Below are 444,459 nucleotides of genomic sequence, written 5' to 3'. Positions count from 1 at the left end.
TGGATCGCGGCGGATGCTGCTGTCCCTGGCTCAGGCGTGGGTGCTGGGCGCGCCGGTGGCCTGGCCGCTGGTGCTGGGTGATGGACCGGCCCCGAGTGGGCAGCCTCCCACCTACGCCTTCCAGCGCAACCGCTACTGGATCGGCGACGGGCCGGCGAGCCGCCGTCCGACCGGGGCGGGCATCGACGGATCGCGGCACCCGCTGCTCAGCGCGGTCGTGTCCGTGGCCGACGACAGCTTCGTGTTCACCGGCCGGCTCTCGCGCGGGATCGCGCCCTGGCTGGCCGACCACGCGGTGGAGGGCGGCGTCCTGCTGCCCGGGGCCGCCTTCGCCGACCTCGCCCTGGAGGCCGCCGCCCACGCGGACTGCGAACTCCTCGACGAGCTGATCATCGAGGCCCCCCTGTTCCTGCCCGACACGGGCACGGTCACCGTGCAGGTCACCCTCGACCCGCCCGACGCCGGAGGGCACCGCCCCATCGCCGTGTTCTCCCGCGTCGCGGACACTGACGGCTGGCAGCGGCACGCCTCGGGCACCGTCGCCGAGGCCGGAGACGACGCCCCCCGGTACGGCTGGGCCACCACCTGGCCGCCCCCCGCCACCGCCGTGGACCTCGCCGGTGGGTACGAGCGCCTGGCCGAGCAGGGCTACGAGTACGGCCCCGCGTTCCAAGGGCTGCGCGCCCTGTGGCGGGCCGGCGAGGACCTGTACGCCGAGGTCGTCGTGCCCGACGGCGTGGACGTGACCGGCTACGGCATCCACCCCGCCCTCCTCGACGCCGCGTTCCACCCCCTGGTGCTGTCCGGCGACAACGAGGAGCTGCGCCTGCCGTTCGCCTTCCGCGGGGTCCGGCTGCACGCCACGCAGGCCCAGGCCCTCCGCGTACGGGTGACCGTCACGGGAGAGGACGCCGTCGTGGAGGCGGCCGACGCGACCGGCTCCCCGGTGCTGTCGATCGACGCCCTGCGCACCAGGGCCGCCGCCCCCCGCGCCGCCACCACCCGGACCCCCGTGACCCCGTACGGCGTGGACTGGGTGGACGCCGGCACCGTGGCGGCCGGGGCTCCCATGCCCGTCGTCATCCCCTGCGTGAGCGAACGGCCGGACGTGCCCGCCGCCACCAGAGAGCTGACCGCCCGCGTCCTGGACGCCATCGCCGCGCAGCCGGACGACGTCCCCCTCCTGTTCGTCACCCGGCCGGGTGACCTGGCCGGTGCGGCGGTGCAGGGGTTGGTGCGGTCGGCGCAGTCGGAGCAGCCGGGCCGGTTCGTGCTGGCCGAGGCGGAGGACGGGTACGCCGACTGGGCCAGGATCGCGGCTGTCGGGGAGCCGCAGGTCCGCGTACGCGAGGGCAAGCTCCTCGTGCCCCGCCTGACCCGCCGCAAGGCCGCCACCGAGCCCCAGCCGGACGTGCCGGGGACCGTGCTGGTCACGGGCGGCACCGGTGGCCTGGGTGCCCTGGTCGCCAGGCACCTGGTGGAGCGGCACGGGGTGCGTGACCTGCTGCTGGTGTCGCGGCGCGGCCCGCTAGCCCCTGGAGCGGGGGCGCTGGTGGCCGAGCTGGAGGGCCTGGGAGCGCGGGTCGCGGTGGCGGCCTGCGACGTGTCCGACCGTCACGCGCTGGCGGCGGTGCTCGCCCCGGTGTCCCTGGCAGGTGTGGTGCACGCGGCCGGGGTGCTGGACGACGCGCTGGTGGAGGACCTGACGCCGGACCGGATGGAGTCGGTGCTGGCGCCGAAGGCCGACGCGGCCTGGCACCTGCACGAGCTCACCCGCGACCGGTCGTTGTCGATGTTCGTGTTGTTCTCCTCGCTGGCCGGCGTGCTGGGCAACGCGGGGCAGGGCAACTACGCCGCCGCCAACGCCTTCCTGGACGCGCTCGCGACACACCGCCACGACCAGGGACTGCCGGCGGTCTCGGTGGCCTGGGGCTTATGGGACGCCGCCTCCGACATGACCGGCGGGCTCAGCCAGACCGACCTCGCCCGGCTGGCCCGGGCCGGCATCGCCCCGCTGACCGCCGAACAGGGCCTCGGGTTGTTCGACGCGGCACTCGCGAGCGCCGAGCCCACCATGGTGGCCGCCCGGTGGGACAGCGCGGGGCTGCGTACCAGGGCCGAGAACGGCGACCTGCCCCCGGTGCTGCGCGGCCTGGTCCGCGGACCCCGTCAGGCGGCGGCGTACCAGGCCCGGCCGGCCTCCGCCACCCTGGCCGAGCGCATGTCCTCCCTGCCCAGACCCGACGCGTTGCGCCTGCTCACCGACACCGTGCAGGCCCACATGGCCGCGGTGCTGGCCTACGGCAGCGCCGACAGCGTCGAGATCGACCGTCCCTTCAAGGAGCTCGGCTTCGACTCCCTGACCGCCGTCGAGCTGCGCAACCGGCTCAACACCGATACCGGCCTGCGGCTCCCCGCCACGCTCGTCTTCGACCACCCCACCGTCGCCTCGCTCTCCGAGTACCTGTACAGCGCCCTGGCCCCGCCGGAGGTCGCGCCCGAGGACACGCTCCGCTCCGCCCTCAGGCGGATCGACCAGGTGCTCGAGCACGCCAACGGAGACGCGGCGGCCATCCGGGACCGTCTCGTACCGATCCTGGAGGGCGCGCTCAGCAGGCTCGGCAAGGCACCGGCCACCCCGGATGGCGTGCAGGGCCAGATCGACTCGGCTTCCGACGAGGAGATCTTCGCCCTCATCGACAACGAACTGTGACCACGACCGTGACCGGAAAGGCACTCCCGATGGGGACCGAGGAAAAGCTGCGTTCCTACCTCAAGCGCGTGACCGTCGAACTGGCCCAGACCCGCCAGCGCCTCACCGAGCTGGAGGAGCGCCGCCGCGAGCCCATCGCCGTCGTCGGCATGGCCTGCCGCTACCCCGGCGGTGACACGGTGGAGGACTTCTGGGACCTGCTGCGGCGGGGCGGCCACGCGGTGCGCGAGGTGCCGCCCTCCCGCTGGGACATCGACGCCTACTACAACCCCGAACCGGGCGTCCCCGGCGGCATGTACACCAGGTACGGCGCCTTCCTCGACGACGTCTCCGGCTGGGACGCCGAGTTCTTCGGCCTCTCGCCCCGCGAGGCGCTGCGCATGGACCCGCACCAGCGGCTCCTGCTGGAGCTGGCCTGGGAGGGCCTGGAGAACGCCGGCATGTCGCCCTCCCGCCTGGCCGGAAGCCGTACGGGCGTGATGGTCGGCTACATGGACACCCTCCAGTACGGCAGGCTGCAGATCGAGCGGCAGGGCGACACCGCCGTCTCCGACCCCTACCTGGGGCAGGGCGCGGTGGCCAGCGTCGCGGCCGGGCGCATCGCGTACCAGCTGGACCTGATCGGCCCCACCATCACCGTGGACACCGCCTGCTCCTCGTCGCTGATCGCGATCCACCTGGCCGCCGAGAGCCTGCGCAGGGGCGAGTGCGACCTCGCCCTCGCCGGCGGCGCGTCCCTGGTCCTGCACCCCACCACCTACCTCCAGGCGTGCGCCGGTCTGATGATGTGCCCCGACGGCCTGTGCAAGACCTTCGACGAGCGGGCCGACGGCTACATCATGGGCGAGGGCGGCGGCATGCTCGTGCTGGAGCCGCTGTCCAGGGCGCTGGCCAACGGCCGGCGCATCCGGGCCGTGCTGCGCGGCTCCGCCGTCAACCAGGACGGCCGCAGCAACGGGCTCACCGCCCCCAGCCGCCGCGCCCAGACCGACGTCATCACCCGCGCCCTGGCGGCGGCGCGCGTGGACCCCGACGAGATCGAGTACGTCGAGGCGCACGGCTCCGGCACCCACCTGGGCGACGCCATCGAGCTGTCGGCGCTGCACGACGTCTTCGGCCGTCGCGCGCCGCACCATCCCCTCCGGGTGGGCGCGGTCAAGACCAACATCGGCCACACCCAGGCCGCCGCCGGGGTGGCCGGGGTCATCAAGACGATCCTGATCCTCGAGAACGGCCTGATCCCGCCCAGCCTCAACCTGGACACCCCCGCCGTGGCCATCCCGGAGGACGGCAGCGTCCAGCCGGTCACCGCCGCCCTCCCCCTGCCGGACCGGGACACCCCGAGACTGGCGGGCGTCAGCTCCTTCGGCCTGTCAGGCACCAACGCCCACGTCATCCTCCAATCGGCCCCCACCCACCTGTCCGGGACGTCGCCGCTCGCCCCCCGGGAACCCGATGCCCCGGCCGAGGACGCCACCGTCGCGCGTGGGCAGGTGCTGACCGTGTCGGCGGCCAGTGCCGCCGCGTTGCGGGAGCAGGCGGCGCGGCTGGCCGACTGGCTGGCCGAGCGGCCCGGCACGGCGCTGGAAGACCTCGCCCACACCCTCCAGACCGGCCGCGCCGAGCTCGACCACCGCCGCGCCCTGGTCTGCGCCGACCTCGACGAGGCGGTACGGCGGCTGCGCGCCACCGCCGAGAGCGCCGGCGGCCGCCGGACCGGGACCCGGCAGCGCCTGGCCTTCCTGCTCCCCGGAGTCGGTGACCAGTACGCCGGTCTCGGCCGCGAGCTGTACGCCCGGGAGCCCGTCTACGCCGAGGCCGTCGACCAGTGCGCCGACCTGGTCCACCAGCGCTCCGGCCTGGACCTGCGCCCGTTCTTCCGCGCCCCCGCCGCCGAGCGCCCCGCCGACCTGGCGACCCTCCTGGGCCGGGGCGGCGACGCGGCCCCGGCCGACGACCCGCTCGCCCACGCCACGGTCGCGCACCCCTTCCTCTTCACGGTCGAGTACGCCCTGGCCCGCCTGCTCAGCCACTGGGGCATCACCCCGCACCTGCTCATCGGGTACAGCCTGGGCGAGTACGTCGCCGCCTGCCTGGCCGGGGTGTTCTCGCTGGAGGACGCCCTGCACGTGGTCATCGAGCGGGCCCACCTGATCAGCGCGGTGCCCGCCGGCCGCATGGTCGCGGTCGCCGCCCCCGAGCAGCCCATCCGGGCCGCCCTCGCCACGGCCGGGGTCGAGGTGGACGTCGCCGCGCTCAACGGCCCGGCCATGACCGTGCTCAGCGGCCTGCCCGCCGAGATCGAGACGGCGACCGCCGTACTGACCGGGGAGGGCCTGGCCTGCCGGCCGCTGCGCTCCACCCACGCCTTCCACTCGGTGCTGCTGCAGCCCGCGCGGGAGAAGCTGGTCGCGGTGCTGGAGACGGTCCGGCGGAACGAGCCCGCCATCACCATCGTGTCCAACCTCACCGGCCGGCCGCTCACCGCCGAGCAGGCCACCGGCACCTCCTACTGGGCGGACCAGCTCGTCAGCACGGTCCGCTTCGCCGACGGGGTACGCCACTGCCTGGACCAGGACGTCACCGCGTTCGTCGAGCTCGGACCGGGCCAGACCCTCGGCGGGCTGGTCCGGCAGAGCCTGACCGGCGGGTCCGACACCGCCGTGCTCGGGACGCTGCCGCCGTACTGGACGGCTGGGCAGCCCAGGGACGCCCACGACGAGGTGCTCAACGCGTGCGCCGCGCTCTGGGAGCTGGGAGCCCGGGTCAGCTGGGAACGCACCCGCCCCGCCGGGGGCCGCGTGCTGAGCCTGCCGACCTACCCGTTCCAGCGCACCCGGTTCTGGCCCGAGCACGATGAGCACGCCCAGCGGACCGGACCGGCGCCTGCCGGGACGGCGGTCGTCACCGAGCCCGCCGACTTCACCTTCGTCCCCACGTGGCAGCGGGACCCGGCCGCCGGCGCCCTCCCGGCCGGCCTGAGCCTGCCCGGCCCGCTCGTCGTCTTCGCCGACCCCGAGGGCGTCGGCTCGGCCCTCGCCGACCTGGCCGCCGCGTCCGGCACCCCCGTGGTCGAGGTGGTGGCCGGGGACGGGCCGCGCCGCGAGGGCCGCCGCCTGACGATCGACCCGGCCGTGCCCGAGCAGTACGCCGAGGTGTTCGCCGGGCTCCCGGCCGGCCCGGTGCACGTGGCTCACCTGTGGAGCCTGGCCGCCGCCTCCGGCCTGCCCGACGACGACGAGCTGCGGGAGGCGGTCGGGCACGGCTTCGACAGCCTCATGCTGGCCCTGCAGGCGCTGGACGACCGGCCCGCACGGCTGCTGACCGTGAGCCGGGGAGCGACCGAGATCCTCGGCGGCGACGTCCCCGCTCCCCACCAGTCGCTGGCGCACGGCCTCGGGCGTGCGGTCCGGCACGAGTACGCCGGGCTGACCTGGAGCGGCGTGGACCTCGACGCCGAGGCGGGCTCCTCCGCCACCGTCACGGCCGCGCAGCTCGCCCACGAGCTCCTGACCCCGCCGGTGGAGGACGCCGGCTCCGAGGTTTCGGACCCGCTGACCGGATGGCGGCGCGGCCGCCGCTGGGTACGCGGCTGGACGGAGGTCCCCGACCAGGCGCCACCGCCCCGGATCTGGCGACCGGACGGCGCCTACCTGATCACCGGCGGCACCCGCGGCCTCGGCATGGCCCTGGCCAAACACCTGGCCCGAGCGGGCGTCCGCCGCCTGGCCCTCCTCAGCCGCACCCCGATCCCCCGCGACGAGGCGAAGGCGGGGGCGGACCCGATCGCGCCGGCCGCCGGCGATGAGTCGGGGGCGGACCGGGTCGGGCGGACGTTGCGGGACGTGGCCGAGCTGGAGGCGGCGGGGGTCGAGGTGCTGCTGCTCAGCGCCGACACCGGCGTGCCAGGGCAGCTGCGCGCGGCCCTGCGCCGGGCCCGCGAGCACTTCGGCGGCCTGCACGGCGTGATCCACGCCGCCGGGCTCCCCGCCGGAGGCATGCTGCGCCGCCGTACCGTCGCCGAGGCCGGGCGGGTGCTCGCGCCCAAGGTGCTCGCCATGGGCCCGCTCGCCGAGCTGGTCAGCGCCCGCACCCCCGCCGAGGAACGGCCGGAGCTGCTGGTGCTCTACTCCTCCGCCGTCACGGCGTACGGCGGCGTCGGCGAGGCCGACTACTGCGCCGCCAACACCCTGCTCGACGCGTACGGCCAGGCGCTGGCCGCCACCGCCCCCTCCACCCGGGTCGTCTCGGTCGCCTGGGGCCCGTGGCAGCACGACGTCTGGCAGGCCGAAGGGCTCAGGACGACCGGCGGCCTGGCCGACCGGGTGGCGGACTACCGCGCCCGCTACGGCTTCGCCGACGACGCCGGATGCGCGCTGCTCGGCCGGATCGCGACCGGGGGCCACGGCAGCGTCATGGCCGTCAGGCAGCCGCTGGACGAGGTCCTGCGCGCCTGGTCCGCCATGCTCGACCTGGACGACCTCGTCGGGGCGGCCGCCGTGCCCCGGGGGGAACGCTTCCCGCGCCCGATGCTGCGTACCGACTACGCGCCGCCGCGTACGGAGCCCGAGGCCAGGATCGCCGACCTGTGGGGCGCCTACCTCGGCATCGACCAGGTCGGCGTGCACGACCCGTTCTTCGAGCTCGGTGGCAACTCCCTGCTCGGCATGGCCATGGTGCTGGCCCTGGAGAAGGAGCTCGGCCGCCCGGTCGCGCCGGCGGTGCTGTTCGAGCACCCGACCGTCGCGGAGTTCGCGGCGGCGCTCGACGGAGACGGCGCGGCCGCACAGGAGGCGCTCACCACCAGTTCGGCGCGGGGGCAGCGGCGACGCCGGGCCCGTTCCAGCAACCGGAAATGAGGACGGTAGACGTGAACGACGACATCGAAAGCCCGGGCACCGACATCGCGATCGTCGGGATGTCCGGCCGCTTCCCCGGGGCGTCCGACGTCGCCGAGCTCTGGTCGGTCATCCGGGCCGGGGCATCCGGGATCACCCGTTTCACCGACGACGAGCTCCGCGCCGCGGGGGTGCCGGACGAGCTGCTGGCCGACCCCTCGTACGTGAAGGCCGGCCCGGTCATCGACGGGGTGGAGCTGTTCGACGCGGCCTTCTTCGGGTTCAGCCCCAAGGAGGCCCAGATCCTCGACCCGCAGCACCGGCTCTTCCTGGAGCACAGCTGGGCCGCGCTGGAGGACGCGGGCTGCGACCCCAAGCGGTTCGACGGCTCGATCGGCGTGTTCGGCGGCTGCGCGCACAGCTCCTACCTGCAGAACAACCTCGTGCCCAGCGGCATCGGGGCCGTCATGGGCGAGCTGGCGCTCGGGCTCGCCAACGACAAGGACTCCCTGACCACCCGCGTCGCGCACGCCCTGGGCCTGTCGGGCCCCAGCTACGGCGTGCAGAGCTACTGCTCGACCTCGCTCGTCGCGGTGTGCGCGGCGGCCTCCAGCCTGGCCGGCTTCGAATGCGACCTGGCGCTGGCCGGGGGCGTCGCGGTCAACGTGCCCCACCGCGTGGGCTACGTCTACCAGCCCGGTGGCATCGCGCCGCCCGACGGCGAGTGCCGCGCCTTCGACGCCGGAGGGCTCGGCAGCCCCCTCGGCAGCGGCGTCGGCGTGGTCGCGCTGCGGCGGCTGGAGGACGCGCTCGCCGACGGCGACCAGATCTACGCGGTCATCCGCGGCTGGGCGGTCAACAACGACGGCGGGCGCAAGGTCGGCTTCACCGCCCCCGGCGTGCAGGGCCAGGCCGCCGTCATGGCCGAGGCGCTGGCCAGCGCCGACCTGACGGCCGCCGACATCGACTACGTGGAGGCGCACGGCACCGGCACCTCGCTCGGCGACGCCGCCGAGCTGGCCGCGCTGCAGCAGGTGTTCCGCGGCCAGTCGCTGCTGATCGGGTCGGTCAAGACCAACCTGGGCCACCTGGACCGGGCGGCGGGCGTGACCAACCTCATCAAGGCCGCGCTCTCCCTGTGCCACGACGAGATCCCGCCCACGCTCAACCTGGCCGAGCCCAACCCGCAGCTCGCCGGGGGCGAGGCCGACCTCAGCGTGGTCACCGCCCTGCGGAGCTGGCCGCGCGAGGCCGGGCGCACGCGCCGGGCCGGGGTGAGCGCGTTCGGCATCGGCGGCACCAACGCCCACGTGGTGCTGGAAGAGGCGCCACTGGTGCCCAGGACGCAGGAGCCGGCCCGGCCCGAGCCGCTGGTGTGGTCCGCCCGGACGGCCGCGGCCGCCGACGCGATGACCGACCGGCTCGCCGCCCACCTGGCCGGCGACGGCAGCGGGCACCCGCTGGCCGACGTGGCCCACACCCTGCAGGCCGGCCGTCAGGTGTTCGGCCACCGCAGGATGCTGGTCGCCGCCACCCCCGCCGAGGCGGCCGAGGGCATGCGGAACGCCGCCGTACTGGGCCGCGCCGAGAGCCGCGCCGACCGGCCCGTCGCCTTCCTCATCGCCGGGACCGGCGAGCAGTACCCGGGCATGGCCGCGGAGCTGCACCGGTCGGAGCCGGTCTTCCGCGCCGTGCTCGACGACTGCCGGGCCGAGCTGCGCCGCCTGACGGGCGGCACCGACCCGCTCACGGAGCTGCTGGGCCCGCGCCAGGCGGGCTCCGGCCGGCTCGACCGGCTGCTCGGCCGCGCCGCCGCCCCCGACGCGGCGACGCCGACCGCCGTGCTGCAGCCCGCGCTGTTCGCGGTGGAGTACGCGCTGGCCAGGCTGGTGCTGTCGTGGGGGATCGAGCCCGCCGCGCTGGCCGGGTACAGCCTCGGCGAGTACGTCGCCGCCACCCTGGCGGGCGTGCTGTCCCTCAAGGACGCGCTCGCCCTGGTCACCTACCGTGCCCGCCTGATCGGCGAGCTGCCCGAGGGCCGGATGAGCGCGGTGCCGCTGGCCGCCCCCGACATCCAGGACCGGCTGCGCCGGGCCGGGATCACCGGGGTGGACGTGGGCGCCGTCAGCGGGCCCGAGCTGACCGTGCTGTCCGGCGAGCCGGAGGGCATGCTGGCGGCCGAGGAGCTGCTGGCGGCCGAGTCGGTGCCCTGCCGCCCGCTGGCCACCACGCACGCCTTCCACTCCCGGATGATGGAGCCGCTCCGCGACCGGCTCACCGCGTGGATCGCGGAGAACGTCACGCTCCAGGCGCCCCGCATCCCGTACGTCTCCAACGTCACCGGCGAGCCGGCCACCGCCGAGCAGGTGACCGACCCGGCCTACTGGGCCGAGCACATGTGCGCGGCCGTCCAGTTCGACGGCGTCCTGCGTACCCTGCTGGGCCACGACGGCGACGCGGCGCTGCTGGAGATCGGGCCGGGGCAGTCGCTGGGCGCGATGGCCCGCGGCCACCGCGACTGCCCGCCCGAGCGCTGGCCGCTGATCGTGGCCACGCTGCCCGGCGCCGACGACCCCCGCCCGGCCCCGGCCGTGCTCGCGGAGGCGGCGGGGCGGTTGTGGCTGGCGGGCGTGCCGATCGACTGGTCCGGCTACCGGCAGGACCGGCCGGTGGCCAAGGTGGGCCTGCCGACCTACCCGTTCCAGCGCGAGCGCTACTGGGTGGACGGCCCGGCCACCGCGCCGCTCCCGGCGGTCGCCGAGTCCCGGCCCTCGCACGTACGGCTCATGACTCCCCGCTGGACGCCCGCCCCGACGTCGGGCGACGCCGCCGAGCCGGAGGGGCGCTGCGTGCTGCTGGCCGGCCGCGCCGAGACCGCCGAGGCGCTGGCCCGCGCCCTGCGCGCCACCGGCACCGAGGTCGTGACCGTGCTGCCGGGCGACTCCTTCACGGAGACGCCGGCGGGCCTCACCATCGACCCGGAGTCGGCGGCCGACCACGACGCCCTGGCCCGCCGCCTGACCGACGCCGCCGTCGTCGTAGACCTCCGCCTCCTCGACCGGCCGGCCGACGGCAGCCCCGACGACAGCCCCGACGACAGCCCCGACGACAGGCTTGACGACGGGTCCGACAGCGGACCCGCCGACGGGCGCTCGGACGGGCGCTCGACGGGATCGGCGGACGGGCGTGACACCCTGCTCCCGGTGGCCCGGCTGCTGCACGCCTGGGGCGAGGAGGGCGGCGACAGCACCCGCGTCCTGCTCGCCACCCGGGGCGGCCAGGCCGTTTCCGGCGGCGAGGTCCCCGCTCCGGGGCAGGCCGCCGTCGCCACCCTCCCCATGGTCGCCAACCAGGAGTACCTCACCCTCGACTGCACCACCGTCGACCTCGCCCCCGACTCCACCCCGGAGGCCGCGGCCGAGGCCCTGGTCACCGAGATCCGCCACCGCGGCGACGACGCGTTCGTCGCCTACCGCGCCGGCACCCGCCTCGTCCGCACCTACACCGAGGCCGAGCCGGCCGACCGCCCGGACCACGCCACCGGCGACGGGGCCGAGACCGGGCATCTCGCCGGAGCCGGGCATCTCGCCGAGGCCGGGCATCTCGCCGGGGACGGGCCGGAGGGCGGGGCCGCGGTCGCCGTGCGGCCGGGGCGCACCTACCTGGTCACCGGAGGGCTCGGGGACGTCGGGCTGCTCGTGGCCGAGCACCTGATCAGGGCCGGGGCCGACCGGCTCGTGCTGACCAGCCGGGGCGGCGTGCCCGACGACGAGGGCGACCCCCGGCACCAGGCCGTGCGCCGGTTGCGCGAGCTGGGTGCCGAGGTGCTGACCCCGCGGGTGGACGTCACCGACGCCGCCGCCATGCGTACGGTGCTGGCCGGAGCGCTCGCCGGTCACCCGCTCGGCGGCGTGGTCCATGCGGCCGCCGAGACCTCCCCCGGCACCTTCCTCCCGCTGCGCGACCTCGACGAGGCCGCCGTCGCCAGGCACTTCGCCGCCAAGGTGACCGGCGCCCTGGTGCTGGAGCAGGTGCTCGCCGACCTCGAGGCCGTGCCGGACTTCTGCGTCCTGTTCTCCTCCACCTCGGCCCTCCTCGGCGGCATCACGTTCGCCTCCTACGCCGCGGCCAACGCCGCGCTCACCGCGCTCGCCCACCGCCACCCGGGCTGGGTGGCCGCGAACTGGGACACCTGGTCGGTCACCCTCGACCGGATCGAGGGCGGCCTGGGCGCCGCGATGGCCGCGCACGCCATGTCGGCCGACGAGGCGCTGGCGGCCTTCGACCGGCTGCTGGCCGACCCCCGTCCCTCCCTGGTGGTGGCGGCGGGCGGCCTGGACGACCGGCTGCCCAGGAAGGTGCCCGTCACGGCGCCCGCGTCCGGCGACCGGTTTCCGCGTCCCGAGCTTCCCCAGCCCTACACCCCGCCGCTCAACCAGGCCGAGCGCGACCTGGCCGCGCTGTGGTCGGAGGTGCTCGGCGTGGAGCCGGTCGGCACTCGCGACAACTTCTTCGATCTCGGCGGCAACTCGCTGGTGGCGCTCCAGATGCTGGCGCTGGTGAAGCAGCGGTTCGGCGTCGCGGTTCCGACCGTGGTGCTGTTCGAGGCGCCGACCGTGCACACGCTGGCCGCCGTCCTCGACGAACGCTCCACGCCCCGGCCCGCACCCGCCCGCGCCGCCGAGCGGTCCGCACCCGCCCGCGTCACCGGGCGGTCCGCGCCACCGGACCCCGTCACGGGTCAGCCGGCCTCCGGCCTCGCGGAAGTGCGCGAGGACGACCGGCGCATCGCGATCGTCGGCATGGCGGGGCGCTTCCCCGGCGCCCCCGACGTGGAGACGTTCTGGCGGAACCTGCGCGACGGCGTCGAGTCCATCAGCTTCTTCTCCGAGGAGGAGCTGATCGCCGCCGGCGTGGACCCCGAGCAGGTCAAGGACCCGGCGTACGTGCCCGCCCGCCCGGTGCTGGACGACATCGGCGGCTTCGACGCGGCCTTCTTCGGCATGAGCCCGCGCATGGCCGCGATCACCGACCCGCAGCAGCGGGCCTTCCTCGAGGTCTGCTGGGAGGCGCTGGAGCAGGCCGGGTACGCCGCTCCGGAGCACCGCGGCCGGGTCGGCGTGTTCGGCGGCGCCAACATCAGCACCTACCTGCTCCGGCTGACCGGTGAGCTGCTCGGCGGCGGGCAGCAGGAGTTCAGCGACTTCGAGGTCATCATGGGCAACGACAAGGACGCCCTGACCACGACCGTCTCCTACCTCTTCGACCTGTACGGCCCCAGCGTCGCCGTCCAGACGTTCTGCTCCACTTCCCTGGTCGCCGCCCACCTGGCGGTGCAGAGCCTGCGCGCCGGTGAGTGCGAGCTGGCCCTGGCGGGCGGCGTCTCCATCCGCGTGCCCGACCGGGTGGGCCACCTGTTCGGCCCCGGCGGCCAGGAGTCGCCCGACGGGCACGTACGCACCTTCGACGCCCAGGCCAGGGGCAGCATGTTCGGCGACGGCGCGGCCGTCGTCCTGCTCAAGCGGCTGTCCGACGCGGTCCGCGACGGCGACCACATCTGGTCCGTGATCCGCGGCTCGGCCATGAACAACGACGGCGCGCTCAAGGTCGGCTACACCGCCCCCAGCATCGTCGGGCAGGCCAGGGTGATCGCCGACGCGATGTCCGACGCCGGCGTCACCGGCGACGACATCAGCTACATCGAGGCGCACGGCACCGCCACCGAGCTGGGCGACCCCATCGAGGTGGCCGCCCTGACCCGCGCCTTCGGCCCCACCGACGACACGGGGTACTGCCCCATCGGCTCGGTCAAGACCAACGTCGGGCACCTGGACCGGGCGGCGGGGGCCAGCGGGCTGATCAAGACCTCGATCGCGCTGCGCGAGGCCGTGATCCCGCCCAGCCTCCACTACACCAGCCCCAACCCGGAGATCGACTTCGAGAACGGCCCGTTCTACGTGAACACCGAGCTGTCACCCTGGCGCACCCGGGACGACCGTCCCCGCATCGCGGGGATCAACTCCCTCGGCATGGGCGGCACCAACGTCCACATGGTGGTCGAGCAGCCGCCCGCCAAGCAGCCGGCCGAGCCTGCCGCGCACCGCCACCACGTCCTGCCCGTCTCCGCCCGCAACTCCGCCGCCGCCGACGAGGCGTGCGACCGGCTCGGCCGGCACCTGGCCGCCGAGCCGGGCACCCGGCTGGCCGACGTGGCGTACACGCTGCAGGTCGGGCGCAAGACGTTCGAGCACCGGCGGGCCCTGGTCGCCGCCGAGCACGGGGCCGCCGCGCGGGCGCTGAGCGGCGGCGGGGGGCTGCTGGGACGGGTCGACACCGTCCAGGGCCGCCAGGTCGCCTTCCTCTTCCACGGCGTCGGCGAGCAGTACCCCGGCCTGGCCGGCGAGCTGCACCGGCACGAACCGGCCTTCCGCGCCGCGCTGGACGAATGCCTGACCCTGCTCGCGGATCTCGGCGTGGACGGCGCCGGCGGCGTGGACCTGGGCGACCTGCTCACCGGCGAGCGCGGCGGCGGCGCGGACCTGGCCGCCCTGCTCGGCCGCGCCCGCACCGGCAACGGCACCGGCAACGGAAACGGCAACGGCGACGCCGGTAACGGAAACGGCGACGCCGGTAACGGTGACGGGCGGGCCGCCGCGCTCGAACGCACCGAAGTGGTGCAGCCCGCGCTGTTCGCCGTGGAGTACGCCCTCGCCCGCACCCTGATCTCCTGGGGCATCCAGCCGCGGATCATGCTCGGCTACAGCCTCGGCGAGTACGTCGCCGCCACCCTGGCGGGCGTGCTGTCCCTCAAGGACGCCCTCGCCCTGGTCACCCACCGGGCCAGGCTCATCGCCGGGCTGCCCGCCGGGTCGATGCTCGCGGTGTCGCTGCCCGCCGACCGGCTGCGCCGCCGCTTCCGCCTGGACGAGCGCGGCCTCGACCTCGCCGCCGTCAACGGCCCGCAGGTCACCGTGGTCGCCGGGCCGAGCGAGGCCGTCACGCGGCTGGCCGGCGAGCTGCGGGCGGCCGAGATCCCGTGCCGCCCGCTGGAGACCACCCACGCCTTCCACTCCCGGATGCTGGAGCCGCTGAGCGACGAGCTGACCCGGTGGGTCGAGGCCAACGTGGAGCTGAAGCCGCCCGCCCTGCCGTACATCTCGAACCTGACCGGCGAGATCGCCGGCGCGGAGCTGGTGTGCGACCCCGGCTACTGGGCCAGGCACATGTGCGGGACCGTCCGATTCGCGGACGGGATCGACACGCTGCTGGCCGACCCCCAGCTGGCCGTGGCGGAGATCGGGCCGGGACAGTCGCTCGGCGCCCTGGTACGCGGCGCGGGCTGCCCGCCCGAGCGCTGGCCGCTGATCACCCACACGCTGCCCGCCGCGAGCGACCCCAGGCCCGGCGACCTGACGCTCGCCGACTGCGTGGCCCGGCTCTGGCTGTGCGGCGTCACCCTCGACTGGGACGCCTACCACGGCAAGCCCCACCACGACGAGCCGCGCGACGGCGGGGTGTGGCGGGCCGATCCCGCCGCGTTCCCCGGCCGGATCCCGCTGCCCACCTATCCCTTCCAGCGGCAGCACCACTGGATCGACCCCCCGGCCCGCCGCCCCGGCGAGCTCCTGGCGGCCGAGCCGGACAACCTCTTCGACGCCATCACGAGCCTGCCCAAACTCCCCGAGGACCGCTGGCTCCACCTGCCCGTGTGGCGGCAGAGCGCGCCCCCCGCGCCCGCCGACCCGCAGCCGGGCTCGTGGCTGGTCTTCACCCGGGACGGCCTCGCCGACGCCGCCGCGGACCTGCTGCGCGCCACCGGCGCCCCCGTCACCCTGGTACGCCCCGGCGACGCCTACACCGCCACCCCCGACGGCCACACGGTCAGACCCGGCAACCCGGCCGACCTGCGAGCCCTGCTCCGCGACCTGCGCACCGCCGGCCGCCCCCTGGACCGCGTCGTCCACCTGTGGACCCTGGAGCCGGGGACCGACACCACTGCCCACGGCCTGCACACCCTCGTCGCACTCGCCAGGGCGGCGGGCGAGTCGGGGATCGGCGAGTGGTCCCTCGACGTGGCCGTCTCCGGCACCCAGGAGGTCATCGGGGCCGAGGTCACCCACCCCGAGGGCGCCACCCTGACCGGCCCCTGCCTGGTGATCCCGCTGGAGTACCCCGGCGTGACCACCCGCCTGGTCGACCTGCCGGGCGACCCGTCCACGTCCGACCTGGCCGCGCTCGTCGCCGAGCTGGCCCGGCCGCAGACCGACCGCACGGTGGCCCTGCGCCGTGGCCGCCGCTGGCTGCCCGGCTACGAGCAGATGCCGGCCGGCCCGCAGGCCGCGCCCCTCCGCGACGGCGGCGTCTACCTGATCACCGGCGGCCTCGGCGGCATCGCCCTCGGCCTGGCCGAGCACCTGGCCCGCGATTTCCGCGCCAGGCTGGTGCTGCTCGCCAGGAACGGCCTGCCGCCCCGGGAACGCTGGGCGGGCATCCTGGCGGGGGACGCGGCCGACGAGACCACCAGGAGGCGCGTCGCCCAGGTCTCGGGCCTGATCGACCTCGGCGCCGAGGTCGAGATCGTCACCGGTGACGTGGCGCGCGCCGAGGACGTCCGCCGCGCCGTGGACGTCGCCCTGACCCGCTTCGGCGCGCTGCACGGCGTGCTGCACGCGGCGGGCGTGCCCGGCATGGGCCTGATGCAGTTCAAGCGGCCCGAGGAGCTGGACGAGGTGCTGGCCCCCAAGGTCGCCGGCACGCTGGCGATCGCCGAGGCGCTCGGGATCGGCGGTCCCGGCGAGATCGAGCTGGACTTCCTCGTCCTGTTCTCCTCCATCACCTCGGCCACCGGCGGCGGCCCCGGCCAGGTGGACTACTGCGCCGCCAACGCCTTCCTGGACGGCTACGCCTGCAAGCTGGCCGCCACCGGCCGCCGCGTGCTGGCCGTCGACTGGGGCGAGTGGACCTGGAACGCCTGGGAGGCCGGGCTGGCCGGGTACGAGGAGGCGCTGCGCGACTTCTTCAAGCAGAACCGGGCCCGGGTCGGCATCGACTTCGCCGGCGGCTGGCGCTCGCTGCTGCGGGCCCTGGCCACCGGCGAGCCGCGCGTCGTGATCTCCACCCAGGACTACCCCACGCTGGTACGCGGCAGCGCCCGGTTCACCCTGGAGGCCGTCACCTCCCCGGCCGTGGGCGGCGCGGCCACCGAGCTGCACCCCAGGCCGGAGCTGGTCACCTCCTACCAGGAGCCCACCGGCCCCACCGAGGAGGCCATCGCCGCGATCTGGCGCGAGTCGCTGCGGCTCGACCGGATCGGCGCCCTGGACAACTTCTTCGAGCTGGGCGGGAACTCGCTGCTCGGCGTGGCCATCGTCGCCTCGGTGCGCCGCGCCTTCGACCTCGACGAGCTGCCGCCGCACATCCTCTACGAGGCGCCCACCGTGGCCGCGCTCAGCCAGACCGTCGAAGCCCTCACCTCGGGGACGGCGCCGGTCACGGAGCCCGACGGCGGCAGCCAGGTACGCGCCCAGCTGCGCCGTTCGGGCCTGGAGGCCTCGGCCTCCCGCAGGCGCGCGGCGGCCGCAGCAACCGCACCAACGAGAAACCGATGAAGGAGAACCACCATGAGCGGAACGGAGCGGACATGACCGTGATCGGAGTGATCGGCGCCGGTGTCATGGGCGTCGGCGTCGCGCAGAACCTCGCCCAGACCGGGCACGACGTGGTGCTGATCGACAAGGACGAGAAGATCCTGGGCGAGGCGCTGGGGATCATCGCCCGCAACACCAGGATGAGCCGCCTCATGGGCGGCCCCGCCCTGGACCCGGACGAGGTGCTGGCCAGGATCACCACCGCGGTGGGCGCGGCGGGCGCGGCCAAGTGCGACGTCGTCATCGAGAACGTGACCGAGGACTGGGGCGTCAAGCGGGAGGTGTACGAGACGCTCGACCTCTCGTGCGGCCCCGACACCGTGTTCGTGGTCAACACCTCCGCCATCCCCATCACCAAGGTCGCGGCCGTCACCGGGCGGCCCGACAAGGTGATCGGCGTGCACTTCATGAACCCGGTGCCCGCCAAGCCGGCCGTGGAGCTGATCCCCGGCTTCCACACCTCGGCCGAGACGGTCCAGCGCACCAAGGACCTGCTGACCGCCATGGGGAAGAAGGCCATCGACGTCAAGGACTCCTGCGGGTTCGTCTCCAACCGGGTCCTGATGCTCACCGTCAACGAGGCCGCGTACCTCGTCCACGAGGGCGTGGCCGACGCCGAGTCGGTCGACGAGGTCTTCAGGAGCTGCTTCGGCCACCCGATGGGGCCGCTGGAGACCGCCGACCTGATCGGCGTGGACACGATCCTCTACAGCGTGGAGGTGCTCTACGAGCACTACGCCGACAGCAAGTACCGCCCGTGCCCGCTGCTGAAGCAGATGACCGACGCCGGGCTGCACGGCCGCAAGTCCGGCCGTGGCTTCTACACCTACGCAACGAACTGAATGGAGTCATAGAACATGTCGCACACCACCACTGAGCAGATCCTCGACTTCGTCCGCGGCAGGTACCCCCAGGCGGAGATCGACGAGACGCAGGACATCTTCGCGCTGGGCTTCGTCAACTCGCTGTTCGCCATGGAGCTGGTGATGTTCGTGGAGAAGACGTTCGGCGTCACCATCCCGAACGAGGAGCTGCGCATCGACAACTTCCGCACCGCCAGTTCCATGGCCGAGCTCGTGGTCCGGCTCTCGCCGACCCTGGCCGTCGCGTGACGCTCACCGCACCGGCTCCGGCCCAGGTCGTCGACAGGCGCTCGGCGCGGGCGTTCGTCGACACCCACGTGGTGCCGTACGCGGACGACTACGACAGGAGCGGCCGCGTCCCCGAGGACCTGCTGCGGCAGGTGGCCGCGGCGGGTCTGTGGGCGCCGTTCCTGCCCCCGGAGTCGGGCGGGGCCGGGATGGACCTGGTCACGCTCGGCGAGGTGCACGAGGAGGTGGGCCGCGGCTGCTCCTCGCTGCGCAGCCTGCTCACCGTGCACACCATGGTCTCCTGGACGCTGCAGCGGTGGGGCACCCCCGAGCAGCGTGCGAGGTGGGCCCCAGGGCTGGCCGCCGGGGACGTGCTCGGCGCGTTCTGCCTGTCCGAGCCGGGCGCCGGCAGCGACACCTCGGGGATCACCACGGCCGCCGTCGAGGTCGGCGACGGCTGGATGCTCAACGGGGTCAAGAAGTGGACCACGGGCGGTCAGCGGGCGGACCTGTTCCTGGTGTTCGCCCGTACCGGCGGCAGCATCGGCGCGTTCCTCGTGCCGAGGGACGCGCCCGGCGTGCACGTCACGCCGATCGACGACATGCTGGGCACCCGCGCCTCCATGCTGGCCGAGATCACCTTCAGCGACGTCGAGCTCGGCCCGGACGCGCTGCTCGGGCCGAGCGGCTTCACGGCGGGCATGGTGCTGACCGGCACCCTGGACCTCGGCCGGTACAGCGTGGCCGCCGGCTCGATCGGCATCCTCCAGGCGTGCCTGGAGGCGTCGGTCTCCTACGCCGCCCAGCGGCGGGTCGGCGGCCGGCCGCTTTCGGAGCTGCCGCTGATCCAGGCCAAGCTCTCCGACATGGTCACCGACACCCGGGCGGCCCGGCTGCTGCTGGCCGAGGCCGGACGGCTGAAGGACGCGGGGGAGTCGGGCACGATCATGGCGACCTGGATCGCGAAGTACTTCGCCTCCACCGCCGCGGTCCGGCACGCCGCCGAGGCCGTGCAGATCCACGGCGCCAACGGGTGCAGCCCCGACTACCCCGTGGGGCGGTTCTACCGGGACGCCAAGGTCATGGAGATCATCGAGGGCAGCAACGAGATCCAGCGCATCACCATCGCAGGCCAGGCAGAGCGGGAGATGACGAGATGAGCGTGACCACCGAGCGCCAGGACTCCGGCCTCGCCCCGGCGCCGGAGAAACCGCGGCGGGGCCGCGTCAAGTGCATCGTGTGGGACCTGGACAACACCCTGTGGAACGGGGTGCTGCTGGAGGACGGCGAGGTCACCGTACGGCCGGCCGTCGTCGAGAGCATCCGCGACCTCGACCGCAAGGGCGTCCTGCACTCGATCGCGAGCAAGAACGACCACGAGACGGCGATGGCCAAGCTGACCGAGCTCGGGCTCGCGGACCTGTTCCTGTATCCGCAGATCAACTGGAACGCCAAGTCCGACTCCATCAAGAACATCGCCAAGGCGCTCAACCTCGGCATGGACGCCTTCGCGTTCGTCGACGACCAGGAGTTCGAGCGCGCCGAGGTGACGCACGAGCTGCCCGAGGTGATCTGCGTCGACGTCCTGGAGCTGGACGAGGCGCTGGCCAGGCCCGAGTTCCGGCCCCGGTTCGTCACCGACGAGTCGGCGCGGCGGCGCGAGATGTACCAGGGCCAGCTCGCCAGGGACGAGCTGGAGGGCACCTTCGTCGGCACCAACGAGGAGTTCCTCGCCGGCCTGGAGATGGCCTTCACCATCGCCCCGGCCCGCCGCGAGGACCTGCAGCGGGCCGAGGAGCTGACCGTCCGCACCAACCAGCTCAACTCCACCGGGCGCACCTACTCCTACGAGGAGCTGGACGCCCTGCGCGAGTCCCCCGACCACCTGCTGCTGGTCGCCTCGCTCACCGACAGGTTCGGCAGCTACGGCAAGATCGGGCTGGCCCTGGTCGAGAAGCGGCAGGACGTCTGGTGGCTGCGCATGATGCTCATGTCGTGCCGGGTGATGTCGCGCGGCGTCGGCATGGTGATGCTCAACCACATCCTGCGCGAGGCCGCGCAGGCCGGTGCGGCGGTACGGGCCGACTTCGTGGAGACCGGCCGCAACCGGATGATGCAGGTGACCTACGCCTTCGCCGGTTTCCGCGAGGTGAGCAGGGAGGGTGCCCAGGTGGTGCTGGAGGCCGACCTGAGCCAGGTGCAGCCGCCGCCCCCGTACGTCCGGTTGGAGATCGAGCGATGACCGTCGCCGTCAGTGATGACGTGCTGTCGCGGTGGCTGCCGTTCCGCGCCCTCACCGGCGCGGAGCCCGGCGCGCTGCCGCTGTACTGCCTGCCGCACGCGGGCGGCGCCGCCTCGGCGTTCCGCATGTGGCAGGGCAAGCTGCCCGGCGTGGCCGTGCAGCCGGTGCAGCCGCCGGGCCGGGAGTCCAGGCACCGGGAGCCGCCGTACGAACGCATGCCGCGGCTGGCCTCCGACCTGGCCGACGCCGTGCTCGCGGACGTGGAGACGTCCGCGGCCGGCCGCAGGTACGCCATGTACGGCCACAGCCTCGGCGCGCTCGTCGCGTTCGAGGTGGTCCGCGAGGTCAGGCGGCGCGGCGGCCCCCAGCCCGTGCACCTGTTCGTCTCCGGCTCCGACGCCCCGCACGTCACCTACGAGGACGGGCCCATGGTCCGGAAGATGAACCGGGACGAGGTGGTGGAGCTGCTGCGCAGGCTGGGCGGCACGCCCGAGTGGCTGCTGGCCGACCCGGAGGCGCTGGAGATGATCCTGCCCGCCGTACGGGCCGACTTCACCGTCAAGGAAACCTACCTCTACCAGGACGAGCCCCCGCTCGACCTGCCGATCTCGGCGCTGCCCAGCAGGTCCGACCCGCGCGTCACGCTCGCGAAGGCGGACGGGTGGCGGGAGCAGACCAGCGGGAACTTCGCGCGGCACCTGTTCGACGGGGGCCACTTCGCCGTCTTCGAGCAGGCGCCGCGCACCCACCGGATCGTGGCGGAGGCGCTGCGGCCGTGGGTGTGAAGCCGCCCGGGACCGTGCGGGTCTGGCGGGTGCACCTGGACCGGCCCGAGCGGCCGGGCTGGTGGAGCTGCCTGTCCGACGCCGAGCGGGAGCGGGCGCGGGCCCTGGCAGGCCCGCTCGACCGGAGCCGTTACGTGGTGGCGCACGCCGCCCTGCGCTCCGTGCTCGGGCGGGCCTGCGGCATGCCCGCCGGGCAGCTCCGCCTCACCACCGACCCGTCGGGCCGCCCCTGCCTGGACCTGGGCGAGGGGCGGCCCGCGCCCGACTTCAACCTGTCGCACTCCGACGCCTGGGCCCTGGTCGCGGTCGCTCCCGAGGGGACGCGGGTGGGCGTGGACGTCGAGCGCGTCCGCGCCGACCTCGACCACCTGGCGCTGGCCCGGCACCTGTACCAGCCGGAGGAGGTGGCCCGGCTGCTCGCCGCCGGCCCCGGCGCGGACCTGGCGGAGTACTTCCGCCTGTGGACCGCCAAGGAGGCGTTCGTGAAGGCCACCGGCGCGGGCCTGGGCGGCCTCCGCGACGTCCTGGTCCGCGTACGCGAAGACGCCGGCGTACGCGAAGACGCCGGCGCACGCGAAGACGCCGACGCACGGGAAGGCGTCCGCGCAGGCGAAGAGGTCCGCGCACGCGGAGGGAGCGCGACCTCCGTCCGGTCGCGCTCCCTCCGTGGTCCCGTCCGCTGGCTCGACGTCGCCCCCGGCTACGCCGCCGCGGTGGTCACGATCGCTTCGACACCGGCACCACGTACCGGCTGAACACCAGGTCCCGCAGGACGTCGTCGCCGCCCTCCACGATCGACACGTACCGCATGTCGCGCAGCAGCTTGCCGATGACCATCTCGTGCGTGTAGCCGATCCCGCCGAACATCTCCGACGCCGTCGAGGCGATCTGCCAGCCCGTCTGCCCGCAGAACATCTTCGTGGTCAGCGCCTGCTTCAGCGTGCCCACGCGCAGGAACTCCTCGCCGGCGTCCGGCCGCGCCGCGATCTCGTCGTACGCCCGCGCCGCCGCCAGGCACTGGTTGGCCATCACCTCGATCTGCATCTCGAACTGGCCCAGCCGGCCGGCGAAGACCGAGTTGGCCGTCAGCGGCGCCCCCTTGACCGACTTGGACTTGGCGTACTCCATGCACACGTCACGCACGCGCCGGGCGATGCCCAGCGCGGTCGTGGCGATGAGGACGCGGCTGGCGTTCAGCCCCACCTCCAGCAGGCGCAGGCCGTTGCCGCGCAGCACGTTCCCGGCCGGGACGCGCACGCCGGACAGGGAGACCTGGTAGGTCGCCGACGAGCGCAGCCCGATGACGTCCCACCGCTTCTCCACCGTGACGCCCGGCGTGTCGCGCGGCACCAGGACGGCCAGGTACCCCGACGAGTCCTCCTGGGCGCGCGCGATCACGACGATGAAGCGGGCGAAGCCGGTGTTGGTGGAGAACGCCTTCTGACCGTCGAGCACCACCGTGTCGCCCTCGCGCCGCGCCGTGGTGGTGATCCTGGCCAGCTCGCTGCCGGCCGCGTGCTCGCTGCCCAGCGTGGAGCAGAAGGCGTTCTCGGCCACGAGCGGGCCGAGGTGGCGCTCCTTCAGCTCCTCGCTCCCGTACCAGGAGACCATGCTCGTCGCCAGCACGGGGATGAACAGCGTGAACGCCGCGCCGGCGTCGGCGTAGGCCAGCTCGGCCGTGATGCGCACGCTCTCCTCCAGCCCCATGCCGAGGCCGCCGAACTCCTTGGGCATCCACCAGTTCGCCAGGCCGGTGTCGGCGAAGCGCCGGTAGAGCGGGAGCGGCGCCTCGGCCAGCGAGTCCAGGTACGGCTCCTTGCCCAGCAGCTCGCGCCGGGCGAAGCCCTGCACGGTCCGCAGGTACTCGGGCTGCTTCATGTGCGGTTACTCCTCCTCGTCGCGGGCGTCGAGCAACTCGGCGAGCTGGCGGACCGTGGGGCACTCCAGCAGGCCGGTCACCGGCACCGACGCGGCCAGCGTCTTGCGGATCCTGGTGGTGAGCTCGATCGCCAGCAGCGAGTGGCCGCCGAGCTCGAAGAAGTTGTCCAGCGCCCCGATGGGGTCGATGCCGAGCACCCTGGACCAGATCTCGGCGAGCGTGGCCTCGGTGCCCTCGCCCGGCTCCACGTACGGGTTGTTCAGCTCCGGCCGCGGATGGCGCTCGCGGTCGTCGTAGTCGTCGTCGCTCTCGTGGATGTCGCCGGTGACCCACTGCGCGATCCGGGAGTCCAGCGAGCCGGTCGAGATCACCAGGTGCCCGACGCGGTCGGCCGCCGACAGCGCCCGCTCGAAGACGTCCACGCCCTCGGCCGGGGCCATCGCGAAGTCCACCACCGCGCCGCTGTGCCCGGCCACCCGGTCGGGGTCGATGTTCCAGGTGTCCCAGTCCACGGTGACCCAGCGGCCGGCGCCCGCCGTGCGGGCCACGCGGATGTAGGCGTCCAGGGCGGCGTTGGCCGCCGCGTACGGCCCCAGCGTCATGCCGCCGAGCACCGCGGCGATCGACGACAGCGTGACCCGCCGGTCCGGGCACCACTCGCCGAGCACCTTCTGCAGCACGTGGAAGCCGGTCACCTTGGCCGCGAAGTGCGCCTCGCACTGGGGGCGGTCCGTCAGGTGCGCGAAGTTGAAGTACGCGCCGTCCTGCACGCCCGCGCCGTGCACCACCACGTCGATGCTGCCGAAGCGGTCGACCGCGGCGGTCACCACGGCCCGCATCTGCTCCTCGTCGGCCACGTCCGCCGACAGGGCCAGCACCGTGGCGCCCCGGTTCTCCAGGTCCCTGATGTTGGCGATGTGCCGGGCCGTGCGCTCGCCGCCGGCCGGCGGGGCGGCGAGGTAGGCGTCCCACTCCTCCCGGGGCGGCAGCGGGGAACGCGCGGTGAGGACCAGGCGGCAGCCGTAGGCGTCGGCCAGGTGCCGGGACAGGACGAGGCCGACGTCGCCGAGGCCGCCGGTGATGAGCACCGTGTCGCCGTCGCGGATCGGCCGCTGCTCCGGCTCCAGCTCCGCCACCGGGTACGGCTCGTACCGGCGCAGCCAGGTCTCGCCCGCGCGGATCGCCATCGGGCCCTCGTGCTTGCAGACCGACGCCGCCAGCACCTGCTCGGCCAGGGCGGCCGCCTCTCCGGTGGTGTCCACGTCGATGGTGCGGCAGCGCAGCCGCGGGTTCTCCTGCTGGAGGGAGGGCGCCAGGGCCGCCAGCGTGGCGTGCTCGGGATGACGCAGGTCGGCCCCCGCCACGCTCACCGCCTGCGACGTGAGCAGGACCAGCTCGGCCCTGGGCGCCGAGCCGGTGTTGTCCACCAGCTCCCTGGACAGCGCCAGCGCGGAGTAGAAGCCGCGGGACTGCTCGGCGGTGAAGTGCGCCACGGGGTCGGCGCCGGGGCCGGGCTCGGGCGAGGCCAGGCTGAGCCCGTGCACGATCGAGCGCGGCATGGTCACCAGCGAGAACATCAGCTCGGCGATGTCGTCGGGCTTGTGCGCCCGGATCACGAAGTCGCCGGTGTCCTCCTCGGCGTACTCGTCGCCGCAGCGCACGGCGGTCACCTCGGCGCCGGCCCGGGTGAGCCGGTCCACCAGCGCCTCGCCGCGCTCGTCGGCGGCGAACACCAGCCACGGGCCGGCCTCGCGCAGCCGCTCGTCCAGGCCGGCGACGGGCAGCGGGTGCTGCCGCCAGGCCGGCAGGTGGGTCCACCGCGAGCGGTCGAAGGTCTTGCCCTCGCTCACCTGCCCCTGCGCCTGCGGCGGGGCGGCCTTGACCCAGAACCTGCGCCGCTGGAACGGGTAGGTGGGCAGCTCGACCCGGCGTCCCCGGCCGCCGTGCAGCGCCGCCCAGTCGGGCGCGCTGCCGGCCAGCCACAGCCGGGCCAGCGTCGCCAGCAGCCATTCGGCCGCCGTGGCGTCCTCCTCCGGCGCGACCACGACCTCCTCGGCCGGGTCCGTGGTCTCCTCGCGCAGCACGCGCACGCCGATCTCGCCCAGGCCGTCGGCCAGCGCCGCCAGCGCCGCCGCACGGGACGATCCCGACGCGGGCGCGGTGCCGTGGCCCAGGACGCCCGCGACCGCCGCGTGCAGCTCCGCCCACCAGGTCGCGGGCGGTTCGGCGTCCGGTACGGCCAGCCGTACCTTGGGGTTGCGCCGCTGGGTCTTGCCGTCGATCCAGCGGGACGGGTCGCCCAGGGCCGCCACGGCGTCGTCGCGGTCGCGGCAGACCACGGCCCGGCGCAGGGCGAAGCCGCCACGCGAGATCTGGAGGGTGTAGGCCACGTCGGCGAGGTCGTCGTCCCGCCCCTCGGACAGGTGATCGCGCAGCCGCTCGGTCACCTCGCTCAGCGCCTGGTCGTCCCCGGCGGAGAGGACCAGCAGGTGCGGGCCGGGCCGCCCGGACCGCTGCGGCCGCGGCGGCGCCTGTTCCAGCACCACGTGCGCGTTCGTGCCGCCGAGCCCGAAGGAGCTGACGCCGGCCCGCCGCGGGTTCGGGCCCGCCGCCCAGGGCTGGTGCTCGGCCAGGACCGTGAACCGGTCGTGCGCGGTGGCCAGCGCGGGGTTGGGCGTCTCGTAGTCGGGCGTGCCGGGCAGCAGCTCGTGCTTGAGCACCATCGCGGCCCGCATCAGCCCGGTGACGCCGGAGGCGCGGTCGAGGTGGCCCAGGCTCGGCTTCAGCGAGCCCAGCACGCACGGCGTCTCCCGGGGCTGGGCGAACACCCGGTTCATGGCCGCCAGCTCGATCGAGTCGCCCAGCATGGTGCCGGTCGCGTGGCACTCGACGTAGCCGACGGTGTCGGGCTTGACCCCGGCCACCCCCAGCGCCGACTCGATCACGTCGGCCTGGCCGTCCACCCCCGGCGCGGTGTACCCGGCGCGCAGGCGGCCGTCGTTGTTGGCCGCCGAGCCCAGGATGACCGCGTGGATGATGTCGCCGTCCTCGATCGCGTCCGACATGCGCTTGAGGGCCACGACGCCGGCCCCGCTGCCCATCACCGTGCCGCCGGCCTCGGCGTCGAAGCTGCGCACCCGGCCGTCGGGCGACATGATGCCGCCCTGCTCGTACAGGTAGCCGGAGGGCTGGGGAAGCGGGGTGAACGCGCCGCCGGCCAGCGCGATGTCGCACTCGTACGTCAGCAGGCTCTGGCAGGCCAGGTGCACGGAGACCAGCGAGGTCGAGCAGAACGTCTGCACCGACACCGCGGGCCCGCGCAGCCCCAGCTTGTACGACACCAGCGAGGCCAGCGAGTCGCGCTCGTTGCCCACGGCCATCAGCAGCGCGCCGCCCGGCTGGTTGCCGAGGTGCTGCAGGTTCTGCACGATGTAGTCCGGGAACCCGCAGCCGCCGAAGACCGCCACCTGGCCGGGCACGTCGGTCGGGCAGTATCCGGCGCCCTCCAGCGCCTCCCACGAGCACTCCAGGAACAGCCGGTGCTGCGGGTCCATCGTCTCGGCCTCGCGCGGGTTGATCCCGAACACGGTCGCGTCGAAACGGTCGAGCCCGTCGAGCGGGCCGCCGACGCGCACGTAGCGCGGGTCGGCCAGCGTGCCGGGGTCGACCCCGGACTCCCGCAGTTCCTCGTCGGTGATGGTCCGCAGGCCCTTGATCCCGGCCAGCAGGTTGCTCCACAGCTCGGCGGGGCTCCCCGCGCCGGGGAAGCGCCCGGACATGCCGATCAGCGCGACCGCGGAGTCGTAGTCGGTTCCGGTCATGACGTCCTTCCGCTCCTGAGCATGTTGCGTCGCTGGGCGATGCGGGACCGCTGTTGCTCCCGGGCCTCGCTCGACGGCTCGCCCGCGTCCTGGTCGGCCTTGGCCGCCTCGGCGAGCGAGGCGATCGTGGGAGCCTGGTAGAGGATGTGCGGTGGCAGGTAGGACAGCTCCAGCGCCCTCCTGACCTCTGCGATGATCTCCATGCCGAGCAGCGAGTTGCCGCCCAGCTCGAAGAAGTTGTCGTGCACGCCGACCTGTTCCAGGCCCAGCGCCTCGGCCCACACCCCGGCGATGGTCTCCTCCGCCGGCGACTGCGGCTCGACGTAGGCGGTGGACAGGTCCGGCCGGGGGTGCCGCCCGAACGCGTCGCGGATCTTCTTCACCGTGGCCTGGTGGCTCTCGATCGACGACTTGCGGCTCATCGCCACCAGCGGCGCGAAGTCCTGCGTGGAGGCCACGACGTGCCGCTCGCCGCTGGCCAGCGCCCGCAGCAGCGTCTGCCAGCCCTGGTCGAAGGTGAGCCCGAAGTTCTCCCGGTACCAGGCGAAGTACTGCTTGGAGCCCTCGTCGTAGTTCTCCAGGCCCTCCGTCCAGCCGTTCCAGGTCCACTCGCACCAGTCGACCGAGGTGACCGTGACGCCGGGCAGCTCGTCGGCCAGCGCGAAGGAGTCCAGGAAGGCGTTGGCCGCGCAGTAGTCGACCTGGCCGGCGCCGCCGCCGGTCGCGGAGGTGGTGGAGGAGTACAGCGCCAGGAAGTCCACCGGCGTCTCGCGCAGCGCCTCGGCCAGGGCGAGCGTGCCCCGCACCTTCGGCGCCAGCACCCGGTCCATGTCGGCGATGGTCTTGAACTGCATGAGCCCGACCGCGGGCACGCCGGCGCAGTGCAGCACGCCGTTCAGCTCGCCGAAGCGCTCGATCGCGGCGGCCACGGCACGGCGGGTGTCCTCGGGCTTGGAGACGTCCCCGGCCACGGTGACGACCTCGATGCCCGCGGCCTCCAGGCGGCGCAGCCCTTCCAGCCGCCGGCGCACCTCGGGGGCCGCGGTCTCGGAGGCCAGGATCGAGGCCCACTGCTCGCGCGGCGGCACGGGCGTGCGGCCGAGCAGCACCAGCCGGGCCCGGTAGTGCTCGGCCAGCCGCTCGGCCATGGCCAGCCCGATGCCGCCCAGCCCGCCGGTCACCAGGTAGACGCCGCCCTTGCGCACCTCGGCGGCGGGCGTGCGGGCCTCGATGACGGAGGCGTCGAGCACCTCGTAGTCGGGGATCCAGCGCTGCCCGCCGCGCAGGCCGACCACCTGGTCGGCCGGTTCGGCGCGCAGCTCGGCCAGCAGGGCCTGCGCCGAGCCCACCCCGTCCACGTCGATCAGCCGGGTCTTGACCCTCGGGTACTCCACGGGGATCAGCCGGGTCGGGCCGAGCAGGGTGCCGAGCGCGGCCTGGACGCGGTCGCCCGGGTGCACCCGGTGGCCGCCCGAGGTGACGATGTCCAGTGCCCAGCTCGGCAGCCCCAGGTCACCGGCGGCGCGGGCGAGGCCGACCAGCGTGTGCAGGCCGCGCTGCAGGCTCTCCTCGATGGGGCCGCCCTCGGCCGACCACAGGTGCACGACCCGGTCGGGCTCCCAGCGGCGCTGGTTCAGCTCCCGCATGGCCGCGAGGGAGTCCTCGGGCGAGCCGGGCCGCACGCGCAGGATGTCGGGGCCGGCGGAGAACCGGTCGCCCGGCCGGACCACGACCACGTCCTTGCCCGTGGCCGCCAGGTGCGCCAGCAGGGGCGCGGCCAGCTCGTCGGCGAGCCCCGCGTCGGTGTAGACCAGCCAGCGCTCGCCCTCCTCCGCGCGGGCCGGCCTGATCGTGGTCTGGCGCCAGACCTGCGTGTGGATCCAGCGGGTGTCGGGCAGCCGCGGGTAGGCCTTGGCGATGCTCGTCGGGTCGCTCTCGTCGTACGCGGCCGCGCCGCCGCCGCTGCCGAACGCGCTCTCGTCGATCTCCAGCCAGTACTCCTGGCGCTCGAACGGATACGTCGGCAGCGGCACGCGCCCCGGCCGCCAGCCGGCGTCCTCGTGCAGCGCGTCCCAGTCCACCGGCACCCCGGTCAGCCACAGCTTCCCGACGGCGGTCGCCAGGGTCGCCCCCGCGTCCTGCGTGTCGTTCGCGGCGGGCAGCGTGGTCACGATGAGCGGCCACTGGGCGCGGTCGCAGGCCGGGTGCCCGCGGGTCAGCGCGCCCAGCGACTGTCCGGGCCCGATCTCGGCCAGCGCCAGGTCGGCCTGCCCGAGCAGGTGCCCGAGCCCCGCGCCGAACTCGACCGTCTCGCACATGTGGCGGGCCCAGTAGCCCGGGTCGGTCACCTCCTCGGCGGTGGCGGGCCGGCCGGTAACGTTGCTCAGGTACGGCAGCCGCGGCGGGTTCAGCGTGATGTTGTCGGCGATCCAGGAGGTCAGCTCCCCGGCCACCGGCGCCAGCATCCGGGAGTGGAAGGCGTGCGTGGTCTCCAGCCGCCGGTGCCCGATCCTGGACTCCAGCAGCAGCGCGGAGGCCCGCTCGACCGCGTCCGCCGGCCCGGCCAGCACCACCTGGGAGCCGGTGCGGACGGCCACGTCCAGGTCGCGGGTGAACACCTCGCCCAGCACCGCGCGCAGCCGCTTCTCGTCGGAGGAGACCGCCAGCATCGCGCCCTCGGGCTGGGAGGTGATGAGCTTGGCCCGGTAGGCCACCAGGCGCAGCGCGTCGGGCAGTGACAGCACGCCCGACAGGCAGGCGGCGACGTACTCGCCGAGGCTGTAGCCGATCATGATCTCGGGCTTCAGGCCCCACCGGATGAGCTGGCGCGCCAGCGCGTACTCGGCCACGAAGACGGCCGGCTGCACCAGGTGCGCGTCGGTCGTGGACCGCGGCGCGCCGGCCCCGGCCCGGCCCAGCAGCCTGGCCAGGTCGCCGCCGGCGTCCTCGTCCCGCTCGGCGGGCACGAAGACGTCGGAGAGCTGCCCCGGCTCGGTCAGCCCCAGCACGGCCAGGCACTCGTCCACGTCCGCGCGGAACCCCGGCTCGTCGGCGTAGAGGGCGGCCACCATCCCCGGGTACTGCTCGCCGACCCCCGCGATGAGGAAGCCGACCTTCCTGCCCACGGTCGCGTCCGCGCGTCCGAGCGATCCGGCGGGGTCGGCCAGCTTGGCCGCGGCGCCCTCCACCGAGTCGGCGACCACGATCTTGCGATGCCCGAACACCTTGCGCCCGGCCTGCAGCGTGTAGGCGACGTCGCCCAGGTCGTCGGACGAGTCCGCCAGGTGCCCGGCCAGCCGGGCGCACGCCTGCTCGGCCGCCTGCTGGGAGCGGGCCGAGACCGGCAGGATCTGCCAGCGGCGCGACCGGGTCGCGCGCGGCGCGGGCGCCGGCGCCTCGGTGACGATGACGTGCGCGTTGGTGCCGCCCATGCCCAGCGAGCTGATCCCCGCGATGCGCGGCCGGTCCAACGCGCGCGGCCACGGGACGGGCTCGGCGCTGACGCGGAAGGGGCTGTTGTCGAAGTCGATCTCCGGGTTGGGGGAGCGGTAGTGCAGCGTGCCCGGGATCAGGTCGTGGCGCAGCGACTGGATGACCTTGATCAGGCCGGTGACGCCGGAGGCGCGGTCGAGATGGCCCACGTTGGGCTTGATCGAGCCGAGCACGCAGTACTGCTTGCGCTCGGTCGCCCCGAAGGCGCGGGTCAGCGCGGCCACCTCCATCGGGTCGCCGACCTCGGTGGCGGTGCCGTGCGCCTCGACGTACGAGATGTCGGCCGGGTCCACGCCCGCGCGGGCGAGGGCCGAGGAGACGCAGCGGCGCTGGCCGTCGATGCTGGGCGCCAGGTAGCTGAACTTCATCGCGCCGTCGTTGTTGATGGCCGAGGCCCGGATGACGGCCAGCACGGTGTCCCGGTCCGCCACCGCGTCCTTCAGCCGCTTCAGCGCGACCACCGCCGCGCCGTCGCCGAACATGCTGCCCCGGCCCTCGGCGTCGAAGGTCCGCACGTGCCCGTCGGGCGACTCCTGGCCGCCCTCCTCCCACAGGTAGCCCACGCGGTCGGGGATGCGTACCGACACGCCGCCGGCCAGCGCCATGTCGCACTCGCCGCGCCGCAGGCTCTCGCTGGCCAGGTGGACCGCGACCAGCGAGGTCGAGCAGAAGGTCTGCACCGACACGCTGGGGCCGTTCAGGTCGAAGCGGAAGGAGACGTTCGTGGCCAGCGCGTCCTTGTCGTTGCCGATCATCAAGGCGGAGGTGTCGATGCCCATCTGGAACGCCATGAGCCGGGTCAGCAGGTAACCGCTGATGTTCATCCCGGCGAACACGCCGACGCTGCCCCGGCCCTCCGGCGCCGCGTACCCGGCGGACTCCAGGACCTCCCACACGCACTCCAGGAAGATCCGCTGCTGCGGGTCGGCCAGGGTGGCCTCGCGCGGGTTGTAGCCGAAGAACCCGGCGTCGAAGCCGCGGATGTCGTCGAGGATCGGCCTCGAGCGCACGTAGTTGGGCTGCTGGAACGTCGCGGGGGAGACGCCCGCGGCGAGCAGCTCGTCGTCGGTGAACCGGGTGAAGGACTCCACCCCGTTGCTGATGTTGTGCCAGAACCTCTGGACGTCGGCCGCGCCCGGGAACCGACCGGCCATGCCGATGATCGCGACATCGGCGTCGCCCGGTGAATGGTGCTGATCCATCTCCATGCCCTTCTTCGCGGAAGTCGCTCTCACAGCAGTCCGTCCCGTCCCCAGCCGCGCGTCAGCCGGCGGGCCGCGAACAGGCCCGCCAGCAGGCCGATCGCCAGCAGGATGGCGGCGGGCAGCAGGATCGCCGCCGCGTCCCCGCGTACCGCGGCCTGCATCATGGTCAGCGCCCAGTAGCCGGGGGAGACGTGCGCGGCCGTCTGAGCCCAGTCGGGCATCAGGCTCAGCGGCACCAGCGCCCCGCCCAGGGAGCTGAGGGTGAGCGCGCCCACGTCGGAGATCACGCTGAGCTCGCCGTGGCTGCGGACCAGCGTGGCCAGCGCCGCGCCGATCGCCAGCAGGGCGAACGCCCAGATCGCGATGGACAGGAGGACCAGGCTCGGGGCGGGGGGCACGGGCAGCCCGATGGCCAGGCAGCCGTACACCACGAGGATCGCCTGCTGGGCGATCATCACCACGAACAGCGGCAGGGTCTTGCCGACCAGCAGCTCGAACGCCGGCGCCTTGCTCACCCGCAGCCGGTCCCAGGTGCGCCAGGTGCGCTCGGACAGGATCGAGTTGCCCGCCAGGGAGATCGCGAACACGGAGAACATGACCATCAGGCCGGTGGCGACCTGGGTGGCGCCTCCGTCCAGGGCCCTGACGTACAGGGGCTTCAGCACCAGCATGAGGACCATCGGCATGGCGACATAGCTGATCATCTGCCCCGGGTCGCGCAAGCGGATGATCAGGTTGTGCCTGGCCAGGGCGGAGATCCGGTAGACGGCGTCGAGCACGCCGAGCCCGCGTGGCGCGGAGTCAAGAAGCATCGGTGACCGCCAGGGATCGATAGAGGTCGTCCAGGGACGGGTTGCGCACGTCCACCGAGGTGACCGGACGGTTCACCCGGTGGAGCAGGTCGATCAGGGCCGCCGCCGGGTCGGAGGCGGAGACCGAGATCTGCTCCTCGTTGTCCAGCGTGACCCGCACCTCGCCCGGAAGGTCCCTCAGCAGTTCGTCGCTGGGCCCCCTGGCGATGATCCGGCCGTCGCGGGCGACCGCGATCGTGGCCTGGAGCTCGGTGAGCTCGGGCAGGTAGTGGGTGGTGTAGACGACGGCCGCGCCCTCTCCGGCGCGCTGCTTGACCACGTCCAGCATCGCCTGCCTGGTCTCCAGGTCGGCGCCCGCCGTGGGCTCGTCGAGCAGCAGGAGCGCGGGCCGGTGCACCAGCGCGCTGGCCGCCTGGGTACGGCGCTGCTGGCCGCCCGAGAGCTTGCCCGTCCTCCTGTCCATGATCTCGTTGAGCCGCAGCACGGCCGCCAGGTCCTCGATGGCCGCGCTGAGCGCGGTCCGTCTCAGCCCGGCCAGCTTGCCGTAGAGCACAAGGTGCTCGCGTACGGTGATGGAGGGGTACAGCGCGATGTGCTGGGGCGCGACGCCCACCTCACCGCGTGTGGCGGAAGGGGGTCTGCCGTCGATGCTCACCTTTCCGCTGTCCGGGCGGATCAGATGGGACACGATCTCCACGAAGGTCGTCTTCCCCGCGCCGTTGTGGCCTAGGAGCCCGACGATCTCACCGGACGCCACGCTCAGAGTGAATCCGTCGAGGGCCTGGACCGTGCCGTACCGCTTGACGAGATCGGTTGCCACCAGCAACGTGTCACCTCCCCATATTTAATGGAATTGTGGGTGAGTGCGGTTGTAGCCATATTGGCGGGATGAAGGCCGGAAATAACGGGGAAGCTGGTGGCAGGTAGTTGCCGGAAAAACCGGCCAGCGGCCTGATATATCCGTACACCGAGTTGACAACCTAGCCTGACCGATATGCAGGTTGGTTCGTTGATCGCAGCCGGTTGCGACTGCGAGATTCTCGAGGCCGGCGCCGGCCGGGTCGTCCGGCGCGCCCGCGACGGCCGCAGCCTCGAACGTGAGGCCGCCGTCATGCGCCACGCCCGGCGCCAGGGCTTCCCCGCCCCCAAGGTCTTCGACGCCGACGGCCCCGACATCCTCATGGAGCGCGTCGACGGCCCGAGCCTGATGGAGGAGATGGTCCGCGACCCCGGGCGGGCTCCGGAGCACGGCCGCCTCCTGGCCTCCCTCCTGAGCAGGCTCGGCGCCGTACGGGCCCCCGGCTGGCTGCAGGCCGCCGACGGCTGCCCCGGCAACCGCCTGCTGCACCTGGACCTCCACCCCGCCAACGTGCTCCTGACCGGGGACGGCCCCCGGGTGATCGACTGGGCGAACGCGGCGCGGGGCGCGGCGGGCGCGGACGTCGCCTGCACCTGGCTGGTCCTGGCCACCGTTCCCGTCGGCCCGGAGATCGAGGAGGGCCGGGCGGCGATGCTCGCGGCGTTCCTGGGCGACATCGACACCGGGGCGGCCCGGCCGTACCTTCCGGCCATTGCCGCGCGCCGCCGCGCGGACCGCAACATCACCGCCGAGGAAAAGGCGGAGATAACCCATTTCCTCGCCCGGGAAACCCCTCCTTCCTGACCCCTGATAAACCCCTGCACTTCCCCAACAAGTCGGGTGTTCTTCCACCCGGAGGTTGACATGGACGAGCACCGCGACGTACGGGCATCCGACAAGGATCGCGACGCGGCCGCCGAGCGGCTGCGCCTGGCCGTGGAGGAGGGCTGCCTCGACTTCAGGGAGTTCGACGACCGCGTGGGCAGGGCCTACGGGTCGGTGACCCGTGGCGAACTCGCCGACCTGGTCGCCGACCTCCCCGCGCGGCGCCGCCCGAGCCCGTCACCCGCGCCGTCCGGCACCCCCCGCTGGCTGAAGGCGGTGTGGGCCGGGTGGGCCGCGCTCCTCGCGGTCAACGTCGTGGTCTGGGCGGCGGTGAGCGTGGCCGAGGGCTGCCCGATGGACTTCTGGCCCAAGGGGCTGCTCCCACCGGGGCTCATCCTGGCTATCGTGACGGCGGGCACCGTTCGCAGAAGACGAGACGCGACAGCCGAAGGGTCGTGACCATGCCGTCAACCCCTGCCAGCACCTCCTCCAGCGCCTCCTCCAGCGCCTCCTCCAGCGATTCCGGGCGGCGGGCGGAGCTCGACGCCGTCCGGGTGCTGGTGGTGGTCGGGCTGGTGTTCTTCCACTCGGCGCTGGTGTTCGGCGCCCACGACGACTTCTACGTGAAGAACGCCGAGACCACCGACGTCACCCTGGTCGTCGCCGCCGTCGGCGTGCTGTGGGCGATGCCGCTGCTCTTCTTCCTGGCGGGCCTGGGCGCCTGGCACTCCCTGCGCCGCCGCAGCACCGGCGCGTTCGTCGTCGAACGCCTGCGCCGCCTCGGGGTGCCGCTGCTGTTCGGGACGCTCGTCCTCGTACCGGTTCCGCAGTGGTTACGCCTGCGCGCCGACCCCGCCCACCAGGAGTCGTACCTCGAGTTCCTGCCCCGCTTCTTCCGGATCGACCTGGAGCCGGGCAAGTTCCCCTTCGTCCTCCAGGGCGAGTTCTTCGAGACCGGCCACCTGTGGTTCCTGGTGCTGCTGCTCACCTTCTCCCTGCTGCTGGCCCCCGCCACGCACGGGTTCCGCTCGCCCGCGAACCGCGACCGGGTGGCGCGGCTGCGCGACCGCATGGCCGCGTTCGCGGAGCGGCGACGCGGCGCCACCCTCCTGCCCGCCGTGCCGCTGGCGGTGTGGTGCGCGCTGGCGGGGCTGGAGGAGGAGTACGGGGGCTGGCACCGCTGGGCGTACCTGCTCTTCTATCTCTTCGGTTTCGTCTTCGCCACCGACGACCGCTTCAGGGCCGCCGCCCGCCGCGACGCCCGCCTGATCGTGCTCGCCGGGCTGCTGTTCTGCCTGGTCGGCGTGCCCGCGATGCTCCTGGCCGGAGACGCCGCCTTCACCGGGCCGGCGCCTCTCGCGATGGCCGGCAGGTCGTTGTTCGGCGCGGCCGGATGGTGCTGGCTGATGGCGATCATCGGCCTCCTCGACCGGGTCCGCCCCGCCCGCCCCCGGACCGGCGGGCGCGAGCCGCGGCGCTGGTACGCCTACCTGTCCGAGGCCGTGCTGCCGCTCTACATCCTGCACCAGCCGATCGTGGTCGCGGTCGCCTACGGCGTCGTCCGGTGGGACGCCCCGATCGCCGTCAAGTTCACGGTCATCGTCATGGCGTCGTTCGCCCTGCTGGCCCTCGCCTACGACCTCCTGGTCCGGCGCACCGGCGTCACCCGCTTCCTGTTCGGCCTGCGCCCCGCCCCCCGGGCCGCGCGTGACCAGGTGGATCAGGGCTAGCCGGGGGCCGGCCGGGCGAGGTGGGCCCGGATGCTCTCGACGTCGACCCCCTTCTCCTCGGTCCGGTCGATGCCGAGGGCGGTCATGATGTTCAGGGCCTGGGTCCAGTGGTGCCGGGCCTGGGCGGGCCGGCCGAGCGCGGCATGGGCGTGGGCGAGGCCGTCGTGTGCGCGGGCCTGATCGCTCGACTGGCCCAGGGCCGAGGCCAGGTCGAGGGCCTGGTGATGGCTTTCGAGCGCCTCGGCGGCGTGCCCGCGGTCGTGCTGCAGCCGGCCGGAGCCGTGGAGGGCTTCGAACTGCCAGTTGTCGTTGCCGACCTCGCGCGCCAGGTCGAGCGCCTGCCGGTAGTGGTCGAGGGCCTGCTCGTGCCGCCCCTGCATCCGGTACAGCTGGCCGAGCCCGTTGAGGTTGATCAGCTCGCCCAGCATGTGCCCGATGCCGCGGGCCAGGCTCAGGGCCTGCGAGAAGCACTCTTCGGCCGGCCCGTACCGACCGCGCTTCAGGTGGATGTGGCCCAGGCCCATCAGCGCCCGCGACTCACAGGTGCGGTGACCGACCGTCCTGGCGAGTTCGAGGGCTCGCGTCAGGTGCTCGGTGGCGGGCTCGTACTGTTCCATCAGCCGGTGCACCTGGCCGGAATCGATCAAGGAGTCCAGCTCGCCGATGCGGTGACCGATCGCCTGGGCGATGCCGAGCGCCTCCGTGAACGCCTCGGCGGCCGGTGCGAACTGGCCCTGGTACGCCCGGATCGTGCCCAAGCAGTGCAGCGCTCCCAGCTCGCCGGCCCGGTGGCCGGTGGAGCGGGCGATGTCCAGGGCCCGCACGATGTTCTCCGTCGCCGTCTCGTACTGGTTCTGCGCGCAACGGATCTCGCCCAGCCCCAGGAGGGCCTCCATCTCGCCCGGACGATCCCCGGTGGCGCGGGCCGCGGACAGCGCCTGCGTCTGCAGGGCCGCGCCTTCGGCGTACCTGCCGCGGACGCGCAGGCAGCGGTGCAAGGTGGCCGACAGGTGGCGGATGTGCGCGGGGAAGCCGTTGGCCGCGGCATGCCGGGCGAGGGCGAGCAGGTTGGCCAGCTCCGCGTCCAGCCACGTCTCGGCGCTCGGCACGTCGGGCATGGACGCGGTGCCTGCCGGAGGGCGGGGCCGCATCTCCGCGTCGTAGGGGTAGAGGCGGTCCATCGCCGCCGAGGCGGCCCGGCTGCAGTGGTCCAGCAGCCGGGCCAGCGCGGCGCGCCGCTCGGTCTCGGGCTCCTCGTCGGCGGCCATCGCGGCGGCATGGGCGCGGATAAGGTCGTGCAGGCGGTAGCGGCCGATGACCGGCTCCTGCAGCAGATGAGCCTCGAGTAACCGATCCAGCAGCCGCACGGCCCGCCCCCTGCCGGTGTCCAGCAGCACGGCGACCGCCTCGGCCCCGATGTCCGGGCCGGCGTGCAGCCCCAGCAGCCGGTACGCGCGCCGCTCGTCGGCCGCCAGCTCCCGGTAGGACAGGTCGAGCGCGGCCGTGACGCTGCGCTGGCCCGCGTGCAGCTCGCTCAGCAGGCTCCGGTGCTGCTCCAGCCGCTCCAGCAGGTGGCTCACGCTCCAGGACGGATGGGCCTTCAACCGGGCCGCGGCCAGCCGGATCGCCAGCGGCAGCAGCCCGCACCGCCGTACCACCTCGGCCAGCGACTCCCGTGGCACGCCCGCCACCCGCTCCGGCCCGGCGGTGCCGGCGAACAGCGCGATCGCGTCCGTGACCGGCAGGACGTCCACCGACACCGTACGGACACCGTCCAGGCCGACCAGCCGGCGCCGGCTCGTGATGAGCACCAGGCAGCCTCCCGCGCCCGGCAGCAGCGGCTCCACCTGCGCCTCGTCGGCGGCGTTGTCCAGCACGATCAGCATCCGGCGGCCGGCCAGCAGCGTGCGGTACAGAGCCGCCCGGTCGTCCACGTGCTGCGGGATGGACTCCCCCGGGACGCCCAGCAGCCCCAGCACCCGGGCGAGCGTGTCGGCCGGGTCGGCCGGGGCCAGGCCCTGGGTGTAGCCGTGCAGGTCGACGAACAGGTCACCGTCGGGGAAGCGGGCGGCCAGCTGGTGCGCGGCGTGCACGGCCAGCGCGGTCTTGCCGACCCCCGCCATGCCGTCGATGGCGGTGATCACCACGGTGGTCGCGTCGCCGGCCGCGTCCAGCAGGGCCATCTCCCGGGCCCGGCCGACGAACGCCACATCGGCCGGCAACTGCCGCGGCGTCGTGCGCGCCGGGCTCGGTCCCGGGATCTGCGGGACGCCGGTCGTGGCCTCGCTCAAAAGTGACATCTCGGCGGCGTCCAGGGCCAGCGCCGTACCCAGCAGCCGCAACGAGGTGCTGCGCGGCCGCCGCAGCTCACCCGACTCCAACCGGCGGACGGTACGGGCGGTGAGCCCCGACCGCTCCGCGAGCTGCTCCTGGGTCAGCAGCGCCCGCTCCCGCCAGCCCCGTAACAGAGCACCCAACGTGGGTTGCTCCGCGGAAGGAACCCCATCGCCACCGTCGTGTGCGCCTGACGGCATGAACACAACCCCCGCGTCCGCAGTCCGGATGAGACAGGAGAATATGCCACACATCTTCGAGAGTCACTGTCATCGCCGACACTCCAGCCGCGGGACACCGGCACCCTCACGGAAGAGTCAGCACGGCGGGCGGGGCCGGGGCGCACCGGCCGGCGGCGGCCTCCGGCCCGCACGGCGCGCTCCGGGCCGCTTGCTAATAGGAAGATATCTTCCTATAGTTTTCGCCATGCCACGCCGCAAGCCCGGGACCCTGCTTCCGCTCGAGACCGAGATTCTCGACGCGGCGCTGTCGATGCTGAGCTCGGGGCAGGCCGCCTTCCACGGATTCGGTCTCGCCCAGACCATGCGCGAACAGAGCGGGTCACGTTCACTGACAGGACACGGAACCTTGTACAAAGCCCTGAGCCGGCTCGAGGAGTTCGGTCTGCTCATCTCCCGGTGGGAGGACACCGACGCGGTCGAAGGACGACCGCGCCGCCGACTTTACGAACTCACCGGGCAGGGGGCGCAGGTGGCCGAGCAGGCCCGGGCCGCCGCCCCCGGTCAGGCCCCCGGCCGCCTCCCGCGCATCGCCCCGGGGCCGGCATGACACCGGAGCGCATGGCCGGGCTGGTGGCCCGATGGGTGCGCCTCTACACGCGGGGCCTGCCCACCGCCATCGCCCAGCGCCGGATCGACGAGATCGACGCCGACCTGTACGACCACGTCGCCCATGAGCGGGCCCACGGGACCAGCGACTGGCGCATCGCCGCCGGCATCGGGTCCCGGATGCTCCGCGGACTGGCCGCCGACGCCTCGTGGCGCGGCCGGCAGGCCAGGGCGGCCACCGACCACCCCCTGCCACCGGAGAAGGCGATGAAGAACCACAAGACCGCGTACCGATCCGGCGTCGGCGTCGCGATCGCGACGGCCCTGTTCCTGCTCTGGCTGATGGGCGCCGTCGGCGTGATCGGAACCGAAGGCGACCGCGCCGACCTGATGTACTTCGGGGTGCTCGCCGTCGGGGTCGTCGGCGCCGTCATCGCCCGCTTCCGCCCGTCCGGGATGGCACGCGCGTTGCTCGCCACGGCGTCCGCCCAGGCGCTGGTCGCCGTGATCGCGCTCATCGCCGGAAAACACCAGGCCCCGAACGCCTCCGTCGCCGAGATCGTCGTGCTGAACGGGATCTTCGTCGCGCTCTTCGTCGGATCGGCCTGGCTCTTCCGGCGCGCCGCGCAGCCTCCCGCGAACGCGGGGCCGCGGGCCTAGCCGGCGACGCGCCGCCCGCCTGCCACGCCCACCCCGCCTTTCGCTCCGGTTCGCCGGGCGAGCGGTCATGGGCGAACCGGGGCCGGGGCGTCACCTCGCCCCGGCCTGTCGTTCACGGCGCGGGGGCGGGGGAGACGTCGGTGGTCGGCTTGGGGTCTACGGACCAGCTCCGGCGGGCGTTGAGCGTGGCGGGCTCGAAACCGGCCAGCTTCTTGTAGCGCAGGGCGATCTCCTCCCGCTCGGCCAGCGGCATGACGTGCTCGATGTCGGTGAAACCCTGCGGGGCGCGCTCGTGGGCCAGCCGCAGGATGATCTCGGGGCCGTCCTTGCGGTTGGCCAGCACGACGTTGTTCGTGACCGGCCGGCGCTGGTCCTCGTAGAACTCCAGCCCCAGGTCGTTGGCCAGCGCGTACGCCAGGACGCGGGCGTCGATGACGGCCTGGGTGCCGCCGTTGGAGCCGGTCGGGTACATCGGGTGCGCCGCGTCGCCCATCAGCGTCACCGTCTCCGTCGACCAGCGCGGCAGCGGGTCACGGTCGACGAGCGGGTACTCGAACACCTGCTCCGCGCCCGCGATGAGTGCGGAGATGTCCAGCTCGCCGCAACGCCAGTCCGCCACGTGGGGGAGGACCTTCTCCACGCCGATGGGCCGGTTCCAGTCGCCCCGCGGCACGCCCTCGACGTCCGCCGTGCGCTGGATGGCCCAGTTGATCAGCTGGGTGCCGTCCCCGGCGGGTGGGGCGATGGGGTAGATGACGAGCTTCTGCGTGCCGTCACCGACCATGATCATGGACCTGCCGGTCATGAACGGCCTGGCGTACGTGGTGCCGCGCCACAGCACGTCGCCGCCCGGCAGCGGCTCGCCCTCGCCGGGGAACAGGGCCCGCCTGACGCTGGAGCGGATGCCGTCGGCGCCGATGAGCAGGTCCGCGTCGTGGCGAAGGCCGGTGACGGGGGAGCCGAGCACCACCGCCTCGGGGCCGAGGCGCTCGCGTACCGCCTCCAGCAGCATCAGCTGCAACCGGCCCCGATGGATCGAGTACTGGGGCCACCGGTAGCCCGCGTCCAGCCCGCGCGGCTCGGACCAGATCCGCTGCCCGCGGGGGGTGAGGAAGGTCAGGTCGGCGGTCGCCACGCCGATCGAGGCCAGGCGGTCGCCGAGACCGAGCTCGATGAGCTCGCGGACGGCGTGCGGGAGGATGTTGATGCCGACGCCGAGCGGGTGGATCTCCTCCACCGCTTCGTGGACGGTCACCTCGGTGATCCCGGCGGCGTGCAGGCTCAGGGCCGCCGTCAGCCCCGCGATGCCGGCGCCGGCGATGACCACGCGGCGGGTCGTCATGAGAGGCCTCCCCGGGAAATCGGTGAGGAGGCATCCGGTAAGGACGGGAAATCGAGCGGGCTGAGCCTGAGTCCGGGCATGAACGCTCCAGATGTGGAAGACGTATTGCGGGACACGTTCGACTTTCAGGTGCTGGAAGTCTATGAGATGGCCGCCGCTTCCGCTCTTCCCTGCCGTCAGTGCGGCTGGCGGAGCCCGTCGATGAGGAGCCCGACCAGGCGGCGGGCGTCGTAGCGGGCGTCGCTGTCGGCGCCGATGCACAGGTTCCCGACGCCGCGCATGAGCTCGTAGGCCTCTATGTCGGGGCGGATCTCGCCGGCGGCGGCCGCGGCCTCGAGCAGCTGGGTGCACACGGGGAGGAGGCGGTCGATGAAATAGGCGTGCAGCGCGTCGAAGCCGGCGTTGTCGGACTGCAGGACGGTGGCCAGCCCGTGCTTGGTGACCAGGAAGTCGACGAAGAGGTCGATCCATTGCGCCAGCGCGGCGTGCGGGGTGGCGCTGGTGGCCAGCAGGACGGGACCGGCCTCGGCGCAGGCCTCGATCTGGTGCCGGAAGACGGCGATGATGAGATCCGCTCGCGTCGGGAAGTGGCGGTAGATCGTGGCCGTCCCGACGCCGGCCTTGGCGGCGATGTCGCGGACCGGGGCCTCCACGCCCGAGGTGACGAAGATCGCGGCGGCCGCGTCGAGCAGGGCCTTCTTGTTGCGCTGGGCGTCCGCCCGCTTGGGCCGGGCCGTGCGCGCCGCGCTCTGGTCGCTGTCGTTCATCGTTCCCTCCGGTAGCGGAATTGCTAAACGGGACAGTGTCCCGTATTGTCGAAACCGGGACGAGGTTCCGCTTGGCTCATGATGTCAGAGCAGCGTGCCGACGGCCAACCACCCACGCCTTCACTCCCCACGGAGGAGACACAGTCATGCAGTACCGCACCTTGGGCCGCACCGGTGTGCAGGTCAGCTCCCTCGCGCTCGGCGCGATGAACTTCGGCGCGATCGGCCGTACCACCCAGGACGAGGCCACCGCCATCGTCGACGCCGCCCTCGAGGCCGGGATCAACCTCATCGACACGGCCGACTGGTACAGCGCCGGCGAGTCGGAGGAGATGGTCGGCAAGGCCATCGCCGGCCGCCGCGACGACATCGTGCTGGCCACGAAGGCCTGCATGCCCATGGGCGACGAGCCCAACCACCGGGGCAGCTCGCGCCGCTGGCTGGTCACCGAGCTGGACAACAGCCTGCGCCGCCTCGGCGTCGACCACGTCGACCTCTACCAGATCCACCGGTGGGACCCGAGCACCAGCGACGAGGAGACGCTGTCGGCGCTGACCGACCTGCAGCGCGCGGGGAAGATCCGCTACTTCGGCTCCTCGACCTTCCCGGCCTACCGCATCGTGCAGGCGGAGTGGGCCGCGCGCCGGCATCACCTGAGCCGGTACGTCACCGAACAGCCCAGCTACTCGATCCTGCAGCGCGGGATCGAGGCCCACGTCCTGCCCGTGACCGAGGAGTACGGGCTCGGCGTGCTGGCCTGGAGCCCGCTCGCCTCCGGCTGGCTGTCGGGCGCGGTCCGCGAAGGGCGCGAGGTCGCCACCCACCGCTCGGCGATCCTGCCGGAGCGCTTCGACCTCTCCATCCCCGCCAACCGGGCCAGGCTGGACGCGGTCGAGCGGCTGGCCAAGGTCGCCGACCAGGCCGGTCTGACCCTGATCCAGCTGGCGCTCGGATTCGTCACCGCACACCCCGCCGTGACCAGCGCGATCATCGGCCCCCGTACGTTGGAGCACCTGCACGCGCAGCTGGCCGCCGCGGACACCGTGCTCTCCGCCGACGTGCTCGACGCCATCGACGCGATCGTCGCGCCCGGCACCGACCTCGCCGCCCACGAGAAGTTCGACACCCCGCCCGCCCTGCTCGACCCGTCGCTCCGGCGCCGCTGACCCGGCACCCCGAGCGCGGTGCGACCGCCGCCGCACCGCCGCTCCCGGCCCGGCCACCACCGACCCCCGGCTCCGGCCTCGGCGGTTGCTCCCGGCCTGCGCGTCCGCCTTCGCCGCCGCCTGGAGCGGGGCAGTGCCCTGGTCGGCCGGCTGGGGTACGGCGACCGGTACGCAGCGCCGCTCGGCGCGGAGTGCTGCGCGTGCGGTGGCGGCCGGGGTACCGTCAGCGCGTGGACACGCGCGCCGGCCGGTGCCGGAACGGACAAGACCGGCCCTGGAGCGGTTGATGGCCGAGGCCGCGGCTCGCTCTCACGGTCGCCGCCGACGGCCTGGCGGAGTCGTGGCGGTACGAGTCGCTGATCGCGCCGCCCCCGGGGATGGCCGTCACCTCCTACGACATGCGCCTGACGGGCATCACCGCGGCGATGCTGGCCACGGCCGCCCGGCCCGAGCGGGTCATGGGCGAGCTCGACCGCCGGTTGACGGCGCCGCCGTACCGGCTGGTCGCCCACCACGCGCCCACCGAGGCGGGAATCATCGCGCACCAGCGGCGGCACTGCCCCGAGCTGGCCGGGGTCCCGCTGCTGGACACCGTACGGCTGGCCCGGGCGCTGTATCCGGAGCTGTCGTCGCACCGGCTGGACGACCTGGTGAGGTATCTGCGCATCGAGCCGCCCGCGCGCCGCCACCGGGCGATGCCGGACGTGCTGGCCACGGCGTGCCTGTTTCAGCGCCTGGTGGCCGACGGCGGCCGGACGGGTCGCTGGCGGGCACTTGGCGATCTCGACCGCGTCGGGGGGCTGGCGCCCAGACGTCCGGCGTCACGTGTGGGAGTTCAGGCCGGGCTGTTCTGAGCCGAGCACGGCCTTGAGGGACGCCTCGAGGATGTCCATGCCCGCGTGCAGGTCGTCCTCGCCGATCGTGAGCGGCGGGGCGATGCGGAAGATGCCCCCCATCCCGGGCAGCTGGACGATGTTCATGTGCAGCCCCCGTTCGAGGCAGGCCGAGGTGACCGCGTGGCCCAGCGCGTCGGCGGGTGCCTTGGTGCGCTTGTCCCGTACGAGCTCGATGCCCTGGAGCAGGCCACGGCCGCGAACGTCACCGACGACCTCGTAGCCGTCGCGCAGCGCCAGCAGCCGCTCGGTGAGCTGGGTGCCCAGCCGGGCGGCGCGCTCGACGAGGTGCTCGCGCTCGATGACGTCCAGGACGGTCAGCGCGACGGCGGCCGCCAGCGGGTCGGAGACGTGCGTGGTGTAGAAGAGGAACCCGCGGTCGTGGCAGGTCTGCTCGATCTCGGCGGTCGTGACGACGGCCGCCACCGGCAGCCCGGCCCCGAGGGTCTTCGACAGCGTCAGGATGTCGGGGGTGACCCCGTCGCGGTCGAACGCGTACATCGTCCCGGTGCGGCCGAGACCCGTCTGCGCCTCGTCGAGGATGAGCAGCATCCCGCGCTCCTCGCACATCTCCTTGAGGCGGCGGAGATACCCCGGCGGCAGCTCGATGATCCCGCCCGAGGACAGGACGGGCTCGATGAGGCAGGCCGCGAGGCTCCCGGCGGACTGCTGGTCGACCAGGGCGAAGCCGTAGGCGAGCTCGGCCGCCCAGTCGTGTGACCCGTCGGAGGCCCGGAACGGCGACCGGTACGCGTTCGGCGCGGGCAGGGCGAGGTTCCCCGGCGTCGGCGGGCCGTAGCCGCGCCGCCCGGCCGAGAAGGTCGCGGAGGCCGCCCCCTGGGTCATTCCGTGCCACGAGCGGTCGAAGGAGACGATCTCGTAGCGGCCGGTGGAGAGCTTGGCCATCTTGATCGCGGCCTCGTTCGCCTCGGCCCCCGTGGTGAGCAGCATCATCCTGGCCAGCGCGGGCGGCAGGGTCGCGGTGAGCCGGTCGGCGAGCTCCAGCACCGGGGCGCTCAGCATGCCGCTGTAGAGGTGGTCCAGCGACGCGACCGCGGACGAGACCGTCGCCACGATGTCCGGGTGGGCGTGGCCGAGGATGGCGCTCATCTGCCCCGAGGTGAAGTCGAGGATCGCCGTGCCCTGGTGGTCGAAGACGTACGCGCCGGAGGCACGTTCGATGAGCCGCGGGGTGAAGCCGACTCCGTAGCGGATCAGGCGCCGGCCCGCCTCGTCCAAGAACGTCGTGTCCATGGCCAACCCTCTCCGACCGCGCGAATGCCGTGTCCGGTGCCATCTTCGATCGACGGTACGAGTCGTAACAAGCACACAAAACCGGCTGACCATTCGGCATTGCCTTACTGTTGGCGCATGCTCAACCCGCGACGTCTCGCGATCCTGCGCGCGGTCCTGGCGGCCGGGTCGATCAACCGGGCGGCACGAAACCTCAGCTACTCGCCCGCGACGATCAGCCAGCACATGACCGCCCTGGCGAAGGAGACCGGGCTGACCCTGTTCGAGAAGCAGGGGCGCGGCATCGTCCCCACCGAGGCCGCGCGGCAGCTGGCGGATCAGGCTCAGTCGCTCCTCGCCGACTTCGGCCGCCTCGATCGGGTCGTCGCGGACCTGCGCGGCGGTCAGGCCGAGCACCTGGCGATCGCCTGCTTCGCCTCCGCGGCCGAGCGGTGGATGCCGGAGGTCGTACGGACCGTTCACCGGCACCAGCCGAACCTGACCGTCGAGATCAGCCTCAACGAACCCGTCGACGGGCGCGGCCGCCGGCGACCGGACCTCGACATCCGGACCGAGCCCGCCGACGGGGCCGGGGTGCACCTCGACGGCTACCGGCGTCACGAGCTGACCGTCGAGGAGCTCGTCGCCGTGCTCCCCGCCGCGCACCCGCTCGCCGGCGCCCCCGGCCTCGCCCTCCGGGACCTCGAAGGCGAACCGTGGGTGGACCACGACATCTACGACAGCCCGATCGGGCAGATCATCCAGAGCGCGTGCGGGGCCGCCGGGTTCACGCCGCGCTACGCCGCCCGCCTGGACGACCATCGGGCGGCGCTGCGGCTGGTGGCGGCGGGCATCGGGGTCGCCGTCCTGCCGCGGCTGGCCGTCGCCGAGCTTCCCGGCGGGCTCGTCGCCAGGCCGCTGGTCCGTCCCACCGTGCTGCGGCGCATCGCCGTGCACGCCCGCCGGGATCGACGCCGCGCCGACCTCATCGCCCGCGCGGTGGCGCAGCTCCACGACAGCGCACGCCGGAGCGAGACCGCGTAGCGCGCCTACGAGGAGGTGGGGGACGGCCGGCGCTTTGTCGCTGAGCAGCGTATCCCCCTGGTCGCCGAACGCGACCCGCGCCCCTCGGCGGCTCCGGACGAGCGCTGTCACGAATCGCCTGGCCGCTCTGTCCAAGGGACGGAACTCATCCGATCCGTGATGTGAGAGGTAGATCATGAGAGCTTCTTGTCGCCGGAGAGCGGGACGCGTCCGTCCCGGCCGTGGCGTGGACCGGTCGAGCGGCCCCGTTCACGGCGCGCCCGCCGCGCTCGCCATGCGGAGTTCGTCGTGAGCCAGGACGTCGGAGCGCCGCGGCAGACGGCCGGCGGCGCCCCGGCTCCGGACACGACCCGTTCGGTCCCGGCCGGGCCCCCGGAAACCGGAACGGAGCCGGGCGGGCGCCGCTTCGGCCTGGGGACGGCGTCGGCGCTGGTGGTCGGCTCGGTCATCGGGACCGGGGTGTTCGCCCTGCCGTCCGCCTTGGCGGTGTTCGGTCCGATCTCGCTGGTGGCGTTCGTGCTCGTGACGATCGGCGCGATCGCGCTCGCGCTGACGTTCCGCGATCTCGCGGTACGCCTGCCGGGCGCGGGCGGCCCCTACGTCTACGCCCGCGACGCGTTCGGCGAGTTCGCCGGATTCCTCATCGCCTGGAGCTACTGGATCACGGCGTGGGCCGGCAACGCGGCGATCGTCGTGGCGTGGGTCGGCTACGTCGAGGTGTTCTGGAACACCGGGCACGACGTCGGGTGGTCGATCGCCATCGCGCTGACCGGGCTGTTCCTGCCGGCGCTGGTCAACCTGGTGGGGCTGCGCAGCTTCGCCGCGTTCCAGGTCGTCACGACCGTGCTGAAGTTCATCCCCCTGCTGTTCATGGCCACCGTCGGCCTGCTGTTCATCGACACGGCGAACTTCGGCGCGTTCAACGCCGGCGAGACCTCCTGGGTCGGCGCGATCGGCGCCGCGGGCGCCATCGCCCTGTTCAGCTACCTGGGCATCGAGACCGCGTCGGTCGCCGCGGCCCGGGTACGGGACCCGGAGCGGAACGTCGGCCGGGCCACCGTCCTGGGCACCCTGGCCTGCGCCGCCGTCTACCTCCTCGGCACCGTCGCCGTCTTCGGCACCGTGGCGCGCGACGACCTCGTCAGCTCCACCGCGCCCTTCACCGACGCGGCCAACGCCATCTTCGGCGGTGAGTGGGCGGGGGCCACGGTCGCCGCCGCGGCCGTCGTGTCCGGATTCGGGGCGCTGGTCGGCTGGACGCTGATCGTGGCCGAGATGCCGCGGGCGGCGGCGCGGGACGGGTTGTTCCCGGCCCCCTTCGCCCGGCAGAACCGGGCCGGGGTGCCCGCGTTCGGGATCGTCGTGTCCACCCTGCTGGCCGCGGGACTCACCGTGGTCAGCTACACCAGCTTCGAGCAGGTGTTCATCACCGTCGTGCTGCTGTCGGTGCTCACCTCGGTGGTGCCGTACCTGCTGTCCGCCGCGGCGCAGCTGTACTGGCTGGGCACCGACGGCAGGCGGCTGCGGGTGCGGCACCTGGCCCGGGACGTCGGGGTCTCGGCGCTCGCGCTGGTGTTCGGGTTCTGGGCGCTCGCCGGGAGCGGCTACGCGGCCGTCTACTACGGGACGTTCTGCCTGCTGCTCGGCGTGCCGGTGTACGTGTGGGTCAAGGCCCGCCGCGGCGTGTACGGCGAGACCCCGGCGGTGGCGCGATGACCACGAACCAGGACCTCGCGCTGCAGGTCGGCATCCATTCCGAGATCGGCCGGCTGCGCGAGGTCATCGTGCACCGGCCCGGGCTCGAACTGGACCGCCTCACCCCCGGCAACGCCACCGAGCTGCTGTTCGACGACGTGCTCTGGGCAGATCGCGCCCGCCGCGAGCACGACGCGTTCGTCGAGGTGCTGACCGGCCACGGCGTACGCGTGCACCTCTTCGCCGAGCTGCTGGCCCAGGCGCTCGCGACGGACGCCGGCCGCCGCTTCGCCGTGAATCGCGTGTGCACCGACCAGCGGTTCGGACGGACTCTGGCCCGGGAGCTGCGGGCGCGGTTCATGGACATCGACCCCGCCCTGCTGGCCGACCACCTGATCGGCGGGGTGCTGAAGTCGGACCTCGGCCCGCTCGGCGGGGGCAGCGTGGCGTGGCAGAGCCTCGAAGCCGACGACTTCGTGCTCACCCCGCTGCCCAACACGCTGTTCCAGCGCGACAACGCGGCGTGGATCGGCCGGGCCGTCGCGGTCAACCCGATGGCCAAGCCGGCCAGGAGCCGCGAGTCGATCAACACCCGCACCGTCTACCGGCACCATCCGCTGTTCGCCGGAGCCGACTTCGAGGCCGTCTACGGCGACGACGACCTCGACCACGCCCCGGCCACGCTGGAGGGCGGCGACATCCACGTCATCGCCGACGGCGTCGTCATGGTCGGGATGGGCGAGCGCACCACGCCGATGGGCATGGAGCTGCTGGCCCGGCGGCTCTTCGCGGGCGGCCACGCCCGCCGCGTCCTGGCCGTCGAGCTGCCCAAGGCCCGCTCGACGATGCACCTGGACACCGTGCTGACGATGGTCGACGTCGCCACCTTCGTCGCCTACCCCTACTTCGACCAGGCCGCGGCCAGGGTCTGGCTGCTCACCCCCGACGGGCGCGTACAGCACCGGACGGGGCTGACCGCCGGCCTGCGCGAGGCGATCGAGGACGACGGCGTACGCGTCCTCACCGCGGCGGGTGACCGGCGCGAGGCCGAGCGGGAGCAGTGGAACGACGCCGACAACTTCCTGGCGATCTCCCCCGGGGTGGTGCTCGGTTACGAGCGCAACACCGCGACCAACGCCATGCTGCGCGACCACGGTCTCGAGGTCATCCCGCTGGCCGGCAGCGAGCTCGGCCGCGGCCGCGGCGGCGCTCGGTGCATGACCTGCCCCGTCCTGCGTGACCCCGTGCCTCTCTCCCCGAAGGAGTCCTCATGACCCTCTCGACCGCGTCCCGCTCGCTGCTCACCGTGACCGACCTCGGCCGCGCGGGCTTCCTCGATCTGCTCGACCGCGCGGCGGCACTCAAGGAGGACAAGCGGGCCGGACGTGAACGACCCGCGCTGACCGGCCGCAACATCGCCCTGGTCTTCGAGAAGAACTCCACCCGCACCCGGTGCGCGTTCGAGGTGGCCGCCTACGACCAGGGTGCCCACGTCACCTACCTCGGACCGTCGGGGTCGCACCTGGGCCGGGAGGAGAGCGTCGCGGACACCGCGCGGGTGCTGGGCGCGATGTACGACGGGATCGAGTTCCGCGGGTTCGCCCAGGAGACCGTCGAGGAGCTGGCCCGGCACGCCGGTGTGCCGGTCTGGAACGGGCTCACCGACGAGTGGCACCCGACCCAGATGCTCGCCGACGTCCTGACCATGCGCGAGCACCAGCCCGGCGAGATCGAGGCGATCAGCTTCTGCTTCGCCGGCGACGGGCGCGGCAACATCGCCAGGTCGCTGCTCGTCACCGGGGCCATGCTCGGCATGGACGTGCGGATCGCGGCGCCCCGCGAGCTGAGCCCGCCGGACTCGCTGGTGAAGGAGGCCCGGCGCATGGCGCTGACCAGCGGCGCCCGGGTGACGGTCACCGACGACCTGCCGACGGCGCTGGCCGGCGCCGCCTTCGTCTACACCGACGTGTGGGTCAGCATGGGCGAGGCCGACGAGGAGTGGGACCGGCGTGTTCCGCTGCTCACCCCGTACCGCGTCACGGCGGAGGCGATGGCCGCCACGGGGCGTCCCGGCACGCGGTTCCTCCATTGCCTCCCGGCCGTGCACGACACCACCACCGAGCTCGGCCGGCGCATCCACCAGCGCTACGGGCTCGCCGGGGCCGAGGTCACCGACGAGGTGTTCACCTCCCCCGCCTCCGTGGTCTTCCAGCAGGCGGAGAACCGGCTGCACACCATCAAGGCCGTGCTCGTCGCGGCGCTGGGGGAGTGACATGCTGCTCGTCGTCGCACTGGGTGGGAACGCCCTGCTCGAACGCGGTGAACGCCCGGACGCGGGGGTCCAGCGGCAGCACGTGCGCTCCGCCGCGCGCGCGCTGGCCCCGCTCGCGGCGGAGCACACGCTGGTGCTCTGCCACGGCAACGGGCCGCAGATCGGGATGCTGGCCGTCGAGAGCGAGAACGACCCGGCCCTGGCCCACCCGTTCCCGCTCGACACGCTCGGCGCCCAGACCCAGGGCATGATCGGATACTGGCTCGCGCAGGAGATGGCCAACGCGGGCCTGGCCGGGCCGGTCGTCACGATCGTCACGCAGACCGAGGTCGACGCCGGCGACCCGGCGTTCGGCAGCCCGGCGAAGTTCGTCGGCCAGGGCTACCCGGAGCCCGAGGCCCGGAGGCTGGCGCGGGAGCACGGGTGGGCCGTCGCCCGCGACGGCCGGGCCTGGCGCCGGGTCGTCGCGTCCCCGGCACCCCTTCGGATCGTCGAGCTGCCCAGCATCCGGCAACTGGTGGCCGGCGGCACGACCGTGATCTGCGGGGGAGGGGGCGGGGTGCCGGTCCTCGCCCGGGACGGCGGGGGCTTCGAGGGCGCGCAGGCGGTCGTCGACAAGGACCTCACGGCGGCGCTGCTGGCGGTCGAGCTCGGAGCCGACCGTCTCGTGGTGCTCACCGACGTCGACGCCGTACGGCGGGACTTCGGCACCTCCCGGGAACGGCCGCTGGCCAGGGCGGGCGTGGAGGAGCTGCGTGCCATGCGGTTCCCGGCCGGGTCGATGGCGCCGAAGGTGGACGCCTGCATCCGGTTCGTCACCGCGACCGGGCGGCCGGCGGCGATCGGGGCGCTGCGGGACGCCTCCGCGGTGCTCGCCGGCACGGCCGGAACCACCGTCACGGCGTCGGCCGAGCTGATCAGAACGGGGTGACCAGGGGGACCCCCTGGGGTGCCCCGGGGTCCCCGACCGGCTCATCGGTGCTGTTCAGGGCGGTATGCCCCTGGGTGCCCGGGGTGACCGCGCCCGGGCACCAGGGTAGCGACCACGGGCTCCCAAGGGCGCGATGACGGGGTCGCAAGCGCGACTGTGATCTCAATGGCATCACCGGATGCTGTGTGCGAAGGGAGCCGAGATCGTGACCACGAACCTGCTGGAGTCGCGCAGAGACGACGCGGGGCAGACCGGCCCGGCAGTGCCCGCGGCCGACGACCGGTTGATGACCGACTTGGACGCGGCCGCCACGGCGTTCGTCACCGCACAGCCCCGGCTCTACGCGATCGCGCTCCGCGTCCTGGAGGACACGGGTGAGGCCGAGGACCTGGTGCAGGAGGCGTGGCTGCGGTGGGAGCGCGCCGACCGCTCGGACGTGATCAGCCCGTCCGCGTTCCTGGCGTTGACCACCACCCGGCTTGCCATCAATGTCGCCAGGTCCGCCCGGAAACGTCGTGAGATGTCCGTTGGCTCCTGGCTGCCCGAGACGGTGGACCCCGGTGTCGGCCCCGAGACGGCGGTCGAACGGCACGAGGCCGTCGACGGGGCGGTCCGGCTGATGCTGGAGCGGCTGACGCCCGCCGAACGGGCCGCGTACCTCCTCCGCAAGGCGTTCGACTACCCGTACCAGCGGATCTCCGAGATCCTGCACCTGGGCGCGGACCACGCGCGGCAACTCGTGCGGCGCGCCCACGAGCACATCGCCACCGAGCGGTGCCGGCCGGTGAACAGCGCCGCGCACCGGCGCCTCGTCCAGACGTTCCTGGCCGCGGCGCGGACCGGCGACCTCGCCGAGCTGGAGGAGCTGCTCGCCGCCGACGTCGCCCGCAGGTCCGACGACGCCGACCCGAGGGCGGGGGCCGCCGCCCCGAGCCGCCATCGCCGGCCCGCCGACCGGCCGCGGCACCGGCGGACCGCCATGCAGCCGGTGGGGGTCGAGCGAGCCGGCGCCCCGGCGCCGGCCGTCAGCGCCGGGCCTCGGCCCGCTCCCGGATCCCCCGCAGCATGCGCCGCATCATCGGGTAGTCGGCGAGCTCCATCAGCACAACCGTGAACGGCGTCAACGGCCGCCGCCACTCGTACCAGGTGTGCATCCGGGCGATCAACCGGGTCCGGTCGCCGCTCAGCGGGGTCAGGCGCCAGGCCCAGGTGCGGTTCGGCGAGCGCCACAGCAGCCACGACGGCTCGGTGAAGCCGTCCACGACGAAGGCCGTGCGCTCGGAGGGGTTGGGGACCATCGGCAGCCACTGGCCGGCCCGGAGGTCCTGCAGCTCCGGGACTATCTCCCGGGCGCTGGGACGGGCGAGGTTGTCCAGCAGGTCGTCGGCGTACCAGCCGGCGCGCCCGTACCCGACCTGGACCAGCCATGGCCACACCTGCTCCGGCGTCGCGTGGATGGTGATCGCGCGGGTGCAGCGGTATTGAGCCCGGGGCAGCAGGCCGTCGCCGGGCATCGACGCGGCCGCCTCCGCCGGGGTGGCTCCCCAGGTCAGGTGCCGGCGGCGCAGGAACGGGGCGATGAGGAAGCGGGGCAGGTCGTCGATGACGTCCCGGACCTGGCGGACCAGGCCGGCCGGGGTCGCGCGAGGGGGTGACCACCGGGCGCCGGACGGGGAGACGGGGGTCGTCGCGGAGGGGAGCTGGGTTTCGTCCATGAATCTAAGACCGGACGGCGGGCCGGTTCGTGACGGACCTTCCGCGGTGGGGCAGCCGCCTGGGGGGAACCACCCGGTGGGGTAGCCCGCCTGGTGGGAACCGCCGGCATGGTCGCGATCTCCGCGGGCCGGCGCCCTGCGGTCCGGGCGCCCGGGGTTCAGGTGGTGGCGGGGCCGAAGGCGCCGGCGGCGGCGTGCTCCTGGACCAGGCGTTCCTGTTCGGCGGTCCAGCCCGCCGTCCTCCGCAGGGCGGCGAACTCCCGCTCCAGCGAGGTCGCGGACGTGGTGCGCGCGTCCGTGCCGATGGTGACGGCGAGCCCGGCCGCCAGCAGCCGGTCGGCGGGGTGGGCCGCCAGGCCGGCCACCGCGCCCGTCTGCGCGTTGCTGATCGGGCACATCTCCAGCGTGATCCGGTCGCGGCGCAGGCGTTCGAGCAGCGCGTCGTCCTCGACGCACCGCACACCGTGCCCGATCCGGCGGGCGCCGAGCACCTCGATCGCCTCCCACACGCTGGCGGCTCCCGCGGCCTCGCCCGCGTGCACGGTGCACGGCAGCCCGGCCCGGTGCGCGAGCTCGAAGGCGGGCCGGTGCGGGGCGCCGGGGTACAGCCGCTCGTCGCCGGCCAGGTCGAGCCCGCTGACCACGTCGCGGTGGCGTACCGCGGTCTCGGCGACGGCGAGGCTCTCTTCCGGGGTCTGGTGGCGCAGGCAGCACAGCAGCAGCGCGGTACGCACGCCCGTCGCCGCCCGGCCCTCGGCCAGCCCCGCGGCGACCGCCGAGACCGCCTCGTCCGGCGTCATGCCGTACTGTCCGTGCAGTTGCGGCGCGAACCGGGCCTCGCCGTGGACGACGCCGTCGGCGCTCCAGTCCTCCACCAGCTCGCGCGCCGCGCGGCGCAGCGCGCCGGGGGTCTGCAGGACGCGCAGCGGCAGGTCGATGTAGGTGAGGTACCGGGTCAGGCTGCCGCAGTCGGGGGGCGCCGTGACCAGGTCCGCGACGGGGCGGTCCAGCTCGATGCCCTGCTCGCGGGCCAGCTCGGCGATCGTGGCCGGGCGGACGGAGCCGTCGAGGTGGCAGTGCAGGTCGTGGCGGCCGGAAGGGTCGGCGGTCATGAGAGTCCTTCGGTGATGGGGGACGGGGTGCGCGCGCAGGCGTCGAGGAGCAGCCGTTTGAAGCCCTGCTCGTCGACCCGGCGCACCAGGGTCACGTTGGGCGGGGGCGCGGCGCGCCGGCGGTCGATGATGAGCTGGCCGCGGGTCTCGTCGCCGAGGGCCACGTCCACGTGGGCGCGTTCGCGTTCGGTGACCAGGTCGGGGCGCAGGGCCACCGCCATGGCGACGGGGTCGGGGAGGTCGTAGCCGGCCAGGCCGGTGACGTCACGGGCCCAGTCGGCGACCGCCCGGTTGATCCGGTGGGCGAAGGCGGCCAGGGGCGTGCCGAGCTCCTCCAGCCGGCGCTGGTCGCCGGGGGTCATGACGGCGTCGCGGCGTGAGACGTCCCAGCCGATCCAGGTCACCCGGTCCGCGGTGGCCGCCCGCAGCACCACGCGGGCCGCCTCGGGGTCGGCCCACACGTTGAACTCCGCCGTGGGGGAGATGTTGCCGCACAGGTCGGCCGCGCCCGCCATGCAGTAGACGTGGCGGAATCGGGTCAGCAGCTCGCGGTCGCGGAGCAGCGCGGCGGCCACGTTGGTGAGCGGGCCCAGGGTGACGAGCGTCAGCTCGCCGGGGTGGCGGCGGGCCAGGGACAGCAGCACGTCCACCGCGTGGCCGTCCGCGGGGGCCCGCGCCGGGTCGGGCAGGCCCACGTCGCCCATCCCGTCGAGCCCGTGCACGTGCTGGGCGGTGGCCGGCGGGCGGGTCAGCGGCCGGTCGCACCCGGGGTGTACGGGGACGCCGGCGTGCCCGGCCAGCTGCAGCGTGATCAGCGCGTTGCGGGTGGCCGTGGACAGGGGCACGTTGCCCGCCACGGTGGTCACGGCACGTACGTCGCCCGCCACGGCGCGCACGTCACCCGTCACGGCGCGCACGTCGCCCGCCGCCGTGGCCAGGGCCCGGTCGCCTGCCGCGGTCGGGGCCCGGTCGCCGCTCGCGTCGGCGGCGACCGCCAGCAGCAGCGCCACCGCGTCGTCGGAGCCGGTGTCGGTATCGATGAGCAGGGGGAGTCCCGGCACGCGCACCTCGTCTAATCGATTAGATGGATGGATGTCTTATCTAATCGATTAGATGCGAGAATGTAAACCGTCATGAGCGATCCCGCAGGCAGGCCGATCACCCTGGCCGACGTCGCCCGCCGAGCCGGCACCTCGACGGCGGTGGTCAGCTACGTCATGAACGACGGCCCCCGCCCGGTGGCCGCCGCGACCCGCGAGCGCGTGCTGGCCGCGGCGGCCGAGCTCGGCTACCGCCCCAACCGCATCGCCCGCGCGCTGCGCTCACGCACCACCGGCGTGGTGGGGCTGGTGCTGGCGGACGCGCTCAACCCGTACTTCGGGGCGCTGGCCAGGCACGTCGAGCAGGCGCTCGCCGGACACGAGCGGCTCATGCTCATCGGGAACGCGGGCTACTCCGCCGAGCGCGAGCGGCAGCTCGTCGAGCGCTTCCTCGCCGCCCAGGTCGACGGGCTGGTGATCGCCTCCGCCGACGCGGGCGACGACGTGACCGTGCCCGCCCGGGCGGCCCGCGTGCCCGCCGTCTACCTGCACAACGGCTCCACCACCGGCGACACGCCCCTGGTCACCGCGGACAACGAGCAGGCGGTACGCGAAGCGCTCGCCCATTTGCGGGCCCACGGTCACCGCGACGTCGCCTTCCTGGCCGGCCCGCAGGACACCGGACCCGTGGGCCGGCGGCGGGAGGTCTGGCAGGCGGCCGCCGGGAGCTCGGCCGTCCTCCTGCGCTCCGACTACTCCCGCGCCGCGGCCGACGTGCTGATCCGCCGCCTGGCCGCCGCGGACGCCGTGCCGCGCGCGCTGATCGCGGCCACGGACGAGCAGGCCATCGGCGTCCTGTCCGGCGCCTACGCCGCCGGCCTGCCCGTCCCCGGCCGGCTCGCCGTCATCGCCCTGGACGGCACCCCCGACGGCGCCCACACCGCCCCTTCGCTGACCGTCACCGGGCAGCCTCTCCAGGCGATGGCACAGCAGGCCGTGGACCTGCTCTTCGACCCCGCGACCCCGTCTCTCCCCGCCCGCGCGGCGCTGGTCAGGCGGCGCAGCTGCGGCTGCGAGGAGGGCTGAGCCGCCGCGCCCGGCTCGCGTCCGGGCAGGTGTCACATGCCGTCACGGACAGCCCGCCGTGGTGGAGCGGCGCCGGCGAGGCCCCGGCGGCGCGTTGGCGCGGACGTCGCCCGGCCGGGCGGGGTGCTGGGCGACCCGCCCGGCCGGGCGGGGTGCTGGGTGACGGCAACGGACAAGGTCTCGGGGAAGAGGGCGGCGGCGTGCCGCTGGAAAGGGATCGTTCTACCGGTGGGCGCCGAGTTCGGCGGCATAGGCCGCGCGCAGGTCCTCCCAGCCGTAGTCGAGCGCGTCCGATCCCCGGATCGGGCCGATCGGATTCCCGTCGAGAAGGTGCTCGGCCACGTCGAGGCACAGGTGCCAGCCGGCCGCCACCTTCGCCGGCCAGTCGGGGTCGGTGACGGTGTGCCGCAGCACGAGCCGGGTGCCGGGTCCGGTGGCGGTCAGCTCCCAGCGCAGCAGGTCCGTGCCGAGGGTGTACTCCAGCAGGGCGGGCCGCTCGGCGCGCGTCACGGACGCGCCCAGTTCCTCGGTGACGTCACCGTCGATCATGGTCAGGGTCACGTCGCCGAGCTCGCCGAGATCGCGGGCGGCCAGGTAGGGTGCCCAGGCGCCGAGCTGGTCCGGGTCGGTCAGCGCCGACCACACCTTCTCCGGCGGGTGGCGCAGGTCGCGGACGAAGACCAGGGTCCAGCGGCCGTCGCCGGCCTGGCAATCCACTTCGGCGAGCGGCCCCGGCCGGAACGTGTTTCGGTTCATCGGTCCTCCTGGTTGTCCAGATGACGCTCGAGGGCGTCCAGATGCGTGTTCCACAGCAGCCGATACGGCGCCAGCCAGTCGTCCAGGGCCCGGAACTGCCGGGCCTCGATCCGGTAGATGCGCTGCTGGGCCACGATCCGGCTGGAGACGAACCCAGCCTCGCGCAGGACCCGCAGATGCTTGGACATCGTGGGCTGGCTGACGTCCAGAATCCTGGCCAGCTCGCCGACGCTGCTCTCCGACAGGCGCAGCCGGTCCAGGACGCGACGCCGGGTGGGCTCCGCGAGCACTCCGAACACGTCGACTGCCATACGCCCTAATATGCCCGATGGGGAATATTACCGTCAAGGCATATAACAAGGTCATCTGGGCAGCAGGCGGATCAGTCCCAGCCCGAGCAGCGCGGCGAGCACGTGATACCAGACGGCCACCTTCAGCGCGAGCGTGAACGCCTCCTCCCGCGCCACCGTGATCTCCCGGTCCAGGGTCTCCAGGACCCGGACGGCCGTGCCGGGCGGGATCGCCTCCGGCTTCCCCATGGCGGCGAAGCAGGCGGGCGGCGGCAGGAACGAGTTGCGGGTGTCCACCCGCTCGTCCACGCAGTCGCGCAGCAAGGTGACCGCCGCGGCCTGGGTACGGGCGGGCACGACCTCGGCGGCGGCGACCTCGGCGCGCAGCCGGGGGACGAGCGCGTCGGCGCGGCCGGCGGCCTGGGCGGACAGGACGGTGAAGAAGACCGCGCCCACGACGGCGATCCCGGCCGCCGCCCCCACCTGCATCATCGTGTTGATCACCCCGGAGGCGGCGCCCGCGTCGCGCGCGGGCACGCCGACGATGACGGTGTCGAGCAGCACGGGGGTGATGGCGCCCACGCCGAGCGCGGTCAGGATCATGGCGGGTCCGACCACCCAGGGATCGATCCCGGTCCCGGTGAGCTGCAGGGTGAGGCTCATCGCGGCCATGCCGAGCGCGACCAGCAGCGAGCCCGCCCCGATCAGCCGCCGCCCCAGCCGCGGCGCCAGCCGGACCGCGAGGCCCCCGGCCACGATCACCCCCGCCGACCACCACAGCAGCGTGACGCCCGTGCGCAGCGGCGAGAACCCCAGCCCCGTCTGCAGGTGGATGACGAAGACGAAGAAGAACGACGACACCTGCGAGAACAGCAGGAAGGCCAGCAGCAGCCCGCCGGTGAAGGCGGGACGCCGGAAGAGCGGCAGCGCCACCAGCGGCGAGCCGTCCCGGGCGGCCTTGAGCTGCTCGTAGCGGGCGAAGGCGGCGAACAGCGGCAGCGAGCACGCCATGGCCACGAACCCGGCGACCGGCCAGCCCGTCTCGTGCCCCTGCACCAGCGGGTACAGCAGCAGCATCAGCGCGGCGGCCAGCAGCCCCGCGCCGACCAGGTCGAGGCGCTGCGACTCCCGCTCCCGGGAGTCGCGCAGCAGCACGGCCGCGGCGGCGAAGGCGAGCAGGCCCGCCGGTACGTTGATCAGGAAGATCATCCGCCAGCCCAGGCCGAAGAGGTCGGCCTCGACCAGGAGGCCGCCGGTGATCGGTCCCAGGACCGTGGCCAGGCTGGTCACGATGCCGTACAGGGCGTAGGCGGGGCCGCGCTGGGACTCCGGCAGCTCCACCCTGATCACTGACAGCACCTGCGGGATCATGATCGCCGCCGAGGCGCCCTGGAGGATCCGGGCGCCGATGAGCATGGCCGGGGTGAACGCCAGGGCGCACGCGATCGAGGCCAGGGTGAACCCGGCCACGCCCGCGAGGAACATCTTCTTGCGGCCCAGGATGTCGCCGAGCCGGCCGCCGATGACCAGCAGGACGGCGAAGGCCAGCACGTACGCGGCCACCACCCACTGCATCGCGGAGTTGCCGGCGAACAGGTCGCGCTGCATCCGCGGGATGGCCACGCCGACGATGGTCGCGTCCAGCAGGTCCATGAACGTCGCCAGCAGGGTGACGCCCACGGCCAGCAGGGCGCGCCGCCCGGCCGCGGCCGGAGGGGACGTGCCGGAGTCGGGGGGATGGATCGTCGCTGTCACGGCATGGCTCCTAGAAGACTCCGGAATGGGTGGCGGCGAGGTAGGCGGCGAAGTCGGGCGCCGGCGGGGAGGCGACGTGCCGTACCCAGGCGTCCCGCTCGGCGGCGATGGCGGCCAGCTCCCAGACGCAGGCCGTGGCGTGCGCGGGGGCGGGCCGCCAGGCGGCCGGGTCGTCCCAGCCGGACAGCCAGGTCCTGGAGTGCAGGATCACCTTGTTGCGGCTCCACCAGGCGACGACGACGTAGCAGCCGTCGGCGTCCTCGTGCACCACGGTGAACGCGTGTGACGGCTCCCCGTCGTACGCCTGCGGGAGGGTGAGGTCGGCGGCAACGCGGGCGGCGTCGATGACCTCCGCGGGCGGGCGGTCCCGGGTGGCCGAGATGCCGTAACCCTTGACCGTCCAGCCGCGCAGCCGGTGACGGGGGAGCGCGACCGTGGTGCGCGGCGCGTAAACAAGGGGCCTTTCGCCTACTGTCATGGCCGGAGACTAACTAATGCGGCAACCACTGGAAAGGCCGCCTTTTGCCGGCCACAAGCGACTCTCTAGTGAGCGTCCAGAAGGCGTTGCGAGTATTGCCCTCATCGGTCCCCGGGCATCGCACATTGCCTCCGTGCGACAGTGTCCGGGGACCCGTCCTCGCAGGTACGGGAGATGATCGGCATGCAGAAGTTCAGCAGTTCCACGGCTGCCCTCACCGAGGAGTACGGAATTGAAATCGGCCGCTGGACGGAATACGGCGGCACTGACTTCATGCCTTTCGGCGCGATGTGGTGCGTTATTCCGCCCAATTCCTCCAGCCAGGCGGACCAGCACCCGGAAATCGAGCTGGCGGTCGTCGTGGAGGGTGATGCGGATTTTGACGTGGCCGGCGCGCGAGAACACGCGCCGGCCGGCTCCGCGATCCTGCTGGGCTCCCAGGAGCGCCACGTGATCCACAACCGCTCGGCCGAGGACCGCCTCGTCCTGCTCAGCATGTACTGGATGCCCGAGGCGGCCGGCCATGCGCGGTGACGTGCCGGGCGGGCTGACGGTGCTCGTGTCGCCGCCCCCCACCCCCAACGGCCCGCTGCACGTCGGCCACCTGTCCGGCCCGTACGTCGCCGCCGACGTCGCCGCCCGCGCGGCCAGGGCGCGCGGCGAGCGGGTGCTGACGATCTGCGGCACCGACGACCACCAGAACTACGTGCCGGCCAAGGCCAGGGCGCTCGGCCTCGACCCCGACAAGGTGATCACCGACTACGGCACGCGCATCGCCGAGGTGCTCAAGGCCATCCGCGTCGACCACCACGTGTTCACCTCGCCACGGCGCGACCACGACTACCGGCGGGCGGTGACCGGCCTGCTGGACGAGCTGGTCGAGGCGGGCGTCGTCGTGTCCCGCGAGCACACGCTGACGGTGTGCGGCGACTGCCGTACGACCCTGCACCACGCCTACGTCAGCGGCGCCTGCCCGGCCTGCGGTGCCGCGATGGGCGGTGGCACCTGCGAGGGCTGCGGCGGCTACGCGGCCGCGGCCGACCTGGTCGACCCCGTGTGCACGGTGTGCGGCGGCCCGCCGGTGGCCGTGACGGGACGGCGCCTGACCCTCCCGCTGGAGGACCACAGGGAGACGCTCACCGGCATCTGGTCGCGCGCGGTCATCCCCGCCCGCTGCCGGGCCCTGCTGGGCCGCCACCTGGACGAGGGCCTGCCGGACATCCCGGTGTGCTACCCCTCCGACTGGGGGATCGAGGTCCGCGGCGGGCAGCGGCTGGACGTGTGGTTCGAGATGGGCCTGGCCTACCTGTACGCCGTGGGCAGGGCCGTCGACCCCCGCGCCCGGACCATGGCGCAGTACGCCGCAGCCTGGCAGGACGTCTCCGGCCTGTGGGCCTTCCTCGGCCTGGACAACGCCTTCTACTACGCGGTGCTGTTCCCGGCGATCCTGTCGGCCGCCGGCGTGCCGCCCCGCGCGGCGCTCGGCGGCCTGGTGACCAACGAGTTCTACCGCCTCGACGGCCTGAAGTTCTCCACCAGCAGGAACCACGCCATCTGGGGGCACGAGCTCCTGGACGGCGCCGACCCCGGCCTGGTCAGGCTCTTCCTCAGCTGGGACCGTCCCGCCCCGCACTCCAGCAACTTCACCCTGGCCGCGTTCGAGGAGTTCGCCGCGCGCTGGCGGGCGGTCGCCGGGTCCCTGCCCGCGGATGCGGGTGCGCGTACCGGGTCCCTGCCCTCGGCCGAGGTCGTCAGGGCCGCGCAGGCGCTGCGCCCCGAGCACTTCGACCCCGCGCTGGCCGTGCGCTGCCTGCTCCCCGCCGCCGAGCGCGGCGACCGCGACGCCGGGCGGCTGCTCGGCCTGATCACCGGATAGCGGCCGGCATGCGCTGCTGCGTCATAGGAGCGGGGCTGGCGGGCACACTGCTCGCCTGGCGGCTCAAGACCGCCGCCCCGCGGGACGAGATCTGCCTCTTCACCGGCGACCCGGCCGCCGCCGACGCCACCGCGGCGTCGGGCGGCCTGGTCCGCGGCTACGAACCCGATCCCGCCGCCGCCCGGCTGGCCGCCGACAGCCTCGCCGAGCTGCGGGCGAGCGCCGTCCTGTGCGACTGGGCGGACTACCGCGAGACCGGCTCGGTCTACGTGCGCGCGGCCCCCGTCGAGAGCGCGCCGCCCCGGGCGGAGCTCCTCAGCGGGACAGCGCTGGCCGCCCTGGGCCTCCACGGGGTGCCGTACGAGGCGACCGCGGTCGTCGAGCGGTGGGCGGGCCACATCTCGCCGCACCGGCTGCGGCTCATGGCCCTCGGCGACTTCCGGCGCCGGGGCGGCGAGATCGTGGCGGGCGAGGTGGCGCGGGTCGGCGAGCGGGGTGACGCCGCCGAGATCGTCGCGGGCGGGCGGCACCGCCGCTTCGACGTCGCCGTGGTGGCCGCGGGACCGTGGACGCCCGGGCTGCTCGCCCGCAGCGGAGCGGCCGGCCCGGCCGTCCGCACCAAGCACATCCAGTACCAGGTCTACGACGTGTCCGGCCCCCGTCCGCCCGCCTTCGTGGACGAGACCACGGGGCTCTACGGCCGGCCGTACGGGCGGCACGGGCTGCTGCTCGGCGTGCCCAGCGAGGAGTGGGACGTCGGCCCCGGCCGGCCGCCCGCCTCCCCGGGCGCGTGCCGGGACACCGAGGCCGCCGCGCGGACCAGGCTGCCGGACCTCCGGCTGCTCAGGCGCGTACGGACCGTCATGGCCTGCGACGCCTACACCGACGGGCGCCTGCTGGCCCTGGCCCGCCTCGGCCGGCACCTGTACACCTTCACCGGCGGCAGCGGCGGCGCGGCCAAGCTCGCCCTCGCCGCCAGCGGGGAGGCCGCCGCCTGCCTGCGCGCCGACCGTCCCCCGCCCGCCGATCCCCCGCCCGCCGATCCCCCGCCCCTGCTGCTCGCCGCCACTCGCCGGACGGAGCCATGATGATCGAAAAGCTGCGCCGCACGCTCGACCCCGTCTGCCCCGAACGCCTGGTCGGGCCCGGGCACCCCCGCTACGACGAGATCAGGCAGCTGTTCAACGGCATGCACGACCGCCGCCCCGACCTCGTCGCCCTGCCGTACAACCGCACCGAGCTCGGCCTCGTGATCCGCGCGGCCGCCCAGGCCCAGGTGCCCATCGCGGTGCGCGGCAGCGGCCACAACATCGCGGGCTCCGCCTCCCTGGACGGCGGCCTGGTCATCGACCTGCGCTTCCTCGACGGGGTCAGCATCGACCACACCGCCCGCGTGGCCCGGGTCAAGGGCGGCGCGACCTGGGCGGCCTTCGACGCCGCCGCCTCCGGGCACGGCCTGGCCGTCACCGGCGGCACCTTCGACACCACCGGGGTCGGCGGGCTCACCCTGGGCGGCGGCATCGGGCACCTGATGGGCAAGTACGGGCTGTCGTGCGACAACGTGCTCTCGTACGCGCTGGTGACCGCCGACGGCGAGCACGTCGTCGTGGACCGCGAGCGCGACCCCGAGCTGGACTGGGCGCTGCGCGGCGCCGGCCACAACTTCGGCGTCGTGGAGGAGTTCACCTTCCGCCTGCACGAGGTCTCCCGCGTGTACGGCGGCGTCGTGGCCTACCCGGAGCACGAGATGGCCGCGGCCACCCGGCTGTTCCGGGACCTGGCCGAGGACGCCCCCGACGAGCTGGTCTGCATCCTGCTCCTGGAACGGTACGGCCCGGCACAGGAGCCGGCCGCCGTGATGAGCGTGTGCTACTGCGGCTCCGACGAGCGGTACGCGCGGACGCTGGAGCGGCGGCTGCGCGGCCCCGAGGTGCTGGACTGGCGCGTCGAGGAGCGCGACTACCTGAGCATGCAGCAGATCCTCGGCCGGCTGCCCTACGGCCTGCGGCACTACTGGAGCGCCCGGTGCACGACCGAGCTGCCCGACCAGCTGATCGACGAGCTGGTCGCCAGGTTCCGGGCCGGCCGCTGGCGAGGCACCTTCAACGACACCGTCTACCTGGAGGAGCTCCACGGCGCGGTGCGCAGGGGCCCGGCCGGCGGCTCCGCGGTGCCGTTCCGCGACGCCCGGTTCAACGTCACCGGCATGGCGATCTGGGAGTCGCCGGACGCGGACGCGGAGCAGACCGCCTGGGCGCGGTCGGTGTCCGCGGCGGCGGCGCCGTGGGGCGTGCACGGCGACGGCTACGTCAACTACGTCTCCGACGCCCACGCCGGCAACCGCGACCTGCGTGACAGGGCGCGGCGCACGTTCGGCGAGGAGGGGCTCGCCCGGCTGCTGAGCGTGAAGCGCCGGCTGGACCCGGGCAACCTCTTCAGGTCCAACTACAACCTCGACCCGGCCGCCTACGAATCGGTGACGTCATGAGCAGACGGCGATACGACCACGACACCGTCGCCATCGGCGCTGGCCCGTCGAACCTCAGCCTGGCCGCCCTGTACGAGGGCGCCTGCGGCCGGCCCCTGCCGGTCTTCGAGCGCAACCCCGGCCCCGCCTGGCACGAGGGGCTCATGCTGCCGGGAGCCCGGCTCCAGACCTCGTGGATCAAGGACCTGGTCTCCCTCGTGGACCCCAGGCACGAGCTGTCCTTCCTCAACTACATCGTCACCACCGGGCGGATCTACGGCTTCCTCAACGCCCAGTTCGACGCCATCCCGCGCCTGGAGTACGCCCGCTACCTCGCCTGGGCGGCCGAGCACCTCGACGTCACCTACGGCGCGGGCGTCGACCGGGTGGCCTACCGCGACGGCTTCGAGCTGTACGGCGGCGGCCGGCTGCTGGGCACGGCCCGCCACGTGGTGTTCGGCCTGGGCACCCGCCCGCACGTGCCCCCGTGCTTCGCGAGCCGGGCGCTGCCCGGCGTCATCCTGGCCGAGCACCTCATGGGCCGGCTGCCGGACCTGACCGGACACGACGCGCCCGCCGTGGTGGTCGGCGGCGGCCAGACGGGCGCCGAGTGCGTGCTCGCCCTGCTGCGGGCCGGCTTCCGCGACGTGCAGTGGATCGGCCGCCGCCACTGGTTCGCCCCGCTCGACGACTCGCCCCCGGCCAACGACCTCTACCGGCCCTCGTACCTGGGGTTCTTCACCGGGCTGCCCGAGGCCACCCGCCGGCGGCTGCTGCGCGAGCAGGTCACCACCAGCGACGGCGTCTCCATGTCGAGCCTGCAGGAGATCTACCAGGCCGAGTACGAGGAGCGCCTGCGTAACGGCGGCCGCCCGCTGACCCTGCTGCCGGGCCGGGACGTCGTCGCGGTGTCGGGCCGGGGCGGCGCCGTCACGATGCGGTGCCGGCTCACCACCGGAGGGCACGAGTTCCGGGAGGCCAGGCATGTCGTGCTGGCCACCGGCCGGGAGCCGGCCCCGCTGCCGCTGGATCCGGAGCTGGCCGAGATGGTGGAGCTGGACGAGGCCGGCGAGCCGGTCGTCGAGCAGCACTACTCGCTGCTGTGGAAGCACGCCGACCAGCACCGCATCTTCGTGCAGAACCGGGCCCGGCTCACCCACGGCATCAACGACCCCAACCTCAGCCTCCTGTCGGTGCGGGCGGCCTGCATCGTCAACGCCCTGTTCGAGCGGGAGGCGTACCGGATCCGCGACGAGCACACCTTCACGATCTGGCCCGATTCCCATCGACCACGGTGAGTGATCATGAATTACGACAACAAAGTGTTCATCTCGTCGGCGCAGGGTCACGACGTTCCCGTCGGCCACTACCACCAGCGCGACCACGTCGTCTGGGCGGAGTTCCGCGGGGGAGAGGTGACGGCCGGGCGGCTGATCGGCACCTGCGCCCCCGACGGCACCCTGACCTTCGGCTACACCCAGGTGCTCGCGGACGGCCGGGTCGTCACGGGGACCTGCACGAGCACCCCCGAGGTGCTGCCGGACGGCAGGCTGCGCCTGCGCGAGAGCTGGCGCCGCCTCGACGCGGCCGGTGACTCGGAGGGGGTCTCCTTCATCGAGGAGGTCCGCTACGAGCGCCGCGGGCTCACCAGCCCGCTCTCGTAGGCGAGCACCACGAGCTGCGTGCGGTCGCGGATGCCGAGCTTGGCGATGATGCGGCTGACGTGGGTCTTGGCGGTCAGCGGGCTCATGTGGAGCGCCGCGCCGATCTCGGTGTTGTTGCGGCCGGCGGCGACCATCGCCATCACCTCGCGCTCGCGGTCGGTGAGGGTGTCGAGGCTCTTGCCCACGCCGTCGAGCGCGCCGCCGTCGGGACGCTGGGAGAACTCCTCGATGACCCGCCGGGTGACGCTCGGGGTGAGCAGCGCCTGCCCGTCGGCGACCACGCGTACGGCCCGGCGCAGCTCGTCGGAGTCGACGGTCTTGGTGAGGAACCCGCTGGCGCCCGCCTTCAGCGCGTCGAAGATGTACTCGTTGACCTCGAACGTGGTCAGCACGATGACCTTGACCGCCTCCAGCGCCGGGTCGCTCATGATCTCGCGGGTGGCGGCCAGGCCGTCGAGCCGCGGCATGCGGATGTCGATCAGCACGATGTCGGGCCGCTCCCTGCGCGTCACCTCCACCGCCTCCACGCCGTTCTCGGCCTCGGCGACCACCTCGATGTCGGCGTCCATCTCGAGCAGGCTGCGGAAGCCCGCGCGGACGAGCTGCTGGTCGTCGGCGAGGACGACGCGGATCGTCATCGATCACTTCCTCTCTCAGGGGGCGGGGATCCAGCCGCTGACGGTGTAGCGGCCGTCGGTGTCGGGCCCCGCGGTCAGCCAGCCACCCAGGCTGGTGGCCCGCTCCTGCATGCCCGTCAGCCCGTGACCGCCCTTCGGTCTGGACGGCCCGCGGGCCGGCGGGGTCGCGCCGGTGCCATTGTTCCGTACCGTGACGGCGACGCCGTCACCCCGGTATTCCAGCTCCACCTCGACGAGGGTGGCGTTCGCGTGTTTCAGCACGTTCGTCAGCGATTCCTGGACGATGCGGTAGATGGCCAGCCCGGCCGCCGGGCGGACCTGGGCGGGGTCGCCCTCCTCGACGAGGTCGATCTTCAGCGGGGACACCCGGGCCCGGTCGACCAGCGTGCCGATGTCGGCCACGCCGGGCAGCGGCGTCAGCTCGGGGGACGGTTTGCCCTGGCCCTTGCTCTGCCCGTTGCGCAGCACGTGGACGGCCGCCTGCAGCTCGGCGATGGCCTCGTTGTTGATGTCGCGGGCGGTGCGGAGCGCGGCGCGGCCCGCCTCCAGATCGCGGGCCACCAGGTCGTGGGCCACGCCCATCTGGATGCCGACCACGGCCAGGGTGTGGGCGGTGACGTCGTGGAGCTCCTGGGCGATGCGCAGGCGCTCGTCGATCAGCTGCTGGTTGGCCTCGCCCTCCAGGCGCTGGCGTACCTCCTCGGACCAGCGGCTGCGGCTGTGCATGCTGTCGCCGAGGAACAGCGCGCCGATGACGAGGAGCAGCTCGCGGAAGATCCCGTCGATGAGGCTGAGGGTGAGGTCGACGTTCTGGTAGGCCAGCCACACGGAGGAGCTCGCGAACGCCAGCAGACCGACGACCGCGGCGAACATCAGCCGGCCGGCCGCCGCCATGGTGCACAACGGGATGATCAGCGGCCAGACCGGCGCGATGCTCGGGAAGTCCGTCAGGTTGTAGACCGTGACCGCGACGAGGCTTCCCACCAGCACCAGGCCCGGCCAGCGCCGGCGCACCAGCAGCAGCGCGCCCAGCGTCACGCCCAGGATGTAGGCGGCGATGCTGGACGTGGGCCGCTCCGACGGCTCGGCCGACACCGACACGCTGATCATCACGCTGCCGGACGAGATGCCGGCGAGGAGCACGTCGATCACCCAGCGCAGCCACGGGGCGTCGAGCTCCGGAGCGTAGACGACGTCGCCAGGGCGCAGCAGTCGCATGACTACCTCCGGGCGTCACTGGCGAGCGGACTCCGGCTTTCACCGTAGCCCGAGCGGCTCCGGCCTTCACCGTAGCCCAAGCGGCTCCGGCCTTCACCGTAGCGCGACAGACGATCTACGGCCAGCCGGGTCACCCGTGGTTGTGGGGGAGCGACTTGGGCACCCGCACCCGGTCGGCGGGGGACACGGTGAGGAACTGGCCCATCATCCCGGAATCCTCGTGGGCCAGGATGTGGCAGTGGAACATGTACGGCCTGATCGGGTCGGAATGCCGCAGATAGCTGACCCCGAGCCGGACCGTGCTGCCGGGCGGCACGATCACCGTGTCCTTGTTGCCGCGCATGTGCGGGGGCGGCGTCCGGCGGTCGAGGTCGAGCACCTGGAACGTCACGCCGTGGATGTGGAAGTTGTGTGGGATGTCCTGGTCGTTCTTGACTTCCCAGACGCCCACCGAGCTCGCCGTGGCGACGTGGTCGACCCGCTTCATGTCCATGGTCTTGTCGTTGAAGGTGAAGTCGCCCATCACCATCCGGGTCACCTGGGCGTTCGCCGCCGGGCGGATCGGCGGGACGGTGGCCAGCGCCGACGGCAGCGGAGGCGACGGCCGCAGCTGCGGCGCCGCCACGAACCGCAGCAGGTCCATCTCGTCGCCGCCGCCCGCGAGCTGCTCGAACAGGAAGTTCGACTGCAGGTCGGGGGCGAAGCTGCGGAGCACGACCTTCTCACCGGGCTTGAACGCGACCACGATCTCCGCCCGCTCGCCGGGTGAGAGCATCAGGCGCTTGAGCGCCAGCGGGGCCGGCAGCAGCCCGCCGTCGGTGCCGACGAGCTGGAAGGTCCTGCCGTCGGCGAACCCGATGTCGTAGACGCGGGCGTTGGAGCCGTTCAGCAGCCGGAAGCGGGCCAGCGTGGTCGTCACCCTGAAGAACGGGTCGTAGGTGCCGTTGATCAGTATCCGGTCGCCGAGCAGGCCCGTCACGTTGATCCCGCCGAACTTGATGCCCTCGGTGCTGAGCGTGCCGTCGTCGTTGAAGTTCTTGTCCTGGATGATCAGCGGGACGTCGTCGACGCCGTACGTGTGCGGCAGCCGGGTGTCACCGTCGTCGATGAGGAACAGGCCGGCGATGCCCCGGTACACGTGCTCCGCGGTGAGGGCGTGCAGGTGCGGGTGGTACCACAGCGTGGTCGCCGGCTGCTCGATGGTCCACTGCGGAGACCACGTGCGGCCGGGCGCGATGAGCTGGTGCGGCCCGCCGTCCATCTGGGCGGGCAGGTGCATGCCGTGCCAGTGGATGGTCGTCGTCTGCCGCAGCCGGTTGGTGACGTGCATGTGCACGCGGTCTCCCCGGTTGACCCGGATCGTGGGGCCGAGATAGCTGCCGTTGGCCCCCCACGTGGGGGTGCGCCGGCCCGGGATCAGCTCGGAGACGCCTTCCTGCAGGTTCAGCCTGAACTGCTTGGTCGTCCTGCTCGATCCCGGAGCCGGGGCGAGCAGGGGCGGGATGCGCAAGGGGGCCGAGAAGGACAGATGGCCCCCGTTGCCACGGGAGGCGTCCACCCACAACCAGCCGGCGAAGCCGCCGATGGGCGCTACCGTCACGACACCGATTCCGGTCATCCAGCGGAGTACCGTTCGGCGGGTCTCTCGTCTCATGATGTCGTCCTTGTCCCCCCGGTCCGTGCTGCTTCGGTACGTCGTGCGGGGGCGTCAGTAGCCGCGGCCACGGCGGGAGGGCCAGGGCAGCATGAGGGGGATGCCGACGATCATCAGCCACCACCCGATGAGGACCTCGGGCATCGGGACGAACTTGGGGTTCTTGATGATCTCGCTGATCGGGACGAAGAGAACGCCCAGATTGAACAGCAGGCCGGCCAGCGCGATGACGGCGCCGACCCAGAAACGCGGACGGCTGAGCAGCGAACGCCGCCGGGTGTTCGTGTCCATTGCTTCCTCCAGATTGTGCATTTGTCGCCCCCTTAACCGTAAGAATTCGCAGGTCGGGGGGCATCTGCCGGTCGGAGTTCGTTTCGTGCGCCATTGGTAGTAGCCCGGGGGGTCACATAGTCTTCCGGGAGTAGGAGAGGGCCCATGCGGTGACGCGCAGGAGCGCCTCGACGACGATGGCGCGGCTCATCTTGCTGGCGCCGCGGGTGCGCTCCACGAAGGTGATCGGCACCTCCGCCACGCGCAGGCCCGCGCGTACCGTCCTGAGGGTCAGGTCGACCTGGAAGCAGTAGCCCTGCGACTCCACGTCGTCGAGGCCGATCTCCTTCAGCGTCGTCGCGCGGTAGGCCCGGTACCCGCCGGTGGCGTCCCGCACGGGGAGGCGGAGCACGGCCCGCGTGTACGCGTTGCCGGCCCGCGACAGCAGCTCGCGGGACCTTGGCCAGTTGACCACCCGCCCGCCCGGCACCCAGCGCGAGCCGATGACGAGGTCGGCCGTCCGCAAGGCCGCCAGCAGGGCGGGCAGCTCCTCCGGGCGGTGCGAGCCGTCGGCGTCCATCTCCACCAGCACGTCGTAGGCCCGGTCGAGCCCCCATGTGAAGCCGTGGATGTAGGCCGCGCCCAGGCCCGCCTTCCCCGGGCGGTGCAGGACGTGCACCTGAGGGTCGCGGCGGGCGAGCGCGTCGGCGAGGTCGCCGGTGCCGTCGGGGCTGGCGTCGTCCGCCACGAGCACGTCCGCCTCGGGCACGGCGGCGCGTACCCGGCCGACGACGCTCTCCACGTTCTCCCGCTCGTTGTACGTCGGGACGACGACGAGGATCCGCCCGGGCTCGGGATAGGCGTCCACGGCCGGTCACCCGCCGATCGCGTGCAGGCCACCGTCGGCGTGCACGATCTCGCCCGTGGTGGACGGGAGCCAGCCGGACATCAGCGCCAGGCACGTCCGGGCCACGGGCTCGGGGTCCGAGCTGTCCCAGCCGAGCGGCGCCCTGGACTTCCACGTGCTCTCGAAGTCGCCGAAGCCGGGGATGCCCTTGGCGGCGATCGTGCGCAGCGGGCCGGCGCACACCAGGTTCACCCTGATGCCGCGCGGCCCGAGGTAGCCGGCCAGGTAGCGGGAGCACGACTCCAGCCCGGCCTTGGCCACGCCCATCCAGTCGTAGCCGGGCCAGGCCACGGAGGCGTCGAAGTCGAGGCCCACGATCGAGCCGCCGTCCTCCATCAGCGGGGCGGCGGCCATGGCCAGCGCCTTCAGCGAGTACGTGGAGACCTGGACGGCCGTGGCCACGTCCTCCCACGGGGTGGTCAGGAAGTCGCCGCCGAGCGCGGTCCGCGGCGCGAACCCGATCGAGTGCAGCACCCCGTCCAGCCGGTCGGCGTGCGGGCGGATCCGGTCCGCCAGGGAGTCGAGGTGCGCGCTGTCGGTGACGTCCAGCTCCAGCACCGGCGCGGGCCGCGGCAGGCGGGCCGCGATGCGCTCGACGAGGCCGAGCCTGCCGTAGCCGGTGACCACCACCGCGGCGCCTTCCCGCTGGGCCAGCCGCGCGACGTGGAACGCGATCGACGATTCGGTGAGAACTCCCGTGACCAGGATTTGTTTACCGCTGAGAAGTCCCATTGAATAACCTCGCTCATATCATTTTCCGGCCATCTTCCAGGTACGCCTTGGACGACCGCTAGAGACGCGCTCGTGGCCGCCAAGAAGGTCACTGGTGGGCCGTCTGCGTGCCCTGGACGCCGGGAAACACGCTAACTAGCCTGGCCAGCAGGGAATTCTTGTGATGGAGGCGAAATTGCTGGGATTGCGAAAAGAAAAAACCCCGGTCCTGGTCGTCGGCGGGGGTGTCGCGGGCATTTCCACGGCCGCTTTTCTGGCCGCGTACGGGCTGGCTTCGGTGCTGGTCGAGCGGCGGCCGGGCACCTCGACCCACCCGCGGGCGCGCGGCGTCAACGCGCGCACGATGGAGCTCCTGGCCGCGCTCGGCGTCGACGACCGGGTACGCGCCGCCGACTCCGCCCGGGCGCTGGCCGCCAACAGCGGCATCAGGGCGATGGAGACGCTGGCCGGCCAGGAGTACGGCGAGATGCACGCCCCCTACTTCGTCGACCCCCTTGTCAGCCTGGAGCACATCAGCCCGGCCGGCTGGTGCCTGTGCGACCAGGACGAGCTGGAGCCGATCCTGCTGGAGCGGGCCGTCGAGCTCGGCGCCGACGCCCGCTTCGGCACGACCCTCGAACATTGGACGCCGTCTCAGGACGACGACGACGGCGGCGGCGGCGGCGACGGCGTGCGCGCGGTCGTGCGCGAGGCGGCCACGGACGAGGTCTACGAGATCGAGGCCGATTACCTGGTGGCGGCCGACGGCGGCGGGAGCCGGGTGCGGCAGGCGCTCGGCATCGGCCGTGCCGGGGCGGGCACGCTCGCCCACTACCTCAACATCCACTTCCACGCCGACCTGCGCGAGGCGCTGGGGGAGCGCCGGTTCATCCTGTCCTACGTCGTCAACTCACACCTCATGGGCGCGCTCGTGCCGGTCGACAACGCGGTCAACTGGCTGCTGCACGTCATGTACGACCCGGAGAGCGGGCAGAGCCCCGACGACTTCCCCGAGGAGCGGTGCGCCGAGCTCGTACGGGCCGCCGCGGGGCTGCCCGACCTGGACGTGAAGATCAAGAGCGTGCTGCCGTGGGAGGCGGCCGGGCTGACCGCGGACTCCTACCGCCGGGACCGCGTCTTCCTCGTCGGCGACGCCGCGCACGTCATGCCCCCCTCTGGCGCCCTCGGCTCCAACACCGGCATCCAGGACGCCCAGAACCTGGCGTGGAAGCTCGCCATGGTGGCACGCGGCCAGGCCGGGCCCGGCCTGCTGGACAGTTACGAGGCCGAGCGGCGGCCGGTGGCGGTGGCGACGGTGGAGCAGGCGGTGCTCCGGTCGAAGGACCGGCCGGCGATGATGGGCGAGGAGTCGGAGGCCGCCGAAGGGATCGAGCCCGACCACACGGTCCACTTCCGCCAGCTCTACCGTTCCTCCGCCGTGGCGGACGCCACGGCCGTCACTCAACCCCACCAACCCGCCACCGCCGCCGATGCTGCGGTCGGCCGGGTGGGCGGGGCGGCTGTCGCGGGGGCCGAGGAGCACCGCTCGCCGTGGGCGGAGGACTGCGACGGGCGGCCCGGGACGCGGGCGCCGCACGCGCGGGTGTCGCTCGCGGGACGGCGGATCTCGACGATCGAGCTGTTCGGCCGGTCGTGGACCCTGGTCACCGGGTCGGCCGGGCCGTGGGCGCCCGCCATGGCGCCGGTCGCGGCCCGGCTCGGGCTGGAGGTGCCGGTGTACCGCCTGGGCGTCGAGCTGACCGACCCCGACGACCGGTGCGCCGCCGTGTACGGGGGCGCCGGCACCGCCACGCTCGTCCGCCCGGACGGTTTCGTCGCCTGGCGGAGCGACCGCCCTGCACCCGATCCCGAGGCGGCGCTGGAGACCGCCCTGCGCGCCCTGCTGGACCGGCCACGAGCCGCGGGGGAGCCACGATGACCGCGATGCGCCTGTACCTGCTGCGGCTCGGCACGATCCGCGGCATCGAGGCCCCCGTGCCGGGCTACCTGATCCGGCTCCACGACGGCACGAACGTCCTGGTCGACACCGGCTACCGGGCGGCCCCGGCGGGCGGCGACGCCCCGATCGAGGTGGGGCCGGAGGACGACGTCGCCGCCAGGCTCGCCGAGCTGGGCCTGACCCCGGCGGACATCCACGTGGTGATCTGCACGCACCTCGACCCCGACCACGCCGGCAACCATGACAAGTTCCCCGGCGCCGAGTTCGTCGTCCAGCGCGCGCACCTGGAGGCCGCCCGCTCCGGGCGGATCGAGCGGCTGGAGGAGGCGCGCAAGCACTGGGACCTGCCCGGGCTGCGGTACCGGCAGGTCGAGGGCGACGTCCGGCTGCTGCCGGGGATCGAGCTGATCGAGTCGGGCGGCCACGTGCCGGGCCACCAGTCGGTGCTCGTCCGCCTCCCGGAGACGGGTGCCGTGCTCCTGGCCGGCGACGCCATCCCCATGGGCATCGCCGCCGACCCCGACGAGCGCCCGATCCTCCCGTTCGATCTGGACGAGGCCGGGACCCGGGCGAGCACCCGCAAGCTGGCCGCGCTCGCGGCCCGCGAGGACGCCCTGGTGATCTACGGCCACGACCCGATGCAGTGGGCCGGCCTCACCGTCTCGCCGGCTTGCTATCCCTGACCCGGCCTGTCAGATATCGCGTCAAGAGAAATTCCCGGCCCCTTTCCAGGGGGGCCGGGAATTTGTCATGCTACTTGTCGCGGGTGCAGTCGGCGATGATGATCCGCTGCCATTTCCCGTCGAGCTTGAAAAGCATGTCGTCGGTGAATCTGTCGGGCCCGAGCCTGGTGAAGATCTCCCGGAACGGGATGGGCGGGCTGTTCTGGAGGAAGAGCTCGCCGTCGGTGAGGTCCAGCACGTTGCCCTTCCACCCGGCGCCGAACTGCAGCGCCCTGATGCCCGTGCTGTCGAAGTGATTGGTCACCACCCGCTTGTTGGTGGTGTCGTACCCCCAGACCCCCTTGAACGCGACCGGGTTCTCCACCTGCGGCCCGGGCTGCTCCTGGCTGTTCCACACGAACCACCGGCCGCTCAGCTCATAGGCGCCCGTGGCCTTCAGCGTGCTGGTGTACGGCTTGCCCATGGGCGGGGTGTTCTCGGACTTGCAGGTCCAGCTGCCCGCGAACCACTCGAACTGCTTGAGGTTCTTGTCGGTGGTGGTGTTCGCGGCACCGTTGCGCGGCGGCTCCTGCGCCGCGGTGGCCGGCGCCTGGGCGGGGGCCGCCTGGGCCGGGGCCGCCGCCTGGGCAGGAGGCTGCGCGGCGGTGGACGACTGCGCCGCGCCGGCGCAACCGGTCAGCGGAATCGCCACGATGAGGGCCGTGGACCTGACGACGGCCCGCTGGTTTTTCGTCAACATTTGACTCCTCTTCTCCGCCCGGCCATTTCACAGCCGACAGGAATGCGTAATGCGGTGGGCTTCTGACAAAGACGTTAACTTTCCGACATAGGCGGCCGGTCGTCGCCCGCTAGAGCGCAGATCCGGGACCGTCGGAATGATTCACGGCAATTCCACGACCTGGGCCGCGTACACCAGTCCCGAGCCGAATCCGATGAGCAGCGCCCGGTCGCCGCTGCGGACCGCGTTCGTGCTCAGCAGCGCGTCCATGGCCAGCGGGATGGAGGCGGCGGAGGTGTTGCCGCTCCGCTCGATGTCGTACGCGACCGTGATGTCCTCGCCGAGGCCGAGCCCCTCGGCGATGGCGTCGGTGATGAGCTTGTTCGCCTGGTGCGGGATGAACGCGTCCAGGTCGGCGGGCGTGAGGCCGGCCCGCTCGATCGCCCGCGCGGCGATCGGGATGAGCTCGGCGGTCGCCCAGCGATAGACGCGCCAGCCCGACATCGTCAGGACCGGCCACTTCAGGTCCGGCTGCCGCTGCAGCTCGGGCACCCAGAAGCCGCTCATGCCGACGGCGCCGGCGCGCGAGCCGTCCGAGCCCCACACCACGGGGCCGATGCCCGGCCGGTCCGATGGGCCCACCACGACCGCCCCGGCGCCGTCGGCGAACAGGAAGGCGGTGCTGGGGTCCTCGTGGTCGAGGATGTCGGACACCCGCTCGGCGCCGATCATCAGCACGTACTCGGCGCTGCCGGCCCGTACCATGTCGCTGGCGAGGGCCAGCGCGTACGAGAAGCCCGCGCAGGCGGCGGAGACGTCGAACGCGGCGGCCCGCCCGGCGCCGATCCGGTGGGCCACCTCCGAGGCCAGCGACGGCATCTGGGTGAGGTGCGTCGTGGTCGCGGTCAGCACGCAGCCGACCCGCGCCGGATCGACCCCGGCCGCGGCCAGCGCCTTCTCCGCGGCGGCGGCGGACATCATGGGCAGCGACTCGCCGGGACCGGCGAAGCGCCGCTCCCTGACACCGGAGCGGGACTCGATCCACTTCTCCGTACGGCCCACGCGCTCGGCGATCTCCGCGTTCGTGACGACGCTCGCGGGCCGGTAGACGCCCAGCCCGAGTATGCGGCTGCCGGTGACCCGCCCGGCGGCGGGGAGCTCGATGGTCATCGCTCGTCTCACTCCTCGGTTTCCCCGCGCCGCCAGGTCACCGGCATCGCGGACAGAGTTCGGATCATGGTGTTGGGGTTCCAGGTCAGCTCCTCCACGGGCACGGCGAGGCTCAGCCCGGGCAGGCGACGCACCAGCGAGCCGATGGCCAGGCGCATCTCCAGCCGGGCGAGGTTCGCGCCGAGACAGTGGTGGAAGCCGTGGCCGAAGGCGACGTGGGAGACGTCGCCGCGGCCGAAGGGCCGGTCGAGGACCAGGTTGTCGGGGTCGGCGAAGGCGCAGCCGTCCCGGTTGGCGGAGGTGGTCGAGGGGATGACGGCCTCACCCCGGCGGATCGTCACGCCTCCCAGCTCGACGTCCTCGGTGGCGACCCGGATCGTCCCGCCGCTGACGGCGCCCGGGGTGAAGCGCAGCAGCTCCTCGACCGCCGTCGTGATCAGCTGCGGGCGCGCACGCAGGCGGGCCAGCTCGTCCGGGCGGAGGAGCAGGACCAGCGTGCCGTTGATGAGGGCGGCGGCCACGGTGTGGTAGCCGGCCGTCAGCAGCGTCGCCCCGAAGGTGAGCAGCTCCTCGTACGTCAGGCGCTCGCCGTCGTGGTCGGAGGCGAGCACGCTCAGCACGTCCCCGCGGAACTCGTGCCGCTTGGCCGACACCAGCGAGGCCAGGTAGTCGTGCAGCGTGGCCCTGGCCGCGACGAGCCTGTCGGCGTCGGCCGGCACGAGGCTGAGCGCGATGTCGGCCGACTGCCTGAACCGCTCCCGGTCCTCCTCCGGCACGCCGAGGATCTCGCAGATCACCGCCATGGCGAGCGGCACCGCGAACCCCTGCGCCAGGTCGCCGGGGGCGCCCTTGGCCACCAGCTCGTCGAGCAGCGCGTCGGTCAGCTCCTGGATGCGCGGTCGCATGGCGGCGATCCGGCGCGCGGTGAACGCGTACGCGACGAGGGACCTGAGCCGGGTGTGCTCGGGCGGGTCGAGCGAGAGGATCGAGGTCGCGTCGGGCGGCACGGGCCGCAGCCGCGGCGCCCCGGGCCTGGCCGCCGCGGCCCTGCTGAAACGGTGGTCCGACAGCACCTGGCGGACCTCGTGGTAGCCGGTGACCAGCCACGCGTGGTCGCCGGTGGGCAGCTCCACCAGCGCCACGGGCTCCTCCTGGCGGAGCTGCGCGAACTCGGGTGGTGGATCGGTCAGCGCGGCTCCCCGGAACGGGAACTGGTATCTCGGTGTCGCCTTACTGGGCACGGGCGGCCTCCCATCGCCGGATCGCCGTACGGGCGGATCCATGGTCGCGAGGAGACGTCGAGCCCCGATCGAGAGCCGTTAGGACCCCACCGCCCGTCCGCGAGCACCGGGCTGGGGCGCGAACGAGACGGGCGGGCGGGCGCCGGAACCGGGTGGGAAAACAAGAGGCGCACCCGTTGTCACGGGTGCGCCTCGGTGGAAACGCCTCAGGGTCCTGCCGGTCATCACGTCCGCATGAGGACGTCTGCAGCAGACCCTTCGAGGATCACCTGCTGCGCATGACGCAGCTCGGCCGAGGGTTCAAGGCCGATCTCGGCGCGGATCACCTTCCGCAGGCGTTGGTAGACGTCGAGCGCGTCGGCCCGCCGGCCCGAGCGGTGGAGCGAGACCATCAGCTGCAGGTGGTACCACTCGTGCAGGGGATGAGCCGCGGCGAGTGCCCGCAGTTCGCCAACCAGCTGGCGATGTTTGCCCAGGCGCATATCGGCCTCGATACGCAACTCGAGCGCGGACAGGTGGCTCTCCTCCAGCCAGGCCAGATGTGCGGCGAGACGCGGCCCCGGCTCGACGTCGGCCAGTGCGCGCTCCCGCCACAGCGCGAGAGCCTGGTGCAGCAGCCGGCTGGCGGTCCGGGCGTCGTCGAGGGCGAGTGCCGCCTGTCCTTCCTCCACGAGCTTCTCGAACAGCGTCGCGTCGAGATGGTCCGGATCCAGCCGGATCATGTAACCCGGTGGCCGGGTCACCAGCAGTTCGCAGTCGTCCGCCGAGGGGCCGTAGCTCAGGATTTTCCTGAGCTGGTAGACGTATGTCTGCAGGGTGGCCACGGCGCTGCGGGGCAGTTTGCCCCGCCACAATTCCTCTAGCAAAATCTCGGTGGGGACGACCCGATTGGGCTGGACGAGCAGCAGCGAAAGGACTTCACGGAGCTTCGGTGCGGTCGGGGTGCAATCTCCTTCTCCATTGCTCACCTCTAGCGTGCCTAGGATGCCGAATCGCAGCATGGCTGCTCCCTAATCTGATGATGTTGCGTTGCTGCCTGACTTGCCAGCCCCTTATTGCCGCTGTGACCTCGCTCGGAGCCAGTATCGTCCAGCCGTGTTCGAGTGTCACTACTCGTTTGTCTATATCTCTGCACATGAATGGCTCGGGAAGCGCACGAGGCGTTCTCGAACGCATCTGGACCTTTCATGACCTGCGACTCTCACCCATTAGGCAAGGTCGCTGTTAACATTCTGATGTTGATCAACTGATTTGGTCAGGACGAAAGTCAGGACGTTTCGGTGGTCCGAATGGGGCGATCGCGGCCGTAACCGCAGCTCGCGACCCGTGGTCCGGGCCACCGTGTCGCCGCCGCTACTCTCCGTGCCGGAGTCGTCCAAAGGGAGTAGGCCGGCGCCGGGCTACTCCCCCGGTCGTACCCGGCGTCGCTGCACGCCGAGTATTCGACGGAATCGCAGAATGGGTAGGCTTAATTCAGGCTCTTCACCGAGCCGTCCGTCCTGTCGTCGAGTAAGGAGCCAGATAAATCCAGTCACGTATCCGGTGATGAACCGCGGCTCCGCTGATGAACGCCGGCGCTGCCCGTTCATCGTGATTTACGCTCGTGGAGATGAAGCTCACGTGGGTGACGAGGGTACTTCCGGCTTCCGCCGGGACTTTCAGCTCTATTGGTCTCAGGAGCCGCAGAGCCGCAGCGTCGAACTCGTCGGGGAGAAAGCGGCGTACCTGAGCCGGCTCGGCCATGCCTTCGGAGTCCCCCGGGGATTCAGCGTGACCGCGCTGTCGTACCTTGACCTGCCCGCGCCGGACCGTGACGCGGTGCTGAGCGCAGCCGCGGCGGCCTACTGGGAGCTGAGCCGGCCCGAGCAGGGTGACGGCCTCGCGGTCGCGGTACGGCCCTCTCCGCCCCCCGGCATGACGCGCATGCGGCCGCAGGCCTTCCTCAACATCCGCGGGCACGAGGCGCTGTCCTCCGCCGTGACGGAGCTGCTCGCGTGGCCGATGCCGTCCCGCGGCTGGGCGCCCGGCCTGCCCGTGCACGCCGTCGGCGGCCTCGGCAGGAGGGCCGTGCTGATCCAGGACCTGGTGGCCGCGGAGAGCTTCGCCCGGGTGTACCCCGCCGACACCGCCCGCGCCGACAGCGACATCATCGTGCGCGCGACGTGGGGGCTGGGGGAGAACCTGGCCAAGGAGTGCGAGCCGGCCGACGTCTTCGTCTTCGACACGGGCCTGCGGCTGCTCAGCCGTCAGGTGGCGGTCAAGGAGCGGATGGTCACCCTGGCCGCGGGCGGCGTGACCGAGGTCGCCGTGCTGAGCGGCATGCGGCTGCGGCCCTGCCTCACCAACGCGCTGTCACGCCGCCTGGCCAGGCGGCTCCAGGCGGCGCAGCGGCTGCTCGGCCAGTCCGTACGCCTGGGCATGGCCGTGGTCGGTGACGAGATCTCGACCGTGTCCTGCCGCCCCTCCTGAAGCCGGCGCACGCGAAAGCCGCGGGTCCCGGGACCTTGCGATCCGGGACCCGCGGGTGACGGGCTCAGCGCAGGCCGCGGTCGATCCTGCGGGCGCCCAGCGACACGGCCAGGCCGACGACCAGGACGAGACCGCCCAGGCCCGCGAAGTACACCGGCTGCGGGATGACCGTGCTGATCCGGGCGAGCTGCCCGCCGAGCCCGACCCCGAGCGCCGCGAACAACCACCAGACCCCCATCATCTGGCTGACGTACGCCCGCGGCGCGGCCTGGGACAGCGCGCTCATCCCCGGAGGGGCCAGCGCGAGCTCCCCGGCCACCTGCAGCAGGTAGACCACCACCAGGAACGTCATCGACACCTTCGCGCCGCCCGCCGCGCCGAGCGCCGCGAACGCCATGACGACGAAGCTCGCCCCCATCATGAGCAGGCCGACCGCGAACTTCGCCGAGGTGCCGATGTGCTGTCCCTTGCGCACCCAGAACCACGCGTACAGCGGCGCCAGCAGCAGGATGAAGCCCGGGTGCAGCGACTGGAACCAGCTCGCCGGCAACTCGAAGTCGAACAGCACCCGGTCGGTGCTGCGCTCGGCGAACAGGTTGAGCAGCGAGCCGCCCTGGTCGTACGGCATCCAGAACACGGCGGAGGCCAGCAGCAACCACAGGAACGCCTTCACCCGCCGCCGCTCCTCGGGGAGCAGCCCGCGATCGCGCAGGATCGAGCGGTAGTAGAGGATCGGGACGATCACGACGGTGATCCCGACGAGCGCCAGGAGGTGCTCGACGGTGAAGGTGCCCGCCAGCACGTCCACGCCGAACAGCACGACGGCCGCGCCGCCGATCACGCCCGTCCTGACCAGCACCGGCCGCAGCTCCGCCGCGCTCATCGGCCGCGGCGGCCGCGCGCCGAGGTCGGCGAAGTGCCGCAGGCCCAGGACGTACTGGACGACCCCGAACGTCATGCCGACGCCGGCCGCGGCGAAGCCGAGGTGCCAGTCGACCCGCTCGCCGAGGAACCCGGTGACGAGCGGCGCCAGCAGGGCGCTGACCTGGATGCTCATGTAGAAGACCGACCAGGCCGCGTCCCGCTTGCCGGTGTCGTGCGGATACAGGTGGCTGACCATGGCGCCCATGCTGGGCTTGAGCAGCCCGGTGCCGGCCGCGATGAGCGTCAGCCCCGCGTAGACGAACGGCACGGACGGCACCGCCATCGCGTAGTGACCGGCGGCGATCGTGACCGCCCCCACGAGCACGGTGCGGCGGGGACCGAGCAGCCGGTCGGAGATCCAGCCGCCGGGCAGCGCGGCCAGGAAGACCGTGGACATGTAGAGCCCGAACAGGGCGGCCGCGGTGCCGACGGGCACGCCCAGGCCGCCGCGCTCGGCCGGGGCCACCAGATAGAGGATGAGGATGGCGCGCATCCCGTAGAAGCTGAACCGCTCCCACATGTCCACCATGAACAGCGTGCCGAACCAGCGGGGCTGCCCGAACAGCCACCCGGGCTCCGCCGGCCGGCTCGCCTCCACCGACGTGGTCATGTGATCACCTGGGTGATCAACTGCGGATGCTCGACCAGGACGGCCGCGTCGGCCTCGCCGTCGCCCGCGCCGATCACCTGCTCGAACCGCTCGGCCGCCCGCCGGGTCACCGGCAGCGCCAGGCCGGCCCGCTCCGCCTCGTCGAGGGCGAAGCGCAGGTCCTTGGCCATCAGCCGGGTACGGAAGGCCGCGGGCACGTAGTCGCGCCGCTGCATGATGTCCGCGCGGAAGCCCATGACCAGGGAGCTGAAGCCGCTCTCCTTGATCGCGGTCAGCAGTTCCCCGCGGTCCAGCCCGGCGCCGACGCCCAGGGCCACGGCCTCGGCGAGGGAGGCCACCTGCGCGCCGATCAGCAGGTTGAACGCCAGCTTCATGACGGCGGCCGACCCCGTGTCGCCCACCCGGACGACCTGGTGGCCCAGCGACTCCAGCACGGGCTCCACGGCGTCGACGTCTGCCGCCGGGCCCGCGGCGAGCACGCGCAGCAGCCCCTCCCTGGCCTGGGCGGGATTGCCGAGCACGCACGCCTCCACCCGGCGCACGCCGGCCGCGGCGAGCCGCTCGGTCACGGTCCGGGAGAAGGCCGGCGACAGGGTGGAGGTGTCGATCACGTAGGCGCCCGGCCGCAGCGCCGCCAGCGCGTCGCCGAGGACCACCCGCTCCACGGCGGCCTGGTCGGCCAGGCTCACCACGACGGCGTCGGCGCCGGCCACCGCCCCGGCGGGACTGGCGGCGATCACGCCGCCCGCCGCGGCGACGGGCGCCGCCTTCTCCGGCGTCCGGTTGTGGACGACCAGGTCGTGGCCGCAGTCGAGCAGCCGCAGCGCCATGCCCGCCCCCATGCCGCCGAGCCCCAGGAAGGCCAGGCGCTTCACGGCTGCCTCCGCAGCAGGTGCTCGGGGATGTCCTTGAGCATCTCGGTGGGCACGCCGAGCTCCTGGATGCAGCGCATGGTGCTGTTGCCGAAGTACTTCATGAAGCCCTCGACGGTCTCGGTGTCGCGCGGCTCGGCCAGGTACGGCTGGAGCCTGCGCTCCGCCTCGCGCACGCCGTCCTGCACGGCCATGTGCCTGGCGACGTCGTCGAGCCGGCCCTCGTACTGGATGACCCGGAACATCCGGTCGCCCGAGATGAACAGGCCGGTGGCGAGGATCACGCCGGTCTCCTCGCCCTCCTCGTCGTGCAGGATGGGCGAGTCGGCCCGCTGGAACTCGGCGAAGATCTGCGCGATCTCGTCCTCGTGCCCGGGCTTGATCTTGTAGGTGATCGCGGCGAAAGTCATGGGTTACCTCACTCCAAGGGTTCAGATACCGCCGTCGACGGCGATGGTGACGCCGTTGACGAACCGCGACAGGTCCGCGGCGAGGAACAGCACGGCGCCCGCCACGTCGTCCGGCCGGGCCAGGCGGCCGAGCGGGGTCAGGCCGGTGAAGCGCTGGAACAGCTCCTCGGGCAGCCCCGCGCCGGGTTCGGTCTCGACGATGCCGGGCGCGACGACGTTCACCCTGATCCGGCGCTCGCCCAGCTCCTTCACCAGCGAGCGGGTGAACCCGGCGAGCCCGGCCTTGGCCGCGCCGTAGTGGGCGCGCATGGCCACCCCGCGCTCGGCGGCGGCGCTGCCGATCATGATGACCGACGCGCCCTCGCCGAGCAGCGGCAGCATGGTCTGGGTGACCAGGAAGGCGGAGGTCAGGTCGGTGTCGAGGACCCGCCGCCACTCCTCGCCCTCCAGCACGGCGAGCGGGGCCATCGAGTCCACGCCGGCGTTGTTGACGACGACGTCGAGCCCGCCGTACACGGTGCGTACGTGGTCGGCGAGCGCCGCCACGTCGGCGGGCACGGTGACGTCGGCGCGCACCACGTGGTGGTCGCCGCCGAGCTGCTTGAGCTGTCTGCCGAGCTCGGCGGCGGACTCCTCGTCGGTGCGGTGGCAGGCGACCACGTTCGCGCCGGCGCCCGCCAGGGCCAGGGAGATGGCGCGGCCGACGCCGCGGGTGCCGCCGGTCACCAGGACCCTGCGGTTGTTCAGGTCGAGATTCACGAGTGCCTCCGTCTCAGGGGATGACCGTCGAAGGGGTCCGGCACGTCACATGAGCACGACCGCGGTCGTGCCGCATGAGCGCGATCGTGGTCACACGAGCACGACGGCGGTCGCGTTGAGCGCGAAGGCCGCGCCCGCGAGCGCCGTCCGGACCAGGTGGTAACCGCGCCAGGTGGGCCGGGGATCGACCCATCCCGGCGGGATGGAGCTGCCCGGACCGAGCGCCTTGACGGCCCGGTTCAGGGGGACGTTCAGCAGGTGGGAGACCCCGGCGACGCCGAGCATCAGCACCGCGGCCGCCGCGTGCAGCACCGTGCGCGCCGGGTCGCCCGAGAGCGGCACCAGCGCCAGGCCGGCCAGCGTGGTCGTGATGACGATGATCGGCATGGTGGGGTCCCAGTTCCGGCCGAGGAGCTGGTGCGCCTCGACGTACCGGGGCACGGGCATCGCACCGAGGGCGGGGACCATGCTGATCGCCACGGCGAACATCACGCCCGCCGTCGTCCCGCTGCCCAGCAGGGCGAGCACGCTCAGGATCTCGTTCACGGGCGCACCGACCTTTCGCTCTCCGACGCGTACCGCGGGCCGCGCCGAAGACGCGCACCGCGGGCTGCTCGAAGGTGACACCGGCGGCTCGTGGGCGGCTCGGAGCTCGCTCGACGGAGTCGATCGGGTGGCGGCCGGGAGTCGAGCGGTTCTCGATGAGCCCCCGAGGGGCCCTTGTCAGCATCCGTGCATTGGTCGCAGCCGGTCCATGAGACCCAGCCGCAGTAGACCCAGCTCAGTAAACCCTTAGACGGGGAGTCGCACATGCACAGAACGCTCATCGTGGCGCGTATGGACCCGGCCGATTCCGACGCGGTGGCCGAGATCTTCCGCGATTCCGACACCACCGAACTCCCGGAGCTGATCGGCATCCGCGCCAGGTCGTTGTTCAGGTTCAACGGACTCTACTTCCACCTCACCGAGGCGGACGGCGATCCGACGGAGCGGCTCTACGCCCACCGGGAGCACCCGTTGTTCCAGGACGTCAACACCAGGCTCGCCAAGTACATGAGCCCGTACCTGCCGTCCTGGCGGGAGCCGAAGGACTCGATGGCCGAGCAGTTCTACCTGTGGGAAGGGAAGTGACCCGATGTCCACGTCGACGCCCAGGAAAGTGTCGTTGCGGGACGTACCGGTGGACCACCGGCGGGGCGGCCGGATCCAGCTGCTGCTCAGCCCGCGCTCGGCCGGCTCGACCTCCGGGTTCATGGGGGTGGGCGTGCTCCAGCCCGGCGAGTTCGTGATCGAGCACCACCACCCCTACTCGGAGGAGTTCATCTACGTCGTCAGCGGCACGCTGACCGCCCGGATCGACGGCGAGAGCCACGTCCAGCTGCGGGCCGACGACGGCCTGCTGATCCCCAAGGGGGTCAGGCACCGCTTCGAGAACAACGGCGAGGTGCCGGCGAAGGTGGTCTTCCACAACGGGCCCCTGGCGCCCCGCCCCGACCTCGGCCACGTCGACACCGAGCCGCTGCTGGAGGAGGGCCCGCCACCGAACGTCGGCGGGCCGGTGGCCGCGGGCGGGCCGTCATGAGACGTCGCCGGGCCGTCATCACCGGCATGTCGGTGATCGCCCCCGGCGGGGGCGACACCGCGGCCTTCTGGGACATGCTCTCCCACGGCCGCACGGCCACCAGGAGCATCTCCCTCTTCGACGCGACGGGGTTCAGGTGCCAGGTGGCCGCGGAGTGCGACTTCGACCCGGCCGCGCGGGGCCTGACCCCGCAGGAGGTCCGCCGCATGGACCGGGCCGCGCAGCTCGGCGTGGTCGCCGCGCGCGACGCCCTGGCCGACAGCGGGCTCGCCCTCGGCGAGCTGGACCCGGGCCGGGTGGCCGTCAGCATCGGCAACGCGGTCGGCAACACGACGATGATGGAGCAGGAGTACGTGGTCGTCAGCGACGGCGGCCGGCGCTGGCTGACCGACTGGTCGTACGCCGTCCCGCACAGCTACAACTTCATGGTCCCGAGCTCCATCGTCACCGAGATCGCCTGGGCGGCCGGCGCCGAGGGTCCGACGACCCTGATCTCGACCGGCTGCACGTCGGGCCTGGACGCGGTCGGGTACGCCCTGCAGCTCATCGAGGAGGGCACCGCGGACGTCGTCGTCACCGGCGCGGCCGAGGCCCCCGTCTCGCCGATCACCGTGGCCTGCTTCGACGCGCTGAAGGCCACCACGCCGCGCAACGACGACCCCGCCACCGCCTGCCGCCCCTTCGACAGGGAGCGCAACGGCATCGTTCTCGGCGAGGGCTCGGCCGTGTTCGTGCTGGAGGAGGCCGACCACGCCAGGCGCCGCGGCGCCAGGACGCGGGCCGCCATCGCCTCGTACGCCAGCCGGGCCAACGCCTTCCACATGACGGGCCTGAAGGAGGACGGCCGGGAGATGGCCGAGGCCATCCGGGTGGCGCTGCGCAACGCCGGCCTGACGCCCGGGGACGTGGACTACGTCAACGCCCACGGCTCGGGGACGAAGCAGAACGACCGGCACGAGACCGCCGCGGTGAAGGAGAGCCTGGGCGAGCGGGCGTACCAGGTGCCGATGAGCTCCATCAAGTCCATGATCGGCCACTCCCTGGGCGCGATCGGCGCCATCGAGATCGCCGCCAGCGTCCTGGCGATCGAGAACGACGTGGTCCCGCCCACGGCGAACCTGACGAACTTCGACGAGGAGTGCGACCTGGACTACGTGCCGGTCGAGGCGCGCGAGCACAGCACGGACGTGGTGCTCAGCATCGGCAGCGGCTTCGGCGGCTTCCAGACCGCGGTGACGATCACCGCTCCGCACAAGGTGGCGGCATGAGCGCGGCGGTGGTCACCGGCATCGGCGTGATGGCGCCCAACGGCCTCGGCACCGAGGACTACTGGGCGGCCACGCTGGCCGGCAAGAGCGGCATCGACGTGATCTCGGCCTACGACGTCTCCGGCTTCCCCGTGCGGCTGGCCGGCGAGGTCAAGGGCTTCGACCCGGTGGAGCGCGTGCCCAAGCGGCTGCGCGCGCAGACCGACCACATGACCCACCTGGCGCTCGCCGCCACCGACGAGGCGCTGGCCGACGCCGGCGCCGACCCCGCCGAGCTGCCCGAGTACGCGATGTCGGTGATCACCGCGAACTCCTCGGGCGGCACCGTGTTCGGCCAGCGGGAGCTGCAGAAGCTGTGGGCCAAGGGCCCGCTGTACGTCGGCGCGTACATGTCGGTGGCCTGGTTCTACGCGGCCACCACCGGACAGCTGTCCATCCGGCACGGCATGCGCGGACCCTGCGGCGTGATCGCGACCGAGCAGGCCGGCGGGCTCGACGCGGTCGGCCACGCCCGCAGGCAGGTGCGCCTCGGCACCCGGCTGGTCGTCACCGGCGGCACCGACGCCTCGCTGTCCCCGGCGGGGCTCACCGCGCAGATCGCCACCCGGCTGCTCAGCCGCCGCGACGACCCCACCACGGCGTACGTGCCGTTCTCGGCGGAGGCCTGCGGCTACGTGCCGGGGGAGGGCGGGGCGATCCTCATCGTCGAGGACGCCGCGACCGCGGCGCGCCGGCCGTACGGCCGGATCGCGGGCTACGCGGCCACGTTCGACCCGCCGCCGGGCTCGCCCAGGCCGCCCGCCCTGCGCAGGGCCATCGAGTCGGCGCTGGCCGACGCCATGGTGACGCCCGACGGCGTGGACGTGGTCCTCGCCGACGCCTACGGCGTGCCGGAGCTCGACGCGGCCGAGGCGGCCGCGCTGCGCGAGGTCTTCGGCCCGCGCCGGGTGCCGGTCACCGCCCCCAAGACCATGACGGGCCGCCTGTACGCGGGCGGCGCCGCACTGGACCTGGCCACGGCCCTGCTGGCGATCCGCGACCAGGTGATCCCCCCGACCGTCAACGTGGCGGAACCGCTGCCCGCCCACGACCTCGACCTCGTCTGCGGCGAGCCGCGGGAGGCCCGGCTGCGGACCGCCCTGGTGGTGGCCCGCGGCTACGGCGGGTTCAACGCCGCCGCGGTCGTCACCGCCGGCTGACCACGTAACGCACCGACACCATCTGGAGGAAAGAGATGAGCCTGCTCACCCTGGACCAGCTCAAGACGATCATGATCCAGGTCGACGCCGAGTCGGCGAAGGAGCTCGACGGCGAGATCCTCGACATCGGGCTCGACCACCTGGGCTTCGACTCGCTGGCCGTGCTGGAGATCGCCACCCGCATCCAGCAGGCGCACCAGCTGCCGATCCCGGACGAGGCGATCGAGGAGATGACGACGCCCCGGAACATCCTCGACTACGTCAACCAGCGGCTGGCGGCCTGACATGCCCGGCAGGACCGACAACGAGATCGTGATCGCCGCGCCGGTCGACGTGGTCTGGGAGATGACCAACGACCTGGAGTCGTGGCCCACGCTGTTCAGCGAGTACGAGCGCGTCGACATCCTGGAGCGCGACGGCGACCGCGTGCGCTTCCGGCTGACCATGCACCCCGAGCCCGACGGCACGGTGTGGAGCTGGGTCTCCGAGCGCAGGACCGACCCGGTCACCCGCACCGTGCACGCCAAGCGCATCGAGACCGGGCCGCTCCTGGAGTTCATGCACCTCTTCTGGGAGTACCACGAGGTCGACGGCGGCACCCGGCTGCGCTGGATCCAGCAGTTCGAGATGAAGCCGAGCGCCCCGGTCGACAACGAGGGCGCCGCCCGGCACCTCAACGAGCAGACCCGCAACGAGATGCGGCACATCAAAGAGGTCATCGAACGGCAGGTCGCCGGCGCCCACGACGCGGCCGGCACCGCCGCCTGAGCCCGCCACGAGAAGGGGAGTGAGCGCAGATGATCGACGCCCTGGTGCCGCTGGCCCTGCTGGGCAGCGGCCTCGCGGCCGGAATCCTGTTGTCCACCGCGCTCGGGATCATTCCCCTGATGGAGACGTTCCCCGCGGACAGGTACGTGTACTCCCACCGCTATCTGTGGGACCGCTACGACCCGTTCATGCCGATCTGCTTCGGCCTCACCGTCGTCGCCGACGTCGTGCTGGCGGCCACCGCGCCGGACCGGGTCGCGCAGGTCATGTTCGCTGTCACGGCCGTCACCCTCTGCTGCGTGATGGGCATCTCGATCGTCAAGCAGGTGCCCATCAACCGGTGGGTCAAGTCCATCGACCCCGAGTCGCTGCCCGAGGACTTCGAGCGCCTCGACCCGAGGTCGCGCTGGCGGAACTGGAACCTCCTGCGCACGGTCCTGTCGTGCGCGGGGTTCGCGCTCAACATCGCCGCCGCCTCCGTCCTGTGAAGGAGTCATCATGAGCCAGCAACTGTCAGGAAAGACGGTCCTCGTCACCGGGGGGAGCCGCGGGATCGGCCGCGAGATCACCCTCGGCGTGGCGCGGGCCGGAGCCAACGTCGTCTCCTGCTACCGGCAGGAGGGCGAGCACATCGAGCACCTCGCCGGCGAGCTCAAGAACATCCCCGGCGACCACCAGCTCGTCCGGGCCGACGTCACCGTCCCCGCCGAGGTCGAGCAGCTGGTGGCCGGGGTGCGCGACGGGTACGGCGCGCTGCACGGCATCGTGCACAACGCCGGCGTCATCAGCCACGTCCCCTTCGGCCAGCTGCCGCTCGACGAGTGGCACCGGGTGGTGGACACCTCGCTGACCGCCGCCTACCTCGTCATCAACCGGGCCCTGCCGCTGCTGTCCGAGGGCAGCTCCGTGGTGGCGATCGGCTCCCGCGTGGCCACGGTGGGCATCCCGCTGCGCTCCCACTACACCGCGGCGAAGTCGGCCCTCATCGGCCTCGTCCGCGGGCTCACCAAGGAGCTCGGCCCGTCCGGCATCCGCGTCAACCTCGTCTCCCCCGGCATGATCGAGACCCCGGAGGCGGCGGCCAAGCTCTCCCCCGAGCAGCGCCGCGCGTACGAGGAGCGGTACGCCGACATCATCGCCATGGGCCGCTTCGGCCGCCCGCAGGACATCGCCGAGGCCGTGCTCTTCCTGCTCAGCGACCGGTCCGCCTACATCACGGGCGAGAACATCAACGTCGACGGAGGGATCTGACCATGACCGCGAACCCGTTCCGCGTGATGCTGCGCGCGGAGATCAAGCAGGGCATGGAGAAGGAGTTCGAGCAGGCCTGGCTGGCCATCGGCACCGGCGTCACCGGGCACCCCGCCAACCTCGGGCAGTGGCTCTACCACAGCGAGTCGGAGGAGCGGGTCTACTACATCGTCAGCGACTGGGTCGACGAGCCGAGCTTCCGCGAGTTCGAGCGCAGCGACCAGCACGTGGAGCACCGGATGAAGCTGCACCCGTACCGGTCGGGCGGCTCGATGACCATCATGAGCACCGTGTACAGCCTGATGGGCGGCCAGGCGGTGGCCCGATGAAGGGACGCGCCAGGGTGATCGTCTACTTGGCCGTGCCCGAGGCGGGGCCCGGGGCGATCGAGGACGCCTACCACGAGATCAGCCGGCGGCTGGCCGACACGCCCGGCCTGCTGAAGAACGAGCTGTTGCGTTCGGCGCTGGACTCGACCGGCTTCGCGGTGCTGTCGGAGTGGGAGAGCATGGCCGACTTCAAGGCGTGGGAGGAAGGCGCGGCGCACCGCAACGCCACCTCCCCGCTGCGGCCCTTCCAGGACCGCAGCGGGGATCGGCACTACGGCATCTACGAGGTTGTGGCGGCGTACTGACCGGGTGGGGAGCGTGAGCACGATGAACGACCGGAATCAGGCCGGACGCCTGCTGCGGGCCGTGCTGCGCGGTCTCGGCCGGGCCCTGGTCGCCTGCGGCCGCTACCAGTGGGTGCTCCCGTTCCCCGTGACCCACCAGGACGAGCCGCACGAGGCCGGGACGCACCAGGACGGGGCCCCGCGTTCGGCGGGGCCCGATCGTGGGCCCGGCCGTGGGCCCGGCGATGGGTCCGACCGTGGGCCCGACCGGGCCCTGGACCGGGGCCCGGATCAGGGCCCGGACCAGGGCCCCGCCGGCCCGCCGGCGACGCCGCCCGGCCATCCGGAACGGCTCACTCCCCTCACCCCGCCGAAGGCCGCCGAGCGCGCCCTGCGGGCGGAGCTCGAGGAGATCTTCATGACACGAGGAGAGTCATGACCGACCTGTCCACCGAGGAGGCCGCGACCGGCTGGTCGACCTGCCCGGCCTGCCGCGGCCTGATCTACAACCGGCGCCTGGAGTCACGGCTCGGCGTGTGCCCGGACTGCGGGCACCACACGCGGCTGTCCGCGGACGAGCGGCTCCGGCAGCTCCTCGATCCCGGCTCGGCCGGGCCCATCCCCTGTGGCCCGGTGGCCGTGGATCCGCTGGAGTTCAGCGACGGCAAGCCGTACGCGTGGCGGCTGATGGACGGCCGGGCGCGGACCGGCATGGACGACGCCGTCGTGTGCGTGAGAGGGACGGTCGACGGCCGGCCCGTGGTCGTCGCCGCGATGGACTTCAGGTTCATGGGCGGCAGCCTCGGCGTCGCGGTGGGGGAGCGGATCGCGGGCGCGGCCGAGGTCGCGCTCCGCGAGCGCGTCCCGCTGCTCGTCGTGTCGTCCTCGGGCGGCGCCCGCATGCAGGAGGGGGCGCTGGCCCTCATGCAGATGGCCAAGACCAGCCAGGCGCTGGCCGCCCTCGACGAGGCGGGCGTGCTGACGCTGTCGCTGACCACCGACCCCACCTACGGGGGCGTCGCCGCCTCCTACGCCTCGCTCGGCGACGTGATCGTGGCCGAGCCGGGCGCGCGCATGGGCTTCGCGGGCCCCCGCGTCATCGAGCAGACCATCCGCCAGCGGCTGCCCGCGGGTTTCCAGACCGCGGAGTTCCTGCTGGAGCACGGGCTGATCGACGACGTCCAGCCGCGGGCCGCGCTGCGCGGGCTGCTGGCCAGGCTGCTGTCGGTCCAGGACCGCGGCGGCGCCGACCGGTTGCCGGCGTACGACGAGGACGGCGCCACCGAGCTGATCGAGGACTTCTCGCGGCTGCCGGAGGTGCCGGCCTGGGACTGCGTACGGCTGGCCAGGGACGTCGCACGCCCCACGACCCTGGAGTACCTCAGCCACCTCCTCGACTGGTTCGTCGAGCTGCACGGCGACCGGATGGCGGGCGACTGCCCGGCCCTCGTGGGCGGCATCGGCGTCTTCGCCGGGCAGCCGGTCGTGGTCCTGGGCCACCAGAAGGGGCACACCACGCACGAGCTGGTCGCGCGCAACTTCGGCATGCCGAGCCCCGAGGGCTACCGCAAGGCCGCCCGGCTGATGCGGCTGGCCGCCAAGCTGGGCCTGCCGATCATCACGCTCATCGACACGCCCGGCGCCTACCCCGGCATGGAGGCCGAGGAGCGCGGGCAGGCGGGCGCCATCGCGGAGAACCTGCGTCTCATGTCGGGCCTGCCGGTGCCGGTCGTGTCGGTCGTCATCGGCGAGGGCGGCAGCGGCGGCGCCCTCGCGCTCGGCGTCGCGAACCGGGTCCTGGCCTGCTCCAACGCCGTCTACTCGGTCATCAGCCCCGAAGGCTGCGCCTCGATCCTGTGGCACGACGCGGGGGCCGCCCCGGTCGCCGCGGAGGCGCTGCGGCTGCAGGCGCGGGAGCTGCTGCGCCTCGGGATCGTGGACGGGGTCGTCCCGGAGCCGGCGGGCGGCACGCAGGCCGGTCACGTCGAAGCGGCGGACTCCCTGCGTCACGCGCTGGCGGCGACGCTGAACGAGCTCATGCCCATGACGTCCCAGGAACTGATCCGGGACCGCCGGCGGCGCTTCCGGAATTTCGGGTCGAATCACTGAGTGAAGGTAGGAATACCGTGGCCAAGAGGGAGAGACGGCCGGACGACGGTTCCGAGCTGGACGTGGTCCGGGCGAGCGCCATCGAGCTCATGAAGAACGCCTCGCCCCGGCTCAGGCGGATCAAGGTCCACTCCGGGGACGCCGACGTCGAGCTGGAGTGGGTGACCGACGAGCCCCGCCCGGCCGGCCCGGTGGCCGGCCCGGTGGCCGGCCCGGTGGTCGGCCCGGTGGTCGGCCCTGTGGCCGGCACGTTCTCGGCCGGCCCCGTCACGGTCGCCGTCGAGGCGGCGGCCGTGGCGGCGCCGGTCGACGAGGACCTGCTCTTCATCCGCTCGCCGATCGTCGGCACCTTCTATCACGCGCCCGAGCCCGGCGCGAAGCCGTTCGTCGCGGCGGGCGGCCGGGTCGAGAAGGGCCAGCAGATAGGCATCGTCGAGGCGCTGAAGATGATGAACCCCATCGAGGCGGACTGCTCGGGAGAGGTCGTCGAGGTGCTGGTCGCCGACGCGACCCCGGTCGAGTTCGACGAGCGCCTCATCGCCGTCAGGCCGGTCGAGTCCACATGACGAACGTTCCGTGATAGGGAGCCCATGTTCAGCACCGTCCTCATAGCCAACCGAGGTGAGATCGCGCTGCGCGTCGCGCGGACGTGCCGGGAGCTCGGCATCCGCACCGTCGCGGTGCACTCCACCGCCGACCGCGACTCCGCGGTGACCCGGTTCGCCGACGAAGCCATCCAGATCGGCCCGCCCCAGCCCAAGGCGAGTTACCTGAACGTGCCCGCCATCCTGGAGGCCGCCCTGCGCACCGGGGCCGACGCCATCCACCCGGGGTACGGGTTCCTGTCGGAGGACCCCTACATCTCGGAGATCTGCGCCGGAAACGGCATCACGTTCATCGGGCCGCCGCCGGAGGTGATGGCCCGGCTGGCCGACAAGGCGGAGACCCGGGCCGTCATGGCGGCGGCCGGGCTGCCGGTCCTGCCGGGCAGCAACCAGACGATCGCCGACGGGATGGCCGCCGCCGAGCTCGCCGACGAGATCGGTTACCCGGTGATCATCAAGGCGGCGGCGGGCGGCGGGGGCAGGGGTATGCGGGTGATCCACGACCCGCGCGACTTCCGCTCCGCCTACCAGCGCACCCGGGCCGAGGCGCAGGCGGTCTTCGGCGACGGCCGGGTGTACGTCGAGAAATATCTGGAAAAAGCCCGGCACATCGAGGTGCAGGTGCTGTGCGACACGTACGGCAACGCCGTCCACCTCGGCGAGCGGGACTGCTCGGTGCAACGCCGGCACCAGAAGCTGGTCGAGGAGACCCCCGGCCCCGGGCTGCCGCCCGGACTGAGCGAGCGCATGGGGCAGATGGCCGTCCGCGGCTGCCAGGCCGTCGGCTACGCGGGCGCGGGCACGTTCGAGTTCCTGGTGGACACCGACGGGTCCTTCTACCTGATGGAGATCAACTGCCGGATCCAGGTCGAGCACCCGGTCACCGAGATGGTCACGGGCATCGACATCGTGGCCGAGCAGCTCAGGGTGGCGGCCGGCGAGCCGCTGTCGATCCGGCAGGAGGACGTCCAGCCGCGCGGGGTCTCGATCGAGTGCCGGGTCATCACCGAGGACGCCGACCGCGGCTTCATCCCGACGCCGGGGCTGCTGGAGGAGTTCCAGCCGCCCGCGGGGCCCTTCGTCAGGGTGGACACGCACGCGCGGCCCGGCTTCCGGGTGACGCCCGACTACGACTCGCTGCTGGCCAAGGTCGTCGTGTGGGGCTCGGACCGGGAGCAGGCGGTCGCCCGGATGGACCGGGCGCTGCAGGAGTTCACGGTGACCGGCAAGGGCGTGCGCACGACGATCGGGTTCCTGCGCCGCATCCTGGCCGACCCGCAGTTCAGGGCCGGCGAGCACACCACGTCGCTGGTCGACCGGATGCTGGCCGAGGCCGCCAGGAAGCGGGCCGAACCGGCTGCCTGAGCGGACGCGAAGAAGGCGCTCCCGGGGCTCCGGGAGCGCCTTCTTCGTGCGGGTTCTAGAGGGTGGTGAACCAGTCACGCCACTTCATGGCGAAGAAGGTGTTGCCCGACACCTTCAGCTTGCCGGTCATGAACGCCTGCGGCCCCGCCAGCTTCCCCGTGGTCATCTTGAGGAAGTCGCCCAGGTCCACGCCGATCGTGACCTTGGGGGAGTCCAGCTGCCCCTGCCCGACCGCGCACGTGCCGTGGTCCACCGACACGTGGTAGAACTTCGGGCCCTCGGGCGTGGTGATCTCGTACTGGAAGGTGCCCTCGCCCTTGCGTGCCTTCTCCGCCCTGAAGCTCTCGGGCGTCAACTCGAAGACCAGGCCGAGCACGCCGTCGATGCCGCCGGGCTGCGCGCCGATGTGGCTGAGCAGCTCGTCCTGGGGGCTGCCGTCGATGACGGGGCGCAGCTCCTCGAAACGGGTCCGTGCGTCGCTCATGAATCGCTCCTCCTTGGACGTGTCCTGCCCGCAGCGTCACAGCAGCGCCTAGGGGGGACCTAGAGGTCCGCTCGACGGGCCCGCGGGGGCCTCCAGGAGTTCTCGATCTGGCTCCTAATACCGGTTGCGACGATGCCTGCACCCCGGAGCCGACGGGGGCCCACCGGATCGAAGGACGCTCATGGAGATCGCACAGGCCCTGCTCACGGGGTTCGGCAGGACGGCGCCCACCCGGGCGTCCGTCGCCCGGCCGCGCTCGGTGCACGAGGTGGCCGAGCTGCTCGCCGCCCCCGGGGCGCGCGGCGTCATCGCCCGCGGCCTCGGCAGCTCGTACGGCGACGCCGCCCAGTGCGCCGGTGGCCTGGTGATCGACTGCACCGGCCTGCCCCCGTTCATGAACCTGGACCGGAAGACGGGCCTGTGCGCCGCCGGCGGCGGCGTCACCCTGGACGCGTTGATGCGCGCCCTGCTGCCGCACGGCTGGTTCGTGCCGGTGACGCCCGGGACCCGCCGGGTCACCGTGGGCGGCGCGGTCGCGGCCGACGTGCACGGCAAGAACCACCACGTGGACGGCTCGATGGGCCACCACGTCAGAAGCCTCACCCTGGTGCTGCCGGGCGGCGAGGTCAGGACGGTCACGCCGGACTCCGACCCCGCCCTGTTCTGGGCCACGGTCGGCGGGATGGGCCTGACCGGCGTGATCACGGAGGCGGTCGTCCAGTGCGTGCCGGTGGAGACCTCGTACGTGTGCGCCGACACCGAGCGGACCCGCGACCTCGACCACATGCTGGAGGTCATGGCGGTGACCGACGCCCACCACCGCTACTCGGTCGCCTGGATCGACCTCACCGCGCGGGGCCGCGCGACCGGCAGGGGCGTGCTCACCCGCGGCCGGCACGCGCGCCGCGACGAGCTGCCCCGGCGCGCGAGGAAGGACCCGCTGGCGTTCGCGCCGGGCCGTGGGCTGCGCGCCCCCGGCTGGGCGCCGCCCCGCCTGCTGAACCGGCTCACGGTCGGCGCCTTCAACGAGGCGTGGTACCGCAAGGCCCCCGGGCTGCGCCGGAACGAGATCCAGGGCATCGGCGCCTTCTTCCACCCGCTCGACGGCGTGCGCGGGTGGAACGCGCTGTACGGGCCGCGCGGCCTGGTGCAGTACCAGTTCGTCGTGCCGTTCGGCGCCGAGGAGGCGTTGCGCGAGGCCGTGGCCCGGCTGTCGGGCGCGGGGGTGGCGTCCTTCCTGGCCGTGCTGAAGCGGTTCGGCCCGGGGAACCCGGCGCCGATGTCGTTCCCGATGCCCGGCTGGACGCTCGCCCTGGACCTGCCGGCCGGCGACCCCCGGCTGGGCCGCCTGCTCGCCGGGCTCGACGAGCTGGTGGCGGGCGCGGGCGGGCGCGTCTATCTCGCCAAGGACTCGCGGCTGCCGGCGTCGGTCCTGGCCCGGATGTACCCGCGGCTGCCCGAGTGGAACGCCGCGCGGCGGGCCGCCGACCCGGACGGCCTGCTCGTCTCGGACCTGGCGCGCCGCCTGTCGCTCGCCGACCGAGGGACCGGACACGAAGGGGTGCTGCCATGAAGAACGCGCTCGGGACGGTCGCGACCGTGCTGCTGCTCGGCGGACGCAGCGAGATCGGGCTGGCCATCACCGCCCGCCTGGTCCGCGACGGCGCCCGCCGGGTCGTCCTGGCGCAGCGCGACACCGACACTGCGCAGGTCGGCACTGCGCAGGCCGGCACTGCGCAGGTCGGCACTGCGCAGGTCGACACGGCGCGGGCCGACGTGGCGCAGGCTGTCGCGGCGCTGAAGGAGGCGGGCGCCGACGAGGTGCACACGATCCCCTTCGACGCCGCGGACCCGGGCGGGCACGCGGCCGTCTTCCGCGCCGCCCGGGAGCGGCTGGGCGACGTGGACGTGGTGGTGGCCGCCTTCGGCGTGCTGGGCGACCAGGTGGCGATCGAGCGCGACCCCCGCGCCGCCGCCGGTGCCGCCGCCCGCGCCGCGACGGTGAACTTCGCCGGCCACGTCTCCACCGGCCTGCACGCCGCCGGCCTCCTGCGCGCCCAGGGCCACGGCACCCTGGTCGTCCTGTCCTCGGTGGCCGGCGTCCGGGTCCGCAGGTCCAACTTCGTGTACGGCGCCGCCAAGGCCGGGCTCGACGCGTTCGCCCACGGGCTGGCCGACGCGCTGGCCGGCAGCGGGGCCCGAGTCATGGTGGTCCGCCCCGGGTTCGTACGCACCCGCATGACCGAGGGCCAACCCCCCGCGCCGTTCGCCGCCACACCCGAGCAGGTCGCCGCCGCCGTGGCCGAGGGCCTGCGCCTGGACCGGCTCACGGTCTGGGTGCCGGCCCCGCTGAAAGTGCTCTTCGCAGGACTCCGCATGATCCCCCGGCCCCTCTGGCGGCGGCTCCCCCGGTAGGCGGGCCCACCCCCGAAATGAGGAGATGTCATGACCACAACCACCAAGACCACCCGACCTCCGGACACCCCGGCGGGGACGTGGGCCCGATGGATCCGTCCCGTCGCCTTCGCGCTGGGCGTGGCGATCACCCTGTCCATCCTGCTCTGGGCGGCACAGCGCACGGTCATCTGGTGGATGGCCGACTGGAACGTCTACTACATGTCGAGCGAGGTCGTCCTGCGCGGCGGCGGCGACCTGTACGACGTCGTGGCCCCGCCCCTGGGCCCGGACCTGCAGTTCAACGCCCCCTTCAACTACCCGCCCTTCGCCGCGCTGCTGCTGACCCCGTTCAGCTTCCTCGGCGTGGACATGCTGAGCGTGGTCTGGAGCACGCTGAAGATGCTCACGCTCGGCGGCGTGGTGTGGGTGTCGCTGAAGGCGGTCGGCGTGCCGTACGGGCGCCGGCGCCTGGTCCTCACCGCGGTCATCGTCACGGTGGTCCAGCTGCTCGACCCCGTGCTGCAGGACGTGCAGGTCGGCAACATCAACATCTTCATCCTGCTGGCGTTCCTCGACCTGATGCGCCCCGACGGGGCCCGGGGCAAGGGCATCCTGGTCGGCCTGGTCGCCGGCATCAAGATCACGCCCGGGATCTTCATCGTCTACCTGCTGGTCACCCGGCAGTTCAAGGCCGCCGTGACGGCGACCGTCACCTTCCTCGCCACGGTCGGCGTGGCCTTCCTGGTGCTGCCCGCCGACTCCCTGCGCTACTGGACCTCGGCCATGTGGGAGCCGGACCGGGTGTTCATCCCCGAGTTCACCTACAACCAGTCGCTGCGCGGGGTGGTCGTGCGGTTCCTCGGCAACGATGACAACAACCTGCTCTGGCTGGCGCTGGCCGCCCTCACCTTCGTGGCCGCCCTCGCGATCGGCGCGGGCCTGCACCGCAGGTCGATGAACTTCGAGGGCATCCTGGTCGTGTCGATCGCGATGCTGCTCATCTCGCCGTTCTCGTGGATCGCGCACTGGGTGTGGATCGTCCCCGTGCTGATCCTGCTGTGGACGATGTCGCGCCGGGTGCGGTCCAGGTGGCTGTACGCGCTGACGACGTTCGTGGTGCTGGTCTTCATGCTCAGGCCGTACATGTTCGCCTCGTTCAACCCGCTGGAGGGCTACGGGCTGAGCCCGGGGGCGCAGCTGCTGGCCGCCTCCTTCGTGATCGCCGGGGTGCTGCTGCTCGCGCTCGCCGAGGTGTACCGCAGGCGCGGGCCCCTTCCCGAGCTGAGCCCCGCTGTGGAGAGCGGCGAGGGACATGGCGCCCGTTGACACCGTCCGCCGCGCCGGGACGCCGGCCCGCCGCCACGCCGCCCTCCTGGGCGGCCTGGTGCGGGCCTGCCGGCCCCGGCAGTGGGTCAAGAACGTGCTGGTGGCGGCGGCGCCGGGGGCCGCGGGCGTGCTCTTCACGGTGCGCGGCGGAGGGCTGACGCTCGTCGCGTTCGCCGTCCTCTGCCTGGCCGCCGGCGGCACCTACCTCATCAACGACGCCGCCGACGCCAAGGCCGACCGGCTGCACCCGGTCAAGCGGTTCCGGCCGGTCGCCGCGGGGATCGTCCCCGTCGCGCTGGCCGCCGTGCTGGGTGCCGTGCTGATCCTCACGGCCGTGGGCGCCGCGCTGGTGGCGGGGCCGGGGCTGGCGGCGGCGGTCGGCGGCTACGTCGCCCTCACCACGGCGTACACGTTCTGGCTCAAGCACGTCCCGGTGCTCGACCTGATCGGGGTCGCCGGCGGGTTCGTCATCAGGGCGGTCGCGGGGGCGGTGGCCGTGGGCGTGCCCATCTCGGTCTGGTTCTACGCGGTCGTCTCCCTCGGGTCGCTGTTCATGGTCGCGGGCAAGCGCTCGGCCGAGCTGCGGCACGCCGGGTCGGGGCGGACCAGGGCGACGCTGACCGCGTACTCGGCCCGGTATCTCGCCCACGTCCAGGCGATGTCGTCCGGGGCCATGATCGTCACCTACAGCCTGTGGGTCTTCCAGCGGCACGACGGGATCGGGCTGGCGCTGCTGACGCTCAGCATCGTGCCGTTCGTCGCGATCGTCCTGCGCTACGCGCTGCTCGTCGACAGCGGTCAGGGCGAGGCGCCCGAAGAGCTGGTCTTCCGCGACCGGCAGCTGCTCGTCACCGGGGTCGTCCTGGTCGCGCTGCTGGTGGCCGGTACCTATCTGAACTGAAGGGATGTCCACGATGAGCGAGAGAGCCCATCGGCTGATGCGGGCCGGCCTGGTCGCCCTGACGGTGGGGGCCATCGTCGCGGTCCTGTGGATCCTGCTCGGCGGGGTGCCCTGGTGGCTGGGCGACCTGCGGGTCTACCACTTCGGCGGCGAGCTGGCCAGGTCCGGCCAGTCGTTGTACGGGACGCCGCTGGTGGCCGAGCAGGGCACGGCCGACCAGATGGAGATCGTGCTGTGGTTCACCTACCCGCCGTTCGCCGCCCTGTTGTTCACGCCGCTGTCGTTCTTGCCCGTCTCCGCGTTCGGGGCGGTCATGCACGTGCTCACCGTGGCCAGCCTGGTGGCGCTGGTGTGGCTGGTCCACCGGGCCGTCCGGCCCGAGCGGCGCCGCCTGCGCATGGTGCTCGCGGTGACCCCGCTGCTGCTCTTGCTCAGCCCGGTCGCCGAGACGATGATGCTCGGCCAGGTGAGCGTGCTGCTGGTGGTGCTGGTCCTGGCCGACCTGATCCGGCCCGAGGGGGCCGCGTGGCGCGGCGTCGGGGTCGGCCTGGCGGCGGGCATCAAGGTCGTGCCGGCCGTCTTCATCGTCCACCTGTTCCTGACCGGGCAGCGCAGGTCCGCCGTCACCGCGACGATCACGTTCGCCGGGACGGTGCTCGCGGGCGCGCTGCTGTTCCCCGCCGACACGTGGACGTACTGGACCGGGCTGCTGTGGGAGGTGGCGCGCGTCGGCGAGGTGCACGTGACGTTCAACCAGTCGCTGCACGGCGTCGTGGCCAGGCTGCTGCACGCGCCCGACGCGGGCACCCTCGGGCTGGTCCTGTCGGCGGTCGTCCTGGCCGCCGGGCTGTGGGTGGCGTTCCGGCTGCACCGCGGCGGCCACACCGTCGAGGGCCTGCTGGCCGTGGGGATCACCGCGCCGATGGTCACGCCCATCGGCTGGCATCACCACTGGTCGTGGATCGTGCCCGTGCTGGCGCTGCTCTACACGACGGCGCGGCGGGCCCGCTCGGCGCGGATGTGGGCCTTCACCGCCTTCATCACGCTGATGTACACCGGCGGCCTGTTCTACCTGGCCAGCCCCTATCCGGTGATCTATCCGGAGGGCGTGGCCGGGCACCTGCTCGGGAGCGTGTTCGTCATCGGCGGGCTCTCCCTGCTCCTCGCCGGGGCCGTCCGGTCCCGCCGCGTCCCGGAGACCGCTGAACCGTCGCGGGTGTCGCGCCGGGTCTCGCGGCTGGCGCACGAGGTGACCGCGTTCGGAGCGGTGGGGGCGGTCGCGTACGTGATCGACGTCGGCGGCACCAACCTGCTGTGGATGGTGCTGGGCGAGGACCAGGGGCACCTGACCGCCAAGGTGGTCGCGGTCGTCGCGGCGACCACGTTCGCCTACTTCGGCAACCGGCACTGGACGTTCCGCCACCGCGAGCGTGGCGGCCTGGCCCGCGAGTACGTGCGCTTCGCCGCGCTCAACGGCGTCGCGGCCGGCATCTCCCTGCTCTGCCTGGGTTTCACGGTGTACGTCCTGCAGCTCGACGGCCTGCTGGCCAAGAACATCGCCGCCAACGTGGTCGGCGTCGCCCTCGGCGCGGCCTTCCGGTTCTGGTCCTACAAGAAATGGGTGTTCCCGCCCCGCCTGGCCGAGGTCGAGCTCGCCCGGTGAACCCCGCGGGCGGCTTCCAGACGGCCTCGATGCCGCCCCTAGAGACGGTTGCGACGATGCGGAGGCCGCAGCTCAAGGAGGTTTCGATGGCAGCGAAGCGGGTCCGCCTGGCGATCGTCACGTCGGTCGCGGCCGCCGGGCTCATCGCCACCGCGGGGTTCGTCCTGGCGGAAGGCGGCCGGGCGGGGCAGGGGGTGACCGTCGGCCCGCCCCAGGCGGCCGCGCCGAAGGGGCCGGCGCCCGCGGAGGCGCTGAAGAGCATGGCCTTCTTCGCCGGCGCGTGGCGGTGCGCGGGGCGCAACTCCTCGCCCGAGGGCAAGTCCTTCCCGGTCGAGGCCACGGCGCGGGTCGAGGTCCGGCACGACGGCAGCTGGCTGATGTTCGACCTGCGGGAGATCCGGACGAAGGACAACCCGCGACCGGCCTCGGGCACCTGGATGTGGGGCTTCGAGAGCGCGCACAACCGCTACAGCGGGTTCTTCTTCGACAGCATCGGCAACCGCACCGAGCAGTACGCGCCCGGCTGGCGCGACGGCGGCCTGCTGTTCGAGGGCCGCATCCTCGGGCCGGGGTTCGAGGCGCCGTACAAGGACGTCATCAGGAAGACGGGTGACGCCTCCTTCAGCATCTCCGGCCAGGGCTACGTGGTCGGCAAGTGGATCGTCTTCCAGCACCTCGACTGTCACCGGTGAAGAGGAAGGAAAGCTCATATGTGTGGAATCGCCGGTTTGGTGAACTTTGATGGAGACCTTTCCCGCGAATCCGGTCTCGCGGAGGCCATGACCGACGCGATCGCCTGCCGGGGCCCCGACGGGAGGGGGATCTGGGTCGGCCGGCACGCCGTGCTCGGCCACACCCGCAACGCCGTCATCGACATCCCCGGCGGCGGCCAGCCCATGGTCGCCGAGGAGGACGGCCGGGCCATCGCGGTGATCACCTACAACGGGGAGATCTACAACTACCGCGAGCTGAAGGTCGAGCTGGAGTCGCACGGCCACCGGTTCCGCTCCAACTGCGACACCGAGGTGGCGCTGCGCGCCTACCTGCAGTGGGGCACCCGATGCGGCGAGCACCTGAACGGCATGTTCGCCTTCGGCGTCTGGGACCTGCGCAGCGAGCAGCTCGTCCTGGTCCGCGACCACCTCGGGATCAAGCCGCTGCACTACGCGCGCGTCCCCGGCGGCATCGTGTTCGGCTCCGAGCCCAAGGCGATCTTCGCCTCCGGCCGGCTGGCGCCCGAGGTGGACCTCGACGGCCTGCGCGAGCTGTTCGTCCAGGCCAAGACGCCCGGCGCGTCGGTCTACAAGGGCATGCGGGAGGTCGAGCCCGGCCACGTCATGGTGCTGCGCGAGAGCGGCGCGCACCACGAGTGCTACTGGCGCCTGGAGTCCCGGCCGCACACCGACGGCCAGGCCGCGACCGTGGACACCGTGCGCGGCCTGCTGGAGGAGTCGGTCCGCAGCCAGCTCGTCTCCGACGTGCCGCTCGGCGTGCTGCTGTCCGGCGGCCTCGACTCCAGCGTGATCGCCGCCATCGCCGCCCGCGAGCTGCGCCGCCAGGGCGTGGAGTCGATGCCCACGTACGCGCTCACCTTCCAGGGCTACACCGAGAACTTCGAGCCCGACGAGGTCCGCGACACCCCCGACGCGCCCTACGCCCGCGAGATGGCCCGGCACATCGGCGCCCGCCACCAGGAGATCCTGCTCACCCCCGAGCAGATGATGCACCCCGACACCCGGCGGGCCACCCTGCGCGCGCAGGACCTGCCCACCCCCATGGGCGACGGGGACGCCTCCATCTACCTGCTGGCCCGCCAGGTCCGCGACGAGACCGTGGTGGTGCTCTCCGGCGAGACGGCCGACGAGATCTTCGGCGGCTTCAACTGGGTGCACGCGCCCCAGCTCGTCTACGCGCCCACCTTCCCGTGGGTGGCCATCGGCCAGCTCGTCGACCCGACCTGGCCGGGCCTCGGCGCCGGCCTGCTCGAACCCGGCCTGCTGGAGAAGCTCGACATCCCCGGCGTCACCGCCCAGCGCTATCAGGAGGCGCTGGCCGACGTGCCGTACCTGCCCGGCGAGGAGGGCCACGAGCGGCGCATGCGCGAGCTGCTGCACCTGCACATCACCCGCTGGCTGCCGGTCCTGTTCGACCGCACCGACCGGCTGGCCATGGCGGGCGCGCTGGAGATCCGCGTGCCGTTCTGCGACCACCGCCTGGTGGAGTACGTCTTCAACACCCCGTGGGCGCTGAAGAGTTTCGACGGCAGGGAGAAGAGCCTGCTGCGGGCCGCCTCGGCCGACCTCCTGCCCGCCTCCATCCTGGAGCGGCGCAAGAGCCCGTACCCGGTGACGCAGGACCCGGCGTACGCGCGGGCGCTGTGCGCCGAGTTCGCCCGCTTCGAGGCCGACCCCGCAGCCCCCGCTGCCGGCTTCTACGACCCCCGGGCGGCGCGCGAGGTGCTGGCCGACCCCGACGAGCTGGCCACCGGCATGGGCGCCTGGGTGCAGCGCTCCAACCTGGAGATGGTCCTGCAGTTCAACGCCTGGCTGCGCGACTACGACGTCCGCCTGTCACTGTAGGGGAGCCCACGATGACCTATGCACCGCCCCGTGACGCGGAGGAGCTGGCCGCCGCGATCGCCCGCGACGGCGTCGAGTTCCTGCTCGTGATGTTCGTCAACCTGTACGGCAAGCCGTGCGCCAAGCTCGTCCCCGCCGGCACCGCCGGCCTGCTGATGCGCGAGGGCATCGGCTTCGCCGGCCACGCCGCCGACGGTCTGGGCCAGTCGCCCGCCGATCCCGACGTCGTGGCCATGCCCGACCCCGGCTCCTACATGCCGGCCCCCTGGCAGGACGGCCTGGCCGTGGTCCAGTGCGACCTGCGGGTCGAGGGGGAGCCCTGGCCGTACGCGCCGCGCGTCATCCTCAAGCGGCAGCTGGACCGGCTGGCCGCCAGGGGGATGGTGTTCAAGGCGGGGGCCGAGCCGGAATACTTCCTGCTGGAGCGGGACGAGGCGGGCCGGCTCAAGGTCGCCGACCCCCTCGACGACGCCGGTTCCCCGTGCTACGACGCGCGGGCCGCCTCGCGCAACTTCGCGCACCTGGCCGCCGTCAGCCGGGCCATGAACCGGCTGGGATGGGAGAACTACTCCAACGACCACGAGGACGCCAACGGGCAGTTCGAGCACAACTTCGGCTACGCCGACGCGCTCACCACCGCCGACCGGGTGATCTTCCTGCGGTACATGGTGCACATGCTGGCCCGGCGGGAGGGGAAGATCGCCACGTTCATGCCGAAGCCGTTCGGTCACCTGACGGGCAACGGCCTGCACCTCCACCTCAGCCTGTGGGGCGACGACGGGGCGGAGCTGTTCGCCGGGCAGGACGCCCACGGGCTCGGCCTGTCCGGCCTCGGCCGGTCGTTCGTGGCCGGCGTGCTGGAGCACGCGCCCGGCCTGATGGCGCTGACCTGCCCGACCGTCAACTCCTACAAGCGGCTGGGCGCGGGGGCCGCCACCGCGTCCGGGTCCAGCTGGGCCCCCGGGTACGCCACGTACGGCGGCAACAACCGCACGCAGATGCTGCGCGTGCCCGCCCCCGGCCGGGTCGAGGCCCGGTGCGTGGACGGGGCCGCCAACCCCTACCTGGCGCTGGCGGGACTGCTGGCCGCGGGGCTGGACGGGATCGACCGGCAGCTCGACCCCGGACCCCCGAACCCGCACAACCTGGAGCACGACGGGCAGGGCAGGGGCAAACCCCTTCCCCGGACGCTCGTGCACGCCGTGGCGGAGCTGGGCGAGGACGCCGTGCTGCGGGCCGCGCTGGGCAAGGTCCCCGGCGGCGAATACTGCGACTACTACGTGGCGGTCAAGCAGGAGGAGTTCGCCGCCTACCACTCCCAGATCACCGACTGGGAGCTCCACCGCTACCTGCTGGCCTGCTGACATGGACGTCCTGGTCGTCGGGGCCGGACCGGCGGGGCTGACCGCCGCGGTCGAGCTCGCCCGCCGGGGGGTGGCCTGCCGAATCGTGGACCGCGCGCGGGGTCCCGCGCGCGGCACCGGCTGCCCCAACGTCTGGCCGCGCACCCTGGAGGTGCTGGACGCCCTCGGCCTGCCGATGGCGCGTTACCTGTCCGCCGGCGTGGCGTTCACCACGAAGGTGTGGCAGCCGTTCGGCGCCGAGCCGATCGCCATCGACATCCGTGAGGAGCACGGCCCGTGGCCGACGCCGCTGCTGGTGCCGCAGGAGACCACGGTGACGCTGCTCCTGGAGCGGCTGAGCGCGCTCGGGGTCGAGGTCGAGTGGGGGACGGACCTGCTCAGCCTCGACCAGGACGACCGGGGGGTCACCGCGTGGCTGTCCTCGGGCGGCACCCGGGCCGGATGGGTGATCGCCGCGGACGGGGCGGGCAGCACCGCCCGGGCCTCGCTCGGCATCGGGTGCGAGGTCACCGCCTACCCGGACGTGACCTGGCTGCAGCTCGACGTCACCGTGGGCTCGCCGTACCCGCTGGACCCGCACACCGAGTACATCTTCCACGGCCCCCGCACCCACGCGGGCCTGGTGCCGCTGCCCGGCGGCCGGCACCGGCTGTTCATGAGCCGGCCGGGCGACCTGGGCGACGTCCGCGACGTCGAGGGCGTCCTGCGCGAGATCGCCGGGGCCGGACTGACGCTGTCCGAGCCCGGGCGGCCCTGGCGGGTGCGGCCCGCCGGCGTCCTGGCCGCGGCCTACCGCGCCGGGCGCTGCCTGCTGCTGGGCGAGGCGGCCAGGACGTTCCCGCTGCCCGTGCAGTCGATGAACACCGGCATCCAGGACGCCGCCAACCTGGCGTGGAAGCTGGCGTCGGTGATCGGCGGGACGGCCTCGCCGCGGCTGCTCGACACCTACGAGGCCGAGCGGCGGGCCGTGGCCCGGGAGCAGCTGGCCCGTACGGGATGGCTGCTGACGGGGAGCCTCGAACCCGACGCCGAGGCGATGTTCCGGGAGGGGCACCGGCGCAGGGGCGGCCGGCCGCTGGTCCGCACCGAGCCGCCCGTGGACTACGCCGAGGGGGCGCTGAGCGGCCCCTCCTGCCCGGGCGTGAGCCCGGCGGCCGGGCAGCGGGCGTTCGACGCGCCCGTCGCGACCCGCGACGGGGACGTCACGCGGCTGTTCAGGCTGCTGAGCGGGTCGGAGTGGACGCTCCTCGTCCTCGCGGGCAGGGGCCTCGATCCGGCCGCGGAGCGGCGGCTGAGCGGCTACGCCCGCGCCGGCCTCGCCGTCAAGGTCGTCACCACCCGCAACGCCGACGCCCTCCGCGACGTGCTGACGAGGGACGCCGCCGCCGTCCGCGACGCGACCACCGGGGGCGGCGGGATCCTCCGTGACGTGACCGGCCTGATCCACGAGGCCTACGGCGCGGCCGGCCGGCCGATCGCCTGCCTGGTGCGCCCCGACGGCTACCTCGCGGGCCACGCCCCGCTCGACGCCGCCGCCGCCCTCGACGCGCACCTCCGCACCGTTCTCAGCTGACCTACGGGGAGACGATCATGTACGACGAGCACGTTCCCGTCCTGATCTCGGGCGGCAGCCTGGTGGGCCTGTCGACGGCGGTGTTCCTCGCCTGGCACGGCGTCACCCCGCTGCTGGTGGAGCGGCACGAGGACACCTCCATCTACGCCCGGGCCTGGGGCGTCAACCCCCGCACCATGGAGCTCTACAGGTCGGTCGGCCTGGAGCCCGCGATCCGCGCGGCGCAGCGCCGGCTGGAGGGCAGGCAGCGCACCAGCGGGATCCTGCGCGCCGAGAGCCTGGCGGGGGAGGAGCACGAGTGGTTCGAGATGCCGTACCTGCACGGCGTCTTCGAGGACTCCAGCCCGGTGAGCCCCACCGGCTGGGCGCCGTGCCCCCAGGACAAGCTGGAGCCGCTGCTGCGCGCCCGCGCCGTCGAACTCGGCGCCGACGTGCGGTTCGGCGTCCGGCTGGTCTCCTTCGAGCAGGACGGCGACGGGGTCACGGCCGTGCTGGAGGAGCGCCGCACGGGCGCCCGGCGGACCGTGCGCGCCGGCTACCTCGTCGGCTGCGACGGCAACGCCAGCCAGGTACGCCAGGCGCTCGGCATCCCCACCGGAGGCATCGGGACGATGGTGCACAACATGGCCATCCTGTTCCGGGCCGACCTGACCGAGGCGCTGCGCGGCCGGGCGTTCATGCACTGCCAGGTGATGAACGAGGACGTCATGGGCGTGCTGGGCACCGACGGCGAGCGCTGGCAGCTCGACGCCATGTACTTCCCCGGCGGGGAGCAGGAGGAGTTCACCGAGGAGCGCTGCGTGGCCCTGGTACGGGCCGCGGTCGGCGTTCCCGACCTTGAGGTCGAGATTCTCGGCCGGCTGCCGTGGGAGCTCGCGGCCAGGGTCGCGGCGTCCCTCGGCTCCGGGCGCGTGTTCCTCGCCGGGGATTCGGCCCGCGTGCACCCGCCCACCGGCGGGTTCGGGGCCAACACCGGGGTGCAGGACGCCCACAACCTGGCCTGGAAGCTCGCGTACGTGCTGGCCGGCCGGGCGGGCCCGGGGCTGCTGCGCACGTACGAGGCCGAGCGGCTGCCGGTCGGCCGGTTCACCGTGGACCAGGCCGTCGCGCGGTCGCTCGACCGGTTCAAGAACCCGGCCGTCGGGGACGTGGCGGCGGTGCCGATCACCGACGACCTGACGGTGATGATGGGCTACCGCTACCGGTCCGCCGCGGTGCTGCCCGAGCCGGGCGAGCAGTGGCCCCGCGACGGTGACCAGGACGTCGGCGACTACGACATCGGCGACTACGATGACGTGAACGCCCCCTCCGGGCGGCCGGGCACGCGGGCGCCGCACGTCGTGCTCGACTCCGGCGTCTCCACGCTCGACCTGCTCGGCAAGGACCTCACCCTGCTCGCGGGCGGGGACGGCACCCCCTGGGCCGACGCCGCCGCCCGTGCCGCCGGCCGCCGCGGCCTGCCCCTCGACACCCACCTGATCACCGACGAACCCTGGGCCAAGGCGTACGGCGTGAGCAGCCGCGGCGCGGTGCTCGTCCGGCCCGACGGCTTCATCGCCTGGCGCGCCGAGCGGGACGCCCCGCCGGGGAGCGACCGCGAGGGCATCCTCGCCGACGTCCTCGACAGTGTCCTCGGGCGTGTCCTCGGGCGCGTCCTCGGGCGCGTCGCGACCGGCGCCACTTCCACGAGGAGATGAGCTGAGATGAGGATCCTGTTCACCATGTCACCCGGGCTCGGCCACTCGCTGAGCCTCGTCCCGCTGATCTGGGCGGCCCGCTCCGCCGGTCACGACGTCCTGGCCGGCACCAGCGGCCACTCGCTGCACGCCATGGGCAAGGCCGGGCTGCCCGCCGTGGACGGCTACCCCGACGGCGACATCATGGCCGTCTTCGGCGAGCACGAGCAGCGGGCCGCCGCGGCGGGCTTCGAGCTGACCGGCTTCCTCGGCGGCCTGTTCGGCGACTTCACCGACCGGGTGGTCGACCGCTTCGTGGCCCTGGCGGACGGCTGGGAGCCGGATCTCGTGGTGCACTCGTCGCTGGAGTACGCGGGCCCGATCGTGGCGGCGGCCCGCGGCGTGCCCGCCGTCTGCTACCACCTGGGCCTGCCCGTCCCGGTGGAGATCCGGGACGCGGTGCGCGCCGAGGTCCGGCCCGCCGCCGAACGCCACGGGGTCCGCTCCTGGCCGGTCGAGCCCGCCGTCGTGCTCGACCCCATGCCCGCCAGCCTGCTCGACCCCGGCGTCGAGCTCGACCGGCCGATCCGGTTCGTCCCGTACAGCGGGGGCGACGCCGCCCGCCCGCCGTGGATGTTCCACAAGCCGGAACGGCCGCGCGTGTGCGTGACCCTCGGCACGGAGGTGCCGCGGTGGGCCGGGATCGGCGTGCTGGAGGACTTCGTCGCCGCGGCACAGGACCTGGACATCGAGCTGGTCCTGGCCCTCGGCGGCGCGGACCCCGCCGACCTGCCCGAGCTGCCCGCCAACGTGCGCGCCGCCACCTGGCTGCCGATCGCCGACGTGATCGCGACCTGCTCCGGGATCGTCCACCACGGCGGCGCGGCCACCATGCTGACCTCGTGCGCGGCGGGCGTCCCGCAGCTCGTCCTGCCGCACGGGGGCGACCAGTACCTGCACGCGCCGCTGCTGGAACGGCGGGGCCTGGCCGCGGTGCTGGACCCGTCCGAGGTCTCGGTGGAGACGGCCCGCGACGCGCTGCGCCGGCTGACCGGCGACCGGCGGATGGGCCGGGCGGCGGAGGAGGTACGGGCCGAGATGGCCGCGCTGCCCTCGCCGGCGGACGTCGTACCGGTCCTGGAGAAGCTGGCCTGACGCCTGCCTGAGGAGCCTTGGTGCGCGGCGGGCGGGCGCCGGATCCGGCCCGCCGCGGCCCGGCCGTCAGTGGTGGTCGGCGTAGTGGCGCGCGAGCAGGTCCCCGCCCCAGTCGTGGCGCAGGTCGCGCCACACGGAGTGGATGTGGTTGGCGTCATCCTGGGTGTTGTCGTACTCCAGCAGGAACGTGGGGCCGACGACGCAGTAGTAGTGGCCCTGCCCCCGCTGGTCCGATCCCGCCCACGCGAACGTCACCTTGTCGAGACCGGCGTCCACCGCCTCGCGCCAGCACGTCTCGCCGTACCAGCCGGGGGCGCGGTCGAAGTAGCGGCGGACCAGCCGTTCGAGCAGGTCCCTCGACGGCGCCGACATGTCGGCGTAGGACAGCCCGCGGGGGATCCCGTCGAGCTCGGCCACGGGGTCGTTGCGGGTGAGCACGTCGTCAGGGGCCACCTCGCCGGTGATCGCGATCGAGCGCTGGTACGGCGAGAGCTCGGCGAGCAGGGCCCGGCCCATCTCCTCCTCCTCGGCGAGCAGCCGCAGACCCCGATGCGGTCCCGACAGGACCATGGCCGGCTCGGCGCCCAGGAAGCTCGGCGTGACCGTGATCGAGTCGCCCACGACCGTGATGTGCACCGCGAGGTGGTGGCCGTTGACCCGCCACGCCCACGGGGCCGCCCCTCCCGGCTCGCCGAACACCCGGAACCAGTAGCGGTCGCCGTCGATCTCGTCCACCCCGGTGACCAGGCGGCGGCGGACGCGCTCGAGCTCGATGACGCCTCTCGCCGTGCGCGCGCCGGCCACGCCGCAGCCGGCGTCGAGCAGGGCGAGCGCCAGGTCCTGCTGGGCGGAGGTCATCTCGACCAGCGGCAGCCCCGGACGGGGGCCGGGGAGGTAGGACCACTCGGTACGCTCCGGCGAGCCGAACGGCGCCGTCGCCGCGGCCCGCCGCTCGGTGTCGAGCGAGCCGAGGAACCTCAGCACCGCCTGCCGCATCACCTGGACGTCATGTGCACTCATGGAGGATTCCTCAAAAATGGGGGCAAATCGGATGACAACCTCCATGGTGCCCTTTGCCACCAACCGGTTCCACCACGATCCACCCGCCCAGCCCTCCACGACGCCCCCACCCCCGACCCGCCCGCGACCCCCCGCGGCCTGGCCCGCGCCGCCCCGCTGCCCCGCCCCGCTGCCCCGCCCCGCTGCACCCGCCGTGCCGTGCTGGCCGGTCCGACCAGGGGGTGGAGAGGTGGCCGGGGCCGGGCCGGGTGGCGGGGGAGGTCTCCGGTCAGGTCCTTCAGGGCCTCGTGAAACACCTCTCAGGAGGTGAAGATGATCGTGATCGGGATGCCCTGGCGGGTCATCTTGGTGTAGGGGCACAGCGTGGCCGCCTGGGTGAGGAGCGGGGCGGCCTTGTCGCGTTCGACTCCCGGCCAGTTCACCACCAGGTCGGCCCTGAGCTGGTAGCCGCCGTCGGGGTCGCGGCCGACGGCGACGGTCACCTCCACCGCGATCGTCGCGGGGTCGAGGAGGCTCCGGCGGGCCAGCAGGCTGAGCACGCCGTGGAAGCAGGCGGCGTGCGCGGCGGCGAAGAGCTGTTCGGGGTTCGGCCCCGGGGCGTCGCCGCCCAGCTCCGCGGGCATCCGCAAGTCCAGGTCGAGGGCGCCGTCGGCGGAGCGGGCCCGGCCGCTGACGCGGCCGTGGGCGGCGCTGCCGCCGGTCACGGCGACGCGCGTGGTGTAGAGCGGTTTGAACGCGGAGCCGCCGTGGTCGTGGTCCGTGGACAGGTTCAGGTCGATCACCGGTACGCCTTTCAGCGGCGAATGAGAGCTCTGTAACGGGGGCACGTCAGTCATGGGCGATGCCAGCGCTCCAACTTGTCGGGGTTCAGGACGATCCAGACAGCGGTGACCTCGGCCCCGGCGACGCTCACGCTGACCACCGCCACGGCCCGGCCCGCCCGGCGCAGCACCAGGCCCGCCCGGCCGTTCACGGATCCGACGGCCACCTCGGTGGCCGGCCGGCCGGTCAGCAGGGCGGTGACGAACCGGGCCACCGCGTCCGCGCCGTACGTCGGATGCACGGCGGCGCGCAGCTTGCCGCCACCGTCGCTCACGACGAGCACGTCCCTGGCCAGGACCGCCCGCAGCCCGGCCTGGTCACCCGCGTCGCAGGCCGCGGCGAACCGGCGTACGACACGGTCGTGCCCGGCCCGCATGGCCTGGCGGGACCTGGCCTGGAGCTGGGCCAGACCGGGGGCGGGCTCGAACCGGCGTACCGGGTCCCCGGCGGGGGACGCGGCAGGGGACGCGGCGGGGGGCGCGGCGGACGGGACGGGGTGCCACACGCCGCCGGGGGTGGCGAGCAACTCCAGGCAGATGCTGCCGGCGACCCGCGTCAGCCAGGCGCGCGGCACCGCGATGCCGGCGCGGTCCTCGTCGCCGAGGGCGTACCAGCGGCGATAGGTCTCCTGGACGATGCGGTCGGCCGTGACCTCCGAGCCGAACATCCACAGGGCGATCTCGAGCAGGTGCTGGCGTTCGTCGAGCATCTCCGCCAGCGACTCGGCGCCCGCCCCGGTCATGTCCCACCGTCCTGGCAGCCGGGAGGGTCCGCCTTCGCGCGGCGGGGCTTCTCCTGTTCGCAGGTCGTGGCAGGGCCGGCGCGGTGGCCGGCCAACGGGGTGGTCCGCACGATGTCCTCTGTTCTGTCGGGTGTGACAGTAAAGACCGGGCAGCCGGTCGGGTTGTGACATCCGGCTATGACCGGACAGCCCGGCTGGTTGTGACACCCCCGCTAGGACCGGGTGGCGCCCCCGGTCGTGACGCCTCCGCCCGACCGGGCGCGTGACTGCTCGAAGGCGTGCAGTTTGTCGGGACTGACGATCCACATGAGGTGGTGGATGCCCTGCGGCGAGGCCTCGATGGTGAGCAGCGCGACCCCGGTGCGGCCGCCGGGGACGAGCACGCCGGCGAGCCCGTTCACCTCGACCCACTCCATCTCGGCGCCCGGCCAGAACCTCGGCGCGAACGCGGCCACGAAGTGCGCCACCCGCTCGCCGCCCATCAGCGGGAACCGGGCGGCCCCCCTGAGACCGTTGCCGTCGGCGGAGCTGACGATGTCCGCGGCGAAGAGGTCTTCCAGGGCGCCGATGTTCCCCGTCCGGGCGGCGTCGACGAAGGCCTGGAGGAGGTGCCGGTGCTCGCCCTTGCCGATCGGCTCGCGCCGGACGGCGGCCAGCCGCTTGCGGGCGCGGCTGACGAGCTGGCGGGCGTTGGCCGGGGTGAGCCGGAGGACGTCCGCGATCTGGCGGTAGGGGTAGGCGAAGGCCTCACGCAGGACGTACGCGGCCCGCTCGGCGGGGCTGAGCCGCTCCATCAGCAGCAGGACGGCGAGTTGCAGCGCTGCGCCACGTTCGGCGCCGAGCGCGGGGTCGGCACTGGTGTCCACGGGTTCCGGCAGCCAGGAACCGATGTAGGTCTCGCGGCGCGCGCGGGCGGAGGTGGCGGCGTTGATGGACAGCCGGGTGGTGATCGCGGCCAGGAACGCCGAGGGGGTGTCGACGACCGCCCGGTCGGTGCCCTGCCAGCGTAACCAGACTTCCTGCAGGATGTCCTCGGCCTCGGACGCGCTGCCGAGTATCCGATAGGCGATGCCGAACAGGCGCTGACGCAGCTCGACGAAGGCGGTGGCCGCCTCGTCGAGCGCGCCCGCCTGTTCCGGTGATTCTGCCTGCATGTACGACCGCGCCTTCGACTCGAATGCGTGGCCGGCCGGCGACCCTGCCCGCCGGCCGGCGGGTGACTCCGCTCAGCCGTTCACATGGGCGACCGCGTCCAGGATGGCGGCGGTGACGGCGTCGGGCTGGGACGCGGCGAGCGCGTGGGAGGCGCCGGCGACCTCGCGGGTGCCGCGGGAGCCGGCGCGGTCGGCCATGAAGCGCAGGGCCTGGGCGGGGATGTTGAGGTCCTGCTCGCCGTGCACGAACCAGGACGGCGTGGTACGCCAGGCGGGTTCGCTCGCGGTCAGGCCGTCGGTGAGGGCCTTCTCGGTGACCGGTCGCTGGGTGGCGGCCATCAGGGCGGCCTCGCGCGGGTCGAGGTCGGCGCAGAACTGGTGGTGGAACTTGTCGCGGGCGATGCGGAACTCGTTGCCGCCGGTGCTGACCGGGTAGGCCTCCAGCGCGGCGCCCAGGGTGCTGCCGTCGAACTTGGCCGACAGCAGCAGTGCGCTCTCGCCGGAATCGGGGGCGAAGGCGGCGACGTAGACCAGTGCGTGCACGGCCGGGAGGCCGGCGGCGGCCTGGGTGATCACCATGCCGCCGTAGGAGTGGCCGGCCAGCACGACCGGCCGGTCGAGGCTGGTGATGACGTCGCGGACGTAGGCGGCGTCGCCGTCGAGGCCGCGCAGCTGGTTGGCCACGGCGACGGCGTCCAGGCCCCGCTCGTGCAGGCGTTGGAGGACGCGGTTCCAGCTGGCCGATTCGGCGAACGCGCCGTGGACCAGGACGACGACGGGCTGCTGGGCGGTGGTCATGAGCGGGCCTTTCCGGGGTGCAGGGCGTGGGTCAGGACGGTGATGGCCTGCGCGGTGGCGGCGCGGGCGGCGTGGGTCTCGCGGACCGGGTTGAGCATCATGAAGTCGTGCAGGGTGCCGTTGTAGCGGACGCTGGTGGTGGGCACGCCGGCCTGGGTGAGCTTGCGGGCGTAGGCCTCGCCCTCGTCGCGCAGCACGTCGTTCTCGTCGACGATGACGAACGCGGGCGGCAGGCCGGCCAGGTCCTCCAGGGTGGCGCGCAGCGGGGAGGCGGTGATCTCGGCGCGCTGGGCGGGGTCGGGGGTGTAGGCGTCCCAGAACCAGGCCATCGCCTGGGCGGTCAGGTGCGGGCCGTGGGCGAACTGGCGGTAGCTGGGGGTGTCCTGGGCGGCGTCGGTGACCGGGTAGTACAGCGACTGGTGGATGAAGTGCACGTCGCCGCGCTGCTTGGCCATGAGGGTGAGTGCGGCGGTCATGTTGCCGCCGACCGAGTCGCCGGCCACGGCCAGCCGGGTGGCGTCCAGCCCTTCCTCGGCGCCGTTCCGGGTGATCCACTGCGCGGTGGCGTAGGCCTGTTCGATGGCCACCGGGTAGCGGGCCTCGGGGGAGCGGTCGTACTCGACGAACACCAGCGCGGCGCCCGTGCCGACGGCCAGTTCGCGGACCAGCCGGTCGTGGGTGCTGGTGCCGCCGAGCACCCAGCCGCCGCCGTGCACGTACAGCACCACGGGAAGGGTGGCGGTCGTGCCGGCCGGCTTGACGATGCGCACCCGCACGCCACCGGCCTCGGCCGGCACGGTGATCCACTTCTCGTTCACCTCCGGCATGTCCACCGGTGCGGCCTGGACGTCGTCCAGCAGCTTGCGGGCGCCTTCGGTGCCCAGCTCGTACACGAACGGAGGCTTGGCGGTCGCGTCGGCGAACGCCTGCGCCGCCGGCTCAAGAACGGGACTGCTCATGGTCTCTCTCTTTCTCATGGTGAATCGGGCAGGCCAAGCTCTCGCCTGCCGCCGTACGGGCGGCGGGAGGCGATGGAGCCTTGGCGGCCGGGGCCTACTCGTGGAAGCCGATCTCGCGGTGGGTGCCGTCGCACAGCGGCTTGTTGCCGGAGTGGCCGCAGCGGCACAGCGTCACCCGGTTGCGGGTCTCCAGCGGCCGGCCGTCCGAGCGCACGACCGGGACGCCGCCGGTCACCCACAGCGCGCCGGCCAGCCCGTCCTCCTCCTCCAGGACCGAGACGGCCCGCGGGAGGTCGGCCTCGATCGTGTCGCCGCCGCGTTCGAGGGCGTAGCTGTAGGAGCCGGAGGGGCAGTGGTCGATGCGGCCCATGACCTCGGAGCGCACGTCGCTGTCGCCGGTGTCGGCGAGCATCGCCGCGATCGGCCGGGTGCGGCCGATGCAGAAGGCGGCGTGGACGCACAGCTCGCCCACCCGCTGGGCCGAGATGCCCACCCCGTCGTGCACGTGCTGCAGCTCCTTGTACGGCCGCATGACCTCGCTCTCCGTGCCGTCGAACCCGATCACGGCGTGGGTCCCGTCGCAGAACGGCTTGGCGCCCGAGTGGCCGCAGCGGCACAGCGCGTACGTGTCCTCGGTCTCCAGCGGCTCGCCGGTCTGCCAGGTCAGCGCGTTCTTCTCCGGCTCCGAGACGATCTTGCGCTTGCGCCGGAGCGGGACGCCGCCGTACACCACGTACGGGCCGTCGCGCAGGACGACGATCCGCTGCCCGTCGCCGACGCTCCACCGGCGCAGCTCGGGCTCGACGTAGTCGAAGGTGGGGCCGGCCGTCGTGCTCTCCCCGTCGGGCATCCGCATCAGGGCCTGCGCCTGGGCCTTGAGCGCGTACATGGTGCCGGTGGCGACCTTGAGCAGCCTCGGGCTGCCGTTGAACGCCCGCTCCAGCAGGTGCAGGACGGCGCAGTAGGTGTGGTTGAACTCCTCCTGGGCGGTGCGGATCGCGCTGCCCGGGGCGTGATCGGTCAGGCGCGGGTTGCGCCGCATCGGATGCACGCCGGCCGGGTCCACGGAGATCGCCTCGCCGGTGGGCCCGGTCTGCGGGGTGTCGCCGCGCCGGTAGCGCCGGCCGGCCTTGAGCTCCTGGAAGCGGTAGTAGTGGGCCACCTCGTCCCGTTCGGGGTGGAAGATGTCCTGGTCGCCGTCCCAGACCCCGCCCCGCGCGGTGCCCTCGCCCTGCTCGACGATCTCCTCCAGCGCGGCCAGAGCCGACTTGAGGTCGCCGACGGTGACCAGCCGCCCGGCGGTGTGCCGGAAGTGCGCCGCGCTGACCTGGCGGGCCGGATCGCCGGTGAAGACCGCCTGCTCGCCGAGCCGGTCGCACAGCAGGAGCAGTCCCTGCTCGATCGCGGCGTAGAACTGCCCGATCGTCTCGTACTCGTCGCCCTCCGCCGGGGCGCCGGGCGGTGCCGGCTGCTCGATCCGCAGGAACAGCTCCAGCGCCTCCGCGCCGAAGGGGACCAGCGACAGCTCCAGCGAGCGGTCACCGTGGGGCAGGGGGCGGGGATGGGGCGGGAGCATGCGCGGCGTGTCCAGCCGGGGGGTGCCGCCGACGGCGTTGAGCAGGTTCGCGGCCAGTGTGAGGTGCAGCATCTCCTCGGCGAAGACGCTGCCCACCACCTCGACGGCCGCCCGGTTCCGCTCCGGGTCCAGCGAGTACAGAGCGCACAGGTACGGCGGCAGGGTGGCGTGCTCCAGCTCGATCGCCCACTGCAGGTGCTCGCGCAGGCTGTCGAGCGTGTCGATGCGCGCTTCACGCACCCTGATCACCGGGCCGGGAATGCTCCTCCAGCTCCTCGACCGCGTCGAGCAGACCCCGCAGGCCGATCTCCTCGCGCTCGACGTCCGTCGGGTCGAACAGCCACTCGGTGACCGGCAGCTCCATCTCCTCCTCCGGACGGCTCGCCTCGGCGAGGGTCAGCTCGATCTCGACCTCGGCCTTGAGCTCGTACAGAACCTCGTCCTCGCCGTCAGGGATGCTCATCTTTCCTCCATGCGTGGCTTGAATGGGTGTCCGGCAGGCCGGCTGACCGCGTGGATCAGCCGCACGGCGATCTGGCCGGAGGCGAACAGGCGGGTGAAGCGCTCGCCCTGGTGAGCGGCCAGCGCGTAGGCGGGGTCGGCCCGATGGCGGGTCGCCACCACCGCGGCCACCTGCTCGGCACGTCGTGACCAGGACAGCGGCGCCCCGGTGGGCGGGTCGATCTGCTCGACGACCTCGAACCCGGCGCCGGCGAGCAGCGAGAGCAGCTCCCGCCGGGTGGGGAAGTGGTTGCCCTCCGGAACCGGAAGGAGCTGCGGCCCCCGTGCGACGACCACCAGGAGCCCCAGCGAGGCGCCGGGCCTGAGCACCCGGTGGATCTCGCCGAGTACGGCGGCCTTGTCCCGCACGGTGCACAGCACCCCCAGGCACCAGGCGGCGTCGACCGACCCCGTACGGAGCGGGATCCGCCGGCCGTCCGCCGCGAGGACCGGCAGCCCGAACAGCCGGGAGGCGGCCCGGCCCGCGGCCGGCATCGGCTCCACCAGGATCGGCTGGACCCCGAACCGCTCGGCGGCCCAGGCGGCCGGGCCGCCGGCGCCCGCGCCCACGTCCAGCAGCCGCATCCCCGGGGCCAGCTCGCACGCCTCGGCCAGCCAGGCCAGCGCGGCCGGGCTCGCGCTGCCGCGGCAGGTGGCCGGTATGGCGTGCCGCCGCCCGAGCTGCTCGACGGCGTCGGCGGTCCAGCCGGCGACATCGTCGAACTCGGCGACCATCGCCAGAGCGGTCACTGCACGACTCCTGTCTCGACGGAGGCGCATGTGCCGCCTGCCGGCCTGTGTCCTCATGGTGCGAATGTGCTCAGGACGGGCGCGGGGCGCGGCGGTCCTTGCGCTGGGCGAGCTCTTCCTCGTCCACCAGGGTGAGCATCGGCTTGTCGGGATCGCACAGCATGGTGACGGTGAACCGCAGCGGGACGTCGTCGCGGTGGTTGCCGTCCTGGTAGTGGATGACGTCGCCGCCGGGCTCCCAGAAGGCCTCCCCGGCGCGGACGACCCGCTCCGGCTCGCCCTCGATCTCCAGCAGCATCTCGCCTTCCAGCACGAAGCCGAACGCGGGCCCGGTGTGCCGGTGCGGCGGCGTGCCGGGGTCGCCGGGCGGGTACTCGATCACCACGGTCATGGCGTGCGCGCCCGCCGGGATGAACGGCGGCTCGGCCTCCTGCACCATGGTCAGCGCCGTCTGCCACGCGGTCGATCGCTGCTTCGGGGCGTCAGACATGGGAACTACCTCTCGTGAACTATGGGCATCAGGGCTACTTGCCGGTCGTGTTCCGGGCGGCCCAGTCGCGGTAGTGGATCGTGCCGAGGGTCGCGTCGTCACCCAGCGGCACCAGCGACCGCTCGGTGAGCTCGCTGCCGAAGTAGGTCGCGTGCGGATCGGTGACCACCTCGCGCTGGTCGCCCAGGTCGGCCAGCGCCTGGCGGAAGAACTCGTCCATCCGGAACTGGTCGGGCCCGGCGATCTCGATCCTGCCGTTCAGCGGCTCGCCCACCGCGGTCCGGCCGACCGCCTGCGCGACGTCGTCGCCCGCGATGGGCTGGAAGAGCACCGGCGCCATGTGCACCTTGCCGTCCTTCGTCCCCGAATCGGCGATGGCCCGGACGAACTCGTAGAACTGGGTGGCGTGCACCAGCGAGAACGGGATCGACGACTTCTCGATGAGCCCCTCCTGGGCGATCTTCGCCCTGAAGTAGCCGTTCTCGGGCATCCGCTCCGTGCCCACGATCGACAGCGCCACGTGGTGCCCGACACCGGCCGCCTTCTCCGCGGCGAGCAGGTTGCCCGTGGAGGTCTGGAAGAACTCCATCACCGCCGCGGGCTCGAACGACGGCGAGTTCGACACGTCGATCACCACTTGCGCGCCCTCCAGCACCTCGGCCAGCCCTTCACCGGTGAGGGTGTTCACACCGGTGTTCGGCGACGCGGCCACCGCTTCGTGACCGTGCTCGCCCAGCTTCGTCACCAGCTTCGACCCGATCAGGCCGGTGCCGCCGATAACCACGATCTTCATGGGACATCCTTTCTGTCCGCCGGGGACAGCTTTGCCCTCCGGTCGTCAGCTAAGACAGGGCAGCCGCCGGGCTTGTGACAGCTGCCGCGAAAATCTTTCTTGGTGCCTGATCAAGCCATCGACGATGCTCGGGCGCGGGCCTATCGATGGACCTGGACGATCGCGACCGGGCAGGTGGCGTGGTGCAGGACGGCCTGGCTGACCGAGCCGTGCACCAGCGCGCTGAGCTCGCGCCGGTGGTGCGAGCCGACCACGAGCAGGGACGCCGCCGACGCGGCGTGCATCAGCGCCTTGCCCGGGTGGCCGGTGAGGGACTTCTGGACGGTCGTGACCGAGGGGAAGAGCTCCTGCCACTTGGTCAGGGTCTCCTCGGGCAGGCCCGTGGGGCTCGGGTCGGCCGACCCGTCCGGGCCGACGTGCGCCAGCACCAGGTCGTTCCCCGTCCGGGCGGCGTGCGCGAACGCGAAGGGGAGCAGCGCCTCGCTCTCGCCGTGCCCGGCGATCCCGGCCACGACGGGGCCGCGGGGCGTGGCGGGCTCGCGTACGACGACGACGGGGCAGTGGGCCACGACGCCGAGCCGGGCGCCGACCGAGCTGAGCAGCAGCCCGCCGACCTCGCCGAGCCCGCGGCTGCCCACGACCAGGAGTCCCGCCTGGTGGGAACGACGCAGGAGCGCGTTGAGTGGATCGCCTTCCGGCATGTCCGTGGTCACCTCGATGCCGGGCGCGACCGCCCGCGCCCGGTCCAGCGCCGTGGCCACGACGCGTTCGGCGGCGTGCCGGAGGCCGCCCTCGGGCGGCGCGCCCGGCGCCGGGCCCAGGGGCGCCTTCAGGAGGGGCCAGATGAAGGCGTGCACGATCTCCAGCGGCCGCCCGCGGCGTTCCGCCTCGGCGGCGGCCCACTCCACGGCACGCAGGCTCGCCTCGGAGTCATCCACGCCCACGACAACAGAGCTCATCCTTGTGGTCCTTTCACGGGTTATGGGGGAGTTACTCGACGAGCTTTCCGGCGGATGAGACCTCGCGCATGAGCGCCGCGATCTCGGCCGGAATCGGCGGGATGCTCTCCTTCTCCACCGATCCGGGGCCGGACCACACGAAGTTGACCTGCAGCGCGGGGTCGAGCTCGGGGTGGTCGGAGCGGTTGTGGCAACCGCGGGTCTCGCGCCGCTCACGAGCGGTCTCGATCGTCGCGCGGGCGGCGAGCGCCGCGGACTTCAGGTCGAAGGCGTGCGCCAGGTCCTGGAAGCCGGCGATGTCCGGGTGCACGCCGACGTTCTCGATGCGCGCCTCCACCGCGGCGAGCTCGGCGAGGCCCTTCAGCAGGCCGCTCTCGTCGCGCACCACGCCGGCGTGCTCCGTCATGATGTCGCGCAGGGCCCGCTGCAGCGCCCGTACGTTCTCGGGGCCGTCGGCGGCGAGGAGCTCGTCCACCTCCGCCCGCGCCGCGTCGAGCGCCTCGGCCGAGCGGCGCTGGGCTTCCAGGCCCGCGGAGTGCTCGGCCGCCGCCTGGCCGACGATGCGGCCGAAGACGAGCAGCTCGATGAGCGAGTTGCCGCCGAGGCGGTTGGCGCCGTGCAGGCCGCTGGCCGCCTCGCCGATCGCGTACAGGCCGTCGACGCCCGTGCCGTGGTCCTCGGGCCGCACCCAGACGCCGCCCATCGAGTAGTGCGCGGTCGGCGCGATCTCGATCGGCTGCTTGGTGATGTCGAGCATCTGCAGCTCAAGGAGTGTCTGGTAGACGCGGGGCAGCCGTGTCATGATCGTCTGCCGCGGCAGGTGCGACACGTCCAGCCACACGCCGCCGTCCGGGGTCCCCCGGCCCTCCTTGATCTCGGTGTACGCGGCCAGCGCGACGCGGTCCCGCGTCGACAGCTCCATCCGCTCCGGGTCGTACCGGGACATGAACCGCTCGCCGAGCTGGTTGCGCAGGATCCCGCCCTCGCCGCGGGCCGCTTCGGAGACGAGGGTGCCGGCCGCGTTCTCGGGCGAGATGAGCCCGGAGGGATGGAACTGCACCAGCTCGGGGTCGCGGATGCGGCAGCCGGCGAGGACGGCGAGGCGGAAGGAGTCGCCGGTGTTCTCGTCCCTGCGGGAGGAGGTACGCCGCCAGATCCGGGTGTGCCCGCCGGCGGCCAGGATCACCGCGTCGGCATGGATGACGTAGCGGGTGCCGTCGGTCAGGTCGAATCCGTACGCGCCGAAGACCGCGTTGTCCCGGACGAGGAGGCGCGTGATGTACACGGTGTCGAGAATGGGGACGTCGAGCTGCGCCGCCCGGTTGATCAGCGTGCGCTGGATCTCCAGCCCCGTGTAGTCCCCGGCGTACGCGGTGCGCCGGTAGGTGTGGGCACCGAAGAACCGCTGCGAGATGCGCCCGTCCTCCTCCCGGGCGAACGGCATGCCCCAGCGCTCCAGATCCTCGATGCCCCGCGCCGCGCCCTCGGCGACGATGCGCACCGTCTCCGGGTTGGCGAGCAGATAGCTCTCCTTGAGGGTGTCGGCCGCGTGCTGCTGCCAGCTGTCCTCCGGGTCCATCGTGGCGAGCGCCGCGTTGATGCCGCCCGCCGCGAGCGAGGTGTGCGCGTCCGCCTTCGGCCGCTTGCCCACCGCGAGGACGCCGACCCCGCGCTCGGCGAGCTCGATGGCGGCCCGCAGCCCGGCCCCTCCCGTGCCGATGACCAGGACGGATGTGGCGACCTGTCTCTCGGGTCGCCGTCCTGGCCGGCCCTCTGGCCGTATTTCTCGCGACTGCATGGTGCCCCTCCGGTCTGTCACAAGAACGTGTCCCGGAAGGACGACAGGACAGAAGCCGGATTTGTGACAGGCCGGACCGGTGCGCGGGTAATTTTTCCGCTAGCGGCGCTGGTCCCCGATGACCGACAGCAGGCGCAGCTTGTCGTAGCTCTCGCTGCCCGACGGCGCGGTGTAGACGACGAGGCTCTGGGACTGATCGGGGTCGACCAGCGTCTGGCAGTGCAGTTCGAGCAGGCCGAGCTCCGGGTGCCGGATGCGCTTCTGCGGGCAGTAGAGGCGGCTGACCGGGTGCTCGCCCCACAGCTCGGCGAACTCGGCGCTCTCGGCCAGCAGCGCGTTCACGATCGCCGCCGTGCGCGGGTCCGTGCGGTCGCGGGTGTGGAGGTCGTGCAGGTTCGCCGCCATCAGCCTGCTGTGCGCCGGGTGGTCGTCCTCAGGATGCATCGCCCGCGCGCCGGGATCGGTGAACCACCGGTAGTGCGGGTTGCGGGCCATCCCGGTGCGTACGGTCTCGTCGCCGATCAGCGCCTTCGACAGCCGGGTCTGCTTCAGCGTCTCGCCGAGGTAGTTCACGACCTGGGCGGCGGCGTCCTCGAGGCCGTCGAAGATGCGCATCATGCCGGGGTTGATGTGGTCGGCCCGCAGGGTCCGCTGCGGGGTGGCGTATCCCGCCAGGCGGAACAGGTGATCGCGTTCCTCCAGCGACAGGCGCAGCCCACCGGCGATGGAGGCGAGCATCTGCTCCGACGGGTGCGGCCCGCGCCGCTGCTCCAGCCGGCTGTAGTAGTCGACCGACATGTCGGACAGCACGGCGACCTCCTCGCGCCGCAGCCCGCCCGTACGCCGCCGCCCGCCACGGGGCAGCCCCACGTCCTCCGGTTGCAACGCCTCCCGGCGGCTGCGCAGGAACTCGGCGAGTCGGGCCCGGTCCACGATGGTCGACCTCCTCTTGATACGTCCGCCTCCATGAACACTTCCCGGCCGGAAATGTTTCCTTGGCGTGCCGAGTATCGGGCCGCCGCCCTCCCGTATCCATGCTCTGCCGATCCCTGGACAGGCAGAACGGGGACCGCGCCCGGCCGGATCCCCGGATCGGCAGGACATTCCTCCGGCCCCGCCCCGCTGCCACGGTCGTCTCATGAGCACAACCACAGTCAAGACAGCTACCCACTGGATCGGCGGCCGGAGCGTCCCCGGATCCACCCATATGATCGACGTGGTGAACCCGGCGACCGGCGCCGTCGTCGCCCAGGTGCCGGAGGGCACCACCGCCGACGTGGACCGCGCCGTCGCCGCGGCGCGGGCGGCCTTCCCCGGCTGGGCCGCCACCGACCCGGCCGTACGCGCGCAGGTTGTCGGCCGCATCGCCGACGGGCTGCGCGGCCGGAACGAGGAGATCGCCACCACGATCACCGGCGAGATGGGCGCCCCCATCACGCTGTCCCGCGCCGCGCAGGCGGGCTTCCCGGTCGCGGTGGCGGCGTCCTTCGCCGCGCTCGCCCCCGATTTCGCCTGGTCCGAGCGCATCGGCAGCTCGCTGGTGGTGCGCGAGCCGATCGGGGTCGTCGGCGCCATCACGCCGTGGAACTTCCCGCTCCAGCAGATCGTCTCGAAGCTGGCACCCGCCCTGCTGGCGGGCAACACCATGGTGTTCAAGCCGTCGGAGATCGCGCCGCTCACGGCGGCGATCCTGGCCGAGGTCGCGGCCGAGGCGGGGCTGCCCGCCGGGGTGTTCAACGTCGTCCACGGCACCGGCCCGACCGTCGGCGCGGCCATCTCGGCACATCCGGGCATCGACATGGTGTCGTTCACCGGCTCCACCCGCGCGGGCCGGCTGATCGCCGCCGCGGCCGCCGAGACCGTCAAGCGGGTCACGCTGGAGCTCGGCGGCAAGTCGGCCAACGTCATCCTCGACGACGCGGACTTCCCCGAGGCGGTCACCCGCGGCGTGGCCATGACCTACACCAACGGCGGGCAGGTCTGCGGCGCGTGGCCGCGGATGCTGGTGCCCGCGTCGCGGCAGGAGGAGGCGATCGAGCTGGCCGTGGCCGCCGCGAAGGGCTACGTCGTCGGCGACCCGATGGACGAGGCCACCCTCATCGGGCCGATGGCCTCCGAGCAGCACCGGCGGCGGGTCGAGGGCTACATCGAGCGCGGCGTCGCCGACGGCGCCCGGCTGGTCCTCGGCGGCCCGGGCAGGCCCGCCGGGCTGGACGGGGGCGCGTACGTACGGCCGACGATCTTCGCCGACGTCGCCCCGGACGCGGTCATCGCCCAGGAGGAGATCTTCGGGCCCGTCCTGACGATCATCCCCTACCACGGCGACGACCAGGCCGTGGAGATCGCCAACAGCACGATGTACGGGCTCACCGGCGCCGTCTTCGGCAGCCCCGACCGCGCGATGGCGATCGCCCGCCGGCTCCGCACGGGTCAGGTGGACGTCAACGGCGGCGAATGGAACGTCCTGGCGCCGTTCGGCGGATACAAGCAGTCGGGCAACGGCCGCGAGTTCGGCCGGCAGGGCCTCGAAGAGTATCTTGAGACCAAGTCGATCCAGGGCTGAGCTCCTGACGGGGGAAACCTTCCCGGACTGTTACCCGCCGCTGGCCTGTCCCCGCTGCTCAAGGGGTAGGCGCAGGGCGGGGGCGATGAACTGTGACGGATACCGTACCGACCGGCGAGCCCGGCGGGCCTGAAGATCTCGAACAGGCCGCGGCGGTGTTCAACGGCGTGCGGCCGCGCCTGTTCGGCATCGCCTACCGGATGCTGGGCAGCGCGGCCGAGGCCGAGGACCTGGTGCAGGACGTCTGGCTGCGCTGGCAGTCGTACGACCGCTCCACGGTGGACAGCCCGGCCGGGTTCCTGGCGACGGTGACCACGCGGCTGGCCATCAACGCCGCCCAGTCCGCCCGCGTGCGCCGCGAGACCTACATCGGGCCCTGGCTGCCCGAGCCCGTCGACACGGGCGCGGACCCCTACCTCGGCGCCGAGCGCGGCGAGGCCCTGGAGGTCGCGGTGCTGATGCTCCTGGAGCGGCTCTCGCCCACCGAACGGGCGGCGTACGTGCTGCGGGAGGCGTTCGACTACCCCTACCAGCGGATCGCCGAGATCGTCCGGCTCAACGAGACGGCGGTCCGCCAGCTGGTCAGCAGGGCCCGCAAGCGGGTGCTCGCCGGGCGCCGCCGGCCCGTGACCACGGACGAGCAGCGCAGGCTGCTGGCGGCCTTCGTCGCCGCCGCCCGCTCCGGCGACCTGACCGCGCTGGAGGAGCTCTTCACCGCGGACGTGGTCAGCTACTCCGACGGCGGCGGCGCCGTACGCGGCGCGGCACGCTTCCCCGTGGTGGGGGCGACGCGGCTGGCGAAGGTCATCAAGGCGTTCTCCGGCCGGTTCTGGGACGGCGTCGACGTGGGCTGGGGGAGCACGAACGGCCGGCCCTCCGCGCTGCTGAGCCGGGACGGGCAGCTGTTCGCCGTCATCACGGTCAACGCCTCGGACCAGGGCATCGACCAGGTGTTGTGGATGCTGAACCCGGCCAAGCTCGCCGCGGTGTCCCTGCCGAATGGGCCGTTACCGCCGCAGTCGCGCTCGTGACGGCGACCAGCAGGACGCAGAAGGCTGTGCTCGCGGCGACCACGGCGGCCACGCCGATCCGGGGCGCCGCGAGCGGCAGCAGGCGGATGGCGATGACGCGGCCCGCGGCCGCCGCGGAACGGATGACGGGCTCCCTGACGAAGGCCGCGACGGCGCGAACCACGTGACGTTCTTCCACGCCGCCAGATCGCCAGACACCCGGCCGCGACCACGAAGGCGCGGCCGAACAGCAGCTCGCGAGGTTGGCTCGAACCGCGGGGCAGCCCATCGATGGCCCGCGCGACCATCCGGCCCCCGTGGTGGCAGGGTCTCGCTCCTGTCACTGCGCGTTGTCGTCGATCTGTGACACCGGCCACTGAATCCAGGAGCTGTCACAGACACCGAGAGTGACCTGTCTCAGCTGGTAGCCGAGACGACAACGGGATGCACCGACCGATGACCTGCGGCGATATCTCCGGTGCGAACGCGAGCGGAAGGAAGTCGTGTTGTGACGGCAAACGTCATGCCCCTGTACGACGGCGAGGCCCCACGCCCGACCGGTGACGGAGGGGCAGCGCCGGCGATCAGAGCGGCCTGCGACAAGGTGCGCGACCTGAAACGCGAGTTGCGCAAGAAACAGCGGTTCGCCTCCGACGCCGCGCACGAGCTGCGCACGGCGATCGCGGGGCTGCGCGCGGAGCTGGAGGAGGCGAGCCTGTATCCCGACGAGACCGACCTCGGCGACCTCCTCACCCGCGCGCTGCGAGACGTCGACCGGCTGAGCATGATCATCACCGATCTGCGGATCCTCGCCGAGATGGAGTCGGGCCCGCCCGTCCGGCCGCAGCACGTCGACCTGGCCGAGCTGGTGCGCGGCGAGATCGCCCGCAGATCCGACCGCATCGAGGTCCAGCTCCGGCTGGAGCCCGGCATGACCGTCCAGGTCGTCCCGATCCGGATCGGCCGGGTGCTCACCAACCTGCTGGACAACGCCCAGCGGCACTGCCGTCATCTGGTCGAGGTCCGGCTGTGCCGGGACGACGGCCACGCCGTGCTGACGGTGGCCGACGACGGGGAGGGCATCGCCGAATGCGAACGGGAGCGGATCTTTCATCGCTTCACCCGGCTGAAGGCCGCCCGCCACCTCGACGGGAACGGCACCGGCCTGGGACTGGCGATCGCCCGCGACATCGCCCGGGCGCACTTCGGCACCCTGCACGTCGGAGAGTCCGAGGCGGGTGGCGCGAGCTTCGTGCTGCGCCTGCCCCTCGCCCGTTCAGCCGCTCCGGCCGGCCCGCGTACGGACCGGCGCCTGCACGAGGCGATGGACCCGTGAGCGCGGGTGAGCGGGCGATGGAGCCGGAGCTCCACACGTGCGCCCAAGAGCTGAAAGCGGCGCGGACGTTCGCCGAGCAGCTGATGGATCGGCGGCGCCAGTTCACCGCCGACGCCTCGCACGAGCTGCGAACCCCGCTCGCCGCGCTACGCGTGCAGGTGGAGGAGGCGCGGCTGCACCCGGACGAGATCGATCTGCCCGTACTGCTGCACCACGTGGCCGACGACCTCGACCGCCTGGAGAACATCGTCAACGACCTGCACCTGCTGGTCACCCTGGAGGACGACCTCGGCAGAAGCCTGGCGGAGGTGAACCTGACCACGCTGGCCGAGACGGCGGCGGCCCGGTGGGCCGGGGCCCACGACGTACGGCTCGATCTCGAACCCGCGGTGATGGTGGAGGCCGCCTCCTGGCAGATCACCCGGCTGCTCGACAACCTGCTGGACAACGCCCGGCGCCACGCCACGCACAGGCTGGAGGTGAGCCTGCGCCGCGCGGGTGATCATGCCGAGCTGGCAGTGTCCGACGACGGGCAGGGGGTCCCGCAGGCCGACCGCGAACGTGTCTTCCAGTGCTTCGCCCGCCTGGACACCGCCCGCAGCCGCGACCGCGGCGGCACCGGCCTGGGCCTGTCCATCGCCCGCGGCATCGCCTCGGCCCACCGCGGCACCCTGCACGTCGAGGAGACGCCCGGTGGCGGCGCGCGCTTCGTGCTCCGCATCCCGCTCACCCGTTGATCGGGTGCTCCCGCCATCAGGCGGGCTGCGGGCCGTCCTTCAGGCTCACCTGGTGGCCGACGTCCTCGTCCTCGGCCGCGGCCAGCACCGCCTGCAGCAGCCCGGGGAAGCGGACCTGCAGATCCTGCGCGCGCAGGGTCACGAAGCAGCGGGTGCCCTCCTGGCGCGTACGGGTCAGCCCGGCATCGCGCAGGACCCGCAGGTGGTGGCTGAGCGTCGACTTGGCGACCGGCGCCCGCAGCTCGCCCCACCCGCGTTCGCGACCGTCGGCCAGCACCCGCACCAGGCCGACCCGGATCGGATCGCTGAGCGCGCCCATCACCTCGGTCAGCCCGATATCGCCAACTTCAGGGTGATGCGCCTGTCTCATCCCATCATGGTAGCTTGTTCGATGTTTCACGAATATCGAACAAGCGCCGCGAACAGAGGAGTGTGACGTGACCGTCCAGCCCAACGGCCATCTGAAAGGCCAGGTCGCGATCGTGACCGGAGCCGGCTCCGGCATCGGCCGGGCCACCGCCATCGCCCTCGCCCGCGCCGGAGCGCGCGTGCTCGGCGTGGGACGCCGGGCCGAAGCCCTGAACGAGACCGCCGCCCGGCAGCCCGGCATCGAGCCCATGCCCGCCGACATCACCGCCGGGGGCGTCCCGCAGGCCGTCGTCGAGGCGGCCACCGACCGCTGGGGCCGCCTGGACGTCCTGGTCAACAACGCCGGCGCCACCGCCGTCATGTCGCTGGCCGACACCGACGCCGACCGCATCGCCGGCCTGCTGGCGCTCAACGTCACCGCGCCCAGCCTGCTCGCGCACGCGGCGCTGCCGCACCTGCGGGCCGGCCGCGGCACCATCATCAACATCTCCAGCACCTACGGCCACCGCCCGCTGCCCGGCGCCGCCCACTACGCCGCCACTAAGGCCGCCGTGGAGCAGCTGACCCGCAGCTGGGCGCTGGAGCTGGCCGGCGACGGCATCCGGGTCAACGCCGTGGCGCCCGGCCCCACCGAGAGCGAGGCGCTCACCGCCGCCGGCCTGCCCGACACGGTCGTCGAGCAGATCAAGCAGGACGAGGCCGCCCGCATCCCGCTCGGCCGCCGGGGCACCCCCGAGGAGGTGGCCACCTGGATCGTGCACCTCGCCGACCCCGCCGCCACCTGGATCACCGGGCAGGTCCTCACCATCGACGGGGGCCTGGAACTCGCCCCGTGAGCGAGGTTTGAACGCCGGAGCGGGGCGCCGGAAGGGGTGCTGGGCCGTCACATAAGCTGACACGTGGGGATTCGGGGGGAGGGGTCGCATGCTGCCTGAAGTGCACGGATGGTTGCGACGCCGTACTTCGTCCGCAAGTGACTGGCCGCTCCGGGATCTGGTGGCCGCCAAGGGAGACACCACGGTCAGCGTGGTCCTCCCGGCCCGCGACGAGCGGGAGACCGTGGGGGAGATCGTCGGTATCATCCGGCGGGAGCTGGCCGGGCTCGTCGACGAGCTCGTGGTCATCGACTCGCGCTCCACCGACGACACCGCGCTGGTGGCCGCGCGTGCCGGGGCCAGGGTGCACGCGCAGGACGAGATCCTGCCGCAGCTCAAGCCGCTCGACGGGAAGGGCGAGGCGCTGTGGAAGTCGCTGGCCGTCACGTCGGGGGACGTGCTGGTGTTCGCCGACGCCGATATCCGGAATTTTCGTTCTTCTCTGATACTTGGGGTGCTTGGGCCGCTTTTGGCTGACCCAACCGTGGTGTACGCCAAAGGGTGCTATGACCGTCCGCTCCACGACACCCCCAACGGCGGGGGCCGCGTCACCGAGCTGGTCGCCCGCCCCCTGATCAACCTGCACTGGCCCGAGCTGGCCGGTTTCGTGCAGCCGCTGGCGGGGGAGTACGCCGGGCGCCGCTCCGCCCTCGAACGCGTACCGTTCCTGACCGGTTACGCCGTGGAGCTGGGCCTGCTGATCGACCTGCTGGAGCTGGCCGGGCTGGACGGGTTCGCGCAGGTGGACCTGGGTTCGCGCGAGCACGCGCCGCAGTCCGTCGAGGCGCTCGGGGCGATGGCCTCGCAGATCATGCTCGCCGCGTGGTCGCGGCTGGAACGCCAGGGCAAGATCGAGGCCCACCACACGCCGTCCGCGCGGCTGGCTCAGTTCCGGCGGGTGGAGGGCGGCCACGAGGCGCTGACGAGGGACGTCGGCATCGGCGAGCGCCCGCCGATGCTCACCGTCGACACCTGAGAGGCGCCATCCGAGAAGCGGCCTGGGGCGTTCCTAAGGAGCCACTGCGGGGGCGTTACCTGAGGGCGGCTGTCACGCAGGGGGTGTTATTTGAGGGCGGCCTCCCTCACGGGGGTGTTACTTGAGGGCGGCCGCCACGAAGGCGGCGATCTGGTCGCGCAGGCCCTCGTGGTCGTCGGCCGCCTCGCCCAGGATGATCCGCCCGAGCTGCGGCATCATCGACGGGAACAGCGCCAGCCCCGTCAGCGTGAACAACATGCGCGCCGTCGCGGCCGACGGCTCCTCCCCGCGCCCCGCCGCCAGCGAGGCCGTCTTCCGCCCGCAGCGCGCCACCCGGATCTCCTGGCCGGGCAGCAGATCCTGCCCACGGTAGTTGAGCGCCTCCCACATCAGCAGCCGCACCAGGTCGGGGTGCGAGCGGTAGTAGTCGGTCAGCTTGGCCACGTAGTCCACGGGGTCGGCCCCCGGCAGCGCGATCTGCCGGGTCACGTCGTCGAGCGCCTCCTCGATGACCGCGTCGAACAGCTTCTCCTTGCTGCCGAAGTGGCCGTAGATGCGCTCCTTGTTGACGCCGGCGCGCTCGGCGATGCGGTCCACGCGGGCGCCCGCCACTCCGTACGCGGCGAACTCGTCCCGCGCGGCTGCCAGCAGGGCGGCCCGGGTGGCGGCGGTCGAGACCTTGGGTGCCATACGGCCCATCCTAGCCACCAACCGGTTGGTTGCAAACCAACCATCCAGTTGACATCCAACTAGTTGGTTGGCTACCGTCCCCGCACATGGCACTAACCATTCCGCGCACCCCGCCCCTCCAGCCTCCGGCCCAGCCGGCCGCCCCTGTCGCACCGTTCGGGCGCACGCTGACCGCCTTCACCCTCACCGCCGTCCTGGTCAGCGGCCAGCTCTACGTGGTGATCCCGCTCCTGCACGACATGGCCGCCGCCTGGGGCACGCCGGCCGACAGCCTGACCTGGCTGGTGACCGCTTTCGGCATCGGGTACGGAGTCGGCTTCCTGGTGTTCGGCCCCCTTTCGGACCGCTACGGCCGCCGCAGACTGCTGATGATCGGATTGCCGCTGGCCGCACTCACGACGGCATCGGTCGCGTTGAGCCCCTCTCCTGATGTGGCGCTCATGTTGCGGGGCGTGCAGGGTGTGGCGGTGGCGATGTTCCCGCCCGCGGGCATGGCGTACCTGGGCGAGCGGCTGGAGCCGCGCCGCCGCGTGGTCGCGATCGCGGCGGTGACCGGCGCGTTCCTCGCCTCGGCCGTGCTGCTGCAGGTCGCCGCCCAGCTCCTGGTGGACGTGACCGGCTGGCGCGGGATGTTCGTGCTGTCGGCGGCCGGGTTCGTGGTGACGGGGCTGGGCGTGCGCGCCGTCATGCTGCCCGACCTGCCGCGCGAGGGCGCCGGATCCGCCCTGTCGGCCTACCGCCCGCTGCCCGGCCTCCTGCTCCACCGCGTCCTCGGCCTCCGCTACCTGGCCACGATCATGCTGATGACCGGCTTCGTGGCCGTGTACACCGGGCTGCAGATCTACGGCGTCAGCTCCCCCTCCGAGCTGCTCGCCCTGCGCGCGGCCGGGCTGCCGTCGATCGTGCTGGTGCCCCTCCTGATGCCCTGGCTGGCCCGGATCCCCACGACGACCAGGACGGTGGTGTTCCTGGCGGCCGGCGCCCTCGCGCTCGCGGCCGTCGGCGTCACCGGCACCACCGTGCTGGTGCTCCTGCTCGCCCTCTACGTCGCCGCCATCACCGGCGGGCTGCCCAGCATGAACGAGTCCATCTCCGCCGGCGCCGGCCGGGCGCGCGGGACGGCGCTGGCGCTGTTCTCCTTCGCGCTCGCCGTCGGCGGCAGCGTCGGCCCGCAGGTGGCCGCCGCGTTCGGGGGCTTCACCCCGCTCATGTACGGCCTGGCGATCGGCATGACCGCGGCCGCCCTGGCCGTCCTCGCCTCGGCCCGGCTGCACGCGAGGTCGGCCGCGGCGAACTAGGCCACCGACCGTGAAGACGGGGGCCGCCGCGCGCGGGCCACGGAGCAACGACAGATCCATTGCCCACAGGTCGACCGGCGATCGAGCTTCACCCGTACCCGATTGAGGGCTGCCGGGGCATTCCTGGCGACGCTACCGGCCGGTAGGGTGTTACCACCGGTAACGCATGGGACGGTTCGAGGAGTGCAGCACATGACGGGGTTCTGTCCGGAGCTCAGCGGCGACGTGGCCGAGGTACGCGACTGGGTGCGCGCGTTCGCCCGCGACGTGATCCGCCCGGCGGGCGCCGAATGGGACGAGCGCGAGGAGACCCCCTGGCCGGTCATCCAGGAGGCGGCCAAGATCGGGCTGTACTCGCTCGACTTCTTCGCCACCCAGTGGTTCGAGGAGAGCGGGCTGGCGCTGCCGGTGGCGTTCGAGGAGATCTTCTGGGGCGACGCGGGCATCGGCCTGTCCATCACCGGCACCGGCCTGGCCGCCGCCGCCCTGGCCGCGAACGGCACCCCCGAGCAGATGGGGGAGTGGCTGCCGCAGATGTTCGGCACGGAGAACGACGTCAAGCTGGGCGCGTTCTGCGCCTCCGAACCGGACGCCGGCTCCGACATCGGCGCCATCCGCACCCGGGCCGTCCAGGACGGGGACGACTGGGTGCTCAACGGCGTCAAGACGTGGGTGACGAACGGCGGCATCGCGAACGTGCACGTGGTCGTGGCCTCGGTCGACCCGTCGCTCGGCACCAGGGGCCAGGCGTCCTTCGTCATCCCGCCCGGCACGCCCGGGCTGTCGATGGGGCAGAAGTTCCGCAAGCACGGCATCCGCGCCTCCCACACGGCCGAGGTGATCCTGCAGGACGCCCGCGTACCGGGCTCGTGCCTGCTCGGGGGCAAGGAGAAGCTGGAGGCCCGGCTGGCGCGCGTACGCAAGGGGGAGCGGGCGGGGGAGCAGGCGGCGATGCGCACGTTCGAGACCACCCGCCCGTCGGTGGCCGCGATGGCGGTCGGCATCGCGCGGGCCGGCTTCGAGTACGCCAGGGACTACGCCCGCGAACGCGAGCAGTTCGGCCGCCGGATCGGCGAGAACCAGGCCATCGCCTTCCTGCTCGCCGAGATGGCCACCCGCGTGGACGTGGCCCGGCTGCTGACGTGGCGGGCTGCGTGGATGGCCCGCAACGGCAGGCAGTTCGAGCAGGCCGAGGGGTCGATGTCGAAGCTGGTGGCGGGGGAGACGGCGGTGTGGGTGACGGAGCAGGCGATCCAGATCCTGGGCGGCGCGGGATACACCAGGGAGCACCCGGTGGAGCGCTTCCACCGGGACAGCAAGATCTACACGATCTTCGAGGGCACGTCGGAGATCCAGCGCCTGATCATCGGCCGCGCGGTCACCGGCCTGCCGGTCCGCTGAACAACTTCGCACGTGGGTCGCCGGAACCGCCGATCGATGGCTTCGCGGACTCGGTCATGTGACGAGGGCAGCATGTGCGCATAGACACGGAGCGTAAGCGCCGGATCCGTGTGTCCCAGGTACTCGCACAAGTTCTTGATTGTCACGCCACCCGCCAGAGCGACGCCGGCGAAGTAGTGGCGAAGCTGGTGCGTGCCCTGCTGCCGGTTGTCGAGGTACTGACGCCGCCCTCGTGAGTCCCTGGTCGGCTCGGGTAGGACCCCGGCCGCGACGAGCGCGGGCTTCCAGACGGTCAAGTCGTAGTTCCGGTGCCGAATGTGCAAGTCGTCGGTGGCCCACCGGAACAGCAGGTTGTGAGTACGCGGCTTCCCCGTGGGTCTCTCCCGGGGCAGCGTGTACGGCGGCGGCTCGTGGGCCCGAGGGTGCCCACCACAACGTGCCGCTTCTGCCCGTTGAGCTTCTTGCCCGCGTCGTACCCGCAGGCCGTCGCGCCGACCATCTCGGCCGCCCGGACCGTCTGGGAGTCGACGCACCCCGGCCGTCGGCAGCTCGCGGCGCCCGGCCAGCAGGCGCAACCGACCGCGCAACCTCCCGGCCCGTTCGGGCACACCACGCCGCGACCGGCGCACGAAGAACGCATACACCGCCTCATGCGGCGGGCAGTCGACCGGCAGGGCCCGCCACTCGATCCCGTACCGGGACACGTAGCCGATCGCGTCCAGCACCGCGCGCAGGTCATGCACCATCGGCCGGCCCGCGACCGCGACCAGTTCGGCCATCACCGCCCGTGCCTCGCCCTCCAGCACCAACCACTCGGCATCGGCCAGATCGGAGGGATATGCCGGTTTCCGGCCGCGACATGCCCATCCCGGTGAGGCGCAACCGCTGGCGTTCACGGCCGCAGGCGTGGAGACAGACAACCACAGGCTCCTGGCCGGGACATGCCCGCCGAGTACGGGTCGTGGGGCCGGGCGTACGACCTGTTCCTCCGCCGGCAGCGCAACGGCACCTGGCAGCGCGTCTTCACCGAACTCCAGGCCCGGGCCGATGCCAAGGACCTGATCACCTGGGACCTCAACGTCGACTCCACCCTCTGCCGGGCCCACCAGCACGCCGCCGGAGCGAGGAATAGGGGGACCTGCAGAAAGAAGGAGCCGCCTGGCGGTGTCGCAGTCGAGCCCGACGACCACGGCCTCGGGCGCTCGCGCGGCGGCCTGACCACCAAGCCGCACCTCGCCGTCGAGCAGGGGCAAAAGCCCATGTCCATCGTGATCACCGCCGGGCAGCGCGGGGACTCCCCGCAGTTCGAGGTTGTCCTGGGCCGCATCAGGGTGCCCCGGCTGGGGTCCGGCAGACCGCGGCACCCGGCCGAGGCGGGTACGCGCTGATAAGGCGTACGCCTCCCGGAAGAACCGCGCCTACCTGCGCAGACGTGGCATTCGCTGCACCATCCCGGACAAGGCCGACCAGGCCCGCAACCGAAGGAAACGCGGCTCCCGCGGCGGCCGTCCGCCGAAGTTCGACCCGGACGACTACAAGGCTCGGTACGCGGGAGAGCGCGGCATCAATCGCCTCAAAAGGCACCGTTCCGTTGAACCGCTCGCCCAAGCTTGAGCGCTACGGCGTCTGACGGGGGATACCTGTCAACGCCGGTGATGTCAGGAAGACGTCAGGCAGAAGGGGTGGCCAGCCGGATCCAGGAGTACCCGCCAGCGTCCGTCGCCGGGCTGATGGTCCGGTTTGGCCGCGCCGAGTTCCAGGGCCAGCTCTTCCATCGCGTCGAGGTCGTCAGCGCGGAAATCCAGGTGGGACTGTTGTGGCACGTCCTGACCCGGCCACTGCGGAGCCCGGTATCCGTCAACCCTCTGGAACCCCAGATCGCAGCCGGAGTCGTCCGTCAGAGCGACGAACTCGTCCGTACTGAAGAGTTCGCGCATCCCGGTAAGTGCACCGTAGAAGCCCGCCAGCGTCCGCGGGTCGGCACAGTCCAGAGTCACCCCTCGCAGTACAGCGCCTGGCACCATTCGCTCCTTCGCGTCCGCGCGTCTGTCTCCGTGAGCCGCCGCTGCACGCGATCACCGGCCACAGCCACACCGTACTCGCCACATCCACCGCTGAAGTAGCGGTTTACCCCTGCCTCAGAGCGACGGGTGGCTGTGACCGGCGCTTTCGATACACGACCTAGTCCTCCGGCGCCTCAGTCCTCCGGCGCAGGTAATGGAGGTAGGCCAGTTCGTCTGTGAAACCCAGCTTGATGCGACTGCGGTCCAGGAGTCGGCTCACCTCACCCTTGGTCACATTCAACCGCTGTGCGATCGCATCACGGCTGAGCCCTTGAGTGCGCAAATCCAAGACCACACGTTCGTGTGCTGTCAGGTCGGCCTCCGACATCAGGCGCAGCCCGCCCAGACGCTCCGCTTCTCGTGCGAGACGCCGTACCAGCGCCTCCCGCCGCTCAGGCTCCAGATCCTCGGCGCTGGCCTCCTGGACGAGCGCTCCCACGTGGTGTTCCTGCTCGATGGCGATCTGACCAAGATCTACTTGGCCTCCGGGATAACTGATGCTCTGCACCCGATCAATCAGTCGCTCGAATGCGAGCCGGTGCCGCCTGATCACGATGCGCGTCGCAAGTACGATCGCCACCGGCCACGCCACCGCGCCCAGGAGACCGGCGATTGCCTCGATCAGCTTTGCCCAGTCGGCCACGACGGCAGGCTACGCGCATAATCGCTACCCGGCCAGGCGTGATCTCAGCCGACACGCCGAGCCACAGAGCGCGCGTCATCTCCGCGAACCTGCTCATCGGGCTCGGTGGACCCAAGGGTTCCCGACGACATTGCGTAGGGGGAACAGCCGATATGCCATGGCTTACGCGGTTTGCCAACATGGCTCGAAAAACGGGCTTCCCAGTGACGGAGGTGGGCGGGTGACGGTCTCGGGGCATGGGCCGCAGCCGTCCGTGGAAGGCGTGGTGTGCCACCACACCGCCGGATATCAACATGGCCGAGCCCGACCCCCACTCCGTCAACATGACCATGTTCCGGTCGCGCGTCGCCGCGCTGAAGGAAGACGTGCCCGAGGTGATCTCTCTGGGTGCCGGAGAGGATCAGGCGGTCCCAGTCGGCGGCGAGTTGGCGGTGCGCTGGCACACCGAGTACGCCGACGACCCGCCCGGCCACAACGTGGACGGAATCGCCGTCATGGCCAAGGCGAGCCGCTGGTGCCCCGTGGATGGCCTGGTCAAGATCCGTGGGACGAAGCCGGGCACGGAGATCGACGTGGCCCGGTCGCGGTACTCCCGCGACGGCAAGGAGTTCGAGGAGGACACCTGGCGGCTGTCCTTCGCGCCGACATCAACGGTCGTGTCGAGTCCAGTGTGGGCGGCCAGTTCGCGCTCAACACCAAGAACCAGCTCCGGCTCCGGACCATCAATCCGACCGACGCTGCGGCGGTCGTCGAGACGGTGTCGATGGCCAAGATCTCGATGTTCGACCGCTGATTGCGGTTCCGCTTTCGACGAAGGAGGTACTCCCGTCAACCTGGAGAGCATGCAGTCGTTCGGCGGCCAGGGTGTCGTCCGATCGCCCGCCAAGCTCGGCGACGTCCTCCCGGCGATCATCACGCGCACCTTCGAGGGTGCCGGGACCGCCGTGAACCTCCAGGTGTTCCCGGACGGCAACCACTCCTACTGGGCCACGTCGCGCTCGCAGGGCACCGATCACGGCCAGTGGTCGTGGCCGGCCCGCGCCTGATCTTCAACCTCTTCCCCTGAATACCCGCTGTGAGCGGGCTGTCCCGAAGGAGGGGCTATGCACGCAGATCCTCAGGTCACCTACTCCAAGCCGCCCGTCGAGACCAAGGTCAAGGCGATGGGTCTGGTGTCGTACCTCGCGGGCGTCGCGGCATGGCGGTGCTGCAGGCGGTCGCGGACGACCCGTCGGTGATCGCATTCCTGCCCGACTGGGTCGAGGCGATCACGCTGCCGCTGGTGCCGACCGTGCTGGCGGCCGTGGTGGGCTTCATAGCCAAGCACACCCCACGGCCGGACCTCCCGGACGGCCAGCGATAGGTCTACTGATATACGAGTGCGCCCCGCTACTCCCTGCTGGGAGGAGCGGGGCGCTTTTTCGTGTTTGCGCAGTTAGTCCTGAGGCTCACGGACCAAGGAAGCGAGAACCGCAGGAACGGTCAGACGGCTCTCCACGTCGTGCACTGGTTGTTCGTTCCTGAAGGACGCCAGCAGAATCTGATATCGGTGGGGTTGGACCGTAGGGGGTGGACCCAGCACAAGCCGCTGCGCGTCGGCGCGTCATACCGGATGAGAGTGCCGCCGCTGTACCTCACCGTGCCCCAGACGTCGGAATCGGGGTAGCTGCCGAGGATCCTGCAGACAGTCAGCTCCGTGTGACCGGAGTTGATCTCCGCGAAGCCCCAACTGTTTCCCACCCTGACTGTGTGGGCTTGTGCGGGTGCGGCCATGGCTAGAGTCGTCGCTGCCGTAGCGATGGCCACTTGCCCAATCCGCATGATCTTCGTACGCATGGTCGTCTCCTTCTTTCGATCTAACAGCGCAGACTCGTGTCCGCTTCTGCTGACCCGAAAGGCGGGCTGACCAAAGTCTCGTCTCCGGCAATGGGCCGGACGAGGCCAGCAGCCGGACATTGTCCGGACATGTCACGGCCCGTTGCGGTAGTTCGCCCACTCATGCGCGGCGTCGGCCATACGCCCAGTCCATCGGGTGGACACCCTCGGCCGGAGCCTCTCGCGAGGCGGGCAGCGCGGACACGACATTCTCGGCCTGGCGGAGCAAGGAGACTCGGCGCTGAAGAGAGCAATCGTTACTGCGAGTCCCGCTCTTGCTCCGAGATCGATGACTGCTCAATGGCGGGGTTGGTCAGCCATCTCGCTCTCAGCCGCGCCTCTTGGTTCACATGCCCACCTCCCACGATGAGGTGGGCGCGTCGGATGTTACGCAGATCTGCGCGATCTACGAGGGGACGTCGGAGATCCAACGGCTGATCATCGGCCGCGCCGTTACGGGGCTGCGGGTGCGCTGAGACTCCGCACGCCGGCGGCGGGTGGCGTGACCGCGGCACCAGCATCGCGGCCCGCCGCCCTGACCGGCCGCTCCCTAGCCGCTACTGGCGAGGTTGATGCCGGCGGTGACCTCGTCCAGTTCGGGGATGCTCATGGTGGTGCCGTAGAAGCCACTTCGCCACTGCACCGGGTTCGCGGGGCTCATGCCGAGTTCTCGGTTGGCCATGTCCCGGTCGACGCCGTAGGCGTAGCGGCTGTGAACGACCTTGCGGAGCCCGAGCTCACGGGTGACCAGCTCGAATTTCTGCAGTGCCAGATCGATCTCGGTGGCGATGCCGTCCTGCCAGCCCGCGTCGACTTGGACCGTGTCCCGCCCAGCGGACATGTGCAGCATGTGCCGGCTCCAGTCGATCTTGACGAAGAGTTCGACATGACAGGTGCCGTTCTGGTCCAGCCCGTAGATGGAGATCTCGCTGATCCAGCGTCGTTCCACCCCGCGCAGAAGATTGCGGATGTGAACCTGGTCATTAGAACAGCGGGCCAGAATGCGATGCACTTGGAGCTTGATGAGTTCGCCACGAGCGTAGGTCGCGGTGTATGTGGCGGTCCTGGCAATGGCCATACCTGTTCCCTGCGGTTTAGGACGAGAGGAAATCGTGTGCCGTGTCGGCGGAAACGAACTTGGCCACCGTGATGATGTCCTCGATCGGATGGGGATGGTCGTTGATCTGCACCCTGCTGCCCAGGACGAGCTGCTTGGCAAGCTCGCCGAGCCCGTACCTGTGCAGAGCGGTGGTGAGGGCGGTGTCGTCCATTCGGCGTCGCACCGCCGCCCAGAAGGAGATCGGCTGGTCGGGGAAGCTGCGAACGAGATCGCCGGCCTCCCGCTCCCTCAGCCAGGGGAACAGCGAGCGCACCGCCGAGGCCCGCTCCGCGGAATCCATGCGCCAGCTGAAAATGCGCATCCGCCCATTGCGGCGCAGGGGAGCGTACAGGCGGGTGAGGTCGTTTCCGGTGAGAATGATCGGGATTCGACGCACGTGCCTGCCCTCCACCCGGGTCGGATAGTCCGCCAGGTGCATCAGCTCAGAGATCAGGTTCTGCGTGTTCACGGTGTACTGGGTCAGGTCGCCCCAGCTGCCGATCGCAGCGTCGGCGTCATTGAGCAATATCGCCGCCGGAGTGCCCGTGTCGGCGTACGTTCCGGCCTCCAGGTAGGCGGTTCGTATTTTGGCCGCCGGAGCTCCGGCGTTCGGGCTCTCCATTTCCCCGCCGGACAGCAGGACAGAATGAATGCTCTCGTTCTCCAGGATCCGCTCGACCTGGTACGTCTTCCCCTCGCCCGGTGGGCCCTGGATGCCGAGAAACAGCGGGGTCCCCGGCTTCACGTCAGGCCGGAAATTGGCGATCAGATGAAGGCCGACAGCATCGGCGAAACGTTGCGCTATCGATTCAGTCACTCCCCGATTCCCTCCGGCGCCGCTCCTTCTCGCGGAGCACCTCGGTCGGCAGGTTCAGCACCTCGGCTCGAAGATCTGGCTTCGGAGTCGGCTTCGAAGTCGGCTTCGGGGCCTCCGGAGCGGGTGGCTCTGGCGGGACGAGCTCGCCCTCGGCGGGTCCGCCGTCGCGTTTGGCCATGGCCTCCTCGGCCGTCAGCGGAAGTCCCAGCTCGCGGCGGCGTGCGGTTATGTTGGCGACCAGCTCGTCCAGCGCCTGCTGCGGTGACGGCAGCGTTTTCCGGATCAGTCCGGATGGCCGAACGACCAAGCGGTCGTCCTGCCAGGAGAGGCCCTTATCCTGCCTGACGATCACGTCGAGTTCTCTGACCGCCAGGGCCGTGGCCTCGACCTTGCTGTCCAACGCCTGAGTCGCCTTGATCTGGCTTTCGATCTGCGTGACCAGTTCGGCTCGGTTCCGCTCGGTCTGCCTATTGGTCAGCAATCCGGTGATGTAATCGCCGAGTACGTTCGCGATCACACCGAGAACAATTTCGATCAACTCCCGACCTCGCATTCTGCGTGGGGGTGAATCACCAAGTGGACGTCAGCGAGCGCGGACGATGATCAATGGGGTGGCCGGCTCGATCGGCCGTTGCGACTGCGCGGGGCGCCAGATCGAGACGGACGGCCATCGCCACCGGGGTCGCTGCACGCACGCCCGGCATCTGGACTTCCCGCGCGATTGGGCACGCCCTCGTCGTCCCCCGCGCGCCGCGCGAGATGAGACGCTGTGGTCGATCTGGGCTGCCCAGGCGGGGCTACGCCAAGCCGCGTCCAGGGACTTGGTGCTGTCTGAGGAGAGCCTTGGGGTTCATGAACCTCCTTCCGCTCCGAGGCTGAGGGCCTCTTCAGGATGGGTGCCACGTCGTCGAACTGTCGTGAGTACCCCCTACTCAAATGGAGCCGGGCGAGGGGGCGAAGCCGGGTGCCGGTCGCGCCGTGTTCCAGCCGGCGTCCTCCAGGCGGTCGCTGGACGTCCAGGACGTCCAGCGCCCGGCTGGTGAGCGAGGGACCAACGGCCCCTGAGGCGCGGTCGCACGGCCCTACGCGAGGGGGGTCGGCCGGGGAGAGGCTGGGTGGGAAGGGGGTGCTGACATGGGTGGGATCGTGCTCGGATACGACGGCTCGGACTTCTCGGTGCAGGCCCTGGACTGGGCGCTCGACGAGGCCGAGCTCAGGAAGCTGCCCCTGACCGTCGTCCACGCCTGGCAGTGGCCCTACGGCGAGGCTGAGGAGGAGGCCAAGGCCCACCTGCGCCGGGCGGCCGAGCACGTGCTGTGGCACGGCGCCGAATGCGCCCGCGCGAGCAGCTCGGGGGTGAAGGTCGCGACCGACCTGTACGAGGGTTCCGCCGCCCGGCGGCTGGCCGAGCTGTCCGGTGAGGCCGACCTCGTCGTGGTGGGATCCCGCGGCCTGAGCGCGCTGCCCAGGGCGGTCGTCGGCTCGGTCGCCGGCTACGTCGCCGCCCACGCCGCCTGCCCCGTCGTCGTCGTCCGCGGTCCCGGCCCCCTGCCACCGCCGTCGCAGCCGGGGCCGGTCGTCGTGGCCGACAGGGCGCCGGACGCCTCCGTGCTCGAGTTCGCCTTCGCCGAGGCGTCGCTGCGCCGGGCGCCCCTGACCGCGCACGGGGACCTGGCCGAATGGGCGACACGGCACCCGCGGGTCCGGATCGCCCCGGCTGGGTACCGGCCGGGGCAGGGGCCCGAGCAGGCCACGCTCATGGTGGTCGGGCGCGGGCACGCCGCCCGTTTCGGCGCGGCCCGGTTCCTGCTCCAGAACGCGCCCTGCCCGGTCGCGGTGGTGGCCGAGGGCTGACCGGGCCGCCGTGGCCGGTCCCCGTACTTCCGGGTACGCGTCCGGCGGCTTCACCCGGGGAAGTGTCCGGTAGATGGGGTCTGAGCAGGACACTTTCCATTACATCGTAAGCAGAGCTAATATTTCGGGCATGAGTGCAGAGGATCTGCCGGATGCCTTCACCGGCGTCATGACCGGCATCCACCGGCTGGTCCGGCGCAGGCTGCGCCAGGAGATGGCGGGGCCGCGGCTGCGCGGCGCCCAGGTCGAGCTGCTGCGGCTGGTCGTCGCCAGCCCCGGCATCAGCGTCTCGGCCGCCGCCAAGGAGCTCTATCTGGCCGGCAACTCGGTGTCCACGCTGGTCAACCAGCTCACCGGGGCCGGGCTGCTGCGCCGTGAGACGAGCCGCGACGACCGCCGGTCCGTCCGGCTGCTGGCCACCCCCGACGCCGAGGCGCGGTTGCGGGCCTGGCAGGAGCGCCGCGTGGCGCTCGTACGCGAGCACGTGGAGCGGCTCGGTGAGGACGATCGCGCCGCGCTGGCCGCCGCGCTCCCGGCGCTGCGCAGGCTGGCCGACGGCCTGCAGGAGGAGGTGACAACGGCATGACGGACGGCGACGGCGGAGTGGCGGCCGATGGCGGCATGACGGGCGGTGATGGCATGGCGCGTGATGGTGGCCCACAGGGCGGCGAAGGCATCGCTGGTGAGGGCGGTCCGCCGGGTGGCGAGGGCATCGGGGGTGAGCTGCTTTCCAGAGGGGACGCGCTCACGTGTACCGGGCTGCGCTACTCCTTCGGGCGGTCCACGGCCGTCGACGGGCTCGACCTGGCGGTCGACTCCGGGGAGGTGTTCGGCCTGCTCGGCCCCAACGGTGCGGGCAAGACGACCGCGATCCGCTGCGTGACCACGCTGCTGCCGGTCCCGTCCGGCATGGTCCGGGTCTTCGGGCACGACGTGGCCACCGACCGGATGGCGGTGCGCCGCCTGCTCGGCTACGTGCCGCAGCAGCTGTCGGCGGACGCGAACCTGACCGGCCGCGAGAACGTCTCCCTCTTCGCGCGGGTCTTCGACGTGCCCCGGCGGGAGCGCGCCGCCCGGGTCGGCCAGGCGCTGGAGGCCGTCGGGCTGACCGAGGCCGCCGACCGGATGGCGGGCACCTTCTCCGGCGGCATGGTACGCCGGCTCGAACTGGCCCAGGCGCTGGTCAGCGCGCCACGCCTGCTGATACTCGACGAGCCGACGATCGGGCTCGACCCCATCGCCCGTACCGTCGTGTGGGAGCACATCATGGCGGTGCGCGCCGCCAGCGGGATGACCGTGCTGGTCACCACGCACTACATGGACGAGGCCGAGCAGTACTGCGACCGGGTCGCGCTCATGCACCAGGGGCAGGTGCGCGCGTTCGGCACGCCGCGCCGGCTCACCGACGACCTGCGCGCCCGCCGCGGCGACGGCTCGTCCCCGACCCTGGAGGACGTCTTCCGCGACGTCGCCGGCACGGGTTTCGATGACGGAGGGGAGTTCCGCGATGTCCGCCGCACCCGCAACACCGCCTCCCGCGTCGGCTGACGGCGCGCTGGGGCTGCTGCTCGTCCCGCCGCGGTCCAGGCCGGCGTGGCGGCTGGTCCCGGCCAGGGTCGTCGCGATGTGCGTGGTGGAGCTGCAGAAGCTGCGCCACGACCGCACCGAGCTGTACACCCGCGCGGTCCAGCCCGCCCTGTGGCTGCTGATCTTCGGGGAGACGTTCACCCGCATCAACGTGATCCCGACCGGCGGCATCCCCTACCGCGACTATCTGGCCCCCGGGATCATCGCCCAGTCCACCATGTTCATCGCCATCTTCTACGGCATCCACATCATCTGGGAACGCGACTCCGGCGTCCTGACCAAACTGCTGGTCACGCCGACGCCGCGGGCCGCGCTGGTCACCGGCAAGGCGTTCGCGGCCGGGGTGAAGGCGATCATCCAGGCGGTGGTCGTGGTGCTCATCGCCGCGCTGCTGGGCGTGAGCATGACCCTGGACCCGCTGCGGCTGGCCGGGGTGATCCTGGCGGTGCTGCTCGGGTCGGCGTTCTTCGCGTGCCTGTCGGTGACGATCGCCGGCATCGTACGGACCCGCGACCGGCTGCTGGGCATCGGCCAGGCCATCACCATGCCGCTGTTCTTCGCCTCCAACGCGCTCTACCCCACCACGGCCATGCCCGGCTGGCTGCAGGCCATCAGCGCGATCAACCCGCTCAGCTACGAGGTGGACGCGCTGCGCGGGCTGCTGCTCGGCATCCCCGCGCACCTGCCGCTGGACTTCGCGGTCCTGCTCGTGGCCGCCGCGCTCGGCATCACGGCGGCCTCGGCGCTGCTGGGTCGCCTGGCCCGCTGACGACCGAGCCGGTCAGGTGGAGGGGAGGCAGGCGGAGGAAAGTAGCCGTAGCGCGGGGTGCGCAGCCGGGACAGCGCGGCGCGGACGACGACGCCGCGCCGCAACTCCGGTTCGAGCTTGTCGTACGCGTCCTGGCGGTCATCTCGGCAGCGCGGCGGCCGCGGCCTCGGCGATGGCGTGGGCCGGGTTCAGCGCGGCGGCCTCGGTGAGCGGCCTGCCGCCGGACGTGCCGGCGTACGTCACCTCGACCAGGAGCCCGCCGCTCCGGAACGTGACCTTGCCCTCGCCGGCCGTCCCCTTCGCCCCGGGCATCTCGGCGTCGGCCCGGTACCCGGCCATGGCCCGCTCCCCAGGCCCCCGCAGGGCGTGGAAGACGCGCGCGGCCTTCCGCGTGTCGTGGTAGAGCCGGACGAACGCCCGGTCCGCCTCCGCCGCCCCGTTGCGATGCCTGGTCCCGGGGAACGACGTGACGCGCACCAGGAGGGAGCGCCCGCCCTCGGCGGACGACCAGGAACAGCCCCGCTCGCCGGCGCCGGCGCCCCGGCGCGGGGCGGGGTCGAGACCCGCCGCCCGCAGGGCCTCGTCGCCGGCCAGGCCGCACGGGTCCGGCGCCTGGCGGGCGGGCTCGCCCCGCCTGGCCGCCGCGGCCCGCGTCGGCCGGGTCACCTCGGCCCCGATGGCGGCCGCCGCCTTGGCGGAGATCCGGATGGCGCCGTTCACCGTGGGCCGCTCCGGCACCGACTGGACCTTCTGGCCCGTGTCGCGGGCGATCCGGTAAAGGACCTCCGCGGTCACCGTGCCCGCTCTGAAGTGCAGTTCGGCCTGGCCGGAGACGCCGATGTCGTCCCGGTAGCGGACCATGGCCTCGTCCCCGAGCCCGGTGACCCGCCGCCACGTGTCGCCGGCCAGGCCGGTGGTGCCCTGGCTGGTCGCGAGGTCGTACCTGCGCATGGCCTCGGGGAGGGTACCCGCCCGGAAGTTCACGCGCAGCACGCCCTGCAGGCCTGGTACGGCCGTGGGACGGATCAGGAAGGAGCAGCCCGTCTTCCGCTGGATCTCGGTGGCGCCCGGCGCGAGCGTCCTGAGGGTGGCGCGGTCCAGGCCGCAGTGCTTCGGCCTGGTGAACGGCCTGGTCCTGGCCGGGTAGAGGTCGGCCGTGGTGGGCAGGGCGAGCATCACGCCGCCGCCGTCGCTTCCGTCGTCCTTCCTGTCCGGGCCGGCCACGTACCGCTGGATGGACGTCACGAGACCGAGGACGAGGAGCAGCGCCAGCACGACGGCCGCCACCGCGCTGAGAAAACTCCCGCGCTCGTTCATGAGTCTCCACTAACGTCGATCATCCAGGTGAGTATCTTAGGTCTGACATTCCGGACAACAGGTCATCTCGATAGGAATGAGAGCATCAGGGGCGAGTTGAGGTGGACGTGCCGGAGGAACCGATCACCGCGGTGATCATCGATGATCACGCGGCCATCACCGCCGGCGTGGGCGCCTGGTGCGCCGAGGCGGTGCCGCCGATCGAGCTGATCGACGCCGGCGACCGGCTCGCCGACGTCTGGACCGGGCCCGGCGCCGCCGCCGACGTGGTGATCTTCGACCTGGAGCTGGTGCCACGCAGGCCCGACTTCGGCGAGCTGCGCAGGCTGGTCGACAACGGCCGGCGCGTGATCGTGTACTCCCAGCACACCGACGACGCGACCGCGATCAAATGCGTCGACCTCGGGGCGCTGGCCTACCTGACCAAGCGGGAGGGCCCCGAGCACCTGGTGCCCGCCATCCGGGCGGCCGCGCGCGGCGAGCCCTACACCGCGCCGTCGCTGTCGGGGGCGCTCGTCGCCGACGACGCGCCCGGCCGGCCGCGCCTGTCACAGCGCGAGACCGAGGTGCTGCGGGCGTGGTTCGTGTCCTCCTCCAAGGAACTGGTCGCCGCCAAGCTCAACATCACCGTCAAGACCGTGGACACCTACATCACGCGGGTCCGGGTGAAGTACGCCAACGTGGGCCGGGCCGCCCGGACCAAGAGCGAGCTCGTCGGCCGTGCCCTCGACGACGGCCTCATCACGCTGGCCGAGCTCAACCACCCGTTGTAGGGCGTTCACCGGACACCGGTGTCCGCGGCGCCTCCGTAGAGTGGCGATCAGTCGTGGCGCGGCCACGCCGATACCCACTGCTACGGGGGCAGCGGGTATCTCTTTTTTGGGGAGACGACGGCGAAGACGATGAAGACCATGAGATCGGCGGCGGCGCTGGCCGTGCTCGTCGTCGCCGGGCCGGCGGTGGTGGACTCCCCGGCGTACGCCGGAGCGGCGGCCGCCCTGCGATTCGGCTACGAGGACGGGTCGAAGTCGTCCGGAAACCCGGAGCTGGGATTCAACGAATGCTGCCGCACCTCGATCCAGGGGGACGACCTGCCGAGGACCGGGAAGTACGCCCTGCGCAGCCAGCTGAAGTACGGCGACCAGATGGTCGCCGGCGGCACCAGGGTGGAGAGCCACACGCTCAAGGTCGACGACAGCTACTACGGATCCGGCGACACCGTCTACTACGGGTTCATGTGAGTCCGACAAGCCGCCCAGCGCCTTCCTCAGCGTGCAGCCCTCGGGGAAGTGGCGGTTGCGGGTCAACTCCGACGGCAGGGCCTGCTCCACACCGAGCTCCATCAGCAAGACCAGCTTCGACCTCGCCGAGGTGAGACCGGGGCAGTGGCACGACTTCGTCTTCGAGTTCAACTGGAGCCACGGCACCGACGGGACGATCGACGGCTGGCACCAGACCCACAAGAGCCCCGGCTGGCGCAAGGTCGTGGGCGCCACCGGTGCCAACACCTTCAACGACGACGCGTCCACGCACGGCTATCTCAAATGGGGCATCTACAAGCCCGCGTGGAACAGCGGGCCCACCGCGGTCGCGAGCCGTACGCTCCTGCACGACAACATCGCCGTGGGCAGATCCTTCAGTGAGGTCGACCCCGCCGCCGGATAGACGACGGCGCGGCGGCGGCCGGATGCGGGCCGCTGTCAGGCGGCGAACACCGGGGGAGCGCGGTCCTTCCCCGGCATGGCCCGCTCCAGGCGGGCGGCGACCTGGAACAGCCGGACATCACCGGCCGTGCTGTCGGCGTCCGGCCCGCGGCATCCGTCCGATTTCCGCTACCGGGAGCGGGCGCGGGTCACCTCGGCGGGATGGTGGCCGTCCTCCGCCAGGGGCAGGCGCAGCACGAACCTCGCGCCCCGCGGCGAGTCCTCGACGGTCAGGCTGCCCTGGTGGGCCTGGGCGATCGCGCGCGAGATGGCCAGGCCCAGCCCGCTGCCCGCGGGGTCGCGCTGCCGCCCGTCGGCCAGCCGGACGAAGGGCTCGAAGACCCGCTCACGGTCCTCGGGCGCGATGCCGCCCCCGTCGTCGAACACGGCGATCATCGCGTGCCCGCCGGAGCGCTCCACGCTGACCTCGACGAACGTACGGGCGTGCCGCTCGGCGTTGACCAGCAGGTTCGTCACCACCTCCGCCAGCTGGACGCGGTTGCCGTAGACCTGCGGGTCGTCGTGGACGCGCACCCGCAGCAGCACGCCCGCCTTCCGGCTCGTCGCCTCCTCCCGGACCAGGGCGCCCAGGCCGAACCGCTCGCGGCGGTGCGGCGAGGTCGTGCGCACGCGGGCCAGCATGAGCATCTCGTCAATGATCATCTGGAACCGCTCCACGCTGGTCAGCGCGTCCCGGATCGCGGTGCGGGGATCCGTGTCGGGGTACATCAGCGCCTCCTCCAGCCGGGCGCGCAGGCCGGTCAGCGGCGTACGGAGCTCGTGCGAGACCATCGAGGAGAAGTGACGCTGGTGCTCGACCGCCGCCTCCAGCCGGGACAGGGTCAGGTTCGCGGTGTGGGCCAGCATGGCGATCGCGTCCCGGCCCGGCGGGGGCGGCACCCGCAGGCCCAGATCGGTGACCGTGATCTCGGCGATCCTGGAGCGCATCTCCTCCACCGGGCGCAGCGTCCGGCGGATCAGGAACGCCGCCAGGCAGGTCACCAGTGCGGTGGCCGCCAGCACCCCGGCGGCCAGGCTCCATTCCAGGCGGTGCGTGCCCAGGATCGGCGGCTGCGCCATCCCGGCGTACACCACGTGGGACTCGCCGCCCCACATCAGCTCCTCCTCCTGCGGCGACGGCCGGGTGGCGGTGAACATCACGCACCCGGCGGCGGTGCACCGGGTGCCGTGCTGGATCCGGTTGTCGGAGGCGGGCCACATGTCGCTCAGCGCCGGCCGGCCGGCGGCGGCCCGGCTGGAGACCACCACCTGCCCGCTGACGTTGACGAGCTGGAGCAGGTTGACGTCCGACGTCGCCACGGGCGGCGGGTCCGCCGTCCCCATCGATCCGATCCACTCGGTGGCCGCCCGCTGGGTGCTCTCGAACACCTCCTGCTCGACCCGGCCGCGGACCAGCAGGTCCACGACCGCGGCGACCCCCGTGAAGGCGAGCAGCGACAGCACGGCGGTGGCCAGGATGAGGCGCGTCTGGACAGAAAGCCGACGCAGACGCAGGGGCATCGCCACCTCCCGGCCGGTCTCGCTCCAGCTTTCCTAGCCATGCTTCCAACAAGGGATTCATGGATGGCCAAAGCGCCCGCAATGAGTCCATTGAGGTGTGCTGACGGCCGGGTGTTCACGCTCCCGAGTGCAGGAACGCCGCCCAGGCCGAGGGCCGCCCCGGCATGGCCGCCCGCATGCGGCGGGTGGCCGTGTGCAGCGCGAGCGCGCCGGGGATCCGGGCGGGGGCGTCGAGCGTCGCGCCCAGCTCTTGGTGGAAGCCGGCGGCCATCGCCGACGCGACGCGGTCGCCGATCTCCCACAGCGTGGCCACGGCCTGGGCGTACCCGGCCAGCTGGAAGGCGGAGGCCAGGTGGATCGCCTCGTCGGCGAGCCTGGCGCCGCCGCGGGCGGTCGCGCAGGCGGACAGGTACGCCAGCTCGGCGTCGCCGAGGTCGAGCCGGCTGATCTCGGTGACGCTCAGGGGCCCGTCGTGCAGCAGGAGGTGGCTCGCCGACGGGTCGGCCGGGTCGCTGCCGGCGTGGCAGGCGAAGTGCGCGACGCTCGCGCCGGGCAGCGCGGCCAGCACGGCGGCGCGCGACGCCGCCGGGCCGATCAGCGACAGCCCGTGCAGCCGGGCGGTGGCCTCCACCGCCTCGCTCGCGGTCGACGGCAGCGCGGCCTGGCCGGGCGTGGCCGGCATGGCCACGGCCAGACCGGCACGGCGGGCGGGCACGGGACGGGCGCGGCTGTGCAGCAGCGCCCGCAGGGTGGGCGTGTACGAGGAGACCACCCGGTCGAGGACCGACGCGCCGGCGACCGCGTGCCGTCCGGCGGCGTGCAGCGGGAGGGAGTTGAGCGGCCCGGCCGGCGACCACCACAGCCGCGGCCACGCCCCGGCCTCCGGCGGCCCGGTGAGGTCCAGCGCGTCCAGCACCGGCTCGGCCAGCACGTCCCACAACCAGCCGAGGGTGTCCAGCAGCACCAGCTGGGCCTGGCCGGCCATGGCCCCCGTACCGGTCCGTAAGGTGCCGAGCGCGGCGTGGAACGTCTCGTTCCGCTCGACGAGGTCGGCGGCCCGCAGGTCCGGCAGCGGCACCAGGCGGACGCCGTCGGCGCACAGCGCCAGCGCGTCACAGCGGCGGGGGTTGACGTTGACGGTCACCACCGGCCCCTCGGCGGCGGCCGGCCGCAGGTCGGGCATGCCCAGCGGCAGCGGCATCAGGAACCGCCCGAACGCGGGCAGCGCCTGGATCCGGCCGGCCAGCTCGCTCCACTCCCCGGCCAGCTCGCTCAGCCGCCCGAACTCCGCAGCCGCCGGCTCATGGCCGGGATCGGCGGCGGCCGCCCGTATCCGCTCGCGCAGCTCCACGAACCGCCCGGCCAGCCCGGCGTCGGCGGCCCGCAGGTTCTCCAGCTCACGTCGCGCGTTCAGCGCGCTGGACAGCAGCAGCGCCCGCCCCTCCTCGATCGCCTCCAGGGCGGCCGGCGCGTCGCCGCGGGCGATCGCGGACACGGCCTCGTCGGAGGCCAGCCGGGCCAGGCCGCTCGACCGCAGGCCCGGCTCGTCCGGCGGGAGCGGCGACATCGCCCGCAGCCGCGCCGCCACCCCCCACGCCAGCACGAGGCGCGTGGCGTGCGCCGTCCCTCCGGCGACGACCCGGCGGGCCCGCGCGGTCGCCTCCTGGTAGTCCGATTCCTCATGGGTGAGCTGGTAGCGCTGGAACAGCGTGTGGGCGAGGGCCTTCAGCGCCGCCGCGTGCTCCGGGTCGTCCTCCGGCAGGGCGGCGAGCCTCGCGCGGTGGCCCTTCAGCGCCTCCTCGGTCACCGAGAGGGTCTCGAACGGCGACAGCAGCGCGTTGCTCATCATGGACATGTCGCCCACCGTGGTGGCGGACAGGTTCAGGGTGCTCATCAGCGCCGGCAGCAGCTCCATCGAGCGCGTCAGCAGGGTGACCGTCTCCTCGATCCGCCCGGGCCCGTCGTGCCGGCTCCTGGCGAGCCGCGTCATGACCTGGTTCAGCTCCAGCGCGGTGCGCTCGGGATGGCCGTCCGGCAGTTCCCGCAGCGCCTGCTCGAACAGGCCGAGCACCTCGTCCAGGCCCGCCGTGTCCACGGGCGCCGGGGGAGTCTCGGGCGGGGCGTAGAGCTGGGTGAGCATCGCGTCGAGCCGGTCGTCGGGGCTCAGCCCGTCGGATCGCCGCCGCAGCAGCTCGAACGCCTTGCGCTCCAGCCCGGCGTCGGACGGGTCGCGCAGGAAACCGGCCATGAGGTCCATGAGCTGCGCGTGGTGCCCCTCGCCGTCGGACGGGGCGATGCCCAGCAGCCGGGCGGCGACGGAGAGCCAGTTGTCCGGCTCGTCCGAGGCGGCCCCGCCGGTGGCCGGGATCGACCGCCCGATCAGGCCGGTCAGCTCGTCCACGCGGCGCCGGGTCTCCGGGCTGAGCCGGACGGGAGCGGCGGGTTTCGGCGACCGCAGCAGCTCGGCCGCGGCGAGCAGCTTCAGCCGGGCGCGCCGCTCGGCGCCGCGCTCGGGAGTCAGGTGTACGGCCCTGCGCAGGGCGGAGACGGCCTCGTCGAGCGCGGCGGGATCGGCCTGGCCGCCCGAGTTCACCGGGAGCAGCAGCGAGGACGCCAGGTCGGTGAGCATCTGCGGCAGGTTCGCGTCCGCGTCAGTCGCGGTCTCCACGGCGGCGCGGAACAGCTCCACGGCCTCGGCCAGCAGCGCCAGGTCGCGGCTCGCCATGGCCCGGGCCCGCACGGCCAGGGCCAGGCCGTTGGCGCAGCGGGCGTGGTTCGGGTGCTCCCTGGGCGTGTCCCGGTACGCCTCCCTGAGCACCGCGAGGGCCTCGTCGATGTCCGGCGGCTCGGTGCCGTCGTCCGGCGGGGCCTGCGCGGCGCGGAGCATGAGCGCGTACCCGAGGTTGCTCAGGACCGTCGGGCGGGAGGGGTGGCCGGCGGGCAGGAAGGACGCGGACCGGCGCAGCAGCCCGATCGACGCCTCGCCGTCGCCGGGCCGCCGCAGGCGGGTGAAGCGTTCGAGCACGAACATGGCCAGGTTCGACAGCGCCTCGGCGGAGGCGTGCGCCCGCTCCTCGCCCACCGGCTCGTCCGGGCCCAGCGCCTCGGCGAACGAGGAGCGCACCTGGCCGGGCAGGGACTCCGGCTGGGCCAGATAGAGAGGCATCAGGAGGACGACCGTCCGCTCCCACGCCTCCTGCCTGGCCTCCTCGGGCCCGGCCGCGGCGCGCAGCCAGTGCAGCAGGCCGGCCACGTACAGGATCTCCTGGTCCACGCCGTCGCCGATGGCGAGGAACTCCAGCAGCCGCTCGGCCTCGTCCGCCGCCTCGGGGCCGAGCGCGCCGGCGGCGTCGCCGGTGTCCGACACCGTGGCGAGCCGGGCGCGCAGGGCGGTGAGGAACTGGTCGCGCATCGTCGCCTCGCAATCAGGTGGCCTTACGGGACCCTTCGCTGACCGTCTCGGCGTCCACCTCGGCGTCCACCTCGGAGGCCGCCCTCACCCGCCGCACGGGCCGGCGCGTCCGGGCTCCGCCGTCATGGTTCGTCCCGATCCGGGCCCTCACGACGAGGAGATCATAACGGCCGCGAGCCCGTTTCGAGCGCGGAGGCGGCCCGCGCTACCCGTGGCCGGCGACGTGCCTGTCGAAGAAGGCGAACGTGCGCTGCCACGCGTCGTCGGCCGCCGGCCGGACGAGGCCGTGACGCAGCGGGAACAGCGCGAGCCTGGCGACCGGGTGGTGGCCGTCGGTCATGAAGGAATGCCCGGCCTCCGGGTAGATCTCGACGTCGTGCTCGATGCCGAGTGCCCGCATGTGCTCCCGCAGCCGCGTGCCCTGGGACCGGAAACCGGCGTCGCGGCCGCCGTAGGAGCCCACGACCGGGCACACCGACCCCAGCTCCTGCCGCTCGCGGGGCACCGCGCCGTAGTTCACCGACGCGGCGCGTACGCCGGGCGGGGCGCCCGCCGCGTAGGCGAGGGCGAATCCGCCGCCCATGCAGAAGCCGATCACGCCGAGCCGGTCGCCGTCGACCTCCTCGAGACCGGCCAGCCACTGCCGGGTCGCGTCGATGTCGGCGGCCGGGCGGCCCGGCCGGCCGGTCGCGAGCTGCCGCATGGCCTGGGCCAGGCACCCGACCCGGGTGCCGTGGCTGTACAGGTCGGGCAGGACGGCCGCGTACCCGTGCCCGGCGAACAGGTCCACGACCTCCAGCATGTCGGGCTCGACGCCGTAGATCTCGTGCACGACCACCACCCCCGGCCATCCGGTCGCGGGCGGGGTCCCCTCGGGCAGCGCCGCGGTCGCGGCCAGCGAAGCGCCGTCGGGGAGGGGAACGCGTACCTGTCGTCTCATCAGCAGTCCTTGGCCGGTCCCGATAAAACGCGACAAAAAGTATCAGGTTCGGGGGCGCCGACGGCGATCTCGGCCACCGCGCGATCTCGTAGACCCGCATGGGGACAGGATCATGATCGCGGTTTGTGCGCCGGTCGGGCCTGAGCGGTGACCGCGATCGGGATGCCTCCTACCGCGCCGTGGCCGACCGCGCCGCTGAAGGGAGCACCCGGCCCGGGCTGGGCCGGCGTCCGCTCGACGGGGCGACGGGCCACGGCGGTGGCTCAGGCGCCGGGGGCCGAGGGGGGCCCGAGCGGGCCGGTTGCGGGGGTTCTGGGCAGCGGGTCGGTGGCGCGGGTTCGGAGGAGGTCGGCGGTGGGTTGGTCGGCGGGGAGGAAGGCCTCCAGGTGGAGCTCGGCCAGCGTGATGTCCGTCGCGGTGGCGAACGAGGTCAGCGTGGTGATGAGCCGCAGCTCGCCGTCCGCGCAGGTCAGCCGCATCGGTACGGCGAAGCCGAGGTGCTCGGGGCCGGGCGGGGCCTGGGGGACGTACCCGGTCAGTTCGGCGACGAAGTCGTCGAGGCGCGGGTCGGGGCTGCGGCGGGCCCTGGCGCGCAGGTTCTCGATGACGTGGCGGCCCCATTCGGCCAGGTTCCGGACCCGGGGCGCCATGCCGTCCGGATGGAGCATGAGCCGCAACATGTTGACCGGCGGTTCGAGCAGTTCGGGCGCGGCGCCCTCGGTGAAGACCCCGATGGCGTCGTTGGCCGCCACCACCCGGCCGTACGGCGCCACGACGAGCGCCGGATAGGGCAGATGGCCGTGCAGGATCTGGTCGAGCGCCGCGCGTACGGGGCGCAACGCCGTCTCGTCCAGGCCCGACTCCGTGAACACGGGCGCGTAACCGGCGGCGGTGAGCAGGTCGTTGCGCTCGCGTAGCGACAGGCCGAGCGACTCGGCCAGCCGGATCACGATCTCGCGTCCCGGCTGGGAACGGCCGCTCTCGATGAAGCTCAGATGGCGTTGCGTCGTGCCGGCCAGCCCGGCCAGCTCCAGCTGGCTGAGCCGGCGGGCTCGCCGCCACCGGCTCAGCTCCGGCCCGACGCCGTTTCGTACGGTTGCGTGGCTCACGGGAGCTTTCTACCTGAAGCTCCCGACACCCGGCGATTCCCTCGGGGGAATTGCCGGACGTCGGGCCGCCGCGGAGGATCCAGAGCGACCGACCGGCCCGCGCCGGGGTGGCCGGTCGCAGAGCGGGTGACCGGCCCTGTCCGGTCGGCAACGACGAAAGGCCGTTTGATGAAGACTTATCGCCTTGAACCGGGGCATGGCCTCGCCGGGCTGACGATGCACGACCGCGACGAGCCCGAGCCGGCCCGTGGGCAGGTGCTGGTCAGGATCCGGGCGAACTCGATCGGCACCCGGGACCTGAGGGTGCTGGCCGGTGAGTATCCGCTGCCCATCCGGCCGGGCGTCGTGCCGGGCTGCGAGGGTGCGGGGGAGGTCGTGGCCGTCGGCGAGGACGTGAGCGGGGTGAAGCCGGGCGACCGGGTGGCGGCCACCGTCTTTCCCCGCTGGCTCGACGGGCCGTTCAGGCGCGACAACGCCGCCCAGCTCGGCACCGCGATCGACGGGGTGCTGACCGAGTACGCGCTCCTGAGCGAGGACGGCGTCGTCCCGATCCCGGACCACCTGTCGTACGAGGAGGCCGCGGCGCTGCCCCTGGCCGCGGTGACCGCGTGGAACGCCCTGACCACCGGCGGCCCGCTGCGCCCCGGCGCGACCGTGCTGACGCTCGGGTCGGGAGGCGTGTCGCTGTTCGCCCTGCGGTTCGCCAAGCTGGCCGGCGCCCGGGTGATCGTCACGACCTCCGGCGCGGCCAAGGCGGAGCGGCTGCGGGCGCTCGGGGCCGACGACGTGATCAACTACCGGGAACATCCGGCCTGGTCGGAGCGGGTGCTCGCGCTGACCGGCGGGGCGGGCGCCGATCGGGTCGTGGACGCGGCGGGTCCGCTGGAGCAGTCGCTGAGGTCGGTCGCGTCCACCGGGGAGGTGGCCTTCGTCGGCTACTGGCTGTCCGGCGCCGCCGGGGCCCGGCCGATCGACCCCGGGACGCTGTTCATGGCGGGCGCGACGCTGCACCGGGTCGCCACCGGGAGCCGGGCGCACTTCCTGGAGCTGAACCGCGCCGTCGCGGCGCATCGGATGCGTCCCGTGATCGACCGGGTGTTCCCGTTCGAGCACCTCCACGACGCCTTCGCGTACTGCGAGTCGGGCGGCGGCTTCGGCAAGGTGATCATCAGCCACGGTTAGCGGTGGCACCCTCCCTCTTGACGGCAACCTCATGGACGCCAATCGTCGTTACGATATGGGCTACATGATTGTTGACAATCTGAGAGAGGGAACGTGTCCACAGACCCGGGAACGGTGCTCGACGCGATCCGTGACGGGATCATGCGGGGTGAGTTCGTGCCTGACCAGCGCCTCGTCGAGGCCGACCTGTCGGAGCGGTTCTCGGCGAGCCGGAGCTCGGTGCGCTCGGCGCTCCTGCAGCTGGCCAACGAGGGCCTGGTGGAGCGGGTCCAGAACCGGGGCGCGCGGGTGCGGGCGGTCTCCCTGGCGGAGGCCATCGAGATCTCCGAGGTGCGCATGGTGGTCGAGGGCCTGTGTGCGGCCAAGGCCGCCGAGCGGGTGGGCCCGGCGGAGGCCCGCGAGCTGCGCGAGCTGGGCGAGCGGATGTCCGAGGCGGTCGCCTCGGGCGACGTGCTCGGCTACTCCGCCGCCAACCAGGCGCTGCACCGCCGCATCAGGGAGCTGAGCGGCCAGTCCACCGCGGGCGGCGTGCTGGAGCGGCTGCGCGCCCAGCTCGTACGCCACCAGTTCCGGCTGGCCATGCAGCGCGGCCGGCCGGCGGTGTCGCTGGGCGAGCACCTGGCCATCATCGACGCCGTCTGCGCCGGTGACCCGGAGGCGGCCGAGCGGGCGGCCCGCCGCCACCTGCTCGGCGTGATCGAGGCGCTGCGGGCCCGCCAGGAATGAGAACCAGACCCCTTGACGGTTGTCGGCCATATTGTTAACAATTTGTTTCACCAAGATGGCGACAATTTTAGGGGTCAGGCATGCCGGACCATCCCAAGCCTTCCGCCCGAGCCCGCGAGCTGGTCGCGGGCGCCTACGACATCCACATCCACGTGGCGCCCGACGTGATGCGCAGGCGGATCGACGACCTCACCCTCGCGGCCCGCTTCGCCGAGGTGGGGCTCGCCGGATTCGTCCTCAAGTCGCACTATGTCCCCACAGCGGAGCGGGCGGCGGTGGTACGGGCCGCGGTGCCCGGCTTCGGGGCGGTCGGCGCGATCACCCTGAACGCGTCCGTGGGCGGCATGAACCCCATCGCCGTCGAGATCGCCGCCCGCAGCGGTGCCCAGGTCGTGTGGCTGCCCACCGTGGACAGCGCCAACCAGCGGGCTTGCACGGCCACCGACCCCGAGGGGGCCACGCCGCCCATGTGGGCCCGGCTCCAGGCCGAGCTGCGGGAGGCGGGGATCGCGGCCGACCCGGTGGAGGTGGTCGCGCCCGGCGGCGCCGTCCCGGAGCCGACCAGGCAGGTGCTGCGGCTGATCGCCGCGCACGACCTCACCCTGGCCACCGGCCACCTCAGCGCGGACGAGATCGACACGGTGGTGGACGCGGCCGTGGCGGAGGGGGTGCGGCGCATCGTGATCACCCATCCGGAGTTCACCTCCCAGCGCGTCGCCGTCGACCGGCAGCGGGCGCTCGCGACCCGGGGCGCCCTGCTCGAACGCTGCTTCACCACGCCGCACTCCGGCAAGGTCTCCTGGGAGACCTGGTTCGAGCACATCGCCGCCGTGGGCCCCGAGCACTCCGTGCTCTCCAGCGATCTGGGCCAGCCGTTCAACCCGCCCGTCGAGGACGGCCTCGCCCTGCTCGCCGACCGGCTGCTGGCCGAGGGCTTCACCGAGAAGGACGTCAGGACCATGGCCGTCGACAACTCCCGCCTGCTGGCGGGCGCCCGATGAGCGCCCCAGGGAACGGCCCAGGGAAAGGCCCACGGAACGGCCCACAGAACGGCTCAGGGAACCATACGGTCATCGAGGTCAGCGGCCTGGCCAAGCAGTTCGCCAAGGACGACGTCGGCATCGTCGCGCTGCAGGGCTTCGACCTGCGGATCACCGAGGGCAGCTTCGTCACCGTGCTCGGCCGCAGCGGCTGCGGCAAGTCGACCATGCTCAACCTGCTCGCCGGCCTCACCACGCCGACCGCCGGCACGGTCACCTACCGGGGCGAGCCGGTCCGCGGCCCCCGTACGGAGATGGGCTACCTCACCCAGTCCGACACGCTCATGCCGTGGCGCAGCGTCCACAAGAACGTCGAGCTGCCCCTGGAGATCGGCGGCGTGCCCGCCCAGCGCCGCAGGGAACGCGCGGCGGAGCTGATCGGGAAGGTCGGCCTGCAGGGGTTCGAGCGGCACTACCCGCGCGAGCTGTCCGGCGGGATGCGCCGCCGGGTCAGCCTGGCCAGGATGCTGGCCGGCGATCCCGAGACGCTGCTCATGGACGAGCCGTTCGGCGCGCTCGACGCCCAGCTCCGCGGCGATTTGCAGGCGGAGCTGCTGCGGCTGTGGGGGGAGAGCGGGCAGACGGTGGTGTTCGTGACCCACGACATCGAGGAGGCGCTGCTGCTCGGCGACCGCGTCGTGGTGCTCGGCCGGCTCGGCCGCATCGTGCTCGACCGGACCGTCGACCTGCCCAGACCCAGGGACGCCGACGAGTTAAGGGTGGATCCGGTCTTCGTGGCCCTGCACCGCGAGCTGACCGGGGCACTGCGGGAGGGAGCGCGATGACCGCCATCGAGCGGGTGAACCTCGACCGGAGCTGGTGGAGCAGGCACGGCGGCACCGTCACGGTCTGGTCCGCCAGGGCGGCGCTGGTGGTGGCGCTGCTGGTCACGTGGGAGCTGACCGCCGAGCGCTGGTTCGACATCACCTTCACCAGCCGGCCGAGCGACATCTGGACCCGCCTGGTGCAGTGGCAGCAGGACGGGACGCTGTGGTCCAACACCTGGATCACGGTGCAGGAGGTGGTGTACGGCTTCCTGGTCGGCGCGGTCGCCGGCGCGCTGACCGGCTTCCTGCTGGCCTCGGCGCAGGCCGTCTACCGGGTGCTGGACCCGTTCATCATGGCGTTGTACGCGATCCCGAAGGTGGCGCTGGCGCCGCTGTTCATCGTCTGGTTCGGCATCGGCATGCACATGAAGGTGCTGCTGGCCGCCGCGACGGTGTTCTTCCTCGTCTTCCTCAACACGGCCGCCGGCGTGCGCGAGGTGGACCGCGGCCTGATCGACGCCGTGCGCCTGATGGGCGGCGGCCGGCGGGAGATCATGATCAAGGTGGTCGTCCCGTCGTCCATGACCGGCCTGCTCACCGGGCTCAAGGTGGCCATCCCGTACGCCCTCATCGGCGCCGTGATCGGCGAGCTGGTGGCCTCCAACCGGGGGCTCGGCTACCTGATCAACGACGCCGCCGCGCAGTTCGACACCGCCGGGGTGTTCGCCACGCTCGTCGTCCTGAGCGTGATCGCGGCCCTGCTGAACCTGGTCGTCGGGCTGCTCGACCGCCGGGTCGGCCGGTGGAAGCCGATCGGGGCGGAGCAGTGAGGCGGCCGGTGAGATGGCCGGTGCGGTGGCCGGTGCGGTGGCTGGCGAGGTGGCCGGTGCGGCGCGCGGTCCTGCCGGTCCTGGCCGCCCTCGTCCTGGCCGTGACCGGCTGCGCGCAGCGCAGCTCCACCACGCCGCCGGGCGTGCTGAACGTCGGCCAGATCAGCAACTCCGTCGCGTTCTTCCCGCTCTTCGTGGCCGAGCAGAAGGGCTATTTCACCCAGGAGGGGGTCAGGCTCGGCGAGCGGCCCCGGCTCGGCACCGGCGCGAAGGTGGCGGCGGCCCTCAAGTCGGGCAGCATCGACCTGGGCGCCGGCGTGCTGACCGACGCGCTGAACCTGGCCAGGATCGACGACAAGGGCCGGCTGGTGGCCAACCTGGTGGACCGGTACTACGTGGACGTGGTCGTCGGCTCCTCCTTCACCGGTGCCGCCGCGGGTGATCCGCTCGACCAGCGCATCCGCGCCCTGCGCGGCAAGAAGATCGGCATCACGGGGCCGGGCAGCGGGACCGAGGCGCTGGTGACGTACCTGTTCGGGAAGGTCGGGCTGAACTCCGCCACGGACTGCGAACTGGTCAACCTCGGCAGCACCGCCGCCTCGGCGCTGGGCGCGCTCAAGGCCGGCCGGGTGGACGCGCTGGCCTTCTTCCAGCCGATCGCCCAGCAGGCCGCCGCGGCCGGCATCGGCACCCGCTTCATCTCGCCCGCCGCCGGCGACGTGCCCGGGCTGGAGCGGACCGCGCACGGCGTCGTGTTCACCACCCAGCGGATCATCGACAAGAAGCCCAAGGAGGTCGCCGCCTTCCAGAACGCGCTCGGGCGCGCGCAGCGCTTCATCCACGAGGCCGACCCCGCCGAGATCACCCGGATGCTGACGGTCTACCTCAAGGGGATCGATCCGAAGGCGCTGGCCGAGCTGCCGGGCCTCATGCGGGCCGAGATCCCGGCGGAGATCGGGTTCTCGCGGGCCTCGTTCGACACGGCCATCGCCTTCCACCGCGCGACCGGGCTGGTCAAGCACCTGCCCGCGTACGAGCAGATCGTGCCGCCCGCGCTGCGGATCGGCGCGCCGTGACGGGGGAGCGGGCGAGGGCACGACTCAGTCCTTCACGGCTCCGGCGGTGACGCCGGCGGCGACGTAGCGCTGGGCGATGACGAGCAGGATGGTGGCGGGGATGGAGGCGATCACGGCGGTGGCCATGATGGCGTTCCATTCCTGGTTGTTGTTGCCGATGTAGTGGTAGATGCCGAGGGTGATGGGCTGGTGGTCGCCGCCCTGGTCGAGGGTGGAGGCGAAGATGAAGTCCGACCATGCCCACAGGAACGCGAACAGCGAGACGGTGATGAGGGCGTTGCGGGAGACGGGCAGCACGATCGAGACGAACGTGCGTATCACTCCGGCGCCGTCGGTGCGGGCCGCCTGGAGCAGTTCTTCGGGGATGCCGGACATGAAGGTGGTGAGGATGAGTACCGCGAACGGTACGGCGAGGGTGGAGTCGGCGACGATCAGGCCGGGGATGGTGTTGAGCACGCCGGTGGTCAGGAAGATGGCGTAGAAGCCCATCGCCATGATGATTCCGGGGATCATCTGGGCGATCAGCAGCACGAAGCTCAGCGCTGCGCCGCCGCGCGGGCGCAGCTTGGCCAGGGAGTAGGCGGCCGGCGCGGCGAGCAGCAGCGTCAGCGCCACGGTGCCGAGCCCGACCACCAGGCTGGTGCCCAGGTAGGGCAGCTGCTCCTGCAGCACCGTCCGGTAGCCGTCCAGCGTGCCGTTGACGGGGAACCAGTGGGGCGGGCTCTTGCGCATGTCGGTGTCGCGGGTGAACGACACGTTGATCATCCAGTAGACCGGGAACAGCATCACGGCGGTCAGCACCAGCCCGACCGCGCTCTTCAGCGCTCTCATGTCACCGCCCGCCTTCTGATGTAGATCAGCCCGAACGCCAGGGCCATCACGATCAGCAGGTTGCCCACCGCCGCGCCGGGGCCGAAGGAGGGCACGAGGTTGCCGAACCCGAGCCGGTAGGACCAGGTGGCGAAGGTGGTCGAGGCCCCGCTCGGCCCGCCCTTGGTCATGATCCAGATGATGTCGAACACCTTCAGCGTGTAGACCAGGCCGAGCAGGAGGGTGATCGCCGACACCGGCCGCAGCAGCGGGAACGTCACCTTCCAGAACCGCTGCCAGCCGTTCGCGCCGTCCAGCGCGGCGGCCTCGTGGAGGTCCGGCGAGATCGCCCGCAGCCCGGAATACAGCACCACCAGGTTGAACGGGATGCCGATCCAGATGTTGGCGATGGTCACCGACCACAGCGACCAGTCCGGCGAGGTCAGCCAGTTCACCGGCCCGATGCCGAACCACGCCAGTACGGCGTTGACCACGCCGGAGTCGCTGTTGAGCATCCACGACCAGGTCGAGGCCGACACGATCAGCGGCAGCAGCCACGGCACCAGGAACAGCGCCCGCAACGTGGCCGACAGCCGGAAGTTCCGGCTGAAGAACACCGCCAGCGCCAGCCCGATCGAGAACTGGAAGGCCAGCGACACCACCGTGAACACCACCGTGTGCCACAGCGCCGGCCAGAACGTCGCGTCGGCGAACACCCTGGCGTAGTTGGCCAACCCGGCGAACGGCGCGTCCCCCTGCACGAACGAGCGCACCGTGTAGCTGCGCAGGCTCAACTCCACGTTGCGGAACAACGGATAGGCGTAGAAGACCAGCAGGTAGGCCACGACCGGGGCGAGGAACGCCCACGCCGCCCACTGACCCGACCTCCGGCGTGCGGCCCGATGGCCCCGGGCCGCCGTGCGGTCCAGAGCCATCGGGATCTGCGTGCTCATTGGATGGCGCTCGCCGCCGCCGACTGCGCCGCCGTCATGGCCTCCTGCGGCGGCTTCGACCCGCTCAGCGCGGCCTGCACCGCGCCCCACATCGGCTCGGAGATCTTCGGATACTTGGTGCCGAGATCGTCACTGGTACGGCCCTTGGCCGCCTTGACCGCGTCCACCCACACCTGCAGTTCCGGGGTGGCGGAGACCTGCTTGGCCTGCACCGCCTCGGTGGCGGCGATGTAGGACAGGGTGGTGTCGGTGGTGTAGGCGTTGTCGGCGCTGGTCAGGCAGGCCACCAGCTTCTGCGATGTGGCGTAGCGGGCGGTGTCCGACTGCACCGGCACGCTGACGAACTCGCCGCCGGTCGGCGCGGGCGCCGTGCCGCCGGCCTTCGACGGGATGGGGATGATGCCGTAGTCGAAGCCGGTCTTCTTGGCGTTGGCCAGCTGCCAGGTGCCGTTCTCGGCGAAGGCGAAGTCGCCGGTGGCGAACTCCTGCCAGCTGGTGGTCTGGGTGTTGTTGATCACGGAGTTGGGCGCGTACCCCTTCTTCACCCAGTCGGTCCACAGCGCCACCGCCGAGACGCCCTCGGGCGAGTCGAGCTTGGTGAGGTTCGCGCCCGCTCCCCAGAACCACGGCAGGAACTGGAAGCTGCCCTCCTCGGTGCCGATCGCCGAGAACGTGATGCCCTTCTTCCCGGCACCCTTCACCTTCCCCAGCGCCGCCGTCAGCGTCGCCCAGTCCTTGATCGACGCGGGGTCCACCCCGGCCTTGTCCAGCACCGCCTTGTTGTAATACAGCGCCAGGGTGTTGGCCCCGATCGGGACGCCGTACGTCTTACCGCCGCTCTGCCCGGCCGCCAGCAGGTTGGGCGCGATCGACGAGGTGTCGGTCCTGGTCTCCTCGGTCGTCGTCAGCACGCCGGCCTCGGCCAGCGTCGACACCACCGGGTTGTCCACGATCAGCACGTCGGGCGCGTTGCCCTGCTGCGCCGCCAGCAGCGCCTTGTTCGTCAGGTCCGTCGTGTCGTAGCCGGTCCGCTCGACCGTCACCCCGGCCTGGGTGCCGCACTTGTCCAGCAGCTTCACCCACTCCGAGCTCTTGTCGAACTGGGGATAGGGGTCCCAGACGGTGTACGCGCCGGAGGGCTGCGCGGAGGTGGAGGCGTCCTGGGGGGACCCGCAGGCCGCCAGCGTGACGGCGGCCAGGGCCAGGCAGGCCGCCCGCCGGGCGGGGACGGAGCTCGCCATGTCGGTTGTTTCCTCTCGAAGGTCAGGTGAGCTGGATGTAGTCCAGCTCGGCGTATCCGGTGCCGCCCGCGAAGTAGGGGGAGCCCTTGGCCAGGCGGATCACGTTGTAGCCGGCGTTGAGCGTGACGGTCGTGGCGACCGTCGCGCCGAACTGGCCCCAGGCCGGGGTCGGCGGGTAGCTGACCGTGCCCCAGGCGCCGCCGTTGTAGGCCAGGCCCTGGGTGGCGGTGGCGCCCGTGCCGTTGGCGTACCCGATGGTCATCGTGTACGCGCGGGCGGTGGGCACGTTGACGACGAAGTCCACGTAGCTGTCGGTGCGGGGGGTGCCCGAGTTGTCGATGCGGCCGACGTACCCGCCGCCGGACGCGCTGGAGGTGGTCAGGCGCTGGGCGCGGAACACCGAGGCGTTCTCGGCCTCGTAGCGCTGCTGGTAGGCCGGCACCCCGGAGGCCGGCTCGACGACGAGCTGGTAGGCGCTGGTGGCCACCATGTCCGGCACCGACACGCTCAGCTGGCCGTTGCTGACCGTTCGGGTGGTGGTGGAGACCGTGGTGGGGGCGGTCACGGCGGTGAAGCGGCCGCTGGAGGGGGTGGACAGCAGCGTGACCCGCACGCTGGAGCCGAGCGCGCCCAGGCCGGTCAGGTTGACGGTGTTGGTGCCCGCCTCGTTGCCGAACACCACGTTGACGATCCTGCGGGTGCCGTCGTACGCGGCGAAGCCGTCCAGGCCGGTCGTGGTGGTCGAGCCGGTCGTGACCATGCTGCCGGCCATGTCGCCGTACCACTTGTACAGCCACCACGTGCCGGTCGGCTGGTTGTTGTTCACGACCAGGCCGTTCATGGTGCCGTACTCGTACCAGAAGGCGCGGTGCGCGGACTCCACGCCGCCGCGTTCGAGCTTGGCCACGTAGCTGGCGATCCGGCCGGGCACGTCCACCTCGGCCGGGGCGGCGTACTCGTTGATGGAGATCCGGCGCGGGCTGATGCCCAGCGACGCCTCCAGGCTGCGGTAGTCGGCGAGGTCGGCGGCGATCCTGGTGGGGTTCTGCAGCTCGTGCCAGCAGATGATGTCGGGCAGCGTGCCGGTGTCCCTGGCGCGCGTTAGGAACGCCTGCATCCAGGAGCGGCTGTAGGTGGCCGTGCTCGGGCCGACGATCGGGGTGAGCGGGTCGAGGGCGCGGACCGCCCGGTGCGTACGCACCCAGCCGTCGTTGAAGTTGCCCGCCGCCGCGGTGTTCCAGGTGTAGTCGGGCTCGTTCCAGAGCTCCCAGCCGATCACGTTGGTGACCGTGGTCGCCGACAGCCTGGCGTTGACCATGGTGGTGACCTTGGCCAGCCAGTCGTCCCAGCTCACCCACCGGTAGGGGAAGTCGGGGTAGATGTCCGGCATCCGGATGAACTGGCCGGCGCCCACGCGGGTGGCCTGCGGCGCCACCAGCAGCGAGTCACCGCCCGGCGGCTGGCCGTTGGGACGCTGGCCGACGCCCGGGGCGGGCTGCGTCAGCGAGTTGACCTTGATCGGCAGCAGCGTCGAGTCGGCCGGCCTGCCGTTCTCGGCCAGGCCGTACAGGCCGCCGGAGGCGGCGTGCGTGACGGGGCGGAACGGCTGCGCGACGTTGACGGTCAGGGTCGCGCCGGCCGCAGCCTGGGCGGGTGCCGCCAGTCCGCAGGCGAGCATGGCGGCGGTCAGTAAGACGGCGGCGGTTCGCTTCGGTCGGGGGGTGGACACGTACGTACCTCGCTCTGTCTGGTAGGGACAGGGGCTGGGTGGGTCATCCCGCGTCGGCCACCGGAATCCAGACCCGCATCGGGCCCTCGCTCCGGTTGCCCCACAGGAAGTAGGGGACGGCGGTGAGCGCCAGCGCCGGGCCGGCGGTTTCGTCGCCGCCCTCGCTGGTGTAGAGCGGCGCGCCGGCGGCGCCGTCGAGTGCCGAGCCGGACGCCGTGATCACGACGGGGGCCGCGTCGCCCCCGGAGGTCCTGAGCGGGCCGCGGGGGTGCAGGCGCACGTCCTCCAGCACGGTGCCCTCGGGCAGGTCGTGCTGCTCCAGGCAGTAGACCAGCGGCCCCCGGGCCAGGGTGACGCAGCCGCGCACGGCGTCCACGCGGGGGTGGGGGCGTACCTGCCTGGCGGGCATGGCGAGGTCCAGCACGACGCCGGTCCCGTCGCCCCACGATCTGGTCAGGCGCAGGTAGCCGTCCTCGGGGGAGGCCTCGACCGGTTCGCCGCCGATCAGCAGCGTGTGGGAGCCGCACCAGGACGGCACGCGGAGCGCCAGCGTCCACGGTTCGGCGGTCCGCGAGGCCACGGTCAGCTCCACCCGCCCCTGCCAGGGATAGGAGGTGCGCACCTCCACCCGGGCCGCGCCGGTGTCGATCGTGGCCCCGGCGTACAGGTGGAGCTGCACGCCGCCCGCGTCGCCGGTGGCCAGGTAGGCGGGCAGGGAGGCCATGAGGCGGGCGATGTTGGGCGGGCAGCAGGCGCACGAGTACCAGGGCAGGCGGTGCCCGGCCGCCTCCTCGCCGGCGTTGGAGTGGCCGGTGCGCAGGTGCAGCGGGTTGGAGTAGAAGAAGTGCCGGCCGTCCTGGGAGACGGCCGCGGCGACGGCGTTGAGCAGGACGCGCTCCATCTCGTCGGCGTAGCGGGCCCGGCCGGTGGCCAGCAGCAGGCGCCAGCTGAGGTGGAAGCTCGCGATCGAGGCGCACGTCTCGGCGTAGGCGCGGTCGGGCGGCAGCTCGTACGGGTCGCCGTACGCCTCGTCGCGGTGGCGCGAGCCGTGCGCGCCCGTCACGTACGTCCTGGTGCGGCAGGCGTCGTCCCACAACCGCTCCGCCGCCGCCAGCAGCGCCAGGTCGCCGGTCTCCACGGCCACGTCCACCATGCCCGCCAGCAGGTAGAGCTGGCGCACCGAGTGCCCGGCCACCTCCGTCGCCTCGCGCAGCGGCACGTGGTCCTGGTGGTAGCGGGGGCCGAACCGGCCGTGGTCGAGCAGGCCCCGGCCGCGCAGGTCGAGGAAGCGCCGGGCGAGGTCGAGATAGGGGCGGTGCCCGGTGAGGCGGTAGAGCTCGGCCAGCGCGGTCTCGATCTCCGGATGCCCGCACACCTCCTCCACCCGCGAGAACCGCTCCACCAGCAGGTCGGCCAGGCGCCGGGCCACCTCGACCAGCTCGGGGCTCGTCCCGGTCCGCCCCGCGGCGACGGCGGCCTGGATGAGGTGCCCGGCGCAGTAGAGCTCATGGCTCCAGACCGGCTTGAGCCAGCGCTGGTCCGGCTCGGCGACGGTGAAGTAGGAGTTCAGGTAGCCGTCGGCCTGCTGGGCGCGGGCCAGCAGCGCGACCGTGTCACCGGCGAAGTCCCGCAGGCGCGGGTCGGCCCCGGGCGTGGCCAGCTCCCAGAGCGCGGCCTCCAAGGTCTTGTACACGTCGGAGTCGGCGAACCACATCCCCGCGAACTCGTGCCCGCCCGGGTCGCCGGCGGCGGCGCGCAGGTTGTCCAGGTTCCCGCTGCTCTCCAGCCGTTCGAGGCAGTGCGGCAGCGTGTGCTCGGCGTTGCGCCGCCGCCATTGCCCGAGCAGCCCGCCGTCGTCCAGCAGCACCCGGTCCAGGCCGAGCGGCCGGAGCGAGGAGACCGCTCCGGGGCCGGGGACGGCGGGGCCCGCGTCCGGCGGGAGGCCGGCTGTGGCCAGGGGGTTGCCTGCGGGTTTCGGCGTAGTCATCCGGTTCTCTCATCGCGACAAACGGGAAAGTTAGGAAATCGTTTGCCTCACGCTAGCAACGCTCTGTTCCCGTAGTCAACGGGATGTACAGTTGAGATGGCAAGGCTTCAGGAAAGTGGAGGAAACATGGGGAAATTGGCGCGGCACGTCACCATCGCCGACGTCGCGGCGCTGGCGGGGGTGTCGGTGGGCACGGCCTCCAAGGCTCTCAACGGTCGTGGTTCGCTGCGGGAGGAGACGCGGGTGCGGGTGCGGGAGGCGGCCCGGCAGCTGAACTTCGAGGTGAACGCGGGGGCGCGGAGTCTGCATTCGGGGCGTACGTACACGGTGGGCATGATCACCACGGATACGATCGGGCGGTTCAGCATCCCGGTGCTGATGGGTGCGGAGGACGCGCTGGGGGCGGGGCAGATGTCGGTGTTCCTGTGTGACGGGCGCGATGATCCGATCCGGGAGCAGTATCACGTCAAGACGTTGATCGGGCGGCGGGTGGACGGCATCATCGTGACCGGCCGGCGCACTCAGGCCCGCGCCCCGATCGCCGCGTCGCTGCCCGTGCCGGTGGTGTACGCGTTCATCAGCTCGACCGACCCCGACGACTGCTCGGTGGTGCCCGACGAGGCGGGTGGCGCGCGCAAGGCCGTCGAGCACCTGCTGGCCGTCGGCCGCGGCCGCATCGCGCACGTCACCGGGCCCGAACACCACCATTCGGCCCGCGTACGGGCGACGGCGGCGGCCGACCGGCTCGCCGAGGCGGGGCTCTCACTGGCCGGGCCGGCGTTGTTCGGGGCGTGGAGCGAGGTCTGGGGGCGGCAGGCGGTGGGGATGCTGCTGGCCGGTGGGACGGAGTTCGACGCGGTGTTCTGCGGCAGCGACCAGATCGCGCGGGGTGTGGCCGAGGCGCTGCGCTCGGTGGGGCGGCGGGTGCCGCAGGACGTGGCGCTGGTCGGGTTCGACAACTGGGGCGTCATGACCGAGGCCAGCCAGCCGCCGCTGACCAGCGTCGACATGGACCTCGAAGGGCTCGGCCGGGTGGCGGCCGAGATGCTCCTGGCCGCCATCAACGGCGACCCGTCACCGGGCCGCCATGCCCGCCCCTGCCGGCTCGTGGTCCGCGAGTCCACCACGGTCCCGCTGGTGCCCGAAACCCCGTGATTCCTATGCTTGGCGGTATGGGACCGCCGCCTCCATGACCCCGCCCACGACCCCGCCCATGACCCCGCCCATGACCCCGCCCATGACCCCGCCCATGACCCCGCCCATGACCCGCGCCGCCGACGGCCGCCCGGCCGCCCCCGTCCGCATGCTGCACCTCGGGCTGGGCGGGTTCTTCCGCGCCCACCAGGCCTGGTACACCGAGCACGCCCCCGACGCCGCCCGCTGGGGCATCGCCGCCTTCACCGGCCGCAGCACGGACCTCGTCGCCCGCCTGGCCGCCCAGGACGGCGTGTACACGCTGGTCACCCGGGGCGGGGACGGCGACGCCTTCGAGGTGATCAGCTCGGTCACGGCGGCGCACCCCGGGAGCGACCACGGGGCCTGGCTGGCGTACTGGCGGCGGCCCGAGCTGGCCGTGGTCACCCTGACGGTCACCGAGGCGGCCTACAGCACGGGGGACGACGTGCGCGCCGACCTCCTCGCGCTGCGCGCGGACCCGGAGGCGCCGGTGGGCACCGTGGCGGGGCGGTTGACAGCCGGTCTGGCGGCGCGGCGGCGGGCCGGGGGAGGGCCGGTGGCGATCGTGCCGTGCGACAACCTGCCGGGCAACGGCGAGGTGACCGCGCGGCTGGTCGAGGAGCTGGCCGACGCGGCCGGGCTGCGGACCTCCGCCTCCTACGTCACCACCATGGTGGACCGGATCACGCCGTACCCGGACGGGGAGGACGCCGGCGTGGTGGCCGCCGCCACCGGCCGGGCCGACGCCGCGCCGGTGGTCGCCGAGCCGTTCGCCGAGTGGGTGCTGTGCGGGGACTTCCCGGCGGGCAGGCCACGCTGGGAGGACGCGGGCGCCCGCTTCGTCCCCGACGCGACCCCGTACGAGGAACGCAAGCTGTGGCTGCTGAACGGCGGCCATTCCCTCCTGGCCTACGCCGGGGCCCCGCGCGGGCACGCCACGGTCGCCGAGGCCGTCGCCGATCCGGCCTGCCGGGCCTGGCTGGAGCAGTGGTGGGCCGAGGCCGCCCGCCACCTCGACCTCCCCGGACCCGAGCTGGCCGCCTACCGGGCCGCGCTGCTGGACCGGTTCGCCAACCCGCGCATCCGCCACACCCTCGCCAAGATCGCCGAGGACGGGTCGCGGAAGCTGCCCGTACGCGTCCTGCCCGTCCTGCGCGCCGAGCGGCGGCGCGGGGCGCTGCCCGCCGGGGCCGTCCGCATGATCGCGGCCTGGCTGCGCCACCTGCGCGGCGGCGGCGCCCCGGTACGCGACGCCGCCGCCCCGTCCGTCGCCGGCCCCTTGCGGGAGGCCGCCAGGACCGTCCTGGCCTGCCTCGATCCGGCGCTGGCCCACGACGCCGAGCTGATCGACGCCGTCACGGCGCGGGCCGCCGAGCTCGAGTGACGTGTGAGCGCGCCTCAGGCGGCCGGTGGCTTGGTGGCGCGGATGACGGCCGAGTGCATGCCGTCCGCCACCCGGTGGGTGGGCGTGATGGTGACGCCGGTGAAGCCCGCCGCGGCCAGGCCGTCGCGGTATTCGGCCATGGACAGCGCCCCGGCCACGCACGCGGCGTGGTCGCCGCGCCCGGCCCGGTCCGCCGGGGTGAGGTGATCCTCGGCCACCACGTCCGAGACGCCCAACCGGCCGCCGGGCCTGAGTACCCGGTACGTCTCCGCGAACACCGACGGCTTGTCCACGGACAGGTTGATCACGCAGTTGGAGATCACCACGTCCACCGCCGCGTCGGGCAGCGGGACGGCCTCGATTGTGCCCTTGAGGAAGCTCACGTTCGCCGCCCCGGCCGCCGCCGCGTTCGCCCGGGCCAGGCGGAGCATCTCGTCGGTCATGTCCAGCCCGTACGCCATGCCGCCGGGCCCGACGCGCCGCGCCGACAGCAGCACGTCGATGCCGCCCCCGGAGCCGAGGTCGAGCACGGTCTCCCCCTCGCGCAGCTCGGCGACGGCGACCGGGTTGCCGCAGCCCAGGCTGGCGGTCACGGCATCGGCGGGCAGCGCCGCCCGCTCCTCGGCGTCGTACAGGCCCCCGCCGAACACCTGCTCGCCGGCGGGGCCGCCGCAGCAGCCCGAGGCGGGGCCGGCCTCGATGACGGACAGGGCCGCGGCGGCGTACCGGGCTCTGACTTCTTCCCGCAGGTCGCTGGGCCGGCTCATGACGACCTCCTCCTATTGATGAGACTTCTATCTAAATAGACAAGTCTCTAATCAGTCAAGGGCGCCGGCCCGGTCAACTGTCCTTACGTGCATCTCACTCGATCTGGATAGATTCGAGCCGACAGGAAGGAGTCATGGAATGGCCTTGGCTAATGTCGGCATGCGGCGATTACTGGCGGACTCGGGGGAGGCCCGCGAGTGGGTGTCGCCGAGAACGGACCTGGTGACGGCCCTGTTCGGCGTCTGGTTCGGCGTCGGCCTGATGATCGACGCGTGGGCGCACAGCAACCTGGCGGAGCTGGAGACGTTCTTCACGCCCTGGCACGCGGTGTTCTACTCCGGGTTCGCCGTGGTCTCGGGCTGGATCATGTGGCAGGTGTGGCGTAACGTCCGCGCCGGGCGGCAGGGGCTGGCCGCCGTGCCGCCGGGATACCTGGCCGGGCTGGTGGCGGTGCCGGCGTTCGCCGCCTTCGGGTTCGCCGACATGATCTGGCACACCGTCCTCGGCATCGAGACCAGCCTCGACATCCTGTTCAGCCCCTCGCATCTCGGGCTCATCGTGACGATGCTCCTCATCATCACCACGCCGCTCCGCTCCGCGTGGAACGCCCCCGACGTGGGCGCGAGCCCGTCCCTGGGCCGCCTGCTCCCGGCGCTGATCGGGCTGGCGTTCGCCACCACGCTGGTGTCCCTCTTCCTCTCGTACGGCGACGCGATGCAGTACCGTTCCCTGCGCATCGTCGAGGCGTTCTCCTCGGCGGACGGCCAGGGCGCCAGCCGGCTCGCCCTCGCCATGGTCGTCACCAACGTCATCGTGCTCGCCCCCGTGCTCTTCCTGGCGCGCCGCTGGGCCCTGCCGTTCGGCTCGGTGACCGTCATGTACGCGATCGGCATCCTCATGCCGGGCGCGCAGACGCAGTTCGAGAACCTGCCGATGCTGCTGTCGTTCGTGGCCGCCGGATTCGTGAGCGACCTGCTGATCCGCTGGCTCCGCCCGTCCGGCGCGCGGCGGGGCGCCTACTGGACCTTCGCCGGGCTGTCGGCCTTCGCCACCTGGTCGCTCTACATCGGGGTCGCCTCGGCCACGGGTGGCGGTCTGCCCGGCGTGCCGGAGCTGTGGACCGGCGCCCCGATCATCGCCGGGCTCATCGGGCTGGCGCTTGGGGCGCTGATGCTGCCCAACGCGGTCGACATGCCTGGACCGGGACGAGCAGAGCGGGCATGATCCGAGCCCTGTGCCTCGCCGCCGTCCTGGTGCTGGCGCTGGCCGCTCCCGCCGCGGCGCACGACGTCACGGCGGGGGCGGACCTGCGGATCGCCCAGAGCATCGCCGGCGCGGAGGTCACGGTGGTGATCAAGGGGACGTCCCGGGTGCCGGGGCCGCTGCGGATCGGGGTCATCGCGTACCAGCCGGTCGCCGGGCTGCCCGTCGGCCTGGAGGTCCGCTCCGTCGAGGACGGCCGCACCGTGACGGGCACGGCCAGGGCGGCGGCGCGGGACCCGCAGTACGCGCAGCTCAGAGTGGAGCGGACCGGGCCGCACGAGCTTAAGCTGAGCGCGGGGGACGAGGTCGCCGTCGTCCCGTTCCGCGTCCTCGTCGAACGCGGCTCGGCCGGGGACCTCCTGATCTACGGCGGCCTGTTCGTGGCCGGGCTGCTGCTGGTCGGCGGCCTGCTCACCGGGGGGCTGGCCCGGCGGGCCACGGCGATGCTGCTGTCCGCGGGCGCCGCGGCCGGGGTGACGGTCGCCGCCATGGTCATCGTGTTCGAACCGCAACTGCCCCCCGCTTTGCCCGACGGCGCCGCGCCGGTGGCCGGGACGCCGGCGGGCGGGCGGCCGTACGCGCAGGCCCGGGTGGCCACGGTGCCGGCCCGGCCGGCGGCGGGGCAGGACTTCACGCTGCGGGTCGACCTCGTCGACGGCTCCACCGGGCGGCCCGTGGACGACCTCGCCGTGCACCACGAGGCGCTCGCCCACGTGGTCGTCACCAGCGCGGACGGCCGGTACTTCCGCCACCTCCACCCCCTCCGCACGGCTCCCGGCCGCCTGGAGGTCAGGCTGCGCGCCGACCGGCCCGGCCGGTACCTGGCGCACGCCGAGCTGGAACGCGAGGACTCGGGCGGCCAGCTCGTCACCGCCGGCTTCGAGATCGGCGGCGAAGCGGCCCCGGGGACCTCCGTGCCGGCCGGCGAGGCGGTCTCGCCGCTGCTGCGTCCCGCCGTCCCGGTGGCCGGCCGTCCGGCGACGATCGAGCTGCCCGCCCCCGCCGGCGTGCGGCCCTGGCTGGGCATGACCGGCCACCTGCTCGTACGCAGCCAGGACGGCACGTTCTTCGGCCACGTGCACGAGATGGGCACCCCCGGCTCCCGGCTGCGCTTCACCTTCAGCTTCCCCGAGCCGGGCCGCTACCTCGCCTGGGCCCAGTACGCCACCGCCGACCGCATCGTCACCGCCCCCTTCACCGTCGACGTGACGGCCTCGGGGACCCTGCGATGAACGGCGGGCGCGCGCTGGCCGTCGCCGCCGCCCTCGTCGTGGCCGCCGTGGCGCTGTTCGTCGTGGGCAGGAGTGTGGCGGCCGAGCCGCTCAGCCTGAGCACCACGGGATCCCGCTACGCCGCCACCGTCCTGATCGAGGCCCCCGCCCCCGGGCCCGGCACCGTGGAGGTCGTGGTGAACGCCGGCGACGCCGACACCGTGACCCTCTCGGCGGTGATGGCCGACATGGGGCACTCCACGCCCGAGCTCGCCGCCGCCGAGCGGGAGCCGGGCCGCTTCGTGGCCACCGGCGAGCTGTTCTCCATGAGCGGCGTCTGGGAGCTGTCGATCCGGCTCGACGGCCCGGCGGGCGAGGAACAGCTTGCCGTCAAGGCACTGATCACCGACTAGACCGGCCGTCCCGCCCCTGGCCGGAGGGCGGGACGGTCGCGCTCGTGGAAGCTTTCTGCGGTCCAGGGGTTGACAGAACGCCCGGCTCCTTAAATTATTATTCCTACTTGTATAGTAGGAATGGTAGGGAAGGGGAGATCGTGCGAGCGCTCATCCTGCTCGGGCTGGTCGGTCTCGCGGCCCAGCTCGTCGACGGCAGCCTCGGCATGGCCTATGGCGTCACGTCGACGACGCTGCTGCTGGCCATCGGCACCAACGCGGCGGCGGCCTCCGCCACCGTCCACCTCGCTGAGATCGGCACCACGCTGGCCTCCGGCATCTCCCACTGGCGCTTCGGCAACGTGGACTGGAAGGTCGTCGCCAAGATCGGCGTCCCCGGCGCCATCGGCGCGTTCGCCGGTGCGACGTTCCTGTCCAGCCTGTCCACCGAGATCGCCGCCCCGGTCATGTCGCTCATCCTGCTGTCGCTGGGCGTCTACATTCTTATCCGCTTCACCGCCTTCGGCCTGCCGCGCGGCAACCTGGGCAAGCCGCTGCGCAGGCGGTTCCTGGCCCCGCTCGGCCTGCTGGCCGGCTTCGTCGACGCCACCGGCGGTGGCGGCTGGGGCCCGGTCGGCACGCCCGCCATCCTGGCCAGTGGCCGCCTGGCCCCGCGCAAGGTGATCGGCTCCGTCGACGCCAGCGAGTTCCTCGTCGCCATCGCCGCCAGCGTGGGCTTCTTCGTCGGCATCGGCTCGGAGAACATCAACTTCGCGTGGGTGGGGGTGCTGCTGCTCGGCGGCGTCATCGCCGCACCGATCGCGGCCTGGCTGGTCCGTCACATCCCGCCGCGCATCCTGGGCTCCGCCGTGGGCGGCGTCATCGTGCTGACCAACGTACGGACGCTGCTGCGCAGTGACTGGGTCGACGCCTCGGGCGGCGTCCAGGCGGTCGCCTACATCGCCATCGCCGTCATCTGGGCGGCCGCCATCGCCTACTCGGTCCGCGAATACCGCCGCGACAAGGCCAACGAGTCGGTCGAGGCCGTGGAGAGCGAGCTGCGGCAGCGTACGTCGGCCGAGGAGGAGACGGCCCCCGCCTGAGATCGCCCATGAGAATCTCAGCCCGCACCCAGTACGCCCTCGGCGCCATGCTCGCCCTGGCCGGGGCCGACCGCCCGGTGCACGCGGAGTGGATCGCCGACTCGCAGGAGATCCCGCGCCGCTTCTGCGACAACATCCTGCTCCAGCTCCGCCGGGCCGGGCTCATCCGCAGCCAGCGCGGCCCGGACGGGGGCTACTGGCTGGCCCGCCCGGCCGGGGAGATCGCCCTCGCCGACGTCATCCGCGTCACCGAGGGCGTCGAACCGGCCGCCCGGCCCTTCCCTGCGGCGGCCGCGCCGCTGGCCGAGATCTGGGACCGGCTGCGCAGCCACGAGGACGCCCTGCTCAGCGAGATCACCCTCGCCGACGTCGTCGCCTCCAGCACCCACCCGACCGCCCTGGCCCAACAAGAAACCCACTGACCGCCCCGGTCCCAGGACCCTAGCCCAAAGGCCGGCGACCGCCCCGCCCCCGCCCCCTGCCCGGGACCCTCGACCGAAGACCCGGCGACCGCCCCGCCCCCTACGCGGGGCCGTCGGCGCGGAGGCACGGTGACCGCCCGCCTCGTGCCGCCCGCCTCGTGCCGCCCGCCTCGCGTTGGCCGCGCCGCGCCTGCTGGGTCGCGTCCGTCGGGTCGCGCCGCCTGCCTCGCGCAGCCCGCCACGCCGCGCCCGCCACGCCGCGCCGCCCGCCAATGCCGTGTCCGTCATGCCGCGTCCGCCGGTTACCTCGCGTCTGCCGGGTCGCGCTGGCCGCGCCGCGCCCGCCTCTTCGAGCCGATGGGCGGATCCCGGTTGCGGTCGGAGGTGGGGTAGGGGGCTGGCAAGCTGGAGGGCATGGCGTTCGGGGTGCGGGAGTTCGAGCTGGCGCTGATGCACCGCATGCGGGACCTCAACCCCGCCAGGGTGGAGGAGGCGCTGCGTGACATGGGCGCCTCCCGGGCCGAGTTGCGGGAGGCGCACGCCCACTGGACGCGGCTGGCCCACGCCCCGAGGGCGCCGAAGGGGGCGGCCGCGCTGCGGATGGCCCTGGGCCCGGCCCCCTACCGGGGCAGGCGGCCGGCCGGAAGTCTCACCTGCGACGTCCTGCGCTGGCCGCTGCCGTCCTGGCCGGGGCTGGAGTTCGAGGCCCTGGTCGGCCCCGGCGGCGAGGTGTGGAACCAGTGGTTCGTCCGCCCCGCCGGCGCCGCCGCCCTGACCTTCGCCGACCTCACCCCGTGGACGTGCGTGGTGGCCGACCTCGGCGCGAGTTTCCCCGGCGCCGTACAGATCGAGGGCCCGGCACCGCACCACTGGACCGTCGACTTTCCCCACGACGGTGTGACGTACCGGGCCCGTTTCGTCTACGGCCTGCACCAGGTCCTCACGAAGCCGTGAGGAGCCGGCCCTAGCGGGGGCTCTTCACCGCCAGCAACGCCTGGTACGCGGGCTTGGGCGCCAGGTTCTCGTCGAACAGGCACGCCGAGCCCTGCCCCTCGAACCAGCCCGGCACCCACGAGTGCCGGTCGGTGAAGCCCCAGACGGTGAGCTCGCGGCAGGCCCGGACGCTGAGGCAGTCGGTGAGCGCCCGGCTGTAGTACGTGGCCTGCGTGGCCAGCTTCTCCGGGGTCACGGGCAGCTCCATGCGCACGTCCAGCTCGGTGACCGCGATCTCCAGGCCCAGGTCGGCGAAGCGGCGCATGACGTTCGCCCAGTCGCCGGGGTAGTCGTACTGGATCCCGAGGTGGCCCTGGAAGCCGGCGCCGTGGATCGGCACGCCCTGCGCCTGGAGGTCCTTGACCAGGGACAGCGTGGTCTCGATCTTGGGGGCGTTCCATTCCAGGTTGTAGTCGTTGATGAAGAGCTTGGCGTGCGGGTCGGCGCGGTGCGCCCAGCGGAAGGCGTCGGCGATGTAGCCGGGGCCGAGGTGGGTGAGCCAGAGGCTCTGCCGCAGGGTGCCGTCCTCCTCCACGACCTCGTTGACCACGTCCCAGGCCCGGATCTTGCCCTTGTAGCGGCGTACCTGGGCGGTGATGTGGTCGCGCAGGATCGACCTGAGCTCGGCCGCGTCGATCGAGCCGTCCTCGACGCCGGTGGTCAGCCAGGCGGGGAGCTGGTTGTGCCAGACGAGGGTGTGGCCGCGTACCTGCTGGCGGTTGCGGCGGGCGCTCTCGACGAGGGCGTCGGCGTCGGCCCAGGTGAACACCCCCCGCTCCGGCTCCACGGACTCCCACTTCATCGCGTTCTCGGCGGTGACGTGGCTGAACTCGCGGTTGAGCACCTTGCGGTAGTCGGGCTCGGCGCGCAGGGCGGCGATGTCGACGGCGGAGCCGATCTTGATGCCGTGCTGCTGGGCCAGGGCCCGCAGGTCCCGGGGCGGTCGCGGGTGGGCGGACGCGGGCAGGGGGGCGGCGAGGACGAGTGCGAGGGCGATGATCAGTGGCTTCACCGAAAGACCTCCGATGCCGAAGCCGGGGGGTGCCAGAGGCGACACGCTCCCGAAAGTTTCGGGAGCATGACGATAATTTCACCGGTCGCCGGAACCGTATGGGCTCAGCGACGCTTCGTCAACCTCTGGCGTAGGCGGGAGACGGCCGATCTCGGCCGGGCCGTCATCCGGGAGGCCCAGGCCCGGCCCGCGAGCCGGGAGACCAGCGCGGTGAGCCCGATCGCGGCCAGGACGAGCAGCAGGTTGCGGAAGTAGTCGAGCGGCAGGATCGACGGGTTGTCGGCCCGCCGCCCCAGGGCCAGCACCGTCGGCAGGGTCGCCAGCGTCACCGCGCCTGCCACGATCAGGGCCGCCCTCGGCACCGGGCCCAGACGGCCCGCGACCAGCCCGACCAGCAGGATCGCGGGCATCAGCACCGCGTCGTGCGCCACCAGGAGGAGGCCGAACCACAACGCCCAGCCCACCGGATCGGTCTCCATCACCAGCCCGGCCAGGCCGAGCACCACGAGCCCGCCGCCGGCCGCGTGACCGAGCCACCTCATGAGACCCTCACCCTCGCGACCCACTTGGTCTGCATGACACCCGGCCGGTTGGGCGCGATGAGCCGGGCCGGGTAGCCGTGGTCGGGGTCGAGCGGGCGGCCGTTGAGCGTGAGCGCGAGCAGGGTGAGGGGGTCGTTCCAGTGCGGGGGCCGTACCTCGCTGGTGCGGTAGTAGCCGGACCGCTCCAGGGACTCGACCGTCAGGTACGCCTCCGGCGACCCGCCGGCCCGGCCGATCAGGTCGCGCAGGCGTACGCCCGACCACTCGCAATCCACGCTCCAGCCCTCCACGCACGCGATCGGCAACCTGACCGTGTGCTGCGGCAACCGCTGGAGGTCGGCGTAGCTGAGAGACAGCTCGGTGCGTACGGCTCCCGTCACGACCAGCCGGTACGCCGGGTCGCGCAGCACCTCTGTCACCCCCGCCGCGGCGGCCGACCGGTTCACCGGCACACCCTGCGGCCCCACGTCCGGATCGCGCGGCGCCAGCACGGCCAGCCGCTCCAGGGGCGTGAGCGCCTCCCCGGCGGTGACCAGCGCCACCAGGCCCGACGCCGCGGCGACGGTGTACAGGAACCGGCGCCGCCCCGGTTCCTCGACGCGGGTGAACAGGTGCCGCCGGATCTTGGCCCACTCGTTGACGACGTGGATGACGAGGGCGCCGTACACGATGTAGGCGGTCCAGTAGTGCGCCTGGAGGAAGCCGAACGGCCACGGGTACAGGTAGGCGATGTTGAACAGCCCCGTGACCAGCTGGAACAGCGCGCCCGCCACGAGCAGCAGCACGAACAGCCGCTCGACGGCGTGTCCGGCGGAGCGCAGCGGCGGCCACTGCCACAGCTTGGGGTAGACCGTCCAGAGCTTGGCCAGCAGCAGCGGGACCGTGGCGATGCCGCTGATGACGTGCAGGCCCTGGGTGACCCGATAGAGGTTGACCGGCCGGGACGGCCACAGCAGCCAGGCGGGCGGGTGCTGGGTGAAGTGGCTGAACAGACCGGTCGCGAAGGCGACGGTGAAGCTGATCCCCAGCCACGTGCCCAGCCTGGCCGCCACCCGCTCCGAACGCAGCGGGCTGGTGAACCGGCCGGACAGCGACCGGCCCATGCGTGTCAGGTGCCTGCTCATGTCTCGGAGCCTGACATCCCGGTGCCCGGGAAGGGCCGCCGCGGCCCGTACCGTCCGCGTTCCGTAAGAAAGCGGCGTCAGATCAGCACCAGGATGGCCACGCCGAGCGTGAGATCGAGGACGGCGCAGAACTCCGCCAGCGACCGCGCCACGACCTTGTTCGCCCGCCAGACGACGATGTCCAGCGTTCCGTGGGCGATCAGGGCGGCGGCGACGAGGTAGCCGCCGACGGCGGGGGAGAGGGACATCGCGATCAGGGCGGCGCCGCCGAAGACCAGCATGGCGGGGAACTGCGCGGCGGTGAGCCGGGGCCGCCGCAGCAGGCCGTCCACCAGCCCGATCACGGCGATCGACACCGCACCGCCCACCAGCGCGGGCCACGGGTCGGCGTCGAGCAGCCGCAGCAGCGTCACCGCCACCACGGACGCGCCGAACAGCGGCCACACCACGCCCGGCCGGCCGACCACGGCGGTGCCGAGGTAGATGAGCGCGGCGAGGAACACGACGAGCGCCTGCCCGCGGCCGTCCCCCAGATCCAGGGCGCTCAAGCCGGCGGCGGCCAGCCCGCACCACGTGGGCCAGCGGCGGGCGACGCCGATCAGCGCACGGCGCGCCGCCCCGGTCGCCGGGACGGTGGACTCGGAAGAGATGTCACTCATACCCGAGACCCTCGCCCGCCGGCCCGCCCACCACCGAGTCCCTCCGGCGGGTAGGTCCAGAATCCTGGGCCACCTGTCCGATCGATCCACCCCCCACGGCACGCCGCGCTCAGGTGGGGCTCAGGCCGCAGCAGCCCGGAGCCCGGCCTTGCGCCAGACCTTGAGCAGGCGCCTCGCCGAGCCGCCCACCGGCCCGACCGCCTCGTAGAGCACCTTCCGCGAGACCGGCTCGGCCGACTCCACGGCGGTGACGGCGTCGTCGGCGGAGGTGATCGTGTGCGTGCAGACGCTCAGCAGGTAACCGGGGATCTGCAGGCGCGGGTCCGTGCACCCCACCAGCGGGACGCCCACCGCGGCGACGACCGGGAAGACGGTCCCGGGGATCCCGATCGCGGCCTCCGCCCGGGCCGACGCCTGGACCGAGGCGACGGTGCTGATCTCGTACCGCTCCCACAGCGAACGGTCCTCGCGCGGGTGCAGCCCGACCAGGATGTGCTTGCCGGCCGCCGCGAGCCGGTCCGCCGCGGCGAGCAGCAGCTCGGTGCCCGGCGCCGAGCCGCCTGTCTCGCTGGAGCGGGTCACGCTGGTAAGCACCAGTACGGTCCCCGCCTCCGGAGCGTGCCTGGGCAGGTCGTCGGTCTGCGGCGTGCCCACGACCTCGATCGGGCGGCGCGTGCCCAGGTAGTCGTCGAACACCTTCGCCTCGGCCGGCGACGACGCGGTGATCGCCCGCAGCCGCCCCCTGAACTCCTTCGCCCGGGGCGCCTCGACCGGCAGCTGGTAGGCCAGCGAGCTCGCGACCATGGGCAGGCGGGGGAACGTCGCGGCGCAGTCCGCCGGCCAGTCCCCGGCGCCCGTCACCACGAGCAGGTCGGCCTCCGTGACCTCGCCGGGGAGCGCGACCGGCACCGGATCGCCGGGCTTGATCCCCGACCGGTCGGGCACGAGCTGGACCAGGTCCCACCCCAGGCGCCGGGCCTCGGGCAGCAGCGGCGCGGAGTGGTAGGTGCCCCACGGCTCGTTCGTGGCGATCAGGACGCGCGGCGCCTTCCCGCCGCCCGGCCGTGCCTGTGCCTGCGCCGGGACACCTGCGCCCAGCACGGTGGCCCCGGCCCCGGCCACCAGGCCGGCGAGCAGGGACCGCCGGGAGAGGCCACGGTCCATCACGGGGGACATGTCGTTAAATGCCATGAAGTTGGAATCTATGGGCTGGTTTGGGCTTGTTTGTGAACATGGATCATCATTCAGGCGAACGGGAAGAGGGATGAACTGTTCACCCGGCCCGGGACGTCGTACGGGCATGGTCCTTCGTTCGCTCGCTCTCCTCGCCCTCGTCGCCTCCTTCCTGGTGGGCACGTCCACCGCCGCGTACGCGTGTTCCTGCGCGGACCTGACGCCCGCCGAGTCGGTCGGGCACGCGGACACCGTGTTCACCGGCACCGTGACGGGGGTCCGGGAGAGCGAGGGCGACCCGCTCGGCCCGCGCCCGCCGATCGTCTACACCTTCCGGGCCGACAATGTCTACAAGGGTGCTCCCGCCGCCGAGCTCACGCTCGCGACCAGCGCCGACTCCGCCTCGTGCGGCTACCCGTTCGAGCGGGGCACGCGTTACCTGGTGTTCGCGACCTCGGGCCCGTCGGGCCTCTTCGACCCGGTCCCGGGCGTCGGCCTGACGTCCAACCTGTGCTCGGGCAACGTACCGGTCGACCCGGGCACGGGCCCCCTGCGACCCGGCGACGAACGGACCACGAACCACGAAAGCCTGGCAGGCCCCGTCAACACCGCCCTCCTCGCCGCCCTGGGCACCCCTTCCCCGGTCACCCCTTCCCCGGTGGCCTCGACGCCCGCCACGTCGGGGGCGGCTTCGCCAACGGCGGCAGCCGGCGGCGACCCAGCCCTCGGCCCGGCCCTGACAGCCGGCGGCGTGGCCGCCGCCCTCCTGCTCCTGGCCGGCGCGCTCATCCTGCTCATCCGCCGCCGTCCCACGCGGAAAGGCTAGACAGCTCCTCCTTCCGGCCTTCCGCGCCAAGAACCCGTCGCCGAAAGTACGTGCGGAAGGGGCAGCCGTCCGGCGTTGACATCATTAACCCATTTTTCCTACTGTTTGACTAGGTATACCGGAGGAGGCGCATGACGACCGTCCAGGCCACCGTTCCCGTCCGGGCGGCGGGCGTCGGGCTGCGCGCCGTCGGCCACACGTACGGCAACGGCCACACCGTGCTGCGCGACGTCGAGCTGGACGTCGCCCCCGGCGAGATCGCAGCCATCCTGGGACCGTCGGGGTGCGGCAAGTCCACCCTGCTCAGACTGGTCGCCGGCCTCGACGCGCCGACGGCGGGGACGATCACGGTGGACGGGCGCGCCGTCACCGGGATCGACGAGCGGTGCGCGGTGGTCTTCCAGGAGCCCAGGCTGCTGCCCTGGCGCGACCTGGCCGGGAACGTCGCCCTCGGCCTGCCCAAGGGGACCTCCCGGTCGGCCGGCGCGCGGACCGTACGGCACTGGCTCGACGTCGTCGGCCTCGACGGCTTCCACCGGCACCGGCCCCGGCAGGTCTCCGGCGGCATGGCGCAGCGCGCGGCCCTGGCCAGGGCGCTGGTCAGGGAGCCCGGCGTGCTGCTGCTGGACGAGCCGTTCGCCGCCCTGGACGCCCTCACCCGCCTGCGCATGCAGGACCTGCTGGCCGAGGTGCAACGTGCGGCCGGCACCACCGTCCTGCTCGTCACCCACGACGTGGACGAGGCCCTGCACCTGGCCGACCGGGTGGTCCTGCTCGGCGCCGCACCGGGACACGCGGACGGGCGGGCCGGGGCCACCGTGGCGGTCGTGTACGACGTTCCCTACCCCAGGCCCCGTGACCGCGCCCGTCCCGAGCTCGCCGCGCTCCGAGCCGGCCTGCTGGAGCGACTCGGCGTACCCCGACCCACCCCCGCCGAGGAGCACTCTCCATGATCCACCGCCGTCCCCTGCTGGCCGCCGTCCTGCTCGTCACGCTGGCCACCGCCTGCGTGCCGGGAGAGGGCGCAAGCAGCGGCGCCACCCCCGAGCCGGGGCAGCTCCGGCTCGACTACGCCTACTACAACCCCCTCAGCCTCGTCGTACGGCAGCAGCGCTGGCTGGAGAGCGAGCTCAAGGGCACCGAGGTGACCTGGGTGCTGTCGGCCGGCAGCAACAAGGCCAACGAGAACCTGCGCGGCGAGACCATCGACGTCGGCTCCACGGCCGGGGCCGCCGCGCTGCAGGCCCGGGCGAACGGCACGCCGATCAGGACGATCGGCATCTACACCCAGCCCGAGTGGACGGCGCTCGTCGTCGGCAAGGACTCGACCGTCTCCGAGGTGGCCCAGCTCAAGGGCAAGAAGGTCGCCGCCACCAAGGGCACGGACCCGTACTTCTTCCTCCTGCAGTCCCTGGAGGCGGCCGGGCTGGACGGCACGGACGTCGAGGTCGTCAACCTCCAGCACGCCGACGGGAAGACCGCCCTCGAACGGGGCGACGTCGACGCCTGGGCGGGGCTGGACCCGCTGATGGCGCAGAGCCAGGTCGACTCGGGCACGAAGCTGCTCTACCGGAACCCGGCCTTCAACTCCTACGGCTTCCTCAACGCCAGGGAAGGGTTCCTCACGGAGCATCCGGACCTCGCGCAGAAGGTGCTGGACGCCTACGAGAGGGCGCGCGCCTGGATCGGCGCCCATCCGGACGAGGCGGTGCGACTGCTGGCGTCCGAGGCCAAGCTCGCCCCCGAGGTCGCCACCGTGGTGCTGAAGGAGCGGACGAAAATCGAGGTCAGCCCGGTCCCGGGCGACGAGCAGCGCGCTGTGCTGGAGCGCATCCTGCCGACCCTGGTACGTGAGGGGCAGGTGCGCTCGGAACAGGAGGCGAAGGCCGCGCTCGACTCATTGTTCGCGCCGGACTTCGCGAAGAAGGCCCAGGCCTCGTGACGACCGCCCGGCCACGCTCGAAGGCCGCGCCGTCTCCGGCGCTTTCGCCGCACGGCGGCGCTCCACTGTCGCGGCGGCGGTCGAAGGGCCGTCGGAGGCGTCTTGGGACGCTCGCCGCCGGGCTGGTCGTGCCGCTGATCGCCCTGGCCGCCTGGCAACTGGCCACCGGCGCCGGGCTGTTCACCCCGAGCCAGCTCCCCTCCCCGTCAGCCGTGCTGGCTGCGGTGACCGAGCTGATCCGGCGCGGGGAGCTGTGGCGGCACGTGGCGATCAGCGGGCAGCGCGTGCTGCTGGGATTCGCCGCCGGCGCGTCGGCGGGGCTGGCGCTGGGGGCGGCCGTCGGGTTGTACCGCCCGGTGCGGGCCCTGCTCGCGCCCACCGTCGCCGCCCTGCGCGCGGTGCCCTCGCTGGCGTGGGTGCCGCTGCTGGTGCTCTGGCTCGGCATCGCCGAGGGCCCGAAGATCGTCCTGGTGGCGATCGGGGCCTTCTTCCCCGTCTACACCACCGTGTCGGCCGCGCTGGCCCACGTGGATCCGCACCTCGTCGAGGCCGGCCGCGCGTACGGACTGCGCGGGGTCGGCCTGCTCACCCGCATCCAGCTCCCGTACGCCGCCCCCGCCGTCTTCGCCGGGCTCCGGCTCGGCCTGGCCCAGGGCTGGCTGTTCCTGGTGGCCGCCGAGCTGATCGCCTCCTCGATGGGGCTCGGGTTCCTGCTGATCGACAGCCAGAACACCGGCCGCACCGACATCCTGCTGCTGTCGATCCTGCTGCTCGCCCTGCTGGGCAAGGCCGCCGACGCGCTGCTGGGCCTGGTGGCCAGGGGCCTGACCGGTTCCCTCGCCCTCGACGACCCGAAGTGAGCGCCCCTGCAATGACGCGCGCCCTGACGCCCGCCCGGAGCGAGCGGGCCTCGAAAAGGGCGCGCCCGAGGTGGGCGCGCCCATGAAGGAGCCGGATCGGCCGGTCAGGCGACCGCGCGGAACGTGCGGAGTCCTTCGGCGGTCATGGCGCAGGGCTGCGCCCGCGTGAGCTCCCGCTCCGCGGCCCCGGCCGCCAGTTCGGGGCGGAACGCGGCGGCGCATCGCCGCAGCTCCGGGAGGGTGGTCACCGGGCGCCCGCCGAGGCGAACGGGATCGAGGCGGGCTCGTCCTGGGCGGGCCGCGCGGGGTGCCGCCACAGGCCCCGCTCGCGCAGGATGGGCAGGACGCCCTCGCCGAACCAGTACGCCTCCTCCAGGTGCGGATACCCGGACAGGACGAACTCGGTGAGCCCCAGGCGGTGATACTCCTCGATCCGGTCGGCCACCTCGGCGTGGCTGCCGACCAGCGCCGTGCCGGCCCCGCCGCGCACCAGGCCGACGCCCGCCCACAGGTTGGGGTAGATCTCCAGGTCGTCGCGCCGGCCGCCGTGCAGGGCGAGCATGCGCTTCTGCCCCTCCGACTCGCTGCGCCCCAGCCCGGCCTGCACCTTCGCGACGGTGGCCGGGTCGATGCCGTCGAGCAGCCTGGCGGCCTGCGCCCACGCCTGCTCGCTGGTGTCGCGGCTGATGACGTGCAGCCGGATGCCGTGCCTGAGCGTACGCCCCTCGGCCGCGGCCAGCCCGTTCACCCAGGCGATCTTCTCGGCCACGGCGGAGGGCACCTCACCCCAGGTGAGGTACGCGTCCGCGTGCCGCGCCGCCACCCGCCCCGCCGCGGGCGAGGAGCCGCCGAAGTACACGTCGGGCACCGGGTCGGGCAGCCGGTTGAGCCGGGCGCCCTCCACCTGGAGGTGCTCGCCGGCGAAGGTCACCGTCTCGCCCCGCCACAGCGAGCGCACGATGTGCAGGAACTCGCCGGTACGCGCGTAGCGGGCGTCCTTGTCCAGGAAGTCGCCGTACGCGCGCTGCTCGTGGCTCTCCCCGCCGGTCACCACGTTCAGCAGCAGCCGCTCGCGCGAGTGCCACTGGAACGTGGCCGCCATCTGCGCGGCCAGCGTGGGGGAGACCAGGCCGGGGCGGAAGGCCACCAGGAACTTCAGCCGCTCGGTCGTGTCGGCGAGCAGGGCGGTGGTCAGCCAGGCGTCCTCGCACCACGCGCCGGTGGGCGTCAGGGCGGCGACGAAGCCGACCTGCTCGGCCGCCTGCACGATCTGCCGCAGGTAGGACAGCGTGGCCGGGCGGGCACCGCCGGCCGACCCGGCGGGCAGTCCGTGGCCGCCGCCCACCACGTCGCGGCTGTCTCCGTACGTGGGCAGGAACCAGTGGAACGTGAGGGTCATCGTCTCTCCTAGAGCAGGCCGTGCCGGGGCGGGAACCGGCCGTCGAGTACGTACCGGCCGATGTGCTGGATCTTCCAGCGGGCCGGGTCGTGCAGGGTGTGCGTGCGCGCGTTGCGCCAGTGGCGGTGCAGGTTGAGCCCGTCGAGGCTGGACCGGGTGCCGCCGAGCTCGAAGATCGCGTTGCCCAGCTCCACCGCCACCGGGTCGGCGAACGCCTTGGCGGTGGCCACCGCGATCGAGGCGGCGGCGGCCGACGCGTCGGTCAGGTCCCCCCGGGCGGGGTCCCCAGCGGCGTCCAGCGCCTCGCCGGCCGCGACGAGCAGCGCCTCGGCGGCGCGTACCTTGACGGCCAGCTCGCCGGCCCGCTGGATGACGAGCGGGTCGTCGGCCGCCCGCTCCTGCCCGCTCTCGAACCACGGCCTGGCCGCGGTCCGCACGAACGCCACGGCCTCCGCGAGCGCGCCCCCGGCGATGCCCACGTCGATCGCGGCGTGCAGGAGCTGCGCGAACGCGCCGTGCAGCTGCGGCCCGGTGAAGGTCAGGTGATGGGGGACCACCCGGTCCTCGGGGACGGCCACGTCCTCCAGGCGCACGGTGCCACTCGCGGTGGTGCGCTGGCCCATGCCGTCCCAGTCGTCGACGACGGTCAGGCCGGGGGCGTCGCGCGGCACGTACGCCACGTGCAGCGTCCGGTCCTCGCGCCGGGCCAGGACGGGGATCCAGTGCGCGAACAGCGCGCCCGTGCTGTAGTGCTTGGTGCCGTTCAGCAGGAAGCCGCCGCCGGGCGCGGCCACCAGCGCGGTCCGGTGGTCCTGGACGTGCTTGGTGCCCGCCTCCGACTGGGCGTTGCCGAACCGCCTGCCGTCCAGGACCTCGCCGAAGAAGAACTTGCGCTGCACGTCCGTGCCCTGCTGCCTCAGCACGTTGACGTAGACGAAGTGGCTCTGCGGGATCTGCGCGATGTTGGGATCGGCGGCGGCCAGCAGCCGGAACACCTCGGCGATCGTGCGCGCGCTCACGTCGGCGCCGCCGTACGCACGCGGCACGGTGATCGCGAGCAGGCCGGAGGCCGACAGCCGGTCCAGTTCGGGGCCGGGCAGCCGCCGCTCGGCGTCGCGGGCCCCGGCCTCCGCCGCGAACTCCCCGGCGAGTCCGCGGGCCGTCGCCAGCGCCTCGGCGTCGTCGGCGATCACGTGGGTCATGTTGTTTCGTCCGTTCTGCGTATGACGTTAGGGCTCACCGTAATTCCTGCAATGCAGGTAGGCAATACCTGTTAACGACATCACGTGCTTCCCGGGTGCCGCCTACCGGCGCGACTGATCGCGCGCCCGCCACGGCGCCTGGTAGGCCCACTGCCAGGCCAGCTCGAGGGGCCCGCGCTCGAACCGGCGCAGCCACAACGACGACAGCACCATGAACGACCCGCAGATCGCCGCCCACGCCACCGGCACCCACCAGGGCCGCAGCCCGTCGAAGCGGGCGGCCAGCCCCACGCCCCAGCCGTAGCAGAGCGCGCTCGCCGCCAGGTTCTGGAAGACGTAGCAGGACAGCGCCGTCCGGCCGACGCTCGTGAGCCCCCGGCGCAGCACGCCGGGGGATCCCCGCATGCCGAGCACGATCGAGGTGATGAGCGCCAGCAGCCCCAGGGCGACCAGCGGCGCCAGGAGGTAGCGGTCCACCATGAACCAGGCCGGCCCGGCGAAGGAGGTGGCCAGGTTCAGCGGCACGCCGAGGCCCAGCCCGACGGCCATCAGCCGGCCGCGCAGGCGCGTGCCGCGCTCCTCGAACACCCCGGCGCGCAGCAGGCGGGCGCCGAGCAGGAACAGGACGATGCCCAGGGGCACGATGAAGACCAGTTCGGCGCGGAAGAGCACGGCGTTCTGCAGGCGGAGGTGCACCTGGTCGAGCCAGCCCGCGGGGTGCGCGGGCAGCGGGCCGCCCGCCGGGGCCGCCATCAGCGCCATGGTGACCAGGCCCACCACGGCCAGGTGCAGCGTCCCGGCCGCGACCATCCAGGCCGTGACCACGCGGTCGCTCCGGCCGATCAGGTACGCGACGATCATGGAGGTGAGCGCGTAACCCATCAGCACGTCGAACTCGAAGACCAGGACGTAGTGCAGGGCCCCCTCGACGAGGAGCAGCGCCGCCCGCCACAGGTAGCGCCCCGGCCAGGACATGCCCCGGCGCACCGCGCCGCGGTACTGCAGTTCGAGCCCGACCCCGAACAGCAGCGTCAGCAGCCCGAGGAACTTGCCGTTGGACAGGAACCGCAGGAACGTCTCCACCGCCCCGGCGTCCCCGCCGGAACTCAGGAACGCCGTGGGTCCGGCGGGATCGGTGAAGATCCAGATGTTGGTGCCCAGCGTGCCGATGATGGCCACGCCGCGCAGCACGTCGAGTGCGCCGATGCGTCTGTCCACACCGTCAACTCTGCTGGCGCGCGAGCCCGCCCCGATCATTCCGTGGAGCGAAATATCCGGTACATCGATCGATGTACGGCCTCAATACTTTGGTTGCGCGGGTGAAGGCCGCGGGGCGCTCTCACCGGCATCAGACCAGGCCGAACCGTCACGAGAGAAAGAGGAGCCGCCGTGAGCGCGTACTTCGAGGCGCCCGACCCCTACGAGCCCGCGCCCGGCGACCCGCCCGCGGTCTTCCTGGCGGGTGGCATCACCGGGGTGGCGGACTGGCAGAGCGGGGCGGCCCGGGAGCTCGGCCGGCTCGGCGTGATCGTGCTCAACCCGCGCCGCCGCGACTTCCCCATGGGGGATCCGCGGCAGACGCCGGTCCAGATCGCCTGGGAGCACCGTCACCTGCACCTGCCGGGGGTGCTGACGATGTTCTGGTTCCCGCCGGGGGACAGCACGCAGCCGATCGCGCTGCTGGAGCTGGGGGCGGCGCTGGACAACCCGGCCCGGCGGATGGTGGTCGGGGCCGATCCGGGCTATCCGAGAGCGGCGGACGTGCGCTGGCAGACGCGGCTGGCCCGGCCCGGCGAGGTCGTGCACGCCACACTCGGCGACACCCTGGCCGCCGTACGGGCCCGGCTCGCCGGGTGACCGGACGGGCGCCCCCGACCCCCGCGAGGACGCCCGCCCGGGAGGACGCCAGCCCGGGAGGAGGCCCGGGAGGGCGTTCTCCCGCTACGTCATGCCGGGACGCCGGCCTCCTTGGCGGCCCGCTCGATGGCCGACAGCTCGTCCTCGGTGAAGTCCAGGCGGTCCACCGCCGCCACGTTCGCCTCGAGCTGCTCCGGGCTGGAGGCGCCCACGAGCACCGAGGTGATCCGGGAGTCGCGCAGCGCCCAGGCCAGCGCGAGCTGGGCCACCGTCTGGCCGCGCGCGCCGGCCAGCTCCGCCAGCGCCCGTACGAACGCCAGCACTTGCGGCGTCACCCGGTCCGGCGTCAGGAAGCGCCCCTCGGCCGCCCGCGAGTCGGCCGGGATGCCGTTCAGGTACCGGTCGGTCAGCAGGCCCTGGGCCAGCGGCGAGTACACGACGCAGCCCACGCCCTCCTCCTCCAGCACGCCCAGCAGGGACGCCTCGATGCCGCGGTTGAGCAGCGAGTAGGACGGCTGGTGCACCAGGAGCGGGGTGCCGAGGCCGCGCAGGAGGCGGGCGGCCTCGGCGGTGCGCTCGGGGGAGAAGTTGGACACGCCGACGTAGAGGACGCGGCCGGTGCGGACCATGTGGTCGAGCGTGGCGACCTGCTCCTCCAGCGGCGTCTCGTCGTCGTCGCGGTGCAGGTAGAAGATGTCCACGTAGTCGAGGCCGAGCCGGGCCAGCGAGCGGTCGAGGGTGGCTAGCAGGTGCTTGCGCGAGTTGCCCTTGCCGTACGGGCCGTCCCACATGGGGTTGCTGCCCTTGGTGGTGACCACGGCCTCGTCGCGCAGCGACCGCGGGAAGATCCGCCCGAACGCGGACTCGGCGGCCCCGATCGGCGGGCCGTAGCGGTCGGCGATGTCGAAATGGGTGATGCCGAGGTCGAGCGCCTTGTGCAGGATCGCGCGCTGGCTGTCGAGCGGCTTGCCCTCGCCGAAGTTGTGCCACAGGCCCAGCGAGACGGCGGGCAGGAGGAGTCCGCTGCGGCCGCACCTTCTGTACGGCTGGCGTTCGTAGTCCAAGGGGGACCTTCCGCAGAGATCGTAATGAAACGTTTTACGAACCCCAGTTAAGCACCTTCTCCACCTCGTCCGCCGCCGCCCGGGCCCCGCCGGCCGCCGCCAGCTCGCCGCGCATCCAGCCGAGCCGCTCGCGTACGCCCTCGTCGGCCGCCACCTGCTCCACCGCCTCCCACAGCGCGGCGCCAGTGAGCCCGTCGGGCGGCAGCGTACGGCCCAGGCCCAGCTCGGCGATGCGGTCGGCGTTGGCCCGCTGCTCGGCCATCTGCGGCACCGCCACCATCGGCACGCCGAAGTGCAGGCTCTCCATCGTGCTGCCCATCCCGGCATGGGTGACGAACACCCGCGCGTGACGCAGCACGGCGAGCTGCGGCGCGTGCCGGTGCACCGCCACGTTGGGCGGGATGGGGCCGAGCGCGCCGGGGTCCACGCCGCCGACCGCCAGCACGACGTGCCACGGCCGGCCCTCCGCGGCGCGCAGCACCGTACGGTAGAAGTCGGGCCGGTTGTTGTAGCCGGTGCCCAGCGAGACCAGCACCACCGGGAGGCCGTCGCCGGGGGGCTCCCACCCGCCCTGGAAGGCGCGCTCGGTCAGGGCCGGCCCGACGAACGCGTAGCCGTCGCCGAACGTCTCGCCCGCGTACTGGAAGGCGCGCGGCAGCAGCACCAGCCTGACCGCGGCCCGGTCGCCCCGCATGAACCCCTGCACGTCGCCCAGCCCCTCCGCGCGCAGGAGGCGGCGGAGCCGCAGCGCCATGCGCAGGAAGCCGAGGCTCAGCGGATTGAACGTCGTGTACTTCCGGTGCATCGACCAGTGGTCGTTGCCGACCAGGTTCGGCCAGGTCTCGACCGAGGGGACCCGCCAGCGCTCGGCCAGGATCCGACCCCACCAGCACAGCGGGCCGTCGTGCACCACCAGGTCGGGAGGCTCTCCGTCGCCGAGCTGGGCCAGCGCCGCCCTGGTCTCCTCCAGCAGCAGCCCCATCGCCCTGATCAGCTCCTTGCCGTGCATCTGCGGCACGTCGTCCACGTCCAGCGCGTCCCAGGTCGAGGTCCAGGGGGTGATCTCGGCGCCGGTCTCGGCCACGCGCTCCGCGTTGGCCTCGGTGGTGGCGTACGTGACCCGGTGACCGCGCCGGACGAGCTCCGCGGCCAGACCGAGGGTGGGGTTGACGTGTCCGGCCCCGATGGGGGCGAAGAACGCGATGGTTGCCATACCGCTGTATTATAATACGCCGGTATGAAAAAAGGAGGCCCATGCCGAAGAAGGTCGACCACGACGAGCGGCGCCGCCACATCGCCGAGGCCGTGCTGCGCATCGCCGGTCGCGACGGGCTCGACCAGGCCAGGCTGCGTGACGTCGCGGCCGAGGCGGGCATGTCGCTCGGCTCCGTGCAGCACTACTTCGCCGGCAAGGACGAGATGCTCCGCTACGTGGTCGGCTACCTGGGCGAGCGCGTCACCGAGCGGATCGTGGCGGGGATGTGCTCGGTCTCCGAGGCGTCCCCGGTGCGGGCGTTCCTGCTGTCGATGGCGGCCGAGATGCTGCCGCTGGACGATCGCCGCCGGGCCGAGCGCCGCGCGGGGCAGGCGTTCGCCGCCCGGGCCGTCGGCCTGCCCGAGCTGATCGGGGACCTGCGGGAGGGCAACCGCTGGCTGCACGACCGGGTCGCCGAGCTGATCGCCCAGGGGCAGCGGGACGGTGAGCTGCGGCCCGGGCTGGACGCCGGGCTCGAGTCCGTGGCGCTGCTCGCCATGATCGAGGGGCTGGCCGGCGACCTGCTGCTCGGCGTACGCGACCCCGGGCGGGCCCTCGACGCCGTCCGCTACCACCTGGACCGGCTGGCCTCCTGACTTCTTTACTGTCCTGTACAGAATGCGGTAGCGTCCCCCCATGGGCAGGCCACGAGAGTTCAGCGACCAGGCGGTCCTCGACGCCGCGATGGAGGTGTTCTGGGAGAAGGGCTACGAGGCCACCACCACCCAGGACCTGTGCGCCCGCACCGGGCTCGGCCGGGGCAGCCTCTACAACGCCTTCGGCAGCAAGCACCACCTGTACGAGGAGGCGATCCGCCGCTACGCCGCCACCAAGGCCGAGGCCCAGCTCGAACAGCTGGCCGGGTCCGGGTCCGTCAGGGACCGGCTGCGTGACCTGATGCTGGGCGTCATCGACGCCGACATGAACGACCCCGGCCGCCGGGGCTGCCTGGCCCTGAACGCCGCCACCGAGGCCGGCGGGCGCACCGGCGCCGTCGCGGGGCTGGTGCGGCGGCAGTTCGACGACCTGGAGCAGGCGATCCACCGGATGGTGCGGGTCGGCCAGGCCACGGGCGAGCTGTCGTCCGACCGGCCGGCGCTCCAGGTGGCGCGGGCGTTCCAGAGCGCCTACTACGGGCTGCGCGTGCTCGCCAAGGTCACCGACGACCGCGCTGTGCTGCTCGACGTCGTCGAGGGAGCCGTCGCCGCCCTCTGACCGGTCCCCGCCGGGGCCCGGTTCTTCTTCGCCCGCATTCTGTACCAACCTGTAAAGAAGGAATAGACGCTCATGAGACCGCTTGCCAAGGCCGGCGTGCCGTCGCTGATGGTGTGCGTGTTCGGCATCACGACGGGCGAGTTCGTCATCGCCGGGATCCTGCCGGACGTCGCCCACGACCTGGCCGTCTCCGTCCCGGCCGCCGGGTTGCTGGTGACGGCGTACGCCATCGGCATGATCGTCGGCGGGCCCGTGCTGACGGCGCTCACCGCCCGCTTCCCGCGCAAGCCGCTCATCATGATCCTGCTCGGGATCACGATCGCCGGGAACCTGGCCTCCGCGCTCGCCCCCTCCTACCCCGTGCTCTTCGCGGCCCGGGTCGTCACCGCCCTGGTCACCTCCACGTTCTTCGCCAACGCGATCGTCATCGCCGTCTCCACCGCCGCGCCGGGCAAGCAGGCGTCCACCGTCTCCAAGCTCGTCTTCGGCATGAACCTGGCGATGATCCTCGGAGCGCCGATCGGCACGTTCATCGGCAACGGGCACGGCTGGCGGGCCACGTTCCTGGCCGTCGCCGCGTGCTGCGCGGCCGGGTTCCTGCTCGTGCTGCGGCTGGTGCCGGACGTACGCGACGCCACGCCCGCCACCTCCGCCGTCGCCGAGCTGCGCGTCTTCCGCCGCCGCGACGTGCAGCTCGCCATCGCGGTCACCGCCGTGGCCAACGCGGGGCTGCTCATGGTGTTCACGTTCTTCGCGCCCCTGGTCACCGACGTCACCGGGTTCGCCGGCGGGGCGGTCGCCGTCCTGCTACTGGTGTACGGGGTGGGCGCGGCGGTGGGCAACTTCCTGGGTGGCTGGCTGTCGGACCGCTCGCCGATGCGCTCGCAACTCGGGCTGCTGGCCGTGCTCGCCGTGGCGCTCGTGGGCATGTGGGCGGGCAGCGGGAGCATGGCGGTCACGGCGGTGATGGTGTTCGTGGTCGGGGCGCTCGGGTTCTCGGTCATCCCCGGCATGCAGGCCCGCGTGCTGGCCACACCGGCGCCGGCAGCCAGGCGGAGCCGGCCCGACCGGGCTGACCCAAGTCCCCAGGTCGGGGGCGCCACCGCGCAACCGCCCGGCGACGGTCCCAGGCCCCGACCCGGGGGACGGAGCCGGGGGTCGGGTCAGGCGGGGCCGGCGACGCCGATCAGGTTGCCCTCGGGGTCGGTGAACTGCCCGACCACGAGGTCCCCGCCCGGCGCCCGTTCCGGGCCCAGCAGGCGCGTGCCGCCGAGCCGCTCCGCCTCCCGCAGCGCGGCCTCCACGTCGGGGACGCCCACGTAGAACAGCACCCGCCGCTCGTACCCGGCCCCACCCCCGACCCCGCCGTTGAGCCCGGCGGACGCCGCGCCCACGAACCCGTACGCGCCCGGCGCGGAGACCTTCTCGGTGGCCGCGTCCCCCGTCGCGAACTCCCACCCGAACAGCTCGCCGTAGTAGCCGCGCAGCCGCTCCGGCTCCTGGCCGATGATCTCGAAGTGCACCACTGGCAGTCCCATGATCCATCCTTTCCGGGAGCGCCCGCGGGTGGCCGCCCCCGGAACAGAGGTCGGAGCGGTCGCCCGGGCTTCGACATCCCAGGCACCCGTCCCCGATGCCCGCCACTCTTCCGCCACCCGCTTCGCGGGCACACAGAGATGGACGGCACCGGCGCGGGAGGATGGGATGGCCGACTCATCGATGGCCCGGTTCTACCAGGACCATGGATATCTGCTGGTCAAAGGGCTGATCGGCAAGGACGAGGCGAAGGCGTACCGCGAGGAGTGCCACGCGGTCCTGTCACGGTTGCGCCCGGCCGACCCGACGTGGGGGAGCGCCAGGCAGCTCGCCGGGCGCGCCACCGAGCTGCGGCACTGCCACGACGCGCAGTTCCACTCGGCGGCCTTCGCCCGGCTCATGGTCGATCCGCGCTTCACCGACGTGGCGGCGGCCGTGATGGGGTCGGAGAACGTCCAGCTCCACCACACCAAGATCTTCGTCAAGCCGGCCGAGAAGGGCTCGCCGTTCCCGCTGCACCAGGACGCCGCGCACTTCCCGCACACCCGCCACACGGTCGGCGCGGCCATCTTCCACTTCGACGACGCGCCCGAGGAGAAGGGCTGCGTACGCGTCGTGCCGGGCAGCCACAAGAGCGGGCCGCTGCCGCACGTGGAGGAGGGCGGCTGGCACCTGCCGCCGTCGGACTGGCCGCTGGAGGCGGCCGTGCCGGTCGAGGCCGAGGCGGGGGACGTGCTGTTCCTCGGCTACCTGACCGTCCACGGCTCCGGGGTGAACAGGGCGGACGAGGCCAGGACGACGCTGCTCATCCAGTTCCGCGACCCCCTGGACCGGCCCGCCGACGACGTGCACCGCTCGCGGGGGCAGGGGATGATGCTGCGCGGCTTCGACCCGCTGGCCGGGCGATGAAGGGCTGGGCCGCGCTGGCCGCCGCCGTCGCGGTGCTGCTCGGCGGGTGCGGCCTGGCCCCGGCGGAGACGGGCCCCGGGGTGGCCGGGGCGCGGGTCGTGGCGCGGGAGAAGGCGGGGGAGCGGGGACAGGACCTCACCGTCCGGTCGCCGGCGCTCGGCCGCAACACCCCCGTACGCGTGCTGCTGCCGTCCGGCTGGACCCACGGCTCCGGGCCCTGGCCCGTGCTCTACCTGCTGCACGGCTGCTGCGGCGCCGGCCATCTCGGCTGGGTGGACGAGGGCGGCGCGGAGCGGCTCACGGCCGCGATGCCCGCCATCGTGGTGGTTCCCGAGGGCGGCCGGGTGGGGTTCTACTCCGACTGGTTACGCGGGCCGCGCTGGGAGACCTTCCACATCAAGGAGCTGATCCCGCTGATCGAGATGGAGTTCGGCGCCGGCGCCGAACGGGCGGTGGCCGGGCTGTCGATGGGCGGGCTCGGCGCGATGGGGTACGCCGCCCGCCACCCCGGCCTGTTCCGGGCCGCCGCGTCCTTCTCCGGCGTCCTCGACACCACCGGCGACCAGGCCGGGGTGCGCCGCCTGGTCCGCGAGAACGGCGACGACCCGGCGGCCCTCTGGGGCGACCCCGAGCGGGACCGGAAGGTGTGGGAGGCGCACAACCCCGCCCAGCTCGCCGGGCGGCTGGGCGGGATGCCGATCTACGTGTCGTGCGGCGACGGGCGGCCGGGCCCGCTGGATCCGCCGGGCGCGGCGGGCGACTACGAAGGGGCGCTGCTGGGCCAGGCCACGGTCTTCGCCGAGCGGGCGCGGGCGGCCGGGGCCCGGGTCACGACCGATTTCTACGGGGCGGGGACGCACACGTGGCCGTACTGGGAGCGGGCGCTGGAGCGGGCCCTGCCGATGCTGCGCGCGGCCATCGGCGCGTGACCGGCCCGCCCACCTCCAGGTGGCGTTGCTCGTCGCCGAGCTGCCGACCTCGCTGGTCAGGCTGTCGCCGGCGGGCTGATGGACGTCCCACCACACGGCGCCGCCCCTGGTGAGGGAGTCAGGGTGCCGAGGATCGTCACCATTCCGTTATCTTTCGGCTCGTATCGCCGCCCGCGATCCGCTCTCGTTAGGCCACAGAGGGAAGAACGGAGACGGCGAATGACCATCGACTACATCCCCGAACCGGCCAGAGCCGGCGAAGCCGAGAAGTTCGGGCCGCCCTGGCAAGGTGTCACCCTTCCCCGCGAGCTCCTGGACCGGCACGGGGCCAAGGTCCTCGACCCCTGGGCCGTCGGGCTGGACCCGGGCGAGCCCCGGCCCGACTCCACGGTCTACCGCGCGGACGTGCTCCTGATCCCGGGGCAGGTGCTGACCTCCCTGGCGGCGACGGACTGGATCGACTCGGCGCTGTCCGGCGTCGGGCTGAGGCTGTCGCCCGAGAGCGTCGAGCGGGCCCGTAACAGGCAGTACCCCGAGGAGACCGTCTGGGTGCCCGCGGTCCTGGAGATCGACGGCGAGAGCCGGGACGTCAGAGCCGACGCCTGGCCGGCCCTGCGGGCCGTGCGCAGGGCGCTGCGCGAGACGTCCGACGACCTGTCATTCGCGCCGGGGCTCGCCGACATCTCGCTGGACCACCTGTTCGTGGGGTCGGCCACGAGCGGGATCGGCTCGCTCAACCTCGGTGGCGAGCCCGCCACCAGCGGGCACGCCGTGATCGACGAGCCGGGCGGGAGCACCCGTCACGGGTACGGCCGCGTCCCCCTGACGGTCGTGGCCGGGCCGCCGCGCCGCCGGTCGCTCGGAGAGCTCGGCGGGCCCCGGATCACCGTGGTCACGCTGGACACCGGCGTGGCCGCGCACCCCTGGTTCAAGCCGGTGACCGACCCGGACGCGTTCCTGACCGTCGACCCCGCCGGCCAGCAGCTCATCGAGGACACCCACCCCGCCTACGCCGGTCGCGACATCGCCAGGCTGGTCGGCTACGAGGACCTCGGCCACCTGCCCAACCCGCTGGTCGGCACGCTCAACTCGCACACCGGCCACGGCCTCATGCTGGCCGGCCTCATCGCGCAGATCGCGCCCGACGCCCGCGTCCTGATGTACAAGGTCATGCACAGCGACGGCATCGTCCCCGGCGAGGCCGTGCACGCGGCGCTCGACCGCCTGCTGGAGCTGATGGACGCCGGCCAGGACGTGCACGTGCTGTGCTGCTCCTTCGGCGGCTTCGCGGAGACCGGCGACGCGGCCATGGCGGCGTTGTTCGCCAAGGTCAACCAGCTGCGGGCGCGCGGCGTCGTCGTGGTCAACGCCGCCGGCAACTACGCCACGACCAGGCCGTTCTACCTCGCCGCCCTCTCCGAGACGGCCGTCCCCGGGCCGCCGCTGGCGCCCATGCTCGGCGTCGCCGCCAAGAACCCCGACGGCACGATCGCGATCTTCAGCAACGAGCACCCCGCCGTACGGTGGCGCGCCCCCGGCGCCATGGTCGTCAGCACCTTCCCGCCCCATTTCCGCGGCGCCCAGAACGCCATGCTCTCCACCGGCGATCGGGCCTCGCTGGACTGCGACGCCATGGGCCCGTTCTGCGGCTGGAGCGGCACGTCGTTCGCGGCCCCGATCGTCGCGGGAGCCGTCGCCGCCGAGCTCACCAAGACCATCGGGCAGGTGGCCGTCGATCCCGTCGAACGGGCCAGGACGGTCATCGACACGATGATCAACGACAAGGTCGCCCGGCCGGAAATCGTTCCGATCTGATGACTCGGGAACCCGCGACCGAGCGCCCGCCGAACCCGCGCGCCCAGCGCCGCGACCGGCTGGCCGCGCTGCTGATCGAGGCGCGGCAGGGCCACAGCGGCGCGCTCGACGCCATCGTCGCGGAGCTCACGCCCGTGCTCTGGCACACCGCCAGGAACCAGGGGCTGAGCCCGCAGGCCGCCGAGGACGTGATCCAGACGACGTGGCTGACCCTACTGCGTCATCTGCACGCCATCTCGGTGCCCGGCGCGCTGATCGAGTGGCTCGTCACCACGACCCGCCGCGAGGCGTGGCGGGTCAGTGCCGCCTCCCGCAAGGACGACCTGCCGGGAGACGACACGTTCGACGAGCTGCCCGACGGCGTGCTCACCCCCGACGAGCTCCTCGTGGACGACGAACGGCGGCGCGCCCTCTGGCACGCCGTCGAGAGCCTGCCCAAACGGTGCGCCGAGCTGCTCAGGATCATCGCCTTCGTGCCGCGCCCGCACTACGACGCGGTGGCCGCGGCGCTGGACATGCCGCTCGGCAGCATCGGGCCCACGCGCGGCCGGTGCTTCGCGAAACTGCGCCACGTGCTCGCGAAGGACCCGGATTGGAGTTCGTGATGAACACGGCAGAGGGGAGCAACTCTCCCCACGTCACCCCCGAGGACCAGGCCCTCGCCGAGGAGATCGCCGACGTCTACCGCATCGTCGATCCCGTCCCGGCGACGCTGGTCGAACGCCTGCAGTTCGCGCTGGCCCTGGAGTCGCCGGACTTCGCGGTCCTGCGGCCGTACGAGGACACCGTGCTCCCGGCCGGCGTCCGCGGCGGCGAGGACAGCCGGACGATCACCTTCGACAGCGAGATCGTCACCATCATGATCAGCGTGAGCGCCCGCGACGATCACGCCGTACGCGTGGACGGCTGGCTGGCGCCGCCCGCCGACCACCTGGTGGAGCTGCGCACCGGGGCGGGGGCGCACGTCGTCAGGGCCGACGATCAGGGCAGGTTCGTCCTCGACGTGGTGCCGAGAGGGCTGTCGCAACTCGTGGTGCGCCAGGGACTTGATGATCCGGCGCAGGCGACGATACTGGCGGTGACGCCCTCACTCATCCTCTGACCACCGCGAGGCGGGATGCGCGACAGCGAGCGTGCGGCGACGCTGCGCGAGCAGGTGGAGCGCCTGCACAGGCTCAGTGTCCAGGCGACCGACAACGGCCGCCCGGCGCTGGCCGCCCGCAGGCTCCGGCAGGGCCTCGAACTGCTCGGCCGGGACCCGGCGGCCGGGAGCGGCGAGCCCGCCGGCGGCTACGACGACCTGCTCGCCCGCCTGCTGACCAGCCTCGCGCACGCCGAGGCCGAGCAGGGCAACTCCGGCCTCGGGATGGAGCTGCTCGACGAGGCCGCCCGCCGCGCGCCCCGCGCCGAGCTGGCCCTCGTGCACGCCCAGCGCGGCCTGCTGCACCTGCGCCTGGGCGCCGGCGCCGAGGCCCTGCGGGAGCTGGACATCGCCGCTCCCATGCTCCTCGAGACCGACCGCGTCGAGCTGGCCAGGGTGCTGCTCAACCGGTCGGTCCTGCACGCCACGACCGGCCGCGTCCGGCTGGCCAGGGACGACGCCCGCAGGAGCGCGCAGCTCGCGCAGGCCCACGGCCACCACGTGCTCGCGGCCAAGGCCCTGCACAACGACGGCTACTGCGACCTGCTGCTCGGGGACGTGCCGGCGGCGCTGCGCGTGTTCGCCCGGGTGGAGCGGCTCTACCAGGAGGTCAACCCCGGCTTCCTGCCCGTGCTCGCGCTCGACCGGGCGCGGGCGCTGCTCGCCGTGGGGCTGACCGACGAGGCCGGCCGCACGCTCGACCAGGCCATCGACGGGTTCCGCAGGCAGCGCCTGATGCAGGACTACGCCGAGGGCGAGCTGGCCAGGGCGCAGTGCGCGCTGGACGCGGGGCGGCACGCCGAGGCGCGGGACTGGGCCAGACGCGCGGAGACCCACTTCCGCCGCAGGGGAAGCACGGCGTGGGCGCTGCGCGCGACGCTCATGCGCCTGCGCTCGCAGCTGGCGCACGGCTCGGCGCCGGGATCCGTGGCCCGGCGCGCGGGCGAGCTGGCGGCGCGCCTGGCCGAGCTGGACATGCGCGACGACGCGGAGATGGCCCGGCTGGTCTCGGTCCGCGCGCTGATCGCCGCCGGCCGGGTCACCGAGGCCACCACCACCGCGGCGTCCGGCCAGGCATCCGGCGCCACGTCCCGGGGCGCGCCGCTCGACGTGCGTCTCATGCGGCACCTGACCGGGGCGGAGCTGGCCGGCGCGCACGGGCAGCGCGGCCTCGCCCTGCGCAAGGTACGCTCCGGGCTGGTCCTCATCCATTCCCATCGCGGCCGGCTGGGCAGCCTCGACCTGCTCACCGGCGTCGCCGCCCTGGGGGCCGACCTGGCCGCCCACGGCCTGCGGGCCGCGCTCGACGGCGGTTCGACGCGGCAGGTGTTCGCCTGGTCCGAGCGGTGCCGGGCACAGGCGTTCCGGTTCCGGCCACCGCAGGCGCCCGAGGACGACCGGACCGCGGAGGCGCTGGCCGAGCTGCGCCAGCTCGCCCAGCAGATGCACGCCGACGAGGCCGCCGGCCACCGCCGGCCCGCCCTGCGCCGGCGGTGCCTGGAGCTGGAGCAGGTGATCAGGGAGCGCGGCTGGCAGCTTCCCGGGGTCGGCGAGCGGCTGGCCCCCGCCTCGGCGGCGGCCGTCGAGGCGGCGTTGGCTGCGGACGACCTCGCGCTGGTCAGCCTGCTCAACGTGGACGGCGGGCTGCTGGCGCTGGTGCTCGTCCGCGGGCGGTGCCACCTGCACCGGCTGAGCGCGTACGAACCGGTGGCGGAGGCCGCGCGGCGGCTGGCCGGGGACCTCAACGCGCAGGCGGGACGCAACCTGCGGCCCGCGCTGAAGGCGGTGATCGAGGCGTCCGTCCGGCGGCAGCTCGGCGTCATCACCGACGCGCTGAAGGCCCCGCTGCGGCAGGCGCTGTCCGCCGCCCGGGGGATCGTGCTCATCCCGACCATGGGCCTGTCCGCGGTGCCCTGGGGGCTGCTGCCCGACCTGCGCGGCCGGCCGCTGGTGGTGGCCCCGTCCGCGCTGGTCTGGCTGGCGGCCAGGCACGCCGGCGAGCCGTACGTGAGCGACGGCAGCTCCTCCGTCCTGGTCGCCGGGCCCGACCTGGAGCACGCCGAGCGGGAGGTCGAGCAGCTCGGCACCGTGCACCCGAAGGCACGCCGGCTCAGGGGCGAGCGGGCCACGGTGTCGGCCACCCTGGAGGCGCTCGACGGCGCGTCCTTCGCCCACTTCGCCGCCCACGGGCACCACGAGCGCGAGAACGTGCTCTTCTCCCGCCTCGACCTGGCCGACGGCCCGCTCATGGCCTACGACCTGCAGCTCCTCGACAAGGCGCCGGGGCACGTCGTGCTGTCGGCCTGCGACGTGGGGCAGGCGGTGGTCAGGGCGGGCGACGAGCAGCTGGGCTTCACCGCCGCGCTGCTCTACCTCGGCACGCCCACCGTGATCTCCAGCCTCACCCGCGTGCCCGACCACGTGGCCGAGCGGGTCATGATGGCCTACCACCGGCGCGTGGCCGACGGGGCGAGCCCGGCCGACGCGCTGGCGATGGCCTCGTTGGACGAGCCGGCCTCGACGTTCGTGTGCTTCGGCGCCGGCTGAAGGTGCCTGTCAGCCGTTCAGGACGACAGCAGGCGCCGCTGCTCCTCCTCGATCACCTGCCGGGCCAGCGACTGCTCCGAGACGTCCATCGCGTCGCCCGAGGACTCGGCCAGGTCGCTGCGCCTGGCGTAGGCGTCGAACAGCTCCGACTTGTGCCGCAGGATGTCCAGCATGCGCTGGTCCACCGAGTCCACGGAGAGCAGCCGGTGCACCTGCACCCTGCGTACCTGCCCCATCCGGTGCGCCCGCCCCACGGCCTGCGTCTCCATGCTCGGCTTGACCTGCGGCTCGCACAGGATCACCACCGACGCCGCCTGCAGGTTGAGCCCCACCCCGCCGGCCTGGATCTGGCTGAGCAGCACCGCGTGCCCCGCCGCGGCGGAGAACTCGTCCACCAGCCCCTGCCGCCGCGCCGCGCCGACGTCCCCGGACAGCGGCCCGTGCGCCCGCCCGTCCAGCGCGGCCCCGACGGCGGCGAGCACCGCCCGGAAGTACGAGAACACCACCACCTTCAGCCCGTTCGCCTCGGCGTCCTCGACCAGCTCCAGCAGGCGCTTGAGCTTGGCCGAGGTGGCCGGCTCGGCGTACGCGGCCCGCCGCATGGCCATGAAGTTGCCCTCGGCCACGGCCTGCTTGTACGCCTCGAAGTCGGCGCCGCTGAACTCCACCCACTCGTCGGCCTCCACCCGATCGGGCAGCTCGGCGAGCACGTCCTGCTGGTTGCGCCTCAGGTAGACGGGCGCCACCGCCTTGCGGAACGCCTGTGCCCCCGCCACCACGTCGCTGTTGCGCAGCCCGGCGGCCAGGTCGGGCCGCAGGTACGAGATCAGCGTCCGGAACTCCTCCACCCGGTTCTCCATCGGCGTGCCGGTCAGGAACAGCACCCGCCGCGCCCGCCCGCACCAGGCCGCCACCGCCCGGGAGCGCTTGGTCTCCGGATTCTTGACGTAGTGGGCCTCGTCCACGACGAGCAGCGCCACCTCCGGCAGCCCGCCGCCCAGCCGGTGCAGACCGTCCAGCGTGGCCACGGCCACACCGCCCCGGCGGGCCCACTCCTCCCGCGCCGCGAGCCGGTCGGGGCCGTGCAGCGGGTAGGCGTGCAGCGTGCTGCGCGACTCGATCTCCCGCACCCAGTTGATCAGCACGCTCGCCGGGCAGGCCACCAGGAAGTGCGTCGCCCCGTCCGCCCGGAGGTGCGCCAGCGCCGCGATGGCCTCGATCGACTTGCCCAGCCCCATCTCGTCACCGATGATCACGCGTTCCTGCACGAGCGCGAAGCGGGCCCCGAACGCCTGGTAGCCGCGCAGGGACACGCGCCGGTGGGTGTCGTCGAGCGGCTGCGCGGCGACCTTGGCCGCCAGGTCGTCGGGCAGCAGCCCCTGCCCGCTGCCGACCGGCTCCCCGGCCAGCTCCGCCAGCAGGCCGAAGTATTCGGGCGAGCGGGACTCGAAGTCCGCCCACGCCTCGAAGTCCCGGGCCGGCGGCCGCAGCAGGTCGGTGGTGACCTGGGCGAGCAGCAGCCGCGTCTCCCCGGTGCCGGCCAGCAGCCCGTCGATCGCGGCCACCGCCTCGCGCGCCCGCCGGCGCCGCGCGGGCAGCGTGAACATCATCCGCAGCCGGCTGCGCGCCGGCCGCGCCTGCGCCAGCAGCGGCCCCAGCCGCCCGTCCAGGTCGCGGGCGGCGTCGAGGGCGCGGGGCAGGTCGGGGCCCACGTTCACCAGGCGGTGCAGGGCGATCACCAGCTCCGTGGTGTGGTGGTCGGGCCGGTCGACGTCCAGGCGCAGGCTCGCGGCGTCCACGGCTGCCTGCTCGATCTGCCGGGCCGCCGCGTGGACCTGCCCCGCCGTGCGCGCGCCGATGCCCGGCAGCAGCTGCAGCGCGTACGGCGTGGCCTCCAGCACCGACCGGACCGTGGTGTACCCGGCCTTCTCCAGCGTGCCGATGCGCAGCCGCCCGTCGGTCACGTCCTTCAGCCGCGAGACGGGCACGCCCTCCAGCCCGGCCCTGGCCACGTCGCGGCGCAGCGCGTCGAGGGTGCGGGCGGCCTGCGCGCGCACGGCGGCGTGCTCGCCGAGCAGGGCGCGTGCGTCGGCCAGGAGCCGGTCCGCGTCACGGAATTCCACCGGACCAAGGATGCCGTAGCCCGAGGGCCCGCGTACATCGGTGCGGACCAGCCCGGATGCCGGCCCGGATGCCGGCCCGGATGCCGGCCCGGATGCCGGCCCGGATGCCGGCCCGGATGCCGGCCCGGATGTCAGCTCAGGTGCACGCCGATGAGGCAGGTGTCGTCGTCGGTGTCCGAGTTGCAGTGCGTGAGCAGGTCGTCGAGGCGGTGGTCGAGCGTGCTCGCCGCGCGCCTGGCGATGGCCAGCAGCCGGTCCTGGGCGTGGCGCAGGTTGTGGTCGCGCCGCTCGATCAGGCCGTCGGTGTACATCAGCAGCGTGTCCTCGGCCCGCAGCTGGAGCCGCCCCTCCTCGTAGCGGGCGTCGGTGAACGCGCCCAGCAGCGGCCCCTTGACCATGGGCAGCTCCGCGCCGTCCCCCTCGCGCAGCAGGATGGGCGGCAGGTGACCGGCCCTGGCCCAGCGCAGCATGCGGGTGGGCGGGTCGTACAGGGCGCAGACGGCGGTCGCGGTCATGCGGTCGGTGAGGTGGTGGGCGACCATGTTGAGCCAGGCCATGAGCTGGGCCGGGCCCGCGCCGGTGGTGGCCAGGCCGCGCAGCGCGTTGCGCAGGATCACCATGCCGGTGGCGGCCTCCACGCCGTGCCCGGCCACGTCGCCCACCGACAGCAGCACCCGCCGGGACGGGAGCGCGACGGCGTCGTACCAGTCGCCGCCCACCAGGTGCTCCTTCTGCGCGGGCCGGTAGCGGACGGCGATGTGCAGGCCGAAGGACTCCATCGTGCCGTGCGAGGGCGGCATGATGGCCTGCTGCAGCTGCAGCGCCAGGCGGCTGCGCGCGGCGGACTCCTGCTCGGTGTGGGCGAGCTGGTCACGGGTGACGGCGAGCGCGACCTCCGTCCAGTGCTGGGAGGAGATGTCCTGGTACGCCCCCCGGACCGCCATCAGCCGCCCGTCCGGACCGAAGACCGGCTCGGCCACCACGCGCATGTGGCGGGCGACCCCGTCGCGACGCGTGAGCCGGAACGCCGTGGCGGCGAAGCGCCGGTGGTGCAGCACCGTGCGCAGGAAGCGGCCGATCGCGATCTCGTCGTCGGGGTGGGCGTGGTCGCGCAGCCGCTCCAGCGGGACCGGCTGGTCGCCGGGGGACAGGCCGTACAGGGAGTAGAGCTGGGCGTTCCAGGTGATCTGGCCGGTCACCGTGTTCTCCTCGAAGCCGCCGATGCGGCCCAGCCGCTGGGCGTGCTCCAGGAGCCCGGCCAGCCGCCCGTCCTCGTCGTGCTCGCGCCACACGAGCAGCACGCTGTCGCCGTGCCGGGTGATGCTGACGTCGGCCACGCCCGTCGTGCTCAGGCCGAGCGCCATCCGCTCGGCGCGGAACGACTCGCCGGTGGCGTGGACCTGCTCCAGCTGCGCGAACATGCCGCCCGCCGCGCGGGGATAGGCCTCCAGCAGCAGCGCCCCGGACACCAGCGGGTACGCCTCCAGCAGCAGCCCGTCACCGGCGGTGATGCGCTCGTTGACGTGCCGGACGCGGAAGTCGGCGAGCTCGCCGCGGGCGTCGAGGTGCGCCCGCAGCACCAGGGCCGGGTCGGGCAGCGCGTCGGCCAGGTCCACCAGCTCCGACAGGGCCGCGGCGGCGGGCGCCAGCGGCGCGAACGGCGAGTCCAGCGTGTGCGCGCACAGCTCGGCCAGGGCCTCGACCTGCCGCTCGATCCTGGGCGGGTGCGGCGGCAGCGTGTGCGGCCAGCAGATCTCCAGCACGCCCTGCACCCGCCCGCCCGAGAGCATCGGCACGGTGACGCGGCCGCCGGCGACGTGCCGGCCGATGGCGGGCAGGCCCGCGTCGGCGTGCCAGATCGTGCGCCGCTCCGTCAGCGCGCGCCCGGCCGGCGTGACCACGCCCGGCGGCATGTGCCGCCACCGCCGGGCCTCCTCGGTGGCGAACCCGGCGTAGCCGGCCAGGGCGAGGGCGCCGCCCGGCTCGGCCGCCCACACCGCCACCGCCGTGGCGCCCAGCGGGGCCAGCGCGTGCTCCAGGAGCGCGGCGGCCACGGCCTGGGTGTCACGGGCGCCGAGCACGGCGCTCTCGGCGACGCGCAGGCGTACGGACACCTCGGGAGCGGCCTCGCCCGCCTCGCCGACGCGGTCGCGGGCGACCTCGTTGACGACGTCGGCGGCCACCTCCAGCCGCGTCACGCCGGCCTTGGCGGCGAGCGTGGCGAGCTGCTCGGCCGCCTGCGCGGGGCCGCAGCGCAGCCGCTCGACCAGGATGCCCTTGGCCAGCTCGAGCAGGGCGCGGTCGTCGGCCGCGCGGCGGCTCCGCTCGGCCTCCCGCCGCAGCCGCTCGACGGTCGCGGCCAGCCGGTCGAGATCCTGCCCGCCGTTCGGCTCGCCGCCCATCAGGACAGGTCCATCCAGTGCTGGATGCGTTCGATGAGATGGTCGGCGTCCACCGGTTTGGTCACGTAGTCGCTCGCCCCCGCCGCCAGGCTCTTCTCCTGGTCGCCCGGCATCGCCTTGGCGGTGACCGCGATGATCGGCAGGTCGGCGTACTGCGGCATGGCCCTGATCGTCTCGGTCGCGGTGTAGCCGTCCATCTCCGGCATCATGACGTCCATCAGGATCAGGTCGGTCTCGGCGTGCGCGGTCAGCGTGTCGATGCCCTTGCGGCCGTTCTCGGCGTGCAGCACGTGGATGCCGTGGATCTCCAGCATGCTCGTGAGGGCGTACAGGTTGCGGGCGTCGTCGTCCACGACCAGGACCGTGCGGCCGGCGAGGGCGTTGTCGATCTCCCGTCCCGCCGCGGTGCCCACGGTCTCGGCCCTGACCAGGGGCAGCACGTCGCCGGGCTGGTCGGCGGTCAGGTGCAGCGCTATGCGCTCGCGCAGCTCGTCGAGGCTGGTCAGCAGCTCCAGCGGCTGGTGGGCCAGCCGCACCTCCTGCTGGGTGCGTGAGCGCCAGTTGTTGTACGCCAGCACGGGCACCCCGTGCAGCCGCGGGTCGCCGTTCATGACCTCCAGCAGCCGGTATGCCGACATATCGGGCATGTCGAGGTCCAGCACGATGCAGTGGCAGGGCTGCCCGGCCAGCAGCCCGGCCGCCTCCTCCGCGCCCGCCGCCGTGACGACCTCCATGACCCCGCCGAGGTCGCGCGCCCCGGCCAGGTCGCCCACGACGCTCTCGGAGACCAGCGACAGCAGCCCGTGCCGCCGCTCCTCGATCACCAGCAGCCGCCGCGCGGCCACCGGCTCCCGCTCCGCCGCCTGCGCCGGCTCGCCGCCCTCGGCCGGCGTGAGACCGGCCTTGGGGTCGGGGTCGAACCCGGGCCGGGCCACCGGCAGGTAGAGCGTGAACATGCTGCCCTGCCCCGGCGTGCTCTGCACGGTGATGGCGCCGCCCAGCAGGTAGGCGATCTCGCGGCAGATCGACAGGCCCAGCCCGGTGCCGCCGTATTTGCGGCTCGTGGTGCCGTCGGCCTGCTGGAACGCCCCGAAGATCACCTCCAGCTGCTGCTCGGGGATGCCCACGCCGGTGTCCACGACCCGCAGCGCGATGGCCGGGCCGTGCGCGCGTACGGAGGCGGGCAGCTCGGCCGGCGCGGCCGGCTCGATGCGCAGCTCCACGCCGCCCGTCTCGGTGAACTTGACCGCGTTCGACAGCAGGTTGCGCAGCACCTGGCGCAGCCGGGAGTCGTCGGTGAGCAGCTCGGCGGGCACCCCGGGCGCGGTCGTGATGCGGAAGTCGAGGCTCTTCTGGCCTGTCAGCGGCCGGAACGTGGCCTCCACGTAGTCCAGCAGCCCGCGCAGCCGCACCCACTCGGGGTTGATGTCCATCTTGCCCGCCTCGACCTTGGACAGGTCGAGGATGTCGTTGATGAGCTGCAGCAGGTCCGAGCCGGCCGAGTGGATGATCCCGGCGTACTCCACCTGCTTGGGCGTCAGGTTGCGCGTGTGGTTCTGGGCCAGCAGCTGGGCCAGGATGAGCAGCGAGTTGAGCGGGGTGCGCAGCTCGTGGCTCATGTTGGCGAGGAACTCGCTCTTGTACGTGGAGGCCAGCGAGAGCTGGTGCGCCCGGTCCTCCAGCTCCTGCCTGGCCTGCTCGATCTCCAGGTTCTTGGTCTCGATGTCCTGGTTCTGGCTGGCCAGCAGCGTCGCCTTCTCCTCCAGCTCGGCGTTGGAGCGCTGCAGCTCCTCCTGCTGCTGCTGGAGCTCCTCCGAGCGCGCCTGCAGCTCCACCGCCAGCCGCTGCGACTCGTTGAGCAGCTCGTCGGTACGCGCGTTCGCCACGATCGTGTTGAGGTTGACGCCGATCGTCTCCATGAGCTGGTCGAGGAAGGCCCGGTGCACCGGCGTGAACGCCTGCACCGAGGCCAGCTCGATCACGCCGAGCACCTGCTCCTCGACCACGATCGGCAGCACGATCACCGAGGTCGGGTCGGTCCTGCCGAGCCCGGAGGAGATGGTGATGTAGCCGGGCGGCAGGTCGGTCATGGCGATGGTCCTGCGGCTGCGCGCCGCCTGGCCGACCAGCGCCTCGCCGAGCCGGAACCGGGCCGGCCGCTCCGGGTCCACCGGGTAGCCGTAGGCGCTGATGAGCTTCAGCTCGCTCTCCTCGGCCAGGAAGAACGCGCCGTACTGCGCCGAGACGAGCGGCGCCAGCTCGTTCATCACCAGCTCGGCCACGGTGGCCAGGTCGCGGTGCCCCTGCATGAGGCCCGACATGCGGGCCAGGTTGGACTTCAGCCAGTCCTGCTGCTCGTTGGCGCTGGTCGTCTCGCGCAGCGACTTCACCATCGAGTTGATGTTGTCCTTCAGGTCGGCCAGCTCGCCCTCGGCGTCCACGGTGATGGACCTGGTCAGGTCGCCGGAGGTGACGGCGCTGGTCACCTCGGCGATGGCGCGGACCTGGCGGGTGAGGTTGCCGGCCAGCTCGTTGACGTTCTCCGTCAGCCGTTTCCACGTGCCGGACACGCCCTCGACCTCGGCCTGGCCGCCGAGCCTGCCCTCGCTGCCGACCTCCCGGGCCACCCGGGTCACCTCGGCGGCGAAGGAGGAGAGCTGGTCGACCATCGTGTTGATCGTGGTCTTCAGCTCCAGGATCTCTCCCCGGGCGTCCACGTCGATCTTGCGGGTCAGGTCGCCCCTGGCCACGGCCGTGGTGACCTGGGCGATGCTGCGCACCTGGTTGGTCAGGTTGTCGGCCATGGAGTTGACGTTGTCGGTGAGGTTCTTCCAGGTGCCGGCCACGTTGGGGACCCGGGCCTGGCCGCCGAGCTGGCCCTCGGTGCCGACCTCGCGGGCCACCCGGGTGACCTCGTCGGCGAACGCGCCCAGCGTGTCGACCATGGTGTTGATCGTCTGCGCCAGCGCCGCGACCTCGCCCTTGGCCTCGACGGTGATCTTCTGCGACAGGTCGCCTCTGGCCACGGCGGTGGCGACCTGGGCGATGCTGCGGACCTGGTTGGTCAGGTTGGAGGCCATGACGTTGACGTTCTCCGTCAGGTCCTTCCAGGTGCCGGACACGCCCCGGACGGTGGCCTGGCCGCCCAGGTTGCCCTCGGTGCCGACCTCGCGGGCGACCCGGGTGACCTCGTCGGCGAAGGAGGAGAGCTGGTCGACCATCGTGTTCAGGGTGTTCTTCAGCTCCAGGATCTCGCCGCGGGCCGAGACCGTGATCCGCTGCGACAGGTCGCCGCGGGCCACGGCGGTGGCGACCTGGGAGATGTTGCGCACCTGGTCGGTGAGGTTGCCGGCCATGAAGTTCACCGAGTCGGTCAGCGCGCGCCAGGTGCCGGCCACGCCCTTGACGTCGGCCTGGCCGCCGAGCTGGCCCTCGGTGCCGACCTCGCGGGCGACCCGGGTGACCTCGTCGGCGAAGGAGGAGAGCTGGTCGACCATCGTGTTGACGGTGTTCTTCAGCTCCAGGATCTCGCCGCGCGCGTGCACGGTGATCTTCTGCGACAGGTCGCCGCGGGCCACGGCGGTGGTGACCTGGGCGATGCTGCGTACCTGGTCGGTGAGGTTGCCCGCCATCGCGTTGACGGACTCGGTGAGGTCCTTCCAGGTGCCGGAGACCGCAGGCACGTCGGCCTGGCCGCCCAGCCGGCCGTCCGTGCCGACCTCCCGCGCCACGCGCGTCACCTCGGAGGTGAACAGGGAGAGCTGGTCGACCATGCCGTTGAACACCGACGCGATCTCCCCGAGCAGCCCGTCGGCGTCGTCGGGAAGTCTGGTGCGGAAGTCGCCGTCCCTCACCGCTGTCAGCCCCGCCAGCAGCCGGCGCAGCTCCGGCTCCTCGCCGCCCTCGCCGGCGCCTCTGGCGCGCTTGCCGCGCGCGGGCGGACGGGACGTGCCGACGGTGGGATCGCTCATGACCGGTCCTCCGTTGTCGCCCGGGTTTCCTCAGGTAGCGGAGAGAGTAACCGGCCGCGCCCGCAGTGCGCGCTAGCCGCAAGTTGTCATCTGTCTATCACACGACGTACACGCAAGGTGAGGCGGAAATTTCGCAGGCGCCTACCAGCCCTGCGATCAAATGGAGCGTTCCGAGGTGAGGGCGGCGGTGATCGCGTCCTCCACCGTGTCGTGCACCGGAATGTGCGCCACCACGCCCGTGATCTCGAAGAGGCGGGCGGGCAGGGGCCGGACGCCCGCCAGGTGGACGGCGCCGCCGTTCCTGAGGCAGTCGGTGGCGCACGTCAGCAGGACATGCAGGCCCGAGCTGTCCATGAACGGCACCTGCGACAGGTCGAACACCAGCCCTTCCGAGGGATCCGTCCGCGCCTTGCGGAGGTACGTCTCGAGCTGGGCCCGATTGGTGGCGTCCATCTCGCCGGTCACAGCGATCACGATCACTCCGGGCAGGTGCTGGTGCGCCAGCGTTAATGGCGGCATCTACGGGTTCACCGCTTTCGCCGGCGGAACATGACCATCAATGAAGGATAGTCTGCCGGAGTCGTCGGCGATATCCCGGTTTTCGGGCCGTGGCGGTGAATCCCCGCCGATGGGCGCGGGTGCGGACGACCTCCCGCACGCCCCCGCGCCCGCCGGAGTGGCGCCCTTCTCACCCCGCGCCAAAGCCTGGATCAGTGGCCGTGACCGTGCCCCACGAAGGCGGTGGCCGGCTTGCCCGGCGGCACCAGCCCGAGCGCGACCACCGCCGCGACTCCCGCCACCACGGCGCACAGCGTGAGCCCGGACACGAACCCCTCGATGCCGGCCCCCGACCCGGGCACGAGGCTGGCCGCGGCCACCGTGGAGACCACGGCCACCCCGATGGAGCCGCCGAGCTCGTGGAAGGTGTTGATCACCCCGGAGGCGACCCCGTTCTCCCCCGGCGGGATGTTGGCCATGGTCGTCGTGGTGGCCGTCACGAACGCGGGCCCGATGCCCAGCGAGGCCAGCACGAAGCCGGGCAGCAGCGTGGTGTACGCGCTCGCGTCCGGCGAGATGCGCGTCATCAGCCCCGCCCCCGCCGCCGTCACCACGAACGTCGCCACCGCCACCGGCCGCCCGCCGAGCCGGCCGATGAGGTGCCCGCCGAGCTGCGCGCCGACGGTGATGGCGACGGCCGCGGGCAGGAAGATCAGCCCGGTCTCCAGGGCGCTGAACCCGAGCACGTGCTGGAGGTAGAGCGAGCTGAGGAAGAACAGGCCCAGCATCAGCCCGGTGGCCACCAGCATGACGAACGTCCCCGAGATCACCGGCCGCCGGGCGAGCGTCTCGGCACGCATGAGCGGCGACCGTACGGACCGCTGGATGACCACGAACAGCACGTACAGCAGCACCGCCCCGACGAGCGGCAGCACCGTGCCCGCCGCCGCCCATCCGGCGTCGCCCGCGGTCACCAGGCCGTAGATGAGCAGCGCCGTCGCCAGCGTGACGACCAGCGCGCCGGGCACGTCGACCGGCTCCCGGCGCCCGGCCGCGGGCGGCACGACGGCGGGTACGGCGGCCAGCAGCGCCAGCCCGATCGGCACGTTGACGAAGAACACCCAGGCCCACCCGGGCCCCGCGGTCAGCAGGCCCCCGAGGAGCACGCCGAGGGCCGCCCCCGTGCCGCCGATGGCGGCCCACACGCCGAGCGCGCGCCCGCGCCGCTCGCCGTGGAAGGTGGTGGTGATCACGGCCAGGGCGGCGGGTGACAGCAGCGCCGCGCCGATCCCCTGCAGCGCCCGCCCCGCGACCAGCACGCCGCCGCTCCCGGCCAGCCCGCACACCAGCGAGGCCGCCGTGAACAGCCCGAGCCCGGCCAGCAGCGTCCGCCGCGCGCCGAGCGCGTCGGCGAGCCGCCCGCCGAGCACCATGAGGCCGCCGAAGCACAGCGTGTACGTGGTCACCACCCAGGTCAGCGCCTCCCGGTCGAGCGCGAGGTCGGTGCCGATGGTGGGCAGGGCGACCTGTACGACCGTGATGTCGACGATCAGCATGAACTGCGCCAGGCAGAGCAGCACCAGCACGGCCCAGCCGCCGGTGCGGGTCTGGGCTCGAGTCGGGTCGAGACTCATCCGGAACTCCTTAACTTGAACATCGGTGTTCAAGTTAACACACGCAAACGATACGTGGGTAGGGTGTCCGGAGCGCAGGGGCCGGTGCCATGGGGGAGGCCGGCTCGGAAAGAAGCGGCCCCGCTGCAGCGCGAGGGCGTGCGGGAAGGGCGCGCCGCTCTGGGGGGAGGCATTCGCGCTGTGCGGGCGCCGTGCCGTGCCGTGCTGTCGGGCGCCGTGCCGCGGTCAGGCGGGGGAGGCGCCGCCCGTGGACGTCAGGAGGGACAGCATCGTCTTGATCAGCACGTGCTCGACCTCCTCCGGCTCCAGCCGCCCCAGCTCCCGCTCCTGCGCCGCGCTGTGGATGATCGAGAAGAACGCGGTCACCAGCCACTGCAGCGGCAGGTCCGTACGGAAGGCGCCGTCGCGCTGCCCCCGCGCGATGAGCCGCTCCACCCGCCGCAGCGGACGCTCGTGATGCTCCCTGATCCGCTCCGTGGCCAGGACCCGGTCGGCGGCCAGGAAGAGGCGGCGATGCCGGTCGAGGACCTCCCAGGACGACCGCAGCAGCCCGGCCATCGCCTCCGGCGCGGGGGCCTTGTCGACCGACTCGTTCTCCAGGACGGCGTCCGCCATGTCCACCGCGTGGTCGAGCACGGCGTCCACCAGCGCCTCCCGCGAGGGGAAGTGCCCGTACAGCGTGACCCGGCCCACCCCGGCGGCCTTGGCGATGTCGGCCACGCTGGCCGTGGGATCGGAGCTGAGCAGCCGGGTGCCGGCCTCGAGGATCGCGGCGATGTTGCGCTCGGCGTCCGCCCGCCGTGCGGGTACGGGCTGTCGTGCCGCGGTCTTGACCATATGACCACCCTACGGCGTCGGCCGGCGTTTCCCCGTCTGGGGGCGCCGACACGCCTCGGCCGGTGCGGCCAGGTCAGGGTGGTGGAGCGGCTCGCCCGCCAGGTGTATCTTCGTGGTCAACCCGTTCCAGGGCCGGCCGAGCCATCTGCCGGCGGCCCTGTGCCGATTCCACCGGGTTTCTCCTCTTGGCCGGCTCCGTCCGTGCGTCCTCCCGGCCGGAAGTTCAGCGATCATCAGCCGATCCCGCGACCGCGATCACTCCTGCGCCCGATCAGAAAGGCGGCCAGACCACCATGAAGCGCTACATCCTCACCGGCACCCCCGGCTCCGGCAAGACCACGATCCTGCGCGGCCTGGCGGCCCTCGGGTACGCGACGGTCGAGGAGGCGGCCACGGCGGTGATCGCCGACGAGCAGGCGCGCGGTGTCGCCGAGCCCTGGACCCGGCCGTCCTTCATCGACACGATCGTGACCCTGCAACGGCGGCGGCAGCTGCGGCCGGCCGTCACCACCACCACACCGGCCGTGCAGTTCTTCGACCGCTCGCCCATCTGCACCCACGCCCTCAGCACCCACATCGGCCACCCGATCTCCCCCGCCCTGTCCGCCGAGATCGACCGGATCACCCGGGAACAGGTCTACGACCGGCACGTGTTCTTCGTCCGCAACCTCGGCTTCTGCGAACCGACCGAGGCCCGCCGGATCAGCTTCGAGGACTCGCTGACGTTCGAACGCCTCCACGAGCAGACCTACCGGTCCTTCGGCTACCAGCTCGTCGAGATCCCCGCGAGCCCGCTGCCCGAACGGGTGGCCATGATCCATACGCACGTCTCCCGGCTCCAGGAACGTCGTCAGCCTCGGCATCGGCCGGGGACTGCCTCCGCCACGTGACGCCCCGGCCGTGTCGGCCCGTACACAGCCGTCCCGATCGGACCGCTCGCCCAGGGTGCGACGTCCGGCGGAAGGCCGGATGCCTTCATGCCCGGGGTCTCCTGGGGGTGATCACGGTGGACAGGCCGTCCAGCAGGCGTTCGAGGCCGAACGCGAACAGCGACTCCAGGTCCAGGTCAGCGCCCGGCTCCAGGGCCTGCCCCGGAACCGGTACCGGCGCGCCGGCCGGGAACCGGGACCGGACCCACTGCTTGCTGGTCATCCCGGTGTCGCGCTCCGCGCCGTACTCGCTCTCGATGCTGAACGCCGTGCCCCGCACGTAGTTGACCATCGTGCCGTAGACGTGCAGCCGGGTGCCCGGGTCGAGGTCCAGCCCGTCGAGCGCGCGCAGCGACCACTGCCCGTACGCCACCAGCCCCGGCAGCGGAGCCGGCCGCACGACCGAGATCACCCGCGGCAGCCAGGGGTGACGGTGATAGAGCGCCCACTGGAGCTGGGCGGCCACCCGCAGGTGGGAGCGCCATCCCGGGGGCGGCTCCGGGTAGTCGATCCCGGCGAACGCGGCGTCGGCCATCAGCTGGGAGAGCTCGGCCTTGGCGTCGAGATGCCGGTAGAGGGCCATGGTGGCCACGCCGAGCCGGGTCGCGACCGTCCGCATGGACAGCCCCGCCAGCCCGGCCTCGTCGGCGACCTCGATGGCCGCCCGGACGATCCGCTCCAGCTCCAGCCCGCCGCCGGAGCGCGCGGGCAGTGGCCGGGCGGCGACCACGGCGCCGGACCGGGGCGTGCCCTCGATCGTCCCCGCCTGTTTCAGCGTGGTCAGCGCCTTGGTCGCGGTCGCCATCGCCACGCCCCACTCCCGCATGATCGCCCGGGTGGTGGGGACGGGGTCGCCCGGCCGTAGCTCGCCGCCGGCGATGCTGCGCTCGATGTCGGCGACGATCCTGAGGTACGGAGGCCGCGTATCGGTCACGACGCCCACTCTGCCACGGCTCAGCGGTCGGGCAGCCAGTTGCCGTGCAGGCCGAGCGGCACCCGTACCGGGAGGTGGACCCGGGCCACCGGCTCGCCGGTGAAGTCCTGGGCGGACAGGATCACCAGGTCGGCGGCGCCGCGGGTGGCGTCATGCACGTAGGCGAGCAGGTAGCCGTCGTCCTCGCCCGCCCCCGTGGCCGCGAACACCGCCTCGCCGACCGCCGCCTCCCTGCCGAACCCGTGCACCTCGCTGGTGCCCCGCTCCAGGTCGTGCTTGACCAGGGCGTTGGTGAAGGCGTCGTCCGGCGGCGGGCCCTCGGGCGCGAACGGGATCCCGTACAGAGCGGCGGCGGCGGAGTAGCCGTAGCGGTGGGGGAGCGAGGCGCGGGCGTCGTTGACGCGCGGGAAGTCCTGCGGCCGGTCGTCGATCCGCCGCTGGTGGATCTTGCCGTCGTCGATCGTCCAGCGGTCCAGCATCGGGCGGATCGCCCCCGGATCGGCGGGATCGAACGGCCCCTCGGCCGTGACCACGTCCACCACGATGACGCCGTGGTCGTCCTCGTAGGCGTTGAGGGTATGGCTCACGTGCACGGGATCGATGTCCAGCCAGCGCACCTCGCCGCCGTCGCGCGGCATGACCCCCACCCGCGTCGGATGCCCGGGCAGCCACCGGCACGCGAACCCGTCGAACCCCAGCGGCGTGTCCCACAGCACGACGTGGTTCTCGGTGAGCGCGAAGTCGTGCATGAACGGCGTACGGGTCAGGGGGATGCCGGTCGAGCGCACCACGTTCCCGTCGGCGGCGGTCACGATGTGCTGGACGTGTTCGCGGCCCACCATGTACGAGAGCGAGTGCAGCTCACCGGTGCGCGGGTCGTGCTTGGAGTGCGCCCCGGCCGTGAACCCCTCGGGGGTCAGGCCCAGCTCGCACACGCCCACGGTGTTCAGCTCCTCGTCCAGCTCGGCGGGCGGCGCACCGCCCTCCACCAGCGCGAAGGTACGCCGTGCGTGCTCGATCACGTGCACCATGGGCGCCACGCCCGGGGTGCGGACGAAGCGGTTGCGGTACCACTCGGCCCGGCCGTCGCGCAGGCGGACGCCGTGGACCATGCCCTGGCCCATGCCCCAGATGTGCACGAGGGGGTCCTCCACGCCCAGGGCGTTGGGGCCGTTGCGCAGGTAGCGGCCGTTGAGCTCGGCGGGAATGCGGCCGGTGACGGGGAGGTCGTAGGCGGTGATCTCTTCGGTGACGGGCGCGAACGCGCCTTCCAGGTACTTCATGGGGACAACGTACGCAGGACGCGCTGTCAGGCCGGTCCCACCTGGCGGAATGCCGGGATCTGCACTAGTGCAGGAGGGCCCTCGTGCTCGGCGGGGTCAGAGCTGGAGGGCGTGGTCGAGCAGGGACTGGAGGGTGACGGCACCGATCAGCCGGCGCTCGTCCACCACCGCGACCAGCGGGCTGCGCGTACGGGCCATCAGCGCCGCCAGCTCCAGCACCGTCGCCTTCGTGTCGGCCACCGGCAGCTCGCGCGGCTGCTCCGGCAGGCACTCGCGGACGGTCCTGCCCCCGAGCCGGTGCAGGAACCGGTCGGCGTGGGCCTCGTCCACCACCCGGGCCAGCGCCGGATCGTCCTGGCAGTAGGCCGGCACCGCCAGCCGCAGCACCTGCGTGCCGGGCAGGATGCTGAGCGGCCGCCCGCTCTCATCGACCAGGATGAGCCCCGGCAGGTCCCGCTCGGCCAGCAGCTTGGCCGCCTCCAGGGCCGGTGTGTCCAGCGTGACCGTCGGGAACTCGACGGCGAGATCGCGTGCGCGCATCAGTGGCCTCCGCGCCCCAGCCTAGCCAACCTCGTCCGGAGGCACGGGTGATGACGGCGGCCCGGCCGGCTACGGCAGCTCGGCGAAGCGTTCGACCTGTTCCGTCCGGCCCGAGACCAGGATGACGTCGCCGTACGACAGCTCCGTCTCCGCCGTCGCGTACGTGAACTCCTCGCCCGGCGGCTTGACCGCCACGATGGTGACGCCGTACTTGCGGCGCAGGTTGGAGCGGCCGAGGGGGATGCCCACGTACTCCTTGGGCGGGCTCGTCTTGGCCAGCGCGAAGTTCTCGTCCACCTGCATGTAGTCGAGCATGCGCCCGCTCACCAGGTGGGCCACCCGCTCGCCCATGTCGTGCTCGGGGAAGACGACGTGGTGGGCGCCGATGCGGCTCAGGATGCGGCCGTGCTGGGTGCTGATCGCCTTGGCCCAGATGTCGTTGATCTCCAGCTCGACCAGCAGCGACGTGACCAGGATGCTGGCCTCGATGTCGCCGCCGATGGCCACCACCGCCTGGTAGAAGTCGGGCACGCCGAGCTGGCGCAGCGCCTGCATGTCGGTGGCGTCGGCGGTCGCGATCTGGGTGATCTGGCCCGACAGGCTCTGGGTGATCTTGGGCCGGTTGTCGATGGCCAGGACCTCGGTGCCGCGCCTGGTGAGCTCCAGCGCCAGCGACGTGCCGAACCGGCCCAGGCCGATGACGACCACCGGGTCGCCTTTGTACTCAGCCAACGATGACTCGCTCCTCGGGTAGTTCGTAGTGCCGGGCGCGCCTGTTGAGGGCCAGCGCGGAGCCCAGGGTGAGGGGGCCGATGCGGCCCACGAACATCAGCACGATCAGCAGCAGGTGGCCGGCCGTGCCGACGCTCGCGGTGATGCCGGTGGACAGGCCCGCCGTGCCGAAGGCGGAGATCACCTCGAACAGCACCTCGTCGAGGCCGTGCGGGGTGAGGGCCAGCAGAGCGTACGTGGCGACGCCCACGAGCGCCACCCCCAGCGCCGTGATCGTGACCGCCTGGCGCTGCGTGGTGTCGGGGAGGCTGCGGTGGCCGATGTTCACCCGGCCCTCGCCGCGCATCTCGGCCCACACGACGAAGGCCAGGAGCCCGATCGTGGTCACCTTGATGCCCCCTGCCGTGCCCGCGCTGCCGCCGCCGATGAACATCAGCAGGTCGGTGGTCAGCCAGCTCGACGGGTACATCTGGGAGATGTCGAGGGCGTTGAACCCGGCCGAGCGCGGCATGGTCGCGGTGAAGAACGCCGCCAGCACCTTGGCGGGATCGTCGAGCGCCCCGAGCGTCCTGGGGTTGCGCCACTCGGTCACCAGGAAGACCAGGGTGCCGAGCGCCAGCAGGGCCAGCGTCACGCCCACCGTGATCCGGGTCAGCACCGTCCACCTGCGCGGGTGCCGCCACGACCGGGCCAGCTCGAACACCACGGGGAAGCCCAGCCCGCCCAGGATGCAGGCGAACGCGATGGTCAGGCAGATCCACGGGTCGGCCACGAACCGCATGAGGTTGTCCGGCCAGAGCGCGAACCCGGCGTTGTTGAACGAGGTGACGGCGTGGAAGACGCCCAGGTAGACGGCGCGGCCGAATGACTCGCCGTAGCCGATCAGGAAGCGCCCGGTGAGCACGGCGGCGGCGACGGCCTCGCACAGCAGGCTGAACAGCACCACCTTGAGAACGACCTTGCGCACGTCGCTCATGCTCAGCGTCTTCGTCTCGGCCTGGGCGACGATCCTGGCCCGCAGACCTAACCGGCCCGAGACGAGCAGCGTGAACAGGGTGGCCAGCGTCATGATCCCCAGGCCGCCCACCTGCACCAGCCCGGCGATCACCAGCTCGCCGAACACCGTCCAGTGCGACTCGGTGTCGACCACCGCCAGCCCGGTCACGCACACGGCCGAGGTCGCGGTGAACAGCGCGGCCACCCAGTCCGCGGGCTCGCCGGACGTGGTGGCGACCGGCAGCATGAGCAGGGCCGTGCCGATGGCGATGGCCACCCCGAATCCGGCCACCACGACCTGGGCGGGATGCCGGAAGCGGGCCGAAAGGGGGGACAGCATGCCCATTACCGAACTCCGATGCAACGGTCACGCATCGTGAACGCCTCCCCCGAAGATCTGACCGCCAGTTCCTGCCGACCAGACTTCCCGGCGCACCGCGCACTACCGTAACAGGCCATATGAGCGCCAGCGCACCTACGCCTCCTTGACGCGAAAAGCATGCCTTCTTGACGCGCCCCCGCGCGGGCGGCCATGGGATTCCCAGCCGTGGCGACCGGCCTGCCGACGGCCGGGGAAATCAGGTGAGGGAGCGGAAGAACTCGCGCAGCTCCGCGACCAGCACGTCCGGCGTCTCCAGGGCCGCGAAGTGCCCGCCGTGGCCGAACTCCGACCAGCGCACCACGTTGTGCACCTGCTCGGCCAGCGGCCGCACCGAGTAGTCCGCCGGGAACACCGCCACCGCCGTGGGCACGGTCCCGCGCTCCACCGGCCCCCACGCCGCGAAGTCGTCGAACCGCTCGAAGTACGTGTGCGCCGACGACCCCGCCGTCTGCGTGAACCAGTAGACGCTCACGTCGGCGAGGATCCGGTCCCGGTCCACCGCGTCCTCGGGCAGCTTGGCGGCCGGGTCCGTCCAGTCCTTGAACTTCTCCACGATCCAGGCCAGCTGCCCGGCGGGGGAGTCGTGCAGCGAGGCGGCTATGGTCTGCGGGCGGGTGCCCTGCAGGCGCATGTACGCACCGAGCCTCTCCTGCCACTCCTCCATCCCGGCCAGCCGGCCGCGCTCGGCCTCCGTCAGCGCGCCCATGACCGCGGGGTCGCCGGTCGGGAACGTGAGCAGCGCGTTGACGTGCACGCCGATGACGTTATCCGGCGCGGCCCGGCCCATCAGCGGCGCGATGAAGGCGGAGACGTCGCCGCCCTGGACGCCGTACCGCTCGTATCCGAGCCTGGCCATCAACCGCACCATCGCGGCGGCCGTGCGGCCGTCCGTCCAGCCCGTGTCGCGCAGCGGGCCGGAGAAGCCGTAGCCGGGCAGCGACGGGATGACCAGGTGGAAGGCGTCGGCCGGGTCGCCGCCGTACGCCGCCGGGTCGGTGAGCGGGCCGATGAGGTCGAGGAACTCGATCACCCCGCCCGGCCAGCCGTGCAGGAGCAGCAGCGGGGTGGCGTGCGGCGCGGCCGAGCGGACGTGCAGGAAGTGCACGTCCGCGCCGTCGACGGTGGTGGTGAACTGCGGGTACGCGTTCAGCGCCGCCTCCTGGGCGCGCCAGTCGAACCCGTCGGCCCAGTACGCGGCCAGGTCGCGCAGGTAGCTCGTGGGGACGCCGCGCTCCCAGCCGGTGCCGGGGAGGTCGGGGGCCCAGCGCGTACGACGGAGCCGGTCGCGCAGGTCGTCGAGCTGCTCCTGCGGGATGTCGATGCGATACGGGCGGACCTGGGGGGTGCTGTCGCTGTTCGTCATGTCTCCGACGTTAGAAGGAATTGGTGTCAGCTTCCGGCACCGATGAACGGCAAGATGAGCCCCATGCTGGAAACCTCGGCGCGGCTGCTCCGCCTGCTGTCCCTGCTCCAGTCGCGGCCTGATTGGACCGGCGCCGAGCTGGCCGAACGCCTCGACGTGGGCCTGCGCACGGTGCGGCGCGACATCGACCGGCTGCGCGAGCTCGGCTATCCCGTGGACGCCACGCCCGGCGTGGCCGGCGGTTACCGGCTGGGCGTGGGCGCCGCGCTGCCGCCGCTGCTGCTCGACGACGAGGAGGCGGTCGCGGTGGCGATCAGCCTGCGCACCGCCGCGACCGGCAGCGTCGCCGGGCTGGAGGAGGGCTCGCTGCGCGCGCTGGCCAAGCTGCAGCAGGTCCTGCCGTCGCGGCTGCGGCACCGGGTGAGCGCGTTCCAGGCCGCCACGGTCCCGCTGGCCGGGGCGGCCGCCCCGCCGGTCAACGCCGACCTGCTGACCGCCCTCGCCGCCGCCTGCCGCGACCGGCGGCGGCTGCGGCTGCGCTACCGGGGGCGCGACGGGGGCTCGGAGCGGGAGGTGGAGCCGCACCGGCTGGTGCACACGCCGCGCCGGTGGTATCTGCTGGCGTGGGACGTGGGCAAGGACGACTGGCGGACGTTCCGGGTGGACCGGATCGAGGGGCCGCCCGGGCTGCCGGGCGCCCGCTTCGCGCCCCGGCCGCTGCCGCAGGAGGACGTGGCCGCGTACGTGTCGCGCTCCATCACCTCGGCCCCCTACCGCTACCAGGCCCGCGTCCTGTTCCACGCGCCGCTGGAGGCGGTCGCGCCCCGCACCTCGCCGGGCGCCGGGCGGCTGGCGGCGGTGGACGCACGCACCTGCCTGTTCCTGGCCGGCTCCGACCACCTGGACGAGCTGGCGGTGTACGTCGCGGCCAAGGGCTTCGACTTCGAGGTCCTGGAGCCGCCGGAGCTGGTGCCGGTGCTGCGCGAACTCTCCGACCGGCTCAGGAGGGCGGCGGGCGATATGGGACGGTAGGGGGATGTCTGACGAGCTCCCCCTCACCGTCGAGGAACTGGTCGCCGCCGAGCGGGCCGGGAAACGCCTCAAGTACGTGTTCTTCTGGGGCCACCAGCCCGCCCGCGACGGCAGTGCCGGCCCGGGCTGCCTGAGCCAGTGGTGGCCGGTCACCTTCACCGAGGACGGGCACACGTACGCCTCCGCCGAGCACTACATGATGGCGCACAAGGCGTGGCTGTTCGGCGACGAGGAGAGCGCGGCCGCGATCCTCGCGACCGGGCACCCGGGCGAGGCCAAGGCGCTCGGCCGCACCGTACGGGGCTTCGACGAGGCGACGTGGCAGCAGCACCGCTTCGACATCGTGGTACGCGGGAGCGTGGCCAAGTTCGGCGGGCACCCGCCGCTCGCCGACTACCTCCTGGGCACCGGGAACCGGATCCTGGTGGAGGCCAGCCCGCAGGACCGGGTGTGGGGCATCGGCCTGACCGCCGACGACCAGCGCGCCGCCTCGCCGGCCGGCTGGCGGGGGCTCAACCTGCTCGGCTTCGCGCTCATGGCCGCCCGCGCCCGCCTGGCTACGGGATGACCCCGGTCCACTTGCTGTAGTCGGACGGCGAGTTGACGTAGCGGGCCTGCCACCTGCGGTTCGCGTAGTGGCCGGTGGTGACGGTGAACCAGCCGTTGCCCTGGGGGTAGCCCTTCGTCGGCGGGTACCCGTGCCGGTACGTCTTGCCGTGATCGTCGGGGTCGTTGAAATCGGTGCTCGCCACGCTGTAGCTGATGGTGACGTATCCCGACGTCGCCGGGCTGTTCCCGACCTCCACGTAGACCTTGTGCTTCAGCTTGTTGCCCACCGGAATGACCTTCGGCTTGTGGCACACGGCGGTGCCCGCGGCGTCGGAGACCGTGACGTGCACTTCCGGGCTGCCCTGCAGGGTCACGAGCGTATGGTCGGGGCCGGGGCCGGCGCTGACGGTCACCTCGGCGTGCAGGAAACCGCTCTCGGGCGGGGAGGTCTCCGTGGCGAAGCTGCCCGCCCGGTCCGTGATGGCCGAGCCGAGCTCGTACGCCTTCTGGCCGGCGTCGGCGCGGAAGCGGATGCTGACGAGCTGGCGGCCGAACGGCACCCACCGCCCGCTGGGCAGCTGCCGCTCCACGATCCCGCTCGCCTTGACCGGATCGCCCTCGTTGATCTCGCGCGGCTGGACGTCGAAGGAGATCCGGATGGGATGGCGCGGGGTGGCCCACTGGACCTCGAAGTCCTGCTCGGCCTGCACATCGCCCGCCCTCACCTGGAGCAGCCAGAGCCCGGTGCCGTCCTGGGGGTCGTAGGTGTGCTCGGCGAACCATTCGGGGCCGCCGGGGGTGCCGTTGAACTTCAGCTCGTAGACCTTGCCGGCGGGGTCGACCAGCCGGCCCTCCACGGTGGCCGGGCCGTCGACGGTGACGTGGAAGATCACGTCGACCGGCCGGTCGCCGAGCACGACGGTCTCGGGGAGGATCTCGATCGCGTGGACGTCGGGGATCTCGGCGGGCTCGGCGGTGTCGTTCGGTGATTCGGACATGACGGGTCGTTTCCCTTCGGATTCAGCAGACTTTCCGGTAATCCGCGTCAGGGACCAGCGCGCTCCATTCGCGCTCGGTCGGTGGCGCGGGCACGCGCGCGCAGACGGCGTCGGCGGCGCGGCGCGGATCGACGGGGAGGGTGCGCAGGGCACCGTCGGCGCCCACGCTGTGGAGCGTGCCGCCGTCGGGGGTGAAGGCGAGACCGAGCACGCCGCCCCCGTGCTGCGGGAGAGGCGGGCCGAGGCGGCGGCCGTCGGCCACGCTCCACAGCCAGATCCGGCCGCTCATCCCGCCCGCGGCCAGGACGCTGCCGTCAGGGGAGAAGGCCGCGGCGGGCAGCTGGTCGGACTCCTGCTCGGGCAGGCTCAGGTGCCGCAGCCGGCGCAGCCCGGCGGCGTCCCACAGGTCGATCCCCGAGGTCGCGCCGCCCGCGGCCATGACCTTGCCGTCACGGCTGAAGGCGACGGCCCGCCCGCTGTCCCCCTGCTCGCCGAAGATCCCGGGGCGGTATTCCGGCCGCCCGGCGAGCTTGACCACACCGTTGCGGTCGGGGCCGTTCACCGCGAGCAGGCGGCCGTCGGGGCTGAAGGCGAGCTGCCAGCTGCCCGGCTGGTCCAGCTGCCGGACGAGCACCCCGCGCCGCGCGTCCCACAGCTGCACCTTCTCCCAGACGTCGTCGTAGGGAGCCAGCGCCAGCGTGCCGCCGTCGGCCGAGAAGGCCAGGCCGCCGACCTGCCCGGCGGTGCGCACCGTCAGTGTGCGCAGCCGGCGGCGGGTCGCGACGTCCCAGAGGACGACCCGGCCCGTGCCGGGCACGGTCACCGCGAGAGTGCCGCCGCCGGGGCTGAACGCCATGCGCACGTCGGGGCCCCGGGCGGCGCGCAGGGACCGGGCGGGCCCGCCGATCCGGGCCAGCATCGTGGTGGCGCCGCCGTGCAGCACCGCCGACTGCGCCCGATCGTCGATGGCGCCGGCCTGGGCGGGGCGGCGCAGGACGGCGCCGCCGGTCAGCGGCTTGAGATCGAGCCGCGCGACCTCGCCGCCGGTGAGGAGATAGCCGAGCGTGCTGCCGGCGGCGTCGAAGCGCGGCACGCCGGAGAGGTTCCTGACCGGCTGGGCCAGCAGCCGCGCGCCACTCCTCCGGAACACCGAGACGGTCTCGCCGTCGTAGGAGACCAGCAGGCCGCCGTCCGCGCTGAACGCGAGGGCCCTGCCCGCCGCACCCCGCAGGGTGCGCGTCCAGCGGCCATCGGGCACGTCCCACAGCTTCACGGCGCTGCCGACGGTGACGGCCAGCGTCCTGCCGTCCGGCGCGAACGCCGCCGCGCCGCCACCAGCCGGCGCCGACCCGCGCATCGCGAGCCGCCGGCCGCGCCGGTCGAGCAGCCGGTAGGGGGCCTGGGTGGAGACCAGGGCCATCAGGCGCCCGTCGCCGGACACCTCGATGGCCTCCAGGCCGGGATCGGTGTTCGTCAGCACGGGCCGGCGCAGATCGGACAGGTCCCATACCTGCCCGCCCTCCGGCCGCTTGATGACGGTCAGCATGGTGCCGGTGGCGTTGAAGTGGAGCCGCTCGGCGGAGCGCAGGCCGAACCCGTCGCTCGCGGGCCGACCCGTCGCGCGGTCCCACAGCCGCACCCCGTCCGGCGCGGCCACGGCCAGCAGGGTGCGGCCCAGGGCCGTCGCGGTCACGTTCCCGGCCACGCCGGACAGGGCGGTGGGGACAGGGCGGCCGGTGGCCACGTCCCACAGGCTCACCGTCCCGTCACGTACCACAGCCAGGGCCGAGCCGTCGGGGCTGAGGTCGAAGCGCCCGCCGCCGTCCGCCGCCGCCGGGCGCGGGGTGTGGGTCTCGCGCTGGGCGAGCGCGCCGTACAGGGCGCTCCTGGTCACCGGCTCGCGGGGGGCCAGGTGCCAGGCGGCCAGGCTGAGCAGCGCCGCCCTGGCCGGATCGGACGCGCGCAGCCGGTCGGCCGTCTCGGCGGCCTTCCTGGCCGCGATCAGATTCCGCTGCTCGGCCCCCGACGTGCCGCCCACGACGGCGATCCCCGCCGCGGCCAGCGTCACCGCGACCAGACCGGCCACCGCGGCCCTGACCTGGCGGCGGCGCAGGTTCCGCCGGCGCTCGTGGGCCCGCGACGCCTCCAGGAAGGTCCGCTCCAGGCTGGTGACGGCCAGCAGGCCGGTCCCGTCGGCGAGCCCGCGCAGCGCGGCGCGCAGTGCCGTGCCGCGGTACAGGTCGTCGTCGCTGCGCCCGCCCGCCTCCCACAGCCGGGCCGCCTCACCGAGCAGGCTGTGCAGGAGCAGGCCCTGGCGATCCGCGTCGATCCACGCGCGTAATCGCGGCCAGGCGCGCAGCAGCGCCGGGCTGGCCAGGGTCACGGTCTCGCCCTCGTGCTGCAGCAGCCGCGCCCCCGAGAAGCCGCCGAGCACGCGTCCCACCCGCACCGTGTCGAGCGTGCCGTCCATGAGGTCGTCCACGTGCGCCCGCCGGAGCACGCCGTCCGCGCCGTCGCCGGGCAGGACCATGCGCAGCAGCACGCCGGGCACGACGGCCTGGTCGTCCGGGCCGAGGCTCGCGAAGATCTCCTCGGCGACGTCACCCAGCGGCCGTCCGGCCGCCTCGGTCGTCAGCTCGTACGGCCGGCGCACGGTCTCGGCCACCCGGCTGCCCTCGGCGAGCAGCAGCCGGGTCTCGCCCTTGCCGTCGAGCAGGTTCTCCAGCAGGAACTTCGCGTCGGGCCGGTCGCCCGGGTCGTAGGACATGGCATCGCTCACCAGCCGGCGCAACGTCCCCCGCAGGGCGCCCAGGTCCGGCCGCCTGACCAGCACGAGGTTGTACATGGCCGCCGCCGTGTCCGCCAGGAACGGCGGCCGCCCCGTCGCGGCGAACAGCACCACGGCGCCCCACGCCCACACGTCGGCCGCCTGCGTGGCCGGCTCGCCGCGCACCCGCTCCGGGGACATGTAGCCCGGGGTCCCCAGCGGGTACGGGCCGTCGTCGGTGAGCGTGGCGCCCTCGACCCGGGCGATACCGAAGTCGATCACCCTGGGGCCGTCGGGGCCGAGCATGACGTTGTCCGGTTTGAGATCGCGGTGCACGACCCCCGCCAGATGGATGGCGGTCAGCGCGGTGGCCACCCCGGTGGCCAGGCGGTGCAGCTCCGCCCCTTCGTAGGGACCGCGCTCGTCCACCGCCCGGCGCAGGCTGGGCCCGTCGACGTACTCGCCGACGATGTACGGCTGCGCCCCGTCCAGCTCGGCGTCGATCACCCGGGCCGTGCAGAACGGCGCCACCCGGCGCGTCGCGGCGACCTCCTTGACGAACCGGACCCGCGCCTGCTCGCTCTCCGCGCGGTCGAATCGCAGCAGCTTGATGGCCACCCGCGTACCGGCCGGATCGTAGGCTTCGTAGACGACGCCCTGGCCGCCGGAGCCGAGCTGCCTTCCCAGCCAATAGTCCCCGAACTGCCGCGCGTCTCCCTGGGCGAATGGTGCCTGAGCCATGGAGACCTCCACCGCCGGACGGTTTCCGGCGCACGGTCGCCCCGAACGGGGTCGGCAGTCACGCTAATCGCCCGCCTCCTGGGCCCGCCTCCGGGAACGCCCTAGGGATAACCCCAGCCGAGCTCCCGCCCGCGTCAGGACGGAAAGCGCAAATAGCCAGGTGGGACGTGGTCGGCCAGCCACACCCCGTTGGCGCTGCGCCGGAAGACGTGCCCGTCGGCGTGCATCATCCCGGCGGCCACCACCAGCACCACCGGAGCGCCCCGCCGCGCCCCCACCCGGGTGGCCGTCTCCCGGTCGGGCGACAGGTGCACGTGGTGCCGGCTCATCGGCCGCAGGCCCTCCCGCCTGATCGCGGTCACGAAGCGCCCGACGGTGCCGTGGTAGAGCACCTCGGGCGGCTCCAGCGCGGGCAGGTCGAGCTCCACGGGCACCGAATGCCCCTGGCTGGCCCGGATCCGGCCGTCCTCGATCGCGTAGCGGCGCTTGTCGTTGGCCGCCACGACCTCCTTCAGCTCCTCCGGCGTGATCGTGAACCCGTGCTCGGCCGCCGCCCGGAGCAGCTCCTCCACCTCCACCCAGCCGCCGGCGTCAAGGGTGAGGCCGATGCGCTGCGGGTCGTGCCGCAGGTGCCTGGCGAGGTATTTCGAGACGCGTACCATTCTCCGTTCATCCATCAGGTGCCATGCTGCCGCGCCCGGCCCCCCGCCGCCAACCGAATGACCAATGCGTCTCGACGTTCCGCCGGGTCCCACGAACCTGAGACCTTCTCCCGGTGACCGCGCGAATCCCGGACACGATCGCCCTCGACGGCCGGGACCGACGGCTCCTGCGCGGCGGCGCCGCTGCGGGTCGGGGTCCCCGGCGAGACCCGGTAGGAGCGCGCGGGGTTCAGGGCACGTCCGCCCAGTCCGGTGGCGGCTCGCACAGCCGTACCCAGCCGGGCGGCGCCGGCGTCCTGGCGCCGACGATCCCGCCCACGATCGCGCACGTCGTGTCGACGTCGCCGCCGGCCGTCGCCGTCGTCCAGAAGGCGGCGGCGTAGTCGTCCAGGTTGCGGGCGGCCGCCCACATGGTGAACGGGACGGTGTCATGGGCCGAGACCTCCCGGCCGTTGCCCAGCGCCCGGGCGGCGAGCACCGGATCGCCGATCGTGAGCAGGCGGCGGGCGTGCGCGATCCCGTCGCGCACCAGGCCCGGCGGCGTGTGCGCCAGGACCTCGTCGATGAGGCCCCCGGGGGTGAGCCGGTCCCGGCCCGAGGCGAGCGCCGTGGCGACGGCCACCGCGACCGCGCCCGCCGCCGCCTCCGGATGCGTGTGCGTGACCTCGGCCGACAGCCGGGCCTGCGCCGCCGCCAGCGGCACGTCCCCGGCGAACCACGCCCCCAGCGGCGCCACCCGCATGGCCGCGCCGTTGCCCCACGAGCCCTTTCCGCCGAACAGCTCGCCGGCCAGTGCCCGCCAGTCGCCGCCCTGGCGGACGAGGCGGAGCATCCGGCCGGTCGCCGGGCCGTACCCGCGGTCGAAGTCGTGGCGGGCGGCGAAGCCGGCGGCGAGCAGGTCCTGGTCGATGCCGCCGCGGTCGGCCAGCAGGCGGTAGACGGAGCAGGCCATCTCGGTGTCGTCGGTCCACTGCCACGGCGCCGGGGGCAGCGTGCGATCGGTCAGCGCCTGCCGGTTGGCCGGGACGAAGAACTGGGAGCCGAGCGCGTCGCCCACGAGGAGGCCGTACAGGGAGGCGGTCGCCCGCGCCAGGGAATCGGCTGACATTTCCTCTCATTGTGGCACGTGGTGATCGCCACGAGAGGCCGTACGGAAACCGGGGCGCGGCTTGGCGTGTCGTTGGGGCCCGGCTGGGCCGGCCGGGGTACGGGCCCGGGCATGGACAGCCTGGTCAGTATGCCCGTCACCCACACGCCCCCGCCACGCGAGATCGACGTCGAGGCGCTGCGCCGGCGTCTGGAGGAGGCCGTGGACGGCGAGGTGCGCTTCGACACCGGCACCCGCGCCGCCTACGCCACCGACGCCTCCAACTACCGGCAGCCGCCGATCGGCGTGGTGGTGCCCCGCGACCTCGACGCCGGGGTGGCGGCGGTGGCGGTGTGCCGGGCCAGGGACGTCCCGGTGCTGTCGCGCGGCGGCGGCACCAGCCTGGCCGGGCAGTGCTGCAACGCGGCCGTGGTGATCGACTGGTCCAAGCACTGCGGGCACGTCGAGGCCGTGGACGTGGCGCGGCGGCGGGTCACGGTGCAGGCCGGGGCGGTGCTGGACGCGGTCAACCACGTGCTCGCGCCGGACGGGCTGATGGTCGGCCCCAAGCCGTCCAGCCATCCGACCTGCACGATCGGCGGCATGATCGGCAACGACTCGTGCGGTGCGTCCGCGCAGGCGTACGGGAAGATGGCGGACTCCGTGCTGCGGCTGGAGATCCTCACCTACGACGGCGTGCGCGCGTGGGTGGGGCCGACCGGTGAAGAGGAGTACGCCCGGATCCAGGCCGAGGGCGGGCGCCTGGCCGAGATCTACCGACAGCTGCGCGACCTGCGCGACGACACCATGGAGCTGATCCGCACCCGCTTCCCCCGGCTGGAGCGGCGCGTGTCCGGCTACAACCTCGACCAGCTCCTGCCCGAGAACGGCTTCAACCTCGCCCGCGCCCTCGTCGGCAGCGAGGGCACGCTCGTCACCGTGCTGCGCGCGGAGCTGGCCGTGGTGCCCGTCCCGGCCGCCCGGTCCCTGGCCGTGCTCGGGTTCGAGGACATCTTCGCCGCCGCCGACGCGGTGCCCGCCGTGGCCGCGCACCGGCCGCTGGCGCTGGAGGCCATGGACGAGACGATGTACCGGCTGGCCCGCGCCGAGCACCCGCACGACCCGGCGCTGCGCGACCTGCCCCCGGGGGCGGGGTGGCTGCTGGTGCAGTTCGGCGGCGACACACCCGATGAGGCACGCCAGCGGGCCGAGGAGATGATGCGCGAGCTGTCCGGCCGGTCCGCCCGGAACGACGGGACACCGCCGCCCACGCACGCGTTCCTGGGCGACCCCGCCAGGGAGGACCGGCTGTGGCGGCTGCGGGAGTCGGGGCTGGGCGTGGAGGCGTACCCGCCGACGGGGCGGCAGACGTACGAGGGATGGTCGGACGCGGCCGTCCCGCCCGCGCGGCTGGGCGCCTACCTGCGCGACTACGACCGGCTGCGGCGCCGCCACGGCTACCGCGAATCGGCCCTGTACGGCCACTTCGGGCAGGGCTGCGTGCACGGCAGGCTCCCGCTCGACCTGCACACCGACGACGGGATCGCCAACTACCGCAGGTTCGCCGAGGAGGCCGCCGACCTGGTCGCCGCCTACGGCGGGTCGCTGTCGGGCGAGCACGGCGACGGGCAGGCGCTGGCCGAGCTGCTGCCGCGCATGTTCGGCGAGGCCGTGGTCGGGGCCTTCGGCCGGCTCAAGGCCATCTTCGACCCCCGCGACCGCATGAACCCCGGCAAGGTCGTCCACCCGCACCGCCTCGACCAGGACCTCGCCCAGCGGCACTTCTTCCCCCTGGAGCCCCGGCACACGTTCTTCGACTACCCGGACGACCACGGCCGCTTCGGGCATGCCGCCACCCGCTGCGTCGGGATCGGGAAGTGCCGCAAGCACACGTTCGAGGGCGGCGTGATGTGCCCCAGCTACCGGGTGACCCGCGAGGAGGAGCACTCCACGCGCGGGCGGGCCCGGCTGCTGGAGGAGATGGTACGCGGCGACCTGATCACCGACGGCTGGCGGTCCGAGGCCGTGCGCGACGCCCTCGATTTGTGCCTGGCGTGCAAGGGCTGCCGGGCCGAGTGCCCGGTGAACGTGGACATGGCCACGTACAAGGCCGAGTTCCTCGCCCACCACTACCGGCACAGGCTCCGGCCGGTCGCGCACTACTCGATGGGCTGGCTGCCGCTGTGGGCGGCGCTCGCCGCGGCGGCGCCCGGGGCGGTGAACGCCGTCACCCACCTGCCGGTGCTGTCGCGGCTGATCAAGGCCGCCGCCGGGGTCGCGGCGCGGCGGGAGCTGCCGAGGTTCGCCGAGGAGCGGTTCACCGACTGGTTCCGCCGGCGCGGCGCCTCGCCATCGGGCACGCGGGGGCGGGTGGTGCTGTGGGCGGACACGTTCACCGACAACTTCGACCCGCGCGTCGGCCGGGCGGCGGTGAACGTGCTGGAGGCGGCCGGGTTCGAGGTGCTGGTGCCGCCGGTGGCGCTGTGCTGCGGGCTGACGTGGATCTCGACGGGGCAGCTCGGGATCGCCCGCCGGGTGCTGTCGCGCAGCGTCCGGGCGCTGACGCCGTGGGCCGAGGCGGGGGTGCCGGTGGTGGGGCTGGAGCCGAGCTGCACCGCCGTGTTCCGCTCCGACGGGCCCGAACTGCTCAACACGCCGCAGACGCGGCTGCTGTCCGAACGCACGCTCACGCTGGCCGAGCTGCTGCAGGACCGCGCCCCCGACTGGCAGCCGGCCTCCGCCGGCGGGTCGGCGGTGGCGCAGGTGCACTGCCACCAGAGCGCCGTCATGGGGTACGACGCGGACCGGGCGGTGCTGGACCGGTTCGGGATCCGTACGCGGGTGCTCGATTCGGGGTGCTGCGGGCAGGCCGGGAACTTCGGGTTCGAGCGGGAGCACTATGACGTGTCCGTGGCGTGCGCGGAGGAGGGGCTGTGGCCGGCGGTGCGCTCGGCGGGGGAGGAGGCGCTGCTGGCGGACGGCTTCTCCTGCCGCACCCAGATCGCCGCCGCCGGCACCGGCCGCCAGGGCCGCCACCTCGCCGAACTCCTCTCCACCGCCCTCTCCCGCCCATAGCCCCGCGTACGGCTTGCGCGGGCCGCGCGTGTGCCTACCCGCTTGACGCGCTCGTCGCCGGGCGGGCCGTAGGCGGTGGGTGGTGTGCGTCGGCTCAGGGGCGTCGTCCGTGGCGACGGCCAGGCGGGCGGGGGCCGGGTTACCCCGGCGGGCGCCTCAGGTGAGCGATGGGGCGGCCGGTCAGGGGTCGAGGGTCAGGGCGAGGCGGCGGGACAGGCCGGTGTTGCGGCGGTGGCCGAGCCGGTGGACCGCGAGCTCCAGCGCCTCCCGCTGCCCCACCAGCACCACCCACGCCTTGGCCCGTGTCACCAGCGTGTACAGCAGCTTGCGCCGCAGCATGATCCCCCCGGACTCGGCCACGATCGGCGCCACCACGAACGGGTATTCGCTGCCCTGCGACCGATGCACGCTGATCGCGTACGCATGCGTCAGGTCGTCGAGCTCGTCGAACCCGTAACGCACGCTCTCCCCGTCGTCCGTCCGGATCTCGACCACCCGCTCCTCCCGCACCACCGCCGTCACCGTCCCCGTCTCCCCGTTGAAGACCCCCTTGTCGTAGTTGTTGCGGATCGGCATCACCCGGTCGCCCACCCGGAACACCGTGGCCCCCGACCAGTGCTCGGCCTTGTCGTCGGCGGCCGGGTTGAGCTGGTCCTGGATCAGCCGCCCGAGCGTCGTGGCGCCCGTCTCGCCCTTGCGCATCGGGCACAGCACCTGGACCTGGTCCGGCTCGACGTTCTGCTTGCGCGGGATGCCCACCATCGCCAGGTGCGCCACCCGCCGCGCCACCTGCTCGGGATCGTCGAGCTCCTCGAACCAGAACCCGCCCCCGCCCGGCGTCGCCGGCAGCCGGCCGGCGCGGATGCGGTGGGCGGCGTCGATGATGCCGCTGCCGCTCGCCTGCCGGAAGACGTGGGTGAGCTGGACCCGGGGGATCGCCGTGACGCGCAGCAGGTCGGCCAGGACGTCGCCGGGGCCGATGCTGGGGAGCTGGTCGCCGTCGCCGATGAGGAGCAGGTGGCTGCCGGGCCGCACGGCGGCGGTGAGGCGGGTGGCCAGGTGGAGGTCGAGCATGGACGCCTCGTCCACCACGATCAGGTCGGCCTGCGAGGGCCGCTCGTCGAACAGCGTCTCCGGGTCGGGGTCGGGCTGCTGGGCCAGCATGCGGTGCACGGTCATCGCGGGCAGCCCGGTCAGCTCCGACAGCCGCTTGGCGGCCTTGCCGGTGGGCGCCGTGAGCGTGACCGTGCCGCCGGCCGCGCGCACGGTGGTCGCGATGGCCTTGACCGTGTGGCTCTTGCCGCACCCGGGGCCGCCCGTGATGATCGAGACGGTGCTGGTCAGCGCCATGGTGACGGCGGCCCGCTGGTCGTCGTGCAGCCCGGGGTCCTCCCGGAACGAGCGCAGCGGCAGCGTCGAGCGGGCCTCCATGAGCGCGGTGAGCTGCGCGGTGAGCGCCACCTCCCGGCTGTGCACGTGCTTGGCGTACGCGACCGTCTGCCCCGGCACCTGCCCCGGCTGGTCGGGCGCCGCCTCCACGACCACCCGCCGGTCGGCCACCAGCGCGTCGACCATCGGCCGCACCAGGTCCTGGTCCTGCTCGATCAGCTCGGCCGTCTCCCTGACCAGCGTGGCGACCGGCACGAAGCAGTGCCCGTCGCGGCTGCCGGCCGCCTCCAGCCGGTCGAGCAGCGCCGCCTTGACCCGCTGCGGGCTGCGCTCGGGCACCCCGGACTGCAGGGCGATCCGGTCGGCGATGCGGAACGCGATGCCCCTGACCCGCCCGATGAGCCGGTAGGGGTCGGTGGCCAGGACCTCGTCGGCGTCCTGCCCGAACACCTGGTAGATCTTGGCGGCCAGCAGCGGGCTGACGCCGAGCCCCTGCAGGGTCACCATCAGCGCCGCGATGGACTTCTGCTCCCGCCACGCCTCGACGATCTGCGCCTGCCGCAGCGGCCCGATGTTGACGACCTCGGTGAGCCGCTCGGGCTCGCCGTCGATGACCTTGAGCGTGGCCTCGCCGAAGTGGTCGACGATCGCGTACGCCAGCCGCGGCCCGATCCCCCTGATCAGCCCCGACCCCAGGTAGATGCGGATCGCCCGGACCGACGACGGCGTCACCCGCTCGCACCCGGTCACGGCGAAGCGGCGGCCGTGACGGGCGTGCCGGCTCCAGTCGCCGAACAGCCGCAGCGTCTCGCCCGGCTGCACCCCGGCCAGCGCCCGCCCGGTCGCCACGAAGTCGGGCACGCCGTCGGCGCTCATGCGCGCGACGGTGTATTCGTCCTCCCGGACGTAGACGAGCTGCTCGACGGACGCCTCCACAGGGGAGATCCAACCATCCGTCACCGACAATCGGTCACATGGCGGTCGGGAACGTCCGGGGCTCGGCCTCGCCCCAGGGCTCGCCGTGCAGCGGGTGCACCGCCCGGCTCTCGTCCATCCAGAGGAAGGCGTCGTAGCGGCGGCCCACGATCGTGGGCACGTAGTTGCCCCAGCGCTCGCGGTCCGGGTGGTACACGACGCCGATCGCCCGGTGCCCCATCGGCTCGTCGTACCAGTCGGCCCGCAGGCCGGAGGGCGGCACCAGGAACAGCGCGTCCTGACCCGGGAGGGCCTCGTGCAGGAACGCCTCCAGGGAGGCCGGGCGCGCCGGCGGGACCGGCATGACGTGGTGCTGCGCGCCCCACCGGTCACCGGCCACCACCGTGCCCCGGTGGCTGCCGAAGCCCACGAGCACGACGTCCTCGTGGTGCCGCTCGCGGGCGAGCTGCCCGAGATTGGTCATCCCGGCGGCGGCCATGTCCGTGGCCCGCGCGTCGCCGATGTGCGTGTTGTGCGCCCACACCACGCCCTTGGCCCGATGGTGCTCGGCCAGCCGGTCGAGGGTGTCGGCCATGTGGACGTCCCTGATGTTCCAGGAGTCGGGGCCGCCGCGCACCATGGCCCGGTAGTAGCGCTCGGCCCCGGCCACGACCTCGGCGTTCTGCCGTACGCCGAAGCCGCCCGCGCCGCCCGGGGCGGTGCCGGCCACCGCGGCCAGCAGGTTCACCACCTCGTCCTCGCAGGTCTCGGGGATCAGGCGGCTGACCAGGCCGTACTGCTGGGGGTCGTGGCCGTAGGACTCGAAGCAGTACAGGGCCTCCATCACGGTCTCCACCTGGTCCGGCAGGTGGGCGGCGGCGTAGCGGCGCAGGGCGCGCAGGGAGTCCCAGAGGCTGTAGACGTCCAGGCCGTGGAAGCCGCAGCGCTCGCCGGGCGGGCGCTCGGCGTTCCACCGGCTCAGCCAGCGGCAGAAGTCCGCGACCTCCTCGTTGGCCCACATGAAGGTGGGCCAGCGCTCGAAGCCGTACAGCGCGTCGAAGGGGTCGGCGCCGGTGGTGACGGCCTGGTTGACCCGCTCGCAGTCGGGCCAGTCGCCCTCGACGGCGACGAAACCGAAGCCCTTCTCGGCGATCAGGCGCCGGGTCAGCGCGGCCCGCCAGGCGTAGAAGTCGTGCGTGCCGTGGCTGGCCTCGCCGATCAGCACGAACCTGGCCTCGCCGACGCGTTCGAGCAGCGGGCCGAGGTCGCCGGGGCCGGTGAGCGGCAGCGCCGCGCGGCGCACCTCGTCCTGGTTCGTCATGGGTCCTCCTCCGAGACAGGCGCGCGAGCCGACGGGGCCGTGCGGGAGGTCATGGGTCCTCCTCCGCGAGCATCCGCAGGCATTCGCGGGCGAGTTGGAGCTCCTCGCGCACCTGGACCACCAGCACCGGTACGGCGGCGTCGTACGCGCTGACCGGCCCGTCGTCGGGCCGGTTGCCCCGGACCGGGGGCCGCACCCCGAGCAGGCCGAGGCGGCGGCAGACGGCCTCGCGCACCTCCGGCTGGTCCCAGCCGATCTCTCCGGTGAACACCAGCGCGTCGATCCGCCGCAGCGAGGTGGCCGCGGCGGCGATCTCCCGGCTGACCCGGTGGGCGAACACCCGCAGCGCCAGCCCGGCCGCCTCGTCCCCGTCCCGCTCGGCCGCCACCAGCTCCCGCGTGTCCCCGGAGCGCCCTCCCGACAGGCCCAGCAGCCCGGAGCGGCGTTCGAGCCCCTCGCCCAGCTCGTCGACCGACAGGTGGCCCTGCGACAGCAGCCACACCAGCATCCCGGGGTCCACGCCGCCCGAGCGCTTGCTCATGGGCAGCCCGTCCAGCGGCGTGAACCCCATCGAGGTGTCCAGGCTGCGCCCGCCCGACAGCGCGCACACCGAGCAGCCGCCGCCCAGGTGCGTCAGCACGAGGTCGAGCTCGGCGGCCGGGCGGCCGAGGAGCTCGGCCACCCGGTCGGCGGCCCAGGAGTAGGACAGGCCGTGGAAGCCGTAGCGGCGCAGGCCGTACCGCTCGCGCCACTCGTGCGGCAGGGCGTAGACGGCGGCGGCGTCCGGCAGGTCGGCGTGGAAGGCGGTGTCGGGGCAGAGCACGTGCGGCACGGCCGGGAGCTGCTCGCGGGCCGCCTCCAGCAGGGCCAGCGCCGGCGGCAGGTGCAGCGGCGCCAGGCTCGTCAGGCGCGCCAGCGCCGCGGCCGTCTCGTCGTCGGCCACCGCGGGCGCGCGCAGCAGGTCGCCGCCGTGCACGATCCGGTGCGCCACCGCCCGGACGTCGCGGTCGAAGTGGCCGCCGAGGAACGCCGACAGCTCCTCCCTGGCCGATCCGGGGTCGACGGCCCGCTCGGCGTGCGCGCTGTCCAGCACGCTGCCGCCCTGGACGAGGTCGAGACGCAGGCTCGACGAACCGGCGTTGACGGTGAGTATCGCCGCCGACTCCGCCACCTGCTCGTCCATTGCCCGGCCCATGCCGCCCGGCTACCCCCGACCGTCTTCACAAAACGGACGAACGGCCGCCCCGGCTTTACCCCGCTCAGGGGTTGCCTCTCCTGGAGCTCGGGTAGTCGTGCGCCATGGAAATCACCCTGCAGGTGAACGGCGTGTCCCGCACGGTGGACGTGGATCCGCGAATGTCGCTGCTCGACCTGCTCCGCGAACGGCTGGGGCTCATCGGCGCCAAGAAGGGGTGCGACCACGGCCAGTGCGGCGCCTGCACGGTCCTGATCGACGGGCGGCGGGCCAACTCCTGCCTGGCGCTGGCGGTGGCGGTGGCCGGTTCGGAGGTCACCACCGTCGAAGGGCTGGCCAGGGGCGAGGACCTCCATCCCCTGCAGGCCGCGTTCATCGAGCACGACGCCTTCCAGTGCGGCTACTGCACGCCGGGCCAGCTCTGCTCGGCGGCCGGGATGCTGGGGGAGCCGGGCCCGAGCGCCGTCACCGAGGACATCCTCGTCGATCCGGACCTGACCCCCGAGGAGATCAGAGAGCGGATGAGCGGCAACCTGTGCCGGTGCGGCGCGTACGTCAACATCGTCGGCGCGATCGGCGAGGTGGCCCGGTGAAACCCTTCGAGTACGCCCGCGCCGTCAGCCCGGCGGAGGCCGTGCGCGACTTCGCCCCCGGCACCATGTACCTGGGCGGCGGCACCAACCTGGTCGACCTCATGCGGCTGGGCGTGGCCGAGCCCGAGCGCCTCCTCGACGTCAGCCGCCTGCCGCTCGACATCATCGAGCCCGTGGGCGACCGCGTCCGCGTCGGCGCCACCGTGCGCAACACCGACCTGGCGGCCGACCCCCTCGTCCGCAGCCGCTATCCCATGCTGGCCAGGGCCGTGCTGACCGGCGCCTCCGGCCAGGTGCGCAACGTCGCGACGGTCGGCGGCAACCTGCTGCAGCGCACCCGCTGCGCGTACTTCCAGGACGTGACCAGACCCTGCAACAAGCGCCGCCCCGGCTCCGGCTGCCCCGCGATCGCCGGCGACCACGGCAACCTGGCCGTCCTCGGCACCTCCGGCTCCTGCGTGGCCACCCACCCCTCGGACATGGCCGTCGCCCTGGCCGCGCTGGAGGCCGAGGTGCACGTCACCGGCCCGGGCGGCGACCGCATCATCCCCATACCCGGCCTGCACCGCCTGCCCGGTGAGGAGCCGGAGCGCGACACCGTGCTGGAGCCCGGCGACCTGATCACCGCGGTGGAGCTGCCGCCGCCGCCCCCGGGGGCCTCGGTCTACCGGAAGGTGCGCGAGCGGGCGTCGTTCGCGTTCGCGCTGGTGTCCATCGCCGCCGTGCTCGACGTGGGCTCCGACGGCGTCGTCACCGGCTGCCGCATCGCGCTCGGCGGGGTGGCGCACGCCCCCTGGCGGGCCGAGCGGGCCGAGCGGGCGATCATCGGCGGGCCGGCGACCGGCGAGGCGTTCCTCCAGGCCGCCGAGGCCGAGCTGGAGCAGGCCCACCCGCTGCCGCGCAACGCCTTCAAGGTGCCGCTGGCCCGCAACCTGATCGTCTCCACGCTGGAGGAGCTGGCACCGTGAACCGCATCGAGGGCCGCGTCAAGGTCACGGGGTTGGCCACGTACGCCGCCGAATACCCGGCCGAGGGCGTCACCTACGCCTACCCCGTGCAGTCGCACATCGCCAAGGGCCGCGTCAAGCGCGTGGACAGCGGCCCGGCGCTGGAGATGCCCGGCGTGCTGGCCGTGCTGTCCTGCGAGGACCCGCCCGACCTGGCCGAGGACGCTGACCCGGAGCTGGCCCTGTTCCAGCGCCGCGAGGTCGCCTACCGGGGCCAGCTCGTCGCCGCCGTCGTCGCCGACACCTACGAGAACGCCCGCGCCGCCGCCGCGGCCCTCCGCGTCGACTACGACCCCGACGACCACGACGTGCGCCTGCACCCCGAGCACCCCGGCCTCTACCGGCCCGAGGTCGTCAACCCGAACTTCCCCTCCGACACCGGGCACGGCGACGTCGAGGAGGGGCTCGCCGCCGCCGCGACCACGGTCGACGTCACCTACGAGACGCCCGTCCTGCACAACAACCCGATGGAGCCGCACGCGGCCCTGGCCCTCTGGGACGCGGAGGGCAGGCTGCTGGTGTACGACACCGCGCAGGGCTCCTCGACCAGCCGCGACATGATCGCCAAGACCCTGGACCTGCCGCCGGACCGGGTGCGCGTGGTGGCCAGGCACGTGGGCGGCGGGTTCGGCTCCAAGGGCACCACGCGGCCGCAGGCCGTGCTGGCCGCGATCGCCGCCAGGGAGGTCGGCCGCCCGGTCAAGATCGTGCTGACCCGGCAGCAGATGTTCGACGTCACCGGCTACCGCACGCCGACGATCCAGCGGGTGCGGCTCGGCGCCGACGCCGAGGGCCGGCTCACGGCGCTGGAGCACGTGGCGTACGAGCAGAGCTCCACCCTGGTCGAGTTCGCCGAGCAGACCGCCACCCCGTCGCGCGTCATGTACGGCACGCCCGCGCTGCGCACCGCGCACCGGCTCGTCCGGCTGGACGTGGCCACCCCGTCGTGGATGCGCGCCCCGGGGGAGTGCCCCGGCATGTACGCGCTGGAGTCCGCCATGGACGAGCTGGCCTACGCCGCCGGCCTGGACCCGGTCGAGCTGCGCGTCATCAACGACCCGGAGACCGAGCCGGACAGTGGCCTGCCGTTCAGCTCCCGCAACCTGGTCGGCTGCCTGCGCGAGGGCGCCCACCGGTTCGGCTGGGAGCACCGCGACCCGGAGCCGGGGATCAGGCGCGAGGGGGAGTGGCTGGTCGGCACCGGCGTGGCCGCCTCGACCTACCCGGCCAGGCGGTTGCCGTGCAAGGCCGTGGCCACCGTGCGGGACGGCGACTTCCTCGTCCAGGTGGCCGCCGCGGACATCGGCACCGGCGCGCGTACGGCGCTGACCAGGATCGCGGCCGGCGCGCTCGGCGTCGCCCCCGAGCGGGTGCACGTCGAGCTCGGCGACAGCGACCTGCCGGACGCGCCCGTCGCCGGCGGCTCCATGGGCACGGCCTCGTGGGGCTCGGCGGTCGTGCGGGCCTGCGAGGAGCTGCGGCGCGACGGCAAGGAGGGCCGCGCCGACACCAGGGAGGAGATCAAGGGCGACGCCCGGCTGGCCCGGCACGCCTTCGGCGCCCAGTTCGCCGAGGTGCGGGTCAGCTCCGTGACCGGCGAGGTGCGCGTCCCGCGGCTGCTGGGCGTGTTCGCCGCCGGGCACATCGTGGACGCCAAGCTGGCCAGGTCGCAGTTCATCGGCGGCATGACGATGGGCCTGGGCATGGCGCTGATGGAGGAGACGCTCACCGACGAGGAGTTCGGCGGTTTCCTGCACCGCGACCTGGCGCAGTACCACGTGCCCGCGTGCGCCGACGTACCGGACGTGGAGGCGGTCTGGCTGGACGAGCAGGACGGCGAGCTCAACCCGATGGGTAGCAAGGGCATCGGCGAGATCGGCATCGTCGGGACGGCGGCCGCGATCGGCAACGCCGTCCACCATGCCACCGGCCGCCGCATCCGCGAGTTGCCCATTACGCCGGCGAAGATCCTCCTACCGAGGTTTTAGCCGTTCTTGGCAAGGAAGAGGAAGTCTCTCGTTGACTGGCGGGAGGCGGCGTGAAGAACGAGTCGGACCAGGAGCGCGCGGATCGCAATTTCGTCGAGCTGCTCCAGGGCGCGCGTGTGGCGGTCACCGGCGTGCAGGTGCTGTTCGCGTTCCTGCTCACCGTGCCCTTCTCCTCCGGGTTCGCCCGGCTGGACCAGGTCGACCGCTGGCTGTACTACGCGGCGCTGGTCAGCGCAGCGATCGCGTCGATCTGCTACATCGCGCCGACCGCCCAGCACCGCGTGCTGTTCCGGCAGGGCCGCAAGGAGACGCTGGTACGCCGCTCCAACCTCTACGGCATCCTCGGCGCGCTCGCCCTGGCCGTGTCGATGACCACGTCCACGATGTTCGTGATCGACTACCTCTTCGACGCGACGCTGGCCTGGATCACCGCGGGCGCCCTGGCCGTGCTGGCGCTGTGGACCTGGTTCGGCCAGCCGGCGCTCAACCGGTCGGATCAGTCCTCGTCGGACGGGAGCCCGGTGTCGTCGTCCGACGACTGACGCCCGTACGCGGCCCGGGCGATCATGTAGGCCGCGACCGACACCGTGACCACCTGGGAGATCGCCACCAGCAGCAGCGGCCCGGCGTTCGACCAGGTGGGCCGGTGCAGCCACATGGCCAGCAGCACCAGCAGCACGCCGAGCACCTGCGGCTTCGTGCCGGCGTGCATGCGGTCCAGCGTGGTGCGGAAACGCACCAGCCCCGCCCCGGCCGACAGCGCCAGCGCAGCCCCCAGGAGCAGGCAGACCCCCTCCGCCACCTCCAGCGCGCTCATCGCGGCCCCCTTCCGGTCCGGTCCGCGAAGAACCGGGCCAGCGACACCGACCCGACGAACCCCAGCAGCGACAGCACCAGCAGGATCGGCAGGTCCGAATAGTCGTCCCTGGCCACGGCGAACGCCCCCACCCCGCACATCGACAACGACGTGAACACGTCCAGCGCCACCGCCCGGTCCAGCATCGACGGCCCGCGCCCCGCCCGCCACAGCGAGGCGGCCGCCCCGCACCCGAGCAGGACGAGCGTCGCCAGGTACACCGCCGTCACGGCAGCTCCTCCCGATCCCGGCGGGTGCCGAACGCCGCCACGATGCGCGACTCCAGCCCCGCGATGTCCGCCCGCACGGCCTCGGCGACGTCGCCGGGCCGGCCCAGCACGTGCACCAGCAGCTCCCCGGGGTACCTCTCCAGCACCAGGCTCCCGGGCACGGTGGACAGCGCGACGATGATCATCACGGTCAGGGCCTCGGACGACGTGCGCAGCGGCACCCGGACGATCTGCGTCGGCGGCTGCCCCGGATGCGCCACCCAGAACACCACCCGCACGGTCGAGATCACCATGTCCCAGCCGAACCACAGCAGGAACCTGACGAGCGCCACCGGACGCACCCGGATGCCGGGATCGAGGAGGGGCAGCGGTAGCAGCCACGTCACCACCAGCCCGGTCACCAGCCCGCCCAGCACGTTGCCCGCCGACAGGTCGCCCCACAACATCACCCACACCAGCGCCAGCCAGGCCACCAGCGGCAGCGGTACCCGCCGGCCGAGCACCCGCGGCGCCAGGACCTCCCGCCGCACGGGCTCGCCGCCAGGCACGTCCCGCCTCATGGCCGCCCCTCCAGCACCGCCGAGATGTACGGCTCGCGGGCCAGCAGCTCGCCCGCCGTCCGCTGCGCCAGCGCCGACAGCGGCCCCGCCAGCACCGTGAACGACAACCCGAGCGCGACCAGCGCCACCACCGACAGCGGCAGCGCCGCCGGCAGCGTGGCCGTCGTCACGGTGGGCTCCTCACCGGTGTACTCCTCGCTCTCCAGCACCCGGCCCACCCGGTCCGAGCGCGGGCCGCGCCAGAACGCCTTGCCCCACGTCTTGGCCACCGCGTACAGCGTGAGCAGGCTCGTCACCAGGCCCCCGGCCACCAGCGTGACCGGCAGCCACCCCCCGGCCGCCAGCCCGGCCTGCACCAGCATCAGCTTGCCCAGGAACCCCGACATCGGCGGGATGCCCGACAGGTTCATGGCCGGCACGAAGAACAGCACGGCGATCAGCGGCGTCGCCCTCATCAGCCCGCCCAGCCGGGTCACCGACGTGGTGCCGGTCCGCCGCTCGACCATCCCCGTCACCAGGAACAGGCTCGTCTGCACGGTGATGTGGTGCACCACGTAGAAGATGGCCCCCGCCATGCCGGCCGGCGTGGACAGGGCCACGCCGAAGACCATGTACCCGATGTGGCTGACCAGCGTGAAGGAGAGCATCCGTTTCATGTCCGTCTGCGCCACCGCGCCCAGCACCCCCGCGAGCATGGTGGCCAGCGCGACCCACATGAGCAGCGTCGAGACCGGCCCGCCGGGGAACAGCAGCGCCTCCAGGCGGATGATCGAGTACACGCCGACCTTGGTGAGCAGCCCGGCGAACACGGCCGTGGCCGGGGCGGGCGCGGTGGGGTAGGAGTCGGGCAGCCACGCCGACATGGGGAAGATCGCCGCCTTGATCGCGAACGCCAGCAGCAGCGTCAGCTCCACCAGCAGCTTCACCTGCTCGGGCAGCGTGGCGAAGCGCTGGGCGAGCTGCGCCATCGACAGCGTCCCGGTGGCGGCGTAGGTGACGGCCAGCGCGATCAGGAACAACATCGACGAGGCCAGGGCCATCAGCGTGTACGTGGCGCCCGCCCGGATCCTGGAGTCCGTGCCGCCGAACGTCAGCAGCACGTACGAGCCGCTCAGCAGCAGCTCGAACGCCACGAACAGGTTGAACAGGTCCCCCGACAGGAACGCGTCGGCCACCCCCGCCACCATCACCAGGAACGCCGGATGGAAGATCGCCATCGGGGCGTCGTGCTCCTGCTCGTCGTAGGCGTTGGCCACCGAGTACGCCATCACGCACAGCGTCACCGCCGAGGACACCACGAGCACCAGCGTGGAGAGCCGGTCGGCCACCAGGCAGATGCCGATCGGCGACGGCCAGCCGCCCAGCTCGGTCACCAGCGGGCCGTGCGCGTCGGCCGCGACCATCAGCACCACCGCCACCGCCAGCGAGATGCCCAGCGTGACGAGGCTGATGAGCGACTGCAGCCGGCGCAGCCGCCCGCCGATCGCCAGCTTCACCCCGGCGGCCAGCAGCGGCAGCATCACCGGCACGCAGACGAGGCTCTCCAGCGTGATCGGGCTCTCCATGGGTCAGTCCTCGCCCTCCAGCTCGGGGTCCTGCGCGAGGGCCTGCCGCTCGCGCTCCTCCCGGATGGCCGCGCGCATCTGCCTGCGCGCGTCCCGCTGGCGGGCCTTGAGCTTGCGGCGCAGCCGCTTCTCCCTGGCCGCCTGCTCCTCCCGCCCCCGCTCGTGCTGCTCGCGCAGCTGCTCGATGCGCTCGGCGTTGTCCATGGCGTCCCAGCCCGCGCGCAGCCCCACCTCCTCGAAACGGCGCTGCAGCTCCTCCTCCGACACCCCCTCCTGCCTGAGCCCGCGCATCCACCGGTCGAGCTCGTCGTGCACCCGGGAGATGCGCCGCTCCAGGTCGGCCTCCTCCAGCCGTTCCCGCTCGGCCTGCTCGGCCTCCAGGTGGGCCAGCTCGGCCCGCTGCTCGGTGACCAGCCGCCGGTAGGCGTCCCGCCGGGCGCGTACGGCGTCGCCCAGCTCGCCGCGCCGCGCGCGCAGCCGCACCCGACGGTCCTCGGTGTCGTCCTGGACCTCGTCGCTGCCGGTGAGCTGCCACGAGCGGTGCACCAGGGCCAGCAGGAACGCCGTCACGCCCAGGGTGATCACGATGGCGGTGAGCACCATGGCCTGCGGCAGCGGGTCGGCGAACCCCGGTGCGTCGGTGAAGGGCGGGCCGCCCGCGCTGCCGCCGGAGGTGACGATCAGCAGGTTCACCCCGTTGCCCAGCACGATGACGCCGGCCAGCACCCGTACCAGGCTGCGTTCCAGCAGCAGCGTCACCCCGACGGTGATCATCACGCAGCAGGCCGCGAACGGCACCAGGGACAGGCTCACGAGCCCTCCTCGGCGTCGATCTGCCGGTCCAGCTCGGCGCCCAGGCCGCGCAGCACGTCCTGGACCATGCCGACCACGGACACGTACACGCCGAGGTCGAACAGCAGCCCCGTGGACACGTGCACGTGCCCGAGCACCGGCACGGCCACGTCCGTGGCCAGCATCTCCAGCGCCGCCGACCCGAACAGCAGCCCGATCAGCGCCGTCCCCGCCGACAGGGTCAGCCCGGCCCCCATGAGCACGCCCGCGTGCACCGGCACGGCCGCGGCCAGCTCGTTCCGGCCGCCCGCCAGGTAGCGCACGGTGATCGCCAGCCCGGCCACGATGCCGCCCGCGAACCCGCCGCCGACCCCGCTGTGCCCGATGAACAGCAGGAAGACCGACAACGCCAGCACCGTGTGGAACGTCAGCCGCGCCGCCACCTCGAACGCCAGCGCCCGCTGCCCGCGCGGCAGCGTGGCCGCCAGCCAGTGCGTGCGCTCCGCGGGACGGTGCCCGGCCTCGCTCCGCTCGATGCTGTACGACCTGCGCCGCAGGAACACCAGGCTCGTCACGCCCAGCGTGAGCACGATGAGCACCGCGCTCTCGCCCAGCGTGTCCCACGCGCGGATGTCGAGGATGATCGCGCTGACGATGTTGCGCGCCCCGGCCTGCTCGGCCGCCCGGCCCATCAGCGCGCCGACCGGCTGCTCGCCGCGCGCGGCCATCGCCAGCATGCCCGCGCCCGTGACGACCACCCCGAACGCCAGCCCCACCCCGAGCCGGAACGGGATCGGCAGCCGCCCCCGGTCCGGCTCGATCGGCAGCCGCCGCAGCACCAGCGCGAACACCACCAGGCTCAGCGTCTCGGCGAGGAACTGCGTCAGCGCCAGGTCGGGCGAGCCGTGCGCGAGGAACAGCAGCGCGGTGCCGTAGCCGGTCAGGCCGATGATCAGGGCCAGCAGGATGTACGCGCGGGAGAACAGCGCCAGCACGGCCGCGGCCGCCAGCAGCACGACCACCACAGGCTGCTCCGGCCGCTGCCAGGCGACGACCGGCACGTCCAGGCGGGGCGCGCCGCCGTGCAGGAGGGAGAACAGCCCCACCCCGACCGTCACCAGCAGCGTCAGCAGCAGGTAGTCGGGCACGGAGCCGCGCTGGATGAAGCCGGTGAGCTGGATGGCGAACCGGTCCAGCCGCCGCACGGCCGACCAGAAGACCTGGCTGGAGTCGAGCACGTGCAGCGCCGCCCCCGCCCGCGCCACCGGCTCCCGGGCCAGGAACAGCACCACCCCGCCCGCCAGGGCCGCCGCCGACAGCAGCAGCGGCGGCGTGAAACCGCTCCACGGCGCCAGGTGGGAGGGGTGCCCCGGGTCGGCGAACGTGCCGGTGTAGCCGGACATCGCGCCCTCGTACCAGGAGGCCAGGGGGGCGAACGCGAGCCCCGGCACCGACAGCAGCGCGGCCGGGGCGAACATGGCCGCCGGCACCGGGTGCACCTGCCGCGCCGGCTTGCCCGGCTTGTCGACGAAGGCGCCCCACAGGAAGCGCAGCGTGTACGCCGCCGTCAGGGCCGAGCCCGTCACCACGCCCGCCAGCGTGAGCGGCGCGCCCAGCAGCGCCTCCAGCGCCGCCTCCTTCCCGGCGAACCCCACCAGCGGCGGCAGCCCCGCCATCGAGGCCCCCGCCAGCACGGCGACCGCGCGCACCCACGGCATCGCCCGGCCCACGCCGCTCAGCTCGCCCAGGTCCCGGGTGCCCGCCGCGTGATCGACGATGCCCACCACCAGGAACAGCGCCGCCTTGAACAGCGCGTGCGCCAGCAACATGCCCACGCCCGCCAGCGCGGCGCCCTCGTTCCCCGAGCCGAACAGCACCACGAGGAACCCCAGCTGGCTGACCGTGCCGTAGGCCAGCAGCCGCTTCAGATCGTTCTCCCGCAGCGCCCGCCACCCGCCCAGCAGCATCGTCACCAGGCCGAGCGGCACCGCCACCGCCCGCCACAGCGCCAGGTCGCCGAACGCGGGGCCCAGCCTGGCCAGCAGGTAGACGCCGGCCTTCACCATGGCGGCCGCGTGCAGGTATGCCGACACGGGCGTGGGCGCGGCCATCGCGGCGGGCAGCCACGTGCTGAACGGGAAGATCGCCGACTTCGCCAGCGCCCCCGCCAGCACCAGCACGACGGCGACCGGCGCCAGGTCCGGCGGACGGGCGACGATCTCCGACACCTGGTAGGAGCCCGCCGCCTGGCCGACCAGCACGAACCCGGCGAGCATGGCCAGGCCGCCGAACGTGGTGACCGTCAGCGCCTTCATCGCGGCCTGCCGGCTCATCCGGCTCATGGGGTCGTAGCCGATCAGCAGGTAGGAGAAGACGGTGGTCAGCTCCCAGAACACGTACAGGAGGAGCAGGTCGTCGGCGGTGACCAGCCCCAGCATCGACCCCGCGAAGGCCACCATCGCGCCGCCGTAGCGGCCGAGCGCTTCGTCGCCCGCCGCGAAGTACCGGGCGCTGTAGCACAGCACCAGCACCCCGACCCCGGTGACCAGCGACATCATCAGCACGGTCAGCGGGTCCGCGCGGAAGGACAGCTCCATGCCCAGCGCGGGCGCCCACGTCGTGCTCTCCCGGGCGGGCAGGCCGCGCAGCGCCAGCCAGCCGGCGTAGCAGAACGCGGCGGCCGGCGGGACGGCCAGCAGGGCGAACGAGGCGCGCCCCAGCCGAGTGGCCAGCCAGGGAGCGCAGGCAGCCACGGCCGCGTGCAGGATCAGCAGCGACTCCATGGGCTCCTCGGACGGGAATTTCCGGCTACGCCCGCCCAATCTCCCCCACCGCGCCACCACCGCCACACAGGCGCGACCGGGATTGACCCGAACGACACCAGTCCCACACCGAGGTGTGGGACTGGCCGTTTCGCGTGCTTCAGGTCCGGTCGTTACAGGTCCCCGCGAGCGGGGCCCTGGTCGTGATCAGGTACTGGTCGACCTTGCGGTCCAGGCAGGCCGAGCCCTTGCGGTAGCCGGTGTGGCCGTCGGCGTCGTGGGTGAGCAGCACGCCGTTCGACAGCTGCGCGGCCAGCGCCTTGGCCAGCTTGTACGGCGTCGCCGGGTCACGCGTCGTGCCCACGACCACGATCGGCGGCGAGCCCTTGGCGTGCACCTTCTTCGGGTAGCGGGTGCCCTTGACCGGCCAGTACGGGCAGGGGTTCTCCGGGTGGTCGACGCAGTTGATGGCCACGAGGGCCTCGAAGCTGTTGTCGTAACGGCCGCCGATCGTCCGCCCGTTGCCCGCGTCGGCCAGCAGCAGCAGCTTGCTGCCGTCGCCCTTGTACGCGTCCGTCAGGGCCTGCCGCAGGCTGGGCCAGCTGGCGGTCTGGTACATGGAGAACTGCACGGCGCCGCGCACCACGGCCTCGGTGACCTGCCTGCCGTCGTACACGTTGCGCAGCGGCGCCGTGTCGGCCCGCCGGTAGAGCTTGTCGAGCTGCTTCAGCGCCGCCTTGACGTCGTGCTTGCGGAACGGGCAGTTCCTGGCCTTGAAGCAGTCCCGCAGGAACGACGTCGTCGCCACCTGGAACCCGCGGGCCTGGTCCTGGACGAACTCGGCGGCGTGCTGGGACGGGTCCTCGGCGCCGTCCAGCACCATCGCCCTGATCCGCTTCGGGAACATGTCCGCGTAGATCGAGCCGAGATAGGTGCCGTAGGAGAAGCCCAGGTACGTCAGGCGCGCGTCACCCAGCGTGGCCCGCATCACGTCCATGTCCCGCGCCGTGTTCACCGTGCCGACCTTGGACAGCAGCTGCTTGCCGGAGTTCGCCACGCAGTACTTGGCGAAGATCTTGGCCCACTGTCGCGAGTGCCTGACCTCGGCGCGGGTGTCCGGGGTCGGGTCGAGCGCGTGGTACGCGTCGAGGTCGAGCGTCCCCAGGCAGCGCACCGGCGAGGACGCGCCGACGCCGCGCGGATCGAAGCTGACGACGTCGAACCGCTCCCTGACGGCGGCGGAAACGATTTCCTTGCCGGCTTTCAGGGCGGTCACGCCGGACCCGCCGGGACCGCCGAAATTGAGCACGACCGAGCCGATCTTCTTGCCGGTGGCGGGGAGCCGGACCATGCTGATCTTAATCCGTTTGCCGTTCGGCTTCGAATAGTCGAGTGGCACTGACAATTTCGCGCACTCGTACCCGTTACCGCAGCCTGACCAGGCAAGACGCTGGCCGTAATAAGTGTCGAGCCCGTCGGTGGCAGTGGCCTGCGCCATGGCGGGCAAACCCGTCAGGGCGATCAGGCCCGCGATGACAGGCGTAAAGATTGTGATTAGGCGTCGCATGCTCGAACGGTGCGCGGTGAACCTTGCGGCGCCCTTTATAGTCGCTGGAATAGATCCATTGCAAGAAATGTAACTCGCCGGGAACGGCCCGGCTGACCTGCGCGTCCATCCGTCGAGCCGGACTGCGCGGACCTCGCACGGGGGCGCTGCGCGCCCTGAGTGGCCCGGTCGCGCGGCGCGGGCTCTGCCGGGAGGTCAGCTCGCGTCGGAGACGCGTCGGTGGACCTCCTCGGCGAGCCGGTCCAGCGACCGGTCCAGCAGCCCGCGCACCTCATCGGCCCGGGCACCCGAGTCGGGCTCGTCCAGGAGGCTGATGTGCACGGTCACCTCGCTGGTCCCGGCGGCCGAGTCGGAGACCTGCAGCCATCCCGAATAGTCGGGATGGTCGCGCCCGCCCCACTCCACCCGGAGCTGGTCCTCCTCGGCGCGGAACAGGCCCTCGTGCTTGCCGGTGCCGGGCACCAGCGAGCCGTCCGCCTCGATCGTGCCGGGGCCGCTGTCATGCACCGACAGCCCCTGGGGCAGCCAGCGGTCCATGATCTCCACGTCGGACGCGACGCCGAACACCACCATGCTCTCCGCGGGCATCCCGCGCGTCGCCTCGAACTCCGCCATACCGTCCCCCCGAGTTCCAATGCCAGCGCCGTACCCCTGTGATCTGGTCGCAAACAGCGGTCGCCCCGTCGGTGTCTGCCGCTACGGTTGCGTGGGTGGTAATCGTGTGGCGAGGGGAGCGGGGCGATGGCGGAGCCGCCACGGGTGCCGCCGGAGATGTTCCGGTTCACCACCACCGAGCGGGCAGATCTGCACACCGCGGTGCTCTATGCCTTCGGCGAGGCCAACGAGCGGCTCGAGACGGCGCTGACGGTGGACGAGGTGCGCGAGCGGCTGCGCGCGGTGGGGTGGTACGCGCCGGTCGGCGAGCAGGATCTGGCCGGCACGCTCAAGCAGCTGGCCGGCTGGGGGCTGCTCGACGTGATCTTCAATCACGCGGGGAGCTTCGCGACCGCCGAGGAGTACGAGCGCAAGAACCTGCAATATTCGCTGACCAGACGGGGCGAGGCGGCGTTCGCCGGGGTGCAGCACGCCATGGCCATGCTGGCCTCGGCGGGGGCGCTGCAGACCGCCGTGCTCGACGCGATCGCCGACCGGCTGGGGGAGCTGGACAGCCTGCTGCGCGACCCCGACCCCGGGCGCAACCGGCGCATCTTCAGCAGCCTGCAGGAGCTGGAGGGGCATCTCGACGGGCTGCGTAACAACACCAAGCAGTTCAACGGGGAGCTGCAGCGGCTGCTGCGCGTCGAGGGGTCGGATCTGGCCACGTTCCACGAGGTCAAGGCCGCCACCGTGGCCTACCTTCAGGAGTTCGTGACCAATCTGGAGCAGCGGGGCGACACCATCGCGGCCGCGCTGCGCGCCGTGGCCCGGCACGGGGTCAGCGTGCTGCACGCCCGCGCGCTGGACGGCGCCGACCTGCCGAAGGTGCCCGGGGCCGATCATGCCACCCCCTGGCTGGCGGCCCGGGCGGCGAAGTGGGACGGGCTGCGGCTGTGGTTCGCCCCAGAGGTGGAAGGCGCTGAGGAGGAAGGCGCCGAGGGGGCCGTCAGCGGAGGCAGTGGGGGAGGGGTCGCGGGAGGCGCCGGGCGGGGTGCCGCGGGCGGTGGGGTGCCGCGGGTGCGGCAGTTGCATGATGTGGCGCGGCGGGCGATCGTGTCGCTGTTGCAGGTGCTCGACCGCATCACCGACTCCCGCCGGCGCTCCTCCAGCGCCGCCGCCGACTTCCGTACGCTGGCCCGCTGGTTCGCCACCGCGCCCGGCGAGGACGACGCGCACCGGCTGTGGGACGCGGCGTTCGGGCTCGGCTCGGCCAGGCACCCGCACCTCGGGCACGCCGACGCCGAGCTGATCCCCGCCGGGGTGCCCTGGGCGGAGGCCGAGCCGGTCGAGGTGTCGGCGCTGCTGCGCTCGCGCGGGCGTACGGAGCGGATGGGCCGCACGGGCAAGGTGCGCGACGTGGCGGCGCTGCGGGCCGAGCGCAGGGCGCGGGCCGAGAAGGAGCGGGCCGAGTTGGAGGCCGCCTGGTCGGCGCTGGCCACGACCGGCGCGATGCGGCTGTCGCAGCTGGGGGAGCTCGACCATGACACGTTCGGGCGGCTGCTCGACCTGCTGGGGCGGGCCCTGGCCGAGCGGCCCGACTCGCTCGGGTTCCGGCGGGCCGTCACCTCGGACGGGCGGGTGGAGATCGTGCTGCGGGCGCCGGACGACGGGGCGGTGGCGGTGCTGCGCACGTCCGAGGGGTGGTTCCGGGGCCCCGACTACCTCATCGACGTACGGGCTCCGGGGGCCGGCAGCCGCGGGAAGGTGGTGGGCGCGTGAGCAGCCTGGCCAACCAGCTCGTCAGGGCCGAGAAGGAGGAGATCGCCCGCGCGATCAGGACCCTGCTCGGCCGGCCCCTCGTGTCCCTGCACGACGACCCCGCCGCTTTCGACCTGATCAGGAAGCGGCGGCAGCCGCTGATCCAGTGGTTCGACTACTTCTGCGGCTGGCGGCTGGTCGTGGAGTCGCGCCAGGGGTACGCCCGCCTGGTCAAGATCGGGTCCGAGCCGGGCGCCACCCGCCCCGCGCGGCGCCGCCGCACCACCAGGGCGCCGTTCGACCGTCGCCGCTACACGCTGCTGTGCCTGTGCGCGGCCGAGCTGCTCACCTCGCCGGTCACCACGATCGGCATGCTGGCCCAGCGGGTGGTCCAGGCGGCCGCGGTGGAGGCCGACGTGCCCGCGTTCGACCCGGTCAGGAACGACGAGCGGGCGGCCTTCGTGGACGCGCTCAAGCTGCTGGAGCACTACGGGGCGATCACCTCCATGGACGGCGCCACCGACTCCTACCTGGATGACGAGGACGCCAAGGTGCTCTACCGGGTGGACACGACACGGGTGATCCGGCTGCTGGCCGCGCCGGTGCCGCCGTCCAGGGTGGCGGCCGCGATGGAGACCGCCCTGGAAACCGTCCCGGATGCCACGCTGGAGGAACGCGACCCGGGAGGCGGCCCGGCGAGCGACCCGGTGCGGGCGCTGACGGTCGAGGCTCGTTACGGCGGCGACGAGCCGACCGAGACCCAGCGCAACCTGTGGGCGCGCCACTCGCTCATCCGCCGCCTGCTCGACGACCCCGTCGTCTACCGCGACGAGCTCACCCCCGCGCAGTCCGCCTACGCCGCCTCCCTGACCGGCCGCCAGATCCTGCGCCGCGCCGCCGAGGAGGCCGGGTTCGTGCTGGAGGAGCGGGCCGAGGGCTTCCTGCTCATCGACACCGACGCGATCGCCACCGACACCAAGTTCCCCGACGACGGCAGCCACGCCAAGGTGGCCGCCCTGCTCATGCTCGACCTGCTGGTCACCTCCGGCCCCGTCACCGCCGCCAGGCTCGACCGCGAGGCGGCAGGGCTGCTGCGGCGGTTCCCGCAGTGGGCCAAGGCCTACCAGTCCGAGGGCGGCGGGCCGCGGCTGGCCGCCGACGCGCTGCAGGTGCTCACGCAGTTCGGGCTGGCCCGCGTCACGGGTGACCAGGTCGCCGCCCTGCCCGCCGCGGCCCGCTACCGGGTCGATCACGGCGCGGCCGTCCAGGAGGATTCATGACAGTCACCGAGCTCGCCCCGCCGCGCGCCGCGCAGGGAGTGGACGCCCGCTGGACCCCCGTACGCGCCGGGATCCTCAACGTGTGGCGCTACTACGACGAGGTGTTCGAGTTCCACCGGGGCAGGCTGCTGCTGCGCGGCCCCAACGGCAGCGGCAAGTCCAAGGTGCTCGAACTGCTGCTCCCGTACGTGCTGGACGCGAGCCTCAAGCCCAGCAGGCTGTCCACGTTCGGCGGCACCGAGCGCACCATGCACTGGAACCTGATGGGCGACGGCGCCGGCGGCACCACCCGGGTCGGCTACGTGTGGCTGGAGTTCCGGCACGCCGACGGCCGCTGGTTCACCTGCGGCGCCCGGCTGCAGGCCACCATCCACACCAAGAACGTCACCGCCACCTACTTCACGACCGAGGCCCGCGTCGACGCCCCCGACGGCGTCCGGCTCACCGGCGACGCCGGCCAGCCGCTGACCAAGGCCCAGCTCGTGGAGGAGCTCGGCGCGTCCGGCAAGGTCCATGAGTCGGCCGAGTCCTACCGTACGGTCGTCCGCCAGACGCTCTACCGCGCGCTCAACGAGCAGCGCTACGACTCGCTGCTGACCGCGCTGCGCCAGCTCCGCACCCCCAAGCTGTCCGAACGCCTCGACCCCGGCCTGCTGTCGGAGCTGCTGTCGAGCGCCCTGCCGCCGCTCGGCGAGGGCGAGATCCACGAGATCGCCGAGGGGTTCGAGCGGCTCGACCGCCAGCGCGAGGAGCTGCGCCTGCTCGACCGCGACGTGGAGGAGGCCGACCGGCTCGCCACCCGGCAGCGCAACTACGCCCAGCGCGTCCTGCGCGCCGCCGCCGCGGCCGTGACCTCCGCCGGATACTCCCTGGAGTCGCTGGCGGCCGAGGTCAAGGCCAAGCGGGAGGCGCTCAAGGAGGCCGAGCGGGAGCTGGACGCGGCGACCGTGCGGCTGGGCGAGGAGGAGGCGCAGGAGCTGGCCCTGGCCGCGCAGATCGACGGGCTGAAGGAGAGCGAGGCGTACAAGGCCGGCGGCGACCTGCACCGGCTCCGCACCGAGGCCCAGGCGGCGCACGAGGCGGCGGGCCGCCTGCGCGACCAGGCGGGGCAGGCGGCCCGCGCCGTGTCGGGCAAGCAGGAGCTGTCGGCCCGGGCCGCCGACACGGCCCGCAAGGCGGCGGCGCTGGCCGACCGCGCCCGGACGGAGGCCCGCCACGCGGCCGAACGCGCCGGGCTGCTCGCCGTCCACGAGGAGACGGAACGGGCTGGATCGGCCCAGGAGCCGCCCGGACCCGCCCATGGGCGGCGCCACGAGCCAGGGGCAGGCGGTGCCCCGCGCGGTGAGGCCGCGCCGGACAGGGGCGAGGGACCGCGGGGCGCGCCGGACCCGGGTGAGGGAGCGCGCGGTGTGGCGTCCTCGGGTGAGGGAGCGAGGAGTGCGGCGGACGGTGAGGAGGCCGTGCGCAGGGCGCGGGAGCTGCTGCGGGCCGCCGTGTCCAGCCGTGCCGCCCAGATCAGGGAAGTACGCGCCGGAGCCGTCGGGCACGAGGAGGCGATCAAGCGCCGCACCACCGCCGAGCACGACCGCGACCAGGCCCGCGACGACCTGGCCGCCGCCCAGGAGGCGCACGGGCGGGCCGAGCGGCTGCGCGACGACCGCGCCCGCGACCTGGCCGCCGCCCTGGCCGACTGGGCGGGCGGCTGCACCCAGCTGCAGCTGGAGCCGGGCACGCTGGCCGGCCTGGCCGACGACTTCGAGGGCGCCGACGACCTGGTCGGCACCGCCCGGACGATGGCCGCCGTCGAGCTGGCCGCCCGCGAGCAGCACCTGAGGCGGCTGCGCGAGGGCCTGGCCGCGGAGCGCGCCGAGCTGGCCCAGGAGCGCGAGAGCCTCAACGACCAGACCGTGCTCGAACCGCCCGCCCCGCACACCCGCACCACGGCCGCCCGGCTCGGACGGCCCGGGACGCCGCTGTGGCGGGCGGTGGCGTTCAGGTCGGGGCTCGACCCCGTCGCGCAGGCCGGGGTGGAGGCCGCGCTCGAGGCCTCGGGCCTGCTCGACCTGTGGCTGCGGCCCGACGGCGGGTTCGACCCGGGCGAGCACGACGCCTTCGCCGTGGCCGCGCTGTCCAAGCCCGCCCCCGGTTACAGCCTGGCCCACGTGCTGTTCACCGAGGCCGACTCCCCGGTGCCGGCCGACACCGTGCTGGGCGGCATCGCGTTCGCGCCCACCGCGATCGGCGTCGACCACCCGGCCGTCATCGGCGCCGACGGCACCTGGCGGCTGGGCCCGGCGGCGGGCCGGTGGGTCAAGCCCGAGCCCGCCTACATCGGCGCCACCGCCCGCGAGCGCGCCAGGCGGCGCCGCATCGCCGAGCTGGACGACCGGCTCGGCGAGCTGGCCGGGCGGATCGCCGAGTGCGACCATCTGCTCGCGGTGGTCGACGGCGACCGCGAGACGCTGGCCGCCGAGCTGCGGCGCAGGCCCGACCGCAGGCCGTACGCCGACGCGGTGCAGGACCTCGACGGCGCGGTGAAGAAGGTGGCGCTGCGGGAGGACCAGCTCCGGGCGTACGAGCAGCGCCTGCAGGAGCGCGAGCAGGACGTCGGCAGGTCGCTGCGCCGGCTCACCGAGCTGGCGGACCGGCACGCCCTGCCCACCGCGCTGCCCGCGCTCGACAACCTCGAGGAGGCCCTGCGCACCGCCGAGACCACCGGCGCCGTCTGGCACGACCGCCGCGCCGACGCCCGCGCCGCCAGGGAGCGGGCCGAGCTGGCCGCCGAGACCGCCGGCGAGTACGAACGCCTCGCCGTCGAGGCCGTCGAACGCGCCGAGGAGGCCGCGGCCGCCGCCGTCGTGCTGGCGGAGCGGCTGGCCGCGATCGAGTCCACGGTCGGCGTCGAGCACCTGCGCGTCCTCGAGCAACTTCAGGACACCCAGGCCGCCTACCAGGCGTGCCGCCGCCTGATCAAGTCGGTCAACGACGGGATGGCCCGCCTCAACGCCCGGCTCGGCCAGCTCAGGGGCGAGCTCGGCACCGCCGAGGACAAGCACGCCGAGGCGGGGCGGGTGCGCGACGAGGTGTCCGACCGGTTCCGCCGCCTGGCGGCCGGGCACCTGCCGGCGGACGCGCGGGCGCCGGTCGAGCTGGCCCCCGAGGCCGGGGTGCGGGCCGTCCTGGAGGCGGCCAGGGCCGTGGCCGAGCAGCTGGCCACGGTCCCGTACGAGCACAAGAACGTCAGGGAGGCCGAGGCGCGGCTGCAGGACGCCTTCCACCACGCCAGGGAGATCCTCGCCGACCGGGCCGACCTGGAGCTGGCGCCCGACGAGGACGTACAGGTGCTCACCGCAACCGTCGGCGGCGTCCGGGCGGGGGCCGCGGCGCTCAGCAAGGCGCTGCGCAAGGAGCGCGACGAGCGGCGCTCGGACATCACCGACGCCGAGCGGGACCTGTTCGACCGGACGCTGGCCGGTGACACGCGGCGGCACCTGGCCGACCGGATCAGGCAGGCCACGGCCCTGGTGGAGGGCATGAACCAGCGCCTCGAACGCGTCCGCACCGCCTCCCGGGTGGCGGTGCGGCTGGTGTGGCAGGTCGATCCCACCCAGTCGGCCGGCACCCGGGCCGCCCGCGACCTGCTGCTGCGCGATCCGGCGGGGCTGTCGGAGGCCGACAAGGAGGCCCTCTACGTCTTCTTCCGGGATCGCGTGGAGGAGGCGCGGGCCGACAACTCCTCGGCGAGCTGGGAGGACCAGCTCATGAAGGTGCTCGACTACACGGCCTGGCACCGGTTCGTGGTCAAGCTCGACCGCGGCGACGGGCAGGGCTGGCAGGACCTGACGCGGAAACTGCACGGGGCGCTGTCGGGCGGGGAGAAGGCGATCGCGCTGCACCTGCCGCTGTTCGCCGCGGTGGCCGCGCACTACCAGACCGATCCGGGGTGCCCGCGGTTCATCCTGCTCGACGAGGTGTTCGTGGGGGTGGACAAGACGAACCGGGGGCAGGTGTTCGACCTGCTGGTGGACCTGGGGCTGGACCTGGTGCTCACGTCCGACCACGAGTGGTGCGAATACCGGGAGCTGGACGGGATCGCGATCCACCAGCTCATCACCGGCGACGGGGACGACGCGGTGACCACGGCCCGGTTCGTCTGGAACGGCTACCGAACGGTGCCGGCGGAATGACCCCCGGCCAGGCGGGCGGGGAGGTGCCCGAGCGGCTGCGGTCGGTGGAGCTGCGGCCCGTGTGGCAGGCCCTGCACGAGCGGCTCTCCTCCGGTCACCGGGTCAGCCGGGTCCGGGTGACGGGGCTGGAGGCGGCGCAGCAGGCCGCCGTGGCCGATCTTCTCGGCCTCGACCGCTACCCGGGGCCCGCGATCACCATCGACGTGGCCAGGCTCGAAGGGGCGCTGGGGCTCGACGCCCGTACCGTCACCGAGGCCGTGATCGGGCCCCTCGACGACCGCAGGCGCAGGCACGCGGAGCGGCGGCTCGAACGGGAGGCGCTGCTCGGCTGGTTCGCCGCCCACCCGGTGGTCGTGGCCGAGCCGGCGCTGCTCGCCCTGTCCGCCGTACGCGCCGGGCGTGACCTGCTCGGACAGGCCCTGGACGTGCTCGCCGCCCTGCCCGCCGCGGGCCGCCCGCTGGCGGCGGTGGCCGCCGACGTGACCGGCGACCCGCACGCCCTGGACGAGGGCACCCGGCTGTCGGCGCTGGTGCTGAAGGCCCTGTCCATCCTGTACGACGTGCCCGCCCCCGAGGGCGCCGAGGCGCGCCGGGCGCTGTGGGAGCGGGCGGGCGTGGCCTGCGACGCCCTCTCCACCACGGTGCTGGTCGCCGGTTTACGCCCCTCCGGCGACGAGCCCCTGGCCCGGGTGCTGCGGATCTGGGACGGGCGGCCGAGCGTGATCACGCTCGCGCAGCTCCAGGACGTACGCGAGCTGCGGCCGGCCGAGCCGGACGCCTGGGTGGTGGAGAACCCGACCGTGCTGGCGCTGGCCCATCAGCGGTTCGGCACCTCCTGCCCGCCGATGATCTGCACCTCGGGCTGGCCCAACAGCGCCGTCATCCGCCTGCTGCGCTCCCTCCCGGGGGTCCGGCTGCACTACCACGGCGACTTCGACGGGGCGGGCCTGCGCATCGCCGCCTACACCATGGCCAAGACCGGCGCGGTGCCGTGGCGCATGTCGGCCGGCGACTACCTGCGGGCCCTGGCCGACGGCCCGGCCTCCGGCCCCGCGCCCGGCCAGGTCACCGACGCGCCCTGGGATCCAGGGCTGGCCCCGGCGATGCGCTCGCGCGGGCTGGCCGTCCCGGAGGAACGGGTCGCGGAGCGGCTGCTCGACGACCTGGCGAGGTGATCCGGGGCCGGTGCGCGGGCGAGGCGGAAGCGGCGCCGGATGTCATGAGGGTGTTTCCGGTCGCGCGCGACCGGTCGTCCGCGGTCCTCAATCCGTACGGAGCCGGTGCGCCCAGGGCGGGTCGGCGCCCGCGACCGAGCACGTCAACGCCGACACCCGCGCCGCGAACGCCGCCGCCGCCACGGCCGTCTCCAGGTCGAGGTCGTCGAGCCGGCCGCCGAGCAGCCCTCTCGCGCCGAGGTCGTGCAGCAGGCCCGCCGTGAACGAGTCGCCGGCGCCGACCGTGTCCACGACGTCCACCTGGGGCGCGGGCACCGCGGCCCGCGCCCCGTCGAGGGAGACCAGCGCCCCGTCGGCCCCCCGGGTGATCACGATCAGGCGGGCGCCCGCCGCGTGCCAGGTGTCGCAGGCGTGCTCCATCGGGGTGCCGGGCAGCAGGAAGTCCAGGTCGTCCGCGCTGAGCTTGAGGATGTCGGTCCACTCGCACCAGCGGGCCACCTGGTAGTCGTCCTTGGCGGCGAGGCTGGGGCGGACGTTCGGGTCGATCGAGATCGTGGCCCGCCGCGACGCCGCGCGGGCGAACTCCGCCACCGCCTCCCGGCCCGGCTCCCTGACCAGGGCGAGCGAGCCGGTGTGCAGGCAGGCGACCGGTCCGAGGCGGCCCGGGTCCAGCTCGTACGGGGTCCACTGCCAGTCGGCGGTGCCGTCGGCGTAGAAGGTGTACTCGGCCTGGCCGTCGGCGTCGAGCGCGGCGACCGCGAGCGTGCTGGGCTCCCCGGCGGCGACGGACGCCGACAGGTCCACGCCGGAGGAGGTCAGGTGCTCCCGGAACAGGCCGCCGAAGACGTCGCCGGAGATCCGCCCGAGGAACCGGGCGGGCGTGCCGAGCCGCGCGAGCGCCACCGCCGTGTTGGCCGGCCCGCCCCCGGGCAGCACCCGTAACGCCAGCCCGCCCGCCGCTCCGCCGCCCGCCGCGGCCGCCGCACGGTCGGTGAAGGCGTCGGCGACGCACTCGCCCAGGACAGCGATCATCGGGCCTGCCTCTCGTAGGCGCGTTGCCGATTCGTTACGGCACGGGGGCATTGACGTTTCTCGGATCGGAGTTCATCATCGCAGCACAGGCGATGTCAACGTTGACATATGTCAACGATGACATTGAATACCCCCTGATAGGAACCGCCCATGAATGCGAAGCTTCCGGTTGGAATCCTGGTCACCGCCCTTCTCGTCGCCGGCTGCGGCGGCGGCGGCGGTGGCGGCGAAGGCGGGCAGAGGGCCTCCGCCACCCCCAAGGTCGGCCTGATCACCAAGACCGAGACGAACCCGTTCTTCGTCAAGATGAAGGAGGGCGCCCAGAAGTCCGCCCAGGCCAACGGCCTGGAGCTGATGACCGCCGCGGGCAAGTTCGACGGCGACAACGCGACCCAGATCACCGCCATCGAGAACATGGTCGCGGCCGGCGTGAAGGGCATCCTCATCACCCCGAGCGACACCAAGGCCATCGTCCCCGCGATCAAGAAGGCGCGGGACGCGGGCGTGCTCGTGATCGCCCTCGACACCCCCACCGAGCCCCAGGAAGCCACCGACGCGCTGTTCGCCACCGACAACTTCAAGGCCGGCGAGCTGATCGGCCAGTACGCCAAGGCCGCCATGGCCGGCAAGCCCGCCAAGATCGCCACTCTGGACCTGGCCCCCGGCATCACCGTCGGGCAGCTCAGGCACGACGGCTTCCTGAAGGGGTTCGGCGTCCAGGCGGGCGACCCGTCCATCGTCTGCTCCCAGGACACCCGCGGCGACCAGGCCAAGGGCCAGACCGCCATGGAGAACTGCCTGCAGAAGGCCCCCGACATCAACCTCGTCTACACCATCAACGAGCCCGCCGCGCTGGGCGCGCACACCGCGCTGAAGGCCAAGGGCCGCGACAAGGACGTGCTGATCGTCTCCGTGGACGGCGGCTGCACCGGCACCAAGGCCGTGCAGTCCGGCCAGATCGCCGCCACCAGCCAGCAGTACCCGCTCAAGATGGCCGAGGACGGTGTCAAGGCCGTGGCCACGTTCGCCAAGGGCGGCCAGAAGGCCAGCGGCTACACCGACACCGGCGTCACGCTCATCACCGACAAGGCCGTCTCCGGGATCGAGGCCAAGGACACCACCTTCGGCCTGGCCAACTGCTGGGGCTGACCATGGCCGTGATGGAAGCACCGCTGCCGCGCCGCCTGGTCGCCACGCCCGTCGCCGGGCCGCTGGCCGCGCTCGTGCTGGCCTGCCTGTTCTTCGGGGTCAACACCGACCAGTTCTTCACCGGCCCCAACTTCTCCCTGATCATCCAGCAGGTCATGGTGGTCGGCACGCTGGCCATCGGGCAGACCCTGATCATCCTGACCGCGGGCATCGACCTGGCGTGCGGCGCGATCATGGCGTTCGGCGGGATCGTGATGACCAAGCTGGCCGTGGACAGCGGCCTGCCGCCGCTGCTCGCCCTGGCCGCCGGGCTCACCGTCTGCGCGGGGTTCGGGCTGGTCAACGGGCTGCTGGTGACGCGGATCTCGCTGCCGCCGTTCATCGTGACGCTGGGCATGCTGAACGTGGTGTTCGCCCTGACGCACATCTACTCCAACGAGCAGACGGTGACCGAGCTGCCCGCGCTGCTGACGTTCCTGGGGCAGACGTTCCAGCTCGGCCAGACGAACGTCACCTACGGCTCGCTGCTGACGATCCTGCTGTTCCTGCTGTTCGCGTACCTGCTCGGCTCGACCGCGTGGGGCCGCCACGTGTACGCCCTGGGCAACAGCCCCGAGGTGGCCCGCCTGACCGGCATCAGGACCGGCCGGCTGACCGTCGGGGTCTACACGCTGGCCGGCCTCGTGTACGGCATCGCGGCCCTGCTCCTGGTCTCCCGCACCGGCGTCGGCGACCCGCAGGCCGGCCAGACCGACAACCTGGACAGCATCACCGCGGTCGTGCTGGGCGGCACCAGCCTGTTCGGCGGCCGGGGCCTGGTGCTGGGGACGCTCGTCGGGGCGCTCATCGTGGGGGTGTTCCGCAACGGCCTGCAGCTCATGGGCGTACCGTCGATCTATCAGACGCTCATCACCGGCATCCTGGTGATCCTCGCGGTCACCGTCGACCAGCTCTCCCGCAGGAGGACCCGATGAGCACACCGGTGCTCCAGGCCCGCGGCCTCGTCAAGAAGTACGGCCACGTCGTCGCGCTCGACGGCGCCGACTTCGACCTCATGCCCGGCGAGGTGCTCGCCGTCATCGGCGACAACGGCGCGGGCAAGACGAGTCTGATCAAGGCGCTGACCGGCGCGCTGCAGCCCGACGCGGGCGAGATCCGGCTCGACGGCGAGCCGGTGCGCTTCCGCGACCCCCTCGACGCGCGCCGGCACGGCATCGAGACCGTCTACCAGGACCTCGCGGTCGCGGCCTCGCTCGACATCGCGACGAACATGTTCCTGGGCCGGGAGATCCGCAAGCCGGGCCTGCTCGGCACGGTCTTCCGGATGCTGGACAAGAAGCGCATGCGCGAGGAGTCGGCCCGGCACATGGCCGAGCTCAAGATCGGGCTGCGCTCGCTCACCCAGCCGGTCGAGTCGCTGTCGGGCGGGCAGCGGCAGGGCGTGGCCGTGGCCAGGGCGGTGGCGTGGGCGACGCACGTCGTGGTCATGGACGAGCCCACGGCGGCGCTCGGCGTCAAGGAGTCCGGCCAGGTGCTCGACCTGATCAGGCAGGTCCGCGACCGGGGCACGCCGGTGGTGCTGATCAGCCACAACATGCCGCACGTGTTCGAGCTCGCCGACCGCATCCACGTCCAGCGCCTGGGCCGCAGGGTCGCCGAGATCAGCCCGCGCGACCACAGCATGGCCGAGGTGGTGGCCATCATGACCGGCGCGCTCCAGATGTCGGAGGGCAAGTCGGTCGTCGCGGACAAGGACGCGGCGGAGGCGATCGGGCTGTCCTGATGACGGGCCACTAGCATGAGCGGAATGCGGCGTCCGACGATGACAGATGTGGCCCGTGAGGTCGGAGTCACCGCGAAGACCGTCTCCCGGGTGCTCAACGACGAGGGCCCGGTCGCCGTGGAGACGCGCGAGCGGGTCATGGCCGCGGTCCGCAAGCTGGGCTACCAGCCCAACCTCATGGCCCGCAACATGCGGGTCGGCGCGCGGGACGCCGCGATCGGCCTGGTCATCCCCGAGATGGGCAACCCGTTCTTCGGCACGCTCGCGGGCGGCGTCGAGAGCGCCGTGCGCGCCCGGGGGCTCACGCTCATCGTCGGCTCCTCCGACGAGTCGGCCGATCTGGAACAGTCGCTCATCGCCACGTTCCTGGCCCGCCGGGTGAGCGCCCTCATGGTCGTCCCGGCCGCCGCCAGCGACCACCGGCACCTGCGCTCGGAGCGGGTGGCCGGGCTGCCGATCGTCTTCCTCGACCGCCCGTCCGTCGGCCTGACCGCCGACTGCGTGGTCAGCGCCAACCGGGAGGGCTCGCGGGCCGGCGTCGCCCACCTGATCGCCCACGGCCACCGCAGGATCGGCTTCGTCGGCGACCTGCCCGCCGCCCTCTACACCCGCCGCGAGCGCTTCCAGGGCTACCGCGACGCGCTCGACGGCGCCGGCCTGCCGTTCGACCGCGCGCTGGTGGAGACCGGGCACGACCTGGAGGCCGCGGCCGGCGCCACGCTGCGCCTGTTAGCCCTGCCCGATCCGCCGACGGCGCTGTTCACCGGCAACAACTTCGCCTCCATGGGGGCGGTGGTGGCGCTGTCGCGGGCGGGGCGCAAGGACGTGGCGCTGGTCGGGTTCGACGACCTGCCGCTGGCCGAGGTGCTCGATCCGCCGCTGACGGTGGTGGCCCAGGACCCGGCGGCGGTCGGGGCCGCGGCGGCGGAGCTGGTGCTGTCGCGGCTGGACGGCGACCGGTCGAAGGCCCGCCGGGCCACCGTGCCGACCCGGCTGATCGTGCGCGGCTCCGGCGAGCTGCCCCCGTGAAGGTGGGGCCGCCCGCTCCGGACGGCCCCCGATGGTCAGCGCTTGACCGTGAACTGCCCGGTCAGCGGCCCGAGCACGACGGTGTAGATGCCCGCCTCGCTCCGCCGCAGGCCGAACGAGACCCGCGTGCTCCGGCCGGGCGCCAGCGTCAGGCTGCGCCGCTGGTCCTCCTCGCCGTTCACGCGCAGCACGGCCTCGTACGAGCCCGCGAGCTCGCCCACGTTCTTCACCACGGCCCGGACCTCCACGCGCCCCGACCGGGACACGGCCGGCGAGACCTCCAGGCCGCCCACCGCGAACAGCGCCTCCGGCCCGGCCACCAGGTCGTGCACGAACACGTCGGACCGCTTGTTGGTGTCGCCCTCGACCAGGTTGGCCGAGGTGCTCTCGAAGGCCACGTACCGCCCGTCGTCGCTGATCGACGGCAGGTCGGCCCGGCCGTCGCCCTCCTCGCCCCGGGGACCGGCGGAGATCCGCGTGGTGGTGCCGGCCGCCACGTCGCGCAGGAAGATGTCGCTGCGGTTGTTGGCGTCGCCGCTGACCAGCTCGCCCGAGTCGCTGTAGAAGACGACCTTGCCGCCGTCGGCGGACAGCGAGGGGGCGAAGGTCAGCGCGTTGGAGGGCTTGCCGTCCAGGGTCGCCGACACCATCCGGGACCTGCCGGTGGTCAGGTCGTGCACGTAGATCTCGCCGAGCCCCACGCCGTTGCCGAAGGCCAGCGCGGTCCCGCCGGCGCTGATCACCGGCGCGGAGGTGTCGGTGTCCGGGTACGGCCCCGTCACCCGCTTCAGCGTCCCGCTCTGCCGGTCGAGCACGAAGGAGTCGATCACCCCGTTGTCGTCGCCGGGCACCAGGTCCGCGGCGTCGCTCTGGAAGGCCACGTACCGGCCGTCGGCGCTGATCGTCGCCTCGCGCGCGTTCCCGTTCACCTGCGAGCCGTCCTGGGCGACGGAGATCCGCTCCGTCCTGCCGGTCTGGCGGTCGCGCAGGAACACGTCGTTGCGCTCGTTCGTGTCGCCCGGCACCAGGTTGGCCGCGCCGCTGTCGAAGACCGCGAAGCGGCCGTCCGCGCTGAGCCTGGGCGCGCCCGAGATCCCGTCCCCGGGCGTGCCCTCGGACGACACCGAGACCATCTCGGTCGTCCCCGTCCGCCGGTCGCGCACGAAGGAGTCGGTCATGCCGTTGCCATCACCCGGTACGAGGTTGGCCGCCCCGCTGTTGAAGCCGACGAACCGCCCGTCCCTGCTGACCGTGGGAGACAGGGAGAACGCGTCGGCCAGCCCGCCGCCGGTCGGCACCGAGACCCGCTCGGTCACCCGGGTACGCAGGTCGGTGGCGAAGATGTCCAGCTCGCCGTTGGTGTCCTGGTCGTCGGCGAGGTTGGAGGCGAAACTGGCGAACACCACCACGCTCCCGTCGCCGCTCATCTCCGGCCACCACGCGTCGTGGTTGCCCTGCCGCCCGTCCGAGCCGAGGGACACCCGGTCGGTCCGCGGCCGCCGCGGCAGCGTGACGTCGGCGGTCGCGGGGCGGCGGCCCACGGTGACGGCCACCGGGTCCGACCTCGACACGCCGGGGGCGTGCGCGGAGACCTGGTACTCGCCGGCGGGCACGTCCTTGATCGTGTACCGTCCGCTCGCGTCGGTCGTGCCCGCCAGCTCGTCGGGCACGCCGAGCACCGTGACCGTGGCGCCGGGCACGGTCGAGCCGGTCGGCTCGTAGGCCACCCGGCCCGAGATCGTGCTCCAGCGGGTCCGCTCCAGCTCCAGGCGCACGTCGGAGAGCCGGTCCGCCTTGACGCGGAAGGTCTCGGACCCCGTCTCGTACCCGAACCTGGACAGCGTCAGCTCGTGCTCGCCCGGCGCGAGCCGCAGCTCGAAGCGCCCGTCGGCGCCGGTCTCGGTGCCGCGCCCGTCCGCCCTGACGACCCGCACGCCGGCCAGCGGCCGGCGGCTGCGCCCGTCGATGACGGTGCCGCGCACGCCGCTCTTGAGCGCCGCCTCGGCGACGGCGGCGTAGGCGTCGATGCGGCCCTGGCCGACGCGGGCGTTCGGGCGCGGGCCGTAGCGGTCGTCGGAGACCGACGTGCCGGCCAGGATCTCCTCGGCCGCGTCCACGGTCAGGTCCGGGCGGGCCTCCAGCATGAGCGCGACCGTGCCGGACACGTGCGGGGTGGCCATCGAGGTGCCGTTCAGCGCGGCGTACTGGCCGCCGGGCATGGCCGACACCACGTCCACGCCGGGGGCGGAGACGTCCGGCACGACGTACGAGTCCGGCCACTCCGGCGGCGCGGCGAACCAGTCGGTGTGCTTGACCACGCCGCCGCAGGAGAAGTCCGGCACCTCGTCGTTGACGTCGGTCGCGCCCACGGCCACGGCCTCGTACACGTTGCCCGGGCTGCCCGACTGGCCCTCGGCGCAGTCGTTGCCGATGGCGAAGGAGGGGAACGCGCCGGCGCGGTGGATGTTCCTGGCCGGCTCGATCAGCTCGTCGGCGTAGCCCTCCGCGCCCAGCGACATGCTGACCACGTCGGCGGGCTTGCCCGCCGGCCTGCCGTCGGCCGCGTAGGGCGCCAGCGCCCACTGCATGCCCGCGATCACCTGCGCGAGCGTGCCGGAGCCGCCCGGGATGACCAGCCCGGCCATCAGCTCGGCGCCGGGCGCGACCCCGATCTGCGTGCCGGACGCGTCGCCGCCGGCGATCGTGCCCGCCACGTGCGTGCCGTGGTAGCTGCTGTCGTGCGGCTCCGTCGGCACCGGCTTGCCGTCGGGGCCGAACTCGATCCAGCCGCCCGGGTGCTTCGGGTCCGCGGCGTCGGCGGTGACCAGCTTGCCCTTGAGGTCGGGGTGGGTGGCGTCGATGCCCGTGTCGAGCACGGCCACGCGCACCCCCTTGCCGGTCAGGCCGCGCTCGCCGCGCACCCGGTCGGCGCCGATCTTGGCGATGCCCCAGGTGGCGGCGTCCGCGGCGGTGGCCCTGGGGGTGGCGCCCCTGCCGGGCTCGGGGGCGGTCAGGGTGAAGTTGGGGATGATCCGGTCGACCAGGTCGAGCTCGGCCAGGGCGGCCAGGGTGGCGGGCGTGGCGCGTACCAGGACCATGTTCTTCAGCCAGAACGTGTTGACCACCTGGTCGCCGCGCGACTGGACGAACTGGACGATCGGCTCCTGCACGGGCGCGGCGCTCGCCTTCAGGGCGGCGCGCGCCTCAGCGGCTGATTCCGGCTCGGGCGGGTCCTGCACGGTGCGCAGCACGACGGCCGCCTCCAGGCGGCCGCGGGCGCTCTTCATCTGTTCGGCGAGCTTGGCGTCGATCTTCGGCTGGGGCGCGGGCTCGGCGGTGACGGGTTCCGCCGCCGTGGCCGGGCTCGCGAGCATCCCGAAAGCCCCGAACGTCCCGGAAGTCAGTAATACGGCTGGTAAGACGGCCGCGAGCAGGCGTCGCCCAGGGGAACGGCGGGGGGACAGCGGCATGACGCTCCTTCGTTCACGTGGCCACAGGGGCCGATGGTGCTCAAGAACGCTGACATCATCCGCTGTTTCCTGACAAGATCCGTTAGTGACGAGTTTCTGTCATGTGACGTGAATCCGACACCCGGAGGTGGGCTTGTTCGAGGCGATCGGGCTCGGCCGTCAGGACGAGGAGGTCTACCACGCGCTCGTCCGGCGCACCCAGGCGACGGTCGCGGAGATCGTCGCCGACTGCCACCTCCCGGCCCCGGCCGCGCGGCGCACCCTGCAGTCCCTGGTCGACCTGGGGCTGGCCACCCGCTCGACCGGCCGCCCCACCCGCTACGTCGCCGTCTCGCCGGACAGCAGCCTGGAGGCCATCCTGCGCGAGCGCGAGCGGGAGCTGGACGGCGTCCGCGCGCACATCCGCGCGCTCATGGACGTCTACCGGGCCAACACCCGCTTCGCCCACCCCGGGGAACTGATCGAGGTGGTCTCGGGCCGCGACGAGGTGAACCACCGGTGGGTGCAGATGCAGCACGACACGCGGGCCCAGATCCGCGGCTTCGACCGGCCGCCGTACGCCGCGCCGCAGGAGCACACGGAGTCGAACCCGATCGAGCTCAACCTGCTCCGGCGCGGGGTGAGATATCGCGTCATCTACGACACCAGCGTGCTGGAGCTGCCCGGCTGGCTGGAGGACGTCACGGCCGGGATGCAGCACGGGGAGCAGGCCAGGATCGCCGCCGTGCCGATGAAGCTGGCGATCTCGGACGACCGGCTGGCGATCATCCCGCTGCTGCGGGCCGGCGACGACGTGGTCGCGGCCTCGTACCTGATCCACCCGTCGCCGCTGCTGGACGCGCTGGTGGCGCTGTTCGAGGCGCTGTGGGAGCGCAGCGTGCCGGTGCGGCTGACGGCGCCCGGCGGTGAGCTGTCGCAGGACGAGGAGCGGCTGCTGACGCTGCTGGCGTCGGGGGCGACGGACAAGGCGGCCAGCCGCGCGCTGGGCTGGAGCGAGCGGACGGTGCAACGGCACATCACGAAGCTCATGCGGCGGCTGGGCGCGCAGACCCGCTTCCAGGTCGCCATGGAGGCGACCCGGCGCGGCTGGATCTGATCGGCCGGGGCGAGCCGGCCCGGCCGCAGCTGATCGGCTGGGGCGAGCCGGCCCGGCCGGACCCGATCAGGCGCACTGGTAGCCGGAGGGCAGCTGGGTGTTGCCGTTCGGGCGGCCGGCCTGGAAGCCGAACGTGGTGCTCTGGCCGGGGGCGAGCGTGCCGTTGTGGCCGGCGCTCCTGGCCGTGACGGTCTGGCCCGCGGTGGTCAGCGTGGCGTTCCAGGAGCCGGTGACGGTGTGGCCGGCGGGCAGCGTGAACGTCACCGTCCAGCCGGTCACCTGGGAGGTGCCGGTGTTGGCGACGGTGACCGGCTGGATCACGTACCCGTTGCCCCACTGCGTCTGGGTGGCCGCCGTCGCCGTGCAGCCGCCCGTCGTGCCGCCGCCGGTGGTGGTGACCGTGACCGTGCCGGACACGGGGGAGAGGTTGCCCGCCGCGTCGCGGGCGCGGGCCTGGTAGCGGTAGGCGGTGCCCGCGCTCAGGCCCGTGTCTGTGTACGAGGTGGTCGCGGACGTGCCCACCTGGGCGAAGGCGCCGCCGGACGTGCCGGGTGCGCGCAGCACGTCGTAGCCCGTCACGCCCACGTCGTCGGTCGAGGCGGTCCAGGTCAGGGTGGTGGAGGTGGCGGTCGTCCCCGAGGCGGCCAGGCCGGCGGGGGCGGTCGGCGGGGAGGTGTCGCCGCCGGTCGTGGCCGGCGGGACGCGGATGATCCGGTCGTCCTGGGCCACCGGGGTGCCGCGGCCGTCCCGGTTGCTGGTGCCCACCCAGAGCCAGCCGTCCGGCCCGAGCGCCACCGAGCGCAGCCGGCCGTAGGTGGACTGGAGCTCGGCCACCGGCGTGCCCGGCGTGCCGGTGGCGCTCAGCGGCACGGCCCAGAGCCGCTGGCCGCGCAGCGCCGCCGCGAAGAGCGTGTTGTTGGCGTACGCCAGCCCGCTCGGCGACGCCTGGGCCGTGGTCCAGGTGACGATCGGGTCGCGGAAGGAGGCGTTGCCGCAGGTGCCCTCGCAGGTGGGCCAGCCGTAGTTGCCGCCGGCGACGATCTGGTTGACCTCGTCCCAGGTGTTCTGGCCGAACTCGGTGGCGTACATCCGGCCCTGCCCGTCCCAGGCCAGGCCCTGGACGTTGCGGTGGCCGTAGCTCCAGACACGGGAGTTCGGGAACGGGTTGCCGGTCGGCACGCCGCCCGTGGGCGTCATGCGGAGGATCTTGCCGGCCGGGCTGTTGAGGTTCTGGGCGTTGGCGGTGGTGCCGGCGTCGCCGGTGGCCACGTACAGCAGGCCGTCCGGGCCGAAGGCGATGCGGCCGCCGTCGTGGATCGTCGCGCTCGGGACGCCGGAGAAGATCACCGTCTGTGTCTGTGGTGCGCTCAACTGCAGCCTGACCAGGCGGTTGTCGCCACTCGTGCTGGTGAAGTAGGCGTACACCCAGCCGTCCTGCGCGTACGTCGGCGACACGGCGATGCCCAGCAGGCCGCTCTCACCCGAGGCGCTCACCCCGCTGATCGTGGCCACCTGGACCGGCGCCTGGCCGGGGCGAACCTGGACGATGCGCCCCGAGTTCCGCTCGGAGACCAGCGCGCTGCCGTCCGGCAGGAACGCCATCGCCCACGGAACCTGCAGTCCCGTGACCGACACTTCCGCCCGGGAGAAGTCGAAACCTCCCACCACCTGGGCTCGGGCCTGCGGGACGTTGATCCCCAGGGCCAGCAGGGTCAGGACTAGTGCCTGGATGACCCGGGCACGGATGACACGGGCGCGCATGACGGACTCCTTGACTGGATCACCGGATGCGGATGTCAGCACCGTAGGCCTCGTGACGTTCGATCACAACCAGCGTGACCGGCGTGATTCGGCTATCTGCGGCTATGGCCACCCGGCGGTGAAACTTTCCACGAAACAGCGAGCTGACCAAGGCGCGGCGGTCGCGGGCCGCCGCGCCGTGGGCGGTGGTGCGGGGGCCGGGCGGTCAGCCCGCGCTGCAGGAGACCGAAGGCCAGGTGTAGTTGCCGTTGTGCTGGATCGTCACACCCCAGTTGTTGCCGCTGCCGTTGGGTCTGGCGGTCAGCACCTGGGCGCTGGGATAGCTGGCGCTGATGTTCCAGGTGGACAGGACCTTCGCCGGGGACGGCACGTTCATCGTCACGGTCCAGTTGCTCGAACCGCTGACCGCGACGTTGAGGTTGTACCGGTCGCTCCACTGCTGGCCCGCGGACAGCGTGGCGGTGCAACCGCCGCCGCCCCCGCCGCCTCCGCCCCCGCCACCGCCGCCGGAGGAGCCGCCCACCGTGATGTTGGAGTTGCCGCTGCTCTGGTAACCCTCGGTGGCGAGGATCATGTAGTCGTGGGTGCCCAGGCTCATGCCATTACGGGCCCACGCGTCGAAGTGGTTGCCGGACGTGATGGTCCCGCCGGTCTTCTTCGACTGCCGGACGCTCCAGTACTGGTTGAACGTCCTGGTGCCCTCGATGGAGGGGGCGTTGTAGCGCGTCGTCTGGTAGATGTCGTACGTGCCGCCGTCGCTGGTGACCGTGCCCTTGTACGTTCCCGTGGGCCGGTAGGTGCCCCAGTTGTCGACGATGTAGTACTCCACGAGCGGGTTCCTCGTCCACCCGTAGAGCGTCAGGTAGGCGTTGCCGGACGGGTTGAAGCTGCCCGAATAGCTCACGGTCCGGCGCCCGCCGGGGTTCCAGCCCTTGCCGGCGACGAAGTTCCCGGTGTTGCGCCATGTGGTGCTGTAGTTGCCGCCGGCCGCCAGGTTCATGGAGACCGTGCCGGAGCTGTCGGTCCAGAACGAATAGAAGTAGCCGTTGTCGGTGCCGGTCTGGTTCGTGGTCACGGTCGTGTCGGCGTTGGCGGTGCCGTGCAGCATCGTCGCGGACAGGACCAGCGCCAGGGCGCAGGCGCCGCCGAAGATCCGTCTGATGCGGCCGCGTCTGCGGCGCCTCGGGTGGGCGGGGGCGTCGTTCATGAGCGGGCTCCCTTCGCCGAAAGTATCGGTATGTTGGCGAAAGTATCGGGCCGCCTCACGGTGCTGTCAACGATCAGTGAAACCGGTGCGAGCATGGAAAAGGCATCGGCCCTGCTCGCTGGGGCGAACGGGCCGATGAAAGTTTCGTATGTGTCCCGAAAAACCCCGGATCGGGGTGGGGTTCAGCGCAGGCCCGCGAACAGGTCCTCCTCGTGGCCGTGCACGGCCACCTTGCTCAGCACCCGCTCGAACGCCTCGTGCGAGAACGCCTGCTGCTGCGCCTCCTCCGGCATGCGCAGCAGGAAGATGTTCTCCCCCTGGCTCTCGTGGGCCTGCAGGGCCTTGAGCTTGCGCTCGACGTAGGGGGTGACGTCGACGATGCTGGTCACCCGCTCGTCGGGGGTGCCGAAGTCGTCGGAGGGCTCGAAGTCGCCGAGCTCGACGCCGTGCTCGCGCATCAGCTCGAACATGCGCTTGATGGCGGCCCTGGGGATGGCCGTGTAGTAGAGCTTGTCGGGAATGCCGCTCCGCTCGGTGGCGGCCACGGTGATGCGGTGGGTCTGCACGTGGTCGGGGTGGCCGTAGCCGCCGCCGCCCGTCTCGTCGTAGGTCACCACGACCTGCGGGCGGTAGTGCTCCATGAGCGCGGCGAGCCGGGCGGCGGCCGTCTCGACCGGGATGTTGGTGAACGCGTCGGCGTGGGCGTTGGCGTCCCAGCCCTCCATGCCGGAGTCGCGGTAGCCGAGCAGCTCCAGATGGTCGATGCCCAGGTGGGCCACCGACTCGCGCAGCTCCGCCAGCCGCCGCCGGGCCACGGCCGCGTCGTCGTGACCGGGCTCGCCCGGCTTGACACCGCCCTCGTCGTCGCCCTGCTCGCCGTTGGTGCAGGTGACCAGGACCGTGCGGATGCCCTCCTCGGTGTAGCGGGCGAGGATGCCGCCGGTGCTCAGGCATTCGTCGTCGGGGTGGGCGTGCACGACCATCAGGGTGAGTTGCCGATCCATGGGTGGCAACACTACTCGCCGGCTCCGACAGTCCCGGAGACGTCCTGCCCGGACCGGCGGTCCCGCTCGTATCCGCCGGACCCGCCGGACCCGCCCGGCTCGCCGCGGGCGAGCTCGTCCGCCCGCCGCCGCGCGAGCGCCGCCGCCGCGCCGTCGCCCAGCGCGTCGGCCAGGGACGCCTGCTTGAGCCAGTTGTACGGGCTGCACGGCCGCACGCTGATCCGCTCGCTCACCAGCGTCCTGGCCAGCTCCCGCCGCCCCGCCCGCAGGGCCGCCTCCAGCAGCGTGCGCTGCACGGCGTCGCGCTGCGCGTGGCTGCCGCCGAACTCGTTGACCCGGTGCCTGATGGGATGGAGCAGGTCCACCACGCACCCGTAGTCGCCGCGCCCGAAGGCCACGATCGCCCGGCACACCGGCAGCCCCACCCGGAGCGTCATGTCGTGGTTGGTCACCCCGGGCCGCGGCGCCGCCACGTACGCCTCCCGCCCCGCGATCAGCTTCTCCGCGTCCCCGATCCGCCCGGCCCCCACGTACGACATCACCGCGTGCATGTCGTTGAACGCGTAGAACGGCTCCGCCACGCGCGGCGGCCACGCCTCGGCCAGCGCCCGCCAGCGTCCGGACTGGTCGGAGCCCTCCAGATGGAGCCGCCACAGCAGCGCCGCGGCGTCGAGCAGTTCCATGCTCGACTGCCCGTCCGCCAGCACCGCGTCGTAGATCGCCAGCACCCGCCCCACGTCGCCGCTCTCCAGCGCGTACAGGCAGTAGTGCCACCAGCTGTGGACGTTGAAGAACGTCCCGGTGGACCAGTCGGGCACCCGCGCGTCGAGGTAGCGCAGCCCCTGGCCGAAGCGCCCCTGCATCTCGTACGTGTGCACCACCGCGTGGATGCCCCACACGTCGCGCGGGTTCAGCTCCACCGCCCGCAGCCCGACCTCCTCGGACCGGTCGTAGTGTCCGGCCTCCTCCAGGCCGAAGGCGTACATGCCGAGCATGTGCCCGAAGTGCGGGTCGTCCTCCCGCCAGGAGGTCAGCGCGCCGCCGATCCGGTCGCGCAGCATGCGCGCGTCGCCGGTGAAGAAGTCGATCTGGTGCCCGGCGGCCAGCGCCAGGGCGTCGCGCGGATGCTCCACCGCGATCTCGCCGAGCAGCGCCCCGCAGGTCAGGAAGTCGCCGTCGAGCAGGGCGCCCACGGCGGCCAGGTGCGCGCGCTCGCGGGGGAGCAGCGCGGTCTCGTCGATCCTGCGCCGGAAGGCCCCGAACCGCGCCCGCGCCGTGCGCGCGTCCTCGACCTCGGTGGTCAGCAGCCCCAGGTAGGCCGCCAGCACGTTGCCCATCGCGAAGTCGGGCGACTCGGCCAGCGCGGCGTTGGCCTCGGCGTCCACCTCGGCCCGGAAGTGCAGCAACTCGTCGATGGCCCGGTCGTAGTGCCGGACGGCCCCGGCGCTCGCCCCCGTCATCGCCAGGCCGTGCTGATCGTGGCTCACCGGTCCAATGTAACCAGCGAACCGGGCCCCGGCACCTGGCCGCCGAGGCGTAGAGCGCCGATTCCAGGGCACTCGGGATTCTTCCGGCAACCTCTTGGAGGAACGGTGAACACTGCGGAACAGGCGGGCCACGAGGCGAAGGACGCGACGCGGCGGGCGGCCGCCAGCCGGCCGATGACCGTGCTGACCCGGGTGGGCCTGGCCTGCCGCGGGGTGCTGTACGCGCTGATCGGCGTGGTGGCCCTGCAGATCGCCGCCGGCGACGGGTCGAAGGAGGCCGACAAGGCGGGTGCCATCTCCACGCTCGCCGCGCTGCCCTTCGGTGCCGTGCTGTTATGGATCATGACGGCCGGGTTCGCCGCGCTGGCGTTGTGGCAGGCGTCGGAGGCCGTGTTCGGCCACGGCAAGGCCCTCGAAAGGGGCGAGTCGGTCGCGCGGGTGGTGGTCTACGTCCTGGTCTTCTTCACCCTGATCAGCGTGCTGACCACGAGCAAGGCCACCTCGGACGACCAGAAGTCGCAGGACCTGACGGCCAAGCTGCTCGCCCTGCCGGCCGGGCCGTTCATCGTCGGCGCGATCGGGCTCGGCTTCGTCGTGCTCGGCGCGTACTGGGTGCGCAGGGGCGTCACGAAGGGCTTCAGGGAGGAGCTCGACCGCGGGCGCATGTCCCCCCGGGCCCGCTCCGTGATGGACCGGCTCGGGCTCGGCGGGTACGTCGCCCGGGGAGCGATCGCCGCGCTGGCCGGGATCTTCGTCGTCCAGGCGGCGATCACCTACGATGCGGACAAGGCGGGCGGCATCGACGCGACGCTCAGGCAGTTCGCCGACACGCCCGCCGGGGCCTGGCTGCTGGTGGTGGTGGCGCTGGGGGTGCTGCTGTTCGCCGGTTACTGCTTCGGCGAGTCCCGCTGGCGCCGGACCTCGTAGCGTCAGGCCGAGCGCTTGGCCACCACGGCCCGGCCCATGGCCGGGTCGTCGCAGAACGCGCCGTCGACGCCCAGCTCGACCAGCCTGGACAGCCAGCCCATCACGTTCCCGGTCGCCCGCTGGTAGACGGGGCTGGCCGGGTTGCCCAGCCGGTAGTCGGCGGGGAGCTGGGAGTTCTCGTTGCGTACCGTCCAGACGTGCACGTCGAGCCGCCTGCGGTGGGCGTCCGCGACGAGCGTGGTGGGCTCCAGCGTCCGGCCCGTGGCGGCGTCCACCGGCACGACGCGCCGGGTGTCCACGCCGATCCCGCTCGCGTAGGAGGCGACCTCGCGCAGCCCGTCCGGCTTCACCATGTCGTCGTACGTGCGCGTGCTGCCGGCGGCGACCCAGTCGTAGGGGGCGCCGCCGAACGTGATGAGCTGGATCAGCGGCAGCCGCGTCCTGCCGCGCAGGTCACGCAGGTTCGCCGTCTCGAAGGACTGGATGTACGCCTTGCGCACGTGGTAGCGGTTCAGCACGTCGAGCAGCGGCTCCTCCAGCGACAGGCCGGCGGAGTCGAAGTAGGTGGGGTGCTTGGTCTCGGGGTAGACGCCGACGCCGTGCTTGAGCGCGAGCTGCACGACCTCCTCGAACGTCGGGATCTCCGCCAGCCCGTCGAACGCGCTGTTGTCCGGCCGCAGATCGGGGACGCGCTCCTTGGCGCGCAGCGTCTTCAGCTCGGCCAGCGTGAAGTCCTCGGTGAACCAGCCGGTGACCGGCCGGCCGTCCACGGTCTTGGTGGTGCGCCGGTCGGCGAACTCCGGGTGCGCGGCCACGTCGGTGGTGCCGGAGATCTCGTTCTCGTGCCTGGCCACCAGCACGTGGTCCTTGGTGGAGACGAGGTCGGGCTCGATGTAGTCGGCGCCCATCGCGATGGCGGCCTCGTACGACAGGAGGGTGTGCTCCGGCCGGTGGGCGCTGGCGCCCCGGTGGGCGATCACGATCGGGGCCTGGCCACGGCGCTCGGCCGTGGCGGGAGGGGTCTGGGTCAGCACGACGGCGACCGTACCGCCGGCAAGGGCGGCGGACAGCACGCTCGCGAGTAACCTGCGCATCGTCATGCGCGCACGGTAGACCTCCGAGGTGGACCGCGAGTTACGGGTGGGCACACAGTGGTGGACGTGCGCGTACGTCCCTTTCCAGCGTCCTTGTCCGGCGTCCTGTTCCGGCGTCCTGTTCCGGCGTCCTGTTCCGGCGCCTTCACCTGGCCGGTCCCGCGATCATCGGGGCGACGTCCACCTTGGTCTTCAGGAACCCCAGGCGCAGCATGAGGTCGGGCACGCGCTGCAGGCGGGTGGCGTCCATGGAGGTCGGGTACGTCCCGAGCGAGATCTCCGCCGCCGTCCTGGCGTCGATCCTCGTGTACATCGGGATGACCTTCCGCACCTCCTCCCGGTCGGCCGCCGCCTCGGCCTGCGCCCTGCCGAGCGCCCGCTGGAAGGCGGCCACCGCGTTCGGGCTGTCCTGGGTGAAGGCCCGGGTGGTGGTCCACCCGGCCACCGGGAAGTCCTTCATGTCGCCGGCCATCGTGTCGAGGACCGTCCTGGCGCCGTCCTGCCGCTGGGCGTAGGTGAGGTACGGCTCGGTCATCCAGGCGGCATCGGCCCGCCCGGCCGCGATCGCCGCGGCCATCTCGGGGAACGGGATCTCCACGAACTCGACCGCCTCCCGCGGCAGGCCGTGGTCGGTCAGGGTGTGGACGAGTGCGAGGCCGCCGATGTCGTCGACGGCGTTGACCGCCACGGTCGTGCCCTTGAGGTCGGCGGGCGTGTCCATCGGAGAATCGCCTTTGACCACGATGTTGAAACCGTTCGCACCGGCCTGGTAGCAGTCGGCGATGAACGCGTAGTCGCCGGCGCCCTTCTCGGCGGCGGTGAAGACGGTCATGTAGTTGCCCAGGATGACGTCGAGCCCGCCGCCGGCCAGCTCGGTCAGCCCGCCCGCCGTGCCGTGCGCCATGACCTCCGGGGTGACGGTCAGGCCCTCGGTCTTGAAGTAGCCCTTCTCTATGGCGATGTACAGGGGCGCGACGTCGTGGACCGGCAGCACGCCGACGCGCAGCTGGGCCTGCTCCGGCGCGCCCGCCCGGCGCCCCTCCGAGCCCCCGCCGCCGCAGCCCGTCAGGGTCAGGGCGGCGGCGGCGGTGACGATGCCGATGATCCGGCCGGCGTGCCTCACGGCAACTCCTCGGGTCGTCCATGAACGGTGGCCGGGGCAAGGCTAGCGGTGGAGATCGGCGGTGCGGAACGCAAGAGCCGGTGCGGGATCCAGAAGACGGTGCGGGGGTCAGAAGTCGGTGGCGATGATGTGCTCGATGTTGCGCTCGGCGAGGGCCGTGATGGTGACGAACGGGTTGACCGTCGTGTTGCCGGGGATCAGCGCGCCGTCGATGACGTACAGGCCCGGGTAGGCGGCCAGGCGGCCGTAGTTGTCGGTGGCCCGGTTCAGCACGGCGCCGCCCAGCGGGTGGTAGGTCAGGTGGTCGCCCCAGATCTTGTAGATGCCGAAGAGGTCCGTCCGGTAGATCGTCCCCTCCTTCGCGTTGATCTTGTCGAAGATCGTTTTGGCCATGTCGATCGAGGGCTGCTTCCAGGCGGTCTGCCAGTTCAGCTCCACCCGGCCCGCGGCCGCGTTCCAGGAGAACTGCGCGCGGTGCGGGTTGTTCGTGATGGACAGGTAGAACGAGGCGAAGGTCTCGATGCCGGTGGGCAGCGGCGCGACCTCGGCGAACGCGCCACCGGCGGCCCAGTTGTCGATGCCGCAGCACGGGATGGCCGACTGCAGGCTGCCGGTCGGGTCCCACAGGTGGTTGGCGCGGCCGCACATGACGTTGCCGTTGTCGCCCCAGCCCTTGCCGACCTCGCCGTTCAGGGCGGGCAGCGCGCCGGTGGCCTTCAGCTTGACCAGGAGCTTGCTGGTGCCGACGCTGCCCGCGGCGAAGAACACCCGGTCGGCGGTGACGGTCTTGGTCGCGGTGACGTCGCCGTTGGTGGCGAGCTGCTCGATGGTCACCGTGTAGCCGCCGCCCGACGCGGGGGTGACCGAGGTGACCCGGTGCAGGGGCGAGACCGTGACCCGGCCGGTGGCCTTCGCCTGCGCCAGGTACGTCTTCTGCAGCGACTTCTTGCCGTGGTTGTTGCCGTAGAGGATCTCGCCGGCCAGCGCCGACTTGGTGACGGTGCCGGCCGCCTCGGCCTTCATGTAGTCCCAGTCGTACACGTCGGGGACGAACACGAACGGGAAGCCGGAGCGCTGGGCGTGCTTGCGGCCGACCCGGGCGTACTGGTAGCAGGCCGTCGTGTCGAACCAGGCCGGGTCGATCGTGCCGACCCCGAGGGCGGCGTTGGCGCGCGGGTAGTAGACGGAGTACATCTCGTCGGCGTTCACCGAGGGCAGGACGGCGGCGAAGTTCTCGCGCTTCGGGGTGACCGCCATGCCGCCGTTGACAAGCGAGCCGCCGCCGACGCCGCGGCCCTGGTAGACGGTGATGCCGCCGAACTCCTCCGCGTCCAGGACGCCGGTGTGGCGGGGGATGTCCCGGTCGATCGGGAAGCCGAGGAAGTAGTTGAGCGGTGCCTTGGTCCTCGTACGCAGCCAGTAGGAGCGGTAGTCGGGCTCGCGCGTGTTGCAGAAGATCTTGCCGTCCGAGCCGGGGGTGTCCCAGGCCATGCCCATCTCCACCAGGTGGACGTTCACGCCCGCCTGGGCCAGGCGCAGGGCGGCGACCGAGCCGCCGTACCCGGTGCCGATCACCAGGACGGGGACGTGCGCCCCGGAGGGGATCGCGCGGGCCGCCGGGGCGTGCACGCCCAGGGCGGCGGTCCCGAGGAGGGTGCCGGTTCCGGCGATGAAGCCGCGGCGGGTGAGGCTGCTCATGGGGCGGGCGGCTGAGCGGGGGAGGTCGTTCATCGGGCGGGCCTCGCTTCCGGCTTGCGGGCGGGGGAGGAGCCACTGGGCAGCCGGCACACGGTGTCCAGGCCCAGGACGTGATTGAGCCGGCCGAAGGCCAGCCACGAGCCGATGCACATGCTCAGCTCCACGATCTCGAGCTGGCTGTAGCGGGCGGTCATCCGGCCCCAGAACTCCTCGTCGAGGCCGTGGTGGTCCAGGGCGTACCGCTCGGCGTACTCGGCGGCCAGCCGGGTGCGCTCGTCGAAGGCATCGGTCGTACGCCACTGGGACACCGACTCGGCGAAGTCGTCCTCGACCTTCTGCCCGTCCCGTTCCGTCCGCCAGTCCAGGCAGAAGGCGCAGCCGTTGATCTGCGCGGTCCGCAGCCGGGCGGCCTCGAACTCGCGCAGCCCGAGCGTCGTGTGGGCGTACACCGACAGGGAGAAGTGGGCGGCGGCGGGGCCGATGCCGGGGACCATCTCGCCCCACACGTACTCGATCGCGTCCTTGCCCTCCGGGATGTCGATCCTCAAGGCCGTCTCCTTCCGAGCCTGCCGGCGATGGGGCGCAGCGGTACGTCGAGCGCGTCGTAGAGTCCCGGTTCGGCGGCCACGAGCCAGTCGATGGCGCCCACCAGGCGGCCCACGGCGGTCGCGTTGCCGCCGGCGGACCGGTTGCCGTCCTCGTCGGCGGCCTCGACCGTGACCTCGATCCGCGGCCGGCCCTCGATGATGACCCGGTGGGCCCCCACGCCGTCCGGGGCGAGCGGCCAGTCGGGGGCGCAGGACGGGTGGATGCGGGTGACGTGCTCGATCACGATGCGCGGCTCGCCCCCGACGATGCCCTGCACCTCGAACCGCACCGCGCCCTGCGTGCCGGCCAGGAACTCGCCCATCGACGCGGTGGTGACCGTGGCGTCGAGCGGGCGCCGCTCCACGGCCTCGCGGACCTCGTCGAGCTCGGCGCCGAGGGCCCGGGCCATCAGGCGCACCTGGCCGCCCCACACCATGGACGGCACCGTCGGCGCGATCATCGGCGGCTCGTAGTCCATCGGCTGGCCCATGCCGACCAGGTAGCGGACCGAGTCGGGCTGGTCGTAGGTGGAGTAGTCGAAGATCTCCTGGCAGCGTACGGCGTCCACGGTGGTGGCCAGCCCGCTGACCAGCAGGGGCAGCACGTCGTTGGCCCAGCCGGGATCGACGCCGGAGACGAACAGCGAGCCGCGGCCCTCCGCGATCGCGGCCAGCACCGGCTGACGCAGCTCGGGCGGGGCGCCGCGCTGGTCGTAGAGGGCGTACAGGGAGGGCGTGACGACCACGGCGCCCGCCCGCACGGCCCGGACGATGTCGGCCAGGGCCTCGTCGGGGCGGATGTCGCCGGAGGCCGCGTACACGACGGCGCCGGGGGCGGTGGCCAGGACCGCCTCGACGTCCGCGCTCGCCGCGACCCCGAGGCGGTGGCCGAGCCCGCCGAGCTCTCCCGCGTCGCGGCCGACCTTGGCGGGGTCGTGGACGAGCACGGCGGTCAGTTTCAGTGCCGGATGGGCTTCGACGGCGCGGATGGCGGCGCGGCCGATGTTGCCGGTACCCCAGACGATCGTGGACACCATGGGCGGAGCGTAGCAAGCGCTTGGTTTGGTGTATAGGCCCGCATTTCGGACCCCCCGACCAGGTCGGTCGCGTAGTCACTTTCTCACTTTTCGTGGCGGATCCTGGCCACGTCCGGCAAGCTGCTGTCACCGAATGCGGCGGAGCGAGCCGGACGGGTGGGGATCATGACGATGGGTGGGCGGCATGCCGGAAATCTGCCGCCGGAGATGACCAGTCTGGTAGGCCGCCGCGGCGAACTGGCCCGAATCCGGCGGTTGTGCCGCGAGTTCCGGATGGTGACGCTGACCGGGGTGGGCGGCGTCGGCAAGACCCGGCTCGCGTTGCGGGCCGCGGCTCTCATGCGGCCCGGATTCACCGACGGCACCTGGCTCGTGACGCTCTCGGCGCTGGACCAGGGGGCGCTGGTGCCGTACAGCATCGCCGAGGCGCTGCCGCTGGCCGACCGCACGACCAGGCCCATGATGGAGGTGCTGACCGAATACCTCGCCGACCGGCACCTGCTGCTCGTCCTCGACACCTGCGAGCACCTCGTCGAGGAGTGCGCCCGCACGGCCCGCGAGCTGCTGGTCGCCGCGCCACGGCTGTCGATCCTGGCCACCAGCCGCCGCCCGCTGGGCGTGCCGGACGAGCAGGTGCTGATCATCGACCCGCTGCCGGTCCCCGACGCCCGCGGCGAGGGCCGGCAGGAGGCGGTGACGCTGCTCGCCGACCGCACCGCCGCCGCCGTCCCCGGCTTCGCCGTCAACGACGACAACCGGGCCGAGCTGGTACGCCTGTGCCGCCGCCTGGAGGGCCTGCCGCTGGCGATCGAGCTGGCCGCGGCCCGGCTGCGCGAGCTGCCCGCCGCCGAGCTGTGCGAGCGGCTGGACGACCGCTTCGCGATGCTCGGCGACACCGAGAACGAGGTCCCCGGCGCCGACCCGCCCTGGCACCGGGCCCTGCGCACCGCGATCGGCTGGAGCCACGAGCTGTGCACGCCCGGCGAGCGGCTGCTGTGGGCGCGGGCCTCGGTGTTCGCCGGCAGCTTCGACGACCGGGCCGTCGCCGAGGTCTGCGCCGACGCGCTGCTGCCCGCCGCCACCATCCCCGGGCTCCTGGCCGAGCTGGTCGACAAGTCCATCCTGACCTGGACGCCGACCGGCGGGGGCGAGCGCTACCGGATGCTCGACACCATCCGCGAGTACGGCGCCGTCTGGCTGCGCGCCCTGGGCGAGCAGCAGACGCTGCGGCGCCGGCACCGCGACTTCTACCTGGCGCTGGCCCGCCGCGGCGACGCCGCCTGGCTGGGCCCCGACCAGGTCTCCTGGAACGACCGCACCACCGCCGAGCACGACAACCTGCGCAACGCCCTCGACTTCAGCCTGACCGCCCCCGGCGACCACACCGCGCTGGAGCTGGCCGCCGCGCTGTGGTTCTTCTGGTATCCGTGCGGGTTCCTCAGGGAGGGCCAGCACTACCTGGAGCGGGCCCTCTACCTCGACACCGAGCCGAGCACGGTGCGCAACCGCGCTCTGTGGGTGTGCAGCCTGACCCTCATGGTGCAGGGCGACGCGACCGCCGGCATGGCCTGGGCCGCCGAGTGCGCCGGGGTCGCCGACCAGCTCGGCGACACCTCGGCGGCGCTCGCCGCGCAGGCCATGGTCATGGCGGCGGCCACCATCAGGGGCGACCTGGCGCTGGCCCTGGCGCTGGCCGACAGCCTGCTGGCCGTGCACCGGCCGGAGCACGGGCTCACCCTGCCCACCCTCCTCGCCCGGCTGGGGCAGAGCCACGTGCACACCGCCGAAGGGCGCGTCGAGGACGCGGTCAAGGCGCTGGAGGAGATGTGCGCCGAGTGCGACAAGCACGGCGAGCGCTGGATGCGCGCGTACGCCGACCTCTTCCGCGCCCAGGCGGAGCTGGTGCTGGGCCGCTTCGAGGCGGCGCAGGCCTACGCCAGGGCGGCGCTGGAGATCAAGCACCGGCTGCACGACAGCATCGGGATCGCGCTGGCCCTCGACGTGCTGGCCTGCGCCGCGTCCGCGTCGGGGCAGGGCGAGCCCGCCGCCCGCCGGCTCGGGCTGGCCCAGCAGGTCTGGGACACCATCGGCCGGGCCCAGATCGGCATCCGCGAGTGGGTCGAGGCCAGGGAGAGGTGCGAGCGGCAGGCCCGCCGGGCGATCGGCGACCGCGCCTTCCAGGCCGCCTTCCAGGCCGGCTACGACACCGGCCTGGACACCGGGATCCTGCACGCGCTCGACCCGCCCGGCCCCGGCCCCGCCCAGGACCGCTGAGACCGTCAGCCCCCGTCGGCCCCCGTCATCCGGGCGGCGGCCTCGAACAGCAGCGGCTCGTGGCCGGGGCGGCAGACGAGCTGCAGGCCGACCGGCAGGCCGTCCACCGTGCCGGCCGGCACCGTCAGGGCCGGCAGGCCCAGCACGTTCCACGGGCTGGTCAGCGCGAGCAGCGCCGGCCGCACGGCCACCGTCCGGCCCTCCACCTCGGTCTCCCGCGAGTCGATCGGCGGCGCGGTGATCGGCACGGTCGGCAGCGCGAGCACGTCGTGTCCCGCGAACAGCGCGCCGGCCGCGCCGGCCAGCCGGGCCCGGGCCTCCACGGCGCGGACGTAGCGCCAGCCGGGCACGTCCGAGGCGACGCGCAGGCGTTCGAGCACCTCGGGGTCGAACAGCTCGGGCGCGCCCGCCAGCCGCTCGGCGTGCACGGCGGCCGTCTCGCAGCTCTGGATGGCCGCGTACGTCTCCCGCAGCTCCTCGGCGGCACCCTCCGGCAGCCGCACCTCCTCCGCCGCGCCCGCCACCGCCCGCACGGCGGCCGTCACCCGGGAGTCCCCGTCGCACAGCTCGGCCGGGTCGAGCCACGCCACCCGCACGCCCCCGGCGCCGTCCCGCGGGTGCCCGGCGTCCCCGGACAGGCGGCGGTGGGCGATCAGGCAGCTCTCATGGTCGCCGGCCAGCACGCCCACGTGGTCGAGGCTCCGGGACAGGGGGAACACGCCGTCGGTCGGGATCGCGCCGTACGCGGGCTTGAACCCGGCCACCCCGCACAGGGCGGCCGGGATGCGGACGGAGCCGCCCGTGTCCGTGCCGACGGCGAGCGGGACGATGCCCGCCGCCACGGCGGCCGCACTGCCGCCGCTGGAGCCTCCGGACATGCGCGCCGGGTCCCAGGGGTTGCGCGACGGGCCGGTGGCCGAGCGGTCGCCGGTGGGCCCGTACGCGAACTCGTGCGTCGTGGTCTTGCCGACGATGATCGCGCCGGCCGCGCGCAGCCGGGCCACGCACTCGGCGTCGGCGTCCGGGACGTAGCCGGCGAAGTGCCGTGACCCCATGGTCGCGGGCAGCCCGGCCACCATGATCAGGTCCTTCACCGCGACCGGCACCCCGTGCAGCGGCCCGCGGTCGGTGCCCCCGGCCAGCTCCGCGTCCGCCCGGCGGGCCGCCTGGAGCGCCCCGGCGGCGTCCACGGTGACGAACGCGTTGAGCGCCGGGTCGAGCGCGGCGACGGCGCCGAGCGCCCGCTCGACCAGGTCGACGGAGGTGGCGCGCCCGTCGCGCAGGTCCCGGGCGAGCTCGGTGACGGTGCGGCCGGTGAACGGGCCGGGGAAAGGGCCGGCGAAGGGGCCAGGGGGGATCGACATGGACCCCTTTCTACTAGCATCAGCGAGATGTCCGAGGCGCCGTCACCCGCCCGCCGCGTCCTGCGCTGGTCGCGCGGGCTCGCCGCCGTCGCCATCAGCCTCTGCGCGCTCGCGGGCGCGGTCCGCCTGATCGTCCCCGCCACCGCCGGGCCGGACGGCGAGCCGCCCGGGGTGCGCCGCCAGCTCGCGTTCCTGCGCTCGGCCCTGGACGCCGGGGAGGGGGAGCGGGCGCAGGCGCTGTTCCCCGAGGGCTACTTCTTCCTGCACGTCCTCTACGGCCTGAGCTGGGTGGACCTCGGCCTGCGCGAGCCCGGGGACACCCGGGCGCGGGCGCTGCGGGAGGCGCGGTGGGCGCTGGACCGGCTGGACTCGCCGGCCGGTCGCGCCCCGTTCAGCCCGGACCTCGTCCCGCCCCACGGCGTCTTCTACCAGGGCTGGACCAACTGGCTGCGTGGCGGGGCGCTGAGCCTGCAGCCGGGCGCGGCGCGCGATCCCGCCGAGCTGCGCCGCTTCACCGCCGACTCGGCGGCGCTCGGGCGGGCGTTCGACGGCTCGGACTCGCCGTACCTGGAGGCGTACCCGGGCCAGGCGTGGCCGGTCGACTCGACCGTGGCGGTGGCCTCGCTGCGCCTGCACGACGCGCTGCTGAGCCCGGCCCGGTACGCCGGCACGGTCGGACGCTGGCTCGACCGGACGCGCCGGCGGCTGGACCCGCGCACCGGGCTGCTCCCGCACCGCGCCGAGCCCGGCACCGGCGACCCGGCGGAGGTGGCCAGGGGCAGCTCGCAGAGCCTGATCCAGCGCTTCCTCGTCGACATCGACCCGGCCTTCGCCGCCGGGCAGTACGCCCGCTTCCGCGACCGCTACGTCGTCACCCCGCTCGGCCTCGGCCCGGCCGTGCGGGAATACCCCGAGGGGATGGACGGCCCCGGCGACGTCGACTCCGGCCCGCTCCCGCTGGGGGTGAGCCTGTCGGCCACCGCGGTCACCCTGGGCGCCGCCCAGGTCCACGGCGACGCCCCGCTCGCCGGAGCGCTGGCCAACTACGGTGAGCTGGCCGGCCTGCCCCTGGGCACCCCGTGGACCAAGCGGTACGCCTTCGGCCTGCTCCCGGTCGGCGACGCGTTCCTGGCCTGGTCGAAGACCGCCCGCCCCTGGGTGAGCGCCGGGCCCGCCCCGCCGCCCGCGACCGTCACGGGGTGGTGGCGGGCACCCTTGCTGGCCGCGCTGGCCGTGCTCGGCGTCGCGCCGTGGCTGCCGGCCCTCCGCCGCCGCTCGCGGCGCCGAGGCGGTGGGCCAGCCGGTCCAGCGCCGTGTTGATCACGATGAAGATGGCCGCGATGAGGATCGCCGCGGGGATGACGTTGGAGAAGTTGGCCGCGATCCCGTTCAGCCCGCGGTCCACCAGCTCGTCGTAGCCCACGATGAGCCCGAGCGCCGAGTCCTTGAGCAGCACCACGAACTGGCTGACCAGCGCGGGCAGCATGGCCTTGAGCGCCTGCGGGAGCAGGACGAGCCGCATCACCTGCCCCTTGCGCAGGCCCATCGCGTACGCCGCCTCCCGCTGCCCCTTGGGCAGGCTCAGCACCCCGGCCCGGACGATCTCCGCGATCACCGAGCCGTTGTAGAGGGTGAGCCCGAACACCACCGCCGCGAAGGCCGAGATGTTCACGCCGACGAGCACGAACGCCCCGAAGAAGGCGAAGAAGATCAGCAGCAGCAGCGGCACGGACCGGAAGAACTCCACCACCACGGCCGCCGGGATCCGGACCCACCGGTGCTCCGAGAGCCGGGCGGTGGCGAACACGAGCCCGAACAGCCCGGCCAGCACCACGCCCACGACGGCCGCGGCCAGCGTCCCGGCCAGGCCGGGCAGGATGAACGTGGTCCACACGTCGCCCCGCAGCAGCGGCGTCCACTTCTCCGCCGCCCACTGGTCCTTCTCCTCGAAGCGGACGACGACGAACCACCCCACCGCCAGCAGGCCGAGCGCGACGAAGGCCGTCAGCAGCCGGTTGCGCCGGATCCCGCGCGGCCCGGGGGCCTCGTACAGGTTCGCGTAGCTCATCGGGCCACCGCCAGCCGCTTCGACAGCCAGCCGAACAGCAGCCCCATCGGCAGGCAGAGCAGCACGAACCCGGCGGCGAAGCCGAGGAAGATCTCGATCACCTGGTCCCCGTACGTCTCGATCATCTCGCGCATCCGCACCGACGCCTCGGCCACGCCCACGACCAGCGCGATCGTGGTGTTCTTGGTGAGCGCGATGAGGATGCTGCCCAGCGGCGCCACCACGGCGCGGAACGCCTGCGGCAGCGTGATCAGCCCCAGCGTCTTGACGAAGCCCAGCCCCAGCGAGCGGGCGGCCTCGGCCTGCCCCACGGGCACCGTGTTGAGCCCGGAGCGCAGGGCCTCGCAGACGAACGCCGAGGTGTAGGCGGTCAGCCCGATGACGGCGAGCCAGAAGTTGTTGGTCGCGATGTCGTCGGACAGCTCGAGGCCCAGGTTCGCCCCGATGCCCAGGCCGGTGAACAGCAGCACCAGGGTGAGGGGCGTGTTGCGGGCCACGGTCACGTACACGGTCGCGGTGGCGCGCAGGGAGGCCAGCGGGGCCACCCGCATGGCGGTCAGCAACGTGCCCAGCACCAGGGAACCGAGCGCGCTGACCGCCGTCAGCCGCACCGTCATCCAGAAGGCGGCCAGGATGGTGCCGCCTTCGGTCAGCAACGCTTCCATCGGCCTCAGTACCGCTCGAGCTGCGGGGCCTGCGGCAGGGCGAAGCCGGAGGCGCCCACGCTGGACTGCAGCGCCTGGGTCCAGCTCCCGTCGGAGAACATCTTCTCCAGGGCGTCGTTGACCGCCTTGCGCCCGGCCGTGTCGTCCTTCTTCAGGCCGATGCCGTACTTCTCGGTGCTGAACGGCTTGCCGACCACCTTGAGCTTGCCGGAGTGCTGCGCGGCGTAGCCGGCCAGGATGACGTTGTCGGTGGTGATGGCGTCGAGCTGGCCGCCGAGCACGCGGTCCACGCACGCCGAGTAGGTCCGCTCCTCCTGGAGCTGCACCTCCTTGGCGTACTCGGTCTTGACCTTCTGCGCCGGGGTCGAGCCGGCGACCGAGCACAGCTTCTTGCCGTTGAGCGTCTCGGGCCCGGTCAGCGCCGCCTCGTCGGCACGGACCAGCAGGTCCTGCCCGGCCACGAAGTACGGCCCGGCGAAGGACACCTTCTGCTTGCGCGCGTCCGTGATCGAGTACGTGGCCACCACCATGTCCACCTGGCCCTGCTCGATGAACGCCTCCCGGTTGGCCGACACGGTCTCCTTGAACGTGATGCCCGACGGGTCGACGCCGAGCTGCTTGGCCACGTACTTGGCGACCTCGACGTCGAAACCGGTGAAGCTCCCGTCCGGGGTGCGCAGCCCGAGGCCGGGCTGGTCGGCCTTCACGCCGATGACCAGCTTCTTGTCGTTCTTGGCCTTGTCCACGATGGAGGCGTAGCTCTCCTCGCCGCCCCCGCACCCGGTGGCGGTAATGGCGAGCACGGCGAAAACGGCGTAAAGGGATTTGCCGAACATGACACTCCTTAATGGGTGAGGATCTTGGCGAGGAAGGACTGGGCGCGGTCACTGCTCGGCGCGCCGAAGAAGGTGCCGGGGGTGTTCTGCTCGACGATCTCGCCGTCGGCCATGAAGACCACCCGGTCGGCCGCCCGCCGGGCGAAGCCCATCTCGTGGGTGACGACGACCATGGTCATGCCCTCGCGGGCCAGCGCCGTCATGACCTCGAGCACCTCGTTGACCATCTCCGGGTCCAGCGCCGAGGTGGGCTCGTCGAACAGGATCGCCTTCGGGTCCATGGCCAGCGCCCGCGCGATGGCCACCCGCTGCTGCTGGCCGCCGGAGAGCTGGGCGGGGAACTTGGCCGCCTGGCCGCCGATGCCGACCCGGTCGAGCAGCTCGCGGGCCTTGCGCACGGCCTCGTCCCTGGACCGCTTCAGCACGTGGACCTGCCCGAGGACGACGTTGTCCAGGACGGTCTTATGGGCGAAGAGGTTGAAGGACTGGAACACCATGCCGACCTCGGCGCGCAGCCGGGCCAGCTCCCGGCCCTCGGCGGGCAGCGGCGTACCGTCGAGGGTGATCGTGCCGGAGTCGATGGTCTCCAGCCGGTTGATCGCCCGGCACAGGGTGGACTTGCCCGCCCCGGACGGGCCGATGATCACGACGACCTCGCCCTGCCGGACCGTCAGGTCCACGTCCCTGAGCACGTGGTGATCGCCGAACCGCTTGTTGACCTGGTCCAGGACGATCAGGTCCGACTGCGTCATGCGTCACGCTCCTTGTCTCGGTCAGCGTTGGCGTAACCGTAGGAGCCGTGTGCGTCGCGGAAAGGCTTGTGATCGTTCTGCTCAGCGATTGGCCGGTCCGCGGAGGGATCAGCGGGTGGCCGGCCTGGAGGACTCCGAGGTCGCTCCGCCCACCCCGATGGTGGCCATGAAGGCGCGGTCCCACTGCCCGTCGCGCAGCCAGCGCGCGATCAGCCCGTTGAGGTAGTCGCGGAAGGCCGCGTCCTGCTTGCGGATGCCGATCCCGTACGGCTCGCGCCCGAACGGCTTGCCGACCAGCCGCAGCGTGTCGGGATGCTGGGCCAGCAGCCCGAGCAGGATGGTGTTGTCGGTGCTGAGCGCGTCCACCCGCCCGGCCACCAGCGCGGGCACGCAGATGCTGTAGGCGTCGACGATCTCCAGCTCGGCGGTGGGGACGGTGGTGCGCAGGCGGTCGACGGAGGTGGAGCCGGTCGCCGTGCAGACGGTCTTGCCGTCCAGGTCGGACACCTGGTTGATGGTGGAGTCGCCGGCCCTGACCAGCATGTCCTGCCCGGCGTAGTAGTACGGGTCGGTGAAGGACACCCGCTCGGCGCGGGCCGGGGTGATCGAGTAGGTGGCGACGACGAGGTCCACCACGCCCTGGGAGATGAAGTTCTCGCGCTCGCGCGAGACGGTCTCGACGAACCGGATGTTGCGCTCGCTGCCGGTGAGGTCCTTGGCCACCAGCCGGGCCATCTCGGCGTCGAAACCGGTGATCCGCCCGCTGGCCGGGTCCTTGTAGCCGAACATCGGCTGGTCGAACTTGATCCCCACGGTGAGGACGCCGCGCTCCCTGATGCGGGCCATCGTGGAGTCCTCGGGGAAGGCGTCGGACTCGCCGCAGCCCGTGGGCAGGAGACAGACCAGCACCACCGCGAGTAACACCCGCAGCCCGCTCACTGAGCCCCCCTCACCGGACGCGATATCGGTTCTGCGGCCGGCCGGTGGGCCCGTATTTCGGGCGCCCCTCGACGAGCCCGCGCTCGGCGAGGTGCTCCAGGTAGCGGCGGGCGGTGGCCCGGCTGACGCCGATCATCGCGGCCAGCTCCTGCGCCGAGGCGTCCTCCTCGACCTCGGCCAGCGCGTCCAGCACGGCCTGCTCGGTCGCCGCCGAGATGCTCTTCGGCCGGGCGGCCTGGTCGAGGTGGAGCGAGCGGAAGAGCCGGTCGATCTCCTGCTGCTCGGCGAAGCGGCCGCCCGACTCGAGCTGCTCGGTGGTGGCCGCGTAGCGGAGCAGCGCCTGCTCCAGGGTGCCCGTCCTGGTCGGTTTGACCAGGTAGTAGAGGGCGCCGCGCTGCATGGCCGCGCGTACCGTCGCCGACTCCTTGCGGCCCGAGATGACGATGACGTCGGCGGGCGGCTGCTCGGGGCGGCGCAGCCGGTGCGCCACCTCCAGGCCGGGCATATCCGGAAGGTGCAGATCCAGCAGGACCAGCCGGGGCGCGAAACGGCCGGCGGCGGCCAGCGCCGCGTGCCCGGTATGCGCGATCCCCACCACCCGGAAGCCGAGCACCCGGTTCACCTGCGCCTGCAGCGCGGCGGTGACGACGGGGTCGTCATCCACGATGAGTACGGTGATGTCCCTGGGCTCAGGCATCGCCACGCTCCTCGTCCATTTGGTCGATCTTTGCAGCTTAGGCGGGTTTTATTACAAAAGATCGACTTTTGCTCGTTCTGCTCACCGGGATCCGGCGCGCGCGCCGGATCCCTCCTACTCTGTACCCGAACGAGTGGGGGGAGGGACGGACGCCCGTGCGATGGTTGCTCGCGGTGACGGCCCTGTGGACGCTGCTCGGCCTGCTGCCCCTCGCGCTGCTCACCTCCTCCAGCATCTCGCTGTCGGAGCAGGCGGTGCAGGACGAGGTCACCGACCGGGTCAGGACCACCGCGTCGGTCGGCCGGGTCGTGGTGGAGCAGCAGATGGCCTCGCTCAAGCAGCTCGTCACCGCGTACGCGCAGCGGCCCCAGGTGCGCGAGGCGGTCGAGGACCCGCCCACCGGCACCCTGCGCGACTGGCTCGACGAGCTGCGCCGCATGCGCGACGGCGTCAGCGGGCTGATGCTGGTCTCCCCGGAGGGCGGCATGATCGGCGCCGAGCCGCCGAGCGTGCTGCCGCAGGACATCTCCAGCACCGACTGGTACCGCGCGGTGCGCGACCAGCGCCAGGCCCATGTCTCCCAGGCGTACACGCCGACGATGCGCGACGTGTCCAGGGCCGTCGCGGTGACCGCGCCGGTCCCGAGCGCCGACGGCACCCGCATGCTCGGGATGCTCACGGTCGTCTACAGCCTCGACGCCATCCAGGTGTTCGCCGAGGAGGCCGCCGACGCGCAGGACATCCGGCTGCTCATCACCGACAAGGCCGGCGTGCTCGTCGCCGACCCCGGCAGGAAGCTGTACGCCCTGACCTCCCTGCGCGAGGACCCCCGGGTGGACGCCGCGCTGGCCGGGCAGGCGTGGAGCGGCACCTACAGCGGCATCGACGGCATGGTGCTGTCGGCCTCGGAGCCCATCCCCAGCATCGGCTGGACGGTCACCGCCGAGGTCTCCGCCAGCGAGGCGCTGGCCTCGGCCGAGCAGCTGCGCACGAACGTGCTCACCGTCGCCGCCCTGCTCGCGCTGCTCATCCTCATCGGCCTGGGCCTGCAGATCCACTCCACCCGCGGCCGCCGCCGGGCGCAGGCCACCCTGGCCAGGTACGCCGCCGAACTGGCCGCCGCCAGGGACGACGCGGTCAGCGCCTCCAGCGCCAAGTCGGAGTTCGTGGCCAAGATCAGCCACGAGATCCGCACCCCGATCAACGGCGTGCTCGGCATGAACTCCCTGCTCATGGGGACCCGCCTGGACGAGGAGCAGCGCTACTACGCCAGCACCGCCCAGGAGTCGGCCCACAACGTGCTGCGCCTGCTCGACGACTTCCTCGACCTGTCCAGGATCGAGGCCGGCCACCTCCAGGTCGAGGCCGTGCCGTTCGACCTGCCCCGCCTGTGCGACGAGGTGGTGGCGCCGTTCGCGCCGCACGCCTACGAGCAGGGGCTCTGGCTCACGCTCCGCCTCGACGAGGGCGTGCCGCGGCAGGTGTGCGGCGACCCGGCCCGGCTGCGCCAGGTGCTGACGAACCTGGTCGGCAACGCGCTGAAGTTCACCGTCCAGGGCGGCGTCGACCTGCACGTCACGCTCGACGAGGGCGAGCCCGGCGAGGACCGGGTGGTGCTCAGGTTCGCCGTGGCCGACACCGGGATCGGGGTCGGCCCCGCCGACCGGGAGCGGGTGTTCGGCGTCTTCCGCCAGGTCGACTCGCCGATCACGCGCAGGACCGGCGGCAGCGGGCTGGGCCTGGCCATCAGCCGGCAGCTCGTCGAGCTCATGGGCGGGCGGATCGGGCTGGACAGCGTGGAGGGCGTGGGCAGCCGGTTCTGGGCGACGCTGCCGGTGGACGTGCTGACCTGGTCGGAGCCGGGGGCCGGGGCGCTGGAGGGGCGGCGGGCGCTCGTCGCCGACCAGCGCCCCGAGGACCGGACGCTGGCCGCGCGGTTCCTGGCGCAGGCCGGGGCCGAGGTGGAGCAGACCAGGGACGACGAGTCCGCCCTGACGCTCCTGCGGACCGCCGCCGTGGACGGGCGGCCGTACGAACTGGCGGTGGTCGCCCTCGAACTGGGCGCTTCCGGCGGCCCCGGCACACCGGGCTCCCTGGCCGCCGCCATCCTGGCCGACCCGCTGCTCCAGGCCACCAGCGTCATCGTGGTCGTCACCCCGGGCCGCTCGGGGTTCGCCTGGCCGGTCGCGGCGGGGGAGCGGGCCGTGCAGTCGATCACCCGGCCGCTCAGCCGGCGCCGCCTGCTCGCCGCAGTGGAGAACGCCCTGGGCACCGCCGAGTGCCCCGGCGAGCACCTGGCCGTCGCCGGCGGCGGCCCGGACGGGGGCGCCCGGATCCTGGTGGCCGAGGACGACGAGGTCAGCCGCCAGGTGGCGATGCTCGTCCTGGAACAGGCCGGCCACGAGGTCGACGTGGTGGACAACGGCGAGCAGGCCGTGCGGGCGGTGCTGGCCGGCGGGTACGACCTGGTGTTCATGGACTGCCAGCTCCCCGTGCTCGACGGCCTGGCCGCCACCGAGGAGATCAGGAGCCGCGAGGACGTCCACACCCCGATCATCGCGATGACCGCCGCGGCCATGCCGGACGACCGCATCCGGTGCCTGGAGGCGGGCATGGACGACCACCTGGCCAAGCCGGTGGACTGGGCGCGCCTGCTGGCCAGGATCCCGGAGTGGACGGCCTCCGCCGGGCTGCCGCCCGAACTGGCCGGGCTGTCGCCGGAGGCGCTGGCGGACGTGGCGCGGGCCTACCTATCGACGGCCACGCGGACGTTCGAGGAGCTGAGGCAGGCCGTACACGACGGGGACCTGCCGACGGCGGCCGCGCTCGCGCACCGGCTCAAGGGGGCCTGCGCGACCGTCGGCGCGGTCCGCGAGGCCGGGCTGTGCGAGCGGATGGAGAGCCTGGCCCGGTCCGGGGAGCCCGTCGGGGAGGAACTGCTGCAGGAGCTGGAGGGACTGCTCAGCGACGTTCCGGAGTGGATGAACGCCTCCTGTTCCTGATGCGAGGCGGCCTCACGCGCCGCACGAGCAGTCGCAGCCGCCGCCGTCACAGCAGTCGCAACGCTTGCAGCAGCGGCAGCAGTCGCAACACTCGCCGCAGTTGCCGCAGCCGCAGTCGGAGATCCGGCCCGCGTAGCAGCGGTCGTCCCAGTCGCGGCCCTTCCACTTGCTCCACCGGGGCCGCCACACCCCGCACGTCAGGAACGTCGTCACCCCGGCCGCCGACTTGCGGATCCAGCCCGGGTGGTCGTAGGAGGCGCCGGGCGAGCGGGTGTGCGGGTCGAACGTGCGGGTGACCGCGCGCCGGACCTCCGTGCCGAGCAGCGTGTCGACCAGGTGGCGCTCCTCGAAGTCGACCTCCCGCAGCGCGAGGGCCAGGCCGTGGGCGGCGTCGTCGCACAGGCGGCGGGCCTGCGCGGGCGTGGTCCCCGTGGCCGTCAGCGGGTTGAACGCGCCCCGCGCCGCGTCCTCGGCCCGGTCCTCCGCCGCGTCCAGCAGGTGCGCGATCCGGCCGAAGAACCGGCCCGCCTCGGCCAGCGCGGCGGCGTTGCCCGGCCGCCCGGCCAGCACCGCCGTGTGCGCGAACGCCGCCGCCACCGCGTCCTCGGCGGGCGCCGTCAGCTCGAGCACGGGCGGCCGGTCCGGGGGAAGGCGGCGTTCCAGGGTCAGCTGGCGGTCCACAGCCGAGACCAGGGGTGCCGGGTCGAAGCCGACCCCGGCCGCCAGGCGCGCTCCGCCCGCCGCCCAGCGGGACGCCAGCACCGTCCTCGCCCGGCCGAAGGTGGCCTCGCCGTCCGCCACGTGGTCGCGCAGCCGGCCCGCCGCCAGCAGGAGCGAGACCGCCGCCGCCAGCCGGGCCCCGCTCGCCCGCGCGTCCACCACCTCGGCGGACCGGAAGCCGCGTAACGCGCACGGCCCGGCCAGGCGGCGCGGCGCCGACGACGGGAGCTGGGCCTCCGTGAGGACCGAGACGATCAGCGTGTCGTAGTTGGTGGTCAGCCGCGCCCCGTGCCCCTGCCCGTCCCGCAACGTCAGGCAGAGGCCGCACAGATGCGCCTGCCACGCCGCACGCAGCGACGGGCATCCGTGCTCGACACAGGGGCGAATGATCCCGAACACACGACCTCACAGGCTTCCGGAACGACAGAGCAGAACGACCGAGTAGAACGACAGGGCAGATCGTACGGCTCTCCGCCAGGCCCATTACGGACTTCCGCCATCAAGGTCGGCGGCTCGCCCCCATGGTCCCCGCCCCGCACGGCTCCTAGCGTGGGGCGGCGTGATCAGTCTCAAGGGTTTGACCAAACGCTACGGCGACCGGCTCGCCGTCGACGACCTGTCGCTGGAGCTGAAACCGGGCACGGTGACCGGCTTCCTCGGCCCGAACGGGTCGGGCAAGTCGACGACGATGCGCCTGATCCTCGGCCTCGACCGGCCCACCGCCGGCACCGCGCTCGTCGGCGGCGTCCCGTACCAGCGCATCAGGAACCCGCTGCGCACCGTCGGCGCGCTGCTCGACGCGCGGGCCGTGCACCCCGGCCGCAGCGGTCACGCCCACCTGGTGGCGCTGGCCCGCAGCAACGGCATCGCGCGGCGGCGGGTGGGCGAGGTGCTGGAGACGGTGGGCATGGCGGGCGCGGCGCGCAAGCGGGCCGGCACGCTGTCCCTCGGGATGAGCCAGCGGCTCGGGATCGCGGCGGCGCTGCTCGGCGACCCCGAGGTGCTCATGTTCGACGAGCCCGTCAACGGGCTGGACCCGGACGGCGTGCGGTGGGTACGCGGGCTCATGCGATCGCTGGCCGCCGAGGGCCGTACGGTCTTCGTCTCCAGCCACCTGATGAGCGAGATGCAGCTCACCGCCGACCATCTCGTGGTGATCGGCAAGGGGAGGCTCATCATGGACGCGCCGCTCGCGGACGTCCTGGCCGGCAGCTCGCTGACGTCCGTGCTGGTCCGCACCCCGCACGCCGGCGACTTCGCCGCCCGCCTGCGCGCCGACGGGATCAAGGTGGACCGCCTCGGCGAGAACGAGCTCGAGGCCACCGGCGCGGCCATCGAGCGGATCGGCGACCTGGCCCACGAGGCGGGGATCCGGCTGCACGGGCTGCGCACCAGGGAGGCGTCCCTGGAGCAGGCCTATCAGGAGCTGACCTCGGGCAGCGTGGAGTACGGAGCGGGCGTATGAGGACGTTGTGGCAGGCGATCGGGGCCGAGTGGGGGAAGCTGTGGTCGGTCCGGTCCACGTGGTGGTCCCTGGCCTGCGCGTTCGCGCTGACCGTGCCGACCGCGCTCACCCTGGGCGGCGCGACGGCCACCGACGCCGTGCGCGAGGGTTTGGCGGGCGTGCGGATCACGGCCAGCGAGCCCGTGGTCTCGGCCACGTCGTTCGTGCAGTTCGCGCTGGTGGCCCTGGCCATGCTGACGATCACCTCGGAGTACGCCTCCGGGGGCATCCGGATCACGCTGCAGGCCACGCCCGCGCGCGGGGTGATGCTGGCGGCCAAGGCGCTGGTGGTGGCGCCGGTGATGTTCGTGGCGGGCGTGCTGTCGGGGGCGGTGGCCACGGTGGCCGTGTACCTGGTGCTGTCGATCGACGTGTTCGGCGGGCTCGTCGTGCTGCCGGTCGGGGAGGTCGTGCTCGACCTGCTGGGCGTGGGGGTGTTCTTCGCGCTGGTGTCGGTGATGACGATCGGCGTCGGCGCCGCGATGCGCAGCGCGGCGGGCACGCTGACCGTGGTGTTCATGCTGCTGATGGGCTTGCCGCTGATGTTGCTGATGACCGGGAGCCAGGCGGCGGTGGACGCCTCGATGCGCATGCCGATGTTCGCCGGGCTGGCGTTCATGGGCAGCACGGACAACATGACCGGCGGGCCGATCCCGTACTCGGCGGGGGAGGGGCTGGTATGGCTGCTGGCCTGGGCGGCGGTGGCGGTGGCGGCGGGGCACGCCGTCCTGCGCCGCCGCGACGCCTGAGCGTGGGCGGGGTGGAGGCGTGGTGAAGGTGCGGGTGCCCGGCAGGGCGCCGCGACGCCTAGAATTCTCGCCCGTGTCAGGCAGCCGGATCGTTCGCGTGCCGGCCGGAGTCCTCCTGGGGATGGCTCTCGGCCTGGCCGAGCTGGCCTTCCTGTGCATGGCGGGGCCCGCGTCCCTGGTCCCGGCGCTGCGGCCGGTCGTGGCGCGCGGGCTGGCCGGGCTGACGGCCCTCGAACGGGCCCGCCTGTCCACGTGGCTCGGGCACGACACGACGCGGCGGGACGGCGGGTACGCCTTCCTGGCCGCCCGCGCCGTACTCGGCCTCGTGGGCGGGTACGCCTGCGCGGCGGCCCTGTTCCTCACCGGCCTGCTGCTGTTCGGCGGCACCTGGGACCTCCTGTGGGGCGAGCCGGAGCCGGTCCCCGTGGAACTGCCGGGCGTCAAGATCGTCACCGACAGCGGCGTGCTCGGCCTGACCGGCGGGATCGGCCTGCTGGCCGTGACCGTCTTCATGATCCTGGCGCTCGCCGCCCTCGAACACCGCCTGGCGGAGCACTTCCTCGGCCCCGGCAGCCAGGAGCTCATGCGCCGGCGCATCGCCGAGCTGACCGCGACCCGCTCCGGCATCGTCCGGGCCGTGGACGACGAGCGGCGCAGGATCGAGCGCGACCTGCACGACGGCGTGCAGCAGCGCGGCGTCGCCCTGGCCATGCTGCTCGGCCGCGCCCGGCACAGCCGCGACCACGACCGGACCGCCGAGCTGGTCGCCCAGGCCTACACCGAGTCGCGCCAGCTCCTCGACGAGCTGCGCAGCGTGGCCTGGCGGATCTACCCGACCGCGCTCGACGAGCTGGGGCTGCGCGCCGCGCTCGCGGGCGTGGCCGAGCGGTCCAGCGTGCCGGTCACCGTGCACCACGGGCTGGCCGGCCGGCCCGCCTCCGAGGTCGAGACCGCCCTGTACTTCGTCGCCCGAGAGGCCATCACCAACGCCGTCAAGCACGCCGGCGCGCATGACATCCTGGTGGTCCTGAGCGAGGACGAGCGGACGGTGAGCGTGGCGATCTCGGACGACGGCGTGGGCGGCGCCGACCCCTCGGGCGGCGGCCTGTCCGGGCTGGCCCGGCGCGTCCAGGCGCTCGACGGGACGTTCACCGTCGACAGCGCCCCCGGCGGGCCCACCCGCATCACCGCGACCCTGCCCAAGGCGCCGCCGTGCGGGTGATCCTGGCCGACGACTCCGTGCTGCTGCGCGAGGGTCTGACCCGGTTGCTCGACGACGCCGGGCACGAGGTCGTCGCCGCCGTCGGCGACGCGCCCGCGCTGCTCGACGCCGTCGAGCGCCACCGGCCCGACGTGGCCGTGATCGACGTACGCATGCCGCCCTCGCACAAGGACGACGGCCTGCGTGCCGCGCTGGAGATCCGCGAGCGCCTGCCGGAGGTCGCGGTGCTCGTCCTGTCGCAGTACGTCGAGCCCCACTACGCCGCCAGGCTCCTGGCCGGCTCCACCGAAGGGCTCGGCTACCTGCTGAAGGACCGGGTCTCGGAGGTGGCCGAGTTCCTCGACTCGCTGGAGCGGGTGCGCGCGGGCGGCACGGCGTTCGACCCGGAGGTGGTGCGGCAGCTCCTGGCCCGCACCACCCGCGCCGACCCGCTGAGCAGGCTCAGCCCGCGCGAGGCCGAGGTGCTGCGGCACCTCGCCCAGGGCTTCGTGAACGCCGCCATCGCCGAACGCCTGCACGTCTCGCTCAGCACGGTCGAGAAGCACGTCAACGCCATCATGGACAAGCTCGACCTGCCCCGCGACCCGGTCTACAGCCGCCGCGTGCTGGCGATCCTGCGCTACCTCGAGAGCTGAGCGGCGGCCTGCACCCGCTGAGCGGCGAGCTTCACCCGCCGAACGGCGAGACGATGCTGCCCTCCCTGGTCAGCCGCTCCAGGGTCCGCTGCATGGACTTGGCGTCGTTCAGGTGCGGGAACGGCTCCCCCTCGGGGACGTCCACGCCCAGGAACCGGCAGAGCGGCTCCCACCCCTCCCGAACGTCGAACACCAGCAGCCGCTCCTCGGGCAGGCTCTCCTTGACCGTGGCCACGTGCCGCTCGAACGCCGCCACGGCGCTCTCCTCGTCGGGCAGCCCGTCCCGGAACGACCGGCCGGCGCCGAAGACGGAGCCGGTGATGTGGTCGAGCACCGGCTGGAGCCGCATCATGCCCCGGAAGAAGCCCGCCGCCGCCTCCGGGAGGTCGTCGGGCAGCTGCCGCCCGGGGCCGTTGGCGATCAGCATCTGCATGCTCACGTACCAGGCGTGCGGGTCGCGTACGGTGAGCACGACCTTCGCCTCCGGGTACGCCCGCGCCTGCTCCCGCCAGAAGTGGGCGGCCGGCCAGTCCTGCGTGGAGCGGAACCCGTCGAACACGTGCTCCCAGTCCACCTCGGCGCCCTCGGCGAGGGGCAGCCACCGGTCGACGCGATCCTGTTGGGTCATGATGTCGAACATGTGATGGCAGGGCCCGAACCCGAGCCGTTCCAGCGCCGCCTTCATCGAGCTGGTTCCGGTGCGCGGGAACCCCGCGCCTATGACGGTAAGCACATCGCACCTCCATGAGTGATCTACCGCCTACGAGGCGCGCGGGGGCGCGAGTGTGACACTGCGCGGCGGATTGGCCTCGGTAGCGCCCGGGTAAGGAGCACACTTGGCCGCCGCACCCCGGCGCCGGCCGGAAACAGGGGGAAGGACCACGTCATGACCGTCATGCTCGCCGACGGCCGCCCGATGCCGCGCCTGGGGCTGGGCACCTGGCCCATGGACGACGAGGAGGCCCGCCCGGCCGTCACCCACGCCGTCTCGCTCGGCTACCGGCTGATCGACACCGCCGCCAGCTACGGCAACGAGCGGGGCGTCGGCGCCGCCGTGGCCGACGCGCCGGTCGCCAGGGAGGAGCTGTTCGTCACCACGAAGCTGCGCGGCTCCCAGCACGGCTACGACGCGGCCCTGCGCGGCTTCGAGGAGAGCCGGGCCCGGCTCGGCCTCGACTACGTCGACCTCTACCTCATCCACTGGCCGCTGCCCGGCCGCGACCTCTACGCCGACACCTGGCGAGCCTTCGTGCACCTGCGCGAGCAGGGCCTGGCCCGCTCGATCGGCGTCTCCAACTTCACGCCCGCGCAGATCGAGCGGGTGGCCGACGAGACCGGCGTCTGGCCCGCCGTCAACCAGGTCGAGCTGCACCCCGGCTTCCCCCAGCGCGACGTGCGCGCCTGGCACGCCGAGCACGACATCGTGACCGAGTCGTGGAGCCCGCTCGGCGCCGGCCGCAAGCTGCTGGACGAGCCGGCGGTCCGCGACCTGGCCGCCGCCCACGGCCGCACGCCCGCCCAGGTGGTGCTCCGCTGGCACGCGCAGCTCGGCGCCGTGCCCATCCCCAAGTCGGCCAACCCGGAGCGCATGCGGCAGAACTTCGAGGTGTTCGACTTCAGCCTGTCGCCGGAGGACATGGCCCGCCTCGACACCCTCGACGGCGCCGGCCGCCTCGGCGGCGACCCCGACACACACGTGGAGCTCTGAAGGGTGCTTTAGGGGGCTTTAGGGGGCTTTGAAGGGGAGCGCCGGAACAGCGCCAGAACACCGCCGGAACAGCGCCAGAACATCGCCGGAACAGCGCCAGAACAGCGCTAGAACGCCGTGTTGGCCAGCCAGTGATCCAGCAGCGCCCGCTTCCCGCTGACGTCGCCGGGCGGCACGCGCCGCGCGAACACCAGCATGATCTCGGTCATCGAGCCCGACACCACCACGTCGCCGTCGCTGCGCCCGCGCTCCCACCGGATCCCCTCGGGCAGCCTGGTGACCAGCCAGCCGTCCATCCCGTGCGGCCGGACGCCGAGCCGCTCGCCCGCGCCGCGCAACCTGGCCAGCTCCGGGACGAACGTCTCCACCGCCGCCGTCCGCGCCATCATCTCCAGACCCTCGGTCAGCACGTCGGCCGCCAGGTCGTCGGCGATCCCGTACGCGGCCCCCGTCGTGAGCGCCGCGTCGTAGTGGTGGATGGCGGTCTCGCAGAACATCCTGCGCAGCCAGAACGTCGCCGGCGCCGGGCCCACGATCGACCACATCCGAGCCCCGGGATCGGCCTCCCCGACGGCCGCGATCAGCTCCTCGGCGCCGGCGCGCAGCCACCCCTCCCATTTGCCCGGCGGGCCGGGGTCGGCCTCGCGCGGGGAGGGGATCGGCTGGGGCGCCCCCGTCCGTACGATCTCCGCCGCCCACCGGTCGGCCTGCCCGATGTGCCCCACCAAGGTGGCCAGCCGCCACTCCGGGCAGGTCGGCACCATGGCGTCCGGCTCGCCGCCGGCCGCCGCGCGGGCGAACCCGGCGGTGTGCTCCCGCAGGGCCTCCACGAGCCGCGTGGTGTCGGGCACTGGGTCGGGCACTGGGCCGGAAACTGTGTCGGGCCCTGGGTCCACTGTCGCCATGACGGAACTCCTCTCGAACGGGTACGCCAGAACGGTAGGAACTCCAGTCCAGTGGAGATCAAGCCCAAGCTGCTCCACCTCGCCGACGATCGGCAAATTGTGCTCGCCCAGGAGTCCGGCCGGGTCGTGTGCTCCAACGCCAAGTGCGAGGACGAAAACGGCGAGCGGCCTCGCGGACGTATCGGCAAGAATCGCCTGGACGGGCCCGCAAGGTTGACCTGGGCCGACGGGCGCACCGCCTGCTACTACGGCCAGGAGGCATCGTGAGCGACAAGACGCCCCTGGGCGATCGGATGAAGAGCTACGAGGCGGTCACCCGCACGCTTCTGCCGCGCCGTACGTACGCCGTGGTGAGGGTGGACGGCCGGGCCTTCCACCCGTTCCTGCGGCACGCCGACAGGCCCTTCGACGACGACGTGATGGCGTCGATGGACGCCGTGGCGAAGGCGCTGTGCGAGGACATGTCCGGCGCCGTGTTCGCCTTCACCCAGTCCGACGAATGCTCCGTGCTGCTGACGGACTTCGAGGCGCACGGCACGCAACCATGGTTCGGCGGCGTCATCCAGAAGATCGTGTCCATCGCGGCGTCCACGGCGTCGGTGGCGTTCAACCGCCGCTACAGCGCGGGCCACGACGGCGCGCACGCCACGTTCGACGCCCGAGTCTTCACCATCCCGGACGTGGTTGAGGTGGCGAACTACTTCCTGTGGCGGCAGCGGGACTGCGTCCGCAACTCCATCACCATGGCCGCCCAGGCCCGGTTCCCCCACAAGCAGCTCCACGGCGTGAGCACAGGCGACATGCAGGAGATGCTGTGGTCGCAGCACGGTATCAACTGGAACGACTACCCCGACGGTGCCAAGCGCGGCCGCGTGTGCGTCCGCCACACCGAGGAACGGGACGTCACCTGGACGGGGCAGCAGCCCGGCCGGCAGATCACCTCGCCGGCCGTGCGGTCCCACTGGTCGTCCGTGGCCGCGCCACACTTCACCGCGAAACCCGACGGATGGCTGGCGTCCGTCATCCCGCCCATGCCGTCCCTCATGGGCTGACGTGGAGGCATCATGATCCAGCAGAAGGCAACGGAGCCGAACGCTCCGCGGGCACCCACGATCCGGGGTTACCTGTACGCGCGAGCAAGAACGACAACTGCAGCGGCAGGAGGCCGTTCGGCAGTTCAGCAGTTCGAGCTGGCCGTTCGACGTGTAGGCCGGCCCTGATCAAGGCCGACCAGATCGCAGGCACATTCGACGAAGACGGCTACATCGAGGAGGCCGACACCACCATGGGCGACCCACTCATCGCCGCCGCGCCCAGGACGCTCACCGAGGCCCGCAACAGCGGCAGCCCCGGGCGGGCACGTCACCTTCCATCCCGCCATCCGGGAAGCCGTGTGCAAGGCCCGCGCTGAGAAGAGAAAGCAGGACACGACATGACCCTTTCCGATTGGCGCCAGATCCTGAGCTTCGCCCACGCCCACTCCCGCAACGTGACAGTGCACCTGACCAGCGGAGCCGCATTCACTGGCATCGCAACTGGGCTAGGTATGGACCTCGTCGTGATCGAGCAACACGACCCCGAGACCGGCAAGGACCACGAACACCACCTTGCGTTCCACGCCATCGTCGCGATCACGCTCGCGCCGGAGGACTGATGTCCGAGCAACCGCAGTTCGGCAGCGCGCCGTGAGGGCGGATCAGCTCCCGAACTGATTCGAGTTCTTGAGCCCCACAGGCTCAGGCCGAGCACGTACTTCCAGGTCAAATCGGTGGCCACCGCCTCAGCGGCCTGCCGGTCGGTGAGATTTTCCACCCGCTGCAACACCGTGATCAACGCCGGCCGTTTCGGCGACCAGCCCGGCCTGCCCTCTCTCCCGAAGGCGCCCGCGAACGACTCATCAGCGAACACCTCGCCGAGTTCATCGCGTCTCGCTGGAGGGCTACTACCAGAAAGGGCACGGCCGAAGCGGTTCCGGCCGTGCCCTTTCGCGTTTCAGCTCGTCACGGCACCGCCACCTTCGCGGTCAGCGAGCCGACCTTGTCGGCTTGCGGGTTGAAGACGATCGTGTACGTGCCCGTGGCGGGCAGCGTCGTCGCCGCGATGGTGCAGTTGCGGCCGCAGTAGGGCGAGCTGCCCAGCGCCGTGCCGTCGGGCTTCAGCAGGCCGACCCGGACATCGGTGGAGGCGGCGAAGCTGGTGCCGGTGAAGGTGACGGCCACCTGCTGCCCAGCGGTGCCGCTGAAGGTCCAGCTCCCGTTCTGGCCCGGGGTCGTGGTGGTCAGCGTGACCGCCGTGCCGCCGATGGCGACGGCGGCCGGGGCGAGGTCGCGGACCGCATGGACCCTGAGGGTCAGCTTGCCCACCTTCTCGTCCTGCGGGTCGAACTCCACCGTGTAGGTGCCGGTCACGGGCAGTGCCACCGGCTCCAGGAAGCAGTTCTTGCCGCAGTAGGTGGCCGACACCAGCGTGGTGCCGTCCGGCTTCTTCACCGACACCCGCGCACCGGTGGTGGCGGTGAAGTTCGCGTCGGTGAGGTTGAACGACACCACCTGCCCCGCCGTCCCGGCGAGCGACCAGGTGCCGTTCTGGCCGGGGGCCGTCGTGGTGATCGTCGAGGCGGCGCCGCCGACGGTGACCGCGCCGAGCAGGTGGGTGACCGCGTACGCCGCCAGGGTCAGCATGCCGGTCTTGTCGTCCTTCGGGTTGAACTCCACCGTGTAGGTGCCGGTCACGGGCAGTGCCACCGGCTCCAGGAAGCAGTTCTTGCCGCAGTAGGTGGCCGACACCAGCGTGGTGCCGTCCGGCTTCTTCACCGACACCTGGGCGTCCACCGAGCTGGCGAAGCTCGCGTCGGTGAGGTTGAACGACACGAGCTGCCCGGCCGTCCCGGCGAACGACCAGGTGCCGTTCTGGCCCGGAGTGGTGGTGGTCAGCGTGGAGGCGGGGCCGCCGAGCGTGACGTTCGCGCTCAGGTGGGTGACCTCGTGCAGCTGCAGGGTGATCGAGCCCGTCTTGGCGTTCTGCGGCCTGAACTCGACCGTGTAGGTGCCGTCCACCGGCAGCACGGCCGGGTCCAGCAGGCAGTTCTTCCCGCACGCGGTGTCGTCGATCAGGACGGTGCCGTCCGGCTTGCGTACCGCGACGTAGGCGTCGTAGGTGCTGGTGAGCGTCGAACCGGTGAAGTTGAACGACACCCGCCGGCCCGCCGTCCCCGTGAACGTCCAGACGGCCTTCTGCCCGGCGCCGACGGTGGTCAGCGTGGACGCCGGGCCGCCGACCGAGGTCGTCCCGGTGACGTCGCCCTCGGTGAGCTGCGCGGTCAGCGAGCCGGCGAGGGCCTTGCGCGGGTCGAACAGGATCGTGTACGTGCCGGACACGGGCAGCGTGATCGGGTCCAGCACGCACAGCTTGCCGCAGGAGGTGTCCTCCCGCAGGACGGTGCCGTCCGGGCCGCGCACCGAGACCGCGGCGTCGGAGGCGCTGGAGAACGTCCCGTTCATGAACGCGAGGTTGACGTAGCGGCCCTCGGTCCCGGTGAAGGTCCAGGTGCCGTTCTGTCCCGGGGTCGTGGTGGTCAGCGTCGAGGTGACGCCGTCCACCGCGATCGTGGCGGTGACGTCGTTCACCAGGTACGCCCGCAGCGTCAGCGCGCCCGTCTTGGCGCCCTTGGGCCGCAGGTCCACCTGGTACGTGCCGGTCGCCGGCAGGGTGATGGGCTCCAGCAGGCACCCGGTGCCGCAGTTGGTGTCGGCGATCAGGTCGGTGCCGTCCGGCTTCCTGACCTTGACGGTGGCGTCCGAGGCGTAGGTGAACGTCGAGCCGGTGAAGTCGAACGACACCCGCTGCCCCGCCGTCCCGGCGAAGGTCCACAGGCCGCGCTGCCCGGGGATGGTGGTCGTCAGCGTGGACGCCGGCCCGCCCACGGTGATCTGCGCGGTCACGTCCGGCGGTACGAGGTTGAGCTGGGCCGAGATCGAGCCGGTCTGGATGCCGGCCGGGTCGGCCACCACCTGGTAGGTGCCGTCCACCGGCAGCACCGTCGTGTCGAAGTAGCAGGAGCTCGCGCAGAACGTGGACGGCACCAGGACCGAGCCGTCCGGCTTACGCATGGAGGCGTTCGCGCTGGAGAACGTGCCGCCCGAGAAGGTGACCGAGATCCGCTGCCCGGCCGTCCCGGCGTACGTCCAGGTGGGGTTCTGCCCCGGGCCCTTCGTGGTCAGCTCGACCGCCTCGCCGCCCGCCGTGAGCGCCGCCGTGACGTCGCCCACGGTGACCTGCGCGGAGATGGAGCCCACCGCCGTGCCGGAGGGGTCCAGCACCACCGTGTAGGTGCCGTCCGCCGGCAGCGACACCGTGTCGAACGCGCACGACGTCTTGCAGAAGGTGGAGTCGAACAGCTCCGTGCCGTCCGGCTTGCGCACCAGGGCGTAGGCGCTGCCGAACGTGCCGTCCGTCAGCGCGAACGCGACCCGCTGGCCCGCCGTGCCGGCGAAGGACCAGGTGGCGGCCTGTCCCGGGCCGGTCGTGGTCAGCTTGACCGGGCCGCCGCCCGCGGTGAGCGTGCCCGTGACGTCGCCCTCGGTGACCTGCGCGCTGATGGAGCCCACCGCGGTGTTGGACGGGTCCAGGACGAGCGTGTAGGTGCCGTCCGCCGGCAGCGCGATCGTGTCGAACGCGCACGACGTCTTGCACCAGGTGGAGCGGACCAGGTCCGTGCCGTCCGGCTTGCGCAGCGACGCGTACGCGCCGCTGAACGTGCCGTCCGTCAGCGCGAACGCGACCCGCTGGCCCGCCGTGCCGGCGAACGTCCAGTACGCCCGCTGGCCGGGCCCCGTGGTGGTCAGCCGCACCGGCTCGCCGCCGACGGTCAGGGCGCCGACGACGTCACCCTCGATCACGCCGGCCGTGACGGGCCCGGTGTGCACGTCGGTGGGATCGACGAGCAGCGTGTACGTGCCCGTCGCGGGCAGCGTGGTGGTGTCGAAGGCGCAGGCCTTCGGGCAGTGGGTGGAGCCGAACAGCCGGGTCCCGTCCGGCTTGGTGATCGAGGCGCTGGCGGTGCCGGCCAGGCCGCTGACCGCGAACGCGACCCGCTGGCCCGCCGTGCCGGCGAACGACCAGGACGCGTTCTGCCCCGGGACGGTGGTGGTCAGCGTGGACGGCGCGCCGATCGCGACCGTCCCGGTGACCGCCTCGGGCACCCCGTGCAGGCGCAGCGCGATCGAGCCCGTCTTGGCGTCCTTCGGGTCCCACACCATCGAGTACGTGCCGGTGACCGGCAGTGTCTCGGTGTCGACGTAGCAGGCCGCGCCGCAGGACTCCTGCGCCAGCACCTTCCCGTCGGGCCCGCGCAGCTGCAGGGTGGCGTCGCTGAGCGAGGCCAGAGTACCGTCGGCGAGCTCGGCGGAGACCCGCTGGCCAGCGGTGCCCGTGAACGTCCAGGTGCCCCGCTGGCCCGGGTCGGTGATCTGCAGCGGCACCTGCGGCCCGTCGATCGCCGCGGTGGCGGTGACGTCGGCCCCCAGCGTGTTCACGCTGAGCTTGTAGGGGCCGAACACGTCGTTCCACGGCCACACGCGCAGCCGGTAGGCGCCGGCGGGCAGCCCGTCCACGCGCTTGGCGCCGCACAGGTAGGAGGTGGCGACGCTCGCGCCCGCGGCGTCGGCCAGCTCCCACCGGAGCCCGAACCCGGACCCGGGGCACTCCTGCGCGTTGACGAAGACCGAGGCCGGCTGGTCCAGCGTGAACCGGTACTCGTCGACCGCGACCTCGCCCTCCAGGTTGCCCGCGCCCTCGCCGGGCACGCCGTCCGAGGCCGTGAACGGCAGCGACACGGGGAATGTCTGCGGCGGGGTGACCTCCAGGTCGAGCGCCACGTTGTCGAGCCCGTACGCCTGGTTGGACAGGCCCGCCGTGCCGGTGGCCGAGACCTTGACCTCGATCTGGCTGTTCTTGTGCGTGATCGGCATCGTGACGCGGTACTTCGCCCACGGCAGGCCGTTCGCCAGCGTCCCGGACGCGACGGGCGTCAGCTCGCCCGGCGTGATCGTGTGCGGGTCGTCGCGGTCGGTCTCGACCTTGATCGTCTCGTTGTCGGAGTCGGACGTCCAGTCGCCGACGGCCAGCAGGTCGAAGCTCAGCGTGCCGGCCTTGTGCAGCGGCAACGACTGCACGAAGAACCGGTAGGAGTCGCTGCCGCTGAACGGCCCGGCGAACGAGCTCACCGCGGGGTCGGCCGACACCCGCGAGGGCAGCGTGTTCTTGCCCAGCGTGCCCTCGAAGTCGATCGTCAGGTCGCCGTTGGCGTCCACGGCCTGGGCCGCCGGGTCGAGGCTCACCGTCTTCTGCTCGGCGGCGGCCTCGGCGAACGAGGTGTCCGCGGTCAGCGCGATATCCAGGACGCAGTCGTTGAACGGCACGCCCGGCGCGACGCCGCTCTCCTCGCACTGCGCCGTCGCGAGCTGCATCTGCTCGGGCGTCAGGTCGTGGATCGTGACGATGCGGGAGGGGAACTGCAGGTTCGTGAACGTCGCGGTGCTCTCGCCCGGGCCGTAGGTGAACAGCGACTCGGTGTCGTCCAGCCGCCAGGAGTTGGCGTAGTCGGTGTGCAACTGGGTGGGGGTGGCGTTGGCGGGCAGCTGGGTGCCGTCACGCAGCTTCAGGTCGTTCTTCGGGTCGCCGTCGGCGTTGCCGAGCAGGCCCTCCAGGTCGCTGTCGGCGGACGGCGGCAGGTAGAGGCCGGCGGCGCCCCGCCTCCAGGACAGGACGGGCCCTTCCAGGCCGTCGAACATGACCAGCCACTTGCCGTCCTCGCGCAGGACGAACGCTTCCTTGCCCAGGTAGAGGATCTTGTCGGTGCCGAGCGTGTACTTCTGGCCGTCGATGTAGAGGTCGTCCTCGTGGAACTCGACCTTGTGGTCACCGGCCTCCATCGCGGCGTCGAACATCACCGACACGTCCCGGCCGCCGCTGGCGGGGCTGAGCCGGCCGTGGATCTCCAGGCCGTGCTTGTCGCTGTTGGCGAGGACGAACTCGCCGACGGACTGCAGGTCGTAGCCCAGGCCGTCCAGGGTGGTGAAGTGCGGCTCGCCCTTGACCAGGCCGCCGTGCTCGGAGAAGTACCACAACAGGATGAGGACGACCAGCGCGCCCACGCCGAGCGCCAGCGCCATCTCGACGGTGGCGAAGCCGGCCGCGCGCAGGAAGAGCGCGCCCTGCGGGGTGCGGAGGAACACCATGACGGAGGCGGTCAGCGCGGCCGCGGCCGCCGCGGCGCTGCCGTACTTGGCCACGTCGTTGTTCTGCGAGTCGTTGGAGTCGTTGCTGGGGGTGGTGAGGCGGTCGATGAGCTGACGCAGGCCCTGCGGGATCGGCCAGTCGCGGTCGTCGTCGTTCTCGTCCAGCTCGGGAATGTCGGCGGGCGGGCTGCCCGGCGGGGGCTGCCGCTTGCTCTCCTCGCACTTGCGTTCCTTCTTCACCTCCTCGATGTGCAGCAGGCCGGGAACGGGCGACAGCGCCCGGTACGTGGAGAGCTGGTAGCCGACCTTGCCGTCCACCTTGCAGGAGGGGTTCTTGCTGTAGACCTGGAACCAGTCGTCGTAGGTGCCCCAGCGGTTGAGCACCGTGCCGGCGGTGACGTTCTTGACACCGTCATTGGTCAGCACGCCGACGTACCGGACGACCTGCCCGCCCCAGCCGGAGTAGTCGGGGTTGCCGTCGACCTTGGCCTCGATCACCTGGCCCCAGTTGTTGCCGGCGCGGTCGTAGTAGACGATGTCGGGCCGGTCGCTGCCGCCGCTGAGGGTCGGCTCCCACTGGATCTCGGGGTTGATGAGCCCGCCGCTTCCGCCGATCTGGTCGCTCAGGTACTTGATGGCCCGGGCCTGCCCGATGGCCTCGATGCCGCCGGACGGGCTGCACTCGTTGGGCTGCTGGTAGATGCGGGTGCCGAGCACCGGACGGTCGCGCAGGCACGCCTCGTTGATGCGGCGGCGCGTGGAGTACATGTGGTTGAAGACGCAGCGTTTCTGGCCGCTGCGGCCGTTGGACCAGTCGCTGCTGTTGGGGGAGCAGGCAGTGGCCGCCTCCGCCCACCTGGCTAACAAGAACTCGGGCACGGGAACGAGGAACCCGGCCACGAGCACGGCCACCATGAACAGACGAAGACGCCGCACGCGTTCACCCCGAATAAAGAGAACATAAGACTGGCAGCGGGACCGTACACCTAAAAGATCGTTTCGCGATAGAGATCACCAGCTCCCCATTCGGGTGATCTTTGACTAGGCTGCGCACCGGATCAGTAACGGGAGGTGTCGTGGTCGTCGACCGGTCATGGGAGATCGCATTCGATGCGCCGGCTGCGCGGCTGGTGCGCGCGGCCCGGATGGTGCTCGCCGCCACCGGGCCAGGCGGGGCCGCCGTGATCGTGCTGGACGCCGACAGCGACACGTTCGCAGCCGTTCCCGGCCTGCCGGCGCACCTCGCGCCGGAGACGGTGTCGCTGTCGTCCGACGGCACCCGGCTGGTGCTCACCGCGCGCCAGGACGACGGCGCCGGCCCGCCGCGCGTCGTGCTGCACACGCTCGCCACCGGGGCCCGCCAGGAGTTCACCTCCGACGACTACCTGCGCGCGGCGCTCTCGCCGGACGGCACCCGCCTGGCCGTCCTGTCCGACCTGTCCGACGGCCCCGGCATCCCCGGCGTCGGCGACGAGCTCGCCGGCATCGAGCTGATCGACACCGGCACCGGGGCCCGGCAGCGGCTCTGGTGGGCCGAGGGCTACTGGGAGGAGGCCTCGATCAGCTGGTCGCCCGACGGGCTGCTGCTCGCCGCGACGTACCTCACGCTGGACGACGTCCTGACGACCGTCGTCCTCGACCGCACCGGCAAGGAGCTCGCCGCCTACGCCGAACGCGTGGCCCTGCCCGGCCCGCACTCCGTCTGGGCCTCCGGCCACGAGCTGGTCGTCTACCCGGAGCCCGACGACGAGAGCCCGCTGATCCTGATCGACATGCGGACGGGCGGCGAGCGCCGCTTCACCCGGCGCACCTTCGACGGCTACCTCGCCGTCAGCGCCGGCCGTGTCGTCCGCCTCGGCTCCGCGCCCGGGCGGCTCGTCACCACCGACCTCGACGACGGCGACGAGCGTCCGTTCCTGACCATCAGCCCAGCCGTCTCGATCGACGCCCTCGACATCGTCGCCTGACGGTTCGGCCCCGCAGGCGCCGCTGCCCGGGGACCGCGTAGCCCGCCGACCGGTCGTCGTGCGGCTCCCGCCGCAGCTCGACGGCCCGGTGCAGGTTGTGGGGCTCATAAATAGGGTGCGGTGTCTGACCTGCCGGTTCTCGGGTGTGTCAGCTGGCCATCTGATCAGCTGGCGATGCGGTGCTCGTTGATGCGGTACTCGTTGATGAGGCCGCCGAGGATGGCTCTGCGGTGGACTCGGTGGTCGGCCAGGTCGATGGGGGTTGGTGGGCTTGTTTCGGCTTGCGATGGGGACAACTGCCCCAAGCCGCGGTGAGGGTCGGGCCGTGTTGTAGTGCGCCAGGTAGCGGGAGAGAGTTCGGCGCAGATGCTGCTTGTTGAGGATGAGCACTCTGTCCAGGAGTTCGCGGCGTAGGGTGCCGAGGATCCTTTCGCGTTCGCTTTTGTGGCCTGCGGTGGGCTCTTGATGACGCGCAGGGCGGCGTCGGCGGAGACGGCGTCGAAGGCATCGGTGAATTGGCCGCCGCGGTCGCGGATCAGGAACTTCAGCTTTGTCGTGTCGGTGTCGGTGTTCGTCAGGAAGTCACGGGCAGCCTGGGCGGTCCATGCGCCGGTGGGGGTTGGTGGTGACGCCGAGCAGGTGGGCGCGGCGGCTGCCGTGTTCGAGCATGATCAGGGCGTACAGGCGTGTGAGATTGGCGGTGTCCACATGCAGGAAGTCGACGGCGATGATGTGCTCGGCGTGGACTGTCAGGAACTGCTTCCACGTCGGCCCGCTGCGGCGCGGAGCGGGGTCGATCCCGGCCGGTTCAGGATGTTCCACACGGTGGAAGCCGAGATCTTGTGGCCGAGGCGGGTGCCGGTGGCCCCAGCGTGTGGGGCTCGACCCAGTTCAGAGCACGAAACCGTGTTTTCGAGCGGGACAGGATCGGCGGCATTCCCACGCGCCTCCACTTCGCCCTGGGCAAACGCCCGAACAACGGCTATCCAGGCGTCAATCGCTACACCAACATCGAGACCGTGCTGATGGTGCGGTTCTTCCTGGACCGACGCGCACAAAAGTTACATACGGGACAGCAGCTCAGCCTTCCGCCGCGACCTTTTCGATCATGGGACCTTGTACGGCGGCGAGCACGGCGGCGGCGAAGGGCAGGGAGTGATGCGTGGCTCCCCAGCCAATGCCGAACACCACGGAGGCGGGATCGTTGTTGGGATTGGAGAGGGCCTGGTGCCCACGGATGCGCAGCCGCAACGACCCGCGAGCGTCCTCCAGTGCATGCCAATCGACGCCCTCGATCTCGGTGATCGGGTAACGCTGGTCACCTGCCGTGTACTTGGCCGGGGAAGCTCCGGACGAGAACCAGGTGAAGGTGACAGCCTGCCCGTCGAAGGCGGCCTCACCGTCCCATGCCTTGAAACTACGCGGCACCGAAGGACCGGCGATCAGGAACCGCTCAGCCGGGCCGCGCTCGGTCAAGGCCGCGCGCATCTCGTCGGCATACTGGTCGGCCAGCGTCTTCGTGGCGGCGGGCAGCACCAGCCGGTACGGATCGAGCGACTCCTGGAGCTGCCCCGTTGCCGCGGACATGACCGGGTCGGCTCCCTCCCGGGGAACCACCCGCAACACCACCCTGCCGCGTGCACCAGTCTCCAGCATGACATCGGCCAGCGCGTCGTACGGCACGAACCGCTCACCGAGCTCCATGCTCAGTTTCGACGCCTTACCCGGCTCAGGCGTAATGCGCAGCCCTCCGTCCTCGAACTCCCACGCGCAACCTCGCCCCTTCAGTACGTCACCCATGCAAGCAAGGATAGGTGCCCGAACACTGGCGGCTGCGCAGACGGGCGGCCACCACGGCGAGCCGGCTGGGCCTGCGCACGTCGCTGGCCGCCGCGTTCGGCGACGGCGACTACGGCGACTTCTGCTGGCGCACTCTGGAGGATCAACGCGGTCGACCTGTCCAGGTCGTGGTGCTTCGAGCAACGGCATTCGCCGGTGACGGTCTCCATGGCGGTCGACCTGACCGCAGCATGGTGGAGCGGCTTGCTGTGAGAGCTCCGAAGTACCGCGTTGTTGCGCAGGTCGTCCATCACCAACCGTCGGCGATGAGGTGCTTGGGCGGGGCCGTGATCTTGACGGGGGTTCCCCATCCTCGATAGATGATGTTCATCGTCATGGTTTCGGCCTCGCCGCCCTCCGGCCAGGTGAATGCCATGATGGCCTGGAAGCGTCTCGGCAGGTTGTCCGGGCCTGCCCAGAGTTTCCAGGTGATCCGCCCGCCATGAGCCCCCTCCTCCTCGGTATCGAAGGAGATGCCGGCCTGTCTCTCACTCAGCTTGGTAACAGTCACGGTGCCGCTGTGGAGGGTCGTCTTCACTCCCTCGAAGGTTCCGCCGTCTGCGCTGGTCGCAGCGTAAGAGGCGACCAGCTCGAGAAAGCCCGGGTTGATCCCGTTGACCAGATCCTTGTCCCAGACGACCCCGGCGAAGTTCCGCCCGTAGGCCCATTCCCCCAGCGTCGGCGGCGACTTCCAGGTGTACTTGCCCTCGTCGGAACGCACATAGCTCTGTGAGTAGAACTCTCGGCCTATGGTGATCTCTCGGGATCGCCCCGTCGCCGCCTTCTCGTAGGAGATCTCCGTGAGGTCGGCGGCGTACATGCCTGAAGCGTTGAAGCGGTACGCGCCGGAGATCTTGAGGTCCTCCGAGGGTGGGGGGCCGCCGCGTCGCCTGACGGAGAAGCGTACGCTGCTCTTCCTCGCATACTGCTTCTTGATCGCTTCGACGACGGAGTCGAGAGACTCCGATGCGGGAGCCGCGTGCACGGCGCCGCCGGGAATTGTCACGCTCAGCAGGCCGGCCACGACCAGCGCGACGCTCATGCGTTTCATGCGCCGATCGTCGCAGATGATGATCTCCATCTCATTACGGCAAGGTGCTTAACCTTCTCGCCGATCTGAAGGGCCGGGCCGGGATGTTCCGGGCGACAACATTCAGGTACTGAAGGTCCTGCCGCGGGCGCCTCGCGCGAACGCGTTCGCCGAGCGATGGGTTCGCACCGCACGTACGGAATGCACCGACCGGCTGCTGATCTTCGGCGAACGGCACCTCCGCACCGTGCTGGACGAATACGCCGATCATTACAATCGGCACCGGGCGCACCGCTCCCTCGACCTTCGAGCTCCCACCAAGGATGACTCCGACGTGATCCCGCTGCCGCTGGGCCGGATCGAGCGCCGCCACGTTCTCGGCGGGCTGATCAACGAGTACCAGCGAGCCGGCTGACCAACGAGGTGCCGTCACGAACGCGCAAGTCAGCGCCTTGGGTCTGGTTTGGCCCCCTTCGGGGCACAGACTACGGGACTGCTTCGTCGGGTCCTGCGATGGAAGAGGGCAGTACCCTCGTCCTATCCTCATGGCGACGATCGTGCCTTCGGGCACGGGAGGCGCTGCATCGCGCTACGACGTACATCGTCGCGGACGCCGCCAGGAGACCGGCGAGAGCGGCCAGCAGCGGGTTGACGAACCCGGGCACCGTGTCGGCGCCGCACAAGGAGTCGCTCAACGGCAGCAGGGTCTGCGTGCCACCGGGTTCTGCCTGCTCGCCGGAGGGGATGACGCGGCATATCCCGTCCTTGACGTCCAGCATGTAGTCGTTGAGGTGGGTGAGTCCGTACCCGTAGGTCGCCACGGCGCTCAACAGCCACGTCCACGACATTCGTCCCCACGTCCGTGGCGATGTCGCCGGTCCCGGTGACAGCGCCGACCTGACGGCCGCGACCGCCGCCACGCAGGCGGCAGAGGCGGCCAACGGCCACCCGATCGTCAGGTACAGCACGGCGATGAGCACCAGCAGCAGCGCGAACTTCGGCGTGATCGCGGCCAGGAGGAGCAGCCCGCCGCCCAGGACCGCGGCGGCCCGCCATCCGCTGCGGCGCGGGCCGCGGGGGCGGGCCACCGACAGCAGCGGCAGCACGAACAACGCCACCAGCAGCGCCGGCACCACTACCAGGGAGACGAAACTGATGGCGTTCCCATCGTAGGCGGCGAACGCCACCACCGTCCCACCGAGCAGGGTGACAGCGATGGCCGCCACGTGTTCCACGAGCCGCGTGGATTTCACGAGCGGCAACCGCGTGGCAAGTGCGGCAGGTGCGGCGCGTTCTCCGGCTGCCGGCCCTCCCTCAGCAGCAGTCCGGGGCCGACCATCAAGGGCCGGCAGGCGTGCCGGTGCCCGCCTCCTGGTCCTGGACGATACGGCCGCGCAGCATGACCTCCATGACACTTCTTGCCAGGCTTTCGGCACATCGACTTCGTCGAACTCATCATGGTCTCCGACTGGCCTGAGCAGGAGCTGGTCCTGCGGCGGCCTGAGACCCATCTTCGCCACCGCTCGTACCCTCGTCGGCCGGGAGGCCCGCCTCGTCAGGCCGCGCGGGGCCTGTGTCGTCAGGCCTCGTGTCGTCTTGGCAGTCATCGAGCGGATCGCATTCGGCATCGTCGCCGGCGGGGTCGTCCACGGCCGGATCGTCCGTGGACGGCTCGGGGAGCGGCGTGCTCGTCGGGACCGGCGTCGCGGACGGGGCTGGCGTGGCGGACGGGGTGGGTTCGGGGGCCAAGTCTTGCGTATTGCCGATGTCCGCGCGGGGCGGGAACTGCTCCACCGGCTGGTTCTTCGTGGCCTCGGTCATGAAGGTACGCCAGATGGCGGCCGGGTAGGTGGCCCCCTCGAAGGCAGCGCCCAGCGGCACCTCGTAGGGCAATGTGTACGGCTTGTCCGGCGTGTACGTCTTCTCCTTGGTCGGGTCCTTGCCCCGGTACCACGGGCAGTTGTCGTACCGCGGCCGCACCACTTTTCCGCTCTTGGTCCGGCACTCCTGGCGGAACATCCCCACGGCGGTCGACACCTGCGGGGTGAAGCCGACGAACCAGGCTTCCTTGTTCTCGTTGTTGGTTCCGGTCTTGCCGGCCACCGGCCGGCCGGGCAGCGCGGCGTTGCGGCCGGTCCCCTGCGTGACCACGGCTTGTAGCGCGTAGGTAGCGTCGGCGGCCACTTCGGGCGAGATCGCGTGGACGGGTGTGGTCTTCTCCACGTAGCGCTTCTGCCGGTCCTTCGTGGTCACGTCGATGATGACGTGATTGTCGTAGTGCTTGCCCGCGTTGGCGAAGATCGAGTAGCCGCCTGCCTGCTCGACGGCGGTCACCTGACTGCTGCCGATGGCTATCAGGTAGCGGTGGCGGTCCCGGGCGGACTCGAGGTTGCCTCTGTCGAGCCCGGCCCGTGCGGCGATGTCGATGACGTGATCGAGCCCGACCTTCTCCCCCATCTTGGCGAAGGCGGTGTTGACCGAGTGGGCGGTGGCGCTGATGACGTCGACAGATGGGGCCTTCGACGGATGGTCGTTCGCGATGGGTGTGGTGCCCTCGAGCTTCAGCGGGCTGCTCGCGGGCAGGAAGCTCCGCAGGCTGTAGCCCTGGTTCAGCCAGGCGGCCAGCACGTACGGCTTGAACGCGGAGGCCGCCTGCTTCTGCGACATGAAGGCGTCGTTCCACTGGTCCGTGGTGTAGTCGTCGCCTCCGTAGAACGCGCTGACCCGGCCGTTCCGTGGATCGACGGAGGCGAGTGTGGCGGTGATCTCGTCCGGGACCGTCCGGGTGTGCTGATTGACCGCGGCCTTCGCGGCCTCCATCAGCCGCTTGTCGAAGGTGGACCTGATGCGGTAGCCGCCCTTCTCGACGTCATCGAGGTCCAGGCCGGTCTTGGCCTTGAGTTCGTTGAGCGCCGCGGTGATCATGTAGCCGTTGATGCCCTTGTGGTAGTCCTTGCTCCACTTCTTGATGCGCTTGGGCGAGGTGGGCGACTTGCTGGGCAGGCTGCCGTACGCGGCCGGGTCCAGCTTGGCCATCTGCCCGATCACGTAGGCGTAGCGCTCTTCCGTGGCGGCCATCCGGCCGGCCGCCTCCGCCTCGTCGAAGGCGCTCGGGTTCTGGATGCGACCCGCCAGGTAGGCGCCCTGCTCGGGGGTCAGCTTCGAGACGTCCCGCACGTTGAAGAAGGCCTCGGCCGCGGCGCCGATGCCGTACGCGCCCCGGCCGAAGTAGATCGTGTTGAGGTACTGCTCGAGGATGATCTCCTTGCTCAGGCTCTTGTTCACCTTGACTGCGACGAAGATCTCCTTCAGCTTGCGCTTGACCGAACGCTCCTGCGACAGGCCGTCGTAGTAGTTACGTGCCATCTGCTGGGTGATGGTGGAGCCGCCCTGCACCTGCTGGCCGGAAAGGGTGCTCCACAACGAGCGGGCCAGGCCGGAGAGGGAGATGCCCGAGTCCTCGCGGAAGGAGCTGTTCTCGGCCGCGATCACCGCGTCCTGCACCGGACGCGGGATCTGCGCGTACGTCACCGGCTTGCGCCTGACGCCCAGGACGGCCAGCGTCTTGCCGTTGGCGTAGGTGATGACGCTGGCCCGGTCGTCAACGCCGTCTTGGCTCTGGGCCTGCGCGGGCAGCGGTGTGACCGCGTACCCGACTATGATCATGCCGAACATGCCCGCCACCAGGACAGTAGCGCCGAAGATCACGATCTTCCAGTTGGGTACGAAGCGGCGCCGGCCGCCTTCGCGGGCGTGAGCGCCTTCACGGGCACGGGCGTGTGAGCGCCGAGGCGGTCGCATAAGTCCTCCGGTTCGGAAGAGGGTTCGGGAAAGAGAAGGGCGCACGCTGCCGGATGCGGCGGCGTGCTGCCCTACTGGCCGGGCAGGTTCTCGTTCAGGCCCTGACCTGCCTCGTCCAGGGCAGGTTGCGTGGTCGCGTCGTCCGGGTTCCGCCGGTCCGGGGCGCAGCCTGTGTCGCAGCCGCCGAACCGGGCGGTGTCCACCGGCGTGAACTGGGTCGGCGCCACGCTCCGCAGTGCGGCCCTCATGGTGTCGTTCCAGATGGGACCGGGTAGTGAAGCGCCCTGAACCGAGCCGTAGTAGTGGCCACCAAGGGTGACGCCGGTGAGCTTGTAGCGCTGCGAGCCGCGCGGGTCGCCGATGCTGACCGTCGCCGCCAGATCGGGGGTGAACCCGGCAAACCAGGCGCTGGCGTACCCATCGGTGGTGCCGGTCTTGCCGGCCCCCGAGCTGTCGGCGGTCGCGTCGGCGACCTCCGGGTCCAATTCGCGCTCGCACCGCGGCTTGAAGGCGGTGGCCCTGCCGTCACGGCCGACGACTCTGGTGAAGGCCATGAGCGGGCAGTAGGTGCCGCGCGCCGCGATGGCGGCGTAGGCGGTGGCCCTTCATGCCCTGCTTAAGTGCGGTGACCAGGGTGAACGTCTTGAACGTCGAGCCCGTCTGGAAGCCGATCAGCCCGCGGTGCGCCTTGTCGGCCACCGCGTTGTAGGAGATCTCGTCCTTACGGGCGGAGCCGCCGAACGGGCGGCTGGCCGCCATCGCCTTGATCTCTCCCGTGCCGGGCTCCACCAGCGCCTCGGTGGCCAGCGCGCGGTCCGAGGCGAGGACGTGCGGGACCTGCTTGACGTACTGCTGGGTGATGGAGGAGCCGCCCTGGCTGGTGCGGCCCGTGGCCAGGTTCTTGACCAGGGTGCGGGCGGTGCCCTCGATGTCGATCGCCCCGTGCTCGTAGAAGCGGTCGTCCTCGATCGCGACGATGGCCGTCTTCATCACGTCCGCGATGCGCGCCGGCGGCACGACTTTGCGGTCCTGCGCGTAGAACTGGGCGATCTGGTGGCCCTTGGTGTCGTACGCCGTCGCTTTCTCCGGCAGCGGCGGCGGTTCGGTCAGCTCCTCCGGCCGGAGATCGAGCTCATCAATCGCCGCTACGACCCCCGCCCCCGAACCGCCCACGACAGGCAGCGCGAGCGCCGCGGCCAGTACCCCAGCGGCGGTGGTGGCGGCGGCCCGCCGGGCGATGCTGGACACGAGCGTAGAAGGACACGAGCTGGACATGGCTTTCATGGCAGCACAACCATGAACAATATGTCCAAGACTGATATAGGTGTCCCAGCTATCTGAAAAGTGATATCAAGCCAGGTCACCGCTACCAGCGGCGAGACCCTGAGGATACCCGTGTCCGCGGAAACCGATCTCGGGCAGCCGCAGACCCGCGCCGAAACCTTGGCGGAAACGGCCCGGTGGGCGCCTTGAGCAACACACCGTGAATCCGGCAGAACCGACGACGCCGAGCTGATCCGGCGCTCGGGAGCACGTTCCGGAGGCCTTCGCCGACCTCCTCGACCGGCACACGCCTGCCATGCGGCGCTACGTCGCCAGGCGGCTTGGCCCGTCCCTGGCCGACGACATCGTCTCGGACACCTTCCTGACCGCTTTCCGGCGGCGCCACCGCTACGACCCGAGCCATCCCGACGCACGGCCCTGGCTGTACGGCATCGCGGCCCGGCTCATCGGCCGGCATCGACGGGTAGCGATCCGGAGCTACCGAGCGCTGGTCGGCAGCGGGGTCGACAAGGTCGCCGAGCCGTACGCCCGAGCGCGTCGACGCCCGGATCGCCGCGCAGCGAATCGGCCTGGCGGCGGCGCTGGCGGAGCTGTCGTCCGGTGACCGGGAGGTGCTGTTACTTGTGCCCTGGGCCGACATGTCGTACGAGGACGTGGCCCGCGCGCCGGGCATCCCGGTCGGCACCGTCAGGTTCCGCCTGCACCGGGCCAGGGCCAAGACACGTCAGGCGCTCGGCGGATCCAATCCGGCGACCCGAGAGGAGTCTTTCGATGGATGACCTGCGATCGCTGCACGCCTGGCGCCGAGGTTCCCGAACCGGGCAAGGAGTTGGATCATCCCGCAGCGCCGGCGACTGCTGACCCGGATCCGGGGACACGGGTGGGCGCTGGGGCGCCGCGTGCTCGTGGTCGGGGGCGCTGTGGGCCGCGCTGCTCGGCATCCCCGCCCCGGGCGCAGGCCCAGGGCCGGTGCCGGCGGAGACCCTCCGCAAGCACCGGCAACCTCTAAGCCCCGAAGCGCCAGGCGAACCCGCACTGGCGAGAGGCGTCTTGAGCCCGAACCTGGCGTCCGCAGTCATGGAGGGGCACCTGAGTTGCGCGTGTCACTGTCCTGCCGCCATAGGTCCGTGCCGCGAGTTCCTTGAACTCCCTCGTGGCAGCCCTGTTCGCACCAATAGCGGACCAAGACCGTCTCGCTCGGTTATGTTCCGCGTGCAGGGCGGCGGGTACCGAACTGCCGCAGCCCGCGCCGATCTGGCTGTGCCTGAGACGATACTGTCGGAATATGACGATCTTCGGCCCGGTCATCGACATCCGTCCCCTGTTCCCGCGCGAGCGGGAAGCCATGCTCGACCTGCTCGGGTCGCTGGGGCCGGCTGACTGGATGAAACCGACGGTCTGCCCCGGCTGGGATGTCCACGACGTCGTCGGCCACGTGCTGAACGATTACATGCGGCGGCTCTCCGGCAGTCGCGACGGGTACGGCGGTGCCGTGTTTGCCGCCGACGAGACGTTGCCCGCCTATCTGGCGCGCGTCAACGACGAGTTCGTCCGAGCGACACGCCAGCTCAGCCCGCAGGTGATGATGGACCTGCTGGACCACCTGGGCCGTCAGCTCGACGCCGTGTGGGTCTCCCACGACCTGGAGGCACCCGCCCTCCTCAACGTGTCCTGGGCCTCGACCGACGTCGACAGCCCGGCGTGGCTGGACATCGCTCGCGAGTACACCGAGTTCTGGGTGCATCAGCAGCAGGTGCGCGACGCCGTCTCCGTCCCCGGAGCCGACGGCCCTGAGCTGATGGGGCCGGTCCTGGATGTCTTCGCCCGGGCGCTGCCGTACGCGCTCAGAGAGCAAGAGCACCCGGAGGGCACGGCGGTCACGCTGGAGGTGATCGGCCCTGCCGGTGCGCGGTGGTCCGCGGTCAGGCGCGCGGGCCGATGGGTGATGTCCCCGGCGGACGAGGACCCCGCCGCGCTGGTCACGATGGACCAGGACACCTTCTGGCGGCTCGCCACCAGGGGCATCACCGTCGTGGAAGCCCGCGAGCGCGCAGACCTGAAGGGAGACCCGGCGCTCGCCGCGGCGGCGACCACGCTGCTGGCGGTCGTCGCGTAGGGTTTCGCGGGGGCTGACGCTCGTGACCGATGCCGTCCAGGAACTCCTCCACGACCGCCGTCATCCGGCCGAGGACGTCGGCGTCGGCGGTCTCGCGGGGCGGCCCCCGGTGCCCTCGACCCTATGCAGACGAGCCTGCGCGCCCGCACCGAGAAGCCGCCCGGCGGCGGGCCGACGGTGACGCGCCGGCCGAGTGCATGCACCCGTTCCCGCATGCCGGCCAGGCCAGGCCGTGCCGTTCGACGATCTCGCCACATCCCGGACCATCGTCGGTCACCTCACGCGGCCCGCAGCCGACGGTCACCTCGGCCTCCGACGCCCCGGGCGTGCTTGAGCGTGTTGGTCCGCGCTCCTGGACCATGGGGTAGGCGGCCACTGCCGGCGCGGCCGGGCTCGGCGGACGGGTCGCCGCGCTCGCCGAGGAATTCCTTTACGCCCGCCGCGCGGGCCGTACCCCTCCGTGCTGCCGGCCCGACGGCAGGCACCAGTGCGGGTGTCATCCTCTGCAGGGCCCGCTGGGCCTGGGATCTCGATCGGAGGCTCACCTGCGCGTGGCTTGGTAGCTCAGCCGCTGTTGGCCAAGGCGGCAGTTCGCCCGGCGAGGTCGTGAACGTGGACTCCGATGCAGCGGTGGTGCAGGAACTGAACAGCCTGGCGATTCCACCTGCACTGATATCCGAAATTACATATATTAATGACTGATATCTATATTTGACACTCGAAAGACGACGCTGCTTTGCTCGCCTCTCCGACACCGGTCAAGAGCGAGGATCATTGATGCGTCACCTTTGTCATTCCCGTCCCGGCGCGGCGTTGCGGGTCACCGGGCTGGTCCTGGCCGTCCTGGGGGCCGGCACCGGCACCGCGTCGGCGTCGGCGTCGGCCGGCGTGGCGGCCAGCGCATCCGTCGCTGGGATGCCGGAGCACTCCCCGACCGCTGCCCAGCGCGAGCTGCGCCGCCTGGAGGCCGGTTACCAGGGCCGGATCGGGGTGTACGCCTACGACACCGGCACCGGCCGGACGTTCGCGTACCGATCGGATGAGCGGTTCCCCCTGCTATCCACGTTCAAGGCCCTGGCCGCCTCAGCGGTGCTGCGCAAGGCTCGCCAGTCCGACCCGAAGCTGCTCAACCGGGTGATCTACTGGAAGGCGAGCGAGGTCGTGGACGGCTCGCCGATCACCGGCAAGCACCTCAAGGACGGCATGACGGTCGCCGAGCTGTGCGACGCGGCGCTCAGGTACAGCGACAACACCGCCGGCAACATGCTGCTCAAGCAGATCGGCGGGCCTGCCGGGGTGACCCGGTTCGCCCGGTCCCTCGGCGACCGCATCACCCGCCTGGACCGCATCGAGACCGATCTCAACTACTGGAACTCCAATGAGAAACGGGACACCACCACCCCCGCCGATGTGGGCCGCGACCTGACCCAGCTGGCCGTCGGCACGGCCCTGCACGCCAAGGACCGGGCCCGGCTCAACGACTGGCTGCGCCGCAACACCACCGGCGACGACCGCATCCGCGCCGGTCTGCCGAAGACCTGGACCGTCGGTGACAGGACCGGCAGCGGCTTCAATTACGGCACGGCCAACGACATCGCGGTCGCCTGGCCGACGCCGCACGCCAAGCCGCTGGTCATCGCCGTCTACACGAACCGCAAGGCGGCCGACGCGACGTACGACAACAAGGTCATCGCGAACGCGGCCACGATCGCCGCCAAGGCCCTGGGCAAGCTGCCCTGACCACCTGAACCGAGCCGGACACGAGGGCAACCAGGCCACGCGGTTCAACGTCCTCGGCCTCACGTGCGCATGGCGGGATGACGGTACCGAGGCGCCCCTCGGCGAGTTCGGCGCGACCGAGGATTGCGTGGAGGCCGCTGCCTGTTGGGGATCGGATCGAGGTATCCGGGGAGGCGTGACGGAGCAACGCCGCGCTCGTCCAGCACGACCGCGATGTGGATGCAGGCGCTAGAGGTGTTGCCCTCCGGGCCAACGAAGAGACGGTCGGCAAAAGCGATCGGCGCGAAGAGGTCGGGCTCGCCACCAAGGGGGCAACATCGCGGGGACCACCGCACGCGGCGCTCCTGCCCTACCCGTCCGGGACGGGTACTCTCCAGCATCCGCGGGCGGCCATCGACGCATCGCTCATTTGCCCGAGTCGGCAGGGGAGTGATCGGCCGCGTCGCCTCCTAGGCCGACACGCCAGGTCGTTCAGGCCACCGGCCAGCCTGTGAACGGGCAGTAGAGATATCTGGTGATGTCGATGTGGAGTGTCTCGGTCCCGATTCGGTCCAATCGGCCTTTGCCCGAACGCGGGCAACACGCGCGTTGATTGATGGCGAACCAGGTTCGCAATCCTCGCGGGGTCGGGCGGGAGCGTTAGAAAAAGAGGGAATAGGCGGCGGGCGTCGCGCCAAGTACCAGATGAACCGATGCGGCGCTTCAGAGGAGACAAGCCTGGTGGCGATCACAAGACCTCCGGATGTCGGAGGAAGGACCGACGGCGAGGTGATCGGCGCCTCCCGCGGCGAGCCGGAGAGGTTCGCCGAGATCTTCCAGCGGCACTGGGACGAGATTTACCGCTACATCGCCCAGCGCTTGGGGCCCGAGTCCGCCGAGGACGTCGGCGCGGAGACCTTCGCCGTCGCCTTCCGCGGCCGGCAACGCTACGACCAGACCAGGAACGACGCCCGGCCGTGGCTGTACGGCATCGCGACCAACCTCATCCGGCAGCACTGGCGGGTTGAACGCCGCCACCGCCGGCTTCTCGCGCGGGCGGACGCCCAGGCTGCCGGTGAATCGTTCGACCAGGCCAGCGACGAGCGGCTGACCGCCCAGCGGCTGGCCCCACGCATCGCTTCGGCGCTTGCGCGGCTGTCGGCCGCCGAACGCGACCTGCTGCTCCTGATCGCCTGGGCTGATCTCACATACGAGGAGGCCGCGCAGGCGCTGGACGTGCCGCCGGGCACGGTCGGATCGCGGCTGTACCGCATCCGCCGGAAGCTGCGCCGAAGCCTCGGCGACACCAACCCAATGCGACTCCCGGAGGTGGACGCATGAACGAGGAGGAAATCGCCCTGATTCGCCGATTCCGGCCCGCGGTGCCGCCGGACGATCCCATGGCCAAGGCACGGGCGCTGGCCCGTCTGCGGGACGAGTTCGACTCCGTCCCGGCGCGGCGCCGCCCGATCGGGCGACGTGCGGCAATCACCGGCCTGGTGGCGGCAGGAGCCGCCGTGATCGTCGTCGCGACCGGGTACGCCGGGCTGCTCGAGGACCCGCCGCGAGACGATCCGCATGCCGCGGCCTCCGGCGGGACGCCGCGATCCACTCCAGACGTGACCCTGGGGACCCTCGAACTGGCGGCCGCCGCTGTCGAGCGGCAGAGCACGCCCCCTCGGCCGGCCCGCGACCAGTGGGTCTACACGCGCCAGCTGACCGACTTCGCCCTCAAGCCCGACGATTCGGGCGGACGGTCGGCGGAGGTGCGAGGGAAGGTCACGGTTGAGGAGTGGTGGAAGTTCGACGGCAAGGAGAAGGCGACGTCCGTCCAGGGCGGCAAGCTTCGAAGAAGCCGCATTCTCGGCCCGGGCGAGCAACCCCGCCACCCTGACCCGCGGTTCAACGGGGGTGCCATCGGTGGCCCGGGCGTCGTGAACCGTACGCCGAACAAGCTCTACGACTACGTGGCCGGCCTGCCCATCGACCCGGACTCCCTGCTCGCGCGGATCAGGAAGGACTACCGCGACAAGGGCCGGGACGTGACCACCTTCGGCGTGATCGCCATGCTCTTCCGGGAGAACCAACTCATCCCGGCCAAGACGAACGCCGCGCTCTACCGGGCACTTGCGAAGATCCCTGGGGTGCGGGTCCAGGACGCCACCGACTACGCCGGGCGGCACGGCATCGGGGTGGTCTTCGGCAACCAACTGATCGTGCTCGACTCGCGAACCTATCGATATTTGGGAGACAAGCGCCAGGCACTCCTCGACTCCGCCGTGGTCGAGGAGCCAGGGCGTCGCCAGTGACGGTGTCCGGGTCCAGCGGGAGAGCGACCGGTCACCGGTGCCATGGCGGCGGCGCCCGCGTCGGTAGCGGCCGGGCCCGCAGGGGCACTGTCGCCGTGCCACCCGACCCGCTCCGATCCCGCGGGCAGCCTCACGTCGGCTGCCGCCTGCAAGGCTCCCGCCCGGATGCGGCCGGATGAGCGGCCGGCCGCTCATCCGGCCGGGCGCCGGCGATGGACCACGCACCCGCGGCCGGCAGCGGCGGTGACCGTCTTGGTCGCCGCCGTGCTGGCAGCCACCTCCTGGCCAAGCCGGCTGGCCGGCGCGCCCGCCGTGGAGCGGCGGATACCCGCCGCCATCCTCACCGCCACGCCCACCGCGTCGGCCCCGCCACCATCGACCGCACTCCTGCAGGCGGAGCCCGCGGCCATCAAACGCGGCACGCCGGCCAACCGGCACCACGCCGAACCACCCGCCCGCACCGCCGCAGCGGAATCCGTGCCGCCGGGCCAGGCCAAGAAGATCACCAGTAAGACGGGCAAGGCCAAAGACGGGCACAAGCTTCGCTCGCCGGGCAAGGGCGGCGGTAAAGGGCCTAAGTGATCAGGATGCGGGTGCGGTTCGCGGGAGGTTACGGGGGCCTGAGAACGGCATGGAGATCCTGGCGCCGCCGGCTCTGGCGCTGGTCACGTCGTGTTCCCTCGATACGATCACCCCCGCTCTCAGCCATGGCGACGACGTCGTCCTGATCGGCTTCGGCACCTTCTCGGTCAAGAACCGCGCCGAGCGCACGGCCGCAACCCCAGACCGGTGAGGCGATCAAGATCCTCGCGGCCATGGTGCCCGGCTTCACCGCGGGCAAGAGCCTCAAGGACGCCGTGAGAACGTAGCCCCACCGCCCCGGGGACCGGCCTTCTCCTCACCGAACGTGGCCCCAACCCCAAGGTGGAGTGATCGTCGCAGGTCAGCCCGCGTGACGGCTTCTCCCTGCAGCTGCGCGTTTCGGTCGGGGCAGTCGCCGGTTCCCGGCAGCGGGGGAGGATTCACCCGACTCGGCCATGGCCTCCTGCCAGGCCGCCAAGGGGTCGTCTTCCTCGTCCAGGAGCCGCGCCTTCGGGGAGGATCGGACTGGATTTGGCGCTATGCAGCCGCCCGAGGAAGCCGGACCCGGTCAGGCCAGGTCCCCTGCCCGGAGTGCGCGCTTGACCGTGGGTCATCGCCGGGTGGAGTCGCGCAGGACCAGGCGCCACTCGATCGGACCGGTCTCAGCCGCCGCTTCCTCGCCTAGGACCAGCTGCGCGCAGCGGGCTCCCTGGGCGCGCAGGTTCTGCGCGACGGTCGTCAGCCCGGCGGCGGCGGCCGCGTCGGTGTCGTCCCAGCCGGTGACGGCGAGGTCGCCGGGGACCGCGAGACCGGCACGGGCGGCCGCTCGCATCAGGCCCAGAGCGAGTTCGTCGCTCATGGCCATGACAGCGTCCGGCGCGTCCGACCCCTTCAGGAACGCCGTGGCCAGGGAATCGGCCTCGCACGCGCTGTTGCGTGCGCACACCGCGACCCGCACCTGCGGCCATCGGCCGCCGGTCGCCTCCCAGGCGTCACGGACTCCGCGCAGGCGCTCACGGGTCACGCGGAAAGTGGCCTCGGCCGGATCCAGCCCGTTGCGGACCCCCGGCGTCCGGGCGCGATCGAGCGGGAAACTGAGCACCATCGGCCGCCGGGCGCCGGCGAGGGCCTCGGCGGCGACGGCGCGGGCCGCGGCACGGTCGTCGATGGCCACGATCGGCACGTCCCGGTGGTGTGGTCCGCCGTGCACGACGGCGGGGAGACCGGTGGCGGCCACCGCTGGCAGCACGGGGTCGTCGTCGCTGGTCGTCCAGACGACGAAACCGTCCACCGCGGCCTCGGCGACCCGGTCGGTGTCGGAGGGCGCCCCGGTGATGGGCACGATCGTGAGCCCTAGGCCGTGACTGGCGCAGACTTCGGCGACGCCGGCCAGGAACCGGATGGCCTGGGGATCCTCGAAGGCGTAGGTGAGGTGCTCGCCGAGCACCACCCCGAGGCTGCCGGTCCGTCCCCGGCGCAGCGAGCGGGCCCCCGGATGAGGGCCGGGGTATCCCAATCGGGCGGCGGCCTCGCGGACCCTGGCCTGGGTGCGTTCGGAGACGCGATCAGGCTGGGCGTAGGTATAGGAAACGGTCATCACTGAGACCTTCGCCGCGCGGGCCACCTCCGCCATGGTCGGCCGGGGCCGAGAAGGGTCTTTGGCCATGCCTCACCCTATCTTGTGTATCGTTACACCGCATGTGTACCGATACACAAATGGACACCGATCATGGTCACATCCGAGCCTGGGTGGCGTACGCGGGATTCACTGTCTTCGGCGCGTTCTGGGGCGTGTGGGGCGCGTCCGTGCCCGCCATTCGCGACCAGGCCGGGCTGACCGATGGCCAGCTCGGCACGGCGCTGCTGTTCGTCGCCGCCGGCGCCCTGCCCGCAATGCCTCTCGCGGGCAGGGCCGTGGACCGGTGGGGGCATCGCGTCACGGCGATCACGCTCACGTCGCTCGGCATCGCCGGCATCGCCGTGGCCGTCACCGCTCGCGACCTGCCTGCGTTATCCGTGGGACTGGCGGTGCTCGGCGCGTCGTCCGGCGCTGCGGACGTGACGATCAACGCGGCGGCCGGCTCCGTCGAACGGGCCAACGGCCGTCCGGTCATCGCCAGGGGGCACGGCTTCTTCTCCTTGGCCGTGGTCACGGCGAGCCTCGTCACCGGCCTGCTGAACGCCGCCGGCCTGCCCGTGGTCGTGCCGTACTTGCTGGTCATGCTCGCCGCCTGTGCTGTGAGCGTCGCCATCGTCACCGGCGGTCGCACGCAGGCTGATTCCGGCCGTCATGATCACGCCCGCACCTCAACCGCGCACAGCCGGCCGGGTCTGCGCGCTCATCTGCCGCTCCTGCTTGTCGCGGGCGGACTCGGTGCGCTCGGATTCGCAGTGGAGAACGCTCACCAGAGCTGGAGCGCCGTCTACCTCGCCGATACCGTGCACGCCGGACCCGCGCTGGTCGGCGCTGGGCCCGCGGTCTTCGCACTTGCCGCCTCGCTCACCCGCTTCGCGATCAGCGCGGTGAAGACCCGTCGCGCCTGGATCGTCCTCACCACCGGCGCGGTGATCTCCGCGGCGGGGACGTCCCTGCTCGCCCTCACCGCGTCTCTCCCTCTGGCTCTGCTCGGGCTGGCCCTGGCCGCCGTCGGCACCGCCGTGGTCTTCCCCACCGTGCTCGGCCTGGTCACCGCCAACGTCCCCGCTGCTCGCGGTGCCGCCACCTCGGTCGTGTCCACCTTGGCCTATCTCGGCTACCTCGCCGGGCCGGTATATGTGGGGCACTGGGCGCAGGCGACCGGGCTGCCGGGCGCCATGCTGGCCGTGGCGGCACTCGCCGCGGCCTTGGCGCTGCTGGCGTGGCCCGCGCTCAGAGCCGTCGTCCCCTCTCCCGCATGGCGCGGCACCGCCGAAGCAGGAGCGACGGGCAGGCCGCGCGCGTAACGGGACAGCTCGTCGCGGGCGAGGTCGGCCTACCCGGCAAGGGAGACAAGCGGCCACCTACCGCAAGCCGCCCGAGCAGTGAGCACGCCCCGGTGAGTCGCCGGCGTGCGCTCTCGACGTCAGGCGACCCGGCGGGCCAGGACCTGTCCCGTACGGGAAGCGCTCGGGTGGGGGTGGAGCCGTTGCCTTCGGAGAACGCGACCGGCCGGCCCCCGCCGCCTGCCCAGCAGTCGACCCGCAGCAGCTCCACGGCGGGCCTGCCGGGTCTCGTCCGCGGCGTGGGCCAGGAGCGTCGCCCCGATGCCCCGGCCGGCGTAGCGCCGGTCGGAGATCAGCAGCCGGACGTACCGCTCGGGCTCCCCGGCCGGTGCGATGGGCATCTGGGGCCGGGGTCCAGCACCATCGCTCCGACGGGTGCTCCTGCCAGCTCGGCGATGTAGGGGGCGCTGTCGGCCATGAGCCCCTCGATCTTCGCCTTCGCGCCGGGCTTCTGCGAATACGGTGTCGTGCCCCATTGCTCGGTATTGCCTCGGTCGTTCATCCAGACCACCGCAGCGTCGAGCATGTCCAGCATGACCGAGGCGTCGGCCAGGGTGCCCGGTCTGATCCGTATGCCATGTTCGGTGTCGTTCACGGCGGAAGCTTAGACAGTGGCGACGGCAGGATCGATTCCGGCGGCGCGGAGGGCCTTAAGGTTGTCCTGGAAGAGGGCGTCGAAGGCTTCCGTCTCGTCCCCGAAGGCTTCGACGGCGACGTCGAGCGGGGCGTCGCCGAGGACATCGGCGGTGCCGACCTCGGCGCGCAGCATGACGGTGGCGTTGCCCTCGAGGACCGGCTGCCACGCGTCGCCGGTCCGCTGGAGCCAGCTGCGGCAGGGGCCGCCCGGGTTGCGGACCAGCACACGCGTGCCGGGGTCGGCCAGGCCGAGGCGGGAGAGGGTGGCGCGGGAGGCGGAGACGCCGGAGCCGCACGACTCCGTCAGTCCGGCGCCGCGCTCGAAGGTGCGGATGAAGACCTCGTCCTCGCCGAGGCGCTGGACGAACGAGACATTGGCGCCGAGGGGGAAGGCGGCGCTGTCACCGGCGACGCGGCTGCCGGTGGTGACCAGCTCGTCCTCGTCGTAGCGGTCCACGAGGGTGATCAGGTGACTGTTCGGCACGGCGAGGGCCGTGACGGTGCGCCGGGAGCTGTAGGCGGGGTTTGCCTGGTCGACGTACGGCCATGCGACGCCCGCCACGATCGGGTCGCGGGGGGTGAAGTCGACTGCGGGCAACTCGACGGCGACCTGCCGCACGCCCTGGGCGGTGCTCCCGGCGGCGCGGACGGTGAAGGAGTAGGGGCCGGTACGCAGGACCGTCTCGTCGACCTGGTGCCGATCGAGCACGAGGCGGCCGGCGGCGCGCATGCCGTTGCCGCACAGCAGGGCGGGCGAGCCGTCCGGGTTGAAGAACCAGGCGTCCGCGGTGCCGTCGGCGGCGTCCCTGACGAAGTAGATGCCGTCGCTGCCGCCCTTCCACGCGCACAGCCGCCGCACCGCGCGGGGCAGGTCGGCGGCGGTGAAGTGGTCGTCGGGGGCGCCGTCGGCGACCAGGATGACGTTCCTGGAGCCGTGGGTCATAGCGACATTGAGGCGAGGCATTGGCGGTCCTTGCTGTGGGTTCACCAGCCAGCTTAGTCCGTGGAGATGCTCGAGCCCGAGGCGCTGTGCCTGCTGGCCAGGGTGCCATTCGGCCGGATCGTCTCCACCCGCCAGGCGCTGCCCGCAGTCCGGCCGGTGAACCATCTCGTCGTGGACGGGCAGATCGTCATCCGCTCCAATCCCGGTACGATCCTCAGCTCCCACGTGACGGTGCCGGAGGCCGTGGTTCCGGCGAACGTGCGTGACGGGCAGGGCTTGGTCCGCCACGCCGTCGAACTGTGTCTCCGGTCCAGCAAGATCGCCCAGGTGCACGACTCCTCATCATGGCCCCACTCGCCGGGTAGCCCCAGTGCATTGCTGCACCGAGGCCCCCTCAGAACCGTGCGTGCCACTCCTCGCGGCACACGGCTCAAGCAAGCTCCGAAGGGCGGATTCAGATTCGCCCGTGGTGCACGAGATAGTCGGCTGCTATCGCGCGCCGGGCGATGTGCTGCCATCAGCGGGTCCATTGGTCGGGGGACTCGGGTGGCTGTTCAGCGGTCAGCAGGTGGTCTCCGCGGAGCGGGCAGCGTGCGTCTTGCCTGGTGAGCAGGCGCAGCGTATACCTGTCCAGCGCGGGTTTGACCCTGCGCCTGCCGAAAATTGCATCCGCCCAGCTCATGGCCATGTGAGGGCTTCGCGTGGCGGCGCGAGCTCCGGCCGCCCAGAAGACGGAACGCGTACGGCAGGATGATCAGCCGTGTTCCTTCGCCTGGCCTACCTCACCGTCACGAACACGAACACGTTCGCCGTGCTGCGGTTGCTGCCCATGGGCGAACGGGACGAGGACGTGGAGATACTTGCCGTGCGCCACCAGATCACCGTCCTTGAACGCCAACTCGGCGCCGGCATCAAGGTGAGATTCGCGCCTGAGGACCGGGCGTTTCTTGCCGCTCTCCTGACCTCGCTGTCCCGCGAGTTCCTGCGCCGGCTACGGCTCCTCGTCCGCCCGGACACCGTCCTGCGATGGCACCGCGACTTGATGAAACGGCGCCATGCCCGTACCTGCCGGCCGAAGCGGCCTGGCCGCCCGGCCCGCGGTCCGCTCCATCCGCGCTCTCTTCCTGTGCCTGGTTCGGGAGAACGCCGGCTGGGGATATCGGCGAGTGCACGGTGAACTCGCCACGCTCGGCATCAAGGTCGCGCCGTCTACGGTCTGGGAGATCCTCAAGCAGGAAGGCCCCAATCCGGCACCTGCGCGAGTATCCAGCACGTGGGCCGACTTTTTGGGCTCGCAAGCCGACGCCCAGTTGAGCAGGCTCATGGAGGCGGTCAGGGCCGGCGGCACCTGGTCGGTGAGCTCGGCGACGGTCTTGCCGTACCCAAGCCCTTGGGCGCCTTGGCGAACACGTGCCCGACCAGGCCGATCGCGGAGGTCAGGGTGATGGAGCCGTGAGTGTCGACCTTGTGGACCGAACCGGCGGCGCCGGCGGCGGACATCAGCGAGACGGAGCTCCAAACGGCGGTCCGCAGGGTGCGCGTTATGCCCTCCGTAGTTGAAGGCGACGCGCCGTTCGAGGACGGATCTACACCACCCGACGGGACGTAACCTCGCGTCGTGTTGTGCGTGACCTGCGTGGATGACGTTTCGACGCATGGGCAACGCTTCCGGCGCGGTACATCCGAATGGGGCCTGGAGCGAATCCTGCTTGCCAGACAGACTGTCGACACCCGAACATGACGACCAAACGCCTAGTTCGGAGTGAGTGACCGTGATCCCCTAAGGGCAGCAGGAGGGTCGGCGATGACCGTTCTCGACTTCCACGTGGAGATCAGTGGTGAGCACGGCGGCTACCAGGTCGTTGTAAGAGCGCCTGACGGCAGCGAGGCGGCGACGCCCCTGCGCCTGCCTCCGCAGGCTGAACTGGAGCAGCTTCTAGCACGCATCCCTGACGCGGTCATCGCCTCTTCGGCCCGTGTGCGCCGTGGCGCGGTCGGCGAGGAGATTCCCGTGCAGCGACTCGGACGCCTGCTGTTCGAAAGGGCCTGTGGGCATCGACCTCATCGACCGTGAGGCCTGGCGGGCCCGAGCGCCGCGCGGCACGTACGATCGGATTTCCCGGACGCGCGTAGCCAAGATCCACTACACGGGACGGCGCGTCGACCCGGCCACCGTGGACGACCACAACCTGTGCATCGCCGCCGTCCGCAGCATCCAGAAGGGTCACCAGGACGGCAGCCACGGCTGGCTCGACATCGGCTGCACCGCGGCGGTGTGCACCCATCGGGTGGTGTTCGCCGGGCGCGGCCCGCACATCCTGCCGGTTGCCAACGGGGCCGGTCTGAACGCCGGCCACTACGCCGTCCTCGGCCTGGTCGGCAACTCCGGCCTGACCGTTCCGCCCTACGGAGTTCACCTCGGTCTGGCCGACAGCGCCTGCGGCGGCGTCCCGGTGTACTGGGATCGCGACTTCCTGGGCCTCGCCCTCGTGATCGTGTCCCGGCTTCCCGGGCAGGCCGGCTTTGTGGTGCTGCATCCGAGGTGCGAATCTCCTGATCAGCGATCACTTTGATGAGCCGTCGCCTGACCCGGCGACGCTCTCTGCGGGCCTCATCCGCAGAGAGCGCCGTTGCCGCGTGGGCGTCCCGTTCGCAACCGTCGCGGGTCAGTTCACGGTGACGGTGAGCGGGCCCTCCAGGACGGTGTAGCCGTCGTTGTGGCAGTACCAGGCCGCGTAGGTTCCGGGACCGGGCACGGCGGTCGTGGCCAGGGTGATGAGGCCGCTGGCGTCGGGGGCGTACTTCCAGACGATGGCCTCTCCGTCTCCGGGTTTCTTGCTGGCGGGGTAGAGGCCGATCCAGTTCTTGGCGCTGACGGTTTCGGGCACGGTGGAGTACTGCAGGGTGAAATCTGTTCCGCGGGCGAGGGCGGACGTGGAGCTGGTGAGTGCGTTGGTGGGGACCGCGACCCGCGGGTAGGCATCGTTGATGGCATTCTGATCGTTCAGGGTTTCCCACGCCAAGACCTGAGAGCCGTCGGTACGGTGCAGGACGTAGCGGTCGCCGCGGAACCACACCGCCTGGGCGATGCGTTTGCCGTCGGCGAAGTATTCGCGCTCCACCTTGACCGTGCGGCGGTTTTCCTCCGTGGTCGACCTGGAGACCATGACGCGTAGCTCGTTGCTGATGGTGATGCTCATGGAGGCGGTGAACCCGTCGGCTTCCATGCCGGACTCATGGGTCATCGAGATGGTGGTGGTGTTTTCCACCTCCAAGGCGTTGGTGGTGGTCATGCCGACCGTGACTTCCTCGGACCTTAGCTGGCGCACCCCACCGCCGTGCTCGTAGTAGTAGACCCGCTTGTAAAAGCCGTACCGCTTGAGCAGGTAGTAAGGGCTGGTCTGGGCCTGCCGTGTCTTGTCCAGTGACGGGTCGGAAACCAGCGGGGCGGGCAGGATGGTCTGCCCGATCAGTATCTCGTTGGTGGTGTCTTGGGGAGTGGGCGCGTAGCCGGTGAGCCGGATGATGTCGCTCGGCTGGTTGCCGGTCGCTCCGATTGTGGCGGTGGCAATCTGGGGATAGGTGTCAGCCCGTTCCAGAGCCCATTGTTGCGAATCGGCGTATTGGCCGTCCTCGGGATACCAGGTGTTGATGCGGTCTTGGTCGGTGTTGAAGTTGTTGGGGGTCAGGAGCAGCCCGCCGTTTTTGTTGCTGATGGTGTGGTAGCCGTTGTCCGCAGGGGTGATTCTCCAGATTTGGCTGTTGCGTATCCGCTGGTCCTCGGTGTTCTGCAGAGGAAACAGGTTTACTCGTGCGTTGCTGCTGGAGTAGTCGTTGGGGGTGAGAAGGTTGCCTCCCAGTTTCTGGAAGATCAGATACTCTTGGTTGTCCAGGGCCAAAAGGTGCCAGGTCTGGGAGAGCCGCGCGTTACCCGTGCTCTCGAGCTTCCACTGGGTGGCGAAGCTGTCGGGGGAGAAGTCGCAGCTGGTCAAATACAGGCCGCTGCGCTTGTTCTTGAGCCGGTAGCTATAACCGACCTCCATGATGGCGCCCTCCTCCGCTCGAAACGGAACTTTCTTGTTCCGCCGGCCCCCTTCCGGCCCGATCTGGCCGTGTTATGTCTGGGAGCCTTCTGGATCGTCTGCTTCGGCAACGCGGCCGTCAACGTCCGAATGTGGCCATCCATGAGACCTCGTCCACGAGGAGGAAACTCTTGCCAATTTGCCAAGCACATGCTTGATTGCAATGGGAAGCGCGGAACTAATCGGGCGAAGGGGCTTGCCTTCGCATTTCACATTTAGATCTTTTGATGAGGATCCCCGAGCGACAAGCATGGAGGCTGAGGGGGACCGCACGGTCAGACGACGTCTGGGGTTGCCTGACTGTGCGGCCTGTGCGGCCCGGGCGATCGGGCGGAGCTTCGTACGGCGCTGGTCCTCCAGCCTCCGGCGAGCTCGGCCGGCTCGGCGCTTGGAGCAGGTCGAGGATCGAGCGCGCCTCCGCAGCGGGCTCGGGGGTGTCGCCGTGCTCGGCGTACGGGTGCCACGCGCCGTCGGCGGTGCGGTGATGGACGATGTCCGCGATGTGCGCCATGACCGGGTGTACGGCTCGATGATCCCGTCCCGGTCACCCTCGGCGAAGCCGGCGGAGGTCAGCTCGGTCATGACCACTCCTCCTCGCTGGTCTGCGTTTCGAGGTCAGGTTGAGCCTGCCCCTGGATCGGCTGCGAGAGCTCCGCCGGACCGCGTCCAGGCTGGCCCGCGGGAACGCGCCACGGGGCCGCTCGGCGAGCCGGGCCTCCAGCCACCCGGTCGGGTCCGCGTGGCCGATCGAGGGGGTGAACGCCGAGACGCGCACCCGTTCCTCGGGGGAGTGGTCGAGCACCGCGACCAGGGTGGCGCGCCGGCCCTCGGTGATCGCGCTGCCCGGGTGGACGCGGACTCGCACGGTGCGCTCCATGATGGGGACTGCGCCCGTCGTGGTTGTCGCGGAAGAGCCCTGTCGAGGGCCGGAGCGTGCGAGCGCCCCGGCTCTCGCCGGGAGCGGGCAGCATGTACAGGGAAGGGCCTTTCCGGCCGACGAAGGTATCGGTGTCATGGAGACATCCGGTTCCCGTGGAGGTGGAGGTGCAAGTGCCGTTACGCGACGAGACGCTCGGGATCGGCGACCTGGCCCGGCTGACCGGCGTACCGGTGCGGACCATCCGCTTCTACTGCGACGAGGGCATCATCGCGTCGGTGCGCAGCGCCGGCGGCCACCGCAGGTTCGACCGGGCCGCCGTGGAGCGGCTCGGCCTGGTCAGGCGGCTGCGCGGGCTCGACCTCGGGCTGGCCGCGATAGCACGCGTGCTCGCCGGCGAGTGCACCGTGGCCGACGCCGTCTCCGCCGAGCGGGCCGCCCTCGACGTCCAGCTCGCGAACCTGGCCTGGCGGCGGGCCTCGCTGCGGGCGATCGAGGAGGCCGGCCCCGCCGAGCGGGCGGCCAGGCTGGAGCTGCTGGCCGCCGTGGAGCGCGGCCCGGCCGCCCATGACGTGCTGGTGGAGTTTTGGCGGCGGCAGCTGGTCTCGCCCGTCTCCGGCGAGCTGTTCGCCTCGTTCGTGGCCATGGCCGCGCCCGCGCCGCCCCCGGAGCCGACGCCGACGCAGGTGGTCGCGTACGCCGAGCTGGTCGTCCTGGCCGGCGACCGGGCGCTCACCCGCAGCCTGCTGGACCGGGCGCGCGCCAACATGCGGGTGATCCGCGACGAGGACGAGCTGATGTCCGGCGTCGGCGAGGCGGTCATGCTGGCCGAGCCCCTGGTGATCGCCGGTGCGGCGCCGCGCGAGGGGCCCGAGCTCGACCGGTTCGTGGCCGCCCACGCCACGGTCCGGGGCAGCGGCGACACCCCGGAGTTCCGGCGGGAACTGCTGGCCACCGTGGAGCTGGACCGCGACCCGCGGGTGGTCCGCTACTGGCGGCTCGTCGGCGAGGTCAGCGGCGAGAAGGCGACGATCGGCGCGACGCTCACCTGGCTGACCGACTCCCTGGAGCGCTCCGTCACGTGACCCGCCATGCGGCCGGACGGAACGTCACCCGCCGGCCGTCCTGACCCGCCGGCCCTCCTGGAGGGCGCCTCGCGATGCCTCGCGGTGCGTCAGGAGGACGGCGAGGGCGGCCAGCAGCAGCCAGGCCGACGTCATGGCCACCAGCCAGGTCCAGCCCGCGTGGCCGTACACCACGGCCCCCGCCGTGCCGCCCGCACCGCTGCCCAGGTAGTAGCAGAGCGTGTAGAGGCCGGCGGCCCGGCCCCGGGCGGGCGGGGGCGCCGCGGCGGTGACCCAGGCGTTCGCGATGGCGTGCGCGGCGAAGAACCCGGCGGTCAGCACGGCGAAGCCGACGGCGATGACCGGCAGCGACGGGTGGGCGGTCAGCACGGAGCCCGACACGGTGACGACCAGCGCCGCGACCAGCGCCGGCGTACGGCCCAGGCGACCGGCCAGCCGACCGGCGGCGGCCGAGGAGGCGGTGCCCATGGCGTAGGACAGGAAGACGAGGGAGGCGGCGGCCGGGGCGAGCGAGAGCGGCGGTGCGGCCAGCCGGAAGCCGGCCGCGTTGTAGAGCGCCACGAACGCCCCCATGCCCAGCGCCCCCACCAGAACGGGCACCACCAGCCCCACCGTCACCCGAGCCCCCGCACCTGGCCCCCTGCCGGCACCCCAGCCCGCCGCGCCTGCCGCTGCGCCTGCCCCCGCGTCTGCCGCCGGGCCCGCCTCCGCGCGGGGCAGCGTCGCCACCGCGAACAGCGCGCACAACAACGACACCCCGGCGACCGTCGCCAGCGCCCCGTGCCACCCCAGCGGCTCGGCGGCGAACCCGGCCCCGAGCCGCCCCGACATCCCTCCGACCGAGTTCCCGGCGATCATCGCTCCCACCGCACCGGCCAGCCGCGCCGTGCCCACCTGGTCGGCCAGGTACGCCGCCGCCACCCCCGCGAACCCGGCGATCGCGACCCCCTGCACCCCGCGCATCGCCAGCAGCACCGGAAAGGACGGCGCCAGCGGGAGCAGCAGCCCGAGGACCGCCGCCACCACCACCGACCAGACGATCACCCGCCGCCGCCCCACCCGCCCCGCCACCCACGCCAGCGGCAGCACCGCCACGGCGAGCGAGGCGGTCGCCACCCCGATCGCCAGCGACGCGGTGCCCGGATCCAGCCGGTACGCGGCCGCGAGCTGCGGCAGCACGGGCTGCGGCGCGTACAGCAGGGCGAACGACGACAGCCCGGCCGCCGCGACGGCCGCACTGACCCGCCGCGTGTCGGCGAATGGGGAGGCTTCGAGAACTACCACCCACCAAACGCTAAGCAAGGCTAATAAATACGTCCAATGCGGATATGGGCGATAATTCATACTGTGATGGATGAATCCGACGAGGCGCTGGCCGCCCGCCTGGCCCCGGCCCTCGCGCTGCTGGCCGCCGTCGGGGAGACCGGCCACGTGACGCGCGCCGCCGAGCTCCTCGGCATCCCGCAACCCACCGCCAGCCGCCGCCTGGCCGCCCTCTCGGACCTCGTCGGCGCCCCGCTGGTGCTCCCGTCCGGCCGCGGCATCCGCCTGACCAGGGCGGGCCGCATCCTGGCCGCCGCCTCCACCCGCGCGCTCGCCACCGTGACCGCCGCCGCCCGGGAGGTACGCGAGGAGATCGACCCGGGCAGCGGCCGTATCGTGCTCGGCTTCCTGCACCTGCTCGGCCGCACGCTCGTGCCGTCCCTCATCGGCGGCTTCCGCGAGCGCAACCCGGGGGTCCGCTTCAGCCTGGCGCAGGGCTCGCGCCAGGACATGCTGCGGGCCCTGCGCGAGGGCGAGATCGACCTGGTGTTCGTGGCCCCGCTGCCGCTGGACGACCCCGACCTGGTCAGCCGCCCGCTCGCCGAGCAGGAGCTGGTGCTCTCGGCCCCGCCGTCCCACCGCTTCGCGGCCAGGGCCCGGGTGCGGGCGGCCGACCTGGCGGGGGAGGAGCTGGTGACGCTGGAGCACGGGTACGGGCTGCGGCAGATCACCGACGACCTGTGCGCGGCGGCGGGGTTCGAGCCGCGGATCGCGTTCGAGGGGCAGGAGTCGGAGACCGTGCGCGGGCTGGTGGCGGCGGGCCTGGGGGTCGCCGTCCTGCCCCGCTCCGACCAGGCGCCCACCGGTGGCGTGGTGGAGATCCCGCTGTCACCACCGCTGTTCAGGACGGTGGGCGTGTCCTGGCCGGCCGGCGAGCGCCTGACCCCGGCCGCCCGCTCGTTCCGCGACCACGTCTGCTCGGGCCGCACCGACCTCGGCCCCGCCTTCCGCCGGCCCCGCCCGGCTCCCCCGTCCCATGACCTGCGCGAGACTGGGGATCATGACACACGACGGTGACGCGGGCGTGGCGGGTTCGTTGGCGCGGGTGCTGGGCGAGGTGGCGGCCGAGCGGGCGGCCCAGGACGCGAAGTTCGGCATGCAGGTGCTGCCGGACGGCACCGGAGGCGAGGGCATGGCGGCGGAGTCGGAGCTGGCCCGGCGGCTGACCGACAAGGCGGCCGAGGCCGGGGCGCTGACCTGGCGGCACATCCTGGAGGAGGAGGTGCGGGAGGCGTTCGCCGAGTCGGACCCGGACCGGCTGCGGGCCGAGCTCATCCAGGTGGCGGCGGTGGCCGTCAAGTGGGCGCAGGCGCTCGACCGCCGCCCGTGACGTTCTACACGTCATTGACGGGCTCCAGATTCCGTGTGGAAGATTCAGCTACCATTGCCCGCCTGCGGATGGGGGACGGTCATGACGTCCGAGTCGTTCAACGCCAGCGTCTTTCTCACCGACCGCCAGGTCCAGGCGGGCCGGGGCGACCACCTCGCGATCACCGGCCCGGCGGGCACCCTCACCTACGCCCAGCTCGCCGCGCACGTTGCCGAGCTGGCCACAGGGCTGCGGAAGCTGGGCGTGCGGCCGGAGGAGCGCGTCCTGCTCGTCATGTCGGACCGGCCGGAGACCGCGATCACCATCCTGGCCGTGATGCGGATGGGCGCGGTCGCGGTGCCGGTGTCCACCATGTACAACGGGCCCGAGCTGGGCACCCTCGTCAGGGACTCCCGGGCGCGGGTGGTCGTGGCCACCCCCGAGTTCGAGCCGGTCGTGCGCGCGGCCCTGGACGCCGCCCCCGAGGTGGAGACGCTCGTCCTCGTGGGCGAGGCGGTCGCGCCGGCGCGCTCCTGGGCCGAGGTGCTGGCCGCCGGCCGGCCGGCCGCGCCCCCGTACGAGAGCTGGCGCGACTCGCCCGCCCTGTGGCTCTACACCTCCGGCACCACCGGCGCGCCCAAGGCCGCCATGCACCGCCACGGCGCGATCCGGGACGTCTACGAGACCTACGGCCGCCAGGTGCTCGGCATCCGCCAGGAGGACCGGTGCCTGTCGGTGGCGCGGCTGTTCTTCGCGTACGGCATCGGCAACTCCCTGTTCTTCCCCCTGGCCGCCGGGGCCACCGCGATCCTCGACCCGGCCCGGCCCACCCCCGCGGGCGTGCTCGCCCGGGTGAGGGAGGAGCGCCCCACGCTGTTCTTCGCCGGCCCCACGTTCTTCGCCGCGCTGCTCGCCGCCCATGACTCCGGCGGCGCGCCCGACGACGCGTTCGCGTCCGTACGGCTGGGCGTCTCGGCGGGCGAGGCGCTGCCCGCCGAGATCTACCGGCGCTTCACCGAGCGGTTCGGCGTGGACGTCATCGACGGGCTCGGCTCCACCGAGGCGCTGCACATCTTCATCTCCAACCACCCCGGCCAGGTACGGCCGGGCAGCTCGGGAACGGTCGTCCCCGGCTACGAGGCCCGCCTCCTCGACGACCGCGGCGTCCCCGCCGGGGACGGCGAGCCCGGCCACCTGTACGTCCGCGGCGACTCGATCGCCACCGGCTACTGGTGCCGCACCGCCACCACCCGCCAGGTGTTCCAGGGCGAGTGGCTGCGCACGGGCGACACCTACGTCCGCGAGGCGGACGGCTTCTACCGCTGCCTCGGCCGATCCAACGACATGATCAAGGCGGGCGGGATCTGGGTGTCGCCGATGGAGGTCGAGGCCCGGCTGCTCCAGCACGAGTCGGTGGGGGAGTGCGCGGTCGTGGCCTACCTCGACGGGGAGGGGCTGGAGAAGCCGGTGGCCTGCGTGGTGCCCGCCCCGGGCCGCACGGTGGACGCCGGGGAGCTCATCGGCTTCTGCCGGGACGGGCTGGCCTCGTTCAAGCGCCCGCGCGAGGTGCTGGTCCTCGACGAGCTGCCCAAGACGGCGACCGGCAAGATCCAGCGCGTGGTGGTCCGCCAGATCGCCGCCGACCTGCTGGGCAAGGGCTAGCTAGCCGGGCTTCGTCCCGTAGATCGTGATGGCGAACGGCCGCGGCGGGGTCGTGTAGACCTGCTCGCCCAGCCGGTGCAGCGACCCGTGCGCGTCCAGATAGCTGTGCAGCCGGGTGGCCTCGGGCCAGGGGTGCACCGCCACCAGCACGCCGTCCGGCACGAGCAGGCCGCTGAGCTGCGCCGAGGCCAGGCACAGGCGGTCGTGGCGGCCCAGATAGTAGAGGGTCTCCGAGCAGAACACCAGGTCGAAGCGGGGCTCGGGCCGGTGGGTGAGGATGTCGGCCTGGACGAAGCGCACCCGGCCGTTCTCCGGCACGCGGGCCCGCGCCCGCTCCAGCGCCCGCGCGGACACGTCCACCCCCGTGATCTCCGCGTCGGGGTAGGCCCGCGCGAGCGCGCCGGTGAAGACGCCCTCGGCGCATCCGACCTCGATGATGCGCCGGTAGGGCCGCGGCGGCAGGTGCTTGAGCGTGGTGTGGTACTTGTGCTGCTCGTAGCTGTCGGTCGCCAGCTTCCAGGGGTCGGGGATCCGGTGCCGCCACTCGAAGTAGCGGCGCAGGATCGTCCCCTGGGCCCTCGGCGACAGCAGGGACAGCGTCCGGAAGAACGTGCGGTGCATGAGCTCGGGCAGGCTTGGCATGCGGCCTCTCTCGGTCGAGACGGAGGAGTTGTCCCGGGGCTTGAGGTGAAGTCGTCGCCGAGAGGGGATGCCCGCTATTGGCGTGGCTGACGCCTGGTCACGACCCGATCATGACAGGGTGTCGCGCAGCTCCCGCTTGAGCACCTTGCCGGAGGCGTTCTTCGGCAGCGCGTCCACGAACACCACCCGCTTGGGCGTCTTGAACGCCGCCAGCCGCCCCCGCAGGAACCCGACCAGCTCGTCCGCGGTCAGCCCCGCGCCCTCGCGCAGCACCACCGCGGCCGTCACCGCCTCGATCCACTTCTCGTCCGGCACCCCGAACACGGCCGCCTCCGCGACCGCCGGATGCTGGTAGATGGCCTCCTCCACCTCGCGGCCGGCCACGTTCTCGCCGCCCGACTTGATCATGTCCTTCTTCCTGTCCACCACCGACAGGTAGCCGTCGGCGTCCATGACGCCCAGGTCGCCGCTGTGGAACCAGCCGCCGCGGAACGCCTCGGCCGTCTTTTCCGGGTCGTTCCAGTAGCCGAGCATGGCGTGCGGGCTGCGGTGCACGATCTCGCCCACCACGCCGGGCGGCACGGGCTCGTCACGGTCGTCGACGATGCGGGTCTCGACGTTCAGCGCGGGCCGCCCGGCCGAGCCGAGCCGGGTCAGCTGCTCCTCCGGGCCCAGGATCGTGGCGACGGGGGCCATCTCGGTCTGGCCGTAGAAGTTGAACAGGCGCACCTCGGGCAGGCGGGCGGCGATCTCCTTCAGCACCTCCACGGGCATGATCGAGGCGCCGTAGTAGCCCTTGCGCAGCGACGACAGGTCCCTGCGGTCGAAGTCGGGGTGGCGCAGCAGCGAGATCCAGACCGTGGGCGGGCAGAACAGCTTCGTGGCGCGCTCGCCCTCGATCGTGGCCAGGATCGCCGCCGGGCTGGCGCCGGGCAGGACGATGTTGGTGGCGCCCAGATAGATGCCCGGCGTCAGGAAGCAGTGCAGCTGCGCGCAGTGGTAGAGGGGCAGGGCGTGCACCTCGACGTCGTCGTGGCTCATCTCGCCGTCCACCACGCACGTGACGTACTGGGCGATCAGGCTGCGGCTCGTCAGCGTGGCGCCCTTGGGGCGGGACTCGGTGCCGCTGGTGTACATGAGCTGGATCGGGTCGTCGTCGGCGATCTCCACCCGGGGCTCCGAGGCGTCGTCATGGGACGACCACGCGGTGAACGGCTCCCAGCCCTCCGGCGCCGCGCCGATCACGCCGCGCACCGTGACCCGCTCGGTGACCGCCGCGGCGGCCACCGGCAGCAGCGCCTCCTCGGCCAGGATCCCGGTGGCGCCGGAATGCTCGAGGACGTACGCCACCTCCCCGGCCCCCAGCATGAAGTTGACCGGCACGGAGATCGCCCCCAGCCGCGCCAAGGCGAAGTACGCCACCACGAACGCGTGGTTGTTGTGGCTGAAGACGGCGAACCGGTCGCCCTTGCCCACGCCCCGGGCGGCCAGCGCGTTGGCCGTCCTGTTCACCGCCAGGTCGAGGTCGGCGTAGCTCTGCCGCAGGTCGCCGTACACGATGGCGGTCTTGGCGGGGTGGCGGGCGGCCGTGCGCCGCAGGAGGTCACCGATGGCGTGCTGGCGGATCATGCGGGCACCCTTCATTCGCGCAGAACGATGTTCGGGTGATCCTAACCCGTGAGGGCCGCCGCCAGCCGCCGGTAGGAGTCCAGCCGCCGGTCCAGGTCGTAGGTGTTCATCGTGACCAGCACCTCGTCCGCCCCGCTCGCCTCCACCAGCGAGCCGAGCGCCACCGCGACCTCGGGCCCGGTCCCGTGGATCTGCCCCTTGAGCGACTCCTCCAGGTAGGCCCGCTCCCGCGCGCCCATCTCCAGCCCGGCGACCTCCTCGGCCGGCACGAGCGGCGGGAAGGCCCCGCTGGTGCGCGAGAGCGCCGTGGCCCACGCCTCGGGCAGCTGCAGCGTGGCCGCCTCCGCCCGCGTCGCGCCGACCGCCACGTTGACCGCGATCACCACGTACGGCCGCGCCGCCCACCCGGACGGCCGGAACCCCGCACGGTACCGGGCCACGGCGTCCACCATCCGCGCGCCGGCCCCGATCACCATCGGCAGCCCGTGCGCCGCCGCGATCTCCGCCCCCGAGCCCATGGCCAGCACGAACACCTGCGGCCGCAGCCCCTCCGCGGGCAGCGCGTGCACCCCCGGATGCGCCGCCTGCGTGCCGGTGAAATAGCCGAGCAGCTCGTCGAGCCGGTCGCCGAACCCGTCCGCGTCGTCCTTGCCGTGTCCGAGCGCCCTGCGGATGCCGCCCGTGAAACCCACGGAACGCCCCAGACCCATGTCCACGCGGCCGGGGTAGAGCGACTCCAGCACGCCGAACTGCTCGGCCACCACCAGCGGCTGGTGATTGGGCAGCATCACGCCGCCGGTGCCCACCCGGATCCGCGAGGTCGCCGCGGCCACGGCCGCCGCCAGCACGGTCGGGGCCGAGCCCGCCACGCCGGGCACGCTGTGGTGCTCGGACACCCAGAACCGGTGGTATCCGAGCTCCTCGGCCTGCCGCGCGAACCGTACGGTCTCGCGCAGCGCGGCGGCCGGGGTGGAGCCCTGGCGGACGAGCGAGCGGTCGAGGATCGAGTAGGCGGTCACGTAGGCGTGCAACACCCGCGATCCCCGGATCAATCCAGCGGGTCCCAGGCGATGCCCTCGTAGTGGCCGAGCAGCCGAGCCACCAGCCCGGCGTCCTGCGGCAGCGGCACGCCGTCCACCGCGCCGACCGGCATCACGCCCCAGGAGTTGCACACGAACACCTGGTCGAACCCGGTCAGGTCGGCCACCTTCAGCGGGCGCCGCTCCTGCGGCACGTCCATGCGCTCCAGCAGCCGCATCGTGACCCCGCGCAACATCGGGGCGGCCGGCCAGACCAGCCGGCCGCCGGCGAAGCCGCCCAGGTTCGTGATCGAGCCCTCGCTGATCAGGCCGTCCTCGGTGGTGAGCAGCGCCTCGTCGAAGCCCTCGCGCCTGGCCGTCCGGTTGATGTGCGCCTGCTGGAAGCCGGCGGCCTGCTTGATGTGCGGCAGGTAACGCTGGTAGACGACGGACTTGACGCTCAGCGGCCCCTTGAGCGGCTCGTGGGGAGGGGCCGCCGAGGCGACGACGCGCGGCGGGTCGGCGTCGAAGACGTAGACCCGTACGCTCGCGTCCCGCAGGTCGTCGCCCAGCACGGTCCGGATCGAGGCGAGCACCGCGGACCGGTCGACCCCGCCGCCGAACAGCTCGCGGCTCGCCTGGTCCAGCCGCTCGAAATGCAGCCCGAGCCCGCGCACCCGGCGGTCTCTGACCTGCATGGCGGTGAAGTGCCCATAGCGCGACTCCAGCGCGAAGCGCGCGTCGCCGTCCATCAGCCTGCCCTCGATCGCGGCCCGCTCGACCACGGCCACCTCCTGTCGTCGCGGCCAGCCTACGAGATCAGTTCCGGTACACCGCGACCGCCCAGTCGACCGGCCGGTTGGTGTGCTCGCCCCAGAGCCCCATCCGCCCGGTGATGGTGACCTTCTTGCCCTTGGGCACCTCGAACTCGCTCATCGCCATCGGGTACGGGCCCTCCTTCCAGACTCCGCACATCGAGGTCGACGGGGACTTCGCGCCGTTGACCTGGTACGTGAACCACATCCGCGCGGCCAGGTCGCCCGAGCAGAGCTGGTCGATGCCGATCCTGCCGCCGGTGCTCACCACCTCCAGCTCGATGGTGGAGTCGTTCGGATAGACGCCGGTCGACATGGAGGCCAGCCGCTTGCCGCCCGCCCGGTCGGGGAAGGCATTGACCGGCTCCGGGGTGACCGGCCGGGAGGGCGGCGTCCACTCGTAGACGGCCAGGTCCCAGTCGGCCCTCTTCTCGGGGACTCGTACGCACGGCCCGCCCTTCTTCTTGACGACGCAGCCCCAGCCGGTGGTCGTCGTGTCGAACGTGAGCGTGACCCGCGTCGCGCCCGGCGGCACGATCAGCGGCTGCAGCTCCATCGTCTTCCGGCACGACAGGAACCCGCGGAGGCCGGTGTGGTTGCCGTCCACGAGGACCTTCGGCGCGCTCGCGCCGAACTCGCCGTCGCAGAGCCCGGCCACGTCCAGCGGCCTGCCGGAGACCGGGATCGTCACCGACGTCTTCTTGGCGCCGTCCGCCTCCAGCGCGGCCGTGGCCAGCCGGCGGTACTCGGTTCCGTCGGGCGCGGTGAAGCGCGGCGGGAGCTCCTTCGCCGTCGGGGTGGGCGCCAGCCGGGCCGCCGTCGTGGTCTCGCGGGCCGGGGGCGCGGCCGTCCCCGGCAGCAGGACCACGCCGGCCGCGACCGCCGCGACCAGCGCGGTGCCCGCCGCCGCCCGCCTGCGCAGGCGGGTCCTGCGGATGCGGGCGCGGACCTGGTCGTGGCGGCGGGGGTTCGCGGGGGAGGGGCCTTCGGCCCGCTCCCGCAGGACGTCACGCAGGTCTTGCACGGTCATCGGCGCAGCTCCTTCACGATCGACTCGTCCACTCGCAGCTTGGCCAGCGCCTTGGCGGTCTGGCTCTTGACCGTGCCCTCCTGGCAGCCCAGCAGCCGGGCCACCTCGTTCACCGGCAGGTCCTCGTAGAAGCGCAGCACGATCACCGCGCGCTGCCTGGCCGGCAGGCGGCCCACCGCCCGCCACAGCTCCTCGCGTCCGGCGTCCCACGGGTCGGGCGTGACGTCCTCGGGCAGGTCGTCGCTGGGCAGCTCCCTGCGCCAGCGCCGCCGCCACCAGGACGTGTACGTGGTCACGAGTACCTTGCGCACGTACGCCTCGGGCTCGTCGATGCCGTGCCAGGCGAACCACGCCTTGGCCAGCGACTCCTGCAGCAGGTCCTCCGCGACGCCCCAGTCCCGGGTCAGCAGGTACGCGGTGCGTAACAACCGATCCGACCGCGTCACCACGAAGTCCTGAAATATCGCTCTATCCGCCAACTTGAAGCGCCTCCTGTGAGAACCGGCTGACGGTAGTGACGCATCGACCGCCGAGCCAGGTTGCCCGGCCCCCGGCTACCCGGGGAAGGCTCCCGGCAGGCGGTCAGGGGCTCCGGGCTCGCGTGAGGGTGACGGTCAGGGGCTCCCGGCCCGCGCGACGGTGACGGTCAGGGGCTCTCGGCCCGCGTGACCGTGAACGGTGCCAGCTCGCCCAGCCCCCGTACCGACAGCCGGTTGACCTCGCGCAGCCGGAAGGCCCGGTCGCCCTCCAGCTCCTCGGCGAGCTGCGGATCGGCCAGGATCGTGCCCGGCAGGGACAGCGCGGTCAGCCTGCTGGCCAGGTTGACCGTGGTGCCGAACACGTCACCCATGCGCCAGATCACCGGCCCGGACGCCAGCCCCACCCGCAGCTCCGGCATGTCCCGGCCACGCGCGTGCGTCTCCACCAGCCGCAGCGCGATCTCCGCCGCCACGTGCGCCTTGTCGGTCACGAACAGCACCGAGTCGCCCAGCGTCTTGACCACCCGCCCGCCGGAGGAGGTCACGATGTCGGCCGAGCGCCCCTCGAACCGGTCGATCAGCCGCGCCAGCTCGCTCGCGGTGATCTGCCGGCTCAGCCGGGTGAAGGCGACCAGATCGGCGAACCCGACGGCCAGCCGCACGGCGCTCATGTCCTGGTCGGCGATGCGCCCGGCGGCGGCGGCGAGCTGGCGCTGCCAGGCGTAGACCAGCAGCCGCGCCAGGTCCGGCACCACCCGCTCGGCCCGCCTGCGCCAGGCCCTGGGCCGCTCCACCAGCGGCACGCCGGCCTGGTCGAGGGCCTCCACGCCCAGCTCGGCCTGCGACTCGGCCAGGCGGGTGGTGGCCCGGCCCAGCGAGCGGGCCATGAGCAGCACGTGCTCCTCGTCGTAGACGCCCGAGGTCACCATGCCGACCAGTGTCTTGAGCGCCTCGACGTCGGAGTCGGTGAACTCCACCGCGTCGTCGGGCACGTTGGCGAACCCCAGGGCACGCCAGAACCGCCGCGCGCGATAGACCGGCACCCCCGCCATCTCGGCGACCTGGTGACTGGTGTATCGGCGCGGCTCGCGCAGAAAGGCTTCCGCCAGCCCGTCCCCGTCCACGCGCGCCACCTCGGCAACATAACACCCTGTGGGCCAGGTCACTCCAGCAAGGCCCTTAGGGCACTTCTCTCACCTTCACTGACATACCCGGCGTAGTAGTCATACATCGCCTTTCTCGACAGCCGGGCCGCCAGCGGGCCGTCCCCGGCGCGGATGGCGGCGATGACCTCCTCGTGGTGCCGGATGCTCTCCCGCATCAGCGCCCGCCGGTCCGGCGCGCCCGCGATCCGCTCCGAGATCAGCTTCAGCACGATCGACCGGACCACGTCGGTGCAGATCTCGATGAGCTTGTTGCCGCTCGCGCGCACCACAGCGTCGTGGAAGGCCACGTCGGCCGCCCCGAAGGTCTCCTCGCCCGCGTCCACGGCCGCCCGCATGCCCTCGACCGCCGCGCCCATCTCGGCGAGCTGCTCCTCCGTGCGCAGGCGCGCGGCCAGCAGGATGGCCGCCGAGTCCAGCACCATCCTGAACTGCACCAGCTCGGCCAGCGACAGCTCGTCCACCCGGGCCAGCGTGGTCATCGACTTGTGTAATGCGGCGGGCGAGAACGGCAGCACCTCCGCCCCGTTGGGGTCCCCCGGCCGCGAGCGCACCAGGCCGCGGGCCTGCAGCACCCGCAGCGCCTCGCGTACGGTGGAGCGGCTGACCGAGAACTGCACCATCAGCTCGCGCTCACTCGGCAGCCGCTGCCCCGGTGAGAGAGCGCCGCTCTCGATGGCCTCCTCGACCTGCTCCACGACCCGCTCGTAAGCGCGTACGGTGCGCACCGGCTCGAAGCGCGGACCACCCATGCAAGCCCCCTTGACCCGAGCCATCGCCGACTGGCAATGTGCGTAGCCTACTGGTCCGACCAGTGCACTAGCCAGGAGGCTGTAAGGCATGAGGCGAATCGGAATCTTGATCGCCGCGGGCGGTCTCCTGCTGGCCACGGCGGCCTGCGGTGGCGGCGCGTCCGGCAACGGGAGCGGCGGCGCCGGCGGCACCCCCAAGGCCCAGTCGCTGTCGGTCGGTTTCGTGGCCGAGCCCGCGAACCTCGACTTCACCTCCACCGAAGGTGCCGCCATCCCGCAGGCGCTGCTCGTCAACGTCTACGAGGGCCTGGTCAAACTCGGCCAGGACGGCCAGATCGTGCCGCTGCTCGCCGAGAAGTGGGACGTCTCGGACGATCGCCGGACCTACACCTTCACCCTGCGCAAGAACGTCACGTTCACCAACGGCGCGCCGTTCACGGCCGACGACGTGGTGTTCTCGCTCGACCGGGTCAAGTCGGACTGGAAGCTCAAGATCAAGTCGCAGCTCGACGTCATCGACAAGGTGACGAAGAAGGACGACTCGACCGCCGTCGTCACGCTCGAGCAGCCGAGCAACGGCTTCCTCTACTCGATGGCCACCAGGCTCGGCGCCATGTTCAGCCGCACCGGCGTCTCCGATTTGGCCAACAAGCCCGTCGGCACGGGGCCGTACGTGCTGGGCTCGTGGCGGCGCGGCGACTCCATCCAGCTCAACGCCAACCCCTCCTACTGGGGCACGAAGCCGCCGCTGACGGCGATCACCCTGAAATACTTCAAGGACGCCACGGCGATGAACAACGCGCTGCTGACCGGCGGCATCGACGTCATCTCCAGCGTGCAGGCGCCCGAGTCGCTGCAGCAGTTCGCCGACCCCAACCGCTTCGAGACGATCGAGGGCACCACGAACGGCGAGGTGGTGCTGTCCATGAACAACGGCCGCCCGCCGTTCGACGACAAGAAGGTGCGGCAGGCCGTCCGGCACGCCATCGACCACAAGGCGCTGCTCGACACCGCCTGGGCCGGGCGCGGCCAGCTCATCGGCTCGATGGTGCCGCCCACCGACCCCTGGTACGAGGACCGCACCGGCGACTACCCGTACGACCCGGCCAAGGCCAAGGAGTTGCTCGGCGGCAAGACGTACGACGTCAAGATGCGCATCCCCAACCTGCCGTACGCGGTCAACAGCGCCCAGGTCGTCAAGTCGCAGCTCGCCCAGGTGGGGATCACGGCGGAGATCGAGCCGCTGGAGTTCCCGGCCCGCTGGCTGGACCAGGTGTTCACCAAGGGCGACTACGACCTCTCGCTCATCAACCACGTCGAGCCCCGGGATATGGGCATTTTTGCGGATAAATCGTACTACTTCCGCTACGACAACCCCGAGTTCGGCAAGCTGCTCGCCGCCGCCGACGCGGGCACCGAGCAGGAGCAGGCCGGCAACCTCAAGCAGGCCGCCAAGCTGCTGTCCGACGACGCCGCGGCCGACTGGCTCTTCCTCTTCCCGAACCTGATCGTGGCGAAGAAGGGCGTCACCGGGCTGCCGAAGAACGCCATCGCGGAGTCCTTCGACTTCACCGCGCTCGCCAAGCAGTGACGCTGTACTTCGTCAAACGGGCGGCGGTGCTGATCGCGAGCACCGCCGTGGCCGCGGTCGCGGTGTTCGCGTTCATGGCGCTGCTGCCCGGCGACCCGGCCGAGATCGCGCTCGGCGTCAACGCCACCCCCGAGGCGGTGGCCGAGCTGCGCCGGCAGTTCGGCACCGACCGGGCGCCGGTGGCGCAGTTCCTCGACTGGGCGGGCGGCCTCCTCCAGGGCGACTTCGGCACCTCGTACGTCACCAGCGCCCCCATCGGCCCGCAGATCGGCGACCGGCTCGGCGTCACGGCCGTGCTGGTGCTCGGCGGCATGGCCGTGGCGCTGGTGCTCGCGGTGCCGCTGGGGACGTTCGCGGCCGTGCACCACCGCGACCCACTCGGCGCGGCGATCAGCGCGGCCAGCCAGCTCGGCATCGCGATCCCCGCGTTCCTGGCCGGCATCCTGCTGGTGTTCGTGTTCGCGGTGCAGGCCCAGGCGCTGCCGTCCGGCGGCTACGTGCCGATCGCGGAGAATCCGGGGGAGTGGCTGCGCAGCCTGCTGCTGCCCTGGTTGTCGCTCGGCCTCGTCCAGGGCGCGGTGCTCACCCGCTACGTGCGCAGCGCCGTGCTCGACGTCATGCGCGAGGACTACCTGCGCACCGCCCGCGCCAAGGGCCGGGGCCGCACCGGCGCGCTGTGGCGGCACGGGCTGCGCAACGCCTCGATCCCCGTCGTCACCGTGCTCGGCCTGCAACTGGCCACGCTGCTGATCGGCGCGGTCGTGGTCGAGCGGGTCTTCGTCATCCCCGGGCTGGGCGACCTGCTGCTCAACGGCGTCGCCGGCCGTGACCTGCTGCTCGTCCAAGGCGTGGTGATGGTGCTGGTGGCGGCCGTACTGCTGATCAACTTCGTGGTGGACGTGCTCTACCACCTGCTCGACCCGAGGCTGCGATGAGAGGCCGGATGAACGCCGGGCTCCTCGTCGGCGGCGCGCTCGTCGGGCTCGTGGTGCTCGCGGCGGTGGCGTCGTTCTTCTGGACCCCGCACGACCCGACGCTCGTGGACGCCGCGCACCGGCTGCGCGAGCCCGGCGGCGGCTACCTCCTCGGGGCCGACAAGTTCGGCCGCGACACCTTCAGCCAGCTCATGGTCGGCGCCCGCACCACCCTCTACGTCGGCATCGTCGCGGTCGGCATCGCGGCCCTCATCGGCACCCCGCTCGGCGTGCTCGCCGGGATGACGCCGCGCGGCTGGCTCTCCGAGCTGGTCATGCGGGTCAACGACCTCGTCTTCGCCTTCCCCGCGCTGCTGCTGGCCGTCATGCTCGGCGCCGTCTACGGGCCCGGCACGCTCACCGCGATGATCGCGATCGGGGTGGCCACCGTGCCGGCGTTCGCCCGCGTGGCCCGCGCCGCCACGCTCCAGGTCATGGTGACCGACTACATCCTGGCCGCCAGGGCCGCCGGGCGGCGGCGCGCGGCGATCGCGGTGCGGCACGTGCTGCCGAACATCGGCTCCATGCTGATCGTGCAGGCGTCGGTGTCGTTCGCCATCGCGATCCTGGCCGAGGCGGCGCTGTCGTTCCTCGGCTTCGGCACCCGCCCGCCGATCCCGTCGTGGGGGCGGATGCTGCAGGAGTCGCAGGAGCTGCTGTTCTCCACCCCGCGCCTGGCCCTGTGGCCCGGCCTGGCGATCGCGCTGGCGGTGCTCGGCTTCAACCTCCTCGGCGACGGGCTGCGCGACTTCCTCGACCCCAAGCTCAGGAGGATCCGTGCTGAAGGTTGAGGACCTCACCGTGCGCGCCGGCCCGGTGGAGCTGGTCCGGGACGTGTCGTTCGGCATCGCGCCCGGCGAGCGGGTGGGGCTGATCGGCGAGTCGGGCTCCGGCAAGTCGCTGACCGCGCTGTCGCTCATGGGCCTGCTGCCCGAGGGCGTCACCGCGGCCGGCCGGGCCAGGCTGGCGGACCGCGACCTGGTCGGCGTGCCGGAGAGCCGGATCAAGGACCTGCGCGGCCGCGACCTGTCCATGGTGTTCCAGGAGCCCATGACCGCGCTCAACCCGCTCATGCGGATCGGCGCCCAGGTCGCCGAGGTCATGACCCTGCACGGCCGCTCCCGCCAGGAGGCCCGCGAGCGGTCCCTGGAGCTGCTCGGCCGGGTCCGCCTGCCCGAGCCCGCCCAGATCGCCCGCGCGTACCCGCACCAGCTCTCCGGCGGCCAGCGCCAGCGCGTCATGCTCGCCATCGCCCTGGCCAACGAGCCCCGGTTGCTCATCTGCGACGAGCCCACGACCGCGCTCGACGTCACGGTGCAGAAGCAGATGCTGGAGCTGATCGCCGAGGTGGCCCCCGCGCTGCTGTTCATCACCCACGACCTCGCCGTCGTCGCCTCCGTCTGCGAGCGCGTCCTGGTCATGTACGGCGGCCGCGTCGTCGAGTCCGGCCCCATCCGCGAGGTCTTCACCCGCCCCCGCCACCGCTACACGCAGGGCCTGCTGGCCGCCTCCCGGCTCACCCCGCGCGGCACCCGCCTGCCCACCATCAAGGGCAGCGTGCCCCCGGCCGGGCGGTTCCCCGGCGGCTGCGTGTTCAGGAACCGCTGCCCGCACGCCACCCCCGCGTGCGAGACCGTGCCGGAGCTGACAGGAGACGGACATGCCTACGCATGCTGGCACCCCGCCCACTGAGGCCCCGCTGATCGAGGTGCGGGAGCTGAGCCGCGTCTACCACCGCCCCCGCACCTCCCTCACCCGGCCGGGCGGCGCCGTCCACGCCCTGCGCGACGTCTCGCTGACCGTACGGCGCGGTGAGCGGTACGGCGTCGTCGGCGAGTCCGGCTCCGGCAAGTCCACCCTGCTGCGCCTCCTCTGCGCCCTCGACCAGCCCACCGGCGGTTCGATCCGCTTCGACGGCCAGGAGATCACCGGCCTGCCGGAGCGGCGCCTGCGCTTCCTGCGCGAGAACCTCCAGATCGTCTTCCAGGACCCGATGAGCTCGCTCGACCCCCGCATGCGCGTGCGCGACCTCGTCGCCGAGCCGCTGGCCGCCCTCGGCCTGCCGGCCGGGAACCGGGTCGCGGAGCTGCTGGAGGCGGTCGGGCTGCCGGCCGAGGCGGCCGACCGGTACCCGCACCAGTTCTCCGGCGGGCAGCGGCAGCGCATCGCCATCGCCCGCGCGCTCGCGCCCCGGCCGAAGGTGCTGGTCGCCGACGAGCCGGTGAGCGCGCTGGATGTCTCCGTACGCGGGCAGATACTCAACCTGCTGGCCGACCTCGTCGACGAGCTGGGGCTCACGCTCGTGTTCGTCTCGCACGACCTGTCCGTGGTGCGGCACGTGTGCGAGACGGTCGCGGTCATGAGCCGGGGCGAGATCGTGGAGACCGGGCCGGTGGACGACGTCTGGGCGGCGCCCGCCCACCCGTACACGCAGGAGCTGCTGCGGGCCGTACCGACTCTGGAGGGATTCCTGTGATCGACGTCGATGCCGATGGAGTGGTGGAGTTCACGCAGGCGCTCGTGCGGATCCCCAGCACCAACGACCCGGCGCGCGGCCGCAGCGAGCGGCCCGCCGCCGAGCTCGTCGAGGCGAGGATGCGGGAGTGGGGCTGGGAACCGGTCGTGTACGAGGCCGCGCCCGGCCGGCCGAACGTGGTCGCCGTCGTCGAGGGCGGCGGCGCCGGGCCGACGCTGATGTTCGAGGGCCACACGGACGTGGTGACCGAGGGCGACCTGTCCACCTGGACCGTGGACCCGTTCGGCGGGGAGATCCGCGACGGCAGGCTGTGGGGGCGGGGCAGCGCCGACATGAAGTCCGGCCTGGCCGCCACCCTGTACGCCACCCGCGCCCTGCAGCTCGCCGGCCCCTTCCCCGGGCGGATCAAGGTCTGCGCGCTGGCCGACGAGGAGGGCCTCATGATCGGCGCGCACCACTTCGTCTCCTCGGGCCTCACCTCCGGCGTGGACGGCGCGATCGTGGCCGAGCCGGAGGCGGGCGAGATCTGCGCCGTCGCCAAGGGAGCCCTGCGGCTGCGGGTGGACCTCACCGGCAAGATGGCGCACGGGGCGATGCCGCAGCACGGCCGCAACCCGATCCAGGCCGCCGGATCCCTGCTGGTGGCGCTGCGGTCGCTGCAGCAGGAGCTGCAGGACCGGCACCCGGCGCACGAGCACCTCGGCGAGGTGTACGTGACCCCGACCGTGCTCCGGGCCGGCACCGAGGAGCAGGTCAACGTGATCCCGGCGGTCGCCTCCCTCTTCGTCGACGTGCGCACGATCCCCGGCGTCGAGCACAAGGAGATCGCCGACCGGGTGGCCGCCCTCGCCGGCTTCGACGGGATCGCCGCCGAGGTGTCGGTGCTGGTGGACCGGCCGCCGGTGGACGTGCCCGTGACCGACCCGGTCGTGGCCGCGCTGGCCGCCGCCCACCGGGCGGTGACGGGGGAGGAGCCGGTGTACGGCGGGGTGCCGGGCTCGACGGACGGGACCGTGCTGACGCATTGGGGCGGCATCCCGTCGGTGGTCTACGGGCCCGGCGGGAAGTGGATCGCCCACCAGGCGGACGAGTTCGTCGAGGTCGAGGAGATCGTGCGGTGTACCCGGGTGTTCGCCGAGGCGGCCCGGCGGTTCCTGAACGGCGACTTCTGATGCGGCTGCCGATGCGGCCGGGGGCCACCAACTCGCTGGTGGACGTGGCGGGGCTGCGGGTGGGGCACGCCCGGCGGGTCGGAGGCGGGCACCGTACCGGGACGACCGTCGTCCTCGCGCCGCCGGACGGGGCCGTGGCCGGGGTGGACGTGCGGGGCGCCGCGCCCGGGACGCGGGAGACGGAGCTGCTCGACCCGCGCAACCTGGTGGAGCGGGTGCACGCCGTGGTGCTCTCCGGCGGGAGCGCGTTCGGGCTGGGAGCGGCCTGCGGCGTGATGGACCGGCTCGCCGACGCCGGGGCGGGCTATCCGGTGGCGGGCGGCGCGGTCCCGATCGTCCCGGCCGCCGTCATCTTCGACCTGGGCCGCGGCGGCACCTTCCGCGCCGTCCCCGACGCCACCCTGGGCGCCGCCGCCTACGACGCCGCCACAGGCAGCCCGCCCCCTCTCCTGCCGTCCGGGCCCGAGGTCTTTCGGAGGGACGGCTCCTCCGGCGAGGCCCCCGCGGCCCCCGACGGCGCGAAGCCCTCCGTCCCCGCCGCGGGCGGTGTGCCCGCTTCCCCCTCCCTCGAAGGGGCGCCGGCCCCGGACGGCGGCGGGCGGTTCACGCAGGCGACCGCGCCCCCGACGGTGAGCGGGTCCGTCGGGGCGGGGACCGGGGCGGTGGCGGGCGGGCTGGCCGGCGGCGTGGGCACGGCGAGCGCCGTGCTGCCCGACGGCTCCACGGTCGCCGTGCTGGCCGTCGTCAACGCCGCGGGCTCCGTCCTCGACCCCCGCGACGCCACCCTGGCGGGCACCAGGTACGGCCTCCCCGGCGAGTTCGACCACCTCGGGCCCCCTTCCCCCGAGGAGGCCGCGGCCTGGAACCCGGACCGGACCCCCGCCTTCAACACCACCATCGGCGTCGTCGCCACCGACCTCACCCTCACCAAGGCCCAGTGCGGCAAGCTGGCGGCGGTCGCCCACGACGGCCTGGCCAGGGCCATCAGACCGGCCCACACCATGACCGACGGCGACACCGTCTTCGGCCTGGCCACCTGCGCCCGCCCCGCCCCCGGTCACGACGCCTTCCAGGACGTGCTGGCGGCCGCGGCCGACGTGTTCAGCCGTGCCGTCGCCCACGCCGTCCTGGCCGCCACCGGCCGCGAGGGCGCGCCCGCCTACCTCGACGTCTTCCCCAGCGCCCTCCGGAGCCGGCCATGACACCAGCCCCCGACCTGCCCCGCGACCTCCCCACCGGCCTGCCGATCGGCGACGGCTGGACGAGGACCGCGGCCACCACGGACGTGATCTTCCCCTACGACGGGTCCCGGGTCGCCGAGGCCCCGCTGGGTACGGCGGCGCACGCCCGCCAGGCCCTCGACGAGGCCCTCGCCGCGGCCCCCGCCATGGCGGCGCTGCCCTCGCACGCCCGCCGCGCCGCCCTCATGCGGACCCATGACGCGCTGGCGGCCAGGCGGGAGGAGTTCGAGCGGCTCCTCGTCCTCGAGACCGGCAAGCCGCTGGTGGACTGCCGGGTGGAGGTGGCCAGGACGCTCGTCACGCTGGCCACGGCCGCCGAGGAGGTCGCCCGGCTGCACGGCGAGACCGTGCCGCTCGACCTGCTGCCCTCCGGCGAGGGGCTGATCGGCTTCTGGACGCGCCGGCCCATCGGCGTCGTCGTCGGCATCACGGGCTTCAACTACCCCCTGCTCCTGGCCGCGCACAAGATCGCACCGGCGGTGGCGGCCGGCTGCCCGGTGATCGTCAAGCCCGCCCCGGCGACCCCGCTGGCCACGCTCCGGCTGGTGGGCCTCCTGCGCGATACCGGCGCCCTGCCCCCGGCCGGCGTGCAGCTCGTCACCGGCGACGTCGAGGTGGGCCGGACGCTGGTGGAGGACCGGCGGATCGGCGCGGTCTCGTTCACCGGCTCGGCCGCCGCCGGCCACGCCATCGCGCGCGCCGCCGCCCCCACCAAGGTGCTGCTGGAGCTCGGCTCGAACGCGGCGCTCGTGGTGGCGGCCGACGCCGACCTCGGGGCGGCCGCGGACGCGGTCGTGCGCGGCGGCTACTACGCCTCCGGCCAGGCGTGCATCTCGGTGCAGAGGGTGCTGGTCGAGGAGCCCGTACGCGAGGAGTTCGGGTCCCTGCTGGCCGGACGCGTCAAGAACGTCACCGTCGGCGACCCGCGCCTGCCCGGCACCCGTGTCGCCCCGCTCATCGACGAGGCGGCCACCGACCGCGTGCTGGAGTGGATCGCCGCGTCCGGGGCCCGCGTGCTCGCGGGCGGGCACCGCGACGGCCGGGCCATCGCGCCGACGGTGCTGGACGGCGTGCCGGACGGCGCCACGGCCTGGGACGAGGAGATCTTCGGGCCCGTCGTGTGCGTCCGGCCGGTGCCCGACCTCGACGCCGCCTTCACGGCGGTCAACCGGTCGCGGTACGGCCTGCACGCGGCGGTGTTCACCCGCTCGCTCGCCACGGCGTTCGCGGCGATCGAGCGCATCGAGGCCGGTGGGGTCGTGGTCAACGACGTGCCGGGGTTCAGGGCGGACAACATGCCGTACGGGGGTGTCAAGGACTCGGGGTCCGGCCGCGAAGGGCCCCGGTTCGCCATCGAGGAGCTCACCGTGACCAGGATGGCCATCATCCGGCCGTGACTCCGCACGACCGTGCCGGCCGCCCGTGAGCCCCGGAGGGCACCACGGACGACCGGCACGGCTCACCCGATGACCGGGCTTCCGGTCACATGAAGGGATTCGTTACAGCTCGGCGCGGATCTCGCGCAGGTGGTGCCGGATCACCGGTGCGCTGTCGCGCGCCAGGTCCTTCACCCGAGCGGAGTGCCCGCGCCGCAGCTCCCGCTGCCCCAGCCAGAGCGCGTGTTCGTGCGCATCGGCCTGCAGGCGCAGCCAGGCGCGGTCGAAACGCGGACCGGACCTGGCAACCACCGCGCGCAGGTCGTCCCGCTGCGCGGCGCTGGGGGAGGTGGGAAGGCGGACGTCGAGCCGGTCGGCGACCCCGCGCAGCCGCGCGTCCAGCCTGCGGTGATCGCGGATCAGCCGCCAGGCGATGCCGCGGACATCCCTGTCACGCGACTCGCGCAACGCGGCCTTCGCGGCCGCGATCTCGGCGAGGTGGCCCCTGTGCGCCGCCCTCAGGTACGCCCTGTCCTGAGCGGGTACGCGCAGTGCCCAGCCGGTCTCGCTGACGGCGGCGCTCGGCGCGGCCGTCCCCGGGGTCTGGGCCTGAGCGGCGGGGGCGATGGTCAGCGCCAGCACGGCCGCGATGCCCGCGGGTGCTAACTTCCGTGCTGTTCTCATGGGTCCCTCCTTTCCTGGGACCCGTGCCCGCTGCCCAATCCGGGCCGAGGTATTCAGGTTGATTCGGGCGGCTCAATTCGGCGGGTCGTAGCGGCCGTCCACGGCGGTCCAGCCGCCGTCCACGTACAGCACGGAGCCGGTCACGAAGCTCGCCGCGTCGCTCGCCAGGTAGACCACCGCGCCGGCCATCTCCTCGGCCGCCGCCCACCGGCCGAGCGCGCTCTTGGCGGCGTACGCGGCGTACCAGCCGGGATTGTCCTTGATCTGCCTGGTCAGCGGCGTCTCCACCACCCCCGGCGCGATCGCGTTCACCCGCACCCCGCTCGGCCCGAACTCCGCCGCCGCCGTACGCAGCAACTGCACCAGCCCCGCCTTCGTGGCCGAGTAGACGCTTTGCCCCGGCTCGGTGACCGAGGCCCGGATCGAGGCGAACCCGATGATCGACCCGCGTCCCCGTTCGACCATGCCCGCCCCGAACGCGCGCACCACGTCGAACGAGGCCCGCAGGTTCAGCCCCACGACCCGGTCGAACTCCTCGCCGGAGTAGTCGAGCAGGCGCTTGCGCACGTTCGTGGCCGCCGTGAACACCAGCACGTCGGCCGGCTCCTCCGCGGCCAGCGCGCGCACCGCCCCCTCGTCCAGCACGTCGACCAGCCGGGCGGTTCCGCCGCAGCCGGCCGCGGTCTCCGTCGCGGCCGGCAGGTCGCGGTCGGCGCAGACCACGGAGGCCCCGTGGGCGGCCAGCGCCAGCGCCGCCTCCCTGCCGATCCCGCTCCCTGCGCCGATCACCACGGCCCGCCGCCCGTCCAGGCGGAACAGCGCGTCATATCCCATAGCAGGCACCCTAGCGACTGGTCCGACCAGTACACCAGGTCCGCGTGGGCCGCTTCAGTGCCGGTCGCGGGCGGCCTCCCAGCCGGAGCGCAGCAGCTCGTACTCGACCTCGCCGTGCTCCGAACCCTCGATGGCCTCGAACCCCTCCAGGTGGAACGTACGGACCAGCCGCAGCCCGCACTTCTCCATCACCCGCCGCGACCCGAGGTTGACCGCCATCGTCTGGGCGAACACCCGGCGGGCGCCCAGCTCCGCGAACGCCTTGTCGATCAGCGCGAGCGACCCCTCCGTCGCGACCCCCCTGCCCCACGCCGCCTTGTGCAGCCGGTAGCCCAGCTCGGGCTCCTCGTCCGATCCGTTCTCGGCCGGTCGCAGGTGGAACCAGCCGAGGAACGCGCCCGACGGCTTCTCCAGGGCCGCGAAGAACCCGCCGGCGACGAACCTGGGCAGGGTCCGCTCGACGATCGTCTCCCGCGGCGTCGGCTGGCCGCCGTTGAGGTAGCGCATGACCTCGGGGTCGTTGTGCAGGGCGAACAGGTGGTCCTCGTCGGACTCGGTGAAGCGGCGCAGGATCAGCCGCTCGGTCTCCAGGTAAACGCGCACCGGGGCACGGTAGCCGACGCGGCGGACGTTCTCGACGGGTTTTCGGCCATCAGCGGGCCGTCAGCGACTCCGACAGCTCGCGCAGCCGGGCCCGGGCCCCGGGGTCGTAGGCCTGCTCCAGCGCCTGCGCGGGCCGCGTGCCGTCGAAGAAGCGCCCGGACACCTCGTCCAGCGCGGGGTCGGTGACCAGCCGCGAGGTCGCCTCCACGCCCTCGCTCAGCTCGCTCGCGGGCGTGGCCACGACCATCTTGGTCGGCATGTACGTCGCCGGGTGCAGCGCGTTCGCGGTGACCCCGGTGCCCGCCAGCTCCTCGGCCAGGTCCACGGTGAACATCACCTGGGCCAGCTTGCTCTGGCAGTACGCGCGTACCCCGCTGTAGTCCTTGACCAGCATCACGTCGTCGAAGTCGATCGGCGCCTGGCCCAGGCTGCTGACGTTCACGATCCTGGACGGGGCCGCCGACCGCAGCACCGGCAGCAGCAGCCGGGTGAGCAGGAACCCGGCCAGGTAGTTGACCGCGAACCTGAGCTCGTGCCCGTCCGCGCTCTCCTGACGCGCCCCGCCGCCCGGCACGGTCGTCCCGATGCCCGCGTTGTTGACCAGCGTGTCGAGCCCCTTGTGCTCGGCGGCGACGGCCGCGGCCAGCTCGCGCACCTGGTCGATTGAGGCCAGATCCGCGCGGTACCAGTGCAGCCGGGCTCCCGGCACGCGCGCGCGGATCTCCTCCATCGTGGCCTGCCCGCGCCCGTCGTCCCGGCCGTGCACCAGGACGGTCGCGCCCCGGCCCGCGAGGTCGGCGGCCAGCGCCCGGCCGAGACCGTCGGTCGCGCCCGTGACCAGGATCGTCCGCTGCTCCATGGGACGCATGCCCACCTCCACTCCGGCTCTCCCGAACCTCCACCCCGGCCCTCCCGATCCGACGCTACCCCGTCCGCCGTGCGGAATCCGGCCCGCTGCTACCCTCCCGTCCCGGGCCGTCGCTACTGAGAGGTGCACATTGGTCGATCTGAGCTTCGACATCGCGGGCGAGCTGCGGGTGCGGCGCCTGGGCTACGGCACGGGACAGCTCACCGGGCACGGCTACTGGGGGCCGCGGCTGGAGCCGGAGCAGGCGGTGCGCGTGCTGCGCCGCGCCGTGGAGCGCGGGGTCACGCTCGTCGACACCGCCGACAACTACGGCCCCGACCTGGCGGAGGAGCTGGTGGCGCGGGCGCTGCACCCGTACGCGGAGGGGGTCGTGGTGGCGACCAAGGGCGGCGTCGTGCGTACGGGGCCGAACGTCTGGCACGTCGCCGGGCGGCCCGAGCGGCTGCGGGCCATGTGCGAGGCCAGCCTGCGCCGCCTCAGAACGGAGACCATCGACCTCTACCAGCTCCACCGGCTGGACCCGGAGGTGCCCTTGGCCGACCAGCTCGGCACCCTGGCCGAGCTGCGGCGGGAGGGCAAGATCCGGCACATCGGCCTCGACACGGTCACGGCCGGCGAGCTGCGGCGGGCGCTGGAGGTGACGGAGATCGCCTCGGTGCAGAACCGCTACAACGTCCTGGACCGGGAGTCCGAGCCGGTGCTGCGGCTGTGCGAGGAGCGCGGGCTGGCCTTCCTGCCGTGGTTCCCCCTCGGCAACGGCTCCCTGACCACCGCCACCACCGCAACCGCCACCACCACCACTGCGGCGACCGGAGCCGGCGGGGCCACCGGCGGGCCCGGGGACGGCGCGCGCCCGGCAGGTGGCGCGGCGGGCCTGGCGGAGGTGGCGCGGCGGCACGGGGCGAGCGCCGGGCAGGTGGCGCTGGCCTGGCTCCTGCACATCTCGCCGGTCACCCTGCCGACCCCCGGCACGGGCTCGCTCACCCACCTGGAGGAGAACCTCGATGCGGCGGCCATCGAGCTCACCCCGGAGGACCTGTCCGCCCTGGACGCGCTCGCCTGAACCCGCCCGCCACGACGGAACGGCCCGGGGCGTGGCGGCGAGGTTGTGTCCGGCGACCCGCCCGGTTCGCCGGACTTGTAAGGCGGCTTGCGAAAGATCTGTAAGGCGCCTTACGATTTGCGCATGGTCAACACGGAACGGCCTCCGTACGAAGAGCTGGAGGCACGCTTCGGCGCCCCCGTCGGTGTGGAGGAGGCGCGCGCCCGCTGGGGCGCCCTCGTGCACGCCGCCAGGAGCGGCACGGTCACGCTGATCACCCGCGAGCGCTGGGAGTGGGCCGCGCTGGTCCCGCTGCCGGAGGTGTCCGGGGTGCTGAGCGGCCTGCCGGTGCTGTCGCTGTCAACGGCCCGCTCCAAGCTCGGCGACCTCGTCCGCCAGACCGCCGGCCCGTACGACGAGGGCCCCGTGCTGCTGACCCGCCACCGCACCCCGGTCGCCGCCCTGATCGCGGCCCGTCGCCTCCTCGACCGGCCCGCTGCCCGGCGCCGCGCGACCGCCGAGGACCTGCTGTCGCAGGGGCACACCATCTCCCTCGTCCGTGGCCCGGCGGACGGGGTCGTCGCCGTCGCCCGCGACCGCGACGGCAAGGAGATCGCGGCCGGCTCGGGCGCCGACATCGCCGCGGCCCTGGTGTCGCTGATGGAGTGATCAGGCCGTTCCGGTCGGTTCGACCAGGGCGTCGGGGCCGGGGAAGACCAGCTGCTCGTGGCCGTCGTCGAAGCGGACGAGGTAGGGCGGCGACCCGGCGGCGCCGCGTACCTCGAGGATCTCGCCCTTCCTGGACGCCTGACCGACGACGGCGCCGCGGATGATCAACATATCACCGACATTCGCCTGCATGGTGGACTTCCTCTCGGCTGGGCTGTGGCGACTTCGTGGTGCCCTCCCACAGTGCACCAGCCCGGCCCTCCCGGGAAGCCGGTGAGCCCCTCCGGCGGGCGTCAGCGGGGCTCGCGCCGGTAGGGGGCCGTGTCGTCCGGCTCGGTGGGGCTCGCGAACCGGAACGGCACCCCGAACCGCTCCGCCAGCGCCCGCCCGGCCGCCCCGGCCTCCTCCGCCTCCGGCCACGGCGGCACCTGGCCGTTGAACACCCGCAGGTCGCCGCCGTGGCGCACCTGCGCCAGGCGGTGCTCGGCGCGCGGCCCGGCGGTGACGGCCAGCAGCTCGATCATCCAGCCGAACGAGTCACCGTCCCACACGGCCTCGATCGCCTCCAGCCGGCCGGGCAGCGCCGCGATCGTGGCGGACAGCGCGTCGAGGTCGAGGGGCGGGGAAGGCCACGGGTCGAGGCTCTGCCCGAGGGCGGCGGCCCGCCAGGTCACGGTGTCCAGACACTCGTACAGGCCGGGGCCCCTCTGGTACGGGCCGGTCTGCGGCTCGGTCATGCCGGGGCCCGGTCCGGCCGGTCCGGCCTGCGCCAGGCCCTCCCGCACGGCCTGGATCGCCTGCAGCATGCGGCCGTCCCGGATCAGGGCGTCCACGCGGTCGCGCACGCCGCCGGGCAGGGAACTCCACAGCGGGTCGTCCATCGATCACACTCCTCCGAGGTCGCCCCAGCAGTACACACGGGAGCGGCGGGCGCGGTCCATGCCGTTGTACACGTCCCGGCCGCACGGACGCGCCGGGGGAACCTGGCCGCTCCGGGGCTCGCCGCCCGCGATTCGCTAGCGTGCCGCCGGCGCGTACACGTGGTCGAGCCCGAGCGGCGGCGCCGGCGGCAGCGGCTCGGCGTGCTCGGCCCGGAAGGACTGCAGCAGGTACGCCACCAGCCGCCGCGACCCGGCCGCCGCCACCTCCCCGGGCTCGGCCGCGATGGCGTTGCCGGCCTTGAGCAGCAGCACCAGGTCCGCGAGCTCGAAGTCGGCGCGCAGCTGCCCGGCGTCCTTGGCCCGCCGCACCACCTCGGCGAAGCAGAGCTCGGCCCGCCCCCGGAGACGCTCGAAGTCGACCGCCTCCGGGAACGCCGTCAGGAACGCCGCCGTGAACCCCCGGTCGGCGAGCTGCATCGCGCACACCTTTTCGATCGCCGTGCGGAACGCCCGCCACGGGTCCGGATCGGCCATCGCCTCCTCCACCGCCGCCCCGCAGGCATCGAGCTGGTCGGCGAACACCTCCGTGACCAGCGACTCCCGCGACGGGAAGCGCCGGTAGAGCGTCGCCACCCCGACGCCCGCGCGGCGCGCGATCGCCGCCATCGGCACGTCGAGCCCGCGCGTGGCGAACGCCTCCCGCGCGGCGTCGAGGATGCGGTCGCGGTTGTGCCGCGCGTCCGCGCGCAGTCCGGCGGCCGCCGGGGGAGGCGCTATCCGAGAGGGATGACCAGGCATGTTTCTCACATTAGCGTAAGTGGACGGCCCCATCCGCTTAGCGCGCTAGCGTCACTGGCAGGAACTCTGCAAGAGGGGATGAAAAGGACAGTGAGTGACATGCGCGCGGCCCTCTACAACCGGTACGGGCCCCCTGAGGTGCTGTACGAGGGCATCGTGCCCAAGCCGGTCCCCGGCCCCGGTGAGGTGCTGGTGCGCGTGCACGCCACCAGCGTCAACGGCGGCGAGCTGCACGGCCGGGCGGGCCGGGTCCGGCTGGTGACCGGGCTGGTGGAGCGGGGCTTCCCGAAGCGTACGGGCGTCGACTTCGCCGGCGAGGTCGTCGCCCTCGGCCCCGGCGCGTCCGGCCCGGCGGTGGGCGACCGGGTGTGGGGGCTGCTGGGCCGCTCGTTCGGCAGCGCGGCCGAGTTCGTGGCCGTCCGGCCCCGCCGGCTGTCCCGTGTCCCGGCCGGGCTCGACCTGGCCGAGGCCGCGGCGCTGCCCGCCGTGGGCACGACGGCGATCACGGCGCTGCGTGACAAGGCCGCGCTCGCGGCGGGCGAGCGGCTGCTCGTCCGCGGCGCGGCCGGCGGCGTCGGCAGCGTCGCCGTCCAGCTCGGCAAGGCCATGGGCGCCTACGTCACCGCGCTCGCCGGGGCCCGGAACCTGGAGCTCGTCCGCGGCCTCGGCGCCGACGAGGTCCTCGACTACGCCACCACCGGCCCGGCCGGCCTGGGCGCGTTCGACGTGGTCCTGGACACCGTCGGCACCGCCCACCCCGCCTACCGCCGCCTCCTGACGCCGGGCGGCCGCATGGTGGCGATCGCCTTCGACCTCAAGCGCGCCGCGGCGTCCCTGTCGTACGTCGCCGCCTCCGCCGTGTTCGGCCGGCGGCGCGTGCGCTTCTTCAGCGGCAACCCCACCCATCGCCTCCTCGCCGACCTCGCCCGGTACGTGGAGACCGGCGCGATCCGGCCGGTCGTCGACACGGTGTTCCCGCTCGCCGGCATCGCCGAGGCGCACCGGGCCCTGGAGTCCGGGGGCGTGCGCGGCAAGATCGTCGTCCGGGTCGGCTGATCCCCTGATCGTTGACGCGGCCGCGGGCGCTGCCTAAACTCATCACATAATGAATTAGGAGCGTCGCCATGCGCAGAACACCCGCAGCCGTCGTCAGCGCAGCCTTCTTCGCCGCCGCCCCCGGAACCGTCGCCGTGCTCGTCCCGTACTGGATCAGCGGCTGGCGGATGCGCGGCCCCTTCCCGGACCCGGTCATGATCCCGCTCAGGGCACTCGGCGCGATCCTCGTGCTGGCGGGGCTGGCCGTGCTGGTCGACGCGTTCGTCAGGTTCGTGCTGGAGGGGCTGGGCACGCCGATCCCGGTCGCGCCGCCCGACCGGCTGGTGATCGGCGGGCTCTACCGGTACGTCCGCAACCCCATGTACGTCGCCGTCTTCGCCGCCGTCCTGGGCCAGGCCATGATCTTCGGCGATCCCTGGATCCTGGTCTACGCCGCCGTCCTGGCGATCCCGGTCTACTCCTTCGTCCGCTGGTACGAGGAGCCGGACCTGCGCCGGCGCTTCGGCGCCGACTATGACGCCTACCGCTCCCATGTGCCGGGATGGTGGCCGAGAGTGCACCCGTACCAACCGTGAGTCCCGAGAAAATTGGGGCCCCATGTCGGGAGCGGTTTGACTCCTAGTGAGGAACTATGGTCGTCTCGTGACCTATGTTTCTGATGGGATGAATTAGATAGGTCCGGGGGAGAACGCTTCATGCCGCACGCCCTCCTGCGCGTGCTCGCTTCGACATCCATCGCCGGCACGGTCCTCGTGGCCCTGCCGCCTACCGCCGGAGCGCAGTCCCAGCCCGTACCGGCACAGGCCCGGACCGCGCAGGCGGGTCCCGCGCAGGTGCGGCCCGTGCCCGCCGTCCAGGAGCCGCCGGCCGCCGTCGTGACCGTCCCGCAGCGGCCCTCGCTCGCCCTGCGGGCGACCGGGGACGAGAAGGTCGGGCCGGACGCGCCCGAGGTGACCACCCCGGCCGGGCCGGGGCTCATCGACGAGATCATCGCGGGCGCCGCCGCCGTACAGGAGGAGCAGGGGCTGGGCAGGCAGGCGCCCGACCCCGCCGACCTGCTGCCGGACACCACCCGGGCCGAGACGCTGGGCCTGGTCAAGCCGCTGGCCGCGATCGCGAAGTCGTTCGAGGGGCTGGGGAAGGCCATGCCGGGGATGACGTACCGGCTGTGCGTCGAGAGCGCCGACGTGCCGGTCTCCTGCTCGATCCGGCAGCCCGTCGGCGTGCCGGTGGCCGCCGACGTGACCGGCGACGCCCTCCCCGACCTGGCGGCCGACCTGGTGCCCGCCGCGAGCCCCGCCGAGGGCGCGATAGGGCTGGGGTTCGCCGTCAGGCGGCTCTCCCGCGAGAACCTCAAGGCCCAGGTCTGGGCCGAGTACGACGGCAAGGTCTCGGTCGGCTTCGACGGCCTGCGCCGAGGGGCGTCGCTGTCGGCCTCCGACTGGGGCACGTTCACCGTGGACCTGGCCGGCAAGCGGGTCAGGGCCACGGTCAAGCGCAAGGAGCCGGGCGAGTCCGCCGCCCTGGTGGCCGCGCTGACCGGGCGCAGCGCCGTGAGCCTGCGCCAGACGCCCGCCACCGAAGAGCTCACCGTGAACGCCGCCCTCGACTCCCGCTCGCTGGACGTCGCCGCCTCCGCGCCCGCCAGGCTGGAGGCGCTCGCCGTGACCGGCCGCCGCCTCACCCACGCCGTGCTCGACCGCGTGCCCGCCCGCGCCGAGGTGCGGCTGGCGGGCGGCGAGATCAGCTTCACCAGCCCCTCCTCCATCGGCCGCGCCCAGGTGGACGACCTCGACTACCGCGACGGCCGCCTGGCCAGGGTGACCCGGGTCGGGCTGCGGCGCGTGCCGCCGTCCTTCACCGCCAGGTACGGCACCGCCAACGGCGAGCAGAGCCTGTCCGTCGCCGCCGGGTCCGGCCGCTCGCGCTCCGGCGCCGCGAGCCTGCTGTACTTCGACCGGGCCGCCGGCAAGACCGTGCTGAAGGCCGAGCTGAGCGAGCTGCCCGCCAGGGTGCGGCTGGTCAACGACCTGGCCGAGCACCGCGTCACGCACACGACCAGCTCGCCCATCGGCAGGTTCGCGGTGGTGCTGCAGCGCAACGAGGGCGCCATCTCCAGCCCGCGCGGCGGGCACGTCACCATGATCAAGGACGGCGCCGCGGTGGGGGTGTCGGGGCTGCTGTCGGGGCTGTCCGGGTTCGACGTCACGTACGGGGCCGCGCCGCACGCCCACCTGGAGGTGGACTCCAGCGGCCGGTCGTTCGTGGGCGCGGCCAGCATCGACCGCACCCACGTGGCCCGCCTGGAGATCTCCAACACCCCCGCCAAGGTGGACGTCACGCTCGACCCCGCCGCCAGGAAGGCCGTCTACCAGGCCAGCGGCGTGATCGACAAGCTCCGCGCCGCCTACACGAACCTCCGCTCGGGCCCCACGATCGACGGCACCGTGCTCGGCGTGCACGACGACGTGACGGCGTCGTGGGAGCTCGGCGAGCGCACGACCGTCAAGGTCGCGACGTCCTCGACGTTGGAGCAGGTGCGGATTTATGCCAATAAAGCGCACGTGACCAGCACGGCGGGGGCCGCGTCGCCAGGGGCCTCGGGCGCGTCAGGAGCGGCATCGGGGACGCCGTCAGGGTCGGCGTCGGGGTCGGCGTCGGGCGCGGGCGAGGACGTGCGCGCCACCGTCGAGGGCGTGCGCGAGCGGGCCGAGCTGGTGACCGACGCCAGGGCCGGAACCCTGACCTGGACCTCGGACGCGCCGGTCGAGAAGGTGTCGGCGCTGGCCAGGGTCAAGCTGGGCGACCGGTACGCCAGGGCCGCCGCCGAGGTCACCGGCGTGCCGGCCAGGTTCGACGCCTCCTGGGACGCCGCCGCGTACCGCTTCCGCGGCCTGTCGGGGCCGGTGGGGTCGGCGGCGCTGGCGTTCACCAACCACGACGGCGCCACGTCGCCCGCCGGGCCGCACCTGGCGGCCCACTACGACCAGGCCACCGGCGACCTGGACGCCAGCGTGCTGGTCAAGGGGCTGTCGAACGTCGAGTTCAGCCCCGCCGCGCAGGGGTTCACCGCCGACTTCCGCTCGGCCAGGCAGACCCTCGCCGTGGACGCCGACGTCACGCAGAGCGACACGCGGTTCGGCCTGATCGGCACGCTCGGCCCGGTGCCCGGCCGGCTGGCCGTCTCCTCGGCCGACGGCAAGCTCACCTACTCCGGCTCCCGCCTGGACGTGCGCGCCCGCGCCTGGCTCGGCAAGACCGCGGCGCTCGACCGCATGCGCGCCGCGCCGGCCGTTCCGGGCGGCGTGTCGCTGGTGGACGGCGGCTGCGCCGCCGGGTCGCCGGGCTGCGCGCCGGGCCCCTTCTGCACGCCGCAGCGCGGGTGCTTCGGGCTGCAGGGGTACCTGGACGTGACCGGGCTGCCCGACCAGGTCACCGTGGACCTGACCGGCAAGACGTTCGCGTTCTCCGGATTCGCCCCCGAGCGCCGCAGCCTGGGCGTGTACCTGGCCAGCAGCGTCCTGTCACCCGTGCCGATCAAGGCCAGGGCCACGCTGACCGGCCTGCCCTCCAAGATCACCAGCATGGCGCTGGGGCCGTTCGGCGTGGGGCAGGGGAACGCGGTGCAGGCGTCGTACCGGATCGAGCCGGCCGCCACGCTGGGCACGCTCGACGTGTGGGCCGAGGCGGGCGGGCTGCGCGGCCACGTCGCCATCGACCCGGTCCCCGCGGCGGTGGCCGTCCAGGCGACGTACGGGGCCAGGACCCGCATCCGGGTGACCAACTCCGCGGTCGTCAAGAACCTCACCACCAAGGTCACCCTGGCCGGGAAGGGCACCGGGGAGCTGCGCCTCTCCGACGTGCCCGCCGTCTTCGGGGTGGACGCCGACGCCTCGGCCGCCGGGCTGAGCGTGCCGGCCGTCACGTACAAGGCGGTGGGCGGCGCCAGCACCCTTGACGGCCACCTCGGCGTGGAGGGCGGCCTGGTGGACCCGTCCGGCCGGCTCGGGGACGTGTCGTTCGCGGTCAAGGACCTGGCCGCCGACACCACCGTCCGGCTGAACCCCGACCAGTCGCTCGACCTGGTCTCCAAGCCGGTCCCCACGGGGCGCGTCACGCTGCGCGCGGGGCTCAGGGTGGATCCCGTCGCGGCGCAGGGCATCGCGGTGAGCAAGGAGGTCCCGTACACGACCGGCTTCCTCACCTACCACGTCGGCGGCCGGTTCGGGCTCGGGAAGAGCGCGATCGAGAACGTCGCGCTGTCGGTCCAGCGCGTGTCGTGGCTGCGGATCCGGCCGGGCAAGGTCCCGTTCGGGCTGAAGGCGCCCCCGGCCCTGGGGTACGTCGCCCCCGGCTTCGAGGGGGACTACGGGACCCTCAAGATCGCCGCCAAGGGCGTGGACCTGCGGCCCGACGTCAGCCTGGACCTCAAGCTGAGCCGGGGGATCGGCAGCGACGTGTTCCACGAGTCCGTCCGGATCGGCCCGGTCACCTCGCTCGCCCTGCGCCGCTACGACCAGCGGATGCGCCGCATCGGGGCCAAGCAGGAGATCAAGGCGGCGGGGATCGGCCTGGCGTGCGTGACGGTGGACGCCAAACCCGGCTTCGCGGCCGGCGCGGGCACCAACTCCATCACGCTGCGCGGGGCCGACGGGCCGCAGATGGTGTCCCTGCTGGACCCGGGCGGGCAGGTGCCGGACTATGCGGTGGACCTGCTGACGCACTTCATGAGCCCGTTCCCGGGGGCGGACTGGAAGGTGGCGGGCACCAGGGCGGGCTCCTGCGCCTCGGACGGCACCGCACCGCGATCGGAGTCCCGGTGAGCCTGTTCCCGCCGGAGAGGCGGGCTACCGGGGGCCGCGGTAGCCCGGCGGGGGCTGCTCGCCCTCGTACGGGGCCACCGGGCGGTCCGTGAGGAACGCCCGCAGCACCCCGAGGTAGGCGGCGCCGCGGTCGTCCCCGACGTAGGTGAGGCGGGCGCCGGGCAGCGCGCGCCGGTAGCCGGTGGCGGCCGACCAGCTCTGGGCGTCGCACGGACCCTTGACGATCAGCACGGGCGCCGTCACGCCGGCCAGGTCGCGGCGCAGCGACGCCGGGGCCGGCCGCCCCGACAGGGCGACATAGCCACCTCCCCCCACCGGGCCGGCCGTGCCGCCCGGGGACGGGCACGGGGACGGGGATCGGCGGCGCAGGAGGGTGAGGTGGGCGTCCAGGCCCGGGTCGCCCGCGAACGCGTGGGCCGCCGCCGGGTCCACCTCCAGGAGCGTGGAGACCGCCAGCGTGCGCGGGTCGGGCAGCCCTCCGGCGCCGAGAGGCCCGAGGAAGGCCGCGGCGGTCTCCGGGCGGCCGGCCCCGCGTCCCGGTGAGAGTCCGTCCGGGGAGTACAGGACCGTCCTGGCCACCCGGTCCGGATGTGCGGCCAGGTACGCGGCCGCCACCTGCGCCCCATGCCCCCGGGCCACCAGGTTCAGCCGCTCGGCGCCGACGGCCAGCCGGATGGCCTCCAGGTCCGCCACGTCCCGTGCCAGACCGTACCCCCGGGGGTCGGCCAGCCGCGCCGAGCGACCCGCGCCGAGCTGGTCGTAGACGTAGACCCGGAAACCGTCCGCCGCCAGCCGCCCGTAGAACGCCGAGTCCCCGGCCAGGTCGCCCACTCCGGGGCCGCCGTGCAGGAACACCACCGGCTCCGGCCGGGTGACCCGCTTCGGCGCCACCCGTACGTACGCCAGCTCCGACCCCGTGGACAGCCGCCACGACCGCTGCCCGGCCACCTTCGACGGCGCGCCGAACGGCGCGGCCGGCTCCAGCGTGGCCACGGAGACCTGCCAGATCACCGCCGCCGCCACGCCCAGCACCACCAGCGCGCGTAACCAGCGCCCCCACGCCACCACCGGCCGGGGCACGCACAGCAGCAGCCCGAGGAAGAACACCGAGCCGAACACCGCCAGCCCCGCCACCGTGAACACCGCCGGCCGCGCGCCCACCATCGCCGTCCCGGCCAGCGCGGCCAGCCCCAGGACCGGCGACAGGGCCAGCACCCCGGCACCCGCCACCGCACGTCCGGCCAGCCTGGCGAAAGAAGCCACGGAAGGGACGCTAGTGCACGCCCCCCGTTCCGGTCAGGGAAGTGAGCGGCCCAGGCGCAGGCGGATGCGGTCACCCCGGCGTACGGACTCGCGCACGGTCCACACGCGCTCGTCGATCACCGTGCCCTTGGCCGTCATGTATCCGCCCATCCTCAGCACCGGCCGTCCCGTGTCGTCGCTGAGCAACCGGGCCCGGGACTCGGAGTCGTCGCCGAACAGCACGAGGAAGTCGTCGGCGCCCGCCGGGGCGTCCAGGATCAGACCGGGATAGAGATGGGAGTAAGGGACCTCGATAACATGCTCGATCACGCGTAAACGTCTACCCCGATGTCACGCTTTCAGCTTTGAGCCAGGAGCGGGATAGCGCTTTCCAGCGTCATGGGGTGAAATATCAGCATCCTTTCTACAGGCTGGAGTACCACGTGCCACTGTTCGACATGCCGCTCGAGCAACTCCGCAACTACCTCCCCGACCGTGACGAGCCCGCCGACTTCGACGACTTCTGGTCCGCCACCCTGGCCGAGGCCGGGGAGTTCGACCTGGCCGCCGAGTACGTCCCGTACGAGCTGCCCTTCACCGGCGTGGACGTGTTCGACGTGTCGTTCGCCGGATGGGGCGGGCACCGCATCAACGGCTGGTTCCTGCTGCCGCGTGGCGCGGAGGGGCCGGTCCCGTGCGTGATGCACTACATCGGCTACAGCGGCGGGCGCGGGTTCGCCAAGGACCACCTGATGTGGCCGGCCGCGGGGTACGCGGTGTTCGTGATGGAGACCCGCGGCCACGGCGGCGCGAACGTGGGCAGCCCCGGCTCCACCGGCGACCCGCACGGCAGCGCGGGGCCGCAGGCGCCCGGCATGATGACCCGCGGCATCCTCGACCCCGCCGACTACTACTACCGGCGCGTGTTCACCGACGCGGTCAGGGCGGTCGACGCGGCGGCGGCGCACCCGGCCGTGGACGCCGGTCGCATCGTGGCCTCCGGCGGCAGCCAGGGCGGCGCCATCGCGCAGGCCACCGCGGCCCTGCACCCGGGGGTCAAGGCGGCGCTCATCGACGTGCCGTTCCTGTCGCACTTCCGGCGGGCCGTGGAGATCACCGGGCGCGACCCGTACCAGGAGCTCGTCAGGTATCTGGCCACCCGGCGGGACAGCGCCGACCAGGTGTTCCGCACGCTGGCGTATTTCGACGGCGTCAACTTCGCGGCCCGCGGCCGGGTGCCCGCGTTGTACTCGGTCGCGCTGATGGACGACGTCTGCCCGCCGTCCACGGTGTTCGCCGCCTACAACCACTGGCAGGGTCCCAAGGAGATCACCGTGTGGCCCTGGAACAACCACGAGGGCGGGGGCGGCTATCAGTCGGAGGAGCAGCTCCGCTATCTGCACAAGCTCCTCGGCGACGGCTGATCCGGCGACCGGGCAGGCGACAGTACTGACGGTTCAGGCACGGCCGGGCGGCGAGCCCGCCGTGCCGGAGTCCCGATCGGCTCCGGCACGGCGGGGGCCGCCTCAGGCGTTCTGCTCGGTGACCAGGAAAGACACGCTTCCCTGGTCATCGGCTCCGGCGTCCAGGGACTTGTCCTCCAGCACGGTCGCGGCCACAGGATCGAGATAGACCCGCGCGCCCTCCGCCTCGACCACTGCGTCCGCCGGTTCGGGGGCGGTGGCCAGGGTAAGGGTGAGCGAACTCGCGCCCTCTCCCTGAGACGAGATGCGAATCCCGCTCTGGGAAGGCTCGGGCGCGGCCGCGGTCAGATCACGGATCGCCTGGGCTGCGTTGGCTGTCAGGGTGAGCACTACGGCTCCTCCTCACGGTCGACGTTCAGGAGTTGCCTGCCCTTCCCCCAACTCTCGGGCTCAACCCTTCTCGACCCTTTCTTTACCAAGAATTCCGCGATGATCCCGTACGGATCCGGCCTGCATGGACAATGGGCCCCATGGACTTCGCGAAGCAGAGGGAAGCCATGGTGGCGCAGCTGCGCAAGCGCCAGGACATCAGCGAGCCCGTGGCCGCCGCCATGCTCGCGGTCCCGCGCCACCTCTTCGTGCCGGACGTCGAGCCCGAGGACGCCTACCGTGACGAGCCCATCGTCACCAAGCTCGACGCGCAGGGCCGGCCGATCAGCTCGTCCTCGCAGCCGGCCATCATGGCGACCATGCTCGACCAGCTCGCCGTCGAGCCCGGCCACCGGGTGCTGGAGATCGGCGCGGGCACCGGTTACAACGCGGCGCTGCTGGCCCGCCTCACCGGGCCCGAGGGGCGGGTGGTCAGCGTGGACATCGACGAGGACATCGTCACGCGGGCCCGGGCCCACCTGTCCGGCGCGGGCCTGCCGCAGGTCGAGGTGGTCTGCCGCGACGGCGCCGGCGGCCACCCGGAGCGGGCCCCGTACGACCGGCTGATCGCCACCGTCGGCGTGTGGGACCTGGCGCCCGCCTGGCTGGAGCAGCTGAGCGCGGACGGGCGGCTGGTGGTGCCGCTCGACCTGCGCGGCGTGCAGGTGTCGGCGGCCATGGAGCGGGCCGGCGACCACTGGGCCAGCAGGTCCGTGGCGCCGTGCGGGTTCATGCGGATGCGCGGGCCGTTCGCGGGCACCGAGGTCGTCACCGTGCTGCGCCAGGACCCCCATGTGGCGCTGGCGCTGCCCGAGCCGCGCGAGATCGGCGATGTGCTCGCGGCGCTCGAAGCCGTGCCCACCGAGATCACCGTCAAGATGGAGGAGGCGGCGTCGCCGTTCGCGGTCGTCATGGGACTGTCGTTGTGGCTGGCGCTGCACGAGCCGCGCTGGTGCGCCGTGACCGGCAAGCTGTCCGGCCGCGGCTACGGCGCCACCGCCGGCATCGTCGAGGGCGACAGCATCGCGCTGCTCTTCATGGAGGGCGCCCTGGTCGCGCGCGGCCACGGAGCGGGCGGGGCCAAGCTGGCGGCGGAGCTGGCCGCGCACGTCAAGGCGTGGGACGAGGCGGGCCGGCCCGAGGCGGGCGCCCTGCGCATCGAGGCCCACCAGGGGCCGGTCTCCGGCAGGCCGCTCGTCATCGCCAAGCGCCACACCACGCTGGTGCTGGACTACGGCTGACGCTCCTGGGCGGGAGGGCTCAGACCGTCCACACGCCGTCGCGGACGAGGTCGCGCCCGGCCAGCTCGTTCGACTCCCGCCACGCCTGCAGCCGGTGCGGCGTGATGTGGAAGTAGTGGTGGGAGCCCGCCTCCTTGCGCGGATCGAAACCCGCCTTCTCCGCGAACGCGTCGCCTTCCTCCGCCGGGATCTCGGTCGCGGGCGTGGCCCGGGCCGTCCCCTCGATCAGCACCACGTCGCGCACCAGCCCCACGGACACGCGCACCTTGCCGTTGGCCAGCAGGTTGCGCGCCGTCGGGCTGGCGCCGGCCATGCTGATGAGCAGGGTGGTGCCGTCCCAGAGGAACGACAGCGGCACGAGGTAGGGGGTGCCGTCCTCGTCGGCCGTGGCCACCCAGGCGTCCACGTCGTGCTCCAGCCGCTGGCGGGTGCCATTGTCGGGGACGGCCCGCGTACGGGAAATCCGGCCGGCCGCCGCGCCCGGGCACCTGGAATGCCAGGAGGCCACCCGCCCGACGGTTACTCTCTGTAGCGACGACGTATCACCATGTCATAGGAAAACTCATGCGCACTCGTCTGACCCTGTCGCTGGCCGTCGTGGCCCTGGCCTCCCTTCCCGGTTGCGGCGGGGGCGCGGCGCCGAACACCGCCGCCGTGGTCGCGCGGACCGACACGCAGCCGTCCGAGCAGGACAAGACCTGGATGCGGACCATCCACCAGGGCAACATGACCGAGGTCCAGGCCGGGCGCCTGGCGGAGGGCAAGGGCACCACGAAGCCGGTCAAGGCCATCGGCAAGATGCTGGTCAAGGACCACACCAAGCTCGACACCAAGGTGACCCAGACGGCCACGCAGCTCGGCATCCAGCTGCCCACCTCCCCGAGCGCCGACCAGCGGGCCGAGCTCATCCGGCTGCAGAACGCGACCGGCCGCGACTTCGACCAGGACTTCCTGTCCGGCATGGTCAAGGCGCACACGGAGGCCCTGGCCGCCACCAGGACGGAGATCTCCAACGGCTCCTCGCAGGCGGTGGTGGCGCTGGCCAAGGCGGCGGCGCCGTCGCTGCAGGAGCACCTGACCGCCCTGCGCAAGGCTCAGGGCGACTGAAAAGGCATAACGTCATTTGCTGAAATAGAACGAAAACTGCCGCGACCCTGTGTGGTGTTATGGCGATTTGGGGTATTTGTCCCATTTGAACCAGGACGAACACATCGGGGGGATCGTCGTGGCTATGCAAACAGAGATCCGTAATCTGCTCGACTGCCACGTGGTGGGGTCGGACGGACAGTCGATCGGCAAGGTGGGCCAGGTCTACCTCAACGATCGTACGGGCGAGCCGGAGTGGGTGACCGTACGCACGGGGTTCTTCGGGATGAAGCAGACCTTCGTGCCGCTGGCCAACGCCCGCCGCTCGGGTGAGGAGATCCGGGTCCCCTTCGACAAGGAGATGATCAAGGGGGCGCCCAACATCGACGTGGACGGTCGCCTGTCCCTGAACGAGGAGGCCGACCTCTACCGCTACTACGGCATGCAGCCGACGGACATCCCGCGCCAGCGCGGCAGCGAGACCCGTACGCGCGGGCCCGTCACCGGCGAGCGGGCCGGCCTGGCCGGTGAGACCGGCGCGGGCATCACCGGCGAAAGGCGCGGGGGCCTGGCCGGCGAGACGCGAGGGGGCATCACCGAGGACCGCGACATCGACATGACGCGGTCGGAGGAGCGGCTCCGCATCGGCAAGGAAAGCAGGGAGACCGGCCGCGTACGCCTGCACAAGTACGTCGAGACGGAAAACGTCCACGAAAAGGTACCGCTCTCGCACGAGGAAGTCGTGATCGAGCGCGAGCCCATTCGGGACGGGGAGATGTCCGGCACGTACGAGATAGGCGAAGAAGAGCGGCAGATGATCCTGCACGAGGAGCGTCCGGTCGTCGGCAAGGAGACCAAGCCGGTCGAGCGCGTCCACGTGCACAAGCAGGACGTCCAGCGCGAGGAGACCGTCGAGGGCCAGATCCGCAAGGAGCGGGTGGAGATCGACGAGGAAGGCGTGATCAGGGACGAGAACCGGACGTTCGGGCGCGGCGAGGAGCTCCCGCCGGAGCGGTGACGGCTCGCGCCGGAACGGAAAGGCGTCGCGCGGGGGTGCCGTCGGCGCGGGCCCCCGCGGACGTTCAGCGTATTCCCCGGCCGGACTAAACTCGGTAACTGACAGAAAACTTTATTGTCCGGCCGCCGCGGATATTCACGAATAGAGCTCGACCTCGTTCAGCATGCCGCACGCGCGGCCTATTTCCGGGTCGCAGTCCCTTGTGGCATCCACGACGATCTTGACGTGTCTGGCGGTGCGGCCGATGTCGTCGTAGCGCAGGGCGTGGTCGATCCTGTCTTTGATCGTGACCACCGGGTCGCCCCAGGAGCGCCCGTCCGCGGAGACGTACACGCGGGCGCCGGCCGGGTGGCCCGGGCGCAGGCTGAGGCCGATCCGGCTGATGACGTGTCGCCGGTCGAAGTGCAGCACGTAGCGGCCCGGGCCCCGGCTCACGGCGCTCGACCAGTAGCCGGTGCTGCCGTCCAGGGCCCCGCCGGGGCGGGTCCTCGGCCGCAGCCGGCTCGACCACCGCATCGTCGTGGAGATCCGCAGGTCGCCGCGCCGCCGCAGCTCGGCGAGGTCGAGCCTGGTGCCCGCGGTGGCGACGGTGAACAGCAGCCGCTTGACCGCGTACCAGCCGCCGTGCTCGAACCGCCCGTGCGCCGGGCACGCGGTCTCGTCGAGCAGCCCGTCCGGCCGCACGCCGGGCAGCTTGCAGTTGTCGAACACCTGGATGATCCGGTGCGGCCCGACGGCGGCCAGGCCGGTGTAGCCGGACGAGCCGTGCGTGTCCCACACCCCGTCGCGGTTGTGGTACGTCACCCGCGGCTCCAGCCATTCCTCCCCGAGCCCGTCGGGGGAGACGGCCAGCCAGTTGTCCGGGCGGCCCGAGCTCAGCACGAGGACGCCGCCCGGGGTCAGCAGCAGCCGCGGCGCCACCCCGCGCACCACGCAGTCCTGGCCGGCGAAGCGCAGCTCGCGCACCGGCGACCAGGTGCGCCCGCCGTCGGTCGAGCGGCTCTGGTGCAGCGTCGAGTACGGCTCGCCGTCGCGGCGCAGCACCGCCAGCAGGCTGCCGTCCAGCGTCTCCTCCACGGCGGCCTCGTTGTAGGCCAACCCCGGCGGCGGCGCGGCGATCACCCCGCGGCGCTCGAAGGTGCGGCCGCCGTCGACGCTGGCGTACACCTCGGACTGGTAGGCCCCCGTGCCGGTGTACCGGGCGTACGCGGTGATCAGGATCGTGCCGTCGGCGAGCTGGATCGGGGCGCCGTGCGCGGCCCCGCCGGGCAGCAGGTCGCCGGGTGTGGTCAGGGTCGCCTCCGAGCGCAGCCAGCTCTCGCCGTCCTCCAGCGCCGACGAGGTGAGCACGCCCAGCTTGGCGGTGTGCGGCCCGGTCCTGGCCAGGTAGTACTCCGTGGCGAAGAAGCGGCCGTCGAGCAGCTCGACCGGGGACTCGCGCAGCGGCGTCGCGCCCGCCGGGCCGAAGGTGAGCCCGCCGTCCTCCGAGACCGCCGCGGAGTTGGTGAGGGTGACGACCTTGTCGACGTTCGTGGTGAAGGTGCTGATCACCTTCTGCTCCGGGGCGCCGCGGGGGCCGGTCACGTCGAGGGCCGACACGTTCGGGAACCCGGCGAAGTCGAGGCGCTCGGAGTCCGTCGGCTCGCGCGCGGCGGGCGGCGGATTGGGATGAATCCAGTCTAGTGAGGAAGCAGTATCGATCAGGTAAGGCCCGCTCCGCGCGGACTGCTGGGAGTGCTCCGGTAGCACGCAGTAATTGGCTCCGGCCTGCACCGGACCGGGGTGCGCGGGCAGCCCGGCGGCCATCGACAAGGCCGCGACCACGGCTCTGGTCACCGGCACGGGTTCGCTCCTCGGCTGTCGTTCGGGATTCAGCGCACCGTACGGACTCTAGATCATCGACCCTCCGTAACGCCGCATTCACCTGCGGGAAGTCGCGGGTTCACGTCGCGGGGCGCGGCGGCCGGGCGCGAATCATGCTAGTTCCGTTAAGTGACAGTTGACAGGAATCCCCGGTCTTACGACGATCGGGACGGCACTATTAAGTGTCAATTTACGTAGGTCGAGAAGACCACGGGTCAGGAGGTGGCCCATATGAGCATCGAGCCGAGGGCGAGAGTGGCCCCAGAACGCGTGCTGCCGGGCCCGGTGCCGATGGCGCCGGAGACCGCCGCGCAGCAGCGGGTCGTCCAGCGGATCTGCGCCAGGGTCGTGCCCGGCATGGAGGTCGGCGTCGCCGAGCTGCCCCCCGGCGGCCTGCAGGTGTGGATCGACACCCCGGCGCCGCCGGCCGAGCAGGAGTCGTGGGTCCTCTACCACCGCATGGCCCGCGAGGTGGCGCTGGTGGGCTGGCACTGCGAGGCGGACGCCGACCGTCTGCTGGTGCTCGGCTGGAGCGCCGCGTGCCTGCACAACCGCGTACGCCTGCTCCAGAGCGGGCTGCGCAGGCTCACCGACTTCGGGCCGACGGCACAGCGGGCCGTGCAGCTCGACGGCCGCGACCCGGACGGCCGCCCCGCCGCGGAGCTCGTGGCGGACGTGTGCGCCTCGATCGAGCGGCGGCTGCGCTGGCCCGAGCGGCTGGCCGAGCTCCACGGGTTCGAGCGCGGCTCGGGCCTGCCGCATCTGCAACTGCTCCTCGCCCAGGTCACCGGCCTGGAGGCGAAGGTCGCGGGCGCCTGCGAAGAGCACCTCGTCATGGCACGGGTGCTGGCGCGGGCCGTCTGCGAGCACTACGCCCTGCACGCGGACCTCATCCGCGCGCAGCGTGAGGTGCTGGTGGAATCGCGCCGATGGGTGCACGCCAGCTCCATGATCCGCGGCTCGGCCACCGCACGGCCGAGCTCCACCGGCGGCAGCCGTCCCCACATGGGGCTGGCCGAGCGCCGCATCGCCGCGAGCGTCATCAACCACGGCGTGCCGCGGGCGACCCCCGCGGCCGTCACTCCCCGGGTCGGGCACGCCGACCTCGAGGAGGGCGCGCGCTGACCTCGAGCCGCTCAACGGCGAGCGGTCGCCCGGAAAACCCCATCCGAATCCGGTAGGAGAGCTCCCGTCATGCGAACCCCCCCGCACCTGCCCGCCCGCACCAGGCACGAGCGCGCCGATCACGTCCGGCGCCACCCGTACGGCCTGCACGACGTACCGGCCCAGGCCGCGCCGCGCGGCACGCTCGACTTCCCCGACGCCGCCCCGCCCGCCCCCGCCGACATCTACGCCGACGTCCACGCCGACGTCCACGGTGATGTCCACGCCGACGTCCACGGAGACGTCTTCGTCGAGCAGCGGCTGCTCGGCATCAGGGAGATGTCCAACCAGGCCATCGGCTCCATCGACGACCTGCTCCAGCACACCGCCTGACGTGTGCCCCCCAACGGCGCCCGGCCCCGGGAGCCGGAAAAGCGAATCTCACCCCTTGAGGAGAGCCATGCAGGACCTATCGCGACCGGAGCTGAGGTCGCGTGACGTCGGGGGCCACCAGCCGCGATCCGTGGCGGGCGTCGAAACGCCGCGCACCCTCGACGAGGTACGCGCGCTCGTCCGGCAGTCCATGACCGACAAGCGCCGCCTCTACCCGATCAGCACCGGCAGGAACTGGGGCATGGGCTCGGCCATGCCGGTCACCGACGACAACCTGGTCGTCGACCTCGGCGGCATGAACCGGGTGCGCAGCCTCGACCTGGAGGCCGGCTTCGCGGTCATCGAGCCGGGAGTCACCCAGCGGCAGCTCGCCGCCGTGCTGCGCGACACCCCGTGGATGCTCAACGTCACCGCCTCGTGCGCCGACACCTCCGTGGTCGGCAACGCGCTCGACCGCGGCGACGGCTGCATCCGCTCCCGCGTCCACGACGTGGCCGGGATCGAGGCCGTGCTGGCCGACGGAAGCGTGGTCACCACCGGCGGGCTCGACCCGGCGGGCCGCTACCACGGCCGGGTGGCCGGACCCGACCTGACGCAGGCGTTCGTCCAGCACAACCTGGGCATCGTCACCGCCATGGCCGTGTCGCTGGTGCCGCGCCCGCAGACCATCGGGCTCGTGCACGGCCGGATCCCGCGCGACCAGGTCGGCGTGGCGGTCGGCGCGGTCTCCGGCTTCCTGCGCCGCGGGAACCCGGCCGACGGGCTGATGCGGGTGCGCGAGTTGTCGCTGGTTCCCAGCCACGGCGACTGGGCCCTGCCCGCCGGCGTCGACCCGAGCCTGTTCACCATCATGGGGCCGCTCATGGGCAGCGACGCCACCGTGGAGCTGGCCGAGGAGCTGCTGCGCAAGGCGCTCATCGAGGTCGAGGGCGCCGAGGCGCTGCGCGTGCTGGACACGGCCGAGGTGGGCCCGGACGACCCGCTCTACGCCAGGGCGCTCATGTCGCAGGGCATCCCCACCTGCCTGGGCGTGCACAACGCGCTCGGCGTGACCTCGTGCGACCGGATCGACGAGGGCCCTATGGGCTTCCTGGCCCTGCTGCCGCTGCTGCCGATGCACGCCCGCCGGACCGAGCACCTCCTGGCCGCGCTCCAGACCGCCGTGGACGCGCACACCACCGCCCTCATGGTCGAGTGGAACCTCGTCAGCAGGCACATGGCCAACGGCGTCATCCAGATCTTCTTCGAGCGCGGCGCGCCCGACGCGGCCTACCGCGCGCACCAGCTCCGCAACGACGGCAACTGCCTGCTGCGCGGGCACGGCTGCGCCATCTACCGCTCCGACATCGACCACGCCGCCGCCGACGTCTGGTCCGAGACCAGCACCGCCGGCCTGGGCATGCTGCACCGGCTCAAGACCGCGCTCGACCCGGACGGGCTGCTCTCGCCCGGCCGGTACGGCGCCTGAACCACGGCGCCTCAACCACCGGGCCTGAACCACCGGGCCAGAACCACCGGGCCAGAACCACCGGCCTGGACCACCGGGCCAGAACCGACGTCCGGCTCCGCCGTCAGCACAGCCGGAGTGTGCCTCCGGCGGAGACCGACCGACGCTTCCATAGGAGGAACCACGTGCGTTCGTCACCAGCCGCTGTCCGGGGGACGGGCACGACCGGCGCGGACCGGCGTCACGGAGTGATGCTGCGCCTGGTCGGTGCGGGTGTCATGTTGACGGTGATGGCCGACACCACGGCCACCACCCTGGCAGTGGGAGTGCTGCGGTACACGCCCGCCGGCGCCGGCATGCCGCTGGGCGACCTGGTCTGGCTGACCAGCGCGGCCTTCATCCCCATCGCGGCGCTGCTGGCCACCGCCGGCCGCTGGGCCGACCTGTTCGGCCGCCGCCGGGTGCTGGCGGTCGGGCTCGTGGTGTTCATCGTGGGCGCGATCGCCACCGTGACCGTGGAGTCCTGGTCGTCCGTGCTGGCCGCGCGGGCCGTCCAGGGCGCGGGCGCCGCGGCGATGATCCCGGCCAGCCTCGGGCTGCTGCTCGGGGAACTGCCGGAATCCCAGCGGCGCGGCGCGATCGCGCTGTGGAGCTCCGCCTCCGGCCTCGGCTGCCTGCTCATGCAGGCGGGCGGCGGCTGGCTGGCCGCCACCGTCGGCTGGCGGGCGCTGTTCGTGCCCGACGTGGTCATGGGCGTCCTGCTGCTGATCGCCTGCGCCGCGCTGCCCTCGGGCCGGCGCGGGAACGCCAAGGGCGTGCCGGACGTGCTCGGCGCCTGGCTGCTGGCGGCCGGCATCGCCGTGATCGTGCTGGCCATCTCCAAGGCCATGGCCTGGGGCATGGACGTGGTGTGGCTGGCGCTGGCGGCGCTGGCCCTGCTCGGCGGCGCGCTCGCGCAGGCCAGGCACCACCGCCTGCCCGCGATCGACCTGGCCCTGTGGCGGCGTCCCCGGTTCGTCTGGGGCTGGCTGGCCACCTGGGGATTCGGCGCGCTGTCGTACGGGCTGCTGACCGTGCAGCCGCTGTACCTGCTCCACCTCGGCTACCCCATGCTCGAAGTGGCCATGTGGCTGACCCCCACGTCGGTGGCCGTCGTCGTCACCAGCTTCCTGGCCGGCAAGATCGTCAAGCGGGTCGGCGCGTACGGCCTGATCTACGCCGGCTCCCTGCTCTGCGGCGGCGCGTGCGTGCTCGTGCTCATGCAGGCCGGACCCACCGTGTGGGGCCTGGTCGCCAGCGTCGTGGTCGGCGTCGGGGTCGGCGCGCTCGCGCCCGGCACCTCCGTCGCCACCACCCTGGCCGCCCGCCCCCACCAGTACGCCTCCGCCGTCGGCGCGGCCACCATGGCGCGCATGGTCGGCGGTGCCGTCGGCGTCGCCGTCGTGTCGGTCGTGATCGACCACCCGTTCATGACCGGGCCCTTCGCGGGCCTGGCCGGAGCGCTCGCGATGTGCGTGGCCATCTCGGTGCTCATCGGAGCGCTGGCCCTGACCAAGATCACGCGGCTGCGGCCGGACCCGGGCGACGTCATGGTCAAGGTCCCGCGCCGGCTGCTGCTCGAGCTGCGCATGACCCTCGCCACCGTGGCGGCCGAGGCCGACGCGCTGCTGCCAGTCGAGACCCGCACACCCCCTACGGACCACATCCCGCGGCCGCGGGCGGCCGAACCCGGCCCGCTCGCCGGGACCCGCGGGCACACGAACTAGTTCAACCTCTAGAAGGGCTCTCGTCATGGCAACCACATCGTGCGACGTAGCCATCGTCGGCGCCGGGCTCGGCGGCTGCTTCCTGGCCTTACTGCTCGGCCGCCGCGGCCGGCACGTCGTCGTCATCGAGCAGGGACCCTCGGTCCCGAGCGCGGGCGCCGACTTCCTCAAGCCTCCCGGGCTGCGGGTGCTGGCCAGGCACGGACTGGCTGACCTCGTCGGACGCCGTGGCCTCAGGCGCGACATCATCCGCTATTACCACGATGGCGACCCCATCCAGGAGTGCCACTACCCGGAGGGCGGCTTCCTCATCCGGCCCTACCGGGAGCTGGTCGAGCTGATCTACACCTCCTGCGCGATGGAGGGGGTCGACTTCTGGTTCGACGCCAGCATCGACGACATCGCGATGGGCGACGGCCGCGTGGAGGAGCTGACACTGGCCGACGGGCGGCGGCTGCGGGCCGGCGTCGTGATCGGCGCCGACGGCACCAAGTCCGCGGTGCGGCAGGCGCTCGGCATCGAGCAGCGCACGATGCCGTACGAGCGGCTGCTCATGCGGGTGGCCACCGTGCCGCTCAGCGCCAGCGTCGCCCAGCTCAACCGGCTGTACTTCAGCTCCGAGGGCTGGCTGGCCTACCTGTACCCGATCAACAGGGACGAGGCCAGGGTGTTCGTCGGCCTGCCCCCGGAGGACGACAAGGAGATCTTCCAGGACGGCATCCCGGCGCTGCTGGACGAGCTGAAGAAGTTCGTCACCGAGAGCTCCGACGCCTTCAACGCCCTGCAACCCGCCACCTGGCAGCGGATCAAGGTCTCCTCGCTGCGGGTGGACGCCTACCACAAGGGCAACGCCGCCCTCCTCGGCTCGGCCGCCTTCGCCTGCCACCCGATGACCGGCATGGGCATGAGCTACACGCTGCACGACGCCGAGATCCTGGCCGACGTCATCTGCGCCGCCGCGGGCGACGCCGAGCTGCTCGACCGTCTCCTGTACGCCCGCTACGAGCCCCGCAGGCACGCCCACCGGCAGCTCATCGACTACGGTGACGCCCTGGCCGCGACCTTCCGCGACCGGGCGGCCTACCTCTCTGCCTTCCGCGCCGACCTGCACATCCACGGCCGGACCGCCGCCCCCGAGGTGATGCCGGCCCTGCAGCTCGCCTAGCCGGCGCCCCCGCCGCCCGCCATTCCCCACCAGGTGAGGTCGTCCAGTGCCACGCTGAGTGCGATGGCGGCCCGATCCCCCGGCGGCGGGGGCGTCCCTTGGTAGGGCGGGCACTACCAAGAGGACGGGTGACAGCGGGGGTCCGCGCGACCCCCATCGCCCGCGATGCTGATGAATGATCACAAACTCATCGGCATCGGAGACGAATGTGACTGTCGCAGAGACCGCCCCCCAAACCCGGCGAGGGAGCGACTTCGCGAAGCTGTCGCGGCGCATCGCCCAGGAAGGGCTGCTCGACAAGCGGCCCGGCTACTACGCGGTCCGGATCGGGCTGGTGGCCGCCCTGTTCGCGGGAACCTGGGCGGTGTTCGCCGCGATCGGCGACTCCTGGTGGCAGATCCCGATCGCCGTGCTGATGGCGGTGGCGTTCGCGCAGGTCACACTGCTGGCCCACGACCTGGCGCACGGACAGATCTCCCGGTCGCGGCGCACCAGCAGGATCGCCGGGCTGATCGCGGGCAACCTGGCCGTCGGGCTCAGCTACGGCTGGTGGATGGACAAGCACACCCGCCACCACGCCAATCCCAACCACGAGGACCACGACCCCGACGTCTCTCCCGACGTCCTCCTCTGGTCGGAGAAGCAGGCCGAGGCCGCGCGGGGGCTGCCCCGGTTCATCGGCCGCCGGCAGGCGTACCTGTTCTTCCCCCTGCTCACCCTCGAAGGCCTGAACCTGAAGGTGTCGAGCTTCCGCGCGCTGCGCAAGGAGTCGCTCAAGAGCCGGCGGACCGAGGGGCTGCTGCTGGTGGCGCACGTGCTGGCGTACCTGGGGGCGGTGTTCCTGGTGCTGCCGCTGCCCAAGGCGCTGCTCTTCCTGGTCGTGCACCAGGCGTGCTACGGCGTCTACCTCGGCTGCACCTTCGCGCCCAACCACAAGGGCATGCCGGTGCTCACCGCCGAGGACGAGCTGGACTTCCTCCGCCGCCAGGTCCTGACCTCCCGGAACGTACGGGGCGGGCGCCTGATCAACACCGCGCTCGGCGGCCTGAACTTCCAGATCGAGCACCACCTGTTCCCCAGCATGCCCACCGCGAACCTGCGGCGGGCGCAGCCCATCGTGCGCGACTACTGCGCCTCGCTGGGGATCGACTACGTCGAATGCGGCCTGCTGGAGTCATGGGGACAGGCGCTGCGGCACCTGCACGAGGTGGGGCGGCCGCTGCGCGAGGTCAGGAAGTGACGATCAGCTCCAGGCCGTTGAACTCCTCCCTGACCTGATGGCCCGCGTCGGCCAGCACCGTACGCAGCGCGAGCTGGACCGCGGCGCGGATGGTCCCGTACTTGACGAGTTGGTCGGCGGAGGTGCCCCACGTGACGACCACTCCGCGCGTGGGGTCGTGCCAGACTCCGAGCCCGCCGTCGGCGGACATCAGCGACGGCTCGACGGTGAAACCCGCGTCCGTTAGCTCCCGGCGGACCAGCCTCTCCAGGTCCTCGCCGGCGCTGGTGGCGACGTCCATCGGAGTCCACTGCCCGCACGCGAGCGTTCCGAACCTCCGGGATCCCGCGAACCGTGTGGAAGGATGTCGAATGTGCCCTTCACGTCGCCCACCGCGCGTCCCGCGGCGCTCACCGTAGCGCCGTCCGGGTCGTCCGCCGGGTCGTCCGCCGGGTCGTCCGCCGGGTCGTCCGCCGGGTCGTCCTCCACGGCCGGTGGGTCGGTGGCGGCGGCCGCGGTGCTGCGACTGGCGCGGGCCGTCGTGTTCGCGACGGTCTGCGGCGCGGTGTCGGCGGGCGGGCACGCGCTGGCCGGCGGGGCGGCCGTCCCGTTCGGCGTCTACCTGGCAGGGGTGCTGGCCGCCCTCGGCCTGGCCTACGCGATCGACGGCCGCGAGCGCGGCCCCGCGGCCGTGCTGGCGGCCACCGTGAGCACCCAGATGGTGCTGCACCAGCTCTTCGACCGGCTCGCCCCCGCCACCTGGCCCGACCACGCGCACGCCCACCCGTCCTCGGGCATGGTGCTGGTCCACCTCACGGTGGCGGCCCTGACGGCGTGGTGGCTGCACCGCGGCGAGCGCGCGCTGTGGCTCATGATCCGCCTGTACGGCGCACCGCGCCCGGTCATCCGGCTGCTCGTCACCGCCCCCGCCGGACAGGACGCCGGGCCCGAGCAGCCGAGGCCGCTGCCGGTGCCGCCCGGCGCCGCCGCGTGCGCGGGCCGGACCGTCCCCGGAACGATCAGCAGGCGAGGGCCGCCCGCGGCGGCGGCGCGTCACTGACGCTGCCTGCCCCTTTCGCCCTTGCCTGTGTCCGGACGCCGGCGCCACGGGCCCGGTCGTCCGGAAGATCATTCTGGAGACCATCATGGCATTCACGCCGCGGCACTTCCGCAGGGTGGCACTCGCATGCGCCCTTTTCCTGGCTTCTTTCGTGACTTTTCTCGCCTCACCCGCCTTCGCCCACGACACGCTCAAACGCAGCTCTCCCGCGAAGAACGCCCAGATGTCCTCGGTCGAGGAGATCGAGCTCGAATACACCGCGAGCGTCAAGTTCCCGTTCGTCGCGCTGCACGACGCGGCCGGCAAGGAGGTCGCCCTGGGCAAGCCGCGGCTCGACGGGCCCAAGGTCCTCGCCGACCTCCCGCAGCCGCTCGCACCCGGCTCGTACGTGCTCGCGTGGCGTGTCGTTTCGTCCGATGGGCATCCCATTGAGGGCGAAATCCCTTTCAGCGTGAAAGGATCATCTTCGTCATCGGCTTCGCCCTCGGCCACCGATGAGGGGTCCGCGGCGGGCGCACCGTCCGCCGCGGCGAGTCCCGCCACGGGTCCGGCGACGGATCCAGCGGCGGTCGCCGGCCCCTCGGAAGCGGCCGGCGAGGGGCCCGCGGCATCGGGCGGCGTCCCTGGCTGGATCTGGGGCGGGCTGGCGGTGCTAGTCGTGCTGGGTGCGTTCGTCCTGTTCAGGACCTCGCGCCGCGGCCCTGATCGGGAGGAAGTGGATGCGGGTTGAGCAGGCCAGACAGGTCGCGCGGCAGTGGGTGCTCGAAGAGGGTGCCGGGCTGCCCGGGTTCGGCGGGGCGTTCCTGACCGGGTCGGCGTTGTGGGCCGACGCGGGTGCCGAGCTGGCCCCCACCTCGGACGTGGACGTCATGGTGGTCGCGGACCCGGCCGCTCGCATCGGTCATATAGGGAAATTTCGCTACAAAGAGGTATTGCTGGAGGTCTCCTCCATCACCGGGCTCGGCTCCACGCACGAGGTGCTCAGCGACTACCACCTGGCCGGCAGCTTCCACCTGCCGTGCGTGCTGGCCGACCCGTCGGGGCGGCTGACCGAGCTCCAGCGCGTGGTGGCCCGCGACTTCGCCGAGCGGCCCTGGATCCTGGCGCGGTGCACCAACGCCATGGACCGGGTCCGGGGCTGGATCAACGGCATGGACGAGTCCGCGCCGCTGGTGGACCAGGTCAACTCGTGGTTGTTCGGCACCGGGGTGACCGCGCACGTCCTGCTGGTGGCCGGGCTGCGGAACCCCACGATCCGCCGCCGGTACGCGGCCGTCCGCGAGCTGCTCGCCGAGCACGGGCGGCTGGAGTTCCACGAGAGCCTGCTCGAGCTGCTCGGCTGCGCCGACCTCGACGCCGCGCGGGTGCGGTGGCACCTGGCGGCGCTGGAGCGGGCGTTCGACGCCGCCGCCTCGGTGCGGGCGCCCTCGTACCGGTTCGACTCCGACATCAGCCCCGTGGCGCGGCCGGCCGCCATCGACGGGACCCGCGAGCTCATCGAGCGGGGGCTGCACCGGGAGGCCGTCTTCTGGGTGGTGGCCACGTACGCGCGGTGCGTGGCCAAGCGGGCCGCGGCCGGCGACCACCTGGCCGACCGCGCGGCCGACCACCTGGCCGATCACCTGGCCGATCACCTGGACGATCATGCGGACCACCACGTGGATGGCCATGTGGACGACTACGCGGCCGACTACACGGACGGTCTCCGCGAGCTGCTGGCGGATCTGGGGGCGGAGACGTTCACCGACCGGCGGCGCCGCGGGGACCGGGTCCTGGCGGCGCTGCCGGGTCTGTGGCAGACGGCCATGGGGCTGTGCTGAACCGGGGTCAGCGGCCGTCGAGGCGGGGCAGGGCGTCGCCGTAGATGTCCGGGCTGCGGTCCACCTGGCCGATGAAGTCGCCGGGGAAGCCCAGCTCGAACTCCACCGCCGACTCCAGCCGCCGCAGCGCCTCCTCGGGGAGCGTCACGTCCGAGGCCCCCAGGTTGTCCTTGAGCTGCTCGGCGCTGCTCGTCCCGAGGATCGGGTGCACGCCGCGCCGCAGCGCCCAGGCGATCGCGACCTGCGAGGGCGTGGCGCCCAGCTCGCCGGCCACCTCGATCACGGCCCGCTCCGCGGCCCGCTCACGCTCGCCGAGCGAATCGGGTGACACGCGCGAGGCGGCCGCGTCCGGCGCGGCGTACCGGCCGGACAGCACGCCGCGGGCCAGCACCCCCCACGCCGCCACGCTCATCCCGTACGCCTGGGCCATCGGCAGCAGCTCCCGCTCGATGTCCCGCTGCAGCAGGCTGTACGGCACCTGCAGCCCCGCGAACGGCGTCCACCCGCGCCACTCGGCCAGCGTGTTGGCCCGGCTGACCACCCACGCCGGCGCGTCGGAGATGCCCACGTAGAGCACCTTCCCCGAGCGCACCACGTCGTCCAGCGCCCGCATCGTCTCCTCGACCGGCGTGTTGCGGTCCCAGACGTGCACCCAGAACAGGTCGACGTAGTCGGTGCGCAGCCGCCGCAGGCTCTGCTCCAGCGACAGCACGAGGTTCTTGCGGTGGTTGCCGGCCGCGTTCAGGTCGGTGCGGTCGCGGGTGCCGGTGTATTTCGTGGCCAGGACGAACCGGTCGCGGCGGCCCTGGAGGACCTCGCCGACGACGCTTTCGCTCTCGCCGTACATGGAGGCGGTGTCCACGACGTTGCCCCCGGCCTCGGCGTACAGGTCGAAGATGCGCCGCACCTCCGGCGACGCCTCGCCGTAGGTCATCGCGCCGAGGAACAGCTCGGAGACCCTCAGCCCGGTACGGCCCAGCAGACGGTAACGCATCACGACACCCCTCAAGCCTGGTAGGGAGTGGCGAGCCGGGCCTCCCGCAGGGCCCTGCCCCACCAGCCGAGCTGGTCCAGCAGCGCCTTGGCCGCCCCCTCCGGCCCCTCATGATCCACCAGGCGGCCGTCGGCGTCGAACCGGGTCCAGTGCTGGTCGAAGCTGATCCAGTTGCGGATCGTCACCGCGTGCATCTCGGCGAACACCTGCCGCAGGTGCTCCGCCGCGCGCAGCCCGCCGCCGAAGCCGCCGTACGAGATGAGCGCGACCGGCTTGGCCTGCCACTGCGTGGAGTGCCAGTCGATGGCGTGCTTGAGCGAGGCGGGGAAGCTGTGGTTGTACTCGGGGGTCACGACCGCGAACGCGTCCGCCTCCGCCAGCCGCCCGGCCAGGCGCCGCAGGTCCGCGGGCCGCCCGTGCACGTCGGCCAGCTCCTCCGCCGTGGCCGGCAGCACCGCGGGCAACGGCGTGTCCGCCAGGTCGATGATGTCCGGGTCGAACAGCCCGTGCGTGGCCGCCTGCTCCGCGAACCACCGGGTGACCGTGGGGCCGAAGCGGCCCGCGCGGACGCTGCCCGTGATGACCGCCAATCTCATGTTCGTCATGGGCACCAACCTGCCCCGCCGCCGGGCGCGGAGGAAGGCCGCGCTCAGACTGGCCCCCGGAGGGCCACGATAAGGCGGGGACGCCGGTTCTACACTCGGCACGTGAGCGACAACGAGCTGGGCGCCTTCCTGCGCGCCCGCCGCGAGGCGATCAAGCCCGCCGACGTCGGCCTGCCCGACGGCGCCCGGCGGCGCACGCCCGGGCTGCGCAGGTCCGAGCTGGCCACGGTGGCCGGGGTGAGCGTCGAATACCTGACCAGGCTGGAGCAGGGCCGCGACCGCAACCCGTCCGTCCAGGTGCTCGTGACGCTCGCCGACGCCCTGCGCATGACCCCGGAGGAGCGCATCCACCTGCGCCACCTGGCCAAGGTGAGCAGCGGCGGCATCGCCCTGTGCCCGGCCGCCGGGCAGGCGCCCGACCGCACCGTGCGCCCCACCGTGCGGGCGCTGCTCGACCGGCTGGAGCCGGCGCCCGCCGTGCTGCTCAACCGGCTGGGCGAGGTGCTCGACCGCACCGCGGGGTTCGACCGGGTCTTCGGCCCCGTCGGCCTGCTGGAGGGCGAGGCGCCCAACCTGATCAGGTACACGTTCGCGGACGTGCGGGCCAGGATCGCCTACCCCGAGTGGGACCGGGTGGCCGACGAGCAGGCCGCCGCGCTGAAGTACGAGGCCGGCACCGACGACCCGTACGCGGCGGAGCTGATCGCCGACCTGTCGTTCGCGGCGGGCGAGGCCTTCACCGGGCGCCTGGCCGGGCCGTCTCAGCCGGCGCGGATGGCCCCCGTGCAGCGCGTGGCGCACCCGGAGGCCGGCGAGCTGCGGCTGGCCAGGGAGGCGCTCGACCTGACCGGCGGCGAGCAGCGGATCGTCGTCTACCTGCCCGCCGACCCCGCCACCGCGGCCGCGCTCGACCGCCTGACCGGCCGCCGCCCCGGCGCCCTGCGGGCGGTGAACGCCTGACCGTGCCGCCCGGGGCGGCTCAGACGCGGCGCAGGGAGCGGGTCAGGCCGGCGGCGATCGTCGTGGCCAGCACCCAGCCCGCCACGATCAGCCCGTACGCCAGCCACTGCGTCCCGCCGCCCGGGTTGAACGCCTTCTCCTGCCCGAAGTCGATGATCGGCAGCAGCAGGTCCAAGGTGTAGACCAGCGAGCTGAACTCCGGCGCCTCCCCGCGCTTCAGCGGCGGCGGCTCGGCCAGCGCGAACACGACCGTGCCCAGGACCAGCAGCGCCGCCAGCCAGCCGGCCGCGCGCAGCGGGCGGAAGCCGTAGCCGACGGTGACGTCCTGGAGGTGGCCCCAGAGCGCGGCGTACCAGGGGAGGGTGGCGCGGCGCTGCCGCTGGCCGGCCAGCAGCGTGTCGCGGGCGTCGGCGTCGCTGCCCAGCCGCCGGTACATCGCGGCGAGCTGCTCGTAGGCGTGCGGCAGGTAGCCGTCGGGGTCGCGGCGCAGCCAGTCCAGCCGCTCGGCGGCCGGCAGCATGGGCTCCAGCACCTCGTACGCCAGCCCGTCCATGCGCAGCGCGTCCGGCCACACGCCGGGGCTGTCGCGCAGCAACCCGATGCGCGCGTGCCGCAGCTCGACCGTGCCCCGGATCGGCTCGGCGGTGCGCAGGGCCAGCTCCCGCGCCTCCATCCGCCCGCATTTGAGCGCCGCGCCGCCGGGCGCCTCCAGCGTGGCGTCGTGGAGGCACAGGCGGCTGCCGATCCGGGCGCCGGTCAGCCGGATGCGGCCCTGGGCGGAGAAGCCGTCGCAGAGGTTGAGCACCTTGCCGACCGTGATGCCGTTGGCCGACAGCGCCGCGCCGCCGGGGTTGACCAGCCGGGCGCCCTCGAAGTGGGCGGGGCCGGTGACGGAGGCGTCCAGCAGGCTGATCTCGCCCTCGGCCGACAGCCCCTCGCGGGCCAGCAGCGCGCCGTTGACCACGATGTTGTCGCCGGCCAGCACCAGGCCGCCCGGGTTGCGCAGGCGCGCGCCGTCGAGGCTGAGCGTGCGGCCGATGGCGGCGCCCTCCAGCCAGATGATGCCCTCGGTCTCGACCAGCGACATGAACAGGCCGCTCTCGGCGTTCAGGCCGCCGCCGCGCACCGCGAGGCCGCCGGGGTTGCGCAGCCGCGAGCCGCGCAGCGTGAGCGGCCCGGCCACGCGGGCGAACCGCAGGCTGACCTCGCCCTCGGCCTCCACGTCCCGCGCGAACAGCCCCACCTGGACGACCATGTTGCCGCCCCCGAACGCCACCCCGCCCGGGGCCCGCAGGCGGGCGCCGTCGATGTTGACGGCCGCGCCCACCCGGGCCGCGGTGAGGATGATCTCGCCGTCACAGGTGAACCCGTCCTGGGCGCGCAGGTTGCTGCCCACGTCGAGGTGCTCGCCGTTGATGGCGATGCCGCCCGGGTTGTCCAGGCGGGCGCGGTTCAGCGTGAGGTTGCCGTTGATCCGGGCGCTGGGCAGGCGCAGCTCGCCGGTGACGTGGCAGTCCGTCAGCCGCAGGTTGCCCTCGACCTGGATGTTCGAGGCGATCAGGCCCGGCAGCCGGGAGCCGGCGAAGCTGAGGAAGCGGGTGCGGGCCTGGTACAAGTCGGGCCGCTCGTCGAAGGCGCAGCCCTCGAACGTGATCGGGAAGTCGATCTCGCCGAACGCCAGGTGGAGCAGGCCGGTGATCCGCGCCCCGGCCAGGCGCAGGCCCGGCTTGTCCCCCGGGTCGGCGTATTCGCCGAGCAGCAGCTCCGCCAGCACCTCCGCGCGGATGGTGCGGCCGGGATCCCAGGCGTCGGCGTCGGCGGGGGAGTCGTGGACGGGGTCGCCCGAGCGCAGGTCGACCTCCTGGCCCCGGGGGAGCGCCGCGGACACGGCCTGCTCGGCCGGCGTGAGTTCTCGCACACGGACATCCTGGCGTGGGACGGGCTATTCGCGTACGTCGAACCCGAGCGCCGCCGCCACGACCGTCGCCTGGAACGGGTCGATCACCGCGTCCTTCAGCGAGACCTCGTGCGGGTCGAACGTGCTCAGATCGCTGCCCCGCAGGTCGCACTTCGTGAGGTCGGCCCCGCGCAGCCACGCCCCCGACAGGTCGGCGCGGCGCACCTCCGCCCCCTCCAGCCGGGCCCCGGTCAGGTCGGCCTCGCGCAGCCGGGTGCCGTGGAAGGCGCTGCCGCGCAGGTCGGCGCCGGGCAGTCCGACGTAGGACCAGTCGCCGCCCTCCACCTTCAGCAGCCCGTAGGTGCAGCCGTCGAACATGCTGCCCGTCAGCTTGCAGCCCCTGAACGTGGCGTCGAAGAACGAGCAGCGCGAGAACGTGCAGTTGAGGAAGCGGGCGTCCTCGTGCACCGACACGTTGAACCGCACGTTCCTGAACTGGCACTCCTCGAACGAGGAGCCGCGATCGACCAGCTCGGTCATGTCCACGTCCTGGAACAGCACCCGCTGGTAGCTCTCGCCGGAGAGCTCGAGGCTGTCCCAGTCGGCGGACCTGATCGTCTTCTCCGTCGGGGGCGGCGGGACACCGTGCTTGCGCTCTGCCATGCGAACAAACTAGCGGACGCGGCTCCCGGCTAGGCCCGTTTGGCGATGGCGGTGATGAGCGGCTGCACCAGCTTGGCCGCCAGGGGACCGAAGGCGGCCAGGATGAGCACGTACGCCGCCGCCAGGGCGCCCAGGTCGGGATGCACGCCCGCGCCCACCGCCAGCCCGGCGATGACGATGTTGAACTCGCCGCGCGGGATGAGCGCGATGCCCGCCCGCGCCTGGCCGGCCTTGGCGATGCCGGCCCGCCGGGCCGCGTACACGCCGGTCAGGAGCTTGGTGATCATGCTGACCAGGGCCAGCAGGGTGGCCAGCCCGGCCACCGGCAGGATCTTCGCGGGGTCGGTCTGGAAGCCGAAGAAGACGAAGAACACCGCCGCGAACAGGTCCCGCAGCGGCGCCAGCAGCGCCTGCGCGTCCTCGGCCAGCTCGCCCGACAGCGCGATGCCGACCAGGAACGCGCCGACCGCCGCCGACACGTTCAGCTGCTGGGCCAGCCCCGCCACCAGCAGGGCCAGCCCGACGACCTTCAGCAGCAGCACCTCGGAGTTCGGGCTGGACACGAACGCCTCGATGAAACGCCCGAACCGCAGCGCCACGACCAGCACCACGGTCACGGTCAGCAGCGCGATGCCCACCGCGATCGCCCCGCTCAGCAGGCTCAGCCCCGCCAGCATGGTGGTCAGGACCGGCAGGTAGATCGCCATCGTCAGGTCCTCGAACACCAGCAGCGACAGCACCGTCGGCGTCTCCCGGTTGCCGATCCACCCCAGGTCGGACAGCACCTTGGCGGTGATCCCCGAGGAGGTGGCGTAGGTGACGCCCGCCATGGCCACGGCCGCCACCGGGCCCCAGCCCAGCAGTAACGCGCAGATGGCGCCGGGCGCGGCGTTGAGCACCAGGTCCACGACACCCGCGCGGGCGTTGCCCTTCAGGCTCGTGACCAGCTCGTCGGCGTTGTACTCCAGGCCGAGCGTGAGCAGCAGCAGGATGACGCCCAGCTCGGCGCCGGTCGAGATGAACTCCGTGCTCGTGGCCAGCGGCAGCACGCCACCGGTCCCGAACGCCAGGCCGGCGATCAGGTAGAGCGGGATGGGGGAGATGCCGACCCGCAACGCCAGCGCGCCCAGCAGTCCCAGGCCAAGGAGGACAGCACCGAACTCGAGAAAAAGGACAGCGGTATGGTGCACCCGCGGCCCTACCCGCTCACCAGGATGCCGGCCACCTCTGCGGTGCTGTCCTCGCTGCCCACGACGACCACGACGTCCTCGGCGCCGAAGACGAACTCGGGCCCGGGGCTGGCGAACACCTGCCCGGCGCGCACGACGGCGACGATGGAGGCGCTCGTACGGGTCCGCACGCGGGCGTCCCCCATGGGGCGGCCGGCGTACGGGGAGCCGGCCGGGATGGGGATCTGCACGCTGACCAGGCCCTCGACCTGCTGGTGCAGCTGGTTGAGCCGCTGGACGATGCGGGGGGCGCCCAGCAGTTCGGCCAGGGCGTCGGCCTCCTCGTCGTTGAGCTTGACCGTCTGGCAGACCGCGTCGGGGTCGTCCTTGTCGTAGATCACCAGGTCCCGGCGGCCGGTGCGGTGGGAAATGACGCCCACGCGCTGTCCCTTGCGGGTGGTGAAATCGTGCCGCAGGCCGATTCCCGGCAGTGCTGTTTGTTCGACCTCCACGTATCCCCACCCGTCCAGATCGGCATATTTCCGGACAACCCTACCAATGGTGCGCCCGGTGGCGGCCGAGGTCGCCTGCGGGCTGTCGCCGCGCGTGCGAGACTGCTCATAGCCGCGAGCCCGCCCGCACGACCGACGGCCCGCGACGCCGAAACGAGCTGCAACACCACAAGGGACAACGCACGATGCCGACCGCCCCCTCGATCCGGCTGGTTCTCGTGGAAGATCACGCCATGGTCGCGGAGGCCATCGGCCTGGCGCTCGGCCGCGCTCCCGACATCGACGTGGTGGCCCAGGCCGGCACCATCGCCGGCGCCCTGGCCGACACCGGCAGGTGCCAGCCCGACGTCGTCGTGCTCGACCGCCGCCTGCCCGACGGCGACGGCATCACGGCCATCGGCCGGCTGGCCGCCGTCGCGCCCAGGACCCGGGTGCTGGTGCTGACCGGCGAGGCGACGGCGTCCGTGGCGGCCAGGGTCGTGGCCGCCGGCGGCGCCGGGCTGGTGGTGAAGTCCTCGCGCCTGGGCGAGCTGGAGTCGGCGGTGCGGGAGGTGGCGGCCGGCGGGGTGGTGTTCGCGCCGGGGCTGCTGCCGGGCGTGCTCGACCGGCTGACCGGCCGGGCGGGCCACGTGGGCTCGGCGCTGACCGCCCGCGAGCGCGAGACGCTGCTGCTCCTGGCCGAGGGCGCCAGCACGTACGAGATCAGCGACCGCCTCGGCGTGGCCCACAACACGGCCCGCAACCACGTCCAGCACGTGCTGGAGAAGCTGGGCGCCCGCTCCAAGCTGGAGGCGGTGGCCTTCGCCCGCCGGGACGGCCTCCTGGATTGACGCAAACGCACCAGGTCACTTCCCACATCTGTATCAGCCCGCCTGGCGCGATTGCGTCTCGTGACCGGCCGCCGCACTCCGTGAGAGTAGAGGCGTGGTAAGTAAGGAGGTCGAGCCGTACCAGGTGGACACCCGTTTGCCCCAGGAGATGGGCAGCATCACAGAGGCCCGGCGCCTGGCCCGCGTGGCCCTGCGCGAATGTGGCTACCTGGGGCGCCACGAGGACGTCCTGTTAGTGGTGTCGGAGCTGGTGACGAACGCGCTCGTGCACGGGGACGGCCCGCCCGAGCTGCGCCTGCGGGCCGACGCGTCGTGGGTGCGGGTCGAGGTCGGCGACAGCGGCGCACAGCTGCCCGAGGCGCGCGAGCCGGGGCCGGCGAGCGGCTGGGGGCTGCACGTCGTCCGGCTGCTGTCCACCGGCTGGGGCGTCTCGCCAGGTGAGGGCGGCAAAGTGGTGTGGTGCGAGCTGGCTGCCCGGCTCGCTCCCCTTCAGGCGGGTCCGGCCGAGGCCTGAATCCGGTTTGGCTCTCTGTGCTGGTCATGAAAGGCTGCGGTATGCCTGAGCATGGCCAGTCCCAGGAGGATATGAGGCTGCTCGTCCAGAGCATCCTTGACTACGCCATCTTCATGCTCGACCCGCGCGGCGTGATCGTCAGCTGGAACGTGGGTGCGCAGCGCATCAAGGGCTACTCCGCCGAGGAGATCATCGGCACCCACTTCTCCGTCTTCTACCCGCCCGAGGACGTCGCGGCGGGCAGGCCCGCCAAGGGCCTGGCGGAGGCCGCCGCCGACGGCCGGTGGGAGGAGGAGGGGTGGCGGGTGCGCAAGGACGGCACCCGGTTCTGGGCCAGCGTGGTCATCACCGCCCTGTACGACGACGGCGGCGGCCTGCGCGGATTCGGCAAGGTGACCCGCGACCTGACCGAGCGGCGCAGCATGTCCAGGGCGCTGGACGAGCGCGGCCTGCTGCTGGCCCGCCTGGTCCAGGCCCAGGAGCGGGAGCGCCGCCGCATCGCCTCGGGCGTGCACGACGACACCATCCAGTCCATGGTCGCGGTGGGGATGCGGCTGCGGACGTGGGCGGAGAAGCTGCCGGAGGAGCACGCCGCCGAGGTGCGCACGCTCGACGAGACCGTGGAGGCCGCCGTGAACCGCCTGCGCGACCTCGCCTTCAGCCTGCGCCCGCCCGCCGAGGGCCTGGTGGAGAGCCTGGCCGCCTACCTGGACCAGGTGAAGGCCGGCACGGGCCTGACCCATGAGCTGCGGGCCGACCTGGACGGCGAGCCGCCGGCCGAGACCGTGGTCACCGTCTACCGCATCTGCCAGGAAGCCCTGACGAACGTGCGCAAGCACGCCGGCGCGAGCCGGGTCACGGTGGAGCTGTCCTCGCTCGACCTGGGCGTGCACGTCACCGTCCAGGACGACGGCGCCGGCCTTGAGCCGTCCCCGCTCCCGTCCCCGTCCCCGTCCCCGTCCCCGGACGCGGAGGCGAGGCACTTCGGGCTGATCGAGATGCGCGAGCGCGCGGAGGCGGCGGGCGGCTGGTGGCACATCCGCGGCACGCCGGGCGGGGGCACGACGGTGGAGTTCTGGGTGCCGGCCGTCCCGCTCGCCCGCCGCGACCACGGCGAAGACCCCTGAGCCGCTCCCCGCCGTCGCAGGCGGGAGAAGGCCGTAGTCAGGGAACGGTCGCGGTCGGGGAGCGGTCGGGGCGGTGCCGCCTGTTACGAGCCGTCGCCGGTCAGCGCGTACGCCTGCCGGGCGATCTCCCATTCCTCGTCCGTCGGGATGACCAGCGCCGCCACCTCCGACCCCGGCGGCGAGACCGCCCGCTCCAGCGACGAGGCCGCCTCGTTGAGCGCCGGGTCCACCGCGATGCCCAGCCGCTCCAGCCCGGCCAGGGACTCGGCCCGGGTGGCGGCGTCGTGCTCGCCCACCCCGCCGGTGAACACGATCGCGTCCACCCGGCCGAGCAGCGCGTAGTAGGCGCCGACGTATTTGCGGATGCGCCGCGTGTAGACGTCGAGGGCCAGCCGGGCGCCGGCGTCGCCACTGGCGCGCACCTCCCGCATGTCGCCGGTCCCCGTGAGCGCGAGCAGCCCGCCCTGGTGGCTGAGCAGGTGTTCCACCCGCTGGGCGTCGAGCCCCTCCACCCGGGCGAGGTAGCCGCCGATCGCGGGGTCCACGTCGCCCGAGCGGGTGCCCATGACCAGCCCCTCCAATGGGGTCAGGCCCATGGAGGTGTCGACGCTGCGGCCGCCGGAGACGGCGGTCGCGCTGGCGCCGTTGCCCAGGTGCAGCACGATCAGGTTGAGCTCGGCCAGGTCGCGGCCGAGCACGGCGGCGGCGCGGCGGGAGACGTAGGCGCACGAGGTGCCGTGGAAGCCGAAGCGCCGCACGCCGAGCCGCTCGCGCCAGTCGCGGGGCACCGCGTACGTGTACGCCTCCGGCGGCAGCGTGCGGTGGAACGCCGTGTCGAACACCGCCACCTGCGGCACCTCGGGGAACGCCTTGCGCGCGAGCCGGATGCCGGCCAGGTTGACCGGGTTGTGCAGCGGCGCGAGCGGGGCCAGCTCCTCGATGGCGGCGATCACGTCGTCGTCGACCAGCACGGGCTCGGTGAACCGGGCACCGCCGTGCACGACGCGGTGCCCGACCGCGACGGGGTCGAGCTCCGGCCCCGCCGTCCCGAACGCCTCCATGACCGCGGCCAGCCCCTCGTCGTGCCCCGCGAAGCGGGCCTGCCTCTCGTAGGGCGGCCCGTCGCCCACACGGTGCGACAGGCGTCCCAGCTCCTCGCCGATGCGCTCCACCAGCCCGCGGGCGGGCCGTTCACCGGTCCGCATGTCGACGAGCTCGTACTTGATGGACGAGGAGCCGGTGTTCAGGACGAGAATGCGGCCGGCCATGTCCACGATCTTATCTCCGCGGGGTCCTCCCCATGATCCCGCGTGTACGCCCGCGCCCGCAGCCGCTCGTCGGTCATGTGCTGGCGCAGGTGGGCCTGCGTGGCGCCGAGGCCGGGCACCCGGTCGATCACGTCGAGCACCAGGTGGTAGCGGTCGATGTCGTTCAGCATGCACATGTCGAACGGCGTCGTCGTGGTGCCCTCCTCCTTGTAGCCGCGCACGTGGATGTTGTCGTGGCCGTGCCGGCGGTAGGTGAGCTGGTGGATGAGCGACGGGTAGCCGTGGAAGTTGAAGATGACCGGCCTGTCGGTGGTGAACAGGGTGTCGAACTCGGCGTCCTCCATGCCGTGGGGGTGCTCCGAGGGCGGTTGCAGGCGCATGAGGTCCACGACGTTGACGACGCGTACCTTGAGCTCGGGCAGGTGCTCGCGCAGCAGCGCGGCGGCGGCCAGCGTCTCCAGGGTGGGCACGTCGCCCGCGCAGGCGAGCACCACGTCCGGCTCGCTGCCCTGGTCGGTGGAGGCCCATGGCAGGATGCCGAGCCCGCGCGTGTTGTGCGCGATGGCCTCGTCCATGGTGAACAGGTCGAGCACCGGCTGCTTGCCGGCGACGATCACGTTGACGTAGTCGCGCGAGCGCAGGCAGTGGTCGCCGACCGAGAGCAGGGTGTTGGCGTCCGGCGGCAGGTAGACCCGCACCACCGACGCCTTCTTGTTCGCCACGACGTCGAGGAAGCCGGGGTCCTGGTGGCTGAAGCCGTTATGGTCCTGCCGCCACACGTGCGAGGACAGCAGGTACGTCAGCGACGCCACCGGCCGCCGCCACGGGATCTTCTGCGACGACTCCAGCCACTTGGCGTGCTGGTTGAACATCGCGTCCACGATGTGGATGAACGCCTCGTAGCAGTTGAACAGCCCGTGCCGCCCGGTCAGCAGGTAGCCCTCCAGCCAGCCCTGGCACAGGTGCTCGCTCAGCACCTCCATGACCCGCCCGCCGGCGCCCAGGTTCTCGTCCGTCGGCAGCAGCTCGGCGTCCCAGGCCCGGTCGGTGACCTCGAACACCTCGGACAGCCGGTTGGACGCCGTCTCGTCCGGGCCCATCAGCCGGAACGTGCTCGGATTGGCCGCGATCACGTCGCGCAGGAACCCGCCGAGCACCCGCGTGGGCTCGCTCGACTGCTCCGCCGGGGCCTTGACCTCGACCGCGAGCCGCCGGAAGTCCGGCAGCCGCAGCGGCTCCAGCAGCTCGCCGCCGTTGGTGTGGGGGTTGGCGCTCATCCTGCGCGGGCCGCTCGGCACCGTGTCCAGGATCCCGGCGACCGGCCGGCCGTCGGAGCCGAACAGCTCCTCCGGCCGGTACGAGCGCATCCACTCCTCGAGCATGCCCAGGTGGGTGGGGTTCTCGCGGACCTTGGCCAGCGGCACCTGGTGCGCGCGCCACGTGCCCTCGACCGGCAGGCCGTCCACCTCGCGGGGCCCGGTCCAGCCCTTGGGCGTGCGCAGGATGATCATCGGCAGTCGGGCCGCGTCGCCCGCCTTGTAGGCGGCCATCTCCTCGAACGCCAGGTCCAGCGTGCCGGCCATCTCCTCGTGGTCGGCGCCGACGAGGTGGGGGCGGTAGCCGTAGCCCTCCATGAGCTTGATCAGCTCCGGCTCCGGGATGCGGGCCAGGACGGTCGGGTTGGCGATCTTGTAGCCGTTGAGGTGCAGGATGGGCAGGACCATCCCGTCGCGGCGGCGGTCCAGGAACTTGTTGGAGTGCCAGCTCGCGGCCAGCGGGCCGGTCTCGGCCTCGCCGTCGCCGATGATGCAGGCCACCACCAGGTCGGGGTTGTCGAAGGCGGCGCCGTACGCGTGCGCGAGCGCGTACCCCAGCTCGCCGCCCTCGTGGATCGAACCGGGCGTCTCCGGCGCGACGTGGCTCGGGATGCCGCCGGGGAAGGAGAACTGGCGGAACAGCCGCCGCATGCCCTCCACGTCCTGCGACACGTCCGGATACCGCTCGGAGTACGACCCCTCCAGCCACGCGTGCGCCACCGCCGCCGGGCCGCCGTGGCCGGGGCCGGCGATGTAGATCATGTCCTGGTCCCGCTCGCGGATCACCCGGTTGAGGTGCGCGAAGCAGAAGTTGAGGCCGGGCGTCGTGCCCCAGTGGCCGAGCAGGCGCGGCTTGATGTGCTCCGGCCGCAGCGGCTCCGTCAGCAGCGGATTGTCCAGCAGGTAGATCTGCCCCACGGACAGGTAGTTGGCCGCCCGCCAGTACGCGTCTATATGGTCCATGCCCCTGCTGATTCCTCGACAGGGCGGAATGAATCCCCGATAAGGTGCCGAACATGGAGTTCAGGAGCTCGCGCTGGTATTCAGGCAACGACCGGAACTCCTACATACACCGGGCATGGATGCGGCGCGGCCTGCCGCAGGAGGCGTTCGAGGGCGGCAAGCCGCACATCGCGATCGCCAACACCGCCTCCGATCTCACGCCCTGCAACTCCCACCTGAACGAGGTCGCCCGGAGCGTCATGAACGGCGTGTGGGAGGCCGGCGGCGTGCCGCTCAACCTGCCCGTCGTCTCCCTCGGCGAGACGAACGTCCGCCCCACCGCGATGCTGTGGCGCAACCTGGCCGCCATGGCCACCGAGGAGATGCTGCGCGCCAACCCCATCGACGGCGTGGTGCTGCTCGGCGGCTGCGACAAGACGATCCCGTCGCTGCTGATGGCCGCCGCCTCCGTCGACCTGCCCGCCCTCGTGGTGCCCGGCGGGCCCATGCTGACCGGGCACTTCCGCGGGGCGCTGCTCGGCTGCGGCACCGACGTGTGGCGGCTCAGCGAGGAGGTGCGCGCGGGCACGCTCTCCCGCGAGGCGTTCCTCCGGTCCGAGTCGTCCATGATCCGCAGCCGCGGCCACTGCAACACGATGGGCACCGCCTCCACCATGGCCTGCATGGCCGAGGCGCTCGGCATGACCCTGCCCGGCACCGCCGGCACCCCGGCCCCCGACAGCCGCCTGCTCGAACGCTCCCACGAGAGCGGCCGCCTGGCCGTCGAGCTGGTCAAGGAGGGCCGCCGCCCGAGCCAGGTGATGACCAGGGCTTCCTTCCTCAACGCCATCGTCACGCTGGCCGCCGTCGGCGGCTCCACCAACGCCGTCGTGCACCTGCTCGCCATCGCCGGCCGGCTCGGCGTCCAGCTGGACCTGGACGACTTCGACCGCACCGGCTCCGGCGTGCCGCTGCTGGTCGACCTGCAGCCGGCCGGGCGGCACCTGATGGACGACCTGTTCAGGGCCGGGGGCCTGGCGGCCGTGCTGAAGGAGGTCGAGGACCTGCTCGACCCGGCCGCGATCACCGTCACCGGGCGCCCGCTGGTCGAGCACCTCGCCGGGGCCGAGATCTGGGACGAGGACGTCATACGGCGGCGCTCGGCCCCGCTGCTGCCCGACGCGGGCATCGCCGTCCTGCGCGGCAACCTCGCGCCGGGCGGGGCGGTGATCAAGCCCGCCGCCGCCTCGCCCGAGCTGCTGCGCCACCGCGGCCGGGCCGTCGTCTTCGACAGCGTCGAGGACGTCCACGCCCGCCTCGACTCGCCCGACCTCGACGTGGACGAGACCTCGGTGCTGGTGCTGCGCGGCTGCGGGCCCAAGGGCTATCCGGGCATGCCGGAGGTCGGCAACCTGCCGCTGCCGGCCAAGCTGCTGGAGAAGGGCGTGCGCGACATGGTACGCATCAGCGACGCCCGCATGAGCGGCACCGCGTACGGCACGGTCGTGCTGCACGCCGCGCCCGAGGCCGCCGCCGGCGGGCCCCTGTCCCGGGTGCGCACCGGCGACCCGATCGTGCTCGACGTGGCCGCCCGCCGCCTCGACGTGGACGTCCCCGACGCGGAGCTGGCCGCCAGGGAGCCGGTCATGACCGGGCACGCCCGGCCCGTACGCGGCTGGGAGCGCCTCTACGTCGAGCACGTCACCCAGGCCGACCGCGGCGCCGACCTCGACTTCCTGGTCGGCTCCGGCGGCGACCACGTGGGCCGCGAATCTCACTGAGGGGCTTAAAGACTCCGCTCCGCCATGCGCGGAATCAACCGCGGGGGGTACGGGGTTACGGGACGATGGAACCAGGCATGATCGGGTTGGCGACGCGAGGAGGAAGAGCGTGAACGGCGACATCACCCAGAGCCAGGAGTGGGCGGCCCTGGGCAAGCACCACGAGGAGCTGGCGGGCAGGCATCTGCGCGAGCTGTTCGCGGACGACCCGGGGCGGGCCGGGCGCATGACGGTGACCGCCGGCGACCTCTACCTCGACTACGCCAAGCACCGCGCCACGCAGGAGACCATCGACCTGCTCACGGCCCTGGCCGAGCGGGCGGGGCTGCGCGAGCGCATCGCGGCCATGTTCGGCGGCGAGCACATCAACGTCAGCGAGGACCGCGCGGTCCTGCACGTCGCGCTGCGCATGCCGCGCGAGGCGAAGCTCGTCGTGGACGGGCAGGACGTCGTGGCCGACGTGCACGCCGTGCTCGACAAGATGAGCGCCTTCGCCGACCGGGTCAGGTCCAAGGAGTGGAAGGGCGCCACCGGCAAGCCGATCGAGACCGTCGTCAACATCGGCATCGGCGGCTCCGATCTCGGCCCCGCCATGGCCTACGAGGCGCTGCGCGACTACGCCGACGCCGGCATCTCGGCCAGGTTCGTCTCCAACATCGACCCGGCCGACATCACCGGCAACCTCGCCGGCCTCGACCCGGCGACCACGCTGGTCGTGGTCAGCTCCAAGACCTTCACCACGCTGGAGACGCTCACCAACGCCAGGGTCGCGCGCCGCTGGCTGGTCGAGGCGCTCGGCGAGGACGCGGTCTCCAAGCACTTCGTCGCCGTCTCCACCAACGCCGCCAAGGTCGCGGAGTTCGGCATCGACACCGACAACATGTTCGGTTTCTGGGACTGGGTCGGCGGCCGCTACTCCTACGACGGCGCCATCGGCCTGTCCCTGATGATCGCGGTCGGGCCCGAGCGGTTCCGCGAGATGCTGGCCGGCTTCCACACCATGGACCAGCACTTCCGCACGACCCCGTTCGAGGCCAACATGCCGGTCCTGATGGCCCTGCTCGGGGTGTGGTATACCGACTTCTTCGACGCCGAGACCCGCGCCGTCCTGCCCTACAGCCAGCGGCTGCACCGCTTCCCGGCCTACCTGCAGCAGCTCACGATGGAGTCCAACGGCAAGTCCGTGCGCGCCGACGGCACCCCCGTCACCGCCCGCACCGGCGAGATCTTCTGGGGTGAGCCGGGCACCAACGGCCAGCACGCCTTCTACCAGCTCCTGCACCAGGGCACCCGGCTCGTGCCGGCCGACTTCATCGGCTTCGCCGAGCCCCACGAGGACCGCGAGGGCATGCACGACCAGCTCGCCGCCAACCTCTTCGCCCAGACCACCGCGCTGGCGTTCGGCAAGACGGCCGACGAGATCGCCGCCGAGGGCACCGCGCCGGAGATCGTGCCGCACAAGGTGATGCCGGGCAATCGCCCCACCTCCACGATCCTCGCTCCCAAGCTCACCCCCTCCACGCTGGGCCAGCTCGTCGCCCTCTACGAGCACATCGTGTTCGTCGAGGGCACGATCTGGGGCGTCGACTCCTTCGACCAGTGGGGCGTCGAGCTGGGCAAGAAGATGGCGCTCGACCTGGCGCCCGCGCTCACCTCCGACGAGCCGCCCACCGCCTTCCCCGACGCCTCCACCGAACAGCTGATCCGCAAATACCGGGAGCTGCGCGGAAGGCGCGCCTGAGATGGCGCACGACAAGGAGCAGGCGGGCGCGCTGGTCCTGTTCGGGGTCACCGGTGACCTCGCCCGCAAGATGCTCCTGCCCGCGCTCTACCACCTGACCGCCGACAGCCGGCTCGACCTGCCGGTCATCGGCGTGGCCAAGACCGACCTCGACCTCGACGGGCTGCGCGAGCACGCCCGCGAGGCCTGCGGCGGCGTCCGCGACGCGGCGTTCGAGAAGCTGGCGGGCAACCTGCGGCTGGTCGCCGGCGACTACCGCGACCCCGGCACGTTCGCCCGGCTGCGCGACGAGGTGGCGGGCAAGGGCTTCCTGGTCCACTACCTGGCGGTGCCGCCGTCGCTGTTCGCGCCGGTCGCCGAGGGCCTTTCGGGGGTGGGCCTCAACCGTGACTCGCGGCTCGTGGTGGAGAAGCCGTTCGGGCACGACCTCGACTCGGCCCGCAGCCTCAACGACGAGCTGCTCAAGCACTTCGACGAGGACCACCTGCGCCGGGTCGACCACTTCCTGGGCAAGGAGCCGGTCGAGGACCTCATGGTCTTCCGGTTCGCCAACACGCTGCTGGAGCCCATCTGGAACCGCTCCCACATCCGCAGCGTGCAGATCACCATGGCGGAAGACTTCGACGTACGCGACCGGGGCGCCTTCTACGACGCCAACGGCACCATCCGGGACGTGGTGCAGAATCACCTGCTCCAGCTCCTGGCCATCCTCGCGATGGACCCGCCGCCGTCCACCGACGCCCGGGCCCAGCTCGACGAGAAGTGGCGGGTGCTGCGCGCCGTCCAGGCCATCGCGCCCGCCGACGTCGTACGCGGCCAGTACGCCGGCTACCTCGACACCGACGGCGTGCGCCCCGGCTCCACCACCGAGACCTACGTCGCCCTGCGCGCCTACATCGACAACTGGCGCTGGGCCGGGGTGCCGTGGTGCATCCGCTCCGGCAAGGGCCTGCCCACCACCGACCTGGAGATCGTCGCCGAGCTGCGCAGGCCGCCGGTGACGATGTTCGGCAACGGCGGCGCCCCCGACAGCCCCAACCTCGTCAGGTTCCGGCTCCAGCCCGACGCCGGGGTGACGTTCGACCTGCTGGCCAAGGAGCCGGGCAAGCAGCACACCCGGCCGGTGCCGGTCAGCGTCGACTTCACCAAGGTGCTCGGGCCGATGGAGGCCGCCTACGAGCGCATCCTGGCCGACGCCGTCAGCGGCGACCCGCGCAGGTTCGCCAGGTTCGACCTGGTGGAGGAGTCGTGGCGGATCGTGCAGCCGGTGCTCGACCTGACGGACGCGCCGTTGCCGTACGCGAAGGGGTCCTGGGGGCCGGATCGGGCGGCGGAGATCCCGCCGGACGGCTGGCACGAGATCTCCACGACGTTCGACTGACCGCCTCCCACGCCCCTTCTCCCGCGTGCCCGGCGCCTCCCCTTCGCCCCCTACCTGATCGTCGCTCCCGGAGGAGACCTTCACCGGAGTGCGGTGGGTAGGAGGAGAGGGCGGGAGGTCCGGGAGGCCCGTGAGCAGGCGACGACCAGCGGCGTTCGACGGGGCGGCGTCCCGGGGTGACGATGGGGGGATGGACATCATGGAGCTGGTGGAACAGTCGAAGGACGCCGCGACCGTCAAACGCGTCTTCGGCGAGCCGATCCAACACGGCGACGTCGTCGTCATCCCGGTCGCCAGGGTCGCCCAGGGCGGCGGCGGGGGCCAGGGCCAGAACCGGGGCGAGAAGGGCGAGGAGGGCGGAGGCAGCGGCGGCGGCTTCGGCTTCGGGGCCACCCCGGCGGGGGTGTTCGTGCTCAAGGACGGCGACGCCCTGTGGCGGCCGGCCGTCGACGTCAACCGCATCGTCATCGGCGGGCAGCTCGTCGCGGTCGTGCTGCTGCTGACGCTGCGGGCCATCTTCACGAAGCGGCGCCGCAAGCGCTGACGAGCCGAGACGGCACACGTGCTGACCGACCTGCTCGACGACGCGGAGCTGCCCGGCCATGCCTTCCTGATGCCCGGGTCGAACCTGCCGGTCCGGGTGGCCCGGCTGGACGGCTCCGCGACGCTCGTACGCTTCCCGCCCGGATGGGCCCGGCCCGAGCACGGCCACTACCTGGCCGGGGAGGAGTTCGTGCTGCTGGCGGGCGAGCTGCACGTCTCCGGCATCACCTACCTGCCGGGCCAGCACGGCTGGCTGCCCGCCGGCGCCCTGCGCCACTCCGGGGCCGCGCCGCGTGGCGCGCTGGCGTTCATGGCCTTCTCCGGCCCGGCCACCTGGGTGCGCAGCGAGCTCGACGAGCCGGACGGGCCCTCCCAGCGCACGCCGCTGGAGACCGTCGTCATCCCGAGCGGCGGCCTGCCGCTCACGCCGCACTCCGCCCTGCTCGACATTCCCATCCCGCTCGACCGGCCCGCCGAGATGATCACCGTGCCGACGTGGACGTGGGAGCGGTCCGCCTTGATCCCCGAGGGGAGGGTGCTCGTAAGGTGGACGCCATGACCTCTATGGCGCAGATCGCGGCTTTCGGTGGAGTGGTGCTGCTCGGGGCGATGTCGCCCGGCCCGGACTTCGCGGTGGTGGTACGCCGCTCGGCCGTCTCGGGGCGCGGGCCCGGCATGGCGGCCGCGGCGGGGATCGCCGTGGGCGTCTTCGCCTGGGTCGTGGCGGCCGCCACCGGTATCGCGGCCCTGCTGGCCGCCTCGGCCCTGGCGTTCACCGTGGTCAAGGTGGCCGGCGCCGCCTACCTGCTCTACCTCGGGGTCAGGGCGCTGCGCTCGGCCTGGCGCGGGGGCGGGGAGCTGCGGCTCGACGTCCCCGACCCGGGCGGGCGCGGCTCGTGGGCGGCGTTCGCCGAAGGGCTGCTGACCAACGTCCTCAACCCGAAGGCGGCGCTGTTCTTCGTGGCCCTGGTGCCCCAGTTCCTCAGCTCGGGAGCGTCCGCGCTGATGCTCTCGGGGGTGGCGCTGGCGGGCACGGTCGCCTGGTTCCTGGTGGTGGCCAACGTGGTGGGGACGCTGCGCAGGGTGTTCGCCCGGCAGGCCGTACGCAGGGCGGTGGACGGACTCACGGGCGCCGCCCTCATCGGCCTCGGCATCAAGCTGGCCGCCTCCAGCCGCCCCTGACCTCCGGCCGCCCATGACCTCCGGCTACCCCTGACTGCCTGCCGTTCCTTAGTGTCGGCCGTTCCTGACCGCTGACCGCTCCTGAGCGCCGGCCCGCGCGCACTATGCGGCGCGCGCTATTCGGCGCGTGTCATGCGATGGTCACGCCGAGCAGGTGGCCCAGGGCGAAGGTGACGGTGGCCGCCCCCACGCCCAGGGCGAGCTGGCGCAGGCCGCCCCGCCACCACGGCCGCGCGGTCATCACCGCCACGGCCGACCCGAACCCGAACAGCGCCACCACGCTCAACACCAGCGCCACCACCAGCCCGGACGCCCCGAACAGGAACGGCACCAGCGGCACCAGCGCCCCGACCGAGAACGCGCAGAACGACGAGCCGGCCGCCAGCAAGGGGGAGGGCAGGTCATCCGGGTCGACGCCGAGCTCCTCCCGGACGTGCACCCGCAACGCCTGCTCCGGATCGGCCGACAACCCGTCGGCCACCCGCTCGGCCAGCTCGGCGTCGAGCCCGCGCGCCCGGTAGAGTGCCGCCAGCTCGGCCCGCTCGCCGACGGGGTTACGGGCCAGCTCGCGCCGCTCGACGGCGATCTCGGCGCGCATCAGCTCGGTCTGGGACTTCACCGACGTGTACTCCCCGGCCGCCATGGAACAGGCCCCGGCCAGCAGCCCGGCACACCCGGCCAGCACCGCCCCCTGCCCGGCCCCCGCCGCGCCGACGACCCCGGCGATCAACGCGAAGTTGGACACGAGCCCGTCCATCGCCCCGAACACCGCCGGCCGCAGCCAGCCGCCGGTAACGTCCCGGTGGCTGTGGTGCTGCTCGGGGGGATGCGGGCGGGCGAGCTCGATGGTCATGCAATTCCTCCGTATATGTACCCCTCTTTTTAGAAATGTGGCATATGCGGCCAAGATCCGCAACGAAGGAGAGGCTTCCCTGACCTGCGGAAACCCGGCCACAGGACCGCAGAGTGCCGTGCGAGTCAGGGCCGGCTCGCTGCCGGTCGTGCCGCTCCGGGAGGTGATCTGCCCAGCCGACTATAACGGTCCTGACCGTAAATAGGCGATTGTCGTACTGTCAGGACCCTTGCCGTTCGGCCGGAGGGGCGCTGCGATGATGGCCTCCCTTCCTGACAGATCGGAGACGACCGTGCGCATCGCCCTCGCCGGGCTGGCCACCAGCCATCCCTTCACCGACGCCCGCACCCTGGCCCGCCACGCCGAGCTCGTCGTGTGGGAGCCGGATCCCGAGCGGCTGCGGCGCTTCACCGCGGAGAATCCCGCGGCGAAGGTGGCGGGCAGCCTGGAGGAGGCGCTGGCGGGCGGGATCGACGGGGTGGTGCTGACCGTGCCCAACCCGCAGGTGCCGCTGGCGCTGGCCAGGGTCCTGGAGACGGGCGTGGCCTGCTTCGTCAACAAGCCCGCCGCCGCGGCCCGGGCCCAGCTGGACGAGCTCGACCGGCTGCCCATCCACGACCGCGTGCTGTCCGGCTCGGTGCTGCGCTTCGCCCCGGCCTTCGCGGGCGCGCGGGCCGAGCGGAGCGAGGTGCTGGCCGTGCGCGCCACCGTACGGCACGACGTGGGGATCTGGGCGACCGGCTACAACGCCTGGCAGGACACGCCGGGCGAGGGCGGCGGGACGATGGTGACCATGGGGATCCACGGCGTGGAGCTGCTGGTGGCCCTGCTGGGTCCCGCCGTCCGGCTGGTGGGGGCGGCCGGGGCCAGGCGGCACTACGCGTCGCTGCGCTCGGAGGACACCGGGGTGATGGCGTTGCGCTGGGACGACGGCATCACCGGCACGGTCGAGATCCTCGGCGTCTCGGAGTCCGAGTCGTACGCCGTCACCCTGCACAAGCGGGACTCCACCGAGACCATCGTGATCGAGGGCGGGGACGATCCGGTGAAGGGGCTCGGGTACGAGGGGACGATCGAGGCCTTTCTCGCCATGGTGGGCGGGGCGCCCAGCCCGGTGCCGTGGCAGGAGACCAGGGCCGTGCTCGACGTGATCGTTTCGGCTCGCGAAAGCGCGCTCCCCGCCCGCGGGAGCGCCTGACCCGGCCCCTGGAAGCACCCCTGGCCGGGGCCGTCGCGGCGCCTGGCCCGAGCCCTTGGCCGGGCCGCAACGGCGCCTGGCCCAAGCCCCTGTCCGGGCCGTAACGCGCCTGGCCCGAGCCTCCGGCCCGGGCCGTAACGGTGCCTGACCAGGTCGTGCCCGTTGACAGCCGGAGCTCCGTCCGGTTACGGTCTGGACCGTAAATAAGGGATGGAGGAGACCGCGTGCGGACGACAGCGGAACTCGAGGAGCGGCTGGCACGGCCGAGTGCCGGGCTCATCGACGATCTGGGCAGGCTCGACGGCGACATCATGATCCTGGGCGCCGGTGGCAAGCTCGGCCCGAGCCTGGTGCGGCTGGCCCTGAACGCCGGCCGGGGAGACCGGCGGATCATCGCGGTGTCGCGCTTCTCCGAGCCAGGGCTGGCCCGGGCACTCCAGGACGCGGGCGCCACCGTGGTGGCCGCCGACGTCGCCGACGACCGCGCCCTGCGCGAGCTCCCCGACGCGCCCAACGTCGTGTTCCTGGTGGGGGCCAAGTTCGGTACGCAGGGCCGCGAGCACGCCACCTGGTTCACCAACGCCTACCTGCCCGGCCGGGTGGCCGACCGCTTCGCCGGCGCCAGGATCGCGGCACTGTCCACCGGGAACGTCTACCCCCTCGTCCCCGTGGGCGGTGGCGGCAGCACGGAAGACTCGCCCGTCGGCCCCGTGGGCGACTACGCGATGAGCTGCCTGGGCAGGGAACGCGTGCTGACGCACTTCGCCGAGACGAACGGCACCCGCCTGTCGCTGATCCGCCTCAACTACGCGGTCGAGCTCCGCTACGGGGTGCTCGTGGACCTGGCCCAGAAGGTGCTCGCCGGCGAGCCCATCGACCTGGCCACGGGGCAGGTGAACGTGGTCTGGCAGGGCTACGCCAACGAGGTCGCGCTCCGGTCCCTGCTGCTGGCCGACGTACCGCCGTACGTGCTCAACGTCACCGGGCCCGAGCTCGTCTCGGTGCGCAGGGCGGCGCTGGACCTTGGCGCCGCGCTCGGCAAGGAGCCGGTGTTCACCGGCGAGGAGGCGCCGACGGCGCTGCTCTCGAACGCCTCCAGATGCCACCGCCTGTTCGGCTACCCCGAGCTGACCCCCGCCGAACTCATCGAGCACACGGCGCGCTGGGTCGCGGACGGCGGCCCGCTGCTCGGCAAGCCCACCAAGTTCGAACGCCGCGACGGGCGTTTCTGATCCGCGTGCTCACTTCAGCAGAAAAGAGGGGGACCCACGTGCTCAGCACGGCTCCAGAGGCGCAGACGTCCGTGCGCGACCTGTTCAGGCGTGGCCTGGTGATCCCGGCTCATCCCCTTGCCCTGACCGGGGACAGGCGGCTGGACGAGCGCCGCCAGCGTGCTCTGACGCGTTACTACGTGGAGGCCGGGGCCGGCGGGCTGGCGGTGGGCGTGCACACCACGCAGTTCGCCATTCACGGCACCGACCTGCTGCCGCCCGTGCTCGAACTGGCCGCCGCCACGGCCGGGGAGTTCCGGCGCAAGGTGGTGCTGGTGGCGGGCGCGACCGGGCCCACCGCGCAGGCGGTGGCGGAGGCCGAGCTGGCCAGGTCGCTGGGGTATCACATGGTGCTGCTCAGCCCGTACCGGGAGCTGGACGAGGACGGGCTGATCGAGCGGGCCAGGGCCGTGGGCGAGGTGCTGCCGGTGATCGGCTTCTACCTGCAGCCCGCGGTGGGCGGGCGCGCCCTGTCACGGGAGTTCTGGACGCGGCTGGCGGCGATCGAGTCGGTGGTCGGGATCAAGGTCGCCCCCTTCGATCGTTACCGCACGCTCGACGTGCTGCACGGCGTCGTACGGGCGGGGCGGGCCGGCGAGGTGGCGCTCTACACGGGCAACGACGACCACATCCTGGCCGATCTCATCACCTCGCACTGGGTGGTCGTGGACGGGCGCGAGGTGGAGGTGGAGTTCGTCGGCGGGCTGCTCGGCCAGTGGGCGGTCTGGGTGCGGCGGGCCGTGGAGCTGCTGGAGGAGGCCACGCTGGCCCGCTCCGGCGACGACGGGGCGGTGCGCAGGCTGCTCAGCCTCGACGGCCACCTCACGGACGCCAACGCGGCCATCTTCGACTCGGCGAACGGCTTCCACGGGTGCATCCCGGGCATCCACGAGGTGCTGCGCCGGCAGGGCCTGCTGGCGGGCCGCTGGTGCCTCGACCCGGCAGAGGAGCTCTCGCCGGGCCAGCTCGCGGAGATCGACCGGATCTGGGCGGCCTACCCGTGGCTCCGCGACGACGACTTCGTGGCCGAGGGCCTGGACCGATGGCTCGCCTGACCGCCCAGGCGCCCCTGAACCACCGGGTGCCCCTCAACGGCCGGGCGTTCCTGAACGGCGGGGTGCCCTGCAACGGCCGGGCGCGCTATGACGGTCCGGCGCGCTATGACGGTCCGGCGCGCTACGACGGTCCGGCGCGCTACGACGGCCGGGCGCTCTTCAACGGTCCGGCTCGCCTGAACAGTCCGGTCCGGTCGGCGGACGCGCCCCGGGAGGGGGCGCCGGGTCTAGAGGGTGAGGCGGTAGAGCGTCAGAGGGCGGCCGCTGGAGCCGCTGGTGAGGTTGCCGGTGCGTTCGGCCAGCCCCGCCAGCTCCAGCCGGTGCAGCATCCGCCGCGCCGTGCGCTGCTGGACGGCGAGCCGCTCGGCGATCTCGCGCGTGGTCAGCGCCTGCCCGCCCGCCGCGTCGCGCGCCTCCAGCAGCTTCTCCAGCGTCGGCACCGACAGCCCCACCCGGCGGGCGAGCACCGACAGGCTCTGCTCGCCGGCGGATTCGTCGGCCACCGACTCCAGCACGATGTCGGTGTCGGCGCGCAATGACAGCACCGCGGCCACGCTCCCGATGCGCCGGGCCCTGGCCAGCGCCCGGCGGGCCAGGCTCTCGGCCTCGGCGGCACTGCGCCCGAGGCCGAAACCCACCCGGGCCACGGCGCTGTGCGCGGTGAGCCTGGTCAGCATGGGCAGCCCGGTGAAGCCGCCGGTGGCGTCGTGGAGGGGGCCCCGGGTGGTCACCAGCAGGTGAGTGCCGCCGCGGAAGGCGGCCAGCGTGCCGCCGAGCGCGCCGGCCTCGCGCAGCAGCCCCTCCTCGCCGTCCATCTCCACCAGGCCGAGCGCGATCTGCGCGTCCTCCTGCGCCTGACCCTCGGCGGTCAGCAGGAGCTGGCGCAGCGCCACGCGGACCGAGTGCACCGACGGCGCCAGCCGCAGCACCTGCATCTCGCCGCGCAGCGCCTCGTGCACCGAGCTGAGACAGGTGATCACGGGATGCGTCGGGGCGCGGCGGTGGAAGGCGATGACCTTCTTGGAGGTCTGCTCCGGGCGGTAGCCGAGGGTGCGCAGCTGGTCGGTGGGCAGCCCGGCCTCGTGGAAGGTGGCGGTGACGTCGGCGGGGGAGATGGTGTCGATGGACAGGCGGGTGATGTCATGGCCCTCGTGCTGGAGGCGTACCAGGGCGCTGAGCAGCGTCGCGCCCGAGTAGTCGACGAAGGCGGCCGGACGCGACAGCACGTCGGCGGCGCGGGCCAGCATGTACGGGACGATGCCGGTGAACAGCCAGCCCTCGACCGAGGTGGTGTGCGCCTCGACGATGGCCGGGGCCTGCGACTCGTGATCGTAGTCGAGCCGCAGCGCGCTGACCCCCGGCTGCTCCTCGCAGGTGGCCGCGACGTCGTCGACCAGATCGTGCGGGCCGACGACTCCGATGACGATACCCACCCGCGCCTCCTCTTCCTTAATACGGTCTAGACCGAAAGGTTATCCGGTGACCCTGCACTTTCCCAACATGGCCGAACCCGCGGGCCGCACCCTCGGCGACGAGGAGATGGCGGCACTGGAGCGGGTGATCCGCTCCGGCATGCTCAACTCCGTCTGGGGGACCGAGGCGCGGGCGCTCGAACGCGAGGTCGGCGAGCTGTACGGCTCGCGCCACGCGATCGCGTGCAGCTCCGGCACCGCGGCCCTCCACCTGTCGGTCGTCGCGGCGGCGCCGGACCCCGGGGACGAGATCATCACGACGCCGATCACGGACTTCGGTACCGTGGCCCCCATCTTGGCGCAGAACGCCGTTCCTGTCTTCGCGGACGTCGACCCGTCCGACGGCAACCTCGCCCCGGACTCCGTGGCCGGTCTCATCGGGCCGCGCACCCGCGCGATCATGGCCGTGCACCTGTTCGGGGCGCCGGCCCGGATCGCCGCGCTGCGGGCCCTGGCGGACGAGCACGGCCTCGTGCTCATCGAGGACTGCGCCCAGGCGTGGCTCGCGGAGCTGCCCGCCGGGCCGGCCGGCAGGCAGGCCGGCAGGCAGCCCGGCGAGCAGCCCGGCCGGCCGCCTGGCGAGCAGGCCGGCGGGCCGTCTGACGGGCAGGCCGGCGGGCAGCCTGGTGAGCTTCTCGGTGAGCTGCCCACCAGGGGCTACGCGGGCACGGCCGGTCACGTGGGGACCCTGAGCCTGCAGCAGTGGAAGCACATCACCTGCGGCGACGGCGGCGTCGCGATCACCGACGACGACGAGCTGGCCAGGCGCATGCGGCTGTTCGCGGACAAGGGCTGGGACCGGGCCGCCGGCCGCTCGCACGAGAGCCTCGGCCTGAACTACCGGATGACCGAGCTGCAGGCGGCGGTGGCCCGGGCGCAACTGGCGAAGCTGCCGGGCGTCGTGGAGTCGAGGCGGCGCACCGCCGGACAGCTCATCGAGGCGCTGGGCGGCCTGGACGGGGTGCTGGAAGCCGGCGAGCCGGCCGGCGCGGGGGAGGGGCGCGGCGTGATCCGGCTGCCCCGCCCTGACGGGCACGCCTGGTGGTTGTTCCCGCTCGTGCTGCCCGGCGGCGACGCCCCCGAGCTGGCCGCGCACCTGAGCGCGGCCGGGATTCCGGCACGGGCCGGATACCTCAAGGAGCCTCTCAACCGGGCCCCGCTGTGGAAGGGGCCGATCTACGGCGCCTCGGACTATCCCCTGGAGGGCTATCGTCCCGCCGGCTGCCCGGCGGCCGAGCGGCTGGTCGACAGCACGCTCGTGGTCATCGACTGGAACGAACACTACACGTCGGAGCACGTGGCGGCGATCGCCGACAGTGTCCGGCGCTATCCCGGAAGGGCCTAGTTACGTTCATGTATCAAGCATTGACCGGCTGCTCGCCGCTCACTAGGTTTCGGTCAGGACCGGTATTCGGGAAAGGAAAGCCACCGATGAGGAAGCTAACGGCAGCCGGAGTCGTGGCCGCCCTGAGCGTCGTGATCGCCGGGTGCGGATCCGGTGGCGGCTCGGGCTCGGACAAGAGCACGGTCACCCTCTGGATGTACCCCGTCATCATGGACCAGGCCAAGCACAAGGCCTTCTGGGACAAGGTCGAGAAGGACTTCGAGGCCGCGAACCCCGCCATCGACGTCAAGATCGACCAGCAGCCCTGGGACGGACGCCAGGAGAAGGTCACCACGGCGCTGGCTTCCAGGAAGGGCTTCGACCTGGTGGTGCTCGGCCCGGACCAGATCCCGCAGTACGCCCAGCAGGGCACGCTGGAGCCCGTGGACGACGTGGTCGCCCCCGCCAAGGCCAGCTACCTGCCCAACGCGCTCACCGCGCTGACCGTGGACGGCAAGCTCTACGGCGTGCCGATCTACCAGACGATCACCGCCCCCATCTACAACAAGAAGCTCTTCGCCGACGCGGGCGTCACCAAGGTGCCCGAGACGCTGGCCGAGCTGAAGGAGGCCGCGCCCAAGCTCGCCGCCGGGAAGGTCGCGGTGCTCGACTACCCGGGCAAGCCCGAGGTCTCGCTCAACCAGAGCTTCTACCCGATCCTGTGGGCCAACGGCGGCTCGGTCTTCGCCGCCGACGGCAAGAGCGTGACCGTCAACAACCAGCAGGGCATCGACAGCCTGCAGCTCCTGCTGGACCTCAAGACCGCCGGCGGCCTGCCGGAGAACACCGCCAGCAAGGGCAACGACATCGAGGGCGGCGCGCTCGCCTCCGGCAAGACCGCGATGTACCACGCCGCCACGGCGCTCCAGGCAGACCAGCTCGGCGCCGCCATCGGCGCGGAGAACGTGGGCATCGGCCTGCCGCTGGAGGGCTCGAAGCGGGTCGCGTTCGGCATCCCGGGCGGCCTGGTGCTGGCCAAGCACTCCGAGAACAAGGACGCGGCCAAGAAGTTCGCCGCCTACGTCGCCTCTCCCGAGGTGGCCGGGCCGCTGGCCAAGGAGTCGGGCTTCTTCTCCGCGCGTACCGACGTGACCATCCCGGACCAGTCGGCGACGTCCAAGGAGTTCGCCAAGTCGCTGGAGTTCGCCTTCCCCGGTGACACCCACCCCAAGGCCCGCCAGGTCATGTCGATGATCGCGGCGCACGTGCAGGCGGCGCTGCTCGGCAAGGAGGACGCCAAGACGGCTCTCGACGCGGCCGCGAAGGAGGGCAACGAGCTGCTGGCCGGCGGCAGCTGACACGATCGGGGCCTCCCCGCGTGGAGGCCCCGTTTTCTGGAAAGGTGTGAACCCCGGTGCGTCATCGCCTGCGCGATCCGATCACGGGACTGCTGTTCGTCCTCCCCATGCTCGTGCTGTTCCTGATCTTCAAGATCTTCCCCACGCTGGGCGCGGCGGGCATGAGCCTGACGAACTGGAACATCGGCGGCGAGTGGAGCTTCATCGGCGCCGACAACTACACCCGGCTCGTGAACGACCCCAACTTCTGGTCGAGCCTGCGCGCCACGCTGGTGTACACGGCCATCTACGTGCCGCTGGTCGTTCTGGTCTCGCTCGGCACCGCGCTGCTGCTCAACTCGATCGTCTTCCTGCGCGGTCTGTTCCGCGGCATCCTCTTCCTGCCGTACGTGACCAGCTTCGTCTTCGCCGGCCTCATCTGGCGCTGGATCTACGAGTTCGACGGCCTGATCAACGGCATGCTGGCCAAGCTGGACCTGGGACCGGTCGCCTTCATGGAGCGCTCGGAGCTGGTGCTGCCCGCGCTGGCCCTCGTCTCCTGCTGGAAGGGCTTCGGCTACTCCATGCTGATCCTGCTGGCCGGCCTCAAGGCCATCCCCGGCTCCTACCTGGAGGCGGCCCGGGTGGACGGCGCGAGCGCCTGGCAGCGCTTCCGCTCCATCACGCTGCCCCTGCTCAAGCCCGCCCTCTTCTTCGTGCTGGTGATCGAGACGATCGCCTCGTTCCAGGTCTTCGACACGATCTACGTGATGACCGGCGGCGGGCCGGCCAAGGCCAGCTACACCCTCATCTACGGCATCTTCGAACGCGGCTTCAGGTTCTGGGAGTTCGGCTACGCGGCCACGTGGGGGATGGTGCTCTTCGCCGTCGTCCTGGTCGTCTCGCTGATCCAGCGCCGCTTCGTCGGCAAGGAGAACACGTGACGATGACGGCCGCGCGTCCCGCCACGGCCCGGGCCGGCGGGCGGACCGCCGCGCCCCGGCGCCGGGGCCGCAAGTGGGCGCTGTACACGCTGCTCTCGGTCATCTCGCTGCTGACGATGGGCCCGTTCATCGCGATGCTCGTCGTGGCCCTCTCGCCGAGGGGCGAGCCGACCCTGCCCGCGCAGTGGCCCGACTCGCTCACCCTCGACAACATCACGCGGGTCCTGAGCGCCTCCGGGTTCGCCGAGTGGACGATCAACTCGCTGGTCTACTCGGCCGTGTCCGTCGTGATCATCCTGCTCACGGCGTCGATGGCCGGGTACGCCTTCGCCAAGAAGCGCTTCCCCGGCCGCGACGCCATGTTGTGGACCTTCCTGGCCACGATGATGGTGCCGTTCCAGGCCACGCTCATCCCGCTCTACGTGCTGGTGTCCGACTTCGGCGGGGCCGACACCTTCTGGGGGCTGATCGTCCCGACGCTGGCCAACTCGCAGGCGGTCTTCCTGATGCGCCAGTTCATCCTCGGGCTGCCGGACGAGCTGTTCGACGCCGCCAAGGTGGACGGGGCCTCCGAGCTGCGCGTCTACTGGACGATCGTGATCCCGTTGACCAAGCCGATCCTGGCCACGCTGGGCGTGTTCGTCTTCCTGTGGCACTGGAACGACTTCCTGTGGCCCCTGGTCATCTCGCAGAGCGACGCCACCCGCACGCTGACCGTGGGGCTGACGGTGCTCAAGACGGAAGAGCTGCAGTGGGCGACGCTGATGTCGTCGGCCGCCGTCTCGGCGGTGCCCTGCCTGCTGGTGTTCTTCCTGCTGCAGCGCTACCTGGTCAACAGCATCGCCATGACCGGGCTGAAGTGACCCGGAACTGAGCGCCTACGCTTGTCGCCCAGACCGTCTGATGAAGGCCATCCGGTGAGGGGAACAACGATGAGCACGATGAGCGCGCCGATCGACCCGCGGGCCGCGCGGCTGCGCGATCGACTGCGCGGCGCCCTGGTGGCCGCCGCCGCGACGCCGATGACCGCATCGGGCGAGGTGGACCTCGACGTCGCCGAGGCGTACTTCCGCGGCCTGGCCGCCGCGGGCGCCGACGCCCTGGCCGTGCTCGCCCACACCGGCCGCGGCCCCTTCCTGCCGCCCGACGTCCGGGCCGGCCTGATCGGGCGCGCGTGCCGTACGGGCCTCCCCGTGATCGCCGGCGTCGGCGGGGGCTCGACTCCGGCGGCCGAGGAGGCCAAGGTGGCCGCCGAGCTGGGGGCCGACGGCGTGCTGGTGTTCCCGTCGGAGGGCGACCGGGCGGCGCTGCACGACGAGGTGTGGGCGGCGGCCGGCCTGCCGATGATCGCGTTCGACCTGTACACCGCGCCGTGCCCGCCCGCCGTGCTGCGCGCGATCGTCCGGCACCCCGGCGTCGCCGGGCTCAAGACGGCGCTGCTGTCCGACGCGATGGGCTGCCAGGAGGCGATCGCCCGGACCCGCGAGGCGGACCGGCTGGCCATCACCGGCGAGGACCGGATGTTCGGCCCCTCGCTCCTGTGGGGGGCGCAGGCGGCGCTGGTGGGCATCGCGGCCGCGTCGGTGGAGACGACGGCGGCGGTGCTGCGCGCGTTCGAGGCGGATGATCTGCGGGGGTTCGAGCGGGCGTCCGCGCGGCTGGACCGGCTGGCCGCGGCCACGTTCACCGCGCCCATGGAGGGTTACGTGCAGCGGATGCTGTGGGTGGCCGCCGCGGAGGGGCTCATCCCCGAGTCGCACGCCGTCGACCCGTACGGCCCCGGCCTGCCGGACGGCGAGCGCGCCGGGGTCCTGGCGGCGGTCCCGGGCTGAGGGGCCGCCCCCAGCCCGGTGCCCCGGTCAGTTCAGGGGCCGGTTCGCCGCCGGGCTCAGAGGGCGATCCGGATCAGGTTGCGGCCCTTGAGCCCGTACAGCGCCTTGCGCGAGGGATCGATGGCGAGCCGGGAACCGCCGCCGAACCAGTCGCTCGCCAGCCCCTCCACGAGCCTCCTCGAGGTGAAGGCGACCAGGTCGATCTCGTAGACCGCGTTCTCGTCGCTGGTGTAGGCGTTGCGCCCGGCCAGCACCAGGTCGCCGCCGCGCTCGCAGACCTTCAGCGTGCGGGTGACCTCGCGCCCGCGCGGGTCGAACTCGAACAGGACTCCGTCGCCGGTGATGCCGTACAGGGCGAGGGTCGTGTGCTTGAGGCTCGTGACGCTGCTCGCGCCGGCCACCGGCTCGACCTCCCACCTCACCTCACGGGTACGCAGGTCGAACGCCGCCAGCCGGGCCGTCGACGTCACCGGCGGCGACCCGAGGCCCTCCTGCGTGCTGGTGCCCAGGTAGACGGTGCCCAGCCGGGCGGTCAGCGAGAACACCGTCTGGCGCTCGACCACCGGGCGGTAGGTGTCGAGCCGGCCGGTCCTGGGGTCGTAGACGTCGAGCGCGCCGTTCTGGTGACCGGGCTCCGGCTGGGTGGACATCACGATCAGTCCGGTCAGCCTGTCGTGGCACAGGTCCTTGGGCCGGTCCTGGTTGTGGCCGGTGCGCAGGAGGAGCTTGGCCTCGGGGTCGCCCGCGCGGTGGGAGTACAGGGCGGCCTGGGTGTAGACCCCGAGGTAGGTGGTGTGCCCGGCGGTGATGATGGTCTTCGGCTCGCCGGGGATGGGCAGCCGGGTGACCTGGCCGGTCGCCAGGTCGTGCAGGTCGCAGCCGCCCTTGCCGCCGACGTAGACGAGCCTGCCGTCGGAGTGCACGGACATGGGCTCCTCGGGGGCCGCCCTGAACCCCTTCTGCACGTGGCTCACGTAGTCGATCGCGCCGGTGGCCGGGTCGTAGACGAAGATGCCCGGCTCCTGGACGCCATAGATCCGGCCGCCGTGCTCCAGGATCCGGACGGTCTGCGCCTCCGGGAACGGCACGCCGAGGACCTCGTACGTGCCGTCCTCGATGCGGTAGCGGTAGAACGTGCCGGACGGGCGGCCGGCGAAGTACACCCATCCGTCGTGGATCAGCACCGAGACGATGTACTTCTCGCCCGGCGCGGTGGCCTTGACGATCTTGTACGCGGCCGGGTTCGCCTTCTCCAGCACCAGCAGCTCGGCCAGCGAGTTCATGCCGCCGGCCACGTGCGTGCCGCTGATCGACATGCTCGACACCCAGTCCCGGTCGGCCACCTCGGCGGGCAGCAACTCGCGCTTCTCGCCCGTCCGGCGATCGATCGCGACGAGGTGGGCGTTGCTGCCGACCCCGGCGTAGACGTGGGTGTCGTCGGCCTGGATGCTGCGCACGTACGCCTCGCCGGGGGCGGGCTGGCCGAGGTCGCGGCTGGCGCCGGTGGCGGGGTCGTACTCGACCACGCGTCCCGGCTGGGACATGCCCATGTAGACCTTGCCGTCGGGCGAGGCGGCCATGGTCCAGATGTAGGGGTCGGGGTACTGGGCGACCTTCGTGGTCGTGCCGGTCAACGTGTCGATCCGGTACAGGTCCGACCTGGAGTGGGTGCCCACGTACACGTCGGTGCCCACCTTGCACATCGCCCAGATGCCCACGCCGGTGGGGATCTCGAAGTGGGCCGTGACCTTGTCCTGGGCCAGATCCCAGGCGCCCACGACGTTGGGCGCCAGGCCGCGCGAGCCCAGGTACAGCACGTCGCCGACGAACTCGGCGTTGCCCAGCGGGCTGGTGACGCTGGCCGGGCCGAGATCGGTGATCGTGCCCTCGGGCTCGCGCCCCGAGGCTGTGGCTGTAGCGGTGGGTGTGGCGTGGGCGGGGCCGGTGGCGAGGGCGGGGATGGTGGTCGCGGCGGCCGAGGCGGCTGCGGCCTGGAGGAAACGGCGGCGGGGGATCATTCGCTGATACTCCTCGGGAAGGTTGGCCGCACGTTATTACGGCCTAGGCCGTAATGTCCAGATCGAAGAGCCGCGCGGCGTTGCGCCACGCCACCAGTTCGGCCGTCTCGGCGTCCAGGCCCGCGGCCGCCACCGCGCCGTACGCCGAGGCCGGGTCGATGAGGGTCGAGTCGGTGCCGAAGAGCAGCCGCGTGCGGTCCACCCCGGCGGCCACCTGGGCGATGCGGCCGGCCGGCGCGTGGGAGTAGCACGGCTCCAGATAGAGCCGGTCGCAGGCGTTCGCGGCCTCGATGGCGTGGGCGAAGCCGTCGGCGCCCATGTGCCCCGCGATGACGCGCAGGCCGGGCGTGTCGAGGCAGACCTGGGCCAGGTCCAGCACCGTGGTCCCCCAGGTGTGGACCAGCGCGGGCACCCCGGCCGCCGCGACCATGGCCAGCGCCTCGCGCGTCTGCGGCGAGGAGGCGGGCGACCCCGTGTAGTCGGTGTGGATCTTGACGCCCGCGAACTTGCCGGTGGGCAGGTATTCCCGCAGGTCCCGCTCGCCGTCGGCCGGCCTGCGGGGGTTGATCGTGACGTACCCCAGGTGGCGGTCCTGCGTGGCCAGCCACTCGGCCAGGGCCCGGTTGCCCGCGCGGGCGTCGTAGATCACTGCCTCGGTGGCCGACACGATCGACAGATCGATGCCGAAGCGGTCCATGGTGGCGAGGTTCGCCCCGGCCACGTCCATGGAGAAGAACCACGGGCCCCAGTGGGCGTGCACGTCGATGATCATGCGAACAGCCTCCTCGCGTTGCCGCCCGCCACCGCGGCGATCTCGTCCGGCTTCAGCCCGCCGGTCGCCAGGCGCAGGAGGGGGACGACGGGCTCGTAGTGGGGGGTGCGCGAGCCGTAGAGAAGCCGGTCGGCCGGTACGGTCTCCAGCGCGTCGGGGGAGTTGAGCAGGCGGGTCGAGGTGTGGAACCCGGGCTCGTCGGCGGCGACCACCAGGAAGTCGCCGAGGTGGTAGAAGTGCGTGTCCAGGAAGACCACCTTGGCGTCCAGGCCGGCGAACGGCTGCCAGAAGCGCCGTACGTCGCCGCCGGTCAGCACCACCAGGCCGAGCGCGGCGGCCCTCCTGGCGACGTGCCGGACCGAGGGGAAGCCCGCCTCGACGCCCTGCTCGTCGGGGAACAGCCTGATCGCCCGCACGCCCAGCGGCGCCAGTCGGTCGATCTCCCGCACCGCGCCGATGGGGTCACGCAGATCCACGGTCCCGACCGGAACCACGCCGGCTGGGGTGCCCCCGTCCGGGCCCCCGTCCGTGCTGTCTCCCGGCGCGAGCGGGCCGCCGGAGAGGGCCAGGACCTGGTCGTTGCCGGAGCGCATGTCGAACAGGGCCGCCCGCAGCGACGCCACCACGCCCGCCCGGATGCGGTGCGCGGCCAGGGCCTCCAGGACGGATCCCGGCGTTCCCGGCGGTCCGTCGCGGTCGGGGTACGCCCCGACCAGCACGTCCACGTCGAGGGTCACCTCGAGCTCGCCGACCAGTTCACGCGCGTCGAACGCCGTCACACCTGCCTCCATTGACTAATCCTGCTCAGAAGATTACGGTCTGGACCAAAATTGGGCAACAATGTGCGGAGGTGCGGTCATGCCGCGCAGTCCCCTCGTGGTGTCGGCGGCTCTGGCCGCCGCCTTGCTCGTATCCGCGATCCCAGCCTCGGCAACCACGGCGTCGGCAGCCCCAGCGTCGGCGGCCCCCGTGCGAGCGGCCGCCCGGAGCCTCGCGCAGGGGGCGCCGTCGTGTGCCGGGCAGCGCGTGGAGACGTCCGGGCCGGCGTCGGTGACCGGCGCGATCGTGGGCGCCGTCGTCCATGAGGGCAAGGGCTACGTCGTCACCCGCGGCCAGAAGCCGCCCGTGCTGGCCGAGATCGACCTGGCCACTCGCAAGGTGGTCAGGAGCGTACGCCTGCCCGACGCCCCGGCCACCGGGGAGCCGGAGGGCGGCTGGGCCACGGCGGTGTCCGGCGGCAAGGTCTACGTCGGCACCTACCCCGTGCCCGACCTCTACCGCTTCGACCCGGCCACCGGCGAGGTGGCGCACCTCGCCTCGTTCGGCCGCAACGGCGGCTACATCTGGTCCCTGGCCGCGGCGCCCGACGGCACCCTCTACGCCGGGACCTATCCCGACGGCCGGGTCAGGGAGTACGTCCCGGCCACCGGCGCGGTGCGCGACTTCGGCGTGCTGGCCACGGGGGAGCGCTACGTCAGAGCGGTCGCGGCCGACGCCGACAACGTCTACGCGGGCCTGCTGGACAAGGGCAGGCTCGTCGCCATCGACCGGAAGACGGGCGCGGTCAGGGAGCTGGCCCAGGGGGCGGGCGGCATCGGCGTCGTGGCCGAGCACGGCGACCGGATCCTCGCGGTGAGCGGGCCGGTCCTGATCGACGTGCGCAAGGACGGCACCGACGCCAGGCGGGTCTCCCTGGGCTCCGGCAGCCTCGACGCGCTCACGGTCGCCCCCGACGGCACGGTCTACGGCACCTCGCGCCCCGACGGCGCCGTCCACCGCTACCGTACGGGCGACAGCGCGCTCACCAAGGTCGCCGGCCCGCCGTCGCAGGAGGACGAGACCAGGCGGCTCGCGCCCGTCGACGACCACACCCTGGCCGGCTTCTCCGGCAGCGGCGGCATGTGGTGGCTGGACCTGCGCACCGGCGAGTCCGAGTTCACCGACCTGATCGAGGCCGGACTGCCGGCCGGCGCCGAGCGTCCGCAGAGCATGCTGCTGGTGCCCGGCCGCGCCGTCTACGTCGGCGGCCACTTCTTCATGGACGTCCGCGACCTGCGTACCGGCGCGCAGCGCAGGTTCCGGGTGCCCGGCGAGCCCAAGGACCTGGTACGCCGCGGGAACAAGATCTACGCCGCGATCTACCCCAGCGGCCAGATCATCTCCGTCGACCTGCGCACCGACCGGATCCGCAGCCTGGGCTACCTGGGCCACGACCAGCAGCGCCCGTGGGACATCGAGTACGACCCGGTGACCGACAAGCTGCTGGTCGCCTCCGCCCCGCTGGGCGGCAAGCTGGAGGGCGCCCTGACGATCGTGGACCCGGACACCGGTGAGATGGACGTCCACCTGGGCGTCATCCCCGGCCAGAGCCTGATGAGCCTCTCGCTCGACTCCCGCGCGGGGGTCGTCTACCTGGGCGGCGACGTGCTCGGCGGCGGCGGCGTCCCGCCGGTGCGGACCGCGGCCTCCGTCGCGGCGTTCGACCTGAGCTCCCGCACGGTGCGGTGGCAGGCGGACCCGGTTCCCGGCGCGCGGACGTTCCAGGACGTCAAGGTGCACGACGGCCTGCTCTACGGGGTCTACAAGCGCGACTCCGGCACCTGGATCGCCCTCGACCTGGCCACCGGGACGGTCAGGCACCAGGGCACCCTGTCCGGGTACGGCGAGCTGACCGTGCACCGCGGCCGGGTGTTCGTCTCGACCTTCTTCGGCGGCGGCAACGCCTACGAGCTGGGCACGGACGAGCCAGGCCCCGGCGCGCTGGGCGCGGCCCGGCACCTGGCCACCGGGCTGGGCGACGAGTGGTACACCAACCCGCAGCTCCACTTCGAGCCCGGCTCCTGGAAGGCGTGGGCCCTGAGCGGCCGGCACCTGGCGAGGATCGACCTGAACCCCGGCTGCCCGCTCTTGACCGTCACGCCACCGCAAGGCTAATTTCGGTCTGTGCCGAAATTAGTTCTGGACGCCCACCGGCTCATCGGCCCCGTGCCCTTCGACGACCTGCCCCGGGACCCGCTGCCGGAGATGGACCGGCTGGGCGTTCACCGCGCCTGCGTGACCCACACGCTCAGCCTCTACTCCGACGTCCACGCGGGGAACGAGGCGCTGCTGGCCCTGAGCGACCCCCGGCTGATCCCGGTGCCGGTGCTGCTCCCGGAGGCGTTCGGGCCGGCGCCGGACTGGGACGTCCCCATGGTCCGGCTCTGCCCGGCGCGCCACCGGTTCGAGCTCACCGGCCCCACGGCCGTGCGCCGGCTGGCGGACCTCGGCGCCATCGCGGCCATCGAGCTGGACGAGACCTCACCGGGAGAGCTCCTCGCCCTCGCCCGCCTGCTGCCCGGACAGCGCATCCTGCTGCTCAACCCCGGCTACCGGCGGCTGCGCGCGATCGGCGAGCTCATGACCGAGATCCCGGACCTCTGGCTGGAGATCGGCACCGTCAACACCCAGCGCGGCGTCGAGTGGCTGGCCACGCACTACGGCGCGGAGCGGCTGGTGTTCGGGACCGGTGCCCCGGTCATGGACGACTGCGGGCCGCGCTTCCTGCTCGACCACCTCGAACTCCCGGAGGCCGACATCGACCTGATCGCCTCGGGCGGCGGCCTGTTCGGGCAAGGAGAGCGCCGATGATCCTGGACGCGCACGGCCACCTCGGCCCGTGGCCGGACTTCCTCATCCCGGACCAGTCGGCCGGCGGCATGGTCACCCTGATGGACCTGCTCGGCATCGAGGCGATCGGCATCAGCCACCTGCTCGCCGTCGGCCCCGACGCCGAGGAGGGCAACCGGCTGGCGTTCGACGCGGCCGAGCGCCATCCCGGCCGGTTCGGCGTCTGGCAGGTCTACAACCCCCACCAGCGCAACCGGCTCACCGGCACGGGCGTCTGGGGCGTGAAGCTCCACCCGGACGTGCACGAGTGCCGGCTCGACGACCGCCGCTACGATCCCGTCTGGGAGCTGGGCCTGCCGGTGCTCGCCCACGGCCAGACGGGTTCCCCGTGGAGCGACCCCGAGCAGTTCGTCACCGTGGCCCGGCGACACCCGGACGTGCCGTTGCTGCTGGGTCACGCCGGGCTCTGGCCACACGGCTTCGCCCGCGCCGCCGACCTGGTGGGCGGGCACCCGAACGTCTTCCTGGAGATCTGCGGCTCCAGGATGACCGGCCGCTGGATCGCCCGCCTGGCCGGCCTGATCGGCGCCGACCGTGTGGTCTACGGCTCCGACGCCTGCTTCCTCGACCTGCGGATCGGCTTCGGGCGCGTGGCCCTGGCCCCCCTCGACGACGCCGACCGGGCCCTGATCCAGGGCGGCAACCTCGCGCGGTTGCTGAAAAGAGCCCTGTGACGGCGCCCCCGACGACTGCTGGAAGGACCCCATCCATGACGCTCGCCCTCCACGGCGGAGCCCCCGTACGCACCACGCCCTGGCCGGCCTGGCCGCCGCCGCTCGACGAGGCCCAGCGCGAGCTGGTCACCACCGTGCTGGACAGCGGCCAGTGGGGCGCCACACAGGGCGGATCGATGTGCGCGGACCTGGCCGCCGCGCTCGCCCGCCGCTCCGGCGTCGAGTACGGCGTGACGGTCGGCAACGCCACGCTCGGCCTGTTCGCCGCGCTGCGCGGCCTGGGGGTCGGGCCCGGCGACGAGGTGATCGTCCCGGCGTACACGTTCGTCGCCTCGGCCACGGCCGTCCTGCTGGCCGGGGCCACGCCGGTGATCGCCGACGTGGACCCGGCCGACCTGCACCTGTCCGTGCCCGCGGCGCGGGCGGCGCTCACCCCGCGCACGGTCGCGATCATGCCGGTGCACCTCGCGGGCAGCCCCGCCGACATGGACCCCCTGAACGCGCTCGCCGCGCGGCACGGCCTGGCCGTCGTCGAGGACGCCGCGCAGGCGCACGGCGCGGCCTACCGGGGGCGCCCGGTCGGCGGGCTCGGCGACGCCGGCGTCTACAGCTTCCAGGCGAGCAAGGCGATGACGGCGGGGGAGGGCGGCCTCGTCGTCTGCCGGGAGGAGGCCGTCCACGACGCCGTCTGGTCGGTCTGCAACCTCGGCCGCCAACGGGGCGGCGCCTGGTACGGCCACCCATCCGTCGGCTGGAACCTGCGGCTGACCGAGATCCAGGCCGCGCTCCTGCTGCCCTGGCTGGACCGGCTGGACCAGGAGATCGACCGCAGGAACGCCTTCTGCGCCGCCGTCGAGCGCGAGCTGGCCGCCATCCCGATGCCCGCCGGCCACGACGGCGAGCGGACCTCCGGGCAGCGGCCGGTGACGGTGGTCCCGCAACCGCCGGGCACCACCCGAGACTCGCGGCACCTGCTCATGCTCCGCCTGCACGTGCCTTTCGACCGGTCGTTCCTGCTGGCGGCCCTGGCGGCGGAGGGCGTCCCGCTCGACGGCGGCTACCCGCCGCTCGGCACCATGGCGGCGCTCACCGGGGCGGGCGCCCGGCCGGAGCCCTGCCCCGCCGCCGTGGCGGCCGCCCGCGAGGTGATCTGGGTACGCCAGTCCATGCTCATGGACGATCCCGCCAACGCCGCACAGATCGCCGAAGCCCTGGCCAAGGTCCTCACGTCGTGAGGTGAGCGGCCACGAGCCGGGACGTGAACCGGGTCAGGCGTGGATCGGGGACGCGGGGACCGGAGCGGCGCTCTCCTGGGTGCGGATCAAGGCGTCGCAGTCCGCGATCGTCTCCTCCAGCAGCGTGCACAGCAGCGCGTCCGGGTCCGGTACGCAGGCCTGCACGATCCCCACCACCGCCAGCTGCACCGCGTTCGGCGCCGCGTACCGGCGGAAGCCCTTCTCCGTGATCCGGGCCGCCCGGCTGAAGCGCCTGGCCTGCTCGGTCGCCTGCGGGACCTCCTCCATCGCGCGCCGGCTGCGCTCGCTCAGCCGCCCCGACGGCGCTCCTTCTAGCCTGGCCAGCATCTCCTCGGCGGCCAGCACCGACACCGCCAGCGCGAGCTGGCGCTCGGCCGCCGCCACCGGCAGGGCCGTGGTGGCGCAGCGCAGCGCGATGTGCGCGTCCACGCGCAGATCGTCGCTGGCCAGGCCGATGATGGAGGGGACCAGCCGGACGAGCTTGGCCCGGCTCTCGTCGCTGGTGTTGTCGTTGACCAGGCGGGCGAGCGCGGCCAGCAATGGGTGTGTGCACGCCGGATGGTCGCTCCAGCGTTCTCCGGCCAGGTAGGAGGCCAGTTCCATGAAGCAGGCCCCGCGCTTGGGGTTGCGGTGCCTGCCACGGGAAAGGACCGGCATGTGATCAAGGTGATTGTCCACGGGTGCTCCACTGCTCCGCGCGATCGCCGTCTGTCCAGTCTGTCCAGTCTGCGCCGTAGTGCCGTTCAATTCCAGTGATGTGGTGCCGGTGATGTGATGAACGTTCCCTCTACCCCGGCACGTCACACTCAGACACTCATGTCCGCACGAATACCGCGACCGTGCGGGCCGGGACGGTGAGCGTGCCGGTGGCGGGGTCGAAGGCCGACTCCCGGACGACCGGGTCGTCCGAAGCGGCCTGTACGGGATGCAGCGCCACCTCCTGCCCCGCCAGCGACGGCATCGCCTGCGGGTGCGCCGACGGCGTCGCGTTGAACACGACCGTGACCGACTTCCAGCGCGGGTCGAGCCCCGAGGTGTCCACGTGCATGGCGATCACGCCCTCCGCCGAGTCGGGGAACGTCAGCCGCCGCCGCACCTCCTCCAGCGACCCCAGCGCGAACGCCGGCGACGACGCCCTGATCCGCAGCAGCTCGCCGTACCTGGCCCGGCCGGCGTTGATGTCCGCGCAGCCGGGCCGCAGCGCGGGGTCGGCGAGCAGCGGCCGGGCGTAGGGCCACCTGTCCTCGTTCCCGGCCCGGGGCGGCAGGCCGGCGCCGAAGCCGTTGCCCTGCGCGCAGTCCCACAGCAGCCGGTTGAACCAGTCGCCCGAGTCGTAGGAGTTGCGGTCGAGCGACTTCGAGCGCAGCCGCTCGCTGCCCGCGTGCACGAACGCCGTCCCCTGCGACAGCACGGCCGTGGCCAGCGACAGCGCCTGCATGCGCACCCGGTCGGCCATCGGTGTCGACTGGGGCAGCTTGTACGCCAGCGCGTCGAACAGCGTCTCGTTGTCGTGCGCGTCCACGTACGTCACAACCTCCCCGGGCGCGGCCGCGTACCCGGCGGGCGAGCCGTTGTAGTCGACCTCCGAGCCCCGCTTGCCCGAGGGCAGCACGTAGCCGGCCAGGTTCCCGGTCAGCCCGACCCGGATGAGGTCGGCGTAGCCGGCCAGCCGCTCCCGCTGCTGCTCGGCCGTGCCGTTGGCCGGGGAGCCGTTGGGTGCCCCCGCCAGCCCCGAGCCGAACCCCTGCACGCGCGGGTCGGCGTCGAACGGGCCGCCGCCGCGCACCGCGTCCCGCAGCCGGTCGCTGAAGGTGCCGATGCCGGTCCCGGCCAGGTTCGCCTGCGTGGCCTGCTCGAACCGGGCCCCGTCGGCCACCTCGCCGAAGTTCCAGCCCTCGCCGTACAGGATGATCGACCTGCCGTCCACGCCGTCCTGCTCCACGGTGAGCGCGTCGAGGGCGCGGCGGACGGCGAGCATGTTCGCCTTCGGGTGGTGGCCCATGAGGTCGAACCGGAAGCCGTCGATCTTGTACTGCCTCGCCCACGTGACGACCGAGTCGACCACGAGCTTGCCCATCATCGTGTGCTCGGGCGCGGTGCCGGCGCAGCAGGTGGAGGTGGCCACGGTGCCGTCGTCCAGGAGCCGGTGGTAGTAGCCGGGCACGATGGGGTCGAGCACGCCGGTGGAGTGGGTGTGGTTGTAGACCACGTCCATCACCACGCGCAGCCCGGCCCGGTTGAGGCCGGCGACCATGGCGCGGAACTCCTTGATCCGCTCGTCCGGGTCGGTCGCGTACGAGCCCTCCGGCACCGTGTAGTGCAGCGGGTCGTAGCCCCAGTTGAAGGAGTCCTTGGCGGCGGTGCGCGCGACGCACTCCTGCTGCCGCTCGGAGTCGGGGGGCAGCGCGGCCAGGTCGCAGCCCGGCTCGGTCCGGTCGGCCTTCCGCTCCGGGATCGTGGCGAGGTCGAACACGGGCAGCAGGTGCACGTGCGTCAGCCCGTCCTCGGCGAGCGCGCGGAGCGCGCGCATGCCGGCGGAGTCGAGCCCGAAGGCCGCGTACGTGCCGCGCAGCGCGGCCGGGACGCTCGCGTCGGAGGCGGAGAAGTCGCGCACGTGCAGCTCGTAGATCGAGGCCCGGTCCTGCGGCACGGCCGCCGGCTTGGCCGCCCGGTCCCAGCCGGGCGGTTTCAGCGCGGCGCCGTCGAGGCTCACGAGCCTGCTGCGCACCCCGTCGGCGGTGACGGCCAGGCTGTAGGGGTCGGTGACCTCGTTCGTCACGACCTTCCCGGCGGCGGGGGAGTAGACCGTGACCAGGTAGGTGTACTCGCGGCCCAGCCACGTCGGCAGGCCGTGCACCGACCACACGCCGCTGTCGTCGTCGCGGCGCATCCGGTGCACGCTGCGGCCGGGGCCGTACAGGGCCAGCTCGACCTTCTGCGCGGTCGGCGCCCACAGCGCGAGCCTCGGGATCGTCCGGCCCGACGGGCCGAGGGTGGCGGTCGCGGCCTCGGCGTAGAGATCGTCCAGCACGCCGGGGATCTGCACCCCCGTCGCGGCCAGCAGCGTGCCGGCGGCGTCCCGCTCCACGGCCACGACCTGGCCGCGCAGCGCCTGCCGCACGAGGCCGGCGTCGCGCGGGTCCACCTTCAGCGCCGGGTACGCGGCCAGGTGCGGCCACCTCCGTTTCTGCTCCTCGCTCAGCGTGCCCGGGAGGAGCCGGATGAGCCGCAGGTCGCCGGTCAGGTCGCCGTTGCCGCAGGCGTCGTCGTACGCGATGTCGCCCCTGGCGCTGAAGGCCAGCGAGTGCCGCAGCGACGGCCCGCCGCGCCAGGCCACGGTGTCCCGGTCGATCCAGTGGGCCCTGGCCTTGCGCAGGTCGGCGTCCGCGCCCGTGGCGGCGGGCAGGTCCTGGTCGTCGCCCTCGTGGATGATGTGACTCAGGCTCTTCGCCCCCTCGGCGAGCGGCACCGTGAACACGGCCCCGAAGCCGTCTGTGCCCGACGGCCGCAGGGGCGAGGCCCGGTCGGCGGGCGCGGCGGCGCCGCCCCACACGTGCGGTCCCCCGCCCCTCGTCGTTCCCGTCCGGGCGGTGGTAATGCAGGACGACCGCGTTCCCGGCCGCCGCCAGGTTCCTGAGCGGGACTCGCCAGGCGGCGTTTGCAGTCCTTTCTGGAAATTTCTGAAATGCCGGGGAACCGCTTCCTGGCGGGGGCGCCAGCAGACGTGGCCTGGTCAGGAGTCCACAATGGGGACCGACCTGCGCTGATGCGGGCTCCGGCGGCGCAAGGGCGGCGGGCGGCGATCAATGTAACAACTTGCAGAAACCTTACGAACCCATCTACCGGTGAGCGTCACGTCGGCGTAACCTCCGGCTTACTCCGACCTCGACCGAGCTGTGAGGTGAAGGATCATGCGACGAAACTTACCGGCCGCAGCCGCCGTTGCGGCATTCGTTCTGGCGCTGTCCGCCTGTGGCGGCGGAGGCGGGACCCCCGCGCCCGCGGCGTCGGTCTCCGACCCGTCGAAGGTGAGCGGCGAGCTGACGTGGTGGGACACGACGCGCCCGGAGAGTGAGGGGCCGACCTTCCAGGCGTTGATCAAGGAGTTCCAGGCGAAATATCCGCAGGTCAAGGTCAACTATGTGAACGTGCCGTCGGACCAGGCGCAGAGCCAGTTCCAGACGGCCGCGCAGGCCGGCACGGGCGCGCCCGACGTGATCCGCTCCGAGGTGGCCTGGACGTCGCAGTTCGCGTCGCTGGGATATCTGCAGCCGCTGGACGGCAGCCGGGCGGTGGACAAGCCCGAGGACTTCCTGCCCGGGCCCTTGAGCAGCACGAAGTTCAACGGCAAGACCTATGCCGTGCCGCAGGTCACCGACACGCTCGCGCTGATCTACAACAAGCGCCTGCTGAAGGAGGCCGGGCACGAGGAGCCCCCCAAGACGATCGCGGAGCTGAAGCAGACCGCGCTCGACGTCAAGGCCAAGACCGGCGTGGCCGGGCTCGCGCTGAACGTCGACTCCTACTTCCTGCTGCCCTTCATGTACGGCGAGGGCGGCGACCTGCTCGACGTGGCCAACAAGAAGATCGTGGTCAACTCGCCCGCCAACGTGAAGGCGATGGAGACGGTCTCCGACCTGATCAGCTCCGGCGCGGCCCCCAAGCCGGCCACGACCGAGAGCTACGCCAACGCCATGACCGCCCTCAAGGAGGGCAAGGCGGCGATGATCTACAACGGCCCGTGGGCGCTGTCGGAGATCTACCAGGGCAAGGAGTTCCAGGACAAGGCGAACCTGGGCATCGCGCCGGTCCCGGCCGGGTCGGTCAAGGCCGCGGCGCCCACCGGCGGCTGGAACCTGGCCATCTACGCCGGCTCGAAGAACATCCCGGCCGCGTACGAGTTCGTCCGCTTCATGACGACCGTCGAGGCCCAGGCGAAGATCGCCAAGGAGATCAGCCTCCTGCCCACCCGTACCTCCGCGTACGCCGACCCGGACGTGGAGGGCAACTCGGACGTGGCGGTGTTCAAGCCGATCATGGACACGGCCGTCCCGCGCCCGTGGATCCCGGAGGGCGGCCAGCTCTTCCAGCCGCTGCTGGAGGGCTACCAGTCGCTCGTCGGCGGCAAGTCGGGCCCCGCGGACATGCTCAAGAAGGTCGACGAGCAGTACCGCGGGATCATGAAGGACTGGGGCTGACCGGTGGCGGTCTCGACCGGACGGTCGAGCGGTGGTCCGGCCGCGGACGAGTCCGCCCGCGGCCGGAGCCGTCGCCAGGACAGGCCGGGACGCCTGCGGCGCTCGATCGCCACCCACTGGTACGCGTGGGCCATGGTCGCGCCGGTGCTGGCCGTGATGCTGGTGCTGATCGGCTGGCCGCTGGTCCGGGGCGTCTACCTGTCGCTGACGGACGCGACCGAGGCGAACATCGGCCGGACCATCGGGGTGAACGTCATCCCGTCCACGTACGAGTTCGTCGGCCTGGACAACTACCTGCAGATCCTGACCAGCAGCCTGTTCTGGGACAAGCTGCTCTGGACCGTCGTGTGGACGGCCGTCTGCGTCGGCCTGCACTACGGCATCGGGCTGGGCCTGGCCGTCATGCTCAACCGCCGCCTGCGCTTCCGCTCGGTCTACCGGGTGCTGCTGATCCTGCCGTGGGCGGTGCCGGCGTTCGTGGCCGCGTTCATCTGGCGCTACCTCTACAACAGCGACTACGGCGTGATCAACGGCTTCCTCAAGCTGGCCGGGATCGGCGGGGTCGGCTGGCTGGACGACCCGACCACGGCGAAGATCGCGGTGATCGCGGTGAACGTGTGGATCGGGGTGCCGTTCATGATGGTCGCCCTGCTGGGCGGGCTGCAGTCGATCCCGGCCGAGCTGTACGAGGCGGCCGAGGTGGACGGAGCCGGCCCGTGGCAGCGGTTCAGGGCGATCACGCTGCCCGGGTTGCGGCAGGTGTCCGGCACCGTGCTCCTGCTCGGCACGATCTGGACGTTCAACATGTTCCCGATCATCTTCCTGGTCACCAGGGGCGGGCCGGGCAGCGAGACGGAGATCCTGGTCACCTACGCCTTCCGGGAGGCGTTCACCGGCATCCGCAACTACTCGGGCTCGGCGGCCTGGGGCGTGATCATCCTGGCCATGCTGATCGTGCTGGCCGTCGGCTACCGGCGTACCCTGCGCAGTCAAGGAGACCCATGGTGAGCACCAGAACCCGGCCGCGCGGCGGGCGCGGCCCGCTGGCCTCCGCCGGCCTGCACGCGGGCCTGCTCCTCGCGGTCGCGATCTCCCTCTTCCCGGTCGTCTGGCTGGTGCTGACGTCGCTCAAGCCGCGCGACAGCTGGCTGTCGGCCGAGCTGCAGCTGTTCAACGACTCCTCGCTGGACAACTACACCCGCGTGCTGACCGCCACGCAGTTCCCGCAGTGGCTGCTCAACAGCGTGTTGACCGCCGGGCTCACCATGGTCCTGGGCGTGTTCCTGGCGGCCACCACCGGCTACGCGGTCAGCCGGTTCCGCTTCCCCGGCCACCGCTCGGTCATGTGGCTGCTGCTGATCACCCAGATGTTCCCGGTGGCCATCCTGATCGTGCCGCTGTACAACCTGATGGCCGGGCTCGGGCTGCTCAACCAGATCCCCGGCCTGGTGATCGCGTACATGACGATCGCGGTGCCGTTCTGCGCCTGGATGATGAAGAGCTACTTCGACACCGTGCCGATCGAGATCGACCAGGCCGGGATGGTGGACGGGCTGACCCCGTTCGGGGTGTTCTGGCGGGTCGTGCTGCCGCTGGCCCGGCCGGGGATCGCGGTGACCGCGTTCTACTGCTTCATGACCGCCTGGGGCGAGGTCGGCTACGCCACCGTGTTCATGTCCCAGGAGGACAAGCGCACGCTCGGCGTGGGGCTGCAGCAGTTCGTCGGCCAGCACTGGTCCGACTGGGGGCTGATGACCGCCTCGGCGGTGCTCATCGCCATCCCGGCCGGCGTGGTGTTCCTGCTCGTCCAGCGCCACCTGATCACCGGCCTCACGGCCGGCGCCACCAAGTCCTAGCCCCGAGAGGAGCTCATGAGCAGGGACGGGGCTTACGCTGCTCACGTTTGAGTAATCGTTTCATCACTGTACGTGATGGGGGTTGCCGCAGGATCCTGGTGTCATGGACGGATTCCTCGACGAGACCTGCGGAGGAGTGACGGAGCTGCGCGTGCACGGAGTCTCCGGCACGCCCCCGGCCGGCATCCTGAACCACCCCCATCCCCGGCTCGTCGCGGGCGACGGCACCACCGGGTTCTACCGCCGCTGGTGGGCGGGCGGCAGGCCGGCCGGCGGCCACCCCGACGTGCCGGGCGTCCGCCACCGGGAGGCGTACGCCTGGGGCAACCTCACCTCCGGCGGCCGGACGATCGCGCTCTGGCTGCTCCTGCTGCCGTTCTCGCTGGCGAACCTGTCCTACTTCATGCTCCCCAGGCCGGCGGGCGGGGCCCGGCTGCGGCACGTGACGGAGGCGGCGCAGCGGCTGTTCGCCCTGTTGCTCACCGGCACGCTCGTCGGCGCCGTCACCCGGGCCGCCGTCGACCTCGTCGGCTGGCAGTGCACCGCCGCCGGCCGGGCCTGCGCGCAGGACACGGCCCCGGTCTGGGTGCACTGGCTGGCCGCGCTGTGGGGTCACGAGCCGTCCCGGCGGCTGGCGGTCACCGCGCTGGTCCCGCTGCTGGTCGTCGTCCTGCTGTGGTGGATCGCCCGGCGCACCTGGCAGCGCGACGAGCGCACGGTCGTGCCGGCCGGCAGGCCGGCCGAGGGGGCGCCGCGCGACGGCGGGCCGCTGGCCCGGCCCCGGCTGTGGCACGGCGGCGCGCCGGTGTGGCGGCTGCGGGTCGTGCACGTGTCCTTCGCCGTCGCCTCCATCGGGGTGGCCGTGGCGGCGCCGTTCGCGGGTACGGCTCGGGGGCTCGTGCTGACCGTGGCCAACGCCGGGGTGCAGCTGGCCGCGGCCGTGCTGGCGGCGTTGCCGTGGATCGCCCGGCGGCTGGACCCGCACTCGGGGGAGCGGGAGCCGGAGTGGCTCACGTTCGCCTGCCGGGCGCTGCGGGTGGCGGCGCCGCTGGTGTTCGTGGCCACGATCGGGGCGGCCCTGGCCGGGTTGCCGCCCGCCGCCGTGGCCGCGGGGTCCGCGTGGCAGCTGCCCGGCGTGGGGATTGGAGCGTTCCAGCTCGGGCTCACGGTCGGGCTCGGCCTGTTTATCCTCGTCGCCACCTGCATGCTGGCGCGCATGGACCGGCCGGGCCCCGGCGGCGGGCGCTGCGAGCGGCGGGCGATGGGCGGGCTGGCCGCCTGGTTCGTGCTGATGGCGGCCGCGGGCAGCGCGAACGTCCTGGCCCTCGGCGTGCTGTTCTGGACCGCCACGTTCTTCGGCGTCCCGGGGACCTCCGCCGACCCGGGGCCGCCGGGCCGGCGGTTGTTCCTCGACGACGCCGTCTGGTGGACGGCGGCCCTGGTGCCGCTGCTGGCGCTGGGCCTCGTCGCCCTGGCGGGCGTGCTCCACCTGATCCGCAGGGCCGAGGCGGCGCGGCTGGTCCCCGGGCTGAAGGCGTACTACGGCCAGCGCGACGACGCCGAGGTGGTCGCCGCCAAGTGGGCGCTGGCCTCCCTCACCGACCGCGCCGGGCTCGTGCTGGGCGTGCTCACCGGGATCGGGGTGGCCGGGTCCGTGGTGGTGACCGTGATCCACCGGCTGCGGCTGTTCACGCCCGACGGGGGGATCACGGGGCTGCTCGCCTCCGTCGGGAGCTGGGCCATGGTGGCGATCATCGCGGGGCTGGTGCTGCTCGGCCGCCGCACGTACAGCGACTCCCGGCTGCGCAGGACGATCGGCATCCTGTGGGACGTCTCCACGTTCTGGCCCCGGGCCATCCACCCGCTGTCGCCGCCCTGCTACACCGAGCGGGTCGTGCCCGAGCTGATGGCCCGGGTCGGCCGGCTCGCCAGGACCGAGCGGGACGAGGTCGTGCTGTCGGGGCACAGCCAGGGCAGCGTCATCGCCGCCGCCCTGGTGCTGCAGCTCGATCCCGAGCTGCGGGCGCGCGTCAGGCTGCTCACGCACGGCTCGCCGCTGGGCCGCCTGTACGCGCCGTACTTCCCCGCCTGGTTCGGCGGCGCCGGACCCGTGGCGGTACGCGACGCCGTGTCCTGGTGCAACCTCTACCGGCTGAGCGATCCCATCGGTGGGCCCGTCTTCCGGCCGGCCGACCCCCTCGCCGGGGAGCGGCAGGACGAGGTGGACCGGTTCTGCTGGGACCCGGCGCGGCCCGGTCCCGGGGAGCCGCTGCCCGAGGCGCGATGGCACTCGGACTACTGGCTCGACCCGCCCTACGACGAGGCCCTCAACCGGTTGATCACCGTCAAACCCGCCGCCTGAGCGGCCGGGCGGGTAGGGTTTCCCGCGTCCCGGGTCGATCGCCATGTCCGGATGGGGGCTGACGATGAGATGGGTGCTGCTGCTGGTCGCTTCGGCGCTGTGGTGGTCGTTGCCGGTCGCCGCCCGGGCGGACGACACCGCCACGGGTGAGGCCGGGGGGCGGGTGGCGTTCATCGGGGTGCCGGGGCTGCTGTGGGACGACATCGACCCCCGGGACACGCCGCGCCTGTGGGAGCTGGCCGGGCAGAGCGGGCTCGGGTCCGTCTCCGTCAAGACCGTCGGCACCGTGACGTGCCCGTACGACGGGTGGCTGACGGTGTCGGCGGGCGTGCGCTCGGCCGTGGGCCGGCGCTGCGGGCTGCCGCCCGAGCCGATCGCGCAGGGGCAGGGCGCGATCGTCCCCGAGGTGCGCGAGCTGCTCGGCACCCGCGACGGGACCTACGCGGGCACGCTCGGCACCGCCGTGCACGCCGCCGGTGAGTGCACGGCCGCCGTCGGCCGGGGCGCGGCCCTGGCGCTGGCCGACAAGGCGGGCCAGGTCGACCTGTACGCCTCCGAGCCGGCCGCGCTGGGCGACTGGGCGCGCTGCCGGGTGCTGGCGGTGGACGTGGCCGCGCTCGTCGAGCCGTACCTGGAGGACGGCAGGCTGCCGCAGGACCCGGAGGCGATCTCGCCCGAGCGGCGCCGCGACCTGGCCCGCCAGGCCGACTCCGAGGTGGCGGCGGTGCTCGACCGGCTGCCCGCCGGCACCGAGGTCGTGCTGGCCGGGATCGGTGACCACGGCTCCGTGCCGCACCTGCGGGTGGCCATGTGGAAGCGCCCCGGCATCACCGACCGGACCGGCGGCGCCGGATCGCCGGGCGGCGAGGGGGCGGCCGGCGGAACGGGCGGATCGCCCCCGGGGGAGGGGCCGTCGATCGGGACGAACTCCACCCGCCGTGACGACCTCGTGGTGCTGCCCGACATCACGCCCACGATCCTCACCGCCGCCGGCCTCGCGCCGCCCGCGACCGTGGTGGGGCTGCCGTGGCGGCTGGGCGACCCCGTCACCCCCGCCGACCTGGTCAGGGCCGACACGGCCGGAGTCAGCGTGCGCGGCACGACGGGCGTCTTCTTCACCGCCTTCGCGATCCTCCAGGTCGGCTTCTACGCGGTGGCGTACTTCCTGCTGTCGCGCCGCAGGCGGCTCGGCCTGGTCGGCACCGCCGCGATCGTGCTGGCCTGCGTGCCGGCTTCGACGTACGCGGTGAACCTGCTGCCGTGGGACCGCAGCCCGTACGTGGTGGTGACGCTGATCGGCGGGGTGCTGGCGGGCACCGCGCTCATCGCCGCCGTCGCGCTGCTGGGCCCGTGGCGGCGCGACCCGCTCGGGCCGCCCGCCGCCGTGGCCGCGATCACCGCCGCGGTGCTCGCCGGTGACCTGCTGACCGGGACGACGCTGCAGTTCAACAGCCTCATGGGCTACACGGCGGTGGTGGGCGGGCGCTACTACGGGCTGGCCAACATCCCGTTCGCGCTGCTGGCCACCGCCGTGCTCATGGTCACCGCCATCGCGGCCGAGCTGCTCGTCCGCGCCGGGCACCGGCGGCCGGCGGTGGCCGGGGTGGCCGGGCTGGGCGTGGCCGCGACGCTGCTGGCGGGCTGGCCCGGCGTGGGCAGCGACTTCGGCGGTGTGATCGCGTTCGTGCCGGGCATCGCCGTCACCGCGCTGCTGGTGGCGGGCCAGAAGGTGTCGGTGCTGAAGCTGGCCGCCTTCTGTGTGCTGGGCGGGGTGCTGGTGTCGGTCATCGCCGTGCTCGACCACCTGCGCCCGCCGGCCGCGCAGACGCATCTGGGCCGGTTCGTCGGTCAGGTGCTCGACGGGACGTTCCTGCCCATGATCGCGCGCAAGCTGGGCGCCATGCTGAACACCCTGCTCTCGCCCAACCTCATGCCCATCGTGCTGGCCGGGCTGGCCTTCCTGGTCTTCGCCGTGCTGCGGCCGGGGCAGGTGAGCGCGGGTGTGGTGCCCAGGGCGTTCGCGCAGGCGCCGATGCTGCGGGCCGGGCTCGTCGGGGCGCTGGTCAGCGGCGTGGTGGGGATGCTCGTCAACGACTCGGGCACCGCCGTGCTGTCCATGGCGGTGGCGCTGGCCGTGCCGCTGGTGCTGCACGCCGGGGTGCGCTCGTCGGAATCGCCCGCGGGAGAGGCCGAACGGCCAAGATCTGAAATTTTCTTTTAGTTCACTCTCAAGTCTTGAAAGTTATATCCACGAGCGATTGAGTTCGGTCGTGCAGACCCTCCGATTGCTGGCCGCCGCCGCGCTCGTGTTAGGCCCCATGGCCCTCAGCGCGCCCGCGCAGGCCGACCCCGCTCCCCCCGCAGAGGACGCCCTGGAGGCGTCCTCTTATCCTGCGCCGTCCACGCTGCTCGCGCGGGCCACCGCGGCCCAGCCGCGGCTGGAGACGGCCAAGAGGACCCGCCCGGTCGCGCCGGGCATCTCGCTGACCTCGTTCGACACCTATGACGCGCTCGGCTGGTTGCGCGCGGACGCGGTCACCGCCGACCTCGGCGGAGCCAAGGCCGACTACGTGTTCTCGGGCGAGGTGTCCAAGACCGAGCCGCTGTCCGGGCCGGCCAGGCGCTCGCGCGCGGTCGCGGCCGTCAACGGCGACTTCTTCGACATCAACAACTCCGGCGCCGCCCAGGGCATCGGCGTCCAGGACGGCAAGCTGATCCAGTCTCCGGTCACCGGCCACGAGAACGCGGTCGCGGTCACCGGGGACGGCGTCGGGCGCGTGCTCCAGATGTACTTCGAGGGCACCGCCACCCCGGTGGGGGGTTCGCCGATCACGCTGACCCAGTTCAACCAGATCGTGCGCAGCGGCGGCGTGGGGCTGTTCACGCCGCTGTGGGGCTCCTACACCCGGGCCCGCGCCGTCGAGGGCGCCACGTCCGTCGCCGAGGTCGTCCTGGTCGACGGGGTGGTCTCCGAGGTACGCACGTCCGCCGGCACCGGCCCGATCCCCGCGGGCACCACGATCCTGCTGGGCCGCGACGCCGGGGCCGCCGCGCTGTCCGCGCTGAGGCCCGGCGACAAGGTCGACGTGAAGTACCAGCCCAAGCCCTCCGACGGCAGCTCGGTCAAGGCCGCCGTGGGCGGCAACTGGGTGCTGGTCAAGGACGGCGTGGTGCAGAACTCGACCGACCCGGCCGCGCACCCGCGTACCGCCGTCGGGTTCTCCGCCGACGGCCGGAAGATGTACCTGCTGACCGTGGACGGCCGCCAGGTCGACAGCCGCGGCGTCACGCTGAACGAGCTGGCCGCCATGATGGCCGACCTCGGCGCCGCGAACGCGCTCAACCTCGACGGCGGCGGCTCCTCGACCATGCTGGCCCGCGAGCCCGGCTCCGCCGACGTGCAGGTGGAGAACAGCCCCTCCGACGGCGGCGAGCGGCACGTCCCCAACGGCCTGGCGCTCTACGCGCCCGAGGGCAGCGGCAAGCTCAAGGGCTTCTGGCTGGAGACCGCGAGCGACCCCGCCAAGGCGCCGGGCGTCGGGCCCGTGGCCGGCGGCCGTCCCGAACGCGTCTTCCCCGGTCTCACCAGGCGGCTGACCGCCGCCGGTTACGACGAGACGTACGGCCCCGCCGCCGGCACCCCGTCGTGGCGGGCGAACCCGGCCGTGCACGGCGTCGTGCGCGACGGGCGCTTCCACGCCCTGATCCCCGGCCCGACCACGGTCACCGCCTCGCGCGGCAACGCCAAGGGCAGCATCGACCTGACCGTGCTGCAGCCCCTGGAGCGGCTCGGCACCACCGCCGACCGGCTCGGGATGGCCGGCGAGGGCGGCGTGGCCACGTTCGGCGTGGTCGGCTACGACCGCAACGGCAACTCCGCGCCCATCGAGCCCGGCGACCTCACGCTCGACTACGACCGCGACCTCTTCGAGGTCACCGCGGCCGAGCAGGGCTACTTCACCGTCAAGGCCAAGCAGGCCACCGGCTCCGGCCTGATCACCGCCAAGGTCGGCAAGCTCGGCACCGCCGTGCCGGTGACGGTCGGGTTCGAGGCCAAGCCGGTCGCCGACTTCGAGGACGCGGCCACCTGGACGTTCGCCGCCGCCCGCGCCACCGGCTCGCTGTCGGCGGCGCCCGGGCAGAGCGGGGGCGGGCTCAAGCTCTCGTACGACTTCACCACCTCCACCGCCACCCGGGCCGCCTACGCCAGCCCGCCGCAGCAGATCGTGGTCGAGGGGCAGCCGCAGGCGTTCGGGCTCTGGATCAACTCCACCGGCAAGGGGGAGTGGCCGAGCCTGGAGTTCTACGACGCGCTCGGGCAGTCGCAGATCCTGCGCGGGCCGTACATGACCTGGACCGGCTGGAGGTACGTCGAGTTCACCGTGCCGCCCGGCGTCAACTACCCGCTCAAGCTGCGGCGCTTCTACGTGGCCGAGACCAAGGCGGACGTGAAGTACACCAACGAGATCCTCATCGACGGCCTGGTCGCCAAGGTGCCGCCGTCGGTCGAGGCCCCGGCCGTGCCCAAGGTGGCCGACCCGGTGGTCAGGAGCGAGGTGTCGAAGATGCCGTGGCGGTTCGCGGTCATGTCGGACGCGCAGTTCGTGGCCAGGGACCCGGACAGCGACATCGTCAGGAACGCGCGCCGCACGCTCCAGGAGATCAAGGCCGCCAAGCCCGACTTCCTGGTGATCAACGGTGACCTGGTGGACGAGGCGTCGCCCGAGGACTTCGCGCTGGCGAAGAAGATCCTCGACGAGGAGCTCGGCGGAACGGTGAAATATCACTACATTCCGGGCAACCATGAGGTCATGGGCGGCAAGATCGACAACTTCAAGGCCGCCTTCGGCGACACGTACGGGACCTTCGACCACAAGGGCACCCGCTTCATCACCCTGGACACCTCCCGCCTGAACCTCAGGGGTGGCGGCTACGACCAGGTGGCCATGCTCCGCTCCGAGCTGGACGAGGCGGCCGAGGACGCCTCGATCGGGTCGGTCACCGTGCTGTTCCACGTGCCGCCGCGCGACCCGACGCCCGGCAAGGGCAGCCAGCTCGGCGACCGCAAGGAGGCCGCGCTCGTGGAGGGCTGGCTGGCCGACTTCCAGCGCACCACCGGCAAGGGGGCCGCGTTCATCGGGGCGCACGTGGGGACGTTCCACGCCTCCCACGTGGACGCGGTGCCGTACTTCATCAACGGCAACTCCGGCAAGAACCCCGCCACCGCCCCCGGCGACGGCGGGTTCACCGGGTGGTCGCTGTGGGGCGTCGACCCGGTGACCCGGGCCGAGGCCGAGCACGTCAGGCGGAACTGGTTCGCCGACGCGCCCGACTGGATCGGCACGCAGGTCAGCCCGCACGTGGACGACCTCACCCTCACCGTCCCGGCCACGGTCGCGGTCGGCGCGCCGGCCACGGTGACGGCCGCGGTCGAGCAGGGCGCCAGGACGGTCCCGGCCGCGTACCCCGTGTCGGTGAAGTGGTCCGGCTCGCCGAACCTGCACGTCGGCCCGCGCAAGACGGCCAAGCCGTGGCACGTGGCCGTCCTCGACCCCGCGACCGGCACGCTGACGGCGCTGCGCGCCGGACAGGTGACGGTGGCCGTCACGGTCAACGGCGTGACGCGGCAGGCGGGCGTGGCGGTGAGCGCCAGGGCCGCCGCCTGACCGCAGGTCCACCAGGGCCCCGCGGGACGATCTCCGTCCCGCGGGGCCCTTCCGTGTTCGTTTCCGTGTTCGTCTCCGTGTTCGTCCCGCCGGGTCGCGGGAAGGGGGCCGGGGTACGAGGTCGTGGGAAACGTCACCGGGGGAGGATGACCGATGTCCGTCGAGCTCGATCTCGTGCCCACCGCGCTCACCCAGGCCATCGACGAGTTGCCGCTGGTGGACCACCACGTCCACGGGGCCAGCTCGCACGACCTGTCGCGCACGGCGTTCGAGGAGCTGATCACCGAGTCCGACCGGCCGGTGCCGGAGTGGATGACCCAGTTCGACTCCCAGATCGGGTTCGCCATCCTGCGCCACTGCGCGCCCGTGCTCGGGCTGGAGCCCTTCTGCGCGCCCGAGGAATACCTGGCCCGGCGCGCCAGGCTCGGCGCCGCCGAGGTCAACCGGCTGCTGCTCGGCGCCAGCGGCATCGGGCACTTCCTGGTCGAGACCGGCTACCGGGGCGAGGAGCTCCTCGGGCCGTCCGGGATGGCCGAGGCCAGCGGGTCGCCCGCCGACGAGGTGGTGCGGCTGGAGAGCGTGGCCGAGCAGGTGGCCGCCGCCGGGTGCCAGGCGGGCACGTTCGCCTCGCGGTTCGGGGAGGCGCTGCGGGAGCGTACGCGGACGGCGCGCGGGCTCAAGACCATCGCCGCCTACCGGTGCGGGCTCGACTTCGACCCCGCGCCGCCCTCTGCCGAGGAGGTCACCTTCGCCGCCGGGCGGTGGCTGGCCGACGGGGGCGGGCGGGTGCGCGACCCCGTGCTGGTGCGGCACATCGTCTGGGCGGGGCTGGAGCGGGGGCTGCCGCTGCAGTTCCACATCGGTTTCGGCGATCCCGACGTGGACCTGCGGCGGGCGGACCCGCTGCTGCTGCGCGGGCTGATCGAGCTGGCCGAGCCGACAGGGGTGCCGCTGGTGCTGCTGCACTGCTATCCGTACCAGCGGCAGGCGGGGTTCCTGGCGCAGGCGTACCCGCACGTGTTCTTCGACGTGGGGCTGGGCGTCAGCTACACGGGGGCGCGGAGCGCGGCGCTGGTGGCGGAGAGCCTGGAGGTGGCGCCGTTCTCGAAGCTCCTCTTCTCCTCCGACGCCTTCGGGCCGGCCGAGCTGCACCACCTGGGCGCCCTGTTGTGGCGGCGGGCGATGGCGCGGGTGCTGGGCGGGTTCGTGACCGACGGGGAGTGGTCGCTCGACCAGGCGCTGCGGGTGGCCTCCATGGTGGGGGGCGGGAACGCGCGCCACGTCTACGGCCTCGGGGCCGGGGGATGAGGAAGGACGCGTTGATGGGGTCGTTTTCCTAGAGGTGGATGGATGAACGTGGACGGGCACCGTACGGGTGCGGACGGGAGCCGGGCGGACGCGGAGGAGGCGTTGCGGGCGGCGCTGAGCCGGGAACTGCCCGCCGCCGTGGCGCTGAGGCGGGAGCTGCACGCCCTGCCCCGCGTGTCGGGGCATGAGGGGCCGACGCTCAAGCAGGTGCTCGACGCGCTGCCCGGCGGGCCGGTCGAGCACGTGGCGGGCACCGGCGCCGTGCTGCGGATCGGCGGGCCGGGGCCGGCGGTGGGGGTGCGCGGGGAGCTGGACGCGCTGCCGATCGTCGAGCGCACCGGAGTGCCGTGGGCGGCCACCAACGGCGCCATGCACGCCTGCGGCCACGACGTGCACCTGGCCGCCGTGGTGGCGCTCGCCCGCGCCGTCGCCGCCACCGGCCCGGAACTCGCCACCGACCTCGCCACCGGCCCGGAGTCCGCCATCGGCCCGGAGCTCGCTCCCGAGCCGGAGCCCGTCCCCGGGATCGGGGCGCGGGCGGTCGCGCCGCTGCTGGTCGTGCTGCAGCCGCGCGAGGAGACCTACCCCTCCGGCGCGCTCGACGTCGTCTCCTCCGGCGTGCTCGAACGGCACCGCGTGCACGCCATGATCGGCGCCCACGTCCAGCCCGTGCTGCCCGAGGGCACCATCGCCTGCACCCCCGGGCCGGTGAACGCCTCCTCCGACGAGTTCAGGGTGACCGTGCGAGGGTCGGAGGGGCATGCCGCGTACCCGCACCTCACCCGCGACCCGGTCCTGGCCATGGCGCAGGTGATCGTGGCCGCGCAGCAGCTCGTCAGCCGGGCCGCCGACCCCATGACGCCGACCGTGGTGACGTTCGGCACCGTCACCGCGGGCACCACGCCCAACGCCGTGCCCGGCGAGGCGGTGGCCAGGGGCACGCTGCGGACCATGTCGGAGGGCTGGCGCGAGCGGCTGCACCGCCGGTTCACGCAGGTGGCCGAGGACACCGCCAGCGCGTACGGGTGCGTGGCCGAGGTCGAGATCCTGCTCGGGGAGCCGATGCTGGTCAACGACCCCGCGCTGGCCGTACGCGCGGGGGACAGGCTGCGGGAGCAGGGGTGGGCGGTGACCGACGAGCTGCGGTCGTGCGGGGCCGACGACTTCGCGCGCTACGGGGACGTGACGCCGTCGCTGATGATGTTCGTGGGCGTGGACATCGGGGACACCGGGGCCGGCCTGCACAGCCCCGGGTTCCTGCCGGGCGACGCCGCCGTGGGGGCGGTGGCGGAGGCGCTGCTGGCCGGCTATCTCGCGTCGTCGAGAGCCGGGTGCACGTCCGTGCGGGACCTGCCCCCTTCCTCCCAGTACGGACACAAAACTCATCGCTGACGAAACCGCCTGGAACCTCTAGGCTCGGCGGAGATGGATCTCGAAACTTTCAGCCCCGGTTCGGGCCGACTCGAACCCAGGGCCGCACTCGATTCCGACGCGCCCGCTCTCGACCTCAACGGGACGTGGCGCTTCCGCCTCTCACCCACCGCGAACGCCCCCGAGGACTTCGCCGGGCCCGACTACGACGACGCGGCCTGGGACGACCTCCCCGTCCCGTCCCACTGGGCCCTGCACGGACACGGCGCCCCGGCGTACACGAACGTCTCCTACCCCATCCCCATCGACCCGCCCCGCGTCCCCGACGAGAACCCGACGGGCGACTACCGCCGCGCCTTCGACCTGCCCGAGGGCTGGACGGGCGGCCGGCTGCGGTTCGAGGGCGCCGAGTCCTTCGCCCGCGTCTGGCTCAACGGGCACGAGCTGGGCTTCTCGACCGGCAGCCGGCTGCCCGTCGAGTACGACGCCGGTCCGCACCTGAGGCCGGGCCGCAACGTGCTGGCCGTGCGCGTGCACCAGTGGTCGGCCGCCACCTACCTGGAGGACCAGGACATGTGGTGGCTGCCCGGCATCTTCCGCGACGTCACGCTCACCCGCTCCACCGCCGACGTCTTCGTGCGCGCCTCCTACGAGGACGGGCGCGGCACGCTGAGCTTCGACGGCCCCGGCACGCTGAGCGTCCCCGAACTCGGCGTCGAGGGGCTGGAGCCGGGCACGGAGGTCACGGTCGAGGTGGAGCCGTGGACGGCGGAGACGCCGCGCCTGTACGACGCGGCGGTGACCGCGCCGGAGGAGACGGTACGCCTGCGCGTCGGCTTCCGCACGATCTCCATCGTGGACGGCGTGCTCCTGGCCAACGGCCGCCCGCTGCTGCTCAAGGGCGTCAACCGGCACGAGTTCCACCCCGAGCACGGCCGCGCGGTGCCGTACGCGACGATGCGCGAGGACGTGCTGCTGATGAAGCGGCACAACGTCAACGCCGTCAGGACCAGCCACTACCCGCCGCACCCCGCCTTCCTCGACCTCTGCGACGAGCTGGGCCTGTGGGTGATCGACGAGTGCGACCTGGAGACCCACGGCTTCGGCCAGGTCGGCTGGCGGGCCAACCCCACCGACGACCCCCGCTACGCCGACGCGCTGCTCGACCGCATGCGCCGCATGGTCGAACGCGACAAGAACCACCCCAGCGTCATCATGTGGTCGCTCGGCAACGAGGCCGGCGTCGGCCGGAACCTGGCCGTCATGGCGGACTGGACGCGCGAGCGCGATCCGTCCAGGCCGCTGCACTACGAGGGCGACCGGTCGTGCGAGCACACCGACGTCTACTCCCGCATGTACGCCTCCCACGACGAGGTCGAGGCCATCGGCCGGCACGAGGAGGACCCGCTCGAAGACGCCCGGCTGGACGAGCGGCGGCGCGGGATGCCGTTCCTGCAGTGCGAGTACGCCCACGCCATGGGCAACGGGCCCGGCGGGCTGGCCGAGTACCAGGAGCTGTTCGAGCGCTATCCGCGCCTGGCCGGCGGGTTCATCTGGGAGTGGATCGACCACGGGCTGGCGCATCCCGAGTACGGGTACGCCTACGGCGGCGACTACGGCGAGCCCGTGCACGACGGGAACTTCGTGATCGACGGGCTCGTGTTCCCCGACCGCACGCCGTCGCCCGGCCTGATCGACCTGAAGAAGGTGTTCGAGCCGGTCAGGTTCGAGTTCGGCGACGGGTTCGTGCGGGTCGTCAACGGCTACGGCTTCACGGACCTGTCCCACCTGCGGTTCGTGGCCACCGTGCAGGTGGAGGGCGAGACGGTCGCCGAGCACCGCCTCGACGTGCCCGCGGGCGGCGGCGAGTGCAAGCTGCCCGACACCGCGGCCGGGCCGATCGGCGAGTGCTGGCTGACCGTACGCGCGGAGCTGGCCGCCGACCAGCCCTGGGCGGAGGCGGGGCACGAGGTGGCGTGGGGGCAGGCGATGCTGGCCCGGCCCGAGTCCCGGCGGGTGGACACCCTGCTGGCGTTCGCGCGCGCCGGGGGCGAGCTGACCGCGGGCGACTGCGCGTTCGACGCGGTGACGGGGCGGCTCGTCCGGCTGTTCGGGCGGGAGGTGGACGGGCCCCGGCTCGACCTGTGGCGGGCCCCGACCGACAACGACCGCTACGGCGGCCTCGAGGCCACGTGGCGCGCGCTCGGCCTGCACCGGCTCACCCAGCGGGTGGACGACGTCTCCCTGGACGACGGGCTGACCGTGCGGACCCGCGTCGCGCCCGCGGCCACCGACCTCGGGATGTGGGCGACGTACCGATGGACCTTCGACGGCGGGTTGCGGCTGCTGCTGGACGTCGAGCCGGAGGGCGAGTGGCGCGACCCGATCCCGCGGATCGGGGTCACGATGTCGCTGCCGGGCAGCGTGGTGGACCGGGTGACGTGGTTCGGGTCGGGGCCCGGGGAGGCGTACCCGGACACGGGCATGGCCGCCCGCACCGGCCGGTGGTCGGCCACGGTCGAGGAGCTGCAGACGCCGTACGTCTACCCCCAGGAGAACGGGCACCGCGCCGACGTGCGGTGGGCCGAGCTGGGCGGGTTCAGGGTGTCCGGGGAGCCCACGTTCGGGCTGACCGCGCGCCGGTGGAGCACCGCCGAGCTGGCCGCCGCCCGCCACCGGCCCGACCTGGTGGCGGGGGAGCGGCTGTACCTCCACCTGGACCTCGCCCACCAGGGCATCGGCACGGCGACCTGCGGGCCGGGCGCGCTGCCGGGCTACAACCTGATGGCACGACGGGCGACACTCCGGCTCCGCTTCGACCCGGCGTGACCCCGAAGGGCCGGGCCCCACGCGGACGTGGGACCCGGCCCTCGGCCTTCGGTGCGTCGGCACCTTCCGGCACCTTCCAGCGTCTTCCAGTGGTTTTTTCAGTCCGGGACGGTGAGGACCGTGCCGGCGCCGACCGTGAGGCCGCCCTCACGGATGGCGAACCCGAGCCCTGGCTCGAGCGCGACCGCCTTGCCCAGCGCGACCGCCACCTCGACCGTGTCACCCGGCCGGGCGCTCTCGCCGTCGGGCAGGACGAGCTCCCCCGGCACGTCCGTCGTGCGCAGGTAGAACTGCGGCCGGTACCCGGACGCGATCGGCCGGCGCCGCCCGCCCTCCTCCGGAGTGAGGAGGTAGACGCGGGCGGTGAACGACCCGAGAGCCCGCTGGCTGCCCGGCTCGGCCAGCACCATGCCCCGCCGTACCTGCTCGCGGCGAACCCCGCGCAGCAGCACGGCGGCGTTGTCGCCGGCCTCGCCCCGCTCCATCGTCTTGCCGAACGTCTCCACCCCCGTCACGACGGCGGAGAAGCCGTCACCGAACCCGACCACCTCGACCGTGTCGCCGACCCGGACCGTGCCGCGCTCGATGGCGCCGGTCACGACCGTGCCGCGGCCGGTGACCGTCAGCACGTTCTCGACCGGCATGAGGAACGGCGCGTCCACGTACCGCACGGGCACGGGGATGTGCTCGTCCACCGCCTGGAGCAGCGCCTCGACCGACGCCGTCCAGACCGGGTCGCCCTCCAGCGCCCGCAGCCCGGACACCCGGACCATCGGGACGTCGCGGTAGCCGTGCTCGGCCAGCAGTTCCTGCAGCTCCAGCTCGACCAGGTCGGTCAGCTCCGGGTCGGCGCCGTCGGCCTTGTTGACGGCCACGACCAGGTGCTCGACGCCCACCCGCTTGGCGAGCAGCACGTGCTCCCTGGTCTGCGGCATGATCCCGTCGTGCGCGGACACGACCAGGATCGCGCCGTCGAGCTGCGCCGCTCCCGTGATCATGTTCTTCACGTAGTCGGCGTGGCCCGGCATGTCCACGTGGGCGTAGTGCCTGGTGGCGGTCTCGTACTCGACGTGCGAGATGTTGATCGTGATCCCCCTGGAGGCCTCCTCCGGGGTCCGGTCGATCCGCTCGAACGGCGTGTACGTGGCCTGCCCGCGCGCGGCCAGCACCTTCGTGATGGCGGCCGTCAGCGTGGTCTTGCCGTGGTCGACGTGGCCCATGGTGCCGATGTTGAGATGCGGCTTGTTCCGTACGTAGGCCTGCTTGGCCATGGTTCCTTCCCTCGAACCTGAAGTGGATGCGTGACCCGTCAGGGCCGGTCAACCTCCCCCCGCCGGGTCACTTCAGGACTTACGGGAAGAGGTCAGCGCTCCAGGCCGTCGCAGGCACGCCCGAACGCGCCCGGCAGTGCGGGCGTCGCGGGGTGAGCGTGCAGGAACATGAGGAACATAGTGCGGGCATCAGCATCCGACCGCAACGAATTATTCCGCGCCCCGAAACGCTCGCGACGTTGATCGTCTGTCGGAGGTTTCCCCTAGGCTTTCTGCCGGTCACGCAGACAGGCCGGGACAGATGGGGAAGGACGACGACGGATGACGACCGCCGCCCTCGACGGCATCGACGACATCGACTGGGGCTCCCTCGAGCACGCGTACGGCTCGGCGGAGGACGTGCCGCAGACCCTGCGGGACGCCGTCGGCGAGGACGACGGGGTGGCGGAGGAGGCGATCGACGAGCTGTTCGGCAGCGTCTTCCACCAGGGCACGCTGTACGGCGCGACGCCGTGGGCGGTGCCCTTCATCGCCCGGCTCGCCGCCGACCCGGGCACCCGCAGGCGCCATCGGCTCGTCCACCTGCTCGGCGCGATCGCCTCGACCGACGACGCGGCCCCCGAGGTGCTGGAGGACGTGAGCGCGGCCCTGGCCCGCGAGACGGGGCGGCTGCTGCCGCTGCTGGACGACCCCGACGCCGAGCTCCGGCACGCCGCCACCTACCTGCTCGGCAACCTGCCCCGCGCGTCGGCGGCCGAGGTGATGCCGGCGCTGCGGGCACGGCGCTCGCGGGAGAGCTCGCCGTACGTGCTGGCGGGCCTGCTCGCCGCCGCCGCCCGCCTCGACCCGCCGGAAAGCGCCGCCTGGCTCACCGCCGAGCTGACACCGGATCGGCCGTCCGCGGGCGGGGATGACGGGCGCCCCTTGGAGGGGCGGTGGGCGGGCGGGGCTGCCGAGGCTGCCATGGACGGGCCGTCCCCGGTTCGGAACGGTGAATCGACGCCCGATCAGCGGGCCGCCCTCCGGGCCGGCGCGTTGTGGGCCATCGCCGACGCCGGGCTCCCGTGGCCGGACACGACCTCCGAGCTGCTCGTCGGCTTCTGGTCGAACGGGGAGCAGCCGCTGAAGGGCTGGGTGTGGTCGGGCGACCCCTTCGGCGAGATCGTCTCGCACCTCGGCGGCCCGGCGTTCACCGAGGTCTGCCGCGCGCTGCTGGAGCGGGGGACCGCCGAGGCCGCCCGCGCCGCCGTCGACGCTGCCTACGACCGGTGCGCGCGGTCGCGCTCGGCCCGCGCGGAGCTGGCGCCCCTGCTGGCCGCCGCCGTCAGCCACCCCGACCTCACCGTCCGCACCGCCGCCGTGGCAGCGGTCAGGGACCTCTCGGCAGCCGCACCAGCGACCGCCGACATCCTGGCCACCTACGTCACCACCCGCCCGCCCACACCCACCACCGACCTGACCACCACCCGGGACGCGGCCCCTGCCCAGGACGCGGCCCCTCCCCAGGATCCGGCTTTCGCACAGCACGCGGCTCCCGTCCGGGACGCAACGTCCCACCAGAACGCGACCCCGCCCTCGGCGTCGGCCCCGGAGCAGGGTCCGGTCTGGGGGGATCCGAACACAGACCAGGCGCGGCTGTTCAATGCGTCCCTGGAGATCCTGATCTCGCTCGGCGATCCGCGCTGGCGTGAGCCGTTCATGGCCGCCCTCGTAGCGGGCCGGGCCGGTCCCGAGCTCCTGAACCTGCTCATCGACACCGGCGTCCCCTGTGACGCCGCCCTGCTCGGCGCGGTGCGGCGGCGGCTGGCGGCGTTGCCGTCCGAGCAGCCCGGGGAAGGCGGCGACTACGACGCGCTCCTCACCAGAACCCGGTGGCACAACGAGCTGAACGCCCTGACCAGGCTGCTGCACCGCTGGGGCCCGGCCGCGGCCGCCGCGGTGCCCGAGCTCACGCCGCTCATCGCGGACGACCGCTGGTGGGCCGTACGCGCGCTCGCCGCGATCGGCCCCGCGGCCGGGGCGGCGGTACCCGCCCTGACCCGAGTCCGCGACGACCCGAAGGTGTCCTGGAGGCAGCGCCTCGAGTGCGCGCAGGCCCTCGCCGCGATCACCGGCGACCCCGGCCGGCTGGCCGCCTGCGTCGCCGAGGCCGCCGCCGGCGGTGAGCCCGTGCCGGCCGCGCAGGCGGCGCTGCGTCACGGGCTGCCCCTGGACGGCCTGCTTCCCGCGTTACGAGACCTCGC

General features: G+C 72.8%; 385 protein-coding genes and 5 pseudogenes (1 of these 390 only partly in view). 211 read left to right on the top strand and 179 right to left on the bottom strand.

All coding sequences use genetic code 11. From position 1 onward, the window contains the following. From ACBJ59_RS04345 to ACBJ59_RS04305, 9 genes are all read left to right on the top strand, one after another. Positions 1-2,713 (top strand): type I polyketide synthase (locus tag ACBJ59_RS04345; protein WP_375108848.1); only part of this gene is annotated, 2,713 nt, incomplete at its 5' end. A 29-nt stretch (positions 2,714-2,742) separates the two neighbouring features. Next, on the top strand, positions 2,743-7,572 hold the full coding sequence (locus ACBJ59_RS04340) for a beta-ketoacyl synthase N-terminal-like domain-containing protein (RefSeq protein WP_375108847.1): 4,830 nt from the start codon (positions 2,743-2,745) through the stop codon (positions 7,570-7,572). An 11-nt stretch (positions 7,573-7,583) separates the two neighbouring features. Next, complete coding sequence (locus ACBJ59_RS04335) at positions 7,584-17,159, top strand: SDR family NAD(P)-dependent oxidoreductase (RefSeq protein WP_375108846.1); 9,576 nt, start codon at positions 7,584-7,586, stop codon at positions 17,157-17,159. A gap of 32 nt (positions 17,160-17,191) precedes the next feature. Further along, positions 17,192-18,040 carry a 3-hydroxyacyl-CoA dehydrogenase NAD-binding domain-containing protein gene (locus tag ACBJ59_RS04330; RefSeq protein WP_364136790.1) on the top strand — a complete coding sequence of 283 codons (849 nt, stop codon included), beginning with the start codon at positions 17,192-17,194 and terminating at the stop codon, positions 18,038-18,040. Positions 18,041-18,055: 15 nt separating this feature from the next. Beyond that, positions 18,056-18,310 carry an acyl carrier protein gene (locus ACBJ59_RS04325; protein WP_375108845.1) on the top strand — a complete coding sequence of 85 codons (255 nt, stop codon included), beginning with the start codon at positions 18,056-18,058 and terminating at the stop codon, positions 18,308-18,310. Continuing rightward, entirely contained in the window at positions 18,307-19,449 is a 1,143-nt protein-coding gene (locus ACBJ59_RS04320) for an acyl-CoA dehydrogenase family protein (RefSeq protein ID WP_375108844.1), read from the top strand. The genes ACBJ59_RS04325 and ACBJ59_RS04320 overlap by 4 nt, the downstream gene beginning before the upstream one ends. Next, entirely contained in the window at positions 19,446-20,531 is a 1,086-nt protein-coding gene (locus ACBJ59_RS04315; protein ID WP_375108843.1) for an HAD-IIIC family phosphatase, read from the top strand. Before ACBJ59_RS04320 ends, ACBJ59_RS04315 begins: the two co-directional genes overlap by 4 nt. Further along, positions 20,528-21,316 carry a thioesterase II family protein gene (locus ACBJ59_RS04310; RefSeq protein ID WP_375108842.1) on the top strand — a complete coding sequence of 263 codons (789 nt, stop codon included), beginning with the start codon at positions 20,528-20,530 and terminating at the stop codon, positions 21,314-21,316. Before ACBJ59_RS04315 ends, ACBJ59_RS04310 begins: the two co-directional genes overlap by 4 nt. After that, positions 21,307-22,071 carry a 4'-phosphopantetheinyl transferase family protein gene (locus ACBJ59_RS04305; protein WP_375108841.1) on the top strand — a complete coding sequence of 255 codons (765 nt, stop codon included), beginning with the start codon at positions 21,307-21,309 and terminating at the stop codon, positions 22,069-22,071. The genes ACBJ59_RS04310 and ACBJ59_RS04305 overlap by 10 nt, the downstream gene beginning before the upstream one ends. Here ACBJ59_RS04305 and ACBJ59_RS04300 read toward each other — a convergent pair. Genes ACBJ59_RS04300 through ACBJ59_RS04280 form a run of 5 tightly spaced genes read right to left on the bottom strand, consistent with a single transcriptional unit; the run spans position 22,034 to position 33,345 of the window. Then, positions 22,034-23,194 (bottom strand): acyl-CoA dehydrogenase family protein, encoded by a 1,161-nt coding sequence (locus ACBJ59_RS04300; protein ID WP_375108840.1) that lies wholly within the window; start codon positions 23,192-23,194, stop codon positions 22,034-22,036. The genes ACBJ59_RS04305 and ACBJ59_RS04300 overlap by 38 nt on opposite strands. A 6-nt stretch (positions 23,195-23,200) precedes the next feature. Further along, on the bottom strand, positions 23,201-27,016 hold the full coding sequence (locus tag ACBJ59_RS04295; RefSeq protein WP_375108839.1) for an SDR family NAD(P)-dependent oxidoreductase: 3,816 nt from the start codon (positions 27,014-27,016) through the stop codon (positions 23,201-23,203). Further along, complete coding sequence (locus ACBJ59_RS04290; protein ID WP_375108838.1) at positions 27,013-31,716, bottom strand: SDR family NAD(P)-dependent oxidoreductase; 4,704 nt, start codon at positions 31,714-31,716, stop codon at positions 27,013-27,015. The genes ACBJ59_RS04295 and ACBJ59_RS04290 overlap by 4 nt, the downstream gene beginning before the upstream one ends. A 23-nt stretch (positions 31,717-31,739) precedes the next feature. After that, positions 31,740-32,525: an ABC transporter permease gene (locus tag ACBJ59_RS04285; RefSeq protein WP_375108837.1), complete on the bottom strand. Its 786-nt coding sequence runs from the start codon at positions 32,523-32,525 to the stop codon at positions 31,740-31,742. After that, the gene (locus tag ACBJ59_RS04280; RefSeq protein ID WP_375108836.1) at positions 32,515-33,345 is read right to left on the bottom strand and encodes an ABC transporter ATP-binding protein; all 831 of its coding nucleotides are present in this window, start codon (positions 33,343-33,345) and stop codon (positions 32,515-32,517) included. The genes ACBJ59_RS04285 and ACBJ59_RS04280 overlap by 11 nt, the downstream gene beginning before the upstream one ends. Before the next feature lie 174 nt (positions 33,346-33,519). On the opposite strand from ACBJ59_RS04280, the gene ACBJ59_RS04275 reads away from it, so the two are divergent. From ACBJ59_RS04275 to ACBJ59_RS04265, 3 genes are read left to right on the top strand one after another with little or no spacing between them, the layout of a single operon-like run. Continuing rightward, positions 33,520-34,188, top strand: a complete 669-nt coding sequence (locus tag ACBJ59_RS04275) for a phosphotransferase (protein WP_375108835.1) — start codon at positions 33,520-33,522, stop codon at positions 34,186-34,188. A 60-nt stretch (positions 34,189-34,248) separates the two neighbouring features. Next, positions 34,249-34,668, top strand: coding sequence for a DUF1707 domain-containing protein (locus ACBJ59_RS04270; RefSeq protein ID WP_364123139.1), 420 nt, complete (start codon positions 34,249-34,251; stop codon positions 34,666-34,668). 2 nt (positions 34,669-34,670) lie between these two features. After that, on the top strand, positions 34,671-35,939 hold the full coding sequence (locus ACBJ59_RS04265) for an acyltransferase (protein ID WP_375108834.1): 1,269 nt from the start codon (positions 34,671-34,673) through the stop codon (positions 35,937-35,939). On the opposite strand, the gene ACBJ59_RS04260 is transcribed toward ACBJ59_RS04265, so the two are convergent. Beyond that, positions 35,936-38,416, bottom strand: coding sequence for a tetratricopeptide repeat protein (locus ACBJ59_RS04260; protein WP_375108833.1), 2,481 nt, complete (start codon positions 38,414-38,416; stop codon positions 35,936-35,938). The genes ACBJ59_RS04265 and ACBJ59_RS04260 overlap by 4 nt on opposite strands. A 283-nt stretch (positions 38,417-38,699) precedes the next feature. Between ACBJ59_RS04260 and ACBJ59_RS04255 the strand changes: the two genes are divergently transcribed. Both ACBJ59_RS04255 and ACBJ59_RS04250 read left to right on the top strand, forming a co-directional pair. Continuing rightward, complete coding sequence (locus ACBJ59_RS04255; protein ID WP_375108832.1) at positions 38,700-39,062, top strand: PadR family transcriptional regulator; 363 nt, start codon at positions 38,700-38,702, stop codon at positions 39,060-39,062. Then, entirely contained in the window at positions 39,059-39,721 is a 663-nt protein-coding gene (locus ACBJ59_RS04250) for a hypothetical protein (protein WP_375108831.1), read from the top strand. The genes ACBJ59_RS04255 and ACBJ59_RS04250 overlap by 4 nt, the downstream gene beginning before the upstream one ends. Before the next feature lie 112 nt (positions 39,722-39,833). Here the strand turns inward: ACBJ59_RS04250 and ACBJ59_RS04245 are convergent, their stop codons facing one another. Both ACBJ59_RS04245 and ACBJ59_RS04240 read right to left on the bottom strand, forming a co-directional pair. Continuing rightward, entirely contained in the window at positions 39,834-41,063 is a 1,230-nt protein-coding gene (locus ACBJ59_RS04245; protein ID WP_375108830.1) for a flavin-dependent oxidoreductase, read from the bottom strand. Between the two features lie 176 nt (positions 41,064-41,239). Then, complete coding sequence (locus ACBJ59_RS04240) at positions 41,240-41,830, bottom strand: TetR/AcrR family transcriptional regulator (protein ID WP_375108829.1); 591 nt, start codon at positions 41,828-41,830, stop codon at positions 41,240-41,242. Between the two features lie 146 nt (positions 41,831-41,976). Here ACBJ59_RS04240 and ACBJ59_RS04235 point away from each other — a divergent pair, with 146 nt between their 5' ends. Both ACBJ59_RS04235 and ACBJ59_RS04230 read left to right on the top strand, forming a co-directional pair. Continuing rightward, the gene (locus ACBJ59_RS04235; RefSeq protein WP_375108828.1) at positions 41,977-42,996 is read left to right on the top strand and encodes an aldo/keto reductase; all 1,020 of its coding nucleotides are present in this window, start codon (positions 41,977-41,979) and stop codon (positions 42,994-42,996) included. Positions 42,997-43,325: 329 nt separating this feature from the next. Then, on the top strand, positions 43,326-43,850 hold the full coding sequence (locus ACBJ59_RS04230) for a PolC-type DNA polymerase III (RefSeq protein WP_375108866.1): 525 nt from the start codon (positions 43,326-43,328) through the stop codon (positions 43,848-43,850). On the opposite strand, the gene ACBJ59_RS04225 is transcribed toward ACBJ59_RS04230, so the two are convergent. Further along, on the bottom strand, positions 43,818-45,143 hold the full coding sequence (locus tag ACBJ59_RS04225; RefSeq protein WP_375108827.1) for an aspartate aminotransferase family protein: 1,326 nt from the start codon (positions 45,141-45,143) through the stop codon (positions 43,818-43,820). The two genes, ACBJ59_RS04230 and ACBJ59_RS04225, sit on opposite strands and share 33 nt — an antisense overlap. A gap of 117 nt (positions 45,144-45,260) precedes the next feature. Here ACBJ59_RS04225 and ACBJ59_RS04220 point away from each other — a divergent pair, with 117 nt between their 5' ends. The 6 genes from ACBJ59_RS04220 to ACBJ59_RS04195 all read left to right on the top strand — a co-directional run bounded on the left by ACBJ59_RS04220 (position 45,261) and on the right by ACBJ59_RS04195 (position 52,178). Further along, positions 45,261-46,166 carry a LysR family transcriptional regulator gene (locus ACBJ59_RS04220; protein WP_375108826.1) on the top strand — a complete coding sequence of 302 codons (906 nt, stop codon included), beginning with the start codon at positions 45,261-45,263 and terminating at the stop codon, positions 46,164-46,166. Positions 46,167-46,454: 288 nt separating this feature from the next. Beyond that, complete coding sequence (locus ACBJ59_RS04215; protein WP_375108825.1) at positions 46,455-47,882, top strand: amino acid permease; 1,428 nt, start codon at positions 46,455-46,457, stop codon at positions 47,880-47,882. Then, on the top strand, positions 47,879-49,135 hold the full coding sequence (locus ACBJ59_RS04210) for an arginine deiminase (RefSeq protein ID WP_375108824.1): 1,257 nt from the start codon (positions 47,879-47,881) through the stop codon (positions 49,133-49,135). Before ACBJ59_RS04215 ends, ACBJ59_RS04210 begins: the two co-directional genes overlap by 4 nt. Beyond that, positions 49,132-50,133, top strand: a complete 1,002-nt coding sequence (gene argF, locus ACBJ59_RS04205) for an ornithine carbamoyltransferase (RefSeq protein WP_375108823.1) — start codon at positions 49,132-49,134, stop codon at positions 50,131-50,133. Before ACBJ59_RS04210 ends, argF begins: the two co-directional genes overlap by 4 nt. A gap of 1 nt (position 50,134) precedes the next feature. Beyond that, positions 50,135-51,064 carry a carbamate kinase gene (locus tag ACBJ59_RS04200; protein WP_375108822.1) on the top strand — a complete coding sequence of 310 codons (930 nt, stop codon included), beginning with the start codon at positions 50,135-50,137 and terminating at the stop codon, positions 51,062-51,064. A 205-nt stretch (positions 51,065-51,269) separates the two neighbouring features. After that, positions 51,270-52,178 (top strand): sigma-70 family RNA polymerase sigma factor, encoded by a 909-nt coding sequence (locus ACBJ59_RS04195; protein WP_375108821.1) that lies wholly within the window; start codon positions 51,270-51,272, stop codon positions 52,176-52,178. Here the strand turns inward: ACBJ59_RS04195 and ACBJ59_RS04190 are convergent. The 3 genes from ACBJ59_RS04190 to ACBJ59_RS04180 all read right to left on the bottom strand — a co-directional run bounded on the left by ACBJ59_RS04190 (position 52,090) and on the right by ACBJ59_RS04180 (position 54,952). Next, the gene (locus ACBJ59_RS04190; RefSeq protein ID WP_375108820.1) at positions 52,090-52,779 is read right to left on the bottom strand and encodes a hypothetical protein; all 690 of its coding nucleotides are present in this window, start codon (positions 52,777-52,779) and stop codon (positions 52,090-52,092) included. The two genes, ACBJ59_RS04195 and ACBJ59_RS04190, sit on opposite strands and share 89 nt — an antisense overlap. A 158-nt stretch (positions 52,780-52,937) precedes the next feature. Then, positions 52,938-53,891, bottom strand: coding sequence for an adenosine deaminase (gene add, locus ACBJ59_RS04185; RefSeq protein ID WP_375108819.1), 954 nt, complete (start codon positions 53,889-53,891; stop codon positions 52,938-52,940). Beyond that, the gene (locus tag ACBJ59_RS04180; protein ID WP_375108818.1) at positions 53,888-54,952 is read right to left on the bottom strand and encodes a nucleoside hydrolase; all 1,065 of its coding nucleotides are present in this window, start codon (positions 54,950-54,952) and stop codon (positions 53,888-53,890) included. The genes add and ACBJ59_RS04180 overlap by 4 nt, the downstream gene beginning before the upstream one ends. A gap of 72 nt (positions 54,953-55,024) precedes the next feature. Here ACBJ59_RS04180 and ACBJ59_RS04175 point away from each other — a divergent pair, with 72 nt between their 5' ends. After that, positions 55,025-56,017, top strand: coding sequence for a LacI family DNA-binding transcriptional regulator (locus tag ACBJ59_RS04175; protein ID WP_375108817.1), 993 nt, complete (start codon positions 55,025-55,027; stop codon positions 56,015-56,017). Between the two features lie 222 nt (positions 56,018-56,239). On the opposite strand, the gene ACBJ59_RS04170 is transcribed toward ACBJ59_RS04175, so the two are convergent. The 4 genes from ACBJ59_RS04170 to ACBJ59_RS04155 are packed head-to-tail and all read right to left on the bottom strand — an operon-like array spanning position 56,240 to position 59,296. After that, a complete protein-coding gene (locus tag ACBJ59_RS04170) occupies positions 56,240-56,773 on the bottom strand; it encodes an SRPBCC family protein (RefSeq protein WP_375108816.1) in 534 nt (177 codons plus the stop codon). Continuing rightward, positions 56,770-57,084, bottom strand: coding sequence for an ArsR/SmtB family transcription factor (locus tag ACBJ59_RS04165; protein WP_375108815.1), 315 nt, complete (start codon positions 57,082-57,084; stop codon positions 56,770-56,772). The genes ACBJ59_RS04170 and ACBJ59_RS04165 overlap by 4 nt, the downstream gene beginning before the upstream one ends. A 51-nt stretch (positions 57,085-57,135) precedes the next feature. Further along, the gene (locus ACBJ59_RS04160) at positions 57,136-58,818 is read right to left on the bottom strand and encodes an MFS transporter (RefSeq protein ID WP_375108814.1); all 1,683 of its coding nucleotides are present in this window, start codon (positions 58,816-58,818) and stop codon (positions 57,136-57,138) included. Positions 58,819-58,828: 10 nt separating this feature from the next. Further along, on the bottom strand, positions 58,829-59,296 hold the full coding sequence (locus tag ACBJ59_RS04155) for a hypothetical protein (RefSeq protein ID WP_375108813.1): 468 nt from the start codon (positions 59,294-59,296) through the stop codon (positions 58,829-58,831). A gap of 174 nt (positions 59,297-59,470) precedes the next feature. Between ACBJ59_RS04155 and ACBJ59_RS04150 the strand changes: the two genes are divergently transcribed. The 6 genes from ACBJ59_RS04150 to ACBJ59_RS04125 are packed head-to-tail and all read left to right on the top strand — an operon-like array spanning position 59,471 to position 65,303. Beyond that, a complete protein-coding gene (locus ACBJ59_RS04150; RefSeq protein WP_364123187.1) occupies positions 59,471-59,830 on the top strand; it encodes a cupin domain-containing protein in 360 nt (119 codons plus the stop codon). After that, positions 59,820-61,172: a class I tRNA ligase family protein gene (locus ACBJ59_RS04145; protein ID WP_375108812.1), complete on the top strand. Its 1,353-nt coding sequence runs from the start codon at positions 59,820-59,822 to the stop codon at positions 61,170-61,172. Before ACBJ59_RS04150 ends, ACBJ59_RS04145 begins: the two co-directional genes overlap by 11 nt. Before the next feature lie 8 nt (positions 61,173-61,180). Continuing rightward, entirely contained in the window at positions 61,181-62,260 is a 1,080-nt protein-coding gene (locus ACBJ59_RS04140; protein ID WP_375108811.1) for an FAD-dependent oxidoreductase, read from the top strand. Further along, the gene (locus ACBJ59_RS04135; RefSeq protein ID WP_375108810.1) at positions 62,257-63,660 is read left to right on the top strand and encodes an FAD-binding oxidoreductase; all 1,404 of its coding nucleotides are present in this window, start codon (positions 62,257-62,259) and stop codon (positions 63,658-63,660) included. The genes ACBJ59_RS04140 and ACBJ59_RS04135 overlap by 4 nt, the downstream gene beginning before the upstream one ends. Then, a complete protein-coding gene (locus ACBJ59_RS04130) occupies positions 63,657-64,937 on the top strand; it encodes a SidA/IucD/PvdA family monooxygenase (protein ID WP_364123195.1) in 1,281 nt (426 codons plus the stop codon). Before ACBJ59_RS04135 ends, ACBJ59_RS04130 begins: the two co-directional genes overlap by 4 nt. A gap of 6 nt (positions 64,938-64,943) precedes the next feature. After that, positions 64,944-65,303: a hypothetical protein gene (locus tag ACBJ59_RS04125; RefSeq protein ID WP_364123197.1), complete on the top strand. Its 360-nt coding sequence runs from the start codon at positions 64,944-64,946 to the stop codon at positions 65,301-65,303. Here the strand turns inward: ACBJ59_RS04125 and ACBJ59_RS04120 are convergent. From ACBJ59_RS04120 to fabI, 6 genes are all read right to left on the bottom strand, one after another. Beyond that, positions 65,267-65,941, bottom strand: coding sequence for a response regulator transcription factor (locus ACBJ59_RS04120; protein ID WP_364123199.1), 675 nt, complete (start codon positions 65,939-65,941; stop codon positions 65,267-65,269). The genes ACBJ59_RS04125 and ACBJ59_RS04120 overlap by 37 nt on opposite strands. A 15-nt stretch (positions 65,942-65,956) precedes the next feature. Further along, entirely contained in the window at positions 65,957-67,159 is a 1,203-nt protein-coding gene (locus tag ACBJ59_RS04115; RefSeq protein WP_375108809.1) for a sensor histidine kinase, read from the bottom strand. A gap of 130 nt (positions 67,160-67,289) precedes the next feature. After that, entirely contained in the window at positions 67,290-68,777 is a 1,488-nt protein-coding gene (locus ACBJ59_RS04110; RefSeq protein WP_375108808.1) for a multicopper oxidase family protein, read from the bottom strand. Between the two features lie 90 nt (positions 68,778-68,867). After that, a complete protein-coding gene (locus ACBJ59_RS04105) occupies positions 68,868-69,104 on the bottom strand; it encodes a hypothetical protein (protein WP_375108807.1) in 237 nt (78 codons plus the stop codon). Positions 69,105-69,216: 112 nt separating this feature from the next. Beyond that, positions 69,217-69,951, bottom strand: coding sequence for a polyprenol monophosphomannose synthase (locus ACBJ59_RS04100; RefSeq protein WP_375108806.1), 735 nt, complete (start codon positions 69,949-69,951; stop codon positions 69,217-69,219). 6 nt (positions 69,952-69,957) lie between these two features. Then, positions 69,958-70,722, bottom strand: a complete 765-nt coding sequence (gene fabI, locus ACBJ59_RS04095) for an enoyl-ACP reductase FabI (protein WP_375108805.1) — start codon at positions 70,720-70,722, stop codon at positions 69,958-69,960. Between the two features lie 184 nt (positions 70,723-70,906). Between fabI and ACBJ59_RS04090 the strand changes: the two genes are divergently transcribed. Both ACBJ59_RS04090 and ACBJ59_RS04085 read left to right on the top strand, forming a co-directional pair. Beyond that, the gene (locus tag ACBJ59_RS04090) at positions 70,907-72,640 is read left to right on the top strand and encodes an FAD-dependent monooxygenase (protein ID WP_375108804.1); all 1,734 of its coding nucleotides are present in this window, start codon (positions 70,907-70,909) and stop codon (positions 72,638-72,640) included. Next, complete coding sequence (locus ACBJ59_RS04085) at positions 72,637-73,344, top strand: N-acyl homoserine lactonase family protein (protein ID WP_375108803.1); 708 nt, start codon at positions 72,637-72,639, stop codon at positions 73,342-73,344. The genes ACBJ59_RS04090 and ACBJ59_RS04085 overlap by 4 nt, the downstream gene beginning before the upstream one ends. A gap of 70 nt (positions 73,345-73,414) precedes the next feature. Here ACBJ59_RS04085 and ACBJ59_RS04080 read toward each other — a convergent pair whose 3' ends face one another. From ACBJ59_RS04080 to ACBJ59_RS04065, 4 genes are all read right to left on the bottom strand, one after another. After that, the gene (locus ACBJ59_RS04080; RefSeq protein WP_364123215.1) at positions 73,415-74,083 is read right to left on the bottom strand and encodes a hypothetical protein; all 669 of its coding nucleotides are present in this window, start codon (positions 74,081-74,083) and stop codon (positions 73,415-73,417) included. A 141-nt stretch (positions 74,084-74,224) separates the two neighbouring features. Next, positions 74,225-75,232, bottom strand: coding sequence for a beta-ketoacyl-ACP synthase 3 (locus ACBJ59_RS04075; protein ID WP_375108802.1), 1,008 nt, complete (start codon positions 75,230-75,232; stop codon positions 74,225-74,227). 8 nt (positions 75,233-75,240) lie between these two features. Next, on the bottom strand, positions 75,241-76,473 hold the full coding sequence (locus tag ACBJ59_RS04070) for a cytochrome P450 (RefSeq protein ID WP_375108801.1): 1,233 nt from the start codon (positions 76,471-76,473) through the stop codon (positions 75,241-75,243). Positions 76,474-76,697: 224 nt separating this feature from the next. Continuing rightward, on the bottom strand, positions 76,698-77,474 hold the full coding sequence (locus tag ACBJ59_RS04065) for an AfsR/SARP family transcriptional regulator (RefSeq protein ID WP_364123221.1): 777 nt from the start codon (positions 77,472-77,474) through the stop codon (positions 76,698-76,700). Between the two features lie 769 nt (positions 77,475-78,243). On the opposite strand from ACBJ59_RS04065, the gene ACBJ59_RS04060 reads away from it, so the two are divergent. Then, positions 78,244-78,942 (top strand): PEP/pyruvate-binding domain-containing protein, encoded by a 699-nt coding sequence (locus ACBJ59_RS04060; RefSeq protein WP_375108800.1) that lies wholly within the window; start codon positions 78,244-78,246, stop codon positions 78,940-78,942. A 64-nt stretch (positions 78,943-79,006) separates the two neighbouring features. Here ACBJ59_RS04060 and ACBJ59_RS04055 read toward each other — a convergent pair whose 3' ends face one another. The 5 genes from ACBJ59_RS04055 to ACBJ59_RS04035 form a co-directional block, all read right to left on the bottom strand. Next, positions 79,007-80,476 carry a peptide MFS transporter gene (locus ACBJ59_RS04055; protein WP_375108799.1) on the bottom strand — a complete coding sequence of 490 codons (1,470 nt, stop codon included), beginning with the start codon at positions 80,474-80,476 and terminating at the stop codon, positions 79,007-79,009. Next, complete coding sequence (locus ACBJ59_RS04050) at positions 80,473-81,351, bottom strand: NAD(P)-dependent oxidoreductase (protein WP_375108798.1); 879 nt, start codon at positions 81,349-81,351, stop codon at positions 80,473-80,475. Before ACBJ59_RS04050 ends, ACBJ59_RS04055 begins: the two co-directional genes overlap by 4 nt. Continuing rightward, positions 81,348-81,758, bottom strand: coding sequence for a SchA/CurD-like domain-containing protein (locus tag ACBJ59_RS04045; protein ID WP_375108797.1), 411 nt, complete (start codon positions 81,756-81,758; stop codon positions 81,348-81,350). The genes ACBJ59_RS04050 and ACBJ59_RS04045 overlap by 4 nt, the downstream gene beginning before the upstream one ends. A gap of 21 nt (positions 81,759-81,779) precedes the next feature. Next, a complete protein-coding gene (locus ACBJ59_RS04040; protein ID WP_375108796.1) occupies positions 81,780-82,517 on the bottom strand; it encodes an SDR family NAD(P)-dependent oxidoreductase in 738 nt (245 codons plus the stop codon). Positions 82,518-82,607: 90 nt separating this feature from the next. Next, the gene (locus ACBJ59_RS04035; RefSeq protein ID WP_364123232.1) at positions 82,608-83,063 is read right to left on the bottom strand and encodes a DUF1772 domain-containing protein; all 456 of its coding nucleotides are present in this window, start codon (positions 83,061-83,063) and stop codon (positions 82,608-82,610) included. 264 nt (positions 83,064-83,327) lie between these two features. Between ACBJ59_RS04035 and ACBJ59_RS04030 the strand changes: the two genes are divergently transcribed. The 14 genes from ACBJ59_RS04030 to ACBJ59_RS03965 are packed head-to-tail and all read left to right on the top strand — an operon-like array spanning position 83,328 to position 93,277. Beyond that, positions 83,328-83,648: a TcmI family type II polyketide cyclase gene (locus ACBJ59_RS04030; protein WP_375108795.1), complete on the top strand. Its 321-nt coding sequence runs from the start codon at positions 83,328-83,330 to the stop codon at positions 83,646-83,648. A gap of 4 nt (positions 83,649-83,652) precedes the next feature. Then, entirely contained in the window at positions 83,653-84,099 is a 447-nt protein-coding gene (locus tag ACBJ59_RS04025; RefSeq protein ID WP_375108794.1) for a cupin domain-containing protein, read from the top strand. Continuing rightward, entirely contained in the window at positions 84,096-85,367 is a 1,272-nt protein-coding gene (locus tag ACBJ59_RS04020; protein WP_364123238.1) for a beta-ketoacyl-[acyl-carrier-protein] synthase family protein, read from the top strand. Before ACBJ59_RS04025 ends, ACBJ59_RS04020 begins: the two co-directional genes overlap by 4 nt. After that, positions 85,364-86,566, top strand: a complete 1,203-nt coding sequence (locus ACBJ59_RS04015) for a ketosynthase chain-length factor (RefSeq protein ID WP_375108793.1) — start codon at positions 85,364-85,366, stop codon at positions 86,564-86,566. Before ACBJ59_RS04020 ends, ACBJ59_RS04015 begins: the two co-directional genes overlap by 4 nt. A 35-nt stretch (positions 86,567-86,601) precedes the next feature. After that, positions 86,602-86,850, top strand: coding sequence for an acyl carrier protein (locus ACBJ59_RS04010; RefSeq protein WP_375108792.1), 249 nt, complete (start codon positions 86,602-86,604; stop codon positions 86,848-86,850). Between the two features lies 1 nt (position 86,851). Further along, positions 86,852-87,334: an SRPBCC family protein gene (locus ACBJ59_RS04005; protein ID WP_375108791.1), complete on the top strand. Its 483-nt coding sequence runs from the start codon at positions 86,852-86,854 to the stop codon at positions 87,332-87,334. Between the two features lie 29 nt (positions 87,335-87,363). Next, positions 87,364-87,822, top strand: a complete 459-nt coding sequence (locus tag ACBJ59_RS04000) for an anthrone oxygenase family protein (protein ID WP_375108790.1) — start codon at positions 87,364-87,366, stop codon at positions 87,820-87,822. A 10-nt stretch (positions 87,823-87,832) separates the two neighbouring features. After that, a complete protein-coding gene (locus ACBJ59_RS03995) occupies positions 87,833-88,585 on the top strand; it encodes an SDR family NAD(P)-dependent oxidoreductase (RefSeq protein ID WP_364123247.1) in 753 nt (250 codons plus the stop codon). Positions 88,586-88,587: 2 nt separating this feature from the next. Then, positions 88,588-88,914: an antibiotic biosynthesis monooxygenase family protein gene (locus ACBJ59_RS03990; protein WP_364123249.1), complete on the top strand. Its 327-nt coding sequence runs from the start codon at positions 88,588-88,590 to the stop codon at positions 88,912-88,914. Continuing rightward, entirely contained in the window at positions 88,911-89,219 is a 309-nt protein-coding gene (locus ACBJ59_RS03985) for an antibiotic biosynthesis monooxygenase family protein (protein WP_375108789.1), read from the top strand. The genes ACBJ59_RS03990 and ACBJ59_RS03985 overlap by 4 nt, the downstream gene beginning before the upstream one ends. A 22-nt stretch (positions 89,220-89,241) precedes the next feature. Then, the gene (locus ACBJ59_RS03980; protein ID WP_375108788.1) at positions 89,242-89,637 is read left to right on the top strand and encodes a hypothetical protein; all 396 of its coding nucleotides are present in this window, start codon (positions 89,242-89,244) and stop codon (positions 89,635-89,637) included. Next, on the top strand, positions 89,634-91,307 hold the full coding sequence (locus tag ACBJ59_RS03975; RefSeq protein WP_375108787.1) for an acetyl-CoA carboxylase carboxyltransferase subunit alpha: 1,674 nt from the start codon (positions 89,634-89,636) through the stop codon (positions 91,305-91,307). Before ACBJ59_RS03980 ends, ACBJ59_RS03975 begins: the two co-directional genes overlap by 4 nt. A gap of 17 nt (positions 91,308-91,324) precedes the next feature. Further along, positions 91,325-91,873: an acetyl-CoA carboxylase biotin carboxyl carrier protein gene (gene accB / locus ACBJ59_RS03970; protein ID WP_375108786.1), complete on the top strand. Its 549-nt coding sequence runs from the start codon at positions 91,325-91,327 to the stop codon at positions 91,871-91,873. Positions 91,874-91,897: 24 nt separating this feature from the next. Continuing rightward, on the top strand, positions 91,898-93,277 hold the full coding sequence (locus tag ACBJ59_RS03965; RefSeq protein ID WP_375108785.1) for an acetyl/propionyl/methylcrotonyl-CoA carboxylase subunit alpha: 1,380 nt from the start codon (positions 91,898-91,900) through the stop codon (positions 93,275-93,277). Between the two features lie 55 nt (positions 93,278-93,332). On the opposite strand, the gene ACBJ59_RS03960 is transcribed toward ACBJ59_RS03965, so the two are convergent. After that, the gene (locus ACBJ59_RS03960) at positions 93,333-93,761 is read right to left on the bottom strand and encodes an SCP2 sterol-binding domain-containing protein (RefSeq protein ID WP_364123261.1); all 429 of its coding nucleotides are present in this window, start codon (positions 93,759-93,761) and stop codon (positions 93,333-93,335) included. 181 nt (positions 93,762-93,942) lie between these two features. On the opposite strand from ACBJ59_RS03960, the gene ACBJ59_RS03955 reads away from it, so the two are divergent. From ACBJ59_RS03955 to ACBJ59_RS03905, 11 genes are all read left to right on the top strand, one after another. Continuing rightward, positions 93,943-95,334, top strand: a complete 1,392-nt coding sequence (locus tag ACBJ59_RS03955; protein ID WP_375108784.1) for an FAD-binding protein — start codon at positions 93,943-93,945, stop codon at positions 95,332-95,334. Beyond that, on the top strand, positions 95,331-96,176 hold the full coding sequence (locus ACBJ59_RS03950; protein ID WP_375108783.1) for an SDR family NAD(P)-dependent oxidoreductase: 846 nt from the start codon (positions 95,331-95,333) through the stop codon (positions 96,174-96,176). The genes ACBJ59_RS03955 and ACBJ59_RS03950 overlap by 4 nt, the downstream gene beginning before the upstream one ends. Positions 96,177-96,206: 30 nt before the next feature. Then, positions 96,207-97,484 carry a glycosyltransferase 87 family protein gene (locus ACBJ59_RS03945; protein ID WP_375108782.1) on the top strand — a complete coding sequence of 426 codons (1,278 nt, stop codon included), beginning with the start codon at positions 96,207-96,209 and terminating at the stop codon, positions 97,482-97,484. Continuing rightward, positions 97,471-98,385: a decaprenyl-phosphate phosphoribosyltransferase gene (locus tag ACBJ59_RS03940; RefSeq protein WP_375108781.1), complete on the top strand. Its 915-nt coding sequence runs from the start codon at positions 97,471-97,473 to the stop codon at positions 98,383-98,385. The genes ACBJ59_RS03945 and ACBJ59_RS03940 overlap by 14 nt, the downstream gene beginning before the upstream one ends. A 13-nt stretch (positions 98,386-98,398) precedes the next feature. Continuing rightward, positions 98,399-100,048 (top strand): glycosyltransferase 87 family protein, encoded by a 1,650-nt coding sequence (locus ACBJ59_RS03935; RefSeq protein ID WP_375108780.1) that lies wholly within the window; start codon positions 98,399-98,401, stop codon positions 100,046-100,048. Positions 100,049-100,134: 86 nt separating this feature from the next. Beyond that, a complete protein-coding gene (locus tag ACBJ59_RS03930; protein WP_375108779.1) occupies positions 100,135-100,740 on the top strand; it encodes a DUF1579 family protein in 606 nt (201 codons plus the stop codon). A gap of 18 nt (positions 100,741-100,758) precedes the next feature. Further along, on the top strand, positions 100,759-102,627 hold the full coding sequence (gene asnB / locus ACBJ59_RS03925; RefSeq protein ID WP_375108778.1) for an asparagine synthase (glutamine-hydrolyzing): 1,869 nt from the start codon (positions 100,759-100,761) through the stop codon (positions 102,625-102,627). An 11-nt stretch (positions 102,628-102,638) separates the two neighbouring features. Beyond that, positions 102,639-103,991 carry a type III glutamate--ammonia ligase gene (gene glnT / locus ACBJ59_RS03920; protein ID WP_375108777.1) on the top strand — a complete coding sequence of 451 codons (1,353 nt, stop codon included), beginning with the start codon at positions 102,639-102,641 and terminating at the stop codon, positions 103,989-103,991. A gap of 1 nt (position 103,992) precedes the next feature. Beyond that, positions 103,993-105,564, top strand: a complete 1,572-nt coding sequence (locus tag ACBJ59_RS03915; protein WP_375108776.1) for an FAD-dependent monooxygenase — start codon at positions 103,993-103,995, stop codon at positions 105,562-105,564. Positions 105,565-105,581: 17 nt separating this feature from the next. After that, on the top strand, positions 105,582-107,261 hold the full coding sequence (locus ACBJ59_RS03910) for an FAD-dependent monooxygenase (protein WP_375108775.1): 1,680 nt from the start codon (positions 105,582-105,584) through the stop codon (positions 107,259-107,261). 6 nt (positions 107,262-107,267) lie between these two features. Continuing rightward, positions 107,268-108,395 (top strand): nucleotide disphospho-sugar-binding domain-containing protein, encoded by a 1,128-nt coding sequence (locus tag ACBJ59_RS03905; protein WP_375108774.1) that lies wholly within the window; start codon positions 107,268-107,270, stop codon positions 108,393-108,395. A gap of 66 nt (positions 108,396-108,461) precedes the next feature. On the opposite strand, the gene ACBJ59_RS03900 is transcribed toward ACBJ59_RS03905, so the two are convergent. The 14 genes from ACBJ59_RS03900 to ACBJ59_RS03835 form a co-directional block, all read right to left on the bottom strand. After that, entirely contained in the window at positions 108,462-109,415 is a 954-nt protein-coding gene (locus ACBJ59_RS03900; protein WP_375108773.1) for a DUF3500 domain-containing protein, read from the bottom strand. A gap of 299 nt (positions 109,416-109,714) precedes the next feature. Then, positions 109,715-110,197: an Ohr family peroxiredoxin gene (locus ACBJ59_RS03895; protein ID WP_375108772.1), complete on the bottom strand. Its 483-nt coding sequence runs from the start codon at positions 110,195-110,197 to the stop codon at positions 109,715-109,717. Between the two features lie 50 nt (positions 110,198-110,247). Beyond that, positions 110,248-110,979: a hypothetical protein gene (locus ACBJ59_RS03890; RefSeq protein WP_375108771.1), complete on the bottom strand. Its 732-nt coding sequence runs from the start codon at positions 110,977-110,979 to the stop codon at positions 110,248-110,250. Between the two features lie 212 nt (positions 110,980-111,191). Further along, positions 111,192-112,133, bottom strand: a complete 942-nt coding sequence (locus ACBJ59_RS03885; protein WP_375108770.1) for a sigma-70 family RNA polymerase sigma factor — start codon at positions 112,131-112,133, stop codon at positions 111,192-111,194. A 72-nt stretch (positions 112,134-112,205) separates the two neighbouring features. Continuing rightward, on the bottom strand, positions 112,206-112,931 hold the full coding sequence (locus ACBJ59_RS03880) for an alpha/beta fold hydrolase (protein WP_375108769.1): 726 nt from the start codon (positions 112,929-112,931) through the stop codon (positions 112,206-112,208). After that, on the bottom strand, positions 112,928-113,890 hold the full coding sequence (locus ACBJ59_RS03875; protein WP_375108768.1) for an alpha/beta hydrolase: 963 nt from the start codon (positions 113,888-113,890) through the stop codon (positions 112,928-112,930). Before ACBJ59_RS03875 ends, ACBJ59_RS03880 begins: the two co-directional genes overlap by 4 nt. A gap of 94 nt (positions 113,891-113,984) precedes the next feature. After that, positions 113,985-115,715 (bottom strand): ferritin-like domain-containing protein, encoded by a 1,731-nt coding sequence (locus tag ACBJ59_RS03870; RefSeq protein WP_375108767.1) that lies wholly within the window; start codon positions 115,713-115,715, stop codon positions 113,985-113,987. Beyond that, complete coding sequence (locus ACBJ59_RS03865) at positions 115,699-115,929, bottom strand: hypothetical protein (protein ID WP_375108766.1); 231 nt, start codon at positions 115,927-115,929, stop codon at positions 115,699-115,701. The genes ACBJ59_RS03870 and ACBJ59_RS03865 overlap by 17 nt, the downstream gene beginning before the upstream one ends. After that, positions 115,926-116,717 (bottom strand): class I SAM-dependent methyltransferase, encoded by a 792-nt coding sequence (locus ACBJ59_RS03860; protein ID WP_375108765.1) that lies wholly within the window; start codon positions 116,715-116,717, stop codon positions 115,926-115,928. The genes ACBJ59_RS03865 and ACBJ59_RS03860 overlap by 4 nt, the downstream gene beginning before the upstream one ends. 70 nt (positions 116,718-116,787) lie before the next feature. Then, complete coding sequence (locus ACBJ59_RS03855) at positions 116,788-117,207, bottom strand: cupin domain-containing protein (RefSeq protein WP_375108764.1); 420 nt, start codon at positions 117,205-117,207, stop codon at positions 116,788-116,790. 34 nt (positions 117,208-117,241) lie between these two features. Then, positions 117,242-118,000: an SDR family oxidoreductase gene (locus ACBJ59_RS03850; RefSeq protein WP_375108763.1), complete on the bottom strand. Its 759-nt coding sequence runs from the start codon at positions 117,998-118,000 to the stop codon at positions 117,242-117,244. A 140-nt stretch (positions 118,001-118,140) separates the two neighbouring features. Beyond that, the gene (locus ACBJ59_RS03845) at positions 118,141-118,959 is read right to left on the bottom strand and encodes a universal stress protein (protein ID WP_375108762.1); all 819 of its coding nucleotides are present in this window, start codon (positions 118,957-118,959) and stop codon (positions 118,141-118,143) included. Positions 118,960-118,990: 31 nt separating this feature from the next. After that, positions 118,991-120,757: an L-aspartate oxidase gene (locus tag ACBJ59_RS03840; protein ID WP_375108761.1), complete on the bottom strand. Its 1,767-nt coding sequence runs from the start codon at positions 120,755-120,757 to the stop codon at positions 118,991-118,993. A gap of 99 nt (positions 120,758-120,856) precedes the next feature. Beyond that, the gene (locus tag ACBJ59_RS03835; protein ID WP_364123311.1) at positions 120,857-121,690 is read right to left on the bottom strand and encodes a helix-turn-helix transcriptional regulator; all 834 of its coding nucleotides are present in this window, start codon (positions 121,688-121,690) and stop codon (positions 120,857-120,859) included. Between the two features lie 205 nt (positions 121,691-121,895). Here ACBJ59_RS03835 and ACBJ59_RS03830 point away from each other — a divergent pair, with 205 nt between their 5' ends. The 5 genes from ACBJ59_RS03830 to ACBJ59_RS03810 all read left to right on the top strand — a co-directional run bounded on the left by ACBJ59_RS03830 (position 121,896) and on the right by ACBJ59_RS03810 (position 126,403). After that, the gene (locus ACBJ59_RS03830; RefSeq protein ID WP_375108760.1) at positions 121,896-123,320 is read left to right on the top strand and encodes an aldehyde dehydrogenase family protein; all 1,425 of its coding nucleotides are present in this window, start codon (positions 121,896-121,898) and stop codon (positions 123,318-123,320) included. A 92-nt stretch (positions 123,321-123,412) separates the two neighbouring features. Next, positions 123,413-124,351, top strand: a complete 939-nt coding sequence (locus ACBJ59_RS03825; protein WP_375108759.1) for an RNA polymerase sigma-70 factor — start codon at positions 123,413-123,415, stop codon at positions 124,349-124,351. After that, a complete protein-coding gene (locus ACBJ59_RS03820; RefSeq protein ID WP_375108758.1) occupies positions 124,348-124,518 on the top strand; it encodes a hypothetical protein in 171 nt (56 codons plus the stop codon). The genes ACBJ59_RS03825 and ACBJ59_RS03820 overlap by 4 nt, the downstream gene beginning before the upstream one ends. Before the next feature lie 320 nt (positions 124,519-124,838). Next, on the top strand, positions 124,839-125,666 hold the full coding sequence (locus ACBJ59_RS03815) for a sensor histidine kinase (protein ID WP_375108757.1): 828 nt from the start codon (positions 124,839-124,841) through the stop codon (positions 125,664-125,666). After that, a complete protein-coding gene (locus tag ACBJ59_RS03810) occupies positions 125,663-126,403 on the top strand; it encodes a sensor histidine kinase (protein WP_375108756.1) in 741 nt (246 codons plus the stop codon). Before ACBJ59_RS03815 ends, ACBJ59_RS03810 begins: the two co-directional genes overlap by 4 nt. 16 nt (positions 126,404-126,419) lie before the next feature. On the opposite strand, the gene ACBJ59_RS03805 is transcribed toward ACBJ59_RS03810, so the two are convergent. Beyond that, positions 126,420-126,773 carry an ArsR/SmtB family transcription factor gene (locus tag ACBJ59_RS03805; RefSeq protein WP_375108755.1) on the bottom strand — a complete coding sequence of 118 codons (354 nt, stop codon included), beginning with the start codon at positions 126,771-126,773 and terminating at the stop codon, positions 126,420-126,422. Positions 126,774-126,840: 67 nt separating this feature from the next. Here ACBJ59_RS03805 and ACBJ59_RS03800 point away from each other — a divergent pair, with 67 nt between their 5' ends. Both ACBJ59_RS03800 and ACBJ59_RS03795 read left to right on the top strand, forming a co-directional pair. Next, entirely contained in the window at positions 126,841-127,608 is a 768-nt protein-coding gene (locus ACBJ59_RS03800) for an SDR family NAD(P)-dependent oxidoreductase (protein WP_375108754.1), read from the top strand. Between the two features lie 88 nt (positions 127,609-127,696). Beyond that, entirely contained in the window at positions 127,697-128,623 is a 927-nt protein-coding gene (locus ACBJ59_RS03795) for a glucosyl-3-phosphoglycerate synthase (protein ID WP_375108753.1), read from the top strand. Between the two features lie 117 nt (positions 128,624-128,740). On the opposite strand, the gene ACBJ59_RS03790 is transcribed toward ACBJ59_RS03795, so the two are convergent. Beyond that, positions 128,741-129,313 (bottom strand): TetR/AcrR family transcriptional regulator, encoded by a 573-nt coding sequence (locus tag ACBJ59_RS03790; protein WP_375108752.1) that lies wholly within the window; start codon positions 129,311-129,313, stop codon positions 128,741-128,743. A gap of 86 nt (positions 129,314-129,399) precedes the next feature. Between ACBJ59_RS03790 and ACBJ59_RS03785 the strand changes: the two genes are divergently transcribed. Both ACBJ59_RS03785 and ACBJ59_RS03780 read left to right on the top strand, forming a co-directional pair. Beyond that, positions 129,400-130,611, top strand: coding sequence for an MFS transporter (locus tag ACBJ59_RS03785; protein ID WP_375108751.1), 1,212 nt, complete (start codon positions 129,400-129,402; stop codon positions 130,609-130,611). Between the two features lie 192 nt (positions 130,612-130,803). Next, on the top strand, positions 130,804-132,012 hold the full coding sequence (locus ACBJ59_RS03780; RefSeq protein ID WP_375108750.1) for an acyl-CoA dehydrogenase family protein: 1,209 nt from the start codon (positions 130,804-130,806) through the stop codon (positions 132,010-132,012). Here ACBJ59_RS03780 and ACBJ59_RS03775 read toward each other — a convergent pair. Then, a complete protein-coding gene (locus ACBJ59_RS03775; protein WP_375108749.1) occupies positions 131,934-132,932 on the bottom strand; it encodes a transposase in 999 nt (332 codons plus the stop codon). The genes ACBJ59_RS03780 and ACBJ59_RS03775 overlap by 79 nt on opposite strands. Before the next feature lie 21 nt (positions 132,933-132,953). On the opposite strand from ACBJ59_RS03775, the gene ACBJ59_RS03770 reads away from it, so the two are divergent. Beyond that, positions 132,954-133,400 (top strand): hypothetical protein, encoded by a 447-nt coding sequence (locus tag ACBJ59_RS03770; protein ID WP_375108748.1) that lies wholly within the window; start codon positions 132,954-132,956, stop codon positions 133,398-133,400. 270 nt (positions 133,401-133,670) lie between these two features. Here ACBJ59_RS03770 and ACBJ59_RS03765 read toward each other — a convergent pair whose 3' ends face one another. After that, positions 133,671-134,036 carry a VOC family protein gene (locus tag ACBJ59_RS03765; RefSeq protein WP_375108747.1) on the bottom strand — a complete coding sequence of 122 codons (366 nt, stop codon included), beginning with the start codon at positions 134,034-134,036 and terminating at the stop codon, positions 133,671-133,673. Between the two features lie 157 nt (positions 134,037-134,193). Next, on the bottom strand, positions 134,194-134,718 hold the full coding sequence (locus ACBJ59_RS03760; protein ID WP_375108746.1) for a hypothetical protein: 525 nt from the start codon (positions 134,716-134,718) through the stop codon (positions 134,194-134,196). A gap of 293 nt (positions 134,719-135,011) precedes the next feature. Here ACBJ59_RS03760 and ACBJ59_RS03755 point away from each other — a divergent pair, with 293 nt between their 5' ends. The 4 genes and pseudogenes from ACBJ59_RS03755 to ACBJ59_RS03740 all read left to right on the top strand — a co-directional run. Further along, positions 135,012-135,764 (top strand): hypothetical protein, encoded by a 753-nt coding sequence (locus ACBJ59_RS03755; RefSeq protein WP_375108745.1) that lies wholly within the window; start codon positions 135,012-135,014, stop codon positions 135,762-135,764. Between the two features lie 57 nt (positions 135,765-135,821). After that, a complete protein-coding gene (locus tag ACBJ59_RS03750; RefSeq protein ID WP_375108744.1) occupies positions 135,822-135,956 on the top strand; it encodes a hypothetical protein in 135 nt (44 codons plus the stop codon). Further along, positions 135,917-136,081 (top strand): hypothetical protein, encoded by a 165-nt coding sequence (locus ACBJ59_RS03745; RefSeq protein ID WP_375108743.1) that lies wholly within the window; start codon positions 135,917-135,919, stop codon positions 136,079-136,081. The genes ACBJ59_RS03750 and ACBJ59_RS03745 overlap by 40 nt, the downstream gene beginning before the upstream one ends. Before the next feature lie 872 nt (positions 136,082-136,953). Further along, positions 136,954-137,069: pseudogene (locus ACBJ59_RS03740) on the top strand (acyl-CoA dehydrogenase family protein); the annotation flags it as partial. A gap of 74 nt (positions 137,070-137,143) precedes the next feature. Here the strand turns inward: ACBJ59_RS03740 and ACBJ59_RS03735 are convergent. From ACBJ59_RS03735 to ACBJ59_RS03725, 3 genes are read right to left on the bottom strand one after another with little or no spacing between them, the layout of a single operon-like run. Continuing rightward, complete coding sequence (locus ACBJ59_RS03735; RefSeq protein WP_375108742.1) at positions 137,144-137,671, bottom strand: hypothetical protein; 528 nt, start codon at positions 137,669-137,671, stop codon at positions 137,144-137,146. Positions 137,672-137,687: 16 nt separating this feature from the next. Continuing rightward, positions 137,688-138,509 (bottom strand): AAA family ATPase, encoded by an 822-nt coding sequence (locus ACBJ59_RS03730; RefSeq protein ID WP_375108741.1) that lies wholly within the window; start codon positions 138,507-138,509, stop codon positions 137,688-137,690. Continuing rightward, complete coding sequence (locus tag ACBJ59_RS03725; RefSeq protein ID WP_375108740.1) at positions 138,502-139,047, bottom strand: hypothetical protein; 546 nt, start codon at positions 139,045-139,047, stop codon at positions 138,502-138,504. Before ACBJ59_RS03725 ends, ACBJ59_RS03730 begins: the two co-directional genes overlap by 8 nt. A 596-nt stretch (positions 139,048-139,643) precedes the next feature. Between ACBJ59_RS03725 and ACBJ59_RS03720 the strand changes: the two genes are divergently transcribed. From ACBJ59_RS03720 to ACBJ59_RS03705, 4 genes are all read left to right on the top strand, one after another. Beyond that, the gene (locus ACBJ59_RS03720; protein WP_375108739.1) at positions 139,644-140,363 is read left to right on the top strand and encodes a universal stress protein; all 720 of its coding nucleotides are present in this window, start codon (positions 139,644-139,646) and stop codon (positions 140,361-140,363) included. 130 nt (positions 140,364-140,493) lie between these two features. Beyond that, positions 140,494-140,949: a MarR family winged helix-turn-helix transcriptional regulator gene (locus tag ACBJ59_RS03715; protein WP_375108738.1), complete on the top strand. Its 456-nt coding sequence runs from the start codon at positions 140,494-140,496 to the stop codon at positions 140,947-140,949. Next, positions 140,946-141,911 (top strand): ABC transporter ATP-binding protein, encoded by a 966-nt coding sequence (locus ACBJ59_RS03710; protein ID WP_375108737.1) that lies wholly within the window; start codon positions 140,946-140,948, stop codon positions 141,909-141,911. Before ACBJ59_RS03715 ends, ACBJ59_RS03710 begins: the two co-directional genes overlap by 4 nt. Beyond that, a complete protein-coding gene (locus tag ACBJ59_RS03705) occupies positions 141,871-142,719 on the top strand; it encodes an ABC transporter permease (RefSeq protein ID WP_364123346.1) in 849 nt (282 codons plus the stop codon). Before ACBJ59_RS03710 ends, ACBJ59_RS03705 begins: the two co-directional genes overlap by 41 nt. 138 nt (positions 142,720-142,857) lie before the next feature. Here the strand turns inward: ACBJ59_RS03705 and ACBJ59_RS03700 are convergent, their stop codons facing one another. Then, positions 142,858-144,036: a hypothetical protein gene (locus ACBJ59_RS03700; RefSeq protein ID WP_375108736.1), complete on the bottom strand. Its 1,179-nt coding sequence runs from the start codon at positions 144,034-144,036 to the stop codon at positions 142,858-142,860. Positions 144,037-144,143: 107 nt separating this feature from the next. Between ACBJ59_RS03700 and ACBJ59_RS03695 the strand changes: the two genes are divergently transcribed. The 3 genes from ACBJ59_RS03695 (at position 144,144) to ACBJ59_RS03685 (ending at position 145,701) form a co-directional block, all read left to right on the top strand. Continuing rightward, positions 144,144-144,809, top strand: a complete 666-nt coding sequence (locus tag ACBJ59_RS03695) for a response regulator (RefSeq protein ID WP_375108735.1) — start codon at positions 144,144-144,146, stop codon at positions 144,807-144,809. Positions 144,810-144,938: 129 nt separating this feature from the next. Continuing rightward, complete coding sequence (locus ACBJ59_RS03690; protein ID WP_375108734.1) at positions 144,939-145,277, top strand: hypothetical protein; 339 nt, start codon at positions 144,939-144,941, stop codon at positions 145,275-145,277. A 31-nt stretch (positions 145,278-145,308) separates the two neighbouring features. Further along, the gene (locus ACBJ59_RS03685; protein WP_375108733.1) at positions 145,309-145,701 is read left to right on the top strand and encodes a heparin lyase I family protein; all 393 of its coding nucleotides are present in this window, start codon (positions 145,309-145,311) and stop codon (positions 145,699-145,701) included. A 167-nt stretch (positions 145,702-145,868) separates the two neighbouring features. Here the strand turns inward: ACBJ59_RS03685 and ACBJ59_RS03680 are convergent, their stop codons facing one another. The 5 genes from ACBJ59_RS03680 to ACBJ59_RS03660 all read right to left on the bottom strand — a co-directional run bounded on the left by ACBJ59_RS03680 (position 145,869) and on the right by ACBJ59_RS03660 (position 152,721). Beyond that, positions 145,869-147,260 (bottom strand): sensor histidine kinase, encoded by a 1,392-nt coding sequence (locus tag ACBJ59_RS03680; protein WP_375108732.1) that lies wholly within the window; start codon positions 147,258-147,260, stop codon positions 145,869-145,871. 115 nt (positions 147,261-147,375) lie between these two features. After that, complete coding sequence (locus ACBJ59_RS03675) at positions 147,376-150,672, bottom strand: CHAT domain-containing protein (protein WP_375108731.1); 3,297 nt, start codon at positions 150,670-150,672, stop codon at positions 147,376-147,378. Positions 150,673-150,685: 13 nt separating this feature from the next. After that, entirely contained in the window at positions 150,686-150,823 is a 138-nt protein-coding gene (locus ACBJ59_RS03670; RefSeq protein WP_375108730.1) for a hypothetical protein, read from the bottom strand. A 54-nt stretch (positions 150,824-150,877) separates the two neighbouring features. Beyond that, positions 150,878-151,612: a dienelactone hydrolase family protein gene (locus tag ACBJ59_RS03665; protein WP_375108729.1), complete on the bottom strand. Its 735-nt coding sequence runs from the start codon at positions 151,610-151,612 to the stop codon at positions 150,878-150,880. A 263-nt stretch (positions 151,613-151,875) separates the two neighbouring features. Further along, entirely contained in the window at positions 151,876-152,721 is an 846-nt protein-coding gene (locus ACBJ59_RS03660; protein ID WP_375108728.1) for a helix-turn-helix domain-containing protein, read from the bottom strand. Between the two features lie 168 nt (positions 152,722-152,889). Between ACBJ59_RS03660 and ACBJ59_RS03655 the strand changes: the two genes are divergently transcribed. The 6 genes from ACBJ59_RS03655 to ACBJ59_RS03630 all read left to right on the top strand — a co-directional run bounded on the left by ACBJ59_RS03655 (position 152,890) and on the right by ACBJ59_RS03630 (position 158,342). Continuing rightward, complete coding sequence (locus ACBJ59_RS03655) at positions 152,890-153,903, top strand: NAD(P)-dependent alcohol dehydrogenase (protein WP_375108727.1); 1,014 nt, start codon at positions 152,890-152,892, stop codon at positions 153,901-153,903. Between the two features lie 93 nt (positions 153,904-153,996). Next, on the top strand, positions 153,997-154,629 hold the full coding sequence (locus ACBJ59_RS03650; protein ID WP_375108726.1) for a GntR family transcriptional regulator: 633 nt from the start codon (positions 153,997-153,999) through the stop codon (positions 154,627-154,629). An 80-nt stretch (positions 154,630-154,709) separates the two neighbouring features. After that, positions 154,710-155,630, top strand: coding sequence for a DUF6282 family protein (locus ACBJ59_RS03645; protein ID WP_375108725.1), 921 nt, complete (start codon positions 154,710-154,712; stop codon positions 155,628-155,630). Further along, positions 155,627-156,454, top strand: coding sequence for an ABC transporter ATP-binding protein (locus ACBJ59_RS03640; RefSeq protein ID WP_375108724.1), 828 nt, complete (start codon positions 155,627-155,629; stop codon positions 156,452-156,454). Before ACBJ59_RS03645 ends, ACBJ59_RS03640 begins: the two co-directional genes overlap by 4 nt. After that, on the top strand, positions 156,451-157,266 hold the full coding sequence (locus ACBJ59_RS03635; RefSeq protein WP_375108723.1) for an ABC transporter permease: 816 nt from the start codon (positions 156,451-156,453) through the stop codon (positions 157,264-157,266). Before ACBJ59_RS03640 ends, ACBJ59_RS03635 begins: the two co-directional genes overlap by 4 nt. A 56-nt stretch (positions 157,267-157,322) precedes the next feature. Continuing rightward, positions 157,323-158,342, top strand: a complete 1,020-nt coding sequence (locus tag ACBJ59_RS03630) for an ABC transporter substrate-binding protein (protein WP_375108722.1) — start codon at positions 157,323-157,325, stop codon at positions 158,340-158,342. A 24-nt stretch (positions 158,343-158,366) separates the two neighbouring features. On the opposite strand, the gene ACBJ59_RS03625 is transcribed toward ACBJ59_RS03630, so the two are convergent. Genes ACBJ59_RS03625 through ACBJ59_RS03605 form a run of 5 tightly spaced genes read right to left on the bottom strand, consistent with a single transcriptional unit; the run spans position 158,367 to position 165,062 of the window. After that, positions 158,367-159,173: a carbohydrate ABC transporter permease gene (locus ACBJ59_RS03625; RefSeq protein ID WP_375108721.1), complete on the bottom strand. Its 807-nt coding sequence runs from the start codon at positions 159,171-159,173 to the stop codon at positions 158,367-158,369. Next, positions 159,170-160,105 (bottom strand): carbohydrate ABC transporter permease, encoded by a 936-nt coding sequence (locus ACBJ59_RS03620; RefSeq protein ID WP_375108720.1) that lies wholly within the window; start codon positions 160,103-160,105, stop codon positions 159,170-159,172. Before ACBJ59_RS03620 ends, ACBJ59_RS03625 begins: the two co-directional genes overlap by 4 nt. Then, the gene (locus tag ACBJ59_RS03615) at positions 160,102-161,346 is read right to left on the bottom strand and encodes an extracellular solute-binding protein (protein ID WP_375108719.1); all 1,245 of its coding nucleotides are present in this window, start codon (positions 161,344-161,346) and stop codon (positions 160,102-160,104) included. Before ACBJ59_RS03615 ends, ACBJ59_RS03620 begins: the two co-directional genes overlap by 4 nt. Before the next feature lie 22 nt (positions 161,347-161,368). Continuing rightward, positions 161,369-163,075, bottom strand: a complete 1,707-nt coding sequence (locus ACBJ59_RS03610; RefSeq protein ID WP_375108718.1) for a hypothetical protein — start codon at positions 163,073-163,075, stop codon at positions 161,369-161,371. Positions 163,076-163,118: 43 nt separating this feature from the next. Then, entirely contained in the window at positions 163,119-165,062 is a 1,944-nt protein-coding gene (locus ACBJ59_RS03605; RefSeq protein WP_375108717.1) for a glycoside hydrolase family 127 protein, read from the bottom strand. Positions 165,063-165,188: 126 nt separating this feature from the next. Between ACBJ59_RS03605 and ACBJ59_RS03600 the strand changes: the two genes are divergently transcribed. After that, entirely contained in the window at positions 165,189-166,217 is a 1,029-nt protein-coding gene (locus tag ACBJ59_RS03600) for a LacI family DNA-binding transcriptional regulator (RefSeq protein WP_375108716.1), read from the top strand. A gap of 34 nt (positions 166,218-166,251) precedes the next feature. Beyond that, on the top strand, positions 166,252-167,622 hold the full coding sequence (locus ACBJ59_RS03595) for a mannitol dehydrogenase family protein (protein ID WP_375108715.1): 1,371 nt from the start codon (positions 166,252-166,254) through the stop codon (positions 167,620-167,622). 14 nt (positions 167,623-167,636) lie between these two features. Here ACBJ59_RS03595 and arsM read toward each other — a convergent pair whose 3' ends face one another. Further along, the gene (gene arsM, locus ACBJ59_RS03590; RefSeq protein WP_375108714.1) at positions 167,637-168,389 is read right to left on the bottom strand and encodes an arsenite methyltransferase; all 753 of its coding nucleotides are present in this window, start codon (positions 168,387-168,389) and stop codon (positions 167,637-167,639) included. Between the two features lie 139 nt (positions 168,390-168,528). Between arsM and ACBJ59_RS03585 the strand changes: the two genes are divergently transcribed. From ACBJ59_RS03585 to ACBJ59_RS03560, 6 genes are all read left to right on the top strand, one after another. Beyond that, positions 168,529-169,614, top strand: coding sequence for a hypothetical protein (locus ACBJ59_RS03585; RefSeq protein ID WP_375108713.1), 1,086 nt, complete (start codon positions 168,529-168,531; stop codon positions 169,612-169,614). Further along, positions 169,611-170,885, top strand: coding sequence for a hypothetical protein (locus ACBJ59_RS03580; protein ID WP_375108712.1), 1,275 nt, complete (start codon positions 169,611-169,613; stop codon positions 170,883-170,885). Before ACBJ59_RS03585 ends, ACBJ59_RS03580 begins: the two co-directional genes overlap by 4 nt. Then, entirely contained in the window at positions 170,882-171,277 is a 396-nt protein-coding gene (locus ACBJ59_RS03575) for a hypothetical protein (RefSeq protein WP_375108711.1), read from the top strand. The genes ACBJ59_RS03580 and ACBJ59_RS03575 overlap by 4 nt, the downstream gene beginning before the upstream one ends. 140 nt (positions 171,278-171,417) lie before the next feature. Further along, positions 171,418-172,359, top strand: coding sequence for a sulfite exporter TauE/SafE family protein (locus ACBJ59_RS03570; RefSeq protein ID WP_375108710.1), 942 nt, complete (start codon positions 171,418-171,420; stop codon positions 172,357-172,359). 8 nt (positions 172,360-172,367) lie between these two features. Beyond that, entirely contained in the window at positions 172,368-172,781 is a 414-nt protein-coding gene (locus ACBJ59_RS03565; RefSeq protein WP_375108709.1) for an RrF2 family transcriptional regulator, read from the top strand. Between the two features lie 414 nt (positions 172,782-173,195). After that, a complete protein-coding gene (locus ACBJ59_RS03560; RefSeq protein WP_375108708.1) occupies positions 173,196-173,735 on the top strand; it encodes a hypothetical protein in 540 nt (179 codons plus the stop codon). Positions 173,736-173,745: 10 nt separating this feature from the next. Here the strand turns inward: ACBJ59_RS03560 and ACBJ59_RS03555 are convergent, their stop codons facing one another. The 5 genes from ACBJ59_RS03555 to ACBJ59_RS03535 all read right to left on the bottom strand — a co-directional run bounded on the left by ACBJ59_RS03555 (position 173,746) and on the right by ACBJ59_RS03535 (position 178,302). Beyond that, positions 173,746-174,786 carry an endo-1,4-beta-xylanase gene (locus tag ACBJ59_RS03555; RefSeq protein WP_375108707.1) on the bottom strand — a complete coding sequence of 347 codons (1,041 nt, stop codon included), beginning with the start codon at positions 174,784-174,786 and terminating at the stop codon, positions 173,746-173,748. A 104-nt stretch (positions 174,787-174,890) separates the two neighbouring features. Then, positions 174,891-175,328 (bottom strand): hypothetical protein, encoded by a 438-nt coding sequence (locus tag ACBJ59_RS03550; protein ID WP_375108706.1) that lies wholly within the window; start codon positions 175,326-175,328, stop codon positions 174,891-174,893. Continuing rightward, the gene (locus tag ACBJ59_RS03545) at positions 175,325-176,452 is read right to left on the bottom strand and encodes a molybdopterin-dependent oxidoreductase (RefSeq protein WP_375108705.1); all 1,128 of its coding nucleotides are present in this window, start codon (positions 176,450-176,452) and stop codon (positions 175,325-175,327) included. The genes ACBJ59_RS03550 and ACBJ59_RS03545 overlap by 4 nt, the downstream gene beginning before the upstream one ends. A 77-nt stretch (positions 176,453-176,529) precedes the next feature. Beyond that, a complete protein-coding gene (locus ACBJ59_RS03540; protein WP_375108704.1) occupies positions 176,530-177,111 on the bottom strand; it encodes a hypothetical protein in 582 nt (193 codons plus the stop codon). Positions 177,112-177,231: 120 nt separating this feature from the next. Beyond that, entirely contained in the window at positions 177,232-178,302 is a 1,071-nt protein-coding gene (locus ACBJ59_RS03535; RefSeq protein WP_375108703.1) for a hypothetical protein, read from the bottom strand. 109 nt (positions 178,303-178,411) lie between these two features. Here ACBJ59_RS03535 and ACBJ59_RS03530 point away from each other — a divergent pair, with 109 nt between their 5' ends. The 4 genes from ACBJ59_RS03530 (at position 178,412) to ACBJ59_RS03515 (ending at position 181,912) form a co-directional block, all read left to right on the top strand. After that, positions 178,412-179,110 carry a hypothetical protein gene (locus ACBJ59_RS03530; protein ID WP_375108702.1) on the top strand — a complete coding sequence of 233 codons (699 nt, stop codon included), beginning with the start codon at positions 178,412-178,414 and terminating at the stop codon, positions 179,108-179,110. 131 nt (positions 179,111-179,241) lie between these two features. Next, positions 179,242-180,063: an ABC transporter ATP-binding protein gene (locus tag ACBJ59_RS03525; RefSeq protein ID WP_375108701.1), complete on the top strand. Its 822-nt coding sequence runs from the start codon at positions 179,242-179,244 to the stop codon at positions 180,061-180,063. Then, complete coding sequence (locus tag ACBJ59_RS03520) at positions 180,060-181,052, top strand: aliphatic sulfonate ABC transporter substrate-binding protein (protein ID WP_375108700.1); 993 nt, start codon at positions 180,060-180,062, stop codon at positions 181,050-181,052. Before ACBJ59_RS03525 ends, ACBJ59_RS03520 begins: the two co-directional genes overlap by 4 nt. Beyond that, positions 181,049-181,912 carry an ABC transporter permease gene (locus ACBJ59_RS03515; protein ID WP_375108699.1) on the top strand — a complete coding sequence of 288 codons (864 nt, stop codon included), beginning with the start codon at positions 181,049-181,051 and terminating at the stop codon, positions 181,910-181,912. The genes ACBJ59_RS03520 and ACBJ59_RS03515 overlap by 4 nt, the downstream gene beginning before the upstream one ends. Positions 181,913-182,016: 104 nt before the next feature. Here the strand turns inward: ACBJ59_RS03515 and ACBJ59_RS03510 are convergent, their stop codons facing one another. From ACBJ59_RS03510 to ACBJ59_RS03495, 4 genes are all read right to left on the bottom strand, one after another. Next, entirely contained in the window at positions 182,017-182,160 is a 144-nt protein-coding gene (locus ACBJ59_RS03510; protein ID WP_375108698.1) for a hypothetical protein, read from the bottom strand. Beyond that, on the bottom strand, positions 182,157-183,311 hold the full coding sequence (locus ACBJ59_RS03505; protein WP_375108697.1) for an LLM class flavin-dependent oxidoreductase: 1,155 nt from the start codon (positions 183,309-183,311) through the stop codon (positions 182,157-182,159). The genes ACBJ59_RS03510 and ACBJ59_RS03505 overlap by 4 nt, the downstream gene beginning before the upstream one ends. An 8-nt stretch (positions 183,312-183,319) precedes the next feature. Then, positions 183,320-184,513, bottom strand: coding sequence for an SfnB family sulfur acquisition oxidoreductase (locus ACBJ59_RS03500; protein WP_375108696.1), 1,194 nt, complete (start codon positions 184,511-184,513; stop codon positions 183,320-183,322). A gap of 102 nt (positions 184,514-184,615) precedes the next feature. Further along, positions 184,616-185,731, bottom strand: coding sequence for a DUF418 domain-containing protein (locus tag ACBJ59_RS03495; RefSeq protein ID WP_375108695.1), 1,116 nt, complete (start codon positions 185,729-185,731; stop codon positions 184,616-184,618). Between the two features lie 171 nt (positions 185,732-185,902). Between ACBJ59_RS03495 and ACBJ59_RS03490 the strand changes: the two genes are divergently transcribed. Then, positions 185,903-186,370, top strand: a complete 468-nt coding sequence (locus ACBJ59_RS03490; RefSeq protein WP_375108694.1) for a nucleoside 2-deoxyribosyltransferase domain-containing protein — start codon at positions 185,903-185,905, stop codon at positions 186,368-186,370. Between the two features lie 89 nt (positions 186,371-186,459). On the opposite strand, the gene ACBJ59_RS03485 is transcribed toward ACBJ59_RS03490, so the two are convergent. Further along, positions 186,460-187,434, bottom strand: coding sequence for an aldo/keto reductase (locus ACBJ59_RS03485; protein WP_375108693.1), 975 nt, complete (start codon positions 187,432-187,434; stop codon positions 186,460-186,462). Positions 187,435-187,468: 34 nt separating this feature from the next. Then, positions 187,469-188,647 carry a macrolide family glycosyltransferase gene (locus tag ACBJ59_RS03480; protein ID WP_375108692.1) on the bottom strand — a complete coding sequence of 393 codons (1,179 nt, stop codon included), beginning with the start codon at positions 188,645-188,647 and terminating at the stop codon, positions 187,469-187,471. A 41-nt stretch (positions 188,648-188,688) separates the two neighbouring features. Between ACBJ59_RS03480 and ACBJ59_RS03475 the strand changes: the two genes are divergently transcribed. The 3 genes and pseudogenes from ACBJ59_RS03475 to ACBJ59_RS03465 all read left to right on the top strand — a co-directional run. Then, positions 188,689-189,285: a TetR/AcrR family transcriptional regulator gene (locus ACBJ59_RS03475; protein WP_375108691.1), complete on the top strand. Its 597-nt coding sequence runs from the start codon at positions 188,689-188,691 to the stop codon at positions 189,283-189,285. Between the two features lie 40 nt (positions 189,286-189,325). Then, on the top strand, positions 189,326-189,904 hold the full coding sequence (locus ACBJ59_RS03470; RefSeq protein WP_375108690.1) for a TetR/AcrR family transcriptional regulator: 579 nt from the start codon (positions 189,326-189,328) through the stop codon (positions 189,902-189,904). 72 nt (positions 189,905-189,976) lie between these two features. Next, positions 189,977-190,948: pseudogene (locus tag ACBJ59_RS03465) on the top strand (MFS transporter); the annotation flags it as partial. Positions 190,949-191,067: 119 nt separating this feature from the next. On the opposite strand, the gene ACBJ59_RS03460 reads toward ACBJ59_RS03465, so the two are convergent. After that, positions 191,068-191,442: a VOC family protein gene (locus ACBJ59_RS03460; RefSeq protein WP_375108689.1), complete on the bottom strand. Its 375-nt coding sequence runs from the start codon at positions 191,440-191,442 to the stop codon at positions 191,068-191,070. Between the two features lie 166 nt (positions 191,443-191,608). Here ACBJ59_RS03460 and ACBJ59_RS03455 point away from each other — a divergent pair, with 166 nt between their 5' ends. The 6 genes from ACBJ59_RS03455 (at position 191,609) to ACBJ59_RS03430 (ending at position 198,781) form a co-directional block, all read left to right on the top strand. Further along, positions 191,609-192,349: a phytanoyl-CoA dioxygenase family protein gene (locus ACBJ59_RS03455; RefSeq protein WP_375108688.1), complete on the top strand. Its 741-nt coding sequence runs from the start codon at positions 191,609-191,611 to the stop codon at positions 192,347-192,349. Then, complete coding sequence (locus ACBJ59_RS03450) at positions 192,346-193,278, top strand: alpha/beta hydrolase (protein WP_375108687.1); 933 nt, start codon at positions 192,346-192,348, stop codon at positions 193,276-193,278. Before ACBJ59_RS03455 ends, ACBJ59_RS03450 begins: the two co-directional genes overlap by 4 nt. Before the next feature lie 219 nt (positions 193,279-193,497). Beyond that, a complete protein-coding gene (locus tag ACBJ59_RS03445) occupies positions 193,498-195,093 on the top strand; it encodes a S8 family serine peptidase (RefSeq protein WP_375108686.1) in 1,596 nt (531 codons plus the stop codon). Further along, positions 195,093-195,698, top strand: a complete 606-nt coding sequence (locus ACBJ59_RS03440) for a sigma-70 family RNA polymerase sigma factor (RefSeq protein WP_364134530.1) — start codon at positions 195,093-195,095, stop codon at positions 195,696-195,698. Before ACBJ59_RS03445 ends, ACBJ59_RS03440 begins: the two co-directional genes overlap by 1 nt. Then, positions 195,698-196,195, top strand: a complete 498-nt coding sequence (locus ACBJ59_RS03435; protein WP_375108685.1) for a hypothetical protein — start codon at positions 195,698-195,700, stop codon at positions 196,193-196,195. The genes ACBJ59_RS03440 and ACBJ59_RS03435 overlap by 1 nt, the downstream gene beginning before the upstream one ends. Positions 196,196-196,210: 15 nt before the next feature. Continuing rightward, positions 196,211-198,781, top strand: coding sequence for a CHAT domain-containing protein (locus tag ACBJ59_RS03430; RefSeq protein WP_375108684.1), 2,571 nt, complete (start codon positions 196,211-196,213; stop codon positions 198,779-198,781). Positions 198,782-198,798: 17 nt separating this feature from the next. Here ACBJ59_RS03430 and ACBJ59_RS03425 read toward each other — a convergent pair whose 3' ends face one another. The 6 genes from ACBJ59_RS03425 to ACBJ59_RS03400 form a co-directional block, all read right to left on the bottom strand. After that, positions 198,799-200,904: a DEAD/DEAH box helicase gene (locus ACBJ59_RS03425; protein WP_375108683.1), complete on the bottom strand. Its 2,106-nt coding sequence runs from the start codon at positions 200,902-200,904 to the stop codon at positions 198,799-198,801. A gap of 131 nt (positions 200,905-201,035) precedes the next feature. Then, a complete protein-coding gene (locus ACBJ59_RS03420; protein WP_375108682.1) occupies positions 201,036-203,306 on the bottom strand; it encodes a SpoIIE family protein phosphatase in 2,271 nt (756 codons plus the stop codon). Beyond that, entirely contained in the window at positions 203,306-207,277 is a 3,972-nt protein-coding gene (locus ACBJ59_RS03415; RefSeq protein ID WP_375108681.1) for a HAMP domain-containing protein, read from the bottom strand. Before ACBJ59_RS03415 ends, ACBJ59_RS03420 begins: the two co-directional genes overlap by 1 nt. Positions 207,278-207,433: 156 nt before the next feature. Then, a complete protein-coding gene (locus ACBJ59_RS03410) occupies positions 207,434-207,796 on the bottom strand; it encodes an STAS domain-containing protein (protein WP_375108680.1) in 363 nt (120 codons plus the stop codon). A gap of 191 nt (positions 207,797-207,987) precedes the next feature. Beyond that, entirely contained in the window at positions 207,988-209,409 is a 1,422-nt protein-coding gene (locus ACBJ59_RS03405) for an MFS transporter (RefSeq protein WP_375108679.1), read from the bottom strand. A 225-nt stretch (positions 209,410-209,634) separates the two neighbouring features. Further along, on the bottom strand, positions 209,635-210,246 hold the full coding sequence (locus ACBJ59_RS03400; protein ID WP_375108678.1) for a TetR/AcrR family transcriptional regulator: 612 nt from the start codon (positions 210,244-210,246) through the stop codon (positions 209,635-209,637). Between the two features lie 293 nt (positions 210,247-210,539). Between ACBJ59_RS03400 and ACBJ59_RS03395 the strand changes: the two genes are divergently transcribed. Further along, the gene (locus ACBJ59_RS03395) at positions 210,540-211,136 is read left to right on the top strand and encodes an AAA family ATPase (protein ID WP_375108677.1); all 597 of its coding nucleotides are present in this window, start codon (positions 210,540-210,542) and stop codon (positions 211,134-211,136) included. Between the two features lie 85 nt (positions 211,137-211,221). Here ACBJ59_RS03395 and ACBJ59_RS03390 read toward each other — a convergent pair whose 3' ends face one another. From ACBJ59_RS03390 to ACBJ59_RS03365, 6 genes are all read right to left on the bottom strand, one after another. Beyond that, positions 211,222-212,109, bottom strand: coding sequence for a GntR family transcriptional regulator (locus ACBJ59_RS03390; protein ID WP_375108676.1), 888 nt, complete (start codon positions 212,107-212,109; stop codon positions 211,222-211,224). A gap of 20 nt (positions 212,110-212,129) precedes the next feature. Continuing rightward, positions 212,130-213,392 carry a carotenoid oxygenase family protein gene (locus ACBJ59_RS03385; protein ID WP_375108675.1) on the bottom strand — a complete coding sequence of 421 codons (1,263 nt, stop codon included), beginning with the start codon at positions 213,390-213,392 and terminating at the stop codon, positions 212,130-212,132. A 96-nt stretch (positions 213,393-213,488) separates the two neighbouring features. Next, a complete protein-coding gene (locus ACBJ59_RS03380; protein WP_375108674.1) occupies positions 213,489-213,932 on the bottom strand; it encodes a CBS domain-containing protein in 444 nt (147 codons plus the stop codon). 69 nt (positions 213,933-214,001) lie between these two features. Next, positions 214,002-214,664, bottom strand: a complete 663-nt coding sequence (locus ACBJ59_RS03375; protein WP_375108673.1) for a potassium channel family protein — start codon at positions 214,662-214,664, stop codon at positions 214,002-214,004. Beyond that, on the bottom strand, positions 214,657-216,000 hold the full coding sequence (locus ACBJ59_RS03370) for a TrkH family potassium uptake protein (RefSeq protein WP_375108672.1): 1,344 nt from the start codon (positions 215,998-216,000) through the stop codon (positions 214,657-214,659). The genes ACBJ59_RS03375 and ACBJ59_RS03370 overlap by 8 nt, the downstream gene beginning before the upstream one ends. 238 nt (positions 216,001-216,238) lie before the next feature. Then, a complete protein-coding gene (locus ACBJ59_RS03365; RefSeq protein WP_375108671.1) occupies positions 216,239-217,405 on the bottom strand; it encodes an epoxide hydrolase family protein in 1,167 nt (388 codons plus the stop codon). Positions 217,406-217,468: 63 nt separating this feature from the next. Here ACBJ59_RS03365 and ACBJ59_RS03360 point away from each other — a divergent pair, with 63 nt between their 5' ends. Together ACBJ59_RS03360 and ACBJ59_RS03355 are read left to right on the top strand one after the other, a co-directional pair. After that, positions 217,469-218,437, top strand: a complete 969-nt coding sequence (locus tag ACBJ59_RS03360; protein ID WP_375108670.1) for a helix-turn-helix transcriptional regulator — start codon at positions 217,469-217,471, stop codon at positions 218,435-218,437. Between the two features lie 4 nt (positions 218,438-218,441). After that, on the top strand, positions 218,442-219,005 hold the full coding sequence (locus ACBJ59_RS03355; RefSeq protein ID WP_375108669.1) for an NADAR family protein: 564 nt from the start codon (positions 218,442-218,444) through the stop codon (positions 219,003-219,005). On the opposite strand, the gene ACBJ59_RS03350 is transcribed toward ACBJ59_RS03355, so the two are convergent. The 4 genes from ACBJ59_RS03350 to ACBJ59_RS03335 form a co-directional block, all read right to left on the bottom strand. Continuing rightward, entirely contained in the window at positions 218,995-219,984 is a 990-nt protein-coding gene (locus ACBJ59_RS03350) for a hypothetical protein (protein WP_375108668.1), read from the bottom strand. The two genes, ACBJ59_RS03355 and ACBJ59_RS03350, sit on opposite strands and share 11 nt — an antisense overlap. A gap of 22 nt (positions 219,985-220,006) precedes the next feature. After that, positions 220,007-223,492, bottom strand: a complete 3,486-nt coding sequence (locus ACBJ59_RS03345) for a protein kinase (protein WP_375108667.1) — start codon at positions 223,490-223,492, stop codon at positions 220,007-220,009. A gap of 134 nt (positions 223,493-223,626) precedes the next feature. Further along, entirely contained in the window at positions 223,627-224,169 is a 543-nt protein-coding gene (locus tag ACBJ59_RS03340) for an RNA 2'-phosphotransferase (protein ID WP_364124875.1), read from the bottom strand. 214 nt (positions 224,170-224,383) lie between these two features. After that, positions 224,384-225,262 (bottom strand): ADP-ribosylglycohydrolase family protein, encoded by an 879-nt coding sequence (locus ACBJ59_RS03335; RefSeq protein WP_375108666.1) that lies wholly within the window; start codon positions 225,260-225,262, stop codon positions 224,384-224,386. A 129-nt stretch (positions 225,263-225,391) separates the two neighbouring features. Between ACBJ59_RS03335 and ACBJ59_RS03330 the strand changes: the two genes are divergently transcribed. Beyond that, positions 225,392-228,316: an FAD-binding and (Fe-S)-binding domain-containing protein gene (locus tag ACBJ59_RS03330; RefSeq protein ID WP_375108665.1), complete on the top strand. Its 2,925-nt coding sequence runs from the start codon at positions 225,392-225,394 to the stop codon at positions 228,314-228,316. A gap of 180 nt (positions 228,317-228,496) precedes the next feature. Here the strand turns inward: ACBJ59_RS03330 and ACBJ59_RS03325 are convergent, their stop codons facing one another. Genes ACBJ59_RS03325 through ACBJ59_RS03315 form a run of 3 tightly spaced genes read right to left on the bottom strand, consistent with a single transcriptional unit; the run spans position 228,497 to position 233,136 of the window. Then, positions 228,497-230,641 (bottom strand): ATP-dependent RecD-like DNA helicase, encoded by a 2,145-nt coding sequence (locus tag ACBJ59_RS03325; protein WP_375108664.1) that lies wholly within the window; start codon positions 230,639-230,641, stop codon positions 228,497-228,499. Positions 230,642-230,675: 34 nt separating this feature from the next. Continuing rightward, complete coding sequence (locus ACBJ59_RS03320; RefSeq protein WP_375108663.1) at positions 230,676-231,941, bottom strand: erythromycin esterase family protein; 1,266 nt, start codon at positions 231,939-231,941, stop codon at positions 230,676-230,678. 49 nt (positions 231,942-231,990) lie between these two features. Further along, positions 231,991-233,136, bottom strand: a complete 1,146-nt coding sequence (locus ACBJ59_RS03315) for an acetate/propionate family kinase (protein WP_375108662.1) — start codon at positions 233,134-233,136, stop codon at positions 231,991-231,993. Positions 233,137-233,240: 104 nt separating this feature from the next. Between ACBJ59_RS03315 and ACBJ59_RS03310 the strand changes: the two genes are divergently transcribed. The 4 genes from ACBJ59_RS03310 to ACBJ59_RS03295 are packed head-to-tail and all read left to right on the top strand — an operon-like array spanning position 233,241 to position 237,266. Then, positions 233,241-233,729: a (2Fe-2S)-binding protein gene (locus tag ACBJ59_RS03310; protein WP_375108661.1), complete on the top strand. Its 489-nt coding sequence runs from the start codon at positions 233,241-233,243 to the stop codon at positions 233,727-233,729. Then, the gene (locus tag ACBJ59_RS03305; protein WP_375108660.1) at positions 233,726-234,697 is read left to right on the top strand and encodes an FAD binding domain-containing protein; all 972 of its coding nucleotides are present in this window, start codon (positions 233,726-233,728) and stop codon (positions 234,695-234,697) included. Before ACBJ59_RS03310 ends, ACBJ59_RS03305 begins: the two co-directional genes overlap by 4 nt. Continuing rightward, positions 234,694-236,724, top strand: a complete 2,031-nt coding sequence (locus ACBJ59_RS03300; RefSeq protein ID WP_375108659.1) for a xanthine dehydrogenase family protein molybdopterin-binding subunit — start codon at positions 234,694-234,696, stop codon at positions 236,722-236,724. The genes ACBJ59_RS03305 and ACBJ59_RS03300 overlap by 4 nt, the downstream gene beginning before the upstream one ends. A gap of 50 nt (positions 236,725-236,774) precedes the next feature. Further along, positions 236,775-237,266: a DUF6328 family protein gene (locus tag ACBJ59_RS03295; protein WP_364124896.1), complete on the top strand. Its 492-nt coding sequence runs from the start codon at positions 236,775-236,777 to the stop codon at positions 237,264-237,266. Here the strand turns inward: ACBJ59_RS03295 and mnhG are convergent. From mnhG to ACBJ59_RS03255, 8 genes are all read right to left on the bottom strand, one after another. Then, positions 237,221-237,541: a monovalent cation/H(+) antiporter subunit G gene (gene mnhG / locus ACBJ59_RS03290; RefSeq protein ID WP_375108658.1), complete on the bottom strand. Its 321-nt coding sequence runs from the start codon at positions 237,539-237,541 to the stop codon at positions 237,221-237,223. The two genes, ACBJ59_RS03295 and mnhG, sit on opposite strands and share 46 nt — an antisense overlap. Next, complete coding sequence (locus ACBJ59_RS03285) at positions 237,538-237,810, bottom strand: monovalent cation/H+ antiporter complex subunit F (protein ID WP_375108657.1); 273 nt, start codon at positions 237,808-237,810, stop codon at positions 237,538-237,540. The genes mnhG and ACBJ59_RS03285 overlap by 4 nt, the downstream gene beginning before the upstream one ends. Then, a complete protein-coding gene (locus tag ACBJ59_RS03280) occupies positions 237,807-238,370 on the bottom strand; it encodes a Na+/H+ antiporter subunit E (protein ID WP_375108656.1) in 564 nt (187 codons plus the stop codon). The genes ACBJ59_RS03285 and ACBJ59_RS03280 overlap by 4 nt, the downstream gene beginning before the upstream one ends. Next, a complete protein-coding gene (locus ACBJ59_RS03275; RefSeq protein ID WP_375108655.1) occupies positions 238,367-239,935 on the bottom strand; it encodes a Na+/H+ antiporter subunit D in 1,569 nt (522 codons plus the stop codon). Before ACBJ59_RS03275 ends, ACBJ59_RS03280 begins: the two co-directional genes overlap by 4 nt. Positions 239,936-239,938: 3 nt before the next feature. After that, positions 239,939-240,748, bottom strand: coding sequence for a Na(+)/H(+) antiporter subunit C (locus tag ACBJ59_RS03270; protein ID WP_375108654.1), 810 nt, complete (start codon positions 240,746-240,748; stop codon positions 239,939-239,941). Beyond that, positions 240,745-243,510 carry a Na+/H+ antiporter subunit A gene (locus ACBJ59_RS03265; RefSeq protein WP_375108653.1) on the bottom strand — a complete coding sequence of 922 codons (2,766 nt, stop codon included), beginning with the start codon at positions 243,508-243,510 and terminating at the stop codon, positions 240,745-240,747. Before ACBJ59_RS03265 ends, ACBJ59_RS03270 begins: the two co-directional genes overlap by 4 nt. A 139-nt stretch (positions 243,511-243,649) precedes the next feature. Beyond that, on the bottom strand, positions 243,650-244,840 hold the full coding sequence (locus ACBJ59_RS03260) for an alpha/beta hydrolase (RefSeq protein WP_375108652.1): 1,191 nt from the start codon (positions 244,838-244,840) through the stop codon (positions 243,650-243,652). A 411-nt stretch (positions 244,841-245,251) separates the two neighbouring features. Then, the gene (locus ACBJ59_RS03255; protein WP_375108651.1) at positions 245,252-245,671 is read right to left on the bottom strand and encodes an SRPBCC family protein; all 420 of its coding nucleotides are present in this window, start codon (positions 245,669-245,671) and stop codon (positions 245,252-245,254) included. A gap of 126 nt (positions 245,672-245,797) precedes the next feature. On the opposite strand from ACBJ59_RS03255, the gene ACBJ59_RS03250 reads away from it, so the two are divergent. The 4 genes from ACBJ59_RS03250 to ACBJ59_RS03235 are packed head-to-tail and all read left to right on the top strand — an operon-like array spanning position 245,798 to position 254,053. Next, on the top strand, positions 245,798-247,432 hold the full coding sequence (locus ACBJ59_RS03250; RefSeq protein ID WP_375108650.1) for a TIGR02677 family protein: 1,635 nt from the start codon (positions 245,798-245,800) through the stop codon (positions 247,430-247,432). Further along, positions 247,429-248,691, top strand: a complete 1,263-nt coding sequence (locus tag ACBJ59_RS03245; protein WP_375108649.1) for a TIGR02678 family protein — start codon at positions 247,429-247,431, stop codon at positions 248,689-248,691. Before ACBJ59_RS03250 ends, ACBJ59_RS03245 begins: the two co-directional genes overlap by 4 nt. After that, on the top strand, positions 248,688-252,878 hold the full coding sequence (locus ACBJ59_RS03240; RefSeq protein WP_375108648.1) for a TIGR02680 family protein: 4,191 nt from the start codon (positions 248,688-248,690) through the stop codon (positions 252,876-252,878). The genes ACBJ59_RS03245 and ACBJ59_RS03240 overlap by 4 nt, the downstream gene beginning before the upstream one ends. Further along, positions 252,875-254,053 carry a TIGR02679 family protein gene (locus tag ACBJ59_RS03235; protein WP_375108647.1) on the top strand — a complete coding sequence of 393 codons (1,179 nt, stop codon included), beginning with the start codon at positions 252,875-252,877 and terminating at the stop codon, positions 254,051-254,053. Before ACBJ59_RS03240 ends, ACBJ59_RS03235 begins: the two co-directional genes overlap by 4 nt. An 87-nt stretch (positions 254,054-254,140) precedes the next feature. On the opposite strand, the gene ACBJ59_RS03230 is transcribed toward ACBJ59_RS03235, so the two are convergent. Then, positions 254,141-255,085 carry a carbohydrate kinase gene (locus tag ACBJ59_RS03230; protein WP_375108646.1) on the bottom strand — a complete coding sequence of 315 codons (945 nt, stop codon included), beginning with the start codon at positions 255,083-255,085 and terminating at the stop codon, positions 254,141-254,143. A gap of 150 nt (positions 255,086-255,235) precedes the next feature. Between ACBJ59_RS03230 and ACBJ59_RS03225 the strand changes: the two genes are divergently transcribed. Genes ACBJ59_RS03225 through ACBJ59_RS03210 form a run of 4 tightly spaced genes read left to right on the top strand, consistent with a single transcriptional unit; the run spans position 255,236 to position 259,046 of the window. After that, positions 255,236-256,234, top strand: a complete 999-nt coding sequence (locus ACBJ59_RS03225; RefSeq protein ID WP_375108645.1) for a sugar ABC transporter substrate-binding protein — start codon at positions 255,236-255,238, stop codon at positions 256,232-256,234. 11 nt (positions 256,235-256,245) lie between these two features. Next, the gene (locus ACBJ59_RS03220; RefSeq protein ID WP_364124970.1) at positions 256,246-257,208 is read left to right on the top strand and encodes an ABC transporter permease; all 963 of its coding nucleotides are present in this window, start codon (positions 256,246-256,248) and stop codon (positions 257,206-257,208) included. Continuing rightward, positions 257,205-258,017 (top strand): ATP-binding cassette domain-containing protein, encoded by an 813-nt coding sequence (locus ACBJ59_RS03215; protein ID WP_364124973.1) that lies wholly within the window; start codon positions 257,205-257,207, stop codon positions 258,015-258,017. The genes ACBJ59_RS03220 and ACBJ59_RS03215 overlap by 4 nt, the downstream gene beginning before the upstream one ends. Before the next feature lie 24 nt (positions 258,018-258,041). Then, entirely contained in the window at positions 258,042-259,046 is a 1,005-nt protein-coding gene (locus ACBJ59_RS03210; protein WP_375108644.1) for a LacI family DNA-binding transcriptional regulator, read from the top strand. 35 nt (positions 259,047-259,081) lie between these two features. Here ACBJ59_RS03210 and ACBJ59_RS03205 read toward each other — a convergent pair whose 3' ends face one another. Then, complete coding sequence (locus ACBJ59_RS03205) at positions 259,082-262,420, bottom strand: S8 family serine peptidase (protein ID WP_375108643.1); 3,339 nt, start codon at positions 262,418-262,420, stop codon at positions 259,082-259,084. A 229-nt stretch (positions 262,421-262,649) separates the two neighbouring features. On the opposite strand from ACBJ59_RS03205, the gene ACBJ59_RS03200 reads away from it, so the two are divergent. Further along, entirely contained in the window at positions 262,650-263,612 is a 963-nt protein-coding gene (locus ACBJ59_RS03200; protein WP_364124981.1) for a helix-turn-helix domain-containing protein, read from the top strand. Positions 263,613-263,678: 66 nt separating this feature from the next. On the opposite strand, the gene ACBJ59_RS03195 is transcribed toward ACBJ59_RS03200, so the two are convergent. From ACBJ59_RS03195 to ACBJ59_RS03180, 4 genes are all read right to left on the bottom strand, one after another. Then, positions 263,679-265,373, bottom strand: coding sequence for a PQQ-dependent sugar dehydrogenase (locus tag ACBJ59_RS03195; RefSeq protein ID WP_375108642.1), 1,695 nt, complete (start codon positions 265,371-265,373; stop codon positions 263,679-263,681). Positions 265,374-265,578: 205 nt separating this feature from the next. After that, complete coding sequence (locus ACBJ59_RS03190) at positions 265,579-266,580, bottom strand: glycoside hydrolase family 11 protein (protein ID WP_375108641.1); 1,002 nt, start codon at positions 266,578-266,580, stop codon at positions 265,579-265,581. A 182-nt stretch (positions 266,581-266,762) separates the two neighbouring features. Continuing rightward, positions 266,763-267,584, bottom strand: coding sequence for a PIG-L family deacetylase (locus ACBJ59_RS03185; protein WP_364124990.1), 822 nt, complete (start codon positions 267,582-267,584; stop codon positions 266,763-266,765). An 11-nt stretch (positions 267,585-267,595) separates the two neighbouring features. Then, positions 267,596-269,071 carry a tetratricopeptide repeat protein gene (locus ACBJ59_RS03180; protein WP_375108640.1) on the bottom strand — a complete coding sequence of 492 codons (1,476 nt, stop codon included), beginning with the start codon at positions 269,069-269,071 and terminating at the stop codon, positions 267,596-267,598. A 105-nt stretch (positions 269,072-269,176) separates the two neighbouring features. Between ACBJ59_RS03180 and ACBJ59_RS03175 the strand changes: the two genes are divergently transcribed. Next, complete coding sequence (locus ACBJ59_RS03175; protein ID WP_375108639.1) at positions 269,177-269,998, top strand: DUF1206 domain-containing protein; 822 nt, start codon at positions 269,177-269,179, stop codon at positions 269,996-269,998. A 2-nt stretch (positions 269,999-270,000) separates the two neighbouring features. Here the strand turns inward: ACBJ59_RS03175 and ACBJ59_RS03170 are convergent, their stop codons facing one another. The 5 genes from ACBJ59_RS03170 to ACBJ59_RS03150 all read right to left on the bottom strand — a co-directional run bounded on the left by ACBJ59_RS03170 (position 270,001) and on the right by ACBJ59_RS03150 (position 275,537). Next, on the bottom strand, positions 270,001-271,098 hold the full coding sequence (locus tag ACBJ59_RS03170) for a glycerophosphodiester phosphodiesterase (RefSeq protein ID WP_375108638.1): 1,098 nt from the start codon (positions 271,096-271,098) through the stop codon (positions 270,001-270,003). A 139-nt stretch (positions 271,099-271,237) separates the two neighbouring features. After that, positions 271,238-272,215 (bottom strand): ABC transporter substrate-binding protein, encoded by a 978-nt coding sequence (locus ACBJ59_RS03165; RefSeq protein ID WP_375108637.1) that lies wholly within the window; start codon positions 272,213-272,215, stop codon positions 271,238-271,240. A gap of 108 nt (positions 272,216-272,323) precedes the next feature. Beyond that, a complete protein-coding gene (locus ACBJ59_RS03160) occupies positions 272,324-273,946 on the bottom strand; it encodes a GMC oxidoreductase (RefSeq protein ID WP_375108636.1) in 1,623 nt (540 codons plus the stop codon). Next, positions 273,943-274,461, bottom strand: coding sequence for a carboxymuconolactone decarboxylase family protein (locus tag ACBJ59_RS03155; RefSeq protein WP_364125006.1), 519 nt, complete (start codon positions 274,459-274,461; stop codon positions 273,943-273,945). The genes ACBJ59_RS03160 and ACBJ59_RS03155 overlap by 4 nt, the downstream gene beginning before the upstream one ends. Next, a complete protein-coding gene (locus tag ACBJ59_RS03150) occupies positions 274,458-275,537 on the bottom strand; it encodes a dihydrodipicolinate reductase (RefSeq protein WP_375108635.1) in 1,080 nt (359 codons plus the stop codon). The genes ACBJ59_RS03155 and ACBJ59_RS03150 overlap by 4 nt, the downstream gene beginning before the upstream one ends. Before the next feature lie 207 nt (positions 275,538-275,744). On the opposite strand from ACBJ59_RS03150, the gene ACBJ59_RS03145 reads away from it, so the two are divergent. Then, on the top strand, positions 275,745-277,811 hold the full coding sequence (locus tag ACBJ59_RS03145) for an ATPase (protein ID WP_375108634.1): 2,067 nt from the start codon (positions 275,745-275,747) through the stop codon (positions 277,809-277,811). A 5-nt stretch (positions 277,812-277,816) separates the two neighbouring features. On the opposite strand, the gene ACBJ59_RS03140 is transcribed toward ACBJ59_RS03145, so the two are convergent. From ACBJ59_RS03140 to ACBJ59_RS03110, 7 genes are all read right to left on the bottom strand, one after another. Beyond that, complete coding sequence (locus ACBJ59_RS03140; protein ID WP_375108633.1) at positions 277,817-279,175, bottom strand: amidase; 1,359 nt, start codon at positions 279,173-279,175, stop codon at positions 277,817-277,819. Positions 279,176-280,367: 1,192 nt separating this feature from the next. Further along, positions 280,368-281,243, bottom strand: a complete 876-nt coding sequence (locus ACBJ59_RS03135; protein WP_375108632.1) for an amino acid ABC transporter permease — start codon at positions 281,241-281,243, stop codon at positions 280,368-280,370. Then, positions 281,240-281,908, bottom strand: a complete 669-nt coding sequence (locus ACBJ59_RS03130; protein ID WP_364125020.1) for an amino acid ABC transporter permease — start codon at positions 281,906-281,908, stop codon at positions 281,240-281,242. The genes ACBJ59_RS03135 and ACBJ59_RS03130 overlap by 4 nt, the downstream gene beginning before the upstream one ends. Before the next feature lie 5 nt (positions 281,909-281,913). Then, the gene (locus tag ACBJ59_RS03125; protein ID WP_375108631.1) at positions 281,914-282,744 is read right to left on the bottom strand and encodes a glutamate ABC transporter substrate-binding protein; all 831 of its coding nucleotides are present in this window, start codon (positions 282,742-282,744) and stop codon (positions 281,914-281,916) included. Positions 282,745-282,752: 8 nt separating this feature from the next. Beyond that, positions 282,753-283,496, bottom strand: a complete 744-nt coding sequence (locus ACBJ59_RS03120) for an amino acid ABC transporter ATP-binding protein (RefSeq protein WP_375108630.1) — start codon at positions 283,494-283,496, stop codon at positions 282,753-282,755. Positions 283,497-283,604: 108 nt separating this feature from the next. Continuing rightward, entirely contained in the window at positions 283,605-284,435 is an 831-nt protein-coding gene (locus ACBJ59_RS03115) for a glutamate ABC transporter substrate-binding protein (protein ID WP_375108629.1), read from the bottom strand. 10 nt (positions 284,436-284,445) lie between these two features. Next, entirely contained in the window at positions 284,446-285,132 is a 687-nt protein-coding gene (locus ACBJ59_RS03110) for a response regulator (protein WP_364125031.1), read from the bottom strand. 155 nt (positions 285,133-285,287) lie between these two features. Here ACBJ59_RS03110 and ACBJ59_RS03105 point away from each other — a divergent pair, with 155 nt between their 5' ends. Then, a complete protein-coding gene (locus ACBJ59_RS03105; protein WP_375108628.1) occupies positions 285,288-288,134 on the top strand; it encodes a response regulator in 2,847 nt (948 codons plus the stop codon). 12 nt (positions 288,135-288,146) lie between these two features. Here ACBJ59_RS03105 and ACBJ59_RS03100 read toward each other — a convergent pair whose 3' ends face one another. Then, complete coding sequence (locus ACBJ59_RS03100) at positions 288,147-289,253, bottom strand: DUF5685 family protein (RefSeq protein WP_375108627.1); 1,107 nt, start codon at positions 289,251-289,253, stop codon at positions 288,147-288,149. A 160-nt stretch (positions 289,254-289,413) separates the two neighbouring features. Between ACBJ59_RS03100 and ACBJ59_RS03095 the strand changes: the two genes are divergently transcribed. The 4 genes from ACBJ59_RS03095 (at position 289,414) to ACBJ59_RS03080 (ending at position 292,964) form a co-directional block, all read left to right on the top strand. Further along, on the top strand, positions 289,414-290,319 hold the full coding sequence (locus ACBJ59_RS03095) for an ATP-binding cassette domain-containing protein (RefSeq protein ID WP_375108626.1): 906 nt from the start codon (positions 289,414-289,416) through the stop codon (positions 290,317-290,319). Then, positions 290,316-291,107, top strand: coding sequence for an ABC transporter permease (locus tag ACBJ59_RS03090; protein ID WP_375108625.1), 792 nt, complete (start codon positions 290,316-290,318; stop codon positions 291,105-291,107). The genes ACBJ59_RS03095 and ACBJ59_RS03090 overlap by 4 nt, the downstream gene beginning before the upstream one ends. 73 nt (positions 291,108-291,180) lie before the next feature. After that, the gene (locus ACBJ59_RS03085) at positions 291,181-292,329 is read left to right on the top strand and encodes a sensor histidine kinase (protein ID WP_375108624.1); all 1,149 of its coding nucleotides are present in this window, start codon (positions 291,181-291,183) and stop codon (positions 292,327-292,329) included. Next, positions 292,320-292,964, top strand: coding sequence for a response regulator (locus ACBJ59_RS03080; RefSeq protein ID WP_375108623.1), 645 nt, complete (start codon positions 292,320-292,322; stop codon positions 292,962-292,964). Before ACBJ59_RS03085 ends, ACBJ59_RS03080 begins: the two co-directional genes overlap by 10 nt. A gap of 31 nt (positions 292,965-292,995) precedes the next feature. Here the strand turns inward: ACBJ59_RS03080 and ACBJ59_RS03075 are convergent, their stop codons facing one another. After that, positions 292,996-293,697 carry a sulfotransferase family protein gene (locus tag ACBJ59_RS03075; RefSeq protein ID WP_375108622.1) on the bottom strand — a complete coding sequence of 234 codons (702 nt, stop codon included), beginning with the start codon at positions 293,695-293,697 and terminating at the stop codon, positions 292,996-292,998. 153 nt (positions 293,698-293,850) lie between these two features. Here ACBJ59_RS03075 and ACBJ59_RS03070 point away from each other — a divergent pair, with 153 nt between their 5' ends. Beyond that, positions 293,851-294,672, top strand: coding sequence for an aldo/keto reductase (locus ACBJ59_RS03070; RefSeq protein WP_375108621.1), 822 nt, complete (start codon positions 293,851-293,853; stop codon positions 294,670-294,672). 107 nt (positions 294,673-294,779) lie between these two features. Here the strand turns inward: ACBJ59_RS03070 and ACBJ59_RS03065 are convergent, their stop codons facing one another. Then, positions 294,780-295,577, bottom strand: a complete 798-nt coding sequence (locus ACBJ59_RS03065) for a maleylpyruvate isomerase family mycothiol-dependent enzyme (RefSeq protein WP_375108620.1) — start codon at positions 295,575-295,577, stop codon at positions 294,780-294,782. Between the two features lie 51 nt (positions 295,578-295,628). Between ACBJ59_RS03065 and ACBJ59_RS03060 the strand changes: the two genes are divergently transcribed. The 3 genes from ACBJ59_RS03060 (at position 295,629) to ACBJ59_RS03050 (ending at position 297,231) form a co-directional block, all read left to right on the top strand. Then, positions 295,629-295,844 (top strand): hypothetical protein, encoded by a 216-nt coding sequence (locus ACBJ59_RS03060; protein ID WP_375108619.1) that lies wholly within the window; start codon positions 295,629-295,631, stop codon positions 295,842-295,844. After that, the gene (locus tag ACBJ59_RS03055; protein ID WP_375108618.1) at positions 295,841-296,629 is read left to right on the top strand and encodes a tRNA(His) guanylyltransferase Thg1 family protein; all 789 of its coding nucleotides are present in this window, start codon (positions 295,841-295,843) and stop codon (positions 296,627-296,629) included. The genes ACBJ59_RS03060 and ACBJ59_RS03055 overlap by 4 nt, the downstream gene beginning before the upstream one ends. 380 nt (positions 296,630-297,009) lie before the next feature. After that, positions 297,010-297,231 (top strand): hypothetical protein, encoded by a 222-nt coding sequence (locus tag ACBJ59_RS03050; protein ID WP_375108617.1) that lies wholly within the window; start codon positions 297,010-297,012, stop codon positions 297,229-297,231. Between the two features lie 77 nt (positions 297,232-297,308). On the opposite strand, the pseudogene ACBJ59_RS03045 reads toward ACBJ59_RS03050, so the two are convergent. Together ACBJ59_RS03045 and ACBJ59_RS03040 are read right to left on the bottom strand one after the other, a co-directional pair. Further along, positions 297,309-297,503, bottom strand: a pseudogene (locus tag ACBJ59_RS03045) (transposase); the annotation flags it as partial. 74 nt (positions 297,504-297,577) lie between these two features. Continuing rightward, positions 297,578-303,751: a VWD domain-containing protein gene (locus ACBJ59_RS03040; protein WP_375108616.1), complete on the bottom strand. Its 6,174-nt coding sequence runs from the start codon at positions 303,749-303,751 to the stop codon at positions 297,578-297,580. A gap of 140 nt (positions 303,752-303,891) precedes the next feature. Here ACBJ59_RS03040 and ACBJ59_RS03035 point away from each other — a divergent pair, with 140 nt between their 5' ends. Then, entirely contained in the window at positions 303,892-304,782 is an 891-nt protein-coding gene (locus ACBJ59_RS03035) for a hypothetical protein (protein WP_375108615.1), read from the top strand. A gap of 300 nt (positions 304,783-305,082) precedes the next feature. On the opposite strand, the pseudogene ACBJ59_RS03030 reads toward ACBJ59_RS03035, so the two are convergent. From ACBJ59_RS03030 to ACBJ59_RS03015, 4 genes and pseudogenes are all read right to left on the bottom strand, one after another. Continuing rightward, a pseudogene (locus ACBJ59_RS03030) lies at positions 305,083-305,208 on the bottom strand (integrase core domain-containing protein); the annotation flags it as partial. Positions 305,209-305,364: 156 nt separating this feature from the next. Further along, positions 305,365-305,604, bottom strand: a complete 240-nt coding sequence (locus ACBJ59_RS03025; protein ID WP_375108614.1) for a hypothetical protein — start codon at positions 305,602-305,604, stop codon at positions 305,365-305,367. A 258-nt stretch (positions 305,605-305,862) separates the two neighbouring features. Then, positions 305,863-306,582: a DUF4429 domain-containing protein gene (locus ACBJ59_RS03020; RefSeq protein WP_375108613.1), complete on the bottom strand. Its 720-nt coding sequence runs from the start codon at positions 306,580-306,582 to the stop codon at positions 305,863-305,865. A 289-nt stretch (positions 306,583-306,871) separates the two neighbouring features. Next, on the bottom strand, positions 306,872-307,702 hold the full coding sequence (locus tag ACBJ59_RS03015; RefSeq protein WP_375108612.1) for a hypothetical protein: 831 nt from the start codon (positions 307,700-307,702) through the stop codon (positions 306,872-306,874). A gap of 70 nt (positions 307,703-307,772) precedes the next feature. Here ACBJ59_RS03015 and ACBJ59_RS03010 point away from each other — a divergent pair, with 70 nt between their 5' ends. Continuing rightward, the gene (locus ACBJ59_RS03010) at positions 307,773-308,066 is read left to right on the top strand and encodes an integrase core domain-containing protein (RefSeq protein ID WP_375108865.1); all 294 of its coding nucleotides are present in this window, start codon (positions 307,773-307,775) and stop codon (positions 308,064-308,066) included. Between the two features lie 70 nt (positions 308,067-308,136). On the opposite strand, the gene ACBJ59_RS03005 is transcribed toward ACBJ59_RS03010, so the two are convergent. From ACBJ59_RS03005 to ACBJ59_RS02990, 4 genes are all read right to left on the bottom strand, one after another. Next, a complete protein-coding gene (locus tag ACBJ59_RS03005) occupies positions 308,137-308,904 on the bottom strand; it encodes a hypothetical protein (RefSeq protein WP_375108611.1) in 768 nt (255 codons plus the stop codon). Positions 308,905-309,106: 202 nt separating this feature from the next. Continuing rightward, positions 309,107-311,359 carry a transglycosylase domain-containing protein gene (locus tag ACBJ59_RS03000; RefSeq protein WP_375108610.1) on the bottom strand — a complete coding sequence of 751 codons (2,253 nt, stop codon included), beginning with the start codon at positions 311,357-311,359 and terminating at the stop codon, positions 309,107-309,109. 164 nt (positions 311,360-311,523) lie between these two features. Next, on the bottom strand, positions 311,524-312,006 hold the full coding sequence (locus ACBJ59_RS02995; protein WP_375108609.1) for a hypothetical protein: 483 nt from the start codon (positions 312,004-312,006) through the stop codon (positions 311,524-311,526). Then, on the bottom strand, positions 311,978-312,700 hold the full coding sequence (locus ACBJ59_RS02990; RefSeq protein WP_375108608.1) for a transglycosylase domain-containing protein: 723 nt from the start codon (positions 312,698-312,700) through the stop codon (positions 311,978-311,980). The genes ACBJ59_RS02995 and ACBJ59_RS02990 overlap by 29 nt, the downstream gene beginning before the upstream one ends. Positions 312,701-313,031: 331 nt before the next feature. On the opposite strand from ACBJ59_RS02990, the gene ACBJ59_RS02985 reads away from it, so the two are divergent. The 8 genes and pseudogenes from ACBJ59_RS02985 to ACBJ59_RS02950 all read left to right on the top strand — a co-directional run bounded on the left by ACBJ59_RS02985 (position 313,032) and on the right by ACBJ59_RS02950 (position 319,749). Continuing rightward, positions 313,032-313,340 (top strand): RNA polymerase sigma factor, encoded by a 309-nt coding sequence (locus ACBJ59_RS02985; RefSeq protein ID WP_375108607.1) that lies wholly within the window; start codon positions 313,032-313,034, stop codon positions 313,338-313,340. A gap of 7 nt (positions 313,341-313,347) precedes the next feature. Continuing rightward, positions 313,348-313,515, top strand: coding sequence for a sigma factor-like helix-turn-helix DNA-binding protein (locus ACBJ59_RS02980; RefSeq protein ID WP_375108606.1), 168 nt, complete (start codon positions 313,348-313,350; stop codon positions 313,513-313,515). Positions 313,516-314,021: 506 nt separating this feature from the next. After that, the gene (locus tag ACBJ59_RS02975; protein WP_375108605.1) at positions 314,022-314,852 is read left to right on the top strand and encodes a maleylpyruvate isomerase family mycothiol-dependent enzyme; all 831 of its coding nucleotides are present in this window, start codon (positions 314,022-314,024) and stop codon (positions 314,850-314,852) included. Positions 314,853-315,629: 777 nt separating this feature from the next. Next, positions 315,630-316,592, top strand: coding sequence for a class A beta-lactamase (gene bla / locus ACBJ59_RS02970; protein ID WP_375108604.1), 963 nt, complete (start codon positions 315,630-315,632; stop codon positions 316,590-316,592). Positions 316,593-317,312: 720 nt separating this feature from the next. Next, on the top strand, positions 317,313-317,912 hold the full coding sequence (locus ACBJ59_RS02965; RefSeq protein WP_375108603.1) for an RNA polymerase sigma factor: 600 nt from the start codon (positions 317,313-317,315) through the stop codon (positions 317,910-317,912). After that, complete coding sequence (locus tag ACBJ59_RS02960) at positions 317,909-318,880, top strand: CU044_5270 family protein (RefSeq protein ID WP_375108602.1); 972 nt, start codon at positions 317,909-317,911, stop codon at positions 318,878-318,880. Before ACBJ59_RS02965 ends, ACBJ59_RS02960 begins: the two co-directional genes overlap by 4 nt. Positions 318,881-319,123: 243 nt before the next feature. Further along, entirely contained in the window at positions 319,124-319,462 is a 339-nt protein-coding gene (locus ACBJ59_RS02955; RefSeq protein ID WP_375108601.1) for a hypothetical protein, read from the top strand. 49 nt (positions 319,463-319,511) lie between these two features. Then, positions 319,512-319,749: pseudogene (locus ACBJ59_RS02950) on the top strand (HU family DNA-binding protein). Between the two features lie 323 nt (positions 319,750-320,072). Here the strand turns inward: ACBJ59_RS02950 and ACBJ59_RS02945 are convergent. Then, complete coding sequence (locus ACBJ59_RS02945; protein ID WP_375108864.1) at positions 320,073-321,095, bottom strand: LacI family DNA-binding transcriptional regulator; 1,023 nt, start codon at positions 321,093-321,095, stop codon at positions 320,073-320,075. Positions 321,096-321,178: 83 nt separating this feature from the next. Here ACBJ59_RS02945 and ACBJ59_RS02940 point away from each other — a divergent pair, with 83 nt between their 5' ends. Beyond that, positions 321,179-322,405, top strand: coding sequence for a sugar MFS transporter (locus ACBJ59_RS02940; protein WP_375108600.1), 1,227 nt, complete (start codon positions 321,179-321,181; stop codon positions 322,403-322,405). Positions 322,406-322,736: 331 nt separating this feature from the next. On the opposite strand, the gene ACBJ59_RS02935 is transcribed toward ACBJ59_RS02940, so the two are convergent. Next, positions 322,737-323,039, bottom strand: coding sequence for a hypothetical protein (locus tag ACBJ59_RS02935; RefSeq protein ID WP_375108599.1), 303 nt, complete (start codon positions 323,037-323,039; stop codon positions 322,737-322,739). A gap of 9 nt (positions 323,040-323,048) precedes the next feature. Then, on the bottom strand, positions 323,049-324,023 hold the full coding sequence (gene dapF, locus ACBJ59_RS02930) for a diaminopimelate epimerase (RefSeq protein ID WP_375108598.1): 975 nt from the start codon (positions 324,021-324,023) through the stop codon (positions 323,049-323,051). Between the two features lie 66 nt (positions 324,024-324,089). Between dapF and ACBJ59_RS02925 the strand changes: the two genes are divergently transcribed. The 4 genes from ACBJ59_RS02925 (at position 324,090) to ACBJ59_RS02910 (ending at position 326,596) form a co-directional block, all read left to right on the top strand. Next, positions 324,090-324,632: a pyridoxamine 5'-phosphate oxidase family protein gene (locus ACBJ59_RS02925; protein ID WP_375108597.1), complete on the top strand. Its 543-nt coding sequence runs from the start codon at positions 324,090-324,092 to the stop codon at positions 324,630-324,632. A 151-nt stretch (positions 324,633-324,783) separates the two neighbouring features. After that, positions 324,784-325,200 (top strand): hypothetical protein, encoded by a 417-nt coding sequence (locus ACBJ59_RS02920; RefSeq protein WP_375108596.1) that lies wholly within the window; start codon positions 324,784-324,786, stop codon positions 325,198-325,200. A 627-nt stretch (positions 325,201-325,827) separates the two neighbouring features. Beyond that, the gene (locus ACBJ59_RS02915; protein WP_375108595.1) at positions 325,828-326,097 is read left to right on the top strand and encodes a hypothetical protein; all 270 of its coding nucleotides are present in this window, start codon (positions 325,828-325,830) and stop codon (positions 326,095-326,097) included. Further along, on the top strand, positions 326,072-326,596 hold the full coding sequence (locus tag ACBJ59_RS02910; RefSeq protein WP_375108594.1) for a hypothetical protein: 525 nt from the start codon (positions 326,072-326,074) through the stop codon (positions 326,594-326,596). The genes ACBJ59_RS02915 and ACBJ59_RS02910 overlap by 26 nt, the downstream gene beginning before the upstream one ends. Before the next feature lie 93 nt (positions 326,597-326,689). Here ACBJ59_RS02910 and ACBJ59_RS02905 read toward each other — a convergent pair whose 3' ends face one another. Together ACBJ59_RS02905 and ACBJ59_RS02900 are read right to left on the bottom strand one after the other, a co-directional pair. After that, a complete protein-coding gene (locus ACBJ59_RS02905; protein WP_375108593.1) occupies positions 326,690-328,066 on the bottom strand; it encodes an RICIN domain-containing protein in 1,377 nt (458 codons plus the stop codon). Between the two features lie 583 nt (positions 328,067-328,649). Beyond that, the gene (locus tag ACBJ59_RS02900) at positions 328,650-328,970 is read right to left on the bottom strand and encodes a hypothetical protein (RefSeq protein WP_375108592.1); all 321 of its coding nucleotides are present in this window, start codon (positions 328,968-328,970) and stop codon (positions 328,650-328,652) included. Between the two features lie 185 nt (positions 328,971-329,155). Between ACBJ59_RS02900 and ACBJ59_RS02895 the strand changes: the two genes are divergently transcribed. Continuing rightward, complete coding sequence (locus ACBJ59_RS02895) at positions 329,156-330,067, top strand: MerR family transcriptional regulator (RefSeq protein ID WP_375108591.1); 912 nt, start codon at positions 329,156-329,158, stop codon at positions 330,065-330,067. Between the two features lie 24 nt (positions 330,068-330,091). On the opposite strand, the gene ACBJ59_RS02890 is transcribed toward ACBJ59_RS02895, so the two are convergent. Next, positions 330,092-331,351 (bottom strand): MFS transporter, encoded by a 1,260-nt coding sequence (locus ACBJ59_RS02890; protein ID WP_375108590.1) that lies wholly within the window; start codon positions 331,349-331,351, stop codon positions 330,092-330,094. A gap of 66 nt (positions 331,352-331,417) precedes the next feature. On the opposite strand from ACBJ59_RS02890, the gene ACBJ59_RS02885 reads away from it, so the two are divergent. The 3 genes from ACBJ59_RS02885 (at position 331,418) to ACBJ59_RS02875 (ending at position 334,361) form a co-directional block, all read left to right on the top strand. Next, positions 331,418-332,407, top strand: coding sequence for a LysR substrate-binding domain-containing protein (locus ACBJ59_RS02885; RefSeq protein WP_375108863.1), 990 nt, complete (start codon positions 331,418-331,420; stop codon positions 332,405-332,407). Further along, complete coding sequence (locus ACBJ59_RS02880; RefSeq protein ID WP_375108589.1) at positions 332,391-332,720, top strand: hypothetical protein; 330 nt, start codon at positions 332,391-332,393, stop codon at positions 332,718-332,720. Before ACBJ59_RS02885 ends, ACBJ59_RS02880 begins: the two co-directional genes overlap by 17 nt. A gap of 81 nt (positions 332,721-332,801) precedes the next feature. Further along, the gene (locus ACBJ59_RS02875; RefSeq protein ID WP_375108588.1) at positions 332,802-334,361 is read left to right on the top strand and encodes a benzoate-CoA ligase family protein; all 1,560 of its coding nucleotides are present in this window, start codon (positions 332,802-332,804) and stop codon (positions 334,359-334,361) included. On the opposite strand, the gene ACBJ59_RS02870 is transcribed toward ACBJ59_RS02875, so the two are convergent. The 8 genes from ACBJ59_RS02870 to ACBJ59_RS02835 all read right to left on the bottom strand — a co-directional run bounded on the left by ACBJ59_RS02870 (position 334,362) and on the right by ACBJ59_RS02835 (position 341,890). Further along, positions 334,362-335,003 (bottom strand): class I SAM-dependent methyltransferase, encoded by a 642-nt coding sequence (locus ACBJ59_RS02870; protein WP_375108587.1) that lies wholly within the window; start codon positions 335,001-335,003, stop codon positions 334,362-334,364. Between the two features lie 108 nt (positions 335,004-335,111). Then, positions 335,112-336,632, bottom strand: a complete 1,521-nt coding sequence (locus ACBJ59_RS02865; RefSeq protein WP_375108586.1) for an acyl-CoA synthetase — start codon at positions 336,630-336,632, stop codon at positions 335,112-335,114. A 41-nt stretch (positions 336,633-336,673) separates the two neighbouring features. Beyond that, positions 336,674-337,666 (bottom strand): LLM class flavin-dependent oxidoreductase, encoded by a 993-nt coding sequence (locus ACBJ59_RS02860; RefSeq protein WP_375108585.1) that lies wholly within the window; start codon positions 337,664-337,666, stop codon positions 336,674-336,676. Between the two features lie 14 nt (positions 337,667-337,680). After that, the gene (locus ACBJ59_RS02855) at positions 337,681-338,436 is read right to left on the bottom strand and encodes an aminotransferase class IV (protein WP_375108584.1); all 756 of its coding nucleotides are present in this window, start codon (positions 338,434-338,436) and stop codon (positions 337,681-337,683) included. 34 nt (positions 338,437-338,470) lie between these two features. After that, entirely contained in the window at positions 338,471-339,496 is a 1,026-nt protein-coding gene (locus ACBJ59_RS02850) for a hypothetical protein (RefSeq protein ID WP_375108583.1), read from the bottom strand. Beyond that, positions 339,493-339,975: a SigE family RNA polymerase sigma factor gene (locus ACBJ59_RS02845; RefSeq protein WP_375108582.1), complete on the bottom strand. Its 483-nt coding sequence runs from the start codon at positions 339,973-339,975 to the stop codon at positions 339,493-339,495. The genes ACBJ59_RS02850 and ACBJ59_RS02845 overlap by 4 nt, the downstream gene beginning before the upstream one ends. 167 nt (positions 339,976-340,142) lie before the next feature. Further along, the gene (locus ACBJ59_RS02840; RefSeq protein ID WP_375108581.1) at positions 340,143-341,108 is read right to left on the bottom strand and encodes an adenylate/guanylate cyclase domain-containing protein; all 966 of its coding nucleotides are present in this window, start codon (positions 341,106-341,108) and stop codon (positions 340,143-340,145) included. Between the two features lie 29 nt (positions 341,109-341,137). After that, entirely contained in the window at positions 341,138-341,890 is a 753-nt protein-coding gene (locus ACBJ59_RS02835; protein WP_375108580.1) for a FadR/GntR family transcriptional regulator, read from the bottom strand. An 88-nt stretch (positions 341,891-341,978) separates the two neighbouring features. On the opposite strand from ACBJ59_RS02835, the gene ACBJ59_RS02830 reads away from it, so the two are divergent. Genes ACBJ59_RS02830 through ACBJ59_RS02795 form a run of 8 tightly spaced genes read left to right on the top strand, consistent with a single transcriptional unit; the run spans position 341,979 to position 350,741 of the window. Next, positions 341,979-343,481: an ABC transporter substrate-binding protein gene (locus ACBJ59_RS02830; protein ID WP_375108579.1), complete on the top strand. Its 1,503-nt coding sequence runs from the start codon at positions 341,979-341,981 to the stop codon at positions 343,479-343,481. Next, complete coding sequence (locus ACBJ59_RS02825) at positions 343,478-344,416, top strand: ABC transporter permease (RefSeq protein ID WP_375108578.1); 939 nt, start codon at positions 343,478-343,480, stop codon at positions 344,414-344,416. Before ACBJ59_RS02830 ends, ACBJ59_RS02825 begins: the two co-directional genes overlap by 4 nt. 8 nt (positions 344,417-344,424) lie before the next feature. Next, positions 344,425-345,246 (top strand): ABC transporter permease, encoded by an 822-nt coding sequence (locus tag ACBJ59_RS02820; protein WP_364126504.1) that lies wholly within the window; start codon positions 344,425-344,427, stop codon positions 345,244-345,246. Beyond that, positions 345,233-346,147 carry an ABC transporter ATP-binding protein gene (locus ACBJ59_RS02815; RefSeq protein ID WP_375108577.1) on the top strand — a complete coding sequence of 305 codons (915 nt, stop codon included), beginning with the start codon at positions 345,233-345,235 and terminating at the stop codon, positions 346,145-346,147. Before ACBJ59_RS02820 ends, ACBJ59_RS02815 begins: the two co-directional genes overlap by 14 nt. Beyond that, positions 346,116-346,931: an ATP-binding cassette domain-containing protein gene (locus ACBJ59_RS02810; protein ID WP_375108576.1), complete on the top strand. Its 816-nt coding sequence runs from the start codon at positions 346,116-346,118 to the stop codon at positions 346,929-346,931. The genes ACBJ59_RS02815 and ACBJ59_RS02810 overlap by 32 nt, the downstream gene beginning before the upstream one ends. Next, positions 346,928-348,103 (top strand): M20 family metallopeptidase, encoded by a 1,176-nt coding sequence (locus ACBJ59_RS02805; protein ID WP_375108575.1) that lies wholly within the window; start codon positions 346,928-346,930, stop codon positions 348,101-348,103. The genes ACBJ59_RS02810 and ACBJ59_RS02805 overlap by 4 nt, the downstream gene beginning before the upstream one ends. Then, positions 348,103-349,305, top strand: coding sequence for a P1 family peptidase (locus tag ACBJ59_RS02800; protein ID WP_375108574.1), 1,203 nt, complete (start codon positions 348,103-348,105; stop codon positions 349,303-349,305). Before ACBJ59_RS02805 ends, ACBJ59_RS02800 begins: the two co-directional genes overlap by 1 nt. Then, a complete protein-coding gene (locus ACBJ59_RS02795; protein WP_375108573.1) occupies positions 349,302-350,741 on the top strand; it encodes an aldehyde dehydrogenase family protein in 1,440 nt (479 codons plus the stop codon). Before ACBJ59_RS02800 ends, ACBJ59_RS02795 begins: the two co-directional genes overlap by 4 nt. A 102-nt stretch (positions 350,742-350,843) precedes the next feature. On the opposite strand, the gene ACBJ59_RS02790 is transcribed toward ACBJ59_RS02795, so the two are convergent. From ACBJ59_RS02790 to ACBJ59_RS02775, 4 genes are all read right to left on the bottom strand, one after another. After that, the gene (locus ACBJ59_RS02790) at positions 350,844-351,404 is read right to left on the bottom strand and encodes a DUF4142 domain-containing protein (RefSeq protein ID WP_375108572.1); all 561 of its coding nucleotides are present in this window, start codon (positions 351,402-351,404) and stop codon (positions 350,844-350,846) included. 72 nt (positions 351,405-351,476) lie between these two features. Beyond that, positions 351,477-352,238 (bottom strand): SDR family NAD(P)-dependent oxidoreductase, encoded by a 762-nt coding sequence (locus tag ACBJ59_RS02785; RefSeq protein ID WP_375108571.1) that lies wholly within the window; start codon positions 352,236-352,238, stop codon positions 351,477-351,479. A gap of 54 nt (positions 352,239-352,292) precedes the next feature. Next, on the bottom strand, positions 352,293-352,841 hold the full coding sequence (locus tag ACBJ59_RS02780; protein ID WP_375108570.1) for a GNAT family N-acetyltransferase: 549 nt from the start codon (positions 352,839-352,841) through the stop codon (positions 352,293-352,295). Between the two features lie 49 nt (positions 352,842-352,890). Beyond that, complete coding sequence (locus ACBJ59_RS02775; RefSeq protein ID WP_375108569.1) at positions 352,891-353,709, bottom strand: SDR family NAD(P)-dependent oxidoreductase; 819 nt, start codon at positions 353,707-353,709, stop codon at positions 352,891-352,893. 130 nt (positions 353,710-353,839) lie between these two features. Here ACBJ59_RS02775 and ACBJ59_RS02770 point away from each other — a divergent pair, with 130 nt between their 5' ends. Both ACBJ59_RS02770 and ACBJ59_RS02765 read left to right on the top strand, forming a co-directional pair. Beyond that, the gene (locus tag ACBJ59_RS02770) at positions 353,840-354,772 is read left to right on the top strand and encodes an aldo/keto reductase (protein ID WP_375108568.1); all 933 of its coding nucleotides are present in this window, start codon (positions 353,840-353,842) and stop codon (positions 354,770-354,772) included. Positions 354,773-354,895: 123 nt separating this feature from the next. After that, entirely contained in the window at positions 354,896-355,420 is a 525-nt protein-coding gene (locus ACBJ59_RS02765; RefSeq protein ID WP_375108567.1) for a type II toxin-antitoxin system prevent-host-death family antitoxin, read from the top strand. On the opposite strand, the gene ACBJ59_RS02760 is transcribed toward ACBJ59_RS02765, so the two are convergent. The 3 genes from ACBJ59_RS02760 to ACBJ59_RS02750 all read right to left on the bottom strand — a co-directional run bounded on the left by ACBJ59_RS02760 (position 355,421) and on the right by ACBJ59_RS02750 (position 357,099). Beyond that, entirely contained in the window at positions 355,421-355,612 is a 192-nt protein-coding gene (locus ACBJ59_RS02760; protein WP_375108566.1) for a DUF1918 domain-containing protein, read from the bottom strand. A gap of 101 nt (positions 355,613-355,713) precedes the next feature. After that, complete coding sequence (locus tag ACBJ59_RS02755; RefSeq protein WP_375108565.1) at positions 355,714-356,301, bottom strand: hypothetical protein; 588 nt, start codon at positions 356,299-356,301, stop codon at positions 355,714-355,716. 135 nt (positions 356,302-356,436) lie between these two features. Next, the gene (locus ACBJ59_RS02750) at positions 356,437-357,099 is read right to left on the bottom strand and encodes a TetR/AcrR family transcriptional regulator (RefSeq protein WP_375108564.1); all 663 of its coding nucleotides are present in this window, start codon (positions 357,097-357,099) and stop codon (positions 356,437-356,439) included. 99 nt (positions 357,100-357,198) lie between these two features. Here ACBJ59_RS02750 and ACBJ59_RS02745 point away from each other — a divergent pair, with 99 nt between their 5' ends. The 3 genes from ACBJ59_RS02745 to ACBJ59_RS02735 all read left to right on the top strand — a co-directional run bounded on the left by ACBJ59_RS02745 (position 357,199) and on the right by ACBJ59_RS02735 (position 362,978). Beyond that, complete coding sequence (locus ACBJ59_RS02745; protein WP_375108563.1) at positions 357,199-358,155, top strand: NAD(P)-dependent alcohol dehydrogenase; 957 nt, start codon at positions 357,199-357,201, stop codon at positions 358,153-358,155. A 68-nt stretch (positions 358,156-358,223) separates the two neighbouring features. Continuing rightward, on the top strand, positions 358,224-358,730 hold the full coding sequence (locus ACBJ59_RS02740) for a methyltransferase family protein (RefSeq protein ID WP_375108562.1): 507 nt from the start codon (positions 358,224-358,226) through the stop codon (positions 358,728-358,730). Positions 358,731-358,850: 120 nt separating this feature from the next. Then, positions 358,851-362,978, top strand: a complete 4,128-nt coding sequence (locus ACBJ59_RS02735; RefSeq protein WP_375108561.1) for a hypothetical protein — start codon at positions 358,851-358,853, stop codon at positions 362,976-362,978. Between the two features lie 24 nt (positions 362,979-363,002). On the opposite strand, the gene ACBJ59_RS02730 is transcribed toward ACBJ59_RS02735, so the two are convergent. Together ACBJ59_RS02730 and ACBJ59_RS02725 are read right to left on the bottom strand one after the other, a co-directional pair. Continuing rightward, positions 363,003-364,241 (bottom strand): alpha/beta fold hydrolase, encoded by a 1,239-nt coding sequence (locus ACBJ59_RS02730; RefSeq protein WP_375108560.1) that lies wholly within the window; start codon positions 364,239-364,241, stop codon positions 363,003-363,005. Positions 364,242-364,274: 33 nt separating this feature from the next. Next, the gene (locus ACBJ59_RS02725) at positions 364,275-364,550 is read right to left on the bottom strand and encodes a hypothetical protein (protein ID WP_375108559.1); all 276 of its coding nucleotides are present in this window, start codon (positions 364,548-364,550) and stop codon (positions 364,275-364,277) included. 113 nt (positions 364,551-364,663) lie between these two features. Here ACBJ59_RS02725 and ACBJ59_RS02720 point away from each other — a divergent pair, with 113 nt between their 5' ends. Next, positions 364,664-365,644, top strand: a complete 981-nt coding sequence (locus ACBJ59_RS02720; protein ID WP_375108558.1) for an acetylxylan esterase — start codon at positions 364,664-364,666, stop codon at positions 365,642-365,644. A 102-nt stretch (positions 365,645-365,746) separates the two neighbouring features. Here the strand turns inward: ACBJ59_RS02720 and ACBJ59_RS02715 are convergent, their stop codons facing one another. Then, entirely contained in the window at positions 365,747-366,034 is a 288-nt protein-coding gene (locus ACBJ59_RS02715; RefSeq protein ID WP_375108557.1) for a HesB/IscA family protein, read from the bottom strand. Positions 366,035-366,174: 140 nt separating this feature from the next. On the opposite strand from ACBJ59_RS02715, the gene fxlM reads away from it, so the two are divergent. Further along, entirely contained in the window at positions 366,175-367,314 is a 1,140-nt protein-coding gene (gene fxlM, locus ACBJ59_RS02710; protein ID WP_375108556.1) for a methyltransferase, FxLD system, read from the top strand. Between the two features lie 19 nt (positions 367,315-367,333). Here the strand turns inward: fxlM and ACBJ59_RS02705 are convergent, their stop codons facing one another. Further along, a complete protein-coding gene (locus ACBJ59_RS02705) occupies positions 367,334-367,822 on the bottom strand; it encodes a pyridoxamine 5'-phosphate oxidase family protein (RefSeq protein WP_375108555.1) in 489 nt (162 codons plus the stop codon). A 56-nt stretch (positions 367,823-367,878) separates the two neighbouring features. Between ACBJ59_RS02705 and ACBJ59_RS02700 the strand changes: the two genes are divergently transcribed. Together ACBJ59_RS02700 and ACBJ59_RS02695 are read left to right on the top strand one after the other, a co-directional pair. After that, positions 367,879-368,421, top strand: a complete 543-nt coding sequence (locus ACBJ59_RS02700; RefSeq protein WP_375108554.1) for a DUF4142 domain-containing protein — start codon at positions 367,879-367,881, stop codon at positions 368,419-368,421. A 124-nt stretch (positions 368,422-368,545) separates the two neighbouring features. Beyond that, the gene (locus ACBJ59_RS02695; RefSeq protein WP_375108553.1) at positions 368,546-369,418 is read left to right on the top strand and encodes a DUF2382 domain-containing protein; all 873 of its coding nucleotides are present in this window, start codon (positions 368,546-368,548) and stop codon (positions 369,416-369,418) included. A gap of 135 nt (positions 369,419-369,553) precedes the next feature. Here the strand turns inward: ACBJ59_RS02695 and ACBJ59_RS02690 are convergent, their stop codons facing one another. Next, entirely contained in the window at positions 369,554-371,260 is a 1,707-nt protein-coding gene (locus ACBJ59_RS02690; protein WP_375108552.1) for an exo-alpha-sialidase, read from the bottom strand. A 252-nt stretch (positions 371,261-371,512) separates the two neighbouring features. Between ACBJ59_RS02690 and ACBJ59_RS02685 the strand changes: the two genes are divergently transcribed. The 6 genes from ACBJ59_RS02685 (at position 371,513) to ACBJ59_RS02660 (ending at position 378,396) form a co-directional block, all read left to right on the top strand. Next, positions 371,513-372,406, top strand: coding sequence for a hypothetical protein (locus tag ACBJ59_RS02685; protein ID WP_375108551.1), 894 nt, complete (start codon positions 371,513-371,515; stop codon positions 372,404-372,406). Between the two features lie 69 nt (positions 372,407-372,475). After that, positions 372,476-372,778 (top strand): hypothetical protein, encoded by a 303-nt coding sequence (locus ACBJ59_RS02680; RefSeq protein WP_375108550.1) that lies wholly within the window; start codon positions 372,476-372,478, stop codon positions 372,776-372,778. Between the two features lie 67 nt (positions 372,779-372,845). Further along, positions 372,846-374,246: an FAD-binding oxidoreductase gene (locus ACBJ59_RS02675; protein ID WP_375108549.1), complete on the top strand. Its 1,401-nt coding sequence runs from the start codon at positions 372,846-372,848 to the stop codon at positions 374,244-374,246. Between the two features lie 164 nt (positions 374,247-374,410). Beyond that, complete coding sequence (locus tag ACBJ59_RS02670; RefSeq protein ID WP_375108548.1) at positions 374,411-375,991, top strand: MFS transporter; 1,581 nt, start codon at positions 374,411-374,413, stop codon at positions 375,989-375,991. 25 nt (positions 375,992-376,016) lie between these two features. Beyond that, positions 376,017-377,156, top strand: coding sequence for an FAD-dependent monooxygenase (locus ACBJ59_RS02665; protein ID WP_375108547.1), 1,140 nt, complete (start codon positions 376,017-376,019; stop codon positions 377,154-377,156). Between the two features lie 208 nt (positions 377,157-377,364). Beyond that, on the top strand, positions 377,365-378,396 hold the full coding sequence (locus ACBJ59_RS02660; protein ID WP_375108546.1) for a fatty acid desaturase family protein: 1,032 nt from the start codon (positions 377,365-377,367) through the stop codon (positions 378,394-378,396). Here ACBJ59_RS02660 and ACBJ59_RS02655 read toward each other — a convergent pair. Next, positions 378,386-378,676: a hypothetical protein gene (locus ACBJ59_RS02655; protein ID WP_375108545.1), complete on the bottom strand. Its 291-nt coding sequence runs from the start codon at positions 378,674-378,676 to the stop codon at positions 378,386-378,388. The two genes, ACBJ59_RS02660 and ACBJ59_RS02655, sit on opposite strands and share 11 nt — an antisense overlap. Positions 378,677-378,748: 72 nt before the next feature. Between ACBJ59_RS02655 and ACBJ59_RS02650 the strand changes: the two genes are divergently transcribed. The 3 genes from ACBJ59_RS02650 to ACBJ59_RS02640 all read left to right on the top strand — a co-directional run bounded on the left by ACBJ59_RS02650 (position 378,749) and on the right by ACBJ59_RS02640 (position 381,255). Beyond that, positions 378,749-379,435: a hypothetical protein gene (locus ACBJ59_RS02650; protein ID WP_375108544.1), complete on the top strand. Its 687-nt coding sequence runs from the start codon at positions 378,749-378,751 to the stop codon at positions 379,433-379,435. An 85-nt stretch (positions 379,436-379,520) separates the two neighbouring features. Then, complete coding sequence (locus tag ACBJ59_RS02645; RefSeq protein ID WP_375108543.1) at positions 379,521-380,165, top strand: copper resistance protein CopC; 645 nt, start codon at positions 379,521-379,523, stop codon at positions 380,163-380,165. Next, a complete protein-coding gene (locus tag ACBJ59_RS02640) occupies positions 380,155-381,255 on the top strand; it encodes a hypothetical protein (protein ID WP_375108542.1) in 1,101 nt (366 codons plus the stop codon). The genes ACBJ59_RS02645 and ACBJ59_RS02640 overlap by 11 nt, the downstream gene beginning before the upstream one ends. Before the next feature lie 7 nt (positions 381,256-381,262). Here ACBJ59_RS02640 and ACBJ59_RS02635 read toward each other — a convergent pair whose 3' ends face one another. Further along, positions 381,263-382,249 (bottom strand): aldo/keto reductase, encoded by a 987-nt coding sequence (locus tag ACBJ59_RS02635; RefSeq protein ID WP_375108541.1) that lies wholly within the window; start codon positions 382,247-382,249, stop codon positions 381,263-381,265. An 11-nt stretch (positions 382,250-382,260) separates the two neighbouring features. Then, positions 382,261-382,854 (bottom strand): NADPH-dependent FMN reductase, encoded by a 594-nt coding sequence (locus ACBJ59_RS02630; RefSeq protein WP_375108540.1) that lies wholly within the window; start codon positions 382,852-382,854, stop codon positions 382,261-382,263. A 102-nt stretch (positions 382,855-382,956) separates the two neighbouring features. Between ACBJ59_RS02630 and ACBJ59_RS02625 the strand changes: the two genes are divergently transcribed. Next, the gene (locus tag ACBJ59_RS02625) at positions 382,957-383,814 is read left to right on the top strand and encodes a helix-turn-helix domain-containing protein (protein ID WP_375108539.1); all 858 of its coding nucleotides are present in this window, start codon (positions 382,957-382,959) and stop codon (positions 383,812-383,814) included. A 19-nt stretch (positions 383,815-383,833) separates the two neighbouring features. On the opposite strand, the gene ACBJ59_RS02620 is transcribed toward ACBJ59_RS02625, so the two are convergent. The 4 genes from ACBJ59_RS02620 to ACBJ59_RS02605 are packed head-to-tail and all read right to left on the bottom strand — an operon-like array spanning position 383,834 to position 388,055. After that, on the bottom strand, positions 383,834-385,732 hold the full coding sequence (locus ACBJ59_RS02620) for a hypothetical protein (protein ID WP_375108538.1): 1,899 nt from the start codon (positions 385,730-385,732) through the stop codon (positions 383,834-383,836). A gap of 24 nt (positions 385,733-385,756) precedes the next feature. Further along, positions 385,757-386,374, bottom strand: coding sequence for a pentapeptide repeat-containing protein (locus ACBJ59_RS02615; RefSeq protein ID WP_375108537.1), 618 nt, complete (start codon positions 386,372-386,374; stop codon positions 385,757-385,759). A 29-nt stretch (positions 386,375-386,403) separates the two neighbouring features. Beyond that, positions 386,404-387,564 carry a cation:proton antiporter gene (locus ACBJ59_RS02610; RefSeq protein WP_375108536.1) on the bottom strand — a complete coding sequence of 387 codons (1,161 nt, stop codon included), beginning with the start codon at positions 387,562-387,564 and terminating at the stop codon, positions 386,404-386,406. Between the two features lie 8 nt (positions 387,565-387,572). Further along, on the bottom strand, positions 387,573-388,055 hold the full coding sequence (locus ACBJ59_RS02605) for a cation:proton antiporter regulatory subunit (RefSeq protein ID WP_364126389.1): 483 nt from the start codon (positions 388,053-388,055) through the stop codon (positions 387,573-387,575). Positions 388,056-388,240: 185 nt separating this feature from the next. Here ACBJ59_RS02605 and ACBJ59_RS02600 point away from each other — a divergent pair, with 185 nt between their 5' ends. The 3 genes from ACBJ59_RS02600 to ACBJ59_RS02590 all read left to right on the top strand — a co-directional run bounded on the left by ACBJ59_RS02600 (position 388,241) and on the right by ACBJ59_RS02590 (position 390,526). Then, positions 388,241-388,885 (top strand): response regulator, encoded by a 645-nt coding sequence (locus ACBJ59_RS02600; protein ID WP_375108535.1) that lies wholly within the window; start codon positions 388,241-388,243, stop codon positions 388,883-388,885. A 94-nt stretch (positions 388,886-388,979) separates the two neighbouring features. Next, positions 388,980-389,399: an ATP-binding protein gene (locus ACBJ59_RS02595; protein ID WP_375108534.1), complete on the top strand. Its 420-nt coding sequence runs from the start codon at positions 388,980-388,982 to the stop codon at positions 389,397-389,399. Positions 389,400-389,470: 71 nt separating this feature from the next. Beyond that, the gene (locus ACBJ59_RS02590; protein WP_375108533.1) at positions 389,471-390,526 is read left to right on the top strand and encodes a PAS domain S-box protein; all 1,056 of its coding nucleotides are present in this window, start codon (positions 389,471-389,473) and stop codon (positions 390,524-390,526) included. A gap of 83 nt (positions 390,527-390,609) precedes the next feature. Here the strand turns inward: ACBJ59_RS02590 and ACBJ59_RS02585 are convergent, their stop codons facing one another. Both ACBJ59_RS02585 and ACBJ59_RS02580 read right to left on the bottom strand, forming a co-directional pair. Next, positions 390,610-391,794: an acetate/propionate family kinase gene (locus ACBJ59_RS02585; RefSeq protein ID WP_375108532.1), complete on the bottom strand. Its 1,185-nt coding sequence runs from the start codon at positions 391,792-391,794 to the stop codon at positions 390,610-390,612. Further along, positions 391,770-394,073, bottom strand: a complete 2,304-nt coding sequence (locus ACBJ59_RS02580; RefSeq protein WP_375108531.1) for a phosphoketolase — start codon at positions 394,071-394,073, stop codon at positions 391,770-391,772. The genes ACBJ59_RS02585 and ACBJ59_RS02580 overlap by 25 nt, the downstream gene beginning before the upstream one ends. Before the next feature lie 53 nt (positions 394,074-394,126). Here ACBJ59_RS02580 and ACBJ59_RS02575 point away from each other — a divergent pair, with 53 nt between their 5' ends. The 6 genes from ACBJ59_RS02575 to ACBJ59_RS02550 all read left to right on the top strand — a co-directional run bounded on the left by ACBJ59_RS02575 (position 394,127) and on the right by ACBJ59_RS02550 (position 400,680). Next, complete coding sequence (locus ACBJ59_RS02575; protein WP_375108530.1) at positions 394,127-395,833, top strand: IlvD/Edd family dehydratase; 1,707 nt, start codon at positions 394,127-394,129, stop codon at positions 395,831-395,833. Positions 395,834-395,942: 109 nt separating this feature from the next. After that, on the top strand, positions 395,943-397,574 hold the full coding sequence (gene pgi / locus ACBJ59_RS02570; RefSeq protein ID WP_375108529.1) for a glucose-6-phosphate isomerase: 1,632 nt from the start codon (positions 395,943-395,945) through the stop codon (positions 397,572-397,574). Position 397,575: 1 nt separating this feature from the next. After that, the gene (gene zwf, locus ACBJ59_RS02565) at positions 397,576-398,955 is read left to right on the top strand and encodes a glucose-6-phosphate dehydrogenase (RefSeq protein ID WP_375108528.1); all 1,380 of its coding nucleotides are present in this window, start codon (positions 397,576-397,578) and stop codon (positions 398,953-398,955) included. A 190-nt stretch (positions 398,956-399,145) separates the two neighbouring features. Then, entirely contained in the window at positions 399,146-399,499 is a 354-nt protein-coding gene (locus ACBJ59_RS02560; RefSeq protein WP_364126368.1) for a spore germination protein GerW family protein, read from the top strand. An 18-nt stretch (positions 399,500-399,517) separates the two neighbouring features. After that, on the top strand, positions 399,518-400,057 hold the full coding sequence (locus ACBJ59_RS02555; protein WP_375108527.1) for a hypothetical protein: 540 nt from the start codon (positions 399,518-399,520) through the stop codon (positions 400,055-400,057). Then, positions 400,054-400,680, top strand: a complete 627-nt coding sequence (locus ACBJ59_RS02550) for a LysE family translocator (RefSeq protein ID WP_375108526.1) — start codon at positions 400,054-400,056, stop codon at positions 400,678-400,680. Before ACBJ59_RS02555 ends, ACBJ59_RS02550 begins: the two co-directional genes overlap by 4 nt. A gap of 130 nt (positions 400,681-400,810) precedes the next feature. Here the strand turns inward: ACBJ59_RS02550 and ACBJ59_RS02545 are convergent, their stop codons facing one another. Then, positions 400,811-401,533, bottom strand: coding sequence for a VIT1/CCC1 transporter family protein (locus tag ACBJ59_RS02545; protein WP_375108525.1), 723 nt, complete (start codon positions 401,531-401,533; stop codon positions 400,811-400,813). Between the two features lie 292 nt (positions 401,534-401,825). Here ACBJ59_RS02545 and ACBJ59_RS02540 point away from each other — a divergent pair, with 292 nt between their 5' ends. From ACBJ59_RS02540 to ACBJ59_RS02530, 3 genes are all read left to right on the top strand, one after another. Continuing rightward, positions 401,826-402,731 carry a Gfo/Idh/MocA family protein gene (locus ACBJ59_RS02540; RefSeq protein ID WP_375108524.1) on the top strand — a complete coding sequence of 302 codons (906 nt, stop codon included), beginning with the start codon at positions 401,826-401,828 and terminating at the stop codon, positions 402,729-402,731. Positions 402,732-402,955: 224 nt separating this feature from the next. Next, positions 402,956-403,963, top strand: a complete 1,008-nt coding sequence (locus tag ACBJ59_RS02535; protein ID WP_375108523.1) for an NAD-dependent epimerase/dehydratase family protein — start codon at positions 402,956-402,958, stop codon at positions 403,961-403,963. A gap of 38 nt (positions 403,964-404,001) precedes the next feature. After that, positions 404,002-405,057, top strand: a complete 1,056-nt coding sequence (locus ACBJ59_RS02530; protein ID WP_375108522.1) for a dihydrodipicolinate synthase family protein — start codon at positions 404,002-404,004, stop codon at positions 405,055-405,057. A gap of 227 nt (positions 405,058-405,284) precedes the next feature. Here ACBJ59_RS02530 and ACBJ59_RS02525 read toward each other — a convergent pair whose 3' ends face one another. Continuing rightward, on the bottom strand, positions 405,285-406,490 hold the full coding sequence (locus ACBJ59_RS02525; protein WP_375108521.1) for a hypothetical protein: 1,206 nt from the start codon (positions 406,488-406,490) through the stop codon (positions 405,285-405,287). A gap of 46 nt (positions 406,491-406,536) precedes the next feature. On the opposite strand from ACBJ59_RS02525, the gene ACBJ59_RS02520 reads away from it, so the two are divergent. The 5 genes from ACBJ59_RS02520 (at position 406,537) to ACBJ59_RS02500 (ending at position 411,966) form a co-directional block, all read left to right on the top strand. Next, positions 406,537-407,874 carry a DegT/DnrJ/EryC1/StrS family aminotransferase gene (locus ACBJ59_RS02520; RefSeq protein ID WP_375108520.1) on the top strand — a complete coding sequence of 446 codons (1,338 nt, stop codon included), beginning with the start codon at positions 406,537-406,539 and terminating at the stop codon, positions 407,872-407,874. 86 nt (positions 407,875-407,960) lie between these two features. Next, on the top strand, positions 407,961-409,211 hold the full coding sequence (locus ACBJ59_RS02515; protein ID WP_375108519.1) for an ABC transporter substrate-binding protein: 1,251 nt from the start codon (positions 407,961-407,963) through the stop codon (positions 409,209-409,211). Positions 409,212-409,267: 56 nt separating this feature from the next. After that, a complete protein-coding gene (locus ACBJ59_RS02510; RefSeq protein ID WP_364136503.1) occupies positions 409,268-410,134 on the top strand; it encodes a sugar ABC transporter permease in 867 nt (288 codons plus the stop codon). A gap of 2 nt (positions 410,135-410,136) precedes the next feature. Then, positions 410,137-410,997 carry a carbohydrate ABC transporter permease gene (locus ACBJ59_RS02505; RefSeq protein WP_375108862.1) on the top strand — a complete coding sequence of 287 codons (861 nt, stop codon included), beginning with the start codon at positions 410,137-410,139 and terminating at the stop codon, positions 410,995-410,997. A 69-nt stretch (positions 410,998-411,066) separates the two neighbouring features. Then, entirely contained in the window at positions 411,067-411,966 is a 900-nt protein-coding gene (locus ACBJ59_RS02500; protein ID WP_375108518.1) for a dihydrodipicolinate synthase family protein, read from the top strand. A gap of 56 nt (positions 411,967-412,022) precedes the next feature. Here ACBJ59_RS02500 and ACBJ59_RS02495 read toward each other — a convergent pair whose 3' ends face one another. The 3 genes from ACBJ59_RS02495 to ACBJ59_RS02485 are packed head-to-tail and all read right to left on the bottom strand — an operon-like array spanning position 412,023 to position 415,535. Beyond that, entirely contained in the window at positions 412,023-413,984 is a 1,962-nt protein-coding gene (locus ACBJ59_RS02495; protein WP_375108517.1) for a hypothetical protein, read from the bottom strand. 43 nt (positions 413,985-414,027) lie between these two features. After that, positions 414,028-414,756, bottom strand: a complete 729-nt coding sequence (locus tag ACBJ59_RS02490; protein ID WP_375108516.1) for an amidohydrolase family protein — start codon at positions 414,754-414,756, stop codon at positions 414,028-414,030. After that, positions 414,753-415,535, bottom strand: a complete 783-nt coding sequence (locus tag ACBJ59_RS02485) for an amidohydrolase family protein (protein WP_375108515.1) — start codon at positions 415,533-415,535, stop codon at positions 414,753-414,755. The genes ACBJ59_RS02490 and ACBJ59_RS02485 overlap by 4 nt, the downstream gene beginning before the upstream one ends. A gap of 79 nt (positions 415,536-415,614) precedes the next feature. Between ACBJ59_RS02485 and ACBJ59_RS02480 the strand changes: the two genes are divergently transcribed. The 4 genes from ACBJ59_RS02480 to ACBJ59_RS02465 are packed head-to-tail and all read left to right on the top strand — an operon-like array spanning position 415,615 to position 420,334. Next, a complete protein-coding gene (locus tag ACBJ59_RS02480) occupies positions 415,615-417,690 on the top strand; it encodes a hypothetical protein (protein WP_375108514.1) in 2,076 nt (691 codons plus the stop codon). Between the two features lie 9 nt (positions 417,691-417,699). Then, the gene (locus ACBJ59_RS02475; RefSeq protein WP_375108513.1) at positions 417,700-418,386 is read left to right on the top strand and encodes an amidohydrolase family protein; all 687 of its coding nucleotides are present in this window, start codon (positions 417,700-417,702) and stop codon (positions 418,384-418,386) included. After that, complete coding sequence (locus ACBJ59_RS02470; protein ID WP_375108512.1) at positions 418,383-419,099, top strand: amidohydrolase family protein; 717 nt, start codon at positions 418,383-418,385, stop codon at positions 419,097-419,099. Before ACBJ59_RS02475 ends, ACBJ59_RS02470 begins: the two co-directional genes overlap by 4 nt. Before the next feature lie 35 nt (positions 419,100-419,134). Beyond that, complete coding sequence (locus ACBJ59_RS02465) at positions 419,135-420,334, top strand: DegT/DnrJ/EryC1/StrS family aminotransferase (protein ID WP_375108511.1); 1,200 nt, start codon at positions 419,135-419,137, stop codon at positions 420,332-420,334. Between the two features lie 33 nt (positions 420,335-420,367). Here ACBJ59_RS02465 and ACBJ59_RS02460 read toward each other — a convergent pair whose 3' ends face one another. Both ACBJ59_RS02460 and pulA read right to left on the bottom strand, forming a co-directional pair. After that, a complete protein-coding gene (locus ACBJ59_RS02460; protein ID WP_375108510.1) occupies positions 420,368-421,012 on the bottom strand; it encodes a hypothetical protein in 645 nt (214 codons plus the stop codon). Between the two features lie 157 nt (positions 421,013-421,169). Then, entirely contained in the window at positions 421,170-423,908 is a 2,739-nt protein-coding gene (pulA, locus tag ACBJ59_RS02455) for a pullulanase-type alpha-1,6-glucosidase (protein WP_375108509.1), read from the bottom strand. 358 nt (positions 423,909-424,266) lie between these two features. Between pulA and ACBJ59_RS02450 the strand changes: the two genes are divergently transcribed. The 9 genes from ACBJ59_RS02450 to ACBJ59_RS02410 all read left to right on the top strand — a co-directional run bounded on the left by ACBJ59_RS02450 (position 424,267) and on the right by ACBJ59_RS02410 (position 440,945). Then, entirely contained in the window at positions 424,267-425,553 is a 1,287-nt protein-coding gene (locus ACBJ59_RS02450) for an extracellular solute-binding protein (protein WP_375108508.1), read from the top strand. A gap of 3 nt (positions 425,554-425,556) precedes the next feature. Beyond that, positions 425,557-426,561, top strand: coding sequence for a carbohydrate ABC transporter permease (locus tag ACBJ59_RS02445; RefSeq protein ID WP_375108507.1), 1,005 nt, complete (start codon positions 425,557-425,559; stop codon positions 426,559-426,561). Beyond that, positions 426,555-427,409, top strand: a complete 855-nt coding sequence (locus tag ACBJ59_RS02440) for a sugar ABC transporter permease (protein WP_375108506.1) — start codon at positions 426,555-426,557, stop codon at positions 427,407-427,409. The genes ACBJ59_RS02445 and ACBJ59_RS02440 overlap by 7 nt, the downstream gene beginning before the upstream one ends. A 103-nt stretch (positions 427,410-427,512) precedes the next feature. Next, complete coding sequence (locus ACBJ59_RS02435; protein ID WP_375108505.1) at positions 427,513-429,771, top strand: hypothetical protein; 2,259 nt, start codon at positions 427,513-427,515, stop codon at positions 429,769-429,771. Positions 429,772-429,835: 64 nt separating this feature from the next. Beyond that, positions 429,836-431,992 (top strand): hypothetical protein, encoded by a 2,157-nt coding sequence (locus ACBJ59_RS02430; RefSeq protein WP_375108504.1) that lies wholly within the window; start codon positions 429,836-429,838, stop codon positions 431,990-431,992. A gap of 49 nt (positions 431,993-432,041) precedes the next feature. Beyond that, positions 432,042-435,437: a phosphodiester glycosidase family protein gene (locus tag ACBJ59_RS02425; protein ID WP_375108503.1), complete on the top strand. Its 3,396-nt coding sequence runs from the start codon at positions 432,042-432,044 to the stop codon at positions 435,435-435,437. Between the two features lie 153 nt (positions 435,438-435,590). Further along, entirely contained in the window at positions 435,591-436,745 is a 1,155-nt protein-coding gene (locus ACBJ59_RS02420; RefSeq protein WP_375108502.1) for an amidohydrolase family protein, read from the top strand. A 42-nt stretch (positions 436,746-436,787) separates the two neighbouring features. Continuing rightward, the gene (locus ACBJ59_RS02415) at positions 436,788-438,137 is read left to right on the top strand and encodes a M20 family metallopeptidase (protein ID WP_375108501.1); all 1,350 of its coding nucleotides are present in this window, start codon (positions 436,788-436,790) and stop codon (positions 438,135-438,137) included. Between the two features lie 33 nt (positions 438,138-438,170). Further along, positions 438,171-440,945 (top strand): glycoside hydrolase family 2 TIM barrel-domain containing protein, encoded by a 2,775-nt coding sequence (locus tag ACBJ59_RS02410; RefSeq protein ID WP_375108500.1) that lies wholly within the window; start codon positions 438,171-438,173, stop codon positions 440,943-440,945. Positions 440,946-441,043: 98 nt separating this feature from the next. Here ACBJ59_RS02410 and tuf read toward each other — a convergent pair whose 3' ends face one another. Further along, positions 441,044-442,216 carry an elongation factor Tu gene (gene tuf / locus ACBJ59_RS02405; protein WP_375108499.1) on the bottom strand — a complete coding sequence of 391 codons (1,173 nt, stop codon included), beginning with the start codon at positions 442,214-442,216 and terminating at the stop codon, positions 441,044-441,046. Between the two features lie 321 nt (positions 442,217-442,537). Here tuf and ACBJ59_RS02400 point away from each other — a divergent pair, with 321 nt between their 5' ends. Further along, a protein-coding gene (locus ACBJ59_RS02400; RefSeq protein WP_375108498.1) for a hypothetical protein crosses the window boundary here: on the top strand, positions 442,538-444,459 show its 5' portion. The gene runs 499 nt beyond the window's last position; the window shows 1,922 of its 2,421 coding nt (coding positions 1-1,922); it begins with the start codon at positions 442,538-442,540; its stop codon lies off the right edge, out of view.

The organism is Nonomuraea sp. MTCD27, assembly GCF_041950495.1.
Taxonomy (GTDB): Bacteria; Actinomycetota; Actinomycetes; order Streptosporangiales; family Streptosporangiaceae; genus Nonomuraea.
The sequence above is the reverse complement of the archived record's forward strand: the minus strand, read 5'-3'. Positions and strand labels throughout refer to the sequence as shown.

Excerpts from the sequence above, each read along its gene's own strand:
- ACBJ59_RS02460 (WP_375108510.1), bottom strand. The coding sequence starts at position 421,012 with ATGCCGGTCCTTTCCCGTGGCAGGCACCGCAACCCCAAGCGCGGGGCC.
- ACBJ59_RS02580 (WP_375108531.1), bottom strand. The coding sequence starts at position 394,073 with ATGGACCATATAGACGCGTACTGGCGGGCGGCCAACTACCTGTCCGTG.
- ACBJ59_RS03780 (WP_375108750.1), top strand. The coding sequence starts at position 130,804 with ATGACGGGGTTCTGTCCGGAGCTCAGCGGCGACGTGGCCGAGGTACGC.
- argF (WP_375108823.1), top strand. The coding sequence starts at position 49,132 with ATGACCCTCTCGACCGCGTCCCGCTCGCTGCTCACCGTGACCGACCTC.
- ACBJ59_RS03070 (WP_375108621.1), top strand. The coding sequence starts at position 293,851 with ATGACCGTCATGCTCGCCGACGGCCGCCCGATGCCGCGCCTGGGGCTG.
- ACBJ59_RS03015 (WP_375108612.1), bottom strand. The coding sequence starts at position 307,702 with ATGGAGATCATCATCTGCGACGATCGGCGCATGAAACGCATGAGCGTC.
- ACBJ59_RS03950 (WP_375108783.1), top strand. The coding sequence starts at position 95,331 with ATGAAGAACGCGCTCGGGACGGTCGCGACCGTGCTGCTGCTCGGCGGA.
- ACBJ59_RS03715 (WP_375108738.1), top strand. The coding sequence starts at position 140,494 with ATGAGTGCAGAGGATCTGCCGGATGCCTTCACCGGCGTCATGACCGGC.
- ACBJ59_RS02850 (WP_375108583.1), bottom strand. The coding sequence starts at position 339,496 with ATGACCGTGCAAGACCTGCGTGACGTCCTGCGGGAGCGGGCCGAAGGC.
- ACBJ59_RS03530 (WP_375108702.1), top strand. The coding sequence starts at position 178,412 with ATGGTCCTTCGTTCGCTCGCTCTCCTCGCCCTCGTCGCCTCCTTCCTG.
- ACBJ59_RS03840 (WP_375108761.1), bottom strand. The coding sequence starts at position 120,757 with ATGCAGTCGCGAGAAATACGGCCAGAGGGCCGGCCAGGACGGCGACCC.
- ACBJ59_RS03265 (WP_375108653.1), bottom strand. The coding sequence starts at position 243,510 with ATGGAGTCGCTGCTGATCCTGCACGCGGCCGTGGCTGCCTGCGCTCCC.
- ACBJ59_RS03655 (WP_375108727.1), top strand. The coding sequence starts at position 152,890 with ATGAAGACTTATCGCCTTGAACCGGGGCATGGCCTCGCCGGGCTGACG.
- ACBJ59_RS02960 (WP_375108602.1), top strand. The coding sequence starts at position 317,909 with ATGAACGAGGAGGAAATCGCCCTGATTCGCCGATTCCGGCCCGCGGTG.
- ACBJ59_RS03665 (WP_375108729.1), bottom strand. The coding sequence starts at position 151,612 with ATGAGACGACAGGTACGCGTTCCCCTCCCCGACGGCGCTTCGCTGGCC.
- ACBJ59_RS03470 (WP_375108690.1), top strand. The coding sequence starts at position 189,326 with ATGGGCAGGCCACGAGAGTTCAGCGACCAGGCGGTCCTCGACGCCGCG.
- ACBJ59_RS02765 (WP_375108567.1), top strand. The coding sequence starts at position 354,896 with ATGGTCAACACGGAACGGCCTCCGTACGAAGAGCTGGAGGCACGCTTC.
- ACBJ59_RS03355 (WP_375108669.1), top strand. The coding sequence starts at position 218,442 with ATGTCTGACGAGCTCCCCCTCACCGTCGAGGAACTGGTCGCCGCCGAG.
- ACBJ59_RS02775 (WP_375108569.1), bottom strand. The coding sequence starts at position 353,709 with ATGCGTCCCATGGAGCAGCGGACGATCCTGGTCACGGGCGCGACCGAC.
- ACBJ59_RS02835 (WP_375108580.1), bottom strand. The coding sequence starts at position 341,890 with ATGGGTGGTCCGCGCTTCGAGCCGGTGCGCACCGTACGCGCTTACGAG.
- ACBJ59_RS03560 (WP_375108708.1), top strand. The coding sequence starts at position 173,196 with ATGGCGTTCGGGGTGCGGGAGTTCGAGCTGGCGCTGATGCACCGCATG.
- dapF (WP_375108598.1), bottom strand. The coding sequence starts at position 324,023 with ATGACCCACGGCTCCAGGAACGTCATCCTGGTCGCCGACGGCGCCCCC.
- ACBJ59_RS02470 (WP_375108512.1), top strand. The coding sequence starts at position 418,383 with ATGATCCTGGACGCGCACGGCCACCTCGGCCCGTGGCCGGACTTCCTC.
- ACBJ59_RS04065 (WP_364123221.1), bottom strand. The coding sequence starts at position 77,474 with ATGCTGCGATTCGGCATCCTAGGCACGCTAGAGGTGAGCAATGGAGAA.
- ACBJ59_RS03450 (WP_375108687.1), top strand. The coding sequence starts at position 192,346 with ATGAAGGGCTGGGCCGCGCTGGCCGCCGCCGTCGCGGTGCTGCTCGGC.
- ACBJ59_RS02500 (WP_375108518.1), top strand. The coding sequence starts at position 411,067 with ATGAGCACGATGAGCGCGCCGATCGACCCGCGGGCCGCGCGGCTGCGC.
- ACBJ59_RS03145 (WP_375108634.1), top strand. The coding sequence starts at position 275,745 with ATGACCAGTCTGGTAGGCCGCCGCGGCGAACTGGCCCGAATCCGGCGG.
- ACBJ59_RS03260 (WP_375108652.1), bottom strand. The coding sequence starts at position 244,840 with ATGGTCCGGCTCCCCGCCACCGGCAAGAAGATCGGCTCGGTCGTGCTC.
- ACBJ59_RS04275 (WP_375108835.1), top strand. The coding sequence starts at position 33,520 with ATGCAGGTTGGTTCGTTGATCGCAGCCGGTTGCGACTGCGAGATTCTC.
- ACBJ59_RS02870 (WP_375108587.1), bottom strand. The coding sequence starts at position 335,003 with ATGCCAAGCCTGCCCGAGCTCATGCACCGCACGTTCTTCCGGACGCTG.
- ACBJ59_RS03915 (WP_375108776.1), top strand. The coding sequence starts at position 103,993 with ATGGACGTCCTGGTCGTCGGGGCCGGACCGGCGGGGCTGACCGCCGCG.
- ACBJ59_RS03385 (WP_375108675.1), bottom strand. The coding sequence starts at position 213,392 with ATGAAGTACCTGGAAGGCGCGTTCGCGCCCGTCACCGAAGAGATCACC.
- ACBJ59_RS04265 (WP_375108834.1), top strand. The coding sequence starts at position 34,671 with ATGCCGTCAACCCCTGCCAGCACCTCCTCCAGCGCCTCCTCCAGCGCC.
- ACBJ59_RS03350 (WP_375108668.1), bottom strand. The coding sequence starts at position 219,984 with ATGTCCGAATCACCGAACGACACCGCCGAGCCCGCCGAGATCCCCGAC.
- ACBJ59_RS03185 (WP_364124990.1), bottom strand. The coding sequence starts at position 267,584 with ATGGATCGGCAACTCACCCTGATGGTCGTGCACGCCCACCCCGACGAC.
- ACBJ59_RS03735 (WP_375108742.1), bottom strand. The coding sequence starts at position 137,671 with ATGGCCATTGCCAGGACCGCCACATACACCGCGACCTACGCTCGTGGC.
- ACBJ59_RS04200 (WP_375108822.1), top strand. The coding sequence starts at position 50,135 with ATGCTGCTCGTCGTCGCACTGGGTGGGAACGCCCTGCTCGAACGCGGT.
- ACBJ59_RS03380 (WP_375108674.1), bottom strand. The coding sequence starts at position 213,932 with ATGCGCGCACGCGATCTCGCCGTCGAGTTCCCGACGGTCACGCTGGAC.
- ACBJ59_RS03690 (WP_375108734.1), top strand. The coding sequence starts at position 144,939 with ATGAAGACCATGAGATCGGCGGCGGCGCTGGCCGTGCTCGTCGTCGCC.
- ACBJ59_RS02830 (WP_375108579.1), top strand. The coding sequence starts at position 341,979 with ATGAGGCGAATCGGAATCTTGATCGCCGCGGGCGGTCTCCTGCTGGCC.
- ACBJ59_RS03755 (WP_375108745.1), top strand. The coding sequence starts at position 135,012 with ATGGCCGAGCCCGACCCCCACTCCGTCAACATGACCATGTTCCGGTCG.
- ACBJ59_RS03195 (WP_375108642.1), bottom strand. The coding sequence starts at position 265,373 with ATGCGCGCCCGTGTCATCCGTGCCCGGGTCATCCAGGCACTAGTCCTG.
- ACBJ59_RS04130 (WP_364123195.1), top strand. The coding sequence starts at position 63,657 with ATGAGCAGACGGCGATACGACCACGACACCGTCGCCATCGGCGCTGGC.
- ACBJ59_RS04165 (WP_375108815.1), bottom strand. The coding sequence starts at position 57,084 with ATGGCAGTCGACGTGTTCGGAGTGCTCGCGGAGCCCACCCGGCGTCGC.
- ACBJ59_RS02740 (WP_375108562.1), top strand. The coding sequence starts at position 358,224 with ATGCGCAGAACACCCGCAGCCGTCGTCAGCGCAGCCTTCTTCGCCGCC.
- ACBJ59_RS03770 (WP_375108748.1), top strand. The coding sequence starts at position 132,954 with ATGCCCGCCGAGTACGGGTCGTGGGGCCGGGCGTACGACCTGTTCCTC.
- ACBJ59_RS03505 (WP_375108697.1), bottom strand. The coding sequence starts at position 183,311 with ATGACCCTCACGTTCCACTGGTTCCTGCCCACGTACGGAGACAGCCGC.
- ACBJ59_RS02420 (WP_375108502.1), top strand. The coding sequence starts at position 435,591 with ATGTCCGTCGAGCTCGATCTCGTGCCCACCGCGCTCACCCAGGCCATC.
- ACBJ59_RS03705 (WP_364123346.1), top strand. The coding sequence starts at position 141,871 with ATGTCCGCCGCACCCGCAACACCGCCTCCCGCGTCGGCTGACGGCGCG.
- ACBJ59_RS03595 (WP_375108715.1), top strand. The coding sequence starts at position 166,252 with ATGACCCCGCCCACGACCCCGCCCATGACCCCGCCCATGACCCCGCCC.
- ACBJ59_RS03360 (WP_375108670.1), top strand. The coding sequence starts at position 217,469 with ATGCTGGAAACCTCGGCGCGGCTGCTCCGCCTGCTGTCCCTGCTCCAG.
- ACBJ59_RS02665 (WP_375108547.1), top strand. The coding sequence starts at position 376,017 with ATGGCAACCACATCGTGCGACGTAGCCATCGTCGGCGCCGGGCTCGGC.
- ACBJ59_RS04190 (WP_375108820.1), bottom strand. The coding sequence starts at position 52,779 with ATGGACGAAACCCAGCTCCCCTCCGCGACGACCCCCGTCTCCCCGTCC.
- ACBJ59_RS04220 (WP_375108826.1), top strand. The coding sequence starts at position 45,261 with ATGCTCAACCCGCGACGTCTCGCGATCCTGCGCGCGGTCCTGGCGGCC.
- ACBJ59_RS04340 (WP_375108847.1), top strand. The coding sequence starts at position 2,743 with ATGGGGACCGAGGAAAAGCTGCGTTCCTACCTCAAGCGCGTGACCGTC.
- ACBJ59_RS04175 (WP_375108817.1), top strand. The coding sequence starts at position 55,025 with ATGAGCGATCCCGCAGGCAGGCCGATCACCCTGGCCGACGTCGCCCGC.
- ACBJ59_RS03120 (WP_375108630.1), bottom strand. The coding sequence starts at position 283,496 with ATGACGCAGTCGGACCTGATCGTCCTGGACCAGGTCAACAAGCGGTTC.
- ACBJ59_RS03310 (WP_375108661.1), top strand. The coding sequence starts at position 233,241 with ATGGAAATCACCCTGCAGGTGAACGGCGTGTCCCGCACGGTGGACGTG.
- ACBJ59_RS02785 (WP_375108571.1), bottom strand. The coding sequence starts at position 352,238 with ATGGGATATGACGCGCTGTTCCGCCTGGACGGGCGGCGGGCCGTGGTG.
- ACBJ59_RS04125 (WP_364123197.1), top strand. The coding sequence starts at position 64,944 with ATGAATTACGACAACAAAGTGTTCATCTCGTCGGCGCAGGGTCACGAC.
- ACBJ59_RS02505 (WP_375108862.1), top strand. The coding sequence starts at position 410,137 with ATGACGGCCGCGCGTCCCGCCACGGCCCGGGCCGGCGGGCGGACCGCC.
- ACBJ59_RS02685 (WP_375108551.1), top strand. The coding sequence starts at position 371,513 with ATGAGCATCGAGCCGAGGGCGAGAGTGGCCCCAGAACGCGTGCTGCCG.
- ACBJ59_RS04240 (WP_375108829.1), bottom strand. The coding sequence starts at position 41,830 with ATGAACGACAGCGACCAGAGCGCGGCGCGCACGGCCCGGCCCAAGCGG.
- ACBJ59_RS03410 (WP_375108680.1), bottom strand. The coding sequence starts at position 207,796 with ATGCCGCCATTAACGCTGGCGCACCAGCACCTGCCCGGAGTGATCGTG.
- ACBJ59_RS02905 (WP_375108593.1), bottom strand. The coding sequence starts at position 328,066 with ATGGAGGTCGGTTATAGCTACCGGCTCAAGAACAAGCGCAGCGGCCTG.
- ACBJ59_RS04300 (WP_375108840.1), bottom strand. The coding sequence starts at position 23,194 with ATGAAGCAGCCCGAGTACCTGCGGACCGTGCAGGGCTTCGCCCGGCGC.
- ACBJ59_RS02645 (WP_375108543.1), top strand. The coding sequence starts at position 379,521 with ATGGCATTCACGCCGCGGCACTTCCGCAGGGTGGCACTCGCATGCGCC.
- ACBJ59_RS03615 (WP_375108719.1), bottom strand. The coding sequence starts at position 161,346 with ATGGCGAGCTCCGTCCCCGCCCGGCGGGCGGCCTGCCTGGCCCTGGCC.
- ACBJ59_RS02820 (WP_364126504.1), top strand. The coding sequence starts at position 344,425 with ATGAACGCCGGGCTCCTCGTCGGCGGCGCGCTCGTCGGGCTCGTGGTG.
- ACBJ59_RS03600 (WP_375108716.1), top strand. The coding sequence starts at position 165,189 with ATGGGGAAATTGGCGCGGCACGTCACCATCGCCGACGTCGCGGCGCTG.
- ACBJ59_RS04075 (WP_375108802.1), bottom strand. The coding sequence starts at position 75,232 with ATGACCATCGAGCTCCCCGCCGCCGGGCGGGTCACCGGCAGCCGCATA.
- ACBJ59_RS03190 (WP_375108641.1), bottom strand. The coding sequence starts at position 266,580 with ATGAACGACGCCCCCGCCCACCCGAGGCGCCGCAGACGCGGCCGCATC.
- ACBJ59_RS03330 (WP_375108665.1), top strand. The coding sequence starts at position 225,392 with ATGCCCGTCACCCACACGCCCCCGCCACGCGAGATCGACGTCGAGGCG.
- ACBJ59_RS02465 (WP_375108511.1), top strand. The coding sequence starts at position 419,135 with ATGACGCTCGCCCTCCACGGCGGAGCCCCCGTACGCACCACGCCCTGG.
- ACBJ59_RS02430 (WP_375108504.1), top strand. The coding sequence starts at position 429,836 with ATGAGATGGGTGCTGCTGCTGGTCGCTTCGGCGCTGTGGTGGTCGTTG.
- ACBJ59_RS04085 (WP_375108803.1), top strand. The coding sequence starts at position 72,637 with ATGACCGCGATGCGCCTGTACCTGCTGCGGCTCGGCACGATCCGCGGC.
- ACBJ59_RS03930 (WP_375108779.1), top strand. The coding sequence starts at position 100,135 with ATGGCAGCGAAGCGGGTCCGCCTGGCGATCGTCACGTCGGTCGCGGCC.
- ACBJ59_RS02545 (WP_375108525.1), bottom strand. The coding sequence starts at position 401,533 with ATGACCATCGAGCTCGCCCGCCCGCATCCCCCCGAGCAGCACCACAGC.
- ACBJ59_RS02760 (WP_375108566.1), bottom strand. The coding sequence starts at position 355,612 with ATGCAGGCGAATGTCGGTGATATGTTGATCATCCGCGGCGCCGTCGTC.
- ACBJ59_RS03345 (WP_375108667.1), bottom strand. The coding sequence starts at position 223,492 with ATGGCTCAGGCACCATTCGCCCAGGGAGACGCGCGGCAGTTCGGGGAC.
- ACBJ59_RS03415 (WP_375108681.1), bottom strand. The coding sequence starts at position 207,277 with ATGAGCGATCCCACCGTCGGCACGTCCCGTCCGCCCGCGCGCGGCAAG.
- ACBJ59_RS03205 (WP_375108643.1), bottom strand. The coding sequence starts at position 262,420 with ATGCTCGCGAGCCCGGCCACGGCGGCGGAACCCGTCACCGCCGAGCCC.
- ACBJ59_RS03320 (WP_375108663.1), bottom strand. The coding sequence starts at position 231,941 with ATGACGAACCAGGACGAGGTGCGCCGCGCGGCGCTGCCGCTCACCGGC.
- ACBJ59_RS02945 (WP_375108864.1), bottom strand. The coding sequence starts at position 321,095 with ATGGCGGAGGTGGCCCGCGCGGCGAAGGTCTCAGTGATGACCGTTTCC.
- ACBJ59_RS03475 (WP_375108691.1), top strand. The coding sequence starts at position 188,689 with ATGCCGAAGAAGGTCGACCACGACGAGCGGCGCCGCCACATCGCCGAG.
- ACBJ59_RS02560 (WP_364126368.1), top strand. The coding sequence starts at position 399,146 with ATGGACATCATGGAGCTGGTGGAACAGTCGAAGGACGCCGCGACCGTC.
- ACBJ59_RS02875 (WP_375108588.1), top strand. The coding sequence starts at position 332,802 with ATGACGTCCGAGTCGTTCAACGCCAGCGTCTTTCTCACCGACCGCCAG.
- ACBJ59_RS03140 (WP_375108633.1), bottom strand. The coding sequence starts at position 279,175 with ATGTCGATCCCCCCTGGCCCCTTCGCCGGCCCTTTCCCCGGCCCGTTC.
- ACBJ59_RS03480 (WP_375108692.1), bottom strand. The coding sequence starts at position 188,647 with ATGGCAACCATCGCGTTCTTCGCCCCCATCGGGGCCGGACACGTCAAC.
- ACBJ59_RS03855 (WP_375108764.1), bottom strand. The coding sequence starts at position 117,207 with ATGTCTGACGCCCCGAAGCAGCGATCGACCGCGTGGCAGACGGCGCTG.
- ACBJ59_RS03230 (WP_375108646.1), bottom strand. The coding sequence starts at position 255,085 with ATGATCGCTGTCCTGGGCGAGTGCGTCGCCGACGCCTTCACCGACCGT.
- ACBJ59_RS02600 (WP_375108535.1), top strand. The coding sequence starts at position 388,241 with ATGCCGACCGCCCCCTCGATCCGGCTGGTTCTCGTGGAAGATCACGCC.
- ACBJ59_RS02440 (WP_375108506.1), top strand. The coding sequence starts at position 426,555 with ATGGTGAGCACCAGAACCCGGCCGCGCGGCGGGCGCGGCCCGCTGGCC.
- ACBJ59_RS04135 (WP_375108810.1), top strand. The coding sequence starts at position 62,257 with ATGATGATCGAAAAGCTGCGCCGCACGCTCGACCCCGTCTGCCCCGAA.
- ACBJ59_RS04255 (WP_375108832.1), top strand. The coding sequence starts at position 38,700 with ATGCCACGCCGCAAGCCCGGGACCCTGCTTCCGCTCGAGACCGAGATT.
- bla (WP_375108604.1), top strand. The coding sequence starts at position 315,630 with ATGCGTCACCTTTGTCATTCCCGTCCCGGCGCGGCGTTGCGGGTCACC.
- ACBJ59_RS03990 (WP_364123249.1), top strand. The coding sequence starts at position 88,588 with ATGACCGCGAACCCGTTCCGCGTGATGCTGCGCGCGGAGATCAAGCAG.
- ACBJ59_RS02675 (WP_375108549.1), top strand. The coding sequence starts at position 372,846 with ATGCAGGACCTATCGCGACCGGAGCTGAGGTCGCGTGACGTCGGGGGC.
- mnhG (WP_375108658.1), bottom strand. The coding sequence starts at position 237,541 with ATGAGCGCGCTGGAGGTGGCGGAGGGGGTCTGCCTGCTCCTGGGGGCT.
- ACBJ59_RS03550 (WP_375108706.1), bottom strand. The coding sequence starts at position 175,328 with ATGAGGTGGCTCGGTCACGCGGCCGGCGGCGGGCTCGTGGTGCTCGGC.
- ACBJ59_RS03945 (WP_375108782.1), top strand. The coding sequence starts at position 96,207 with ATGACCACAACCACCAAGACCACCCGACCTCCGGACACCCCGGCGGGG.
- ACBJ59_RS04150 (WP_364123187.1), top strand. The coding sequence starts at position 59,471 with ATGATCGGCATGCAGAAGTTCAGCAGTTCCACGGCTGCCCTCACCGAG.
- ACBJ59_RS03545 (WP_375108705.1), bottom strand. The coding sequence starts at position 176,452 with ATGAGCAGGCACCTGACACGCATGGGCCGGTCGCTGTCCGGCCGGTTC.
- zwf (WP_375108528.1), top strand. The coding sequence starts at position 397,576 with ATGGCGCACGACAAGGAGCAGGCGGGCGCGCTGGTCCTGTTCGGGGTC.
- ACBJ59_RS03150 (WP_375108635.1), bottom strand. The coding sequence starts at position 275,537 with ATGGTGTCCACGATCGTCTGGGGTACCGGCAACATCGGCCGCGCCGCC.
- ACBJ59_RS03785 (WP_375108751.1), top strand. The coding sequence starts at position 129,400 with ATGGCACTAACCATTCCGCGCACCCCGCCCCTCCAGCCTCCGGCCCAG.
- ACBJ59_RS03955 (WP_375108784.1), top strand. The coding sequence starts at position 93,943 with ATGGAGATCGCACAGGCCCTGCTCACGGGGTTCGGCAGGACGGCGCCC.
- ACBJ59_RS04055 (WP_375108799.1), bottom strand. The coding sequence starts at position 80,476 with ATGACCACGTCGGTGGAGGCGAGCCGGCCGGCGGAGCCCGGGTGGCTG.
- ACBJ59_RS02415 (WP_375108501.1), top strand. The coding sequence starts at position 436,788 with ATGAACGTGGACGGGCACCGTACGGGTGCGGACGGGAGCCGGGCGGAC.
- ACBJ59_RS03880 (WP_375108769.1), bottom strand. The coding sequence starts at position 112,931 with ATGACCACCGCCCAGCAGCCCGTCGTCGTCCTGGTCCACGGCGCGTTC.
- ACBJ59_RS03620 (WP_375108720.1), bottom strand. The coding sequence starts at position 160,105 with ATGAGCACGCAGATCCCGATGGCTCTGGACCGCACGGCGGCCCGGGGC.
- ACBJ59_RS03430 (WP_375108684.1), top strand. The coding sequence starts at position 196,211 with ATGCGCGACAGCGAGCGTGCGGCGACGCTGCGCGAGCAGGTGGAGCGC.
- ACBJ59_RS03455 (WP_375108688.1), top strand. The coding sequence starts at position 191,609 with ATGGCCGACTCATCGATGGCCCGGTTCTACCAGGACCATGGATATCTG.
- ACBJ59_RS03170 (WP_375108638.1), bottom strand. The coding sequence starts at position 271,098 with ATGACGATGCGCAGGTTACTCGCGAGCGTGCTGTCCGCCGCCCTTGCC.
- tuf (WP_375108499.1), bottom strand. The coding sequence starts at position 442,216 with ATGGCCAAGCAGGCCTACGTACGGAACAAGCCGCATCTCAACATCGGC.
- ACBJ59_RS03765 (WP_375108747.1), bottom strand. The coding sequence starts at position 134,036 with ATGGTGCCAGGCGCTGTACTGCGAGGGGTGACTCTGGACTGTGCCGAC.
- ACBJ59_RS03215 (WP_364124973.1), top strand. The coding sequence starts at position 257,205 with ATGAGCACACCGGTGCTCCAGGCCCGCGGCCTCGTCAAGAAGTACGGC.
- ACBJ59_RS03720 (WP_375108739.1), top strand. The coding sequence starts at position 139,644 with ATGGGTGGGATCGTGCTCGGATACGACGGCTCGGACTTCTCGGTGCAG.
- ACBJ59_RS03885 (WP_375108770.1), bottom strand. The coding sequence starts at position 112,133 with ATGCAGGCAGAATCACCGGAACAGGCGGGCGCGCTCGACGAGGCGGCC.
- ACBJ59_RS04295 (WP_375108839.1), bottom strand. The coding sequence starts at position 27,016 with ATGACCGGAACCGACTACGACTCCGCGGTCGCGCTGATCGGCATGTCC.
- ACBJ59_RS04045 (WP_375108797.1), bottom strand. The coding sequence starts at position 81,758 with ATGACTTTCGCCGCGATCACCTACAAGATCAAGCCCGGGCACGAGGAC.
- ACBJ59_RS03400 (WP_375108678.1), bottom strand. The coding sequence starts at position 210,246 with ATGGTCAAGACCGCGGCACGACAGCCCGTACCCGCACGGCGGGCGGAC.
- ACBJ59_RS03805 (WP_375108755.1), bottom strand. The coding sequence starts at position 126,773 with ATGAGACAGGCGCATCACCCTGAAGTTGGCGATATCGGGCTGACCGAG.
- ACBJ59_RS03240 (WP_375108648.1), top strand. The coding sequence starts at position 248,688 with ATGACAGTCACCGAGCTCGCCCCGCCGCGCGCCGCGCAGGGAGTGGAC.
- ACBJ59_RS04315 (WP_375108843.1), top strand. The coding sequence starts at position 19,446 with ATGAGCGTGACCACCGAGCGCCAGGACTCCGGCCTCGCCCCGGCGCCG.
- ACBJ59_RS02885 (WP_375108863.1), top strand. The coding sequence starts at position 331,418 with ATGGATGAATCCGACGAGGCGCTGGCCGCCCGCCTGGCCCCGGCCCTC.
- ACBJ59_RS03995 (WP_364123247.1), top strand. The coding sequence starts at position 87,833 with ATGAGCCAGCAACTGTCAGGAAAGACGGTCCTCGTCACCGGGGGGAGC.
- ACBJ59_RS03460 (WP_375108689.1), bottom strand. The coding sequence starts at position 191,442 with ATGGGACTGCCAGTGGTGCACTTCGAGATCATCGGCCAGGAGCCGGAG.
- ACBJ59_RS02630 (WP_375108540.1), bottom strand. The coding sequence starts at position 382,854 with ATGACGAACATGAGATTGGCGGTCATCACGGGCAGCGTCCGCGCGGGC.
- ACBJ59_RS02635 (WP_375108541.1), bottom strand. The coding sequence starts at position 382,249 with ATGCGTTACCGTCTGCTGGGCCGTACCGGGCTGAGGGTCTCCGAGCTG.
- ACBJ59_RS04080 (WP_364123215.1), bottom strand. The coding sequence starts at position 74,083 with ATGTTGACGAAAAACCAGCGGGCCGTCGTCAGGTCCACGGCCCTCATC.
- ACBJ59_RS02435 (WP_375108505.1), top strand. The coding sequence starts at position 427,513 with ATGGACGGATTCCTCGACGAGACCTGCGGAGGAGTGACGGAGCTGCGC.
- ACBJ59_RS03940 (WP_375108781.1), top strand. The coding sequence starts at position 97,471 with ATGGCGCCCGTTGACACCGTCCGCCGCGCCGGGACGCCGGCCCGCCGC.
- ACBJ59_RS02975 (WP_375108605.1), top strand. The coding sequence starts at position 314,022 with ATGACGATCTTCGGCCCGGTCATCGACATCCGTCCCCTGTTCCCGCGC.
- ACBJ59_RS02695 (WP_375108553.1), top strand. The coding sequence starts at position 368,546 with ATGCAAACAGAGATCCGTAATCTGCTCGACTGCCACGTGGTGGGGTCG.
- ACBJ59_RS02810 (WP_375108576.1), top strand. The coding sequence starts at position 346,116 with ATGCCTACGCATGCTGGCACCCCGCCCACTGAGGCCCCGCTGATCGAG.
- ACBJ59_RS04025 (WP_375108794.1), top strand. The coding sequence starts at position 83,653 with ATGTCCACGTCGACGCCCAGGAAAGTGTCGTTGCGGGACGTACCGGTG.
- ACBJ59_RS02985 (WP_375108607.1), top strand. The coding sequence starts at position 313,032 with ATGCGGCGCTACGTCGCCAGGCGGCTTGGCCCGTCCCTGGCCGACGAC.
- ACBJ59_RS02490 (WP_375108516.1), bottom strand. The coding sequence starts at position 414,756 with ATGATCATCGACGTGCACGCCCACTGGGGCCCGTGGTTCTTCTCCATG.
- ACBJ59_RS03405 (WP_375108679.1), bottom strand. The coding sequence starts at position 209,409 with ATGAGTCTCGACCCGACTCGAGCCCAGACCCGCACCGGCGGCTGGGCC.
- ACBJ59_RS03625 (WP_375108721.1), bottom strand. The coding sequence starts at position 159,173 with ATGAGAGCGCTGAAGAGCGCGGTCGGGCTGGTGCTGACCGCCGTGATG.
- ACBJ59_RS03890 (WP_375108771.1), bottom strand. The coding sequence starts at position 110,979 with ATGACCGGGGCGGGCGCCGAGTCGCTGGCGGAGATGCTCGACGAACGC.
- ACBJ59_RS02575 (WP_375108530.1), top strand. The coding sequence starts at position 394,127 with ATGGAGTTCAGGAGCTCGCGCTGGTATTCAGGCAACGACCGGAACTCC.
- ACBJ59_RS04115 (WP_375108809.1), bottom strand. The coding sequence starts at position 67,159 with ATGCGACTGCTGCGCCCTGGCGACGTCGTCTACGCTCCGGAGCTCGAC.
- ACBJ59_RS02995 (WP_375108609.1), bottom strand. The coding sequence starts at position 312,006 with ATGGCCTTCACCAGAGTCGTCGGCCGTGACGGCAGGGCCACCGCCTTC.
- ACBJ59_RS03520 (WP_375108700.1), top strand. The coding sequence starts at position 180,060 with ATGATCCACCGCCGTCCCCTGCTGGCCGCCGTCCTGCTCGTCACGCTG.
- ACBJ59_RS03420 (WP_375108682.1), bottom strand. The coding sequence starts at position 203,306 with ATGGGCGGCGAGCCGAACGGCGGGCAGGATCTCGACCGGCTGGCCGCG.
- ACBJ59_RS03135 (WP_375108632.1), bottom strand. The coding sequence starts at position 281,243 with ATGAGCTACGCGAACCTGTACGAGGCCCCCGGGCCGCGCGGGATCCGG.
- ACBJ59_RS03090 (WP_375108625.1), top strand. The coding sequence starts at position 290,316 with ATGAGGACGTTGTGGCAGGCGATCGGGGCCGAGTGGGGGAAGCTGTGG.
- ACBJ59_RS03795 (WP_375108753.1), top strand. The coding sequence starts at position 127,697 with ATGCTGCCTGAAGTGCACGGATGGTTGCGACGCCGTACTTCGTCCGCA.
- ACBJ59_RS04015 (WP_375108793.1), top strand. The coding sequence starts at position 85,364 with ATGAGCGCGGCGGTGGTCACCGGCATCGGCGTGATGGCGCCCAACGGC.
- ACBJ59_RS03050 (WP_375108617.1), top strand. The coding sequence starts at position 297,010 with ATGACCCTTTCCGATTGGCGCCAGATCCTGAGCTTCGCCCACGCCCAC.
- ACBJ59_RS04270 (WP_364123139.1), top strand. The coding sequence starts at position 34,249 with ATGGACGAGCACCGCGACGTACGGGCATCCGACAAGGATCGCGACGCG.
- ACBJ59_RS02750 (WP_375108564.1), bottom strand. The coding sequence starts at position 357,099 with ATGCCTGGTCATCCCTCTCGGATAGCGCCTCCCCCGGCGGCCGCCGGA.
- ACBJ59_RS03905 (WP_375108774.1), top strand. The coding sequence starts at position 107,268 with ATGAGGATCCTGTTCACCATGTCACCCGGGCTCGGCCACTCGCTGAGC.
- ACBJ59_RS03335 (WP_375108666.1), bottom strand. The coding sequence starts at position 225,262 with ATGTCAGCCGATTCCCTGGCGCGGGCGACCGCCTCCCTGTACGGCCTC.
- ACBJ59_RS03225 (WP_375108645.1), top strand. The coding sequence starts at position 255,236 with ATGAATGCGAAGCTTCCGGTTGGAATCCTGGTCACCGCCCTTCTCGTC.
- ACBJ59_RS03710 (WP_375108737.1), top strand. The coding sequence starts at position 140,946 with ATGACGGACGGCGACGGCGGAGTGGCGGCCGATGGCGGCATGACGGGC.
- ACBJ59_RS03875 (WP_375108768.1), bottom strand. The coding sequence starts at position 113,890 with ATGAGCAGTCCCGTTCTTGAGCCGGCGGCGCAGGCGTTCGCCGACGCG.
- ACBJ59_RS03435 (WP_375108685.1), top strand. The coding sequence starts at position 195,698 with ATGAACACGGCAGAGGGGAGCAACTCTCCCCACGTCACCCCCGAGGAC.
- ACBJ59_RS02585 (WP_375108532.1), bottom strand. The coding sequence starts at position 391,794 with ATGGCCGGCCGCATTCTCGTCCTGAACACCGGCTCCTCGTCCATCAAG.
- ACBJ59_RS03250 (WP_375108650.1), top strand. The coding sequence starts at position 245,798 with ATGGCGGAGCCGCCACGGGTGCCGCCGGAGATGTTCCGGTTCACCACC.
- ACBJ59_RS03275 (WP_375108655.1), bottom strand. The coding sequence starts at position 239,935 with ATGGAGAGCCCGATCACGCTGGAGAGCCTCGTCTGCGTGCCGGTGATG.
- ACBJ59_RS03110 (WP_364125031.1), bottom strand. The coding sequence starts at position 285,132 with ATGCCTGAGCCCAGGGACATCACCGTACTCATCGTGGATGACGACCCC.
- ACBJ59_RS03680 (WP_375108732.1), bottom strand. The coding sequence starts at position 147,260 with ATGCCCCTGCGTCTGCGTCGGCTTTCTGTCCAGACGCGCCTCATCCTG.
- ACBJ59_RS03645 (WP_375108725.1), top strand. The coding sequence starts at position 154,710 with ATGCCGGACCATCCCAAGCCTTCCGCCCGAGCCCGCGAGCTGGTCGCG.
- ACBJ59_RS03525 (WP_375108701.1), top strand. The coding sequence starts at position 179,242 with ATGACGACCGTCCAGGCCACCGTTCCCGTCCGGGCGGCGGGCGTCGGG.
- ACBJ59_RS03365 (WP_375108671.1), bottom strand. The coding sequence starts at position 217,405 with ATGACGAACAGCGACAGCACCCCCCAGGTCCGCCCGTATCGCATCGAC.
- ACBJ59_RS04145 (WP_375108812.1), top strand. The coding sequence starts at position 59,820 with ATGCGCGGTGACGTGCCGGGCGGGCTGACGGTGCTCGTGTCGCCGCCC.
- ACBJ59_RS04030 (WP_375108795.1), top strand. The coding sequence starts at position 83,328 with ATGCACAGAACGCTCATCGTGGCGCGTATGGACCCGGCCGATTCCGAC.
- ACBJ59_RS04020 (WP_364123238.1), top strand. The coding sequence starts at position 84,096 with ATGAGACGTCGCCGGGCCGTCATCACCGGCATGTCGGTGATCGCCCCC.
- ACBJ59_RS03700 (WP_375108736.1), bottom strand. The coding sequence starts at position 144,036 with ATGAACGAGCGCGGGAGTTTTCTCAGCGCGGTGGCGGCCGTCGTGCTG.
- ACBJ59_RS03575 (WP_375108711.1), top strand. The coding sequence starts at position 170,882 with ATGAACGGCGGGCGCGCGCTGGCCGTCGCCGCCGCCCTCGTCGTGGCC.
- ACBJ59_RS04005 (WP_375108791.1), top strand. The coding sequence starts at position 86,852 with ATGCCCGGCAGGACCGACAACGAGATCGTGATCGCCGCGCCGGTCGAC.
- ACBJ59_RS02615 (WP_375108537.1), bottom strand. The coding sequence starts at position 386,374 with ATGGCAGAGCGCAAGCACGGTGTCCCGCCGCCCCCGACGGAGAAGACG.
- ACBJ59_RS03675 (WP_375108731.1), bottom strand. The coding sequence starts at position 150,672 with ATGCGCGACCAGTTCCTCACCGCCCTGCGCGCCCGGCTCGCCACGGTG.
- ACBJ59_RS02480 (WP_375108514.1), top strand. The coding sequence starts at position 415,615 with ATGCCGCGCAGTCCCCTCGTGGTGTCGGCGGCTCTGGCCGCCGCCTTG.
- ACBJ59_RS03130 (WP_364125020.1), bottom strand. The coding sequence starts at position 281,908 with ATGGAAGCGTTGCTGACCGAAGGCGGCACCATCCTGGCCGCCTTCTGG.
- ACBJ59_RS02680 (WP_375108550.1), top strand. The coding sequence starts at position 372,476 with ATGCGAACCCCCCCGCACCTGCCCGCCCGCACCAGGCACGAGCGCGCC.
- ACBJ59_RS02915 (WP_375108595.1), top strand. The coding sequence starts at position 325,828 with ATGACCGTTCTCGACTTCCACGTGGAGATCAGTGGTGAGCACGGCGGC.
- ACBJ59_RS04000 (WP_375108790.1), top strand. The coding sequence starts at position 87,364 with ATGATCGACGCCCTGGTGCCGCTGGCCCTGCTGGGCAGCGGCCTCGCG.
- ACBJ59_RS02700 (WP_375108554.1), top strand. The coding sequence starts at position 367,879 with ATGCGCACTCGTCTGACCCTGTCGCTGGCCGTCGTGGCCCTGGCCTCC.
- ACBJ59_RS03845 (WP_375108762.1), bottom strand. The coding sequence starts at position 118,959 with ATGAGCTCTGTTGTCGTGGGCGTGGATGACTCCGAGGCGAGCCTGCGT.
- ACBJ59_RS03790 (WP_375108752.1), bottom strand. The coding sequence starts at position 129,313 with ATGGCACCCAAGGTCTCGACCGCCGCCACCCGGGCCGCCCTGCTGGCA.
- ACBJ59_RS03975 (WP_375108787.1), top strand. The coding sequence starts at position 89,634 with ATGACCGACCTGTCCACCGAGGAGGCCGCGACCGGCTGGTCGACCTGC.
- ACBJ59_RS04325 (WP_375108845.1), top strand. The coding sequence starts at position 18,056 with ATGTCGCACACCACCACTGAGCAGATCCTCGACTTCGTCCGCGGCAGG.
- ACBJ59_RS03340 (WP_364124875.1), bottom strand. The coding sequence starts at position 224,169 with ATGGATGAACGGAGAATGGTACGCGTCTCGAAATACCTCGCCAGGCAC.
- ACBJ59_RS03865 (WP_375108766.1), bottom strand. The coding sequence starts at position 115,929 with ATGAGCATCCCTGACGGCGAGGACGAGGTTCTGTACGAGCTCAAGGCC.
- ACBJ59_RS02590 (WP_375108533.1), top strand. The coding sequence starts at position 389,471 with ATGAGGCTGCTCGTCCAGAGCATCCTTGACTACGCCATCTTCATGCTC.
- ACBJ59_RS03635 (WP_375108723.1), top strand. The coding sequence starts at position 156,451 with ATGACCGCCATCGAGCGGGTGAACCTCGACCGGAGCTGGTGGAGCAGG.
- ACBJ59_RS04235 (WP_375108828.1), top strand. The coding sequence starts at position 41,977 with ATGCAGTACCGCACCTTGGGCCGCACCGGTGTGCAGGTCAGCTCCCTC.
- ACBJ59_RS04155 (WP_375108813.1), bottom strand. The coding sequence starts at position 59,296 with ATGACAGTAGGCGAAAGGCCCCTTGTTTACGCGCCGCGCACCACGGTC.
- ACBJ59_RS04225 (WP_375108827.1), bottom strand. The coding sequence starts at position 45,143 with ATGGACACGACGTTCTTGGACGAGGCGGGCCGGCGCCTGATCCGCTAC.
- ACBJ59_RS03585 (WP_375108713.1), top strand. The coding sequence starts at position 168,529 with ATGGCCTTGGCTAATGTCGGCATGCGGCGATTACTGGCGGACTCGGGG.
- ACBJ59_RS02925 (WP_375108597.1), top strand. The coding sequence starts at position 324,090 with ATGCTCGAGCCCGAGGCGCTGTGCCTGCTGGCCAGGGTGCCATTCGGC.
- ACBJ59_RS02755 (WP_375108565.1), bottom strand. The coding sequence starts at position 356,301 with ATGGACGACCCGCTGTGGAGTTCCCTGCCCGGCGGCGTGCGCGACCGC.
- ACBJ59_RS04110 (WP_375108808.1), bottom strand. The coding sequence starts at position 68,777 with ATGACCGGAATCGGTGTCGTGACGGTAGCGCCCATCGGCGGCTTCGCC.
- ACBJ59_RS03605 (WP_375108717.1), bottom strand. The coding sequence starts at position 165,062 with ATGACTACGCCGAAACCCGCAGGCAACCCCCTGGCCACAGCCGGCCTC.
- ACBJ59_RS03830 (WP_375108760.1), top strand. The coding sequence starts at position 121,896 with ATGAGCACAACCACAGTCAAGACAGCTACCCACTGGATCGGCGGCCGG.
- ACBJ59_RS03315 (WP_375108662.1), bottom strand. The coding sequence starts at position 233,136 with ATGGGCCGGGCAATGGACGAGCAGGTGGCGGAGTCGGCGGCGATACTC.
- ACBJ59_RS03900 (WP_375108773.1), bottom strand. The coding sequence starts at position 109,415 with ATGAGTGCACATGACGTCCAGGTGATGCGGCAGGCGGTGCTGAGGTTC.
- ACBJ59_RS03020 (WP_375108613.1), bottom strand. The coding sequence starts at position 306,582 with ATGGGTGACGTACTGAAGGGGCGAGGTTGCGCGTGGGAGTTCGAGGAC.
- ACBJ59_RS03935 (WP_375108780.1), top strand. The coding sequence starts at position 98,399 with ATGAGCGAGAGAGCCCATCGGCTGATGCGGGCCGGCCTGGTCGCCCTG.
- ACBJ59_RS03395 (WP_375108677.1), top strand. The coding sequence starts at position 210,540 with ATGAAGCGCTACATCCTCACCGGCACCCCCGGCTCCGGCAAGACCACG.
- ACBJ59_RS02745 (WP_375108563.1), top strand. The coding sequence starts at position 357,199 with ATGCGCGCGGCCCTCTACAACCGGTACGGGCCCCCTGAGGTGCTGTAC.
- ACBJ59_RS03220 (WP_364124970.1), top strand. The coding sequence starts at position 256,246 with ATGGAAGCACCGCTGCCGCGCCGCCTGGTCGCCACGCCCGTCGCCGGG.
- ACBJ59_RS03440 (WP_364134530.1), top strand. The coding sequence starts at position 195,093 with ATGACTCGGGAACCCGCGACCGAGCGCCCGCCGAACCCGCGCGCCCAG.
- ACBJ59_RS04330 (WP_364136790.1), top strand. The coding sequence starts at position 17,192 with ATGACCGTGATCGGAGTGATCGGCGCCGGTGTCATGGGCGTCGGCGTC.
- ACBJ59_RS03965 (WP_375108785.1), top strand. The coding sequence starts at position 91,898 with ATGTTCAGCACCGTCCTCATAGCCAACCGAGGTGAGATCGCGCTGCGC.
- asnB (WP_375108778.1), top strand. The coding sequence starts at position 100,759 with ATGTGTGGAATCGCCGGTTTGGTGAACTTTGATGGAGACCTTTCCCGC.
- ACBJ59_RS03565 (WP_375108709.1), top strand. The coding sequence starts at position 172,368 with ATGAGAATCTCAGCCCGCACCCAGTACGCCCTCGGCGCCATGCTCGCC.
- ACBJ59_RS03235 (WP_375108647.1), top strand. The coding sequence starts at position 252,875 with ATGACCCCCGGCCAGGCGGGCGGGGAGGTGCCCGAGCGGCTGCGGTCG.
- add (WP_375108819.1), bottom strand. The coding sequence starts at position 53,891 with ATGACCGCCGACCCTTCCGGCCGCCACGACCTGCACTGCCACCTCGAC.
- ACBJ59_RS04245 (WP_375108830.1), bottom strand. The coding sequence starts at position 41,063 with ATGACGACCCGCCGCGTGGTCATCGCCGGCGCCGGCATCGCGGGGCTG.
- ACBJ59_RS02495 (WP_375108517.1), bottom strand. The coding sequence starts at position 413,984 with ATGATCCCCCGCCGCCGTTTCCTCCAGGCCGCAGCCGCCTCGGCCGCC.
- ACBJ59_RS02410 (WP_375108500.1), top strand. The coding sequence starts at position 438,171 with ATGGATCTCGAAACTTTCAGCCCCGGTTCGGGCCGACTCGAACCCAGG.
- ACBJ59_RS04140 (WP_375108811.1), top strand. The coding sequence starts at position 61,181 with ATGCGCTGCTGCGTCATAGGAGCGGGGCTGGCGGGCACACTGCTCGCC.
- ACBJ59_RS02640 (WP_375108542.1), top strand. The coding sequence starts at position 380,155 with ATGCGGGTTGAGCAGGCCAGACAGGTCGCGCGGCAGTGGGTGCTCGAA.
- ACBJ59_RS03745 (WP_375108743.1), top strand. The coding sequence starts at position 135,917 with ATGGCGGTGCTGCAGGCGGTCGCGGACGACCCGTCGGTGATCGCATTC.
- ACBJ59_RS03750 (WP_375108744.1), top strand. The coding sequence starts at position 135,822 with ATGCACGCAGATCCTCAGGTCACCTACTCCAAGCCGCCCGTCGAGACC.
- ACBJ59_RS02865 (WP_375108586.1), bottom strand. The coding sequence starts at position 336,632 with ATGATCCGCCAGCACGCCATCGGTGACCTCCTGCGGCGCACGGCCGCC.
- ACBJ59_RS03910 (WP_375108775.1), top strand. The coding sequence starts at position 105,582 with ATGTACGACGAGCACGTTCCCGTCCTGATCTCGGGCGGCAGCCTGGTG.
- ACBJ59_RS03640 (WP_375108724.1), top strand. The coding sequence starts at position 155,627 with ATGAGCGCCCCAGGGAACGGCCCAGGGAAAGGCCCACGGAACGGCCCA.
- ACBJ59_RS03960 (WP_364123261.1), bottom strand. The coding sequence starts at position 93,761 with ATGAGCGACGCACGGACCCGTTTCGAGGAGCTGCGCCCCGTCATCGAC.
- ACBJ59_RS03445 (WP_375108686.1), top strand. The coding sequence starts at position 193,498 with ATGACCATCGACTACATCCCCGAACCGGCCAGAGCCGGCGAAGCCGAG.
- fabI (WP_375108805.1), bottom strand. The coding sequence starts at position 70,722 with ATGGGACTTCTCAGCGGTAAACAAATCCTGGTCACGGGAGTTCTCACC.
- ACBJ59_RS03210 (WP_375108644.1), top strand. The coding sequence starts at position 258,042 with ATGCGGCGTCCGACGATGACAGATGTGGCCCGTGAGGTCGGAGTCACC.
- ACBJ59_RS02795 (WP_375108573.1), top strand. The coding sequence starts at position 349,302 with ATGACACCAGCCCCCGACCTGCCCCGCGACCTCCCCACCGGCCTGCCG.
- ACBJ59_RS03985 (WP_375108789.1), top strand. The coding sequence starts at position 88,911 with ATGAAGGGACGCGCCAGGGTGATCGTCTACTTGGCCGTGCCCGAGGCG.
- ACBJ59_RS03500 (WP_375108696.1), bottom strand. The coding sequence starts at position 184,513 with ATGACCCACGTGATCGCCGACGACGCCGAGGCGCTGGCGACGGCCCGC.
- ACBJ59_RS03255 (WP_375108651.1), bottom strand. The coding sequence starts at position 245,671 with ATGGCGGAGTTCGAGGCGACGCGCGGGATGCCCGCGGAGAGCATGGTG.
- ACBJ59_RS02735 (WP_375108561.1), top strand. The coding sequence starts at position 358,851 with ATGCCGCACGCCCTCCTGCGCGTGCTCGCTTCGACATCCATCGCCGGC.
- fxlM (WP_375108556.1), top strand. The coding sequence starts at position 366,175 with ATGGACTTCGCGAAGCAGAGGGAAGCCATGGTGGCGCAGCTGCGCAAG.
- ACBJ59_RS04105 (WP_375108807.1), bottom strand. The coding sequence starts at position 69,104 with ATGGACACGAACACCCGGCGGCGTTCGCTGCTCAGCCGTCCGCGTTTC.
- ACBJ59_RS02515 (WP_375108519.1), top strand. The coding sequence starts at position 407,961 with ATGAGGAAGCTAACGGCAGCCGGAGTCGTGGCCGCCCTGAGCGTCGTG.
- ACBJ59_RS03160 (WP_375108636.1), bottom strand. The coding sequence starts at position 273,946 with ATGAACGACCTCCCCCGCTCAGCCGCCCGCCCCATGAGCAGCCTCACC.
- ACBJ59_RS02450 (WP_375108508.1), top strand. The coding sequence starts at position 424,267 with ATGCGACGAAACTTACCGGCCGCAGCCGCCGTTGCGGCATTCGTTCTG.
- ACBJ59_RS03580 (WP_375108712.1), top strand. The coding sequence starts at position 169,611 with ATGATCCGAGCCCTGTGCCTCGCCGCCGTCCTGGTGCTGGCGCTGGCC.
- glnT (WP_375108777.1), top strand. The coding sequence starts at position 102,639 with ATGACCTATGCACCGCCCCGTGACGCGGAGGAGCTGGCCGCCGCGATC.
- ACBJ59_RS04310 (WP_375108842.1), top strand. The coding sequence starts at position 20,528 with ATGACCGTCGCCGTCAGTGATGACGTGCTGTCGCGGTGGCTGCCGTTC.
- ACBJ59_RS02940 (WP_375108600.1), top strand. The coding sequence starts at position 321,179 with ATGGACACCGATCATGGTCACATCCGAGCCTGGGTGGCGTACGCGGGA.
- arsM (WP_375108714.1), bottom strand. The coding sequence starts at position 168,389 with ATGAGCCGGCCCAGCGACCTGCGGGAAGAAGTCAGAGCCCGGTACGCC.
- ACBJ59_RS04120 (WP_364123199.1), bottom strand. The coding sequence starts at position 65,941 with ATGACGATCCGCGTCGTCCTCGCCGACGACCAGCAGCTCGTCCGCGCG.
- ACBJ59_RS04290 (WP_375108838.1), bottom strand. The coding sequence starts at position 31,716 with ATGGAGATGGATCAGCACCATTCACCGGGCGACGCCGATGTCGCGATC.
- ACBJ59_RS03125 (WP_375108631.1), bottom strand. The coding sequence starts at position 282,744 with ATGTTCGGCAAATCCCTTTACGCCGTTTTCGCCGTGCTCGCCATTACC.
- ACBJ59_RS04170 (WP_375108816.1), bottom strand. The coding sequence starts at position 56,773 with ATGAACCGAAACACGTTCCGGCCGGGGCCGCTCGCCGAAGTGGATTGC.
- ACBJ59_RS04285 (WP_375108837.1), bottom strand. The coding sequence starts at position 32,525 with ATGCTTCTTGACTCCGCGCCACGCGGGCTCGGCGTGCTCGACGCCGTC.
- ACBJ59_RS03370 (WP_375108672.1), bottom strand. The coding sequence starts at position 216,000 with ATGCTGTCCCCCCTTTCGGCCCGCTTCCGGCATCCCGCCCAGGTCGTG.
- ACBJ59_RS03535 (WP_375108703.1), bottom strand. The coding sequence starts at position 178,302 with ATGGCATTTAACGACATGTCCCCCGTGATGGACCGTGGCCTCTCCCGG.
- ACBJ59_RS04250 (WP_375108831.1), top strand. The coding sequence starts at position 39,059 with ATGACACCGGAGCGCATGGCCGGGCTGGTGGCCCGATGGGTGCGCCTC.
- ACBJ59_RS03980 (WP_375108788.1), top strand. The coding sequence starts at position 89,242 with ATGAACGACCGGAATCAGGCCGGACGCCTGCTGCGGGCCGTGCTGCGC.
- ACBJ59_RS03850 (WP_375108763.1), bottom strand. The coding sequence starts at position 118,000 with ATGAAGATCGTGGTTATCGGCGGCACCGGCCTGATCGGGTCGAAGCTG.
- ACBJ59_RS02550 (WP_375108526.1), top strand. The coding sequence starts at position 400,054 with ATGACCTCTATGGCGCAGATCGCGGCTTTCGGTGGAGTGGTGCTGCTC.
- ACBJ59_RS02790 (WP_375108572.1), bottom strand. The coding sequence starts at position 351,404 with ATGAGAACAGCACGGAAGTTAGCACCCGCGGGCATCGCGGCCGTGCTG.
- ACBJ59_RS03065 (WP_375108620.1), bottom strand. The coding sequence starts at position 295,577 with ATGGCGACAGTGGACCCAGGGCCCGACACAGTTTCCGGCCCAGTGCCC.
- ACBJ59_RS04010 (WP_375108792.1), top strand. The coding sequence starts at position 86,602 with ATGAGCCTGCTCACCCTGGACCAGCTCAAGACGATCATGATCCAGGTC.
- ACBJ59_RS02655 (WP_375108545.1), bottom strand. The coding sequence starts at position 378,676 with ATGGACGTCGCCACCAGCGCCGGCGAGGACCTGGAGAGGCTGGTCCGC.
- ACBJ59_RS04210 (WP_375108824.1), top strand. The coding sequence starts at position 47,879 with ATGACCACGAACCAGGACCTCGCGCTGCAGGTCGGCATCCATTCCGAG.
- ACBJ59_RS03540 (WP_375108704.1), bottom strand. The coding sequence starts at position 177,111 with ATGAGTGACATCTCTTCCGAGTCCACCGTCCCGGCGACCGGGGCGGCG.
- ACBJ59_RS02800 (WP_375108574.1), top strand. The coding sequence starts at position 348,103 with ATGCGGCTGCCGATGCGGCCGGGGGCCACCAACTCGCTGGTGGACGTG.
- ACBJ59_RS02880 (WP_375108589.1), top strand. The coding sequence starts at position 332,391 with ATGACACACGACGGTGACGCGGGCGTGGCGGGTTCGTTGGCGCGGGTG.
- ACBJ59_RS03280 (WP_375108656.1), bottom strand. The coding sequence starts at position 238,370 with ATGAGGCGGGACGTGCCTGGCGGCGAGCCCGTGCGGCGGGAGGTCCTG.